Origin of the sequence: Nocardioides sp. LS1 (assembly GCF_003865225.1) — a bacterium.
Taxonomy (GTDB): domain Bacteria; phylum Actinomycetota; class Actinomycetes; order Propionibacteriales; family Nocardioidaceae; genus Nocardioides; species Nocardioides ginsengisegetis.
In genome coordinates this window covers 1-448,512 of sequence record NZ_BIFF01000002.1, presented here as the reverse complement: position 1 = coordinate 448,512, position 448,512 = coordinate 1, and the positions used below count along the sequence as shown (strand labels likewise).

Genomic DNA, 448,512 nt, shown 5'->3' with positions numbered 1-448,512 from the left:
CCCGCGCGTCGGCCTCGCGACCGGCGGTCCGCCGGGTCGCGTCGGCGTCGAGGGCCTCGGCCGCACCCAGGTGGGCCGCCTCGATGCGCGCGCGACCGGCGGTGAGCACGCCGTCGCGGACGCTCACCCGGGCGCTGCCGTAGGAGAGGAACACCCCGGCGAGCAGGGCCATCGCGACCGCGGTCACGGCCCAGGCGACGCTGCCGGGCAGGGCCACGACGACCGCCAGCCACAGGGTGGCGACCAGCATGGTGCCCTGGACCCACCAGCGCAGGGGCACGCCGAGGCGCTCGTCGTACTCCGCATCGGGCAGGGACCGTGACTCCACGGGGAGAAGACTTCCATGACCGGTAGGGTCACCCGCCGTGACCCCCGACTTGCCCCACCTGACCGTGGACGTCGTCCGCCTCGACACCGAGCTGCCGCTGCCGTCGTACGCCCACCCCGGCGACGCCGGGGCCGACCTGCTGACGACCGTCGACGTGACGCTCGCGCCGGGGGAGCGGGCCATGGTCCCCACCGGCATCGCGCTGGCGCTCCCCGACGGGTACGTCGCCCTCGTGCACCCCCGCTCCGGCCTCGCGGCCCGGCACGGCTTGTCGATCGTCAACACGCCCGGCACCATCGACGCGGGCTACCGCGGCGAGGTGAAGGTGATGCTGATCAACCACGACCCGCGCGAGCCGATCGAGCTGCGGCGGGGCGACCGGATCGCCCAGCTGGTCATCCAGCGCTTCGAGCGGGCGCACTTCGTCGAGGTGGGGGAACTCCCCGACTCGGCGCGTGGCGACGGGGGTTACGGTTCTACCGGAGGGTTCGGTCGGTCGTGACCACCCTGCGCCCGCCAATCGAGGAGTCGTCGTGAAGTTCCGCCGCAAGTCCACCGAGCCCGCACCGGGCGAGGCCGTCGAGACCGCGGGGGCGAGCGACGCCGTCGCCGAGCCGGCGGTGGCGGCGACGGGCCCCTTCGACGCCGACGACCTGCCCCAGGACGGCGTCCAGCGCGTCGACCTCGGTTCGCTCCTCATCGAGCCCCAGCCGGGCCGCGAGCTGCGCCTCCAGGTCGACGAGTCGACCGGTGAGGTCCAGTCGGTGGTGCTGGCCGGCGCCGACGGCGCCCTCGAGCTGCGCGCGTTCGCCGCGCCCCGCCACGGCGACCTGTGGGGCGAGGTGCGCCCGCAGATCGCCGCCGACATGGCCCAGCACGGCGGCATCGCCAGCGAGCGCGAGGGCCGCTTCGGCACCGAGCTCGTCTGCCAGATGACCGTGCAGCGCGGCGACGGCACCACCGGCACCCAGCCCTCGCGGATCATCGGCATCAACGGGTCGCGCTGGATGCTGCGCGCCACCCTGCTCGGCCGCCCGGCGATGGACCTCGAGGGGTCCGGCGACTGGGAGGACACCATCGAGAAGGTCGCGGTCCGTCGCGGCAACGGGGCGATGCCCGTCGGCGACGTCCTGCCCGTCGCCCTGCCCGACGACGCACGCCGGCTCGATCCGAACGCCTGACCATGGGCGAGAAGAGCCGCCTGCGGCGGAACCTCAGCAAGTGGGCCAACAGCACCGACCAGCACGCGCGTGACCTGCGCAAGACCTACGGCGAGTCCGGGCTGGCCACCATTGCCGAGGCCCCGGACCGCGAGCGGGTCCGCGTGCGGGGCACCATCCGCACCGTCACCCTGCGGCCCCGCGGCGGCGTCCCCGCGCTCGAGGCCGAGCTGTACGACGGCTCCGGCGTGATCACCGTCGTGTGGCTGGGCCGGCGCCAGATCGCCGGCATCACCCCCGGCCGCGCCATGGAGATCCAGGGCCGGATCGGCGCCCACGAGGGCGTCCGCATCATGTACAACCCGCGTTACGAGCTCATGCCGTGACCGATCCCGCACCGCAGGCGCCCGTGGCGGCCTCCGTCGAGACCGTCGAGTCCGTCGTCCGTGCCCAGCTCGCCAAGGCCCTCGGTGGCCGCCGCGGCATGGTCGAGGCCGCCGTGCCGACCATCCTGTTCACCCTGATGTGGCTCACCACCCGCGAGCTCAACCTCGCCCTGGGCGTGAGCGTCGCGGCCGCGCTGGTCATGCTCGCGGTCCGGCTGGTCCAGCGCTCGACGGTGCAGTTCGTCGTCAACGCCCTCGTCGGCATCGGCATCGGCTGGCTGTTCGTCTCGATGTCCGCCCACCGCGGCGGCAGTGCCGACGACCAGGCGCTGGCCTACTTCCTGCCGGGCATCATCTACAACACGGCGTACACCGTGGTGCTGGCGACGACCTGCCTGATCCGGTGGCCGATCATCGGCTTCATGGTCGGCAGCGTCACCGGCGACCCCACCGCGTGGCACAAGGACCGCCAGGTCGTGCGGCTCTGCACGCTGCTCACGTGGTTCCTCGTGCTGCCGTGCCTGCTGCGCGTCGTCGTGCAGGGCCCGCTCTGGCTGGCCGGCTCCCACGGGGCCATGGACGCCGACGCGGCCGTCGCCGCCCTCGGCGTCCTCAAGATCGTGCTCGGCTGGCCGCTCCAGCTCGCCGCGCTCGCCGGCATGGCGTGGGTGCTCGGTCGCAACCACACGCCGGTGGAGTCGGCTGCCTGACCCGCCGGCGGCTCAGCCGCCGTGGTTCTGCGGGGCGAGCAGTCGCTCGAGCTGGTCCTCGACGTCGGCGGGAACGACGAAGAGCAGCTCGTCGCCGCTCTCGATGGGCTGCTCGGCCTCGGGGACGTAGACCTGGCCGTCGCGCAGGATGGTGACCAGGGCGCAGTTCTCCGGGAAGGGGATGAGCCCGATCGGCTTGCCGACGTACGGCGAGTCGGTGGGCAGCGTCATCTCGACCAGGTTGGCGTTGCCCTGGCGGAAGGTGAACAGCCGGACCAGGTCGCCGACGGTCACGGCCTCCTCGACGAGCGCCGACATGATCCGCGGGGTCGACACGTTGACGTCGACGCCCCAGGCCTCGGTGAACAGCCACTCGTTGTTGGGGTGGTTGACCCGGCCGACGGTGCGGGGCACGCCGAACTCGGTCTTGGCCAGCAGCGAGGTGACCAGGTTGGCCTTGTCGTCACCGGTCGCGGCGATGACCACGTCGCACTGGTCGAGGCGGGCCTCCTCCAGCGACGACATCTCGCACGAGTCGGCGAGGAGCCACTCGGCGTCTGGGACGCGCTCGGGCTTGATCGAGCCCGGCTCCTTGTCGATCAGCAGGACCTCGTGGCCGTTGGTGATCAGCTCGCGGGCGATGGACCGCCCGACCGCACCGGCTCCGGCGATGGCGACGCGCATCAGTTCTCCTCGGGGCCTTGTTCGATCACGGAGTAGGCGTGCGCGGCGTTCTCCTCGCGCATCACCAGGTGCAGCAGGTCGCCCTCCTGGATGACCGACTCCCGGGTGGGCAGCATGCCCTCACCGAGCCGGTCGATCCAGGCGATGCGGCTGTGCGACTGCATCTGGAAGTCCACCGTGCGGTGGCCGATCCACGCGTCGCTCGCGGGGATCTGGTCGAGGCGGATCGTGCCGGAGGGGTCGCGGAAGTCCGGCTCGGCGCCGGCGGGCAGCAGTCGGCGCAGGACCTGGTCGGCCGTCCACTTGACCGTGGCGACCGTGGTGATGCCGAGGCGCTGGTAGACCTCGGCGCGGCCGGGGTCGTAGATGCGGGCGACGACCTGCTGGATCCCGAACGTCTCGCGGGCCACGCGGGCCGCGATGATGTTGGAGTTGTCACCGCTGGAGACCGCCGCGAACGCATCGGCGCGGCGGATGCCGGCCTTCTCGAGGACCTCCTGGTCGAAGCCGTAGCCGGTCACCTTGTCCCCGTTGAAACCCGGGCCCAGACGCCGGAACGCGTCCGGCTCGCTGTCGATGACGGAGACGGTGTGGTTGCGGTCCTCGAGGCTGCGGGCGAGCGTCGAACCGACGCGGCCACAGCCCATGATCACGACGTGCACGACGCAGACGCTACCGCAGCAGGTTTGTGGTCTAGCCTTGCCGCTCGTGGGAGTCGGCGACGTATCGAAGCGCATCCTGTTGGGCCGCAAGCTGCGGAGCTCCCAGCTGGGGGAGACGCTGCTCCCCAAGCGCATCGCGCTCCCCGTGTTCGCCAGCGACGCACTCTCCTCGGTGGCCTACGCCCCGGACGAGGTCTTCATCATGCTGTCGCTCGCCGGGGCCTCGGCGTACGTCTGGTCCTGGAAGATCGGCATCGCGGTCGCGCTGGTGATGAGCGCGGTCGTCATGTCCTACCGGCAGACCGTGCACGCCTACCCCAGCGGCGGCGGTGACTACGAGGTCGCCACCGTCAACCTCGGCGCCATGGCCGGCACCACCGTGGCCAGCGCGCTGCTCGTCGACTACGTCCTGACCGTCGCCGTGTCGATCTCCTCGGGAGCGCAGTACGCCGCCTCGGCCATCGGCGCGCTCAGCGGGCACGAGGCGACGTTCGCCTCGATCATGGTGCTGGTCCTGATGGCCATCAACCTGCGCGGCATCCGCGAGTCCGGGACGTTCTTCGCCTTCCCGACCTACGCCTTCATGGTCGCGATCCTCGGCATGTGCGGCTTCGGGCTGCTCCGCCTGGCGACCGGCAACCTGCCCCAGGTGGAGAGCGCCGGGCTCCACATCCAGCCCGACCCGGGCTACGGCTCCTCGATGTCGACGCTCGCGCTGCTCTTCCTGCTGGCGCGGGCGTTCTCGTCCGGCTGTGCCGCGCTGACCGGTGTCGAGGCGATCTCCAACGGCGTGCCCGCGTTCAAGAAGCCCAAGAGCAAGAACGCCGCGACCACGCTGCTGCTGCTCGGCATGATCGCGATCACGATGATGATCAGCGTCATCGTGCTGGCCAAGAAGATGGGGCTCAAGTACGTCGACCCCAACCAGATGGACCGGCTCACCCTCGACGGCAAGCCGCTGCCGGCCGGCTACGACCAGCACGCCGTGATCGCCCAGATCGCCCGCGCGGTCTTCTCCGACTTCTCGCCCGGCTTCTATGCCGTCGTCACGGTGACCGGCATCATCCTGGTGCTCGCGGCCAACACTGCCTTCAACGGCTTCCCCGTGCTCGGCTCGATCCTCGCCCAGGACGGCTACGCGCCGCGGGCGCTCGGCTCGCGCGGCGACCGGCTGGCCTACAGCAACGGCATCGTCTTCCTCGCGTTCATGGCCATCATCCTGATCGAGATGTTCAACGCCGAGACCACCAAGCTGATCCAGCTCTACATCGTCGGCGTCTTCGTCTCCTTCAACCTCAGCCAGCTCGGCATGATCCGGCACTGGACGCGCCACCTGAAGTCCGAGACGGACCCGGCCGAGCGCAGGCGGATGATCCGCTCGCGGGCCATCAACACCGTCGGCCTGAGCTTCACGGCGGTCGTCCTGGTGATCGTGCTGATCACGAAGTTCCTCGCCGGTGCCTGGATCACGATCCTGGCGATGATCATCTTCTTCCTGATCATGCGCGGCATCCGGGCGCACTACGACAACGTGCAGGCCGAGCTCGCCGCCGACGAGGAGGACAAGATCATGCCGACGCGGGTCCACGCGATCGTGCTGGTCTCCAAGCTCCACAAGCCCACGCTCCGGGCGCTCGCCTTCGCCAAGGCGACCCGGCCCAACGTCCTCGAGGGCGTGTACGTCGCGGCCGACCCCGCCGCCACCGCCCGGCTGCTGGAGGAGTGGGACGAGCGCAACCTCGGCGTCCCGCTCAAGGTGCTGCACTCGCCCTACCGCGAGCTGATCAAGCCGATCGTCGACTACGCGATGGAGATCAAGAAGGCCAACCCCCGCGGGGTGGTCGCGGTCTACATCCCGGAGTACGTCGTGGGCCGCTGGTGGGAGCAGCTGCTCCACAACCAGACCGCGCTGCGCCTCAAGGGCCGGCTGCTGTTCGCGCCCGGGGTCATGGTCACCTCGGTGCCCTACCAGCTGCGGTCCTCCCAGATCGCCCGCGAGCGCGAGGAGCGCGAGCTCGCCCGGGTCCGGCCCGGCGACCTGCGCCGTGGCCAGGTCAGCGGCGGCGAGAGCCACAAGGGGCAGATCCAGCGATGAGCAACCGCAACACGCGTCCCGGCCGCCGGCCGCGGCAGCGCCAGGCGCGCGGCGCCTCGATGGTCGGCCGCCGCTTCGAGGCCGAGGTCGGACCGGTCGCCCACGGCGGGCACTGCATCGTCCGCGTCGCGACCGGTTCGGAGGTCGAGCCCGGTTCGGAGGTCGAGCCTGCCGAGACCCGGGTGGTCTTCGTCCGGCACGCGATCCCGGGGGAGCGGGTGGTCGTGGAGATCACCGAGGGCACCGAGGGCGACCGCTTCTGGCGCGGCGACGCCGTGGAGGTCCTCCAGGCCTCGCCCGAGCGCGTCGAGCCGCCCTGCCCGCACGCCGGCCCCGGGCTCTGCGGCGGCTGCGACTTCCAGCACGTGACCGTCGCGCACCAGCGCGAGCTCAAGGCGGCCGTGGTCCGCGAGCAGCTCGCCCGGCTCGCGAAGATCGACGTACCCGTCACCGTGGAGCAGATCGCCGGTGACGAGGACGGGCTGCGCTGGCGCACCCGCGTCCAGTGGGCGACCGGCCCGGGCGGCACCCGCGGCATGCGGGCGCACCGCTCCACGACCGTCATCCCGGTCGAGGACTGCCTCATCGCGCGCACCGACGCCCGCGAGGTGCCGGGCCCGGCCGAGGTCGTGACCGAGCAGGTCGTCACCGCTGCCGGCACGCACAGCTTCGCGGTCGACGCCGACGGCTTCTGGCAGGTCCACCCGGGGGCGCCGCGCGTCCTCGTCGAGACGGTGCTCGACTTCCTCGACGCCCAGCCGGGCGAGCGGGTCATGGACCTCTACGCCGGGGTCGGGCTGTTCGCCCGCTTCCTCGCCGACGCGGTCGGCCCCACCGGCCGGATCGCCGCGGTGGAGGGCGATCGCGACGCAGCAAAGCACGCTCAGGGCAACCTCGCGGGCATCCCGGGCGTGCGCGTCGAGTGCGGCAGCGTCGACAAGGTCCTCGCGGCCTCGTTCGACGAGCCCTTCGACCTCGTCGTCCTCGACCCGCCCCGCGAGGGCGCGCGCCGCGAGGTGGTCGAGCAGGTCGTGGACCGTGCCCCGCGCGCCGTGGCGTACGTCGCGTGCGACCCGGCCGCGCTGGCCCGCGACGTCGCGTTCTTCGCCGAGCACGGCTACCGCCTCGAGCGGATCCGGGCCTTCGACCTCTTCCCCATGACCCACCACGTCGAGTGCGTGGCGCTGCTCACCCGGGACCGCTGAGCACACCCTCCGGTTGTCCTCGAGCGCGCTCCAGGCCCTAGCGTCGAGGGCATGACTTCGAAGACCTGGTTCATCACCGGTGCCTCCCGCGGCTTCGGCCGCGAGTGGGCGATCGCCGCCCTCGAGCGCGGCGACCGCGTCGCGGCGACCGCCCGCGACACCGCCACCCTCGACGAGCTCGTCGAGAAGTACGGCGACGCCGTCCTGCCCCTCCAGCTCGACGTCACCGACCGCGCGGCCGACTTCGCCGCCGTCGCGCAGTCGCACGCGCACTTCGGCCGCCTCGACGTGGTCGTCAACAACGCCGGCTACGGGCACTTCGGGTTCGTCGAGGAGCTCGGCGAGCAGGAGTTCCGCGACCAGCTCGAGACCAACGTCTTCGGCGCGATGTGGGTCACCCAGGCCGCGCTGCCGTTCCTGCGCGAGCAGGGGAGCGGCCACATCCTCCAGGTGTCCTCGATCGGCGGGATCTCGGCGTTCCCGATGCTCGGCGCCTACCACGCCTCCAAGTGGGCGCTCGAGGCGTTCTCGCAGTCGCTGGCCGCCGAGGTCGCCGGATTCGGGATCCACGTGACGCTGATCGAGCCGGGCGGCTTCGCGACCGACTGGTCGGGACCGTCGGCCGTGCGGAGCGAGCCGCTGGCGGCGTACGACGAGGTCCGCGAGCAGGTCGCCGAGCTCCGCAAGGCGCGCTCGGCCGGCTCCGGACCGGGCGACCCGCAGGCCTCGGCCCGCGCGGTCCTCAAGGTCGTCGACGCCGAGGAGCCGCCGCTGCGGGTGTTCTTCGGCGCCGCGCCGCTGGGCATCGCCAAGGCCGACTACGAGTCCCGGATCAAGGGCTGGGAGGACTGGCAGGACGTCGCGCTCCTGGCCCACGGCTGAGCCCACGGGGATTGAGGCGTGTCTCGACTTCGTGTATCTTGACGTCAAGACATTCCGTCGTGGCCACCCCCGTTGTTGTGGGGGAGCGAGCCACGGCAGTATGACCCCAGACCCCCACAAGCCTTCGAGGAGATGCGGCTGATGGCCAGTCAGGACAGCTTCGGTGCCAAGAGCACCCTGGACGTGGACGGCAAGTCCTACGAGATCTTCCGTCTCGACGCGGTGACCGGCGAGGGGCTCGACGTGGCGTCGCTGCCCTTCAGCCTCAAGGTCCTGCTGGAGAACCTCCTCCGCACCGAGGACGGCGCGGACATCACCGCCGACGACATCAAGGCGCTCGCCGGCTGGGACGCCGACGCCGAGCCCGACAAGGAGATCCAGTTCACGCCGGCCCGCGTGATCATGCAGGACTTCACCGGTGTGCCGTGCGTCGTCGACCTCGCCACCATGCGCGAGGCGATGGCCGACCTCGGCGGCGACCCCTCGAAGATCAACCCGCTCGCGCCGGCCGAGATGGTCATCGACCACTCCGTCATCGCCGACGTCTTCGGCACGCCCGAGGCGTTCGAGCGCAACGTCGAGATCGAGTACGAGCGCAACCGCGAGCGCTACCAGTTCCTGCGCTGGGGCCAGGGCGCCTTCGACGACTTCAAGGTCGTCCCGCCGGGCACCGGCATCGTGCACCAGGTCAACATCGAGCACCTCGCCCGCACGATCTTCACCCGTGAGGTCGACGGCGAGCTGCAGGCCTACCCCGACACCTGCGTCGGCACCGACTCCCACACCACGATGGTCAACGGCATCGGCGTGGTCGGCTGGGGCGTCGGCGGCATCGAGGCCGAGGCGGCCATGCTCGGCCAGCCCGTGTCGATGCTGATCCCGCGCGTCGTGGGCTTCAAGCTCAACGGCGACCTGCCCGAGGGCGCGACCGCCACCGACCTGGTGCTCACGATCACCGAGATGCTGCGCAAGCACGGCGTCGTCGGCAAGTTCGTCGAGTTCTACGGCCCCGGTGTGTCCGCGCTGCCGCTGGCCAACCGGGCCACCATCGGCAACATGAGCCCGGAGTTCGGCTCGACAATCGCGGTCTTCCCGATCGACGAGGAGACCACCAAGTACCTCAAGCTCACCGGCCGCTCCGACGAGCAGCTCGCGCTGGTCGAGGCCTACGCCAAGGCCCAGGGCCTGTGGCACGACCCGTCGGCCGAGCCGCGCTACTCCGAGAAGCTCGAGCTCGACGTCTCGACCGTCGTCCCGTCGCTCGCCGGCCCCAAGCGCCCGCAGGACCGCGTGTCGGTCACCTCCGCCGGTGAGTCCTTCCGCACCGCGCTGGCCGACTACACCGACAACGTGGACGCCACGGCCGACGTCGAGATCGACGGCCAGAAGGCCACCATCGGCCACGGTGCCGTCGCGATCGCCGCGATCACCTCCTGCACCAACACGTCCAACCCGTCGGTGATGATCGGGGCCGCGCTGCTGGCCAAGAACGCCGTCGAGAAGGGCCTGTCCCGCAAGCCGTGGGTCAAGACCACGCTCGCGCCCGGCTCCAAGGTCGTCTCCGACTACTACGAGAAGTCCGGCCTCACGCCGTACCTCGACAAGCTCGGGTTCAACCTCGTCGGCTACGGCTGCACGACCTGCATCGGCAACTCCGGCCCGCTCATCCCCGAGGTCTCGGCCGCGGTCAACGAGGCCGACCTCGCGGTCACCTCGGTGCTGTCGGGCAACCGCAACTTCGAGGGCCGGATCAACCCGGACGTGAAGATGAACTACCTCGCGTCCCCGCCGCTCGTCGTTGCCTACGCGCTCGCCGGGTCGATGGACGTCGACCTGTTCAACGATGCGCTCGGCCAGGACACCGAGGGCAACGACGTGTTCCTGCGCGACATCTGGCCCTCGGCCCAGGAGGTCGAGGACGTGATCGCCACCGCGATCACCTCCGAGATGTTCGCCACCGACTACGCCGACGTCTTCGCCGGTGACGCCCAGTGGCAGTCGCTGCCCACCCCCGAGGGCAAGACCTTCGAGTGGGACCCCGAGTCCACCTACGTCCGCAAGCCTCCCTACTTCGACGGGATGCCCGCGGAGCCGGTGGCCGTCACCGACATCGAGGGCGCCCGCGTCCTGCTCAAGCTGGGCGACTCGGTCACCACCGACCACATCAGCCCGGCCGGTGCGATCAAGAAGGACTCGCCCGCGGGCAAGTACCTCGCGGCCCACGGCGTCGAGCAGCGTGACTTCAACTCCTACGGCTCGCGCCGTGGCAACCACGAGGTCATGATCCGCGGCACGTTCGCCAACATCCGCCTCCGCAACCAGCTCGCGCCGGGCACCGAGGGTGGCTTCACCCGGGACTTCACCAAGGACGACGCCCCGGTCACCACCATCTACGAGGCCTCCGAGTCGTACGCCGAGGCCGGCACGCCCCTTGTCGTGCTCTGCGGCAAGGAGTACGGCTCCGGCTCGTCGCGCGACTGGGCGGCCAAGGGCACCTCGCTGCTGGGCGTGAAGGCCGTGATCGCCGAGTCCTACGAGCGGATCCACCGCTCCAACCTCATCGGCATGGGCGTCATCCCGCTGCAGTTCCCGCAGGGTGAGACCGCCGAGTCGCTGGGGCTGACGGGTGAGGAGACGTTCTCGATCACCGGCATCACCGAGCTCAACGAGGGCCGCACGCCCAAGACGGTGAAGGTCAAGGCCGGCGACGTCGAGTTCGACGCCGTCGTCCGCATCGACACCCCGGGTGAGGCGAACTACTACCGCAACGGCGGGATCATGCAGTACGTCCTGCGCAACCTGCGCAAGCAGGGCTGATCCCTGACCGAGCTGTTCTCCGGGCTCACGGCGAGCGCGACCCTCGTGGTCGCGCTCGCCGTTCTCGTCGGGGCCTGGATCCAGTCCGTCGCGGGCCTCGGGATGGGCCTGGTGGCGGCGCCGGTCGTGGCCGTCGTCGCCCCGGAGCTGATGCCGGAGCTGCCGCTCTTCTTCGGCCTGATGGTGAGTGTCAGCGTGCTGGTCCTGGACCGCAGCCAGGTCGACTGGCGCGCCGTCGGCTGGACGCTCCCGGCCCGCGCGCTCGGCACCGTCCCGGGCGTGTGGCTGGTCGTCGTCTTCACCAACGCCCAGATCGGCATCGCCGTCGCGGCCATGGTGCTGGTCGCCGTGCTCGTCTCCTGGCGCACCGTCACCGTCCCGGTGAACCCCGCCACCATGGCCGCCGCCGGCTTCATCGGGGGCGTGGGCGGCACCTCGACGTCCATCGCCGGACCGGCCGTCGCCCTGCTCTTCCAGCACGGCAAGCCGTCGGAGGTCCGCGCCACACTGGCCGTGTTCTTCGCCGGCGGCGTCCTGATGTCGCTGGGAGCCCTGGCCGTCGTCGGGCACTTCAGCACCGCGTCGATCGGCCTCGCGGTCCTGTGCGCGCCGCTCGTCGGGCTCGGCCTGTGGCTGGGTCACCACACCCGCGAGCACCTCCCGCGCGAGCGCTTCCGCCGCGTCGTGCTCCTCGTCTGCGCCGCCTCCGCGGTCGCCCTGCTGGTGAAGTCCCTCTGACGTCGAATCGGTACCTGTGACCACTCGAGTCGGGACTTCTGGACAGTTGAGTCGGTAGTTCCGGTCACGCCAATCGGGACTTTCCGTCCCCCGGGTCGGCGGTCGTGACCGAGGGTCCCGATTGGACTGGTCACAACCCCCGATTGGAGTGGTCAGAAGTCCCGATTCGACAGGTCGAGGACCGCCCGGAGCGGTGCGGGGACCCGGTCGGGGGCGAGGGAGTCGACCATGAGGGCGGCGTACTTCGCCTTGCGTCCCGACCTCGAGCCGAGGAAGCGCCGCAGCACCATCACCGGCGTCCAGCCCTGCTGGGCCGGCATCTGCCGCAGCCGCTCCAACGAGCGGCGCTCACCGGCGGCGTCGATCACGGCCTCGACCCCGTCGACGCCCAGTGCCCGGATCAGCTCGTCCTCGAGGTCGGCCTCGCAGCGGAAGAAGCCCAGGTGCTCGAGCCCGCCCAGCTCGGCCGCGGCGGGGAGCCCGGCGGCGACCAGGCCGCGACGTACGAACCCCTCCTCGCCGGCGTCGTAGAGCCCAGCCAGCGCCAACCCCAGCCCGCGGGGGCCGAAGTGCAGGGCGAAGGCGCGAATGTTGGTGATCCCGCCCATGGGGATCACGTCCACGCCGGCCAGGCTCCGCTGCTCACGGGCCGCGAGCGCGTGCAGCGCGGCACGGTCGCTGTTGCCCTCGACGAGGAGGGCGATCCGGGGCGCGTCCACGGTGACCATTGGCTGCCCCCGGCGGTCGCGGGTCAACCGGTTTCCCGGACCCGACGGGTGCGGGGGATCACACATGCCGCACTCGCAGGATGGGTATGTCTCCGGCATGACGAACGCACGCGACGAGGTCCTGCCCACGCTCGGACGGATCCTGGGCCTCTGGGTGGTGGTCACCGCCCTGGTGGTGGGCCTGGGCTGGCTGATCACCCACCCCCTCGCCAGCGGCGTCGACGGCTTCGACAACCCGATCAGCCGATGGTTCGCCGACCAGCGCACCGGCTCGCTCAGCAGCCTCGCGGACGTGGGCACCCTCCTCGGCGAGACGATCACCGGGCTGTCCGTCGCCGCGGTCACCGCGCTGGTGTTCTCGCTGTGGCAGCGCTCGATCCGCCCGGCCCTCTTCGTCGCGCTCGCCGAGGCCTGCATCGGCGGCCTCTACTTCGTGGCCACCCACCTCATCTCGCGGGACCGGCCGCCGGTCAAGATCCTCGACGCCGGCCTGGTCCCCGACCACAGCTTCCCGTCCGGTCACGTCGCCACGGCGATCGTCGCGTACGCCGGCATCGTGGTCCTCCTGCGCACCTACGCGGCCGCGGTCGGCCGGTGGGCGGTCGTGCTGCTCCTGCTCCCCGCCTTCACCCTGCTCTCCCGGCTCTACCAGGGCGCCCACCATGTCACCGACGTGGCGACGAGCGTCTGCTACGCCAGCGTCTTCCTGCTGGTCCTGGCGCGGCTCCTCCTGCCGCGCCCGGATAGCGTTGCCACATGATCGTTGCGTTCAGCATCTCCCCGACGACCGGCGACGAGACCGGCGGCGTCTCCGAGGCCGTCGCGGCGGCCGTCCGGGTCGTCCGCGAGTCCGGCCTCCCCAACGAGACCAACGCGATGTTCACGAACATCGAGGGGGAGTGGGACGAGGTCATGGCCGTGGTCAAGCAGGCCGTCGACGTGGTCGCGGCGGTCTCGCCGCGCGTCGGTCTCGTGCTCAAGGCCGACATCCGTCCCGGCTTCACCGGCCAGCTGACCGCCAAGGTCGAGCGGGTCGAGCGCGCGCTCGAGGCCTGATGTCCCAGTTCTCCACCGACGCGTCGACGCCCGAGACGCCCGAGACGCCCGAGACGCCCGACGCGCCGGAGGGCCACGAGCAGCCACGTCGCAGCCGGCTGCCGCTGGTGATCGCCGTCGTCGCGTCCGTGGTCGTGCTGCTCCTGGCCGTCGCGGTGCCCCTCGTGGTCCAGAAGGAGCGCGCGGGCAGCACCCAGAAGGTCGACGCCTCGACCGCGACGCTCGACGACGTGCAGGTCTTCGAGAACCTGCCGCGTGACCACGTCGAGGGCGACGTGGACTACGACCAGACCCCGCCCGTGGGCGGCCCGCACGACCCGGTCTGGCTGGACTGCGGCGTCTACGACGCGCCGGTGCGTGACGAGAACGCCGTGCACGACCTGGAGCACGGCGCCGTCTGGATCTCCTACTCGCCCGACCTGTCGGCGGACGACGTCGCGAAGCTGGCCGAGCAGCTGCCTCAGAACGGCATCATGGCGCCGTACGTCGGCCTGCCCTCGCCCGTGGTCGTCACCGTGTGGGAGCGCCAGCTGGACCTGACCGGCGCCGACGACCCGCGGTTGCCGATGTTCCTCGCGGGGTTCAGCGACGGCCACACGGCGCCGGAGCCGTTCGCCTCCTGCGCGGGCGGCGAGCGTGACCCCGGCACCGTCGGCGTCTGACCCCTACGACTCCAGCCACGCGGGGTCGACGGTGGTGCCGACCCGACGGCGTACCTCGTCGATGGCGTCCCAGTCGTTGGCGTGCATGCCCGCCACGATGCGGTCGCCGGCGAGCCACCAGGCCGTGAACACGCGGCCGGCGGTGTCGCCGCGGACGAGCACGCGGTCGTAGTCACCGGGGCCGGCGTTGCCGACGTACTCCATGCCGAAGTCGTACTGGTCGGTGAAGAAGTAGGGCTGCTGGTCGGCGACGGCGTCGACGCCGGCGAGGGTGGCCGCGGCGACCTTGCCGTGCTGGATGGCGGTGTCCCAGTGCTCCACCCGCAGGGGCCTGCCCAGCAGCGGGTGGTCGACGTTGGCGACGTCGCCCGCGGCCAGGACGGTCGCGTCACCGGTGCGCAGGTGGGCGTCGGTGCGGATGCCGTTGTCGACGGTCAGACCGGCCGCCTCGGCCAGCTCGGTGTTGGGCTGGGCGCCGATGCCGACGAGCACGTGGTCGACGACGAGGTCGTCCCCGTGGTCGAGCACGAGGCGGGTGCCGTCGGACGTGGCCTCGACCGCGGTGACCTGGCTGCTCGTTCGCACGTCGACGCCGTGCTCGCGGTGCATCGCGGTCATGATGCCCGCGACCTCGCTGCCGAGCACCCGCACCAGCGGCAGCTCGAGCGCCTCGAGCACGGTCACCTCGGCCCCGGCGGTGCGGGCGGCCGCGGCGGCCTCGAGGCCGATCCACCCGCCGCCGATGATGCCGAGCCGCAGGCCCGGCCGCAGCAGTCCCCGGAGCGCCACGGAGTCGCCGATCGTCCGCAGGTAGGTCGCGGGCACCCCGCTGTCGTCGACGAGGGGCAGCCGGCGTGCCCGGGCTCCGGTCGCGAGCAGGAGCTGCCCGTAGCCGATGTCCTCCCCGGCCGCGTGCACGGTCCTGGTATCGCGGTCGATCCGCTCGGCGCGGGTGCCGGTGCGCAGGTCGACGTCGTGGTCGGCGTACCACTCGGCGGGCCGGACGATCGCGGTGGTCGCCTCCTTCTCGCCGAGCAGCACGGCCTTGGACAGGGGCGGGCGCTCGTACGGCGGGTGCGCCTCGTCGGCGAGCACGGTGACCGGTCCGGTGAAGCCGTGCGTGGTGCGGAGCTCGTGGACGGCCGTGGCGGCGGCGAGGCCGCCGCCGACGACCACGATGCGGTTGGTCATCGCACACCGCCCCGGGTGAGCGCGAGGAACTCCGCGCGCGAGGCGGGGTCCTCGCGGAGCGTGCCGCGGAGGGTCGAGGTGACCGTGCGGGCGCCCTCGGCGCGGGCGCCGCGCAGGGACATGCAGGAGTGCTCGGCCTCGATGACGACGCCGACCCCGGCCGGGGCGAGTCGCTCGAGGAGGTGGTCGGCGATCTGCGTGGTGAGGCGCTCCTGGGTCTGCGCGCGGCGTGCGAAGAACTCCACGAGACGGGCGAACTTCGACAGGCCCAGGATCCGGTCGTCGGGCAGGTAGCCGACGTGGGCCACCCCGACGAAGGGGAGCAGGTGGTGCTCGCAGAGCGACCGGACGGGGATGTCGTGGACGAGGACGAGCTCGTCGTAGCCGGCGCTGTTCTCGAAGGTCGTCAGGTCGAAGTCGGGGACCGTGAGCATCTCGGCGTACGCCGCCACCAGTCGGCGCGGGGTCTCGCGCATGTCGTCGCCGTCGATCGGCAGGCCCAGGGCCCGCAGCATGGTGTCGGCCGCGGCCTCGGCGGCCTCGAGGTCGACGTCGGGGGCGGGCTGGGCGATGCGCTGTCGCCAGCGGTCGCGGGGGTGCTCGGACTTCGCCAGGTGGGTCACGGGACGCCTCGTGCTTTCTAAAGGAGCAGTAGGGGTACGTTAGAGACGTGGCGTCGGAACGTCAAGGCGTCGGGTCGGCGTGGCACGATCGCGCCGTGGACAGCGAGACCAGGACCTACCGCACCGGCGACCGCGAGACCGTGCTCGACCTGACCCGCGACTGCGCCGCGTGGGTGGAGGGTCGCGGCGACGGACTGCTGCACGTCTTCGTGCCGCACGCGACGGCCGGCATCGCGATCCTCGAGACCGGCGCGGGGAGCGACGACGACCTGCTCGCGGCGCTCGCCGACCTGCTGCCCGCCGACGACCGCTGGCGGCACGCCCACGGGAGCCCGGGGCACGGCCGGTCGCACGTGATGCCGGCGCTCGTGCCGCCGTACGCCACCGTCCCGGTGCTGGGTGGGCGCCTGGCGCTCGGCACGTGGCAGAGCATCTGCCTGGTCGACCTGAACGTCGACAACGCCGTCCGCGAGGTCCGGCTGAGCTTCCTGGCGGGCGCGTGAGCACCCCGACGGTCCTGGTCCGCCCCGCCCGGCCGGGGGATGCTGCCGCCGTGCGCCGGGTGGTGGTCGCGGCCTTCGAGGACCACGGCGAGGACGTCGCGGTGATGGTGGAGGCGCTGGAGGCGGCCGGGCACCGGCGCGCAAGCCTGGTCGCCGAGGTGGACGGCGAGGTGGTCGGCCACGTGCAGCTCTCGCACTCGTGGCTGGACGCGCGACAGCGGCTGGTCGACGTGCTGGTGCTCTCCCCGCTCGGCGTGCTGCCCGCCCACCAAGCGGCGGGCATCGGCACCCGGCTGCTGGCGGCGGCCGTCGAGGCTGCCCGCGACTCGGGCGCTCCCGCCGTCTTCCTCGAGGGGTCGCCGGACTACTACGGGGCGCGCGGCTGGCAGCGGGGGAGTGCGCTCGGCTTCGAGCGGCCCTCCGTGCGGATCCCCGACCCGGCCTTCCAGGTCGTCACCTTCGACGCACGCGAGGAGTGGATGACCGGCCGGCTCATCTACTGCGACCCCTTCTGGGCGCTCGACTGCGTCGGGCTGCGCGACCCGCTGCTGGCCACGCTCGAGGAGAAGTTGGCCAGGCATTAGTTCGAACAATTGTTCGAACCCGGCGTATCGTGGAGCCATGCCCACCTACGTCGCCCCGCCCGGCTGGCCCGGTCTCGTCCGGCCGCCCGACGCCCCCGACTGGGAGCGCACCGCCCAGAACTGGCTGCTCGACATCTGCCCCCCGGAGTACCGCTCCTACCCGGCGCTGCGCAACCACCTCGTCGTCCTGGCACGCTTCGCCGTGCTCCACGTCGAGGCCCAGCAGGCGGCCGTACGCCGCGGGCTCAGCGAGGCGCGCGCCGACCTCCGCGAGGTCGCCCAGCTCGACGTCGTCGACGCCGCCGTCTCGACCTGGCAGGCCGAGGACGCCCGGCTCTCCGGCGTACGCCGCTCCGCCGGCCTCGTCGAGGAGGCGCTGCGCGGGCGGCGGTTCATCGCCCGGCTGTGACCCGCGCGATCCCCATGACGTGGTTGCTCATGTCCCGGACGCCGGGCAGGTGGCCGATCGCCCGGACCATCCGGAGCGCCGCCTCGTGCAGCGCGTCGTCGGCCTCGGTGAGGTGCTCGAGTGCGAGGCCGTCGGGGCCCTCGATGGCGCAGACGGTGACGTCCGTCAGGCCGGCCTCGCCCATCTCCTCCTCGAGCTCCTCGGCCGTGTGGAAGTGCGCGCCGGGGAAGCGCCCCCAGTCGGGCGCCTCGCCGCGCTCGAGCAGGGCGACCCAGTCCGCGGGACAGGGGTCCGGGAGGCCCCCGACCATCGTCATCTGCGTGTGGCGGGCCAGGCGGGGGATCGCCGCGACGAACACCCAGCCGCCGGGGCGCACCACCCGGTTCGCCTCCCGCAGGGCGAGCAGCCGGTCCTCCCTCGCCGCCAGGTGGTACAGCGGGCCGAACACCAACGCCACGTCGAACGCGTCGTCGCCGAACTGCAGGTCCCGCGCGTCCCCGACCACCGCCTCGAACGTCCCGTGCCGGGCCGCTTTCCGCACCTGCTCCGGCACGGGGTCGACCAGCACGACCTCGTGGCCCTGCGCCGCCAAGGGCGCCGCGTGCACGCCCGTCGCCCCACCGATGTCGAGGATCCGTGACCCGGCCTCGATCCGGGCGGCGATCAGCTCCTGGACCCGCTCGAACTCCAGGCGTCCCTGCGCCGAGCGCACCGTGAGGCGCTCGGCCTCGGTGAACTGCTGCGCGTAGTACGTCTGGATGCGCGCGTCGACGTCCCCCTGCTCCATGCGCGGCACCCTAATCCGGTCTAGCGGCCTTCCCGGGATGTTGTCGAAACGTCGGTGCCGGGCGCGGTCGGCGGGTTTGATCCACCCGTCACGTCCGACCAGTCCCGGGAGTCACCATGAAGAAGCTTCTCCTCAGCGCCGCCGCCGCAGTCGCCCTCGCCGCACCGCTCGCCGTCCCGGCCATCGCCGATGCCGTGGCGCCGAAGGACTACCCGAACTGCACGGCGCTGAACAAGGACTACCCCCACGGCGTCGGGCTGGTGGGCGCGAAGGACCACACGTCGGGCACCCCGGTCACCAACTTCACCCGCGCGCCGAAGGTCTACAACCTCAACACCGAGAGCGACGCCGACAAGGACCACATCGCCTGCGAGAAGCACTGACCCTGGGGCCCCGTCCGGGGCGTGGGCGGGTCAGCGGCCGCGGCGTGCCTCGGACATCCAGCGCACGTAGAGGGTGGGGTCGATCATGCGCAGCGTGTCGGGCTCGAAGCCGTTCTGCACGCCCCACAACACGGCCTGTGCGCGCCGCTCGACGCCGATCTTGCGGTAGGCGGTGCGGATGTAGGTCTTGACCGAGTTGATGCTGATGAACGCGCGGTCGGCGATGTCCTGGTTGCTGAGCCCCTGCGTGATGAGGGCGATGACCTCGGCCTCGCGGGGGGACAGGCCGGCCGAGCGTCCCGGCCAGTCTCCCGCGCCGCCCACGCTGGTCTCCTCGTCACCCGTGATGACGACGATCTCACCGTCCATGACCCGATGGAGGGCGGCCACGATCTGGGGTCCGGTGAGCACCTTGGAGACGTAGCCGTGCGCGCCCCCGGCGATCGCCTCCTCGATGAGCTGCGGGTTGAGGTTCCAGCTGTACACGACCACCTTGGCGCCGCTGTCGCGGACGAAGTCCTCCAAGTCGATCCCGGTGCCCTGCGTCTGGGCGAAGGTGTCGTAGAGAACGATGTCGACGTCGGAGATGACCGGCGTCGAGGCACCGGTCTCGACCACGTCGATGTGCTCGTGGGCGAGGATCGCCGCGACGCCCGCGACCACCACTGCGTAGTCGTCGACGATCGCCAAACGCAACGGACGCTTCACGGGTGCACCATGGCGTGCACTGTAGGCGTGGTTCGGTCCGGGGCAGCGCTCCCTGCCGTGTCCGGCCGTACGGTCAGTTCTCGGAGAACGTCCCCCGTGACGTGACCGTGTAGGTCCGGCCGTGGGGTCCGGTCCAGGTGTAGGTGCCGTCGGTGTTGCGGCGGTAGTGCCATCGTCGGCTGGTCTTGCAGCGATGATGCCGCCGGCACAACGGGCCGAGATTCTCTGGGTTCGTCTGGCCGGGTGGCCCGCCCTCGTCCATCGGGACGTAGGGCTCGATGTGGTCGAGGTCGCAGCCCCTCGAGCTCTTCTGGCACCAGGGGAACACACAATGGGTGTCGCGGAGCCTGACCTGTTCGGCCATCCAGACTGGTGGGTCGTGCCGGTCGACCGCGTCGGTGCGGCGCATGTCTAGGACGGGGAGGATCGTGGCCCGGGTCCCGCCGAGCCAGTCGCGGATCTTGGTCACCGTCGTCGGGCCGAGGCGTTCGGCCCAGCCGCTCGCGGACGGGTCGGCGAGGTCGTCGGCGTCGATGTGGAGATACATCCGGGTCACCGGCTTCACGCCGTGCCCGCCGGTGCCGGACTGGCCGGCGATGACGCCGACCGCCCGGGCCTTCCGGATCTCGAGGGAGTCCCGCGAGCCGTCGTCGGTGAGGAGCTGGTGGGCGGTGGCGCAGATCAGGTCGTGCAGCGCGGTCACGTCGGCGGTGTCGCCGGTGATCTCCAGCGTCGAGGTCCCCGCCCACACCCCGATCTGGCGGGGTGAGCCGTGGGTGAGCCGCACGCCCCAGGCGGCCTTGGCTTCGTCCTCGGCCTCGGCGACCGTCTCGGGGTCGAGGTCGGCGATGGCGGCGGCGATGGCGTTCTCGATCGTCGTCACACCCCAGGCACCCATCCGGTCCGCCAGGGCGGCGTCGACGTGGGCGGCGACCGCGGCGGACTGGGACGCGCACATTTGCGCGACCCGGCGGGCCCGCCACGCGGGGACCTCGAGGGATTCGACCTTGGCCCAGATCCGCGGGTGGCGGTGGCGCAGGTTGAGTCCGTCGGCGATCAGCGTGATCCCGGCGGCGGTGGAGATCCCCATCGCGGCCGCGAACGGCTCCGCGGCGAACGCCGCGACCAGCGGTGCGCCGTCGCCGGCGATGGCCTCGTCGCAGTCCAGCCCACCGCCGCCGCGGCCGGCCTCGGCCCAGGTCGCGGCACCGGTCTGGTCGGTGGTGGGGTGACGGTGGGCCCACTGGACGGCGTAGCGCAGCTTGCGGCGCTGGGCCTGGCGGTCCTGGACCTCCGCATCGGAGACCAGGTCAAGCAGGAAGTCGTCGTCCAGGTCGTCGACCTGGATCCCGATCCCGCCGTTCATGGTCTCCACCAGCATGGGTCCATTCCAGCAGCGACCACCGACAGTCCCGGGCCGCAGGAGCCCGTTCCACAGACTCTGGAAGTAAAGAATTTTGGACCTCGATCACAGCGGTCGAGCCAAGCAACCGAAAGCCGGAAAGCAGGGTCGGGAGGCACCTCGTGCGAACCCTGCGGTGACCACCCAAATTCTGGAAATACGCGCCGAAGGCGCGAGGTCCCGCACCCGACGGCGCGCGCCCAGCCCCCACCAGTTGCGACTCGACGTCGCACGGATCTGCCGAAGCGCGGCTCGACGCCTCAGCGCCGGCAGTCAACTCCCGCGCAGGCACCCAGTCGCTTGGTCTTCAGGCCGAGCGCGGCGACGACATCGACGTAGTCACGCTTCGCGGCCACGTTGACCAGCTCAAAAGGGTCGCGCAGCCGGTCGTAGAGCTCCACGAACCCGCTCGTCCACTGGACGAACGTGTAGCGAGGTGTGCGTACGCCCCGATACCTCCACGGCTTCGGGTCCGGGTCGTTGGCCTTGGGCCCGCCCTGGATCAGCTGCGCCGGAGCGTGAGTCAGGCTGTCGTCCTTGATGTAGGGCAGCAGGTTGCGTCCGTCCAGGACCCGGCCCGCCGTGACTCCGGTCGCGGCCACGATCGTCGGTGCCAGGTCGACGGTGGTCGCCCCCACCACGCGGTCCTCGCCGTGCGGTACCCCGGGGCCGCGGACCAGCAGCGGGACCCTCATGGACTCGTCGTAGGCGATGTCCTTGCCCTGGTAGCGATGCTCGCCCAGCAGGTAGCCGTTGTCGGAGGTGAACAGGATCAGGGTGTTGTCCAGCTCGCCGGTCTCGCGAAGCACGGCGACGGTGCGGGTCACCGCTTCGTCCACCGCCTGCAGGGCACGCACCCGCTGGCGGAACAGGATACGCAGCTTGACGGGGTCCAGGAAGCCACGCTTGCGAATGAACGGGGGCTTGTCCGAGACGTCGAGCTCGTTGAACGAGGGTCGGTTCGCGGATGGGTTGTGGGCGTCGGGAAAGAGGTCGGCGTGTCGCAGGGCAGGGGTCGGGGGCGCGGCGCAGTCGGTGTGGAATCCCTGGCACAGGCCGTGTGGGGCGTAGTAGGAGGACCAGATGAAGAACGGATCCGTGCCGCTGTAGTCACGGATCATCCGCTCGGTGTCATCCGCGATCAGGTCGGTGGAGTAGATGCCGTCCACGGGGTACTTGACGAGGGCGCCGTTGTCGTACATCGAGAAGCCGTAGTAGCCCGACGCGTTGTTGGCGAACGCGTCCCAGAAGTCCCACCCCTGGGGTACGCCGACGTCGGACGGGTGGTACTGGTTGAGGTACTTCCCGCTGAATCCGGTGTGGTAGCCGGCGTCGTGCAACCACCGTGCCAGCGTGTTGTCCGGATCCCGGAGCGCCGGAAGTCCCCCATAAGGTCCACCGTTGCTGCGCACGCCGTTGTTCTGGGCGTACTGGCCGGTGATGATCTCCGCCCGGGCGGGGCAGCACAACGAGTGCGGGCTGATGAACTTGATGAAGTTCACGCCGTTCTCCTCGAGCAGCGCAAGGGTCTGGGGCATCCAGAGCAGGTCGGTGCGCGCCATGTCGTCGGTGCTGATCAGGACGACGTTGGGGCGGGTGCCCGGCGCGACGCCGGAGTGCGCCGGGCTGGTGCTCGCGAACCCCGCCAGCGCGAGCGCCAGTCCCAGGGCGAGGCAGACGGTCCGAACCTTCATGGTTCCACCTCGCCCCTGTCGCGGCCCTCGCCCGTTCGATTGTGTGTCTGGCCCGTGCCGGTGGGCCATGGCCCATCTGACCCGTTGAGCGATGGCCCGCAGCGGCTAGGTTGAACGCCATGCACCGCTTCAGCAGCATCGCCCTGGTCGACCAGCGAGGCTGGATCCTCCTGCAGGAGCGAGACGAGCACCCGCTGATCGACCCCGAGAAGTGGGGCTTCCCGGGCGGGGGAGTCGAGGAGGGGGAGAGCTACGAAGAGGCGGCCTACCGCGAGCTCGCGGAGGAGACGGGCGTGACGCTGGCCGACGGCCTCGAGCTCTTCGACCGGGTGACGTTCTACAGCGAGTCGTGCGGCGGGTTCGACGAGTTCGAGCTCTGGACCGCCCCCACGACGCTCACCGACGATGAGATCGAGTGTAACGAAGGCCGGCAGATCGTCTTCGTCGACCCGAAGGAGGCGGTCAACCTGCCGCTGACGACCGCCGCCGGGATGGTGCTCCCGCACTTCCTCAGCTCCAGCCGGTACGCCGCGATCACCCGCACGCGCGCATGACCCGCCCCCTGACCGTCGTGCCCGTCCCCGGCGAGGGCGCCGAGGACGTCGTGATCGGTACGACGGGCCGCGACGAGGGTGCCGTCTTCACCGGCACCGCCGACGGCAGCATCTTCCGGATCAGTCACGACGCGCGTCGCATCGACCGGATCGCCCGGACCGGGGGCCGCCCGCTCGGTCTCGAGCTCGACCCGGACGGCCGGCTCGTGGTCTGCGACGCCCACCTCGGCGTGCTGCGCGTCGACACCGCGAGCGGCGCCGTCGAGCCCGTCACGGACAGCGTCGACGGCACCAGGATGGTCTTCTGCAACAACGCGGCCATCGCCTCCGACGGCACGGTGTGGTTCTCCGACTCCACCCGCGTCCACCCGGTCGAGCACTGGCGGGCCGACTTCGTCGAGAACACCACCACCGGCCGCCTCCTGCGGCTGGCGACGGACGGCACCGTCGAGACGGTCCTCGACGACCTGCGCTTCGCCAACGGCGTGGCCCTGCCGGTCGACGAGACGTTCGTCGTGGTCGCCGAGACCGCCGGACGCAGGCTGCTGCGGCACTGGCTGGCCGGCCCGCGCCGGGGCACGACCGAGACATTCGCGGACGACCTGCCGGGCTACCCCGACAACATCGCACGCGGCTCCGACGGCCTGATCTGGGTCACCATCGCCAGCCCCCGCAACGCCCTCGTCGAGCGCCTCTGGCTTGGCCCGCTGTGGGTGAGGAAGTCGGTGACCCGCATCCCCGAGCGCCTCCAGCCCCAGCCCGCCCGCACCGTCCGCGTCCAGGCGTACGACGACACCGGCGCGCTCGTGCACGACCTCGACGCCGACGCCTCCGGCTTCCACATGGCCACCGGCGTGCGGGAGCACGACGGACGGGTCTGGGTGGGCAGCATCGAGGAACCCGCCGTCGCGGTCCTCACGCCCTGAACCCGTAAACTCGCCGGCATGGCCATCCTCGAGTCGATCACGTGCCCGCAGGACCTGCGCGCGCTCAGCGACGACCAGCTGGAAACGCTTGCAGCAGAGATCCGTGACGTCCTCATCACCACGGTGGCCACCAACACCGGCCACCTCGGCCCCAACCTCGGTGTCGTCGAGCTGACGCTGGCGATCCACCGGGTCTTCGACAGCCCGCGCGACCGGGTCGTGTTCGACACCGGCCACCAGGCCTATGTCCACAAGCTCGTCACGGGCCGCAACGCGACGTTCGGCACCCTCCGCAAGGAGGGCGGGGTCAGCGGCTACCCGAGCCAGGCCGAGTCCGACCACGACATCGTCGAGAACTCCCACGCCTCCACCTCGCTCAGCTACGCCGACGGCATCGCCAAGGCCTACGCCATCCGCGGCGAGGACCGCCACGTCGTGGCCGTCATCGGCGACGGGGCGCTCACCGGCGGCATGGCCTGGGAGGCGCTCAACAACATCGCGATCAACCCACGGAGCCGGCTGGTCATCGTCGTCAACGACAACGGCCGCTCCTACACCCCGACCATCGGCGGCCTCGCCAACGCCCTCACCGGCCTGCGCACCAACCCGCGCTACGAGCACGTCCTCGACATGGTCAAGAAGCGCCTCAACGCCGTGCCGGGCGTCGGCCCCGCGGCGTACGACGCCCTCCACGCCATGAAGAAGGGCCTCAAGGACGCGCTGGCGCCGCAGGGCCTCTTCGAGGACCTCGGCCTGAAGTACGTCGGTCCCGTCGACGGCCACGACCGCGCTGCCATGGAGCACGTCCTTGCCCAGGCCAAGCGCTTCAACGGTCCGGTGATCGTGCATGCCCTCACCCGCAAGGGCTACGGCTACGACCCGGCGGAGCAGCACGAGGCCGACCAGTTCCACGCCCCCGGGCCGTTCGACGTGCAGACCGGCGCCGAGAAGCCCAAGGGCCGGATCTGGACCGACCACTTCTCCGAGGCCATCGTCGAGATCGGTGAGCGCCGACCCGACATCGTGGCCATCACCGCCGCGATGATGCACCCCGTCGGCCTCGACAAGTTCCAGGCCCGTTTCCCCGAGCGCACCTTCGACGTCGGCATCGCCGAGCAGCACGCCGCCACCTCCGCCGCGGGCCTCGCGATCGGCGGGCTGCACCCGGTGGTCGCGGTCTACGCGACGTTCCTCAACCGGGCCTTCGACCAGGTGCTCATGGACTGCGCGCTGCACAAGTGCGGCGTCACGTTCGTGCTCGACCGGGCCGGGGTCACCGGTGACGACGGCGCGAGCCACAACGGCATGTGGGACATGTCGATCCTCCAGGTCGTGCCCGGGCTCCGGCTCGCCGCGCCCCGTGACGTCGCGACCCTGCGCGAGGTGCTCGACGAGGCGGTCGAGGTCGATGACGCCCCGACCGTCGTCCGGTTCCCCAAGGGCCCGCCGCCCGAGGACATCCCGGCCGTCGGCAAGGCCGGCGGCGCCGACGTGCTCGTCCGCAACGGCACCAAGGACGTCCTGGTCGTCGCGGTCGGCTCGATGGCCTCGGTGGCCGTCGACGTCGCCGACCGCCTCGTCGCCCAGGGCATCGGCGTCACCGTGGTCGACCCCCGCTGGGTGATGCCGGTCGACCCCGCCCTGGTCGACCTCGCCCGCGAGCACCAGCTGGTCGTCAGCGTCGAGGACAACGGCCGCATCGGCGGCTGCGGCTCGGTCCTGCTCCAGACCCTCAACGACGCCGGCGTCCACACGCCCTTCCGCCTGCACGGCATCCCGCAGGAGTTCCTCGACCACGCCAAGCGCCCCGCGATCCTCGAACGCATCGGCCTGACCCCGCAGGCGCTCGCCCTCGGCATCGTCGAGGACATGACCGCCCTCAGCGAGGGCCGCACGCTGGTCGATGCCGACCGGCAGCCCTAGGACGCTCCTCGCCGTCGCGCTCCTCCTGGCCGCCCTGAGCGGGTGCAGCCAGGACGCGCCGGCGCCGGCCCCGGGGGCCGGCGGCACCACCGCGCACTCCGCGCCCGACGTCGTGCGGGGCATCACCCGCGCGCTGCACCGGCGCGCGGAGGCGATCCGCGACGGCGACGAGGCGGGCTTCCTGGCCGGCCTGGCGCGGCAGGACGACGGGACGCAGCAGGCCTACTTCGGCAACCTCCAGCAGCTCCCGCTCGAGCGGTTCGACTACGTCCTCGACCCGGCCAGCGTCGTCCGCGACGGCCACGACTACTGGGCGACGGTCGACGTACGCCTCCAGCTCGAGGGGTACGACGCGGTGCCGGTCACCTCGCCCGACCGCTACCTCTTCGCGCCGGTCCGCCGCCATCCCGGACGGTTCGCGCTGGCGTCCGTGACCGATGCCGCCTGGGAGCAGCGCAACCACGTGCGGCCCGAGCCGTGGGACGTCGGCCCGATCCAGGTCCGCACCGCCGACGGCGTGCTTGGCATCTTCGACGACACCAGTGTCGACGCCGCCCCGGCCCTGCTCGCCTCGGTCGAGACCGGCCTCGGCGAGGTGGGCACACACGTGCCCTACGACTGGCCCCACGACGTCGTGGTCTACGCGCTCTCCGACGACGCCTTCCTGACCGGGATCGAGGACCTGCCGGGCGGTGACCCCGAGACCCTCGACGGCGTCGCGTTCCCCGTGCGGGCGCGCCCGGATGGGGGCCCGATCGCCTCGACCCGCTTCGCGCTCAACCCCCGCCTGCTCGACGCCGCAGGCCCCGCCCGCGACCGCCTCGTCCGCCACGAGCTGACCCACGTCGCGGTGGGGGAGCACGACGACCACGCGCCGGTCTGGCTCAGCGAGGGCCTGGCCGAGTGGGTCTCGGTCCAGCCGCTCGCGCCCGAGGAGCGACGGATCGCGCCGGCCGCCGTCGACGCGGCCGAGGCCGGGCTGACCGACCTGCCGGCCGACGACAGCTTCAACGACGACGACTCGGCCGTGCACTACGCGACCGCGTGGTGGGCCTGCGAGTACCTCGCCGGCACCTACGGCGAGGGCACCCTCTGGTCGCTGCTCGACCTCATGGACGCGCCCGGCGCCGACCCCGACCGGGTGCTGCGTGACCAGGTCGGCATCACCACCCGTGAGCTCGCGCGCAAGGCCGGCAAGCTGATCGTCGCGACGTACAGTGAGCCATGACCCACGCCCTGCCTCAGCTGGCCGGGACGGCCTTCGTCACCGACGGTGGCCTCGAGACCGACCTGATCTTCCACCACGGCGTCGACCTCCCCGAGTTCGCCGCCTTTCCGCTGGTCGAGGACGACCGCGGGCGTGAGCTGCTGACCGCCTACTACGACGCGTACGCCGGGATCGCCCGGCGGGCCGGCGCCGGGCTCCTGCTCGAGGCGCCGACGTGGCGGGCCAACCCCGACTGGGCGGCGCTGGTGGGCTACGACGCGACCGCGCTCGACCGCGTCAACCGCGCCTCCATCGACCTGATGAGCGCCCTGCGCGAGACCCACGCCGACCTGCCGGACGTGCTCGTCGGTGGGGTCGTCGGGCCGCGCGGCGACGGCTACGTCGCGGCCGACGGGGTCGACCCCGACGAGGCCGCGGACTACCACTCCGCCCAGATGCGGTCCTTCGCCGCGGCCGGTGCCGACATCGTCACGGCGCTCACCCTCACCGGCGCGGAGGAGGCCATCGGTGTGGTCCGAGCGGCCCGCGCGGCGGGGCTGCACGTCGCCATCGGGTTCACCGTCGAGACCGACGGCCGGCTGCCCGACGGGACGCCGCTGGGCGCTGCGATCGAGCGGGTCGATGCCGAAGCCGCGCCCGACTACTTCGTCGTCAACTGCGCCCACCCGACGCACGTCGCGCCCGGCCTGGACGGCGGGGCGTGGGCCGAGCGGATCGTCGGCTTCCGGCCCAACGCCTCCACGCTCACCCACGCCGAGCTCGACGAGGCCGAGGAGCTCGACGCGGGCGACCTGGCCGAGCTCGCGTCGTCGTACGTCGCCCTCCGCCGCTCGCTGCCCAACCTCAGCGTCCTGGGAGGGTGCTGCGGCACCGACGCGACCCACGTGGCCGCGCTCTGGGGCGTCTAGAGCACCCGCACCGGCGTCGGCCGGGTCGTGAAGTTCCAGACCCTCAGCGACATCTCCCGCGAGAGCCGGATGCAGCCGTGCGACTGCGCCAGGTTGGTGCCGAGCAGCCAGTCGGCGTGGATCTGGTGGCCGTTGGACTTGTAGGTCGGGATCCGGTGGAAGCCCACGCCGCACGGCGCGAACCGCACGAAGTTCCACAGCCACTCCGAGCCGCCGACCGAGGAGTTCCTCTTGATCCGGGTGGCCCGGCCGCAGTAGGAGCCGGTGCCGTAGCTGCCCGGCCGCAGCACCGAGGTGTTGTCGACCATGCCCTCCTGGGCGACCACCCCGCCCTTCGGGCCGACCAGCCAGACCCAGTTCTGCCGCTGGCTGATCACGATCCGGCGGCCGCGGCCCGAGCCGGCCGGGACGGGCCGCAGGTCGCACCGGGGTGCCGTCTTCGCGTAGAGACGCTTGCGGGTGATCGGGTCCAGTCGGCCGCTCTGGGCGACGTGCCGCGCCGACTGGAAGCGGAGCACCGCCGAGCGGGTCCAGCGGCCGAGGTCGCCGGTCACGGGCCCGGCGTGGCAGCCCAGCGAGTTGAGGCGCTTCTGCGCCTTCTCCACCCAGGCCTCACCGGCGTGCGCGGGCGAGGCCGGCAGCACGGCCGCAAGGACGAGGGCGAGCACCACGAGCAGGCGTCGCACGATTCCTCCCGAAAAGGACACTGACCCGCCGGGGATCCCGGCGGGTCAGCATCATTGCAAGGTTCAGTGGAACTTGCCGAGGCCCTCGCGCTCGAGCAGCATCGTGAGGCCGCCGTTCCAGAACGAGAAGCCCGCCCCGGTGATCATCGCGAGGTCCAGGTCCTCGGGGCCGACGACGACGCCCTCGTCGAGCATCAGGCGCACCTCCTCGGCGAGCCCGGTGAGCGCCCGCGTGCGGACCTCCGCCGGCTCGAGGACGACCGGGTTCTCCGGCTTCTCCAGCAGCGCCTCGACCTCGGGGTCGATCGCGCCGTCGGGGCCGTAGTACGACGGCTTCCGCGCCGCCACCACGCGCTCGAGCGCGGGGGAGACGTAGAACCGGTCGGGGAAGGCACCCTTGAGCGTCTCGTTGTTGTGCAGCGCGATGGCCGGACCGACCAGCGAGAGCAGCATGAAGGGCGGCATCGGCGCGACACCCGCGAACGCGCTGTCGACGACCGGCACCGGGGTGCCCTCGTCGACGATCCGGCCGACCTCGCCCATGAAGCGGCCGAGGAGCCGGTTCACGATGAAGGACGGGCTGTCCTTGACCAGGATGGTGGTCTTCTTCAGCGCCTTGCCGGTCGCGAACGCCGTCGCCAGCGTGGCGTCGTCGGTCTGCTCGCCCTTGACGATCTCCAGCAGCGGCATGACGGCGACCGGGTTGAAGAAGTGGAAGCCGACGACCCGCTCGGGGTGCTCGAGGTCGGCCGCCATCTCGCTGATCGACAGCGAGGACGTGTTGGTCGCCAGGATGCACTCCGGCGACACGGCCTTCTCGACGTCGGCGAACACCGACTTCTTGACCGACATCTCCTCGAAGACGGCCTCGATGACGAAGTCGGCGTCGGCGAAGACCTCGCCCTTGTCGACCGCGCCGGTGACCAGGCCCTTGTGGCGGTTGGCCTTGTCGGCGTTGATCCGGCCCTTGGCGAGGAGCTTGTCGATCTCCTCGTGGACGTAGGCGACGCCCTTGTCGACGCGCTCCTGGTCGAGGTCGGTGAGGACCACCGGCACCTCGAGGCGGCGCACGAAGAGCAGTGCGAGCTGCGAGGCCATCAGGCCCGCACCCACGATGCCGACCTTGGTCACCGGGCGGGCCAGCGACCGGTCGGGGGCACCCGCCGGGCGCTTGGCGCGCTTCTGGACCAGGTCGAAGGCGTAGAGCGAGGCGAGCAGCTCCGGCGTACGGGACATGGCCTCGAGGGCCTCGTCCTCGCGCGCGAACCCGGCGTCGCGGTCGTTGTCGCGCGCCTTGTCGATCAGCTCGACGGCCTTGAGGGCGGCCGGGCTGGCGCCGCCGGTCTTGGCCTTGGCGACCTTCGCGCCGCGGGAGACCGCCGCGTCCCAGGCCTCGCCGCGGTCGACCTCGGGACGCTCGACGGTGACCTTGCCGGTCAGCACGTCGGCGGCCCAGAGCAGCGAGCGCTCGAGGTAGTCGACGCCGCCGAACACCGCGTCGGCCAGCCCGGCGTCGTACGCCGCCTTGCCGCCCAGGGTCTTGCCCTGGTTGAGCGGGTTCTCCACGATCAGCCTCACGGCCGTGTCGGCGCCGACGAGGTTGGGCACGAGGAACGCGCCGCCCCAGCCGGGGATCAGGCCGAGCATGACCTCGGGCAGGCCCAGGGCCGGCGCGGAGTCCATGACCGTGCGGTAGGTGCAGTGCAGTGCCACCTCGAGGCCGCCGCCGAGGGCGAGGCCGTTGATGAAGCCGAACGACGGCTTGGCCCGACCGTCATGGCCGTCCTGCAGCTTGCGGAAGACCGCGTGGCCGAGCTCGGCGACGATGCGTACGCCGTCCTCGCCACCGCCCGCGATGCTCGTCAGGTCGGCGCCGGCCGCCAGGATGAACGGCTTGCCGGTCACGCCGAGCGCGGTCACCTCGTCGTCGGCCAGTGCCGTGTCGATGGCGGCGTTGAGCGACAGCAGGCCGCGCGGGCCGAACGTGTTGGGCTTGGTGTGGTCCTCGCCGTTGTCGAGGGTGATCAGGCCCAGGACGCCGGCGCCGCCGGGGAGGGTGACCTTGCGGAGCTTGGCCTCGGTGACGCGCTCGGCGTCCGTGGAGATCTCCTGCGCACGCGCGAGGAGCTTCGTGATGTCAGCAGTCATGTCAGGCCGCACCCTTCTCATCCGTGTTGGCGGTCCAGTGGGGGTTCTCCCAGATGACGGTGCCGCCCATGCCGATGCCGATGCACATGGTCGTGAGGCCGTAGCGCACCTCGGGGCGCTCCTCGAACTGGCGAGCGAGCTGGTTCATCAGCCGCACGCCCGAGGAGGCGAGCGGGTGGCCCATGGCGATCGCGCCGCCGTAGGGGTTGACGCGGGCGTCGTCGTCGGCGATGCCGAAGTGCTCGAGGAAGGCGAGCACCTGCACGGCGAACGCCTCGTTGACCTCGAAGGCCTGGATGTCGTCGATGGTCAGGCCGGCCTGCTTGAGGGCCTTCTCGGTCGCCGGGATCGGGCCGGCGCCCATGACCTCGGGCTCGACACCGACGAAGGAGTAGGACACCAGGCGCATGCGGATCGGGAGGCCGAGCTCCTTGGCGGTCTCCTCGTCGGCCAGCAGGGCCGCGGTCGCGCCGTCGTTGATGCCCGCCGCGTTGCCGGCGGTCACCTTGCCGTGGGCGCGGAACGGCGTCTTCAGTCCGGCCAGCGACTCCATGGTGGTGCCGGGGCGCATCGGCTCGTCGGTGGTGGCCAGGCCCCAGCCCTGCTCGGCGGAGCGGGTGGCGACCGGGACGAGGTCGGGCTGGATCTTGCCGGCCTCGTAGGCGGCGACCGTCTTGTCCTGGGAGCGGACGGCGTAGGCGTCGACGCGCTCCTTGGTGATCGTGGGGTAGCGGTCGTGCAGGTTCTCGGCCGTCTTGCCCATCACCAGGGCGTCGGGGTTCACGATGCGCTCGGAGAGGATCCGCGGGTTGGGGTCGACGCCCTCACCCATGGGGTGGCGGCCCATGTGCTCGACGCCACCGGCGATGGCCACGTCGTAGGAGCCGAAGGCGATGCCCGAGGCGGTGGTGGTCACGGCGGTCATCGCGCCGGCGCACATGCGGTCGATCGCGAAGCCGGGCACCGACTGCGGCAGGCCGGCCAGCAGGGCGGCGGTGCGGCCGATGGTCAGGCCCTGGTCGCCGATCTGGGTGGTGGCGGCGACGGCCACCTCGTCGACCCGCTCCGGGGGGAGCGAGGGGTTGCGGCGCATGAGCTCGGAGATGCACTTGATGACCAGGTCATCGGCGCGGGTCTCGGCGTACTGGCCGTTGGCCTTGCCGACACCGAAGGGGGTGCGGACGCCGTCGACGAAGACGACCTCCCGCAGCTGCCGGGGCGCTCTGGACACGGCTGACTCCTTGGTTGTGTTCGGGGGATCGGGGATTCCGCCGTCAGGTTACCCCGCAGTAACAATCGGAGGACAGGCTCCGCGATGTGGGTGTCGTCACCCGTCCGGGGCGGGCTCCCGGGCCTGGCGCGCCGGGGGAATATCGTGGGCAGTCCCGGCGCTGCCCCGGCGCAGCCCGCCCCAGACTGGAAGGACCCCCGTGTCCCAGGACAACCGGCTCGTGCACATCGTCGACGAGGTGCCCGAGCTCGACGCCGCCCGTGCCGAGGGGCACCTCACCATGGTGCTCGTGCTCGACGGCTTCCTCGACGCCGGCAACGCCGCGGCCCGCGCCGCGCAGCACCTCATCGACCTCACCGACGGGGGCGGCTCGGTGGTCGCGACGTTCGACGTCGACCAGTTCCACGACTACCGCGCCCGCCGGCCCGCGATGACCTTCAACCGCGACCACTACGAGCAGTACGACGCCCCGCGCCTGCTCGTGCGGCTGCTCAAGGACAGCGGCGGCACGCCGTACCTCCTGCTGAGCGGTCCCGAGCCGGACAACCGCTGGGAGGCCTTCGCTCGCGCCGTCCGGTCCGTCGTCGAGCGCTTCGGCGTCACCCGGGTGGTCAGCATGGGCTCGGTGCCGATGGCGGTGCCGCACACCAGGCCGATCGCGATCACCCACCATGCCAACAACCCCGACCTCCTCACCGGCGAGAGCCCGTGGCGCGGCGAGCTGCGCATCCCCAGCTCCGCCCAGGCGCTGCTGGAGGTCCGGCTGGCCGAGTGGGGCCACGACGCGATGGGCTTCGTCGCGCACATCCCGCACTACCTCGCCCAGCTGGACTACCCCAAGGCGTCCGGTGCGCTGCTGGAGAACGTCGAGATCGCCGGCCGGCTGACCATCGACCTCTCCGGCCTGGCCGCCGAGGCCGAGGACCGCGAGGCGGAGATCGCCCGCTACCTCGCCGCCAACGACGAGGTCGAGGACGTCGTGCGCGCGCTCGAGCAGCAGTACGACGCCTTCGAGCGTGCCGAGGAGTCCGGCAGCAGCCTGCTGGCCGAGAACCAGCCGCTGCCCACGGGCGAGGAGATCGGCGAGCAGTTCGAGCAGTTCCTGGCCGGGCTCGACGGGCCCGACGAGTCCTGACGTGCCCGCCTCCGCCGACGACCTGGTCGCCCTGCTCGACCTGGAGGACCTCGACCTCAACCTGTTCCGCGGCCGCCAGCCCGACACCGCCCTCCAGCGCGTGTTCGGCGGGCAGGTGGCCGCGCAGGCGCTGCTCGCCGCGGCCCGGACCACGGACCCGGCGTACGTCGCCCACTCGCTGCACTCCTACTTCCTGCTGCCGGGCGACACGGCGGTGCCGATCATCTACGACGTGGAGCGGCTCCGCGACGGGCGCTCGTTCGCGACCCGCCGGGTCGTCGCGCGCCAGCACGGTCGCGCGATCTACTACCTGACGGCCAACTTCCAGCGGCCCGAGGAGGGCTTCGAGCACCAGGACGTCATGCCCGACGTCCCGGCGCCGGAGGAGGGCATCGACCTCGGGGCGATGTTCCGCGCGCGGGGCTCCGGCAACACCGCGGAGTGGGAGCGGGAGTGGGCCGCGCTGGACGTGCGCTACGTCGGCAACTCCCAGCAGGGGCTGCCCGAGGACCCGTCCCGCCCGGCCCGGGCGCGGCTGTGGATCCGGGTCAACGGCGAGCTGTCCGACGACCCGCTGCAGCACCTCGCGGCGTTCACCTACGCCAGCGACATGACGCTGCTCGGCTCGACGCTGGTGCCGCACGGCGTGCACATCTCGACGCCCGGCATGCAGGTCGCCTCGCTCGACCACACCGTGTGGTTCCACCGGCCGTTCCGGGCCGACCAGTGGTGGCTCTACGACCAGGAGAGCCCCTCGGCCTCCGGCGGTCGCGGGCTGGCCATCGCCCGGGTCTTCACCCAGGACGGCGTCCTCGCCGCCTCCGTCGCCCAGGAAGGCCTGATCCGCCGCCGTGACTGACTCGCTGACCGACCTGCTCGACCTCGAGGACCTCGATGCCGACCTGTTCCGCGGCCGGCCCGCCGACACCTCGCGACCCCGCGTCTACGGCGGCCAGGTCGCCGCCCAGGCGCTGATGGCGGCGGTGCGCACCGTCGACCCCGAGTACGTCACCCACTCGCTGCACTCCTACTTCCTGCTGCCCGGTGACACGGCGGTGCCGATCATCTACGACGTGGAGCGGCTCCGGGACGGGCGCTCGTTCGCGACCCGCCGGGTCGTGGCGCGCCAGCACGGCCGGCCGATCTACTACCTCACCGCGAGCTTCCAGCGGCCCGAGGAGGGCTTCGACCACCAGGACGTGATGCCCGAGGTGCCGTCGCCCGAGGAGGGCGTCGACATGATCGCGCTGATGGTCGCCGGGGGAGCGCCCGAGGCCGACGCGCTCGCCAAGGAGTGGTCGGCGCTCGACGCCCGTCACCTCGGCACGTCCCTGCGGGGCCTGCCCGAGGACAAGGCCCACCCGGCCCGCGCCCGGATGTGGATCCGGATCAACGAGCGGCTCTCGGACGACCCGGTCGACCATCTCGCGGCGTTCACGTTCGCCAGCGACATGAGCCTGCTCGGCGCCACCCTGTCGGCGCACAGGACCAACCCCGCGAAGGTGCAGATGGCCTCGCTGGACCACACGATCTGGTTCCACCGGCCGTTCCGGGCCGACGAGTGGTGGCTCTACGACCAGGTCTCGCCGTCGGCCCAGGGCGGCCGCGGCCTCGCCCACGCCCGGGTGTTCACCCAGGACGGCCTGCTGGTCGCCACCGTCGCCCAGGAGGGCCTGATCCGGCCGCGGTGAGCGACGTACGGCTGGTCAGGGCAGGTCGAAGACCAGCAGCGTGCTCGACGCGGTCGCGACCACCGCACCCGACTCGTCGGTGACGACGCCCTCGGTGAAGCCGACGCGGGAGCCGGCCTTGGTGACCGTGCCGGTCGCGGTCAGCAGGCCGCTGTCAGCGCGGACCGCCTTGAGGTAGTTCACCTTGATCTCGACCGAGGTGTAGCCGCGCCCCTGCGGCAGCGTGGTGTGCAGCGCGCAGCCGCACACCGAGTCGAGCAGCGTGCAGACCAGCCCGCCGTGGACCGCGCCGATCGGGTTGTACGCCGACTCGTCGGGGCGGCAGGTGAACACCGCGCGGCCGGGCTCGGCCTCGACGATCTGCATCTGTACCAGGCCCGCGATCGGGGGCGGCGGCAGCTCGCCGTCGACGATGGCGCGCAGGTGCTCCAGGCCGGGCAGCTTCAGGCCGTACGACGCCGCCTGCAGCGGGTCGTGCCAGGTGACGGTGCGGGTCCGGGCCTCGCTCCAGGCGTCCTTCACGGGTGCTCCTCGAGTCTTTGGGTGACGGGCTTGTAGTGGGTCATGCGGTCGGGGTCGTCCTCGGCCACCGCGTGCCGGAGCCCCCAGGCCAGCAGGCTGTCCAGGATCGGGACGAGCTCGCGGCCGGCCTCGGTGAGGACGTACTCGTGGCGGGCGGGGGAGGACTGGTACTCCTCGCGCGCCACGACCCCGGCCTCCTCCAGCGCCTTGAGACGCGCCGAGATCCGGTCGCGAGGTGCGCCGGTGCCGCGCACGATGTCGGTGAACCGGCGGCTGCCCATCGCGATCTCGCGGACCACGAGCAACGACCAGCGCTCGCCGACGACCTCGAGGGAGGCCGCGATCGGGCACGGCCGGCCGGGGAGGGCGGCCAGGGTCCCGGGCTGGCTGCCGGGCTGGTGACGTGTGCTCACGGTGCTAGTCTCCCAGCATGGGTTTGAAAGTCAAACTGACAACGCTCCCGCTCGTCTCGCTCGGCACGGCGCTGGTCCTGGTCACCTACGTGACGCCGATGGCCACCGTGCCCCGCACCGCCGCCGACCTCGCGGCCGGCCCCGTGGCGCGGGCCTGGATCCTGAGCTCGATGAGCGTCGGGCTCGCCGCCGCGCTGCTCGCCACCGGCGTGCTCGGCGACGCGTTCGGTCGCCGTCGCGCGTACGCCGCCGGGCTGGCCGCGCTGGCCGTCGGCGCCCTCGTCTGCGCCGTCGCCCAGGAGCCGGTGCTGTTCGTCGCCGGTCGGGTGGTCGAGGGAGTCGGTGGCGCGGCCGTTCTCGCCTGCGGGCTGGCCGTCCTGGCCCACACGTTCCCGCCGGGCCCGGAGCGCGTGCACGCGACCTCGGTCTGGGGCGCGAGCGTCGGGCTCGGCATCGCCGGCGGCGCGGTCCTGTCCGCAGCGCTGGACTTCGGGACCGGCTGGCGCGAGAGCTACGCGGTGACCGGCCTGCTCGGGCTGCTGCTGCTCGTCCCGAGCCGCCGCGGCATCGCCGACTCGGCCGCCGACCGGCGCCGCGGGATCGACGTACCGGGTCTGGGGCTGCTGGTCACCGGCATCACCCTGCTCGTGGCCGCGCTGACCCAGGGCCGCAACGGCGTCGACGGCATCACGACGGTCCTCGGGGTGCTGGCGCTCGTCGCGCTCGTGTCGTTCGGCGTCGTGGAGTCCCGCGTCGCCGCACCACTCATCGAGCCGGACCTGCTCCGCGCCCCGCGGTTCCGGGCCGCCGCGACGGGCTCGCTGGTCCTGGGCGCCGGCATCATCGGGATGGCGTCGTTCGTGCCGACGATCGCCCAGCTGGGGCTGGGCTCGAGCCTGTGGGTGGCGAGCCTGCTCGTGGTGGCGTGGGCCGGCACCAGCGTGGTCGCCTCGATGCTGGTCCGGCACCTCCCGCACCCGCTCGAGGGCCCCTACCCGGTGGCCGTCCTGCTCGTGCTGGTCGCGGCCGGGCAGGCGCTCGGCTACGGGCTGCACGAGGGGTCGAGCCCCGCACGCCTGGTGCTGCCGATGGTCGTCAGCGGTGTCGCCACTGGTCTCCTCAATGCCGTCCTCGGCCGCGAGGCCGTCGCCAGCGTGCCGCCGGACCGCGCCGCCATGGGCAGCGGCGCCAACAACACCGCCCGCTACCTCGGCGCGGCCGTCGGCATCACGCTCTTCGTGACCGTCGCGACCCACGTCGGCGGCTCGCTGGTCGACGGCTGGAATGCCGCCGTCCTCGTCGCGACCGCCCTCACCCTGGCCGGAGCCGCGGTGATCGCGGTGACCGGTCGCGCTACAGCGCCGTCGTCCGCCCCGCGAGGTGAGGAGCTCCCGACGACGGGTTCGTGAGCGCGAAGGCGTAGCCACCCTCGACGGGGGACGACCCCAGCTCGACCTTGCCCGGCAGGAGGATCGGCTTCTTGAACGCCACGTCCACGCGGACGGCGTCGGGGAGCCGGTTCTCCAGGGCCGCGATGCAGCGGGCCTTGCTCCACATGCCGTGCGCGATCTGGCGCGGGAAGCCCAGCGCCTTCGCGGTCAGCGGGTAGAGGTGGATCGGGTTGTGGTCGCCCGACACCGCGGCGTACTGGCGGCCGAGGTCGGCCGGCAGTCGCCAGACCGTGCCGGTGGGCCGCGCGTCCGGGAACGACGAGCCCGCCGAGGCGGACTCGTCACCGCGGCCCCGGCGCAGGTAGGTCGACGTGCTCTCCCAGACCACCTCGTCGGCGGCGCGGACGGTGGTCACGAACTCGAAGACCGTGCCCTTGGGGTGCGGCAGGGGCGCGCCGACCGACGCGCTGACGGCGAGCTCCTCGCCGATCCCGATCGGGCGGTGGCCGGTGATGGAGTTCTCCAGGTGCACGGTGCCGATTGCCGGAGCGGGGAAGGCCGCGTCGGTCATGATCGCCATGTGCAGCGGGAACGCCAGCATGTGCGGGTAGGGCAGCGGCACGGTGTCCTTGGCCGGGAAGCCGCACACCGAGGCGTACGCGTCGACGTGGTCGCGCTCGACCGTCACCGGCGGGCGCTCCCGGGTCAGGCCCGTGAAACCCTCCAGGGGCGCCTTGCGTACGCCGGGGAGCTGGCCGACCACGGGCAGCGACGGCAGCGCGGCCTTGAGCAGCAGGCCGATCTCGGCCATCTCAGGCGCCCAGCATCATCTGGCCGCAGACCCGCACCACGTTGCCGTTGACGGCGGTGGAGCCGGGGGAGGCGTACCACGCGATCGTCTCGGCGACGTCGACCGGCAGGCCGCCCTGCGACATCGCGTTGAGCCGCTGGCCGACCTCGCGGGTCGCGAACGGCACGGCCGCGGTCATCGCGGTGATGATGAAGCCGGGGGCGACGGCGTTGACCGTGATGCCGTCCTCGAGTTCGTCGGCGAGGGAGTCGACGAAGCCGATCACGCCGGCCTTGGAGGCGGCGTAGTTGGTCTGGCCGACGTTGCCCGCGATGCCGGCGATCGAGGCGACGCCGATGATCCGGCCGTTCTTGTTGATCACCTTCTGGTCGAGCAGCTCGCGGGTGATCCGCTCCGGGGCGGTGAGGTTGACCCCGATCACCGACTCCCAGCGGGCCTCGTCCATGTTGGCGAGCTTCTTGTCCCGGGTGATGCCGGCGTTGTGGACGACCACGTCGACCCCGCCGTGCTTCTCGGTCAGGTGGTGGGCGATCCGCTGCGGGGCGTCCTTGGCGGTGATGTCGAGGGCGAGGTGGTCGCCGTCGAGCTCCTTCATCAGGCGCACGAGGTCGTCGGCCGCCTGGGGGACGTCGACCCCGACGACGGTCGCGCCGTCGCGGTGCAGCACCCGGGCGATCTGCTCGCCGATGCCGCGGCTGGCGCCGGTGACCAGGGCGACCTTGCCCGCGAGCGGGCGCTGCCAGTCGGCGACCTCGACGGCCTTCTTCGTGCCCGTGGCGCCGATCCGCACGACCTGGCCGGAGACGTAGGCCGACTTGGGGGAGAGCAGGAACGCCAGGGTCGAGGCGACCGCCGCCTCGGCGCCGTCGGCGACGTAGACGAGCTGGACGGTGCCGCCCTTGCCGATCTCCTTGCCGAGGCTGCGGGTGAAGCCCTCGAGGGCGCGCTGGGCGACGCGCTCGCCGCCGCTGACCTGCTCCGGCGGCGTGCCGAGCACGACCACGCGCGGGCAGGACTCGAGGCTGCGCAGCAGCGGGGTGAAGAAGTCGCGGAGGGCGACGAGGTCGGAGGAGGAGGTCAGCCCGGTCGCGTCGAAGACGAGCGCCTTGTAGCGCTGGCCGTCCTCGGTCGCCTCGGTCGAGGCGATCCCGAGCAGGTCGAGGAGGCCGGTCAGCGACTCGGCGAGGCGGCCCTTGCCGCCCACGACGACGGTGCCGTCCACGAGCGGGGCGCCGGCGACGTACCGCTCGAGCTTCGTGGGGGCGGGCAGGCCGAGGTTCTTGACCAGCAGCTTGCCGATCGGCGACTGGGTGAAGCCCTGGTAACGGTCGCTCATGGGTGTGCGTTCCTCCGCAGGTCGGTGGTCGAGCCCGTCGAGACTCGGTCGGGTCCGCCATCATGTAACTAGAGGTGTAACTCAGAGTCCACATTTCGTGAGATGGCCCTCATAGCCTTCACGCGCGAGGCCGCGAGGGCAAGGATGTGGCCCATGAACTCCAGCACTCGCCGCGTCGCCGTGATCGGTGGCAACCGCATCCCCTTCGCCCGGTCCAACACCGTCTACGCGACCGCCTCCAACCAGGACATGCTGACCGCCGCGATCGACGGCCTGGTCACCCGGTTCGGCCTCGAGGGTGAGCGGGTCGGCGAGGTCGTCGCCGGCGCCGTGCTCAAGCACTCGCGCGACTTCAACCTGACCCGCGAGTCGGTGCTCGGCTCGAAGCTGTCACCGGAGTCGCCCGCGACCGACATCCAGCAGGCCTGCGGCACCGGCCTCCAGGCCGCGATCCAGGTCGCCAACAAGATTGCGCTCGGCCAGATCGAGGTCGGCATCGCCGGTGGCACCGACACCACCTCCGACGCCCCGATCGCCGTGGGCGAGGGCCTGCGCAAGATCCTGCTCGAGCTCAACCGCGCCAAGGACCTCAAGGGCCGCCTCGCGGCGCTGGCCAAGGTGCGCCCCGGCGACATCGTCCCGGCCATCCCGCAGAACGGCGAGCCCCGCACCGGCCTCGCCATGGGCGACCACGCCGCCCTGACCGCCCTGGAGTGGCAGATCGGCCGCGAGGAGCAGGACGAGCTCGCGGCCCTCTCGCACCAGCACCTCGCCGCGGCGTACGACGCCGGCTTCCTCGACGACCAGATCACGCCCTTCCGCGGCCTCGAGCGCGACCAGAACCTCCGCGCCGACTCCACCGTAGAGAAGCTCGCCAAGCTCAAGCCGGTCTTCGGCAAGGGCGAGGCCGCCACCATGACCGCCGGCAACTCCACGCCGCTCACCGACGGCGCGTCCGTCGTGCTGCTCGCCTCGGAGGAGTGGGCGAAGGCCAACGGGCACGAGCCGCTCGCCTATCTCACGGCCTACGAGACGGCCGCCGTCGACTACGTGCACGGCGGCGAGGGCCTGCTGATGGCTCCGGCGTACGCCGTGGCGCGGATGCTCGAGCGCGAGGGCCTGACCCTGCAGGACTTCGACTTCTACGAGATCCACGAGGCGTTCGCCTCGCAGGTGCTCTCCACGCTGAAGGCCTGGGAGGACCCGGTGTTCTGCAAGGAGCGCCTCGGCCTCGACGCGCCGCTCGGCTCGATCGACCGCAGCAAGCTCAACGTCAACGGCTCCTCGCTCGCCGCGGGCCACCCGTTCGCCGCGACCGGCGGCCGGATCGTCAACGTGCTGGGCAAGCTCCTCGCCCAGAAGGGCTCGGGCCGCGGCCTGATCTCCGTGTGCGCCGCCGGCGGCCAGGGCGTCGTCGCGATCCTGGAGCGCTGAGCCCCGTCGGTCCTCCGTCGGCCTCCGCGTCAGCGCTTCTCGGCGAGCGCGAGCGCGGAGGCGACGAGGTACTCCTTGACCTGCTGCGGCGAGATCTCGCCGACGGTCGGGATGCCGGGCGCGGCCTCGGTGACGAGGATGCCCACCCGGGCGAGCTGCAGCGCGCCGAGGCCGCTGGCGTAGAGCGTGTTGGCGAGCAGCGTCGGGTCGGCGACGGTGAACTCGCCGGAGTCGACGCCCGCCTGCAGGGCCGCGGTGAGCGTCGCGAGGCAGCCGGAGATGCCGCGGCCCAGCCGGAAGAGCGCGCTCTCGCTCATCTCGTCGAGCAGCTCGGGGCCGCTGCGGCGCATCAGGGTCTGGGCGCAGTCGATGAAGGCGGGGTACTGCAGGCCGTAGTCGACGAACGCGCCGACGATCGCCTGCAACCGCTCGCGCACGTCGTCGTGGGCCTCGGTGGCCCGGGTCAGCGCCTCCCGCAGCTCGTCGAGGTAGCCGACCAGGGTGAGCGCGAAGAGCTCCTCCTTGCCGGTGAAGTGGCGGTAGACGATGGCCCGGTTGATGCCGACGGCCTTCGCGACGTCCTCGATCTGGGCATCACGCACACCGCGCTCGTCGAAGAGGGCGCGGGTCGCGGCGAGGATCTCGCGCTCCCGGGCCCGCCGTCGCACCGCGGCCGCCGAGCGGCGTCCGTCGGTCTCGGGGGTGGGACTGGACATGGATCCATCGTAGCGATGTTGCAACGGTGTGTGACACGTCCGTGCCACGAGAGTGACGGGGTGTCCCGGCTAGCATGCGGCCCGAGGATTCCGGGAACGTGGGGGAAGCGATGACATCGGACGTCGGCGAGGGACTCGGACCCCGCAACCGGATCGATGAGGCGGCTCGCCAGGCGGTGCTCGACGCCGCCGCGGTGCTGCAGGTGCGCCGCAGCCACGTGGCCGCGGCCCTGTCCCGGGGCGAGGACGTCGAGGCGCAGGTCATGGCCCGCGGCATCGAGGGCACCAACGACTGGATGATGCGGGCGGCGTACGACTGGCGCGAGCTCTGCTCGGTGCGGCCGTCCGCCACCGTGGCCCAGCTCCGCGTCAGCCTGCCCAACAACCGCATCCTGCTCGAGCGCGGGCTGCGGATGGTCAGCCTGTTCGACTACGACCGCCTCGACCGGGGGTCCCGGTTGCTGCTGGCCGGCGAGGGGAGCGAGTGCTACCGCTTCGCCTTCGCCACCGTGCAGATGAAGATCGTGGACCGTCGCACCGTCCTGCTCCAGGGGCCGTTCGTCGACGGCGAGCCGACCGTGATGGCCGTGCAGTCGCCCGCATGCCTGGCGGCGGCCCGTGGCTACTGGGAGGCCGTGGTCGCGTCCTCCTTCTCGACCTCCGAGGAGCCCGGTCGGGTCGACGGCCTGACCCCGCGGCAGCAGCAGATCGTGGCGATGCTGGCGACCGACGCGCGGGACGAGGTGGTCGCCGCGACGCTGGGCGTGAGCGTCCGGACCGTGCGGTCCGACATCGCCGCCCTGATGGAGGCGCTGGGGGTCCGGTCCCGCTTCTCGGCGGGTCTCCGGCTCCAGCAGGTGGCCGACACCGAGGAGTGACGGGCCCGGCTTGCAGGATCCTGCAACCGGCGTGACGCCCATGCCTAGGGTGGTGAGGATGGCCCCCGACCCGAGGCTGCCCGGCCCCGCGGGGGAGGGACGGGCGCCTCAGTGTCCGAACATCTCCCGGACGACTGCGAGGCTGTCGGCCTCGGCGGGCGTCTTGTCGTCGCGGTAGCGGACGACGCGGGCGAAGCGCAGCGCGATCCCGCCGGGATAGCGGGTGGAGCGCTGGATGCCGTCGAGGGCGATCTCGACCACCTGCTCGGGCCGGACCGGGACGACGTAGTGATCCTTGACCGTGGGCGGATCGAGGGCCAGCTCGGTGAACCGCTCGGTCTGCCAGGCGAGCATCTCGTCGGTCATTCCCTTGAAGGTCTTGCCGAGCATCACGAAGCCGTCGCTGTCGTCGGCCCGGGCGCCGAGGTGGATGTTGGAGAGCCAGCCCTGACGCCGGCCCGAGCCCCACTCGACGGCGAGCACCACGAGGTCGAGGGTGTGCACCGGCTTGACCTTGACCCACGACGAGCCGCGTCGGCCGGCCTCGTAGGCCGCGGCGAGGTCCTTGACCACGACGCCCTCGTGGCCCGCGCGGATCGCGTCGGCCAGGAAGTCCGACGCGGCATCGGGGTCGCCGGTGACGAGACGCGGCACCCGGTGGCGCTCGGGGACGAGCCGCTCGAGGGCCGCGAGCCGGTCGGTGCCAGGGGAGTCGAGGAGGTCCTCGCCGTCGAGGTGCAGGACGTCGAAGAAGTAGGGCGTGACCTCGACGCCGGACTCCATCGCCGTGCGGGAGGCGGTCTCCTGGAAGGGGCGTGGCCGGCCGTCGTCGTCGAGCGCGATCGCCTCGCCGTCGAGGACGAACCGCTCCGCGGGCAGGGCCTGGGCGACGGCGACGACCTCGGGGAGGCGGCCGGTGATGTCGTCGAGGGTGCGGGTGGCGATGCGGACGTCGTCGCCCGCGCGGTGCACCTGGATGCGGATGCCATCGAGCTTCACGTCGACGGCCACGGGGAGGTCGGGCGAGCCGCCGGCCTTGGTGATCGCGGCACCCACGTCGGGGGCGCTGGAGGCCAGCATCGGCAGCACCGGACGCCCGACCTCGAGGCCGAAGGCGGCGAGCGCGTCCTCGCCGCCGGTCATCGCCGCCACCACGACCTGGGTGGTCGAGCCGGCCAGCATCGCCGCCCGCCGCACGGTGGGAAGCGGCACGCCGGCCGCGACCGCCACGGCCTCCTGGGCCAGCGCGTCCAGCGCCCCTTGGCGGAGCGCGCCGGTCACGACGCCGCGCAGCCAGGCCTGCTCGTCGGCGGTCGCGCGACCGAACAGGTCCACCACCGCAGCCGCGCGGGCGGCCTGCGAGCCGGCGCCCCCGATGGCCGCGATCGCCTCGAAGGCGTCGTGCACGCCGAGGACGGTGAGCGACGGCTCGTCCGCCGGCGCCGGCAGGTCGCTGACGCTGCGCCAGCCCAGGCCCGTGCGTCGTTGGCGCAGCGCGCCACCGAGGTAGGACGTGACGGTCTCGACCTCCTCGGACGAGGCGGCCGCGAGCAGCGTGGCGATCGCGGCGACCTTGGCCTTGCGGGACCGGGTGGCCGCCACGGCGCCGGAGGTGGCGACGAGGTCGGAGAGGAGCACGCAGCCATTGTGGCGGGACCCGCCGACAGATCGGCTAGCGTCGTGCGGGTGAGCTCCGGACGCACCCGCACCTGGCGCCCGGACTGGGCCTGCCCCGCCGGTCGGATCATGGCGCAGCAGCGCCACGGCGGGAGCGACCCGACCTACCGCACCGACGAGTCCGGCCGGATCTGGCGGGGCATCCGGACCCCCGAGGGCACCGCCACGCTCGCGGTCAGGCCACGCCCTGCCGACGGCGAGATCGAGGCCGCGGCCTGGGGGGAGGGGGCCGACTGGGCGCTGGAGTCCGTGCCCGGCCTGCTCGGCGCCCACGACGACGTGTCCGGCTTCGAGCCCCGCCACCCCGTGCTCGCCGAGGCCTGGCGCCACCACTCCACCTGGCGGCTGGGCCGGAGCGGCCTGGTCATGGAGGCGCTGGTCCCGGCCATCATCGAGCAGAAGGTGACCGGCAAGGAGGCCTTCGCCGGCTTCCGCGCGCTGGTGCACCGCTTCGGCGAGCGCGCCCCCGGACCGGGCCACGACCTCAAGCTGTGGGTGCAGCCGACCCCCGAGCAGCTCCGCCAGATCCCGTCCTGGGAGTGGCTCCGGCTGCACATCGACCCGGCCCGCTCGCGCACGGTGGTCACCGTGGCCCGGGTCGCGGACGCGCTCGAGCGCGCCGCCGGCGTACCCGTCAACGAGGCCGACCGCCGGCTCCGCAGCCAGCCCGGCGTCGGGGTCTGGACGAGTGCCGAGGTGCGCCAACGAGCCCTCGGCGACGCCGACGCGGTGTCCTTCTTCGACTACCACGTGGCCAAGGACATCGGCTGGGCGCTGACCGGCACGCCGTTCACCGACGAGGAGCTCGAGGCCTACCTCGAGCCCTGGCGGCCGCACCGTGGCCGGGTGCAGGCGCTGGTGGGCCTCGCCGGATTGCACCGGCCCCGGCGCGGGGCGAGGATGTCGCTGCCGACCCACCTGCCGTCGTCGGTGCCGCACTCGTGATATCTGTGAGCCGATGACACAGGTACATCTCGACCTCGGCCACCTCCGCACCGACGGCCTGGAGGAGGCCACCGCGTTCTTCGCGACGGTCGACCCCGAGGCGCTGGTCGACGCGATCCGCGCCACGTCCGACGACGAGCTCCTCGAGCTGCTCGCCCGCGACGACATCCGGCCCGCCGCGGTCCGGGGCCTGCTCGCGCGCCTCCACGAGTACGCCGTCGCCGAGCGGCTCGCCGAGCTCCGCGGGACCGTCCGCTTCGACCTCGAGCGTCGCGGCACGCTGCTGGAGCGCCAGGCGCTGCGGTTCGACGCCGGCGCGATGACCCTCGTGCCCGACCTGGACGCACGGACGCCGGTCGACGTGGTCATCTCCACCAGCCTGGTCCGCTTCGTGCGTCTCGTGTCGGGCGAGCGCAACGCCGGCCTGGAGTACCTCTCCGGCAAGCTCGACATCGAGGGCGACGCGATGCTGGCGCTCGCCGTCGGGGGGATCTTCAAGCTGCCCGGCACCGGCGAGATCGCCCTCGACCCCACCACGCTGGACCCGGTCGACGTGGCGACGGCCCTGGCCGACGTACGCCCCGACCACCTCAAGCGGGTGATGGCCTCGGCCTTCCGGCCGATCGTGCTGGGCGAGATCTTCCGCCGGCTGCCGGACTTCCTCAACGCGCGCAAGGCCGCGAAGGCCGACCTGACCATCGGGTTCCGGCTGTTGGGCAACCCCTCCGGCGAGGTCGAGCGCTACGTCGTGCGCGTCCAGGGCGGCGTCGCCACGGTCTCGCAGGGTGACGAGGGCGAGCGGCGCGACGCCACGGTGACCTGCGAGGGCCACGACTACCTGCGGCTGGCCACGGGCCACCTCAACCCGGTCACGGGCGTTCTCAAGGGGCAGCTGAAGGTCAAGGGCGACAAGGCCAAGGCGCTGCAGCTGAGCTCGATCATCGACATCCCGCGGGCGCGTTGACCATGCGTGCGCGCCGGCTGGCCGCTCCGTTGCTCCTGCTGGCGCTCGCCTCGACCGGGGTGCCGGCCGTCAGCGCGGCTCCGGCCCCGGCGGTCGCGGCGTCGGCATCGCCGTTCTCGGACGGGCACGGGCTCCACGTCGTCTCGGCCGAGGCGACCAGCCCGCGCGAGTGGCACGTCGTCGTCGCGACCCGGCAGCTGCAGCGGCCGGTGCGCGTCACGATCCTGCTGCCGCGGGGCTACGACACCACGACGCGGCGCTACCCGTCCCTCTACCTCTTCCACGGCACCAGCGGGGGAGCCAACGACTGGGTCGACTCGGGAGACGCGCGCGAGGCGACGCGCGACGAGCCGTTCGTCGTCGTGATGCCGGACATGGGCTACGACTCCAACGGCGGCTCGTGGTTCGCCAACTGGGCCGACCAGCACACCGCCCTGGGCCGGGCCAACTGGGAGACCTTCCACATCGACCAGCTCGTGCCGTGGGTCGACGACAACCTCCGCACCGTCCGGGCGCGCTGGGGCCGGGCGATCGCCGGGCTCTCCCAGGGCGGGTTCGGGTCGTTCTCCTACGCCGCCCGTCACCCCGACATGTTCGTGTCGGCGGCGTCGTTCTCCGGGGCTCCCGACATCGCCGAGGACCCGCGGGCCCAGGCCCTCGGCCAGTCGCTGGTCCGTGCCATCACCGTCGGCCTCGACGGGGTGCAGCCCGATGCGATCTTCGGGGACCCGGTCGCGCGCGCCATCAACTGGAAGGGCCACAACCCCGCCTCCCTGGTCACCAACCTCGCCGACACCGACCTCCAGCTCTGGTGCGGCAACGGGCAGCCCGGGCCCTACGACGACCCGGCCGCGCCCAACAGCGGCGCCACGGCGATCGAGGCGGCGGTGCACGAGTCCACGGGCTACTTCGTCCAGGCGGCGGATGCCGCCGGCGTCGCCTACACCTACGACGACTACGGTCCGGGCACGCACAGCTGGCCCTACTGGGCACGGGACCTGCGCACCTACCTCCCGCACCTCGCGGACGTGGTCGCCGAGCACCGGCCGCGCCCGGACGCCGTCGGCTACCGGTCGGTCGACGCGACCTGGAGCCAGTGGCACTGGCGCGTGGTCACCCATCGTGCGGAGGCCCAGGCGTGGTCTCGGCTCGAGGACGCGTCCGTCGCCGGGTTCGGCTACGCCGGCTCGCCGGCGACGGTCCGCACGCCCGCCTCGTACGAGCCGGGACGCGCCTACGGCGTCACGTACGTCGGAGGCACCGGCCCGGGCCGCGTCGTCGCCGACGCGCGGGGCCGCCTGCACCTCCGGGTCGTTCCCGGCGACGCGGGCGACGTCCGGGTGTCGATCGCGCGCTGACCGCTACAGCAGCGGCCGCAGCGGCGCGAGCACGAACTCGGTGAACTTGCGGTGCAGGTCGCGCGCCTCCCACTCACCGCTGGTGAGCTCGAGGCTGTTGGACTCGTCGACGCTGAAGATCTCCTCGAGCGTCTTGGCGAGCTCCTCGTCGATGACCTCGACGTTGATCTCGTAGTTGCCCTGCAGGCTGAGCCGGTCGACGTTGGCAGTGCCGACCGTCGACCAGGTGCCGTCGACGGTCGAGGTCTTGGCGTGCACCATCGCGTCACGGAAGCGGAAGATCCGCACGCCCGCGTCGAGCAGCTGGCTGAAGTAGCCGCGCGAGATCCAGTCGGCCACGATGTGGTTGGACTTGTGCGGCACCAGCAGGCGTACGTCGACCCCGCGGCGCGCGGCCGCCTTCATGGCGTCGACGAAGTCCTGGTCGGGGATGAAGTAGGCGCAGGTCATCCACACGTTGCGGCTGGCCCGGTTGATCGCCTCGAGGTACATCCCCCGGATGGGGAACATCCACAGCCGCGGCACGTTGCGGTGCAGCCGGATCCGCGGCTCCCAGGTCGAGGCGGTCTCGAGCAGCAGCGGCCGCTCGCTGGTGCGGATCCGGCGACGTCGGTTGAGGTTCCAGAAGTCCGCGAAGGCGCGCTTGAGGTCCCAGACCCCGGGACCGGTGATCCGGACGTGGGTGTCGCGCCACTCGGTCTCGTAGGGCGTGCCGATGTTGTAGCCGCCGACGAAGCCGACCGCGTCGTCGACGACGAGGATCTTGCGGTGGTCGCGGCCGTAGCGGCGCAGGTCGAGGAAGCGCAGCCCCGCGGTGTAGACCGGGTAGCGCAGCACCTTCATCGTGGCCGGGAAGCGCTTGAACCGCGGCGAGACGACGAGGTTGGCGAAGCCGTCGTAGATGCAGTAGACCTCGACGCCCCGGTCGGCAGCAGCGGCGAGCGCGGCCTTGAACCGCTCGCCGATCTCGTCGCCCTTCCAGATGTAGGTCTCGAAGAGGATCTGCCGGCGCGCGCCCTCGATGGCGGCCAGCATGTCGTCGAAGAGGTCCTTGCCGAAGGTGTACGTCGTGACGGTGCCGTCGCCGATCACGACCGTCCGCGGGGGAGTCGTGGGGAACGGCCGCGGCTTCTTGCCGCGGCGCCGGTAGGAGTCGACGACCGACATCCCGATCGCCACCGCGAGCTGGACCCCGATGGCCGTGAGCAGCGTCCGCCGGATGATCCGCACCAGGCGCTCGGGTGTGGAACGGATGCGAGTGCTCACGGGATCAATCTAGTCAGTGGACGCGCGTTCTCTCCGCAGGCGGCCCGATGTGCCGCAGGCTGCCGACTCCGGCCGAGGGGACGAGGACTCGACCTGGCGCTAGTGGGTGCTTGTCCTGTCGGCTTCGTCGGTCGAGCCCAGGAGCGCACGTGTGAGTCGTGCCGAGTCGGACAGCAGCTCTGCGCTCGCGGCCTCGAGGTGGTCGTCATCGGGCTCGCGTCCGGTCATGGCCGCGAGCAGCACGGCCCGGCGTACGAGCTCCTTGGCGTAGGACGCGGTGGTTCCCGCGGAGTCGCGGGCGGCGCGGGAGACGGCGGCGGCGGAGAAGGCGAGCTCCGAAGCGTAGAGATCGATGAGGGCACGTCGGTCGGCCTCTGCGGGGAGCGGGATCTCAACGGCGAGGTCGACCCGGCCGGGGCGTTGGGTGAGGGCCTTCTCAAGTGCTTCCGCTCGGTTGGTGGTCAGCAGGAAGGCCACATCTGCATCCTGGTCGAGCCCGTCCATGGCATCGAGCAGCGTGAAGAGCAACGGGGACGCGCCGCCACCGAAGTGGTGGTCGCGGTCCTCGGCGATCAGGTCGCAGTCCTCGATCACGACGATTGCAGGTTGGTGTGCACGAGCAATCTGGGCTGCAGCGCCCACGTGCACCATCTCGGTCCCGCTGAGCAGCACCACGGTGGCTTCCGAGGCAGCGCCCACCAGGTGGCGGACGGTGTGCGTCTTGCCCGTGCCCGGCGGGCCGTACAGCAGCACGCCGCGCTTGAGGTGTTGCCCCTTCTCCCGCAGCAGGTCCCGGTGGTGCGCGAGGCCGACGACATGCGCACGTACTTGGTCCAGGGTGCCTTCCGGCAGCACCACACGACTGGCGGGAAGCTCGGGCCGTCGGTGAAAGGTCAAGCCCGACATGGACCGCGCGTACGGATTGCCACTGAAGCTGATGACCTGGCGCCAGAGCACGCTGCGACGCATCGCCTCGTCACGAAGCTCGGCGAGCATGGCTGCGGCCGCCTCGGGATCGGCGGCGAGCACTTCCAGGCGTGCCTGGGAGCCGTGCTCGGGGTTGCCGACCCGCTGCAACACCACCATCGGGGCGCCCGCGTGGTGGAAGACGTGGAGGCCGAACGCCACGGTGGCCCGCTCGGCGTCAGGTCCCGTAGCCACGTTGAGGCGGTCGACCTGACCTCTGCGGAAGCGACCCCACTCGGCGTTGGACATCAGGTCGCTCAGGGAGCTGTGGTGCCGCTGGTCTCCGCCCCCCACGCCCAACAGCCGGGCTCCCGGGTCGCGGGCGACGATCTCCGCCAGCGCGATGTCCGTGTCGGCCCAGCGGTGAACCATGATGGGCTCGACCACGACCGGCACTTCGTCGGCCGCCACCCCGAGGTGCGCGTCCAGGATCGGCAGCAGGTCCTCGCCTCGACGGGCGGCATCCGAGTCCTCGTGGACGAGCTGCCTCACCAGCCGAGTCAGCGCAGCTCGCAGCTCGTCGTCTCCCTGATCGGTGCCCCCGTGGTCCATGCCGCTGAACTTAGTGGCTCACCCGGCGCCTCACCCGTCGAAACCGTACTGACGGCGGCCGAGCGTCGGTGCTGCGAGGATCGGCTTCGTGAGCGAGGCGTGGCGCGACGGTCCGACGGTGACCCTCTCCGACGGCAGGGTCACCCTGCGTCCCTGGTCGAGAGATGATGCGCCGTTCGTGTCGGCATCGAGTGCCGACCCCGCGATCCGGCGCTACAACGGGGCTCACGACCGGCAGGGACGCCCGGCCCCGCCACTTTCGCTCCTCGAGGCCGAGACCGCCGTGGATCGGTTCGTCCTGGGCTGGCAGACGCAGGCCACGACGGGGAAACCGCACGGCGTTGCGTTTGCGATTGCCGATGCGAGTCCGGTGAGCTGGTGGGCTGCTGTGGCGTGGATGACTGGACCGAGGAGGACGTGGCGCAGGTCGGATACTGGATCGCAGCAGGTGCGAGGGGTGGCGGCTACGCCACTCGTGCGGTGATCCTGTTGACCCGCTGGCTCTTCGACCGGGGGGCGGCGCGCGTCTTCCTGACGATCGTCTCGGGGAATGAGGCGTCGGTCGCGGTGGCCCGCCGCGCGGGCTTCGTGCACGAGGGAACGATGCGCGCTCACAGCGTCTGGCAGGGCGAGCGGTGCGACGTGATGTGGTTTGCGGCCTTGCCGCTCGAGTGGACTGGCGGAGTCAGCGAGCCGACCTGATCACGCTGCCGCGTGCTTGAGGCGCCTGTGCTCGATGAAGGCGCGGATGAGCGCGACGACGAGGAGGACCGCCGACTCGGCGGCGAAGAGGTACGGCACGTGGCCGTCAGACGGTGAGAGCAACCCAAGCGTCGTGTTGAACACGGCGATCACCGCGACGAGCAACCACACTCGTGGGCGCGGTTGCCTGGATCTTCTCCATGACACGCACCGAATGATGACATGTGCTGTGCAGCGCATCTCGAGTGGTCGGAGCGCATACTCCCACTGTGCGATGGCTGGTGAGGCTCGGTGTCGGGCTCGCGATGGTGGTGGTCGCCGGGGTGTTGACGTTTGCCCTGCGCCAGGACTCGCCGGAGGCGACGGGTGTCGTGAACGGGCCCGTGGTGGCAGTGTCGATCCCGGGTGCGTCGTACCCGCTGGCAACGGTCAAGGGCAATCTGAGCCTGCGCGGTGACTGCCTGATGCTGGGCGACTCGGTGGTGTTCTGGCCCGCCGGGACATCGTGGGACTCCACGAGTCAATCGGTGCTGTTCTCGGGCGACTTCGACGGATCCGTGCGCGTCGGCTCCGACTTCGTGGGTGGTGGAGGGTTCTACAACCCTGACGACTTCCTGCGCGGGCTGGGCGAGGCCGGCAGCGCGCTGCGGGACTGCGGCGCGGCGACCGGGGCACGGAGTCTCGTGCTTGCCTACCCGGACCTTCACCGCCTACCTGGGTCGTGAGCCCCGCGCAACACTGAGTCCCGTGACCGAGCTACCTCCGCCGTCCCGCACTGCCCGCCTGGTGGTGGGTGTGCTCGCTTCACTGGCGCTGCTCACCGGTGCCTTCGTCCTTGCCCTGGTGGCGTTCTTCGCGCTGTACGTGGGTGCACCCGCCTGGGTGGTGGCTGTGGCGGTTGGGGCAGTCGTCGCCGGGGTTGCCGCAGCGCTCAGGCGTGTGCGACACGCGGCTGCTCGCCCTCGGTGAGCCCTCATCGGCGGTTGCCCGCCATCAGCTGCACGGTGGACGCGATCGGCCGCCCGGATCGCGGCAGACCAGTGCGGTTCCGGACGGGTCAGCAGGGAAGGTCATACGAGCTGGCTGTCCCTGCCACCATCGCGGATGACCCGACGCGGGACGTCATCCGCTCTGGCGGTCATGGCGACCAGAACGCATGACGTCCCACACCATGCTTCCGGATCTCGGCACGAGAATGCGGGTCCAACCGCAAGTGCCCCCCGCGTCAGAGGACCGCCGGGACGCACGTTCTCCGCGCAGGCGCATGCGCGCCTAGGGTGCCGCCATGGTTCCCCGGACCCCGATCGCCGTCGCTGCCCTCGTGCGCGACGGTCTCGTGCTCCTGGCGCATCGCCACCCGTCGCGTCGGTGGTACCCCGACTGCTGGGACCTCGTCGGCGGACACGTCGAGCCGGACGAGCTGCCCCACCAGGCCGTTGGTCGCGAATGCCTCGAGGAGCTCGGCGTCCACATCCACGACCCCCGACCCATCACGATGACGATCAGCGACGCCACCCTCGACCTGCACGCCTTCCTCGTCACGCGCTGGGACGGGGAACCGGTCAACGCCGCACCCGACGAGCACGACGACCTTCGCTGGTTCCGGCCCGAGGATCTCGCCGACCTGACGATGGCCCACCCGGCCAGCCTGCCGGGCATCCTGAGTGCGGTCCGGGTCGCAGCCGGTTAGCACGTCAGTCGAGCACGGTGTCACGACTGTCCAGCGGCACGAAGGTCATCTCCAGGTCGTCACCGCTCAGGACGAGCGTGCGGTCGCCGCGCCGGGCATGGTCGACACGACGCAGCAGGTCGGGGTAGGTGCCGTCGAGCAGGTCCACGAAGTTCACGGGGCACGACATCATCGAGCCCACCGACATGTCCGTGAACCGCACGTCCTCGCCGTCGGTGTGGGTCTTCCACTCGATCACCTGACAGCCGGAGAGCGCCTGGTAGTCGAGGATGTAGGTCAGCACCGGCGGCCGGGAGACCTTGGCGAACACGGTCTCGTCGCCCGCGTCGACCAGCCTCTCCAACCGCCAGCGCCCCTCGAGGCTGACGTCCGGCTCGGCGGCGTGACCGCAGGCAGACAGCCCCAGGACCGCCAGCAGGGCGACCGCCCCGGCGAGACCACGACACCCCCGTGTGCGCACGAGCCCAGCGTCGCACGGCCCGGCGAGGACTGTCGGCGGCCCGCCGTACGCTGTCCGCATGCGCCCCGTGACCGACCTCGAGCGGAAAGTCGCCCCCTTCCAGGTGGTGTCGGACTACCAGCCTGCCGGCGACCAGCCCGCCGCCATCAAGGAGATCAGCAAGCGCATCGACGCCGGGGTCCAGGACGTCGTGCTGCTGGGCGCGACCGGCACCGGCAAGACCGCGACGGTGGCGTGGGTGGCCGAGCAGGTCCAGCGGCCGCTGCTGGTGCTCCAGCCCAACAAGACGCTGGCCGCGCAGTTCGCCAACGAGCTGCGGCAGCTCTTCCCCGACAACGCGGTCGAGTACTTCGTCTCCTACTACGACTACTACCAGCCCGAGGCCTACGTGCCTCAGACGGACACCTACATCGAGAAGGACTCTTCGATCAACGAGGAGGTCGAGCGGCTGCGGCACAGCGCGACCAACTCGCTGCTGACCCGGCGCGACGTGATCGTGGTCAGCACGGTCTCCTGCATCTACGGTCTCGGCACCCCGCAGGAGTACGTCGACCGGATGATCCGGCTCAAGGTCGGCGAGGAGCACGACCGCGACTCGATCCTGCGCCGGCTGGTCGAGATCCAGTACACCCGCAACGACATGACCTTCACCCGCGGCACCTTCCGGGTCCGCGGCGACACCCTCGAGATCTTCCCGGTCTACGAGGAGCACGCCGTCCGCATCGAGTTCTTCGGTGACGAGATCGAGCGGCTGATGACGCTGCACCCGCTCACCGGCGAGGTCGTCACCGAGGACTCCGAGCTCTACGTCTTCCCCGCGACCCACTACGTCGCCGGCCCGGAGCGCATGGAGCGCGCCATCCGCGGCATCGAGACCGAGCTCGAGCAGCAGCTCGCCACCTTCGAGAAGCAGGGCAAGCTGCTGGAGGCCCAGCGGCTGCGGATGCGCACGACCTACGACGTCGAGATGATGCGGCAGGTCGGCTCCTGCTCGGGCATCGAGAACTACTCCATGCACATCGACGGCCGCGAGCGGGGCACGGCGCCCAACTGCCTCCTCGACTACTTCCCCGAGGACTTCCTCCTCGTCGTCGACGAGTCCCACGTGGCGGTGCCGCAGATCGGCGGCATGTACGAGGGCGACATGTCCCGCAAGCGCAACCTGGTCGACCACGGCTTCCGGCTGCCGAGCGCGATGGACAACCGGCCGCTGCGCTGGGAGGAGTTCCTCGACCGCATCGGCCAGACGATCTACCTCTCGGCGACGCCCGGCAACTACGAGCTCGACAAGGTCGGCGGCGACACCGTCGAGCAGATCATCCGCCCGACCGGGCTGATCGACCCCGAGGTGGTCGTCAAGCCGACCAAGGGCCAGATCGACGACCTGATCCACGAGATCCGCACCCGCACGGAGAAGAACGAGCGGGTCCTGGTCACCACGCTGACCAAGAAGATGTCCGAGGACCTCACCGACTACCTCCTCGACGCCGGCATCCGCACCCGCTACCTCCACTCCGAGGTCGACACCCTCAAGCGGATCGAGCTGCTGCGCGACCTCCGTCTCGGCGAGTATGACGTCCTCGTCGGCATCAACCTCCTCCGCGAGGGCCTCGACCTGCCCGAGGTGTCGCTGGTGGCGATCCTCGACGCCGACAAGGAGGGCTTCCTGCGCTCCGACAAGTCGCTGATCCAGACGATCGGCCGCGCGGCCCGCAACGTGTCCGGCCAGGTCCACATGTACGCCGACAAGATCACGCCCTCCATGGAGAAGGCGATCGACGAGACCAACCGGCGCCGCGAGAAGCAGGTCGCCTACAACACCGCCCACGGCATCGACCCGCAGCCGCTGCGCAAGAAGATCGCCGACATCACCGAGATGCTCGCCCGCGAGGAGGAGAGCACCCACGAGCTGCTCGAGTCGTGGCAGCACCAGGACCCGAAGGCCCGCAAGGCACCGGTGCCCAACCTCTCGGCCAAGACCTCCGGCAAGCACGCGGCCGACCTGGCCGGGATGCCGAGCGCCGAGCTGGCCCAGCTCATCCAGGAGCTCACCGACCAGATGAAGGGCGCGGCCGCCGAGCTGCACTTCGAGGTCGCGGCCCGGCTGCGCGACGAGATCGGTGACCTCAAGAAGGAGCTGCGCCAGATGATGGAGGCCGGCGCCAAGTGACCCCTCCCTACCGGGGAGCGTTCGTCGTCTGGCTGGTCGGCCTGCTCGTCTACCTGCTCGCGGTCTTCCACCGCAGCTCGCTCGCCGTGGCCGGCCTCGCCGCGACCGAACGCTTCGACATCTCCGCCTCGCAGCTCGCGACGTTCACGATGCTGCAGCTGCTCGTCTACGCCGCGATGCAGATCCCGGTCGGCCTGATGGTCGACCGCTTCGGCCCGCGGCGGGTGATGCTCACCGGCACGCTGCTGATGACCGCCGCCCAGACCGGCTTCGCGCTCGCCGAGACCTACCCCGAGGCCCTCGTGGCCCGCCTCTTCGTCGGCATGGGTGACGCGATGACGTTCATCTGCGTGCTGCGCCTGATCGCCACGTGGTTCGCCGTCTCCCGGATCCCGCTCATCACCCAGCTCACCGGCACCCTCGGCCAGCTCGGCGGCGTGCTCGCCGCCGTGCCCATGACCTGGGCGCTCGGCCACGTCGGCTGGACCAAGGCCTACCTCTCCACCGCCTCGCTCGGCATCGTCCTCGCGGTCGCCGTGCTCCTGCTGCTGCGTGACTCCCCGGCCGAGCGCAGCCGCCGCGGGCCGGCGCTGTCCCTGCCGGCGGTCCGCAAGAGCCTCGCGGCCTCCTGGGCGCTGCCCGGCACCCGGCTGGGGTTCTGGATCCACTTCTCCACCCAGTTCAGCTCGACCGCCCTGGCGCTGCTGTGGGGCTACCCGTTCTTCGTCCGCGGCGAGGGCCTCAGCCCCAACGCCGCCGGCGGGCTGCTCACCTGCCTCGTCGTCTCCGTGATGCTCGTCGGCCCGGGGCTCGGCTGGCTGATCGGGCTGCACCCGTGGCACCGCTCGAGCATGGCGCTGACCATCGTCGGCGCCATCGTGGTCGCCTGGACGGTCGTGCTGCTCTGGCCCGGCGACGCCCCGCTGCCGGTGCTGGTCCTGCTGGTGTTCGTCGTGGGCGTCGGTGGTCCCGCCTCGATGATCGGCTTCGACGTGGCCCGCACCTCCAACCCGCCCCACCGGCTGGCCAGCGCCAGCGGGATCATCAACCAGGGCGGCTTTACCGCCAGTCTGCTGCTCGTCGTCAGCATCGGCGTGATCCTCGACTGGCGCACGCCCGGCGGCGGCACCGACTACGCGCCGGAGGCCTTCCGGTGGGCGATGAGCGCCCAGTACGTCCTCTGGGCGGTCGGCCTCACCCAGGTCTGGCGCTACCGCAAGCGCGCCCGCCGGCACACCAGCCGGGACGAGCTGGCCGCCAGCATTGCCGGCCTGTCCTAGGGTCGTGCCATGACCACCATCGATCTCGGACACCCCGTCAGCGGCGACGTCGTCGAGCTGATCCTCGAGGACCACCGCCGCTTCGAGTCGCTGCTCAGGGAGCTGCGCGACAGCAGCGCCGACCGCGACGCCGCCCGTCAGGCCTTCGCCACGCTGCACGTCGCCCACGCGCTCGCGGAGGAGACCCAGGTCTACCCCCAGCTGCGCCGCAAGGACGCCGTCTCCGACCACGAGGCCGAGCATGGCGAGGAGGAGCACGCCGAGGGCCACGAGGCCCTGCTCGCGGTGCTCGAGCTCAAGGGCACCGACACCCAGGCCTTCGACGACGCCGTCGAGGAGCTCGCCAAGGTCGTCAACCACCACCTCACCGAGGAGGAGCTGACGATCCTCAACCCCGCCCGCGAGGAGGTCTCGGACAAGGTCCGCGCGGAGCTCGGCGAGGCCTTCGCCACCGAGCGCAACGCCCGGATCGCCGACAACTGCGGCACCCTCACCCACGTCCGCTCGATCGTCGCCGCCGCCCGCAAGGAGGGCCTGCTCGACGACGACGAGGACGCCGACTGATGGACGCCGACTGATGGACGCCGACTGATGGACGCCGACTGATGGACGCCGCCGAGATGCAGGCGTTCTGCCTTGCCAAGCCCGGCGCCTGGCCCGACAACCCGTGGGACCACGACCACCCGGTGATCAAGGTGGGCGAGGGGGCCGCGGGCAAGATCTTCGCCTTCCTCGGCGGTGACGGCGTCGGCATCAAGGGCGGCCCGAGCCGCGAGGCTGCCGACGAGTGGCTCGACCGCTACCCCGGTGCGGCCACGGTGATGGCCTACATCGGCCGCTCCGGCTGGAACAACCTGTCGTTCTCGGGGGAGATCCCCGACGACGAGCTGTGCGAGGCCGTCGACGAGTCCTACCGGCTCGTCGTCTCCAAGCTGCCCAGGAAGCACCGACCCGAAGGATGGGACGCATGAGCGCACGCGAGGTCCAGATCACCTTCGACGCCCACGACCCGGGCGCCCAGGCGGAGTTCTGGGCGGTCGCCCTGCACTACGTCCTCCAGCCGCCGCCCGACGGCTTCGACACGTGGGACGCCGCGCTCGACGCCTGGGGCGTGCCGCCCGAGGCACGCAACGACCGGTCCGCCATCGTCGACCCCGACGGCGCCCGGCCGCGCGTGTTCTTCCAGAAGGTGCCCGAGGGCAAGGTCGCCAAGAACAAGCTCCACCTCGACGTCCGGGCCGCGGCCGGGGTGCCACCCGAGGGCCGGATGGCCGCGCTCGAGGAGGCCTGCGGGCAGCTCCTGGCGCTCGGGGCGAGCCGGCTCCAGCGCTTCGAGCCCGGCGAGGAGCTCGGCAGCGGCTTCATCGTGATGCAGGACCCCGAGGGCAACGAGTTCTGCCTGGACTGATCAGTCCGACTCCGGGATGCCGGGCTCCTCGGGACCCTCGAGCTCGCGCAGGCGCTTCTTCTCCAGCTTGCGTTCGTGCCCGGCGATGATGTCCTGCCGCATCACGAGCGTGCGGACCAGGTTGATGCCGGTGCCGGCGATCACGAACCCGGGCCAGAAGAAGCCCATGGTGAGCACGAACCAGATCACCACGCAGATGATCGACGGCCCCAGGAACCCCATGAACGCCTCGCGGCGGTCGCTGCGGTACTTCTCGACCGCCTGGCCATGCACGTCGCCGCTGACGACCAGCGCCGGCACCGATCCGGTCGGCGCGACCAGGTCGGCCACGATCGGCGGCAGCTCGCCCAGGGTCCGCGCGGCGGACGTCTGGCCCGACCGCTGGTCGAACTCCTCGCGGTCGAGCCGCCCGTCGGCGTACGCCTCGCCGAGCAGCTGGTGGATCAGGTCGCGGTCGCGGTCGGCGGCCCGGAGGCCGGCGTTCGCGGGGGAGCGGGGGTCGCGGGCAAACGAGGCCCACAGGTCGTCGCTCATCGGTCTCGCCTCAGCACGCCCCGATCCTAGATGTGACGCGCGTCGCAGCCCGTGTGCGACGCGTTACCCCGCACGGCGTTGTTCGTTGACCAGTCGCTGGAACGTGCTGGGGGCCCGTTGTGGGAAATGAGAACGCGTTCTAGTCTGTCACGGCGTCCGATCGATCCACAGGGGAGGTGACCGATGGCGTTCTCCGCTGTGTCCGTCATCCGGGGCCCCGGCGAGATCGCGGCGATGGTCGTCGAGGTCACCAAGCGGATCTTCACCACCCCCTTCCAGTTCCGCGAGTTCATCGAGCAGGCGTGGTTCATCACCAGCGTCACGCTGATGCCCACGATCCTGGTCTCGATCCCGTTCGGCGCCGTCATCTCCCTCCAGGTCGGCAACCTCACCGGCCAGCTCGGCGCGCAGTCCTTCGCGGGCGCGACCGCCGTCCTCGCCGTCGTCCGCGAGGCGGCACCGATCGCGGCGGCCCTCCTCATCGCGGGAGCTGCGGGCTCCGCGATCTGCTCCGACATGGGGGCGCGCAAGATCCGCGAGGAGATCGACGCGATGGAGGTGCTGGGCATCGACCCGCTGGCCCGCCTGGTCGCGCCGCGCGTCGTGGCCACGATGTTCGTCGCGCTGATGATCAACGGGCTCGTGATCGGCGCCGGCATCGGTGGCGGCTACTTCTTCACCGTGATCGTGCAGGGCGGCTCCGCGGGGGCGTTCCTCTCCAGCTTCACTGCGCTCGCCAGCCTGCCCGACCTCTACATCTCCATGGTCAAGGCGGTCGTCTTCGGCTGGCTGGCCGCGATCGTCGGCGCCTACAAGGGCCTCAACGCCGGCGGTGGCCCCAGCGGCGTCGGCAAGGCGGTCAACGAGTCCGTGATCATCGCGTTCATGCTGCTGTTCTTCCTCAACGCGGTGATCACGGCGATCTACTTCCAGGTCGTTCCACCCCCGGGGCTGTGATGGCGAGCATCTCGGCGATCGGCAGCTCGATCATCCAGGGACGTCGCGCCTCCCTGGAGCAGTACGGCGACCAGCTGATGTTCTACGTCAAGGCGCTGGCGTGGACCCCGCGGGCGATCAAGCGCTACCCGCGCGAGATCGTCAACACCCTGGCCGAGGTCACCTTCGGTGCGGGCGGCCTGAGCCTGATCGCCGGCACCGTCGGCGTCATCGCGTTCCTCGCGTTCTTCGCCGGCACCGAGGTCGGCATCCAGGGCTACGCCTCGCTCAGCCAGATCGGCGTCGCGAAGTTCTCGGCGTTCATCTCCGCCTACTTCAACACCCGCGAGGTCGCCCCGCTCGTCTCCTCGATCGCCCTGGCCGCGACTGTCGGCTGCGGCTACACCGCCCGCCTCGGCGCGATGCGGATCTCGGAGGAGATCGACGCGCTCGAGGTGATGGCGATCCCGTCGCTGCCGTTCCTGGTGACCACGCGGATGATCGCGGCGTTCATCGCGGTGATCCCGCTGTACATCGTGGCGCTCTGCGCGTCCTATCTCTCGCCGCGGCTGATCACCACCCTCGTCTACGGGCAGTCGCCGGGCACCTACGACCACTACTTCATCCAGTTCCTGCCGCCCATCGACATGCTCTGGTCCTTCGGCAAGCTGCTGTTCCTGGCGACCGCGATCATCCTGATCCACTGCTACTACGGCTACACCGCGTCCGGCGGACCGGCGGGCGTGGGCATGGCCGTGGGGCGGGCCATCCGGACCAGCATCGTCACCGTGGTGGTCGCCGACTTCTTCCTGAGCTTCGCGATCTGGGGCTCGACGACGACCGTCCGGATCACGGGGTAGCCGCCGGATGCTCGTCAACATCACCCACGACACCCCGGCCGAGCACCGACGGCTGCTCGTCAGCGGCGTCGTCTTCCTGACCGTCATCGCGCTGCTCATCGGGCTGGCGATCGCGGTCTACCAGAAGACGTTCCAGACGGTGACGATGGTGACGATCCAGGCCGACCGCGCCGGCCTGCAGCTCGCGAAGTTCGGCGACGTCCGCCTGCACGGGGTGCTGGTCGGCCAGGTCCGCGACATCTCCGACGACGGCAAGCAGGCGGTCATCAAGGTCGCGCTGCAGCCCGACGCCGCTCGCGAGATCCCCGAGAACGTCGACGTGCAGATCCTGCCGACCACGCTGTTCGGCCAGAAGTACATCTCCTTCAAGGACCCCGCCCACCCGGCGTCGGCCTCGCTCTCCGACGGCGACGTCATCCCGGCCGACCGGGTCGAGACCAACGTCGAGCTGAGCCGGATCCTGGCCAACCTCTTCCCCCTGCTGCGCTCGGTGCGGCCCGCCGACCTGAACGCCACGCTGAACGCCCTCGCCACCGCGCTCGGCGGCCGGGGCAAGCAGATCGGCGAGACGATGGACGAGCTCGACAGCTACCTCGGGGTCATCGACGACCACCTGCCCACGCTGCGGGAGGACCTCAGGCTGCTGGCCCAGGTCGCCGACACCTACGACATCGCCGCGCCCGACCTGCTCGGCGTGCTGCGGAACGTGACGGTGACGAGCAAGACGGTGATCGAGCGCAAGGACGACCTCAAGGCGTTCTTCGGCGACCTCACCGGGGTCTCGGACACCGCGACCGGGATCCTGCAGGACAACGGCGCCGACATCGTCCGCGTCGGCCAGGTCACCCAGCCGATCACGGGCCTGCTCGCGACGTACAGCCCGGAGTACCCCTGCCTGATGGCCGGCCTCGACCGCTACGAGCCGCTGCTCGCCAAGGTCTTCCAGGGCAACATGATCCGGCAGAACTTCGTCTTCAACACCCCGCAGTACCGCGAGTACGACGCCCGCGACCGTCCGGTCTACGGCGAGGTCGGCCACGGGCCGTGGTGCCTGGGCCTGCCCGACCCCGCCATCCCGATCGGCTTCCAGCCGCTCGACGACGGGACGGACCAGGACAACCACCCGCCCACGAGCACGGTCCCCGGCAGCGGGATGGTCGGGGGGACGCGATGAGCCGCAACTCGACCACGATCTCGGCCGGGATCAAGCTCGGGATCTTCACGCTCAGCTCGATCCTGGTGACCGGGCTGCTCGCCGCGATCATGGGCAACATCGGCTTCGGGGCCGGCAAGAACTACCAGGCGGTCTTCTCCAACGCCTCGATGCTCGAGAAGGGCGACGACGTCCGGATCGCCGGCGTCAGCGTCGGCGAGGTCAAGAAGGTCGAGCACTACGACCGGACCGAGGCGCTGGTGACGTTCCGGGTGAAGGCCGACGTGCCCCTGACGACCGCCTCGCGCGCGGAGATCCGCTTCCTCAACCTGGTCGGCGACCGCTACCTCGCCCTCGAGGAGGGCTCGGACGCACACGCCGAGCCGCTCGCAGCCGACGCGACGATCCCGATCCGCAACACCAGCCCGGCGCTGGACCTGACCGTGCTGTTCAACGGCTTCCAGCCGCTCTTCCAGGCGCTGAACCCCAAGCAGGTCAACGACCTCAGCATGAACCTCGTCCAGGTGCTGCAGGGCGAGGGCGGCACGGTCGCCGGGCTGCTGCAGAAGACGGCGTCCCTGACCAACACGCTCGCCGACCGCGACAAGCTGATCGGGGAGGTCGTCACCAACCTCGGCCAGACCCTCACCACGGTCGACCAGCACCACCAGCAGCTGACCGAGCTCGTCGTCCAGCTCAAGCGCTGGATGGCCGACCTCGCCCGCGACCGCAACACCATCGGGTCGTCCCTGCAGAACATCTCGGACCTGACGGCCGTGGTCGCCGACCTGGTGAGCAGCAGCCGCCCGCTGGTGAAGTCCGACGTGGTCCAGCTGCGCCAGCTGGCCGCCACGCTGAACAAGCCGGTCAACCGCAAGGTGGTCGTGGAGATGCTCGACCGGCTGCCCGAGTCGATGACCGACCAGACCCGGACCGGCACCTACGGCAGTTGGTACAACTACTACCTCTGCGGCTTCAAGGGCTACATCAAGCTGCCCGTCATCAGCGACGTGCCGGGCCTGAAGGACCTGCAGAAGGAGCTCAACCACATCTCCTTCAACAGCTCCGCCGCGAGGTGTCAGACGCCATGAGGCGCTACACCGAGGCCCAGATCCTCCGCCTGGGCGCGATCACGCTGGTGGTGATGCTGCTGATCATGACGGCGGCCTTCAACCTCTCGAAGTTCCCCGGCTTCGGCGGAGACCTCTACCGGGCCGAGTTCGCCGACGCGAGCGGCCTGCACAAGGGCAACATGGTCCAGGTCGGCGGCATCCGGGCCGGCCGGGTCAAGGACATCAGCCTCGAGGACAGCCACACGGTCGTGGTGACCTTCGAGGTCGACCACGGCGTGGAGTTCGGCACCGACAGCCGGGCCTCGATCGAGGTCCTCAACCTGCTCGGCGAGAAGTACCTCGACCTCGTCCCCGCCGGGCCAGGTCAACTCTCCACCGACGACCCGATCCCGGTCGACCGGACCCAGTCGGCCTACGACATCGTCGGCGTCTTCGGGGACCTCACCACGACCACCGAGCGGATCGACACCGGCCAGCTCAAGCAGGCGCTCAACACGATCTCGACGACGCTCGACCAGGCCGGACCGCAGATCCACGACAGCTTCGTCGGCATCGCCCGGCTCTCGCAGACCGTCGCGTCGCGGGACGAGCAGATCCAGAAGCTGCTGGCCAGCTCCAAGAACGTCAGCAAGGTGCTGGCCGACCGGAGCCGCGACATCGTCGACCTGATGAAGAACAGCGACCTGGTCTTCCAGGAGGTGCAGCGCCGCAAGGCCGCGATCCACCAGCTCCTGGTCAACGCCCGGCTCCTCGCCGACCAGCTGCGCGGCGTCGCCCGGGACAACCAGGGTGAGATCGGGCCGGCCCTCCAGCAGGTCGACGACCTCCTCGACCTGCTCAACAGCAAGGAGAAGGAGCTGAAGGCGACGCTCGCGGCGGTCGGCCCCTACGCCTCCATCCTCGGCAACATCATCGGCACCGGCCCGTGGTTCGACGCCTACGTCGTCAACCTCGCCGCCATCCCGACCGGCGAGTTCGTCCCGGAGCAGGAGTAGGTGGCCGCCATGAAGGGTCGGAACGCACGCGTCCTCGTCGCGGCGGTCGTCGTCGCGCTGGTCGCCGCGAGCCTGCTTCTCCTGCGCGGCGGCGACGAGACCAAGACCGTCACCGCGCACTTCCCGCGCGCGGTGTCGATCTACGAGGGCTCCGACGTGCGGATCCTCGGCGTCAACGTCGGCCGGGTCACGGCGGTGATCCCCGAGGGCAACTCGGTCCGTGTCGAGATGCAGTACGACGCGTCGTACAAGCTGCCGGCCGACGCCAAGGCCGTGATCGTCACGCCCACCCTGGTCGCCGACCGCTTCGTGCAGCTGACGCCGGCCTGGTCCGACGGCGACCGGCTGATGGCCGACGGCGCCGACATCGCCCTGCCGGACACCGGGGTCCCGGTCGAGCTCGACCGGATCTACGCCAGCCTCCGCGACCTGTCCGAGGCGCTCGGCCCCAACGGCGTCAACAAGGACGGCACCCTCAACCACGTGCTCGAGGCCGGCGCGAAGAACCTCGCCGGCCAGGGGAGTCTCGGCAACAAGATGCTGCGCAACCTCGCGGCGGCCGCGACCACCTTCGGGCAGGGGAGCGGCGACCTGTTCGCCACCGTCACCCAGCTCGCGAAGTTCTCCCAGGTGCTCGGCAACAACGACCGGCTCGTGCGCGCGTTCATCCGCGACCTCGCCGGCGTCTCCGGGTCGCTGGTCACCGAGCGGGTCCAGCTCCAGCGGGCGCTGTCCTCGGTCGCCACCGCCGTCGGGACCGTCAAGGGCTTCGTCCACGACAACCGCAAGGCGCTCGTGACCGACCTGGAGAAGCTCACCCGCGTCATGCAGACGATCAACTCCGAGAAGGGCAGCATCGACGACGCCCTCCAGGTCGCCCCGCTCGCGCTGGGCAACCTCGCGGTCGCCTTCAACAACTCCAGCGGCTCGATCGGGTCCCGGATCGGCGTCAACGGCACGTTCGGCGACCTCGACGGCTTCCTCTGCTCGATCGTCATGCAGTCCGGCATGCCCAAGGCGAGCAAGGACCTCGCGTGCCGGATCTTCAAGCAGATCGAGCCCGCCGAGGACCAGACGAGCAAGAGCCAGACCTCCGGGCCCTCGGTCCCGTCCACCACGCAGCGCGACCAGGCCGCCGCCCAGCAGTACGTCGCCGGCAGCGGCTCGTCGCTCAGCACCCTGATCGGGGGTGGCCGGTGAAGCGCCTCGCCCTCGTCTCGTTCGGTCTCGTCCTGCTCGTCTCCGGCTGCAAGTTCGACGGCGCCTACGACCTGCCGCTGCCCGGCGGCCCGGTCGACGCCGACCACGCCTACGAGGTGACCGCGGACTTCGCCGACATCCTCAACATCGTCCCGAAGTCGCCGGTGATGGTCGACGACGTGACCGTCGGCGAGGTGACCGACGTCCAGCGCGTGGGCTGGCACGCCGAGATCACCATGCTGGTGCGCGACGACATCGTGCTGCCCGACAACGCGATCGCCGACATCCGCCAGGTCAGCCTCCTCGGCGAGAAGTACGTCGCCCTCCTGCCGCCCACCGGCGAGCAGCCGCACGGACGGCTCTCGGACGGCGACAACATCCCGCTGTCCGCCACCGGCCGCAACCCGGAGGTCGAGGAGGTGCTCGGCGCACTGTCGTTCCTGCTGAGCGGCGGCGGCGTCGGCCAGCTCGGCACCATCACCCAGGAGCTCAACAACGTGATGGACGGTCGCACCGACCGGCTGCGCCACCTGCTCGGGTCGCTCAAGGACGTGGTCGGCACCCTCGACGACCAGAAGGCCGACATCATCGACGCGCTCGAGTCGATGAACAACCTGACCGCCACGCTCAACCGCGAGAAGGACACGATCGGCGACGCCCTCGACGTGGTCGGCCCCGCGGTGAAGGTGCTCGACGACCAGCACGCCCAGCTGATCGCGATGCTCAAGTCGCTCGACCGCCTCGGTGCCGTCGGCACCCGCGTCATCGGCGCCAGCAAGGCCGACCTCATCCAGACGCTGGCCGACCTCAAGCCCGTGCTGACCAAGCTCAACGAGGCCGGCGACCACCTGGCGCCCGGCCTCAACATGGCCATCAGCTTCCCCTTCCCCAAGGAGGCGTCCGAGGTCGTCAAGGGCGACTACGCCAACGCCTTCATCCGGGCCCAGATCAACCTCGGGACGTTCGTGCCCAACGGGGGCGGCGGCCCGCTGCCGCCGATCGACGTGCCCGACCCGGGGCAGGTGCTCAACCAGGTGCAGAAGTGCCTGGCCAGCGGCGACATCACCAGCAAGGCCTGCCTGAAGGTCCTCGACGACGCCAACGCGCTCAAGAAGCTCAAGAAGGCGTGCCAGAAGGACGAGAACAAGGACAACGCTGTCTGCCAGGTCGTCAACGCCGGTGACCTGCCCGACCTCCCCGGACTCCCGACGCTGCCCGGCCTCGACGGCTTCACCGCCTCCCTCGCCAGCGGCGCCGACCAGCCCGACGAGTCCGGCAGCGCGCTCTACGGGGGTGCGGCATGACCCGCGGCGTGCGGATCCGGATCGCGGCGTTCCTCGTGCTCAGCGCGGTCGGCATCGTCTACGTGACCGCGTCCTACCTCGGCTTCGTCGACAAGGTGCTCGGTCGCGGCCTGAGCGTGCACGCGACGCTGCCGACCTCCGGCGGCCTGTTCGAGGGCAGCGAGGTGACCTACCGCGGCGTCAAGATCGGCAAGATCAGCGCGATGCACACGACGCGCGACGGCGTACGCCTCGACCTCGCGCTCCAGGACGGCACCCGGCTGCCGCTCGACTCGCCGATGTACGTCCACAACCTCTCCGCGGTCGGCGAGCAGTACCTCGACTTCGAGCCGCCGGACGACCAGGGCCCGTACGCCGGCAACGGCGACACCCTGGCCGGCAGCCAGGACTCGCTGCCGGTCGACGAGGCCGACCTGCTGGTCGAGCTCGACCAGTTCGTCGGGTCGGTCGACAAGAAGAACCTCCAGGTGACCGTCAAGGAGCTCGGGGACATGTTCCGCGACACCGGCGGCCCGCTCCAGAAGCTCATCGACAACGGCGGGAAGTTCGTCGACGAGGCCGCCGCCCACGAGGACGAGACGATCTCGCTGCTCGACCACGGCCTGACCGTGCTGCGCACCCAGCGCGACGAGGGCGAGAACATCAAGGCCTTCTCCCGTGACCTGCGGCTGATCACCGACTCGCTGCGGCGCAGCGACGGCGACCTGCGCACCGTCCTGCAGGGCACGCCCGGCACGGCCCGCGAGCTCGACGCGCTCCTCAAGGACCTCGGGCCGACGCTGCCGGTGCTGCTGGGCAACGCGGTCAGCATCAACACCGTCGTCGTCTCGCACCTCGCCGGCATCGAGCAGCTGCTGGTGACCTTCCCGCGCACCATCTCCAGCGGCTTCACCGGCACCCCGCCCGACGGCTACGGCCGGGTCAACCTGCAGTTCTCCAACAAGGTCCAGCCCTGCACCGACGGCTACAAGCCCAAGTCGCAGTGGCGGCGCGGGGACCAGCTCAGCGACTCACCGATCTACCCGGCCCAGTGCAACAGCCCGGCGCCGTACAACATGCGCGGCGGGAAGTACGCCCCCGGCGGCCCGAACAACAGCTCCGTCGGGCGCGCCTACCGGGCTTCCTACGACCCCAGCACCGGCATCGTCTACGGTGCGGTGGACAAGGACGGCAGGCCCGTCCGGTTCCGTGATCAGGGGAACCTGTCCGTCCTGGGAGGGGATTCGTGGAAGTGGCTGCTCGTCGGCCCCGTGGTCAGTCCGTGAGGCTGAACCTCGGGCTCTACGCCCTCGCGCTGGTGCTCGCGTGCGCCGCCGTCGTCGGCGGCGTGCTGGTCTACCGGACCCACGACACCTCGGTGACCGACAGCGCCGAGCAGGAGCGGTACGCCGCGGTGATGGCCGCCGCGCGCGCGGAGGCGGAGGCGTTCATCAACATCCGCTACGACGACGCGCAGGCGAGCATCGACAAGGTCGCCGCCGGAGCCACCGGGTCGTTCCGCAAGCAGTACGCCACCTCGACCAAGGGCGTCATCCAGGTGCTCCAGCAGAACAAGTCGGTCATGGACGGCTCGGTCCTGTGGGCCGGCGTCGTCGCCGTCGACCAGGACAGCGCGACGGTGATCGCGGCGACCTCGGGCACCGTCGCCAACGTGCAGACCGGCAACAAGCCGGTCGCCCGCAACTTCCGGCTCAAGCTCGACCTGGTCCTCCAGGACGGCAAGTGGCTGACCTCCAACCTCGAGTTCGTGGGCTGAGCCATGACGTCCACCAACGACCCCCGCAAGCGTCCCGTCGTCGGGTCCCGCAACCCCACCGCCCGGCCGCGCAAGGTGGCCTCCGGGGTGCCCGTGCCGCCCGACGCGCGCGTTCCCGCGCCGGCGCCGGCGCCGACCCCGACCCCGACCCCGGCGCCGACCGCGGCTCCCGCTCCGCCGTCGACGACGCCCGGCCTCCTCGGCGGCTTCCGCACCACCGTGGCGCTGGTCGTGGCGATCGTGCTGCTGGCCGCCGTGGTGCTGGGGGAGTCGTGGTACCTCTGGGGCCGCAGCGAGCCCACCGTCTCGGCGGCGCACCCGGTCATCACCGGCGAGATCGCCTACCGGGCTGCCGTCGAGGCCGCGTCGCAGGACGCCGAGGACATCCTGTCCACGTCGTACAAGAACTACGACGAGCAGGTCGCGCAGGCCACCAGCGAGATGACCGACGGGTTCGCGAAGGAGTACACGCAGACCGTCGGGCAGATCAAGGGCGACTTCGTGGCGGCCAAGACCGAGCTGCAGGTCAAGGTCGTGGCCGCGGGCGTGGTCCGGGCGTCCTCCGAGCAGGTGCAGGCGCTGCTCTTCCTCAACCAGTACGTCACCAAGCCGGGCACCAAGACGGCGTTCACCCCCTACCGCGCGCTGGTGACCGTGGTGCACACCGAGCACGGCTGGCTCGTGGACAACATCGAGACGCAGTAGAAAACTAGAACACGTTCCACTATGGTGGAGGCGTGTTCATGGGGAAGGATCGCCAGCGTGCCTGACACCGACCTCCTGATCATCGGCGCCGGCCCCACGGGGCTCTTCGCCGCCTACTACGCCGGCTTCCGCGGGTTCCGCGTCGCGGTCGTCGACTCACTGCCCGAGCTGGGCGGCCAGATCACCGCGATGTACCCCGAGAAGCAGATCCTCGACGTCGCGGGCTTCCCGACCGTCAAGGGCCGCGACCTCGTCGAGGGGCTCGTGAGCCAGGCGGCGACGGCCTCGCCGGAGTACTTCCTCGACCGGACCGCCACCACGCTCACCCACCACGGCGACACCGTGGTCGTGGGCCTGGACGACGGCACCGAGATCACCGCCAAGGCCGTGCTGATCACCGCCGGCATCGGCAAGTTCAGCCCCCGGCCGTTGCCCGCGGGCGACGGCTGGCTGGGGCGCGGCATGGAGTTCTTCGTGCCCAGCTTCGCGCCGTACGCCGGCAAGGACGTCGTGATCGTCGGCGGCGGCGACTCCGCGTTCGACTGGGCGCTGCACCTCGAGCCGGTCGCGAAGTCGGTGACGCTGGTGCACCGCCGCGACGCGTTCCGGGCGCACCAGCGCACGGTCGACCAGGTGACGAGCTCGTCGGTGCAGATCGTGACGAAGGCCGAGGTCACCGCGCTGCGCGGCAACGGTGTCCTGGAGTCGGTGGACATCACCGTCGGCGACGAGACCACGACGTACCCCGCCCAGGCCGTGGTGGCCGCGCTCGGCTTCATCGCCGACCTCGGACCGCTCCAGCAGTGGGGGATCGAGGTCGAGAAGCGGCACGTCGTCGTCGGGCCGTCGATGCGGACCAGCCTGGAGCGGGTCTTCGCGGCGGGCGACATCACGGAGTACCCCGGCAAGGTGCGGCTCATCGCCGTCGGCTTCGGGGAGGCCGCCACCGCCGTCAACAACGCGGCCGTCGCCATCGACCCCAGCGCCCACGTCTTCCCGGGCCACTCCAGCGAAGGGACCTGACATGTCGGGACGCGACGGCGTGCGGATGGACGACCAGGAGGTCGCCGACCTGCTCCAGGACAACCTCAAGGTGCAGGTGGCCAGCATCGGCCGGGACGGTGCGCCGCACCTCTCGACGCTGTTCTACGTCGTTCGCGACGGCTGCATCGCGTTCTGGACCTACGCCGCCAGCCAGAAGATCCGCAACCTCGAGCGCGACCCCCGCGTCAGCGCCCTGGTCGAGGACGGCACCGACTACTTCGAGCTCCGCGGGGTCTCGATCACCGGCAAGGCCGAGATCCTGCGCGACCACGACTCGATCTTCGAGATCGGCTCCGCCGTCGCGGTCCGCATGGTCGGCGCGACGACCCTCGACGACCTCGGCGAGCTGGGCCGGTCCATGGTCGAGAAGCAGGCCACCAAGCGCGTCGCGGTGGTGATCCGTCCGGACCACGTGGCGACGTGGGACCACCGCAAGATGGCGTGAGAGATCCCCGGAGAGAAGGAGCACCCATGAAGATCAAGGTCGACTTCGACCTCTGCGAGTCCAACGGCCTCTGCGAGGGGCTGGCGCCGGAGGTCTTCGAGCTCGACGACGACGACTTCCTCCAGCTCAAGACGGAGGAGACGACCGACGCGAACGTCGAGGCCGTTCGTCGCGCCGTCGCCGCGTGCCCGCGGGCCGCGATCTCGCTGGAGGACTGATGGCCGACCTGCTCTCCCTGGACGGCAAGGTGGCCGTCGTGACCGGTGCCGGCGCCGGGCTCGGCCGGGCCGAGGCGCTCGCGCTGGCCGACGCCGGTGCGCGCGTCGTGCTGGGTGACCTGCCCGGCGCCGCCGACGAGGCCGCCGAGGAGATCCGCTCCCGCGGCGGCTCGGCCACCGTCGTCACCGGGGACGTGGGGGAGCGGGCCACGGCGGACGCGCTCGTCGCGACCGCGCTCGACCTCGGCGGGCTCGACGTCGTCGTCAACAACGCGGGCATCACCCGCGACAAGATGCTCTTCAACATGACCGACGAGGAGTGGGACCTCGTCATCCGGGTCCACCTGCGCGGCCACTTCCTGCTGTCCCGCAACGCCGCCGCCCACTGGCGTGCGCGGTTCAAGGAGACCGGGGAGCCCGTTTACGGCCGCGTGGTCAACACCGCGTCGGAGGCGTTCCTGAGCGGTCCGCCCGGCCAGGCCAACTACGCCGCGGCCAAGGCCGGCATCGCGGCGCTGACGGTCTCGACCGCCCGGGCCGTCGGGTCCGCCGGCGTACGCGCCAACGCGATCTGCCCCCGCGCCCGCACCGCGATGACCGCGCAGGTCTTCGGCGAGGACGAGTCCGGCCTCGACGTCGACCCCTACTCGCCCGACCACGTGGCGCCGCTCGTCGCCTACCTCGCCTCGCCCGCCGCCGACCACATCACCGGCCAGGTCTTCGTGGTCTACGGCGGGATGGTCGCGGTCGTCGCCGCCCCCGTCGTGGAGCAGCGCTTCGACAAGCCCGGCTCGACGTGGAGCCTGGCCGACCTCGACAAGCAGCTCGGCGGCTGGTTCGAGGGGCGCGACCCCTCCCGCGGCTTCGCGGCCGACTCGATCATGCAGCTCACCATCTGAAGGGGAACCCCATGGGTCGTCTGGACAACAAGATCGCCATCGTCACCGGCGGTTCGCAGGGGCAGGGCGCGGAGATCTGCCGCGTCTTCGTGGCCGAGGGCGCGAAGGTCGCCATCGCGGACATCGCCAAGGAGGCCGGCCAGGCGCTCGCCGACGAGCTCGGTGACGCGGCCTTCTTCGCCGACCACGACGTGAGCGACGAGTCGTCGTGGATCGCGCTCGTGGGACAGGTCGAGGAGAAGTTCGGCCCGGTCAACGTGCTGGTCAACAACGCCGGCATCCTGCGCTTCGGCGAGATCGAGCGGATGGAGGTCGAGGAGTTCGAGCTCGTCTTCCGGGTCAACCAGCTCGGCTGCTTCCTCGGGATGAAGTCGGTGGCCCGCACGATGCGCAAGAACGGCGGCGGCTCGATCATCAACGCCTCCTCGATCGAGGGACTCGGCGGCATGGCCGCGTGCGCGGCGTACTCCGCGACGAAGTTCGCGATCCGCGGCATGACCAAGGTGGCCGCGATGGAGCTCGGCCCCAAGGGCATCCGGGTCAACTCCGTGCACCCCGGCATGATCGACACCCCCATGACGCGGGTGCACGGCGGCGACGCCGCGATGGAGTACGGCGCCTCGAAGATCCCGCTCCGCCGCGTCGGCCTCCCCGTCGACATCGCGCCGCTCTACGTCTACCTCGCCAGCGACGAGAGCACCTACGTCAACGGCGCCGAGATCGCGATCGACGGTGGGGTGACCGCGACGCACGCGTTCGGGGGCTGAGCGCGGCAGCGCTCAGTCGCGGAGGAGGAGGCGGACGGCCACCTCCATGTGCTGGGCGGTCTCGGCGGCGGAGGTGCGGCCGGTGACCCACCCGACGAGGGCGGAGAGCCAGACATCGCCGATGACGCGGGCGATCGCGATGTCGTCGTCGGTGACCTCGGTGCGGTCGGGGTCCATGGCCCGCGTCAGCATCGAGGTGAGCAGCATGCCGACGGTGTGGATCTCGGCCTGGACCGAGGCGTCGGCGAACATGAACGCCCGGGTCAGGGCCTCGGTGAGGTGCTGGTCACCCTGCAGGCCGCGGGTGGTCTTGCGCATGACGAAGATGACCCGCTCGGCGGCGGTGTCGCCGGGGATCGTCTTGTCCTTGAAGGAGGCGTCGGCGCGCTCGAACTCGCGGCCGAGCGCGGAGACGAGCAGGTGGATCTTGGAGGGGAAGTAGCGGTAGAGCGTGCCGAGCGCGACGTCGGCCTGCTCGGCCACGGCCCGCATCTGGACGGCGTCGAAGCCGCCCTGGGAGGCCAGGCTGATGGTCGCGTCCAGGATGCGCTTGCGGCGGTCGCGCTGGGCGGCGGACCCGAGGTCCTCGGCCGTCAGCGAGTTGGCGGTGCTCACGTTGTCTCCCTGTGTCCCCATGTGGTGGGTGATCCCCATGCCTCCGGGCGGATGTCTGCCCGTTGACCAAGAGAACTAGGCTAGCAAGCGGTGGGCCATAATAGGAACACGTTTCACTTCGTCCGACCCGGGCGTGTCCACAGAAAGGTCGAGACGATTGCGTATCGCTCTCCTGTCCTACCGGAGCAAGCCGCACTGCGGCGGACAGGGCATCTACGTCCGTCACCTCAGCCGTGAGCTGGTCAACCTCGGGCACACCGTCGAGGTCTTCTCCGGACAGCCCTACCCCGAGCTCGACCCGGGCGTGACGCTCACCAAGGTGCCCAGCCTCGACCTCTACCGCGAGCCCGACCCCTTCCGGGTCCCGAAGCTGCGCGAGTTCCGCGACCTCGTGGACGTGGAGGAGTTCCTCACCATGTGCACGGCCGGCTTCCCCGAGCCCAAGACGTTCAGCACCCGCGTCGCACGGCTGCTCAAGGACCGGATCGACGACTTCGACATCGTCCACGACAACCAGGTCCTCGGCTACGGCATGCTCGACATCGAGAAGATGGGGCTGCCGCTCATCACGACGCTGCACCACCCGATCACCTTCGACCGCCGGATCGACCTCCAGGCGGCGCCGTGGCGCAAGAAGCTGTCCGTACGCCGCTGGTACGGCTTCCTGCGCATGCAGGGCAAGGTCGCCCGCAGGGCCCGCAAGATCATGACGCCGTCGGAGGCCTCCAAGCGCGACATCGCGAAGGACTTCGGCGTCGACCCCGCCCGGATGCAGGTGATCCTGCTCGGCGTCGACGACGGGTTCGTCCCCCCGACCGTGCCACGCGTGCCGGGCCGGATCCTCGCGATGGCCAGTGCCGACGCCCCGATGAAGGGCATCGCCACGCTGCTGGAGGCCTTCGCCAAGCTCCGCACCGAGCGCGACATCGAGCTGCTGCTCGTCACCAAGCCGACCCCCGGCGGCCGCACCGAGAAGCTCATCGACAAGCTCTCGATCGCCGACTCGGTCCGCTTCGTGCACGGCATCAGCGACGCCGACCTCGTCGACCTGATGGGCTCGGCCGAGGTGGCCTGCGTGCCGTCGCTCTACGAGGGCTTCTCGCTCCCGACCGCCGAGCTGATGGCCTGCGAGACCCCGCTGGTCGTCTCGCGCGCCGGCGCGATCCCCGAGGTCGTCGGCCCCGACGGCGAGTGCGCCGACCTGGTCACACCGGGCGACGTGTTCGAGCTCGAGGCCGCCATCGCCGCCCTGCTCGACGACCCCGAGCGCCGGGCCGCCATGGGCGCGGCCGGCCGCCGCCGGGTGCAGGAGATGTTCAGCTGGCGCGCCGTCGCCGCCACCGTCGCGGCGGCGTACGACGAGGTGATCGCCGACTACAACGCCGAATCCAACGAGGAGAAGACCCGTGCTGACCGTTGACTTCGACCGCCTGGGGCTGCGCCCGGGCGACCGTGTCCTCGACATGGGCTGTGGCGCCGGGCGCCACGCGTTCGAGATGTACCGCCGCGGCGGTGACGTGATCGCGTTCGACCAGGACGCCGACGAGCTGTCCGGCGTGCGCGACCTCTTCGTCGCGATGAAGGAGGCCGGCGAGGTGCCCGAGGGTGCCGAGGCCGACGTCAAGGAGGGTGACGCCCTCGCGCTTCCCTTCGCCGACGAGGAGTTCGACCGGATCGTCGCTGCCGAGGTGCTCGAGCACATCCCCGCCGACATCCAGGCGATCGAGGAGCTCGTCCGGGTGCTGCGCCCGGGCGGCACGATCGCGGTGTCGGTGCCGCGGTGGTTCCCCGAGATCATCAACTGGAAGCTCTCCGACGACTACCACAACACCCCCGGCGGCCACATCCGGATCTACTCCGACAAGGAGCTGATCGGCAAGCTGGCCAACGCCGGGCTGGAGTTCGAGGGCAAGTCCTACGCCCACGGCCTGCACTCGCCCTACTGGTGGATCAAGTGCGCGGTCGGCGTGAAGAACGACGACCACCCGCTCGCCAAGGCGTACCACAAGCTCCTGGTGTGGGAGATCATGAAGCAGCCGAAGGCGCTCCAGGTCGCCGGCAAGGTGCTGGACCCGGTGATCGGCAAGAGCATGGTCCTCTACTTCAAGAAGCCCGATGCCTGAGGTCCCCTGGGTCGACGGCATCCTCAGCGCCGAGCAGGTCGCGGAGACCGCCGCGTCGATCGCGGCCATGCAGGAGCCGTCCGGCGCCGTCCCGTGGACCGTCGGTGAGCACACCGACATCTGGAACCACGTCGAGGCCGCCATGGCGATGCTCGTCGGCGGCCAGGTCGAGGCCGCCGAGCGCGCCTACGCGTGGGTCCCGACGCTCCAGCGGGCCGACGGCTCGTGGCCGATGAAGATCGTGGCCGGCGAGGTCGAGGACGAGCGCGGCGAGGTCAACATGTCGTCGTACTTCGCGGTCGGCCTGTGGCACCACTGGCTCGTACGCCGTGACATCGCCTTCCTGCAGCGCTACTGGCCCTCGGTGCGCGCCGGCCTCGACTGGGTCGTGTCGCTGCAGCTGCCGTTCGGCGGCATCGCCTGGTCCCAGCAGTGGGTCGACGGGCGACCGGGCCCGGCCGAGGAGGGTGCCCTGCTGGCCGGCTCCTCGAGCATCTACCAGTCGCTGCGTGCGGGCGTGGCGCTCGCCGACCTGCTCGACGACCCGCAGCCCGAGTGGGAGCTGGCCGGCGGCCGGCTCGGCCACGCGATCCGCGAGCACCGCGACCTGTTCATGGACAAGTCCACGTTCTCGATGGACTGGTACTACCCCGTCCTCGGCGGCGCCGTCCGCGGCCCCGACGGCCTGGACGGCCTCGAGCTGCTCGCCCCGCGGTGGGACGACTTCGTGGTGCCCGGCCTCGGCATCCGCTGCGTCGACACCAACCCGTGGGTGACCGGCGCCGAGACCTGCGAGCTCGTGATGGCGCTCGACGCGCTGGGTGACCAGCGCCGTGCGCTCACGCTGCTGGCGGAGATGCAGCACCTCCGCTCCGAGGGCGGCAAGTACTGGACCGGCTGGGTCTACCGCGACGCCACCAACGTCGGCGAGCAGGCCGACGTCAACTGGCCGCCGGAGTGGACGACCTACACCGCGGCCGCGGTGATCCTCGCTGTCGACGCGCTGGGGGAGACCCACGGCCACGCGACCGAGGGGTCCGGGATCATGCGCGGCACCTCGCTCGCGCCGCACTTCACCGAGCTCGCGCTCGAGTGCGGCTGCGAGTCGGCCGGCCTGCTCAGCTGACCGGGTTGCCGGCATCGCCTCCGGTCCGGCGCAGCACCCGGAGCGAGCCGACGACGTCGACCTCCTCGAAGTCACCGCTGGCCAGCGCGCGCAGGTAGACGTCGTACGGCGGCCGCCCGCCGTCCGCCGGGTCCGGGAACACGTCGTGGATGACGAGCAGCCCGCTGGACATCAGCCACGGCGCCCAGCCGGTGTAGTCGTTCTGGGCGTGCACCTCGGCATGCCCGCCGTCGATGAAGAGCATCGACAGGGGAGTGCGCCAGTGGGCACTGACGGTCGTGCTCCTCCCGACCACCGCGACGACCTGGTCCTCGAGCCCGGCGAGGGCGATCGTGCGGCGGAAGACCGGCATCGTGTCCATGACGCCGAGCTCGTCGTCGACGAGGGTCGCGTCGTGGTGCTCCCACCCGGCCTGGTTCTCCTCCGACCCGCGGTGGTGGTCGACGGTGAAGACGACCGCGTCGGGCCCGCCGGCCTCGCGCGCGGCCGCGCCGAGGTAGATCGCGGACTTGCCGCAGTAGGTGCCGACCTCGAGCACCGGACCCAGCCCGACGCTCGCCGACGCATGCCGGAACAGGGCGAGCCCCTCGTCGTCCGGCATGAAGCCCTTGGCGGCGCGGGCGTGCTCGAGCAGGTCGGCGGGCATGTTGGTCACGCCCCGAGCCTAGTAGTATTGGAACACGTTCTAGTTCTCACGTGAGGGGTCGCATGTCGATCGGTATCTCCGACGAGCACGTCGAGCTGGCCGCGAGCCTGCGCCGGTGGGCGGCCGGCATGCGCGGCGTCGACGCCGTGCGCGCCGTCGAGGACGACGCGGCCGCGACCTTCGACGAGGTCTGGAAGGGCGCCGTGGCCATGGGCGTCCCCGCCATCGGGTTGCCCGACTGGGTCGGCGGCGGTGGCGGCACGATGCTCGACGTCGCCGTGGCGCTCGAGGCCTGCGCGCACGAGATGCTCCCCGGCCCCCTCCTCGGTACGTCGATCGCCGCGGCGGTGCTCGGCAACGACTTCGGACTGAGTGAGGCGGTCGCCGAGGGCGCCGTCGTGGCGATCGGCCTGTCGGGCCCGGACGGCCCCGTGTGGGACGCGCCCGGTGCGACCCACGTGCTGATCGAGGGCCCGGACGGCTGGGTGGTCGTGCCGGGCACGTCCGTGACCGTGGAGCCGACCCGCGGCCCGGACCTGTCGCGCCGGTTCGGCACCGTGGCCGTCGATCTCACCCAGGGCGTCGCGCTGCCCGGGGTGAGCACCGATCTGGTCCGTCGGGTCGCCGTGACCCTGGCCGCGGCCGAGGCGTCCGGGATCGCCCGGTGGTGCCTGGCGACCGCGGTCGAGCACGCGAAGACGCGCGAGCAGTTCGGTCGCCGGATCGGGTCCTTCCAGGCCGTCAAGCACCTGTGCGCCGAGATGCTGGAGACCGTGGAAGCGGTGACCGCGGCCGCTTGGGACGCGGCGTCCGCGGGCCAGCAGGCGATGGCAGGTGCCGAGGACGAGCAGTGGGCCTTTGCGGTCGACGTCGCGGCCGTGGTCGCGCTGGAGGGCGCCGTCGAGGTGGCCAAGACCTGCATCCAGGTCCTGGGCGGCACCGGCTTCACCTTCGAGCACGACGCCCACCTCTACCTGCGCCGGGCGCTCTCGCTGCGCGGCCTGGTCGGGGGCGCCGACGAGGCGGCGGCACGGCTGGCCGGCCGGGCCGTCGCGGGGGTGCGGCGCTCCGTCGCGGTCGACCTCGACGGGCGCGACACCGCCATCCGCGGCCGGGTGCGCGAGTCCGTGGCCACGGTGGCCGCGGCGGCCCCGGAGGACCAGCGCGACGCCCTGGTCGCCACCAGGCTGCTCATGCCGCACTGGCCCGAGCCGTGGGGCCTCGGCGCGGACGCGGTCACCCAGATCGTCATCGAGGAGGAGCTCGCGGCCGCCGGGGTCACGCGCCCCGACCTCGTCATCGCCGGCTGGGCCGTGCCGACGATTCTCGAGCACGGCACCGAGACGCAGCGGCGGAAGTTCGTCACGGCCTCCCTGCGTGGCGAGGTGGTGTGGTGCCAGCTGTTCTCGGAGCCGGAGGCCGGGTCCGACCTCGCCTCGTTGCGCACGCGCGCGGTCAAGGTCGACGGCGGCTGGAAGCTGAGCGGGCAGAAGGTGTGGACGTCGCTGGCCCACCGGGCCGACTGGGCCATCTGCCTGGCCAGGACCAACCCGGACGCCCCGGCCCACCGGGGGATCAGCTACTTCCTCGTCGACATGCGCAGCGAGGGGATCGACGTACGCCCCCTGCGTGAGATCACCGGCGACTCGCTGTTCAACGAGGTCTTCCTCGACGACGTGTTCGTGCCGGAGGACTGCCTGGTCGGGAAGGTCGACGACGGCTGGCGGCTGGCCCGCACCACGCTGGCCAACGAGCGCGTCGCGATGGCGACGAGCCGGCTCGGCACCAGCATCGAGCGGGCCGTCGAGCTGGTCTCCGACGACGCGACCGCCTCGCAGCTGGTCGCCGTCGGCCGCTGCGTCGCGCTCGCCACGGTCTGCTCGCTGCTCGGCGTGCGGTCCACGCTGCGGTCGCTGGCCGGTCAGTCGCCCGGCCCCGAGTCGTCGGTCGCCAAGCTGCTCGGGGTCCGCAACCGCCAGGACGCCGCCGAGCTCGTCGTCGAGCTGCACGGCGACCGGGTCGCGCTCGGCGATCGCGACGTCCAGGCCGACGTGTGGGAGCTGCTCAACACCCGCTGCCTCTCGATCGCGGGCGGCACCACGCAGATCCTGCGCAACGTCGCGGGCGAGCGGATCCTCGGGCTGCCGCGGTAGGTGTCGAGTGGTCTAGAGCCTCGACATCTTGCGGTAGGGGCTCGTGACCCGGACGGACTGCCGGCCGAAGTCGACGGTGACGGCGCCGGGCTCGACTCCGACCACCTTGCCCATCCCGTAGGAGTCGTGGGAGACGAGGTCGTCGACCGCAAAGAGCTCGATCGGGGCCTCGACGTCAGGCTTGAAGGGACTGCTGGCGAGATGTCGGGGTTTCGCGCGTGAGGATGTCATCACCTCGAGTATGCCCCTCCTTGGCTCATCGCCCTGCCTGCGGGGACCTCGCGGCGGCAAACCTGTCCACGACGGGGTACGTCGTCACCTGGACCGGTCGTCCGGAGAAGTCGCCCGCGTAGTAGCCGTTGTGCCGGTGTGCGGACCGCGTGAACGTGCCTGACTCCTGCTCAACGGGGATGTAGGCGGCCATGACGAGCTCCTGGGTGTGGTGGGTGGCTGGTTCCTCCACGGTGCTCGTTCGACGGGTTCGTCGGACCGGCACAATGGCCGGGTTTCGGCCGGTGCCCTTGCTCGACGCCGGCCCACCCGTACCCCAACGTTGGGGATGACCGGCAGGGGTGCCGCGACAAGAGTGATGGGTTGTCGTCCTTGGAATGGGTTGTCGTCCTTGGAGAGGAACAGGTCATGACCCTTCGTCGTCTGGGCAGTCGTGCAGTGACATCGATGGTGGCTGTCGCCACGCTCGCAGCGAGCGGGCTGATGCATGCCGGGGCCGCGCAGGCCGATCCGTCGGTGTCGATCACCCCGGTGCTCACGGGGCTGGGTGCGCCTCGCGGGATCACGTTCGACGGCAGGGGCGCCATGTACGTCTCGGAGTCCGGCGTCGCCGGCGCCGGCCCCTTCGGCATGACCACGACCGGCAAGGTGAGCAAGTACAAGCGGGGTTCGTCCACGCCGGCGTGGACGACCGGCTTCAACTCCCTGTACGCGTCGGAGGATCCGTCCGCGCCCCCCGACGTGCTCGGACCCGAGGGGCTCAGCTCGCTAGGCGGCGGCTGCATGACGAACGGCCACGGCAAGCGCCACGGGTGCCAGCTGCTGATGATCGCGAGCGAGTCGACCCCGGGCATCCTCGCGGTGAGCGGGGGGAGCGTGAACGACCCGCAGGCCGGGCACCTCTACCGCCTCAACGGGGCCACCGGCGCCGCGACGTCCACGTCGGACGTCGGCTCGCAGATGTACCAGTGGACCGGCGACCACGCGAGCGTGTTCCCGGACGACTTCCCCGACTCCAACCCCTTCGGCGTGCTCGTCACCCGAGGCGCGGGCCACGGCACCCGCACCTTCGTCGCCGACGCCGGCGCCAACACGATCAGCGAGATCATGCGGGACGGCACGGCGCGCGTGGTGGCCTACACCCCGAACGAGGACTTCGGCGCGTTCCGCGACTCCACGCCCACCTGCATCGCGCAGGGCCCGGACGGCTTCCTGTACGTCGGCACGCTCGACTTCGTCTCGAACCTGTTCGTGCCTCCCGGCACCGGTGGCCTCTCCAGCGTGTGGCGGGTGGACCCGAACGCCAACTACCCCACGGTGCCCACGGTCTGGGCGACCGGGCTGACGACCATCACCGGGTGCACCTTCGACCGGCAGGGCAACTTCTGGGCCGCCGAGATGTTCGCCGGAGGGGTCGACGCGACCCCGCCCGGGGACGTCGTCCGGATTCCGTTCGCGCACCCCACGACCCAGACGCACTTCGGGGCCGGCCGGCTGCTGCTGCCCGGCGGCATCGCCCAGGGACCCGATGGCGCGATGTACGTGACCGTCGGCTCGTCCGCCCCCGGGCTCAGCGGCGGGGTGATGCGGGTGGCCGTCGACCACTGAGGGGGCATCAGTCGGGAGCGGGGGAGCCCGCCTGCTCGCGGCGGTAGATGTTCCAGTGCCAGTGCAGGTAGCGGTCGATCGCGCGGACCATGTGGGCGCTGCGGATCGAGGGGAAGATGTCGAAGGCGTGCTGGGCGCCCGGCAGCTCGGCGTAGACGACCGTCCGCTTGGAGACCTGACGCAGCCGCTCGACGAACAGCCGCGCCTGGCCGACGTCGACGAGCGAGTCGACGGTGCCGTGGATGACGAAGAAGTCGGGGGCGTCGCGGGTGACCCGCAGGATCGGGGAGGCCGCCTCGAACGCCTCCGGGTCGTCGCTCCAGCGCCTCTGCAGGATCCGCGGCGCGAGGAACCGGTCGCGCATCTGCTCGGCGTTGCGCAGCCCGGTCGAGCCGGCGAAGTCGTAGACGCCGTAGTGCGGCACCGCGCACTGCACGCTGGTGTCGGCGTCCTCGAAGCCCGGCTGCCACTCCGGGTCGTTGGCGGTCACGGCGGCGAGCGCCGAGAGGTGCCCGCCGGCGGAGCCGCCGGTGATGGCGACGTACGACGGGTCGCCGCCGTAGGACGCGATGTTGTCCTTGACCCAGGCGATCGCGCGCTTGACGTCGACGATGTGCGCCGGGAACGCGTCGCGGGGGGAGAGGCGGTAGTTGATCGCCACGACCACCCAGCCCTTGGCCGCGAGGTGCTTCATGAGCGGGATCGCCTGCTCGTCCTTCTTGCCGATCGTCCAGCCGCCGCCGTGCACCTGCAGGAGCACGGGTGCGTCGGTCAGGTCGCCCTCGGCCGGGCGGTAGATGTCGAGCAGCCCGCGCCGGCCGTGGTCGGGGGCGTAGGCGATGTCCTTGTCGACGCGGACCGCGAGGTCCTTGAAGCGGAACGGGTTGACCAGCTTGCGCCACGGGGTCGCGAGCTCGGCCGGCGTGGGCTTCGCGTCGAGCTGCTCGACGTAGTCGAGGCCCAGGCCCTCGACCAGCGCGTCCTCGGCGGTGGTGCGCACCCGGCGGCTCTGGTCGATCAGGAAGCCCAGACCGGCGGCGGTGGCGCCGGCCAGGACCAGGCCGGTGCGGCTCCGCTGCTTGCCGCGCGCGAGGTGGACGGCGGTGTCGGCCGCGGTGACCGCGAGCAGGTGCGGGGCCAGCTCGCCGGTCATCCAGCCGGCGAAGAAGGACGGGATGCCGGCCCGGTAGCCCGGCACCGGGCGGATCGCGTTGGCAGTCAGGGCAGCCGCCACGAGGCGTCGGCGCAGGAAGGACATGTCCGAATTCTAGAACACGTTCCACAAGCGGTTAGGATGCGGCCCATGGACCGCCTCTCCGGGCTCGACGCGAGCTTCCTCTACCTCGAGACGCCCGCGCAGCTCATGCACGTGTGCGGGCTGATCGTCCTGGACCCCTCGACGATGCCCGACGGCTACTCCTTCGAGTCGATGCAGGCCGAGATCGACCGCCGGGTCAGCGACGTGCCGGCGTTCACCCGCAAGCTCCGCCGGGTGCCGCTGGGCCTGGACCACCCGATCTGGGTGCGCGACCGGGAGTTCGACATCGAGCGCCACGTGCACCGCCTCGCGCTGCCGGAGCCGGGCGGCTACAAGGAGCTCGTCACGCTCGCGGGCCACCTCGCCGGGCAGCCGCTGGACCGCTCGCGGCCGCTGTGGGAGATGTGGGTGATCGAGGGCTACGAGGGAGACAAGGTCGCGGTCTTCTCCAAGATGCACCACGCGACGGTCGACGGCGTCTCCGGCGCCAACCTGATCTCCCACCTGTGCAGCCTCGAGGCCGACGCCGAGCCGCTCGCGCTCGGCCCCAAGCAGGAGTACGGCCGGGAGCCGGGGCGTCGCGAGCTGCTCAGCCGCGCCGTCGTCAGCAACGTGGCCCACCGCCCGATGACCGCGCTCAAGCTGCTCACGCCGTCGGCGCAGCTGATCACCAGGACGGTCGGCCGGGCTCGCACCGGCACCGCGATGGCGGCCCCCTTCACCGCACCGCGGACGTCGTTCAACGGCACCATCACCGGCCACCGCGCGATCGCCGTGGCCGACATCAGCCTCGACGACATCCGCGAGATCAAGTCCGCCACCGGCACCACCGTCAACGACGTGGTGCTCGCCGTCGCCGGCGGCGCCCTGCGCTCCTACCTCGACGCCCGCGGCGAGCTGCCCGACACCTCCCTGCTGGCCACGGTGCCGGTCTCGGTGCGCGAGCAGTCCAAGCGCGAGGGCGGCGCCAACAAGGTCTCCGCGCTCTTCGCCAAGCTCGGCACCGACGTCGAGGACCCGCTCGAGCGGCTCGAGGAGATGTCCGGCAACAACCGCAACGCCAAGGACCACCACCAGGCCATCAGCGCCGACGCGCTGCAGGACTGGGCGGAGTTCGCCGCGCCGCGGATCTTCGGCCTCGCCGTCCGGGCGTACGCCGGCCTCCGGCTCGCCGAGAAGCACCCGGTCGTGCACAACCTCGTCATCTCCAACGTGCCCGGCCCGCCGATCCCGCTCTACTTCATGGGGGCGCAGATCCTCGCGCTCTACCCCTTGGGGCCGGTCTTCCACGGCGCCGGGCTGAACATCACCGTGATGTCCAACCACGGCCACATGCATGTCGGGATCATCGCCTGCCGCGAGTCGCTGCCGGACGTGGACGACCTGGTGCAGCGGTTCCCGGCCGAGCTGGCGGCACTCAAGGCCGCGGTCATCGCCCAGCAGACCGCGAAGCCGCTGCGCTAGCGACCCCCAAACCGGGGATGACCGGTCCGGCTGGACGCGGCGTAGCGTCGTCGGTGTGCAGGATGCCCCCGACATCTTCGCGCGAGCAGCGCAGCACGCTGCGCTCTTCCGCGCCGGCCTGCGCGAGCGCCGCGTCGCCCCCGACGGCGACGCCGCGCGGCTCGAGAAGGCCTTCGGCGACCCGCTGCCGGCCGCCGGGAGCAACCCGGTCGCGGTCGTCGATGCGCTGGTCAGGGCCGCCGAGCCGGGGCTGGTGGGGACGGCGGGGCCGCGCTTCTTCGGCTTCGTGATCGGCGGCAGCCTGCCCGCGGCCACCGCCGCCGACATGCTCACGAGCGCGTGGGACCAGTGCGCCTTCAACGCGGTGCTCTCGCCGGCCGCGATCGCGGCCGAGCGGGCCGCCGGGGGCTGGCTCAAGGACCTGCTCGGGATCCCGGCGTGGTCGTCGGTGGGCTTCGTCACCGGGGCCCAGGAGGCCAACACCGTCGGCCTGGCCGCGGCGCGCCACCACGTGCTGGCCGTGGCCGGCTGGGATGTCGCGCGGCGCGGCCTGCTGGGCGGCCCGGCCGTGCGGGTGGTCGCGAGCGCCGAGCGGCACGCCACGATCGATCGGTCGCTGCGGCTGTTGGGCCTCGGGGACGACTGCGTCGAGGAGGTCGCCCCCGACGCCAACGGCGCGATGGACATGGCCGACCTCGCGCGGGTGATGGGCGCCCGCGACGACGGGCCGACGATCCTGTGCCTGCAGGCCGGCAACGTGAACACCGGTGCCTGCGACGACCTCGTCGCCGGCTGCGACGTCGCCCGGCAGTACGACGCATGGGTGCACGTCGACGGGGCCTTCGGGCTCTGGGCGGCGGCCAGCCCCACCACGGCCCACCTGGTGCAGGGGCTGGAGCGAGCCGACTCGTGGGGCTGCGACGGGCACAAGTGGCTGAACCTGCCCTACGACAGCGGCTTCGCCTTCTGTGCCCACCCGCAGGTGCACGCGGCGGCGGTGTCCTACACCGCGTCGTACCTCTCGGGGTCGGGGGAGGTCGAGCCCGGGGGAGCCGACCTGACCCTGGAGTCCTCGCGGCGGGCGCGGGGCTTCGCGGCCTGGGCCGGGCTGCGCGAGCTGGGCCGCGACGGGGTGGCCGAGCTGGTCGAGCGACCGTGCGCGCTGGCCCGGCGGTTCGCCGACTCCCTGTCGGCACGCGGGGTCGAGGTGGTCAACGAGGTGGTGCTCAACCAGGTGCTGGTGTCGTTCGGGTCCGACGCGACCACCGACGCCGTGATCGCCGGCGTGCAGCGCGAGGGCACCTGCTGGATGGGCGGCACCACCTGGCGCGGGCGGCGGCTGATGCGGATCTCGGTGTCGAACTGGTCGACCACCCAGGAGGACGTCGACGCCTCGGTCGACGCGATCATGCGGGTCCGGGCGCGGCTGAGGTCGTCCTGACCGACGGCGTCAGGCCCGGCGGCGCCGGAAGTCGCGGCGACGGGCGTGGACGGTCGTGCACGCCTCGACCAGCGCCGGCACGAACTTCTCCGCCTCCAGCACGCAGGCGGCATGGCCGGCGTCGATCTCGTGGACGGTGGCGCCGGGGATCCGTCGGGCGATGGCCAGCTGGTTGCCCGGCGGCAGCACCTTGTCGTGGAGCGTGACGACGACGGCGGTCGGCACGTCGATGCGGTGCAGCCACGGGCGCGAGTGGTGCCGGCCCAGCGCGGCGACGGCCTGACCGACCGCCCACGGGCTGGTGCTGCGGAACTCTGCCATCGCCCACTCGTGGATGTCGCTCGGCTCGACGAGGGCCTTGGTCGCCGCTCGGGCAGCGCGCGCCGCCGTACGTGACCGGGAGAACCCGCGGAGGCCGAGCATGGTCAGCTCCATGCCCTGGTGGAAGGCGCGCTCGGAGGGGGTGGAGCGGAAGCGGTCGGTGGTCGCGCAGAGCACCAGGCCCTCGACCAGGTCGGGGTGCTGGCGCCACACGCGCTGGGCCACGATCGAGCCCATGGAGTAGCCCGCGACGACGACCTGGTGCAGCTCCAGGACCTCGATGAGCGCGGCGACGTCGTCGGCGCAGTCGTGGAGCGAGAAGGCGTCGGAGGAGATGCCGCGACCGTGGCAGCGCTGGTCGAGGGTGACGACGCGGAACCGCTCCGAGAGCGGCCGGATCGCGGGGTACCACGTCAGCAGACCGGTGCAGCCGACTGCGTGCAGCAGCACGATGGTGGGGGAGTCGGGGCGCGGGCCCGGGGTGTCGGTGACGTACGTCGACCCCCGGCCGGGCAGCTCGACCATCCGGCCCTGCGGGACCTGGACCCAGGGCATGTACACCTGCCGGCGCAACAGCGCGCGGGGTGAGAAGCAGGTCATGCGCACAAGAGTAGAACAGGTTACAGTTTCTCCCGTGAGCCACCCCGCACCGTCAGGATTCGCCGTGGACTCGTCCGAGTCCGTCCAGGCCGTCCGGAGCGTCGTCACCGATGCCCTGGACCGGTCCGCCGACTGGTCCGCGCTCGCCTCCGCCGGGCTGCTGGCCCTGGCCGTGCCCGCCGAGCAGGGCGGCGAGGGGCTGGGGCTGGCCGAGGTCGCCGTGCTGCTGCGCGAGACCGGCGCCCGGGCGATGCACCTGCCGGTCTGGGAGACGCTCTGCTGCGGTGCGCTGACCCTGGCCTCCCACGGCACCCCCGACCAGCGTGCCGCCTGGTTGCCCGGTGTCGCCGACGGCTCGGTGCTGCTGACGCCGGCGGTCCGCGAGGCCGGCGCCGGCATCCCCGAGCGCCCGGCCGCCCGGGTCAGCGGTGGGCGGGTGACCGGACGCAAGGTCGCGGTCACGTACGCCGACCGGGCTCAGCGGCTGCTCGTGCCGGCCGTCGACGAGGACGGACGCACCGACGTGGCACTGGTCGACCCGCAGGGGCCCGGCGTCACCCTGCTGGCCAGCGGCGGCTCGTCGGCCCGGCAGCCGCTGCACACCGTCGTGCTCGACGGGGCGCCAGCCGAGCTGCTCGAGGGGGACGCGGCGACCACGCTGCGCCACCTCGCGATCGCCGGCCTGTGCCTCACCGCCGCGGGGGTGGTGGTGGGCGCACGCGACCTGACCGCGTCGTACGTCAAGGGCCGTGAGCAGTTCGGCCGCAAGCTGGCGGAGTTCCAGGCCGTGGCCCAGCAGGTCGCCGACGTCTACATCGCCTCGCGGACGATCGACCTGGCCGCCGCCAACGCCGCGTGGCGGATCGGCGCGAGCCTGGACGTGACGGACGACCTCGCCGTGGCGGCGTACTGGACGGCCACCGAGGGTCCGGCGGCGCTGCGCACCTGCCACCACCTGCACGGCGGGATGGGCGTCGACGAGACCTACCCGCTGCACCACTACTTCTCCTGGATGGCCGACATCGCGCACGCGCTCGGCGGCGCCGTCGAGGACGTGCACGTCGAGGACCCGGCGGCGAAGAACCTCGAGCTGACGCCCGAGCAGCGCGCGCTCAAGGCGGAGCTGCGCGACTACTTCACCGGCCTCGCCTCGCACGACGAGCACGTCGACATGGGCCGCGACCGGCACGGCGAGACCTACCAGCGGGTGATCCGGCAGATGGGTGCCGACGGCTGGATGGGGATCGGCTGGCCGACGGAGTACGGCGGGCACGGGCTCGGCGAGGTCGAGCAGACGATCTTCGCCAACGAGGCGCAGCGGGCCGACGTCCATCTCCCCGCCGTCACGCTGCAGACCGTCGGGCCGACCTTGATCCGCTACGGGACGCCGAAGCAGAAGGAGATGTTCCTGCCGCGGATCCTCAAGGGGGACGTGCACTTCGCGATCGGCTACAGCGAGCCCGACGCCGGCACCGACCTCGCGTCGCTGCGGACGAGCGCGCGGCGCGACGGTGACCACTACGTCGTCAACGGGCAGAAGCTCTGGACGACCGGCGGCCACCAGGCCGACTACCTCTGGCTGGCCGTGCGGACCGACCCGGACGCGCCCAAGCACCGCGGCATCTCGATCCTGATCGTGGACACCACCGACCCCGGCTACAGCTGGACGCCGATCATCACCGCCGATGGGTCGCACCACGTCAACGCGACGTACTTCAACGACGTCCGGGTGCCCGCCGACATGCTGGTCGGCGAGGAGAACCAGGGCTGGAAGCTGATCACCACCCAGCTCAACCACGAGCGGGTCATGCTCGGCCCGGCCGGGCGGCTCGAGGGGCTGCGGGACCGGGTGGCCGAGTGGGCGGCCAAGGCGGGTGTCCTGGAGCGGCCGGACGTCGCGCGGGTGTTGGGGCGGGTGACCGCGGTGTTCCGCGTCAACGAGCTGCTCAACTGGGAGGTCGCGCGGGCCGCCGAGGTCGGCGAGATCTCGGTCGGCGACGCGTCGTCGTCGAAGGTCTTCGCCTCCGAGCAGGTCCAGCACCTCGCCGCCGACCTGGCCGGCGTCGTGCACCGCTACGGCGACCCGAGCGACGAGGAGACCGGTCAGCTGATGGACTACCTCGACGCGCAGGCCAAGCGGAACCTCGTGCTGACGTTCGGCGGCGGGGTCAACGAGGTGCAGCGCGAGCTGATCGCGATGTTCGGGCTGGGACTGCCGAAGGTGCCGCGATGACCCACGACCTGATCATGGCCGAGGCCGCACGCATCCAGGAGCTCGGGGAGACCGCCGGTCGCGAGGCCCGCGACCCGGTCAACCAGCCGACGATCAACAACTGGCTCGAGGCGATGGGCAACACCAACCCGCGCTTCGCGGCCGGGTCGGGTCGCGGCGAGGCGCCGCCCTCGATGGCGCAGGTGTGGACGATGTACGGCCTCGGTGGCCGGCCTCCGGCCGACGACCCGCTGCACGGGATGATGAACGTCCTCACCGACGCCGGCTACACCGCCGTCCTCGGCACCAACTGCGAGCAGGAGTACGTCCGCTACCTGCGGGTCGGCGAGCAGGTGCGCGTCACCACCGCGCTCGACTCCGTGGTCGGGCCGAAGCAGACCGCGATGGGCGAGGGGTACTTCGTGACCTCTCGCAGCACCTGGTACGTCGGCAGCGAGGTCGTCGCCACAATGTTGTTCCGGGTCCTGAAGTACCGCCCGAAGGTGCCCTCGGTGGTCGAGCAGTCCTCGGTGGTCGAGCCTGCCGAGACCTTCGTCCTGCGCCCGATGAAGAACCGCGACACGGAGTTCTTCTGGGACGGCACGGCGGCGGGGGAGCTGCGCATCCAGTCCTGCAATGGCTGCGGCGCGCTCCGCTTCCCGCCCGGCCCGGCGTGCCCGGACTGCGGGGCGCTGGACCGCGGCCACGTCGTCGCGTCCGGGCGCGGCACGGTCTTCTCGTACGTCGTCCACCGCCACCCGCCCGTGCCCGGCCGCGACCTGCCGATCCTGATCGCCCTGGTCGACCTCGAGGAGGGCGTCCGGATGGTCGGCGAGCTGGTCGGGCTCGAGCCCGACGACATCAAGATCGGGATGCCGGTGTCGGTCGACTTCCGCCGCATCGACGACGACCTGACCCTGCCGGTCTGGAGGACCTCGTGAACGTTGGAGACGTGCTGTCCCCGTGGGAGCTGCCGATCACGCCGACGCTGGTGGTGAGCACCGCGATCGCGACCCGCGACTTCCAGGACGTGCACCACGACCGCGACCTCGCGCAGGGACACGGGAGCAAGGACATCTTCCTCAACATCCTCACCTCCAACGGCCTCGTGGAGCGCTACGTCACCGACCGGCTCGGCCACGACGTCGACGTGCTCGGCATCGCGATCAGGCTCGGGGCTCCGGCCCACCCCTACGACACGTTGACGTTCACCGGCACGGTCGCGTCGGTCGAGGACGGCGTCGCGACGATCGACGTACGCGGTGCCGTGTCGCTGGGCGACCACGTGACGGGGACGGTCCGGGTGCGCGCATGAGCCTCTACCGCAAGGCCGCGATCGTCGGGATCGGGGCGACGGAGTTCTCCAAGGAGTCGGGCCGGTCGGAGCTGCAGCTGAGCGTCGAGGCCGTGCGGCACGCCCTGGCCGACTGCGGGCTGACGCCGGCCGACGTCGACGGCTTCACGACGTTCACGATGGACACGTCCTCGGAGATCGCCGTGGCGCGCGAGCTGGGCTGCGGTGAGCTGCGGTTCTTCAGCCGGATCAACTACGGCGGCGGTGCCGCCTGCGCGACCGTCCAGCAAGCCGCGATGGCGGTGGCGACGGGCGTGGCAGACGTCGTCGTGGCCTACCGCGGCTTCAACGAGCGGTCGGGGTCGCGCTTCGGGCAGTTCTCGGTCGCGGCCGCCCAGCAGGTCAACACCAACGGCCTCGACAACGCCTGGACCTACCCGATGGGGCTCGGTACGCCGGCCGCGACGGTGGCGATGCAGGCGCAGCGGTATCTGCACGACTACGGCGCCACCTCCGAGGACTTCGGTCGCGTCGCGGTCGCCGACCGCCGGCATGCCGCCACCAACCCGGACGCGTTCTTCTACGGCAGGCCGATCACGCTCGAGGACCACCAGGCCTCGCGGATGATCGTCGAGCCGCTGCACCTGCTCGACTGCTGCCAGGAGTCCGACGGCGCGGTCGCGCTCGTCGTCGTCTCGGCCGAGCGGGCCCGCGACCTGAAGCAGAAGCCGGCGTACGTCGCGGCCGCGGCGCAGGGGAGTGGTGCCGACCAGTTCGTGATGACGTCGTACTACCGCCAGGACATCGGCATCCCCGAGATGGGCGTGGTCGGGCGCGAGCTGTGGCGCCAGTCCGGGATGGGCCCGGCCGACGTGCAGACGGCGGTGCTCTACGACCACTTCACGCCGTACGTCCTCATGCAGCTGGAGGAGCTCGGCTTCTGCGGCCGCGGCGAGGCGCCCGGCTTCATCGCCGACGGCGCCATCGAGATCGGTGGCCGCCTACCCCTCAACACCCACGGCGGGCAGCTCGGCGAGGCCTACATCCACGGCATGAACGGCATCGCCGAGGGCGTCCGGCAGGTCCGCGGCACGGCCGTCAACCAGGTCCCCGACGTCGAGCACGTGCTCGTCACCGCCGGCACCGGCGTGCCCACGAGCGGGCTGGTGCTGGGGGTCTAGGTGCACCGCTTCCTGCCCCTCTCCGTGCTCGGTGTCCTGGTCGCGGCTGCGATGACAGCCGGCATCACCGACGACGGAGCCGACGGGCTTCCTGAGCTGTCGGACGCCCAGATCCGTGCCGCCCGGGAGCAGGGCGTGATCATCCAGGTGGACGATGACCGGGGTCCCGTCGATGAGGCCCTGGCTGCGCGGCTGCTGGCCGCTGCGAATGTCCGGGGTGACCCGAAGCTGCACGAGGTGCTCGCCGTGTCGCGGGGTGCCTTCCGCTACGCGCGGGGCGAGGATGCCGCCAGCTCCGACGACGCGTGGCTCGTGGCCATCAGCAACGTCGAGACGATCTGCTTCGGCGGTGACCTGTGCCCGGACCCTCCGGATCTGGACACGGAGGTCGTGGCCCTCACCGCCGGCGCCCTCGAACCGATCGGTGACTACTGGGTCTTTGCTGACTCCGAGTAGGAACCCGCCGGAGGCCGCTATCGTCCGACAGGCCATGAAGTCGCTGACCGTTCTGGGTGCCATCGCCGTGCTCTTGGCCAGCCTCCTGAGCGGTTGCGGAGGGTCTGACCGGCGCGGGGGCGGGACGGCTGCTTCGGCTGAGGGTGCGCCGTATGACCTCTACACGCACTGCGGCATCGCCTGGGCGAGGATCCGCGGCACCTACTGGCATGCCGAGCGGGAGCTGAACGATGGCAACGGCAACCCGCCGCAGGGATGGGGGAACCCTTTTCAGGCGGGCCGGCTGACGTTCCAGTCCCACACCATGGCGACCTTCAGCTCCTCGGCCGGGGAGGTGATCTTCCACCGGACGTCGCGGTCGAGACCGCCCTTCATCTGTTCGTGACGCGATCCGTACTCCGGGGGAGTTGTCCGGTGTCGAACTGGTGCTGGAGACGGACCAGGGCGCGGTCGAGGGAATCGGGGCTGAGCCAAGCGTGGGCGTCGGACTCGGTGATGTCGTGGGTGCCGGCGGCGTCGACGAGGCGGTGCAGTCCGTGGGGGGTGCGCCAGATGGTCTCGCCGGTGGGGGTGATGGCGACGCGGTAGCCGAGGTGGGTCTTGGCTCGGTGTGCGGTCCGGGAGAGTGGTCGGCCGGTGTGGCTGCTGGTCTGTCCCGGTGGTCCGGTCGGCCGGTAGGGCACCGGATGGTCGAGATCGACCTTCCTCGAGACGCGCGTGGCGTGGGGGAAGCAGTCGACGGGCTGTCGGAGGTGGATGCGTTCCTTGATCGCCTCGGGGTGCTCGTAGGCGCAGCTCGAGATGAGCTGCTTGAGGTCGATGACCGGCTTGATCACCAGGTTGGTGTGGGCCAGGAGCTCGGTCAGCTGGCTGAGGGCGACCGGGCCGATGCCTTCGACTCGCGCAACACCGTTGGCAGTGCCGGTGAGGGCAGCTTCGTGGAGGTGGACGTAGAGGATCGCCTGTGGCCGGAAGGTCTCGGGCTTGGCGGACTTCAGGGCGTCGAGGAGGTCGGCGGGGAACGCGTGGGCCCGCGGGACCGGCTGGGTCTCGTTCTCATCGTCCTCTGGGTCGGGGTCGGTGTGTTCGAGGAGCAGTTGGAGGAGCTCGGCGGGCCGGGCGAGCCAGCCGAAGGCCAGCGAGCGGAGCAGGTCGCGGGGTGCGTCGGCGTGCTCGGGGCGGGTGGCGAGGATGTCGGCGACCCGGGTGACGACGGCGTCGACGTAGGCGGCGTCGCCGGCGTTGACGCGGGCGATGACGTGCCGCAGGCCGACCGCGTCGGTCCGCGACAGGGACACGAAGCGGCGGTGGCGGGCTTCCTCGAGGCGGATGGCGTGGGCGTCGGGGTCGGCCTCGATGATCTTGGCCTCGACCAGGGCGATCACCCTCGCGGGGGACTGGGACCCGATGGCCCGTGCCACGGCCTGGTCGACCACGTCGACGAGGGCCAGGGGCAGGTCGCGGGTCATGGCCGCGACCTTGCGGGCCAGCCAGGGCTCGGCGCGGCCGGTGCGGGTGGCCGTCCAGGTCTGGGGCAGTCGGTGCCGCAGGTCCAGGGCGTCGGCCGCGGCCGCCCGGGCGGAGAGGGTGTGGACGCCGCGGGCGATGCCGAGCTCGCACAGGGACAGCTCCCGGACCCGCGGGGTGCCCTCACCACCGAGATCCACCAAACGGTCCGAGCCCGGCGGCAGCGGGACCGAGGGGTCCGGTCGCGGGTCGTCGCGGGGGTCGGAGGCATGCAGGTCGCACCAGTGCAGCACCAGCAGCAGGTCCTCGACCTCGGCCCGACGGCGCCGCGCGGCCGCGTCCCCGAGCAGGGCGAGCGTGTCGCCTGCGTCGAGGTCGGGTGCCGAGTCCAGGGCCATGCTGCATTTTAAACGAACAGACGTTCGAATGCAAGGTCCCCTGTCACCGACGTCCCGAACCGTGAACTCAATCGGTTGTTGCAAGCCCTTCCGATTGAGTAGAGGTTGCAGCGCATGCCTGGAGCACGGTTGACGGTGGAGCAGCGTCGGACGATTGAACGGGGTTACCGGATCGGTCTTTCGCAGGGACAGATCGCCTCGATCATCGGGAAGTCGCCGTCCACGGTGAGCAGGGAGCTGGCGCGGAGCTTCTCTGCTCCGGGGACACGTTCGCCCAAGGGACGCACCGCCCGCTCGGGCGGCCAGGGTTACCAACGTCCCTACGACGCCGAGCGGGCCCACCGCTTCGCCACGATCAAGGCCCGAAGGCCCAAGGCGCGGCGGCTGGACCACGCGCCGCTGCGCGAGCAGGTGTGGGAGTTGTTGCGTGCGGACTGGTCCCCGGAGCAGATCGCGGCGATGCTGCCGGTGATGTTCCCCCACGACCCGGACATGCGCGTGAGCCACGAGACGATCTACCAGTCCCTGTTCGTCCAGACCAAGGGCGAGCTCAAACGCGAGCTCACCGCCCACCTGCGCAGCCGCCGGACCCGCCGCAAGACCCAGACCGGCGGCGCGAAACGCGTCACCCTGGGCATCACCGATGACATCACCATCCGGGCCCGACCAGCCGAGGTCGCAGACCGGGCCGTCCCCGGCCACTGGGAGGGAGACCTGCTCCTCGGTGGCACCGGCAAGGGCGCGGTTATCACCCTGGTCGAACGCTCCAGCCGCTACGTGCTGCTCGCCCCGCTGCCGGGCCGGCACACCGCCGAACTCGCCCGCCTGAGCCTGGCCGAGATGATCGCCACCCTGCCCCTGGAGCTGCGCAAGTCGATCACCTGGGACCGCGGCAGCGAGATGGCCCAGCACGCCCAGTTCAAGATCGACACCGGCCTGCAGATCTACTTCTGCGACCCCCAGTCACCCTGGCAACGCGGCACCAACGAGAACACCAACGGACTGCTACGTCAGTACTGGCCCAAGGGCGCCGACCTGCGTGGCCTGACCCAGACCGACTGCGACGACGTCGCCCTACGCCTCAACACCCGGCCCCGACAGACCCTGAACTGGCAGACTCCCGGCCAAGCCCTCAACGACGGGCTCGTTGCAACAGCCGTTTGAATCCGCCAACGGTCGCAACGGTCACCAATCTGGTGGATCAGCGACGGCGGCGACGGGCATAGCCTGAGCAGGTCATCCGACAGCGAGGAGGTGTCGTCGATGAGGCGGTTCGCACTGGTTGTCGCCCTGGCCGTGCTCGCCACGCTCCCGGGCGCCACGTCGGCCGGCGCGCGGCCCGCCGATCTGGCCAAGGCCAACACCTACCGCACGTGGACCGCGTGCGACGAGCACCCCGGGTCCAAGCACTCGAGCAGCTGTCCCAAGGAGGGCGTCAAGGGTCTCTTCTTCAAGAGCGTGGACGCCCACGTGACCTACAAGGTCTGCGTCATCTTCCCCCAGGGCAAGAAGCTCTGCGCGAGCCATCAGGATGCCCCGAAGGGCAAGGTGGCGATCAACACGATCACGTCCAACAAGATCGGCGTGCACACCATCAACTGGTTCGTGGGCGGGAACAAGGTGGCGACGCGTCACCTCACTATCCACAACTAGGCGCAGGGTCACCCCTACATTCAGGGGCATGACCCGTCGCGTCGCCATCACCGTCGGCGTCGTGCTGGTCGCGGCCGTCGTGGCCGGGATCGCCCTGCACCGCAACGGCGCCGACGACGCCGGACCCACCGGCCTCACGGTCACCTGGGGCGGCAGCGAGGGGCACCCGACGTGCGCGTACGACGACCAGCAGGAAATCGTCCGGTGCCAGCTCACGATCGACGGCACGGCGTCCGGGAGTCAGACGGTGACCGTCACCGTCACGGCGTACGCCGACGAGAACACGTCCCGACCGGTCGGCTCGGGCAGCGGCAGTGCGCACGTCGAGGGGACCGTGCACCAGGCCCTCGTCGTCACGGTCCCGGTCAGGCGCGCACCCCACGTCGACGAGGACCAGGTGGCCGCCTGCACCTTCGAGGTGACCTCCTGACTACGCGGACAGCTCGGCCAGTCGCGCCAGGGCGGGACGCACGTGCGCTGTCAGACGCGCCCGGGCGTCATCCAGCGCCGGCGATCCCGGGTGGTCGGGCGGGGTCCGCGCCGGGTTGAGCGGCACCCGGTCGGCCCACGCCTTGATGTCGGGCTCGGAGGAGAAGGACATCACCGCCTGGGTGCCCCGCAGGTTCATCCGCGCCCAGTCGGCCATCGAGTTGCCGTAGCCCGTGGGCGGGCACAGGCGGTTCTTCTCGTCGTCGTCGTGGCGGGTCGCCTCGACGTAGCCGATGAGGGCCGCGCCGAAGCACGGGAAGCCGGCCCGGATCGCCTGCAGCGTGATGCCCTGCGGACGCCACACCGGGACGAGCGGGGGGTACTTCAGGCCGTCCGCCGCGCAGTGCACGACCAGGGCGTCGTGCGCGACGCCGACCGAGGTGTCGGCGAACGTGAGCTTGCCGCGCTCGACGGCGTCGAGGTGCCCGTGGCGTACGACGTTCTCGATCGTCCGGAGCTGGTCGAGCTCCCACGTGGCGAGCGTGGGCGCCTTGGCCATCGTCGGCAGCACCGTGCGGTCGATGCGCAGCATGATCCCGAGCTCCTCGAGCCGGAGGAACAGGTCCTCGAGCGACGCGGCCTCGGTGGCGGCCTGCATCGTGTCGGCGGCCATGGCGGTGAAGATCGCGGGATCAGGCTGGACCACGGCCCGGTTCATCATCCACGGCTCGCGGGACCGCACCCAGCAGATCGCGTCGGGGTCGACGCCGTGCGCGAGCAGCCAGATGCAGGCGTCGGTCGCGGTCTTGCCGGAGCCGACGACGACGTACTGGCTGGGGGCGTCGTCGAGGCGGGCGAGGCCGTTGACGGGCAGCACGCGGGCGTCGGCGGCGACGCCGAAGGGCGGCGGCTTCTCCGCCGGGATGCTGGGCGCCAGATAGCGGGCGTCGACGACCCGGCAGGTCTCGGGCACCTCGAAGTGCTCCCCGGAGATGCGGGAGGTGAACGTGCGGTCGCCGAGGTGCTCGGTGTTGGGGAAGAACTCGACCTTGCCCGACTCCTCGAACCGCTCGAGCATCCGCGCGTAGTAGACGCAGATCTCGGCCTGGGAGGCGCGCTCCTGGAGGCCCTGCTCGGGCCCGCGCTGCTGCAGCTGGCCGCCGCCCAGCAGGGTCGAGGCGACGCCGTAGAAGGCGGAGGCCTGGTGCAGCCGGACGAAGGGGTAGGCCTCGAGCCAGTGGCCGCTGACGCCGTGGCGCCGGTCGATGAGGGCGACGCGTACGTCGGCGTGGTCGATGAGTGCGTCGGTGAAGGCCATCCCCATGGCGCCAGCCCCGACGACGAGGTAGTCGGCGTCGATCGTCCGGGTCACACGTCCACGGTGACACCGGCGACGGGTGGCGTCCATGGTTCGTTCGTGCCGGGACTCGTGGTGCGCGCCGGCCACTGGACGAGGGCGACGGTGCCCAGCACCAGGGCGCCGCCGACCGCCTGCAGCGGCGACAGTGACTCGCCGAAGACCAGGGCGGCGCCGCCGACCGTGACCACCGGCTCGACGATCGACAGCAGCGAGGTGACGGTCGGGCCGACGTGGGCGAGGCCGATGAAGAACAGGATGATCGCGGCGACCGTGCTGACCAGCGCGATGAGGACCAGCCAGAGCCACCCGCGGGCCGCGAACCCGAGATCGGGAGGGCCGTGCAGGGCGGACCAGCCGAGGAGCGTCCCGAAGGCTCCCGTGCACACCAGGGCGGCGAAGGCCAGCGGGTCGGTCGCCACGACGCGGTCCCCGACGAGGATGTAGCCGGTGTAGACGACCGCCGAGCCGAACGCGCAGGCCGAGCCGACCAGGCCGAAGCTCCCCGAGGCGGCGCCGCCCAGGACCAGGGCGACACCGGTCAACGCCATCACCAGCGCCGCGCCCCGCCTCCGCGACGCGCGCTCCCGTCGCGTCGCCACGGACATCACCATGACCAGCAGGGGATAGGTGCAGAAGAGCAGGGCGACCTGCGAGGCGTCGATCCGGGTGAGGGCGACGAAGTAGAGGCCGGCCTGGGCGACGTACCCGACCCCGCCCATCAGGAGGCCGGTGACGATCGCGCGCGGGCCGAGGCCACGGAACCGGCCGGTGAGGGCGGCGATGGTGACCAGGACGGCGGCGGCGAGCCCGAACCGGACGAGGAGCAGGGCGTCGACGGCGACCCCGTCGTCGTACGCGAGCTTCGCGAAGACGGCCATGACGCCGAAGCCCACAGCGGAGAGCAGGCAGGCGATCGGTCCCATGGCCACCATCCTCGGCGCCCTGACCGTTCAGGTCCAGCGCGGCTTTCTTCACCGATCTGTTCAGATATTCTTCATGGATGATCGACCTCCACCGGCTGCGCCTCCTCCGGGAGGTCCACGTGCGGGGCACGCTGCACGCCGCGGCCCGCTCGCTGGGCTACTCACCCAGCGCGGTCTCCCAGCAGCTCGCGGTGCTGGAGCGCGAGGCGGGGGCGCCGCTCCTCACCCGCGTCGGTCGCAACGTCCGGCTCACGGAGGCGGGCCAGGTCCTGGTCCGGCACGCGGATCTGCTCCTCGACGGGGTCGAGGCCGCGCAGGCCGAGGTCGATGCCGTGGCGGCCGGCCGGCTCGCCGGGACGGTCCGGATCGCGGCCTTCCAGTCGGCCTTCCTGCAGATCGTCGCGCCCACCATCCGCGCGCTCAGCACACAGCACCCGGGCATCCGGCTGGAGGCGACCGAGGCCGATGTCGAGCAGTCGGTGCCAGCGCTGCGCCTGCACCAGCTCGACGTCCTGCTCGGCGACGAGTACCAGGACCAGCCACGGGTCCTGCACCCGCAGTTCCAGCGGGACACGGTGCTGCGTGAGCCCGTCAACATCGTCCTGCCGGCCGACCATCCCCAGGCGTCGTCGCGGCACATCACGCTCTCGCGCCTGTCCGGCCTGCCGTGGGCCGCCTGCCAACCCGGCACCGGCCACCACGAGATGCACCTGCGCGCCTGCCGCCAGCTCGGCGGCTTCGAGCCCGACCTCCGCTACACCTCCGACGACCTCCTCATCCTGCTCGAGATGGTCAGGACGGCGGGCGCGGGCGCCCTGCTCCCCGATCTCGTGATCGACGCCGACGCGCCCGGTGTCGTCGTCCGGCCTTTCGACGTCCAGGGCGTCGAGCGCGAGATCTTCCTCCTCACCCGGCAGAACCGGAGCCCCACGATCCAGGCGGTGACGGAGGGACTGCTGGCCGCCCGCGGCGGGTCGGGAACCTAGGCTGCGGTCGTGCGCGCTGACGAGGGTGAGATGGCCGGTTCCGACGAGGCCGAGATCGAGGACGTCGTACGCGCGTTCTTCGGGGCGTTCACGTCCGGTCCCGACACCGCGGCGCGTCTCGAGACGTTGAGGGACCTCTTCCTGCCGGGGGCGGTGATCGTCAGCACCGGCGGCCGCGGACCGGCGCTGATGGACGTCGACGCGTTCATCGCTCCCCGCGCGGCGTTGCTCTCCGGGGGCACGCTGGTCGGCTTCCGCGAGTGGGCCGAGGAAGGTCGCACGGACGTCTTCGGCGACGTCGCGCACTGGTTCGGCAGCTACGCCAAGGAGTGGGAGCAGGACGGGCAGTCCTTCGGCGGCCGGGGGATGAAGTCCCTGCAGCTCGTTCGTACGCCGCAGGGCTGGCGGATCAGCGCCGCCGCCTGGGACGACGAGCGCTAGCGTGGCGGCACAAACCCTGAACCGGAGGTTTTCCATGTCGTACGTCGTCGACTTCCAGGACGTGTCCACCGTCGGGCTGGAGTCGTCTCCCGTGGCCGACGCGCTGGCCGGATTGCGGGCCAACGAGGCGCGCTACTTCGCGAACAAGTACTCCCACGTCTTCACCGTCGAGCCCGCCGACGAGGCCACGGAGGTCGTGGAGTGGGTGCACCGGATCCTCGCCGACGAGCGAGACCTCGTCATCGCGTCGAAGCCGCTCGAGGCGACGCAGTTCGAGGTCGAGGGCATCAAGTGGGCCTACGTGTTCTACGAGTCCGGCCTGTCGATCAACGTCCTGTGGACGCTCGAGGAGGGCGGCAAGCGCGCCGTCGGGTTCAAGCTCTCCGACGGGATGGACGTGCCGGAGGAGCTCGAGACCCGCTTCAAGTTCGCGCGGCAGAAGTCGAAGCTGGCGGGCACCATCCGCGGCTCCTACTTCGTGATCAAGGGCGACTACTGACGCGCCCGGTGACCACGACGGAGCGCGGCGCGCTCGCCCGCCGGATGTTCGGGCTCGTCGAGCCGATCGGCATGGTCACGTTCTCCGATGCGCCGCACGAGGAGCTCATGGCGCTCGGCCTGCGGAACTACTGGGACGGCTACTTCGCCGGACGTGCCGCGCCGCTCGGTCGGGTGCCGGCCGAGGTGGTGCACGCGATCTTCTACAACTTCGCGCCGGGCGAGGTGGCCCGCCACATTCCGCGCGTGTGGGACATCACCACTCCCGAGGCCGCGCTCGCCGCGCGCGAGCGGGGCTGTGCGCGGGCACTCCGTCAGGGCATCGGTGAGCTCGCCGACGGGCCTGGCCTCGTGCGGGCCGCTGACCTGCTCACCGGGGCAGGCACCAGTGCGCCCACCGAGGGGCGGGCGCTGTACGCCGCGCTTCGCACGCTCCCGATCCCCGACGACCCCGTCGCCCGGCTCTGGCACGCGGCCACCCTGCTCCGCGAGCACCGGGGCGACGGCCACGTCGCGGCCCTGGTCTCCGAGGGCATCGGCGGGCTCGAGTGCCACGTCCTGCACGCGGTGTCCGTGGGCATCCCGGGAGAGAAGTTCGGCCGGGTCCACCACCTGCCCGCCGGGCAGATTGCCGCGGTCATCGACGGCCTGCGCGCCCGGGGAATCCTCGACGACGACGGCTGGCTCACCGACGCCGGCCGCGCGACCAAGGAGCGGGTGGAGGCGCTGACCGACGAGCTCGCGGCACCGGCGTACGACGTCCTCGGCGCGGCCGAGATCGACCAGCTGGTCGCCGACCTCGAGCCCCTCGCGGCGGCCCTCGAGGACAGTGACGGGGGATAGCCGGCGAACGCCCGTCGGATGTCCGTGGCGGGTGCCAGACTCGGCGGCGTGAGTGAGGGACGCTTTGACGTGAGGCCGCTCGACGAGTCGACGTGGCCCGCCTTCGCCGCCCTGGTGGAGGCCAACAACGGGATCTTCGGTGGCTGCTGGTGCATTGGCTTCCACCCCGAGGGCTGTGCGCCGTCGGCGCAGGTCAACCACGACCGCAAGAAGCAGCGGGTCCTCGACGGGACCACGCACGCCGCGCTCGTCTTCGAGGGTGAGGACTGCGTCGGGTGGGCCCAGTTCGGGGCGCCGGACGAGGTCCCCAAGATCAAGAACCGGCCGTCCTACGAGAAGGACCTGGTCGAGCTCCCGGACTGGCGGATCGCCTGCTGCTACGTCGGCAAGGGGCACCGTCGGCAGGGTGTCGCCACGGCCGCCCTCGCCGGGGCGCTGCGGCTGATCGCCGAGCATGGCGGCGGCCGGGTCGAGGGCTACCCCGAGGACGCCGCGGACGTGTCGGCCGGCTTCCTGTTCCACGGGGCGCTGTCGACCTACGACCAGGCGGGCTTCACCCGCGAGCGCAAGATCGGCAAGCACCGCTGGGTCGTGGCCCGACAGGTCGATCCGGCCTAGGGCTGCGTCAGGCCTCGACGGGGGCGCCCGGCTTGCCTGCGTCGGCGTAGGACTGCACGATCGAGACGTTGAGCGGGAAGTCGATCGCGAGGTCGCGGAAGAGCAGGCCCGCCGCGGTCGCGGCCGCCGCGTTGGTCTCGGCGGCAACCCGCTCGGCGAGGTCGACCGGGGTGTGCACGACGACCTCGTCGTGCAGGAAGAACACGAGGTGCGGCCGCGCGTCGAGCGGGCCGCTGTCGCCCAGCCGCCAGAGCCGGTTGCGCAGGTCGGCGATCCAGCACAGCGCCCACTCCGCGCCGGTGCCCTGGACGACGAAGTTGCGGGTGAAGCGTCCGTAGGCGCGGCGGTAGCGGGCCTGGCTGTCGGGGTCGGCGGGGGGATCGTCCGGGTCGCGGTCCCAGGCGTCGCCCAGGCTGGGGGAGCCGCGGCCGAGCAGGGTCCGCACGACCTGGCCGCGCTCGCCCGCGCGGGCGGCGTCCTCGACGAGGCCGAACGCCGCGGGGTAGCGCCGGGTCAGGCCGGCGACCATCCGGCCGGACTCGCCGCTGGTGGCGCCGTACATCGCGCCGAGCAGGCCGAGCTTGGCGTCCTTGCGGCTGGTGACCGCGCCGTCGTCCACCATGCCCTGGTAGAGGTCGGTGCCGCGGGCCGACCGGGCCAGCGCCCGGTCCCGGCTCATCCCGGCCAGCACGCGCGGCTCGAGCTGCGCGACGTCGGCGACCACGAACACCCAGCCCTCGTCGGCCACCGCGGCCGGACGCACCTGCAACGGGAACGACAGTGCCCCGCCGCCGTTGGAGGACCAGCGGCCGGTGGTGGAGCCGGCGGGCTGGTAGGACGGGTGGAACCTGCCGTCGCGGACCCACTCGTCGATCCACGCCCAGCCGTTGGTGGAGAAGAGGTGGGCGAGCTTCTTGTAGCGCAGCAGCGGCTCGATCGCGGGGTGCTCGAGCACGCGCAGCGACGAGGCTCGGGTGTCGGTGACCTCGAGCCCGGCCCGGCGCAGCGCCGCCAGCAGCTCGGGGCGGGAGTCGGGGTTGAGGCCGGGGGCGTCGAGGAGCGTCCGGACCTCGGCGGCCTGCGCCTCCAGCAGCTGCGGCCGGGCGCCGCGCGGCGGTCGCGGCCCGAGCAGCTCGGTGAGCAGCTGCTCGTGGACGTCGACCCGCCACGGCACACCGGCATGGGTCATCTCGGCCGCGACCAGGGCACCCGACGACTCCGCGGCGAGCAGCAGCCCGAGTCGCGTGGCCTCGCTCGAGGCCGCCACCGCCGCGAGCTGGCGCGCGTCCTCGAGGTCCGCGCGGAGGTGCTCGGCGGTGTCGTCGATGGAGAACAGCGCCGGGTCGGACGCCACGCTCGGCCCGAGCCGGTCCCAGTGGTCCGACTGGTCACCCACCAGCAGCTGCCGGTCCACCGCCGGCGCTCGGCGCAGCAGGTGGTGGCCCAGCCGCAGGTCGTGGCAGCGCTCGACGCGGACCCCGGCCGCCAGGAGGGGTGGGTACCACCGGGCGGTGTCGTCCCACACCCAGCGCGGGGCGACGGCCGCCGACTCGCGCTCGGCGACGTACGCCGCGAGGTCGGCCAGCGGCAGCTCAAGCTCGCCGTCGGGGTCGACGGCCAGCACCCGCTCGCCCGCCAGGCGCGAGAGGCAGACCCGTGTCATGGGGACACCCTGACACCCGGCGCCGACACAGGTGTGCGACACGTGGCGCATCTGGGCCATGGGCACGCGACGGCCCCGGCGTTAGCGTCGAGTCGCAGGGCTCGACGCCCGGTCGGCCCTGGACGCCCGAGGAGGAGCGATGCCGACATTGCTCGGTCACCACGACGTGAAGGACCAGGACCACTGGCTGGCGTCCCCGAAGCGCGAGGAGTTCTTCGGGCCCCTCGGCATCACCAACATCCGCACGTTCGTCGACCCGCGGAACCCCACGCACGTCGCCGTCCTCATGGACGTGCCCGACATGGAGACCTTCCAGAGCGCGATGCAGGCGGAGGGCGCTGCCGAGGCGATGGAGTACGACGGGGTGCTTCCCGAGACGCTGGTGATCCTGGTCGAGGCATCGCCCGCCTGACGGCGGCTCACTGCTTCGTGGCCAGCAGGCTGATGCTGGTCACTCCGTACGACGCGGTGGCGCCGCGAGCCCGGTCGGAGATGAACCGGTAGTCGTTCTCGCGCACCACCGAGATCTCGAAACCGGCGTCCCGGATCGCGCGGAGGTAGTCGTCGCGCTGGGCTGCTCCACCGATGCAGGCGGCCCAGAGCGAGGCGTCGCAGGTGACTCCGTGCGGCAGGTGCCGGGCCGAGACGATGTCCGCGATCGCAAGCCGGCCCCCGGGTCGCAGTGCCGCCGCGGCCGCGCGGAACACGGCTGGCTTGTCCGGCGAGAGATTGATGACGCCGTTGGAGATGACGCAGTCGGCGACGCCTTCCTCGACCGGCAGGTCCTCGATGTACCCCTCGCGGAACTCCACCTGGCCGAAACCGGCCTCGACTGCCAGCCGGGTCGCCTTGGCGAGCTGGGCCGCAGTCATGTCGACGCCGATCACGCTGCCGGTCGGGCCGCACGCGTTGGCGGCCAGGAAGCTGTCCATGCCCGAGCCGCTGCCCAGGTCGAGGACCCGGTCGCCCGACCCGACCGAGGCGAGGTCGAGGAAGTAGCCGACGCCGGCGAAGGACTCGATGGCCGACTCCGGAACGGCATCGAGATCGGTCGACGGATAGCCGAGGTGCTCTGCGAGGCCACGCCCGGTCTCGAAGTGGAAGTCCGTCCAGGGTGCGAGGGCCACCTCCTCGTACATCTGCTTGACCCGGGCCTCGAGGTCGGTCCGGTCCAGGGTGCGCCTGTCGGTCATGGGGTGCTCCTCCCGGGGGTCGCCCGGACGTCCCGCCGAGCGTTGTCGAACTCATCGCGATCACGGATCGGCCACAACGCCTGCCCGATGGCCAGCACCCCGCGGGCCGGCAGCGGCACGCCCCCGATCTCGGGGCAGTCACCCAGGCGGGTGGGACTGCCCAGGTCCACGCCGTCGAGGACCGCGCTCGACGTGCGGACGAAGTACATCCGTTGGGGCATCAGGAGACCGGCGTGCCCGCTCGGCATCACGCCGGACATCTGCAACCGGCCCATCCCCAGCCCCTGCGCCAACAGCTCACGGGTCCGCACCAGTGCACGTGGTCGCCAGCTGGAGACCGGCAGCGCGGCGCTGAGCGGGTTGAGCACCGCCAGCAGCGACGACCGTGCCGTGGTCAACGTCCAGACCAGTGTCGGCTCGTCCATCCTGACACGCAGGGTGCGCGGTCCGGTCCACTCGAGGCCGATCCGGCTTGCCCCGACGTGGGCGCAAGCGGGGCCGTAGTAGCGCGGGCACGCGTGCTCGACTCGCGGCGCGTCGGCGTGGATCGACCAGCGACCGGCAGGGTCCCGGTGCCAGACCGTCCGGTACGGACCGAAGGAGCTCTGGGGGAACACCCGGAGCGCCAGCACGTGGCCTGAGTCGAACGGCAGGCCGAAGACCCCCCAACCGCGGACGTACTCGTGGTCGGGCCAGGGCGCCTCGCCGACGTCCGGATGGATCGCACGGGTCAGGGTGGCCGGGCTGCGCATCGGTCGCCGGCCTTCAGTAGCTGAACGTGACGGCTGGATCGTCGCCGATCCAGTTCCACATCGGGACGGTTCCGTTGAGCTCGGCACCGGAGATGAGCTCGCCCGCCGGGAGCTGCTTGGCGTTGAAGCAGACCGGGCAGACGTAGTAGCTGCCACCCGCCGCCTCGAACCGCTTCATCAGCTCGGTCAGCGGCGGGCACCCGTCGCAGGCCGTCCCCGTGGCGACACCTGGCAGCGCCAGGCGCACCGCCTCCTTGGTCAGGAAGAACAGGGTCTCGCGGCCGGTCTCGGCGGCGCCGACGGCCACCAGGAAGGCCACCGTCACCTTCTCCGCATCCTCCAGCCCGGTGCTGAGGCTGATCACTGCTTTGCCCATCGCTGCTTGTCTCCTCGGATCAGGTTCGACGCACCAGTTGGGGCGTCCCGGCTACGACGCTAGGAGCACCGGGCGGCCAGGTCGTCGGGCGAACTCCCTACGAATCCGGAGAATTTCGGCCCACGCTCTCGAGGAACTAGGAACCAGCGCCGTCGTCGAGCCCGCCGAGCAGGCCGTGTCGCAGTGCGAACAGGGTCGCGGTGGAACGGCTGGACGCGCCGGTCTTGGCATAGATGCGCTCGATGTGGGTGCCGGCTGTCTTGCGTGAGATCCCCAGCCGGCTGGCGACGTCGCCGGTGGCGAGGCCATGGGCGATCAGGCCCAGCACCTCGATCTCGCGCTGCGTGAGGCCGGCGGGTCCGACGACCCGTCGCCGCGTTCCCGCACCCGCTGCGGCCAGGACCGCGTCGGCGGCCGCCTGGTCGAGTCGACCGGCTGCGACCTCGCCGTGGATCAGGCCGGTCGCCTCCTTGAGGGTGCGGGCGGGGCGATGGGACCGGGGCTCGACCAGCTCGCGGAAGGCGCACGCGGCCGCCAGGATCCGCCCGGGCAACGGGATCGCCTGGCCGCCCACGCCGCGGTGGTAGCCGCTGCCGTCCATCCGTTCGTGGGCCAGTCCAGCGATCGCGCCCAGCCGGGCCAGCGCTGCGGGCCGGGCCAGCACACGCTCGGTGAAGTACGACGCGGCGCGCAGCCGCTCCTGCTCGGTTGCCGTGAGCGGGGTCGGCTTGTCCAGGATCGCACTCGGCACACCGTGCAGACCGACGTCGTGCGCCAGGCCCGCCCGGTAGAGCGTCCTCACCTCGACGGCGGGCAGTCTGAGCAGCCGGGCCGCTCCGGCGGACAGGTCCGCCACCCCGCGGGAGTGGCCCGCGCGGGTGGGGCAGCGCAGGTCGGTGAAGTCGGCCAGCGCCACCAGGGCGGCGTCGAAGCCGTCATCACTGAGCCGGTGGGCCAGACCCGGCTCCCGTAGGAAGAGCTCGTGGGCGTCGTACTCGTCGGCGGGGCCGGGGAGCAGCTCGACCGCGGCAGAGCAGAACGCTTCGACCAGGGCGGGCTCGAACTGGCTACCGGAGCGAGCCTGTGCGACCTCCACGGCCCCCGCGACACCACGGCGCCGGTGGTGCACTTCGACCACGTCGGCGACGTGGAAGAGCCGGACGACCAGGGCGATCTCTTCGCCGCGGACGCCCCGCGGGACGCCCTGGCCGTCCCAGCGCGCGAAGAACTGCCGGACCGCCTCGGACGTCTCTGGGGGAAGACCGAGCTGATCGGACAGCGTGGAGGTGACCAGGCAGTGACCCTGGATGCCTCGCATCACCCGGCCGCCACCGGTTGCCGCGAGGGTCGCGACGGCCCGCAGGCGTCCCGGTAGTGGCTGGCCCCGGCCGGCACGACCGAGGAAGAACGCCATCCCGGAAAGGCCGCCCAGGTCCGCCGCGTAGCTGTCGGCGCGGAACGCGATGTCGTCACCGAAGCTGGCGGTCACCTCGGGACCGTCGGCCACGCAGCCGACCCACGAAAGCATCGCGGTGTGGAAGAGCGCCGGCTGCTCGCTGTCGGGGAGCCCGACCCGGCGGCCGAGGCGTGACGCTATCTGCCAGCTCCGCAGCAGGTGTTCCATGGGCTGGCCCAGGCCGAGGTCGGTGGCCAGCGAGAATGCAGCCAGCAACTCCGCAAGGGTGACGCCGGAGTCGGGCTCGTCCACACGTCCAGCGTAGGGAGCAGTCGCCCCCGCGGTGACGAAACTGCTCGGGGATCTCGTCCGGGTCAGTCGAGGGTGCGCCGGGCGGTGGCGACGAGCCTGCCCCCGTCGTACCAGCACACCTTGAGCTCGTGGCTGCCCCGGGAGGCCGGCGCGGCCAGGTCGAAGCGCATGCCGTCGTGGAGGGTGACCACGCTCGCGGAGTCGACCTGCTTGCCGTCGAGGTAGGCGACCACGCGCTCGCCGCCGGCGGTCGGGCAGCCGTCAGCACCGATGCCGGGGACGTTCGGGCAGGCGTCGTCCGAGTCGAAGGTCGTGTCGTCGTCGCTGTCGGGGCAGCCACCGCCGGCGCTCGGGCCCTTGGCAGACGGGCAGTTGTCCGCGACGTCCGGCACGTGGTCGTGGTCGCGGTCGGCGACGACGGTGGTGCGCTTGATCGTCAGCGTGTAGTCCGTGGGGTCGATGATCTCCTGCGGGTCGACCGTGACGGTGAGGTCGCGGCGGGCCCAGGGCACCAGCACCTGGATCTTGTTGGGGTCGTCGGTCTTGACCTGCTCCTGCGAGGAGCCGCCGCCGACGACCAGGCCGAGGGTCGCGTCGCCGGTCCAGGTGAGGGTGGCCAGCACCGTCGCCTGCTGGTCGATCGGGACGTTGAGGTAGTCGCGGCTGTCGACGGTGCTGATCAGCCCGACGCCGAGCGTCGAGTCGGCGGGCAGGAACGACCCCGACCCGACCTTGTACGACTTGGTCGTGACCCTGTCCGCCACGGGGGCGTCGCGCGTCTCCGGGCCCTGCTTCGGGCCGGCCAGGTCGAGGTCGAGCTTGTTGGGCGCGAGGTCGTCGTTGGCGACCCAGTCGTTGGAGCGGGTGTGGTAGCCGGTGACGGCATAGACGTTGTAGGGCGCGGTGATGGCCTGGTCGGCGAGGTAGTCGCGACGCACGTGGAAGGTCACGGTGTTCTTGGTGGTGTCCCAGGTCGCCGTGCCCTTCGGCAGGTAGTAGCCCGTGCCGTTGTCCATCACGACCGGCTTGTCGTCGGTGCCGCCGGTGGGCACGAACGAGTCGAGTCGGCGCCCGTCGATGGTCAGGCTGTAGGCGACCGGCGAGGTGCCGTCGACCACGGGCCACACCTGGCTGGCCTTGATGACCGCATCGACGGCGGTGCGGGTGACCTTCACGTGCACGCCGTCGAGGTCGGTCACGGGGGAGTAGGAGTCACCGGTCGGGTCGTCCGACCCTCCGTCGTACGCCGTGGGCTGCTTCGCCAGTGGCACGCGGGCCGCCACGCCGGAGACCCGGAGCCACCCGTCGGTGGTGGAGACGTCGCCGAGCGTGAGCTTCGGGCGGGTGGTGGCCACCGGCTTGGGCATGAAGTCGCCCTCGGCGCCCGGCACCAGGCTCTGGTCGGCCTGCGGGCAGTCGGCGGGGTCGCCGGTCGGGGAGGCGTAGTGGTGGTCGTCGGGGCTCTGCACCTGGAAGGAGTTGGCTCCGTCGCCGCGCTTGTCGTTGGGGACCAGGTGGTCGTGGCCGTCGACCTTGTGGTCGCCGTTGACGTCGAGGTAGTTGCTCATCCGCAGCGCGAAGCCCTCGACGTCGAGCGTGGAGACGCACTTGTTGATCAGGGGCGGATCGGTGCTGTAGGCCATGATGTCGTTGGTCGGCGTCGGGCCCCAGGGGCCGTCGGCGCCGTCGCCCACGTGACCGAGGGTCAGGCAGTGGCCGAACTCGTGGCTGACCAGGTCGAAGAGCGGGAAGAAGTCGCTCGCGCCCGTCGCCGGGTCGACAGCCCCGTTGACCGCGAAGCAGACGTTGCCGCCCACGCCGCCGCAGTCCTGGACGTAGGTGCCGCCGGGCTCGCCGTCGTGCTGCTCGAAGCCGGGACGCGACTGCCAGGCGCCCATGCTGAAGGGGTTGCTGACCTGGGTGCACGGGACGCCCTGGTCGTCGACGAGGCCGAGCTGGCCCGCGAACGACGTGGGGTCGATGCCGATGCCGATGCCGCCGGCGGGGTTGGAGACGACCACGACGATCTCGGGGTCGACGAGATTGATCGGGTCCTTCGGGGTGCCGTCGTCGTTCACCGGGACCTCGTGCGTGCGCACGTCCATCGTGAAGCCCTTGACCAGCCAGGGCAGGCCCATCTGCTGGGCGAGGTAGTGCAGCCCGTCGTCCCACATCTGCACGGCCTGCGAGGCCACGCGCATGTCGCGCTCGGCGGCGGGGGAGACCGGGATGAGGACGTCGACGTCGACCTTGGGCGAATCGAGCGCGTTCAGGCCGACCTTCATGTGGTAGCAGTGGTTGTCCGGGTTGATCGGGTCGCGATCGGTGATGCAGCCGGCCGGCACGCTGCCGTTGCCGAAGTGGGGGCGGAGGTAGGTCTCGGACGGGGAGCCCTGGGCGGGCGCGAGTCCCAGCACCGCGAGACCCAGCACGACCAACGGCACGACGGCACGACGCGACTTCATGCCGCAACAACGACGGCGATCTGGCGCCGTTACGCGACTTTCCGGCGCTGGATCAGACCGCTCGCCGGCTCGCCCGGTGGACGGCGGTCACGGCCAGGACGGCGACCACGGCGACGCCGACGACCCCAGGCGGGACGGTGCCGCGGGTCCGGTGGCCCAGCAGGGCCCGGTTGCACTGGCTGGAGAGCACCGACCCGTTGCTCTGGTGGGACAGGGCCGAGCCGTTGGACTGGTGGGAGAACAGCGAGGTCGTCGACATCGCCGAGCCGATCGAGCCGGCCGATGCGAACGAGAAGACGCTGGCGAACGACCCGATGGACGCCGCGCTGCCGATCGACAGGACCGAGTCCTGGGACAGGATCGAGAGGACGGAGTTCTCCGACCAGAGGGACCACACGACCGAAAGCCTAGCGACGCAGGGCGGACTACGTACGCCCGACGTCGAGGGCGACCGTCAGCTCCTCGCCGAGGTCGATCCCGGCCTCCTTGCGGACCTTGTCCCTGAGCGGCAGGAGGTAGACGCCGTCCTTGGGGAACAGCGCGGTCGTGAACTCCGTGTCGTGGATGCGCACGGTGACCGGCACCTGGCCCCAGTATTCGAGCCCCTTGGCCGCGAACTTGATGTCGTCGCTCTCGTCCTCGGGGATGCGCACGAAGTAGTAGGGCGCCGGGCCGCGCCACTCGATGACGGGCCCCTCGAACTCGAAGTCCATGCGGCGATTATGGCGGTGACCACCCCCGGCTCAGCGGATCCCGCTGTCGACGACGAGGCGGAGCCGCACCGGCGCGTGCCGGAGCACGACCCGCTCCGTGGCGGTCGAGGCGTAGCCGCCGGCATTCGTCGCGGTGACGGTGTAATGACCGGGCGCCAGGTCGAGGCGGAAGGTCCCGTCGGCCGACGTCCGGACCTCGTAGCGCTCGCTGCCGCGGGTCGCCACCACCGAGGCGCCCGGCACCGGCGTCGGCGGGCAGCGCTGGCCCACGCGCTCGACCGGGCACGACGGCGCGCTCACGACGCGGCCCAACAGCGGCGTGCTCGGGACGACCGGGTCCCGGGGCTGGGGGCCGGACGCACACCCGGCGGCCAGCCCGATCAGCAGCACGCAGCCGGCTGCGCGCCGGGCCGCGAAAAGGCGAGGGCCCATGGGCCGAGTATGGATACGTTCGGGGCATGACGGAACGGCTCGCGCGCTGATGCCGCGCCTGCACGCCCTCGAGCTCGTCCCCGACGAGACCGGGCGGGACTCGGTGCTGCGTGACTGGCAGGCGCTGCGAGACGCCGGTCTGCCCTCCCAGCTCGACCACAAGGGGATGACCAACACCCCGCACGTCACGCTGGTCGCCGCGCCCGCCCTCTCCGACCACGCGCTGGACCAGGCGCGCGACCTGCTGGGGGCATTGCTCCCCGTCCGGGCCCGTACGTCGGGCCTGCTGCTCCTCGGCGGCCCGCGCGTGACCGTGGCGCGGGCCCTCGACGTGGACGACGACGTGGTGCACGCCGTGCTCCGCCTCCGCGCCCTGGTCGACGGCCCGCAGCACGACAGCTGGCTGCCGCACATCTCGCTGGGCCGGCGGGTGCCGCGCGCCGAGGTCGGGCGCGCGATCGAGGTGCTCGGCCACCGCGACGTCGAGCTCTCGCTGACCGGCCTGCGGCGCTGGGACCCCGACAACGGGACGGTCACCCCGTTCCCGTGAGGAGACATCGCTCGTAGGATCCTCGGGGCGCGCCGCCAACTCCGCGCGCACGGTCCTCGGCCGAGGCCCGGATCGTCGAGGAATCGGAAGGACTCTGCGTGGTCGCGCTCGACCGTCACTTCGTCGTCACCGATGCCCATGTCGGCCGGGCCACGCGGGCCGCCTTCATCGCGTGGCACCACATGCCCCGCCCCTGGCGACGGTACGGCGCCTACCTCCTGCTGGGAGTCGTCGCCGCGTGGGTCCTGGCCGACCGCACGGTCCTCCTCCTCGTCCCGGCGGCCTTGGCCGGTGACGTGGTCATCCGCTATCGAGCCACCGCCCGCGACTCCAGCTCACAAGAACCTGTGGGCACGACGATCGCGCTCGGATTCGGCGAGGACGCCTTCGCCTACAAGACCTGGACGCAGTCGGGCGAGGTCCCTTACTCCGCGGTGCAGAAGGTCGTCTCGACGAACGGTTGCCGCGTGATCGTGGCGCTCTCCGAGCACATCTTCTGGGCGCTGCCATCCGAGCTGATCCCGGCTGAAGCCCTCGCACGGATGTCGACGCCGACGCGCTTGTGAGCGGGCTTCAGCGGCGTGGGTCGGCCGCACGACCCGTCGGTCGGCCTAGGTTGGACGTTCTGCCCACTCACGACAGAACGGACCCGGGTTGAAGGCCATCCTGCTGAGCGGCACGTGCGCGCTCGTGGTGTCGCTGTTCCTGACACGCTGGGCGATCGGCCAGTTCGCGAAGTGGGGCCTCGGGCAGCTGATCCGCGACGACGGCCCGACGACGCACCACACCAAGCGGGGCACCCCCACGATGGGCGGCGCCGCGGTCGTGGTCTCGGTGCTGGTCGGCTACGCAACGTCCAAGCTGGTGACGTCGGAGGAGCCCTCGCGGTCCGCCCTCCTGGTGCTCTTCCTGCTGGTCGGCATGGCCGGGGTGGGGTTCCTCGACGACTTCATCAAGGTCCGGCTGCAGCGCAGCCTCGGCCTGCGGAGCCGGGCCAAGCTGATCGGGCAGACGGTGGTCGGCCTCGTGTTCGGCGTCCTCGCGCTCCTGACCGGATCGGGCGACGGGGAGGCGGCCGTCTCCCACCGGATCTCGCTCGTGCGCGAGGTCGGGCCGGCCCTGCCGTGGGTGCTCGTCATGGTGCTGATCTGGTTCATGGTCAACGGCGCGAGCAACGCCACGAACCTCATCGACGGTCTCGACGGGCTGCTCACCGGCAGCGCCGCGATGGTGTTCTCGGCCTACGTCTTCATCGGCATCTGGCAGAACAACCACGCCTGCGGATCCGCAGGCGGGGCGATCGGCGTCTGCTACGACGTGCCGGCCGCGCTGGACCTGGCCACCCTCGCGGCCGCCATGACCGGCGCCTGCTTCGGCTTCCTGTGGTGGAACGCTTCCCCGGCGCGGATCATCCTGGGTGACACCGGCTCCCTCGCCCTCGGCGCAGCCATGGCCGGGCTCGCGCTGGTGACGCGGACCGAGCTGCTGCTGGTCGTGCTCGGCGGCCTGTACGTCGCGGTCACCGGGTCGGTGATGATCCAGGTGTCGTGGTTCAAGCTCACCCGGCGCATGACCGGCACCGGTCGACGGGTCTTCCGGATGACGCCGCTGCACCACCACTTCGAGCTGCTCGGCTGGGAGCAGGTCACGGTGGTGATCCGCTTCTGGATCGTCGCGGGCATCTCCGTCGCCGCGGCGCTCGGGATCTTCTACAGCGACTGGCTGGGCGGCCTGCACTGACCGCCGCCGGCCAGCGCGCTCAGCGGGCCGGGTTCTTGACCTCCTGCAGCGCCCAGGTGTTGCCGTCGGGGTCGTCGAACCAGACGAACGTGCCGTAGTCCCGACGGGTCGGGTCCAGGCCCGGGGTCTGGCCGGTCTCGGTGAAGTGGTGCGGTCCGGTGTTGTCGATGCCGCGCTCCTCGAGGAACGCGTGGGCGGCCTCGATGTCGTTGACGACCAGCTGGGCACCCTTGAGCGTGCCCGGCGGCTGGCCGCCGCCGAGACCGGTGCCGAAGACGATCGAGCAGGCCGAGCCGGGCGGGGTCACCTGGACGACGCGGAAGGACTCGCCGGCGGTGTAGTCGCTGTCCAGGCGGAACCCGAGCCTGTCGACGTAGAACTCGCGGGCGCGCTCCACATCGGCGACGGGGGCCACGACGACCTCGAGCTTCCAGTCCATGCCATCTCCTCTGAACAGTCCGTGTAGGTGGGCGCCACTCTGACAGATGGTTCTGACAGGCTGGTGCCATGACGGCCGTCGCCGACAACGCGCCCCGCTTCCGCGAGAACACCGACCACGTCGAGTCGTGGTTCGTCCGCGCCAACGACCCCGCCTCGCCGCGGGCCGTCTGGCTCAAGCGGACGGTGCTGTGCCGGCGTGACGGTACGACGGTCACCGAGGCCTGGTGCAGCGTCTTCGACGGGACCCGCACCGCGGCGTACCGGCACGAGGAGCGGCTCGACCTCGACCTCACCGCCGGTGGCGGCCGGAGCGCGGGGTCGCTCGGCGACGTGGCGTGGGACCTGTCGTTCACGCGGGATCCCGGGCCGCTGGGGGAGCCGATGAGCCTGCTGCCGAGCGCGCGGATGGTCGACGCGCCGTTCCCGAAGAACAAGCTGCTCTCGCCGTTCCCGGTCGCGACGTTCGCCGGCGGCCTGACCTGGGGCGGCGAGACGTGGGACCTCGAGGGCTGGGTGGGCATGGAGGGGCACAACTGGGGTGCGGCGCACAGCCCGGAGTACGCCTGGGGCCAGTGCGTGTTCCCCGAGCAGGGTGCCGTCGTGGAGGCCGCGTCGGGCCGGATCGAGCTCGGCTCGCGCACGTCGCCGCTGTTCTCGATGCTGGTCGTCCGGGTCGGCGACGTCGAGCACCGCTTCGACCGGATCGTCGACCGCTGGCGCCAACGACCGGACCTGGACTTCCCCCGATGGACGCTCGAGATGCGTGGTCGCGCGGGTCGCGCCCGGCTGGAGATGACCGCCGACCCGGCCGCGATGGTGTGCCTGGGCTACGACAACCCGGCCCGGCCGCGGTCCTACTGCCTCAACTCCAAGACCGCCCGCGTGCGGCTGAGCGTCGAGCCGCGGAGGGGCGCGCCCTTCGAGCTGACCAGCGAGCACGGGGGAGCGCTGGAGTTCCTCCGCCCCGACCCGGTCGCCGAGGTGCAGCCGGTCGTCTGACGCAGACGTGGTCAGGCCGGCGTCAGCACGCAGTCGGCCAGGACGGGGGAGCCGTCGCGGTCGCCGCCGGCGACGGTCGCGGTCACCACGATGCCGTCGTCGGTGTGCCAGGCCCGGACCCGGATCGTCTCGCCGGGGAACACGACGCCCGCGAACCGCGCGGTGAACGCGCCGACACGCGACGCGTCACCGCCGATGAGGGCGTCGGTGACCGTGCGGAGCACGATCCCGTAGGAGCACAGGCCGTGCAGGATCGGTGCGGGGAAGCCGGCCGCCTTGGCGAAGTCGGGGTCGGCGTGGAGCGGGTTGCGGTCGCCGCAGAGGCGGTAGAGCAGCGCCTGCGTGGGCGTGACGGCGTACGTCGTGTCGGCATCGGGCGCGCGGTCGGGGACCACCACCGCGGTGGACTCCCCGCGTGGCCCGCCCCAGCCGCCCTCGCCGCGCACGAAGATCGAGGACCGTACCGTCCACAGCTCCTCGCCCGCGGGAGACGTCGCGACGCCCTCCTGCCAGATGACCGACGCCTTGCCCTTGTCCCAGACCTCGCTGATCCGGGTGCGGAGCGTGGCCGAGCCGGCGGTGGGCAGCGGGCCGGCGACGGAGATCGACTGCGAGCCGTGCACGACCTGGGCGAGGTTGATGTCGCAGCCGGGCAGGTCGAGCGGCGGCGGGTCGGTCATGTGGAAGGTCGGCGCGACGATCCCGAACGACGGCAGCACCTGTAGCGCCGGACCCTCGAGCGTGTACGAGAGGTCGGACGCCCCGATCGCCAGGTGGTAGAGCAGGACGTCGCTCTCCGTCCACGCGAACGTGCGGTCGGGGAGCTCGGCGCCGACGGCCACGGCGGGGTCGATGGGCATCAGGCGGTCCCGTTCGCGATGTCCTCGGCGGCGAGGTAGCCGAACGTCAGGGCTGGGCCGATGGTGGCGCCGGGACCGGCGTAGGTGTGGCCCATGACGGCCGCGGAGCAGTTGCCGGCGGCGTACAGGCCGGGGATCACCGACCCGTCGGGGCGCAGCACCCGGGCGCGCTCGTCGGTGACCAGCCCGCCCTTGGTGCCGAGGTCGCCGGGCACGATCTTCACGGCGTAGAACGGGCCCTGGTCGATGGCGTGGAGCGAGGAGTTCGGGGTGACCTTCGGGTCCGAGTAGTACTGGTCGTAGCCGCTCTCGCCGCGGTGGAAGTCCTCGTCGACGCCGGCGCGAGCGAAGCCGTTGAAGCGCTCGACGGTCTCGCGCAGCGCCGCGGGCGGCACCGCGATCTCCGCGGCCAGGTCCTCGAGCGTGGCGCCCTTGCGGACCACGCCGTGCTTGTACCAGTGGCCGGGGAAGGGCTGCCGCGGCGACAGCCCGGCGAAGAGGTAGCGGTTGCGGTAGCGCTGGTCCATCACCAGCCACGAGGGGACGTGCGGGACGCCGGTGGCCTCGCCGCGGTAGATCTCGTGGACGGCCTCGACGTAGGGGAGCGCCTCGTTCATGTAGCGGCGGCCCGCGGAGTTCACGATGATCGAGCCGGGCAGGTTGCGCTCGGCCAGGCAGAACCACGGCCCCGACGGCAGCGGGATCGTCGGCCCCCACCATGCGTCGTCGAGCAGGTCGGTCGCCGCTCCGGCCGCGATCCCGGCGAGGATGCCGCCGCCGGTGTTGTTGGCCGAGCCGGTCGTCCAGTCGATGGAGGTGGGCTGCGGCTGCCACTTCTCGCGCATCTCGAGGTTCTTCTCGAAGCCGCCGCTGCCGAGGATGACCCCGCGCCGGGCGCGGACGACCCGGGTCGACCCGCCAGCGGTCACCCGGACGCCGACGACGCGGCCGTCCTCGATCACGAGGTCGTCGAGCTCGGTCTCGTAGTGCACCGGCACGCCGGCGTCGACGAGCCCCTGCCGCAGCCCGATCGCGAGCGCGTTGCCCATGGCGTACATCTTCTGGCCGCGCAGCAGGCTGACCAGCCGCATCACCAGCACCCGGATCATCGTCAGCGGCCCGCGGAGCGTGCGCAGCCCGAGGCTGATCTTGCGGAAGTCGGCCTGGGTGACGATCAGGTTGGCCGGTGCCTTGGTGTACGCCGGGTGCAGCCGCTCCAGCTCCTCGCCGAGGAAGCGCGCGTCGATCGGGACCGGCTCGACGCTGCGGCCCTTGAGCCGCCCGCCGGGAGCCTCGGGGTGGTAGTCGGCGTAGTCCGGCACCCAGGCGAACCGCACCGGCGTCCGCTCCCGGATGAAGTCCATGACCTCGGGGCCGCGGTCGACGTAGGTGTCGCGGCGGGTCTTGGGCACCACGTCACCGACGATCGCGTCGAGATAGCGCTTGGACTCGGCGGGCTCATCGGCCTGCCCGGCCTCGCGCAGCGCGTAGTTGCCGGGGATCCAGACCCCGCCGCCGCTGCGGGCGGTGGAGCCGCCGAACCACGCGCTCTTCTCCAGCAGCACGGTCTCCAGGCCGTGCGACGCGGCGGCCAGCGCGGCCGTCATCCCGGCGCCGCCGGCACCGACCACGACCACGTCGACCTCGGCGGGGAGGGGGGTGCTCATGGCGCAAAACTGTAACAGGTTCTAGCATGGTCGCCATGCTCTCCGACGAGGTACGCCGAGACGTCGCCGCGGCCCTGGCCGTCGCCGAACGCGACCGGCGGCCGATCCCGCCGCTGCGCGAGACGCACCCCGGGATCGACGTCGTCGACGCCTACGAGATCCAGCTGCTCAACATCCGACGGCGGCTCGCGACCGGCTCGACGGTGCACGGCCACAAGGTCGGGCTCTCCTCGGAGGCCATGCAGCAGATGATGGGCGTCGACGAGCCGGACTACGGCCACCTGCTCTCCGACATGGCGGTCTCGCAGGACCGCCCCGTCAGCGCCGGCCACTACTGCTACCCGCGCGTCGAGGTCGAGGTCGGCTTCGTCCTCGGCGCGGACCTGCCCGGCGAGGGCTGCACCGAGGACGACGTCCTCGCGGCGACCGAGGCCGTCGCACCGGCCATCGAGCTGATCGACAGCCGCATCACCGACTGGGACATCCGGATCTGCGACACCATCGCCGACAACGCCAGCTCGGCCGGCTACGTGCTCGGCCCGGAGCGGGTCAGGCCCACCGACATCGACCTGCGCACCGTCGAGGCGCGGCTGCTCCGCAACGGCGAGCAGGTCGCCGCCGGCCGTTCCGACGCCGTCCTCGGCAACCCGGTCACCGCCGTCGCGTGGCTGGCCCGCAAGGTCGCGACGTTCGGCGTGACGCTCCAGGCGGGGCACGTGATCCTGCCGGGCAGCGTGCACCGCGCGATCGACGTACGTCCCGGCGACGACTTCGAGGCGGCCTTCGACGGCCTCGGCAGCGTCCGCCTCTCGTTCACGGACTAGGAGTCCCATGGTCTCGACAAGCTCGACCACCGAGCGGCTGACCGCCGCCATCGTCGGCCCCGGCAACATCGGCACGGACCTGATGTACAAGCTGCTGAGGTCCGACTCGATCGAGCCACGCTGGATGGTCGGCGTCGACCCCACCAGTGAAGGGCTCCGGCTCGCCTCCGCGCTCGGCCTGGAGGCGAGCCACGAGGGAGTCGACTGGCTGCTCAAGCAGGACGAGCTGCCCGACCTGATCTTCGAGGCGACGTCGGCCTACGTGCACCGCGAGTACGCCCCTCGCTACGAGGAGGCCGGCATCCGCGCGGTCGACCTGACGCCCGCGGCGGTCGGCCCGGCCGTCATCCCGCCGGTCAACGGCGAGGCCCACGTCGGCGCGATGAACGTCAACATGATCACCTGCGGCGGCCAGGCCACGATCCCGATGGTGGCGGCGGTGTCGCGGGCGGCGACGGTGTCGTACGCCGAGATCGTGGCGTCCGTCGCCAGCGTCAGCGCCGGCCCGGGCACGCGCGCCAACATCGACGAGTTCACCCGGACCACGAGCCGCGGCGTCGAGGAGATCGGCGGAGCCCAGCGGGGCAAGGCGATCATCATCCTCAACCCGGCCGACCCGCCGATGATCATGCGCGACACGATCTTCTGCGCCGTCCCGCCCGACGCCGACCGCGACGCGATCGTCACGTCCGTGCTGGCGATGGAGAAGGCGGTGCAGGCCTACGTCCCGGGCTACCGGCTGCTCCAGGAGCCCCAGATCGACGACCCGTCCCCGGCCACCCAGGGCCAGACCAAGGTCAGCATCTTCGTCGAAGTCGAGGGCGCCGGCGACTACCTCCCGCCGTACGCCGGCAACCTCGACATCATGACCGCCGCCGCCACCCAGGTCGGCGAGACGATTGCTCGATCCCTGGCAGCAAGGAGCATGGCGTGAACGAGCTGGCCCGGATCTGGTCCGACGACCTCGACCTCCGCCTCACCGACACCTGCCTGCGCGACGGGTCGCACCACAAGCGCCACCAGTTCACGGCCACCGAGGTGCGCGACATCGTCGAGGCCCTCGACGCCAGCGGCGTGCCGGTCATCGAGGTGACCCACGGCGACGGGCTGGGCGGGTCGAGCTTCAACTACGGCTTCTCGCGCACACCCGAGCAGGAGCTGATCCGGATCGCCGCCGAGACCGCGCAGCGCGCCCGGATCGCCTTCCTGATGCTGCCCGGCGTTGGCACCAAGGACGACATCCGCGCGGCGCAGGACAACGGCGGCCAGATCTGCCGGATCGCCACGCACTGCACCGAGGCCGACGTGTCCCGCCAGCACTTCACATTGGCCCGCGAGCTCGGTCTGGAGACCGTCGGCTTCCTGATGATGAGCCACACCCAGCCGCCGGAGGTGCTCGCGCAGCAGGCCCGGATCATGGTCGACGCCGGCTGCCAGTGCGTCTACGTCGTCGACTCGGCCGGCGCGCTGATCATGGAGCAGACTGCCGACCGGGTCTCCGCGCTGGTCGCCGAGATCGGCCACGAGGCCACTGTGGGTTTCCACGGCCACGAGAACCTCGGCCTCGGCGTCGCCAACACCGTCATCGCCGCACGTGCCGGCGCGACCCAGATCGACGGCTCCGTCCGGCGCTTCGGGGCCGGCGCGGGCAACACGCCCCTCGAGGCGTTCGTCGGCGTCTGCGACAAGCTCGGCTGGCGGACCGGCATCGACTTCCTGACCATCGTCGACGCGTCCGAGGACGTGATCCGCCCGGCGATGCCGGAGGAGTGCCAGCTGGACCGGATGACGCTGATGATGGGCTACGCCGGTGTCTACAGCTCCTTCCTCAAGCACGCCGGCAATGCCGCCGACCGCTACGGCGTCAGCGGCGCCAAGATCCTGCTCGAGGCCGGACGACGCAAGCTGATCGGCGGCCAGGAGGACCAGCTCATCGACATCGCCCTGATGCTCAGGACCGAGCAGGACAAGGCGATCGCCAACGCGTGAGCCGTGGCTAGGGTGACGCCATGACCGACGCGAAGGAGACCCTCGTCCACTACCTCCAGGGCGCTCGTGACGCGCTCGTGTGGAAGCTCGAGGGACTCAGCGAGTACGACGCCCGCCGCCCGCTGACCCCGACCGGCACCAACCTGCTCGGTCTCGTCAAGCACTCGGCCGGCGTCGAGCTCATCTACTTCGGCGACACCTTCGGGCGGCCGAGCGGGATCGACCTGCCGTGGTACACCCCGGGGGCCGACCGCAACGCCGACATGTACGCGACGCCCGAGGAGGACCGCGACTGGCTCGTCGACCTCTACCGCCGGGCGTGGAAGCACGCGGACGAGACCTTCGCCGCGTGCGATCTCGAGACCGTCGGGCACGTGCGCCACTGGGGCGGCGAGGCCGTGACGCTCCACCGGATGCTGGTCCACGTCGCGACCGAGACCCACCACCACGCCGGCCACGCCGACATCCTGCGCGAGACGGTCGACGGCGCCGCCGGCTTCCTGCCGACGGCCAACAACCTGCCCGGCGACGACTACGACTGGGCGGCCCACGTCGGGCGGGTGCAGTCCGCCGCGGACGCTTTCCGCTGACCGTCGAGTCGGCACAACTGCCGGTGGTGACTGAGGCGGCCGCGCGCGGGGGAGCGGTGAGCTGTGAACCCTTTCCCTGCCCGGTTTGGTTCATGGCTTACCGCCGGGTCGGCCGGGCGGTGGCTGGTGAACCGTTTCCAGGTCGGATTCGGTTCAGGGCTCACCGCTGGGGCCGTAAGGGGGTGCGCATGCGGGCGACGCACTTCACCAGCCCCCGACCATGCCGCGTCCCGTGGCGCCGGTCACGCGGGGGCTGAACAGTCGGTGAACACGAAGGACGGGGCGTGACCCCCCAGCCCGTGACGGGGTTGAGAGGGGCATGCGCACCCTCCCCACCACCGCCGCCGGCGTTGCCGCCGGCCTCGTCGCCGGCCTGCTCGTCTGGCAGGTCGCCGGCGCCGACGGCACCGAGCACGTGACCCCCTACAGCACCACGGGCCAGTACGCCGAGGGCGTCAGCCTCGTCTCCGGCCGGCTCATCACGCCGGTGGGGGAGCGCACCGAGCTCGGCGACTTCCCCGTCGCGATCGCGCTCTCGCCGGACGGCACCGTCGCCGCGATCGCCAACAGCGGTCAGGGCGAGGGGGCACCGTCCCAGACGGACGAGGGGATCCAGATCGTCGACGTCGCGAGCGGCCGGGTGCTGCAGACGGTGCACGACCACGAGGCGGATCAGCCGACCTTCTACGAGTCCGGGCTGGCGTGGAGCGCCGACGGCAAGCACCTCTACGCCACGGGTGGCGGCAACGACCAGGTCTACGACTACGCCTGGGACGGCCACCAGATCATGATGGTCCAGCGCTGGAAGAGCTCGCTGCGGGCCGGTGCGCCGACCGTGGACGGCAGCCAGAACGGCGGCATCCCCGGCACGGCCCCGCTGGTCGGCGACGCGGCCGCCTACAGCCGCGGGCTCGACGTCCTGCCCGACGGCAGCGCGGTCCTGGTCACCAACGAGCAGGGTTCGACGGTCGCCGCCCTCTCCACCGGGAACGGCACCCTGCTCTGGGAGACGCCGATCGGTGGCGCGGGCCAGCCGGGGGGCGCCTACCCCGAGGCGGTCACCGTGTCGAAGGACGGCGCCACGGCGTACGTCGCCGCCCAGGGCCTCAACGCCGTCGTCGGCCTCGACACGGCCACCGGCGCGGTCACCTCGACGACCCCCGTCGGCGACCACCCGGTCTCGATGGCGCTCGACGGCGCGGGGAAGAACCTCTACGTCACCAACGCCAACGACGACTCGCTGACCGTCCTCGACGTCACCGGCCCCACCCCCAGCGAGGTCACCCAGGTCTCGACGCACCTCACCAAGGGCGAGGCCAACGGCTCCACCCCGGACGCGGTGGCCGTCGACGACGCGACCCACACCGTCTACGTCGGCAACGCCGGGGACAACGCGGTGATGGTGCTGCGCGGCGCCGGGAAGGACCTGCACACGGTCGGCGCCATCCCCAGTGGCTGGTACCCCTCGGCCCTGGCGACCGCCGCCCACGGCAGGCTCCTCGTCGCCTCGGCCAAGGGTCTCGGTGGTGCGCCGATCCGCAGCCACGCGCAGTACATCGTCAACCACCGGCACGGCCTGCTGACCGCCGTCGACCGCCCGTCGGCGGCCACCCTCGCCGCGTGGACCGCGAAGGCACGGCACAACCTGACCTACCCCTCCACCACTTCGCGCCTGCGGCCCGCCGGCTCGCCGATCCCGACGCTGGCGAACGCCGGGCACAGCCCGATCAAGCACGTCGTGATGATCGTCCGGGAGAACCGGACCTTCGACCAGGTCTTCGGCGACCTCACCCGCCGGGACGCGGACGTGAAGCCGGCGTACACGGAGTTCGGCCGGGTCGACGACCACGGCAGGACGGTCACGCCCAACATCCACGCGCTGGCCAAGCGGTTCGCGCTGTCGCAGAACTTCTACAGCGACGGCGAGGCGAGCATCCAGGGCCACCACTGGACGGCCGAGGGCGTCTCGAGCGACTACACCGAGAAGAGCTACCTGCACTACTACTCCTCGCGCAACCACCCCTACGACCCGACCGCGCCGATCGTCTACCCCCGGTGTGGCGCGGTGTTCCAGCAGCTCGCCCGGCAGGGCAAGACCTTCCGCAACTTCGGCGAGCTGGTGGGTCTCTCCACCGCCCAGGTGCCGACGACCAAGGTCGCGCCGGGATCGCGGTGCGGCACGCCCGGGGGTGCCTACGACGAGCAGTCGGCCGCGAGCTTCGACCCCAACCTCGGCGCCAACCTCTCCCTGACCTCGGTCTCCGACGTCGACAAGGAGCAGGAGATCGAGGCGGCCCTCGACCCGCTGGTGCAGACCGACCAGCTGCCGCAGTTCATGTACGCCGTCCTCGGCAACGACCACACCGACGGGACGTCGGCGGGCAAGAAGACGCCGGCGGCGCACGTGGCCACCAACGACCTCGCGGTCGGGCGGTTCGTGGACTACCTGTCGCACACCCCGCAGTGGAAGAGCACCGCGGTGTTCATCGTGGAGGACGACAGCCAGGACGGCCTCGACCACCGCGACGGCCACCGCAACATCCTCGCCGTGGCGTCGCCGTACGCGAAGCGGGGCGCGCTCTCCTCGCTGCACATCAGCCAGGCGTCGGTCCTGCACACGATCGAGCTGATCCTCGGCCTGGACCCGCTGTCGTCGTACACGCAGTACGCCGCGGTGCCCTACGACCTGTTCACCTCCAAGCCGGACCTCGCGCCCTACACCTTCCGCACCCCGACCTACCCGATGGACAAGAAGAACCCGGACGCGAAGCCGGGCTCGGCCGCGTCGGTCCCCATCGACCTGAGCTCCATCGACGTCGCCGGGCCGATGCTCGAGGCGCAGATCTGGGAGTCGGTGCACCCGGGTGTCCCGATGCCCCCGGCGCTCATCGCGGAGCTGCGGGCTTCCGGCGGTCTGAAGGAGGAGGCCCTGCGGGCGTGGGCGCGTGGCGAGCGGTGCTCCTGCCGACCGTTGCTGCCGGGTCTCGTGGTCGCCCCGGGGATGGGGGACCTCGACGACTGACCCGTGCGTCGGGGGTTACCCAAAACAAGAACGTGTTCTAGTATTGCTGCTGTCCGACCACGACAGGAGCAACACATGTCCCAGGCTGTGCTCGACGGCGTCCGCGACCTGCTGCCCGGCATCCGGGAGCGGGCCGACGAGGCGGAGCGTCTGCGCGTCGTGCCCGAGGCCTCGGTCAAGGAGCTCGAGGAGGTCGGCTTCTTCCGGATGCTCCAGCCCCGGCGCTTCGACGGGCTGGAGGCGGACCCGGTCGACTTCTACACCGCGGTCCGGGACATCGCCTCGGCGTGCGGCTCGACGGGCTGGGTCTCCAGCGTGGTCGGCGTGCACCCCTGGCAGGTCGCGCTCTTCGCCGACGAGGCCCAGCAGGCGGTGTGGGGCGAGGACACGTCCACCCGGCTGAGCTCGTCGTACGCCCCCACGGGCAAGGCGGTCCTCACCGACGGTGGCTACACGCTGTCGGGCAAGTGGAGCTTCTCGTCGGGCTGCGACCACTGCCAGTGGGTGCTGCTCGGCGGGCTGGTCTTCAACGCCGACGGGCAGGTCGTGGACTTCCGGACCTTCATGGTGCCGCGCGAGAAGTACCAGATCGTCGACGTGTGGCACATGGTCGGCCTCAAGGGCACCGGCTCCAACGACATCGTGGTCGACGAGGTGTTCGTGCCCGAGGCGTTCACGCTCTCGATGGGGGAGACCGGGCAGTGCAAGGGCCCGGGCCAGGCGCTGAACACCTCCGACCTCTACAAGCTGCCCTTCCACTCGATCTTCACCGGCACCATCACCACCCCGATCATCGGGATGGCGCGCGGCGCCTACGCCGAGCACGTCGAGATGCAGCAGAAGCGCACCCGCGCGGCCTACCTCGGCGAGAAGGCGTCGCTCGACCCGTTCGCCGCGGTGCGGATCGCCCGTGCCTCCTCGGAGATCGACGCCGCCTGGGCGCTGCTGGTCAGCAACATCCGCGAGGAGCAGGCGCACGTCGACAAGGGCGAGAAGATCCCGCTCGGCCTTCGGCTCAGGGTGCGGCGCGACCAGGTCATCGGCACCCAGCGGGCCATCGACGCGATCGACGATCTCTTCGAGGCGTCCGGGGGTCGTGCGCTCGCCGAGGGCACCTACCTGCAACGGGCGTGGCGCGACGCGCACGCCGGCCGCGTGCACGCCGCCAATGATCCCGAGCGCGCGTTGCAGATGTACGGCGCCCACGAGTTCGGCCACAAGGTCGACCCGGGGATGTACTGACCGTGGCCGAGCTGACCCGCGAGTCCACGCGCCGCTCCGCCAAGGCCGGCGACATCACGCTGAGCTACCACGAGGCCGGGGTCTCGACAGGCTCGACCACCGGAGCCGGCGGCGGGCTGCCGCTGGTGATGCTGCACGGCGGCGGGCCGGGCGCGTCCGCCTGGTCCAACTTCGGGCCGGCGCTGCCGCGCTTCGCCGCGTCGTACCGCACCCTGCTGGTCGACCAGCCGGGCTTCGGGGCGTCCGACAAGCCGCCCGTGGTCGGCAACTACTACCGCTTCGCGGCCGACCATGTCGTCGCCCTGCTCGACGAGATCGGCGTCGATCGCGTGCACCTGCTGGGCAACAGCCTCGGTGGCGGCACCGCGATGCGTCTCGCCCTGACCCATCCCGACCGGGTCGGACGGCTGGTGCTGATGGGCCCCGGCGGGCTCTCGCTCAACCTCTTCCACGCCGACCCGACCGAGGGCGTCCAGCGGCTGATGGACTTCGGCGCCAACCCGACCCGGGAGGCGCTGCGGGCCTTCATCTCGACGATGGTGGTCGACCAGTCGCTGGTGACCGACGAGCTGGTCGAGGAGCGGTTCGCCGACGCCACCGCCCCGGGCGCGCAGGAGGCGATGCGCTCGATGGGGATGTCGTTCTGGAATCCCGAGACCGCCGAGGACGGCATGCTCTGGCGCGAGGCGCACCGGCTGCGCAAGCACACGCTGCTCACGTGGGGCCGCGAGGACCGGGTCAACCCGATCGACGGGGCCTTCGCGGCACTGAAGCTGATCCCGAAGGCGACGCTGCACGTGTTCCCGCACTGCGGGCACTGGGCGCAGATCGAGGCGGCCGAGGAGTTCGCCGAGGTCACCACGGCGTTCCTGGCCCGTCATACCGAGAGGGCGCGATGATCGACATCAAGAGCCTCGGCTACGTCCGCGTCGAGAGCACCGACGTCGAGCAGTGGCGCCACTTCGCCGGCAAGGTCCTCGGGCTGGCCGAGGGCCGCGGGCCGACGGAGGGGCACCTCTACTTCCGGATGGACGAGCTGTCCGCGCGCATCGTCGTGGTCCCCTCCGAGCACGACCGGATGGGCTGCATGGGCTGGGAAGTGGCCGACCGGCGGGCGCTCGCCCAGGCCGTGGACCACCTCAAGGACCACGGGGTCGAGATCCACGAGGCGACGGCCGAGGAGCTCGCCGAGCGCCGGGTCGAGGGGATGATCCACTTCGAGGACCCCTTCGACAACGTCTTCGAGCTGTTCCACGGCGCGACGTACGAGGCGCGGCCGCTGGTCACGCCGTACGCCAACCGCTTCGTCACCGGCGAGCAGGGACTCGGACACATCGTGGTGCCGGTCGGCGACGACGAGGAGGCGCTGCGGTTCTACGCCGACGTGCTCGGCTTCCGGCTGCGCGACTCGATGCGGATGCCGGGGGAGTTCGTCGGCAAGGAGCCCGGATCGACCGCCTGGCTGCGGTTCCTCGGCTGCAACCCGCGGCACCACTCGCTGGCGTTCCTGCCGATGCCCAACCCGTCCAAGTGCGTGCACATCATGGTCGAGGTCGAGAAGCTCGACGACGTCGGACGCGCCCTGGAGCGGGTCCGCAAGCACGGCGTGCCGCTGTCGGCCACGCTCGGTCGGCACATGAACGACCAGATGGTGTCGTTCTACGTCCGCTCACCGGGCGGCTTCGACGTCGAGTACGGCACCGAGGGCCTGACCGTCGACGACCACACCTGGGTGGCTCGCGAGAGCACCGCCGTCTCGTACTGGGGGCACGACTTCTCCGTCGGTCACCAGTGACTACGGTTGAGCGCATGAGCTCGGAGGCCGGCCGCGAGATCCCGGAGGGGATGAACCCCGACGCGCGCGAGACCTGGCCGAGTCCCGAGCTGATCAGCTCCTGGCTGGGCGACGTCGACGTCGACTTCGAGTTCCGCCCCGGGGAGTACGGCGGCGTCCACGCCGACGACCCGGCCGCGATCGCCGCGGCCCGGCAGTTCCGCGACGTGCTCGGGCGGTTCGCCTCGGGAGTCACGGTCGTGACGTCCACGTCGTCGGGGGAGCCGGTCGGGCTGACCTGCCAGTCGTTCTCGAGCGTGTCGCTGGACCCGCCGCTGGTGCTGTTCGTGCCGGCCAAGACCTCGCGGGCCTGGCCGCTGATCCAGCGGTCGGGGAAGTTCTGCGTGAACTTCCTGGCCGCCGACCAGGCCGAGCTGTCCAACCGGATGGCCAGCCGCGGCATCGACAAGTTCGCCGAGGTGCCGTGGACGCCGTCGGCCGCCACAGGCTCGCCGCTCCTCGCCGGGGTGCTCGGCCACGTCGACTGCACGATCCACGCCGTCCACGAGGCGGGCGACCACTTCGTCGTCATCGGACGGGTCCTCGACATGGCCGTGTCCGGCGTCGAGGAGCCGCTGCTGTTCTACCGGGGTGACTACTCCACGACCGAGTCGTGACGCTGGTCCCTGTCGACCCGGTCGAGCGGGACTTCGCCGTCCGGTTGCTCACCCGCTTCCTCCGGCTCTGCGAGAGCCCGCGCACACGGGCCCGGATGGTCAAGCTGATCCAGGGATCGACCGGCAGCGCCCGGGCCGGCCGGGTGCTCTACCGGATGATCAACAGGTCGGTCCTCAACCCCGTCGCGCGCGCCACCGGTGTCCAGTCGTCCGCCATGCGAACGGAGCTGCTCGCCTCGCAGCTCATCGGGCTGGCGATGCTGCGCTACGTCATCAAGGTCGAGCCGATGGCGTCCGCGTCCGTCGACGAGGTGATTGCCCTCACGGCGCCGTCGATCCGGGCGACGCTCCGCGCCTGAGCTCCCGCGCATGGCCGGGCTTTACCAAAATCGGGGGTTTGCGAGTCGCGCGGACGGGCACGACACCGAGAACTGCTAGACAGCCGAACACTCGAACAGCCGACGACTCCGGAAGAGAAGGTGCAGACATGACCGTGGCCACACAGCGCTCGGGCGGCTACCTCGATCGAGGTGGCTCCAGCGGACTCGCCGACGTCGTCGAGATCATCCTCGACAAGGGGATCGTGATCGATGCCTTCGTCCGGGTCTCGCTCGTCGGGATCGAGCTGTTGACCATCGACGCCCGCATCGTGATCGCCAGCGTCGACACCTACCTGCGCTTCGCCGAGGCGACCAACCGGCTGAACCTCTACGAGTCCGGCAAGGGCGGCAAGGACCTGCCCGAGCTGATGGAGGGCGTGATGGAGGGGGGTGCGCGGGGCAAGACCTCGGGCATCCTCGGCGCCGCCAAGGACGCCCTGCTGGGGTCGTCCGACGACGATGAGGACGACGACAAGAGCAGCAGTCGCAGTCGATCCTCCAGGAAGTCGTGACTGACACATGACGACCGCCTCAGGGACGGACGTGGGCACGGACGAGGCGTACTACGTCTACGGCATCGTGCCCGCGGCTGCCCCCGTCGAACTGGTCCGGGAGTCGGGCATGGGCCGCGACGTCGAGCTCCGCGTCGACGGACCCCTCGCCGCGATCGTCGAGATCATCGACCCCGAGCGGCCGCTGGGGCGCCGGCGCGACCTGGTCGCGCACAGCACGGTGCTCAACACGCTGGCCTCGCACGGCCCGGTGCTGCCCATGCGCTTCGGCTCCGTGGTGCAGGACGACCGCGCGCTGGTCGAGGAGCTCCTTGCCCCGCAGCGCGAGCATTTCGCCGGCCTGCTGGATCAGGTGACCGGCCGGGTGCAGTTCACCCTGCGGGCGCGCTACGTGCTCGACACGGTGCTCGCCGAGGTGGTCGCCGCCGACCCCGAGATCGCCGAGCTGCGCCGGCGTACGGCTGACCTGCCCGAGGACGCGACGCACTTCGAGCGGATCCGGCTCGGGGAGCTCGTCGCTCGCGCGGTCGAGGCCCGGCGTGCCGCGGATGCCCAGGAGATCCTCGACCGGCTCGCGCCCCACGCGCTCGACCACGTCGAGCGCGAGGTGGCAGGCATGGACGGCCTCGCGGAGTTCGCGTTCCTCGTGGACCTCGAGCGGCAGCAGGAGCTCGAGGACGCGGCCGAGGTGCTCGCCGCCGAGCTGGACGGCCGGGCGCGCCTGAGCCTCGTCGGGCCGATGGCATTGTTCGACTTCGTCGCGGAGCAGTGAGGGCCCGATGGGACTGATCACCGGACTGCTGACCCTTCCGCTGGCGCCAGTGCGCGGCACCATCTGGGTCGCCGAGCAGGTGCTCGAGGAGGCCGAGCGACAGCACTACGACCCGGCTCGCATCCGCCGCGAGCTGGAGGACGTGGAGGAGTTGCGCCGCTCGGGGGAGATCACCGACGAGCAGGCCGAGCGGCTCGAGGACGATCTCGTCGAGCGGCTCATGGAGAGCCGCCGCCGCACCACCACCCGAAAGGGGACCTGACCGATGGCCACCACGCAGAATTCCGCGCCCGCGAAGAAGACCGCCGCCAAGAAGGCTCCCGCTCGCAAGGCGCCCGCTCGCAAGGCGCCCGCCAAGCGGGCCACCGCGCCGGCCGCCGCTCCTGCCAAGAAGCCGACGGCGATGGAGATCGCCCGGTCGGCGGCCCGACAGCTCGCAGCGCTGAGCGGCCGGCAGCCCGAGTCCGTGATCGGGATCGAGCGCACCGAGGACGGCTGGGACGTCGAGCTCGAGGTCGTCGAGAGCCGTCGCATCCCGGACTCGACCGACATCCTGGCGACCTACCTGGTGCAGGTGGACGGCGACGGCGACCTCACCGGCTACCACCGCGTTCGCCGCTACGTGCGCGGCAAGGGTGGCGAAGGGGACGGGGGCAGCCGGTGACGGAGCAACGACCGCTGGCCCGCGGCGTCCAGAGCGGCTACGACGTGGCCGAGCGCCGGGGGTCTGCCGATCTGGCCGACATCCTCGAGCGCGTGCTGGACAAGGGCATCGTGATCGCCGGCGACATCAAGGTGAACCTGCTTGACATCGAGCTGCTGACCATCAAGATCCGGTTGCTCGTCGCCTCGGTCGACAAGGCGAAGGAGATGGGCATCGACTGGTGGGAGAACGACCCGATGCTCAGCTCGCGCAGCAAGGACCGTGAGCTCGAGAACGAGAACCAGAAGCTCAGGGAGCGGCTCAAGGAGCTGGAGCAGGGGTCATGAGCACCGGTCTCTACGCCTACGCGATCGCGCGCGGGCTCACTGACGCCGACGTGTCCGGACAGTCGGGCATCGCCGGGGCGCCGCTGCGACTCGTCGAGCGCGAGGGCCTCGTGGCGGTGGTGAGCGAGGTCGACCTCGACGAGTTCGGGGAGGAGGGGCTGCGTCGCAACCTCGAGGACCTGCGCTGGCTCGAGTCCGTCGCGGTCGCCCACGACGACGTCGCCCGGCACGCGGCCGGCCGCGCGCCGACCGCCCCGTTGCGGCTCGCGACCGTCTTCCTCGGCGAGGAGTCGCTGCGTGGCCAGCTCGCCGCGTGGCACGACGACGCCTCACGTGTCCTCGACCGGGTCGAGGGGCGCAGCGAGTGGAGCGTGAAGGTGTACGCCGACCCGTCGGCCCGAGTGGAGCCGGAGCCCGTGCAGGCCCCGTCCGAGGGGGTCGGCGCCGGCCGGGCCTACCTGCTGCAGCGCCGTGCCGCGACCCAGCGCCGGGCGACGTCCGCGCAGGCGGACGCCGACCTCGCGCAGGAGCTCCACGACACGCTGGGCGGCCTCGCCACGTCGGGACGCCGACTCGCACCGCAGGACCGCCAGCTGACCGGCCACACGGGGGAGATGATCCTCAACGGCACCTACCTGCTCGACGACGCGCAGGTCGAAGACTTCCGCAGGGTCGTCTCCTCGCTCGGCGCCGGGCACGAGCACGTCCGGGTCGAGCTGGGCGGGCCGTGGCCGCCGTACTCCTTCGCGTCCCTGGACGCGTCGTGAGCGAGGTCGCCACCTCCGACCGTGCCACCGGGCCGCTCCAGCCGGTGGCCCTGGTCGACCTGCTCGACCGCCTGCTCGGTGCCGGCGTCGTGATCTCCGGTGACCTGGTGATCTCGCTCGCCGGTGTCGACCTCGTGCAGGTGCGCCTGCACGCGCTGATCGCCTCGGTGCGGGCGGAGATGGTGCCGCAATGAGCGAGGGTTACGCACTCCCGCGCCGGCTCGAGACCGACTCGGAGTCGGTCCAGCGCGACCTGATGAAGCTGGTGCTCACGATCATCGAGCTGGTCCGCCAGCTCATGGAGCGCCAGGCGATCCGGCGGGTCGACGAGGGCGACCTCGGCGACGACCAGGTCGAGGAGCTCGGCCTGGGCCTGATGCGTCTCGAGGAGGCGATGGACCAGCTCAAGGAGCAGTTCGACCTGACCACCGACGACCTCAACCTCGACCTGGGCCCGCTCGGGACCCTGCTCGACTGACCTTCACCCACTGACGATTCACGGAGGAACCCATGCCGAACGACACCAGCTACGACGTCCGGACCGAGATGCTCGAGGCGCTCATCTCCAAGGTGGGGACCGAGCGGTTCCCGTCCTCGACGACGCTCGACATCATCGAATCCCTGCTCGCGCCCGAGGACGTGCCGGTCTACGCGGAGGTCCTGCTCGAGCACGTGCGCACCGAGAACTTCCCCAGCGTCTCGATGATGCGGAGGATCCAGCGGCTGGCGTGACCGGACCACCTGGCGTCATCACGGCATTCCGGTGACGGGGGCCGGTTCTTTACTTTACGGTTCCCGGCGTGATGCGACGGGGGAGCGCGGCGCTGGCCGCTGCCACGACACTGATGATGGGTCTCGCCGGTGGGGTGCTGCCGGCGTCGGGGACGGAGGGCCCTCCGGGGCATGAGCGGGCTGAGCCGGGACCGACGGTCACCGTGGCGACGAACGCCGATCGCGACAAGGTGCAGATCGATGTCTACAAGCGCATCGTCGACCAGATGGACCAGCGCTTCTACTGGGACGGTGACGTCGCCTCCTGCAGCCCGGGCACCTCGAGGAACGATCCCGGCAAGGCGAACAACGTCGTCGACGAGCTGCGCGACCTGGTTCATCTCGGGGTGTCCGCCTGGCCGGAGGTGTTGACCGTCGAGGCTCGGGCGGCCGCCCTGATGACGGCGGCGGCGGGGACCTTCCGGAGCGACCCGCCCGCCGATGCGCACTGTGCAACGCCGGATGGACTCGCCGGCTCCCGAGATGGTGTGGGCGCCATCGGGCGGCGGCTCCGCCTGATCACGGACGCGGTCTCCGGCGCCGGAGATCCCGACCTCACGTGGCGGCGCAGGATCCTCGCCCCGACTCAGGACCCGACGTTCGGCATCGGGGCTGCGGACGGGGCACGTGTCCTGGTCGCCCCTGAGTCCACAGGACTCGCCGTGCCGGGCACGGCGCTCCGTGCCTGGCCGAGCGCCGGCTACTTCCCGATGGCGCTCGAGCCCGGCGGACGATGGTCCCTGACCGGCGTCGCCGGGGAGATCGACTTCAGTGCGGCCACGGTCGTCGTGACCGACGCGGGAGGGGCCCAGCTTCCCGTGACCCACGCACGTGTCATCGACGACAGCACCGCCACCACGCTCGCGTGGGACCTCGCCGGACTGCCCGGGGCCGGGGCTCTGGCTGCGGACGAGGCGTTGCACGTGACCGTCGACGGAGCCCGTGTCAGTGGCTCGGTCGCTCCCCTGGCGTACGACGTCGTCCTGATGCCGGAGCAGGAGCTCTCGGTCGATGCGAAGGGCTTTGCCATCACCGGCCAGCTGAGCGCTGGATCCCGACTCGGCATCACCCGCCTGAAGTACACGCCGACGCAGGACGACCAGTCCTGTCAGTGGTTCCGTGACGGAGCCGCCGTCGATGGTGACTGCACGGGCCACGTCGTCACGGCCGACGACCCGGGTCACCGGATCACCGTCACCGTGACTGCGCTGCGCGAGTTCTTCCGGCCCAACAGCATCACGACGGGGTACGGCGACGCGCCCCTGCCCGGCACGTTGGCGCTCAAGGCCGGGGTCGCGATCAGCGGATCGGGGACGGCGTTCAAGAGGATGGCCCTGAAGTCGGCGTCGATCGAGCCACAGCCGACGAAGCTCGACTGCCAGTGGCTCCTCGACGGCGCGCCGATCCCAGGGGCCACGGACTGTCGCTACTTCCCCGATGCCAGCACGGTCGGCGGTGGGGTCTCCCTGCAGATCACCGCGCACCTGTCGGGCTACGAGGACCTGGTCGCCACCTCGAGGGTGGTCACGATCCGGCCCGCGCACATCAGGCCCGTGAGCCGGCCGGTCATCACGGTGGCGGGTCGTCGGCTGAGCGCGTCGACCGGGACGTGGTCGGCGACGCCCGAGACGGTGATCTACCAGTGGACCGTGGCCGGGGTCGACGTGCCGGGCGCCACGGGATCGACGTACCGCGTGCGGCAGACCGACGCCCACAAGCTGGTGCGCGTCATCGTCACCGTGGGCAAGCCGGGCTACATCACCCAGTCCAAGGCGTCGGCGGCAGTGCGCGTGCAGTAGGCGCCGTCCGGCATGCCGAACGCCCGGTGTCGGTCGGACATGCACGGGGGTCATGTCCGGGCCGAACACCGGGCGCTCGGGGTCTGGGGTGGGCTCTCAGCCCTGGGTGTTGCGGGGTTGCCCGGACCAGGTCACGCGACGTGGATTCGCGACGGAGTGCATGTCGGTTGCGGTCTTCATGGTGCTCACTTCCTGGTCCGGGCTTCAGAACCGGTCTGCCGGCCCCCATGAGAGAAGACTTCCAAGCGGGTCCCACCTCAACAAGGGACTACGGCGAACCTTGGGGGAGGCATGCGGGACCCTTGAGGAGAACCAGAGACAACGGCCCGGATCAGCGGTCCACGTTGACCGTGGGGATCCCGCCGCCGACGCGTGCGATCACGGCGAGCGACGGCAGGTCGGTCGGGTTGCTCTCGCGGTGGACGGTGAACGCGGGGACGTGGACGAAGTCGCCGGCGTGCGCGTCGAGGTGGCCGTCGTACCCCTCGAACTCGAGCCGCAGGATGCCCGATACGACGTACAGGCTGGACTCGTTGACGTCGTGGTGGTGCCAGCCGGAGACGGCGCCGGGGGCGGTGACGACCTGGCCGGCCCAGAGCATCGGGAGCTCGAACGCGAGCTTGCGCTCCATCCCCGGCGTCGGGTCAGCGGCGACGAGGTCGTCGAGTCGGAACACCTGCACCGGCTGCGTCATGCGGCCAGTCTGCCCCAGTCTCGGCTGGCTAGGGTGGACAGCTCCGACTCGATGGGAGCATCCGCATGACCGCCTCCGGCCAGCACATCCCCGGTGTGGGCACCGTCTATCTCGCGGTGACCGATCAGGATCGCGCACTCGCGTTCTACCGCGACAAGCTGGGCTTCGAGGTGCGCACGGACACGGAGTTCGGCGAGGGCTTCCGGTGGGTCGAGGTGGCTCCTGCGGGCGCCTACACCGTGATCGCCCTCGTCCCGCCGATGGGCGAGGACGACCCGCAGCCCGGTGGCAGGTCGCCGTTCGGCTTCGACACGCCCGACCTCGAGGCGGCGATGGCGGAGCTGGGCTCGCGCGGGGTCGAGTTCGAGGACGTGATGGGTGGTGAAGGCCCGGTGCCGCCGATGGCGTACTTCCGCGACCCCGACGGCAACCGGATCCTCCTGGTTGAGGAGACCGCGCGCTGACCCGTGGCGTGATCAGAGCGCGTCGAGGACGAGCAGCGCGAGCCCCTGCGTGATGTCGTCGCCGTCGAAGAGACAGTCGCCGATGTGAGTCGAGATCGTGCGGGTGCCGCGATGGTCGGTCACGCGGTAGCGGCGGTGAGGTGTGCGCCAGACGTAGAGGCCGGGCCAGGGTTGCCGCACGCTCATCCGGCCATGGGTCTTGATGCGGTGGTGATGTCGGGTCAACGGGCCGCCGTTGCCGGTGTTGGTCTGCCCCGGAGGGCCGTGCGGGTCGAAGGGGACGGAGTGGTCGACGTCGCGACGGCCGGTGGTGGCCACGGCGTAGGGGAAGCAGTCGGCGGGCGTGCGCAGGAGCACCGCCTCGCGCAGTGAGCCGGTGAACTCGTAGGCGTCGGACGAGAGCTCCTGGGTGAGGTCGATGACCGGCTTGATGGTGACGTGCCGGTGACCCAGGATGTGGCGCGCGTGGGCCAGCGTGATCGGGCCGTCCTGCTCGAAGCGGGCGACCCCGTCGGCGTCGCGGGTGAAGTCGGTCTCGGTCAGGTGGAGGTAGAGGACGGCCGGCGCTCCGTGTGGTGTTGACGGGCGGCGACCCGCGAGCAGCTCGGACGCGTGCTCGGGGTTGGCAAGGATGCCCAGCGCCTTGGAGCGGCGTACGTCGATCGCCGCCTCGTCGCCCTCGGCGGCGAGCAGCTCGGCGACCCGGGCGATCGTCGCGTCGAGGGCGAGCGCGTCGGTGTCCTCGAGCCGGGCGTAGAGGTGACGGTTGCCGGCCTTCGGCTCGCGGTCGAGGGTGGCGAAGCGGGTGTCAGTGGCTCCCTCGCGCTCGCGGTCGGCCGTCTCGTTGTCGGCGGCCAGCACCATCGCCTCGACGGTGCGGAGCAGCCGTGACGGCGGCAGCGTGGCAGCGACGTCGGCCAGGGCGCGGTCGACCTCGGCGACCTGCAGCGACGTCAGGCCACGCGTGAGGGACGCGACCTTGCGGGCCACCCAGTCGGGCATCGCGAGGTGGTGGACGACGGCGGTCCAGAAGCTGGGGAGCCGATGCCGAAGGTCGAGCGCGTCCGCGATCAGGTGGCGCGCGGCGATGGGATGGATCTCCAGGCTCAGGCCGAGCTCGGCGGGGCAGAGGTCGGCGACCTCGGGCGTCCCTTCGCCACCCATCCGGACCGCCTGCTCGCCGCCGCGCGGCGTGTAACCGAACTGTCCGATGGTCTCGCCCGGGTGCTGGTCGGCCCAGGCGACGGCCAGGCAGAGGATCTCGGCCTCGGCGGCCCGCTTGGCCCGGAGCGCGCGCTCGGCCGCAGTGAGGATGTCACCGGGGGAGTCGACGGGTCCGAGAGCCATGACTCATTCTATCGAACAGACGTTCGAACGACAAGCGTTCTAGTGAGTCAGACTTTCTTGCAGAGAGTGGACTGCCGAGCGACGCCCTCGTGCGACACACTCGATTGCCAGACTGTGCCGACGCTGAGGGGTCCACCGTGTTAGCAGCCAGTGACGTGATTGCTTTCGCTTCGACGACGGACCTGGCCAGGGCCCGTTCCTTCTACGAGGCCACGCTGGGGCTCCCCGTTGTCGATGAGAGCGCGTACGCATGCGTGTTCGATGCCCATGGCACGATGCTGCGCGTCACGGCCGTCGCCGAGGTCGCCCACCCGGGCTACACCGTGCTCGGCTGGCGGGTGATGGACATCAGTGAGACCGTCGCGCGACTGGAATCCCGCGGGGTCGCATTCGCTCGCTACGACGGCATGGGGCAGGACGCCCACGGCGTGTGGACGACCCCGAACGGCGATCGTGTCGCGTGGTTCGCCGATCCCGATGGGAACGTCCTGTCCCTCACCCAGTTCCGGTGAAACCCCCTGCTCGCGCGCTCATTCAGATGGGGCTGTGGAGGAGGTCGAGGAGCTCGGGCGCGAGGTCGGCGGCCGGACGCGCGAACACCTCGACCTCGTCGGGCGAGAGCCGCATCCGGTGCGTGAGCGCCGAGGTCAGGCAAGACGACCACCAACGCGACGTGCCTGAGATGACCGGTGCGCAGGCAGCGGACGTCACGGCCCAACCCATGAGCATGTCCACGACGCGCGCGTACTCAGGGTCCTCCTCGTAGGAGATGGCGTGGCGGGCTGCCACTGCGATCCTCTGGAACGGCGCCAATCCGTCGACAAGGCGTTCGGCCGCCGCGATCACCTCACCGCTCGCCAGCCACTCGGTGCCCGGCGGTGTGCCCTCGGGCAAGGTCGCGGACAACCACGGTCCGAGGCCCGCGAGCCGCACCCTCGTCCCGGCGTCCTCGCCCAGCACTTCAGCTGCCAGGGCCGACAGGAAGGCATCGGCGAACAGCCGGGTCAGGGCATCGCTGAAGCGGTCGCGCTCCAGCCGATCTGCGTCGTCGCCGAGCAACAGGTCCACGGTGCGGGCCCAGGTGTCGGTCGTGCGCCCGGGGTGCGACGCCCCGACCGTGCGGATCACGTCCTGACGAAGCTCCTCGACCGCGTCGTCGAGGCCAAGGGAGCGTCCGGCGGAGGCGGCCACGACCGCTGGCCAGATCGCCTTGCCGCCCATCTCGACGTCGAACGCGAGGGTGAGGAAGCCCGCCATCGTCTCTTCGTCCGCGGACCAGATCTGGCCAGCTCGCGCGAGCACGAGGGGCGTGCGGGGGCCGTAGCGCTGGGAGGGGTCGAAGGATGCGCGTCCGGTCGATCGCCAGACCCCGGGGATCCTTGCGGACCTCGAGCCGTCACGCAGAGGCTTGAGCTGGATTCGGAGGCGTGCCCGCTCCTCAGTCGTCAGAGCCGTGCGCGGGCCGCGCGGTGTGCGCTCGAGCGACCAGCGCACGGGCAGCACGGTCGCCCCGGCGTCCGTTCCGAACGCCTCGAGGTCTTCACGATCCTCCGGCGGGTCGAGCTGGAAGGTGACCCGGGCCAGGCCGTCGTCGTACTCATGGGTCCATGAGTCACCCACGGCAACACGACCCTCGAGCAGTCGGAAGGCGATCTCGTTGAGGATGCGACACATGTCCTGGGCGCTGAACCGCCAGTCGGGAGCGGGGTCGTCACCCAGGCTGGCGTGGCAGCGGAGGTGCAGCTCGGCCACGCCGCGGTCGGCGAGTCCGATCGTGTAGGCGAAGTCGGTCCACGGGCGTTCGTTGCAGAACACGCTCTGGACGATCCAGGTGGGGCGCTCGTGCGGGTTGTGCTCGTGCCGGGTTGTTGCGGTCATGGTGGCTCCTGTCGGCTGGGAGCTTCGAGCACAACAGGGGGCGTCGACAGCGCTGCTTGATCTCCACAGGCCGGCGGCGAGGGCTTGTCCGGGGGATGCCTGTGGACGTTGCGTGGCCCTCGATGACTGCCGGAGGTCAGAGCTCCACGAGGGCCCGGTGCGAGGCCGCCGACCCGAACAGCTGCCCGAGCGCGTGCGCCCGCTTGAAGACCAGCTGGGCGTCGTGCTCCCACGTGATCGCGATCCCGCCGTGCATCTGGACCGTCTCGGCGGCGACCCGGGCGAGCGCGTCCGAGCAGTAGGCCTTGGCGACGTGGGCCAGCCGCTCGGCGTCGGGAGCATGCGTGGCCACGGCGTACGACGCGGCCCACGACGCCGACCGCGACATCTCCACGACCACGAGCAGGTCGGCCATCCGGTGCTTGAGCGCCTGGAACGACCCGATCGGGCGCCCGAACTGCACCCGTTCCTTGCTGTAGGCCACCGTCATGTCGAGGGCGCGCGCGGCCAGTCCGGTCTGGAGGGCCGCGACCCCCACGGCGCCGACCAGGGCAGCACGCGACCGCGCGGCGCCGCCGTCACCGATCGGGGTGGCGGTGGCAGGGTCGCAGTGCACCGTCGCCAGCCGGATCGTCTGGTCCATCGTCGGTGTCCACGTCCGCTCGGCGGCGGCGGGGTCGACCTCGAACAGGTCCTCACCGGAGGCCACGACCAGCACGGAGGCGAGGTCGCCGTCGAGCACGTCCCGCGCGTCCGCCCCCTCGACGAACGTCCCCACCTCGCCGGCCGCGAGCCGCGGGAGGAGCCGCGCCCGGGCCTCCTCGGAGCCACCCGCCAGCAGCGCCTCGGACGTGACCAGCGAGGCCAGCAGGGGCGACGGCACCAGCGACCGGCCGACCTCCTCGAGCGCGACCAGCGACTCGAAGAGCGTGAACCCCGCGCCGCCGTAGTGCTCGGGGATCCCCAGCGCCGCCACGCCGATCTGCTCGCACAGGGTCTGCCACAACGCTTCGTCGTAGATCGCGACGCGGGCGTCGCCGCGCTTGCCCAGCAACGACCGGACGGTCGCCGCGAGCTCCGCCTGCTCCGCTGTCAGCGCGAACTCCATCAGAGCCCCGCCAGCACGGCCGCGCGGTGGTGGGCGGGGGTGCCCCAGGCAGTGACCAGCGCGCGGACCTTCGTGATCCAGAGGCTCAGGTCGAGCTCCTGCGTGTAGCCGACAGCGCCGTGCACCTGCAGAGCCGTGCGCGAGGCGAGGTACGCCGCGTCCGCGCACGCCACCTTGGCCGCCGACGCCGGCACCTCCCCGAGCGCGGCTCCGAAGACGAGCGGGCGGGCGAAGGCCAGGGCGATGTGCACGTCGGCCAGCCGGTGCTTGATCACTTGGTACGAGCCGATCTCGCGGCCGAACTGGCGACGCTGCTTCACGTAGGCCACCGAGTCGGCGAGCAGCCGCTCGCCACAGCCCAGCAGCTGCGCCGAGGTGGCGAGGACAGCCAGGTCGAAGGCGGGCTCGCTGGTCTCGGCAGGCTCGACCGACGAAGCGACCTCGAAGAGCCGCCGGGTCCGGTCGACCGAGACCCGCATCGCGCCGACGCCGGCGATCGGCGTGCTGCCGACGTACACCTGGTCGGCGACGTCGGCGTCGAGCGCCCAGGGCACGTGCGGCGGCAGTGCGACGGTCGCGATGCCGTCGACCTCGTGGCCGAAGGCGCGGGGGAGGTACGCCGCGGACTCGACCCAGGGGCCGGGCACGGCGTGGCGCCCCAGCGCCTCGAAGGCGATGACCAGCTCGACCGGGCTCGCGTCGGTGGCCAACGACGTGACGCCCTGCTCGGCCAGCCGCGCCCAGAGCTTGAGCCCCGGGCCGCTGTCACCGTCGGCCCAGGCGCGAGCGACGGCAACGGTGTCGGAGGAGGCGAGGAGCGCCTCCAGCGAGGCCGCGAAGTCGCGCTGATCATCGGTGAGCGCGAACCTCATCGACCCGCCCCCTTCGGCTCGCCCCGTGGTTCCCTGGGCAGGCCGAGGATCCGCTCGGCCACGATGTTGCGCTGGATCTCGTTGGTGCCGGCGTAGATCGGCCCGGACAGCGCGAAGGTGTAGCCGTCGAGCCAGGCCGACTCGACCTCCGCGTCCGGCCCGAGCAGGTCGAGGGCGGTCTCGTGCAGCGCGATGTCGAGCTCGGACCAGAAGACCTTGTTGACCGACCCGTCGGCGCCGACGTCGCCACCCTCGGCCAGCCGGGTCACCGTGCCCCAGGTGTAGAGCCGGTAGGCCTGCGCCCTGATCCAGGCGTCGGCGACGCGGTCGGCGGTCTCGGCAGGCTCGACCAACGAGTGGTGGAGCTGGACCAGCCGGTCGGCGGCGGCGCAGAACCGGCCGGGGGAGCGCAGCGACAGGCCGCGCTCGTTGCCGGCGGTGCTCATCGCGACCCGCCAGCCGTCGCCGGGCGCCCCCAGTACGTCGCTGTCGGGCACGAAGACGTCCTCGAAGAAGATCTCGGCGAAGCCGGCCTCGCCGTCGAGCTGGGCGATCGGACGGACCGTCACACCCTCGGCGTCCAGCGGGAAGAGGAAGTACGTCAGCCCCGCGTGCCGCTGCGCCTCGGGGTCGGAGCGGAACAGGCCGAATCCCCAGTGGGCGAAGGCCGCCCGCGACGACCAGGTCTTCTGCCCGTTGAGCAGCCAGCCGCTCTCCCCGGTGGTCGAGCCTGCCGAGACCCGACGGGCCGTCGAGCGCAGCGACGCCAGGTCGGAGCCGGCCTCGGGCTCGGACCACGCCTGCGCCCAGATCCGCTCGCCGGTGGCCATGGTGGGCAGGAACCGCTCCTGCTGCTCCGGCGTCCCGTGCTCGAAGAGGATCGGCGCCAGCAGGAAGATGCCGTTCTGCGAGACCCGGCCGGGCGCACCGGCGCGGTAGTACTCCTCCTCGAACAGCACCCACTCCACGAGGGAGGCCTCGCGACCGGAGTACGCCGCGGGCCACGACACCACCGACCACCGGGCCTCGGCGAGGCGCGCCTCCCACGCCTGGTGGGCGCGGAACCCCTCGGCCGTGTCCATCGAGGGCAGCGGCTCGGCGGGCACGTTCGCCGCCAGCCAGGCACGCGCCTCCTCGCGGAACGCCACCTCGGCCTCGGAGAGGGTCAGGTCCATCGCTTCCTCAGCTCCGTCTTGAGCACCTTGCCGGACAGGTTGCGCGGCAGCGCCTCGACCACCTCGACGTGCCGCGGCACCTTGAAGTTGGCCAGCCGCTCCCGGGCGAACGCGAGCACGTCGTCGGGCCCGGCCGTGCCCGCCGAGACCACGACGTACGCCGTGCCGACCTCGCCGAGCCGGTCGTCGGGCACGCCCACGACCGCGACGTCCGCCACGCCCTCCATCCGGGCCAGCACCTGCTCGACCTCGGCGGGATAGACGTTGAAGCCGCCGGAGATGTACATGTCCTTGAGCCGGTCGGTGATCGTCAGGTTGCCGGCCGCGTCGAGGGTGCCGACGTCGCCGGTGTGCAGCCAGCCGTCGGCGTCGATGGCCTCGGCCGTGGCGGCCGGGTCGTCGAGGTAGCCCAACATCACGTGGTCGCCGCGGACCAACAGCTCGCCCTGGTCGCCGATCCGCGTCTCCATGCCGGGGACCGCCCGCCCACACGTGGTCGCCACGGTCTCGGCCGAGTCGTCCTTGCGGCACATCGTCACGACCACGGCCTCGGTCATCCCGAACGCCGTGACCACGTGGTCGATGCCGAGCTCCTGCCTCATCCGCTCGATCAGGACCACCGGCACCACGGCTGCGCCCGTCACCGCCAGCCTCAGGGAGGAGAGGTCGTGGTCGGCGCGGCCCGGAGCGGCCAGCAGGGACTGGTAGATCGTGGGCGCGCCGGGCAGCAGCGTGATCCGCTCGGACTCGATCAGCCGCATCGTGGCCTCGACGTCGAAGACCGGCACGGGGTAGAGGGTCGCGCCGGTCAGCAGCCCGACCACGATCCCGATCTTGTAGCCGAAGGAGTGGAAGAACGGGTTGACCACGAGGTAACGGTCCTCGGCCGTCACGCCACCGAGCGTCGCCCACGCGTCGGCCACGCCGATCGTCTGCCGGTGGGCGCTCATCGCGCCCTTGGACCGTCCGGTCGTGCCCGAGGTGAACAGGATGTCAGCCACGTCGTCGGGCCCGGGCTCGGGTAGGGCACCCCCGGCCGTCCGTTGACCGAGCCTTTCGAGATCGGTCACCTCGTGCAGGTCGACCACCCGGGCCGTGACCCCGGCGTCGGCGAGCTCGCGACGCTGGTCGCGGCCGAGGAAGCCCTCGTGGAGGACGACGAGCACGGCATGGGTGCGGGCCACGACGTCGGCGACCTCGGGCCCGACGTACCGGGAGTTGACCGGGACCAGCACGCCCCCGGCGTACGAGACGGCGAGCGCGGCGATCGCCCACGCGGTGCTGTTGGGTCCCCACAGGACGACGCGGTCGCCGGCGCGGACGCCTGCCTCGACGTACGCCGAGGCCGTCGCCTCGACCCGCGCGAGCAGGCCGGCGTAGGAGAGCGTGCGGCCCTCCTCGACGTAGGCCGGGTGGTCGCCGAAGCGCTCCGCGGCGGAGCGGAGCAGGGCGGGCAACGTGCGCGTACCAAGCATTTGCTTGGTAGGCTACCACCCGTGGACCTGACCTACTCCGAGGCGGACCAGGCTTTTCGCGCCGACGCGCGCGCCTGGCTCGAGGAGCACCTGAGCGGCGAGTACGCCGCGCTCCGGGGCCTCGGCGGGGCCGGCCGCGACCACGAGGCGCACGACGAGCGGCTCGCCTGGAACCGGCACCTCGCCGCGCACGGCTGGACCTGCCTGGGCTGGCCGACCGAGCACGGTGGCCGTGGGTTGAGCCTGTGGCAGCAGGTGATCTTCCACGAGGAGTACGCCCGGGCCGACGCCCCCGCACGCGTCAACCACCTCGGTGAGGAGCTGCTCGGCCCGACCCTGATCGAGCACGGCACGCCCGCCCAGCAGGAGCGGTTCCTGCCGCGGATCCGCGCCGTCGAGGAGCTCTGGTGCCAGGGCTACTCCGAGCCCGGCGCCGGCTCCGACCTGGCCAACGTCCAGTCGAAGGCGCGCCGGGACGGGGACGCATGGGTCCTCGACGGGCAGAAGGTGTGGACCTCCAACGCCCACGAGTCCGACTGGATCTTCGTGCTCGCGCGCACCGAGCCCGGGTCGCGGCGCCACGAGGGGCTGTCGTTCCTGCTGGTGCCGATCGACCAGGAGGGCGTCGAGGTGCGGCCGATCGAGCAGCTGACCGGCGGCTCGGAGTTCAACGAGGTCTTCTTCACCGGCGCCCGCACCGACGCCGACCTCGTCGTCGGTGAGCCCGGCCGCGGCTGGGCGGTGGCGATGTCGCTGCTCGGCCACGAGCGCGGCGTGTCCGTGCTCGGCCAGATCGTCGGTTTCTCCCGCGAGCTCGGCGCGCTCGTCGACGTCGCGCGCGGCAACGGCACCCTCGACGACCCGCTGCTGCGCGACCGGCTCGCCCGCGCCACCGTCGAGCTCGAGGTGATCCGGCTCAACGCCCTGCGCTCCCTCGGCGGCACGGACCGTCCTGCCGGAGCGGACTCGATCGCCAAGCTGGTCTGGGCTGGCTGGCACCAGCGCCTCGGTGAGCTCGCGATGGACGTCCTGGGTCCGGCCGGCCTGACCGCGCGACCGGGGGCGACGTACGAGCTCGACGAGTGGCAGCGGCTCTATCTCTTCTCGCGCGCCGACACGATCTACGGCGGCAGCGACGAGGTCCAGCGCAACATCCTCGCCGAGCGCGTGCTCGGCCTACCCCGGGAGGCTCGCGGATGACCGCACCCCAGCACGCACCCCCGTACGTGCCCGGCCACGACCTGCTCGCCGGCAAGGTGGTCGTCGTGACCGCCGCGGCCGGCGCGGGCATCGGCGCCGCCGTCGTACGCCGCGCGCTCGAGGAGGGCGCCCGCGCGGTCGTCTTCAGCGACACCCACGAGCGGCGGCTGGCCGAGGCCGAGCAGGCGCTCGCTGCAGAGTTCGGCGCGGACCGCGTGCGCCAGCTGGTCTGCGACGTCACCGACGAGGGCCAGGTCGGCGCGCTGCTCGACGCGGCCGACGAGCTCGGTGGGGTCGACCTCATGGTCAACAACGCCGGGCTCGGCGGCACCGCCAACGTCCTGGAGATGACCGACGAGGAGTGGCTGCGCGTCCTCGACATCACGCTGACCGGCACCTTCCGGTGCGTGCGGGCGGCCGGGCAGCGGATGGTCGCGGCGGGCAAGCGGGGCGTGATCGTCAACAACGCCTCGGTGATCGGCTGGCGGGCGCAGGAGGGGCAGGCGCACTACGCGGCCGCGAAGGCGGGCGTGATGGCGCTGACCCGCTGCTCGGCCCTCGACCTCGCGCCGCACGGGATCCGCGTCAACGCGGTCAGCCCGAGCCTGGCGATGCACCCGTTCCTGGCCAAGGTCACGTCCGACGAGCTGCTCGACGAGCTCATGCAGCGAGAGGCGTTCGGCCGGGCGGCCGAGCCGTGGGAGGTTGCCAACGTGATGGTGTTCCTGGCCAGTGACTACGCGTCGTACCTCACCGGTGAGGTCGTCTCCGTGAGTAGCCAACATGCCTAGGGTCTCGACAGGCTCGACCACCGAGGGCAATCGACGGGACGAGCTCCTGGCCATCGCGGCCGGCCTGTTCGCGGAGAAGGGCTTCAAGAACACGACGGTCCGCGACATCGCCGAGGCGTCGGGGATCCTGTCCGGAAGCCTCTACCACCACTTCGACTCCAAGGAGTCGATGGTCGACGAGATCCTGTCGTCCTTCCAGGAGCAGCTCTTCGCCGACTACGACGCCGTGCTCAGGAGCGACGCCGACGCGCGCACCAAGATCGAGCAGGCGGTGCGGCTGTCCTTCCGGGCGATCCACGAGCACCGGCACGAGGTCGCGATCTTCCAGAACGAGGCCGACTACCTCGGCGGCTTCGACAGGTTCGCCTACCTCGCCGAGCGCAACGCCCAGTCCCGCGACGTCTGGATCACGCTGCTCACCGAGGGCGTCGCGTCCGGCGCGCTCCGTGCGGACCTCGACATCGAGCTGACCTACCGCTTCATCCGCGACACCGTCTGGGTCGCGGTCCGGTGGTACCGCCCGGGCGGCTCGCTCTCGCACGAGGACGTCGCCGACCAGTACCTCCGCATCCTCCTGGACGGGATCTCACATGCCTGAGGCCTACATCGTCGACGCCGTCCGCACCCCGGTCGGCAAGCGTGGGGGAGCGCTGGCCGGGATGCACTCGGCCGACCTCGCGGCCCACACGATCGGCGCGCTGGTGCGCCGTACGGGCATCGACCCGGGCGCCGTCGACGACGTCGTCCTCGGCTGCTGCGACACGATCGGCTCCCAGGCCGGCGACGTCGCCCGCACGGCCTGGCTGGTCGCCGGGCTGCCCGACCACGTCCCCGGCGTCACCATCGACCGGCAGTGCGGCTCGTCGCAGCAGGCGGTGCACTTCGCCGCGCAGGGCGTCATGTCCGGCACGCAGGACCTCGTCGTCGCCGGGGGAGTGCAGAACATGTCGGCGATCCCGATCTCGGCCGCGATGCTGGCCGGCCAGCCCTACGGCTTCTCCACGCCGTTCGCGGAGTCGCCCGGCTGGCAGGCGCGGTACGGCGACCAGGAGGTCAGCCAGTTCCGCTCGGCGGAGATGATCGCGGAGAAGTGGGACATCTCCCGGGAGGACATGGAGGCGTTCGCGCTGGCCTCCCACGACCGGGCTCGGCAGGCGATCGCCGAGGGCCGGTTCGTCCGCGAGATCGAAGCCGTAGGGGACGTTGCGGTTGACCAGTGCCCCCGCGAGACGAGCCTGGAGAAGATGGCGGCGCTCCAGCCGCTGGCCGAGGGCGGCCGGATCACCGCGGCGGTGGCCAGCCAGATCTGCGACGCCTCGACTGCGATGCTGATCGCGTCCGAGCGGGCCGTCCGCGACCACGGCCTGACCCCGCGGGCGCGCATCCACCACCTCTCGGTCCGCGGCGACGACCCGGTCTGGATGCTCACCGGGCCGATCCGCGCCACCCGTCACGCCCTCGAGCGCACCGGCCTCACGGTCGACGACATCGACCTCTTCGAGTGCAACGAGGCCTTCGCGTCCGTCGTGCTCGCCTGGATGCAGGAGCTCGACGTGCCGCACGAGAAGGTCAACGTCAATGGCGGGGGCATCGCCCTGGGCCACCCGATCGGCGCCACCGGCACCCGCCTGATGACCACGCTCCTGGGCGAGCTCGAGCGCACCGGCGGTCGCTACGGGCTGCAGACCATGTGCGAGGGCGGGGGTCAGGCCAACGTGACCATCATCGAGCGCCTCTGATCGACTGGTCCACCCCGGCGATAACCTCGCGGCCGCGGCGTCGTTGTGCCAGCATCCCGTGGCGTCGCCCCATCCGTCGGTGACGTCGCCCGCCTTGCGAAGGACCTCCGCATGTCTCTTCTTCAGCGCCGCTTGCTCGTCGGGGGCGTGGCACTCGCCGCCTCCGCAGCCTTCATGGCGATCGCCCCGTCCGCCCCGGCCTCGGTCGATGCCTCCACCATCACCGTGCCGTCGTCGCCGGGACACGTCAGGACCGCGTGGCAGGGCAACGCGCCGTTCAACAACGGCAACTCCGGCCTGGTGTGGGGCCAGGTCGGCATCGACGACCCGACCGGTGCCTGCGACCCGGCGAACCCCACCCTCAACAGCCAGCACCAGGTGCACGTGTCCTTCCCCAAGAGCCTGCCGCAGGGCTACGAGACGCTCGTGCGCTTCTCGGTGAAGTGGACCGACGACGCCGGCGCCAACACCACCAACGACCTCGCGATGTACCTCTACGGTCCCGACGGCAAGCTGGTCGCAGCCTCCGACGGGTCGCAGAACCTCGAGGGCATCAACGTCACCTCCCGCACCCCCGGCACCTACAACGTGCTGGTCTGCGCCTTCCAGAACCCGCCGACCGGCACCGTCTACACCGGCTCGGCCACGGCGTACACGATCAAGCCGGGCAAGGTCGCCACCTCGAAGGCCACGGCGCCGACCTACCACCAGTTCAGTGCCCCGGCGGGGGTCGCCGACAACGCGGGCGAGCCCAGCATCGGCAACAACTGGAAGTCGGGCCACACACTCTTCACCTCCAACACCGACGAGTACGTCGTCACGTTCGACGACAAGGCGCGCACCTCGACCTGGGAGAACGTCAACACCGACCCGACCGACCCGTCGAACAAGATCTCGCTCGACCCGATCGGCTGGACCGACCACACCACGGGCCGCACCCTCGTCAGCCAGCTCTACCTGGCCTGCTCCGCGACGGCCTACTCCGACGACGACTTCGCCTCGCCCGCCACGCCCTCCCAGGGCTGCGGCACCGGCATCAACGGCTTCGACCACCAGACCATCGGCGGCGGCCCCTACCCGCAGGGCATGTCCGGGAGCTACCCGCACGCGGTCTACTACTGCAGCCAGGGCGGGGCCCTGCTGCTCGGCAAGGCCTACTGCTCGCGCAGCGACGACGGCGGTGTCACCTTCGGCTCGCCCGTGGCGCTGTGGAGCACCGAGTGCTCGGGCATCCACGGCCACGTGCAGGTCGGCCCGGACGGCACGGCGTACGTCCCCAACGCGATCTGCGGCGACCGCCAGGGCGTCTCGGTCTCGCGCGACGGCGGGCAGACGTGGAAGGTCCGCACCATCCCAGGCAGCATCGCGGGTCAGTCCGACCCCTACGTCGGCATCGGCAAGGACAACACGCTCTACGTCTCCTACGCCGACGGCACCGGCGAGGCACGCGTCGCGATCTCGCGGGACCACGGCAAGACCTGGACGCGCAACCTCAACATCGGCAGCCTCGCCGGCATCCGCAACACCGAGTTCGCGATGGTCGTGGCCGGCGACGGCAACCGCGCGTCGGTCGCGTTCCTCGGCACGAAGACCCCGGGCTCGACCCAGGCGGCGTCCTTCGGCAAGTCCGCCGACGGCACGACCTTCACCGGCGGCGCCTGGCACCTCTACGTCGCCACGACCTACGACCGCGGCGCGACGTGGACGATGGTCAACGCGACCCCCCACGACCCGGTGCAGCGCGGCTGCGTCTGGAACTCCGGCGGCAGCAACCCGTGCCGCAACCTGCTCGACTTCGACGGCATCACCATCGACCGGACCGGCCATGTGATGGTCGGGTTCGCCGACGGCTGCGTGAGCCCGGCCCTCGACAAGGCCAGCGACTGCGTCGCCAGCGACAAGGTGGCGGACAACGGGCTGGTCAACCACGGCGCGATCCTGCGGCAGCTGTCCGGCCGGACGCTGTTCGCGAAGTACGACCGATGACGGGGACCGTCAGGCCCCGCGTCGCCGGGATGGTGCTGGCGACGCTGGGCCTGACGCTCACGTCGGCGTGCGGGGGATCGTCGGAGGCGAAGGACGCGCCCGTCCCCGCGTGCATGCAGAGCCTGTCTCCGGCATCCGTCCCCAGCGACGGCACCTTCCCGAAGAACTGGCCCTTCCCGCCGGGCACCGTGGTCACCGCCACCGAGGAGGTGCCCGGTGGTGGCCTGGCCGTGACCGCGCAGGTCGGCTCGGACTTCGAGAAGGTGCTGCCCTTCATGCAGCACGATCTCGAGGACGCCGGGTTCGTGGCCACGCAGGGTGAGGCCGAGCACGACGACGCCGAGGCCACCTGGTCCGGCAACGGCTACGCGGGCACGTGGGCCATCCGGAGCTCCGACACGTGCGAGGGAACGACGCTGATGCAGGTGGCCGCGGCCAAGCAGTGAGCTCGGGCGCGAGACGATTCAGTGCTTGGTTGCGAGTCGATCGACCTCGCGCACCGCGTGGGCGATGACGTCCGGGACGACCGGCTCCATGAAGTGTGGCGCGTCCACCGCACGCAGGATGCCCGGAGAGAACCGGTCGACATACGCCCTCCGCGCGCTGAGCAGGCGGGCGTGGTACTTCGGTGACCCGAGCCCGTTCTCGTCGAGCGGGTCCTGCGTCGACGCCAGGTAGACCACGGGGATGTCAGGTTCGCTGCCGATGCCGTGCTGGAGCGACCGGTACAGGTCGACCTGTGCGATCCGCTCCACCGAGCAGCACCGGTCCTCCTCTCGGAAGTGCACGGACCGATCCTCGGGCGGGAGCAGCCGATCCAGGCGCAGCTCGTCCGGGAAGTGCGCGTCGATGAGCACCATCCCCTCCACGTCGTCCGGATGGGCCTGCAGGTACGACGACGCGACGAGCCCTCCGAACGAGGCTGCCATCAGGATGTAGGGCGGCTCCACACCTCCTGCGTGGAGCACCGCCTCCATGTCGTGCAGCATGTCCGCGGGGGTCTGCACGGCGTCGACGGTCTCGCTCGACCCGACGTTGCGACGGTCGTACAAGCACACGCGGTAGTCGCGGACCAGCAGGTCGCGGATCCCCGTGGCGCTGTCGTGCGGCACGTAGCCCGCGTCCTGGACCCAGCCATGCACGTAGACGACGGTGACCGGGCCGTCGCCGGTGCAGGACATGTAGAGGTCGTGCCCGCCGACGTCGTACATGTTCGGCGCCCGCGTGTCGGACGAGCCCGCGTGGTTTCCGCCGCAGCCGGCAAGCGCCGCCGCCAGGAGCACGACCGTCACCACGGCCGCCAGCCGCCGGGGGGCGTCGCCCGCGGCGCTGACGTCGGTCATCACGTCCTCCTCGTCCCGCGACCGCCACGAGGCCGCTCGAGCCCCGCTGTCGACGCTACTCAGCCTTCGGGTCCGCGTCGCCCTGCATGGCGATGATTTCTGCAGGTTCCTGCAGTGCACTTTCGTGCACGTCGAATCCGTTGACCATGCCCACCGCGCGGCGCAAGAGTTCGCGCGGTTCACGTTCTCGGGTTGAAGTTCTGCATGTGTTTCCGAGCCGAGCCAAATCTCATCCATTGAAGGTGGGCTCGTTCGTGAGCCCTGAACTGAGGAGATCGAGTGAAGAGACGCGTCGCTGGGGGCTTTACAGCAGCCCTCATCTCGGCGGTGGCGGTGGTGTCGGCACCTATCGGTAGCCAGGCAGCAACCCTCAACCAGGCAGCACACCAGGACTCCAAGGCCCTGGCCGCACAGTCGGCGAGCAGCTTCGTCAAGGGCACCCCGCCCGCGCTGCACGCCAGCAAGTACGACACCTTCCGGGCCCTGCCCGTGCAGTCCTCCAGCGGGCTGCAGTACGTCCCCTACGAGCGCTCCTACCGCGGCCTCCCGGTCGTCGGCGGCGACTTCGTGGTCCGGACGGACTCGGCCGGCAAGGTGCTGGGCACCAGCGTCGCCCAGACGCACGCCACCCAGCTCTCCTCGGTGACCCCCACCATCGGCAAGGGCGCCGCGCGCGCCACCTCGGCCCACCAGGTCAAGGACGCCACCCTCGAGGCCACCCGCCTCGTCGTCCTCCAGCGGGACGCCTCCCGCCTCGCCTGGGAGACCACCGTCAACGGCACCCGCAACGGCGAGGTCTCGCGCCTCACGGTGTACGTCGACGCCCTCACCGGCAAGGTGCTCGCCACCAAGGAGCACGTCGCCGAGGGCACGGGTACGTCGGCCTACGCCGGCACCGTCACGATCCCGACCACGCTGTCGGGATCGACGTACTCGATGAAGAACAGCAACGCCGCCACCCTGGTCTGCCAGGACGCCGCCACCAACGTGACGTTCTCCGGCACCGACGACCTGTGGGGCAACGGCAACGCGACCAGCCGCGAGACCGGCTGCGTCGACGCGTTCTACGCCGCCGAGCAGGAGCGCCAGATGCTCTCGGCCTGGGACGGCCGCAGCGGCATGAACGGCTCCGGCGGCTGGGTCCCGATCCGCGTGGGCCTCGCCGACGTCAACGCCTACTACGACGGCACGCAGGTCCAGGTCGGTCACACCCAGACCGGCGGCAAGTGGATCGGCTCGATCGACGTGGTCGCCCACGAGTTCGGCCACGGCGTAGATGACACCACCCCCGGTGGCATCTCCGGCAACGGCACCCAAGAGTTCGTGGCCGACACGTTCGGCGCCGCCACCGAGTGGTACGCCAACAACGCGACCGACCGCCCGGACTACACCGTCGGTGAGCAGGTCAACCTGGTCGGCTCCGGCCCGATCCGCTACATGTACAACCCGTCGCTGGCCGGCGACAAGAACTGCTACGACTCCACGATCCCGACCGCCGAGGTGCACGCCGCGGCCGGTCCGGGCAACCACTGGTTCTACCTGCTCGCCGAGGGCACCAGCCCCACCGACGGCCAGCCGACCAGCCCGACCTGCAACAGCAGCTCGATCACGGGTCTGGGCATCCAGAAGGCCGCCAAGATCATGTACAACGCGATGCTGATGAAGACGTCGACGTCGTCGTACCTGAAGTACCGCACGTGGACGCTCACCGCGGCCAAGAACCTCTACCCGGGCTCCTGCACCGAGTTCAACACCGTCAAGGCGGCGTGGGACGCGGTCAGCGTGCCGGCTCAGGCGGGCGACCCGACCTGCTCCACCGGTGGTGGCGGCGGCTGCACGGGCCAGCTCATCGGCAACCCCGGCTTCGAGACCGGTGTGGCCACCCCGTGGACCGCGTCGGCCGGCGTCGTGGACAACAGCACCGGTGAGGCCGCCCACGCGGGCAGCTGGAAGGCCTGGATGAACGGCTACGGCGCGACCCACACGGACACGCTGTCCCAGTCGGTCACCATCCCGGCCGGGTGCCGTGGGACGTACTCGTTCTACCTGCACATCGACACCGCCGAGTCCGGCTCGACGGCCTACGACAAGCTGACCGTCAAGGCCGGCTCGACCACGCTGGCGACGTACTCCAACGCGAACGCGGCGGCTGGCTACCAGCTGCGCTCGTTCGACGTCTCGTCGCTCGCCGGCACCACGTTCACCCTGAGCTTCTCCGGAGTCGAGGACGCCTCGCTCCAGACCAGCTTCGTCGTGGACGACGCCGCGCTCAACCTGAGCTGAGCGCCTGCACCAACCCCGACGGCCGTCGTCCCCTACGCGGGGACGGCGGCCGTCGCCTTGCGCCGGGCGGCGGTCAGCGAGACCAGCAGCACGACGTAGGCGACGACGGTGACGAGGGCGGCGACGGTCGCGATCGTGTAGCTCAGGCTCAGCATCGCGTCGTCGTGGCCGAAGACCTGGGTGAGCAGCGAGATGTGGCTGTCCTCGGTGTCGCCGAAGTCGGGCAGGAAGGTGCCGAACACCAGCATGCCGAGCCACGTGACGACCTGGGCGCCGGCCTGGAAGCCGGTCAGCGCGCGCGGGCGGCCCTCCTGGGTGAAGGCCAGGATCGTGGTCACGAGGAGCGCGACCAGGAGCACCAGGGCGACCGGGGCGAGCACGAGGCCGAACCAGCCGAACACCCCGAAGACGAGGCGGCCGATCCAGACCCACACCGTCAGCAGGAGGTTGAGCGGGATCATCAGCAGCAGCGCCTTGCGCCCCAAAGAACTCACGTGCCGAGACGATAGGTGCGGTGCCATGCTCGCGTCATGGAGATCGTGGAGTTCGGCTCGGACGACAGCGGCCTGGTGGCGCGCTTCGTCGACGTGAGCAACGCCGTACGCCGCCACGACGCGCCCTGGCAGCACCTCCGGACCGTGCACGCGGCGACCGGGATGCTGCGGCACGGCTGGGACGGCGAGCCGGCCGTTCCGTTCCTCGCCACGCACGACGGTGACGACGTGGCCGCGGGGGAGTGGCACGTCGGCAACTACGACAACCTGCACATCGCGTGGTTGACGGTGGACGTCCATCCCTCGTTCCGTCGGCGCGGGCACGGGACCGAGCTGCTCGAGGCACTCGTCGACCGGACCCGGGCGGCCGGCCGGACGTCGGTGGGAGGCGACGGCTGGGACAACGAGCTCTCGCGGTCCTTCGCGGCCCGGCACGGCTTCGAGCAGAAGGCCGTCGAGGTCAACCGGCGCCAGCTGCTGGCGGAGGTGGACCCCGCGCTGGTGGACCGGCTGCACGCGGAGGCGGCGGCCGTGGCGGCGGCGTACGAGCTGGTGCGGTGCCCGGCGCGCACGCCGGACGACGAGCTGTCCGCGATGGCCGCGATGGTCTCGGCGATCAACGACGCCCCCACCGACGACCTCGACATCGAGGACGAGGTGTTCAACGCGGAGCGCGTGCGGGCCTACGAGGAGGCGCACGTCGGGCGCGGCATCACCCTGCACCGCCTCGTCGCGCGACACCGGGAGACCGGCGAGCTGGCCGGCCAGACCGTCATCGGCGTCGACCGCGAGCGTCCGCACCTCGGCGACCAGCACGACACGTCGGTCGTCCGCGCGCACCGCGGCCACCGCCTCGGCCTGCTCCTCAAGACCGGGATGCTGCAGTGGCTGCGCGAGGTGGAGCCCCAGATCGAGGAGATCGACACCTGGAACGCCGAGTCCAACAGCTTCATGATCGACGTCAACGAGATGCTCGGCTACCGGATCGTCGGGCGGGCACTGGCCTTCCAGAAGTCGCTCGCGTGAGCCCGGTCGAGCTGGTCCGGGCGCCGGCGTTGGCCGACGAGGTGCCCTACGCCTACGCGGCGGTCGCCAGGGACGCGCGCGCCCTCGTCTTCACCGCCGGCGCCTGCCCGCTCGACGAGCACGGCTCGGTCGTGGCGGTCGGGGACGTGACCGGCCAGGCCGAGCAGGTGATGGTCAACCTCCGCGCCGCCCTCGCCGCGGCCGGGGCCGGGCTCACCGACGTCGTGAAGTCGACCGTTTACGTCGCCTCCCACGACCGGGCCGACCTGGTCGCGGCCTGGGACGTCGTACGTCGCCACTTCGGTGAGCACGACGCCCCCAGCACCCTGCTCGGCGTCGCGGTCCTCGGCTACCCGGACCAGCTGGTCGAGGTCGAGGCCGTCGCCGTCCTGTAGTCGAGCCGGCGCACCTGCCGGCGCGGTCTCGTGAGCGCCAGCTCAGTCGCGGTAGTTGAGGGCGTAGACGCGCTCGGCGTCGGCGAGCTTGTAGGCCCAGTACACAACCAGGTCCTGCTCCCACTCACGCGGCACGCCCTCATGTGTCACCCGCACCGCGGTGGTCCTCGCGTTGTCCCCAGACCCTCCTTCGACCAGGTCGAAGGTGAGACGGGTGGGCTGGCTGAACACTGGGACGAGATCGCCCCAGGTCGGTCGGGCCACACCGTCCGCGGGACAAAGCCAGCTCCACGTCATGGCGACGTGGGACGGGCGCCGGATCTCCAGCCAGGTGCACTCGATCGACGCCGCGCTCCTGCTGCCCATGATGGCGTGCTCCGGCCGGTCGTCGCGGCGACGCAGCCAGAACTGCCCGCCGACGGCGAGTTCTCCCCCAGGGGACGACGCCCCCCACCATCCGTGCAGGTGGGCAAACAACTTGAAGTAGCGCGATCGCTTCCCCACCAGCGAGGCCTCGACGTCGACACGGCTTGTCGCCCCGCTGAGCGTCCTGGCGCCGACCTCGCGGTCGATGTCGCGGCCGATGGCGACGCACGCTGCCATGGCGGCTCCCTCGAGCATCCGCTCGTTCGCCGTGAGCTCGACCCGTTCGTCGGGTCGGGAAAGCCGACTGTCGGCCCGGAGGACCCTCATCGGTGCGGGCGGTGAGGGCCATGCCTCGATCAAGAAGTCTTCGACCACCCGATCGATGTCGACCTCGTCGTCGTCCTCCAGGTCGCGCGCCGCTGCCAGGTCGCGCCCACGGGCACTGACGCGGAGGCGGTAGTCGCCACCGCCTTCGACGAGCGGAATCAGACCGCCCTCCATGAGCTCGCCGACGATGAGTCCCGTCGCACATCGGACGCTCACCTCGACCACGTCTTCCCAGTTCCGCATGAGAGGTGGCTCGTCGCCGTACGCAACTGTCGTTACGTTCACCTGCCCGTCATACCCCCCGGAAATGACAGACACGAACATTGCTACGCCGACATCGTGCGCCACCAGCGAGTTGGCCTCAGATGCTGGGAGAACTAGGTCCTCGTCGGCGTCGGCGTCGCAGATGACGAACTGATTGTTGTCGACTGTGAGACGCGAGGTGTGTTCTGTGCGCACGTCTCCGACCCTAGGCCCCGGATTCCCCTGTCAGGCTCAAGATCGTGGAGTCTGCGGCGTGCCTGGTACGCCGGGGACTCCACGATGATGCTTGTCCCGTCGCTAGACGACGTAGGCCGATGCGCGGCGGAGCTCGTCGGCGGCGCGGGTGACGACCCGGTCGATGAGCTCCTCGCAGGTGGGGAGGTCGTCGATGACGCCGACGACCTGGCCGCTCGCGAGGACCCCGGCGGACGTGTCGCCGTCGACGAGGCCGGCGCGCAGCATGACGGGGGTGTTGGCGGCGAGGGTCATCTGCGCGAGGGTGCGGCCCTGCGCCTTCCGCATCGAGCGGCCGTCACGCGCGAGCTGCGCCCACGACATCCCGCTCGTCCGCTTGAACTCCAGGGTCCGGCGGAGGGTCGGGGCGAGGCGGCGTACGGCGCCGGTCTCCTCGAGCTCGGCGACCAGGTCGGTGCGCAGCATCCGGTGCGGCATCCCGTCGACCTTGGCGGTGACGACGGTGCCGTTCAGGTCGTGGGAGAGGTAGAGGTCCTTGACCGCCTGCGGGACGGCGCTGTCCTGCGTGAGCAGGAAGCGGGTGCCCATGCCGACCCCGGCCGCGCCGTAGGACAGCGCGGCGGCCAGGCCGCGCCCGTCGAAGAAGCCGCCGGCCGCGACGACGGGGATGTCGACGGCGTCGAGGACGGTCGGCAGGAGCAGGGTGGTGGGCACCGGGCCGGTGTGGCCGCCGCCCTCGCCGCCCTGCACCATCACGGCGTCCGCGCCCCACGCCGCGACCTTCTCGGCGTGCCGGGCCGCGCCGACCGACGGCATCACGACGATGCCGTGGTCCTTGAGTCGCTTGATCAGGTCGGGCTTGGGTGCCAGCGCGAACGACGCCACCTTCACGTCGTGCCGGACCAGCAGGTCGCAGCGGTCGACGGCGTCACCCGCATCGGCGCGCAGGTTGACCCCGAACGGCTGGTCGGTGCGGCCCTTGACCTCGACGATCGCGCGCTCGAGCTCCTCGAGCGACATGGTGGCGCTGGCGAGGATGCCGAGGCCCCCGGCGTTCGCGGTCCCCGTGACGAGGCGGGGTCCCGACACCCACCCCATGCCGGTCTGTACGACGGGGTGCCGGACGCCCACGAGGTCGGTCAGCGGGGTGCGGATCAGCTGCTCAATCATGCGGGACCTCCTTGAAGCGCAGGCCCTTCGGGTCCAGCACCTCGCGGATGAGCACGAGCTCCTCCGAGGAGGGCAGTCGGGTCTCGGGCGTCCCGTCCTCGACGTGGATCGCGCAGCCGGACGCCTCGAGGATCTCGTCGACGGTGACGCCCGGGTGCACCGACAGCAGCCGGAGCGTGTCGTCGGGGCCGCGGACGTCGAAGACCCCGAGGTTGCTGACGATCCGGTGGATGTCGTTGAAGCGGGCGGCGGCGGGGCCGGCCTCGCGCGCCCGGGCCGGGCCGACACCGGACACCACGTCGACCCGCTCGACGAAGACGCGGGGGGAGTGGCGTGGCACCCAGTAGGACGTGCGGTTGTTGACGGTGTTGCCCGGCGCGCCCCGAGAGCCGAGCAGCTGGCGCGTCGGTTTCGCGAAGTCGCCGATCGCCGAGATGTTCTGGTTGCCGTGCCGGTCGACCTGGGTGGCGCCCATCATCACGTGCCGCGGCCCGTTGGCGACCACGTCGAAGACCCTGCGGAAGGGGATCCACCCCTCGACGACGTCGGCCTTCGCGAACAGCGGCGGCACGCCCGCGAGGAACAGCGACTCCCCGTCGGAGATGACGAGGTCGGGGTTGGAGGTCAGCTTGGCCAGGCGCACGCCGAGCATCGGCAGCAGCCCCATCGGGCTGGCGAAGATCTCGCCGTCGTCGCGGAACGCGTCGGCGATGGCGGCGGCGCAGACGTCCGCCCTCTCGGGGGTCGAGCTCATCACGACGCCTCCTCGGCGAAGGCCCGGACCGCGGCCTGGTAGGCGTCCTCGTCACCGGCCAGGAAGCGTTGCTCGAACGCGGCCCAGTCCTCGTCGCTGCCGGAGGCCGCCGCGGCGTACGCCTTCTGGAACCGCTCGTCCCGCTCGTAGTCCGGCGTGCACGTGGTGAAGTGCGCGCCGTTCGGCGTCTCGACGACGCCGTCGACGAGCATCCGGCTGAGGAGCAGTCGCTGGACGGGGGTGTCGACCGTCAGCCCGGCCGTGTCGACGACCTGCTCGACGGAGAGGTAGGTGCGGTCGGCGGCCATCGCGAAGAGGTCGTCGAAGTAGGGATCGGGGCCGAGGTAGGTCGCGTTGCCGTGGCAGTCCGCGCGGTTGAGGTGGACCAGCGCGACGTCGAGGCGCAGCGCCGGCACGGCCACGAACGTCTCGCCGTCCTCGTAGGGGGAGGTGACGGTCTGGATCCACGGATTGTTGACGAGTACGTCGGAGCCGAGGCCGGCCCGCATCGGCAGGAAGGGCAGCCGCTGGGCCGCCGCGCGCAGCCCGGTCTGGAACATCCCCTCGTCCAGCTCGACGACCTCGGGGATCGTGCCGTCCTGGCGGGCACGCTGGAAGTTGGGCTCGAGCGGGATCGAGTCGAGCGAGACGAACGCGTAGACGAGCCGGCGTACCTTGCCGGCGCGGACGAGCAGGCCGACGTCGGCGCCGCCCCAGCTGACGATCGTGAGGTCCGTGAGGTCGGAGCGGAGGATCGCACGGACGAGCGCCATCGGCTTGCGGCGCGGGCCCCAGCCGCCGATGCCGATGGTCATGCCGCTCTCCAGGGAGTCGACCACCTGCTCGATGGACATCCGCTTGTCGCGGGGCGTGCCGTTCACTGCTTCCTCACGAAGTCGTCGCGCAGCTCGTCGGCGACGCCGGCGAGGTTGAGCTCGAAGGTGAAGCCCTGCTCGAAGCGGTAGCTCTTGTTGACGTCGACGGGGTCGATCCCGTTGAGCGCCTCCTTCGCTGCCCGGATGACCCGGGTGTCCTTGGCGGCGATCTCGGCGGCGACCGCGAGCGCCGTCTCGTCGAGCCGGTCGCGGGGGACCACCTCGAGGACCGAGCCGTGCGGGACCAGGTCGGCGGCGGTGATGGTGCGGCCGGTGAAGTAGAGGGTGCGCATCAGGTGCGGCGGCACCATCCGGGCGAGGTGGGTGGCCGCACCGAGCGCCCCTCGGTCGACCTCCGGGACGCCGAAGTAGGCGTCGTCGCTGGCCACGATGCAGTCGGCGTTGCCGACCAGCCCGATCCCGCCGCCGAGGCAGAAGCCGTGCACGGCGGCGATCACCGGGACCGCGCACTCGTAGACGGCACGGAAGGCCGCAAAGCAGCCCCTGTTGGCGCCGATCAGCGCGTCGAACCCGCTGGTCTGCTGCATCTCCTTGATGTCGACCCCGGCGTTGAAGCCGCGACCCTCCGCCTTCAGGACGACCACGTGGGTGTCGCTGTCGCGACTCGCGTCGTCGAGGGCGGCGGCCACGTCGAACCAGCCCTGGACCGTCAGCGCGTTGACCGGCGGGTGCTCCATCGTGACGACCCGGATGCCGTCGGGACGGAGCTCGGAGGTGATGCCCATACGTGCCAACCTAACACTTGCTTGGTAGGGTCGTCAGCATGTCCCTGACCCTGGACCTCGCCGGTCGCGTCGTGCTCGTCACCGGCGGCACGCGCGGGATCGGCCTCGGGATCACCGAGGTGTTCCTGGCCGCCGGCGCCACGGTCGTCACCTGCTCGCGCACCCCGGTCGAGCAGCTCCGGGGGACCAGCCACCACGTCTGCGACGTCCGCGATCCCGAGTCCGTGCGAGGGCTCGTCGACGCGGTGGTGGCTGCCGACGGACGGCTCGACGTGCTGGTGAACAACGCCGGGGGAGCGCCCTACGCGCTGGCGGCCGAGGCCTCGCCCCGCTTCCACGAGAAGGTCGTCGGGCTCAACCTGCTCGGGCCGCTCCTGGTCGCCCAGGCCGCCAACGCCGTGATGCAGCGCCAGGACTCCGGCGGCTCGATCGTCAACATCTCGTCGATCTCGGCCACGCGCCCGTCGCCGGGCACCGCGGCGTACGGCGCCGCGAAGGCCGGCCTGGACGCGCTGACCACCTCGCTCGCGATCGAGTGGGCGCCGCGGGTCCGGATGAACGCCATCGACGTCGGGCTGTGCCGCACCGACGACACCGACGACCACTACGGCGGCGACGACGGCGTCGCCGCGATCGAGCGCACCATCCCGCTCGGCCGGATGGCCCGGCCCGAGGAGGTCGGCCACGTCGCGGCGTTCCTGGCCAGCGACCTCGCGTCGTACGTCTCCGGTGCACGGATCGCGTGCCACGGCGGCGGAGAGCCGCCGGCATTCCTGACGGCAGTGAAGGAGACCCGGTGAGCAGGCTTCTCGAGGGGCGCGTCGCGATCGTGACCGGCGCCGGCCGCGGCATCGGCCGCGCCCACGCGCTGGAGCTCGCCCGGCACGGGGCCGCGGTGGTCGTCAACGACTACGGCGTCTCGCTGGCGGGCGAGGGGACGGGGGAGTCGCCCGCCGACGAGGTCGTCGCGGAGATCGAGGCTGCGGGCGGGCGCGCGGTGGCCAACGGTGCGGACGTGGCCGACTTCTCGCAGGCGGCGGCGATGGTGCAGCAGGCGATCGAGGAGTACGGAGGTCTCGACGTCCTCGTCAACAACGCCGGCTTCGTCCGGGACCGGATGCTCGTCAACACGTCCGAGGAGGAGTGGGACGCCGTCATCCGCGTCCACCTCAAGGGACACTTCGCGCCGCTCCGGCACGCCGGGGCCTGGTGGCGCGCCGAGGCCAAGGAGGGACGCCAGCGTGCGGCCCGCGTCATCAACACCTCGTCGGGCGCCGGGCTCCAGGGCTCGGTCGGCCAGGCGACGTACTCCGCCGCGAAGGCCGGGATCGCCGGACTGACGCTGGTCGCGGCCCAGGAGCTCGGGCGGTACGGCGTCACTGTCAACGCCATCGCTCCCGTAGCCCGGACCCGGATGACCGAGGGCGCCTTCGACACCTCCGCCATGGCGCTCCCGGAGGACAACTCGCCTGTCGTGGCCTGGCTCGCGTCCGAGGAGGCCGGCGACGTCACCGGCCGGGTCATCGAGATCGACGGCAGCCGGATCACCCTCGAGACGGGCTGGCGGCACGGTCCGATCGCCGACGCGGGTGCGCGGTGGGAGGCTGGATCCGTGGGGGCCGCGCTGCGTGGGCTGATCGCCGAGGGACCGGACCCCGAACCCGTCTACGGCGCGTAACCCGCAGGTCTTGCGCAGGCCGGTCGCCGGCCAACCGGACTGCCTAGCTTCGTCGTACGACAGGGTCGCGTCCCCCGCGCGACCATCCCTCGTCGTTCAGGAGCCGGCATGCCGCCAGGCCACCGACCCCCGTCCCTCCCGGCCGTCGTCACCCTCGGTGTCGTCTCGGCCTTGATCTCGTCACTGGCCATCACCACCCCGGCTTCCGCCGTGGAGCCCACGCACCGCCTCGGGCGCGTAGTCGTCACAGCCCCCACCACCCGGGCCGTCTTCAGCAAGCCCGGCGAGGCGCGGGTCCGGCACCTCGTCACCCGCGACCTGCGCCGTACGCCGCGTGGTGCCGTCGTGCGCGGCGTCGTCTGGGAGTTCACCAGCGGCCCCCTCGCGCATGAGCTCGTGCGTGCCTCTCGCCGGGGCGTCATCGTCCGGCTCGTCGTCGGTGGCATCGACTGCCACGGCCCGGCGGTGCAGTACCTGCGCCACCACCTCGCCGGTGACTCCTTCGCCGAGTGCGTCACCGACTCCGCTCGCGGCCGCGACACGTTCGCGGGCCGTGAGACGAACCTGCACCAGAAGACCTGGACGTTCACCGAGACCGGTGGGGCCCACTGGGTCACGATCGTGACGTCGGCGAACGCCACGAGCGTGGCCGACCAGGAGCAGTACAACGACGCCTACCAGTCGGTCGGCGATGTCGAGCTGTTCCGCCGGCTCAAGGACGTGTTCCACGAGCAGGTCCGCGACCGGCCGATGGCCCGGCCCTACCGGTACTTCCGCCTCGGTGCCGGACGGTCGGTGTCGTTCTCGCCGTGGAACAGCCCCGACCAGGCCGACCCGGTGATCCGGCGGATCCGGGACCTGCCGGCACAGGGCACGACCATCCGGGCGACGTACTCCAACTGGCAGGATCGCCGCGGGGTCCGGGTCGCGCGGGCGCTCGCGGCCAAGGCCCGCAAGGGGGCGGACGTGCGGGTGCTGATGAGCCGCCCGTTCTCGGCTGCCGTACATGGTGTCCTCCGGCGGGCGGGTGTGCCGCTGCGGACCGCCTGGTTCGGGCCGCACCGCTACTCGCACCTGAAGTTCATGACCGCCCGCTTCCACCAGGGCGGTCAGGTGCAGACCCGGGTGTGGACCGGCTCGGAGAACATGTGGTCGCCGTCGCGGGGGCTCGACGAGATCGTGCTCGAGATCCCCTCGCGGTCGGCGTACGACTCCTACACGCGCTTCTTCGCAGACGTCTGGGACGACCGCTGACCCGTCTCCCGCGGGGGCATCGGCCGGCCGTCGCGCCGGTGCACGAAGCAGACCCCGGCGAGGATGCCGCCGGTGAAGCCCTTCGGGCTGTCCCAGGCGGCGACGGCCTCGATCCCGCGGCGGCGCTGACGCGCGGGGAGGCCATGGAGGCACTGGCTCGCCTCGCGCTCGAGCCGGGCAGGTGACGGGTAGCGGGGGAGCTGGAAGAGCAGCGCCAGCCGTCCCGTCGCCTCGAACCGGTGCGGCCGCGTGCACGGGAGGTACGAGAGCGTGCCCGTGCGAGGGTCGGTGTCGGTGCAGGCCCACAGCGCCTCGGCATGGCGGTGCGCCGCGTCCCGCGCCGTCCACGTCGTACGGCGAACGCGCAGGGGGCGGTCACTCAGCGGGAAGGCGATGTCACACCGCACGGTGGAGGTGCCACCCGCGGCCACCTGCGCACGGCTCGGCAGGAACACCAGCGGCTGCCAGGGGATCCAGTGCGTCTCGTCGATGCCGACGTAGCGCAACGCGAGCTCCCAGCAGACGGGGCGTGAGCGCTTGGCCTCGCGCACGGTCGGGTGCGAGACGTCGAGGACGCCGACCGTCTCCACGTTGTGGGGCTTCGAGCAGGACACGACGGGGGAGTCGTCGAACCAGTAGTCGGGATCTGCCAGGTCCTGGGCCGCCACCAACCGACACACGTGTCCCGCCGCCTTCCCAGGGTCGGCGAGGTCCGCGTCGGGGCCGGTCACGTCGACCGGCGCTGGTCGGGGGTCGTGGCCGGTCTGGGTGGAGGTGCTGCAGGCCGCGAGCATCCCGGCGGCCAGGACGGCAGCCAGCACGACGGCGATGCAGCGCCTGACCACAGGATCAGCGTGGCAGCGGGCTGTGGTGCCGACAATGGCCGCTCGTGACTAGATCTGTGCGTGCCTGCGCGCCGACGTCTTGCTGCGGGATTTCGCGCCTTCGGCGCGTATTTCTAGAATTTGGGTGGTCACCGCAGGGTTCGCACGAGGTGCCTCCGGGCCCTGCTTCCCGGCTTTCGGTCACCTCGCTCGACCGCTCGATCGAGGTTTCAAAATTCTTTCGATTCTTTACCTTTCTCTTGTCGAAATAGGGGCTCTGGCCTGCGGTTTTGTCGGTGGTCCCTGCTGGAATTGACCCATGACAGCGATGGTCACCCAGCCGCCTCGACACCAGGTGTCGCGCGCTGTCGAGGCCATGCAGTCGCAGCTTTCTGACCTCTCGGATGTGGCGCTCTGGTCGATGTCGCCAGACGAGTCCGCTGCGACCCTCAGGGCCGTGACCCGACTGTCCGCGCAGCTGGCGGAGCTGGAGATGCGGGTCGCCGAGCACGCCCAGACCGTCGGCGTCGGGGAGTCCGTGGGGGCGACCTCGACGACCAACTTCTGGGCGTATGCCACGCACCAGACCCGGAGCGCGGCGCACGGGAAGATGCGGCTCGCGGTCGCGCTCGCTGCGCGTCCGGCGTTGCGTGCGGCGGTCGCCGCAGGCGATGTGCTGGTGGAGCAAGCCAGGGTGATCGTGGATGCGGTCGAGGTCCTCCCGGCCGAGCATCGCGACGAGGCCGAAGCGATGCTGATCAAGTTCGCCGCCGACCACGACGCCAAAGCACTCAAGGTGCTGGGCCGGCGGATCCTGGACTTCCTCGACCCCGAGGCCGCTGAGGCCCACGAGGCGAAGCAGCTCGAGGACGAGGAGCGCGACGCTGCCCGGTCGACGAAGCTGACGATGACCGACGACGGGCACGGCAAGGTCCACGGCCGGTTCACGCTGCCGGTCGCGCAGGCCGCGATGTTGAAGAAGGCGCTGCTGGCGTTCGCGGCGCCGAAGCACCGCGCCGCGGTCGACGGCGGGCTGGGTGAACGTCGGCCGTCGGCGGAGCGGATGGGGCAGGCGTTCGTCGAGCTGATCGAGCGCTACCCGGTCAAGAAGCTCCCCAAGGCTGGCGGCGTGTCCGCGACCGTGGTGGTCACGATGGACATCTCGACCCTGATGGGCGGCCTGAAGGCCGCATCCCTGGACACCGGTGAGCGGATCACCGCCGGCCAGGCCCGCCGCCTCGCCTGCGAAGCCGGGATCATCCCCGCCGTGCTCGGTGGGAAGTCCCAGGTCCTCGACCTCGGCCGGAAACGCCGGTTCCATACCGAGTCCCAGCGGATCGCGATGGCCATCGAGCAGGGCGGCTGCAACGCCGAAGGATGTGACTGGCCCCCGGGCCTGTGTCACGGACACCACCCGATCCCCTGGAGCCAGGGCGGCGAGACCAACACCGACGGGATGCTCCTCTGTCCCCACCACCACGCCCGGGCACACGATCCCAAGTTCAGAATGACCACACAGACCGGTGGAAAGGTCGCCTTCACCCGGCGGACATAGGCCGAAGCCATACTGCGTTCATGCCCACCATGCGACGACTGGGTGCCGCGCTGTCGGCCGCCTTCATGTTGTCCGCGTGTGGCTCAGCCGGCGGTGACGAGCGCGAGCTTGGCTCGATCACGGTAACGGTGACGTTGTCGCGCACCGGCCCACCCGGGCCGAGCCTCGACCACTCGCCGATCCCTGGGATCTCGGTCACTGCCATCAGCACTTCGCAACGCTCCTGGTCTGCCTCGACCAACTCCGAGGGCGAGGCCGTCCTGTCCATTCCACCGGGTGAGTACGACGTGGACATCGGCTACTGCCCGGACGCACCCCAGCACGTCGAGGTCACGGCGGGCGCCAGAGCAAGCACCCGGTTCGACTGCCTGGCGCCCTGAAGTTGTTGGCCCGCACCCCTCAGACGCGACGAAGTCACTCGTCGTCGGGATCGTCCTCGCCTTCGACAGAGCGGAGCGACTCGGGGTCGTAGCCGTCCAGCACGGGTAGCCCGAGGGCGACAAGTGCGTCTCGCGAGGGGAGCAGGTCGTCGAAGATCGCGACGACGCGGGTCGAGCCCCGTGCGTCGACAAGTGCGCCGGGAAGGTGGCCGGTGCGCATCAGTTCATCGACCATGGCCTGGTCGAGCCCGGTGTGGAGGCAGAACTCTTCGGCCCGGAGCGCACCTCGGCCTCGGAGCAGGGGCTTCCGTTCCCGGTCCATCGCCCCAGCATGGCATCGAGAGCCGTGCGAACGGCAGGCTCGATTCATCGAGGATCGGGTTGGAAGGCGACCGCCGGCAACCCGCGACAGGACGAGGGGATCTGGTCGCGCAGGGCGCCGAAGTGCGACAACGGTTCGGGGGCGCCCGAGCGCGCGCCGCCGGTGAAGTGTTCACCGAGCCGCAGGTCCGTGCCCTGGACGTGGATGACGACGTCGGGGCCGGAGCCGCTGACCGAGGTGTGGGGTGGGAAGACGAGGAGGGCCGTCTCCAGCCCCATCACGAAGCCCACACAGCGCTCCCCGACCAGGCGCAGCTCTCCGAAGATGCCCACACCTGCGCTGCCACCAGTGCCCACCTCGTTGAGCACGAGGACGCTCACGCCTCCGGCGTCCACGACCTCCGTGTCCGAGCCGTTGCTGCAGGACGCGGTGGCCGCGAGCACGAGCGCGAGCAGCGGCACGAGGAAGCGGGGGCGAACCATGCCCGATCGTACGGCGCAGGCGCCGGTCTGATCAGATCCGCTCGATGACGGTGCCGGTGGCCATCGCGCCGCCGGCACACATCGAGATCAGGGCGGTGGAGGCGTCGCGGCGCTCGAGCTCGTGGAGCGCCGTGGTGATGAGGCGCGTGCCCGTCGACCCCACGGGGTGGCCGAGCGCGATGGCGCCGCCGTTGACGTTGACCCGGTCCAGGTCGACGCCGTGCACGCCGGCCCAGGACAGTACGACGGAGGCGAACGCCTCGTTGACCTCGAACAGGTCGAAGTCCGAGATGGCCATGCCGGTGCGCGCGAGGAGGCGGCGGGTGGCGTCGATCGGCCCGTCGAGGTGGAAGTACGGGTCGGAGCCGACCAGGCAGTGGGTGACGATCCGGGCGCGCGGAGTGAGCCCGAGGGCGCGGGCCTTGCCCTCGTCCATGATCAGGACCGCGGACGCCCCGTCGGAGATCTGGCTCGACGTGCCGGCCGTGTGCAGGCCCTCGGGGAGCACGGGCTTGAGGGACGCGAGACCCTCGAGCGTCGTCGCGCGGAGGCCCTGGTCGGTGTCGACGACACGGGTCTCGCCGGTCGGGTTGCCCTCGTCGTCGAGCACAGGGGCCTCGAGCGGCGCGATCTCCCGCTTGAAACGGCCCTCGTCGACGGCGGCCCGCGCCTTCTGCTGGGAGGCGAGCCCGAACGCCTCGAGGTCGGCGCGCGCCAGGCCGCGGTGCCGGGCGATCCGGTCGGCCGCCTCGAACTGGTTGGGCAGGTCGATGTCCCAGTCGGCCGGCCGCGGGTCGCCCAGTCCTGCGGGCACGTTGGCGCCCAGCGGGATCCGCGACATCGACTCGACGCCACAGGCGACACCCACGTCGATGGTCCCGGCCGCGACCATGTCGTGGACGAGGTGCGCCGACTGCTGGCCCGACCCGCACTGGGCGTCGATCGCGGTGGCGCCGGCGTGCCGCGGCAGGCCGGCGTACAGCCAGGCACGACGCACCATGTCGTTGGACTGCTCGCCCGCCTGCGTCACGCAGCCGCCGACGACCTGCTCGACCTCGTCGGGGTCGAGGCCGGCCCGGCGCAGCACCTCCGCCTGCGCGAAGCCGAGCAGCGCGGCGGGGTGCACGCCCGCGAGCCAGCCCCGGCGCTTGCCGAGGGGAGTGCGGACGGCGTCGACGATGACCGGGGTGCCCATGCTGCAAAAGTAGAACACGTTCTTGTTCTGGACAACTCTTCCCTACATTCCGTGAGTATGTAACGATCGCCACTAGAACGTGTTACAGAACCGAGGAGCAGGCATCGTGACCGCTAGCGACGTAGTCCCGGCCGGATTCGACTTCACCGATCCCGGCACCAACGAGCGGAGCATCCCGCACGAGGAGTTCCTGGCGTTGCGCCTCAAGGCGCCGGTGTTCTGGGTCGAGCAGGCCGCGGGGTCGTACGACGGCATGTCGGAGGAGTCCGGCGACGGCTACTGGGCCGTGTCCCGGCACGCCGACGTCGCGGCGATCTCCAAGGACAGCAAGCGGTGGTCCAACGCGGAGAACGGCGCGATCATCCGCTTCCAGGAGGGGATGCTCCGCGACATGGTGGAGCTCCAGCGGGTGATGATCATCAACCAGGACGCCCCGGAGCACACCCTGATGCGGCACATCGTCTCGCGCGGCTTCACGCCCCGGGCGATCAATGCGCTCGAGGAACTGATGAAGGAGCGCGCCGAGAAGATCGTGAAGGACGCCGTGTCCCGGCGCGAGGGCAACTTCGTCGAGGAGGTCGCCGCCGAGCTGCCGCTCCAGGCGATCGCGGACTTCATCGGCGTGCCCCAGGAGGACCGCCGCAAGCTCTTCGAGTGGTCCAACCAGATGCTGTCCTACGACGACCCCGACGTCGAGGGGGACCCGGACGTGGCGGCCGCCGAGATCCTCGGCTACGCCATGGAGCTGGCCGCGGACCGTAAGGCCAACCCGCGTGACGACATCGTCACCAAGCTCATCAACGCCGACCACGAGGGCCGCGGCCTGACCGACGACGAGTTCGGCTACTTCGTGATCATGCTGACCGTGGCCGGCAACGAGACCACCCGCAACGCGATCACCCACGGGATGAACGCCTTCCTCGACAACCCCGACCAGTGGGAGCTCTGGAAGCGCGAGCGGCCCGAGACGATGGTCGACGAGGTGATCCGCTGGGCCACGCCCGTGACGTCCTTCCAGCGCACCGCCCTCGAGGACGTCGAGATCGGCGGCGTGACAGTCAGGAAGGGCCAGCGCGCCGGCCTCTTCTACGCCTCGGCCAACCACGACGACGACGTGTTCGCCGACCCCTTCCGCTTCGACATCACCCGCAGCCCCAACCCCCACGTCGCCTTCGGCGGCCACGGGGCGCACTACTGCATCGGAGCCAACCTGGCCCGCCAGGAGGTGCGGCTGATGTTCGACGCCCTCGCCGACCTCGCGCCCGACATCACCAAGGTGTCCGAGCCCAAGCGGTTGCGGTCCGGCTGGATCAACGGGATCAAGGACCTGCAGGTCAAGTACGCCTGACCCCCGCAGGCATCAGTCGCGGGCGGTGAGCACGAGCGGCCCGTCGGCCGTCACGGCCACGGTGTGCTCCATGTGCGCGCCTCGCGACCCGTCGGCGCTGCGCAGCGTCCAGCCGTCGGCGTCGGTGTAGATCTCGTCGGTCGTGTGCAGGAACCACGGCTCGATCGCGATCACCAGGCCCGGCCGCAGCTGGAAGCCACGGCCCGGTCGCCCGTCGTTGGGGATGTGCGGGTCGCCGTGCATGGTGCGGCCGACGCCGTGCCCGCCGAACTGCACGTTGATCCTGAGCCCGGCCTCACGGGCCACCGTGGCGATGGCGTGCGAGATGTCGCCGATCCGGTTGCCGTCGACGGCCGCGGCGATGCCCGCGGCCAGCGCCCGGTCGGTGACCTCGATCAGGTCGAGGTCCTCCTGGCGCGGGGTGCCGACGACCATGCTGTACGCCGAGTCCGAGACCCAGCCGTCCACGCTGGCGGCGAAGTCCACGCTGAGCAGGTCGCCGTCCTGGAGCACGTAGTCATGGGGGAGCCCGTGCAGGACCGCGTCGTTGACCGACGTGCAGAGCACCTTGCCGAACGGGGAGGCGCCGAAGCTCGGGTGGTAGTCGAGGTAGCACGACTCGGCGCCGCGCTCGGTGATCATCCGGTGCGCCAGGGCGTCGAGCTCGAGCAGGTTCACGCCCACGTCCGCGGCCTCGGAGAGCGCGGTGATGACGTCCGCGACGAAGCGCCCGGCGGGACGCATCTGCTCGATCTGGGCGGGGGTGCGGAGCTCGATCATGGGGCGAGCGTACGGAGCCCCCGCGGGGACGACCTAGTTGGCGGGCGGTTCCGCCCCGACGACCCACATGGCGAAGAACTGCGAGCCGCCGCCGTAGGCGTGGCCCAGCGCCCGTCGTACGCCGTCGACCTGGTGCTCGCCGGCGTGGCCGCGCACCTGGAGGGCGGCCTCGGCGAAGCGCAGCATGCCGGAGGCGCCGATCGGGTTGGAGGACAGCACGCCGCCGGAGCAGTTGACGGGGAGCACGCCGTCCATGGCCGTGCCGCCGGACTCGGTGAGCTTCCAGCCCTCGCCCTCGGGCGTGAAGCCGAGGTTCTCCAGCCACATCGGCTCGAACCACGAGAACGGCACGTAGATCTCGGCTGCGTCGATCTCCTCGAGCGGGTTGGTGATCCCGGCCTGCTTCCAGAGGTGGGCCGCCGCCTCGCGGCCGGCCTGCGGGTTGACCTGGTCGCGCTGGGCGGCGGTGGTGGCCTCGGAGCGCATGACGGTGCCGTGGATCCAGGCCGGATCCATGGCGTCGCGGGCGGCGTCCTCGTCGGCGATCACCATCGCGCAGGCGCCGTCGCTGGACGGGCAGGTCTCGTCGTAGCGGATCGGGTCCCACAGCATCTGCGACGCCAGCACCGACTCGACGGTCGTGCCCTCGTTCTGGAGGTGGGCGTAGGGGTTGAGCAGGGCGTTCTGCCGGTCCTTGGCCGCCACGATCGCGCCGACGTGGGTGGGTGCGTGGGAGCGGCGGATGTAGGAGCGCACGTGCGGGGCGAAGTAGCCGCCGGCACCCGCGTGCACCGGCATGTTGAACGGCACCGGCACCGAGAGCGCCCACATCGCGTTGGACTCCGACTGCTTCTCGAACGCCACCGTCAGCACGCGGCGGTGCACGCCGGCCTGGACGAGCGAGGCGGCCACGATCGCGGTCGAGCCGCCCACCGACCCTGCCGTGTGCACGCGCAGCAGCGGCTTGCCGGCCGCGCCGAGCGACTCGGCGAGGAAGAGCTCGGGCATCATCACGCCCTCGAAGAGGTCCGGCGCCTTGCCGACCACGATCGCGTCGATGTCCTCGAGGGTGAGCCCGGCGTCCTCGAGCGCCCGGTCCATCGCCTCGCGGCACAGGCCCGCCATCGAGACGTCCTCGCGCTTGGCCCGGTGGTGGGTCTGGCCGATCCCGATCACGGCCGCCGGCATCTTGCCCATCAGTTCGCTCCCTGCTCGGCGGACATGGTGCACACGAGGTTCTGCTGGAGGGCCGGGCCGCTCGTGGCGTGCCCGAGCACCCGGCCGTGGTCGCCGGACCAGACCCGCCTCGCGGCCTCGCCGATCCGGTTGAGGCCGCCGGTGAACATCGGGTTGCCGGCCAGCGCGCCGCCCGACGGATTGACCAGTACGTCGCTCCCGAGGCCCAGCTCGCGGGTCAGCACGATCTCCTGGTGGCTGAACGGCGCGTGCAGCTCGGCCACCTCGACCCCGGCCGTGCCGGCGGCGGTCGCCGCCGCGGCCGCCGAGGGGGAGCGGGTCAGGTCGCGCACGCCGAGGTGCAGCGGGTCGACGTTGTGGGCGATGCCGGTGATCCACGCGGGCCGGTCGACGGCGTCGCGGGCCCGGTCGCCCGCTGCCAGCACCAGCGCCGAGGCGCCGTCGGTGACCGGCGCGCAGTCGTGCTTGCGCAGCGGGTCGGCGTACATCGGCCGTGCCAGCAGCTCCTCGACCGACGAGCCGCCGCGACGGACGGCGTACTCGTTCTTCTCCGCGTCGGTCAGCGACCGGTTGACGACCTCGGCCATCGCGCGCTCGTCCCACGCGCCGGCGTCGATGCCGGCGCGGGCCTGGAGGCCGGCGAGAGAGACCGTGTCGGGCCAGAGCGGGGTGAGCGTGTAGGGGTCGAGCTGGAGCGCGAGGGTGCGCCGCAGGACGCCGGCCGAGGACTTGCCGAAGCCGTAGACCAGGGCGGTGTCGACCTCTCCGGTCTGGATCTTGACCCAGGCCTCGTAGAGCGCCCACGCGGCGTCCATCTCGACGTGCGACTCGTTGACCGGCGGGATCACGCCGATCGCGTCGACGGCGCTCACGAAGCTGAAGGACCGGCCGGCGAGGTAGTCCGAGGACCCCGAGCACCAGAAGCCGATGTCCTTGCGGGTGAAGCCGGTCTGCTCGTAGCACTCGGCGAACAGCGGCACGAGCAGCTCGACGCAGGTCGGCGACCCGTCGAACTCCTCCATCTGTCGCTGGGCGAACCCGACGACGGCGACGTCTCTCATCGTTCCCCTACAGGTGGTTTCGGTACGTGTCGTAGTCGGCGTCGGGCTCGCCGGTCGGGCGGAAGTGGCTGATGTTCTCGATCGTGGTGCCCCACTCCTCGCGCGGCTTCCAGACCGCCTCGACCCGCATCCCCATCCGGACCTCCTCGGCCGGGATGTCGAGGATCAGGTGCAGGAAGGCGATGTCGGCGCCGTCGAGGAGGACGTACGCCGAGACGTACGGCGGCGTGATCCGCTGGCCCAGGAACGGCACGTTGACGATGCAGAACGTCGTGACCGTGCCCCGGTCCGCGAGCTCGACCTCGTCGGTGGTCGCCACGCCGTCGACCGGGCACGCCGAGCGCGGCGGCACGTAGACCTGGTGGCAGACGGGGCAGCGCTGGCCGAGGATCCTGCCCTCGGCGAGCCCCCGGTAGAACGCGGACTCCTCCGGCGACGCGGCGTACTGGTAGTCGAGGGAGACGGGGGTGATGACGCCGGTGACCATCTCGCCCGCCTCGGTGGTTGAGGAGCGAGCGCCAGCGAGCGTCTCGAAACCATCGTCAGGTTCGAAACAGGCGATGTCCGTGATCGCCCCGACCCGCTCGGCCGCCCAGCGGACCCGGACCCGCATGCCGGTGGACACGTCGGCGGGGGAGGTGACGTCGAGCGCGTGCAGGAGCGGCACGTCGGCGCCGTCGAGGGTCACGAGCGCGAAGGCGAACGGCCGGTCGAACGGCTGCGCGGCCACCGGCTCGGGCACCCAGGTCCACGAGGTGACGGTGCCGGTGTCGGCGACCTCGACGAAGTCGTCGGTGGCGCGGTGGGTCACCGGGTCGAACTCCGGCGGGGGGACCACCACGCGCCCGTCCGACGTCCGGGCGCCGACCACCTGGCCGTCGCGGAGCCCGGTGAGGAAGCGGCCGAGGACCGGCCCGACGGAGCGGGTGTAGTCGAAGGCGACCGTGACCGGCGCTGACAGGGTGCGGGACATGGTCCGAAAGTAGAACACGTTCTAGCCAAAGGGCAAGCGCGGTGAGAAGGTGTGAAACATGAAATTGGGACTGCAGCTGGGCTACTGGGGTGCGCAACCGCCGGCGGGTGTCGGCGAGCTGGTGAGGGCCGCGGAGGAGTCGGGCTTCGACGCGATCTTCACCGCCGAGGCGTGGGGCTCCGACGCGTTCACGCCGCTGGCGTGGTGGGGCCGCGAGACCTCACGCGTGCGGCTCGGCACCTCGATCGTGCAGATGTCCGGGCGCACTCCGACCTCGATCGCGATGCACGCGCTGACGCTGGACCACCTCAGCGGCGGCCGGGTCGTGCTCGGGATGGGCGTGAGCGGTCCCCAGGTCGTCGAGGGGTGGTACGGCCAGCCGTTCGCCAAGCCGCTCGCCCGCACCCGCGAGGTCGTCGACATCATCCGCCAGGTGCTGGCCCGCGAGGACAAGGTCACCAACGACGGGCCCCACCACCCGCTGCCCTACACCGGCGAGGGTGCGACCGGCCTCGGCAAGCCGCTCAAGTCGATCGTGCACCCGCTCCGCGCCGACATCCCGATCTGGCTCGGCGCCGAGGGGCCGAAGAACGTCGCCCAGACCGCCGAGATCGCCGACGGCTGGATCCCGATCTTCTACACGCCGAAGTCGGCGGCGATGTACCAGCCGTGGCTCGACGAGGGCTTCGCGCGACCCGGTGCCCGTCGTACGAGGGCGGACTTCGAGATCGCCGCGACCTGCCACCTCCAGATCGTGAAGGACGCAGCGGAGAAGCAGGGGGTCGTCGACTTCATGAAGCCGGTGATCGCGCTCTACATGGGCGGCATGGGCGCCAAGGACCAGAACTTCCACAAGCAGGTCTTCGAGCGGATGGGCCACGCCGACCTCGCCGACGAGGTGCAGAAGCTCTACCTGTCCGGTGAGAAGGAGCGCGCGGCCGCCCTCATCCCCGACGAGCTCGTCGACGACATGCACATCATCGGCACCGAGGGAGAGGTGCGGGAGCGGGTCGCCGCCTGGGAGGAGACCGGCGTGACGACGCTTCTGCTCAGCTCGCACTCGGCCGACGAGATCCGCCGGATCGCGGAGGTGCTGGCATGAACGACCTCCACGCCGGCACGCACAACGGCCACCTGATGGTCGCCGCGCTCAAGCGGCACCGCGACAAGCCGGTGATGTTCCTCGGCGACACCACGCTGACAGGTGGCGAGACCGCCGAGCGGATCAGCCAGTACGTCCAGGCGTTCGAGGCGCTCGGCTCGGGCACTGGCACGCACGCGGCACTGCTGGCGCTGAACCGGCCCGAGGTGCTCTTCATCCTCGGCGCCGGGCAGACACAGGGCTTCCGGCGTACGTCGTTGCACCCGCTCGGCTCGGCCGACGACCACGCCTACGTCATCAACGACGCCGGCATCACCTCGCTGATCGTCGACCCGGTCTTCGCCGAGCGGGCCGTGGCCCTGCTCGAGAAGTGCCCCGGCCTCACGCGGGTCCTGACCATCGGGCCGGTCCCGGAGTCGCTGGCGTCGGCCTCCGGTGGTCGAGCCTGCCGGGACCTGGTCGCCGAGGCGGCGTCGTACACCCCGGTGCCGCTCGTGGCTCGGACCCTCGACCCCGACCACATCGTCTCGATCACCTACACCGGCGGCACCACCGGCAAGCCCAAGGGCGTCGTCGGCACGGCCCGGGCGATGAACACGATGACCCAGGTGCAGATGTCGGAGTGGGAGTGGCCGGAGGCCCCGAAGTTCCTGATGTGCACGCCGCTGTCGCACGCCGGCGCCGCCTTCTTCGTGCCCACGGTGCTCAAGGGCGGCTGCCTCTACGTGCTGTCGAAGTTCGACCCGGCCGAGGTGCTGCGCACCATCGAGGAGCAGCGGATCACTGCCACGATGCTGGTGCCGTCGATGCTCTACGCCCTGATGGACCACCCCGACTCCCGGACCCGGGACCTGTCCTCGCTGGAGACCGTCTACTACGGCGCCTCGGCGATCAACCCGGTGCGCCTGCAGGAGGCGATCGAGCGGTTCGGCCCGATCTTCGCGCAGTACTACGGCCAGTCCGAGGCGCCGATGGTGATCTCCTACCTGGCCAAGGGCGACCACGACAAGGCCCGCCTTGCGTCCTGCGGGCGCCCCTCCGCCTTCCTGCGCACGGCGCTGCTGGGCGAGGACGGCGAGCCGGTGCCCGTCGGGGAGCCGGGGGAGATCTGCGTGGCGGGGCCGCTGCTGGCCGCCGGCTACTGGAACCTGCCGGACGAGACCGCGGCGACGTTCCGCGACGGCTGGATGCACACCGGCGACGTGGCGCGCGAGGACGAGGACGGCTTCTGGTTCATCGTCGACCGGACCAAGGACATGATCGTGACCGGCGGCTTCAACGTCTTCCCCCGCGAGGTCGAGGACGTCGTCGCCGAGCACCCGAGCGTCGCCCAGGTCGGCGTCATCGGCACCCCCGACGAGAAGTGGGGCGAGGCCGTCACGGCGATCGTCGTGCTGCGCGAGGGGTGCGAGCTCACCGACGACGTGGTCGCCGAGATCCAGCAGATGGTGCGCGACCGCAAGGGGTCGGTGCAGGCCCCCAAGCAGGTGATCGCCGCGGACGCACTGCCGCTGACCGGTCTCGGCAAGCCCGACAAGAAGGCGCTGCGCGCGCAGTACTGGGTGGGGGCGCGCAACGTCGGCTGACGCCATGAGCGGTTTCTCGGCGGTCCGGGGCTACAGTGACGGGACTCGCGCATGTACGTCCCCTCATGACGCCCTGCCGGCGCCGGATGCGGAGCTCTGAAAGCTGGGACCCCGCATGACGCGCTCGGGATCGTTCACGTCCACCTCTACCCCCGCGAACCGCCCGGCCCCGTGGCGACATGCGGTCACCGCGTCGCTGGGGGTCTCGGCCGCGGTGCTCCTGGTGGTCGCAGTGGCCTGGGGCGGGAACCCGCCGGCCCACGCCGCCGACGCGACGGTCGGGCTCGGCACGGCCTCGTCGTACGCCGTCCTCGCGGGCAGCGACGTCACCAACACCGGCGCCACCACCATCTCGGGCGACCTGGGCGTCAGCCCCGGCACGGCGGTCACGGGGTTCCCGCCCGGCATCGTCACCAACGGGGCCACCCATGCCGCGGACGCGGTGGCGCTCCAGGCGAAGGACGACCTGACCACGGCCTACGACGACGCTGCGGGCCGGTCCACGACCACCGACCTCACCGGCACCGACCTCGGCGGCCAGACGCTGGCCCCGGGTGTCTACGAGGACACGTCGGACATGCAGCTGACCGGCACCCTGACCCTCGACGCGCAGGGCGACCCCGACGCCGTGTTCGTCCTCAAGGCGGGATCCACGCTCGTGACGGCGTCGGGAGCCGGCGTCCAGCTGATCAACGGCGCCTCGCCGTGCCGCGTCTTCTGGCAGGTCGGCAGCTCCGCCACGCTCGGCACCGGGACCCAGCTCGTCGGGACCGTCATGGCGCTCACGTCGGCCACGCTCCAGACCGGAGCCACCGTGCAGGGCCGGATCCTGGCCCGCAACGGCGCGGTCACGCTCGACACGAATGACATCACCGTGCCCGCCTGCGGAGGCGCGCCGACGACCTCGACGACCTCGACATCCGCGTCGACCTCGACGGCCACGCCGACGAGCTCGACAGCGACCGCCACGCCGAGTGGCGGTGACAGCTCCGCCGGGATCCCGACCCAGGTCGCCGTCATCCCGAGCGGCCACCCGCACACCGGGATGACGGCCGGCTCCGGAGGGGACGGTCCCTGGCTGCTCCTCGGCCTGGGGGCCCTCGTCGCCGCCGGTGCTGCTGCGCTCGCGTTCGCCCACGGCCGGCGCACTCCGCGCCAGCACTGACGGCGGGATGGGCAAGGCACTCGGTCTCCTGCTGGCCGGCACCGCGGTGGTTCTCGCGGTGCTGGCGCTCCGGACGGCACCGCTCGGTCACGACACCGTCCGGACCCACGACCCGGTGTCCGCCACCCCGCGGATGCGGGGATCGACCGCACCCGAACGCCCGGCGCGACCCGCGGCGCTGCCCGTGCACCTGTCCATCCCGTCCATCGCGGTGTCCACCGACGTCGAACGGCTCGGCCTGCAGCCGGACCACACGGTCGAGGTGCCGCGCGACCCGGCGCGTGCCGGATGGTTCGAGGAGGGGCCCCCGCCCGGGGGCCTCGGCGCGTCCGTCGTGCTCGGACACGTCGACTCCGTCGAGGGGCCCGCGGTCTTCTCCCGCCTCGCGCAGCTGCGTCCGGGGGAGCGGATCACCGTGCGCCTGTCCGACGAGTCCACGGTGCGCTTCGCGGTGCGGCGGGTGGTCACCTACGCGAACGACGACTTCCCGGCGCGGTTGGTCTACGCCGGCGACGCGCGCCGGCGCCAGTTGAACCTCGTGACCTGCGGCGGTTGGTACGACGCCGACCTCGGCGGCTGGCAGGGCAACGTCGTGGTCTTCAGCGAGCGCGTGCCCTAGAGGTCGACAGAGGGCGCGGTGCGCGCCGCCTGGTCGCGCAGCTCGAAGAACTCCCGCGCCTCGAAGTGGAACATCCCGGCGATGACGTTGCTCGGGAAGGTCTGGACGCGGGTGTTGTAGGCGCGCACGTTGCCGTTGTAGAAGCGGCGCGCGGCGGCGATCCGGTCCTCGGTGTTGGTCAGCTCGTCCTGGAGCTGGAGGAAGTTCTGGCTGGCCTTGAGGTCGGGGTAGGCCTCGGCCCGGACGAGTACGTCGGCGACGGCCCCGCCGAGCGCGTCCTCGTAGCCCTGCCGCGACTTGGGGTCCTCGCCCTGGTGGGCCCGGGCCGCCTCGCGGGCGGCGGTCAGCGTCTCCAGGACGGTGCGCTCGTGGGCGGCGTACCCCTGCACGGTCGCGACCAGGTTGGGGATCAGCTCGTGGCGGCGGGTGAGCTCCACGTCGGTCTGGCCCCACGACTCGTCGACCAGCACCCGCTGGCGCACGAAGCGGTTGTACATCACCAGCACGCTGACGAGGACCAGGACGACGAGGGCCGCGGCGGCCAGCAGGAGAGGCATCACGAGGGAGGAACCTACCCGCCCCTGACCTCGCGCCAGACGAACTCCGGCACGTTGTCGAGCACGCCGTCGATGACCTTGAGCCGCGGCTCGACCAGCTCGATGGGGGACTGGCCGTTGTCGACGGAGAGCAGCCAGGTCCGGTCGAAGCGGAAGTCGGAGTCACGGTGCTGGAGGAGGTACTCCATCATCCGCGGGTGCAGGACGTCGGAGGCGAACTTCCGGTCGGGGCAGGTGACGGTGAACGCGCGGTTGAAGTCCTCGGACTCCAGCTCGATGTCGCGGTTGGTGAGCCGGCCGACCATCCGGCTGAACATCCCCTCCGGCGTGACCTGGAGCGGCGGCACGGTCGCCCCGACGTCGAGCGCGACCACGCCGTAGCGGTGGCTCTCCTCGTGGGTGTGGCTGTGTCCCTGGGAGTCGGTGCTCGTCTCGGTCGTGTAGTAGACGTAGTCGAACGCCACGAAGGAGCGGCCGTCGTACTGGCCGGTGAGGATGTTGGCGGCCTGCCGGTTGTGGCCGTTGCCGAAGGGCGAGCCCTGGAAGGTGTCGCACCAGCGGTCGTCACGCTCGGTGTAGCTCCAGCCGCGCGCCGCGGCGAGGGCCGCGAAGCCCTCGCGCCGCTTCTTCGCCGCCCGGTAGCCGAGGACGGCGACCAGGACCATGAAGGCGAGGAACCCGCCGAAGACGAGGAAGACGAAGCCCGAGTCCATGGCGTGGAGTGTAGGTGGTGGGCGCCTACTTCCCGGTGAAGTTCGGGGTGCGCTTCTCGGCGAAGGCGCGCGGTCCCTCCTTGGCGTCGTCCGACGCGAAGACTGCGGCGCCGACCCGTGCGTCGTCGGCCCAGCAGTCGTCCTCGTGCTTGCCCTCGGAGTCGCGGATGGTCCTCAGGACGGCCTGCACGGCGAGCGGACCGTTGGCCGCGATCTGGTCGGCGATCTCGTGTGCCTTCGCCAGCGCCGTGCCGTCCGGGACGACGTGCCCGATCAGTCCGATCTCCTTCGCCTCCGGCGCCTTGATGTGGCGTCCGGTCAGCAGCAGGTCGGCCGCGACGGTGTAGGGGAGCTGGCGCACGAGGCGTACGGCGCTGCCGCCCAGCGGGTAGAGCCCCCACTTGGGCTCGGACACCCCGAAGCGGGCCGACTCGCCGGCCACCCGGATGTCGGTGGCCTGGAGGATCTCGGTGCCACCCGCGATCGCCGGTCCCTCGACCGCGGCGATGAGCGGCTTGGTGAGCCGGAAGCCCTTGAGCAGCGACTTGATCCGGCTCGGGTCGAAGGCACCGGACTCGAAGCTGTCGGAGGGGGACGAGGCCGACATGGCCTTGAGGTCCGCGCCCGCGCAGAAGTAGCCGCCGGCGCCGGTGAGGATGCAGACCCGGATCGAGTCGTCCTCGTTCACGCGGTCCCACGCGTCGGCCATGATCGCGAGCATCTCGCCGGACAGCGCGTTGCGTGCCTCGGGGCGGTTCATCGTGACCACCAGGGTGTGGCCGACCTGCTCCACGAGGCAGTGCGGGGCGGTCGTCTCGGGCGCGCTCGGGCCAGTCGTCATGGGCGTCATGCTAGCCAGAAACAAGAACGTGTTCTAGTCTCGCGGAGTGGCCCTGAACATTGCTGACCTCTTCGAGCACGCGGTCGACGCAGTCCCGGACAACCCCGCCCTGAAGGTGGGTGAGCGGGTCGTCACCTTCGCCGAGCTGGAGGCCGACGCCAACCGGCTGGCCCACTACCTGAGCGGTCGCGGGATCGGGGTCGGCGACCACGTCGGCATCTACGCGAAGAACTCCATCGAGCACGTCGTCGCGCTCCTCGCCGTGGTCAAGATCCGCGCGGTCGCCATCAACGTGAACTACCGCTACGTCGAGGGCGAGCTCGACTACCTCTTCGACAACGCCGACGTCGTCGCCCTCGTCCACGAGCGCACCTACGCGCCGCTGGTCGCGGCCACCTTCCCCCGGCACGACCGGCTGCGCGTGGCGGTGGTGATCCCCGACGCGCTCGAGCCGCAGGACACGTCCGACGTGACGGCGTACGGCGGCGTGCTGTGGGAGGACGCGCTCGCCCGGCAGAGCCCGGACCGCGGCTTCGGCGAGCGCAGCCCCGACGACCTGCACATCATCTACACCGGCGGCACCACCGGCTTCCCCAAAGGTGTCATGTGGCGGCACGAGGACTTCTGGCGCGTGCTGGGCGGTGGCATCGACTTCTACAGCGGCACGCCGCTGGAGGAGTACGACCAGAGCAAGCAGGCCAGCGACCCGCGGATGGTGACCTTCCCGCTGAGCCCGCTCATGCACGGCGGTGCCCAGGCCGGCCTGCTGATGCACCTCTTCGCCGGCCACCTCACCGTGCTCGAGCCGAAGTTCGACCCGGTCCGCACCTGGGAGATCATCGAGCGCGAGAAGGTCCAGCTGATCTTCATGACCGGCGACGCGATGGCCCGGCCGCTGATCGAGGCGTACGACGAACGCCTGGCCCGCACCGGCACGACGTACGACTGCTCGAGCCTCTTCGCCATCTCAAGCAGCGCGGCGATCTTCAGCCGTGCGGTGAAGGAGCGGTGGATGGCCGCCTTCCCCCACAGCATCTTCACCGACTCGATCGGCGCGTCCGAGACCGGGTTCCAGGGCATGGGGATGCAGGAGAAGGACAAGATCAGCAGCGACGGTCCGGTGGTCGCGCTCGGTCCGGCCAGCGTCGTCATCGGCGAGGACGGCCGGGTGCTCGACACCGCGACCGACGTCGGGCAGGTCGGCCGGCTGGGGCGCGGCGGGCACGTCCCGGTCGGCTACTACAAGGACCCCGTGAAGTCGGCGGCGACGTTCCTCGAGATCGACGGGCAGCGCTACTCCGTCCCGGGCGACTACGCCCGGATCGAGCCCGACGGCCGCGTCACGCTCCTGGGGCGCGGGTCCAACTGCGTCAACACCGGCGGCGAGAAGGTCTATCCGGAGGAGGTAGAGATGGCGATCAAGGGTCATCCGGCCGTCTACGACGTGCTCGTCGTGGGAGTGCCCGACGAGAAGTACGGTCAGGCCGTCGCCGCCGTGGTCGAGCTGCGCGAGGGCGCCACCCTCGAGCTGGCCGAGCTGCGCGACTACCTGCGCCAGCACCTCTCCGGCTACAAGCTGCCCCGCGCGCTCACCCTCGTGGACCGGGTGCCGCGGAACGCGACCGGGAAGGCGCAGTACCCCGCCGCCAAGGAGATGGCGCTCGCCGCACTGACCCCGAGCGAGGTGACCGCCTGATGCGTACGCCGCTGTGCGACGAGTTCGGGATCGACTACCCCATCTTCGCCTTCACCCCGTCCGAGCACGTGGCCGCGGCGGTCTCCCGCGCCGGCGGCCTCGGCGTGCTCGGCTGCGTCCGGTTCAACGACCCCGACGAGCTCGAGAAGACGCTGACCTGGCTCGACGACAACACCGACGGCAAGCCCTACGGCGTCGACGTCGTGATGCCGATGAAGATCCCCACCGAGGGCACGTCGACCGACCTCGCGTCGTACATCCCCGAGGAGCACCGGAAGTTCGTCGACGAGACCCTGCTCAAGCTCGGCGTCCCGCCGCTCCCGGAGGGCGAGGGCCGCGAGGGCGTGCTGGGCTGGCTGCACTCCGTGGCGCGCTCGCACGTGGACATCGCGCTTGCCCACCGTCCGGTCCTGATCGCCAACGCACTCGGCTCGCCGCCGGTCGACGTGATCGAGAAGGCCCACGCGCACGGCGTGAAGGTGGCTGCCCTGGCCGGCGCCGCCAAGCACGCGCTGTCCCACGTCGCCAACGGCGTCGACATCATCGTCGCCCAGGGCTACGAGGCCGGCGGGCACACGGGCGAGATCGCCAGCATGGTGCTGACCCCCGACGTCGTGGACGCGGTCGGGCCGGACGTCCCCGTGCTCGGCGCCGGCGGCATCGGGTCGGGCCGGCAGGTCGCCGCGTCGCTCGCGCTCGGCGCGCAGGGCGTCTGGACGGGGTCGATCTGGCTCGGCACGGAGGAGTACCGCAACCTCGCCTCCAACAAGGGCTGGGAGACGGCCTTCCTGCGTGCCACGTCGTCCGACACCGTCCGCACGCGGATCTACACCGGCAAGCCCGCTCGCCTGCTGAAGACGAAGTGGACCGAGGCCTGGGCGGAGGAGGGCGCACCGACGCCGCTGCCGATGCCGCTGCAGAACCTCCTCGTCGCCGACGCGCACAACCGGATCAACGCCTCCGGCGACCCCGACGTGATCTCGATGCCGGTCGGCCAGATCGTCGGCCGCATGAACGAGGTGCGGCCCGTCGCCGACGTGATGGCCTCGCTGGTCGCGGAGTTCGAGGAGGCGGTCGCCCACCTCAACAAGGTCAACGGCTAACCTCCCTGCCCGCGCGTCGTTGGAGTCACCATGGTCATCCGCAGGTCTCGTCGTGCTTCCTCGCTCCGGCGCCTCGGCGTCGTGCTCACCGCCCTCGTCGCCGGGATCCTCGGCCTGACGCTGTCGGGGGTGATGTCGGCGACCGGACAGTCGCTCCCGGCCCCGACGCCGCAGGCCGTGTGCGGTCCCGGCGCACACCCCGAGACCGACATCCAGGGACGGGTGCCCCAGGCCGACTACGACAGTGGCCGGATCAAGCAGGACTACCGCTGCAACACCGAGAAGGTCGCCCACGAGGGGACGACCGGCGGCTTCAAGGTGATCCGGTATCGCGATGCCCAGGGGCACGTGTGCGCGTTCTACGACTCCACGCTGCTCTTCCCCAAGGACGCCCTCTTCAACGCCGGCACGGGCCTCGGCGTCGTCGTCCTGGACATGGACGACCCGACGCATCCCCGCCGGACGACCACGCTCGAGACCCCGGCCATGGACACCCCGCACGAGTCGGTGCTGCTCAACAAGAAGCGCGGCATCCTCGGTGCGGTCTCGGGCAACCCGGCCACCGCACCCGGCGAGCTCGACCTCTACGACGTCAAGACCGACTGCCAGCACCCCGCCCTGCTCTCCTCGACGCCGAGCGCGATCCTCGGCCACGAGAGCGGCTTCGCGCCCGACGGCAAGACGTTCTACGCGTCCTCGACCGGTGGTCAGACCCTCGTCGCCATCGACATCACCGACCCGACCGCTCCGCAGCAGGTCTTCCAGCAGTTCGGCGTGAACTACCACGGCATGCGGGTCTCCGCGGACGGCAGGACGCTCTACGTCGCGAACATCGGCAACGACAGCACCGGCGCCCGCTTCGCCAACGGCGGCCTGCGCATCCTCGACGTCAGCGAGATCCAGGACCGGGTCGCCAACCCGCAGGTCCGGATCATCAAGGACCTCTCCTGGCCCGAGGTGTCGATCCCGCAGGTGCCCGAGCCGTTCACCCGCAACGGCCGCCAGTACCTCCTCGAGGTCGACGAGTACGCCAACTACAGCTTCACCTCGGCCGACCAGACCTCGGCGCCGGTCGGTGCCGCCAGGATCATCGACGTCACCGACCCGACGAAGGCCCACGTCGTCTCCGACCTGCGCCTCCAGGTGCACCAACCCGCCGCGCGGAAGGGTCCGGAGAAGAACGACCCCGGCGCCAACATCCCCGTCCAGGGGTACGCCGGCCACTACTGCTCGGTCCCCACGCGCGACAACCCGCAGGTCGTCGCCTGCTCGATGATCCTGTCGGGCCTGCGGATCTTCGACATCAGCGACCTCCGCAACCCCGTCGAGGCCGGCTACTACAACAAGGTGCTTCCCTCGAACCGCCCCGAGAACCCCACCGCCTCCGGGGCCTTCGCCATGTCGCAGCCGGCGTGGGACGTCGCGCGTCGTTCCGTCTGGTACACCGACGGCAACTCCGGCTTCTACGTCGTGCGGCTCACCAACGGCGTCGGCAAGCTCCTGGACTAGGTCGTCGGCGCAACTGCCGTTTGCGAGGATGACGGCATGGCCCTCCTCCACGCGGCGACACTGAACCCGTCCAAGCTCGAGCTGCTCTCCGCGTGGCTCCCGACCCAGCCGTGGGCGGGCGATGTCTCGGCGCTCGAGCAGGTCGGCGCCTACCGCTTCGACGATCCCCAGGGCGAGGTGGGCCTCGAGGCCTTCCTGCTCAGGACCGGTGACGGCCGTCTCCTGCACGTGCCGGTCACCTACCGCGGCGCACCGCTCGACGGAGCCGACAGCGCCCTGGTCGGCACCACCGACCACTCGACGCTGGGCCAGCGGTGGGTGTACGACGGCACCGCCGACCCGGTCTGGCTGCGGGCGGCCGCCACGGCCGCACTCACCGGTGGGCACGAGGCGGAGCTCCTCATCGACCTCGGCAAGGGGCTGGAGCGCCGCGACCCGACCGTGCGGGTGCAGGGGAGCGGATCCTCCGACGCGCCTGTTCCGACCCTTGATGACCTGTCGGTCTCCGTGGCGAGGGTGGTCGGCGATCCGGTCGAGGGTGCTGCCACCGTCAGTGCACGGTGGGACGGCGGCGAGGCCGTGGTGATCGGAGTCGGCTGAAGGGCCGCCCGGCCTGGGATGCTGGCTTGCGCGCCGACGCTTCGCTGCGGGATTTCGCGCCTTCGGCGCGTATTACTTTGATTTCCGTGGTCGACGCAGGGTTCGCACGAGGTGCCTCCGGGCCCTGATTCCCGGCTTTCGGTCGCCTGGCTCGACCGCTCGATCGAGGTTTCAAAATTCTTTCGATTCTTTACCTTTCTCGGGTCGAGATAGGGGCTCTGGCCTGCGGTTTTGTCGGTGGTCCCTGCTGGAATTGATCCATGACAGCGATGGTCACCCAGCCGCCTCGACACCAGGTGTCGCGCGCTGTTAGTGCCATGCAGTCGCAGCTTTCTGAGCTCTCGGATGTGTCGCTCTGGTCGATGGATGCGGACGAGTCCGCGGCGACCCTCACGGCGGTGACGCGGCTGTCCGCTCAACTTGCCGAGCTGGAGATGCGGGTCGCCGAGCACGCCAAGACCGTCGGGGTCGGTGAGTCTGTGGGGGCGACCTCGACGACGAACTTCTGGGCGCACGCCACCCACCAGACCCGGACCGCCGCCCACGGGAAGATGCGCCTCGCGGTCGCGCTCGCGGCGCGTCCGGCATTGCGTACGGCGGTGGCCGCCGGGGACGTGCTCGTCGACCAGGCGAGGGTGATCGTCGATGCGGTCGAGGTCCTCCCGGCCGAGCACCGCGACGAGGCCGAAGCGATGCTGATCAAGTTCGCCGCGGAGCACGACGCGAAGGCGTTGAAGAGGCTGGGCCGGCGGATCCTGGAGTTCCTGGACCCCGAGGCCGCCGAGGCGCACGAGGCCAAGCAGCTCGAGGACGAGGAGCGCGACGCCGCCCGGTCGACCAAGCTGACCATGACCGACGACGGGCACGGCAAGGTGCACGGACGCTTCACGTTGCCCTCGGCGCAGGCGGCGATGTTGAAGAAGGCGCTGCTCGCGTTCGCCGCCCCGAAGCACCGCGCTGCGGTCGACGGTGGGCTGGGTGAGCGGCGTCCGTCGGCGGAGCGGATGGGGCAGGCGTTCGTCGAGCTGATCGAGCGCTACCCGACGAAGAAGCTCCCTAAGGCCGGCGGCGTCTCCGCGACCGTCGTGGTCACGATGGACATCTCGACGTTGATGGGTGGCCTGAGGGCGGCGTCGTTGGACACGGGTGAGCGGATCACCGCCGGCCAAGCACGGAGGCTCGCCTGTGAGGCGGGGATCATCCCCGCGGTCCTGGGTGGGAAGTCCCAGGTCCTCGACCTGGGCCGCAAGCGCCGGTTCCACAGCGAGTCCCAGCGGATCGCGATGGCCATCGAGCAGGGCGGCTGCAACGCCCAGGGCTGTGACTGGCCACCGGGCCTGTGTCACGGACACCACCCGATCCCCTGGAGCCAGGACGGGGAGACCAACAAAGACGGGATGCTCCTGTGCCCGCACCATCACGCCCGGGCCCATGACCCGAAGTTCACGATGACCAAGCAGGCCGGCGGGAAGGTCGCCTTCACCCGGCGGACATAGGCCGACGCCCAGCTCACTCAGGACTCACGGCGTGACCGACCCGGTGTAGATCTCGTGCGCCGGCGCGTCGGGATCGGCGTCGTACGTGATGTCGAACGTCCCCGTGCCGTGCCGGCCCGCGTACGCGCCGGTGCCGCTCACGATGGTCCAGTCGCCACCGTGGGGTGGCTGGGGAGTGAACACCATCCGCACCGTGCCGTCCGCGCAGGTGATGGTCCGCTCCACGAGGCCGAGGTCCTTCACATCGGCATGGCGGCTGGCGTGGGAGTCGCGGATGGTGCCGCCGGTACAGAAGGGCGAGCTGCCGAGGGTGGAGCCGTCGAGCACGTCGCCCGTCGCGATGGGTTCAGCGCCCGCGGTGGGAGCGATGTCGATGCTCGTCCGCATCACCAGGGTCTGCCCAGCCGGCTGACCGGAGGTCGTCGGGTCGGGCTCCGCCCCGCCGTCGCCCACGCATGCGGTCAGGGGGAGCAGACCTGCGACCGAGAAGAAGACGACGACTGGCTGCATGGCGCCTCGGGCTGCACGAGTGGCTGGTGCCCCAGTGTCCGCCCAGGCGCTAGGTTTCCGCCATGCCAACTCTCGAGTCGGCGGCGCCTGGCACGTTGCAGCGGCAGGTCGTCGTCGGTCTGGTGCTCGTCGCGGTGATCGTCGCCCTCGGCTTCGGGGTGCGGTGGTGGACCCACCCGTCGGTGTTCGGGGACGGGGGATTCGACTTCCGCGCCCTGCCGCAGCCGGTGGCGCACTCCGCGAGGGACCTGCAGGTCACGTTCAGCGCTGACGAGCAACCGGTGACCCTCGAGGGGGTGGAGCCGGTCTGGGCGGACAACACGGCGCGCGCGACCGTGGCATTCTCGGTGTGCCGAGGGGACAGCCACCGGCTGGCGATAGGCGCGCCCGCGGGGGATGCCGAGATCGTCTGCGATCCGCTCCGTCCGGCGGTCGAGGGGACCAGGATCGATCCGCGTCAGGAGTACGTGGTCGCGACCATCACGCCCACTGCGGCAGGCGTGGCGCGCCTGGTCGGCGTCCGGCTCACCTACGCCACCGGGGCGAGCCGCCTGTTCCAGCGGGGCACCGAGGTCGTGCACCTCGACGCCACGGTGGTGGCTCGATGAGCGCCACGTTCGTCCTCGTCCACGGCGCCTGGCACGGCGCGTGGTGCTGGGACCGGCTGGTGCCGGAGCTGCAACGCCGCGGGCACGCGACCGTCGCCATGGACCTCCCGGTCGACGACGGGAGCGCGACGTTCGAGGACTACGCGGCCGCCGTGCTGGACGCCTACCCCGCGGACCTGGCCGACGTCGTCCTGGTGGGGCACTCGCTGGGGGCGATGGTGCTGCCGCTCGTCGAGGCCGCGCGTCCGCCCGCCCTGTCGGTGTCCCTGTGCGGGGTGATCCCGAATCTCGGCGCGGCACCGTGGGACGACGCGCCGCCGATGGCCCGTGAGGGCGCCTTCGCCACGGAACAGCGCCCCGACGGGGCCGCGGTGTTCCCCACGCTGGAGAGTGCGGTCGCCTCGTTCTACGCCGACTGCACCGGCGACGACGCCGCCTGGGCGTTCGCCCGGCTGCGTCCGCAGAACTCCTCGAGCCTGTGGGACCGCGCCTATCCCGTCGCTGTGCTCCCCGACGTACGACGTGCAGCCGTCGTCGGCGTCGACGACGCCGCGGTCACCCTCGAGTTCAGCCGGGCGGTGACGCGGGACCGGCTGGGCGTCGATCCCATCGAGATCCCGGGTGACCACTCGCCGTTCCTCGCCCGGCCCGCGGAGTTGGCGGAGGTGCTCGACCGGCTTGCGCGCGAGTCCCTGGGTTGACCCGGCTCAGGCAGGCTCGGCGGCCAGCGCCCGACCGACGGTGAGCGCCTGCTCGGTGCTGCCGCCGTGCAGGAACTCGAAGCGCTTGGCGCTCGTGAAGTAGCGGTGCGCCTCGCCGTCCAGGTCGATGCCGACGCCGCCGTGGACGTGGACGGTGGTGTGCGCGAGGCGGTGGCCGGCGTCGGCCGCCCACAGCTTCGCGATCGCCACCTCGGAGTCGGCGGGCAGACCCTCCTCGAGCCGCCACGCGGCCTGCCAGAGGGTGAGCCGCTGCGCGAGCACATCGATGTAGCCGTCGGCGAGCCGCTGGGACACGGCCTGGAAGGTGCCGATGGGCCGGCCGAACTGCTCGCGCGTCTTCGCGTACGCCGCGGTGAGCTGCAACGCCCCCTCGGTGATGCCGAGCTGCTCCGCGCTCGCGGCCACGAGCAGCAGCTGGCGGAGCCGGTGGGCGGCGCCGTCACCGGGCAGCCGCCGGCCCTCGTCCAGCGCCACGCCGGAGAGGTCGAGCCGCGCCACGCTGTCGCCGTCGGAGGTGCGCTGCGGCACGACGGTCACACCGGGGTCTCGGGGTGTCACCAGGAACACCTCGACCCCGTCGCCGGTGTCGGCCGGCACCAGGAACAGGTCCGCCGACGTCCCGGCCGGGACGATCGCCTTGCTGCCGGTCAGCAGCCAGCCCTCACCGTCGTGCGAACCGACCGTCGACGGCCGCTCGGGCGCGAAGGCCCGCTCCTCGGCCACGGCCGCCGTGAGCACCGTGGCTCCCGTCGCAGCGCCCGGCAGCCAGGCTGCCTGCTGCGCCGGCGAGCCGCACTCCGCGACGAGCAGGGACGCGGGTCCGTGCGCGGCCAGCGGCACCGGCGCGACGCGACGTCCGACCTCGACCAGCACGCGGCACAGCGCGACCAGCCCGAGGCCGGAGCCGTCGTACTCCTCCGGGAGCGCGAGCGACAGCAGCCCGGCGTTGCCCAGCTCGGCCCACAGCTCGCGGTCGAAGCGGTCGCCCGCCTGCTCGACCGCCTTCATCCGCGCGTTGGTCGCGCGGTCGGTCAGGATGCGGGCGGCCAACGCCGCCGCCTCGTCCTGCTCGGGGGTGAACGTGAAGTCCATGACCTACCTCTTCGCTGCGGGCAGCCCGAGCCCGACGTAGCCGATGATGTCCCGCTGGATCTCGTTGGTGCCGCCGCCGAAGGTCATCACGAGCGCGGAGCGGTGGTAGCGCTCCAGCCGCCCGGCCAGGACGGCGCCCTCCGAGTCACCGGTGATGCCGGCGTTGGGTCCGACGACCTCCATCAGCGAGCGGTAGACCTCGGTCGCCAGCTCGGACCCGTAGATCTTGGTCGCGGAGGCCTCGGCGGGGGAGAGCGGCACCTGCGCGTCGGCGTCGGCCGCGAGCTTCCAGTTGATGAGCGAGAGGGCCTCGGTGCGGGCGTGCGCGCGGCCGAGCGCGATCTGCACCCACTCGGCGTCGATCACCCGCTCGCCGGTCGGGCCCTTGGTCTCCTGCGCCCAGCGCCGGACCAGGTCGATCGAGTGCGCGAGCGGCGCGGACGACGTGAGCGCCACCCGCTCGTGGTTGAGCTGGTTGGTCATCAGCGACCAGCCGCCGTTGAGCTCACCGACGAGGTTGTCGGCCGGCACGCGCACGTCCTCGTAGTACGTCGCACTCGTGCCGACCCCGGCCACCGTGTGGACCGGCGTGTAGGAGACGCCGGGGGAGTCCGCCGGGACCAGGATCATCGACAGCCCCTTGTGCCGCGGCAGGTCGGGGTCGGTCCGGCAGGCCAGCCAGATCCAGTCGGCGTACTGGATGAGCGATGTCCACATCTTCTGGCCGTTGATCACCCACTCGTCTCCCTCCCGGCTCGCCCGCGTCCGCAGGGAGGCGAGGTCGGTGCCGGAGCCCGGCTCGGAGTAGCCGATCGAGAAGTGCAGGTCTCCGGCGAGGATCCGGGGGAGGAAGTACTCCTTCTGGGCGTCGGTGCCGTAGCGCATGATCGTCGGCCCGACGGTGTTGAGCGTCAGGTAGGGGATCGGCACGCCCGCGACCGCGGCCGCGTCGGTGAAGATCAGCTGCTCCACCATCGAGCGGGCCTGCCCGCCGTACTCCTCCGGCCAGCCGATGCCGAGCCATCCGTCGGTGCCGAGCTGGCGGATGACCTCCTTGTAGACCCCGGCCTCCCCGAACTCGCCCGTCGCCGAGGCCAGGCCCGCCCGTCGTTCGGGCGTGACGAGCGCGGCGAAGTACTCCCGCAGCTCCTCGCGGAGTCGCACGTGTTCGGGGGAGAGGGCGATGTGCATGTCCGCCAGACTAGAACGTGTTCTCGTTCTGGTCCATAATGGCCGCATGAGCGAAACCCGACAGCTCGACCACGGCACGCCCCCGGAGCGCTTCGCCCGGGGCTGGCACTGCCTGGGGCTTGCCGAGACCTTCCGCGACGGCACGCCGCACGGCATCGACGCCTTCGGCGGCAAGGTCGTCGTCTGGCAGGACAGCGCGGGCGGGATCAACGTGCTCGACGGCTACTGCCGGCACATGGGTGGCGACCTCACCCAGGGCTCGGTGAAGGGCGACGAGGTCGCCTGCCCCTTCCACGACTGGCGCTGGGGTGGCGACGGCCGCTGCAAGAAGATCCCCTACGCCAAGCGCGTCCCCCTCCGGGCCCGCACCCAGAAGTACCCCGTCGCGATCCGCAACGGCCAGGTGCTGATCTGGCACGACGCGGAGGGCTCCGAGCCGGACCTCGACATCCTGCCGCCGGAGCTGCCTGGGGTCGGCACGTCGACCTACACCGACTGGACCTGGGAGGTCGTCCCGATCACCGACTCCCACTGCCGCGAGCTCATCGACAACGTCGTCGACATGGCGCACTTCTACTACGTGCACTTCTCGTTCCCGACGAGCTTCCGCAACGTCTTCGAGGGGACCCAGGCGACGCAGTACATGGAGTCCAAGGGACGTCCCGACGTCAGCGGCGGGTACGGCGACGCCGACCTCTTCCTCAAGTCGGAGGCGACCTACTACGGCCCGGCGTACATGATCAACTGGCTCGACGTCGACTACAAGGGATTCCAGACCGAGGTCATCCTCATCAACTGCCACATCCCGACCGGGCCCGACTCCTTCACCCTGCAGTACGGCATCACCGTCAAGAAGCCCGAGGGGATCGACGACGACACGGCGCAGTACATCTCCCGGAAGTACGCCGAGATGTTCGGCGGCGGCTTCCTCCAGGACGTGGCGATCTGGAAGAACAAGGTCCCGGTCCAGAACCCGCTCCTCTGCGAGGAGGACGGCCCCGTCTACCAGCTGCGCCGGTGGTACGAGCAGTTCTACGTCGACCGCGCCGACGTCGTGCCCGAGATGACCGAGCGCTTCGAGTTCGAGGTCGACACGACCCGCGCCAACGAGTACTGGCAGGCCGAGGTCGCCGAGAACCTCGCCCAGCGGGCCGCCGAGACCCCGGCCTGATGGCCTCCTTCGTCCCGACCAGCGAGGAGACGCTGGAGGACCAGCGGCTCTACACGCGGGCCCGGCTGGTCGAGGTCGCCTGCCTGGACTGCCTCGCCCGCGTCGGCGTCAAGAAGAACTCCGAGCACCACACCTCCATCCAGTGGACGGACCGGGCGCTGGGGGACTGCCAGGAGTTCGCAAGGATGTCCGCCGAGCCCGGCGGGCGCCCGGTGTACGCCGCCTGCCCACGGCTGGCCGCGAGCATCGAGGCCGCCGTGCGCGACGGGGCCGTCCCCATCGGGGCCGAGGACGGGTACTGAGGTCGGCATGGACACCGAGTCGTTCGAGCTGAAGGTGGTCGACGTCGTCGAGGAGACCGACGACGCCCACTCGATCACCCTCGAGGTGCCCGAGGACCTCGCGGCGCACTTCGCCTACAAGCCGGGGCAGTTCCTCACCGTGGCCGTGCCCAGCGACCTGACCGGCGTCGCCGCGCGCTGCTACTCGCTGTCCAGCAGTCCGCGCGCCGACAGGGCTGAGGCGACGGTGACGATCACCGTGAAGCGCACCCGTGACGGCTACGCGTCCAACTGGATCTGCGACAACGTCCGCGAGGGCAGCACGCTCCGGGTGCTGGCGCCGAGCGGGATCTTCACCCCGGCCTCGCTGGACGACGACCTGCTGCTCTTCGCCGGCGGCTCCGGCATCACCCCGGTCATCTCGATCACGCGTACGGCGCTCGCGCGCGGGACGGGCCGGATCGTGCTGTTCTACGCCAACCGCGACGAGCGGTCCGTCATCTTTGCCGAGGACCTCCAGCAGCTCTCCGCCGACCACCCGGACCGGCTCGTCGTCGTGCACTGGCTGGAGTCGGTGCAGGGGCTGCCGAGCCAGGAGCAGCTGCGGGCGTTCATCGCGCCGTACACCTCGTGGAACGCCTTCGTCTGCGGGCCGGCGCCCTTCATGAAGCTGACCGTGGCGGCGTTGCGCGAGCTGGAGTTCCCGCGCGAGCGGCGGCACCAGGAGAAGTTCGTCTCGCTCGGGGGCAACCCGTTCGGCGACCTGCACGCGCTCGACGACGTCGAGGTCTACGAGGACGACGAGCCCGAGGTGTCCGGCCCCCAGGGGCCGGTCAAGCTCGAGGTGGAGCTCGACGGCGAGGAGCACGTCTTCGACGACTGGCAGCCCGGCACCAAGCTGCTCGAGCACCTCGAGGCCAAGGGCGTGAAGGCGCCCTACTCGTGCCGCGAGGGGGAGTGCAGCGCCTGTGCCGTCCGGCTGCTCGAGGGCGAGGTGCGGATGCTGCACAACGACGTCCTCGACGAGGAAGACCTGGCCGAGGGGATCCGGCTCGGGTGCCAGTCGGTGCCTGTCACCGACACCGTCAAGGTCACCTATCACTAGGCCCCATCAGCCGGCGTCGGGCGGGGCGCTTGAGAACTACAGTGCTGTAGTTGTCGCCCTCGGGTTGTCTGGGACGCATGTGACTGGTGTGATTCTTGGGTGCTGATGCGTCTCATGGGGAGCGTGCTGGCGGCCGGGCTGGCCGTCGGCGTCCTCGTCGCCCCCGCGGAAGTCCCGTCCGCACCGCCGACCGGGAGGGACCTGCGGCTCGCCGCGGCGGCGCCGGCCTCGCCGACCTACACGACCTTCACGCTGAACATCCGGCACGACCTCGGCAAGCGCAAGGCCCGCCAGGACATGCGCAAGGCGCTGACCACGCTCGGCGACGCCGGCGGCTTCCAGGAGATGTCCGACCTCGTCGACCGGCAGACGCTGATGCGTCTCTGCAAGGACCTCGACTGGGGCTGGTACATGCCCCAGGACCAGGGCCAGGAGATCCCGATCGTCTGGGACCGGTCGCGCTTCCGGATCATCGACGGTCACACCGTCAAGGTGCACGGCCCCGAGGAGGGGGTCACGCCCAGCCGCTACATCAACGTGGTGCGGCTGCGGGAGCAGGCGACCGGCAAGGTGTTCGGCTTCATCAACACCCACACGATCGCGCAGGCGTCGTACGACGCGCAGGCCACCGACATGCACCGCATCCCCCGCCTGCGCAAGCATTTCCGGATGCTGCGGCGCGAGATCCTCGCGCTCTTCGCGACCACCGAGCACGTCTTCGTCAGCGGCGACCTCAACGTCAACTACCTCGCCGACCGCAAGCGCCGGGTCAAGGGGCTGCCGACCGACGAGCTCGGCGACCTGGTCTCCTTCGACATGCCGCTGCAGGGCTCGCGCGGGCCGACGTCGCTGCTGGACTACGGCATGACCGTCAAGGACGGCAGCGGCCTGGAGCTGGCGCACTCGCGGATCGTGCACGGCTGGAACTCCGACCACGACGCCGTCCAGCTGACCTACCGTCCGGTCGACCTGTTCCGGACGGGACCGCTCTTCAACCGGCCGGTCTCCTCGATCGCCGACCGACACCGGGTCCTCGACCGGGTCGCGCGCGCGATCGACGACGCGGAGGCGGGCGGACTGGTCCGCGTGATCAGCTCCCGGATCGACGACGACGCCGTCACCACCGCCCTGGTCCGCGCGGCGGCCGAGGGCGTCGACGTGCGGGTCGTGCTCGGCGGCGGCACGGCGACCGGCGCCGAGAAGCGCCTCGAGGCGGCTCTCGGCACGGACCGGAAGGCGGACTCGTGGTTCCACCGCTGCTCGGGCACCTGCCTGGGCGGCGCCGGCAAGCAGCAGACCAACGTGGTGCTCGTCAGCCGCGCCGGCGGCACCACCGACCTGACCCTGGTCGGCTCCGGCCCGCTCGTGCGCAACGAGGCAGGCCGCTGGACCGACGCGTTCCGGGTCTCGACGTCGTCGGTGTACGACGGCTACGGCCGGCTCTTCACGCGGTACGCCGCCGATGGCACCGACACGTCACCGCGACGCGTCCTCGCGTGGGGCGCCTTCAAGGCCCAGCTCTACCCGGCGCCGGCCGGGCGCCGGCACGACCCGGTGCTGAAGGCACTCGCGCCGGTGGGGTGCCGCAACGCCCGCGGCCTCCGGACCGACGACGGCCGGACCAACGTGCGGATCGCCGTACAGGCCTGGTCGGGGGAGCGCGGGCGGCTGATCGCCGAGCGCCTCGGCGCCCTCCAGGACCGCGGCTGCGACGTGGCGGCCGTCCTGGGGCCCAAGGTCCTCGGCGGCATCCGCAGGCAGCTGGCCCGGGCACGCATCCCGACCCGGGACGCCGCCACGGGGCAGAACCTCCTCGTCGTGGACGGCCGCTACGGCAAGCTCGCCGGCGGGCACGTCGCCTGGACGGGCGGTCCCGGGTGGACCGACCAGTCGCTGGTGAGCGACGGGATCACCCTCGCAGTGCCGTACAGGGACACGGTCCGCGGCTACCTCGACGGCTTCACGCGGGCCTGGCGCAACGGCTGAGGACCCCGGGCCTCACCAGCCGCGGGCCCGCCACTCCGCGAGGTGCGGACGCTCCGCGCCCAGCGTCGAGTCGCCACCGTGGCCGGGGTAGAACCACGTCTCGTCGGGGAGCCGCTGGAAGACCTTCGTCTCCACCTCGTCGATCAGCTGGATGAACGCCGCCTCGTCGCCGAACGTGTTGCCGACGCCGCCGGGGAACAGCGAGTCCCCGGTGAACAGGTGCGGGTGGCCCTCGGGGTCGTCGTAGAGGAGCGCGATCGAGCCCGGCGTGTGACCGGCGATGGTGATCACCTCGAGGGAGACCTCGCCGACGCGGACGACGTCGCCCTGGCGCACCGGCCGGGTGACCTCGACGCCGGTCTGCTCGGTGATGGCGTCGGCGTCGGGGAACCCGGCCGCGACCTCGGCGCCGGTCGCGTCGACGACGGCCTTCAGGGCGCGGTGGTGGTCCCAGTGCTGGTGGGTGGTGACGACGGTGGTCAGGCCGGCCTCGCCGATGAGGGGGAGCAGGGTGTCGGGCTCGGCGGCGGCGTCGACCAGCACCTGCGCCCCGCTCGTCCGGCACCGCAGGAGGTAGCAGTTGTTGGACATCTTCTCGTCGACGGCGACCTTGGTGATGCGCAGGCCGCCGGCGTCTCGGACGTCGGGGGCGCCCCCGGGCGTCACGTCGCCGGTGTAGGTCACCACGAGGCCACCTCCGGCAGGTCGCCGCTGTCGCTGGTCAGGCCCTCGCCGTGGCCACGCCCCGTGAGCCACCAGGCCAGGTCGTGGGACAGGCCGGTGACGGTCGGGCCGCCCGTGCCGTAGTCCCAGGTGCGGTCGAGGTCGGTGGCGTGGGCGCGGAAGGAGCCGGGCCCGCGGGCGGTCGCGTTGTCGAGCACGATGGCCGCGAACTCGGGTGTCCAGTCCCCCTGCGTCGGCCCGGCAGCCATGTCGACGTGGTGGATCTCGACCTCGCCCAGGCGCATGCCGGGCACGGCCGTGGCCGGGAACGAGCGGCCGCCCGGCACCCGCTCGACGGTGCTGTCCCAGCGCTCGTCGGGGATCGAGCTGGCCGCGTCGGCGAAGTCGGTGGTGGAGGCGAGGAACCGGGTGCGCAGGGTCTCGGGATCGCTGGCGGCGAGCTCGTCGATGTCGGCGTCCCGGGCCTCCTGGGAGGCATACATCGGCACAGGCTCGCCGGCGACGATGCCGCGGAGAGCGCCGGCCAGCCCCTCGGCGTTCAGGGTGAGGTGGGCGAGGACGTGGGCACGGGTCCAGCCGGGCAGCAGGCTCGGCCCGGTCCAGGCCTCGTCGGGAAGGGCGTCGACGGAGCGCACCAGGCGCTGGGTCGCGTCCTGGAGCAGGTCGGCTGCGGCGCTGGTGCGGGTGAGATCGGGCATGCGACATTCCTACCCGAGCGGTCCGACGGCGACCAGTCCGGCGCGATGGGTGGACTGTCGGTGGGCCGTGAGATCGTGGTCGCGTTTCGCCCATCACCCGCGTGGCGGCTTGCCCCGCTCCGTAGGATGAGCGAACACTTGTTCGAACAGACTTCTCTCTTCGAGGATTGCCAGTGCAGGATCAGCTGATCATCCGTGGGGCGCGCGAGCACAACCTCAAGGACGTCTCGATCGACCTCCCTCGCGACTCGCTCATCGTCTTCACCGGCCTCTCCGGGTCGGGCAAGTCCTCGCTGGCGTTCGACACGATCTTCGCCGAGGGCCAGCGCCGCTACGTCGAGTCGCTCTCGGCGTACGCCCGCCAGTTCCTGGGGCAGATGGACAAGCCGGACGTCGACTTCATCGAGGGCCTCTCGCCCGCGGTCTCGATCGACCAGAAGTCCACCAGCAAGAACCCCCGCTCGACCGTCGGCACGATCACCGAGGTCTACGACTACCTCCGGCTGCTCTACGCCCGCGCCGGCCGCCCGCACTGCCCGACGTGCGGCTCGCCGATCGAGCGGCAGACGCCCCAGCAGATCGTCGACAAGATCCTCTCCCTCGAGGACGGTCGCCGCTTCCAGGTGCTGGCGCCGGTCATCCGCGGCCGCAAGGGCGAGTACGTCGAGCTCTTCCGCCAGCTCCAGCAGCAGGGCTTCTCCCGGGCGCGGGTCAACGGCGAGACCCACACGCTCGACGACCCGCCCAAGCTCGACAAGCAGAAGAAGCACACCATCGAGGTCGTGGTCGACCGGCTGGCGGTCAAGGACTCCTCCAAGCGACGCCTGACCGACTCCGTCGAGACCGCGCTCACCCTGGCCGGCGGCCTGGTGCTCTTCGACTTCGTCGACCTGGGTCCCAAGGACCCGGGCCGCGAGCTGCGCTTCTCCGAGAAGATGGCCTGCCCCAACGAGCACGCCATCGACACCGACGAGCTCGAGCCCCGCTCGTTCTCGTTCAACTCCCCGTTCGGGGCCTGCCCGGTCTGCCACGGGCTCGGCACCCGCATGGAGGTCGACCCCGAGCTGGTCGTCCCCGACGTCACCGCGACCCTCGGCGAGGGCGCCATCCAGCCGTGGAGCCAGGCCCACGTCGCCGACTACTTCCTGCGGCTGATGGGGGCGCTGGGCGACGAGCTCGGCTTCGACCTCAACACGCCCTGGCAGGACATCTCGCCGCTCGGCCAGAAGTCGCTGCTCAACGGCCACGCCACCAAGGTCCACGTCGTCACCCGCAACCGTTACGGCCGCGAGCGCGCCTACTACGCCGAGTTCGAGGGCGTCCGCAGCTACATCGAGCGTCGCCACCGCGAGGCCGAGTCCGACACGAGCCGCGAGCGGTTCGAGGGCTTCATGCGCGAGGTGCCGTGCCCGGCGTGCGACGGCAGCCGCCTCAAGCCGGTCTCGATGGCCGTGACGCTCGGTGCCCGGGAGTCCGGCGGCAAGAACATCGCCGAGGTCTGCGCCCTGCCGATCAACGAGACCGCCGAGTTCCTGCGCACCCTCGACCTCAGCGCGCGTGAGCGCCAGATCGGCGAGCGGGTGCTCAAGGAGATCCAGGAGCGGCTCAACTTCCTGCTCGACGTCGGCCTCGACTACCTCTCGCTCGACCGGCCCTCGGGCTCGCTGAGCGGCGGTGAGGCGCAGCGGATCCGGCTCGCGACCCAGATCGGCGCCGGCCTCGTCGGCGTGCTCTACGTCCTCGACGAGCCCTCGATCGGCCTGCACCAGCGCGACAACCACCGCCTGATCGAGACGCTGCTCCGGCTCAAGGACCTCGGCAACACCCTGATCGTCGTCGAGCACGACGAGGACACGATCCGGGTCGCCGACTGGATCGTCGACATCGGCCCCGGTGCCGGCGAGCACGGTGGCCAGGTCGTCCACAGCGGCAGCGTCGCCGACCTGCTCAAGCACCCCGACTCGATGACCGGGCAATACCTGTCGGGTCGGCGCGAGATCCCCGTCCCCGCCGTGCGCCGCCCGCGCACCAAGGGCCGCGAGCTCACCGTCCACGGCGCCCGCGAGCACAACCTCCAGAACGTCGACGTGAGCTTCCCGCTGGGCCTCTTCGTCGCCGTGACGGGCGTCTCCGGGTCGGGCAAGTCGACCCTGGTCAACGACATCCTCTACACCTCGCTGGCCAAGCAGATCTACAACGCCCGCGCGGTCCCCGGCCGGCACCAGAAGATCACCGGCCTCGAGCACGTCGACAAGGTCATCCACGTCGACCAGTCGCCGATCGGCCGCACCCCGCGGTCCAACCCCGCGACCTACACCGGCGTCTTCGACCACATCCGCAAGCTCTTCGCCTCGACCCCCGAGGCCAAGATGCGCGGCTACCTCCAGGGCCGGTTCTCCTTCAACGTCAAGGGCGGTCGCTGCGAGGCGTGCGCCGGCGACGGCACGATCAAGATCGAGATGAACTTCCTGCCGGACGTCTATGTCCCCTGCGAGGTCTGCCACGGCGCGCGCTACAACCGCGAGACGCTCGAGGTGCACTACAAGGGCAAGACGATCGCCGAGGTCCTCGACATGCCCATCGAGGAGGCTGCTGACTTCTTCGCCGCGGTCCCCGCGATCGCCCGTCACATGAAGACGCTGTGCGAGGTCGGCCTGGGCTACGTCCGCCTGGGCCAGCCGGCCACCACGCTGTCCGGCGGCGAGGCGCAGCGCGTCAAGCTGTCCTCGGAACTGCAGAAGCGCTCCACCGGCCGCACCGTCTACGTCCTGGACGAGCCGACGACCGGCCTGCACTTCGAGGACATCCGCAAGCTGCTGCTGGTGCTCGGCCGCCTGGTCGACGCCGGCAACACCGTGCTGGTGATCGAGCACAACCTCGACGTCATCAAGACCGCCGACTGGCTGGTCGACATGGGTCCCGAGGGTGGGTCGCGCGGCGGTCTGGTCGTCGCCGAGGGCACGCCCGAGGCGGTCGCGGCCGTCGAGGCCAGCCACACCGGCACGTTCCTGGCGCCGCTGCTCGACGGCAAGCACGCCAAGCAGCCGGCCCGGATGCTGAGCGCGAAGACCGAGCCCGTCCCGGCCAAGCGCGCGGCCGCCAAGAAGACGACGGCCAAGAAGACGACGGCCAAGAAGACGACGGCCAAGAAGGCGGTGGCGAAGAAGGCGGTGGCGAAGAAGTCGGCTTCGAAGCGGTAGGTAGGGTCGCGGTCGTGACCACGGAACCCGGAATCTCCCGCCGCCACGCCCTCGCCGGGGCTGCCACCGTCGGTGTCGGCCTGCCGCTCCTCGCCGCGTGCGGCGGGGGATCGGACGCCACGACGGGCGCGTCGGCGTCGCCCGACGCCGGACCGCTGGGCGCCACGGCCGACATCCCCGTCGGCGGCGGCACGGTCTTCGCGGACCAGAAGGTCGTCGTCACCCAGCCCACCGCGGGCGAGTTCAAGGGCTTCTCGGCCACCTGCACCCACCAGGGCTGCGTCGTCGCCAACGTGACCGAGACGATCAACTGCCCGTGCCACGGCAGCAAGTTCTCCATCGAGGACGGCTCGGTGCAGGCCGGCCCGGCCACCCGGGCGCTGCCGGAGGTCACCGTCACGGTCGACGGCGACCAGATCAGCATCAGCTGACGCCGGCGGGCACTCTCGGCAGCTCGCGGCGCCACGACTCGTCGCGCGGGGACCGGCGGCGGTCCAGGCGCGCGTCCAGGACGACGCGCGCCTCGTCCCAGCGCCCGGCGCGGATGAGCGCGGCGATCCGGGCCTCCTCGACGATCTCGCGCTGCGCGTCCGAGCCACCGAGCCGACGGGTCGGCCCGGCCAGCGCGGCGAGCTCGTCGGCGGCCCTCGAACATCGACCGGAGGCCATCGCGCCCAGCGCGCGGGCCAGCGGAGCCACGACCTCGCGCTGGGTCGGGTGTGCGTGGGCGGCCGCCCACGTGGCCAGGCGGCCGAGGCCGCCCGTGTCGCCGAGGGCCAGCAGCGTCACGGCCGCGTGGAGGGCCAGGAACGGTGTCGACGGGGTCTCGAGGACTCCGCGCCCCGCCACGGACGCGACCGCCGCGATGTCCGGCACGTCGTCGGCGCCCGGCGTCAGCGCCCACCGGAACAGCAGCGAGCCGCTGTCGACCAGCGCCCGGCAGCCCAGGCCGCGCTCGGGGCGCAGCTGGGACTCGTAGCGCCGGCGTACGGCGTCGAGGTCGCCCAGCGTCAGCTCGTGCAGGGCGGCGTGCCAGGAGAAGTGGCTGAGGCTGTCGATCGAGGCGCCCTCGCCGGTGACCCAGCCGTCCATCCAGGCCAGCCCGGCCTCGTGGTCGCCGGTCTCGTAGTGGGCGTGCGCCCGGGCGTGCGCCGAGTGCCCGGCCCCGGGCTCCTCCGCGAGCGAGCGGCAGGACAGCTCCATCGCCTCGTCGAAGCGGCCCTGCTCCTGGCGCACGAAGGCGAGCAGCCCGGTGAACCACCAGTCGTCGCCGTACGCCGGGATGGCCCGCTCGACGATCGCCCAGGCCTCCTCGGGCACCTCGGTGACGCCGGCGAAGGCGATGGTCGGCACGGCGGTCGACAGCAGGAGGGCGTCGCGCGGGTGCGCCTCGAGGTGCCGCACCAGCGCCGAGGAGTCCCCGCGGACGTGGGCCGCGACCGCGTGCACGTGGCTGCGCTCGCGGGCGGTGCCCCGGCCGGCGTGCAGCTCGGCGTCCCGCAGCCGGGCCCGGACGTCGACCGCCGCGCACAGCTCGTGGCCGAAGAGGGCCAGCGCCGCATGTCCCATCGCGAAGGTCGGGTCGAGGGCGATCGAGGTCGCCACGGCCTCGGCGGCGCCGGTGCGCAGCGCGAGCAGGTCGCGGACCCCGCGGGTGTAGGCGGCGGCCGCCTCGGGCGAGGTGGTGAGCTCGTAGTCGTAGAGATCGCGACAGACCATGTAAATACAGTAAGTCACGCGAGATAAAAAACCGGAGAACCTGCGTCGAGTCGGCGCACCTGCCGGACTGTCCCCACGGGACCGTAGGGTTGCGGTGTGCCTGCTGGTCGACCTTCCCGTTCCTCCCGAGGGCCGTTGTCCTACCGTCCCGAGCCCGGGTCCATCCCGACCCAGCCGGGCGTCTACCGGTTCCGCGACCCGCGCGGTCGCGTGATCTACGTCGGCAAGGCGAAGAACCTCCGCGCCCGGCTCTCGTCGTACTTCCAGGACGTCGGCAACCTCCACCAGCGCACCGCCACGATGGTCACCACCGCGGCCAGCGTCGAGTGGACGACCGTCAACACCGAGGTCGAGGCGCTCCAGCTGGAGTACTCCTGGATCAAGGAGTTCGACCCGCGCTTCAACGTCAAGTACCGCGACGACAAGTCCTACCCGTGGCTCGCGGTCACCGTCGGCGAGGAGTTCCCGCGGGTGATGGTCGGCCGCGGCGCCAAGCGCAAGGGCACCCGCTACTTCGGCCCCTACAGCCACGCCTGGGCCATCCGCGAGACCGTCGACCAGCTGCTGCGCGTCTTCCCGATGCGCTCGTGCAGCAACGGCGTGTTCAAGCGGTCCAGCCAGATCGGCCGGCCGTGCCTGCTCGGCTACATCGACAAGTGCTCGGCGCCGTGCGTCGGCTCGGTGAGCGCCGAGGAGCACCGCGCGATCGTGGACGACTTCTGCGACTTCATGGCCGGCCAGACGACCGGCTTCGTGCGCCGCATCAAGAAGGAGATGTACGCCGCCTCCGAGGCCGAGGACTACGAGAAGGCCGCGCGGCTGCGCGACGACCTCGGGGCCCTCGAGAAGGCCCTGGAGAAGCAGGCCGTGGTGCTCGGTGACGGCACCGACGCCGACGTGATCGCGCTCGCCGAGGACCCGCTCGAGGTCGCGGTCCAGATCTTCTACGTGCGCGGCGGCCGGATCCGCGGCCAGCGCGGGTGGGTCGCCGACCGGGTCGAGGAGGGCGAGACGCCCGAGCTGGTCGAGACCCTGCTCCTCCAGCTCTACGCCGGCGCCGACGACGCGGGTGACACGATCCCGCGCGAGATCCTGGTGCCGGCGATGCCCCCGGACGCCGCGACCTTCGAGGAGCTGCTCAGCGACCTGCGGGGGAGCCGGGTGGCGATCCGGGTCCCCCAGCGGGGCGACAAGAAGACGCTCCAAGAGACCGTGGCGCGCAACGCCGGCCAGGCGCTGGTGCTGCACAAGACCAAGCGGGCCAGCGACCTGACGACCCGCAACCGCGCGCTCGAGGAGATCCAGGCGGCGCTCGAGCTCGACGAGGTGCCCCTGCGCATCGAGTGCTACGACGTCTCCAACCTCCAGGGCACCGAGGTCGTTGCCTCGATGGTGGTCTTCGAGGACGGCCTGCCGCGCAAGTCCGAGTACCGCCGCTTCGTCATCAAGGGCGTCGACGGGCAGAACGACGTCGCGTCCATGCACGAGGTCATCACCCGCCGCTTCCGGCGGCTGCTCGACGAGCAGTCCCGCAGCACCGAGGTGTCCGCCGAGAGCGGGCCGATGCTCGTCGACCCCGAGACCGGGCGACCCCGCAAGTTCGCCTACGCGCCGGGCCTGGTGGTCGTCGACGGCGGTCCGCCGCAGGTCGCGGCGGCGCAGCGTGCCCTCGACGAGCTCGGCATCGACGACATCCCGGTCTGCGGCCTGGCCAAGCGCCTCGAGGAGGTCTGGTTGCCCGCGGAGGAGGACCCCGTGATCCTCGCGAGGTCCAGCGAGGGCCTCTACCTCCTCCAGCGGATCCGCGACGAGGCCCACCGCTTCGCCATCACCCACCACCGCAACCGGCGCTCCAAGTCGATGGTCGAGAGCCTGCTCGACGACGTGCCGGGCCTGGGCGAGGTGCGGCGCAAGACCCTGCTCAAGCACTTCGGGTCGCTCAAGAAGCTGCGGCTTGCCACGGTCGAGGAGATCGCCCTGGTGCCTGGCATCGGCGAGCGCACGGCGACGGCGATCAAGGATGCGGTCGCGGCGGCGAGCAGCAAGACTGGGCCCACGATCACCAGCATCAACACCGCGACCGGTGAGATCGAGGAGTCCTGATGACGTTGGAAGACCACCGCGGCGAGCTCGTGGTCGTCACCGGCATGACCGGCGCCGGCCGCAGCACGGCCGCGAAGGAGCTCGAGGACCTCGGCTTCTACGTCGTCGACAACATGCCGCCCAGCCTGCTGCGTGACGTCGTGCGGCTCGTCGACGAGAGCAAGGGCCCCGAGCAGCCCATCGCCGTCGTGGTCGACGTGCGCAGCGGCTCGTTCTTCCAGTCCCTGCAGGCCAACCTCGCGCAAGGGGCCACCGGCCGTCGTACGACCCTGGTGTTCCTGGAGGCCTCCGACGACGTCCTCGTACGCCGCCAGGAGGCCGTGCGGCGCCCACACCCCCTCCAGGCGGGCGGCCGCCTGCTCGACGGCCTCCAGCGCGAGCGCACCGTGCTCGCGGAGCTGCGCAGCGACGCCGACCTGGTCATCGACACCTCGACGCTCAACGTGCACCAGCTCACCGACCGGATCGCGGAGGCCTTCGGTGCGCCGGAGGCGATCCAGCTCCAGGTCACCGTGACGAGCTTCGGCTTCAAGTACGGCATCCCCGTCGACGCCGACTTCGTCGCCGACATGCGCTTCCTGCCCAACCCCTTCTGGATCCCCGAGCTGCGTGCGGGCACCGGCCGGGACCGCGAGGTCGCCGACTACGTCAAGAGCCGGCCCGGGGCCGCGGAGTTCCTCGACGCCTACGTGCCGCTCCTGGCCGGTGTGGCCGAGGGCTACCTCCGCGAGGGCAAGCGCTTCATGACCGTGGCCGTCGGCTGCACCGGCGGCAAGCACCGCAGCGTCGCGATGACCGAGGAGATCGCCCGGCGCCTCAAGGACCTCGGCTACACGACCCGGGCCGCCCACCGCGACCTCGGCCGGGAGTGATGACCCACCGCGCCCAGTCGGCCGTGGCCCTCGGGGGTGGCCACGGCCTGCACGCGTCCCTGCAGGCCCTGCGCCGCCTCGTCGACGAGCTCGTCGTCGACGACCTGACCGCGATCGTCACCGTCGCCGACAACGGCGGCTCGTCGGGGCGGCTGCGCGGGGAGTTCGGGGTGCTCCCGCCGGGCGACCTCCGGATGGCGCTGGCCGCCCTGTGCGGCGATGACGACTGGGGCGCGACCTGGGCGGAGGTGCTCCAGCACCGCTTCGCCGGCGACGGCGAGATGCGCGGCCACGTGATCGGCAACCTGCTGATCGTCGGGCTCTGGGAGCGGCTGGGCGACCACGTCAAGGCCCTCGACTGGGTCGGCAAGCTGCTCGGTGCCACCGGACGCGTGCTGCCGATGGCGCTGACGCCCCTCGACATCACCGCGCAGGTGCGCGGTCTGGACCGCTCCGACCCCGACGCCCTGACCACGGTGCGCGGCCAGGTCGAGGTCGCGACCACGGAGGGCGTGATCGACTCGGTGCAGCTCGACCCGGCCGACCCGCTGGCCTGCCCCGAGGCCGTGGCCGCGATCCGCGACGCCGACTGGGTCGTGATCGGGCCGGGTTCGTGGTTCACCTCGGTCATCCCGCACCTGCTCGTCCCCGAGCTGCGCCGGGCACTCGCCGAGACCGATGCCCGCGTGATCGTGGTGCTCAACCTCGACGAGCAGGCGGGGGAGACCGGTGGCTTCGGTCCCGACGACCACCTCGCGGTGCTCTCCGAGCACGCACCCGACCTCAAGGTGCACGCCGTGCTGGCCGACCGGGGGCGCGTCGGCGAGGGCCTGGCGGACCTCGAGCACGTCGTCCACGCCCATGGCGCACGCCTGTTCGTCGACGACGTGGCGGCCGACGACGGGTCTCCGCGGCATGACCCTGCGAAGCTCGCGGCGGCCTATGCGAGGATCGTCGAGCACTCCTGACTCGGCAGGGTGATTGACCAGCATGACAGGATCGGCAGCATGGCGATGACGGCACAGGTGAAGGCTGAACTCTCCTCCACCCAGATCACGAAGACCTGTTGTCGCAAGGCGGAAGTCGCCTCGCTGCTCCGCTTTGCCGGCGGTCTGCACATCGTCAGCGGACGCATCGTGGTGGAGGCGGAGCTCGACACCGGCGCGGCCGCCCGACGGGTCCGCAAGGACATCGCCGAGGTCTACGGCCACCAGTCCGACGTGGTCATGGTCCAGGGCAACGGCATCCGCAAGGGCAGCCGCTACATCGTCCGGATCGTCAAGGACGGCGAGGCCCTCGCCCGCCAGACCGGACTCCTCGACCAGCGAGGGCGACCCGTGCGCGGCCTGCCGCCGGCGGTCGTGTCCGGCGGTGGCTGCGACGCCGTCGCCGCGTGGCGCGGCGCCTTCCTGGCCCACGGCTCGCTCACCGAGCCCGGCCGGTCCTCGGCCCTCGAGGTGACCTGCCCCGGCCCCGAGGCCGCGCTCGCGCTCGTCGGCGTCGCCCGCCGCCTCGGCATCCAGGCCAAGGCCCGGGAGGTGCGTGGCGTCGACCGCGTCGTGATCCGCGACGGCGACGCCATCGGCCAGCTGCTCACCCGGCTGGGCGCCCACGAGTCGCTGATGGCCTGGGAGGAGCGCCGGATGCGCCGCGAGGTGCGCGCGACGGCCAACAGGCTCGCCAACTTCGACGACGCCAACCTGCGCCGCTCGGCGCGTGCGGCCGTCGCCGCCGGCGCCCGCGTGGAGCGGGCGCTGGAGATCCTCGGCGAGGAGATCCCCGACCACCTCAAGCTCGCCGGCTCGCTGCGCCTGGAGCACAAGCAGGCCTCGCTGGAGGAGCTCGGCCAGCTGCACGAGCCCGTGCTGACCAAGGACGCCATCGCCGGCCGCATCCGTCGCCTGCTGGCGATGGCCGACAAGCGCGCCGAGGAGCTCGGCATCCCCGACACCGAGGCGTCGCTGACCCCGGAGATGCTCGCCGACGAGGCCTGAGCAGGGCGCCGGCAGGGCGTGATCACGGTTACTTGCACGTACGCCGGGACGCCGGTGTCAGCGACCGAGACCGGGCGATAGGGTCGATGGCGCTGGTCACCGAAGGCCAGTGTTCGTCCACGGGGTCACCAAAGGCCCCACACCTAGGAGGCATGGACCCATGACCGTCCGCGTAGGCATCAACGGCTTCGGCCGCATCGGCCGCAACTTCTTCCGGGCCGTTCGGGCCTCCGGTCTCGACATCGAGATCGTCGGCGTCAACGACCTGACCGACAACGCCGTCCTGGCGCACCTGCTCAAGTACGACACGATCCTCGGGCGTCTCGACGCCGACGTGACCTCGACCGACGACGCGATCGTCGTCGGCGGCACGGAGATCAAGGCGTTCGCCGAGCGCAACCCGGCCGACCTCAAGTGGGGTGAGCTCGGTGTCGACGTCGTCGTGGAGTCCACCGGCTTCTTCACCGACGCCACCAAGGCGCGTGCGCACGTCGACGCCGGTGCCAAGAAGGTCATCATCTCGGCCCCCGCGTCCAACGAGGACATCACGGTGGTCATGGGTGTGAACCACACCGACTACGACCCGGCGAAGCACACCGTCATCTCCAACGCCTCGTGCACCACCAACTGCCTGGCGCCGATGGCCAAGGCCCTCCACGACGACCTCGGCATCGTCAAGGGCCTGATGACGACCATCCACGCCTACACGGCGGACCAGAACCTCCAGGACAACATCCACAAGGACCTGCGTCGCGCCCGCGCCGCGGCCCTCAACGTGGTGCCGACCTCGACCGGTGCGGCCAAGGCCATCGGCCTGGTCATGCCCGAGCTCAAGGGCAAGCTCGACGGCTACGCCCTGCGCGTCCCGGTCCCGACCGGCTCGGCCACCGACCTCACGTTCGAGGCCGGCCGTGAGACCACCGTCGAGGAGGTCAACGCGATCGTGCAGAAGGCTGCCGACGGCCGCTTCCTGCGCTACTCGACCGACCCGATCGTCTCCTCCGACATCGTGACCGACCCGGCGTCCTGCATCTTCGACGCACCGCTGACCAAGGTCATCGGCAACCAGGTCAAGGTCGTCGGCTGGTACGACAACGAGTGGGGCTACTCCAACCGCCTCGCGGACCTGATCGCCTACATCGGCGAGACGCTCTGACGCATGGCTGACTACGGCAACCTCGGTGACGTCGCCGGCAAGCGGGTCCTGGTCCGCTCGGACCTGAACGTCCCGCTCGACGGCACCACCATCACCGACGACGGCCGGATCCGCGCCAGCGTCCCCACCATCCGCTCCCTGGCCGAGGCCGGGGCGCGGGTGGTGGTGACCGCGCACCTCGGTCGCCCCAAGGGCGCCCCCGAGGAGCGCTACTCGCTCCGTCCGGTCGCGGCCCGCCTCGGCGAGCTCCTCGGCACGGACGTCGCGTTCGCCACCGACACGGTGGGGGAGAGCGCCCGCAGCACGGTCGACGGCCTCACCGACGGCCAGGTGGCGGTGCTCGAGAACGTCCGCTTCAACCCGGGCGAGACCAGCAAGGACGACGCGGAGCGCGGCGCCTTCGCCGACGAGCTCGCGTCGCTGGCGGACGCGTTCGTCTCCGACGGCTTCGGGGTGGTGCACCGCAAGCAGGCGTCGGTCTACGACGTGGCGCAGCGGCTCCCGCACGCGATGGGGGCGCTCGTCGCCACCGAGATCGACGTACTCCGTCGGTTGACGGTGGACCCTGCGCGCCCGTACGTCGTGGTCCTCGGCGGCTCGAAGGTCTCCGACAAGCTCGGCGTCATCGACAACCTGCTCGGCAAGGCCGACAAGCTGCTGATCGGCGGCGGCATGGTCTTCACGTTCCTCAAGGCCCAGGGCCACGAGGTCGGCAAGAGCCTGCTCGAGGACGACCAGCTCGACGTCTGCCGGGCCTACCTGCAGCGCGCCGAGGAGTCGGGCGTCGAGATCCTGCTGCCGACCGACATCGTGGTCGACACGGCCTTCCCGTCGGGCGACCGCACTCCCGAGCCCCGCGTGGTCCCGGCGACGGAGATCCCCTCCGACGCCCTGGGCCTTGACATCGGCCCTGACTCGGGCGCGGCCTTCGCGGCCGCCCTCGCCGACGCCGAGACGGTGTTCTGGAACGGCCCGATGGGCGTCTTCGAGGTCGCCGCCTTCGCCGAGGGCACGCGTGCCGTCGCCGAGGCGCTGACCAAGGTCCCCGGCCTCTCCGTGGTCGGCGGTGGCGACTCCGCCGCGGCCGTCCGCACGCTCGGCTTCGACGAGTCGGCCTTCGGCCACATCTCCACCGGTGGTGGCGCCTCCCTCGAGTACCTCGAGGGCAAGGAGCTGCCCGGCATCCAGGTCCTGGAGGACTGAACACACATGGCCAAGCGCACCCCGCTCATGGCGGGCAACTGGAAGATGAACCTCAACCACCAGGAAGCGGTGGTGCTGGTCCAGAAGCTCGCGTGGACGCTCAACGACAAGAAGCACGACTACGCCCGCGTCGAGGTCGTCGTCTGCCCGCCCTTCACCGACCTGCGGTCGGTGCAGACGCTCGTCGACGGTGACCGCCTGCAGGTGAAGTACGCCGCCCAGGACGTCTCCACGCAGGACTCCGGCGCCTACACCGGCGAGATCTCGGCGGCGATGCTGGCCAAGCTCGGCTGCTCCTACGTCGTGGTCGGGCACTCCGAGCGTCGCGAGTACCACTCCGAGAGCGACCAGGTCGTCAACGCCAAGGCCCACAAGGCGCTCGCGGCCGGGATGACGCCGATCGTGTGCGTCGGCGAGGGCCTGGAGGTCCGCAAGGCCGGCGAGCACGTCCCCTACACGCTGGCGCAGGTCGACGGCTCGCTCGCGGGGTTCACCGCCGAGCAGGTCGCCGGCCTCGTCGTGGCCTACGAGCCCGTCTGGGCGATCGGGACCGGCGAGGTCGCGACCCCTGACGACGCGCAGGAGGTGTGCGCGGCGATCCGGGCCCGTATCGCCGAGACCCACGGTGCGGACGCGGCGGGCGCCGTACGCGTTCTCTACGGCGGTTCGGTCAAGGCTGCGAACGTCGCGGGCATCATGGAGAAGGACGACGTCGACGGCTGTCTCGTGGGAGGTGCGAGCCTCCAGGCAGACGAGTTCGGGGGGATCTGCCGCTTCCACGAGATGCCTGTCCTGTAACGCTGCAGGCGTGACGTAGGCTTTACCACCGTGACTCTCTTCTTCACGATCATCCTCGTTGCAGCGAGCGTGCTGATGGTCCTTCTGGTCCTGCTCCACAAGGGTCGCGGTGGCGGCCTCTCGGACATGTTCGGCGGTGGCGTGTCGAGCTCCCTCGGGGGCTCGTCCGTGGCTGAGCGCAACCTCGACCGCCTCACGGTCGGGATCGGCGTGATCTGGTTTGCCACCGTGATCGCTCTCGGCCTGCTCCTGGCCTACCAGAACTGAGGAAGGAACACCCGTGGCTGGTGGTGGAGGAAACGCTATTCGCGGTAGCCGGGTGGGGGCCGGCCCGATGGGTGAGGCGGAGCGTGGCGAAGCAGCCCCGCGCCAGGCCGTCACCTACTTCTGCTCGCACGAGCACCGTTCGGTCGTGACCTTCTCGGTCGAGGCCCAGGTGCCGGACTCGTGGGACTGCCCCAAGTGCGGTCTCCCGGCCGGCCGGGACGCCGAGAACGCGCCTCCGGCTCCGAAGATCGAGCCCTACAAGACGCATCTCGCCTACGTGAAGGAGCGTCGCTCCGACAAGGAGGCCGAGGACATCCTCGACGAGGCCCTCGCCCTCCTGCGCTCCCGCCGCAAGTCCGGCGACATCATCTTCTGACGCGACACGGCACTTGGGGGCACTCCCAGCGTGCCGAGGGGGCACTTGGAGGCACTCTCACGGGGGTGAGACGGCCATCCTGGTAAGTCCGGGTCAGTGCCTGTGGATGAGCTCGGCGACGGATCGCCGTCGAGATGCATCCTCGAGCCATGCGACCCCCACCTTCGTGGCTCCCGCCTGACCTGGTTCTCCTCGACGAGCGCTGCCCGCTGCCCCTGGATCGACCGTTCACGGCCGACCAGGCAGCGGGGCTGGGCGTCTCGAGATGGTTCCTCCGGCTGCTCATGGATCGAGCCCTGATCAGGCCGATCCTGCGCGGCACCTACGTCGTCACCCAGGTCCGCGACTGTGTCGATCTGAGGGCGGCGGCCCTTCGCCTGGTCATCCCCGAGTCGGCGATCGTCACCGACCGGACGGCGGCGTGGCTGCTCGGCGCCGACATCCTGCCGCGCTCGGCCGTCCATGCGCCCCCTCCTCTCGACGTCTTCAGCTCGACCTGCTCGAGACTTCGACGCCCGGGTGTCGCGAGCGGCACACGACAGTTCCTCCCGCGCGATCTGACCGTCGTGCACGGAGTGCGCGTCACCACGCCGCTGCGCACCGCCCTGGACCTCGGGCGCCGCCTCTGGCGGTTCGACGCGCTGGCGGCGCTCGACGGGTTCTTGCGGTTGGGCGTCGACCACGGCGAGCTGCTCACCGATGTCGAGCGCTTCCGCGGGGAGCGGGGCGTGGTCCAGCTCCGCTGGCTGGCACCCTTGGCCGACGGCCGGTCGGAGTCCGTCGGTGAATCGGTTCTGCGGCTGCACTGGTACGACGCGGGGCTACCGAAGCCCGAGCTCCAGTGGTGGGTCCACGACGAGACGGGGTCTCCCGTCTTCCGCCTCGATCTCGCACACCCCGAGCTGAGGTACGCCGCCGAGTACAACGGTGAGCGGTTCCACTCGGGCGACGAGGCGCAGGCGAAGGACGCTCAACGCCTGGAGTGGCTCGAGTGTCGGGACAGCTGGCTCCTCGACGTGTTCACGGCGGCCGACGTGTTCGGGCTCCAGGCCACCGCGCCGGACCGGCTGCTTGCGGGACTTCACCGGGCCCGCCAACGGTGCGGGCTGTGGGTGCCTGAGTCGGCGTACCGCGATGCGCAACCGTAGTGCCGTCTCGGTGCGATCAGAGTGCCCCCAACTGCCGCCTCGGCGAGCTGGGAGTGCCCCCCAGTGCCCTCTCGCGTCAGAGGTGGGAGGCGGCGGGGCGGTCGAGGAACCAGATGGTCTCCTCGAGGCCGCTGACGCCGGCGGCGGGGATGTCGTGGAGGTCCGGCGGGGGCTCGGCGAGGGCGCGGGCGACGGCGTCGGCCTTCTCCTCGCCGCTGACCAGGAACCACACGGACCGCGAGCGGTTGAGGGCGGCGAGGGTCAGGCTGATCCGCTCGGGCGGCGGCTTGGGCGAGTCGTGGACGGGTACGGCGATCCGGTCGTCGACGTCCAGGGCGGCGTGGCCGGGGAACAGCGAGGCGACGTGCCCGTCCGGTCCGACGCCCAGCATCAGCACCTCGAAGTCGCCGGCGCCGTCCGCGCGCATGGCGTCGGCGTAGTCGGCGGCTCCCTGCTCCGCCGAGGACGCGTCGGCCGTCGAGGGCATCGGGTGGACCTTGGTCGGGTCGACCGGCAGCGCGTCGAGGAAGTCCGCCCGGGCCTGGCCGGCGTTGCGGTCCGGGTCGTCGGGCGCCACGAAGCGTTCGTCGCCCCACCAGACCACGACCCGCGACCAGTCGACCTCGGAGTCGGGGGAGAGGCGGGCGACCTCGGCGTGGATGCGCCGGGCGATGGTGCCGCCGGTGAGCCCGATGTGCGGCTCGCGGCCGTCCGCCTGCGCGTCCTCGATCCGGGACAGCAGCTCGCCGGCGACGGCGGTCGCCAGTGCCTCGGGCCCTTCGTGGACCTCGACGAGGGCGGCGCTCACGTCGCCGTCCGCATTGCCAGCAGCTTGCGCGCGGTCGCGGCGTAGATGTCGTCCTCGTCCAGGCGGCGCAGCTCCTCGCCCAGCAGCTCGGGCAGGTCGCGACGCTTGAGCGCGATCGGCCGGTCCGGCCGCCCGGGCGAGCTGAACGTCGCCAGCTTGCCGTCGGGACGCGCGATCGAGATCGGCCCGTCCTTGGTCTCCAGGACGACCTCGGTGATGCCGGGGCCCGAGGATGCGTGCCGCGACACCTTCACCTTGAGCCGGTCGGCCAGCCACGCGGCCAGCAGGTCGGCACTGGGGCTGATCCGCTCGGACGTGACCGACGCCGACGTCACCTTGAGCTCGTGCTGGTCGAGCGCCGCGGCGAGCAGCGCCCGCCACGGGGTGATGCGGGTCCACGCGAGGTCGGTGTTGCCCTTGGCGTACGACGCACACTGCTGGTGGATCACCTTGCCCTTGTTGCGCGAGGCCCCGGCCGCATCGGTGATCCGCCGCTGCGCCAGCATGCCGAGCGGGTCCGAGGCCGGGTCGTCGGGCGGGTTGGAGGGCCACCAGACCGCGACGGGGGAGTCGGGGAGCAGGAGCGGGAGCACGACGGACTCGGGGTGCTTGACCACCTCGCCCTTGAGCCGGATCAGTGCGGTCTCGCCGGTCCAGCCGGAGCCGGTGCCGACCTGCGCGTTGACCACGCCGCTGCCACGGCCGTCACCCAGGATCACGCCCAGCACCCGCGCGGGGTGCTCGTGGGAGGCGGCCCGTGCGGCCGCCATCGCGTCCTCCGCGACGTCCTCGTCGACGACGATGACGAGGGTCATCACCATGCCCATCGCGGGACTGCCGGCCCTGGTGCGGGCGCGGACGAACTCGGCCGCGATCCCCGCGGAGTTGGTGTCGAGGAGCTCGATCATGGACGTCGCCACACCCTTCCGTCACGCGCCAGCATCTTGTCGGCGGACGCGGGTCCCCAGGTGCCGGACTCGTAGGCGTCCGGCTTCCCCTTCTTGGCCCACGCGTCGAGGATCGGGTCGAGGATCATCCACGAGAGCTCGACCTCCTCGTGCCGCGGGAACAGCGGCGGGTCGCCCAGCAGGACGTCCAGGATGAGGCGCTCGTAGGCCTCGGGGGACTCCTCGGTGAACGAGCCGCCGTAGGCGAAGTCCATGTTGACGTCGCGGATCTCCATCGCGGTGCCGGGCACCTTGGAGCCGAAGCGGATCGTCATGCCCTCGTCGGGCTGCACCCGGATGACCAGGGCGTTGTGGGTCAGCTCCTCGGTGGAGGACTGGCTGAAGGGCAGGTGCGGCGCCTGCTTGAACACGACCGCCACCTCGGTGACCCGGCGGCCCAGTCGCTTGCCGGTGCGCAGGTAGAACGGCACCCCGGCCCAGCGGCGGGTGTCGACGTCGAGCCGCACCGCCGCGAACGTCTCGGTGGTGGAGGTCTTGCGGATCCCCTCCTCCTCGAGGAAGCCGACGACCTTCTCGCCGCCCTGCCAGCCCTCGGCGTACTGCCCGCGGGCGGTGGCCAGGTCGAGGCGGCGCGGCAGCGCGATGCTCTTGAGCACCTTCTGCTTCTCGATCCGCAGGCTCTCGGCGTCGAACGACGTCGGCTCCTCCATCGCGACGAGGCACATCAGCTGGAGGAGGTGGTTCTGGATGACGTCACGGGCGGCGCCGATGCCGTCGTAGTAGCCCGCGCGGCCGCCGATGCCGATGTCCTCGGCCATGGTGATCTGCACGTGGTCGACGTAGTTGTTGTTCCACAGCGGCTCGAACATCGCGTTGGCGAAGCGCATCGCCAGGATGTTCTGGACCGTCTCCTTGCCGAGGTAGTGGTCGATCCGGAAGATCGAGCCCGGCGGGAAGACGCCGTCGAGGATGCCGTTGAGCTCGCGCGCCGACTCCAGGTCGTGGCCGAACGGCTTCTCCACCACGACCCGGCGCCAGGACCCCTCGGCCGGATCGGCCAGCCCGTGCTCCTGCAGCTGGCCGACGACGTCACCGAAGAAGGCCGGCGGGATCGCGAGGTAGAACGCGTGGTTGCCGCCCGTGCCGCGGACGTCGTCGAGCTCCTCGATCGTACGGCGGAGCGTGTCGAAGGCGACGTCGTCGTCGAAGTCGCCCGACACGAAGCGGAAGCCCTCGGCGAGCTGCTTCCAGACCTCCTCGCGGAACTCGGTGCGGGCGTGCGCCTTCACCGAGTCGTGGACGATCTGCGCGAAGTCCTGGTTGGCCCAGTCGCGGCGCGCGAAGCCCACGAGGCTGAAGCCGGGCGGCAGCAGGCCCCGGTTGGCGAGGTCGTAGATCGCCGGCATGACCTTCTTGCGCGACAGGTCGCCGGTCACGCCGAACAGCACCATGCCGCACGGGCCGGCGATGCGCGGCAGGCGGCGGTCCTGCGGGTCGCGCAGGGGGTTGGTGTAGGTCACGAAAGGGCCTCTCGTACGACGTCGAGGTCACCCGGACCACTGACGTGCAGGCGGAGCACCGGGCGGCCGTGGGAGGCCAGCACGGACCCGTCGCCGACTGCCTGGGCGGTCAGGAACTCGTGGAAGGTGAAGGGCCGGTCGGGGACGGCGAGGTCGGCCTGCGGGTCGCCCGTCACCTGGAGGTAGACGCCGGTGGCCGGGCCGCCCTTGTGGTACTGCCCGGTGGAGTGCAGGAAGCGCGGCCCCCAGCCGAACGTGACCGGCCGGCTGGTAAGCACGGCCAGCGTGTCCCGCACGCCGGCGAGCGCGGCGTCGCGGTGCCGGTCGAGGTAGGCCTGGACCGAGACGTAGCCGTGCTCCTGGTCGAGCTCGGAGAGCAGCGCGGCGACGGCGGCGGAGACGGTGCGCGCCTCGGGCGGCAGCCAGCCCGGCGAGGCGTAGACGGTGACCGGACCCTGGACGAAGAGCGGGGTCGGGGTCTCGCCGCCCCCGTCGAGCATCTCGCGGGCCGCAGCCTTGGCGCTCTCGACGTCGGGCTGGTCGAAGGGGCTGATCCCGATGACCCGGCCCGCGACGGCGGTGGCGTACTCCCACAGCAGCATCTGGGCGCCGAGCGGGGCGTCGACGTGGATGCCGTAGCCGGAGGTCGGGCGGACCTGCCCGGCGTCGGGGCCGAAGACGAAGTCGGGCCCGAACGTGGCGAGCACCTCGTCCCCGGTGCTCGGCACGAAGTTGGGGGAGTCCAGCGCCTCGACGACGACCGGCAGGATGCCCTTGCCGTCCTTGCCCGTGGACTCCGCGATCAGCTGCTCGGCCCAGTCGCCGAAGCCGGCGTACGTCGCTCCCGCGTTGGCGAGCACCAGCTTGTCGACCCCGGCGAGGTTGGCCACGCCGAGCAGGCCGCCGAGCCGCAGCCCGGGGTTGTCGACCGAGTCGGCCTCCAGTGCCGGACGGATCGCCTCGGCCTCGTCGAGCAGCCGCCCGATGTCGGCGCCCGCGAGACCGCTCGGGACGAGCCCGAAGGCCGTCAGGGCGGAGTAGCGGCCGCCCACCTCGGGGTCGGCGAGGAACACCCGGTAGCCGGCCTCGCGGGCCGACTTCTCCAGGGGCGAGCCGGGGTCGGTGACGACCACGATCCGCTGGGCGGGGTCGATGCCCGCGTCGGTGAACGCCTTCTCGTAGGCCCGCCGCTGGCTGTCGGTCTCGACGGTGCCGCCGGACTTGGAGGACACCACGACGACGGTCTCGCCGAGGCGGTCCTCCAGGGCGGTCCGCACGAAGTCGGGGTCGGAGGAGTCCAGGACGTCCAGCTCGACACCGGCGGCGCCGCAGATCACCTCCGGCGCGAGCGAGGAGCCGCCCATGCCGCAGAGGACGACCCGGCTCAGCCCGGCGACGCGGAGCTCGACCTGCAGGGCCGCGATCTCCGCCACGAGGGGTCGCGACGACTCGGAGAGGGAGACCCAGGACAGCCGCTTGCCGGACTCGTCCTCGGCGGCCGGACCCCAGAGGGTCTTGTCCTTGCGGGCGATGCCGCTCGCGACGCCGTCGGCGACGAGCGCCTGCACGGTCGCCGCGAACGACGCCTCGTCGGGATAGCCGAAGAACAGCTCGAACGCCGCTCCTGTGTCAGTGCCACTCACGGTGTTCCAAGCTGTCTCGGTCATGCCCCGGCCTTCTCCATCTGTCCGCTGACGGTCTGCACGAGCTCGTCCCACGACTTCTGGAACTTGTCGACCCCTTCGTCCTCGAGGACCTTGAGCACGTCGTCGAAGTCGATGCCGACGGCGGCGAGCCGGTCGAAGACCTGCTGCGCCTCGGCGCCGCGGCCGGTGACCTGGTCACCCTTGACCTCGCCGTGGTCGGCGAAGGCGTCCATGGTCTTCTCCGGCATCGTGTTCACGGTGTCGGCCACGACCAGGTCGGTGACGTAGAGCGTGTCTGAGTAGTCGGGGTTCTTGACGCCCGTCGAGGCCCACAGCGGTCGCTGCGCGGTGGCCCCGGCCTGCGCCAGCACCGTCCAGCGGTCGTCGGCGTGCACCTCCTCGAAGGCGGCGTACGCGAGGCGGGCGTTGGCCACGGCGGCCTGGCCGCGCAGCCCGAGCGCCTCCTCGGAGCCGATCTTCTCCAACCGCTTGTCGATCTCGGTGTCGACGCGCGAGACGAAGAACGACGCGACCGAGTGGATGCGGGACAGGTCGAGGCCGGCGTCGCGCGCCGCCTCGAGGCCGGACAGGTAGGCGTCCATGACCGCGCGGTAGCGCTCGATGCCGAAGATCAGCGTGACGTTGACGCTGATGCCCTCGGCGATCGCGGCGGTGATGGCCGGCAGGCCGGCCTCGGTCGCCGGGATCTTGATCAGGACGTTGGCGCGGTCGACGGCCTGCCACAGGTCACGGGCCGCGGCGATGGTGCCCTCGGTGTCGTGGGCCAGGTCGGGCGCCACCTCGATCGAGACGCGGCCGTCGGCCGGCGCCTGCGCGTGGACCGGGGCCAGCACGTCGCAGGCGTTGCGGACGTCCTCGGTGGTCAGCTCGAAGATCACGCGGTCCACGGCCGTGCCCTGTGCGACGAGCTCGCGGACCTGGTCGTCGTAGCGCTCGCCGTCGGAGATGGCGCCCGCGAAGATCGTGGGGTTGGTGGTCACGCCGACCACCGACTTCTCCTTGACCAGGTCGGCCAGGTTGCCGCTCTCGATCCGCTCGCGCGACAGGTCGTCGAGCCAGATGGACACCCCCGCCTCGGCGAGGGCCTTCAGACGGTCACTCATGCGATGCCTCCCGGATGCTGTCGTGCGCGGCGGCCACGACGGCCTCCGCGGTGATGCCGTACTCGGTGAAGATCCGCGCGAAGTCCGCGGACGCGCCGTAGGTGTCGATCGAGACGATCCGGCCGTGGTCGCCCACGATCTCGCGCCAGCCCTGCGCGACGCCGGCCTCGACCGAGACGCGCGCCTTGACGGTCGGCGGGATCACGGTCTGGCGGTACGCCGGCTCCTGCTCGTCGAACCACTCGCGGCACGGCATGGAGACGACGCGGGCCTGCACGCCCTGCTCGGCGAGGAGCGTGCGCGCCTCGACGGCGAGCTGGACCTCGGAGCCCGTCGCGACCAGGACCACGTCCGGCTCGCCGCCCTCGGCGTCGACCAGGACGTAACCGCCGCGGTGCACGTTGGACGTGTCGGCGAAGCCCTCGGAGCCGCGCGGGAGGACCGGCACGTTCTGGCGGGTCAGCGCGAGGCCGGCGGGACGGTCGGTGCGCGAGAGCACGGCCTTCCAGGCGGCCGCGACCTCGTTGGCGTCGCCCGGACGGACGACGTCGAGGCCCGGGATGGCGCGCAGCGCGGCGAGGTGCTCGATCGGCTGGTGGGTCGGGCCGTCCTCGCCGAGGCCGATGGAGTCGTGGGTCCACACGTAGGTGACCGGCAGCTTCATCAACGCCGCGAGGCGCACGGCGCCGCGCATGTAGTCGGAGAACGTCAGGAAGGTGCCGCCGAAGACGCGGGTGCCGCCGTGGAGGGCGATGCCGTTCATGATCGCGCCCATGGCGTGCTCGCGGATGCCGAAGTGCAGCACGCGGCCGGCCAGCGGGTCGCCGGACCACTCGTCGGTGGACCGCGTCTTGGGGATGAAGGACGGCGCGTCCTTGATCGTCGTGTTGTTGGACTCCGCCAGGTCGGCCGAGCCGCCCCACAGCTCGGGCACGCGGGCCGCGATCGCGTTGATCACGGCGCCGGAGGCCTTGCGGGTGGCGACGCCCTTCGGGTCGGCCTCGAACGTCGGCAGGTCGTCGGCCCAGCCCTCGGGGAGGGTGCGGGTCTGCAGGCGCTCGTAGAGGTCGGCGTCGGCGGAGGGCTTGGTCGTCCAGTGCTGGAACGCCTTGTCCCACTCGGCCTGCGCGGCCTTGCCGCGCTCGACGGCGAGCCGGGTGTGGGCGAGGACCTCGTCGGGGACCTCGAAGGTCTGCTCCGGGTCGAAGCCCATGACCTTCTTGGTCGCCGCGACCTCCTCGGCGCCCAGCGCGGAGCCGTGCGCGGCGCCGGTGTTCTGGGCGTTGGGGGCGGGCCACGCGATGATCGTGCGCAGCACGATGAAGCTCGGCTGGTCGGTGACCGCCTCGGCCTTCTTGATCGCCGCGTGGAGCGCCGGGACGTCCTCGACGTACTTCGTGCCGTCGTTGGTCCAGTCGACGGTCTGCACGTGCCAGCCATAGGCCTCGTAGCGCTTGGCGACGTCCTCGGTGAAGGCCACGTCGGTGTCGCCCTCGATGGAGATCCGGTTGGCGTCGTAGATCACGGTCAGGTTGCCCAGCTGCTGGGTGCCGGCGATCGAGGAGGCCTCGCCCGAGACGCCCTCCTCCAGGTCGCCGTCGGAGCACAGCGCGTAGACGTGGTGGTCGAAGGGGGAGTCGCCCTCGTCGGCGTTGGGGTCGAGCAGGCCGCGCTCGCGGCGGGCGGCCATCGCCATGCCGACCGCGTTGGCGACGCCCTGGCCGAGCGGGCCGGTCGTGGTCTCGACACCGGCGGTGTGGCCGTGCTCGGGGTGGCCGGGGGTCAGGCTGCCCCAGGTGCGCAGCGCCTTCAGGTCGTCGAGCTCGAGGCCCCAGCCGCCCAGGAAGAGCTGCGTGTAGAGCGTGATCGAGCTGTGGCCGCACGACAGCACGAAGCGGTCGCGACCGGGCCAGTGCGGGTCGGCCGGGTTGTGCCGCATGACCTTCTGGAAGAGGAGGTACGCCGCGGGGGCCAGGCTCATGGCCGTGCCCGGGTGGCCGTTGCCGACCTTCTGCACCGCGTCCATGGCCAGGACACGGGCGGTGTCCACGGCCCTGTCGTCGACGTCGGTCCAGTCCAGTCCAGCGGTGGTGCTCACAAGGGTCCTCTCGGGGGTGGTGCGCCCGTCGGCGTGAAGAAGCCAACGTCACAGGCGCTGGTGCTCAGGCAGGGCCGAGCCTACTCACCCGGCGCGATAGGATCGAACCCAGCAAGTGCCCCCTTCCCACCGAGGATCCCCGTGACCTACGTCGGCCAGTCGACCTCTGCTGCGCATCAGCAGGAAACGACCCCGGCGACCGTGAAGGACGTCATAGCGGCGTACGTCGGTCTCACCAAGCCGCGCGTCATCGAGCTGCTGCTCCTCACCACCGTCCCGGTCATGTTCTTCGCGGCCCGCGGCATCCCCGCGCTGGGGCTCGTGGTCGCCACGGTCGTCGGCGGCACCTTCTCGGCCGGATCGGCCTCGGTCTTCAACTGCGTCTACGACCGCGACATCGACGAGCAGATGCGGCGCACGCGTCGCCGGGCCCTGCCGCGGCACATCGTCTCGCCGCGCTCGGCCCTGGTCTTCGGCTTCGCGCTCGGCATCCTGTCGACGGTGATCCTCTACATCTGGGTCAACCCGCTCTCGGCGCTGCTGTCGGTCTCGGCCAACGCCTTCTACGTCTTCGGCTACACGATGTGGCTCAAGCGCCGCACCACCCAGAACATCGTCTGGGGCGGCCTTGCCGGCTGCTTCCCGGCGCTGATCGGCTGGACCGCCGTGACCGGCCAGCTCTCGTGGGTGCCGGTCATCCTCTTCGCGGTCGTCTTCTTCTGGACGCCCCCGCACACCTGGGCGCTGGCCCTGCGCTACCGCGAGGACTACGCCAACGTCGACGTCCCGATGCTGCCCGTGGTGGCGCCGGCCGCCGAGGTGGGCCGCCAGATCGTCATCTACAGCTGGGTGATGGTCGCGACCTCCCTGCTGCTGTGGCCCGTCGCCGGCACCGGCCTGGTCTACCCGATCGCCGCCGCCGTCCTGGGCGCGGTCTTCCTCCTCGAGGCCCACCGCATGTGGGGCCGCACCAAGGGCACCGAGAGCCTGACGGAGATCCAGCCGATGCGGCTGTTCCACTCCTCCAACCTCTACCTGTCGCTGCTCTTCGTGGCCGTCGCGCTCGACCCGCTGCTGACGCGCTGACGCTCGCCTGAAAAAAGTTCGGACCCGGACGCAACCAAACGGCCGGCCGCCGCGTCTCTTGGTGTGACGACGGCCGAGCTCGCCCACGGGGGTGCGGGGGAGGCCGTCGTCGCCATGTCCGGGCTAAGACGGGTCAGGCGGGCTCGCGGACCCGCACCAGCACCCAGGTGACGCTCGCCGAGACCAGCGCCGCGCCGAGCATGTGGAAGCCGACGAGCACCATCGGCAGGTCGGTGAAGTACTGCACGAAGCCGATCGCCCCCTGCGCCACCTCGATCGCCAGCAGCACGCCGACGGCGACCGTGGCCTCGCGCGCCGCGCCGGTCGCGAGCAGCGCGAAGAGCAGCCCGAGCGTCAGGCCGACGAACAGGAACACCACGTCGGCGTGCAGCTGGCTCAGCTGTAGCGGGTCCAGGCCGTTGCGCGGCGCCTTCGCGTCGCCGGCGTGCGGTCCGGAGCCGGTCACCACGGTGCCGACGTACAGGACCAGCCAGGCGGAGGCGAACGTCGCCCACGCCAGGCCGACGACCGGGCCGGTGGCCGGCGCGGTCGCCGGGTGCTCGATCCGGCGCAGGAAGAGCACCGACAGCCCGATGATCGCCATCGAGCAGAGCAGGTGGAAGGACACGATCCAGGGGTTGAGGTCGGTCAGCACCGTGATGCCGCCGATGACGGCCTGCGCGGGGATGCCGAGCGCCAGCAGGACTGCCATCCGGCGCAGGTCGCGGCGGCCGGTCTGCCACGCGGAGACCAGCGTCGCGATCGCCACGGCCACCAGCACGAACGTCAGCATCCGGTTGCCGAACTCGATCGCCGAATGGACCGAGTAGGCGCCGTGCGGCGTGAAGGACTCGTCGTGGCAGCGCGGCCAGGTCGGGCACCCGAGGCCGGAGCCGGTCAGGCGCACCGCGCCGCCGGTCACGACCAGCACGGAGTTGGAGACCAGGGTCGCCCACGCGAGCGGGCCGATCCAGCGGTCGAGGCGGGGGATCACGTCACTCCCAGGTGAAGGTCTTGGCGGTGAGGGCGGTGCCGAGCACGGCCCAGACGAGCAGCACGGCGAGGTCGGTGAGGTCGGTGCGGCCGTGGATGAGCGCCTCGCGCATGGCGTCGCCCAGGGCGCCGGAGGGCAGCCAGGCGACGACGTGGCCGAAGGCGCCGTACGCCGACGCGGGGAGCACCACCGCGCCGCCGGCCATGAGCAGGAGGTAGACGAGGTTGGCCGCGGCGAGCGTCGCCTCGGCGCGCAGCACCCCGGCGACGAACAGGCCGAGCGAGGCGAAGGCGGCCGTGCCGAGCACGACCGCGAGCAGGGCGCCGAGGATCCCGGGGTCGGGGTCCCAGCCGAGCAGCAGCGCGACGCCGGAGATCACGATGACCTGAAGCACCTCGACGGCCAGCAGGCCGCCGACCTTGCCGGCCAGCAGGCCGGAGCGGGGGAGCGGGGACGAGCCGAGCCGCTTGATCACGCCGTAACGGCGCTCGAAGCCGGTCGCGATCGCCAGCGACGTGAACGCGGTCGACATGATCGCCAGGGCGAGCACGCCCGGCGTGAAGACGTCGACCGGCGGGTGGCTGAAGGTGATGCCGACGCGGTGCGCGCCCTCGACACCGCCGACCAGCACGATCACCGGGATCACGACGGCCAGCAGCAGCTGCTCGCCGTTGCGCAGCATCAGCCGCGACTCCATGGCGGCCTGGGCGGCCACCATCCGCGGGAACGGCGCGGCGCCGGGCTTCGGGGTGAACATGCCCTGGTGCGTGTCGGGACTCACGGCGCCAGCTCCCGTCCGGTCAGCCGGAGGAAGACGTCCTCCAGGTTGCGCTGGCCCAGGGTCAGCGACTCGGGCAGTACGGCGTTCTCCTCGCACCACCGCGACACCTTCGCCAGCGTCGAGGGGTCGGCCGGGCCGGTGACGAGCAGGCTGAGCTCGTCGAGCTGGGTGACCTCGGTCCCCTCGCCGAGGGCGGCCCGCAGCGACTCCGGCGAGCCGGGCGGGAACGGCCGGGTGACGACGAGCCGGATGGTCGCGGCCGCGCCGCCGCGGGTCAGCTCCAGCGGCGTCCCGGAGGCGATGAGACGCCCGTGGTCGATGATGTGGATGTGGTCGGCGAGGCGCTCGGCCTCGTCCATGTAGTGGGTCGTCAGCACGACGGTCACGCCGTCGCCGCGCAGCTCCTCGAGCAGCTCCCACGTCGTCCGCCGCGCCTGGGGGTCCATGCCCGCGGTGGGCTCGTCGACGAAGACGATCTCGGGGCGGCCCACGACCGCCATCGCCAGGCCGAGGCGCTGCTGCTGGCCGCCGGAGAGCCGGCGGTAGGGCGTGCGGCCGCAGTCGCCCAGGCCCAGGCGTTCGGCGAGCATCCCCGTGTCCAGCGGATGCGCGTGCAGGGCGGCGACGTGGTCGAGCATCTCCATCGCCCGTACGCCGCTCCAGGCACCGCCGCCCTGGAGCATCACGCCGATGCGGGGGAGCAGGTCCTTGCGGTCGCGGACCGGGTCGAGCCCGAGCACCCGGACGGTGCCCTGCTGCGGCTTGCGGTAGCCCTCGCAGGTCTCCAGGGTGGTCGTCTTGCCGGCGCCGTTGGGGCCGAGCACGGCGGTGATGGTGGCACGCTCGACGCGGAGCGAGAGCGAGTCCACGGCTACCTTGTCGGCGTACCGCATCACCAGGCCGTCGACGGAGACGGCGGGGGAGGGCTCAGGCACACCGGAAGTGTAGGGAGCCGGTGCGTGTGTCCTGCCTCTCACCCCAAGTAAGGGTGGCCTTCCTTGAAGGCTGCTGACGATTAACGGCACACTGGTGTTGTGGAATTCGAGGACGCCCATCTCCGGGCACACGACCAGCCGACGCGCCAGCGCGTCGTGCGGTCGATCCTCGACAACGGTCCCTCGACGGCAGCGGCCCTGGCCGAGCGCCTGGACCTGACCCCCGCGGCCGTCCGCCGCCACCTCGACCAGCTGCTCGAGGACGGCACGATCGAGGCGCGCGAGCCGCGCAGCGCCGCCCACCGCGGTCGCGGTCGACCGGCCAAGCTCTTCGCCCTCACCGAGGCGGGCCGCGACGGCTTCGACCAGCAGTACGACGACCTCGCGGTGCAGGCGCTCCGCTTCCTCGACGAGACCGGCGGCGACGAGGCCGTCCGCGCCTTCGCCGAGCGGAGGTTCGCCTTCGTGGAGGAGCGCTTCGACGTGGTCCGCGAGACCCACCCGCAGCTCACCCCGGCCGAGGTCCTGGCCCGCGTCTTCACCGACGAGGGCTACGCCGCCTCGGTCCGCGACCTGCCCGTGGGGGAGCAGCTGTGCCAGCAGCACTGCCCCGTGTCGCACGTCGCCCACGAGTTCCCCCAGCTGTGCGAGGCGGAGACCCAGGCCATCAGCCGGGTCCTCGGCCGCCACGTGCAGCGCCTCGCCACCATCGCCCACGGCGACGGCGTCTGCACCACATGCATTCCCGACATCCCCACCCGCAAGACGAAGGAGCAGGTCTCTTCATGACGACCATCGACGAGCGCAATCCCGAGCTCGAGGGCATCGGCCGCTACGACTTCGGCTGGCGCGACAGCGACGACGCCGGCTCCGCCGCCAAGCGCGGGCTCAGCGAGGAGGTCGTCCGCGACATCTCCTCGAAGAAGAACGAGCCGCAGTGGATGCTCGACCTGCGCCTGAAGGGCCTCAAGCTCTTCCACCGCAAGCCGATGCCCACGTGGGGCTCGGACCTGTCGACGATCGACTTCGACAACATCAAGTACTTCGTCCGCTCCAGCGAGAAGCAGGCGGCGACGTGGGACGACCTCCCCGAGGACATCAAGAACACCTACGACAAGCTCGGCATCCCGGAGGCGGAGAAGCAGCGCCTCGTCTCGGGCGTCGCGGCCCAGTACGAGTCCGAGGTCGTCTACCACTCGATCCGCGAGGACCTCGAGGCCCAGGGCGTGCTGTTCCTGGACACCGACACCGCGCTGCGGGAGCAGCCGGAGCTGTTCCAGGAGTACTTCGGCACCGTCATCCCCGTCGGTGACAACAAGTTCGCCGCGCTCAACACGTCGGTGTGGTCGGGCGGCTCGTTCATCTACGTCCCGCCGGGCGTGCACGTCGACATCCCGCTGCAGGCCTACTTCCGGATCAACACCGAGAACATGGGCCAGTTCGAGCGCACCCTGATCATCGTCGACGAGGGCGCCTACGTGCACTACGTCGAGGGCTGCACCGCCCCGATCTACTCCTCCGACTCGCTGCACTCCGCGGTCGTGGAGATCATCGTGAAGAAGGGCGGCCGCTGCCGCTACACGACCATCCAGAACTGGTCGAACAACGTCTACAACCTCGTCACCAAGCGCGCCACGTGCGAGGCCGGCGCCACCATGGAGTGGGTCGACGGCAACATCGGCTCGAAGGTGACGATGAAGTACCCCGCCGTCTACCTCATGGGCGAGCACGCGCGCGGCGAGACGCTGTCGATCGCGTTCGCGGGCGAGGGCCAGCACCAGGACGCCGGCGCCAAGATGGTGCACGCGGCGCCCAACACCTCCTCCTCGATCCTGTCGAAGTCGGTGGCGCGCGGCGGTGGCCGCACCTCCTACCGCGGCCTGATCCAGATCAACGAGGGTGCCCACGGCTCCAAGTCCAACGTGCTGTGCGACGCGCTGCTCGTGGACCAGATCAGCCGCTCCGACACCTACCCGTACGTCGACATCCGCGAGGACGACGTGTCGATGGGCCACGAGGCCTCGGTCTCGAAGGTCTCCGACGACCAGCTCTTCTACCTCATGTCGCGCGGCATGGAGCAGGACGAGGCGATGGCGATGATCGTGCGCGGCTTCATCGAGCCGATCGCCAAGGAGCTGCCGATGGAGTACGCCCTCGAGCTCAACCGGCTCATCGAGCTGCAGATGGAGGGTGCGGTCGGCTGACGCCGGCCCCCGCCCCCGCCCCGTTTTCGACACCGTAGGAAGACGATCCGTGACTGTTACCGATACCGCGCGCCCCGGCGTGGCCGACGCCCTCGAGCTCGGCAAGGTCGACTCGCACCTCCACCCGGCGGGGTCCTTCGACCTCGCCGACCACCCCGTGCCCACGGGCCGCGAGGAGATCTGGCGCTTCACGCCCCTCAAGCGGCTGCGTGACCTGCACGCCGACGCCGACCTCTCCGGCACGACCGTCGGGGCGGAGGCCCACGACGCGCCCCAGGGCGTCACGATCGAGCCCCTCGAGGCCGGCGACGCCCGCCTCGGCGCCAGCGGCTTCGTGCCCAGCGACCGCCTCGCGGCCCGCGTGTGGCAGGACGCGGCTCGCCGCTACGCCGTCCGCATCGCCGCTGACACCGAGCTGACCGAGCCGGTCCTCATCGACGTGACCGGCTCCGACGCGACCGGCGCCTGCTCGACGCACGTGGTCGTCGAGGCCGGTGCGCACAGCAAGGCGACCGTGGTCTTCCGCTTCACCGGCTCCGCGACCCTGGCCGACATCGCCGAGATCGTCGTCGGCGACGGCGCCCAGCTCACCGTCGTCAGCATCGACGACTGGGCCGACGACGCCGTCCACGTGGGCCACCGGCACGCCAAGGTGGGTCGCGACGCGACGTTCAAGCACGTCGACGTGACCTTCGGCGGCGACGTCGTACGCCACGACACCACCGCGCACTACGCCGGCCCCGGCGGCTCGGTCGAGATGCTCGGCCTCTACTTCGCCGACGCGGGCCAGCACATCGAGCACCGCCTCTTCGTCGACCACACGGCGCCGCGCACCAAGAGCCACGTGGTCTACAAGGGCGCGCTGCAGGGCGAGGGTGCCCACACGGTCTGGATCGGCAACGTGCTGATCCGCAAGGAGGCCGAGGGCATCGAGACCTACGAGGAGAACCGCAACCTCGTGCTCACCGACGGCTGCCAGGCCGACTCGGTCCCCAACCTCGAGATCGAGACCGGTGAGATCGAGGGCGCGGGCCACGCGTCGGCGACCGGCCGCTTCGACGACGAGCAGCTGTTCTACCTCCGCTCGCGCGGCGTCTCGGAGAAGGAGGCGCGCCGCCTGGTCGTGCACGGCTTCTTCAACGACCTGATCCGCAAGATCGACGTGCCCCAGATCGAGGCCGGCCTCATCGAGACGGTCGAGGTCGAGCTCGCCAAGAACGTCCTCAAGGAGCTCGCGTGACCTTCCAGCGCGCCTGCTCCCTCGCGGAGGTCCCCACCGACGAGGCCCTCGGGGTCAACATCGGGGCCTACGGCGTCGCCGTGGCCCGCGACGGCGACGAGGTCTTCGCGATCCAGGACCTGTGCTCGCACGCCGCCGTCGCGCTCAGCGAGGGCGAGGTCGCGGACTGCACCGTGGAGTGCTGGCTGCACGGCTCGCGCTTCGACCTCCGCACGGGCAAGCCGACCGGGCTGCCCGCCACCGAACCCGTCGCGACCTTCCCTGTCGAGGTCCGCGACACCCCCGACGGACCCGACGTGTACGTCGACACCACCACCACTCTGAACGGAGTCACCCCCTCATGACCACGCTGGAGATCAAGGACCTGCACGTCTCGGTCGACACCGAGGACGGCGCCAAGGAAATCCTCAAGGGCGTCACGCTGACCATCAAGGCGGGCGAGACCCACGCGATCATGGGCCCCAACGGCTCGGGGAAGTCGACGCTGGCCTACTCCATCGCCGGCCACCCCAAGTACACCGTCACCGGTGGCACCGTGACCCTCGACGGCGCCGACGTGCTGGCCATGTCCGTCGACGAGCGCGCCCGCGCGGGCCTCTTCCTCGCCATGCAGTACCCCGTCGAGGTGCCCGGCGTCTCGGTGTCGAACTTCCTGCGCACGGCCAAGACCGCCCTCGACGGCGAGGCCCCCAAGCTCCGCACCTGGGTCAAGGACGTCAACGCCGCGCTCGAGAAGCTGAACCTCGACCCGACCTTCGGCACCCGCTCGGTCAACGAGGGCTTCTCCGGTGGCGAGAAGAAGCGCCACGAGATCGCCCAGCTCGAGCTGCTCAACCCGAAGGTCGCCGTCCTCGACGAGACCGACTCGGGCCTGGACATCGACGCGCTCAAGATCGTGTCCGAGGGCGTCAACCGCTTCAAGGGCCAGGAGGGCAAGGGCGTCCTGCTGATCACGCACTACACCCGCATCCTGCGCTACATCACGCCGGACTACGTCCACGTGTTCGTCAACGGCAAGATCGCCGAGCAGGGCGGCCCCGAGCTCGCCGACCAGCTTGAGGCCGAGGGCTACGACAAGTACGTCAAGGCCGGAGTCTGAGCATGACCCTCCCCGGACTCCTCCCCGAGCTGGAGGTCATCCGCAAGGACTTCCCGATCCTCGAGCGCACGCTCGCGGGCGGGCTGCCGCTGGTGTACCTCGACAGCGCCAACACCTCGCAGAAGCCGCAGGTGGTGATCGACACGATGGTCGACCACCTCGAGCGGCACAACGCGAACGTCGCGCGCGCCATGCACCAGCTCGGTGCGGAGTCCTCGGAGGCCTTCGAGGCCGCCCGCGACAAGGTCGCGGCGTTCATCAGCGCGCCGAGCCGTGACGAGGTGATCTTCACCAAGAACGCCTCCGAGGCGCTCAACCTGGTCGCCAACACGCTCGCCTGGGCGCGGGGTCCGCTCGAGATCGGGGAGGGCGACGAGGTCGTCATCACCGAGATGGAGCACCACTCCAACATCGTGCCCTGGCAGCTCCTCACCGAGCGCAAGGGTGCGACGCTGCGCTGGTTCGGGCTGACCGACGACGGCCGGCTCGACCTGTCCGACATCGACCGCCTGATCAACGAGAAGACGAAGGTCGTCTCGCTGACCTGGGTCTCCAACATGCTCGGCACGGTCAACCCGGTCGCGGAGATCGCGCGGCGCGCCCACGAGGTCGGCGCGATCGTCGTCGTCGACGCCTCCCAGGCCGCCCCGCAGCTGCCCGTCGACGTCGTCGCCTCGGGCGCCGACCTGCTGGCCTTCACCGGCCACAAGGTCGTCGGCCCGACCGGCATCGGCGTGCTCTGGGGCAAGCGCGAGGTGCTCGAGGCGCTGCCGCCGTTCCTCGGGGGCGGCGAGATGATCGAGACCGTCACGATGGAGCGCTCGACCTACGCCGGGCTGCCGCACAAGTTCGAGGCCGGCACCCCGCCGATCGTCGAGGCGGTCGGGCTCGGCGCGGCCGTGGACTACCTCGGCCACATCGGCATGGACAACATCCACCGCCACGAGCAGGCCATCACCGGCTACGCCCTGGAGGGCCTGGCCACCGTGCCCGGCCTGACCGTGATGGGTCCGCTCGACGCGAGCGAGCGCGGCGGGGCGATCTCCTTCGAGATCGACGGCGTGCACCCCCACGACGTGGCGCAGGTGCTCGACTCCCGCGGCGTGGCCGTCCGGGCGGGGCACCACTGCGCGAAGCCGGCGCACGCCCGCTTCGGCGTGCAGAGCTCGACCCGGATGTCGTCGTACCTCTACACGACGCCGGGCGAGATCGATGCCCTGGTCGAGGCGCTGGAATACACCCGCAGCTACTTCAAGTTGGGTTGATACATGAGTCAAGAGCTCGACGCGCTGTACCAGGAGATCATCCTGGACCACTACAAGAACCCTCACCACAAGGGCCTGCGGGATCCCTTCGAGGCCGAGGTGCACCACGTCAACCCCACGTGCGGTGACGAGGTGACGCTGCGCGTCCACGTGGACGGTGGGACGGTGCGCGACGTGTCGTACGACGCCGTCGGCTGCTCGATCTCGCAGGCGTCCGCCTCCGTGATGACCGACCTGGTGATCGGCAAGTCCGTCGACGAGGCGATGTCGATCCACGAGGAGTTCCTGACCCTGATGCAGGGCAAGGGCACCGTCGAGCCGGACGAGGACGTCCTCGAGGACGGCATCGCGTTCGCCGGTGTCGCCAAGTTCCCGGCGCGCGTCAAGTGCGCCCTGCTGTCCTGGATGGCCTGGAAGGACGCGACCGCGTCGGCCCTGGCCACCGCAACGTCGGAGGAGAACCGATGACCGAGAACACCACCGAGACCACCAGCGCCGTCGACCACGGCGACGACCTGCCCGAGGTGCCCGCGGCCAACGGGTCCGGCGGGACCTCCACGGTCACCGTGGACGACGTCACCGAGGCGATGAAGGACGTCGTCGACCCCGAGCTCGGCATCAACGTCGTCGACCTCGGCCTCGTCTACGACGTGCACCTCGACGACAAGTCCAACGTCGTCCTCGACATGACCCTCACGTCCGCGGCCTGCCCGCTCACCGACGTGATCATGGACCAGACCAACTCCGCCCTCGAGGGTCTCGTCAACGACGTCGCCATCAACTGGGTCTGGATGCCGCCGTGGGGCCCGGACAAGATCACCGACGACGGCCGCGAGCAGCTGCGGGCGCTCGGCTTCAACGTCTGAGTCGTTGACCCACGTCCTGGTCCCCGCCGCTCGCCTCGAGCGGTGGGTCCTCAACTTCAACGGCCGCCACGGCACCACCGCGCTCGCGGTGGCCGGCGGTGCGCTGACCGGGGCGGCCAGTGACGGGTCGACGTTCGAGGCCCGGCTGCCCTTCGGGGAGCAGTACGCCGGCCTGCCGGACGCCGCCGCCTTCGCCGCGGCGCTCGTGGCCCCGGCCGACTGGGGGGTCCTGCTGGTCCGCAAGGGCGGCTTCGCCGTCGCTCGGCTGGCCGGGGAGAAGACCACCGAGTCGAAGGTCGGCCAGCGCCACGTGCAGGGCCGCACCAAGGCGGGCGGGCAGAGCCAGCAGCGCTTCGCCCGGCGGCGGGACAACCAGGCCCGGCAGGCCTACGAGGCCGCGGCCGACCATGCCGCCCGGATCCTGGCCGGCGTGACCGGCCCGGTCGCCACCGGCGGCGACCACACCGCGGTCGAGGAGGTGCTGGCCGACGCGCGGCTGCGCCACGTCGTACCCGACGAGGCCTGGCTGCCGGTGCCCGACCCGCGACGGGCAGTGCTGGAGCAGTCCGTGCTCGACGCCCTGTCGGTCCGCGTGGACGTGGTCAACAGCCCCTAGAGTCGGAGTCGTGACGACGCCGATCGCGGTCCGCGGCCTGGTGAAACGCTTCGGCACCCATCGTGCGCTGGATGGGCTCGACCTCACGGTCGAGGCCGGCGAGGTGCACGGCTTCCTCGGGCCCAACGGGGCCGGGAAGTCCACGACGCTCCGCGCGTTGCTCGGGCTGCTGCGCTGCGACGCGGGCAGCGCGACGGTCTTCGGCCTCGACCCGTGGCGCGACTCGGTCGCGATCCACCGGCGGCTCGCCTACGTGCCCGGCGACGTCGCGCTGTGGCCCAACCTGTCGGGCGGCGAGACCATCGACATGCTGCTGCGGATGCGCGGCGCCGACCCGCGGGCCGGGCACCGGGCCGAGCTCCTCGAGCGCTTCGACCTCGACCCGACCAAGAAGGGCCGCGCCTACTCCAAGGGCAACCGGCAGAAGGTCGCCCTCGTCGCGGCCCTGGCCGTCGACGTGGAGCTGCTGGTGCTCGACGAGCCGACGTCGGGCCTGGACCCGCTCATGGAGCAGGTCTTCGCCGACTGCGTCGCCGAGCGCGTGGCGGCGGGGACGACCGTCCTGCTGTCCAGCCACATCCTGAGCGAGGTCGAGCGGCTCGCCGACCGGGTCACGATCATCCGCGAGGGGCGGACCGTGGAGTCCGGCAGCCTCGACGACCTCCGGCACCTGCGCCGGAGCCGGATCCGGGCCCAGCTCGACGGCACGATCCCCGACCTGGCGGGCACCCCCGGCGTCCACGACCTGGCGGTCGACGGCCACACGGTCACCTGCACCGTGTCGCCCGAGGCCCTGCCCCACGTGCTGGGTGAGCTGACCCGCGCCGGCGTCACCGCCCTGACCAGCACGCCGCCGACCCTCGAGGAGCTCTTCCTCGACGCCTACCGGGCATGAACCGCTTCACCGGCACCCTGGCGCTGACGCGACGGGCGGTCCGGCGCGACCGCGTCCTGCTGGTGGTCTGGGTCGGCCTGCTGGTGCTCGTCGTCTACGCCTCCGCCGCCGCGACCGCCGGCCTGTACCCCTCGGTCGCGGACCGGGTGTCGGCCGCGCGCGCGATCAACGCCAGCCCCGCGATCGTCGCGCTCTACGGGCCGATCCTGGACGTGACCAGCCTCGGCGAGCTCGCGATGACGAAGCTGACGGTGCTCTACGCCGTCATCGTCGCGCTCCTGCTGCTCGTCGTGGTGCGCCGCCACACGCGCGGCGAGGAGGAGTCGGGTCACGCCGAGCTCCTCGGCGGCACCGCCATCGGGCCGGACGCGCTGCTGGCCGCCGCCCTCCTGGAAGGTACGTCGATCGCCGCCACCGTCGGCGTGCTCGCCGCGGCAGCGGACGTGGCGGGCGGCCTCCCGGCGATCGGCAGCGTGGCCTTCGGCGCGTCCTGGGTCGGGATCGGACTGGTCGCGGCCGCGCTGACAGCGGTCGCGTGCCAGCTCTCGGCCAGCAGCCGGACCTGCGCCGGCCTCGCGGGCGGCGCCCTCGCCGTCCTGTACCTGCTCCGGGCCGTCGGCGACACCGGGCCGGTCTGGCTCAGCTGGCTCTCGCCGTTCGGCTGGTCGACGCGCCTCAGCGCCTGGCGCGACCCGCGGTGGTGGGTGCTGCTGCTCGACCTCGGACTGGCGCTCGGCCTGGCCGCAACCGCGCAATTGTTGCGGAACCGCCGCGACCTCGGCTCCGGCATCGTCCCTGCCCGCCCCGGACCGGCGGAGGGCGGGGCCCGGCTGGGCGACGCGTTCGCGCTGGCCTGGCGCGTGCACCGGACCGCCCTGCTGTCGTGGACGGTGGCCGTCGCGACGATGGGCGGCGTGATGGGCGCGATCGCCCCGGGCGTGAAGGACCTCCTCGACAGCGACGCGGGCCGCCGGATGCTCGAGAGCATCGGGGGAGCGGGTGCGCTCGAGGACGCCCTGCTCGCTGCCCTGATGTCGATCGCGGCCGTCGTCATCACCTGCTTCGGCCTCGCGGTCGTCGGCCACGGCGGCACCGACGAGCACGACGGCCGCACCGAGCAGGTGCTCGCCACCGCCACCTCCCGCACCCGTGCCTTCGTGGCGTCCACGGCGGTGGCGACCGGGGGAGCCGCCTGGCTGCTCGCGGTCACGGGGCTGGCCACCGGCGTCGGCCTCGGCCGGGACGCCCCCGGGCTGGTCGAGGCGGCGCTCGCCCAGGCACCCGCGGTGTGGACCGTGCTGGCCGTCGCCGTCCTGCTCTTCGCCGTCGACAGCAGGTGGGCACCGCTGGGCTGGGGCGTCCTCGGCGCCTGCTTCGTCGTCGGCCAGCTCGGCGACCTCCTGCACCTGCCGGGCTGGCTGGTCGGGCTCTCGCCCTACGCCCACAGCCCGGCGATGCCGGTCGTGGCCTTCGCCGCCACGCCCGCACTGGTCCTGACCGGTCTGGCCGCCGCGGTGCTCGTCACCGCGTGGTGGCGCTACGCGGGGCGCGACATCGGCTAGCGTCCGAAGCATGTGGCAGCCCGAGACGGGGTGGCATCCGATGCCGGCGGGATCCGGCACGTCCACGGTCGGCGTCTGGCGGACCGTGCTCGGTGACCAGCCCGTGGTGGTGAAGCGGCTGGCCGCGCCGTTCGAGAACGACCCCGCCGAGCTCAGCGACCCCCACCACTTCGCCTACTGGCGGCGTGCCGCCGACGTCGTCACCAGCGGTCTCGTCGAGGCGACTCCCGGCCTGCGCTGCCCGGTCCGCACGTCGGTCGCCGAGGACGTCGAGGGCATCACGCTCACCCAGGACTGGGTCGAGGACGCCGCCAACAGCGGCCTGTTCTGTGCGCACGGCCTCGGCCGCTTCGCCGGCGCCGACCTGGGCGACGCGCCCTGGCTGGCCCGCGACCAGCTCCGCGACCGGCTGGCGCGCGTCGAGCGCCGCGGCGGGTGGCGCACCCTCGCCCGGACCACGGTCGCCGACGTCGCCGAGCACCTCTGGGGGCGGCGTAGGTCGCTCCTCGACGCGCTCGACGCACTGCCGCAGGTGCCGCAGCACGGCGACCCGGTGCCGGCCAACCTCCCTGGCCGCGAGGGCGATGACGTCGTGGGTCTGGACTGGGGGACCCTCGGGCACGGCCCGGTCGGCGCCGACCTCGGCTACTTCATGCTGTCGGCGCGCGAGGACTTCGAGCCGCTGCTCGACGCCTACCTGCTCGGGATGCCCGACGGGCTCGCGACGCGCGAGCAGGTCGCGCTCGGGGCCCGGGTGACCGCGGTCGTCACGGTGCTCAACCGCGCCGAGTGGGCGCTGGCCCGGGTGGCCGGGGGAGAGGGAGCGCTCGCCGGGAAGTACCGCCACCCCGCCGTCGCGCCGCACCTGCGCGCCCTCCAGCGGCAGTTCCCGCAGATCGAGGCCCTGATGGAGGGCACCGGAGCTCGGTGATCGAGCCCGCCGAGACCTAGAGGTCGTTCGTGGCGAACGTGTCGCAGGCCTTGAGCGAGCCCTGCTGGTAGCCGGTCATGAACCACTTCACCCGCGACGCCGCCGACCCGTGGGTCCACTGCTCCGGGTTGACCCGGCCGTTGACCTCCTCCTGGATCCGGTCGTCGCCGACCGCGGTGGCCGCGGCGATGGCGTCCTGGATGTCCTGGTCGCTGAGCGACTCGATCAGCGCCACGCCGTCGGCGTTGTCGGTGGACGTGGCGTTCTTGGCCCACATGCCGGCGTAGCAGTCGGCCTGCAGCTCCAGGCGCACCGAGTCGGACTTCGGGCCCTGCTGGGTCTTGACCCGGCTCATGGTGCCGAGGAGGTTCTGGATGTGGTGGCCGTACTCGTGGGCGATCACGTAGGGCTCCACGAAGTCGCCGCTCGGACCGTTGAGCTGCTTCTGCAGCACGGCCTTGTAGAAGCTGGTGTCGAGGTAGATGTACTGGTCGTTGGGGCAGTAGAACGGGCCGACGTCCGAGGTCGCGTTGCCGCAGCCGGTGTCGATCGAGTCGGTGAAGGTCTCGATGCCCGCCTCGGCGGTGAAGTCGGTGCCGGCCTGGTCGGGCAGCGTGGTGGACCAATAGTCGTAGAGGGAGTTCTCGACGGCGACCCGGGCGCAGTCGGCGGACTTGTTGGCGTCCTCGCCGGTCTTGCAGGAGCTGTAGCGGCCGGTGTCGGCGCCGGTGAAGCGGCTGCTGTCGAGGCCGCTGCTCGTGCCGCCGCCGCCGTTGTTGAGGCACTGCGTCAGGACGAGGTAGAGGATGACGATGATCACGCCGCCGATCCCGCCGCCGGCGCGCAGGCCGCCCGGGATCGGGATGCTGGAGCCGCCTCCACCCCCGAGTCCGCCGCCCCCGCCGCGGCCACGGCCGGCGTCGCCCATGCGCTTGGTGTCCAGACGGGCCTTGGGATTGAAGCGCATGGGTCCCTCCAGGGGCTGCTCAGTTCGTGCGGGGCGGTGAGCCGCGCCTAGACTAACCACCCTCATGATCACCGCCCACCAGCTCGAAGTCCGTGCCGGCGCGCGGCTCCTCATGGAGAACGTCAGCTTCCGGGTCGCCGCCGGCGACAAGGTCGGTCTGGTGGGCCGCAACGGCGCCGGCAAGACCACCCTCACCAAGATCCTCGCGGGGGAGGCGCTGCCCGCTGCGGGCAACGTCCAGGCGACCGGCGAGGTCGGCTATCTCCCGCAGGATCCCCGCATCGGAGACCCCGAGGTCCTCGCCCGCGACCGGATCCTGTCCGCGCGCGGCCTCGACGACGTCGTACGACGCCTCCGGGCCGCCGAGACGGACATGGCCAGCGGTGACCCCGACGTGGCCGAGAAGGCCATGCGGCAGTACTCCCGCGCCGACGCCGAGCTGCACGCCGGCGGCGGCTACGCGGCCGAGTCGGAGGCCGCCCAGATCGCCAACAGCCTCGGCATCGAGGAGCGGATCCTCGGCCAGCAGCTCAAGACCCTGTCCGGCGGACAGCGCCGCCGCGTGGAGCTCGCGCGCATCCTGTTCTCCGGCGCGGACACGCTGCTGCTCGACGAGCCGACCAACCACCTCGACGCCGACTCGATCGTGTGGCTGCGGGAGTTCCTGAAGTCGCACAAGGGCGGGCTGATCGTGATCAGCCACGACAACGACCTGCTCGAGACCACGGTCAACAAGGTGCTGCACCTCGACGCCAACCGCGGCGTCATCGACGTCTACAACATGGGCTGGAAGGCCTACCTCACCCAGCGCGAGACCGACGAGCGCCGCCGCAAGCGCGAGCGGGCCAACGCCGAGAGCAAGGCCAAGACGCTCACCGACCAGGCCAACAAGATGCGGGCCAAGGCCAGCAAGGCCACCGCGGCCCAGTCGATGCTCAAGCGCGCCGAGAAGATGATGTCCGGGCTCGAGGGCGAGCGTGCGGCCGACAAGGTCGCGAAGATCAAGTTCCCCTCGCCGGCCGCCTGCGGCAAGACCCCGCTCACCGCCAGCGAGCTGTCCAAGTCCTACGGCTCGCTGGAGGTCTTCACCGACGTGGACCTGGCCATCGACAAGGGCAGCCGCGTGGTCATCCTCGGGCTCAACGGTGCCGGCAAGACCACGATGCTGCGGATCCTGGCGGGCGTCGACAAGCCGGACACCGGCGAGGTGATCCCGGGGCACGGGCTCAAGCTGGGCTACTACGCCCAGGAGCACGAGACCCTCGACACCAACCGCACCGTGCTGGAGAACATGCAGAGCGCCGCTCCGCAGCTCACCGACACCGAGGCGCGCAGCGTGCTCGGGTCGTTCCTGTTCTCCGGCGACGACGCCCAGAAGCCCGCCGGCGTGCTCTCCGGTGGCGAGAAGACCCGCCTCGCGCTCGCGTCCCTGGTCGTCTCCAGCGCCAACGTGCTGCTCCTCGACGAGCCCACCAACAACCTCGACCCCGCCTCCCGCGAGGAGGTGCTCGCGGCGATCCGCACCTACGAGGGGGCGATCATCCTGGTGACGCACGACGAGGGCGCCGTACGCGCCCTGGAGCCGGACCGCGTCCTGCTGCTGCCCGACGGCGACGAGGACCTGTGGAGCGACGACTACGCCGACCTGGTGTCCCTGGCCTGAGGCCGGCGTGCGCGGGGTTCCTAGACTCCGGGCATGACACCTGACGCGATCGCGGCCGCCGGCCTCCGCCTCCACCAGTCCGGGGCGGTCGCCACGATCACGCTGGACCGTCCCGACGTCCGCAACGCCCAGACTCCGGCGATGTGGCGGGCCCTCGCCGCGATCGGTGCGGCGCTGCCCGAGGAGACCCGGGTCGTGGTGCTGCGCGGCGAGGGGCACTCGTTCTCCGCGGGACTGGACCGCGCCATGCTCGCGCCGGGCGCCGCCGGCGAGGGCGTCGAGACCGTCGCCGACCTGCTCGCCATGGAGGATGCGGACATCTCCGCCACCATCGACGCCTACCAGCAGGGCTTCACCTTCCTCCACGACCCGCGGTTCGTCTCGATCGCCGCGGTGCAGGGCTATGCGATCGGGGCGGGCTTCCAGCTCGCGCTGGCCTGCGACCTGCGCGTGGTCACGAGTGACGCGCAGTTCTGCATGAAGGAGGCCGCGCTCGGGCTGGTGCCGGACCTCGCGGGAACAAAGCCGCTCGTCGACAGCGTTGGCTATGCCAGGGCGCTGGAGATCTGTGCCACTGCGCGGATGGTCGACGCGGCCGAGGCCGTGGAGATCGGGCTCGCGCAGGCCGTGGTCCCCGCCGAGGAGCTCGACGCCACTGTCGCGCACCTGGTCGCCGCCCTGACCGCCCCGATGGCCGGGGCGGTGTCGGAGACCAAGGCGCTGCTGCAGGCGGCGTCGGGGCGCGACCTGGACGAGCAGCGCCGCTTCGAGCGCGAGGCCCAGGTCCGCCGGTTCCGCGAGCTGGCCCGGCTGCAGGGCGGAGATGGAGGCAGCTGATGTCGATGATGGGCATGGGCCCGGCCTTCCGGGCGATGCGCACCGACCGCAGCGCCGTCGACCAGCGCCTGGCGCGCGGCACCGTCCGTCGCGTCTTCCGCTACGCCGGTCCGCACCGGACGCTGATCGCGCTGTTCCTGGTCTTCACCGTCGTCGACGCCGGACTGGTCGTGGTCTCGCCGCTGCTGGTCAAGCGGATCGTCGACCGCGGCATCCTCGGCGGAGACGGCCGTCTCGTCACGGTCCTGGCCCTGGCGATGGCCGGCGTGGCGCTCGCCGACGCCCTGCTGAGCGTCGTCGTGGGCTACCTGTCGTCACGGATCGGGGAGGGACTGATCTACGACCTGCGGGTGCAGGTCTTCGCGCACGTGCAGCGCCAGTCGCTCGCGTTCTTCACCCGCACCCAGACCGGCGCGCTGGTCTCGCGCCTCAACAACGACGTGATCGGTGCCCAGCGGGCGTTCACCTCCACCCTGTCCGGCACCGTCTCCAACGCCATCTCGGTCGTGGTCGTGGGCATCGCGATGATCGCGCTGAGCTGGCAGGTCACTCTGCTGTGCCTGCTGCTGTTCCCCGTGCTGTTCCTGTCCTCGCGCTGGGTGGGCAACCGGCTCGCAGGCCTCACGCGTGAGCAGATGGACGGCAACGCCGACATGGGCAACGCGATGACCGAGCGCTTCAACGTGGGCGGCGCGATGCTGCTCAAGCTCTTCGGCCGCCGCGACGACGAGGACGTGAAGTTCGCCTCGAAGGCCGGGCGGGTCCGCGACCTCGGCGTCCAGATCTCCCTGATCCAGCGGGTGTTCGTGGCCGCGATGCTGGCCGTGCCGGCCCTCGCGACCGCGCTGGTGTACGGCGTCGGCGGCCACCTCGCCCTCGACGGCACCCTCACCGTCGGCACCCTGCTCGCGCTCGCGACGTTGCTGGTCCGGCTCCTCGGCCCGCTCCAGGGGCTCTCCAACGTCCGCATCGACGTGATGACCGCGCTGGTGAGCTTCGAGCGGGTCTTCGAGGTGCTCGACCTGCCCTCCCTGATCCAGGAGAAGCCCGACGCCCTCGCCCTGCCGCCGACCGCCTCACGCCTGGAGTTCGACCACGTCGCCTTCACCTACCCCCGCGCCGACGAGATCTCGCTCGCCTCGCTCGAGGGCGTGGCCCGCAAGGAGTCCCGCGACAGCGGTCAGGTCCTGGCCGACATCTCCTTCGTCGCCGAGCCGGGGCAGATGATCGCGCTGGTCGGGCCCTCGGGTGCCGGCAAGACGACGGTCACCCACCTCGTCGCCCGCCTCTACGACGCCGAGCGCGGCGTGGTGCGGGTCGGCGGGCAGGACGTCCGCGACGTCACGCTGCAGTCCCTCGAGGACGCGGTCGGCTACGTCACCCAGGACGCCCACATGTTCCACGACACGATCCGCGCCAACCTGCTCTATGCCCGGCCCGAGGCCGGCGACGAGGAGATCTGGGACGCCCTCGAGGCCGCCCAGATTGCCCCGCTGGTGCGCGGCCTGCCCGACGGCCTCGACACGGTCGTCGGCGACCGCGGCTACCGGCTGTCCGGCGGCGAGCGCCAGCGGCTCGCGATCGCCCGGCTGCTGCTCAAGGCCCCGGCGATCGTCGTCCTGGACGAGGCGACGGCGCACCTCGACAGCGAGTCGGAGGCCGCCGTCCAGCGGGCGCTCGACGCCGCGCTCGAGGGGCGCACGTCACTCGTCATCGCGCACCGGCTCTCGACCGTGCGCAACGCCGACCGGATCCTGGTCCTCGACGGCGGCAGGATCAGCCAGGCCGGCACCCACGCCGAGCTCCTGGCCTCCGGTGGCCTGTACGCCGACCTCTACCGGACGCAGTTCATCCAGGACGCGCCGGCCGAGGCGCTGTAGGGGCCAGCAGACGATCCAGATGGGCGATTCCGGGGAGGCCGTGACCGGCCTAGATTGGGGTCGCCCGGGGACGGCCCTGCACACCTGGAGGTAGTCGTGTCATCACTGAACATCGCCACACCCAACGAGGTCCGGCCGTTCCGGGCCCACGGTCACATGGACGTCGTCACGCTCGACGACTTCACCCTCGGCATGGGCACCTTCGAGCCCGGCTGGCGCTGGTCGGAGGACGTCAAGCCGATCGCCGGGACCGAGTCCTGCCAGGTCCGCCACACCGGCATCTGCGTGTCGGGCCAGATGGTGATCCGCATGGACGACGGCACGGAGAGCACCATCGGCCCCGGTGACGTCGTGCTCATCGAACCCGGCCACGACGCCTGGGTCGTGGGCGACGAGGCCTGCGTGCTCTACGACACCGGCGTCGCCGCCTACGCCAAGGCGTAGGGCCGGACCTCGCCCGCTGGGGCGTCGAACGGCGTGATCGGGACGCTCCAGCCGGCCGGTCCGACGTACTCCCTCGCGGTGAACTCGCCCGCGTAGTAGCCGTTGTGGCGGTGCACGTGCGCGCGCCCAGCGGACGTGCCGGACTCCTGCTCGACGGCGATCCATGCGGCCATGCCGGTCACCTCCCTCCGAGGATCGTTTCCCGGACAGAGGGGCGTCGGGCGTTGAGTGATACGTCGCTCGGGCCTCGACCCGGGGACGTCAGCGTCGGGGGAGGGAACCCCACGTGCCTTGGGCATGCACCAGCACCACGGCGAGCGCTGCGGCCGAGGCCACCATGGCCGCGAACCACAGCAGGCGCGTCCAGCGCCCGGGCACCCCGGTGGCCGGGCGCTGCCCGGGCAGGATGGTGAGGCGGAGCGCCGGGACGAGCCGGCTCAGGAGGTGCAGTCCGGCGGCCCCCACCCACACCGCGAAGAAGCCCTGGTGGAGGGTGATCCAGTCGATGCGGAATCCGAGCACCGTGAGCAGGTCCTGGCGTGCGGACTCCTCGCCCAGCAGGATCAGGAGGACGCCCGTCGCGAGCAGGCCCAGGGTCGAGACCACCACGAGCGGGCCGAGCACCCGGAGCAGGAGCGGCGGTGGGCCGGCCTGGCGGTAGGGCGTCCGGCCCAGGTAGTAGCCCGCCATCTTCCAGCCGGTGCTCGCCGTCTTCATCACCGCTGGCGGCACCAGCAACGCGCCGAGGGCGACGTGCCACGAGATCAGCCCCCGCACGTCGAAGAGGGTCAGCAGCTCTGCGACCGACAGGACGAGCAGCACCAGCCCCGTCCACGCGGTCAGCAGGACGTTGCCGGCCGGCCCTCCCGTCACCGGCAGGACGGGGCTCTCGGTGGCGGTCCGACCGCTCGCCTCGGCGTAGGCGTCCACGAACGCACGCTGGAGCCCGCCGGTCGACTTCTCTGTCGCAGGGTGCATGCGGGCACGTTGGCAGCATTGCCTGTGCGTTTCCTGTGCCCGGGCGCGTCCCGGGCACAGTCCTCGCGTTCATCTGTTCGTGACGCGATCCGCAGTCAGGGTGATCTGGCCGGTGTCGAACTGGTGCTGGAGGCGGACCAGGGCGCGGTCGAGGGAGTCGGGGCTGAGCCAGGCCTGGGCGTCAGACTCGGTGATGTCGTGGGTGCCGGCGGCGTCGACGAGGCGGTGCAGTCCGTGCGGGGTGCGCCACAGGGTCTCGCCGGTTGGGGTGATGGCGACCCGGTAGCCGAGGTGGGTCTTGGCGCGGTGTGCGGTCCGGGAGAGTGGTCGGCCGGTGTGGCTGGTGGTCTGGCCGGGTGGTCCGGTGGGCCGGTAGGGCACCGGATGGTCGAGGTCGACCTTCCTCGAGACGCGCGTGGCGTGGGGGAAGCAGTCGACGGGCTGTCGGAGGTGGATGCGTTCCTTGATCGCCTCGGGGTGCTCGTAGGCGCAGCTCGAGATGAGGTCTTTGAGGTCGATGACTGGCCTGATCACCAGGTTGGTGTGGGCCAGCAGCTCGGTCAGCTGGGCCAGGGCGACCGGGCCGATCCCCTCGACCCGCGCGACACCACTGGCGGCGCCGGTGAGGGCGGCTTCGTGGAGGTGGACGTAGAGCACGGAGTCGGGCCGGAACCGGTCGGGCTTCGCGGACCGTAGGGCGTCGAGGAGGTCGTTGGGGAACGAGAACGCCCGCGGGACCGAGTCGGCTTCCTCAGCCGTGTCGGGGGCGGGGTCGGCGTGTTCGAGGAGGAGCTGGAGGAGCTCGGCGGGGCGGGCGAGCCAGCCGAAGGCCAGGGAGCGCAGCAGGTCGCGCGGCGAGTCGGCGTGCTCGGGGCGGGTGGCGAGGATGTCGGCGACGCGGGCCACGACGGCGTCGACGTAGGCGGCGTCCCCCGCGCTGATGCGGGCGATGACGTGCCGCAGGCCGACCGCGTCGGTCCGCGACAGCGACACGAAGCGGCGGTGGCGGGCTTCCTCGAGGCGCGTGGCGTGCGCGTCGGGGTCGGCCTCGATGATCTTGGCCTCGACCAGGGAGATCACCCGCGCGGGGGACTGGGAGCCGATGGCGCGGGCGACCGCCTGGTCGACCACGTCGACGAGGGCCAGGGGCAGGTCGCGGGTCATGACCGCGACCTTGCGGGCCAGCCAGGGCTCGGCGCGGCCGGCGCGGGTGGCCGTCCAGGTCTGGGGCAGCCGGTGCCGCAGGTCCAGGGCGTCGGCGGCGACCGCGCGGGCGGAGAGGGTGTGGACGCCGCGGGCGACGCCGAGCTCGCACAGCGACAGCTCCCGGACCCGCGGCGTGCCCTCACCACCGAGATCCACCAAACGGTCCGAGCCCGGCGGCAGCGGGACCGAGGGGTCCGGTCGCGGGTCGTCGCGGGGATCGGAGGCATGCAGGTCGCACCAGTGCAGCACCAGCAGCAGGTCCTCGACCTCGGCGCGACGTCGCCGCGCGGCCGCGTCCCCGAGCAGGGCGAGCGTGTCGCCTGCGTCGAGGTCGGTCACCGGGATCTGAGCCATGCCTGATTCTAATCGAACATGTGTGCGAACACAACAGGCTGTAGCGAGTCAAGATTCCTTGCAGGGTCCCAACTGCGAGGCGTTTGTTGACGTCAGTCCCTTCGATACCTTCTGGTCGTGTCGATCTTCAAGCGCCGACGCCCACCCAGGGCGTCGAAGGAGGCAGCCTTGGCGGCGGCGCAGAAGGCCACTGCCCGACTGCGACGGAGCAACGCGAAGGCCAGGCGATACCAGGACGGGAAGCAGCCGAACCCGGTCGACCGGATGACGCCCAACCAGTGGGCCGCCGGCGGGGGCCAGTGACGGCCGTCGGATCGATGACCGTCACCTACGCCGGATGCTCCATCGAGTGTGACCTCACGGCAGGGGCGCCTTGGTCCCGTCGGCTCAGCTGAGCCACCGAACCCGCCCCCAGGGACACGAACGCGGCCAGGCCCGCGAGTACCGACCACTCGCGCTGCCGGTCCTCGCAGGCACGCCTGTCACCCGGTCCGACGTCTGAGTGGATGCCGTTGCCGCCTTCGCTCGTGGCGATGATCCCCGGGCACCTTGCTGTGTCCCCGTCGACGTGCACGGTGGGCGCGGAGGCCAGGAGGAGTGCGGCGCAGACACCGGCTGCGATCGCGATGGCGAGGCAGACGACACGGGTCATGACACGACGATAGTGGGCCTCCCTCGTTCGGACGACGTGTCGAGTTAATGGAAGGCACGGCCGGAGGCCGGTCGGTACTGTGCTCGGCCGTGAGCCCGAACAGTCATGAGTCGACCGACGAGGTGCCGGACATCGGAGCACCGCCACAGCGGCTGACCGTCGACGTCGAGACCCTCCGCCGGCTCGTCGCGGAGCAGTTCCCGCAGTGGTCGGCGCGGCCCGTCGCACCGGTCAGCAAGCCCGGATGGGACAACCGCACGTTCCACCTCGGTGACGACCTGCTCGTCCGACTGCCCAGCGCTGCGGAGTACGCGCTGGCGGTCGAGAAGGAGCACCGCTGGCTCCCCGAGCTGGCGGAGCGGCTGCCCGTCCCGATTCCCGCGCCGCTCGGTCTGGGGGAGCCCGGTGCCGGGTATCCCTTCCCGTGGTCGGTCTACGGATGGCTCCCCGGCGAAGCCGCCGACCGGGCCGCGACCATCGACCCGTCCGGCCTCGCCGAGGACGTGGTCGGCTTTCTCGAGGCCCTCCAGCGCATCGACGCCACGGGTGGCCCACAGCCCGGCGTCCACAACTGGTTCCGCGGCGGGACCCTGCGGACGTTCGACCCGTACGCCCGGGGCTCGCTCGCGAAGCTCGACGGCCACCTCGACGCCGACCTAGCCACGGCCGCCTGGAACGACGCCCTGGCGGCCCGGTGGGACGGGGTGGACGTCTGGTTCCACGGGGACATGGCACCCGGGAACCTCCTGCTCGACGGGGGCAGGCTCACCGCGGTGATCGACTTCGGCACCTGTGGGGTCGGGGATCCCTCCTGCGACCTCGCCATCGCGTGGACCCTCCTGACCCGCCAGGGCAGGCGGCTGTTGCGCGAACGCCTCGACGTCGACGAGCCCACCTGGTCACGGGGTCGCGGATGGGCCCTCTGGAAGACGTTGAGCAACCTCGCCAACGCCGTCGAGGACGGGGACGAGCCCGAGGAGCGCGAGGCGCGGCGGGTCGTCGAGGCGATCCTGGACGACTACCGCGACGCGCACTGACCGGTCGGGGCGTCAGTCCTCCCCGGCCTTGGCCTCCCGCTCGGCGGCGTACGCCCGCTGGTAGGCGGCCCGCACCCTCTGCTTCTGGGCCTGCTTCGCCGCCTTCTTCTGCTTCCGCTCGGCCATCGCCTCGGCGGCCGCGGACGTCTCGCCGCGGAGCAGGGCCCGGCGCTCGTCGTAGAGGAGGTAGAAGAAGCCGAAGACGGCGAGGATGCCGAAGAACCACCACTGCAGGCCGTAGAAGAAGTGCGGGCCGTTGTCGAGCTCGGGGAGCTCGGTGGGCTCGAGGGTGTCGGCGGCAGGCGGGTCCTCGGACTTCAGGTCGACGAAGCCGCCGTAGACGGGGGTGTCGATGGCCTTGCCGATCTCGACGCTCGAGATCGCCCGGGTCGACAGGTCGGTGACGGCCGCGCTGTCGCCCGTCGCGTCCACCCGCACCCAGCCGGTCACGGTCACCTGCCCTGACGGCGGGGCGGGCAGCGTCGAGGTGTCGCCGCCGCGGTTGTCCGACGGGGTCCAGCCGCGGTCCACCAGCAGGGCGGTGCCCGAGGCCGTGACGAGGGGGACCACCACGTCGACGCCGGACTGGCCGTCTCGCGTGGCGTAGCGGAGCACGACGGTGTGGTCGGTGTCGTAGGTCCCGGTGGCAGTGACCAGGCGCCACTCGTCGCGGTCCGACACGCCCGAGCCGGGGCGCAGGACCGAAGCCACGGGGGCGGGCGGCAGGGACTCGTTGCGCTCGACGATCGCGTTGCTGGCCTTGCGGTCCTCGAGGCGGTGGAACTGCCACTCGCCGAGCCACCAGCACGCCCAGGCGATCAGGACGACGGCGACCGCGAACAACAGCCACCGTCGGCTGACCAGGAACAGGAACGATCGCACCCAGCGAGGCTATCCGGGCGGTGGGCGCCGCACCGGTGCGGGTGCGCCCGTAGACTCGCTGGTGTGATGACACGTGCGCTCGAGGACCGCTACGGCCGTGTGGCGACGGATCTGCGCGTGTCGCTGACCGACCGTTGCAACCTGCGCTGCTCCTACTGCATGCCGGCCGAGGGACTCGACTGGCTGCCCGACGAGACCGTGCTCTCCGACGACGAGGTCGTCCGCCTCGTGCGCATCGCGGTGGAGCGTCTCGGGGTGCGCGAGGTGCGCTTCACCGGCGGCGAGCCCCTCGTACGCCGTGGGCTGGTCGACATCGTCCGCCGCACCCACGAGCTGGGCGTCGAGACGTCGCTGACCACCAACGCGCTCGGGCTCTCGCGCACCGCCCAGGCCCTGGCCGACGCGGGCCTGGACCGGATCAACGTCAGCCTCGACACGATCCGTCCCGAGACGTTCCTCGAGATCACCCGCCGCGACCGGTTCGACGACGTGGTCGCGGGCCTCGAGGCGGCGCAGGCCGCCGGCCTCGGGCCGATCAAGATCAACGCCGTGCTCCTGCGCGGCGTCAACGACACCGAGGCTCCCGAGCTGCTCCGCTGGTGCCTGGACCGCGGCTACGAGCTCCGCTTCATCGAGCAGATGCCGCTCGACGCCCAGCACGGCTGGAGCCGCGAGGCCATGGTCACCGCCGACGAGATCTTCGAGCGACTCGGGTCCGCCTTCGTGCTCACCCCGGCCAGCGAGCCGCGGGGGAGTGCGCCCGCCGAGCTGTTCATGGTCGACGGCGGGCCCGGCACGGTCGGGGTCATCGCCTCGGTCACGCGGCCCTTCTGCGGTGACTGCGACCGGGTCCGGCTGACCGCCGACGGCCAGGTCCGCAACTGCCTGTTCGCCCGGCAGGAGTCCGACCTGCGCCTGGCCATGCGCTCGGGTGTGAGCGACGAGGAGCTGGCCGACCGCTGGGTCGTGGCGATGGCGGGCAAGCTGCCCGGGCACGGCATCGACGACCCGACGTTCCTCCAGCCCGACCGCCCGATGTCCGCGATCGGTGGCTGACGGCCGCTAGCGGCCGCCCTCGGGGCCCTGGTCGACCGGCGCCTCGGCGACGGGCACGACGTCGCGCAGGAATCCCCGCGCGGTCAGGAAGTCGGCCAGGCCGGCCCGGTGCTCCGCGCACGCGACCCAGACCTTGCGGCGGTCGGGGGTGTGCAGCTTCGGGTTGTTCCACAACAGCGCCCAGACGGCCTCGGACTGGCAGCCCTTGCCGGAGCAGGTGGGGGTCTCGGTCATGCCGTCCTCCCACGGAAAGGTCGGGAAATGGGCAGTGCCGGACAGCCACGGGGGAAGCCGTCCGGCACCACCGCGAACTGAGACGGGGGAGACCCAGCTCGCGCCGAGGATTCTGTCACTTGCGTCGAGGAAGTCAAATACCGCCGTCGCCGGAGTGGCGCCCGGAATCCGTGCCCGGAGGCAGCTGCGCGCGACCGTAATCGGCGTCCAGCAGCTCGAACCCGTCGGATCCGGAACCGGAATTGTTGGCCATCACCACGGCGACGTAGGGCAGGATCAGCGCACCGGCGATCAGGATCGGCCAGAGCCACTCCACGTGCGCCAGGGCCGCGACGACGGCGCCGACGAAGCAGACCGTCCGGATGCCCATGGACAGCAGGTAGCGCTTCTGGCGCGCGGCGATGTTGTCGGCGCGGTTGGTGGCTGCCGTCGTGATGCGGACCGGCTCCGCCTCGCGCGCCCTGCGGCTGTGGCTGTGGGTCCGGGCCATGCCGCCATCCTACGTCGGTACGCTCACAGTCCGTTCCCCACCGGGCCCGCCCACCAGGAGGCACTCATGAGCAACCGCACCTACCGCGTCAGCGAGATCGTCGGCACGTCGCCCGACGGGATCGACCAGGCGATCCGCAACGCCATCGAGCGCGCCAGCAAGACGCTGCGCCACGTCGACTGGTTCGAGATGACCCAGGTCCGTGGCCAGGTCAAGGACGGCGCCGTCGAGCACTTCCAGGTCGGCCTCAAGGTCGGCTTCCGCCTCGAGGACGACTGACCAGACCGTCTCAGCCCGTGAGGGTTTTAGGTCTACTCCTGGGTAGTCGCTAGCGTCCTCGACGTGAGCCAGAGCACCCCGGACAACACCGACACCGTCCAGCCGGTCGCGCCGCGCTCGGTCCTCGTGACCGGCGGCAACCGCGGAATCGGTCGCGCCATCGCCGAGGCGTTCATCGCCAACGGCGACCAGGTCGCGGTCACCACGCGCAACGGCGGGGCTCCCGAGGGCGCCCTCGACGTCCGCTGCGACATCACCGATGCGGCCGCCGTCGAGGCCGCCTTCGCCGAGATCGAGGCCGCGCACGGCCCGGTCGAGGTGCTCGTCGCCAACGCCGGCATCACTGCCGACACCCTCATCCTGCGGATGTCCGAGGACGACTGGTCCTCGGTCATCGACACCAACCTGACCGGCTCCTTCCGACTGGCCAAGCGGGCCGCCAAGGGCATGCTGCGGCTCCGCCGCGGCCGGATCATCTTCATCTCCTCGGTCGTCGGCCTCCTCGGCTCGGCCGGGCAGGTCAACTACGCCGCCTCCAAGGCCGGGCTGGTCGGCATGGCCCGCTCGCTGGCCCGTGAGCTCGGCTCCCGCTCGATCACCACCAACGTGGTGGCCCCGGGCTTCATCGAGACCGACATGACGGCGGTCCTCACCGACGACCAGAAGTCCGCCATCAAGACCCAGGTGCCGCTCGGCCGCTACGGGTCGACCGCCGAGATCGCCTCCGCGGTCACCTGGCTGGCCAGCGACGGCGCGGCGTACGTCACGGGGGCCGTGATCCCCGTCGACGGCGGCCTCGGCATGGGCCACTGACCACCAACGAACACGACAGAGGGAACTGACATGGGCATTCTCGACGGCAAGCGGATCCTGGTCGCCGGCGTCACGATGGACTCCTCCATCGGGTTCGCCACGGCGAAGGTGGCGCAGGAGCAGGGCGCGACCGTGCTCATCTCCAACTTCGGCCGGGCGCTCGGCATCACCAAGCGGATCGCCAAGCGGCTGCCGACCGAGCCGCCGGTGCTCGAGCTGGACGTGACCGACCCCGAGCACCTCGACCGGCTGCCCGAGCTGGTGCGCGAGCACGTCGACGGCCTCGACGGCGTCGTGCACTCCATCGCCTACGGCAACCCCGAGACCCTGCTCGGCGGGAAGTTCCTCCAGGGTCCCTGGGACGACGTCGCCCAGGCCGTCCAGGTCTCGGCGTACTCCCTGAAGTCGCTCGCGACCGCCTGCCAGCCGCTGATGGGCAGTGGCGGTTCGGTCGTCGGCCTGACCTTCGACGCGACGGTGGCGTGGCCGGCCTACGACTGGATGGGTGTCGCCAAGGCCGCCCTCGAGTCGACCTCCCGCTACCTGGCCCGCGACCTCGGCCCGCACGGCATCCGCTGCAACCTGGTCTCGGCCGGGCCGCTCAAGACGCTCGCGGCGAAGGCGATCCCGGGCTTCGAGGAGCTCGACTCCATGTGGGCCGAGCGCTCGCCGCTCGGCTGGGACAACACCGACCAGACGCCGACGGCACGGGCCGTGTGCGCGCTGCTGTCGGACTTCTTCCCGGCGACGACGGGCGAGATCGTGCACGTCGACGGCGGCTTCCACGCGATGGGGGCCTGACCGCACCGGTCGGATAGCGTCTGGTCGGTGACTTCTCTCGTCGAGCTCCGGGTCCTCGAGGGCCCCAACCTCTACTTCCCCCGGGCCGCCATCAAGCTGACGCTGGACATCAGTGCCCTGGCGGCGGCGCCCGACGAGGTGGCGCAGCGGTTCGCCAAGCGGATCGGGCTGCGCAACGTCCGCACGGGCGCGGCGGAGTCGGGCTTCCGGCAGCGGTTCGCCGTCCGTGCGGTGGCCCGCCTGGTGCGCGCGATCGCGGCGGAGTCCGGCACGCAGCGCCTCGCCGTCCGGGTGCGCACGACCAGCGACCAGCACCAGATCGTCGTGGCCTTCCCGTGGCGACACCGTGAGCGGGCCCAGGAGATGGGCCGCGGCGTGGCGTCGGTGCTCGACGCCGTGCCCGGCACCGACATCGAGAGCGCGGTCAGCGAGGCCGCCGAGCGGGTCCGGGCCAGCGAGCCCGGCGCTCGGCCGCACACGCTGACGCCGCGTGTCCCGGTCGTCGCCGTCACGGGCACCAACGGCAAGACCACGACGTCGCGGATGATCGCGCACATCGCGCGCACCGACGGCAAGCTGGTCGGCTGGTCCAACACCGACGGCGTCTACATCGACGGCGAGCTCGTCGAGGCCGGCGACTACTCCGGTCCCTCGGGGGCCGGACGCGTGCTGGCGCACAAGGAGGTCGAGTTCGCGGTCACCGAGACCGCGCGCGGCGGCATCCTGCTCAAGGGCATCGGGCTGACCCGCAACGACGTCTCGGTGGTCACCAACGTCTCCGCCGACCACCTCGGCCTCCAGGGCATCGACACCATCGACCAGCTGGCCGAGGTGAAGTCGGTCGTCCCGCAGATCACGCGCAAGGACGGGTGGGCGGTCCTCAACGCCGACGACCCGCGCGTCTTCGCGATGCGCGGCGTCATCAAGGCCCAGCCCTGGGTCTTCTCCCGCGACCCCGACTCCCCGGCGATCCGCGAGGTGCTCTCCGCCGGCGGCCGCGCCACCACCGTCATCGACGGCTGGGTGGCGGTCCTTGCCCCGCACGGCGACGCCGACCCGCTGGTCGAGCTCGTCGACGTGCCGATGACGCTGGCCGGGCTGTCCCGCTTCAACGTCGAGAACACCCTGGCCGCGGCCTCCGCCGCCTTGGCGATCGGCATCCCGCGCGACGTGGTCGTCGAGGGGCTGCGGACCTTCCGCCCGGACGCGGAGCACAACCCGGGCCGGATGAACTTCTTCTCCGTCGGCGAGGTGTCGGTCGTGATCGACCTGGCCCACAACGAGGCCGGGCTCGAGGCGCTGCTGGAGATCATGAACGGCGTACGTCGCCCCGGCGCCCGCCTGCTGCTCGGGCTCGGGGTCGTGGGCGACCGCCAGGACGACCTCATCGAGAAGCTCGGCGAGATCGCGGCCCGGGACAGCGACGTGCTGGCCATCGGCCACAAGGAGAAGTACCTCCGCGGCCGCAGCTACGACGAGCTCGACGACCTGATGCGCGCCGGCGCCGCCCGCGTGGGGGTGACCAGCTTCGCGTCGTACCCCACCGAGGTCGCGGCCCTGTCCGCGCTGGTCGGCCAGGCGTTGCCCGGCGACGTCGTCGGCCTCATGTGCCACGCCGAGCGCGAGGAGGTCTACGCGTGGATCGCCGGTGCCGGCGGCACGCCCGACGACAACGCGACGCTCGCGGCCAAGGTGCGGGCCGCGAGCGCCTGACTCAGGAGTCCGTCGCTGCCGGCACGTAGTCGGGGTCGCCGGCCGGGGCGTCGGTGCGCTCGCCGCTGCCGGCCTGGGCGATGTTGGACCACTGCTCGAGCTCGGCCATGACCTCGCCGTGCTTGTCGACGCAGACCACGACGAGGTCGCCCTTGTTGGCGCGGCTCATCGCGTGCCGGACGGCCTCGATCTCCTCGAGGACCTCCTCGACCTGCTTGCAGCGGGCCCCCTCGGCCATGGCCGCGCGCACGCCCTCGAGCACGAACGCGGCCGTCTCGCCGCGCTTGCGCCCGCGCAGCTGGACGTCCTCGCGGACGATCACCACGTCGAAGTGCTGGGCAGCAATGTGCCCGAGCTCGCGCATGTCCTCGTCGCGCCGGTCGCCGGCGGTGGAGATGATGCCGATCCGCGACGGGCGGGCCAGGTCGTGCGACGACGACAGCGAGTCGCCGGTGCGGTCCACGAAGTCGCCGAGCATCTTCATGCCGGGCGCGTTGTGGCAGTAGTCGACGATCACGTTGACGCCGTTGACCTCGACCTCGTTGAGGCGGCCGGGCGAGAGGTAGTAGCTCGTCGAGAACGTCCGCAGGCCCTGGCGGATGTCGTGCAGCGGGGCGCCGATGGCGAAGGCGGCCGCCGCGGCGCCGAGGGCGTTCTGGACGTTCATCCGGGCGCGGCCGCTGAACGTCGAGGGGAGCAGGTGGGTCCAGGCCAGCTGCATCTCGCGGCGGCCGTGCTTGACCACGATCATCTCGCCGCGCTCGGACGGGTTGAGGACCAGCGCCTTGCCGCCGCGACGGCAGTGGGCGTCGATCATCTCGCGCACCTCCGAGCCGGGCTCCTCCATGGAGAACCACACGACCTGGCCCGAGCAGCGCCGGCGCATCTCGCGGACGAGCGGGTCGTCGGCGTTGAGGACGGCGTGGCCGTCGCGCGGCACCGCCTCGACGAGGACGGCCTTGACGTCGGCGAGCTGCTCGACGGTGTCGATCCCGCGCAGGCCGAGGTGGTCGGGCTGCACGTTGAGGACGACGGCGACGTCGTTGCGCTCGTAGCCGAGGCCCTCGCGCAGGATGCCGCCGCGGGCGACCTCGAAGACCGCGAAGTCGACGCGCGGGTTCTGCAGGACCATGCGGGCCGACCGCGGGCCGGACGCGTCGGAGCGGATCAGCAGCCGCTCGTCGATCACGACGCCGTCGGTGGAGGTCATGCCGACCTTGCGGCCCATGCCCTTGAAGATGTGGCTGATCATCCGGGACGTGGTGGTCTTGCCGTTGGTGCCGGTCACGGCCACGATCGGGATCCGCGAGGTGGCGCCCGGCGGGAAGAGCATGTCGACGACCGGCTTGGCGATGAACTGCGGCTCGCCGATGGTCGGGTGCGTGTGCATCCGGAAGCCCGGGGCCGCGTTGACCTCGCAGATCGCGCCGCCGGTCTCGCGGACCGGCTCGGTGATGTCGGGGCAGATGAAGTCGATGCCGGCGATGTCGAGGCCGACCATGCGGGCGGCCTCCTCGGCGATCTCGACGTTCTCCGGGTGCGCCTCGAAGGTGCGGTCGATGGAGATGCCGCCAGTCGACATGTTGCCGGTCAGGGCGAGCTTGACCATGGTGCCCTCGGGCACGACGGAGTCCATCTCGAAGCCCTGCTCGCGGACGAGGTCCTCCGCGGCCGCGTCGACCTTGATCCGGGTCAGCACCTTCTCGTGGCCCACGCCGCGCCGCGGGTCGGCGTTGGCGGTGTCGACGAGCTGCTCGACGGTCGAGGTGCCGTCGCCGGTGACGGAGGCCGGGACGCGCTCGGCGATCGCGGCCACCCGGCCGTCGATGATCAGGCAGCGGTAGTCCTTGCCGGTCACGAACGACTCGACGATGACGGTGCCGCGGCGCGACTGCTCCTTGGCGATGTCGAACGCCTCGCGCACGTCCTTCTCGTCGAGGAGGTTGAGGCAGACGCCCCGGCCGTGGTTGCCGTCGAGCGGCTTCACGACGACGGGGAAGCCGATCCGCTCGGCCACGCGGACGGCCTGGTCGGCGGTGCGCACCGACTCCTGCTTGGGCACGGGCAGTCCGGCGGCGCCGAGCAGGCGGGTCGTGAGGTCCTTGTCCGAGGCGATGTCGACGGCGATGGCGGACGTGGCGGAGGTCATCGTGGCGCGGATGCGCTTGGCGTGCACGCCCTGGCCGAGCTGGACGAGGGAGTACTGGTTGAGGCGGATCCACGGGATGTCGCGGGACACGGCCTCGTCGAGGATCGCCTGGGTCGAGGGGCCGAAGGCGGTGCGCTCGGCGCGCAGGATGAAGGCCTCGAGCTCGGTGTCCCAGTCGAACTCCGGGTCGGCCTCGACGAGGTGGTTGACCAGGCGTACGGCGAGCCGTGCGGCGGCCAGGCCGACCTGCTCGTCGACGTACCCGAAGATCACGTTGTAGTGGCCGGGGCGACCCTTCACCCCGCGCGTCTTGCCGCGGCGGATGTCGTGGCCGACGACCTGCTGCAGGGCGAGGGCGGCGTGCTCGGCGACGTGGCCGAGCCAGGTGCCCTCGTTCAGCCGCTCCACGAAGCCGCCGCGGCGACCGCGCGAGCAGGAGTGCTCGCGCAGGCCGGGCAGCATCTGGAGGATGTTGTCGGTGAAGCCGGGGATCGTGTTGGTGGGGAACTTCTCCAGCGAGCCCAGGTCGACCACGAGGTGGATCGCCTTGTCGTAGGACCACACGTTGGCGCCGCGGTAGACCCGGGTCTCGACGATCGCGAGGTCGGGCGTGGGACGTTCGGTCATGCGGAGGCTCCGTCCGGGTCGGTGACTGTGGTGGCCCTCTTGCGGGTGGTGCGCGCGATGCGGCGGCGCAGGTTGGTGGGGGAGACGCCGTCGGCGGCGATGTCGCGGGCCAGCTGGCGCAGGTCGCGGCCGGCCTCGGCCATCTCGGCGGCCTCGCCCGGGTCGACGGTGGGCACGTGCGGGAGGAGGGTGCGGGTCGACAGGTCGAAGCGCGAGCCCTGGGGCAGGACGTGCAGCACCACCCCGCTGGCCAGCAGGGGCGAGGAGCGCTTGGCCTCGTAGGCGTTGGTGACGATTCGGGAGGGGTCGAAGATCGCGACGGCGCCCTTGCCGACGACGCTCATGATCTCGTGGCCGTCCTCCACCTCGACGACGGCAGCGGTGTCCTCGTCGACACCGATCCCCAGGAGCTGGGGCGACTGGCTGACGATCATGAGCAACCGACCGTAGCGGTTGCGCTGGTCGAAGTGCTGGTCGATGACCGAGGACTGGAGGAGGCCGAGCCCGGCCGCGACCTGCGTCATCCGCTGCTTCGGGGTCGAGCCCGGGCCGCCGAAGGCGACCATGTGGCTGGACTGGATGCTGGCGCCGGCCGAGGTCCCGGCGATGACCGTGCCGGCCCCGTTGGCGGCCACGAGCGCGTCCGCCAGGGGGGTCCCTGAGATGATCGCGGAGAGCTTGAGCTGGTTGCCGCCGGTCATGAAGATGCCCGTCGCCTCGATGAGGCGGCGGGCGAGATCGGGGTCGTGGGAGTCCTCGCGGGTCTCGGGACGGACGGCGACCACGTCGGCCGCGCCGAGCTTGCGGAAGAGCGCGTCATAGACCTCCACGACCTCCGGTCCGAGGGAGGAGGCGGTCGGGATCACCGCGATCCGGGCGTTCTCCCCACCGGCAGCAGCGACGAAGTGCTTGAGGATCGTGGGTCGGCGCAGCTTGTCCTCCGCGCCGCCGATGATCATGAGAGGTCCCCTGGGCATGACAGGGAGGCTAGCCCCTGACAAGGTTGGCGCGTGCAGCAGCAGTCCCGCGTGGTCGTCGTCGTCCGTCATGCCAGCGCCGAGCAGGTCGGCCCCACCGATGCCGAGCGGGAGCTCGCCCCCGGGGGCCACGACGACGCCCGCGACGCGGGCCGATGGCTGGCCGCGCAGGGCGTGCAGCCGGACCACGCCTGGGTCTCGGCAGCCACCCGGACGGTGCAGACCTGGCGGTGTCTGGCCGACGCGGCCGGGTGGGGCATCGAGCCCGAGGTCGACCGCGGGCTCTACTCCGCCGGGCCGGAGACGGCACTGGACCTGATGCGCTCCACGCCTGACGAGGCGCGCACCCTCGTGGTCGTCGGGCACAACCCGACGATCGCCTACCTCGCCTCGATGCTCGACGACGGCCACGGCGACCAGGGGGCCTCGGCCCTGATGACGTCGGGCTTCCCCGCAGGCGCGGTCACGGTGTTCGCCTTCGACGGCAACTGGGGCGACCTCGACCCGGCATCCTGCCGGGTCGTCGGATTCCACGTGGGGCGCGGCTGAGCTACACCGGCGGTGCCGGGGTCACGATGCCGGCCTCGGCATCGGCGAGCTCGATCTCCTCGCGGGAGATGCCGAGGAGGTACATGATCGCGTCGAGGTAGGGCACGTTGACCGCCGTGTCGGCGGCGTCCTGCACGACCGGCTTGGCGTTGTAGGCGATCCCGAGCCCCGCGGCCGCGAGCATGTCGAGGTCGTTGGCGCCGTCGCCGATCGCGATCACCGCCTCGGGAGGTACGCCGACCTCCGCGGCGAACTCGCGCAGCGCCGCGGCCTTCCCGGCACGGTCGACGACCGGTCCGACGATCCGCCCGGTGAGCCGGCCGTCGAGGATCTCGAGCTCGTTGGCCCGGGCGTAGTGGATGCCGAGCTCCTCGGCGAGCCGGTCGGTGATCTGGCTGAAGCCGCCCGAGACGATCGCGAACCGGTAGCCCAGCCGGCGCAGGGTGCGCACCATCGTCCGGGCGCCCGGCGCGAGCAGGATGGCGTCGTACACCGCGTCGATGGCGGTGGCGTCGACACCCGCGAGCAGGGCCACGCGCGTGCGGAGCGACTCCTCGAAGTCGATCTCGCCGCGCATGGCGGCCTCGGTCACGGCGGCCACCTCGGCCTCGCAACCCGCGTGCGCCGCGAGCATCTCGATCACCTCGCCCTGGATCAGCGTGGAGTCGACGTCCATGACGATCAGTCGCATCCCGCGGCGGAGCAGGGTGGCGGGCTGGACGGCGACGTCGAGGCCCTGGCGGGCCGCCTCGACGGCCAGCACCTCGCGCAGCCGGTCGGGGTCGGCGCCGGAGACGTGCAGGTCGATCGCGGTGACGGGGTAGCGCGCCATCCGCTCGATCCGGTCGATGTTGGCGCCGCTGTCGGCGATCCGGCCGGCCACCGCCGCCATGGCCGAGGCCTTGAGCGGGGACCCGATGATCGTGACGTGCGACCGACCACCGGCGCGCGACCGGTTGTCACCGACGCCGCGGTCGACCTCGACCGTCATGTCGAGGGCCCGGGCGGTGTCCTCGACCTCGCTGCGCAACCGACGCCACTCGCGCGGCGCGGTCACGAGGACGCCGAGGATCAGCCGGCCACGCAGCACGATCTGCTCGATGTCGACCACCTCGACCCCCGCCTGCGAGAGCGTCGAGAGGATGGAGGAGGTCACGCCGGGCCGGTCCTTGCCGGTCAGCGTGATGAGCAGGGTCTCGGGCCTGGAGGCCTCGGTGCCGTACGTCGGAGTCATCGCCCGCCGAGGCTAACGCGTCGGACCGCCCGGCTCAGGACGGCGGCCACACCTCGGGCGAGCACGCGGCCACCAGCGCACGGCGCCCGGCGCGTGCCAGCGGCACCAGCGAGGCCCGCCGCGCCTCGATCTCGTGGGCGGACACCGCGCCGCCGTCGTCCTCCAGCGCCAGGTCGACGATCCCGAGCGCCTGCACACCCCGCGAGGCGAGGTCGACGCACCGGGGCGGGACGCCGGCGGGGGAGTCGAGGTGGGGGCGGTGCCGGAGGTTCATCAGCTCGTCGGCGACCTCGGGTCGCCACCGCGCCACGTCGAGCCGGGCCAGGGCGCCCGCCGACTCGAGCAGGGCCGCGCGCAGCGTGCGGTCGGCCTCGCCGACGTCCGGCAGCTGGCGTCGCTCGGCGGGCATCGCGGTCCACGTGATCGCCGCCCCGACCCGCTCGGGCACCAGCCCGACGCCGGCGCCGGACACGACCACGGCCTCCCCGACGTCGAGCGCGGCCGTGTTGAAGTCACGTGGGCCGCCCAGGCCGACGGGGTCGCCCTCGACCGGGATGGCCGCCCCGAAGGCGGTGGCGCCGAGGGCGCGCAGCCGGCCGAGCGCGACCACGAAGGTGTCGGTGCCGCCCGCGGGGTCCAGGCCGGACACCGCGTGCGTCGCGTCGTCCGCGATCACCGCGTCGATGAGCAGGTCGGTGACGACGTGCCCGCGGAGCCAGGCCGTGCCCCACCACGCGAGGCGGGCGGAGGCGGGCAGCGTGGGGCTCACGGCTCACGATGCTACGCACGACCCCGCACGTCCCTGCACGGGGCGGCGGTCGCGTCTGGATAGGGTGACGACCATGACCGCCGTGCTCGAGTTCGCCGACGTGACGGTCCAGCGGGGCGGGGCCACCCTGCTCGACGGGATCGACTGGACGGTCGAGGAGGACGAGCGCTGGGTGATCCTCGGACCCAACGGGGCCGGCAAGACCACCCTGCTGCAGCTCGCTGCGGCACAGATCCACCCGACCTCCGGGGTCGCGGGCATCCTCGAGGAGGTCCTCGGCACCGTCGACGTCTTCGAGCTCCGGCCGCGCATCGGGCTGACCAGCGCGGCCCTCGCCGAGCGGATCCCGCGGCACGAGCGCGTCCACGACGTGGTGGTCTCCGCGTCGTACGGCGTGGTCGGGCGGTGGCGCGAGCAGTACGACACCCTCGACCACGACCGTGCCACCAACCTCCTCGAGGAGGTGCGCGCCGGCCGGCTCAAGGACCGCACCTTCGGCACCCTGAGCGAGGGCGAGCGCAAGCGCGTCCAGATCGCGCGGGCCCTGATGGCCGACCCGGAGCTGCTGCTGCTCGACGAGCCCGCCGCGGGCCTGGACCTCGGCGGCCGCGAGGACCTCGTGTCGACCCTGTCGGTGCTGGCGATGGACCCCGACAGCCCGGCCACCGTGCTGGTCTCGCACCACGTCGAGGAGATCCCGCCGGGCTTCACCCACGCGCTGATGCTGCGCCAGGGCAGGGTCGTGGCGTCCGGACTGCTCGACCACGTCGTCACCGAGGCCAACCTGTCGGCCACCTTCGGGATGCCGCTGGCGCTCAGCCACGAGGACGGTCGCTGGGCCGCCCGGCGGCGCAGCCGCCACGCTGGCTGAATCCAGACCGTTCCGCGAGGTCCCAGCGGATAGGGTCGTGGCATGGAGTGGTTCCGGGATCACATGTGGGAGACCTGGGCAGCGCTGGCGGTGCTGCTGGGGCTGGCCGAGCTGTTCAGCCTCGACCTGATCCTGATCATGCTCGCGGTCGGTGCCGTCGCCGGTCTGCTGACCGCCGCGCTGTCGGCACCGGTGGTCGCGCAGATGCTCGTCGCCGCCGCGTCGGCGGTGGCGATGCTGGCGCTGGTGCGCCCCGAGCTGGTCAAGAAGCTCCACGGTGGTCCCGAGCTGCGGCTGGGCCACGGCAAGCTGGTCGGCCGGCAGGGCGTCGTCACCGAGCTGGTGACCGCGCTCGAGCCCGGCCGGATCAAGCTCGCGGGGGAGATCTGGAGTGCGGCACCGTACGACGAGACCCTCACCATCGCCCCTGGCGAGACCGTGGAGGTGCTGCAGATCCGCGGCGCCACGGCGTACGTCCATCCGATTCCCAAGCTCGAGTCCTGAGCCCACTCCAGAGGAGGTGCCATGCCCGTCATTCTCGTGCTCCTGGCGCTGGTGTTCCTGTTCCTGATCGTGATGCTCGCCAAGACGGTGCGCATCGTCCCGCAGGCTCGTGCCGGCATCGTGGAGCGCTTCGGCAAGTACAAGCAGACCCTGCCGGCCGGCCTCAACGTGGTCGTGCCGTTCGTCGACAAGGTGCGCTACCTCATCGACCTGCGTGAGCAGGTCGTGAGCTTCCCGCCGCAGCCGGTGATCACCGAGGACAACCTCGTCGTCTCGATCGACACGGTCATCTACTTCCAGGTCACCGACCCGATCGCCGCGACCTACGAGATCGCCAACTACATCCAGGCGATCGAGCAGCTGACCATGACCACGCTGCGCAACATCGTCGGTGGCATGGACCTCGAGGAGACGCTGACCAGCCGCGACCAGATCAACTCCGGCCTGCGCGGGGTCCTCGACGAGGCCACCGGCAAGTGGGGCATCCGGGTCAACCGCGTGGAGCTCAAGGGCATCGACCCGCCGCCGTCGATCAAGGACTCGATGGAGAAGCAGATGCGCGCCGACCGCGAGAAGCGCGCCGTCATCCTCACCGCCGAGGGCCAGCGGCAGGCCGCCATCCTCACGGCCGAGGGCTCCAAGCAGTCCTCGATCCTCAACGCCGAGGGTGCGCGCGAGTCGCAGATCCTGCGCGCGCAGGCCGACCGCGAGTCCTCGATCCTGCGGGCGCAGGGTGAGGGACAGGCCATCCAGACGGTCTTCCAGGCCATCCACGACGGCAACCCCGACCAGTCGCTGCTTGCCTACCAGTACCTCCAGATGATGCCCAAGATCGCCGAGGGCGGCGCCAACAAGCTCTGGATCGTGCCCAGCGAGATCGGCAAGGCGCTCGAGGGCCTCGGCTCCACCATGAGCAACCTGCAGGGCATCCCGCAGCAGGTCGAGGGCCCCAAGACGCGCGTCGACATGGGCAGCACCGACACGCCCGCGCTCGACTCCGCCGACTCCGAGCTGTCCAAGACAACCGCCGCCGTCGAGGCCGCCATCAAGGAGGCCGAGATCGCGGCCAACCCGGGCAAGGGCCGCGCTGCCGACCTGCCCGCCGGCGACGAGCCGGAGACGGGTGCGGAGCCGCCCGCCCAGTGACGCCGTACGACGCTGTCGCGATCCTGCTCGCCGGGCTCGCGGCCGGCACCATCAACACTGTGGTGGGGTCGGGAACGCTGATCACGTTCCCGACCCTGCTCGCGTTCGGCATCCCGCCGGTGACGGCCAACGTCTCCAACACGATCGGGCTGGTGCCCGGCTCGGTGTCGGGGGCCTGGGGCTACCGGCGCGAGCTCGGGGGCCAACGCTCGCGGGTCCTGCGGCTCGCGCTGGCCTCGCTCCTCGGTGGGCTCGTCGGTGGCCTGCTGCTCCTCGTGCTGCCCGACGGCGCCTTCGCCGCGATCGTGCCGGCGCTGATCCTGCTCGGGCTGGTGCTCGTCATCTTCCAGCCCCGGATCTCCGCGTGGGTCGCCCGTCGGCACGACGCCCTCGGCGGTCTGCCCGAGCACGGCGCCTGGTGGGTGTGGCCGGCCGTCGCGCTGGCCGGCGTCTACGGCGGCTACTTCGGCGCCGCCCAGGGCGTGCTGCTGATGGCAATCCTGGGCATCGGGCTCGACGAGGCGCTGCAACGGCTCAACGCCGTCAAGAACGTCCTCGCCGCGATCGTCAACGGGGTGGCGGGCCTGCTCTTCGCGCTCGTCGCCGACGTCGACTGGCGCGTCGTGGCGCTGATCGGTGTCGGCTCGGTGATCGGTGGTCAGGTCGGCGCGACCGTCGGTCGCCGCCTGCCCACCACCGTCCTGCGCGGCTTCATCGTGGTGGTGGGCGTCGTGGCGCTCGTGTCGTTCCTGCTCGGGTGAGGCTCAGACTTCCTTCACGACCCGGGTCTCGCCGGCGAAGTGGTCGTGCCACGCCTGCCGGTTGACGGTGTCGTTGTTGATGCCGACGGCGATCATGATGACCGCGACCAGCTCGGCCAGGCCGCCGAGGATCCCCAGGAACGGGATGATCCCCAGGATGCCGGCACCCATCCAGATGTTGCGGCGCAGGGCCTGCTCCATCGTCGGGTTGCCACCGCCGGGACCCTGCGTGTGCAGCTTCATCACCATCTTGCCGACGGTCTGCCCCCGGCTGGACTCCAGGTAGGTGAAGTAGCCGAGGTAGATCACGGTGCTGATGACGGCCGAGACCGCACCGGCGGCCCAGGTCGAGGCGGCGTAGAAGCCGCCACTGTCACCCATCACGGCGCCCACGATGATCGCGCTGACGATGACGCCGTTGACGATCGCGAGCAGGATCCCGTCGATGAGCCGTGCGAGGAACCGGTCGAGCAGCTCTGCCGGGCGGGTGGCCGCACGGGCTCCGGAGTAGGGGCCGGCCGCGGGGTCGAACCCCGGGGCGGGCGTGGGAGGTTGTTCGGTCATGGGGGACCTCCTCGAGGACGCGTCCCCAGTGGGCGCGTCCCTTCCCATGCTAGGGCTGGGAGGCCCCGGCGTCAGGAGGACGGACGCAGTCCCTGCAGGCCCGCCGCGACGGCGCCGATCGCCGGTGCGGTCACCCCGGCGGCCGTGACCTTCGGGACGGTGCCGTCCTGGAGGGCGAGCCAGCCCGCCGCGGCGTCGGCCGCGTCGACGGCGATCCCGGCGAGGACCAGCGCGCGGCGGGCCCTGCCGCGCGAGAGCAGCGTCAGCGCGCCGAGGGCGATCTCGCGGGAGCCGAAGAGCCGCGACATCAGCGCGAGCTGCGGGTTGGCCTCGACGTCGAGCTGGAAGAGCTTCCCGGCGAGCTGCGGGTTGCCGAGGGCGAGGGCGCCGATGGCCACGCGGCCCAGCGAGAGTCCGGTCACGGGGTTCATGGCCGGAACGCTAGCGTGCCCGTCATGGAGCTGTACGACGTGATGCGCACGACCAGCGCGGTCCGGGAGTTCACCGGCGACCCACTGCCCGACGACGTGCTCGGCCGGATCCTCGACAACGCCCGGTTCGCCCCGAGTGGCGGCAACCGGCAGGGCGCGCACCTCGTCGTGGTCCGCGACCCCGCGACCCGGGAGGCGCTCGCGGAGCTCAACAAGCCCGCGGTGCGCCGCTACATGGCGCAGAAGAAGGCGGGGGAGAGCCCGTGGAACCCCCTCTCGGCCCCGGGTCCCTCGGCCGAGGAGATCGCCGCGACCGGCGTGCCCGATTCCTTCGTGCAGCCGGTGCTGACCGCCGGGGCCGTGCTCGTCGTCTGCGTCGACCTCGGCGTCGTGGCCGCCGTCGACCAGGACCTCGACCGGGTCGGGCTGGTCTCGGGCGCCTCGGTCTACCCGCTCGTGTGGAACATCCTGCTCGCCGCGCGCAACGAGGGCTTCGGCGGCACCATCACCACGATGGCGGTGGCGGAGGAGCCGGCGGTCAAGGCGCTGCTCGGGATCCCCGACCGGTTCGCGCTGGCTGCGGTGGTGCCGCTGGGCAGGCCGGTGAAGCAGCTGACGAAGCTGTCGCGCCAGGAGGTGGGCGAGTTCGTCACCCGTGAACGGTTCGACGGCGAGGCGTTCTGATCCCGGCGGTCAGTCCACGAAGGCCGTGCGCCACCGGTCGAGGACGTCGTACGCCGCCTTGCGCACCGCCGGGAGCGACAGCACGACGTCGTGGCGGGCACCCTCGACCGCGACGTAGGTGACGTGCGGGCCGATCGCGGTCGACCAGCGGCGGATCTGGCGCACGTCGAGCACGATGTCGGTCCCGTGCACCTGCTCGTTCATCTCGTTGGGCACCGACGAGGCGCCCGACGAGAGCACCAGCACGGGGGCGGCGACGGACAGGCCGCGGTGCACCTCGGCGTGGCCGTTGCGGATGGCGCGCAACCACCCGGCGTACACGGTGAAGGACTGGAGGGGTTTCCAGTCGAGGTTGAAGTCCCACTCGCCCTCGTGCCCGCTGTGCAGCGAGCGCGTGTAGAGGCCGGTGACCGTGCGCCGGATCTCGCGCCGCGGCTGGCGGGCGCCGACCTGCTTGACGACCGGGGTGCCGAGCACGCGCAGGGCGGCGCTGCCCTGCATGTCGAGCCACGGGGAGTTGAGCACCACGCCGGTGAGCTCGGGCGGCTGCTCGTGGTCGAGCCACAGGGGCAGGATCAGCCCGCCGGTGGAGTGGGCCGAGCCGACGACGTGGTCGTGCCCGTCACGCTCGGTGATCCGGCGCCAGGCCTCGGTGAGCTCGGGGTAGTAGTCGTGCAGGTCGAGGGTGAAGTTCGGCGTCTGGTGGGGCCTGATCGAGCGGCCGTACTTGCGCAGGTCGAGCGCGTAGAAGTCGTAGCCGCGGGCGTTCCACCACTCCGCGAGCTCGGTGTGGAAGAAGTAGTCCGCGAAGCCGTGCACGTGCAGCACGGCCCGGGTGGTGGGCTCGTCGGCCGGGCGGCGGACCAGCGTCGCGACGACCGGTCCCTCGTCGTCGTCGGGGAGCTCGATCTCCTCGGCGAGGTACGGCGCCCCCAGGACGTCCTCGTCGATCCGCGGGCCGGTCGTCTCCGTCATGGCAACAGTCTGTCAACCCGCCCGCGGCGCAGGTGGACCAGACCCGCCGGCAAACTCCTCAGGTCCGGGTGCGGCGTGCCGTTGGGGGAGGAACGCGTGGAACGGCGAAAGGAATCGCATCCGCCATGCACACTCTCGGAAACCGCACCTCCCGGCTCGGCCTGGCCGCGCTCGTCGCTGCCGTGCTCTCACTCGCACCCCTGGCCCCGGTGGTCTCGTCGGCCGGCACCGCGACGACCCGGTCCGGCCTCACGGTCTTCACCGACGCGGTGGCGCCGCCCGGAGTGGCTCCCAGCGCTCTGGGCCAGTCCGCCGTCGTGCCGCTCCCGGCCCCGCTGCGCGACACCTTCGCCCTCGACTCCAGGCCGGGGTCGTCCCGCACGCTGTTCCTGAAGTTCACGGGCGGCACGTTCGCCGGCACCGCCTTCAACGCCGACTTCGCGCTGGACTCCATCACCGCCCGGCCGTGGTCGATCACGCCGCCGGTCGACACCAACTTCAGCCCCACCGAGCTCGCCGAGATCCAGCGCGCGTGGCAGGTGACGGCGGAGGACTTCGCACCGTTCGACGTCAACGTGACGACGCGGACGCCGGCCCCCGACGCGCTGGACCGCTCGTCGGACGCGGATCCGACGTACGGCGCGACGGTGCTGGTGACGCAGGGCGGCCCGCTCCAGGCGGCCTGCCGCTGCGGGGGACTGGCCTACGGCAACGTCTTCGGTGCGGTGGGGGCCGCGAAGGACTACGCCCAGCCGGCGTTCGTCTTCGGCTCCTACTCCGGCGAGGACATCGGCGAGGGCATCAGCCACGAGGCCGGGCACCTCTTCGGGCTCATGCACGACGGCACCGCGACCCTGGCCTACTACGACGGGCGCGCGCCCTGGTCGCCGATCATGGGCTCGAGCTTCTCCCAGCCCGTGAGCCAGTGGTCGCAGGGGGAGTACCCCGGTGCGAACAACACCCAGGACGACGTCGCGATCATCGCCCGCAGCGCCCCGATCCGCCCCGACGACCACGGCGACACCGCCGCGACCGCCACGCCCCTCGTGCCGGGCACCGTCGTCAACGGGGTGATCACCACGCGCACCGACGTCGACGCGTTCACCTTCACCGCGTCCGGCCCGGTCACGCTCACCGCGTCGACCCTCGCGGTCAAGGCCGACCTCGACGTGGGGCTGCGGATCACCGATGCCGCCGGGAACACGGTGGCCACCGTCGATGCGCCGACCACCCGGGACACCCGCCTCAAGGCGCTCGGACTGGGCGCCACCTGGACGGCCACGCTCCCGCGCACCCCCGCGACCTACGTCGCGTACGTCGACGGCGTCGGCACCGGCTCGCCCACGACCCCCGGTCGCTACTCCGACTACGGGTCCCTCGGCACCTACCGGCTGCTGCTCCTCCGGTAGGTGGCGTCGGCGCGGATGGCCAGGGCCAGCTCGGGGTGGTTGGTCGTGACCAGCCAGGCCCGGCCCGGCCGGAGCCAGTGCCCGAGCGCGCGCGGGGTGTCGACGGTCCACACGAGCAGCGGGATGCCGCGCCGGCGGGCGAAGCGGGCGACCCCGAGACGCGCGAGCCAGTGGTGCGCGACGACGACCGAGGCGCGTGAGAGGCGGAGGCGGCGACCGGGCAGGAGCTCGGACCGGCGGATCCTGACCCGCTCGCGCACCGCCAGGCCGCGGGTGTTGCGGCCCAGCGACAGGCCGACGAGCAGGGTCAGGCCCTGGCTGTCGCCCCAGTCGCGGATCGCCCGGACGGCGCGGTCGCTGCCGGTGGTGACGACGAAGCCGTCGGGACCGAGCCGCTCGACCGCGAGCGCGGTGGCGGCCACAGCCTGCTCGGGACGGGCGGCGCTGGCCTTGAGGTCGATGTGTGCGGAGCGACGGCCGGCGAGGAGGCCCAGGGCGTCGTCGTAGGTGAGCAGCCCCGGGGAGTGCTCCCGCGCCTCCGCGGCGGTCACGTCGGTGAAGGCGACCTCGTCACCGTCACGCACGAAGGTCGGGTCGTGCGCCACCACGAGGACCCCGTCGGCGCAGCGTTGCACGTCGAACTCCACGAAGTCGACGTCGAGGGCCAGGGCCGCCGCGAAGGCGGTCGAGCTGTTCTCCAGGTCGACCCGGAGGCCCGCCCCGGCGCGGTGCGCGCTGACCAGGACCCGCTCGCGGGGACGGGTCACGCGCTCGTCCCGCGCTCGGCATGCGCGGCCGCGGCCTCGACGAGTCCCGCCAGCAGGCCCACGTCGGCGGCCGTCTCGGGGTGCCACTGCACCGCCACGCAGAAGCGGTCGCCCGGCGCCTCCATGGCCTCGAGGGTGCCGTCGGCCGCGTGGGCGGACGCCGTGAACCCCGGGTGCGAGCGCACCGACTGGTGGTGGTGGCAGCTCACGTCGAGCGTCGTCCCGACGAGCCCGGCCACGCGGCTGCCGGGGACGGTCGCGACCGGGATGGTCCCGAACACGTCGCCGCCGGGGGAGTGCTCCTCGTGGTCGACCAGGTCGGGCGTGTGCTGGTCGAGCTCCCCACCGGCGTGCACCGCCATCAGCTGCATGCCCCGGCAGACCCCCAGGACCGGGAGGCCCGGCGCGTCGGCCGCGTCGAGCAACGCCGTCTCCCAGGCGTCGCGGTCCGGCCGCCAGCCCGCGGTCCGCGGGTGCGGCGGCGCGCCGTACCGCTCGGGGTCGACGTCGGCCCCGCCGCTGATCACCAGCCCGTCGAGCCGGGCGACGACCGCTGCGGCGGCGTCGGGCGTCGCCACGGGAGGCAGCAGCAGCGGCACGCCACCCGTCGCCTCGACGGCCAGGGCATACTGCGCCGGCAGCAGGTCGGCGGTCTGGTGCCACACCCCCCACGACGCGTCCTCGCGGTAGGTGGTCAGGCCGATCACGGGGAGCCCCATGCCCACCCCTCAGAGCGGCGTGACGTAGGCGCCGGAGATGCCGCCGTCGACGAGGAAGGTGTTGGCGGTGATGAAGCTGGACTCGTCGGAGGCCAGGAAGAGCACGGCGTTCGCCATCTCCAGCGGCTCGGCGAAGCGGCCCATCGGCACGTGCACGAGGCGCCGCGCCGCGCGCTCGGGGTCCTTGGCGAAGAGCTCCTGCAGCAGCGGTGTGTTGACCGGTCCCGGGCACAGCGCGTTGACCCGCACGCCCTCGCGCGCGAACTGCACGCCGAGCTCGCGCGACATCGACAGCACGCCGCCCTTGGACGCGGAGTAGGAGATCTGCGACGTGGCCGCGCCCATCACCGCGACGAACGACGCGGTGTTGATGATCGACCCCTTGCCCTGCTCCAGCATGTGCGGCAGCGCCGCCTTGCAGCACAGGTAGACGCTCGTCAGGTTGACCTCCTGGACCCGGCGCCACGCGTCCAGGTCGGTGTCGAGGATCGAGTCGTCCTCCGGCGGGCTGATCCCGGCGTTGTTGAAGGCGATGTCGACCGACCCGTAGGTGTCCTTCGCGGTCTGGAAGAGCGCGTCGACCTCCTCCTTGGAGGTGACGTCGACCTTCACGAAGGTCGCGACGTCGCTGCCGCCGAGCTGGCCGACCAGCTCGTGGCCGCGCTGCTCGTCGATGTCACCGATGACGACCCGGGCACCCTCCTCGACGAACCGTTGCACGGTCGCCAACCCGATCCCCGAGCAGCCTCCCGTGACGACGGCGACCTTGCCCTGGATACGTCCTGCCACTGTGTTCCTCCCTGGTGAGCGATCTGGTGAGCGATCTAGTGCGCGATGAAGACGTTCTTCTCCTCGGTGAACGCCATCGGGGCGTCCGGACCGAGCTCCCGGCCGAGGCCGGACTGCTTGTAGCCACCGAACGGCGTCCAGTAGCGGACCGCCGAGTGGCTGTTGACGCTGAGGTTGCCCGACTGCACGCCGCGGGCCACCCGCAGGCCGCGCCCGAGGTCGTTGGTGAAGATCGACCCCGAGAGGCCGTACTCCGAGTCGTTGGCCAGCTCCACCGCCTCGGCCTCGGTGTCGAACGGCATCACCGCGACCACCGGGCCGAAGACCTCCTCGCGCCAGATCCGCGCGGCCGGGTCGTCGACCGTCACCACGCTCGGCGGCACCCAGAAGCCGTCGCCGCCGGGCGTCGCGCCGGCGAAGGCCACGTCGACCTCGTCGAGGTAGCCCTGCACGACGCCCTGCTGCCTGGCCGAGATCAGCGGCCCCATCTCGCTCGACTCGTCCGCGGGGTCGAGCACCCGCATCCCGAGCACCGCCGGCTCGAGCTTGGCGAGGAACTCGTCGTACGCCGACCGCTCGACGAGGATGCGCGAGCGCGCGCAGCAGTCCTGGCCGGCGTTGTCGAAGACGGCATACGGCGCCGAGGCGGCCGCCGCGTCGATGTCGGCGTCGGCGAAGACGATGTTGCTGCTCTTGCCGCCGAGCTCGAGGGTCACTCGCTTGACCTGGTCGGCGCAGCCGGCCATCACCTTCTTGCCGACCTCGGTGGAGCCGGTGAAGCAGACCTTGCGGACCAGCGGGTGCGTCACGAAGCGCTCGCCGACCACGGAGCCGTGGCCGGGGATGATCGTGAGGACATGCTCGGGGAGGCCGGCCTCGAGGGCGAGCTCGCCGAGCCGGATCGCGGTGAGCGGCGTGAGCTCGGCCGGCTTCAGGACCACGGTGTTGCCGGCGGCCAGCGCCGGGGCGAAGCCCCAGCCGGCGATCGGCATGGGGAAGTTCCAGGGGACGATGATGCCCACGACGCCGATCGGCTCGTGGAAGGTCACGTCGGTGCCGCCGGCGACCGGGATCTGGCGTCCGAAGAGCCGCTCCGGCGCGCCGGAGTAGTAGTTGAGGCAGTCGCGGACGTTGCCGGCCTCCCAGCGCGCGTTGCCCCAGGTGTGGCCGGCGTTGCGCACCTCGAGCTCGGCCAGCTCCTCGACGTGGTCGTCGACGACGGACGCGAACCGCCGCAGCAGCGCGGCCCGCTCGCCGGGGGCGACGGCGCGCCAGGACACGAACGCCTCGTGGGCACGCTCGATCGCGACGTCCGTCTGCTCGACCGAGGCCAGCGGTACGTCGGTGACGGCCCGGGCCGTTGCCGGGTTGATGACGGTGTAGACCTCGGTGGTGGAGCCTGTCGAAACCATCAGAGCCTCTCGAATCCGCGGTGGAGCTCCCAGTCGGTGACGGCCGCCCGGTAGGCCGCGAGCTCCACGTCCGCCATGTTCACGTAGTGGTCGACGACCTCGTCACCCAGGGCCGCCCTCGCGACCGCCGACGTGGCGAACACCTCCCGTGCGGCGGCCATCGTCGAGGGCACCTTGTCGCGGCCCGAGGTGTAGGCGTTGCCGACCAGCTCGTCCTCGAGGGGCAGCTCGTTCTCGATCCCGTGCAGCCCGCCGGCGAGCATGGCCGCCAGCGCGAGGTAGGGGTTCACGTCGGCGCCCGGGATGCGGTTCTCCATCCGGGCACCTGCACCGTGACCCACCAGGCGCACGGCGCAGGTCCGGTTGTCGAGCCCCCACGCGATCGTCGTCGGCGCGAAGGAGCCGTCGGCGAAGCGCTTGTAGGAGTTGATGTTCGGGGCGTAGAGCAGGGTGAAGTCGGCCGCCGTCGCGAGCACCCCGGCCACGAAGTGGTCGTAGAGCGGGGTGCGGGCGCCGTCCTTCCAGAACACCAGGTCGCCGTCGGCGCCGCGCAGGGACAGGTGGATGTGGCAGGAGTTGCCCTCGCGCTGGTCGTACTTCGCCATGAACGTGATCGCCTTGCCCTGCTGGGCGGCGATCTCCTTCGCGGCGGTCTTGTAGACGGCGTGGTTGTCGGCGGTCGTCATCGCCTCGGCGTAGAGGAACCCGACCTCGTGCTGGCCGAAGTTGCACTCGCCCTTGGCGCCCTCGACCTCGAGGCCGGCGGCGTACATGTGGTTGCGGATGTCGCGCAGGAGCGGCTCGACCCGTGAGGTGCCCAGGATCGAGTAGTCGACGTTGTACTGGTTGACCGGCACCAGGCCCCGGTAGCCGTCGAGCTTCGCCTGCTCGTACGTCGTGTCGAAGGCGATGAACTCCAGCTCCGTGCCCGACAGCGCGGTCCAGCCGTGCGCGGCGACCCGGTCGAGCTGGCGCTGCAGGATGGCGCGTGGCGACTGCACCACCGGGGTGTGGTCGGGCCAGACCAGGTCGCACTGGATCATCGCCGTGGCGGGATGCCAGGTGACGAGCCGGATCGTCTCCTCGTCCATGACGAACTCCATGTCGCCGTAGCCCTTGTCCCACGACGAGATGGTGTAGCCGTCGACGGTGTTCATGTCGACGTCCACGGCCAGCAGGTAGTTGCAGCCCTCGGTGCCGTGGCCCTTGCCGCCGTCCCACACGTGGTCGGCGAAGTAGTGCCCGTGCAGGCGCTTGCCCTGCAGCCGGCCCTGCATGTCGGTGAAGGCGACGACGACCGTGTCGATCGTGCCGTCCTCGATGCGCGCCACGAGGTCGTCCATGGTCAGGTGGCGGTCGTTGCGAGTGGACAAGGCGATCTCCTGGGTGTCGGGTCAACCCACCAGTCCGCGCAGGAGCGCGGCGGTGTCGTCGCAGTGTTCCTCCATGACCACGCGCGCCCGGTCGGCCTTCCCGTCGAGGATGGCCCGCACCAGGGCGGCGTGCTGGCGGTCGGAGTGGTTGATGTTCTGCTCGAGCACCGGGATGGCGAGCAGCATCTCGTGCAGCGTCGACTGCACCGAGGTCACCGACTCGATGACGCGCGGCGACCCCGTGAGCGCGGCGATGGTCAGGTGGAAGCGCGAGTCGGCCTGGCGGTGCGCCGCGGGCTTGCGGGCCGCCACGACGGCGGCGTGCGCCTCCTCCAGCTGCGTACGTCGATCGCCGGTGGGCCGCGTGGCCGCGGCCAGGTGTGCGGCTCCGGGCTCGACGATGCGTCGGAAGTCGAGGGCGTCGAGCCAGTCCTGGCGCTTGCCGGCCGTGGTGCGTGCGGCCGCCCGGGCCGAGGGTGTCCGCGGCTTGAGCGTGACCACCGTGCCGCCGCCGCGGCCGCGCCTGGTCTCGACCAGTCCGGCCTCCCGCAGGGCCGCCATCGCCTCGCGCAGGGTGGCCCGGGAGACCCCGAGACGCACCGCGAGCTCGCGTTCGGACGGCAGGGTCGAGCCCAACGGGTAGACGCCGAGCCGGATCGTCGTGGCCAGCTGCTCGACGCAGGCCTCGAACGCGTGGTGGCCGCGCACCGGCCGGAGCACCGCCTGCGTGAGGTCGTGCGCCGGGGAAGCGGTCATGGGGTTCATCCTCGATTCGGGGTACGTCACTGTCAATCGGCAATTGGTCTGAGTTCATACCAATTTTTCGTCAACCTCTGGACTGTCCGATCTGCTCGGGTCTAGCCTCCCAACATCCGACTCACGGACCCCGGAGAGTGCCGACATGCCTGAAGCACACGAGCCCATCCCCCCTCACGAAGCACACCTGTCCGACGATGAGCGCCACCTCGCCAGGCTCGGGTACAAGCAGGACCTCAACCGCTCCTGGTCGGGGTTCTCCAACTTCGCCATCTCGTTCTCGATCATCTCGATCCTCGCCGGCTGCTTCACCAACTTCGGCGCCGGCTTCAACAACGGCGGCCCGATCTCGATCTCGTGGTCGTGGCCGATCCTCGGCCTGTTCATCCTGATCATCGGCTTCACGATGTCCGAGCTCGTGTCGGCCTACCCGACCTCGGGCGGCATCTACTGGTGGGCCTCCAAGCTCGGCGGCCCTGCCGCCGGCTTCTTCACGGGCTGGCTCAACCTGATCGGGCTGGTCGCGGTGACCGCGGGCGTGGCCTACGGCTGCGCGACGTTCATCGACCTGACGATCAGCACCTACTCCACGTCGTTCGCGGGCCACTACTCGCTGACGCGGGTGTTCATCATCTTCGTGGTCGTGCTGTTCCTCGCAGCGCTGCTCAACATCTTCAGCAGTCACCTGATGGCGCTCATGAACAACGTGTCCGTGTGGTGGCACGTAGCCGGCGCGGCAACCATCGTGCTGATCCTGATCCTGGTCCCCGACCAGCACCAGAGCTTCAGCTACGTCTTCACGGAACGCTTCAACAACTCCGGCTACGGCGGGGGCAGCACCAGCAACGTGGGCTTCTGGTTCGCGATCGTGCCGTTCGGCTTCCTCCTCACGCAGTACACCATCACCGGGTTCGACGCCTCAGCCCACCTCTCGGAGGAGACCGCGTCCGCGTCCAAGGCGGCAGCCCAGGGGATCTGGCGCTCGATCCTCTACTCGGTCCTCGGTGGCTACGTCCTGCTGCTGTGCGTGGTGTTCGCGATCCCGAACGACGCCAACGGCAACCCCGACAACGCACTGGCAGGAGCGGGCGTCGCCGGGATCTTCGTGCAGTCGCTCGGCACGAACTGGGCGACCTTCGTGCTGTTCATCTCGGCGTCCGCGCAGTTCTTCTGCGCCACGTCGTGCATGACCTCGGCGTCGCGGATGACCTACGCATTCAGCCGTGACGGCGCCGTGCCGGGCTCGGGGCTGTGGAAGCAGCTCTCGCCCAACCGGGTGCCGGCCAACGCGGTGATGCTGGTCGGCGTCGCCTCCGCCGTACTGACGCTGCCGGCCCTGATCAAGGTCGACGTGGGCGGCGTTCCGGTCCCTCTGGCGTTCTACGCCGTCACCTCGATCGCGGTCATCGGCCTCTACCTGGCCTTCGCGATCCCGATCTGGCTGCGCTTCCGCCACGGCGACAAGTTTGACGTCGGCTCCTGGAACAACGGCTCGAAGTACAAGTGGATGAACCCGATCGCTGTGGCCGAGATCCTCATCGTGTCGGTCTACCTGATGCTGCCGTCCACGCCGGCGGCCAACCCGTTCCGCGACGAGTTCGCGTGGAAGTTCGTGAACTACGCGCCCATCGTCACGCTCGGAGCCCTGCTGCTCCTGGTGATCTGGTGGAACGTCTCGGCGAAGAACTGGTTCACCGGACCGAAGCACACGATCGACGAGGCCGTGCTCGAGGCGTTCGACAGCTGACGCGTGACGGCCGGGGTTGGCGTGGAGGCCCTGCTGGACCGGATCCCGGTCCTGCAGGGCCTCCCGCGCACCGTCGTCGAGCTGCACGGCGGGCTGACCAACCACAACCTGCACGTCACCACCCCGGAGCGTGACGTCGTGGTCCGGCTCTTCCGAGGCGACCCGGACCTGCTCGGGATCGACCGCGACGCCGAGCACGCCAACACGCTCGCGGCCGCGGCGGCGGGGGTGGGCGCCGGCGTGGTGGACTACCTGCCCGAGCTCGGGGCCCTGGTCATCGACTACATCCCGGGGGAGACCTACGAGAACGCGACGTTCGCCCGCCCCGGCGTCGTGACCCGGGTGGGTCGGGCGATCCGGCGGCTCCACGACGGGCCGCGCTTCGTCAACGACTTCGACATGTTCGCGCGCCAGGCCGGCTATCTGCACACCGTCCGCGAGCAGGGCTACCGCCTCTTCGAGGGGTACGTCGACCACGCGGCGGACTTCGCCCGGGTGCAGGCGGCCCTGTCCGTGCGGGCCGGGGCGACGGTCCCGTGCAACAACGACCTGCTCGCCGGCAACTTCGTGGACGACGGCGAGCGGCTGTGGCTGATCGACTACGAGTACTCCGGCAACAACGACTGCTGCTTCGAGCTCGGCAACACCGCCAACGAGTGCGAGCTCGACGACGACCAGGTCGAGGAGCTCACGACGGCCTACTTCGGCGAGCCGTCGCGGCACCGGCTGGCGCGGGTGCACCTCCAGGCGCTGTGCAGCCAGTACGGCTGGTCGCTGTGGGGCGCCATCCAGGCCGCGGCCAGCGAGATCGACCACGACTTCTTCGCGTGGGGGCAGGAGCGCTTCGACCGGGCCGCGACGACCTTCACGAGCCCGCGCCTGGACCGGCTGATCGAGGAGGCCGTGCGTGACGACTGACCTCCCCGCCCGCGCCCGGGTCGTGGTCGTCGGCGGCGGCGTGATCGGCACGTCGGTGGCCTACCACCTGACGAAGCTGGGCTGGACCGACGTGCTGCTGCTGGAGCAGGGCACGCTCTCGTGCGGCACCACCTGGCACGCCGCCGGCCTGGTCGGGCCGCTGCGCGCCTCCGAGAGCGGGACCCGGCTCGTGCAGTACTCCGCCGAGCTCTACGCCCGGCTCGAGGCCGAGACCGGGCTCGCGACGGGCTACCGCAACGTCGGCGGCGTGATCGTCGCGCGCACCGAGGACCGCATGGTGCAGCTGCGGCGCACGGCGGCCAACGCCGCGGCGTACGACATGGAGTGCGAGCTGCTCACGCCCGCGCAGGCCCGGGACGTCTGGCCGGTGATGGCGGTCGACGACCTGCTCGGCGCGATCTGGCTGCCGGGGGACGGCAAGGTGAACCCGACCGACCTCACCCAGTCGCTGGCGAAGGGGGCGCGACAGGGCGGCGCCCGGGTCGTCGAGCGGGTGCGGGTGACCGGCTACACCGTCACCGGGTCGGGCGCGGGGCGTCGGGTCACCGGGGTGCGGACGGACCGGGGCGACATCGAGGCGGAGGTCGTGGTCACCTGCGCCGGCCAGTGGTCCAAGGCCCTCGGCGACCTGGCGGGGGTGACGGTCCCGCTGCACTCCGCCGAGCACTTCTACGTCGTGACCGAGGCGATCGAGGGCGTCCACCCGGACCTGCCGATCATGCGCGACCCCGACGGCTACACCTACTTCAAGGAGGAGGTCGGCGGCCTGGTGGTCGGCGGCTTCGAGCCCGAGGCCAAGCCGTGGCGCTCGCCCGACACCATCCCGCACCCCTTCGAGTTCCAGCTGCTCGAGGAGGACTGGGAGCACTTCTCGGTGCTGATGGACGAGGCGCTCGTCCGGATCCCGGCGCTGGCCGAGACCGGGATCCGCAAGTTCTACAACGGTCCCGAGTCGTTCACGCCCGACAACCAGTTCCTGCTGGGGGAGACCCCCGGGCTGCGCGGCCACTTCGTCGGCGCCGGCTTCAACTCCGTCGGCATCGCCTCCGCCGGCGGTGCGGGGCGTGCGCTCGCCGAGTGGATCGTCGAGGGCGAGGCCACGACCGACCTCGTCGGGGTCGACGTACGCCGCTTCGCGCCGTTCAACGCCAACAACCGCTGGCTGCGCGACCGGGTCGCGGAGGTCCTCGGCCTGCACTACGCGGTGCCCTGGCCCAACCGCGAGCTCGAGACCGCCCGCCCGTTCCGCTGCTCACCCGTGCACGACCGGCTGGCGGCGCGGGGTGCGGTGTTCGGGTCCCGGATGGGTTGGGAGCGTCCCAACGTCTTCGCCCCGGGCCCGGCCGAGGCGCGTCTCGACTACGCCTGGGGCAAGCAGTCCTGGCTGCCGTGGTCCGCGGCCGAGCAACGCGCCACCCGGCAGGACGTCGCGGTCTTCGACCAGACCTCCTTCAGCAAGTACGTCGTCACGGGACCCGGGTCGCTCGCCTGGCTGCAGTGGGTCAGCGCCAACGACGTCGACGTCGAGCCGGGCCGGGTCGTCTACACGCCCTGGCTCAACGCGCGCGGCACCTATGAGGCCGACCTGACCGTGACCCGGGTCGGTGCCGAGGAGTTCCTGCTCGTGAGCAGCTCGGCCACCACCGTCCGCGACCTCGACTGGCTCGAGCGGCACCGGCCCGACGGCGTGACCGCCACGGTCCGCGACGTGACGTCGGCCCACGCCGTGCTCGGCGTGATGGGACCGCGGTCGCGGGAGGTGCTCCAGGCCCTCACCGACACCGACCTGGGGGAGGAGGCGTTCCCCTTCGCCACCAGCCGCGAGGTCTTCCTCGGCCACGCGACCGTGCGCGCGACCCGGATGACCTATGTCGGCGAGCTCGGCTGGGAGCTGCTCGTCCCCATGGAGCTGACCACGGGGGTCTACGACCTGCTGCGGGCGGCCGACGTCACCGACGCCGGCTACTACACGATCGAGTCGCTGCGCCTGGAGAAGGGCTACCGCGCCTTCGGACGCGAGCTCACCCCCGACTTCGGACCGGTCGAGGCGGGCCTGGTGTTCGCCACCGCGGTCGGGGGCGACAAGGACTTCCTCGGCCGGTCCGCCCTGACCGAGCACCGGGAGGCCCTGCGCGCTCCCGGCCCCCGGCGTCGGCTCGTGTCCTTCGTGGTCGAAGACCCCGAGCCGATGCTGTGGGGTGGCGAGCTGGTGCTGCTCGACGGTCGACCCGTCGGCCAGGTGACCAGCGCCGCCTGGGGCGAGACGGTCGGCGCGTGCGTCGGGCTGGCCTACCTCCGCCGCGACGAGCCGGTCACCGCGGACTGGCTCGCCGCCGGCGGCTTCCGGGTCGACGTCGGCGGGGACCTCGTCGGGATCCGGGCCACCCTGCGCGCGCCGCTGTAGCGCTCAGCGGCTGTAGAGCTCGCGGATGACGTCCTCGATGTCGGGCTCCTGGATGGACAGGTCCGCGACGTCGTACGACGCCGCCACGGCCGCGACGACCGGCGCCGCGCTCGCGTCGCTCGGGAACGCCAGCCACTGCCGGGGTCCCTCGACGCGCCGCGTCACCGCACCGGGGACCTCGATCGGCGGCGCCTCGTCGACGAGGTCGACCACGAGCGTCCGCGTCGAGCCGCCCTGCCGGTGCAGATCGGCCAGCGGGCCGTCGAAGACGGCGGTGCCGTGGTCGATGACGACGACCCGGTCGCACAGCGCCTCGATGTCCTGGAGGTCGTGGGTCGTCAGCAGCAGGGTCGTGCCGCGGCGGGCGTTGAGGGTCCGCAGGAACTCCCGGAGCCGCCCCTTGCTGATCACGTCCAGGCCGATCGTGGGCTCGTCGAGGTAGAGGATCTCGGGGTCGTGGAGCAGCGCCGCCACGATGTCGCCGCGCATCCGCTGGCCCAGGCTGAGCTGGCGGACCGGCGTGTCCAGCAGGTCGGCGAGGTCGAGCAGCTCGACGAACTCCGCCAGGTTCGCGCGGTGCCGGGCCGGGTCGGTGCGGTAGATCTTCTGGAGCAGGTCGAAGGAGTCGCGCAGGGGCAGGTCCCACCACAGCGTGGTGCGCTGGCCGAAGACCACGCCGATCCGCCGGGCCAGCTCCACGCGGTGCTTCTGCGGCTCGAGCCCCGCGACGCGCAGGTGTCCCGACGTCGGCACGAGGATGCCGGTGAGCATCTTGATCGTCGTGGACTTCCCGGCGCCGTTGGGCCCGATGTAGCCGACCATCTCGCCGGCGTCGATGCTGAAGGTCAGGTCGCGGACGGCGTGGACCGTCTCGGCCCGCCGGCGCAGGCGGCCCTCCTTGCGGCGTACGACGAAGGTGCGCTCGAGGTCGCGGACGTCGATGAGCGGTGTGGTCACGGTCAGCTCCCGGTCGAGGTGTAGGTGCGGACGCCGGCGCGCCAGACCAGCAGGGCCAGGCCGACCATGAGCGCACCCACCGGCAGCGGCAGCAGGGCGAACCAGGCGGGGGCGCCGAAGGGGTCGGGGCGGTCCAGCAGGTAGAGGCAGGAGTACCAGTTGGTGAAGGCCACCGGGATGACGAAGGTCAGCGACTTGGCGACCTCGGTCGGGAAGATCGTGAGCGGGTACTGGGTCATCGTGTTGCCGCCGTAGGTGAACGCGTTGGCGATCTCGGAGGCGTCGTGGGTCCAGAACTGCACGCAGGAGACCCCCACGAACAGGGCGAAGAAGATCGCGACCGCGCCGGCGCACATGAGGACGGCGACCGCGACCTTGGCGAGGTCCCAGTCGACGTGCCAGGCGCCGTAGCCGAACACGATGGCGGTCTGGCTGATCCGGCCCAACCGGCGGAGGGCAAACCGGTCGGCACACACCTGCACCAGCAGCGGCACGGGGCGCACCAGCATGGCGTCGAGCGTGCCCATCCGGATGTGCTGGCCGATCAGCTCCACGCTGCCGATGACCATGTCCGCGATGCCGATGCCGATCCCCGAGGCGCCGTAGAGCAGTGCGACCTGCCAGAGCTCGAAGCCCGCGAGCCGGTCGATGACGTGGAACATCAGCCCGATCGCGACGAAGTCGAGGAACGTCATCAGGAAGCTGCTGATCGTCATCGTCACGAACGAGCCCCGGTAGGCCAGCGCCGAGCGCACCCACATCGCGGCGATCCGTCGGTAGTCGGCCGCCGCCCCGAGCACGGAGAGATCACCCACCCTGGACCACCACCTTGCGGGTGGCGGCCGCGAGCACCGCACGGCAGCAGGCGAACAGCACGACCAGCCAGAGGACCTGGACGCCGAGCGCGGTCAGGAGGTCCGACCCGGCGTCCTTGCCGAGCCAGATGTCGGCCGGCGTCTGGAGGTAGGACGCCCACGGCAGCGCGAGCGCGATCGAGCGCAGCGGCTCGGGGAAGATCACGAGGGGCAGCGCCATGCCGGTGAAGAAGATCGCGCAGACGCCGGACAGCATCTTGACCCCCGACTGGTCGAGCAGCCAGAACGCGGAGGAGGCGACGAGGAAGCGGATCGCGAAGCTCGTCATCACGGCGAGGACCAGGCTGGCGACGAACCCCAGGGCCGCCGCGGGCGTGCCGGGGAGCCGGATGTGGAACACGACCAGGCCGATCACCGTCGGCCCGAGGCCCCGGGTCAGGAAGTGGTACGCCGCGCGGCCGAGGTCGCCGGCGAGGTACCACCCCAGCAGGCCGACCGGGCGGTAGAGGTCGACCGCGACGTCTCCGGTGCGGATCCGCTCGGCGAGCTCGTCGGTCGTGCCGCCGCCCCACAGCGCCACCGTCATCAGCAGCGCCTGGCCGATCCAGACATAGGTCACGGCGTCCGTGGCGTCGTACCCGCCCGCGTGCGGGCGCTGCGCCCACAGGGCGAGGTAGGCGTAGGAGTAGATGACCCCGAAGACCGAGTTGGTGAAGATGCCCGACACGGTCGCGGCCCGGTAGGTCGAGTAGCGCCGGAACGCGCGCGTCGCGATGGCGACGTGCAGCATCACGGGACCTCCGGGTCGGGTGGGTGGGGAGGCAGCACCCTCTCACACCGGATGCCCGCGGGACGCCCGGATTTCGAGCCGGATGTCGGGTTGGTCAGTTCATGTCGCCGAAGTTGAGCACCCCGACGAAGCGGCCCTGGGGGTCGATCCGGACGCCGATCCCGGCGCGGTTGGCCCGGGGCTTCATGATCACGGCGCGGTGCTCGGGGGAGTGCAACCACGCCTTCACCACGTCGCCCGGCGTGATCCCGGTGCCGCGGACCAGCGTCTCGCCGACCCACGTCAGGTCGCAGCCGTTGAGGATCTTCATCTGGTCGCGGTGCTCGAACGCGCCGGTGAGCGCCAGGTGCCGCGACCAGCGCTCGGCGTAGCCGTCGATGCAGGACCCGAAGTAGCGCACCTTGGCCAGGCCCGCTGCCTTCCGGTGCTGGTTGATCTTGAAGGCGATCCGGTTCTCGTACTCCGTGAGGTGGAGGAGGGGGTCGATCGCCGTGTGGGGCGCGGGCACCCGCCAGATCGAGGCCGAGGCGGGGGCGGGGGCGGCGGCCAGCGTCGTGCCGATCGCGGCGAGCAGTGAGGCGAGCAGGGCGATCGCGGGGGCGAGTCGCGGGGTCATGGAGGGCTCCGTTCCGAGGCGGGGCTTGTCTAGACCGGGGAGGGTCCGCACCCAGTCTGACAGTGGGCTGCCTCACATGCACCTGTCCGTTCGGACTTATTTCGTAACTCGGTGTTTCAACCCGAGTGCACCCGGGGACTACCCATCCACCGGACGAGCTCCCCGAGACCTCTCCGGGATGCGAACACCGTCCGACTCAGATCTCACCGGCCAGCCACCGCTGGCAGAAACCTGGAGCCCCACGATGTCTCGACCCGTCACCCTTCGACGATCCCTCGCCGCCACCGCCGCCCTCGTGGCCGCGTCGTGGGGCGCCGCGGCGCTCCCGGCACAGGCCGATGACACCTCCGGTCAGACCCAGACCCAGGGCCAGCACGGCCACGGTCACGACAAGTCCGGCGACACCTCGGGCGACACCTCGGGCGACAACTCGGACGGCAAGAGCAACAACGGTCACCACGGCGACAAGAGCAACAACGGCCACCACGGCGACCAGGGCAACGGGGGCGACAAGGGCCCGAAGGGTCCCAAGGGTCCCAAGGGTCCGAAGGGCGACCACGGCGACCCGGCCGGCAACAACGGCACCGTGAAGATCGCGCCCCTCGGCGAGATGGACGGCATCCCGCAGAACTCCCCGCACCCGGGCTGCACCTTCCAGGTCGAGTGGTACGGCTACGACGAGGGCGCCGACATCGTCTCCCAGGTGAGCTTCGCCATGCAGGCGCCCACCAAGGACGTCGGCCTCACCGTCGACGGCCCCTCCAGCGTCTTCGTGGGCGGCGACCCGGCGTCCGGCGCCGGCACCGACTCGGGCCTGGACGGCACCGAGACCTACACGCTGTCCTTCGACGGCGAGCCGCACCCGAAGCAGGGCTTCCACGTGAAGCTCACCGTCGCGACGCCGAAGTCGAAGGGCAACGACACCAAGACCAAGGTCTTCTGGGTCGCGCCCTGCGAGGACGACACCGACACCGGCGACACGGGTGACACCGGCGGCACGACCGGCGGCACCACCGGCGGCACCACGGGTGACACCGGTGACACCGGCACCGAGACCGAGGGCAACGGCGGTTCCGGCGACGACCTCGAGGTCCTCGGCGTCCAGGCCTCGACCGGCCAGCAGACCTCGAGCGACGACACCCAGGTCGCGGGCACCCAGGCGTCGCAGGGCGTTCCGACCTCGGTCGACGCCGGTGAGTCCGGCCCCCGCACCTTCGCCGACTGGATGCGCTCGCCGCTGCCGCTCATCGGGGTGGCGTTCGGCCTCGCCCTGATCGCGTTCGCCGCGCGTCGTCGCCTGGGTTCCACCCGCGCGTGACGACTCGCTCTGACAGCACCGCCGAGCGCGGCCGGCGCCCCTGGGGCCCGGCCGTGCTCGGCGTGCTCGGCCTCCTCCTCGTGGTGGGGGCCGGGTTCGCCTGGTACGGCCAGGCCCCGCCGGCCAAGTCCGCCGGACCGGGGCAGCCCCCGTCGGCGAGTGCGTCGGTCGCTCCGGTCGCGGAGGCGACCCGTGCGCGCTGGGTGCCCGGGGCCCCGCGACGCGTGGTCATCCCGCGACTCGGGGTGCGTGCTCCGGTCGTCCCGGTGAAGGCGCCCGGGGGGACGCTCACCCCGCCCAGTGACCCGCAGGTTCTCGGCTGGTGGGCCGACGGCGCGCGTCCGGGCGCGGCCCGTGGCAGCGCCCTGGTCACCGGCCACACCGTCCACACCGGCGGTGGCGCGCTCGACGACCTCGAGACGATGCGCCACGGCGATCGCGTCTCGGTGCGCACCGACCACGGCTGGATCCGCTACGGCGTGCGCTCGGTCCACGTCTACGCCAAGGGCACCATCGCCCGGCAGGCCGAGCGGCTCTTCAGCCAGGACGTCGTCGGACGCCTGGTCCTCATCACCTGCGAGGACTGGGACGGCACCCGTTACCTCAGCAACGTGGTGGTCGTGGCGACCCCGTCACGCACGCAGCACTGAGCCCCTCAGCGACCGCCGTACGGCGAAGCCGGCGACCAGCGCTCCGAGCGTGCCGAGGGCCTCGTCGCCGAGCGTGTCCTCGTAGGCGGTGTCCAGCTCCGTCCCGTGCCGGATGAAGGTGAACCACTCGCCGAGCTCCCACCCGATGGCGAGCGCCGCGCCGAGCCCGGTCACGAGCAGCACGACGGCCCAGCCCGGCTGCACCGTGCGGCAGACCAGCAGCCCGATGCCGGCGCACAGCAGCAGCCAGTTGGCGAAGTGGTTGAGGTCGTCCCACCACACGACCGCGTCGTAGAGGTCGAGGCTGTTGCCGGTCACGTCGACGAGGAACGGCAGGGCGACGAGCGTGAAGGCGCCGTACGGCGGCGGCGCGAAGCGGTCGCGGCGGCCGACGAGCAGCCACCACAGCGCCGGCGCGAGCAGCATCAGCAGCGGGTAGGCGACCAGCCGCGCCCCGAACGCCTTGTCGGCGAACCGGTCGATCCCCGGCACCCACTCCGCGACCGCGAGCTGGCCGACCGTGAGGAGCAGGACGGCAAGGGGGACCCAGGCGGGGCAGCGGCGCGACGTCACGGGGGCCATGATGGCGGGAATAGGTCTTGCCGGGTTCGGGTTCCCCTATAGTTCGAGATTCAACCATCTTCCCAGGGAGTGATCAGCAGTGGGCATGCAGTTCGGCATCTTCAGCGTCGGGGACATCACCCCCGACCCCACGACCGGCCGCACGCCGACCGAGCACGAGCGGATCAAGGCCCAGGTCGAGATCGCCAAGAAGGCCGAGGAGGTGGGCCTCGACGTCGTCGCCGTGGGCCAGCACCACAACCCGCCCTTCGTGGCCTCCTCGCCGACCACGACCATGGCCTGGATCGCCGCGCAGACCGAGCGGATCCTGCTGTCGACGTCGACGACGCTGATCACGACCACCGACCCGGTGCGCATCGCCGAGGACTACGGCACCCTCCAGCACCTCACCGACGGCCGCATGGACCTGATGCTCGGCCGGGGCAACACCGGCCCGGTCTACCCGTGGTTCGGCAAGGACATCCGCGAGGGCATCAACCTCGCCATCGAGAACTACGGGCTGCTGCACCGACTCTGGCGCGAGGAGGTCGTCGACTGGCAGGGGCGCTTCCGCACGCCGCTGCAGGGCTTCACGGCCACCCCGCGGCCGCTCGACGACCTGCCGCCGTTCGTGTGGCACGGCTCGATCCGGAGCCCTGAGATCGCCGAGCAGGCGGCCTACTACGGCGACGGCTTCTTCTCCAACCACATCTTCTGGCCGGCCTCGCACACCGCCCAGATGGTCCGGCTCTACCGCCAGCGGTTCGAGCACTACGGGCACGGCACGGCCGACCAGGCCATCGTCGGGCTCGGCGGCCAGGTCTTCCTGCGCCGGAACAGCCAGGACGCCGTCAACGAGTTCCGTCCCTACTTCGACAACGCCCCGGTCTACGGCCACGGGCCGTCGCTGGAGGACTTCACCTCGCAGACCCCGCTGACCGTCGGTTCGCCGCAGGAGGTCATCGAGAAGACCCTCGGCTTCCGGGAGTACGCCGGCGACTACCAGCGCCAGCTGTTCCTCGTCGACCACGCGGGCCTGCCGCTCAAGACCGTCCTCGAGCAGCTCGACCTGCTCGGCGAGGAGGTCATCCCGGTGCTGCGTCGCGAGTTCGACGCGCTCCGCCCCGCCCACGTGCCCGACGCGCCCACCCACGCCAACCGCCTCGCGGCCCGGGACGCCGCGCCGGTCGCATGACCCGCATCGTCGTCGTCAGCGCCGGCCTCGGCGTCCCGTCCTCGACCCGGCTGCTGGCCGACCGCCTGGCCGCGGCCGCGACCGCGGCCATCGAGGAGGCGGTCGAGGGTGCGGTGGACGTCCGGGTCGTCGAGCTGCGGCCGCTGGCCCATGCCCTGGCCGATGCGACGCTCACCGGCTTCGCGAGCGGGGACCTCGCCGACGTCGTCGACGCCGTACGCCGCGCCGACGCGCTGATCGCCGTGACGCCGGTGTTCTCCGCGTCGTACAGCGGCCTGTTCAAGATGTTCTTCGACGTGCTCGAGCCCGGCGTCCTCGAGGGCACGCCGGTGCTCGTCGCCGCGACCGCCGGGTCGGCCCGCCACTCCCTGGTGCTGGACCACGCGCTGCGGCCGCTGTTCTCCTACCTGCACGCCGTCGTGGTGCCGACGGGTGTGTTCGCGGCCAGCGAGGACTTCGGCAGCACCGCCGACGGCCAGCTCGCCGCCCGGGTGGACCGGGCGGCGGCCGACCTGGCCGACCTGGTCAGCCGCTCGCCGAGCAAATCGGTGCGCGACCTGTCCGGGGAGTTCGGCGACACCGTGCCGTTCGAGGAGCTCCTGCGTCGGGTCTGACGCCGGTGCCGGCTCTCAGTGCTGGTAGGTGCCGTGCAGGATGGCGCGGCCGGCGGTCTTGAACGCCAGGTTGAACGAGACGACCGCGGGGGAGGCGTCCGCGTCCACGCCGAGGGTCGGCTCCTTCACCGCGTGCACCACGAAGAAGTAGCGGTGCACCTGGTCGCCCTGGGGCGGGGCCGCACCCATGAAGGCGGCCGCGCCGCCGTCGTTGCGGCACATGAACGCCGAGCCCGGCAGCGATGCGCCCTCAGCGCCGGCACCCGCGTCGAGCGAGGTGACGTCACCGGGCAGGTCGACGAGCACCCAGTGCCAGAAGCCGCTGGGCGTGGGCGCGTCGGGGTCGAAGCAGGTGACGGTGTAGCTCTGCGTGCCCTCCGGCCCCGGCTCCCAGGAGAGCTGGGGCGAGGTGTTGCCGTGCGCCGCGACCTGGGCGTCGCGCAACGGCTGGCCGTCGGTGACGTCCTCGCTGGTGACCGTGAACGGCGGCACCGGCGGCAGCAGGTCGTAGGGGTTGGGGGAGACCGGGCGGTCGAGGCTCATGTCGCTCCTGGTGAGGTCCGGGCCGTGTGCGTAGCCGAGGTGGGATGACGTGGCCCAACGTAGTCCGGCAGGTGGGCCCGGCCAACGCTCCCGGCGGCGAGGACCGGGATGATGGTCCGGTGGACGACTTCAAGCCCTACCCCTCGGGACTGATCCTCGCCGGTCGCGCCGTCGTGGTGGTGGGGGGCGGTCACGTGGCGCAGCGCCGCGTGCCCGCGCTGCTCGGTGTGGGTGCGGTCGTCACGGTGGTCTCCCCGGTCGTCACCCCGGCCATCGAGGGCCTGGTGGGCGCGGGGGAGGTCACCTGGGTCGAGCGCGGCTTCGAGGAGCACGACCTCGACGGCGCGTGGTACGTCATCGCCGCCACCGACGACCACGACGCCAACGAGGAGGTCAGCCGCGCGGCCGAGGAGCGGCGCATCTTCTGCGTGCGCGCCGACGACGCCACGCAGGCCACCGCCTGGACGCCCGCCGTCGGCCGCCACGCCGGCGTCACCGTGGCCGTGCTCGGCAACCGCGAGCCGCGGCGCTCCGCCGCCGTCCGCGACGAGATCCTCGAGGGGCTGCGCGAGGGCACCATCGTCTCCCGCCACCAGCGCGACCGGACGCCCGGCGTGATCCTGGTCGGGGGCGGACCCGGCGATCCCGACCTGATGTCGGTGGCCGGGCGCAAGGCGCTCATGGAGGCCGACGTCGTGGTGGCCGACCGGCTGGCACCGCGCGAGCTGCTCAGCGAGCTCCCGCACGACGTCGAGCTGATCGACGTGGCCAAGCTGCCCCGTGGCCGCTCGGCCCAGCAGGAAGAGATCAACCGGGTGCTCGTGGAGCGGGCGCTCGAGGGCAAGGTCGTGGTCCGCTTCAAGGGCGGCGACAACTTCGTCTTCGGTCGCGGCTACGAGGAGGTCCTCGCCTGCCGCGAGGCCGGCGTCCCCGTCACCGTCATCCCCGGGCTGACCAGTCCGGTCGCCGTCCCGGCCGTGGCCGGCATCCCCGTCACCCATCGCGGCGTCGCGCACGAGTTCACCGTCATCTCCGGGCACCTGCCGCCCGGCCACGAGGAGTCCCTGGTCAACTGGGACGCGGTCGCCGGGCTCACCGGCACCGTGGTGCTGATGATGGCCGTCCAGAACGCGCCGGCGATCGCCGAGGCCCTCGTCGCGGGCGGTCGACCGGCCTCGACGCCGGTGGGCGTCATCTGCGACGGCACCATGCCCGGCGAGCGCACGGTCCTGGCCACGCTCGGCACGCTCGCGACCGAGCTCGAGGCCCAGCGGGTCCGCCCGCCCGCGATCATCGTCGTCGGCGACGTCGTCGCGGTGGCCCACCCGGACCACTTCGCGTGATGGCCACGCTCCACGAGATCTCCGACCCGGCCGACCCCCGCCTCGCGGACTACCGCGACCTGCGCGACGTCGAGCTGCGCAAGCACCTCGAGGCCGAGCACGGGCTCTTCCTCGCCGAGGGCGAGAAGGTCGTACGCCGTGCGGTCGAGGCGGGCTTCACCCCGCGGTCGTTCCTGATGGCACCCCGATGGCTCGAGGGCCTGGCCGACGTGCTCGGCACCACCGACGCCCCCTGCTACGTGCTCAGCGAGGCGCTCGCCGAGGAGGTCACCGGCTTCCACGTGCACCGCGGGGCCCTGGCCTCCCTCGAGCGACGCCCGCTGCCGTCCCTGGAGGAGGTGCTCGAGGGCGCCCGGTCCGTCCTGGTGATGGAGGACCTCGTCGACCACACCAACGTGGGTGCGATCTTCAGGTCCGGTGCCGCCCTGGGCTTCGACGCGGTGCTGCTGGCGCCGCGGTGCGCCGACCCGCTCTACCGCCGCTCGATCAAGGTCGGCATGGGCGCCGTCTTCAGCACCCCGTGGACGCGGCTGCCCGACTGGTACGACGCCCTCCCGACGCTCTCGGCGCTCGGCTTCACCACCGTCGCGCTGACGCTGGCCGACGACGCCACCCCGGTGGAGGAGGCGGTCGCCGGCGTCGACAAGGTCGCGCTGGTGCTCGGCTCGGAGGGCCACGGCCTGTCCGCGCGATGGGAGACCTCGGCCGACCGCCGCGCCATCATCCCGATGCGCGAGGGGATCGACTCCCTCAACGTCGCCGCGGCCACCGCCGTGGCCTGCTACGTCACGGCCCGACGCTGATCTCGTAGATCGTCTCGAGCCCGTCCTCGTCGTCCCACTGCTCGCCGACCTCGACGAACGGGTACTGACCGATCAGCGCGAGCGACGCCTCGTTGGTGGGCGAGACGGTCGCCCGGAGGACGTGCACGTCGGGCTCGCGGCGGGCCCGCGCCAGCATCGCCTCCAGGGCGGCCCGCGCGTAGCCCCGCCGGCGGTGGTCGGGGTCCACGGCGTAGCCGATCTCGACCATCCCGTCGGCGTCCGGGGCCGCGTGGAAGCCGGCCTTGCCGACCGCGACCCCGGCGTCGTCGGCCCAGAGCACGCCGGTGATCCAGTCGAGGTCCTGGGGCGCGTCGACGACCTGCGTGGCCCGGTAGCGCCAGGTGCGCACGCAGTCGGGGCCGGCCAGCCAGGCAGTCAGCGCGACGGGCGACGTACGGCGTGCGCGGTCGAGGTCGCCGTCCGCGAGGGCGCCGATGGTGGCGGCGTCGAGCTGGACGATGCGGACCGGGGGAGTGCTCACCGCGCCAGTATCGCGGAGGCGGTGCGAGGCCCCAGAATGGGTGGATGACCGACCACACGCTGGTCCTGCTCCGGCATGCCAAGTCGGACTGGTCGGGCGACGAGGACGACCGGCACCGGCCGCTGGCCGCACGCGGGCGGCGGCAGGCCCCCGAGGCGGGGCGCTGGCTGGCGAACGGGGTCGAGCGCATCGACCTGGCGGTGGTCTCCCCGGCGGTTCGCGCGCGGAGCACGTGGGAGCTCGCGGCGGCCGAGCTGGCGACGCCACCGCCGGTGCGCCTCGAGGAGGACGTGTACGCCGCCTCCGCCGACGGGCTGCTCGACGTCGTCGCCGGCCTGCCCGAGGACCTCGCGACCGTCGTGCTGGTCGGCCACAACCCCGGCATGGAGGACCTCGTCGAACAGCTGACGGGGGAGTGGGTCGGCATGCCGACCTCGGCGCTGGCGGTCGTGGACCTGCCCGGGGCGTGGGCCGACGTGGCGCGCGTGACCGGTGTGCTGCGCGCGACGGGCCGCCCGCCGTCCTGATCCGGGCTCAGCCCGCGAGCGCCGCCAGGTCACCGACCAGCGCGATCGCCCCGCTGACCGGGAAGACCATGAAGAGCGCCCGGACCGACGTGGCGCCGATCCGCGACTCGAGCAGCCGGGGCTGCACGGTCAGGCGCAGGCAGACGACCGCGACGAGCACCACCGCGACGAAGGCCGCGATGCCCAGCGCCGGCGGGAACGGCAGGAAGCACAGGAGCGGGAGGATCCAGCGCCAGTGACCCGTGGGCCGGTGCCGGTCCACCCAGGCGAGGGTCACCGGCCCCGCCAGCGCGACGAGCGCGGGGATCGCCAGGAAGACCGCGACCGCCAAGGCCTGCGGGGTGAGGACATGGAAGTCGATGCCGTCGTCGTGGATCAGCATCGGCCCGACGAACAGGGCCCCCGTCACCGTCACGGTCACGAGGTGGAACCAGCGCGCGCCGATGAGCCACGGCTCGACGAGCAGCCACACCATGCAGGAGAGGTAGCCGGTCGCCACGCCGATCAGGAACAGGTTGTAGGTGCCGCCGAGGGTGAAGCGACCGATCGTGAAGTCGTCGTCGCTCTGCATCCCGACCACCGACCCGGGCGAGGTGACCCGCAGCAGGAACATGCCCAGGCGCAGGGCCGGCCCGGCGACCAGCACGCCGGTGATGGTCGCCGCCAGGACTGTGACGAGCAGGACGTCGGCGAGCTCGGCGCCGACGGTGCGGGGGGCGTCCTCGCGGTGCGCGACGAGCGTCGGGGTGCTCATCCACCCATGAAAGGGCTCAGGCCTCGACGTCGTCCATGACCCCGACGGGCCAGTCGGCGGGGTAGTCCTCGGCGGCCTTGTCGTGGGCCTTCTGGAGCCGCTTGCGGTTCTTGGTCGACACGCGGTCACCGAAGACCGTGCCGAGCGTGTGGTCGGTCTCGTGCTGCAGGCAGCGGGCCAGCAGGCCGTCGCCCGAGAACGTGACCGGCTCGCCGTCGAGGCCGGTGCCGGTGACGGTGGCGAAGTCGGGGCGCGCACACTCGACGAAGGCGCCGGGGAAGGACAGGCAGCCCTCGTCGCCGTCGTCGAGGTGCCGGTCCTTGCCCTCGGGCAGGGTCAGCACCGGGTTGCAGACGACGCCGACCGTGCGCTCGCCGGACTCGTCGGGGCAGTCGAAGACGAAGACCGCCTGGTCGACGCCGATCTGGCAGGCGGCGAGCCCGACCCCGTCCGCGGCGTACATCGTGGCGACCATGTCGGCGACCAGCGCGCGCAGCTCGGCGTCGTACGACGTGACCAGCTGCTGCGGCCGGTGCATGACCGGGGTGCCCCAGCGGGTCATCGGGCGGACGGTGCCGCCCTCGGGGAGGGGTCCGTGGGGGGCGTGCGGCTGGTCGTCGTCGGACATGGCGGCGATCCTAGGTCTCGACAGGCTCGACCGCCGAACGGAGGGCCCCGGCGGCCGAATGTCTCGCAGGACCGTGTGACCCGGGCCACGGCAGGCGCCTGTAGCGCAATGTGTAACTCGGAGTTACATTGAAGGCATGTCCCTGACCAAGAGCCTCAAGCCCGGAGGCAGGCACGGCCTGTCCTCGCAGGAGTCGCGCGACCCGATCGGCCTGGCCGTGGCGGCCCTCAGCCTCGTGGCGCAGAGCGACCTGATCGACCGGATCGGGCTGCGCAAGCGCACGGAGCAGGCCGTCTTCACCGTGACCCGCAACGGCTTCAAGACCATGACCGCCGCCAGCCGCACGTTCGCGCGCGGCGGCAAGAAGGACGCCCCGGGGGTCCGCGTCCCCGCGGCCACGCCGAAGGGCGTCTTCGACCTGACCCCGACCGAGGACGAGCAGATGCTCGTCGACGTCGTCACGGAGTTCGCCGACGAGGTCGTGCGGCCCGCCGCCGCCGAGGCCGACGAGACCTGCACCGCCCCCGAGGCGCTGCTCAAGGCCAGCCTCGAGATCGGCCTGCCGATCCTGGGCGTGCCGGAGTCGCTCGGCGGCATCTCCGAGGAGCGCTCCGCGATGGCCGGCACGCTGGTGGCCGAGGCGCTCGCCCGCGGCGACATGGGCCTGGCCGTCGCCACACTGGCCCCCGGCTCGGTCGCGACCGCGATCTCGCTGTGGGGCACCGAGGCCCAGCAGGCGACCTACCTGCCCGCCTTCACCGGGGACGACGTCCCGGCCGCGGCGCTCGCGCTGACCGAGCCGGCCGTGCTCTTCGACGTGCTCCAGCCGTCCACGACGGCCGTCCGCCGGGGCGACTCCTACGTCCTCAACGGCACCAAGAGCCTGGTCGTCCGGGGCGCCGAGGCCGAGCTGTTCGTCGTCGGCGCCGAGCTCGAGGGCCAGCCGGTCCTCTTCCTCGTGGAGTCCTCGACCGACGGCCTGGCCGTCGAGGGCGACCCCGCCATGGGCGTGCGAGCGGCCGGCCTGACCCGGCTGACGCTCACCGACGTCACCGTGCCGGCCGATGCCGTGCTCGGCGCGACCGACGGCTCGACCTACCTCGAGTGCGTGCGCCTCTCCCGCCTCGCCTGGTGCGCCCTCGCGGTCGGCACCGGCCAGGCCGTGCTCGACTACGTGACCCCCTACGTCAAGGAGCGCGAGGCGTTCGGCGAGCCGGTGGCGCACCGCCAGTCGGTGGCCTTCATGGTCGCCAACATCGCCATCGAGCTGCAGTCGATGCGGCTGCTGACCTACAAGGCGGCCTCCCGGGCCGCGGCCGGGAAGGACTTCTCCCGCGAGGTCGCGCTGGCCCGCAACCTGTGCGCCAGCAAGGGCATGCAGATCGGCCTCGACGGCGTCCAGCTGCTCGGTGGCCACGGCTTCGTCAAGGAGCACCCGGTCGAGCGGTGGTACCGCGACCTCCGGGCCATCGGCGTCATGGAAGGAAGCGTGCTGGTCTGATGATCAACCTCGACGATCCCAAGAAGTTCCGGCCGCTGGTCGGGCAGGCCCACCAGGTCGCGATGAACATGCTGCGGCCGATCTCGCGCAAGTACGACCGCGCCGAGCACGAGTACCCCAAGGAGCTCGACATGCTCGCCGCCATGATCGACGGGCTCTCCGAGTCCGGGGCGAGCGAGGGTGCGGGCGCCGCCGGCGTACGCCGTGAGGGGGCCGACGGCGACACGACCGTCAAGAACGGCACCAACCTCGCCTCGGTCATGTCGATCGCGGAGATGTGCTGGGGTGACGTCGGCCTGCTCCTCTCGATGCCGCGCCAGGGCCTGGGCAACTCCGCCATCGCCTCGGTCGCCGACGACGAGCAGCTGGCGCGCTTCGACGGCGTGTGGGCCGGCATGGCGATCACCGAGCCCGGCACCGGCTCGGACTCCGCCAACATCAAGACCACGGCCACGCTCGACGGCGACCACTACGTCCTCAACGGCGAGAAGATCTTCGTCACCTCCGGCGACCGCTGCGACGCCGTCGTCGTGTGGGCGACCCTGGACCGCGAGCTCGGCCGGGCCGCGATCAAGTCGTTCGTGGTGCCCAAGGGCACCGAGGGGATGCGCGTGGAACGGCTCGAGCACAAGCTCGGCATCCGCGCCTCCGACACCGCGACGATCATCTTCGACAACTGCCGCGTGCCCGCCGAGAACCTCCTCGGCTCGCCCGAGGTCGACGTCAAGCAGGGCTTCGCCGGCGCCATGGCGACCTTCGACAACACCCGCCCGCTGGTGGCCGCGATGGCCGTCGGCTGCGCCCGGGCCTCGCTCGACCTGACCCGCGAGCTGCTCGCGGACGCCGGGGTCGTCGTCGACCACGACCGTCCGGCGCAGCTGCAGTCCGCGGCGGCCGCGAAGTTCCTCCAGATGGAGGCCGACTGGGAGGCCGCGCACCTGCTGGTCCTCCAGGCCGCGTGGATGGCCGACAACCGCCAGCCCAACTCGCTGGAGGCCTCGATGGCCAAGGCGAAGGCCGGCCGGGTCGGCTCGGACATCACGCTGTCGTGCGTGGAGCTGGCCGGCTCGATCGGCTACAGCGAGGCCGAGCTGCTGGAGAAGTGGGCGCGCGACTCCAAGATCCTCGACATCTTCGAGGGCACCCAGCAGATCCAGCAGCTGATCGTGGCCCGCCGGATCCTGGGCCTCTCGAGCGCCGAGCTGAAGTAGGTCCCTACCTCGCGAGGGGCGCGAGCCGCCCGACGTCCTCCGGGCCGTCGAGGTCGGCGAGCGCCACGAACACCGTGTCGACACCCCGGTCGGCCAGCGCCCCGTAACGGTCGCGCTGCGCGGCCGGGGTGCCGGCGTGGGTGCGCCGGGCGTACGCCGCCGCTGCGGTGCGGCCGCGCAGCCGTTCCACCCGCGCCCAGGCGTCGTCGCGGTCGCGGCCGATGACGGGCAGGTCCAGGACGGTCACCTTCACGTCCGTGCCGCTCACGGCCTGCATTGCCTTGTCGACGAGCTCGGTGCGGACGTTGACCGCGTCGCCCAGCCGCGCCCCGATCCGCAACATCCGGTCACCGCTCCCGCCGACGATCACCGGGATGTCGTGCGCGGGCCGCGGGTAGCTGGTCGTCTCGGGCAGGCTGACCCGCTCGCCGGCGTACGCCTTGGTGCCGGAGCCCCACAGGGCCCGCATCGTCTCGACGGCCGCCTCGACCGCGTCGACCCGCTCGCGGGCTGGCGGGAACGGGATCCCGAAGCCGGCGTGCTCGCGGTCCCACCAGCCGGCGCCCAGCCCGACGAAGGCCCGGCCGCCGCTGAGCACGTCGAGCGTGGCGGCGTGCTTGGCGATGATCCCCGCGGGTCGGAAGCTCACGGGCGTCACGAGCGTGCCGAGGTCGAGGCCCGTGCCGAGCCCGGCGAGCATCCCGAGGGTCACCCACGGCTCGGGGATCGGGTCCCACGCGCGGCCGACCTGGGGGATCTGCACCAGGTGGTCCATCAGGGCGATCCCGGCCAGTCCGGCGTCGTCGGCGGCCCGGGCGATGCCGGTCAACCAGGCGGTCGGGTCCTCGCCCCACGGGAAGCGGGAGACCTGCAGCACGATCCGCAGCCCCTGCGAGCTCCGCCGCCCCTCCTCCGATCCCCGCGGCGTGTGCCCCACGACGCGCCTCGCCGCGTCCTCGGGCACACGGGGCTCGTCCCGGGAGACGACATGGACGACGTCCCAGCCCTCGGTCTCCAGCGAGCGGCGTACGACGGGCACCCGCTTGAGCTGTCCGGCCAGAGCGGGTGCCGGCACCGGCCGCTCCCGGGCGGCGTTGCGGCGCCGGCACTCGGGCGCCGGGGTGTCGTGCACGACGGCGACCGCGGGCAGCCCGGCCGAGCGGGCGGCGGCCAGCCAGCGCGAACGCCGGGCGTCGTCGAGGCCGAGGGTGTCGACGACGGTCGTGAGGCCGCGACCCAGCCGCGCGTCGACGATCCGCTCGAGCAGCGCGAAGGCGTCGTCGGAGGCGTCGAGGTCGTGCGGGCCGCTGCCGACGATCCCGCGCAGGGTGTCGGAGGAGACGACCTCCTCGGCCCGGTAGCGCGCCGCCGCCCACGTCGACTTGCCGGAGCCGGCGGCGCCGACCAGGACGACCAGCGCGGGGTCGGGGAGCCGGGTCGTCACTCGCCGGCGGAGGGCTTCCGGGGCGGGAGCTTGGCGCCGGGGGCCGCCTTCTTGACCGGGGCACGTCGCGGCGCGGCGGCCTGCTGGAGGGCCTTCTGCTCGGGGGTCTGCTTCGCCACGCGGGGGGCGACGCGGGCCGGGTTGGGAACTGTCTCGACAGGTGGCGCGGCGGGGGCCTCGGCCTCGGCGGGGGCCTCCGGTGTCGGCGCGCGGGGCGCTGGGACCGTGGCGTGCCCGCGCCGCTCCTGGAGCCTGGTGCTCACCTGCCCGACGACGACCCTGCCCAGGGCGACGGTCCCGCGGGCCTGGGCCACCACGGTCTCGGCGGTGCTGCGGGGGTCCTTCCACGCGCCGACCGCGAGGTTCTTGATCCTGCCGAGCGGGTTCTGGTGAGCCACGCGACTTCCCTTCGATGACGGTGTCATGGGTCTGGGTCGATGGGTCTGGGTCGATCCCTCGATTCAAGCACGAACGGGCGGGTGCCGGATCGGCACCCGCGACCGGATGAGTACGTCGACCCCTGCGTGGGCAGACTGGCGGGGTGCCCACCACCAAGAAGGACCGCACCGACCTGATCGTCTCCGTCCTCGACGACGCGTTCGCCCCCCTGATGGCCGCCGACCCGGTGGCGTTCCGGGGGAAGTACCGCAAGATGGCCGCCGACCCGCACGCGTTCTACCGCGGGACGGCCTGCCTGTTCTACGCCGACCGGGCCGCCGCCGAGGACCCCTACGTCGACGACGAGAGCGGCCGGATCTGGGTGCACGGCGACCTGCACGTCGAGAACTTCGGCACCTACCTCAACTCCGACGGTCGTCTGGTCTTCGACGTCAACGACTTCGACGAGGCCTACCTGGGTCGCTTCACGTGGGACCTCCAGCGCTTCGCCGCCTCCCTGGCCCTGGTCGGCTGGCAGAAGGCGCTCCCGGAGGACGACGTCCGCTCCCTGATCGGGCGCTACGTCCGGGCCTACCTCTCCCAGGTGGACGACTACCGGCGCAGCGAGGACGACGACGACTTCGCGCTGCACCTCGACAACACCACCGGCCCGGTCCAGGCCGCCCTCGTGGCCGCACGGCTGCGCCGGCGCGCGGACCTGCTGGACGCCAGCACGGTGCTGGTCGACGGGTCCCGGATGCTGCGCGAGGACTCGTCCGTGCGCCGGCTCGGCAAGCGCGAGCGCGCGAAGGTCGTCGCCGCGTTCGAGGGCTACCTCGAGACCATCCCCGAGGACAAGCGCTTCGACCGCCGCCTGTTCTACGACCTGCGCGACGTGGCGGGGAAGTCCGGCTTCGGGATCGGCAGCGCCGGGCTCCCGGCGTACAACCTGCTCGTCGAGGGCTACAGCCAGGCGCTGGACAACGACGTGCTCTTGTCCATGAAGCAGGCGAATGTGCCGGCCGTCAGTCGCTTCGTCGACACCGGCGAGGTGGAGAAGTACTTCGACCACGAGGGGCACCGCACCGTGGTCAGCCAGCGGGCGCTGCAGGTGCACACCGACCCGCTCCTGGGCTACACCGAGCTCGACGGGGTCGGGTACGTCGTCGCGGAGGTCTCGCCCTACGAGGTGGACCTCGACTGGTCCGACCTGACCGAGCCCGACGAGATCGCCGACGTGGTGGGTCTCCTCGGGCGCGCCACCGCCAAGATCCACTGCGCCTCCGACGAGGACAGCGACCAGGACCTCGTCGACTTCCAGGTCGAGGAGGCGATCGCGCGCAGCGTCGAGCGTCGGCGCAGGGAGTTCACGGCCTGGATCACCGACTTCGGGATGGAGTACGCCGTGCAGGTCCGTGAGGACCACGACCGCTTCGTCTCGGCCTTCCGCGAGGGGCGGATCGGGGTCAGCTCGACCTAGAGAGTCCGTTCTCGGTGACCACGTCGGCGGCCGCCGACGGTTCGCCGAGCAGGTGGTTGGGCGGCCGGAAGCCGGCCGCGATGAAGGCCGCGTCGATCGCCCCGGCCACGCCGTCGATCCGGTCCAGCGGCACCAGCGCGATCGCGGAGCCGCCGAAGCCGCCGCCGGTCATCCGCGCGCCGATGGCGCCCGCGCCCAGCGCGGTCTCGACCGCCAGGTCGAGCTCGGCGCAGGAGATCTCGAAGTCGTCGCGCATCGACACGTGCGAGGCCAGGAACAGCGACCCGACGCTGAGCCAGTCGCCGGCCCGGATCGCCTCGACCGTCTCGGCCACGCGGTCGATCTCGGTGACGATGTGCCGGGCCCGCCGGCGTACGCGGTCGTTGGTGAGCTGCGACTCGACCTCGGCGATGCCGGCGTGCCGCAACGAGGCGACACCCAGCGCGGCCGCCGCGGCCTCGCAGTCGGCACGCCGGGCGGCGTAGCCACCGTCGGTGAGGGCGTGCGAGACGCGGGTGTCGGTGACCAGTACGGCCAGGCCGTGCTCGGGCAGCCGGAGCGCCACCGGCCCGGCGGTCTGCAGGTCGAAGTCGATCAGCAGGGCGGCGTTGGGCTCGGCGAGCATCGACACCGTCTGGTCCATGCCGCCCGTGGGGGCGCCGGCGACCTCGGTCTCGGCCCGGATGCACGCCTCGATCAGGGTCCGGCGGCCCGCCTGGGTGAGGTCCTTGCCGAGCAGGGTGGCCAGCGCGACGGCGAAGGAGCACTCGAGCGCGGCCGAGCTGGACAGCCCCGCGCCCAGCGGGACGGTGCCGTCGACGTAGACGTCGACGCCGGGGGTCTGCCAGCCGGCCTCCCGCAGCGCCCACAGGACGCCCGCGACGTAGGCCGCCCAGCCGTCGGTCTGTCCCGGACCGATGGTGTCGAGGGTGGCCACCCAGGGCTGCGGCTTCTGCCGGCTGCCGATCCGGACCCGGTCGTCCTCGCGCAGGGCGACCGCCGCGTAGGTGGCGTGGGGCAGCGCCAGCGGCAGCACGAGCCCGGCGTTGTAGTCGGTGTGCTCACCGATCAGGTTGACCCGGCCGGGGGCGCGGCCCACGACGGCGGCGGGGGCGCCGTACGACGCCGCGAAGCCCTCGCGGACGGCGGCGGCGAGCTGGCCGGGGGCGCCCGGCTCGACGAATGTCACGGCGACCACCCTAGGGGTATCGGGGCTGCCGTAGATTTCTGCGACGTGCACTTCCTCCACGACGCCATCCCGCCGCACGACCTGACCTACGACGACGTGTTCATGGTCCCGCGGCACTCCGCGATCGCCAGCCGCTACGACGTCGACCTCGCGACGTCCGACGGCACCGGCGCCACCCTGCCGCTGGTGGTCGCCAACATGACAGCGATCGCGGGCAAGCGGATGGCCGAGACGGTGGCCCGACGCGGTGGCATCACGGTGATCCCGCAGGACATCCCGATCCCCGTGGTCGCCGACGTGGTCCGCTTCGTGAAGTCCCGGCACACCGTCTTCGACACCCCCATCGAGCTGACCCCGCACCAGACGGTGGCCGAGGCGTTGTCGTTGATCCCCAAGCGGTCCCACCGGGCCGCGGTGGTCGTGCGCGACGGTCGTCCGGTGGGGGTGGTGTCCGAGGCCGACTGCGTCGAGGTGGACCGCTTCGCGCAGGTCGAGCAGGTGATGAACCCGGCGCCCGTGACGATCCAGGCCGACGCCGACCCGCGGCAGGTCTTCGAGGCGATGGACGTCGCCCGGGCGCAGGTCGCGGTGGCGGTCGACGGCACGGGCCGCCTCGTGGGCGTCCTGACCCGCACGGGCGCCCTCCGGGCCACGCTCTACAGCCCGGCCGTCGACGCCCGCGGCGGGCTCCGGATCGCCGCGGCCGTCGGGGTGAACGGTGACGTGGCGCAGAAGGCCGCGGACCTGCTCGAGGCCGGGGTGGACTGCCTGGTCGTCGACACGGCCCACGGCCACCAGGACCGCATGCTCGAGGCACTGGCGGCGGTGCGGGCGCTCGACCCGCAGGTGCCCGTGGCGGCCGGCAACGTGGTCTCCGCCGAGGGCACCCGGGCGCTCATCGACGCCGGTGCCGACATCGTCAAGGTGGGCGTCGGCCCGGGCGCCATGTGCACCACCCGGATGATGACCGGCGTGGGCCGGCCCCAGTTCTCCGCGGTGCTCGAGTGCGCCGCCACGGCCCGCGAGCTCGGCCGGCACGTCTGGGCCGACGGGGGAGTGCGGCACCCGCGCGACGTGGCCCTGGCCCTCGCGGCCGGCGCCTCCAGCGTGATGATCGGGTCGTGGTTCGCCGGCACCCACGAGTCCCCGGGCGACCTGCTCCAGGACAGCAACGGCCGGTCCTACAAGGTCTCCTTCGGCATGGCCTCCGCACGCGCGGTGGCCAACCGGACGTCGACGGAGTCGGCCTACGACCGGGCCCGCAAGGGGCTCTACGAGGAGGGCATCTCCTCCTCGCGGATGTACCTCGACCCGGCGCGCCCCGGCGTGGAGGACCTCATCGACGAGATCTGCTCGGGTGTCCGGTCGGCCTGCACGTACGCCGGGGCCGCGACGCTCGAGGAGTTCCACGAGCGGACGGTGGTCGGCGTCCAGTCCGCCGCGGGCTTCCACGAAGGAAGGCCGCTCGCCACCAGCTGGTGACGAGCGGCCCTCGGGTCGTTCTGTGCTCGGTGGCCGAGCCTGCGCTCGGTGGTCGAGCTTGTCGAGACCTACTCGGGCTTGGCCTCCGGGTCGCGCTCGACCGAGAGGACGAAGTCGTCCCCATGCTCGGTCACGCCCGCCACCACGGCCGCCTCGACGGCCTCGGCGGCGTACTTCTGGCGCACCATGAGCGGGTCGTTGCGCAGGTCCTTGACCAGCGCGACGGCCAGGCCGACCATCACCAGCACGAACGGCAGGGCCGCCACGATGGTGATCGTCTGGAGGCCGGACAGCGCGTCGGTGCCGCCCACCAGGAGCATCACGGCGGCGACCGCACCGGTCGCGACGCCCCAGAAGATGACGGTCGGCTTCGACGGCTCGATGGTGCCGCGCTCGGAGAGCGTGCCCATCACGATCGAGGCCGCGTCGGCGCCGGAGACGAAGAAGATCGCGACCAGGATCATCACGATGACGCTCGCCGCGGTCGCGAGCGGGTAGGCCTGCAGCGTGGAGAACAGCTGCGTCTCGACGCCACCGGCGCCGGCGATGTCGGTGCCGGTCTGCTGCAGCTTGATGGCCGCGCCACCGAAGATGCAGAACCAGACGAGGCTCACCAGGCTCGGGACGAGCAGCACGCCACTGACGAACTGGCGGATCGTGCGGCCCCGCGAGATGCGGGCGATGAACATGCCGACGAACGGCGTCCACGACAGCCACCAGGCCCAGTAGAAGACGGTCCAGCTCTGCAGCCAGGCGTTGGTCTTGGCGCCCTCGGCGCCGGTGCGCGACGACATCATCGCGAGGTCGCCGAGGTAGGAGCCGAGCGAGGTCGGGACGAGATTCAGGATGAAGATCGTCGGGCCGACGACGAAGACGAACACGGCCAGCGCGATGGCCAGCACCATGTTGATGTTGGACAGCCACTGGATGCCCTTGGCGACACCGGAGACGGCCGAGAGCACGAAGGCCACGGTCAGGATCGCGATGATGCCGACGAGGACGCCGTTGCCGGTGGCGCTCCAGCCGCTGACGATGTGCAGGCCCGAGCGGATCTGCAGCGCGCCGAGGCCGAGCGAGGCGGCCGAGCCGAAGAGCGTCGCGAAGATCGCGAGCATGTCGATGACCTTGCCCCACGGGCCGTTGGCGTGCTTGCCGAGGAGCGGCTCGAAGGCGGCCGAGATCAGCTGGAGGCGGCCCTTGCGGTAGACGCCGTAGGCGATCGCGAGGCCGACGACGGCGTAGATCGCCCACGGATGCAGGGTCCAGTGGAAGAGCGTGGTGGCCATCGCGTGCTGGACGGCCTCGGGGTTGCCCGCCTCGCCGGTGCCCGGGGGCGGCGTGGCGAAGTGGGTGATCGGCTCGCTCACGCCGTAGAACATCAGGCCGATGCCCATGCCGGCGCTGAACATCATGGAGACCCAGGAGACGGTCTTGAACTCCGGCTCCTCGTCGTCGCGGCCGAGCTTGATGTTCCCGAACCGGCTCAGCGCGAGCCACAGCACGAACACCACGAAGGCGCTCGACGTGGTCACGAACAGCCAGCCGGTGTTGGCCATCGTCCAGGCAAGGGAGTCGCCGGAGACCGACGCGAGCGAGTCGGTGCTCAGGAAGCCCCAGACGAGGAACGCCACGGCGATGGCGGCCGAGACGCCGAAGACGACCTTGTCGAGTCCGGCACGCGTGTGGCCGGCCTCCTCGACGGGGACGTCGAGGGCGGGGTGCAGGTCGTCGACCTCACCCGGGCCGGGTGCAGCGGCCGGGGAGGTCGTGGAAGTGGGCGGTGTGGACTGGTCTGTCGTCACGTCAGTCGGAGCCCGTCGGGGCCCCGCCTCCTTCGTTGCGGTCGATTCGGGGGTCTTCGACCGTCTCAACAGGGGTACCTGAAGGCAAACTGAGAGTACGGTCGACCCCGATCGTTCCCGGGTCGTTGCAGGTCACACGCAGGTTCGGCGTGATGGTGATCTCCCGCACTGTGATCCGGACCGCAGTCCGGCCGGTGGTTCCCAGGAGGGCTCAGCCGCGCGAGCTGCGCTCCGTGCGGCCGCGGACGATGCCGATGAAGGTCTGGCAGCGCGGGTCGTCGTTGTCGACGAGCCAGGCGAGGCCGACCTTGGTGGCCGGCAGGTCGTGGACGGGGCGGTAGGTGGTGTCCTTGCGCTGGTGCAACCGGGCCACCGACATGGGCACGATCAGCACGCCCGTGCCGGAGGCGACCACCTCGACCGCATCGGCCACGGACATCGGCGGCCAGTCGAGCTGGGGGACGTCCGGCGTCCAGCCCGAGACGTGCGGCAGGACCAGCTGCTCGTCGGCCAGGTCCTCCACCGACACCTCCTCGACGACCGTCGCGAGGTGCTCCTTGCCGACGACCACGACCGGCAGCTCGTCGTACAGGGGGATGCAGTGCAACCCGGTGCGGTCGACCGGCAGGCGGACCAGGCACATGTCGAGCGCGCCGCTGCGCAGCCCGTCCTCCTGCGTCCCCTCCTCCACGGGGACCAGCTCCAGCGGGTCGCGGGGGTGCCGCTGGCGCCAGACCCCGGCCCACTTGTCGGGGGTCGCCCCGGTGACGAAGCCGACGCGGAACGGGGCAGTCTGCTCGGGCACGCGCTCAGGCTAGACGGCCGTGCCGGGACTCGCGGCCCCGGTGCACGTGTGACACGGCCCGCGTGCCCTAGGCTCCCGCCGTCAGATCTCCGACTGGACTTGATGGGACCAGTTCGTCAGGTCGTCCGACCCACGACGTGACCGTGGGGTACAAAGGGGTCCAACCCACCGCTGACGGGCTCGGAGGGAGTCTGAGGTGACGCATCAACACAGCTCGGACGACCTCGTCGAGGCGTTGGCGGACGCCGTGGTCGTCGTGGCCACCGACGGGACCGTCGTGCGGGTCAACGCGGCCGCGGAGCGCATGTTCGGACACGAGCGGAGCGACCTGGTCGGCCGCGACCACGCGGTCCTGATCCCGTCCGGTCTGACCGACAGCCTGGCCGGGATGATCGCGGACGGCGACGTCGCCCCGGGACCCCTCGGCACCGACCTCACCCTGCTCGGCCGCCACCGCGACGGCACGTCGTTCCCGGTCGAGGTGCACCTCGCGCCACTGCCCGAGCGCGGGGCGCCGATCGTCGCGACGGTCCGCGACGTCACCCACCGCCAGCTCCACGACGACGACCTGCGCAACGCCCTGTCGCTGGTGAACGCCACGCTCGAGTCCACCGCCGACGGCATCCTCGTCGTGGCCGCCGACGGCACCATCGCGGGGGCCAACTCCCAGTTCGTCGCCATGTGGGGGATCCCCGAGGAGCTGATGGCCTCCCGCGACGACGACCGGCTGCTGGGCTTCGTGCTGGACCAGCTCGTCGACCCCGAGGTCTTCGTGAGCAAGGTCCACGAGCTCTACGAGCACCCGGCCGAGGAGAGCAACGACGTCCTGGAGTTCCGCGACGGCCGGACCTTCGAGCGCTACTCACGTCCGCAGCGGGTGGACGACGAGATCGTCGGCCGGGTGTGGAGCTTCCGCGACGTCACCGTGCGGCGCGTGGCCCAGGAGCAGCGCCGCGAGGCGTTGGCGATGCTGTCCAGCGCCGACGCCCGCTTCCGCTCGTTGGTGGAGTCCTCCGACGACTCGATCGTCAGCTCCACGCCCCAGGGCGTGATCACGAGCTGGAACGCCGCCGCCGAGCGGCTCTTCGGCTACCGCAGCGACGAGGCCGTGGGCCAGCACATCGAGATGCTGGTGCGGCCCGAGCTGCGCGGCCAGGCCGAGGAGATCCAGCGGCGGGCGATGATGGCGGGGGAGACCCGGCGCAGCCTCGAGACCGAGTTCGTCCGCCGTGACCGCTCCCTGGTCCCGGTCTCGCTCACGGTCTCCCCGATCTACGACGGCGAGGCGATCACCGGGGTCTCCGCGATCATCCGTGACGTCACGGTCGCCCGGGCGCGCCAGGCCGAGCTGGAGACCGCCCAGGCCGCTGCCGAAGCGGCCTCACGCGCCAAGTCGGACTTCCTGGCCACGATGAGCCACGAGATCCGCACCCCCATGAACGGCGTCATCGGTCTCACCGGCCTGCTGCTCAACACCTCGCTCGACGAGGTCCAGCGACGCTACGCCGCCGGCGTGCGGGGCGCCGGAGAGGCACTCCTGGCGATCATCGACGACATCCTGGACTTCTCGAAGCTCGAGGCGGGCAAGGTCGACCTCGAGGAGGTCGCCTTCGGCCCGCAGCGCCTGGTCGAGGAGATCGGCGTGCTCCTCGCCAGCGCAGCTGCGGACCAGGGTCTCGAGCTCCGCACCGTCTGCGCCCCCGACGTGCCGACCGCCGTGCTCGGCGACGCCGGCCGGATCCGGCAGGTGCTGATCAACCTCGCCGGCAACGCGGTGAAGTTCACCCCGGCCGGGCACGTCGAGGTCCGCGTCGTCCGGGTGCCGGGGGACGGCGAGGACCGGCTGCGGTTCGAGGTCGAGGACACCGGCATCGGGATCGACGCCCACACCCGGGCGCGCCTGTTCGAGCCCTTCTCCCAGGCGGACGCCTCGACCACGCGCCGCTTCGGCGGCACGGGCCTGGGCCTGGCGATCTCGCGCCGGCTGGTGCACAAGATGGGCGGGGACCTGCTCGTCGACAGCGAGCCCGGTGCGGGCAGCACGTTCCGCTTCGAGCTCGAGCTCCCGGCCACGACCGTCACGGCGTCCGAGTCCCCTCATGCCGGGCGACGACCCTCGCTGGAGGAGCTCGACACGCTGGGGCCGAACCCCGTGCCGTTGCGGTCCTCGCCGGCCTCGGCCGGCTCGCGACGCGTGCTGGTCGCCGAGGACAACGCGGTCAACCAGATGGTGGCGCTCGGCCTGCTGACCGAGCTCGGGTACGACGCCGTGATCGTCTCCCACGGCCGGCACGCGCTCGAGGCCCTGGAGGGCGAGCACTTCGACGCGGTCCTGATGGACTGCCACATGCCCGAGATGGACGGGTTCGCCGCGACCCGCGAGCTGCGGCGTCGCGAGGACGGCACCCGGCGTACTCCCGTGATCGCGATGACGGCCGGCGTCCTCGACGAGGACCGGGACCGGTGCTTCGCAGCCGGGATGGACGACTTCGTCGCCAAGCCGGTCGACGTCAACCACCTGCGCGTGACGCTGCGGCGCTGGGTCGGCGCGCCCGTGCCGGCGGCCAACGTCCTGGACCCCGACCGGATCGCCTCGCTGCGGCGGATCGGGCCCGACGACGGCCTGGGCCTGCTGCGGGCGGTGGTGCCGGCGTTCATCGCGTCCTCCGCCGAGGACCTGGCGCTGCTGCGCAGCGCCGTCGCCGCCGGCGACACGGCCGCGGTGGCCGGGCACGCCCACCGGCTCAAGGGCTCGGCCGGCAACGTGGGGGCCCAGCACGTCGAGGCCGCGTGCCTGGCGATCGAGCAGCACGTCAGGGAGACCGACACCGTGCCGGACCCGGCCCGGGTCGAGCGGGTGTCGGACCGGCTGGCGGCCGCCGTCCACGAGCTCGAGGAGATCGTCGGGGGCTGACGCCCGGGCCGGCCCGTGAGGGCCGACCCGGACGGCAGGTGGGTCAGTCGGTCAGGCCACGTCGTACCGGTCGAGGTCCATGACCCGCGACCAGGCGGCGACGAAGTCGTGCACGAACTTCTCCCGGGCGTCGTCGCTCGCGTAGACCTCCGCGAGGGCCCGGAGCTCGGAGTTGGAGCCGAACACGAGGTCGGCGCGCGTCCCGGTCCAGGTCGTCTCACCGGCGGCGTTGCGGGCCTCGAAGACCTCCTGCGAGTCGTCGACCGCCGACCACGTCGTGCCCAGCTCGAGCAGGTTCACGAAGAAGTCGTTGGTCAGCGAGCCGGGGGTGGTGGTGAGGACACCGTGGCGCGACTGGCCGGCGTTGGCGCCCAGGACCCGGAGCCCGCCGACCAGCACGGTCATCTCGGGAGCGCTGAGGGTCAGCAGGTTGGCCCGGTCGAGCAGGAGGTACTCCGCCGGCAGCCGCTGGCCCTTGCCCTGGTAGTTGCGGAAGCCGTCGGCCGTGGGCTCGAGCGCCGCGAAGGACTCGACGTCGGTGTCCTCCTGGGAGGCGTCCGCGCGCCCGGGGGTGAACGGGACGACGACGTCGTGACCGGCGTTGCGGGCGGCCTGCTCGACACCGGCACATCCCGCCAGCACGATCAGGTCGGCCAGCGAGACCTGCGCCCCGCCACTGGCGTTGAACGCCGCCTGCACGCCCTCGAGGGTGCGCAGGACGGTCGCCAGCTGCTCGGGGTCGTTGACCTCCCAGGTGTTCTGGGGCTCGAGGCGGACCCGCGCGCCGTTGGCGCCGCCGCGCTTGTCGCTGCCCCGGAAGGTGGAGGCCGAGGCCCAGGCGGTGGAGACCAGCTGCGCGACCGTGAGCCCGGAGTCGAGGACCTGGGCCTTCAGCGCCGCGATGTCCTCGGCGCCGATGGTCCTGCCCGTGACCTCAGGGATCGGGTCCTGCCACAGCAGCCGCTCCTGCGGCACCTCGGGGCCGAGGTAGCGCTGGATCGGTCCCATGTCGCGGTGGGTCAGCTTGAACCAGGCGCGGGCGAACGCGTCGGCGAACTCCTCGGGGTGCTCGTGGAAGCGCCGCGAGATCGGCTCGTAGATCGGGTCGAACCGCAGCGACAGGTCGGTCGTGAGCATCGTCGGAGGACGCATGGCCGAGCCCGCGTCGGGACCCGGGACGGTGCCCGCTCCAGCGCCGTCCTTCGGCTGCCACTGGTGCGCTCCCGCAGGGCTCTTGGTGAGCTCCCACTCGAAGCCGAAGAGGTGGTCGAAGAAGCCGTTGCTCCACTGGGTCGGGGTGGAGGTCCAGGTGACCTCGAGCCCGCTGGTGATCGCGTCGGCGCCCTTGCCGGTGCCGAAGGAGTTCTTCCAGCCCAGGCCCATCTCCTCCAGCGGCGCGCCCTCGGGCTCGTCGCCGACGTACTGGTCGGGGTCGGCGGCACCGTGAGTCTTGCCGAACGTGTGGCCGCCCGCGATGAGGGCCACGGTCTCCTCGTCGTTCATGGCCATCCGGCGGAACGTCTCGCGGATGTCGCGAGCGGCGGCCAGCGGGTCGGGGTTGCCGTGGGGGCCCTCGGGGTTGACGTAGATGAGGCCCATCTGGACCGCGGCGAGGGGGTCCTCCAGTTCGCGGTCGCCGGTGTAGCGCTCGTCGCCGAGCCACTCGGTCTCGGGGCCCCAGTAGACGTCCTCGTCGGGCTCCCAGACGTCCTCGCGGCCACCGGCGAAGCCGAAGGGCTTGAAGCCCATCGACTCCAGCGCCACGTTGCCGGTCAGGATCATCAGGTCGGCCCAGGAGATGCTCTGGCCGTACTTCTTCTTCACCGGCCACAGCAGGCGGCGGGCCTTGTCGAGGTTGCCGTTGTCCGGCCAGCTGTTGAGCGGCGCGAAGCGCTGCATGCCGGCCCCGGCGCCGCCGCGACCGTCGCGGATCCGGTAGGTGCCGGCGCTGTGCCAGGCCATCCGGATCATGAACGGGCCGTAGTGGCCGAAGTCGGCCGGCCACCAGTCCTGCGACGTGGTGAGGACCTCGGTGATGTCCTGCTTCAGCGCGGCGAGGTCGAGGCTGTTGAACGCCGCGGCGTAGTCGAAGTCGTCGCCGAGCGGGTTGGCCACGGCGGGGTTCTTGGCGAGGATCTTGAGGTTCAGGCGGTCGGGCCACCAGCCCCGGTTGCCACCGCCCTGCGTCGGGTGGGGCGCGCGGTCGTGAGCGACCGGGCAGCCGCCCTCGCTCTCGTTCATCTCTCCAACTACGGCATCGGGCTGATCAGACACGGGAGGGCCTTTCCGGTTGACGTGAGGTTCGTTCGGGGTGCTGCGTTCTGGTGCTGGATCAGGTGGAGCAGTCGGGGCACAGGCCCCGGTAGACGACCTCGGCCTCGTCGATGGAGAAGCCGTGGTCGTCGGACGCGGTGAGGCAGGGGGTGTCGCCGACGGCACAGTCGACGTCGGCGATGGCGCCGCAGGCGCGGCACACGACATGGTGGTGGTTGTCCCCGACCCGCGACTCGTAGCGGGCGACCGAGCCCGGCGGCTGGATCCTGCGGACCAGCCCGGCGTCGGTCAGCGCGCGCAGGACGTCGTACACCGCCTGGTGGGAGACGTCGGCCAGGTGCTGGCGCACCACGGAGATGATCGAGTCCGTGTGGGCGTGCGCGTGGTCGTGCACCGCGGTGAGCACCGCGACGCGGGGCCGGGTCACCCGCAGGCCGGCCTCGCGCAGCATGCGCTCGACGTCCTGGGGGGTGGGCATGACCGCAGTCTGCCGCGTTTTCTGGAATGGTTCAAGAAGCGGGGTCGGGGGTTCCGGACGGGACGACGGCCACCGGGCAGGGGGCGTGGGTGACGACCTGGCGCTCGGCGTCGCCGCGGACGACCCGGGAGATCCACGAGTGGACGTGCGAGCCCATCACCAGCAGGGCCTGGCCACGACCGGCCCGGACCACGGCCTCCTCGATCCGGCCCCGGTCGACGTCGATGGTGGTCACCACGTCGGGGTAGCGGTCGGCGAAGCCGGCACTGGCCTCGCTGATGCGGCGCTTCTGCTCGTCGGCGGACTCGCTCGCCGAGCCGAGCACGCAGCCCAGGATCGTCAGGGGGAGGCCCCGCAGGGCCGCCTGCCGGTAGGCGAAGTCCAGGGTGTCGCGCCGTCCTTCGCGGTCGTCGACGGCGACGACCACGCCGCCCGTCGCGTCCGGTCGGTCCGGCTGCTGGTCCGGCACGACGACCAGGGGGCACAGGGTCCGCCCCACCAGGGCCCGGCTCACCGAGCCCAGCACGAACGTGCCGAGCTGACCGGGCCCGCGGGAGCCCACGACGACCAGTGCGGCGCCGGCGGACGCGTCGACGAGGGCGGCGACGGGAGCGGCGGGCACGGCCTGCTCGTGCACGTCGGCCCCGAACGCGCCGTCGAGGAGGACGCGGTGCGCCCGGCGGGTGACCTGGTGGCCGCCGCTGCGGAGCGAGGTGTCGGCGGCACCGCGGCCGGACGGCACGACGCCGGTGGCGTGCAGGACGGTGAGGCCCCGGTGCTCCAAGGCGGCCTGGTCGGCCGCCCAGGCCAGGGCGCGGTCACTCGTGGCGGTGTCGTCGACCCCGACCACGATCGTTCCCGACGTGCGCAGCGAGGCGCTCGGTGCGGTGTCCGGTGAGATGTTCATGGCGACCCTGCTCCTTCCTGACGTTGCTGACCCGGCCGGCTCGGCCGTGGGTCACCGGAACTGGACGGCCACGACTCCCGGGACCGTCGAGGCGAGCGCGCGCACGATGGCCCGCTCCCGTTCGTCGTCCGGCCCGTCGGCGATCACGACGCCGTCGACCACCTCGAGCAGCCAGCCGTCGTCGAGCCCGTCGAGGAGGTCGTCGAGCTCGGCCTCGATCCGGTCGTCGCTGCGGGCCAGTGTCCTGATGACGTCGCGCCTGCTCACGACGCCCACCAGCACCCCGTCGTCCACGACGGGGAGGCTCTTCACCGACGTGCTCGTCATGAGGTCGGTGGCCTCGGCGAGGTCGGCCCAGGAGGAGACCGTCACGGGGTGGCGGCTCATGACCTGCGCGGCCCGCGTGAAGGTCGGCTCCCGGGTGAGCGAGCGCGGTGTCTCGTGCGCACGGGCGTCGTGCGGCACGGCCACCAGGATCACGTCCGCCTCGCTGATCACCCCGACCATGTGACCGTGGCCGTCCACCACCGGCAGCGAGGTCACGCTGCGCTCGTCGAGCAACCGGGCCACCTGCTTGAGCGGCGTGTCCGCGGTCACGGTGACGGCGGGCGATGTCATCACGTCGCGTACCAACATGGTCGGGCCTCCTGTCGAGGGTTCGGTTCCTGCTCCCAGCACACCGGGTCGCGGACCCGGACGGCAGGGTCCGGAGGCCCGCCGCACAGGGTCACTCGGCCCGGCGCCAGCCCCGATGCTTGTCGGAGGGGGCGACCAGGAGCACGGGGCACTCGGCCGCGCGGAGCACGGTCCGGGCCACCGGTCCCAGGTGCGAGCCCATGGGCACCAGCGGGTCGTGGCGGCCGACGACGACCAGGACCGACGTCCGGGAGGCCTCGACCAGCGAGTCTGCCGGGCGCCCGTGCTGGGTCTCGATGGTGACCGGGACGTCGCCGAAGTCGGCGTGGAGCTCGTCCACGACCGACTTGAGCTCCTGGGCCACCTCGGTCGCCCAGCCGGCGCTGCCGACGCGGTCCATCTCGATGTCGTCGAAGTAGCCCGGGGACCACCAGGTGTGGACCACGCGCAGCGTCGCCCGACGGCACCGGGCCTCGGCCAGGGCCTGGCGCAGGATGTCGTGGCCACGCGCCGGTACGTCGACCCCCACGGTGACGACGGGGTCCGGGCCGTCGACGGGGGCCCAGCCCTCGGGGACGACGGCCACGGGTGTGTGGGCGTGCGCGGCCACGCCGCTGGACGTCGACCGCGTCACGATCCGGTCCAGGCGGGACAGGTCCCGGCGCTGCAGCACGACCAGCCGGCTCTCGGCGCTCACGTCGACGATGCTCTGGACGACCGGGCCGCGGATCAGCGTGCCGCTGACCTCGACCTGGTCCCCGAGGACGTTGGTCGCGTGCTCGACGGCCAGGCGGAGCGTCTCGTCGGCGAGCTTCTCCGCCGTACCGAAGTCAAGGAGAGCGTTCTCCGGGCCGGTGAGGCTCACGTGGTAGGCGTGCAGGATCTCCAGCCCGGACCCTCGTGTGGTCGCCTCCCTGGCCGCGAAGTGCAGGGCGGCGTCGAAGTTCTCCGGGTCGTCGACGGCGACGAGGACGGGCAGGGCGGATCGGTCGGTCATGGCTTCCTCCTGGGACGTTGCCCCACGGTCTCCCGCGTCCGCGGCGGTCCTCTAGGGACCAACGTCCCGTCTCGGTGGCCCTCCGCCTCTGCAGCGCTCCGGGCCCGGCTCGCGAGGCTGGGGACGACCGGCCGAACCGGGTCGGGAGCGACGGAAGGACGGGCAGATGCGCGCGCTGCGGTTGAAGGCATGGAAGAGCGATCCCGTGCTGGAGGAGGTGCCCGTCCCGAGCCCAGGCCCGGGCGAGGTCCTGGTCCAGGTGGGGGCCGCGGGCGCCTGCCACTCCGACCTGCACCTGATGCGGGAGTTCGACGAGGGACTCCTGCCGTGGGCGCCCCCCTTCACGCTCGGCCACGAGAACGCCGGCTGGGTGCACACGCTCGGCGAGGGCGTCACGGGCCTGGAGCCCGGCCAGCCCGTCGCCGTGGTCGGCGCCTGGGGCTGCGGGACCTGCAGCCGGTGCCTCGACGGCCTCGAGACCTACTGCGAACGGCCGGACCTGGCGCCCGTGCCCGGAGGTGGGGGCGGCCTCGGCCTGGACGGCGGGATGGCGGAGTACCTGCTGGTCCCGGGTGCCCGGCACCTGGTCCCGCTCCCGGAGGGGCTCGACCCGGTGCAGGCAGCGCCCCTGACCGACGCCGGCCTCACGCCGTACCACGCGGTGCGGCGGTCGGCCGCGAAGCTCGTGCCCGGCGCCACCGCCGTCGTCATCGGTGCCGGCGGCCTCGGTCACCTGGGGGTCCAGGTGCTCCGGGCCACGACGGCTGCCCGGGTGGTGGTCGTGGACCCGCGTGACGCCGCCCGCGACCTGGCCGTCGCCTCCGGCGCGGACCACGCGTTCGCTCCCGGACCCGACACGGTCCAGGCGATCCGCGAGCTCACCGGGGGAGTGGGCGCCGACGTGGTCCTCGACTTCGTCGGGTCCGACGACACGCTGGGACTGGCCGCGGCGAGCATGCGGCAGGTCGGCGACCTGACCATCGTCGGCATCGCCGGCGGCACGTTGCCGGTGTCGTTCTTCGGCCTGCCCTACGAGGTGAGCGTCCAGACGACGTACTGGGGCAACCGGCGCGAGCTCGTGGAGGTCCTCGACCTCGGCGCGCGCGGCCTGCTCCGCGCCGAGACCACGCTGTTCACCCTCGACGACGCCGCCGAGGCCTACCGCCAGCTCGAGCACGGCACGATCCGGGGCCGGGCCGTGGTCGTCCCCAACGACAGCTACCGGGCCTGACCGGCCGACGCCAGCGAGGAGCAGACCATGTCCGAGAAACTGGGCAACGGCATCGTTGTCGGCACCAACGGCAGCGCCGGGAGCGCCAGGGCGGTCCAGTACGCCGCCCTCGAGGCAGAACGGCTCGGGGTGGGGCTGGACATCGTCCACGTCCTCCCGGACTTCACGGCGCTCGCACCCACCACCGACATCTTCCCGACGGACCTCGACAGCGACGTCGAGGCGATCGGTCGAACCCTGCTCCAGCAGGCCGCCGACGCGGCCGCGGGACACGCCGGGACCGTGCAGTGCCGCCAGCTCCTGCGCGTCGGACGGACCGTGCCGACCCTGGTGGACGTGGCACGTGACGCCCGGATGATCGTGCTGGGACACGAGACGGTGACGCCGCTCCGGCGGATCTACACGGGCGCGGTCACGATGGGCGTCATGGCGCGCGCCGGCAGTCCGGTCGTCTCCGTCCCGGCGGACTGGAGCCCGCCGACCGGCCCGGGGCGCGTCGTCGTCGGGCTGAAGTCGTCCCGCCACTCCGCCGAGCTCCTCGCCGCCGCCTTCCGGCAGGCATCGGCGCGCGGGGCGAGGCTGGTGGTCGTGCACGCCTGGTCCCTGCCGAACATGTATGACGACCGCATCGTCACCCGCACCCGCGAGGCGGCCTGGACGGCCGCCGCGACCGGGGACGTCGAGGAGCTCCTCGCGGGCGAGCGGGCACAGTTCCCGCACGTGGACGTCGAGGTCAGGTCGGTCCACGACCAGGCCGTGCACGCCCTCCTCGAGGAGGTCGAGGGCCCGGACCTGCTGGTGCTGGTCCGGCGGGCCCACGGATTCCCGCCGGCGGCCAACCTCGGGAGCACGGCGCGAGCGCTCCTGCAGCGGTCGCCCTGCCCCGTGCTGGTGCTGCCGGCCCAGGACGTGATCGCCGAGGTCCAGGACCTGGAGCTCGAAGCCGCCGGTGCACGGGAGGAGTGAGCACGATGCGCACCGTGATCGTCTACGAGTCGATGTTCGGCAACACCGAGCACGTGGCCAGGGCCGTCGCGGCGGGCTTCGAGTCAGCCGGGTCCGAGACCGCGGTGCTCGACGTCGCCGCGGCCGGTCCAGGGGTCCTCGCCGACTGCGACGTCCTGGTGGTCGGAGGCCCCACGCACGGCTTCTCGATGAGCCGCCGGTCGACCCGCGACAGCGCCGTGCAGCAGGGTGCCGCTCCCGCGCACGCCCCGACCGGCCTCCGGGAGTGGCTCGACGGCCTCGACGAGGCCGGGAAGCCGCACGTGGCGGCCGCCGTCTTCGACACCCGCATCGACAAGGTGCGGCACCTGCCCGGGTCGGCGGCCCGCCGTGCCGCCAAGCGGCTGCGGCGTCGCGGGCTCGTGATGCTGGACCATCCCACGAGCTTCTACGTGACCGACCTCAAGGGGCCGCTGGCCGACGGCGAGACCGAGCGCGCGCACGCGTGGGGGCGGCGGCTCGCGGAGATGGCGGGAGCGACGCCCGCGGGCATCACGCCCTGACCGAGCGGCGTCGCCAGCGGTAGAGCTCGTCGACGCCCCAGACGACGACGGGGAAGGTGGCGAGCGCCAGCACCTGCGCGACGCCCAGCGGGCGCGTGTCGAGCAGGTCCTGGAGGGCCGGCGTGTAGAGCACCAGGGCGGTGAGCGCGAGCTCGAAGGCGATGCCCAGGAGCAGCAGCGGGTTGGTCAGGAACCCGATGCGGAACAGCGAGACCCGGTCGGTGCGCGCGGCCATCGCGGTGCCGACCTGGCAGGCGACGATCCCGGCGAACGTCATCGAGGTCGCCTCGAGATAGCGCTCGTGGAACCGGGTCCCGGGGGCCACGGAGTCACCCGGTCGCCAGCCGCCCGACCACAGCACCCCGAGGAAACCGGCGGTCACGAGGACCGCGGACGTGATGCCCAGCAGGGCCCACGCGCGCAGCAGCATCTGGCGGGTGATGATCCCCTCGCTCCGCCGGCGCGGGGGACGCGCCATGATGCCGGGCTCCTCGGCCTCGCGGCCCAGCGCGAGCGCGGGCAGCGTCTCGGTCCCGAGGTCGATGAGGAGGATCTGGGTCACCGTCAGCCCCAAGGGGATCGCCCCGCCGGAGAGCGCGAACAGCAGGAAGGGCACGATCTCCGGGATCGCGTGGGCGAAGATGTAGAGGATGAACTTGCGGACGTTGTCGTAGACGCGACGTCCCGCCTGCACCGCACCGATGATCGTGGCGAAGTCGTCGTCGGTGAGCACCATGGTCGCGGCCTCGCGGGCGACGTCGGTCCCCGACCGCCCCATCGCCACGCCGATGTCCGCCCGGCGGAGGGCCGGGGCGTCGTTCACGCCGTCGCCCGTCATGGCCACCACGTGCCCGAGCGCCTGGAGCCGCGAGGCGATCCGGAGCTTGTCCTCGGGCGTGTTCCTGGCGAAGACGATCTCGCGCCCCGAGCCCAGCATCGCGTCGACCTCGTCGTCGGCCATCGCCTCGAGCTCGGACCCGTTGACCACGTGCGGGCGGCCGTGCCCGGCCCCGATGCCGGCCCCCAGCGCGATCGCCCCGGCCGTTCGTCCGTTGTCACCGGTGATGACGTGCACGGTGATGCCCGCACGGTGGGCCCGCACGATGGCGTCCGGTACGGCGTCCCGCAGCGGGTCGGTCAGGGCGGCGAACCCGACGAGCGTGAGCGACCGCTCGAGTGACTCCCGGTCGCCTTCCGGGTCGTCGTCGTCCGGTCCGAGCTGCCGGACCGCACAGGCGAGCAGCCGGAGCCCCTGGTCGGCGAGGCGGTCGAGCCGGAGCGCGACGTCGGCACGGTCGGTGGGCGTCCACGCCTGCGACCGACCTTCCTCGTCGAGGACCGCGTCGCACAGCTCGAGGACCGACTCGGGCGCACCCTTGGTGCACAGCTGGCGGCCGGCGCCGCCCACGACCACCACCGACATCCGTCGCAGGCGTGGGTCGAAGTGGAAGGTGCGCGTCACCGTGCCGCCGTCGTCGGGGACGCCGAGGCGGTCGGCCCCCTTCAGCAGGGCCAGCTCGGTGGGGTCGCCGTGCCCGGACCCGGGGTCGGCGCTCGTGCACCGCCGCAGCACCGTCGCCATCGCCTCCGCGGTCGCGTCATGGGGAGCGGAGCGGCCGGACGGCCCCCAGAGGCTGTGCACCTGCATCCGGTTCTGGGTGAGCGTGCCGGTCTTGTCGGTGCAGATCACGTCCGTGGACCCGAGCGTCTCGACGGCGCTGAGGCGCTTGACGAGCCCGCCGCGCCGGGCCAGCTCGGCGACCCCCACGGCCAGCGCGAGGGTGATGGTCGGGAGGAGGCCCTCGGGGACGTTGGCGACCAGCAGCCCGATCGCGAAGACGGCGGCGTCGCCCAGCCCCAGGCCGGCCAGCACGCCGAGGGGGAGGAAGGCCAGCCCGACACCGACGGCCACCGCGGCGATCAGCCAGGCCACCCGGCGTACCTGTTGCTCGAGCGGGCTCGACTCGTGGCTGGTCCGGCTGCTCAGCCCGGCGATGCGGCCGAGCTCGGTCACCATGCCGGTGTGCACGACCACTGCCCGGGCCTCCCCGGACGTGCAGGTGGTCCCGGAGAGCAGGACGTCGCCCGCGTCGACCAGCCTCCGCTGCGGATCGGCCCCGGCCTGGCGCAGGGCGGGGGCGGACTCGCCGGTGACCGCGGACAGGTCGCACTCGACGGCACCCGTGACGATCTTGGCGTCCGCGCAGATGGCGACGCCTTCCTCCACGACGAGGAGGTCGCCGGGCACGACCTGGCGTGCCTCCACCGAGAGCTCCCGGCCGCCGCGGACCACCGTGGCGTGCGGGGGGAGGTACTGCGCGAGCGCCGCGACCGCATGCTCGGCGTGCCGCTCCTGGCCGAGCGCGAAGGCCGCGTTGATGCCGATGACGCAGGTGATCGCGACAGCCAGGGTTGCCCCTTGGGTGGCGGCCGCGAGGACGGCCGCGGCCCAGAGCAGCAGGGCGAGCGGGTGGGTGAGCTGGCGCACCAGGGCGCGGAGCAGGCCCGACGTCCTCGCCACCGACAGCTCGTTGGGGCCGCTCTCGACGAGGCGGCGCGCCGCCTCGTCCTGGCTGAGGCCGTCGGGGCCGGACCCCAGTCGGTCGACGACGGTCGCCGCGTCCCGGAGCAGGAGGTCCGCCGGGTCGTCGTCCACCGAATCCACGGCGGGACCGATCAGCGGTGCTCGTGGCTGCTGGTCCGGCATCGCGCCTCCTCCGTGGCCAGTCTGGGGCCCGCGGCCGGTCGCGCCAATGGCCCCCAACGGATGACCAAGGACCCTGTCGGGCGCGGCAAACGCTCGCGAGGGTGGTCTCACGAACAGTCCCGAGAGCGGAGGCAGTCATGGATGTGCGCGGACCCGAGGCACCGCGATGAGCGCCAGCCCGTTCCTCACCTTCCTGGGCGCCGCGGGCACCGTGACCGGGAGCCGGTTCGCCGTCGACCTCGGCGACGAGCGGGTGATGGTCGACGCCGGCCTCTACCAGGGACTCCCGGACTTCCGGCGACGGAACTGGGAGGAGCTGCCGATCCCCGCGTCGAGCATCGAGGGGCTGGCCCTGACGCACGCCCACCTCGACCACTGCGGCTTCCTCCCGCGACTCGTGCGCGACGGGTTCTCGGGCCCCATCGTGTGCACCCGCGAGACGGCCCAGCTGGCGGAGATCGTGCTGCGGGACAGCGCCCACCTGCAGGCCGAGGACGCCGGCTACGCCAACCGCTCGGGCTACAGCAAGCACCACCCGGCCCTGCCCCTCTACGACGACACCGACGTCGAGAAGACCCTGCCGCTCTTCGAGCCGGTCGAGTACGGCGTGCCGACCGACCTCGCCCGGGACGTGCGGGGGACGCTCAGTCCCGCCGGGCACATCCTCGGCTCGTCGACCGTGCTCCTGGAGGCGGGTCCGGCGCGCGTCCTGTTCACCGGCGACCTGGGCCGGGACCGGCACCCGTTGCTGCTGCCGCCGGCAGCTCCGGCGCCCGCGGACGTGATGGTGATCGAGTCGACGTACGGCGACCGCCGGCACCCCGACCCGGACCCCGAGCACCTCGCGGCCGCCATCCGGCGCACCGTCGGTCGGGGCGGATCGGTGCTCATCCCGGCCTTCGCGGTCGACCGCACCGAGCTGGTGCTCGTCGCGCTCCACCGCCTCACCCAGGACGGCCGGGTGCCGCGGCTGCCGGTGTTCGTCGACAGCCCGATGGCCCTGGCCACGCTCGACGTCTACCGCCGCGCGGTCTCCGCACCCTCCCCGCAGCTGCGGCCGGAGGCACGGGTCCTGCTCGAGGCGCTCGACGGGCTGGACCTGCGGGCCGTGCGTGACCCCGAGCACTCGATGCGGCTCAACCGGCCGTCGTTCCCCTGCATCGTCATCTCCGCGTCCGGCATGGCCGCCGGCGGCCGGGTCGTGCACCACCTCGCCCACCAGCTGCCCGACAGCCGCAACACCGTCATCCTGACCGGCTACCAGGCCGAGGGGACCCGGGGACGCCAGCTCCTGGACGGGGTCCGGCAGGTCAAGATCCACGGGCGCTACGTCCCGGTGCGGGCCGAGGTCGTCCAGGTCGACGACTTCTCGGTGCACGCCGACGCCGAGGACATGACCGCGTGGCTGGGCCGGGCCACCGAGCCGCCCAGCACGGTGTACGTCGTCCACGGCGAGCCGAGTGCGGCCGAGGCGATGGCGCAGCGGGTGCGGGACGAGCTCGGCTGGTGCGCCGTCGTACCGCGCCTGGGTGAGCGGGTCCGGCTCGACTGACGGGCCGAAACAACATGAGCGGGGAACCAGAGGGAGACGATCATGACGGAGCGGGACGACGCGGCGCGCGGACGCGTGGTGGTCGGCGTCGACGGCTCGGACTCGAGCATCCAGGCCCTGACCTGGGCCCTCGAGGTCGCGACGGCCGGGGGCCGGACGGTCCACGTCGTGACCGCGTGGCCCGAGCCGGGAGAGGTCTTCATCCACGAGGTGCCGGGCCACTTCTGTGAGACGCGCGCCCGGGCGGTGCTGGTGCAGCGCGAGGCCCTCGACATCGCCCTGGAGCGCGCGGGGCGACGACCCGTCGCCATCACGGTGGACGTGGCGAACGCCCGTCCGGTCGACGTCCTGGTGCGCGCCGCCCGGCGGGGAGACCTGCTCGTGGTCGGCGCTCCGCGACCCACCATCCCGCCTCGCCACCACGACCAGGTCGGCGAGAGCTGCTCGCGCCTGTCACCGTGCCCGGTGGTCGTCGTCGAACCGACCCCGACCGCCGTCGGCTGAGGAGCCACGATGAGCAGCGAGATGCCGCGCCCCGTGCTCGCCGCCGTCGGGACCCAGGACCAGCTGGACGCCCTGCTGGACGCCGCCTCCGTCGAGGCCGCAGCGCGGAGGAGCGACGTCGTGCTGGTGCACGCCGCGTCGGGTCCCGGCCTGCTCGTCCCGACGTCTCCCGACCGGCTGCCCCTCGCCGACCCGCCGGGGCGCCAGGCCGCGCTCTCCCGCCTGTACCGCGCCGAGCAACGCCTGCGCGAACGGACCCAGGGGCAGGTGGCCGTCACCACGGAGCTGCTGGAGGGCTCGGTCGTCGGGGGCGTGGTGGAACGCAGCAGCGAGGCCTCCGTCGTGGTCGTGCAGCGGGGGCCCGAGCACCACGGCCGGCTCACCGCGCTGGCCCACCTGGGCGGGATCGCCGCCAGGTCGCAGGTGCCGGTCCTGTGCGTCCCGTCGGCCTGGCGCCGCAAGGAGTGGGACGAGCGACCTGTCTGCGTCGGAGTGGAGCCCGAACCCGCCCTCTCCGTGGTGCGCACCGCCCTCGAGATGGCCCAGCGCACCACCGGCACGCTGCGGCTGGTCTGCGTCGTGGAGGACCCGGCGTACGTCGAGACGACCCTGCGCGGACGGGTCGCCCCGGTGCTGGAGGAGTTCCCGGACGTGGCTGCCCAGGTGGTGGCCTGGCGTGGTCGGCCGGTCGACGCGCTGCTCTCGGAGTCACGCGAGTGCTCCGCGCTCGTCCTGGGTCGGCACCACCACCTCCTGCCCGTCGGCAGCCACCTGGGACCGGTCGTGTGCGCCCTGCTCCGGGAGGCCGCGTGTCCGGTGCTGGTCGTCGACCCGACCGGCTCGGCCGGGTGACGTTGGTCCTCCGGACGGTGCCCGAAGCGCCCTGACGCGGGCGGTCCGGGCCCGCGAGAGTCGAAGCACCCGGACGACCACAGGAGGTCTTGACCATGTCCACGAACGTCCTCGTGCTCGGCAGCAACTTCGGCGGCCTCACGGCGGCGCTGGCGCTCAAGAGCGAGCTCGGCCCCGACGTCGACGTCACCGTCGTCTCGCCGTCGGACCGGTTCGTCTTCACCCCGTCGCTCATCTGGGTGCCCTTCGGGAAGCGCACCTTCGAGGACATCAGCTTCCGCGTCGACCGGACGCTCGACGCACACGGTGTCCACTTCGTCCACGAGGCCGCCACGCGCATCGACCCGGTCGCGCAGACCGTCGTCACCGAGTCCGGAGCCAGCCACGACTACGACTACCTCGTCCTGGCCACCGGCTTCCGCAACGACCTCGACACGGTCCCCGGGATCGGTCTGGGTGGGCACGCCTCGACGATCACCACCGTGCCGGACGCCTTCGCGGCCGCGCGCGACTGGACCCGCTTCCTGGAGGACCCCGGTGACGTCGTGATCGGCGCGACCCAGGGGGCCGGGTGCTTCGGCGCGGCGTACGAGTTCCTCTTCAACACCGCCTACCGGTTGAAGCGGGCCGGGCTCGACAAGAAGGTCAAGCTCACCTACGTCACCGCCGAGCCGTTCCTGGGGCACTTCGGCATCGGCGGCCTGCCGCACGGCGAGCAGTTGCTGGGGATGTTCACGCGGATGAACGGGATCGAGACGATCACGAACGCGGCCATGGAGTCGGTCGACGAGCGGTCCCTGCGGCTGTCCGACGGACGCACCCTCGACTTCGCCTGGGCCATGGTGGTCCCGGCGTTCCGGGGGCAGGACGTCGTCAGCGCCGTGGACGGACTGACCGACGACCGGGGCTTCGTGGCCGTCCACGACACCTACCAGTCCCTCAAGTACCCCCACGTGTACGCCGTGGGCGTGGCCGCTGCCGTCGACGTCCCCTGGACCACGGCGGTGCCGGTCGGCGTCCCGAAGACGGGGTTCCCGACCGAGCAGCAGGCGCACGCGGCGGCGAGCAACATCGTCGCCCAGGTCCGCGGGGAGGAGCCGATGGTGCACAAGGCCTTCGGGGACATCCCGGCGCTCTGCGTGATGGACGCCGGCAACAACGGCGTCATCATCCTGGCCGACAAGATGATGCCCCCACGCAAGCACGGGGTGCTGATCCCCGGCCCGCAGGCCCACGCGTTCAAGCTGGCCTTCGAGAAGTACTTCCTCTGGAAGAGCAAGCACGGCTACGTGGGGCTCCCGTGACAGGCATCGAGGTCCGCCCCGGCAGCATCGTCGTCGGGGTCGACGGATCGACCTCCTCGACCCGGGCCGTGGCCTGGGCGGCGGAGCAGGCGTCGCTGGAGCACCGCCCGCTCACCCTCCTGCACACCATCGGGGCGGCCGCCACCACCTGGGCCGGGGAGCCGGGCGTGGACCGTGGAGCGGTGCTCGAGGCGCTGGTCACCGACGGCCACGCGCTGCTCGCGACCGCCCGGGCTGCGGTCCTGGACCATGCTCCCGGCGTCGACGTCCACGAGTGCGTCGTCCTCGGCGATCCCCGCGGAGCCCTGCTGGAGGCCGCGTCCGACGCGGCCCTGCTCGTGGTCGGGTCGCGCGGGCGGGGACCCGTGGCCAGCCTGCTGCTCGGCTCGGTCGGCGTCGCGCTGACCCGCCACCCGACCTGCCCCGTGGTGGTGGTCCGTCCCGGGAACCCCGGGCTGGAGCGGCACGGCGTGCTCGTCGGCATCGACGGGACGCAGCATTCCGCCGGGACCCTCGAGTTCGCCTACCGGCAGGCCTCCACGCACGGCCTCCCGCTGACGGTCATGCACTGCCCGGCGGTCGACCTCGCCGCGTCCGCCGCCACGGACGCCGAGCGCAACGCCCGGCTGCACGAGGCCCGCCTGCTCCTGGCGCGGACGGTGAAGGACATGGCCGAGAAGTTCCCGGACGTGCCGGTGCACACCGAGCTGTGCCGCGGCCGGCCCGACGAGTGCCTGGTCCGCGAGGGATCACGCATGCACCTGGTGGTCATCGGCGCCCACCACGGCGGCGCCGTGTCCGGCGTGCTGTTCGGCACCATCACCGCAGCGGTGGTCGAGCACGCGTCGAGCCCCGTGGCCGTCGTGCCGGCGCCCGTGTGAGGGGACCTTGGTCCCGCCTTCACGGGCCGGGAGTCGGGGGGAGCGGGACCTCGTGCTCCTCCCGTCGACACCCCGACCTTGGTCGAATGGGCCCATGACCGACTCCCCGAAGATCACGGTGTTCCTGCTCGACGACCACGAGGTGGTCCGGGCGGGCCTGCGCAGCATGCTCGAGGCGACGGGGGAGATCACCGTGATCGGGGAGTCGGGCTCGGCCGAGGAGGCGGCCAGCCGCATCCCGGCGCTGCGCCCCGACGTCGCGGTCCTGGACGCCCGCCTCCCCGACGGCTCCGGCATCGAGGTGTGCCGGACCATCCGGTCGGTCGACCCCGACCTGCGGGCGCTGATCCTCACGTCGTACGACGACGACGACGCCCTCTTCTCCGCGATCATGGCGGGGGCCGCCGGCTACGTCCTCAAGGAGGTACGCCGCGGCGACCTCGTCAACGCCATCCGGCTGGTCGCCGCCGGCCAGTCGCTCATCGACCCCGCCCTGACCGTGCGGGTCCTCGACCGGGTGCGCTCCGGCCCCCAGGTCGCCTCCGAGCTCCAGGGGCTGACCGAGCAGGAGATCAAGGTCCTCGGGTTCATCGCCGAGGGGCTCACCAACCGGCAGATCGGCGAGCGGCTCTTCCTGGCGGAGAAGACGGTGAAGAACTACGTCTCCACGATCCTGGCCAAGCTCGGTCTGGAACGACGCACCCAGGCGGCCGTGCTCGCCACGAAGCTGCTCGGCAGCTGAGCGGTCACCCTGCGTCGGGACGGCGGTGGTCCCGCCACGCCTCGAAGGCGGCCACGGCGGTCGGCAGTGTCGGGAAGACGTGGTCCTCCCCGATCCGGTCCAGGAGCCCGGTCGGCAGGAGGTCGCCGCGGAGGTCCTGCTTGACCCGGGCGAGCGCCATCACGATGCCGCGTCCCTCCAGCTCGGCGCGCAGGGTCTCCAGCACGTCGACGGCGGTGATGTCGACCTCGACGATCGCCTCGGTGTTCAGCACGAACCACTCCACCGGCGTCTCGTTGGCGTCGACGGCCGCCAGCGCGCGGCGGTGGAAGTCCTCGGCGTTGGCGAAGAACAGCGGCGAGTCGTAGCGGTAGACGAGCAGGCCGGGCACGCGCCTGGCGTCGGGGTAGTCGGCGACGTCGTGCATCCCGGCCACGCCGGGGGCATAGCCCTCGACCGCGTCGTGCGGGCGGGCCACCCGGTGCAGCAGGTCGAGCACGGACAGCGCGATCGCCACGAGGATCCCGTCCAGGACGCCCACGACGAGGACGGCCAGGGTCGTGGCGAGGGCGAGCACGAGCTCGCTGCGGCGGAACCGGGCGAAGCGGACCAGCTCGCGGACGTCCACGAGCCGCACCGCGGCGTACACCACGACGGCGCCGAGCGCCGGCAGCGGGAAGGCCGCCAGCACCGGACCGGCCGTCACGATGGCCAGCACGGTGCAGACGACCGTGACCACGCTGGTGAGCTGGCTCCGGCCGCCGACGGCGTCGGCGATTGCGGTGCGGCTGCCGCTGCTGCTCACGGGAAAGCCGTGCAGGAGTGCCGACCCGAGGTTGGCGGCGCCGAGCGCGAGCATCTCCCGCTGCGGGTCGATCGCCTGCTGGTGGCGGGCCGCGAACCCCCGGCCGGTCAGGATGTTGTCGGTGAAGCCCACGAACGCCACCCCCAGCGCGGGGAGCAGGAGGCCGGTCACGTCCCCGGCCGAGATCGCGGGCAGGCCGGGGTGCGGCACCCCGACGGCCACCGTCCCGACGAGCCGCACTCCGTGCGCCTCCAGGTCGAGCAGGGCCGCGGCTGCCGTCGCCGCCAGGATCCCGGCCAGGGCGACCGGGGCGCGCGGCCAGACGGCCGAGCTCACGAGCATCGCGACGAGGGTGAGGCCGCCCAGGAGCAGCGCCGGCACGCGGGTGTCGCCCAGGTGGCGCACCGTGAACGAGACCTCCTGCAGGAAGCCGTCGCCGACGACGGTGAAGCCCAGCAGCTTGCTCAGCTGGGAGCTGACCATGATCGCGGCCATCCCGGCGAGGTAGCCGACCAGGACGGGCCGGGAGAGCAGGTCGGACAGGGCCGCGAGGTGACCGAGCCGACCCAGCAGGCAGAAGAGGGCCACCGCGAGCGCCAGCGCGGCCGCGAACGCACTGGGGTCGGCCAGCGCTCCGGGGACCGACCCGAGGGCGGCCGCCGTCATCAGCGCCGTCGTGGACTCCGGCCCCACCGAGAGCTGGCGCGACGACCCCAGCAGGGCGTAGCCGAGCAGGGCGCCCACCGACGCCCAGAGCCCCGCCACCGCCGGCAGCCCGGCCAGCTGGGCGTAGGCCATCACCTGGGGGATGAGGTACGCCGTCACCGTGACGCCCGCCAGCAGGTCGCCGCGCAGCCAGCCCCGCTCGTAGTGCCGGGCCCAGTCGGGGACCGGGATGCGCGCCTCCATGCGGACACGCTAGGGGTCCGGAGGCCGTCGTGCGTGCAGGACGACGGTCATCCCGCTCGGGACCTTGTGCCCTGATCAGCCGTCCCGCGCCCTTCTAGCGTCGAGGGCGACGCAGCGTCGAGGATCAGGAGGCAGGGCGATGATGGACGGATTCGGTATGGGTGGTGGAGGCGACGGCCTCACCGCCGTGCTGCTGGTGCTGGTGTGGATCGTGACGGCGGCGGCCATGTTCGCGGCCGGCTACCTGACCGCGCGGCACGGGGCCGGCAGCCTGACCGGACGACCCCAGGACGACTCGGTGGCCCTGCTGCGCCGACGACTGGCCGCCGGCGAGATCGACGACGAGCAGTACCTCCGCCTGCTCTCCACGATGGAGAGCCGATGACCAGCGCGCCGGCCCAGCCCGTGGCGGCGGTCGACGTACTGCTCGCGGACGGCACGATCGCGACCATCCGTCGCGTCGTGCCGTCGGACCACGAGGGACTGCTCGCCCTGCACGACCACCTGGCCGAGGAGAACCTCCGGATGCGGTTCTTCGGGCTCAACCGGGCGGCCGGCCACGACTACGCCGAGCACCTGGCCGCGTCGGTCGGCTCGACCGAGGTGCTCGCGCTCGTCGCCCTGGTGGGCGGCGACCTCGTCGCCGTGGCCAGCGCCGAGGTGATGGCCGAGGGCACCGCCGAGATCTCCTTCCTCGTGGCGGACTCCGCACACGGTCTCGGCCTCGGCACCCTCCTGCTCGAGCACCTGGCCGCCGAGGCGCGCGGCCGGGGGATCCTGGAGTTCACCGCCGACGTCCTCGTGGACAACCACGCCATGCTCCGCGTCCTGGCCGACTGCGGCTTCGACCTCCAGCGCCGGACCGACACGGGCGTCGTGACCTTCCACATGGGGACGACGGCGACCGAGCGCGCGGTCGCCGCGGCCGACGCCCGCGAGGCCGGTGCCGAGGCCCAGTCGCTCGCCCCCCTCCTCTACCCCCGCAGCATCGCCGTGGTCGGCGTCCGTCGCTCCGGCGGCGGCGTCGGGCGTGCGGTCCTTGAGGAGGTCGTCGACGGCGGCTTCACCGGCGAGGTGTACGTCGTCCACCCCGGCGGCCCCGAGGCGCTCCCCGAGGCGTCCGGAGCCCGGGTCGTCCCCGACCTGGCCGCGATCGGGAGCCCCATCGACCTGGTCGTCGTGGCGGTCCCGGCCGGCCGGGTGCTGGACGTGGTCCGCGACGCGGCGCACGCGGGTGCCCGGTCCGCGGTGATCCTGACCTCCGGCTTCGGCGAGGCAGGCGCCGACGGCGCACAGGCCCAGCGCGAGCTCGTCGCGATCGCCCGCCGGCACAGCATGCGGCTCGTCGGTCCCAACTGCCTGGGCGTGATGACCACCGACGCCGACGTACGTCTCAACGCCACGTTCACGCGCGGCCTGCCCCAGCCCGGCGGCCTGGCGGTGGCGTCCCAGCCGGGCGGTGTCGGCATCGGGCTGCTCGACCTCGCCCGGGAGTCCGGCGCCGGTCTCGCCTCGTTCGTGTCCCTCGGCAACAAGGCCGACGTCTCCGGCAACGACCTGCTCGCGGCCTGGATGGACGACCCCCGCGTCAGCGCCGCGGCGCTCTACCTCGAGTCGTTCGGCAACGCCCGCAAGTTCGCCCGGATCGCCCGACGCTTCGCCCAGCGCAAGCCCCTCCTGGCCGTGGTGGGCGGACGGTCCACCGGTGGACGCCGGGCGGGTGCCTCCCACACCGCCGCCGCGGCAGCACCCACGGTGGGTGTCGACGCGCTGTTCGCCCAGTCCGGCGTGATCGGCTGCAGCAGCCTCGAGGAGCTCGCGGACGCGGCCCGGCTGCTGACCAGCCAGCCGCTGCCGTCCGGCCCCCGGCTGGCCATCGTCGGGAACGCCGGCGGGCTGGGAGTCCTGGCCGCCGACTCGGCGACCGCCGGGGCGCTCGTCGTCCCCGAGCTCAGCCCGGTCCTCCAGGAGGCCCTCACCGCCCGGATGCCGGGCGCCGCAGGTCTGAGCAACCCGATCGACCTGGGCGCCGCGGCCAGCGCCGACGGCCTGCTCGCCACGACCGAGACCGTGCTGGCCTCCGACGAGGTGGACGCGGTGCTCGTCATCGTCGCCGCCACGAAGGTGACCGACGCGGACGGGTTCCTGCGCGGCCTCGCCGACGCGCGGACGGCCGGGGTCGACAAGCCGCTGCTGCTGGTCGCCCTGGGCGGCGCGGCGGTCCCCGAGGACTCGTCGCGTGCGTTCGCCGCCTTCCGGTCGGTCGAGGACGCCACCCGCGCCCTCGCCCACGCCGCGTCGTACGCCGCATGGCTGGACACGCCGGCCCTGCCCGCGGTCGTGCGGATCCCGGGTGCGGCGGACCGCGCCCGTCCGGTGGTCGACGCCGCGCCGGCGGAGGCCGGCACCGATGGCTGGCTGCGGCCCGCACAGTGCCGCGAGCTGTTGTCGGCCTACGGGATCGACGTGCTCGGTGGCCGGGTCGAGCGGAGGCTGTCGCGGATCCTCACCGCCGCGCACGAGATCGGCTACCCGGTGGTGCTCAAGGCTGCCGACCCGGCGGTGGTGCACAAGACCGAGCGGGGCCTGGTCCGGCCCGGCCTCAAGGCCCCCGACGAGGTGCTCGAGGCCGCCGCAGACCTCGAGCTGAAGCTCGGCGTGCCCGAGCCCGAGCTGCTCGTCCAGGCCCAGGTGCCGGCGGGCGTCGAGGTCGCGGTCGGCGTGGTCCGCGACGACGGCTTCGGGCCGCTGGTGATGGTGGCCGCCGGGGGAGTGGCCACCGACGTGTGGGACGACCGCGTCTTCCTGCTGCCGCCGCTGACCGCGGTCGACGCGGCCCGTGCGGTCCGGCGGCTCCGGATCTGGCCGCTGCTCGCCGGCCATCGCGGCGCGAAGCCCGTGGACGTCGCGGCCCTGGAGGCGCTGTTGCAGGCCGTGGGCCAGCTGGCGGTCGAGGTGCCCGAGCTCGCGGAGATGGACCTCAACCCGGTCATCATGTCCGAGGCGGGTGCGGCCTGCGTCGACGTGAAGGTGCGCCTGTCGCCGCCGGCGCGCCCCGCCGACGACGGCGTGCCGCGCAAGCTGCGCCCCGCGCCCTGACGCCCTCGTCGAGGGGCCGTTCGCCGCCGGGTGGGGGTCCAAGGACCCGCCCGGCGGCGACGTCCTCCTCTCCCGGGCCGTGCCGGCCAGCCGTTGGATGGAGGCAGAAGAACATCCGACGACAACACCGAGGAGGGTCACCATGACCACCATCCACGACCGCATCCACAGCGGCCTGGTGACGCACCACGTGGCCGAGCAGCCGCGCGGCCTCACCACCTACGCAACTCGCGCCCTGGCGGTCCTCCGGATGGCCTTCGGACTGACCTTCCTGTGGGCGTTCTTCGACAAGCTGCTCGCGCTCGGCTACCACACCGGCTACGACCAGGCCGGTCACCTCGACCGGTTCGGTGACGCGGCGTGGATCCACGGCGGCAGCCCCACCGAGGGCTTCCTGAAGTTCGGGGCCAAGGGCCCGTTCGAGAGCTTCTACCACTCGATCGCCGGGTCGGCGTGGGCCGACTGGCTGTTCATGCTCGGCCTGCTGGGCATCGGCACCGCACTGACCTTCGGGATCGGCATGCGGATCGCCGCGGCGGCCGGAGCCCTGCTCTACCTGATGATGTGGTCGGTCTACCTGCTCCCGGACAACAACCCGGTCATCGACGACCACATCCTCGGCGCCGTGTCGATGGTCGTCCTCGGCCTCACCTATGCGGGCGACACCTGGGGTGCCGGGAAGCTGTGGGCACGCACCTCGATCGTCCAGCGCTGGAAGGTCCTGCGCTAGCCCTTGCGGGCAGTGCCTCGACGGCGGCGGCCCGGGTCCACAGGGACCCGGGCCGCCGCCGTGCGCCGTCATGGGCCGGATGACCTTGGTCCCGCCTGCGACGGAGCATCGACCCTTGGACCCGGCGTCCCGGCCCGCGAGCGTGGAGGCATGACCCGGCAGTCGTCCCCCGGCCTCGTGCGCGAGCACGACGCACCCCCGTCCGGCCAGCCCGTGGGCAGCCCGCCCCCTCCTCGCCTCGCCGTCGGGCCCCTGACCGTGGCCCTGGGGGCCGTGACGCTCGTGGCGTCCGCCGGCACCGTCCTGCTCCCGGACGTCCTGTCCGGGCCCGCCGCGATGATCGGGTCGGCACGGGGCACCGCCCTGGTCATCCTCGTCGTGGGCCTGCCCCTCCTCGCCGCTTCCGCCATGGCCGCCGCCCGCGGGTCGCGCCGGGGCGAGATCGTCGTGACCGGCGTGACGGCGTACCTGCTCTACAACGCCGTCATGTTCGTGCTCGCCACTCCCTTCAACGGCTTCTTCCTGCTCTACGAGGCGATGCTGGGGCTGGCCATCCTCTCGCTGGTGACCGGGTCGCTCCGGGTCTGGCGACGTGCCCCGGAGCGCGTCGTGACGCCGGCCCGATGGGTCGCGGTCTACATCTGGGTCGTCGCGGCGCTGAACGCCGCTGCCTGGCTGGCCAAGGTGCTGCCGGCGCTGGCGGGGTCGCACCCGACGGACCTCCTGGACGGCACCGGGCTGACGACCAACCCGGTCTTCGTGCAGGACCTGGCCTTCTGGCTGCCGGTGATGTTCTGGCTGGGCGCCGGTGTCTGGCGGGCCGATCCCCGGCGTTGGGCGCTGGCCGCCGCAGGCTCGGTGTTCTGGGTCGTCGAGGCCCTCGGCGTGGCGATCGACCAGGCGTGGGGGCACGCCGCGGACCCCGCCTCCTCGGTCGCCTCGGACGCCCTGGTGCCGGTGTTCCTCGTCCTGGCCCTGGTCGGGATCGCGCCGGCCGCGGTGCTGCTGCACCGCGCGGACCCGGTCGCGGCGTCCTCGGGGACCTGGCGCCCGCAGCCGCACCGCAGCGTGCTGGGCTGGGTGGCGGCCCTCAACGCCGTCGCCGCCGTCGGCGGCGCCTGGGGCCTCGCCTCGGGGAGCCTGGACCTCGGCGCCACGATCGAGGCGCGCCTGCCCGCCGGGAGCCCGGTCCTCGCCGCGGTCGCGCTGGCGCTTGCCGTGGCGCTGCCCAACACCGCGCTCGCCGTGCTCGCGCTGCTCGGCGACCGGCGTACGCCGCTGGCGGCCGTCGTCACGGGCGTCGTGCTCGTGGGGTGGATCGTGGTCGAGCTGGCGTTCATCCGTGGGCTCAGCTTCTTCCACCCGCTCTACACGGCCATCGGGGGCCTGCTGATCTGGCTGGGCCGCTCCGCAGCCGTGCGGGGTGCCCCGTGATCACCCGGCGGCGGGCCGGCGCCGCGGGCCTCGCAGTCGGCTACCTCGCGCTCCAGTGGCTGGGGCGCACCTACGGGACCTCCCGCGAGGAGCGCCGGGCGGCCATGCCCGGCGACGACCTCGTGAGTCGCCCGCAGACCCGGGTCACCCACGCCATCACGATCCCGGCCCCGCCGGACCGTGTCTGGCCGTGGCTGGCCCAGGTGGGCTGGCACCGCGGCGGCTGGTACACCGCCCGCTGGGTGGACGTGCTGCTGTTCCCCGACAACCTGCCGAGCGCGGACCGCGTGCTCGACGACTTCCAGCAGCTCGAGGTGGGAGACCTGGTCCCCGACGGCCGCCCGGACACCGAGTGCTTCTTCGTGGTGCGCGAGTGCGAGCCCGGGCAGCGACTCGTCCTGCAGTCCACCACGCACCTGCCGCTGTCCTGGCGGCTCCGGGACAGGGCTCGCATCAACTGGACGTGGAGCTTCGTCCTGACCCCCGAGCCCGGCGGCAGCGCGACCCGACTGGTCTTCCGCTGGCGGGCCCGGACCCGTCCGTGGTGGTTGACCCTGGGGGCGCACCTGCTGATCGTGCCCGCCGACTTCGTCATGTCCCGCGACATGCTCATCGGCCTCCGCGAGCGCGCGGGGGAGCGGGTCGATGGTCCCGCCGCCACGGGCCGCCCGGCTCTGGAGGGAGAGGCGTCGCCGGCGCGACCCTCGGGGTATCGACGAAAGGGACAGCGATGAGCACCAACGAACGATGGTTCCCCGGCCACCTCAAGGAGCTCTCGGAGGCGGAGTGCCTCGAGCAGCTGGGCGAGCACCACGTGGGCCGGGTCGCCTACTGCGACCAGGACGGCCCCGTCGTCATCCCGGTCAACTACGTCGTGGAGGGGCGCAACATCCTGCTGCGGCTCTCGCCCCACGCCACGCTCGCGTCGCACCTGCGCTCGGCCGACGCGTCCTTCCAGATCGACGAGTTCGACGACTACACCCAGTCCGGGTGGAGCGTCCTGCTGCGCGGCCACGCGACGTACGTCGATGTGGCCGACCATCCGGCTGCCACGGAGCTGATCCCGTGGGCCGAGGGCCAGCGGAGCCTGCTGGTGCGGATCGCCGCCCGCGAGATCACCGGGCGCCGCCTGCTGCCGGCGTAGCGGTCTCGACGGGGTGCGAAATGCGAAGAAGGACCGGGTCGAAAACCCGGTCCTTCTCGGTGTCCTGCTGGTGTCCGAGGGGGGACTTGAACCCCCACGCCCTAATACGGGCACTAGCACCTCAAGCTAGCGCGTCTGCCAATTCCGCCACCCGGACGAGTGCGAAGGAACCGTATCAAAGGGAAGCCCCAGAACTCACATCGGCCCCACCACAGGGAGATGACATGCTGGCCCCATGTCCGACCCCATGTCCGACCCCAGCCTGCAGGCCGCTTCCGACCCGCGTCACGACCCCGCCGCCGAGGTCGTCGAGCTGTGCCGTGACCTGATCCGGATCGACACCTCCAACTACGGCGAGGAGGAGGGTCCGGGGGAGCGGAAGGCCGCCGAGCTGGTGGCCTCGCTGCTCGACGAGGTCGGCATCGAGAGCCGCCTCCACGAGTCCGAGCCCGGCCGTACGTCGCTCATCGCGACCTGGGGCGGCTCCGGCGCGGCCCGGCCCGACCAGGGCGCCCTGCTGCTGCACGGCCACCTCGACGTGGTGCCCGCGGCACCCGAGGACTGGCAGGTCGACCCGTTCTCCGGCGAGGTCCGCGACGGCTACGTCTGGGGCCGGGGCGCGGTGGACATGAAGGACTTCGACGCGATGCTGCTCTCGGTCGTGCGGGCGCGCGCCCGGGCCGGCCGGGTCCCGGACCGTCCGGTCGTGCTCTGCTTCACCGCCGACGAGGAGGCGGGCGGCCACAAGGGCGCCGAGCACCTGCTGGGCGTGGCCCGTGACGAGCTCGAGCAGTGCACCGAGGCGGTCGGCGAGGTCGGTGGTTTCAGCACCACCGTCCGCGGTCGCCGGATGTACCTCATCGAGGCCGCCGAGAAGGGCATGGCCTGGATGAAGCTGACCGCCCGCGGCCGGGCCGGTCACGGCTCCATGATCAACCGCGACAACGCCGTCACCGAGCTCGCCGCCGCCGTCGCCCGCATCGGCGCCCACGACTGGCCGGTCCGCCTCACGCCCACCATGAAGACCCTGCTGGCCGCCGTCGCCGAGCTGGCCGGCACCGAGGCCACGCCCGAGAACGCCGAGGCCCTGGTCGAGGAGTTCGGGGGAGCGGCCCGGATGCTCGGCGCGGTGCTGCGCAACACGACCAACCCGACCATGCTCGACGCCGGCTACAAGGTGAACGTCATCCCGACGGAGGCGTCCGCCCACGTCGACGGCCGATTCCTGCCGGGCTTCGAGGACGAGTTCTTCGCGACCCTGGCCGAGCTGTGCGGCGACGGCATCGACATCGACTACGTCTCCAAGCAGCAGCCGTGGGAGACGCCGTACGACGGCGACCTGGTCGACGCGATGAGCCGCTCGATCCTCGCCGAGGACCCCGACGCGATCGTGGCGCCGTACCTCATGAGCGGCGGCACCGACGCCAAGCACTTCAACAAGCTCGGGATGCGCTCCTACGGCTTCGCGCCGCTGCGGCTGCCGTCCGACCTCGACTTCACCGCGCTGTTCCACGGGGTCGACGAGCGGGTGCCGGTCGACGCGCTGGAGTTCGGGGCCCGGGTCTTCGACCGGTTCCTCGACGACATCTGAGGTCTCACGCGGCGCCCGTGCTGGCGGCCACCTCACGCACCATCACGCAGTTGCCCTGGCCCTTGGGCCGGTCGTAGGTGAAGCCCTCGCGCTCGTACATCGTGCGGGTGGCGTTGTAGAGGAATGACGCGTTCTTCTTCCGGACCCCGGCGGTGTCGTGCGGGTAGCCCTCGACGCGGCCCCCGCCGGCCTGCGCGATCAGCTCGACGGCCCCGCGCAGGGCGACCGCCGCCAGGCCCTGACCGCGGTGGCTGCGCTCGACCAGGATGCAGGTGACGCGGTAGTCGGGCGGTCGCTCGGCGGTGGCGTCGTACTCCTTGCGGTGGTGGATGTTGGGCAGCTCGTCGGGGGAGCCGTACTCCGCCCAGGCGACGGCCCGGTCGCCGTCGTAGACCAGGGCCGCGTGCGCGATCCCCTCGGCCACGAGGCGTTGCTTGAGCGCCCGGTTGCCCTCGGCGGTCTGGCCCTTCTCCGCACACGCGGGGTGGAACCACGTGCACCAGCAGCTCGCGAACATGCCCTTGTTCCGCTCGACGACAGCGGCGAAGTCGTCGAACGTCTCGGGCGTCAGTGCCTTGATCGTGTAGTCGGACACGCCGGCAACCTACTCCCGAAGGCGGACGTCCTGCGTCCGGTTTGGGTGGGTCAGCGCCGGGATTCGTAGTGGGACAGGACCACGCCGTCCGGGAAGGTCCTGGTCTCCACGAGGCGCAGGTCCACCCAGGAGTCCAGCGCGCTGAAGAACGGCGTGCCGCCGCCGACCAGCACCGGGTGCGTGACCACCTGGTACTCATCGATCAGGCCGGCGCGCATCGCCGCGCCCGCCAGGGTGGCCCCACCGATCTCCATCGGGGCGCCGTCCTCGGCCTTCAGCCGGGCGATCTCGACCACGGCGTCGTCGGTGAAGAGGCGGGCGTTCCCGCTGACCTCGTCCAGGGTCGAGGAGAACACGACCTTGGGCGTCGCCTGCCAGATGCGGGCGAACTCCACCTCGATGGGGTCGGCGTCCGGCTGCTGGTCGGCGGTCGGCCAGTGCGCGCTCATCACCTCCCACAGCTTGCGGCCGTAGAGGGAGACCCCGATCTCGCGGGCTCGGTCGTTGTACCACTGGTGCAGCTCGGCTCCGGGCACCCCCCAGCCGATGTCGTCGCCGCGCGCGGCGATGTAGCCGTCCAGGGTCACGTTCATCGCGTAGGTCAGTGTCCGCACGGTGCCAGCCTCCCATCCGTGGCGGCCTCCCGTCCGTCGACCGCGCCGTGCGAAGCCGCCGCACCCTAGTCTCGGGTCATGGTCGGCAGGGGCGTGGTCGACGCCGACGAAGTCGTGCGGGTCGCGGTGCTGTTCCGGGCGCCCGGGCCGGAACGTGCCCTGAGCCCGCGGCTGACGCCCATGGCCGAGGCGCTCGGCGAGCGCGGCCTCCACGTGGTCCCGGTGCCCTACGCCGAGGGTCGGGAGGCTGAGCTGGCAACGGCACTCGACGGTGTGGACGGCGTGCTGGTGTGGGCGGACCCGCTCAGCGACGACGGCGACCGGCACGGCCTGGACGAGCTGCTGCGCCGGGTCGCCGCGGCCGGGGTCTGGGTGAGCGCTCACCCGGACACGGTCGACCGGCTGGGCACCAAGGAGGTGCTGGTGGCGACCCGGCAGATGACGTGGGGCAGCGACGCCCACGTGTACCGGAGCGTCGAGCAGTTCCACGCCGAGTTTCCGCATCGGCTCGCCGCCGACGGGGTCCGGGTCCTGAAGGCGACCCGCGGCAACGGCGGGCGAACGGTGTGGAAGGTGCGGCTGCCCAATGGCCCGTCGGCGACGGCGCCCGGCCCCGCGCACGTCGTGGAGGTCCAGCATGCGCGGATCCGGGACGGATCGAGCGTGACCATGCCGTTGACCCGGCTCGTCGACACCTGTGCCGGCGCCTTCGACGCCTGGGGCGGAGCGGGCGCGCTGGTCGACCAGGAGTTCATCGGTGGCGTCACGAGCGGCATCGTCCGCTGCTATCTCGTGGGTGGGCAGGTGGTCGGGTTCGCCCGCCAGTACCCCAGCGGAGCCGTCCCGGACGGTCCGCTCCGGGTCGTCACGGGCACAGGCCCCTCGGCGCTCGAGGTGATGGGGCTTCCGTCACCCAAGACCATGTACCCGCCCGAAGAGCCCGCCTTCGCAACCCTGCGTCATCGCCTGGAGACGGAGTGGGTGCCCAACATGCTCCTGCAGGTAGGGCTCCGGGCCGGCGACCTGCCGGCGCTGTGGGACATCGACCTGCTGATCGCCGACTCAGGTCCCGGCGAGGGCGAACCGCGGTTCGTGCTGTGCGAGGTCAACGCCAGCAGCGTCCTCCCGTTCCCGCCCGGGTCACCGGCACAGGTCGCGGCGCACGTGGCCCGACAACTGGCCGGCCCCACCACCCCTCCGGGGGCCTCGCTCATCGCGTACTGATGGGTGAGGCTTGGGATGGGAGGCACCGATGGACACGTTGCAGGACCGGCTGGCGGCGCTGGCCGAGGTCGCACCCACGGGCGGAGCGCCCGCCGCGGAGCTCTGGTCGCGGGGCAAGCGGGCCCGCCGCCGGCGGGTGGCGGTCGTGGCAGCCAGCCTGCTGGTGGTCGGCGCCATCGGTGCCGGGATCGGGGTCGGCCTGGCCGGGGGAGCGGACGACCACTCCCGCGTGGAGCCGGCAGGGACCGTGGGGTTCACGCTTCCCCTGAACTATCCCGGGCGCGCGGACCTGCCGAGGCTGGGCGCGGCTCCCGGCCCGCTCGCGGCGCTCTGGCTGACCCCTCGCTCGGGCGGCAGGGTGCCGGAGGTCGTCGCCCTCGTCGCGGAGACCGGGACGTTCGGCACGCTGTCGCTCGACCTGCCCCGGTACGACTCCGAGGTGACGGGCCAGGACGTGGCGTTGTCGACCGACGGCCGACGGGTGGCCTACCTGTCCCCGACGCGAGACCTGGTCGTCCACGACCTGGTGACCGGCGACGACGTCAGGCCCGCCATCCTGACCCGGCCGGGCTTCACCTGGGTCGATGCCACCCACCTGTTCGGCCACGACGGCGCGAGGGGCGGGGACGCCGACGCCTGGGTGTGGCAGCCGGGCACGGAGCCGAGGCTGGTCGACTACTACGCGTTCACCGCGGGCTTCGCCCTCGTGCCTCCCGAGCCGGTCCTCGAGCACCCGGACTGCTCGACGCCACCGACCGTCACGGACAGCACCGGCAGGCTCGGGACCGAGAATCCCCAGGGCGGATCCGAGTTCCAGGTGCCCTGGCTGTGCGACGTCCTGGGTGTCATCGGCACCCACACGCTGCTGGGTCACGACCCCAACGACCAGGTGGTCGCCCTGGACGTCCACGACGGCCCTGCCTTCGGCGATCCCAACCTGCGTCGGGTGGTCGCCCTGCAAGGCGCACCGCTGCGAGCCACATTTGCCACCGACCTGATCGGAGAGGCGCTCACCCCGCAGGGCGGTGCGTCATGACCGGGTACGCCGACTTCGAGGCGTTCGTGGTCGCCCGCAGGCACGCGCTGCTGCGCACCGCCTACCTGCTCACCGGTGACCCCGACGACGCCGAGGACCTCGTCCAGACGACCCTCATCAAGGTGGTCCCGAGGTGGACCCGCATCGGCGACCGCCCCGAGCCCTATGTCCGCAAGGTCCTCGCCCGCGAGTCGGTCAACCGGTGGCGGCGTCGCCGCTGGCGCGAGATGAGCACGCAGGAGATCCCGGACGTGCCGCAGCATGAGGGACCCGACACCGCGGATCGCCTGACGTTGCTCGAGGACCTCAGGAGGTTGTCGCCACGACAGCGCGCCGTGCTGGTCCTGCGGTACTTCGACGACCTCTCGGAGGCCGACACCGCCGCAGCCCTCGGCATCTCGGTGGGCACGGTCAAGTCCCACACGCGTGACGCGCTGGCCCACCTCCGCAGCCAGCAGTCGGGCGAGAGGCCCTCCACGGCCGCGACCTGAAGCCGCGGCCGACCGGCGCTCCTCAGGCCGTCCGCACGGCCCGGATGATCTTGCGCCGCAGCACGACGCGGCGGGTGCCGTCGGGCGTGATGTGCACCCGGTCGAGCTCCCAGCCGCCGTGCTCGGCGCGCTCGACGAGGAGCTTGGTGACCACCCCGCGCGGGAACTCCCGCGAGAACGTCACCCGGTCGAACTCCCACTCGACCCCGCGGGCCCGCTCCCGGGCCTTGTCGCGGACGCTCAGGTGGCGGGAGGCCACGGCTCAGTCCCCGGAGACGTCGTCGAGGGCCTCGACGATCTCGGCGGGCAGGGTCAGCTCCTCGACCCCGAGGGCGCCGCGGAGCTGGTTGGCGGTGCGGGCGCCGACGATCGGGGCGGTGACGCCGGGCCGGTCGCGCACCCAGGCGAGGGCGACCTCGAGCGAGCTCCAGCCCAGCCCCTCGGCCGCGCGGGCCACGGCCTCGACGATCTGCGCGGACCGGTCGCCGAAGTAGGCGCTGACGAAGTTGGCGAAGTGCGAGGAGGCGGCGCGCGAGTCGGCCGGCGTGCCCGAGCGGTACTTGCCGGTCAGCACGCCGCGTCCCAGCGGCGACCAGGGCAGCACGCCCAGGCCGAGCGCCTCGGCGGCCGGGATCACCTCGTGCTCGACGGCCCGGTTGAGCAGGGAGTACTCCACCTGTGTGGAGGCCAGCACCGCCCGGCCGGGGACGGCGCGCTGCCAGGTGGCGGCCTGGGCGGTCTGCCAGCCGGTGTAGTTCGACACCCCGACGTACGACGCCCTGCCGGACGAGACCGCGATGTCGAAGGCCGACAGCGTCTCCTCCAGGGGCGTCTCGTCGGACCAGATGTGGACCTGCCAGAGGTCGACGTGCTCGACGTCGAGCCGCTTCAGGGACGCGTCCAGCGAGGCGAGGAGGTGGCCGCGGGAGGTGTTGTACTGCCGCGCCCCGCGGGCCGAGCTGATGCCGGCCTTGGTGGCCAGCACGACCTCGTCGCGGGCGACCACGTCGCCGATCAGCGTGCCGATCAGCTCCTCGGACGCGCCGTTGCCGTAGCCGGCCGCCGTGTCGAGGAGGGTGCCGCCGGCCTCGGCGAACGCGATGAGCTGGTCACGGGCCTCGTGCTCGTCGGTGTCCCGACCCCACGTCATCGTCCCGAGACCCAGCCGGGACACCTTGAGGCCGGTGGCGCCGACAGACCGCTGCTGCATGGGCGCAACCGTATCCGGCAGACGCACGGGACGACGCGCGCCACGTCGAAGTCCGGACACGCAGGGTTCACCCGGGGGTTCAGGTGAACGGCAGGTGGGACTCGTACCCTTGCGACCACCATGAACTACTTCGACGCCATCATCCTCGGGATCGTGGAGGGGCTCACCGAGTTCCTGCCGGTCTCCAGCACCGGCCACCTCACGATCGTCGAGAAGATGCTGGGCCTCGACCTCGAGGACCCCGCCGTCACCGGCTTCACCGCCGTCATCCAGATGGGCGCCATCGCCGCGGTGATCCTCTTCTTCTTCAAGGACATCTGGAAGATCGTCCGGGCCTGGACCCTCGGCCTGGTCAAGCCGGAGTACCGCGGCCAGCTCGACCACCGGATGGGCTGGTACGTCATCGTCGGCACCATCCCGGTCGGCATCGCCGGGCTGCTGCTCAAGGACGTCATCAAGAACGACCTGCGCTCGCTGTGGGTCGTCGCGACCGGCCTGCTCGTGTGGAGCGTCGTGATGGTCGTCGCCGAGCGCCTCGGCCGGCAGACCCGCACCGAGCGCGAGCTCGGCCTCGTCGACTCGATCGTCGTCGGCGTCACCCAGATCGCCGCGCTCGTGCCCGGCGTCTCCCGCTCCGGGGCCACCATCTCCGCCGGCCTGCTCCGCGGCCTGGACCGCGTCACCGCCACCCGGCTCAGCTTCTTCCTGTCCATCCCGGCCCTGCTGGCCGCGGGGCTCTTCGAGCTCAAGGACGCCCTGGGTGGCGACATCGGGGTGGGGGAGACGGTGGTGGGCACCGTCGTCTCCTTCGTCGTGGCGTACGCCGCCATCGCGTGGTTGCTGCGCTTCGTCGCGCACCACTCGATCGTGTGGTTCGTGCCCTACCGCGTGGTGCTCGCGCTGGTGCTCATCGGGCTGCTGGCCACCAACACGATGTCCTCGACCTGACCCCTGGCGGGCCCGGGGTCGGGCTCAGAGCCAGCCGGACTTCTTGAAGAACACCCACAGGGCCACCGAGGTCAGCACCATGAGGGCGATCGAGAACGGGTAGCCCCAGTACCACCCGAGCTCGGGCATGTGGTTGAAGTTCATGCCGTAGACCCCGGCGATCAGGGTGGGCGCGGCCACCAGCCCGACACCGGCCGAGATCTTGCGCATGTCCTCGTTCTGCTGCACCGAGATCCGGGCGAGGTGCGCCTCGAACGCCGTGGACAGCAGGCCGTCGAGGGTGTCCACGACCTCGGCCGCGCGGGCCAGGTGGTCGGCGACGTCGCGGAAGAACGGCGCGGCCTCCTCCTGGATGCCGGGGACCAGGCCGGAGGAGAACCGCCGCATCGGCTCGCGCAGCGGCATCACCGCGCGGCGTACCTCGGCGATCTCGCGCTTGAGGGTGTAGATCCGGACCGAGTCGTTGGTGCGGGCGGGGGAGAAGACCGACGCCTCGACCTCGTCGACGTCGATCTCCAGCTCGGCGACGACGTCGGTGTAGCCGTCGACGACCCGGTCGCACACGGCGTACACGACTGCGGAGGGTCCGTGGTTGAGCACCGCCTCCTGCTCCTCGAGGTGCTCGCGCGCGGAGTGCAGCTCGGAGCCGTGGCCGTGGCGCACGGTGACGATGAAGTCCTCGCCGACGAACATGTTGATCTCCCCGGTCTCGACGGCGTCCTCCTCGTCGACGTACCAGAGCGTCTTGAGCACCAGGAACAGGCTGTCGTCGTAGCGCTCGAGCTTGGGGCGCTGGTGGGCGTTGACGGCGTCCTCGACCGCGAGGTGGTGGAGCCCGAAGGCGACGGCGACGTCCTCGAGCTCGGCCTCGCTGGGCTCGTGCAGCCCGATCCAGACGAAGTCTCCGGGCTCGGTCACCCGGGAGCGCATCTCGTGGAGGTCGGAGGGCCCGCAGTCCACGGGGACCCGGACTCCCTTGCGGTACAGGGCGCTGTCGACGATCACGTGGTCACGGTAGTCCCACTACAGTCCCGGACATGGCAACCGTGATCCTCGTGCGACACGGCCGGACGACCGCCAACGCCACGGGCGTGCTGGCGGGCCGGCTCCCGGGCGTGAAGCTGGACGAGACCGGGCAGGGGCAGGCCACGCGCGCGGCCGAGCGGCTCCGCACGGTCCCGCTGGCCGCGATCGTGAGCAGCCCCCTCGAGCGGTGCCGGCAGACTGCCAAGGCGATCATGGGAGCCCAGCACGGCCCTCTGACGATCTCCAGCGACCGCGCGATCACCGAGTGCGACTACGGCGACTGGCAGGGCCGGCCGCTCAAGGACCTGGCCAAGGAGAAGCTCTGGGCCACGGTCCAGGCGCAGCCGTCGGCCGCGACCTTCCCCGGAGGTGAGTCGCTCGGCGCCATGCAGGCCCGCGCCGTGGCCGCCGTACGTCGCCACGACGCGGCGGTCGAGTCGCAGCACGGGGCCGGCGGCGTGTGGGTCGCGGTGAGCCACGGCGACATCATCAAGTCGATCCTGGCCGACGCGCTGGGCATGCACCTCGACCTCTTCCAGCGGATCAACGTCGACCCGGCGTCGATCTCGATCGTGCGCTACACCAGCAGCCGCCCCTACGTCCTGGCGACCAACACCCACGCCGGCGACCTCGGCTGGCTCGCACCCCACCCGAAGGCCGGTTCGAAGGGCAGTGCGAAGGGCAGGGCACGCAAGAGCGCCGACGCGGCCGTGGGTGGGGGAGCGGGTCCCGCTTCCGCGACGTCCTAGGGTTGGCGCCATGGCACCCCTCGTCCACGGATTCGACCCGCCGGAACGGTTCGTCGCGGGCACGGTCGGCGAGCCCGGCTCCCGCACCTTCTTCCTGCAGGCGCGTTCCGGCGCGCGCCTGGTCAGCGTCGCCCTGGAGAAGCAGCAGGTCGCAGCCCTCGCCGAACGCATCGACGAGCTGCTCGACGAGGTGATGGCCAGCGAGCTCAACGAGGCCATGATCCCCGCCGTCGCGCCGATCGGCCTCGAGGACGCCGACCCGCTGGAGCAGCCGATCGAGGAGGAGTTCCGCGCCGGCACGATGACCCTCTCGTGGGACCCCGACGACGAGCGCGTGGTCATCGAGGTCTTCCCCTACATGGAGGCGGCGGTGATCTCCCCGGAGCAGGTCGACGAGGACTTCGAGGAGCCCGAGCCCGACGAGATCTTCCTGGTCCGGCTGCCGGCCGGTGCCGCGCGGGCCTTCGTCAAGCGCGCCGCGCAGGTGCTCGAGGCGGGGCGTCCGAGCTGCCCGTTCTGCGGCAACCCCATCGACCCCGACGGCCACCTCTGCGTGCGCGCCAACGGGTTCCGTCGCCGGGACCCGTGATCGCCGGTGACCCGCGTCGGACCGCCTGACTCGGCGCTGCTCGAGGACGAGATCGTCCTGCACGGGCGGGTGCTGCCTGCCTCGAACGCCACGTTCGTCGGCGAGATCGGGGACGTGAAGGTCGTCTACAAGCCGGTCGCCGGGGAGCGGCCCCTGTGGGACTTCCCCGACGGCACCCTGGCCGGACGCGAGCTGGCGGCGTACCTCGTCTCCGAGGCCATCGGCTGGGACGTCGTCCCCCAGACCTGGCTCCGCGAGGGACCGCACGGCCTCGGCATGGTCCAGCGCTGGCAGGAGCCCGACGAGGAGCAGGTCGCGGTGACGCTGGTCGCCGAGGGAGAGGTCCCCGACGGCTGGAGGCACGTCTTCGACGGGATCGACGGCCACGACCGGCCCGTCTCACTGATCCACGAGGACACCACCCCGCTGCGTCGGATGGCGGTCTTCGACATCGTGGTCAACAACGCCGACCGCAAGGGTGGTCACGTGCTGGAGATGAGCGACGGACACCGCTACGGCGTCGACCACGGCGTCACCTTCCACACCGACCCCAAGCTCCGCACGGTCCTGTGGGGCTGGCTCGACGAGCCGCTCACGGCCGAGGAGCTCGCGGGTGTCCGCGCCGTGCGCGAGGCGCTGGACGGCGCGCTGGGCGACGAGCTCGGCTTCCACATCAGCCCGCTCGAGATCGAGGCGACCCGACGGCGGTGCGAGCGGCTGGTCGCCCGGGGCCGGATGCCCACGCCGCGCGGTGAGTGGCCCGCGGTCCCGTGGCCACCGTTCTGAGGCGCACCCTCTAGGCTGCACGACATGCGTACGTGGCAGTCGCCGACCGTTCCGACCCTGACCGTCCAGGGCCCGCCCGTGACCCTGCACGACACCGCGTCCGGCGGCCGCGTCACCACCAGCCCCGACGGTGCCGCCCGGCTCTACGTCTGCGGCATCACGCCGTACGACGCCACGCACATGGGCCACGCCGCCACCTACGTCGCCTTCGACCTGCTCAACCGGGCCTGGCGCAACGCCGGCCACGACGTCACCTACGTCCAGAACGTCACCGACGTCGACGACCCGCTGCTCGAGCGGGCCACCAAGGTCAAGGTCGACTGGGTCGAGCTGGCCGAGCGCGAGACCGAGCTGTTCCGCCAGGACATGGTCGCCCTGCGCGTGCTGCCGCCGGACCACTACGTCGGCGCCGTCGAGTCGATCCCGCTGGTGATCGCACTCATCGAGAAGCTCCAGGAGACCGGGGCGATCTACCGCGTCGAGGACGACCTCTACTTCTCGGTGACCGCCGACCCGAAGTTCGGGGACGTCTCCGGCTTCGACCGCGACGAGATGCTGCGGATCTTCCCCGAGCGCGGCGGTGACCCCGACCGCGCCGGCAAGAAGGACCCGCTCGACTGCGTCGTCTGGCGCGGCGAGCGCCCGGGTGAGCCGTCCTGGGAGAGCCCGTTCGGCAAGGGCCGCCCCGGCTGGCACATCGAGTGCACCGCGATGGCGCTGGAGTTCCTCGGGCAGGCCTTCGACGTCCAGGGCGGCGGCAGCGACCTGGTCTTCCCCCACCACGAGATGTGCGCGGGCGAGGCGCAGGTCGTGACCGACGCGCCGTTCGCCAAGGCCTACGCCCACGCCGGCATGGTCGCCTACGACGGCGAGAAGATGTCCAAGTCGCGCGGCAACCTGGTCTTCGTGTCCGCGCTGCGCAACAGCGACGTCGACCCGATGGCGATCCGGCTGACGCTGCTGCGCCACCACTACCGCAGCGACTGGGAGTGGCTCGACGCCCAGCTCTGGGACTCCCTCGACGACGTCAACCGCTGGCGCAAGGCGCTGTCGCTGGGCGCCGGTGCGCCGGCCGCGCCGGTCGTGGAGGAGATCCTCGCGGCGCTGGCCGACGACCTCGACGCGCCGCGGGCCGTGGCAGCCGTCGACGCGTGGGCCGACGCCACCCTCGGCATCGACCAGCTCGCCGACACCAGCGACCGCGACGCCGCGGTCACGATGATCTCGGTGCTCGACGCCGCCCTCGGCCTCTCGCTCTGAGCGCTACTCGTCGTCGTCGCGGCGCTTGAGGTAGCGCTCGAACTCCCGCGCGATCGCCTCGCCGGACGCCTCCGGCAGGTCGGTCGTGTCGCGGGTCTCCTCGAGCGCCCGCACGTAGTCGGCGACGTCCTCGTCCTCCTCGGCGAGCTCGTCGACGCCGCGCTCCCAGGCACGGGAGTCCTCGGGCAGGTCGCCCAGCGGGATGCTCACCTCGAGGAGGTCCTCGAGCTGGCCGATCAGCGCGAGCGTCGCCTTGGGGCAGGGCGGCTGCGCGACGTAGTGCGGCACGGCCGCCCAGTAGGAGACCGCCGGGATGTCGAGGCGCACGCAGGCGTCCTGGAAGACCCCGACGATGCCGGTCGGGCCTTCGTACGTCGACTGCTCCAGCTTGAGCCGGTCCACCAGCTCGGGCTCGGTGGCCGTCCCGGTCACCGGGATCGGGCGGGTGTGCGGGGTGTCGGCCAGCAGTGCGCCGAGGGTGATGACCAGCTCGGCACCGAGGTCGTCGCAGGCCGCGAGGAGCTCGGCGCAGAACTGCCGCCAGCGCATGTTGGGCTCGATGCCGCGGACCAGGATCACGTCGCGGTCCAGGTCGGGCGGGGAGGCGATCGCGATCTGGGTGCTGGGCCAGGTCAGACGACGGTGCCCGTTGTCGTCGGTGCCGACCACCGGCCGGTTGACCTGGAAGTCGTAGAACTCCTCCGGGTCGATCGCGCCCACGATGCGCGCGTTCCACACCTTGATGAGGTGGTCGACCACGGAGGAGGCGGCATCGGCAGCGTCGTTCCACCCCTCGAAGGCCGCGATCACCACGGGGTCCACCAGGTCGGGGGCGTCGTCGATCTCGATCACGTTTCCAGCCTAGTCATCGAGGCGTCACCGCGTAGTCGTTGACCCCTCCCGCGTGTGGGGGATGGTCCGGCGAGGATTTCGTCGGGTCCACGGGCCGGTGGGACGATGGCGATCCGTAGCCAGCATGTGAAAAGCCGGTCCACGTTGTGGACAGCCTTTCTAGGCTGGTGGAGGTCGGGCTCGCCACACGGGGGAGATCCGGCCCTCACGAGAGGACTCGCGTTGCCCGAGACGACCGCCCCGCACCTGCGCCCGGACCTCACCGAGGACCTTCGCGCGGCCATGCGCGAGCGGATCCTGCTCCTCGACGGCGCCATGGGCACCCTGATCCAGGGCTACCAGCCGGGGGAGGCGGACTACCGGGGCGAGCGCTTCGCCGACTGGGAGCGCGACGTCAAGGGCAACAGCGACCTGCTCAACCTGACCCAGCCGGCGATGATCGCGGAGATCCACCGCGAGTACCTCCGGGCCGGCGTCGACATCGTCGAGACCAACACCTTCACCGCGACCTCGATCGCCCAGGCCGACTACGGCATGGAGGACCTCGCCTACGAGATCAACCTCGAGGGCGCCCGGATCGCGCGGCTGGCCTGCGACGAGTTCTCGACCCCGGACAAGCCGCGCCTGGTGGCCGGCTCGCTCGGCCCGACCAACCGGACGGCCTCGATCTCCCCGGACGTCAACGACCCCGGCGCCCGCAACGTCTCCTACGACGAGCTCGTCGCGGCGTACCTCGAGCAGGCTCGCGGCCTGGTCGACGGCGGCTCCGACCTCCTGCTGGTCGAGACGATCTTCGACACCCTCAACGCCAAGGCCGCGATTTTCGCGCTCGAGACGCTCTTCGAGGAGCACGGCCGGCGCTGGCCGGTCGTGATGAGCGGCACCATCACCGACGCCTCCGGCCGCACCCTGTCGGGGCAGGTCACCGAGGCGTTCTGGAACTCCGTGCGCCACGTGCGCCCCCTCGCCATCGGCCTCAACTGCGCGCTGGGTGCCGCCGACCTGCGCCCCTACGTCGCGGAGCTCTCGCGGCTGGCCGACACCGCGGTGTCGGTGCACCCCAACGCGGGCCTGCCCAACGCCTTCGGCGAGTACGACGAGACGCCCGAGCAGATGGCGTCCCTCCTGGGGGAGTTCGCCACCAGCGGGCTGCTGAACATCGTCGGCGGCTGCTGCGGCACCACCCCCGACCACGTCCGGGCCATCGGCGAGGCCGTCGCCGCCGCCGCGCCCCGCGACCCGGCGGGCCCGCGCCCCGCGATGCACCTCGCCGGCCTGGAGCCGCTGAACATCACCGGCGAGAGCCTGTTCGTCAACGTCGGCGAGCGCACCAACATCACCGGCTCCGCCCGCTTCCGCAACCTGATCAAGGCCGGCGACTACGACACCGCCCTCACGGTGGCCGCGCAGCAGGTCGAGAGCGGCGCGCAGGTCATCGACGTCAACATGGACGAGGGCATGATCGACGGCGTCGCCGCGATGGACCGCTTCCTCAAGCTGGTCGCCTCCGAGCCCGACATCAGCCGGGTGCCGGTGATGGTCGACTCCTCCAAGTGGGAGGTCATCGAGGCCGGCCTCAAGTGCGTGCAGGGCAAGCCGATCGTCAACTCGATCTCCCTCAAGGAGGGCGAGGAGGCGTTCGTCGCGCACGCCACGCTGTGCCGCAAGTACGGCGCCGCCGCGGTCGTGATGGCCTTCGACGAGGACGGCCAGGCCGACAACCTCGAGCGCCGCAAGGCGATCTGCCAGCGGGCCTACTCGATCCTCACCGAGCAAGTCGGCTTCCCGGCCGAGGACATCATCTTCGACCCCAACGTCTTCGCGGTCGCGACCGGCATCGAGGAGCACGCGTCGTACGGCCTGGACTTCATCGAGGCCACCCGCTGGATCAAGGAGAACCTCCCCGGTGCCCTGGTCTCCGGCGGCATCTCCAACGTGTCCTTCTCGTTCCGCGGCAACAACCCGGTCCGGGAGGCGATCCACGCCGTCTTCCTGTTCCACGCCATCCGCGCGGGGCTGGACATGGGCATCGTCAACGCCGGTGCGCTCGCGGTCTACGACGAGGTCGAGCCGGAGCTGCGCGAGCGGATCGAGGACGTCGTCCTCAACCGCCGCCCCGACGCCGCGGAGCGTCTCCTCGAGATCGCCGAGGCCCACAACCGGGTCGGCGAGGTCGAGGAGGCCGGCGTCGAGGAGTGGCGCGGCCTGCCCGTCGGCGAGCGGATCACCCACGCGCTCGTCAAGGGCATCGACGGCTTCGTCGAGGACGACACCGAGGAGCTCCGCGCCGAGATCGCGGCCCGCGGCGGTCGCCCGATCGAGGTCATCGAGGGCCCGCTGATGGACGGCATGAACGTCGTCGGTGACCTGTTCGGCGCCGGCAAGATGTTCCTGCCCCAGGTCGTGAAGTCGGCGCGCGTGATGAAGAAGGCCGTCGGCTACCTCATCCCGTTCATCGAGCAGGAGAAGGTCGACAACCCCGAGTACGCCACCGCCAAGGACACCAACGGCACGATCGTGATGGCCACCGTCAAGGGCGACGTCCACGACATCGGCAAGAACATCGTCGGCGTGGTCCTGCAGTGCAACAACTTCGAGGTCATCGACCTCGGGGTGATGGTGCCCGCGCAGAAGATCCTCGACACCGCCCGCGAGATCGGCGCCGACGCCATCGGCCTGTCCGGGCTGATCACGCCCTCGCTCGACGAGATGGTCAACGTCGCCTCGGAGATGCAGCGCCAGGGCTTCGACATCCCGCTGCTCATCGGCGGCGCCACGACCTCCCGGGCGCACACTGCGGTCAAGGTCGACGGCAAGTACGACGCCCCCGTGGTCTGGGTCAAGGACGCCTCGCGTTCCGTGCCGACGCTCGCCTCCCTGCTGCACGCGACCCGTCGCGAGCAGCTGATGGCCGACGTCCAGGAGGACTACGACGCGCTGCGGGCTCGCCACGCCGCCAAGCACGACCGGCCGATGGTGAGCATCGAGCAGGCGCGCGCCAACCGCACCCCGGTCGAGTGGGACGGCTACGCGCCGCCCGCCCCGCGGGCGCCCGGCACCCACGTGCTCACCGACTACGACCTCGCGGAGCTGCGCGACTACATCGACTGGCAGCCCTTCTTCAACGCGTGGGAGATGAAGGGCAAGTTCCCCGACATCCTCAACAGCCCCGCCACCGGCGAGGCCGCCCGGGCGCTCTACGACGACGCCCAGGCGATGCTGGACCGGATCGTCGCCGAGAAGTGGCTGACCGCCAACGCGGTCTTCGGCTTCTTCCCCGCCAACGCGGTCGGCGACGACATCGAGGTCTACACCGACGAGTCCCGGTCGGAAGTGCTCACCACGCTGCACAACCTGCGGCAGCAGGGCGAGCACCGCGCGGGCGTGCCCAACCGCTCCCTCGGCGACTACGTGGCGCCCCGGGAGACCGGGCTGGCCGACCACGTCGGGGCCTTCGCGGTCACGGCGGGGCTCGGCGCCCAGGACCGGATCGCGTCGATGAAGGCCGACCACGACGACTACTCCGCGATCATGCTCGAGGCGCTGGCCGACCGGCTCGCCGAGGCCTTCGCCGAGCGGCTCCACCAGCGGGTCCGCACGGAGTTCTGGGGACACGAGCCCGACGAGCAGCTCGCCAACGAGGACCTGATCGCCGAGAAGTACCACGGCATCCGGCCCGCCCCGGGCTATCCCGCCTGCCCGGAGCACACCGAGAAGCGCACCCTGTGGGAGCTGCTCGACGTCGAGGCCACGACCGGCATCACGCTGACCGAGAGCATGGCCATGTGGCCCGGCGCCGCCGTCTCCGGCTGGTACTTCTCCCACCCGCAGGCGCAGTACTTCGTCGTCGGTCGGGTCGGGCGCGACCAGGTCGTCGACTACGCCGAGCGCAAGGGCTGGGAGCTCACCGAGGCCGAGAAGTGGCTCTCGCCCAGCCTCGGGTACGACCCGGATGACTGACCTGCCCTCCGCCGTCCTGTGGGACATGGACGGCACCCTCGTCGACACCGAGCCCTACTGGATCGAGACCGAGTTCGCGCTCGCCGAGCGGTACGGCGGCACCTGGTCGCGCGAGCACGCCCTCAACCTGGTCGGCAACGACCTGCTCGAGTCGGGCCGCTACATCCGCCGGCACATGGGCATCGACCGGGAGCCCGAGGACATCGTCGAGGAGCTCCTCGACGGGGTCGTGGCGCGGGTCCGCCAGCAGGTGCCGTGGCGGCCGGGTGCCGTCGAGCTCCTGCACGAGCTGCACGACCGCGGGGTGCCCTGCGGCCTGGTCACGATGTCCTACCAGCGCTTCGTCGACCCGATCCTGGCGGCGCTGCCCGCCTCGGCCTTCGACGTCGTCGTCACCGGTGACTCCGTCAGCCGCGGCAAGCCGCACCCCGAGCCCTACCTGACCGCCGCCGAGCGGCTCGGCGTCGACCCGGCCGACTGCCTGGCCATCGAGGACTCCGACACCGGCACCCGCTCCGCCGTCGCGGCGGGCTGCGGCGTGCTGGTCGTGCCGAACCACGTGACCGTGCTCGCGGGGGAGCGGCGGGTTTTCGCCGACACGCTGGCCGACCTCGACGTCGCGGCCGTGTGGGCGACGTACCGTGCGTCCTGCTGAGGGCCGATTGGCCCTCGATGACTAGGCACGGGTGCTAGTACCACCGGACAATGGCGGTCCAGACCTCTTCAGGAGAGGATCGTGCCACTCGGGGGAACCCGCCTCCGCAACCAGGAGCTGGTTTCGCATGCATATCCGACGCAGTCCCGCCATCGTGCTCAGCCTCGTGCTGAGTGCAGCGGCCCTCTCCATCGCGCCTGGCGCGGTGGCGAGTGATGGCGGGACTGCGAAGGACGTGGACTCCTGCAGCGGCCCGAGCACCTACAAGCTCAAGGTCACGCCCGACGACGACGGCCACCTCCAGGTGGTCGGGGTCGTGTGGAGCGACGACAACGACGTCTGGTCGTGGCGGCTCAAGCACAACGGCGACGTCTCCTACACCGGCGACGTGAAGGCCAAGGACGCCGATCTCTCCTTCCGCGTCGTGCGCACGATGGTGGACCTGGCTGGTCCCGACACGGTCGTGTTCCGCGCCGAGAACGACGACACCGGCGAGGTCTGCCGCGGCGAGGTCGACCTCTGACGGAGGCCGACCCGGCCTATCCTGTGCACTCCCGCGTCAGGAAGGCCGTCCGTGTCCCGCCTCGCTCGTCCCCTGCCCGGGCTGGGCCGATGAGATACCTGCGCAGCCCGGTCACCGTGTTCCTCGTGGTCGGCGTGCTCACCTTCGTCGCGATCGTGCTCGGCACGCAGAACCTCGCCGCACGGGCCGCGACCGACGAGGCGATCGCCGAGGCCACCCGGACCACGCCCCTGCTGGGCCAGTTCGTGCAGCGCCTCAAGATCCCGCGGTCACTGATCAACCTGAAGCCGGGAGCCATCGACCGCTTCGACAAGGTGGCCCGGCAGCGGGTGCGCGGCGTCGAGGGGTTCGACACCCTCAGCGTCCGACGCGGCGACGGCAGCGTCATCTACTCGACCAACGCGCGCCTGATCGGCCTGGGCGAGCCCCTCGACGACGACCGCCGGGCCACCCTCGCCTCGGCCCGCACCAGCTTCCAGCTCCGCGAGAGCGAGCACCTCGTCGAGACCTACACCCGAATCCGGGCCGCCGACGGGACCCCACTGCTGCTCGAGGTGAGCTACCCGCTCACCGACGTCGAGTCCCGCAGCCAGGAGATCTTCTCCTCCTTCCGCCTCGTGACCATCGGGCCGCTCCTGCTGCTCGTCATCATCGTGACCCTGATGTTGAGCCTGCTGACGCGCCGGCTCACCCGCGCCGGCCACGAGCGCGAACGGCTGCTGCAGGTCGCCATCGACGCCTCCGACGCCGAGCGCCGCCGGATCGCCCGCGACCTGCACGACGGCGTGGTGCAGGACCTGGCGGGGACCGCCTTCTCGATCTCCGCCCTCGAGCGCGAGCCCGGCACCCCCCACGAGGCCCGCTCCACGCTCGCGATGGCGGGCAGCTCGCTGCGCGACGGCCTCAAGGCCCTCCGGTCCCTGCTGGCTGAGATCCACCCACCCGACCTGCACCCCGAGGGGCTCGCGGCCGCCCTCGCGGACCTGACTGCCCCCGCGGCGACGGCCGACATCGCGGCCTCGGTCTCGGTGGAGGGCGCCGAGTTCGCCTCCGTGCCGCAGACCGCCGCGCTGTGGCGGGTGGCCCAGGAGGCGGTGCGCAATGCGATCCGCCACTCGCAGGCCTCCACGCTGGCCGTCACCGTGCGTGGCGACGCGCGCCAGGTCTCCCTCGAGGTCGTCGACGACGGGGTCGGCTTCGACGTCGACGCCCCCCGCGAGGAGGGGCACTTCGGCCTCCGGGGGCTGCGCAGCCTGGTCCGGGACAGCGGCGGCCGGATGGAGGTGCGATCCTCTCCGGGTGAGGGGACCACGGTGCACATGGAGATGGACGTCCGATGACGCGCGCTGAGGCCGCGCCGATCCGCGTCGTCCTGGTCGACGACCACGCGGTGATCCGGGCCGGGCTGGAGCAGCTGCTCAGCGGCACGGCCGACATCGAGGTGGTCGGGCACGCCGAGAACGGCGCCCAAGCGCTCGAGGCCGCACGCCGGCTGCGCCCCGACGTGGTGCTCATGGACCTGCAGATGCCCGAGGTCGACGGGGTGAGCGCCACGCGCACGATCGTGGCCGAGAAGCTCGGCGTCGACGTGCTCGTGCTGACGTCCTACTCCGACTCCGAGCGGATCCTCGCCGCCCTCGACGCCGGCGCCGTGGGCTACCTCCTCAAGGACGCCGATCCCGACGACGTGCTCGACGGCATCCGGGCGGTGAGCCGGGGCGAGTCCCCGATCCACCCGCGCGCCGCCCGCACCCTCCTGGGCATCCGGGCCGGCTCCCGCGACGTGCAGCTGACCACCCGCGAGACGGAGGTGCTGCGGCTGGTCCGTGAGGGCCTGGCCAACAAGCAGATCGGCCGGCGGCTGGACATCAGCGAGCGCACCGTCAAGGCGCACCTCACCTCCGCCTTCGCCCGCATCGGTGTCGCCGACCGGACCCAGGCCGCGCTCTGGGTCGAGCGCAACGGCCTCGGGGACGACTGACGGGTCGCTAGCCCGTCGGCCCTCCGGCCAGCTGCTCGGTGAGCGGGTCGTCGAGCGGCTCGGCCAGCGTGAGCGGCTGGCGCTCGGGCAGCGGCGGGGGAGTGCCGCCCCAGGCCGGGCAGACGGCCCGGTGGCTGCACCAGTCGCACAGCCGCCCGCGGTTGGGACGCCAGTCGCCGGACTCCTCGGCCCGCTGGATCGCGTGCCAGATCGCCTCGACCTTGCGCTCGGTCGCGAGCAGGTCGGCCTCGTCGGGGACGTGGCGGAGGATCTCGCCGTTGCCGAGGTAGACCAGCTGGAGCATCGCCGGGACCACCCCGCGGGTGCGCCACAGCACCAGGGCGTAGAACTTCATCTGGAACAGCGCCTTGGCCTCGAACATCTCGCCCGGCGAGCGCCCGGTCTTGTAGTCGACCACCCGGATCGCGCCGTCGGGCGCGACGTCGATGCGGTCGACGAACCCGCGCAGCAGGAGCTTGGACTCCAGCAAGGTCTCGACGTAGAGCTCGCGCTCGGCGGGCTCGAGGCGACGCGGGTCCTCCATGGTGAAGTAGCGGTCGAGCACCTCCCGGCACGACGTCAGCCAGGCGCCCAGCTCGGGCACGCCCGTGTGGCCACGCGCGGGCGGGACGAACATCTCGGCGATCTCCGGCTCCTCCTCCAGCAGCCGATCCCACGCCGGGCCCAGCATGTCGCGGGCCTGCTCGGGCGTGCGCTGCTCGGCGGGGAGGTCGAAGAGGTCCTCGAGCACCTTGTGGACGACCGTGCCGCGCACGGCGTCGGGGGAGAAGGGCTCCGGCAGGTGGTCGATCGTGCGGAAGCGGTAGAGCAGCGGGCAGGTCATGAAGTCGCCGGCGCGGCTCGGGGACAGCGCTCCGAGGACGTCGACGCCGTCGACGGGCGTCGACACCCGCTCGGCGGGGGACGCGGGACGCTGCACCTCACTCATGCGGGCCACCCTAGGTGAGGCCACGGACACTCGCCCCGGACACGCGCCCCGGTCGTGCAGGGACCGGTCGGATAGCCTCGAGGTGTGCCTGATGACCGCTCCGGTGATGCCCCCGCGCCACCCCGCCGACCCCCGGGGACCTTCAAGGTCGGCACGATTGCGGGCAGCGACGTCCTCGTGACCTCGTCGTGGTTCCTCGTCGCCGGCCTGATCGCCATCATCATGGCTCCGCGGGTCGAGCAGGTCTCGCCCGGCCTCGGCCCCCTGAAGTACGTCGCCGGGCTGGCCTTCGCGGTCGTGCTCTACCTCTCGGTGCTGCTCCACGAGGCGTCGCACGCGCTCATGGCGCGGCGCTACGGCTTCCCGGTCACCTCGATCACCCTGCACTTCCTCGGCGGCATGACCGCGATCGAGGGCGAGGCCCGCAAGCCGCGCCAGGAGTTCTGGATCGCCGTCGTCGGCCCGCTGACCTCCCTCGCGGTCGGCGGCCTGGCCCTGGGCCTGTGGTTCCTGACCCCCGACGGGCTGCTGCTGATGGCCGTCGAGGGGCTGGCCGGGGCCAACCTGCTCGTCGGCGTCCTCAACCTGGTCCCGGGCCTGCCGCTCGACGGCGGCCGCGTGCTGAAGTCGATCGTGTGGGGCGTGACCGGCAACGTCCACCGCGGCACGATCGTCGCCGGGTGGGGCGGCCGGATCACCGCCGTCGCCGTGCTGGCCTGGCCGCTGGCCCAGGAGGCGATCTTCGGCACCCGCCCCGACGTCCTCGACTTCGTGCTCGCCTTCGTCGTCGCGATGTTCCTGTGGTCCGGGTCCACCGCGGCCATGGCCTCGGCCCGGCTGCGGCGCCGCCTGCCCAGCCTGGTCGCCCGCGACCTGGCCCGCCGTACCCTCGCGGTGCCCGACGACCTGCCGCTGGCCGAGGCGGTGCGCCGTGCCCAGGAGGCCCACGCCGGATCCATCGTCACCGTCACGGGCAGCGGTCACCCGGTGGGCGTGGTGAGCGAGGCCGCGCTGCTGGCCACCCCCGAGGACCGGCGCCCCTGGGTGGCCGTCTCCGCGGTGGCCCGCACCCTCGGCGAGGGCCTCAGCCTCCCCGCCACGATCACCGGCGAGGACCTCGTCCTTGCGATCAGCCGGGCCCCGGCCGAGGAGTACCTCCTCCTCGAGGAGGACGGCAGCATCTACGGCGTGCTCTCGACCGCCGACGTGGACCGCGCCTTCCGCGCCTCCGGTCGCTGACCGACCGGAGCGATGTCCTAGGGTTCGGCGCATGTCCGAGACCCCTGACCAGCCCGTGAACGACATCCCGCAGGAGGCCTGGTCGGGCGTGCACCGCGGCCCGCTGCGGGCCGGGGAGTGGGTGCGGCTCCTGGACAGCAAGGGCCGTCGGCACAACATCGCCCTCGAGCCCGGCAAGCGCTTCTTCTCCAACCGCGGCCACTTCGAGCACGACGAGCTCATCGGCCGCGAGGAGGGCTTCACGGTCACGTCCTCGGCCGGCGGTGAGTACCTCGTCTTCCGGCCGCTGCTCTCGGAGTTCGTCGTCTCGATGCCGCGCGGCGCGGCCGTGGTCTACCCCAAGGACTCCGCCCAGATCATCGCGATGGCCGACATCTTCCCCGGCGCCCACGTCGTCGAGGCCGGCGTCGGCTCGGGCGCCCTGACCTGCTCGCTGCTGCGGGCCGTCGGGCCGCACGGCAAGGTCACGTCGTACGAGCGCCGCGAGGAGTTCGCGGACGTCGCCCGCCAGAACGTCACCCAGTTCTTCGGCGGCGAGCACCCCGCCTGGGAGCTGCGCCTGGGCGACCTGGCCGAGGAGCTGCCGGCCTCGGGGGACCAGGCCGACCGCATCATCCTCGACATGCTCGCACCGTGGGACTGCCTCGACGCCGCGGCCGACGCACTCCGTCCCGGCGGCATCGTCTGCGCGTACGTCGCCACCACGACCCAGCTGTCCCGCTTCTGCGAGACGGTGCGCGTGCACGGCGGCTTCACCGAGCCGCAGCCGTGGGAGTCGATGGTCCGCGACTGGCACGTGGAGGGTCTCGCGGTCCGCCCGGGCCACAAGATGATCGGGCACACCGCGTTCCTCGTGACCGCGCGCCGGATGGCGCCGGGCGAGCGGCCACCGCTGAAGAAGCGCCGTCCGGCGCCGGGCGCCTACGGACCGGACTACACCGGTCCGCGCCCCCCGGGGGTCCCGGAGGACGCCGCGGAGTGACCCGGAGTGACCACTCCTGGCCCAAATCGTGACCAACACCGCGGGTTATCCCCTTCCTCTGGGGGCCTACGCGGGTAGGGTCAACTGCACAGGAGGTGACGCTGATGTCCACATCAGAAGGCGTTTCCAGCGCGGGTGGTCGCAGCCCGGACGAGCTCGAGAACCAGCTGCGCTTCCTCGAGGCTGAGGTCACCGATCTCCGCCGCCGGTTGAGCGACGCGCCGTCCCACTCGCGCAGCCTCGAGCTGCGCCTGGCCGACACCCAGCGCTCGCTCGCGGGCGTCACGTCGCAGAACGAGCGGCTCGCCCAGACGCTCCGCGAGGCCCGCGACCAGATCATGAAGCTCAAGGAGGAGGTCGACCGGCTCGCCCAGCCGCCGGCCGGCTTCGGCACGTTCCTGGCCCGCAACGAGGACGACTCGATCGACGTCTTCACCGGCGGCCGCAAGCTCCGCGTCAACGTCAGCCCCTCGGTGGACCTCGACGACCTCCAGCGTGGCCAGGAGGTCATGCTCAACGAGGCGCTCAACGTCGTCGCCGCGCTCGAGTTCGAGCAGGTCGGCGAGGTCGTGATGTTCAAGGAGCTGCTCGAGGACGGCGACCGCGCCCTGGTCATCGCCAACGCCGACGAGGAGCGCGTCGTGCGCCTCGCCGAGCCGCTGCACGCCCAGACCCTGCGCGCCGGCGACTCGCTGCTGCTCGACTCGCGCGCGGGCTACGTGTACGAGAAGGTCCCGAAGTCCGAGGTCGAGGAGCTCGTCCTCGAAGAGGTCCCGGACATCGACTACTCCGCCATCGGCGGCCTGATCAACCAGATCGAGCAGATCCGCGACGCCGTGGAGCTGCCCTACCTGCACCCCGAGCTGTTCAAGGAGCACGAGCTCAAGCCGCCCAAGGGCGTGCTGCTCTACGGCCCTCCCGGCTGCGGCAAGACGCTGATCGCCAAGGCGGTCGCCAACAGCCTGGCCAAGAAGGTCGCGGCCAAGACCGGCCAGGAGGGGAAGTCCTACTTCCTCAACATCAAGGGCCCCGAGCTGCTCAACAAGTACGTCGGCGAGACCGAGCGGCACATCCGCCTGGTCTTCCAGCGGGCCCGTGAGAAGGCCAGCGAGGGCACCCCGGTCATCGTGTTCTTCGACGAGATGGACTCGCTGTTCCGCACCCGCGGCTCGGGCGTCTCCTCCGACGTCGAGAACACCATCGTTCCCCAGCTGCTCAGCGAGATCGACGGCGTCGAGCTGCTCGAGAACGTCCTGGTCATCGGCGCCTCCAACCGCGAGGACATGATCGACCCTGCCATCCTGCGCCCCGGCCGCCTCGACGTGAAGATCAAGATCGAGCGCCCCGACGCCGAGTCGGCGCGCGACATCTTCTCCAAGTACCTGACCGCCACGCTGCCCCTGCACACCGACGACCTCGCGGAGTTCGGCAACGACCGGGCCGCCTGCGTGGCCGGGATGATCCGGGCGGCGGTCGAGCGGATGTACACCGAGTCCGAGGAGAACCGCTTCCTCGAGGTCACCTACGCCAACGGCGACAAGGAAGTCCTCTACTTCAAGGACTTCAACTCCGGCGCGATGATCCAGAACATCGTCGACCGGGCCAAGAAGATGGCGATCAAGGACCTCCTCGACCACGACCAGAAGGGGCTGCGCGTCCAGCACCTCCTCCAGGCCTGCGTCGACGAGTTCAAGGAGAACGAGGACCTCCCCAACACCACCAACCCCGACGACTGGGCCCGCATCTCCGGCAAGAAGGGCGAGCGGATCGTCTTCATCCGCACGCTCATCACCGGCAAGCAGGGCACCGAGCCGGGCCGGTCCATCGACACGGTGTCCAACACCGGTCAGTACCTCTGACCGGTCAGGCCCGCGCCGCCCGGCCCACGTAGACGTAGCCGAAGGGCCTGCTCGGCGCAGGCCCCGGCAGGTACGTCGTGCGCAGGGCGGTCACCTCGAAGCCCGCCTCGGTCACGAGCGCGGGGATGTCACGGGTCAGGTGGCAGCCGTCGGCGACGCGGCGCTGGACCGGCTCGAGCCGGTGCTGCCAGCGGCGTACGCGCTCGTCGGGGGCCAGGCCGTGCTCGGCGAAGTGCAGGGTCCCGCCGGATCGCAGCACGCGGCGCACCTCGCGCAGCGCCTGGACCGGGTCGGGGATCGTGCACAGCGAGAACGTCGAGAGGGCGGAGTCGAAGCTCGCGTCGGCCGCGTCCAGCGCCTGGCCGTCGAGGCCGGACCGCTCGATCGGCACCCGGCTGCGCTCGCGTCGCCGCTCCGAGAGCCGCCACCCGGTGTCGGAGGGCTCGACGGCGGCGACCGCGGTCACCTCGGCGGGGTAGTGGTCGACGTTGTGGCCGGACCCGAAGCCGATCTCGAGCACCCGGCCCGTCAGCCCGGCGCACGCCTCGTCCCGGAAGGGACCGATCTCCTTCATGCCGCACGACTTCTCCACGATGCGGGGAACGACGTGCTCCGCCCAGATGCCCATGCCTCAGGATGCCCCCGCGAGGCGACGCCCGTCACTGGTGCCGACGCGTAGGCTCGCCGCATGAGTGTGCGTCGCGTCATGGGCACCGAGGTCGAGTACGGCATCTCGGTGGTCGGGCAGCCGTTGGCCAACCCGATGGTCGCCTCCTCGCAGGTCGTCAACGCCTATGCGTCGGCGACGGTGAAGGCCCGCCGCGCGCGCTGGGACTTCGAGGAGGAGTCACCGCTGCGCGACGCGCGCGGCTTCGACATGTCCCGCCAGGTCGCCGACCCCTCCCAGCTGACCGACGAGGACATGGGCCTGGCCAACGTCATCCTCACCAACGGCGCCCGGCTCTACGTCGACCACGCGCACCCCGAGTACTCCACGCCCGAGGTCACCACGCCCCTCGACATCGTGCGCTGGGACAAGGCGGGGGAGCAGGTGATGCTCGACGCGCAGCGCCGCGCCGGCCAGCTCCCCGGTGGCGCCCCGATCACGCTCTACAAGAACAACACCGACAACAAGGGAGCGTCGTACGGCGCCCACGAGAACTACCTGATGCGGCGCTCGACCCCCTTCGCCGACATCGTGCGGCACCTGACGCCGTTCTTCGTCAGCCGGCAGGTCGTGTGCGGAGCGGGACGGGTCGGCATCGGCCAGGACGGCCGCGAGCACGGCTACCAGATCAGCCAGCGCGCCGACTTCTTCGAGGTCGAGGTCGGCCTCGAGACGACGCTCAAGCGCCCGATCATCAACACCCGCGACGAGCCGCACGCCGACCCGGAGAAGTACCGCCGCCTGCACGTCATCATCGGCGACGCCAACCTGTCGGAGATCTCCACCTACCTCAAGGTCGGCACCACCGCGCTGGTGCTGGCGATGATCGAGGACCGGTTCCTCACCGGCGACCTGACCGTCGACGGCCCGGTCTCGGCGCTGCGCGCGGTGTCGCACGACCCGACCCTGCAGCAGACGATCAGCCTGCGCGACGGCCGCAAGCTCACGGCCGTGCAGCTCCAGCTGGAGTACCTCGACCTCGCCCGCAAGTACGTCGAGGACCGGCTCGGCAACGACGCCGACCCCCAGACGGTCGACGTGCTGGCCCGCTGGGAGTCGGTGCTCGGCCGGCTCGAGCGCGACCCGATGCTGTGCGCGACCGAGCTCGACTGGGTCGCCAAGCTCAAGCTGCTCGAGCAGTACCGCTCCCGCGACGGGCTGGCCTGGGACGACGCCAAGCTGCAGCTGATCGACTACCAGTACTCCGACATCCGGCCCGAGAAGGGCCTCTACCACCGGCTGGTGGGGATGGGCCGGATCGAGCGGCTGCTCGACGACCACGCGGTCGAGGTCGCCATGCACGACCCGCCGGAGGACACCCGGGCCTACTTCCGCGGGCGCTGCCTGGAGAAGTACGCCGAGCACGTCGCCGCCGCCTCCTGGGACTCGGTGATCTTCGACCTGCCCGGGCGCGAGTCGCTCCAGCGGGTGCCCACGATCGACCCGATGCGGGGCAGCAAGGCCCATGTCGGTGAGCTCCTGGACCGCTGCGACACCGCCGAGCAGCTGTTCGCCGCACTCACCCGCTGAAATTCCGCGTCGGTCCCGCACCGGGACACCACCGACTCGCTAGGGTCGTAGTGAGCCGAAGGAGAACGACATGGCACAGGAGCAGAAGCAACCCCGCAAGTCCTCGGAGACCGAGGACGCCACCCAGGCAGCTCCCGAGAGCGACGTGGCCGAGCGCAAGGAGTCGCTGGACGACGACGTCGACGCGATCCTCGACGAGATCGACGACGTCCTCGAGACCAACGCCGAGGACTTCGTGAAGTCGTTCATCCAGAAGGGTGGCCAGTGAGCCAGTCACCGCGCCTGCCCGCGGCGTACCTCGTCCCGGGCTCCTCGTCCTTCAGTGACTTCCTCTCCCAGCAGGCCCCCGACCTGCTCCCCGCACGGCGTACCCTCCCGCAGGGCCACGCCGGGGACCTCGCCCCGCACGGCACCACGATCGTGGCGGCGACGTTCCCCGGGGGCGTCGTCATGGCCGGTGACCGCCGGGCGACGATGGGCAACATCATCGCCCAGCGCGACATCGAGAAGGTCTTCCCGGCCGACGAGTTCTCCGCCGTCGGCATCGCCGGCACCGCGGGCCTCGCGGTCGAGATGGTGCGGCTGTTCCAGACCGAGCTCGAGCACTACGAGAAGATCGAGGGCAGCACGCTCTCGATGGACGGCAAGGCCAACCGGCTCGCGGCCCTGATCCGCGCCAACCTCGGCATGGCCATGCAGGGCCTGGCCGTCGTGCCGCTCTTCGCCGGCTACGACCTCAACCACTCCCAGGGGCGCATCTTCAGCTACGACGTCACCGGCGGTCGCTACGAGGAGACGGCCTTCCACTCGGTCGGCTCCGGCTCGCTCTTCGCCCGCGGCTCGCTGAAGAAGCTCTACCGCGACGACCTGACCGCCGACCTGACCGTCCAGGCCGTGATCGAGGCGCTGTACGACGCCGCCGACGACGACTCCGCGACCGGAGGCCCCGACATCACCCGCCGGATCTTCCCCGTCGTCCAGGTGATGACCGCCGACGGCGGACGCCGGATGCCCGACTCCGAGGTCGCCGAGATCGCCGACCGGGTCATCGCGGGCCGGATGACGCGCCCCGACGGCCCCGCCGCGTCGCTCGAGCAGGGAGGCCGCTGACATGAGCATGCCGTTCTACGTCTCGCCCGAGCAGCTCATGAAGGACCGCGCGGACTTCGCCCGCAAGGGCATCGCCCGGGGCCGGTCGGTCGTCGCCGTCCAGTACGCCGACGGCGTCCTCTTCGTCTCCGAGAACCCCTCCCAGGCGCTGCACAAGGTCTCGGAGATCTATGACCGGATCGCGTTCGCCGCGGTGGGTCGCTACAACGAGTTCGAGAACCTCCGGATCGCCGGCGTACGCCTGGCCGACATGCGCGGCTACGCCTACGACCGCCGCGACGTGACGGGACGCGGGCTGGCCAACGCCTACGCCCAGACGCTCGGCACGATCTTCTCCTCGGGTGGGGAGAAGCCCTACGAGGTGGAGATCTTCGTGGCCGAGATCGGCGACACCGCCGCCGCCGACCAGATCTACCGGCTCACCTACGACGGCCAGGTGGCCGACGAGCACGGCTACGCCGTCATGGGTGGCGCCGCCGACACCGTCGCCTCCCACCTCGAGAAGAGCTACGCCGAGGGCTCCGACCTGGCCTCCGCGCTGGCCCTCGCCGTCGGCGCCCTGGGCCACTCCGACGCCGGCGACCGCGTCATCCCGACCGAGGACCTCGAGGTCGCCGTCCTCGACCGGACCCGCATCCAGCCGCGCAAGTTCTCCCGGCTCTCGCCGGCCCGCCTCGACGTGCTCCTCGGCGAGCGGGGCCCCGCCGAGCACGCCCCCGCCGAGCCGGCCGACACCGACCCCGGCCCGGCCTCGTCCGCGCCCACCCCCGACGACCCCGCCGACCCCACCGACACCTCCAGCGGCGGCGTCGCCCCCCTCGAGGACCCCACCACCGGCGAGCCCCCCACCGCCCCACCCCTCTGACCGCCGGGCCTCGGGGGCCTGCCGTTTGGTCCCCAACGGCACGTTTCGCGGCCGAATTGATGCCGTTGGTGACCAAACGGCACGTCGGTCGTCCACAGATTGCTTCGCGGCGGTTTCCACGATCCGGTGGCGCAGCAGGCTTCCCACATGACCACAAGACGGCCGCCCGCGATCCTGCGCGGCAACATCCGACTGACGGGCTTTCAACGCATCAGTCACGGGGCCTTCCGTGAGGTGGTGGAGGGCCTCGAACCGTTCGATGAGTTCCTTCTCGACCTGAAGGTGTGGCAGCTGGTCCTGCCGGCGGGCGCAGCTTTCACCCACCTGACCGCTGCCGCGCTGCTCGGATGGCACACGCCGACCCTCCCCGAGCACCTTCCGGTCTTCGCCGTGGTCGGGCAGGGTGATCCGCGACCTCGCCGGCCGGGTCTTCTCTGCTCGCGGGTCCTGCGGCCCGCACCGCCGCGCCTGGTGCACGGTCTTCCGGTGGAGCCGGTGGACCAGATCCTGCTGCGGCTCGCGCGGGACCTCGGCCACCTCGACCTCGTCGTGATCATCGACTCGGCGCGCCGCCTGGGGCACATCACACCCGCAGCGATGGCTCGCGTCCTGAACAGCAGGCGACCCGGCGTACGCAACCTGCGCGCTGCGTGGGAGGCCTCGACCGCCAAGTCCCAGTCCGCAGGCGAGACCGTCCTGCGCCTGTTCGACGAGTGCATGGAAGTGCCAGTCGAGCCGCAAGCCCTTCTCCACGACGAGGCCGGCAACGTGGTCGGTCAGGCTGACCTGCTGGTCGTCGGGACCAAACAGCTGCACGAGTACGACGGCGCGGTCCATCGGCGCAAGGACCAACACCGTGTCGACCTGCGCCGAGAACGCGGGCTCGCACGTGCCGGGTACCAACGGCGCGGATTCACCCTCGACGACCTGCTCAACCATCCCGCGGTGACCATGCACGAGGTCGACCGGGACCTGGAGCGTGGCCATGTGATGGCGCGACTGCGTGCCTGGCGGGCCCTGGTCGACAACTCGCTCTACTCCGAACCCGGACGTCGACGCCTGGTTCAGCGCTGGAACAGACAGATGGGTGTCACCGATTGGTCACGAACAGCATGACCGGGGCCCGTTTTCCTGCCGTTGGGGACCAAACGGCAATGACCGAGTCCCCGAAGTAGCCGGACGCCAGCCATCCGGCCACTACTCTGGGTGGGTGGACCGGCGCATCTTCGGCATCGAGAACGAGTACGGCGTGACCTGCACGTTCAAGGGCCAGCGCCGCCTGAGTCCCGACGAGGTGGCTCGCTACCTCTTCCGGAAGGTCGTCAGCTGGGGGCGGAGCAGCAACGTCTTCCTCCGCAACGGCGCGCGGCTCTACCTCGACGTGGGCAGCCACCCCGAGTACGCCACGCCCGAGTGCGACGACGTGGTCGAGCTGGTGACGCACGACAAGGCGGGGGAGCGGGTGCTCGAGGGGCTGCTGCTCGACGCCGAGCAGCGGCTGCACGACGAGGGCATCCAGGGCGAGATCTACCTCTTCAAGAACAACACCGACTCGGCCGGCAACTCCTACGGCTGCCACGAGAACTACCTCGTCGGTCGGGCGGGGGAGTTCTCCCGACTCGCGGACGTGCTGATCCCGTTCCTCGTGACCCGCCAGATCATCGTGGGCGCCGGCAAGGTGACGCAGACCCCGCGGGGCGCGAGCTACTCCGTCAGCCAGCGCGCCGAGCACATCTGGGAGGGCGTCTCCAGCGCCACGACCCGCAGCCGGCCGATCATCAACACCCGCGACGAGCCGCACGCCGACGCCGAGAAGTACCGCCGCCTCCACGTCATCGTCGGCGACTCCAACATGAGCGAGACCACCACGATGCTCAAGGTCGCCAGCTGCGACCTGGTCCTCCGGATGATCGAGGAGGGCGTGGTGATGCGCGACCTCACCATGGAGAACCCCATCCGCGCGATCCGCGAGATCTCCCACGACGTCACCGGCCGGCGCAAGGTGCGCCTGGCCAACGGCCGGGAGGCGAGCGCGCTCGACATCCAGGCCGAGTACCTCGCCAAGGCCCGCGACTTCGTGGACCGCCGCGAGATCAGCACTCCGGTCATCGAGCAGGCGCTCGACCTGTGGGAGCGCGGCCTCAAGGCCGTGGAGTCCGACGACCTCGGCCTGGTCGACCGCGAGATCGACTGGGTCATCAAGTGGAAGCTGATCGACCGCTACCGCGCCAAGCACGGCCTGCCGATGGGCCACCCGCGGGTCGCCCAGCTCGACCTCGCCTACCACGACATCCACCGCGGCCGCGGCCTCTACTACCTCCTGGAGAAGCGCGGCGCCGTCGCCCGGGTCACCACCGACCTGAAGATCTTCGAGGCCAAGTCCGTGCCGCCGCAGACCACCCGGGCCCGCCTCCGCGGGGAGTTCATCCGCAAGGCCCAGGAGCGCCGGCGCGACTTCACCGTCGACTGGGTGCACCTCAAGCTCAACGACCAGGCGCAGCGCACGGTCCTCTGCAAGGACCCCTTCCGCGCCCACGACGAGCGGGTGCAGCGCCTGATCGACGGCATGTAGCCGGTCATCAGAAGCCTTTCAGGTACGCCGGATAGGGTGTGCGCGTTCTGCTCCCGTCCGAAGGTGAACCCTGTGTCCCGACGTTTCCGTCGCCTCCCGCTCGCCCTGCTCCCGCTCGTGCTCGTCGCCGCCCTCAGCGGCTGCGGCAGCGACAACGGGTCCTCGTCCGACTCCGGCTCCCAGGCCCTCGACGCAGTCTCCATCTCCGGCGACTTCGGCAGCGAGCCGACGGTCGACTGGAAGGGGCAGATGACCGCCGACACGGTCGAGAACACCACGATCACCAAGGGCGACGGCGCGACCGTCGCCGACGGTGACACGGTCACCACCAACATCTGGATCGGCAACGGCTTCACCCAGAAGAAGGCGTTCAGCACCTACGACGCCAAGCAGCCGCAGGACCTCACGATCGACAGCCAGAAGGTCAGCCCGGTCTTCGTCGACGCCATCAAGGGCGCCACGATCGGCTCGCGGATCGCGGTCACCGCCCCGGCCGACAAGGCGTTCGGCGCCAGCGGCAACACCCAGCTCGGCATCGGCAACAAGGACTCCGTCCTGATCATCATCGACCTGATGAGCGAGCCCACCCCGCCGCTCGACGCCCCCAAGGGCGCCGCCAAGCCGTCGCCGGCCTGGGCCCCGAAGCTGGTCCAGAAGGACGGCGCGGTCACCTCGCTCGACTTCTCCAAGGCCCCCAAGCCGGACGGCAAGCTCCACTCGGCTGCCCTCATCCAGGGCACCGGTGCGGTCGTGAAGAAGGGCCAGACGATCACGGTCAACTACCTCGGCCAGGTCTACGGCGGCAAGAAGCCCTTCGACGAGTCCTACAGCAAGGGCGCGCCGGTCTCGTTCGGCATCGGCTCCGGCCAGGTCATCCCGGGCTGGGACAAGACGCTCGTCGGCGCCAAGATCGGCAGCCGGATGATCCTCGCGATCCCGCCGGCCGACGGCTACGGCAAGGCCGGCCAGCCCTCCGCCGGGATCAAGGGCACCGACACGCTCTACTTCGTCGTCGACATCCTCGGCGCGAGCTGACGGCGTAGTAGACAGGGGCACGTGGACGGGGGAGTGGCATGACGGTGCGGAAGTCCGAGCGACTGCTCAACCTGCTGATCATGCTGCTCGTCCAGCGCACCTACGTCTCCAAGGAGCGGATCCGCGGGATCCTCTACCCGGACTCCACCACCGACGCGTTCGAGAAGATGTTCGAGCGCGACAAGGAGGAGCTCCGCAGCCTCGGGGTGCCGATCGAGGTCGGCAACATGGACGCCTTCTTCGACGACGAGCCCGGCTACCGGATCCGTCCCGACGAGTTCGCCCTGCCGGAGATCAACCTCGAGGCCGACGAGGCGGCGGTCATCGGCCTGGCCACGCGGGTGTGGGAGCACGCCCGCCTGGCCGAGGCCACGACCGAGGCCGTGCGCAAGCTGACGGCGCTCGGCGTGCCCCTCGACGTGTCCGCGCTCGACATCGCCCAGCCCCGCCTGACCGCCGACGAGCCGGCGTTCGACGTGTTCTGGGAGGCCACCCAGGAGCGCACCCCCGTCGAGTTCGAGTACCGCCGCTCGGGGCAGCCCACCGCCACCACGCGCCACCTGCAGCCGTGGGGGGTCGTGCGCTACTCCGGACGCTGGTACGCCGTCGGCCTGGACACCGACCGCGGCGAGGAGCGCGTCTTCCGGCTCTCCCGCGTCGAGGGCGCCGCGCGCAAGACCGGCGAGCCTGCGTCGTACGACGTCCCCGCCGGCACCGACCTGCGCGAGACCGCCCGCCGGCTCGCGCCCGCCCCGACCACCGAGCGGGCGGTCGTCCTGGTCCGCGCCGGCGCCGGTCTGGCGCTGCGCCGCGTCGCCGAGAGCGTCGAGACGGGCGTCGACGGCCCCGACACGGGCACGGCCTGGGACCGGCTCGTCGTGGTCCGCAACGGTCAGGGACTCGCCGACGAGATCCTGGGCCACGGCGCCGACGTCCTCGTCGAGGAGCCGGCCACCCTGCGCGACGAGGTCGTGGCGCGGCTGACCGCGGCGGTCGGGGGAGCGGCATGACCACCGCCCGACCCGCACCCAGCGGCGCCAAGGACCAGGTCGCCCGGCTCCTCACCCTGGTGCCGTTCCTGCACGCCCGCGGCCAGGTCCGCCTCGACGACGCGGCCGCGGCGCTCGGCGTGCCCGCCGACCAGCTGGTCAAGGACCTCAAGGTCCTCCTCATGTGCGGCCTGCCGGGCGGCTACCCCGACGACCTGATCGACGTCGACCTCGACGCCCTCGAGGGCCCCGAGGCCGACGGCGTCATCCGCGTCTCCAACGCCGACTACCTCGCCCGACCCCTGCGGCTGACCCCCACCGAGGCGACCGCGATCATCGTGGCCCTGCGGGCGCTGCGCAACGGCGCTACCGACGAGACCCGGGTCGTGGTGGACCGCGCGCTGGCGAAGCTCGAGGCCGCCGCCGCCGAGGGCACCGCCGCGCCGCGGATCGACCCCGGCGACGAGCCGGTCGAGGCCGACCTGTCGCGCCTCGAGGCCCGACTCCGCGACGCCGCGCGGCGCCAGCGCCAGGTCCGGCTGACCTACTTCGTGCCGTCCCGCGACGAGGAGTCCGAGCGCACCGTCGACCCTCGCGGCGTCGTGACCGCCAACGGCTTCGCCTACCTCGACGCGTGGTGCCACAGCGCCGAGGCGCCACGGCTGTTCCGGCTCGACCGGATCCACGAGGCGGAGGTCCTCGACACCGCGATCGAGACCCCTCCGGAGGCCCCGCGCGACCTCGGCGACGGCCTCTTCGCCCAGTCGTCCGAGACCACCCGGGTCCGGCTGCTCCTCGAGCCGGCCGCCCGCTGGGTCGTCGAGTACTACCCCGTCGAGTCGGTCCGCCAGCGCGCCCGTGGCCGTCTCGAGGTCGCGCTCCAGGTCGCCGACGAGCGCTGGCTCCAGCGCCTGCTGCTCCGGCTGGCCCCCCACGCCCGGGTGATCAGCCCCCCGGAGCTCACCACCACGTTCACCGACGCCGCACAGGCTGCCCTCAGCCTCTACAACCACCCCGGCGTAGGATGAAGACGTCCGTCTCCACCACGTGAGGACCCACATGAACTCGCTCGCCATCGCCGGCCTCGGGACCCCCGAGCTCCTGATCATCCTGGCCGTCGTGATCCTGCTCTTCGGGGCCTCCAAGCTCCCCGAGCTCGCTCGCGGCAGCGGCCGTGCGCTGCGGATCTTCAAGGCCGAGACCAAGGGCCTGACCGATGACGACGACGACCTGAAGACGCCCGAGCAGCGCGCGCTCGACGCCCGCCAGGCCGAGCTCGACGCCGAGCGCGACCGCCTCGCGCGCGAGCAGCAGCACCGCGACGACACGACTGCCTGACCCCTCCGTGGCGTTCTCTGTCGGCGGTGTCGTGCGCCTGCTGCGCGGCGCACCGCAGCACCCCGTCGGCCCCGACGGCCGGATGGCGCTCTCGGACCACCTCCGCGAGCTCCGCGCCCGGCTGATCCGGTCGGCGCTGTTCCTGTTCGTCATCTTCTTCGTGGCGCTGTTCTTCTACGGCCAGCCCCACGGCGGCCTGCTCGAGCTCGTCCTGGGCCCCTACAACCAGGCCCGCGAGGCGCTGGACCAGAAGACCCAGACCACGGCGTACGTCGCGGGCGCCACCGGTCCGCTGATGCTGCAGCTCAAGCTGTGCGGCGTCGCGGCGATCGTGGTCTCCAGTCCCTACTGGCTCTACCAGATCTGGGGCTTCATCGTCCCCGGCCTGCACCCCAAGGAGCGGAAGTGGTCGCGGGTCTTCGCCGCGGTCGCCGGCCCGCTGTTCTTCGTGGGTGTCGCGACGGGCTACTACGTGCTCCCCAAGGGCCTCGAGGTGCTGATCGGGTTCACCCCGGCCCAGCTGCAGAACCTCGTCGAGTTCGGCGAGTACTTCTCCTTCCTGACCCGGATGCTGCTGGTCTTCGGCATCTCCTTCGAGATCCCGCTGTTCGTGATCATGCTCAACCTCGCCGGCGTCGTGTCCGGCAAGGCGATCGGGCGATACCGGCCCTGGATCATCCTCGGCACGTTCGTCTTCGCCGCCGTCGCCACGCCCTCCACCGACCCGTTCTCGATGCTGATGCTGGCCATCCCGATGCTGGTGCTCTTCCTCATCGCCGAGGTCGTGGCCCGCACCGTCGACCGCGCCAAGGTCCGCAAGCGGGCCGCCACCGGCACCGACCAGTGGGCCGACGACGAGATCTCGCCCCTGTGACCGCGCCCGAGAGCTCCCCGTGAGCGGGCCCCAGACCTTCGACCTCGTGGACGTCGATCCCTTCGACCTGCCCGCCTGGCTCGGCGAGAGCGACGTCGTCTGGGAGCCCGACCTCGGCGTCCGGACGGGCCACCACGTGCTCGGCCGGCTGACCAGCGCCGGAGAGGACGAGCTGCCCTGCGACCTGCTGGCGGTCGACGAGGCCTACCCCGTCCCGGTCGCCGACGACCGGGCGCGCCTGCACGCCCACCAGGCCTGGCGGCACGGCCAGATCCTCCTGGTCACCGTGGAGGGCCGCCTGACGATGGCCGTGCCCGGCACGTCCTTCAGCGCCGACGTCGTCCTCGACGCCCTGAGCCGGCTCGCCAAGGCCGTCGGCGCCTCCACCGACCGCTACGCCGCGCTGCTCCGGATCGGCTCGGAGAAGCACCGTCGTTCGCGCTGATCGCACCCCCTCCGGCCGCTAGTCTCGGCGCGTGACCGGCAGCTCCCGCGAGATCGCGCTCCTCACCAATCCCACGTCGGGCAAGGGCAAGGGGGCACGGGCCCGTGCCGCGGTCCTGCCCCGGCTCCGCGCGGCCGGCATCACCGTCCGCGACCTCCAGGGCGGCAACGCCGACGAGGCCCTCGACCTGGCCCGCCAGGCCGTCGCGGACGGGGTGGACTCGCTCGTGGTCTGCGGCGGCGACGGGATGGTCCACCTGGGCGCCCAGGCCGTCGCCACGACGTCGACCAGCCTCGGGATCATCCCGGCCGGCACCGGCAACGACGTCGCGCGCTACTTCGACATCCCGCGCAAGGACCCGCTGGCGGCCGCGGACCGGGTCATCGGTGCCCGGACCCGCACGATCGACCTGGCCCGCAGCGGCTCGTCGTACTTCGTGACCGTGCTGGCGGCCGGCTTCGACGCCATCGTCAACGAGCGCGCCAACCGGATGACCTGGCCCAAGGGGCAGATGCGCTACAACCTCGCCACGCTGGCGGAGCTGCGCACCTTCGAGCCGCTGCCCTACACCCTTGAGCTCGACGGGGTGGTGCAGCGCCTCGACGCGATGCTCGTCGCCGTCGGCAACGGCCCGTCCTTCGGGGGCGGGCTGCGGATCACCGAGGGCGCCGTCCTCGACGACGGGATGCTCGACGTGGTGATCATCAAGACGATGACCAAGCCCGACCTGATCCGCACCTACCCCAAGCTCTTCAAGGGCACCCACGTCACCCACCCGCAGTACGAGCACCACCGGGTCCGCACGGTCACCGTCGCCGCACCCGGCATCGTGTCCTACGCCGACGGCGAACGGTTCGGCCCGCTGCCGCTGACCATCGAGTGCGCCCCCGGAGCGTTGACCGTCCTCTGCTGACCCCGCCCGTAGGGTGGGGGCCATGAGCACGGCCGACGACCTCTCGCCGGCGGAGCGGTACGCCGACTACCGCAACGGCCGCAAGCACCCGGTCTTCCGGGCCTTCGAGAGCCTCTACTCCTTCCCCCTCGACGACTTCCAGGCGCGCGCCTGCCACGAGATCGAGGACGGGCGTGGCGTGCTGGTCGCCGCGCCCACCGGCTCGGGCAAGACGATCGTCGGCGAGTTCGCCGTCCACCTGGCGCTCGAGACCGGGCGCAAGTGCTTCTACACGACGCCGATCAAGGCGCTGTCCAACCAGAAGTACAACGACCTCGTGGCCCGCTACGGGCCCGACCAGGTGGGCCTGCTCACCGGTGACAACTCCGTCAACGGCGAGGCGCCCATCGTCGTGATGACGACCGAGGTGCTGCGCAACATGCTGTACGCCGGCTCCCGGACCCTGCTCGGCCTGGGCTTCGTGGTCATGGACGAGGTGCACTACCTCGCGGACCGCGCCCGGGGTGCCGTGTGGGAGGAGGTGATCATCCACCTGCCCGAGTCGGTGGCGCTGGTCTCGCTCTCGGCCACCGTGTCCAACGCCGAGGAGTTCGGCGAGTGGCTGGCCACCGTCCGCGGCGACACGACCACCATCGTGGAGGAGAAGCGGCCGGTGCCGCTCTACCAGCACGTGATGGTCGGCAAGCGGCTCCTCGACCTCTTCGCCGACTCCGACGTCGACGCCAAGGCCGGCTTCGTCAAGGAGGGCGCCCCGGTCAACAACGAGCTGCTCCGGATCGCCCGGGACGACTGGGCCTCGAGCCGGATGAAGGACCGCCGGTCCCCGCGCGGACGCTCGCAGGCCGGGGGTGGGCGTGGCAACGCCGGCGGGCCCAAGCAGGTCGGCAACGGCCGCCGGGTCTGGATCCCCAGCCGCTACGACGTCATCGACCGGCTCGACCGCGAAGGACTGCTGCCCGCGATCGTCTTCATCTTCAGCCGGGTCGGCTGCGACGCGGCCGTCACCCAGTGCCTCAACGCCGGCATCCGTCTCACCTCGCCGGAGGAGCGCGACGCGATCTACCAGTTCGTCGAGGAGAGCTGCCGACACCTCCCGGACGAGGACCTGCAGGTCCTCGGCTACCACGACTTCCTCGACGGCCTGACCCGCGGCGTCGCCGCGCACCATGCCGGCATGCTGCCGGCGTTCAAGCAGTGCGTCGAGGAGCTCTACCTCCGCGGCCTGTGCAAGGTCGTCTTCGCCACCGAGACCCTGGCGCTCGGCATCAACATGCCCGCCCGCACCGTCGTCATCGAGAAGCTGACGAAGTGGAACGGCGAGACCCACGCCGACATCACGCCGGGGGAGTACACCCAGCTCACCGGCCGGGCCGGCCGCCGCGGCCTCGACGTCGAGGGCCACGGCGTCGTGCTCTGGCAGCCCGGCATCAACCCGCGGGAGGTCGCCGGTCTCGCCTCGACCCGGACCTACCCGCTCCGTTCGTCCTTCCGGCCGTCGTACAACATGGCGGTCAACCTGGTGCACCAGTTCGGCCGCGAGCGCTCCCGCGAGCTGCTCGAGCAGTCGTTCGCCCAGTTCCAGGCCGACAAGGCGGTCGTCGGGCTGGCCCGGCAGCTGCGCAAGAGCGAGGACGCGCTCGACGGCTACCGGGAGGCCGCCACCTGCCACCTCGGCGACTTCATGGAGTACGCCGCCCTCCGCCGCCGGATCAGCGACGCCGAGAAGGGCGCCGCGAAGTCCCGCCGCAACGACCGGCGCGAGGAGGCGCTCGCGTCGTTGGCGCAGCTGAAGCCGGGTGACGTGATCGAGGTGCCGACCGGCAAGTTCGCCGGCTTCGCGGTCGTCATCGACCCGGGGTTCTCCGCCGAGGGCCCGCGCCCCTACGTCGTGACCGCCGACCGGCAGGCCCGGCGGCTGGCGATGATCGACTTCCCGACCCCGGTGGCCGCGGTGACCCGGCTGAAGATCCCGAAGAACTTCAACGGCCGCAACCCGCAGATGCGCCGCGACCTCGCCTCGGCGCTGCGGTCCCGCACGCACAACCTCACCTCGCCCCCGACCCGGCCCGGCAAGGCGCCGGCCGACAGCGGCACGGAGCGCGAGGTGACCCGGCTGCGCAACGAGATGAAGGCGCACCCGTGCCACCAGTGCCCCGACCGCGAGGACCACGCCCGCTGGTCGGAGCGGTGGTTCAAGCTGGACCGCGACGCCCGGACCCTCAAGCGCCGGGTCGAGCAGCGCACCAACACCGTGGCGCGGCAGTTCGACCGGGTGTGCGAGGTGCTGACGGCGTTGGAGTACCTCGACGGTGACGAGGTGACCCCCCGCGGACGGCACCTGATGCGGCTCTACTCCGACATGGACCTGGTGGCCGCCGAGTCGCTGCGGCACGGCCTGTGGGACGGCCTCACGCCCTCCGAGCTGGCGGCCGCCCTGTCGGTGCTGGTCTTCGAGGCCCGGCGTCCCGATGACGCCAGCTCGCCGCGGATCCCCGGCGGCCCGGTCAAGCCGGTCGTGGGGGAGATGGTGAAGCTGTGGGGTGAGCTGGACGCGCTGGAGCGCGAGCACCACCTCGACTTCCTGCGCGCGCCCGATCTGGGGTTCGCGTGGGCGGCGTACCGCTGGGCCGAGGGCGACGACCTCGACGACGTCCTCGGCGCCATCGAGCTGGCCGCCGGTGACTTCGTGCGCTGGATGAAGCAGCTCCTCGACCTGGCGGGTCAGGTGGCCGACGCGGCCGGCGACGCCGAGCTGCGCGAGACCGCGCGCGAGGTCGTGCGGCGACTGCGGCGCGGCGTGGTGGCCTACTCCGGGCTCGCCGACTGAGGGTCGACCCGGCCGCTGGTCTGGTCCGCTTCGTTACGCCTCTGTTGCGGGAGCCTGTGAGTTCGGGTCGAACCGCGATTTACCCCAGGTTGGTGCTGGTGCGAGGAGCCACGGCGCCCCTAGATTCGTCATGTGGTCCCAACGCCAGGCCCACTCATGAGTCCTCGGACCGGGGGGTCGTGCGTGTCCCGGAAGTCGCGAGGGGAACAGCAGGGGTTCGTTCCCTTCTGTGGCTCGTCGCTCCGGGTGGGACCACGGCGCACGACCGCCGATCACGGTCTGCGCAAACATCCAGGCCACCGGCCGATCCCCTGTCGGACCCGGTGACCTGCGAGGCCGGTGGACGGCCGATCCGTCGGACGTCCACCGGTCGCCGCTCTGCCCCTCAGTCGCGGACCGCGCGGGCGAGAGCGTCGTCGAGACCGGTGTCGCCGCCGACGAGGTTCCACTGGTGCCCCACGCTCAGGTCTTCGTCGACCAGACGGGCCACCACCGCGGCGACGTCGGCGCGCGTGACGTCGCCGCGCTCGACGTGCTCCCCGAGCTCGACCAGCCCGGTGGCCGGGTCGTCGGTCAGGCGACCGGGTCGCAGGATCGTCCACGCCAGGTCGCTGGCCCGCAGGGCGGCGTCCGCGTCCCGCTTGGCCTCGACGTAGGCCCGCCAGACGTCGCCGGTGCCCTCGGGCAGCGGCGCGTCGACGCCGATGGCGGAGATCTGGATGAAACGACGGATCCCGGCGAGGCGGGCCCCCTCGATGGACTTCAGCGAGCCCTCGAGGTCCACGGTGCGCTTGCGCTCGATGTTGCCGTCGGGGCCGCCGCCGGCGGCGAACACGACGACCTGGCAACCCTCGAAGGCCGCGGCGAACGCGGCGGCGTCCTGCCGCTCGATGTCGAGCATCCGCACCTCCGCCCCCAGACCCTCGAGCTCGCCTCGGTGGGCCTCGTTCCGGACCAGGGCGACCGGCTGGTGACCGGCGGCGACGAGGGGCTCGTGGAGGAGTCGGGCCACCTGTCCGTGGCCCCCGACGACTGCGACATGGCTCATGCCCCCCGACTGTACGGCGCGGCCCCAGCCGCGACTTGACGTCCGTTTCCGGCCCGGCGGGCCCCGTGATCGGCGTACGGTCTCGGGAGCGGGCGCCGTGCTGCCCGCGTCGGTGCGGGTGACGAGGGAGAGCCGATGGACGACCACACCGGGTTGCTCGTGATCGGCGCCGGGCCCTACGCCTACGCCGCGGCCGCGCACGCCCGGGCGCACGGCATCCCGACGCGGATCCAGGGCGAGCCGATGTCGTTCTGGCGCCGGCGGATGCCCGCCGAGATGTTCCTGCGCTCCGGCCCGGACTGGCACCTCGACGCGGCCGGGGAGCACACCTTCGCGGCCTACTTCGAGGACCGTGGCCTCGCACCTGCCGAGCACGACCCGATCCCGATCGGCGTGTTCCTGGACCACACCGACTGGTTCGCGGAGCAGAAGAAGCTCGACGTGGACTGGCGCCTGGTGACCGCGTTGGAGCCCCTCGACCACGGCGGTTTCGTCGCGACCCTCTCCGACGGCTCGCGGCTCGGCGCCGAGAAGGTGCTGGCCGCGCCGGGAGTGGGGTTCTTCGCGGACCTCCCTGAGTGGGTCACCGACGTGCCGTCCGACCGCTTCTCCCACACCAGCGACCTGGTGACCTTCGGCGACCTCGCGGGCGCCCGGGTCGTGGTGGTGGGCGGGCGGCAGAGCGCCTACGAGTGGGCGGCGCTGCTGTGCGACCACGGGGCGGCCCGGGTCGACCTGGTGCACCGGCACGAGGTGCCGGCCTTCGAACGCGTCAGCTGGGGCTTCGTGGACGCCTACGTCGACGAGACGCTGCGCACGCGCGGCTGGTGGCGCGGTCTGTCCGACGCGGAGCGGGCCGCGATCGCGACGAGGTTCTGGGAGGTCGGCCGGCTGACCCTCGAGCCGTGGCTCGTGCCGCGACTGCTGCCCGACGTCGTACGCCGGCACCCGGGGACGGCCGTCACCCACGTCGGCAACCGTCCCGACGGCACGCTCGTCCTCGAGCTCTCCAACGGCAGTCCCCTGGAGGCCGACCACGTGGTCTTCGCCAGCGGCTACCGCGCCGACCTCGGGGCGGTGCCCTACCTCGCCGGCGTGCTCGACCGGGTGTCGGTGACCGACGGCTTCCCGGACCTCAACGAGGGCATGGAGACGACGCTGCCGGGGTTGTTCGTGACCGGCTTCGCCGCGACCCGGGACTTCGGCCCGTTCTACGGCTTCACCAAGGGCTGCCCCTCGGCGGCCCGGATCGCGGTGGGGGAGATGCTCAGCGTGCGGTGAGGACCTCGACGAGCCGCTGCATCGGACTCTCCAGCCCGTAGCGCTCGGCCAGGGCCAGCACCCGCTCGGGGTCGCGGGGAGTGCGGGGGAGCGCGGTGGCCGGCGTACCGAGGTCGATGTCGCGTGCGACGGCGACCACCGTGGGCGCGACCTCGAGGTAGTCCAGGGCGGCCTTGATCTTGCCGCGGGGGCCGGGCCCCATGTCGGCGTCGGGGTCGTGCGCCGCCGCGACGATGCCGTCGATGTCGCCGAAGCGCTCGAGGAGCGTCGCCGCGGTCTTCTCGCCCACGCCCTTGACCCCCGGCAGGCCGTCGGACATGTCGCCGCGCATGGTGGCGAAGTCGGCGTACTGGTGGGCGTCGATGGCGTACTTGGCCCGCACCCACTCGTTGGTGACGCGCTCGTGGTTGCCCACGCCGCGGGCGATGTAGAGGACCCGGACGTCGGCCTCGTCGTCGACGAGCTGGAACAGGTCGCGGTCGCCGGTGACGATGTCGACGGGCTGGCCGGCGCCGGTCGCGAGGGTGCCGATGACGTCGTCGGCCTCATAGCCGTCGGCGCCGACGACGGTGATCCCCAGCGCGTCGAGCACCTCGAGGATGATCGGCACCTGGACCTGCAGCGGGTCGGGGACCTCCTCGACGTCCGGCGCCGCCCCGGGCACCTCCTCGACGACGCGGTGCGCCTTGTACGACGGGATCAGGTCGACCCGCCACTGCGGCCGCCAGTCGTTGTCCCAGCAGCAGACCAGGTCGGTCGGGCCGTAGTCACCGACGAGCCGCGAGATGAAGTCGAGCAGCCCGCGCACGGCGTTGACGGGGGTGCCGTCGGGGCCGCTGATCTCGGGGACGCCGAAGAACGCGCGGAAGTACAGGGACGCGGTGTCGAGCAACATCAATCGGCCCGTGTCGGTGCTGGTCACGGGCGGCATCCTGCCACGTCGCGACCGCTACGCTTCCGGGATGAGCACGTCCGACGTCGAAGCGACCGACCGCAAGATCCTCGAGCTGCTGGCCACCGACGGCCGGATGTCCTTCACCGACCTCGGCAAGGCCACCGGCCTGTCCACCTCCGCCGTCCACCAGCGGGTCAAGCGGCTCGAGTCGCGCGGCATGATCAAGGGCTACGTCGCGATCGTCGACCACGACCAGATCGGTCTGCCGCTCACGGCCTTCGTCTCGATCCGGCCCATCGACCCCTCCCAGCCCGACGACTCCCCGGACCGGCTCGCCGACATCCGCGAGATCGAGTCGTGCTGGTCGGTCGCCGGCGACGAGTCGTACATCCTCAAGGTCCGCGTCGCCACCCCCGCCGCCCTCGAGGACCTGCTCGCCCGGATCCGGTCCGCCGCCAACGTCTCCACCCGGACCACGATCGTGCTGTCGACGCCGTACGAGAACCGGCCCGCCTAGTCCGACCGGACAACACCCGGCCCGGAGGTGCTGAGCACTGCCGTTTGGTCCCCAACGGCACGTTTCACGGGGTCGAACATGCCGTTGGGGACCAAACGGCATCGCTCGCCGCGACGGCCGGGTCCACTGGGCGTCCTGGGGCGCCAGAGACGCCCGTGACATCCGAGGCTCCAGCAGCTCACCGTTTGGTCACCAACGGCACGTCGGGACCCCGATTTCATGCCGTTGGGGACCAAACGGCATGCCCGGCCGGCCCCCAGCGGCCCTCAGTACGCCTGCAGCGCGGCCATCCGCCGTGAGGCCTCGGCGACCTCGGCCGCCTTCAGCTCCGACTCGTCGAGGTCGGCGTGGTCGGCCCACCACTGCTGGCCGGCCTCGGGGAGGGTGTGGATCGGGTCGTAGTACTCATAGGTGCGCGAGAGGGCGTCGGACGCGGTGGCCTCGATGGAGGTCCGGTAGTTCTTCGTCCAGTACGAGATGCCGCGCTCGGTGTCGTACGACGACACCTGGTGCACCCAGCGCTTGCCGACGAACGGCACGTCGCAGACGATCCGCGGGGTGGCGAAGCCGGGGAGGTAGCCCATGATGTGGTGCTGCAGCCGCTGTGCGTCGGCCACCGAGACCCGCCAGTGCTCCGAGAACGGGATCATGTCGCACATGTAGAAGTAGTAGGGCATGATCTGCGCGCCGTCGAGCAGCCGGAAGCACAGGTCGAGCAGCGCGTGCGGGTCGGCGTTGACGCCGTTGAGCAGCACGCCCTGGTTGCGCACGTCGCGCACCCCCGCCTCCAGCATCGCCGCCGACGCCTGCGCGACGATCGGGGTGATGGAGTTGGCGTGGTTGGCGTGGGTGTGGATCGCCAAGGACACCCCGCGCGAGCGGGCGAGGCCGGCGACGCGCGCCATGCCGGCGCGGACGTCGTCCTGCAGCCAGTGCTGGGGGAGGCCGATCAGGGCCTTGGTGGCGAGCCGGATGTCGCGGATGTTCTCGACCTCGAGCAGCGACATCAGGAAGGCCTCGAGGCGGGGCCACGGCATGTTGGCCACGTCGCCGCCGGAGACCACCACGTCGCGCACCTGCGGCGTACGACGCAGGTAGTCGAGCATCGACTCGAGCCGGTCGTTGGGCTTGCCCACGAACTTGAGCTTGTCGATGGTCGGGGTCGAGTTGCCGACCAGGTCCATCCGCGTGCAGTGGCCGCAGTACTGCGGGCAGGTCGGCAACAGCTCGGCCAGCACCTTGGTGGGGTAGCGATGCGTGAGGCCCTCGGCCACCCACATGTCGTGCTCGTGCAGGGAGTCGCGCGTGGCGTGCGGGTGCGAGGACCAGTCGGTACGTCGATCGCTGAACACCGGGATCATGTAGTGCCGGACCGGGTCGGCGTAGAACGCGTCGGTCAGCGAGCCCGGTCCAGCCGGGGTCGACTGGGGGACCATCGTGTTCATCATCTGCGGCGGCACGAGCATCGACATCGTGGCCCGCTCGGCCTGGTCGCGCTCGAGGTCGGCGTAGAACCGCTCGTCCAGCAGGTCACCCATCAGCTCGCGGAGCTGACGGACGTTCTTGACGCAGTGGGCGCGCTGCCACTGCACCGACTCCCAGTCGGAAGCAGAGACGTCCTGCCACCCCGGGAACCGGGTCCAGTCGGGCTCGACGAGCTCCACCCGCTGGTAGGGGTAGGGCTGTCCGGTCTCCAGACCGATGGCGGTTTCGATGCTCATGGGGCGCTCCCGGGTTCAGGGTCGTCGTGGCGGCGGCGCGTCGTTTGTGCGTGGCACGTCTCCTCTGCCAGAGTACGAGGAGATCCTGCGGCCTGTCGAATGCCACGCCGTAGAATTTCCTGCCAACAGTCACGTACGACGGAGGACCGACGGTGAAGTCGCCCCGAGCCAGCGATCCGACCGGCCTGCACCGCGTCCTCGACGACGCGACCGTGCTGCCCCAGGCAGCCCAGCGGCTCGACACCACCCGGGCGCTGTGGCCCGACGAGGTCCGGGTCCGCGTCGAGACCCTCAACCTCGACGCCGCGTCCTACCGCCAGCTCGAGCGCAAGCACGGGGGAGCGGGGGAGGCCATCCGGGCCGAGGTCCTCGACATCGTCGCGAGCCGCGGCAAGATGCAGAACCCCGAGACCGGCTCCGGCGGCATGCTCGTCGGCGTCGTCGAGGAGGTCGGCCCCGAGTCGCCCCTCGGTCTGTCGGTCGGCGACCGGATCGCCACCCTGGTCTCGCTCACCCTCACGCCGCTCGTCATCGAGGACGGCCTGTCCCGCTGGGACGGTCGCGGCGAGCAGGTGCCCTGCGACGGCTACGCCGTCCTGTTCGGCCGCTCGATCGCGGCCGTCATCCCCGACGACCTGCCGGCGGCGCTCAGCCTGTCGGTGATGGACGTGTGCGGCGCCCCCGCGCTCACCGCCCGGGTCGTCGCGGGCTACGTCTCGGCAGGCTCGACGACCGGGGGACCCACGGTCGCCGTCATCGGCGGGGGTGGGAAGTCCGGCTCGCTCAGCCTCGCCGCGGCACGGCAGGCCGGGGCGGCCCGGGCCATCGGTGTGGTCCCGCACGAGCGCGAGGCAGCACTGCTCCGCGACGCGGGGCTCGCCGACGAGGTCGTCGTCGCAGACGCCCGTGACCCCATCGCCCTGCGCGATGCGGTGACGGCCGCAGGGGGACCGGCCGACATCACGGTCGTCTGCGTCGACGTGCCCGGCTGCGAGGGCGGCGCGATCCTCGCGACCGCCGACCGCGGCACCGTCATCTTCTTCTCGATGGCGACCTCGTTCTCGGCCGCCGCACTCGGCGCCGAGGGCGTCGCCGCCGACGTGACCATGCTGGTGGGCAACGGCTACGTGCCGGGCCACGCGGCGTACGCCATGGAGCTGCTGCGCACCCACGACGGCGTACGCCGGCTCTTCGAAGGCCGTCTGGAGGCCCACGCATGACCCGGGGCAAGCTCGACCTCGACCCGGCCACCGTCAAGCAGGCCCGGGCACTGGCCCGCAAGGCCGGCAGCCCGATCGTCACGATGGCCAAGAAGCACACCACCGTGGCCGTCGAGCGGGCCACGCTGCGCCTGGCCGGCCTCGAGGGTGCCGACGCGGAGGGCACGCCCTGGGTCAACCGGCTCATGGACGTCGTCCGCGCCGACACCGGCCTCGAGCACGGCGTCGCGCTCCCGGTCTGGGACGCCCTGCTCCGCGGCGAGGCCGACGACCTGTCCACGCTGGCCCAGAAGGCCTCGGCCGGCTCGGTCACGTTCCGGCTGCCCGAGGGCAAGGACGCCGAGCGCGCCCGCAGGGCCTCGCGCACCCAGGTCGGCCGGGGCATCAAGCGCATCGACGCCCGTCGGGTCGAGCGCGACCGGCTGATCAAGCGCTTCGGTGACGCACCGCGCAAGCCGTGGATCTACCTCATCGTCGCCACGGGCGACATCCACGAGGACATCCCGCAGGCCCAGCAGGCGGCCCGCGAGGGCGCGGACATCATCGCGGTGATCCGCTCGACCGGGCAGAGCCTGCTCGACTACGTGCCCGAGGGGGCGACCCGCGAGGGCTTCGCCGGCACCTACGCGACGCAGGAGAACTTCCGCCTGATGCGCGCCGCGCTCGACGAGTCCAGCAAGGAGCTCGGCCGGTACGTCCGGCTCACCAACTACGCCTCGGGCCTGTGCATGCCGGAGATCGCGGCGCTGGCCGGTCTCGAGCGGCTCGACATGATGCTCAACGACTCGATGTACGGCATCCTCTTCCGCGACATCAACCCGGTCCGGACCTTCGTCGACCAGCGCTTCAGCCGCCAGGTCCACGCCCGCGCCGGCATCATCATCAACACCGGCGAGGACAACTACCTCACCACCGCCGACGCGGTCGACGCCGCCCACACCGTCACCACCAGCCAGCTCCTCAACGAGTACTTCGCCAAGGAGGCCGGCCTCGAGGACTGGCAGCTCGGCCTGGGCCACGCCTTCGAGATCGACCCCGAGGTGCCCGACTCGTTCCGCCTCGAGCTGGCGCACGCGATGCTCGCCCGGGACCTGTTCCCGAACGCCCCGCTCAAGTGGATGCCGCCCACGCGGCACATGACCGGCGACGTGTTCCGCGGCTACCTCCTCGACGGGTTCTTCAACCTCGTCGGCGCGCTGACCGGCCAGGGCATCCTGCTCGTCGGGATGATGACCGAGGCCGTCGTGACGCCGTGGCTGTCCGACCGCGACCTGGCCCTGCAGAACGTCCGCTACGTCATGAACGCCGCCGGCAACCTCCACCAGGACTTCCGCCCCGAGCCTGACGGCTTCATCGCCAACCGGGCGCGCCAGGTGCTGGGGGAGTCGATCGACCTGATGGGCCAGATCCTCGACCACGAGCACGGCCTGCTCGACGCGATCGCCGACGGCACCTTCGGCCTGATGAAGCGCCCCCAGGACGCCGGACGCGGCCTGGACGGCGTCGCTGCGAAGTCCAGCGCCTACTACAACCCGGCGTCCGAGCTCCTGGAGGAGAAGTGAGCACGATCGTCCGCCCGTACGGCGACACCACCGGCGACGGGATGGTGCAGCTCAGCTTCACCCTGCCGATCCCGCACTCCAAGGTGGCCGAGGGGGCCGCGGCCCAGCTGGCCAACAAGATGGGCATGGACCCGGCCCTGGTCGTGCACGCCAAGCCGATGGGCCCGGACTTCACGTTCTTCGTCGTCTACGGCCGGGTGCACCACCTCGTCGACGTCAGCAAGGTCGAGGTCGTCGAGCGCGACTACCCCCTGCTGACGCCGAAGGAGGTCAACGCCGCGGTCAAGCGCAGCCTGCGCCGGCGCCTCGTCGTCGTGGGCGCCTGCATCGGCACCGACGCCCACACCGTCGGGATCGACGCCATCCTCAACATCAAGGGGTTCGCGGGGGAGAAGGGCCTCGAGTACTACCGGGAGGTCAAGGTCGTGAACCTCGGCGCCCAGGTCTCCGTCCCGCAGCTCGTCGAGCGGGCTCGCGCCGAGAAGGCCGACGCCGTGCTCGTCTCCCAGGTGGTCACCCAGCGCGACGCCCACCTGCTCAACACCCGCGAGATGTCCGCGGCGTTCCGTGAGTCCTACCCCTCCGACCGGCGTCCGCTGCTCATCGTGGGCGGTCCCCGCTTCGACGAGTCCGCGGCCGCCGAGCTCGGCGTCGACCGGGTCTTCGGCCGCGGCACCACCCCGGGCGAGGTCGCGTCGTACCTCGTCGCCCAGCTCGCACCCACCCCGTCCACGAGGAAGGCATCCTGATGGTCTCGACAGGCTCGACCACCGAGGCGAAGGTCGGCACCGTCGTCGTGCACCGTCGCTACGTGCCCTACTCACACGCCCACTACGCCGGCAACCTGGTCGACGGGGCCTACAGCCTGGGGCTCTTCGGCGACGTCGCCACCGAGATGTGCATCCGCACCGACGGTGACGAGGGCCTGTTCGCCTCCTACTCCGACGTCCAGTTCCGGGCACCCGTCCGCGCCGGCGACGTCCTGGAGATCACCTGCGAGCTCACCCGGGTCGGCACCCGGTCGCGGGTCATGGACTTCGCGGTGCACGTCGTGGCGCGCGGTGCCGCGACCGAGGCCGCACCCGGCGCGGCCGAGGTCCTGGCCGAGCCGCTGCTGGCCACCAGCGCCACCGGCACCGTCGTCGTCCCCGGCTGAGCAGAGGTCCGCATCGCGGGACGCAGCGGTCCGGACATCTGGACCGCTCCCGCGATTCGCGCGGGACACGCCGGGGGCACGAGAAGTTTTCCGTTTCGGATTCGTGACCCAGGTCACGCTCCTGACCTGCGACTTCGGCCGAATTCGCAGGTCAGCAGGGTGTTGACAGGCGGGCCGGTGCCACCGCAGGGTATGCCGGTCCGTCCATGCAGATCGTGGTCGGCGAGCCGCCGTCCGAGTGGCCGGGTCAGAGGGTGGGGTGCCAACCACTCGTCCAGTCCTGGTCCGCGGAGGCCGGCTCGCCCCATGAGGGCGGATGCGGAAGGACCCCGTGTCCCCTAGACAACACCCCGGCCTCGGCAGCCGGTCGTTCCCTGGGTGGTCCGAAGGGTCCGGGGGCCTTCCGCGACCTGCATGAACCAGAGTCGGACCCTCGGCTACCTTTGCGCACGTGCTCCGACGGTCCCTCCTCGCGCTGATCGCAGGCGGGCTCACCTCTCTCGCGTTCGAGCCCGTGGCCGCCGCCTGGCTGGTCCCGATCGGCGTCGCCGGTTTCGTCCTCTCCACCCGCGGCGTCCCTGCCACGCGTGCCTGGATCCCCGGCCTGGTCTTCGGGATCGGGTTCTACTTCCCGCTGATCTGGTGGATGCGGGCCGTCGGGTCCGACGCATGGGCTGCTCTCGCCGGCATCGAGGCGCTCTTCTACGGCGCGCTGGGCAGCGCCACCGCCGTGCTGGCCCGACAGCGCCTCTGGCCGCTGACCGTCGCCGCGGCCTGGGTGACGATGGAGTCGGTGCGCAGCACCTGGCCCTTCAGCGGCATGCCGTGGGGCCGGCTCGCGTTCGCGACCGTCGACACCCCGGTCCAGGACGCCCTGGCGTACGTCGGCAGCACCGGGCTGGGCTTCCTGCTCGCCCTGGCCGGGTGCCTGCTCGCGGGGGCCGTCGTCGAGACCGGGCGGACGAGGCTGGTCGCGGCGGGCGCACTCGCCGCGGTCCTCGGCCTCACCGTGCTCCCCACCCTGGTGCCGTGGGGCTTCCACGCCGACCGCGAGATCACGGTCGCGGCCGTGCAGGGCGACGTGCCGGGCAACGGCGACGACATCCTGCTCGACTACCGCCAGGTCACGCGCAACCACGTCGACGCGACCATCCAGCTGGGGAGCGAGGTCGACGCGGGGGAGCGGCCGCGGCCGGACTTCGTGATCTGGCCCGAGAACTCCACGGCCGTCGACCCGTTCCTCGACGCGGAGACCAACGCGGGGATCCGGGCCGCCTCACAGGCGATCGACGTACCTCTCCTCGTGGGGGCGATCGTGGAGGCCGGCCCCGAGCACGTCCTCAACCAGGGCATCGTCTGGGAGCCCGGCGTGGGCGCGGGGGACCGCTACACGAAGTGGCACCCGGTGCCCTACGGGGAGTACATCCCCTTCCGGTCGTTCTTCAGCGGCAACTTCGGACGGCTCGCGCTCATCTCCCGCGACATGCTGGCCGGCACCCGCACCGAGCCGCTGACCATCGCCGGGGTCAAGGTCGCCGACGCGATCTGCTTCGACGTCGCCTACGACGACGGGCTCTACGCCCAGGTCTCCCGCGGCGCCGAGATGCTGACCGTGCAGACCTCCAACGCGACCTTCATCCACACCGACCAGATCGACCAGCAGTTCGCGATCAGCCGGCTGCGCGCGATCGAGACCGGCCGCTACGTCGTCGTCGCCGCCACCAACGGAGTCTCCGGCGTGATCGCCCCCGACGGCCGGGTCCTGGACCGGGCCGGGACCCGCACCCGCGACGTGCTGGAGGAGCGGATCGGCCTGGACACCGCCGTCACACCGGCCGTGCGACTCGGCGCGTGGCCGGCACGAGTGTTCACCGGTGTGTCGTTGATCAGCCTCTTGGCAGGTCTGCTCCCGTATCGTCGACGTCGACACTCTCCGCGTGTCGACGAACCCGACGAATGAGAAGTTGCCCGTGAACACCGACGACCTCGGTCGCGTCGTGGTGGTGATCCCCACCTACAACGAGGCGGCCAACCTGGCCTGGATCGTGGAGCGCGTGCGCCGCGCCCAGCCGACCGTCGACATCCTCGTCGTCGACGACGGTTCCCCCGACGGGACCGGCCAGATCGCCGACGAGCTCGCCGCGTCCGACCCACAGGTCCGGGTGCTGCACCGCACCGCCAAGGGCGGCCTCGGTGCGGCCTACCTCCACGGCTTCGCGGTCGCGCTCGCCGAGGGCTACGACGTGATCGGGGAGATGGACGCCGACGGCTCCCACCAGCCCGAGCAGCTCGGCCTGCTCCTGGATGCACTGCACACCGCCGACCTGGTGATCGGCTCGCGCTGGGTGCCGGGTGGCTCGGTGGTGAACTGGCCGCGGCGTCGCGAGGCGCTCTCGCGCGGCGGCAACCTCTATGTCCGGATGCTCCTCGGGATCCAGGTGAAGGACGCCACCGCCGGCTACCGCCTGTTCCGTCGTACGACGCTGGAGAAGATCGACCTGGCCACGGTGCAGTCCACCGGCTACGTCTTCCAGACCGACATGGCCGTCCGCACGCTCCGGGCCGGGCTCACCGTCCGCGAGGTGCCGATCGAGTTCGTCGAGCGGGTCCGCGGAGACTCCAAGATGAGCGGTGCCGTCGCCACGGAGTCGCTGAAGCGGATCACCGCCTGGGGCGTGCGCGAGCGCACCGAGCGGCTCCGTCGCGCCGTCCGGCGTGGATGACCCGGGCATGATGGGGGCATGAGTCCCCGCCGACGCCGGATCACCCTGTGGGTGCTGTTCATCGTCTTCGTCGTGGTGCCGCTGGTCGAGATCTACGTCCTGATCCAGGTCGGCCAGGTCATCGGCGCGTGGTGGACCGTCGTCCTGCTGGTCCTGGACAGCCTGCTCGGCAGCTGGCTGATCAAGCGGGAGGGCGGACGGGCCTGGCAGGCGCTGCGGTCCGCGTTGCAGACCGGCCGGATGCCGGCCGCGGAGCTCGCCGACGGGGCGCTGATCCTCATCGGAGGCACCCTGATGCTCAGCCCCGGCTTCGTGACGGACGCGCTGGGCATCGTGCTGATCCTGCCGTTCACACGGCCCGTCGCCCGCCGGTTGCTCACCACCATCGTGACGCGGCGCCTGCTCGCGGCCGGACCGATCGTGGGGCCCGGAAATGCGCGTCGCCCCGGACCGGGATCCGGGGGATCCGTGGTCCGGGGCGAGGTCGTGGACGAGTGACCCCAGCGGGGTCAGGCGCCGTGCGTCAGGCCGAGGCCTTGCGCTTCTTGGCGTTGGCACGGTGCAGGTGCGCCGGGCCGATCTCGCCGCCGCGCAGCAGCTCGAGGCGCTCCTTGAGGATGTCCTCGAGCTCCTTCTCCGAGCGACGCTCCAGGAGCATGTCCCAGTGCGTGCGGGCCGGCTTCTCGTTCTTGGCCTCGGGCTGGATGCCGGCGACGCTCAGCGCCTCGGCTCCACAGCGCGGGCACTCCCAGACCGCGGGGATGTCGGCCTCGACCGACATCGTGATCTCGAACTCGTGGTTCTGCGGACAGCGGTAGCCAACCTGCTGACGGGCTGCGAACTCGATGCCGCGCTCGTCCTCGAAACTCTGGCCCCCGAGTCGCGCTCCACGCAGTGTGCGCTCTGCCATGAGCCACCTCCCAATCTTGTTTCCCCCGTTGACATGACCGAGACGGATCAGGACCCGAGTCGTGACGCCAATAAGACGTCTACCCAGTCCAGTCAAGCCTCAATCTTCTCAACGGTAGTGGGACGCCCAAGATTCCGACAATCGCCGGCTGTGGCTCAGACCACCTGGGGAGCCGTGTTGCCGGCCTCCTCGATGCCCCGGCGGGGGTCGACGCGGGCAAGCAGCACCATCCCCACGGCGAAGAAGACGACGAGGGCGACGATCGCCGGCCGGTAGGAGTGGGTCAGCTGGTGCACGACGCCGAAGACGAGGGTGCCGAGCCAGCTCGTGCCCCGCTCGCAGGCCTGGTAGAGCGAGAAGTACTCCGCCTCCCGGCCGCGGGGGATCAGCTGGCTGAAGAACGACCGTGAGAGCGCCTGCGTGCCGCCGAGGACGAGGCCGATGCCGACGGCGAGGGCCAGGAACATCACGACGTTCTTCTCCGGCATGAAGTAGGCGACCACGACGACGACCATCCACATGACCAGACCGCCCAGGATGACCTGGCGGCTGCCCCGGGTCGCGGCCAGTCGGCCGAACAGCAGCGCGCCGAAGAACGCCACGAATTGCACGAGCAGGATCGTGGCGATCAGGACTGACGTGTCGAAGCCGAGCTGCTTGTCGCCGTACGTCGACGCGGAGACGATCACGGTCTGGATGCCGTCGTTGTAGAAGAGGTAGGCCAGCAGGAAGGTCAGCGTCATGGGGTAGTTCCGCATGTCCTTCAACGTCGCCCAGAGCTGGCCGAAGCTCTGCCGGACCAGGCCGCCGGGCTCCCGCTCGACGGCCAGCGGCTCACGGTTGTGGATGCCGCGGTAGGGGATGATCGTGAAGATCGCCCACCACGCCGCAGCCGAGAGCATGCTGAGCCGGACGGCCATCCCGGTCCCGAGTCCGAGCGAGTCGTGCAGGGTGACCACCGCGAGGTTCACGGCGAGCAGCAGGCCGCCGCCGAGGTAGCCCAGCGCCCAGCCCCGGGACGAGACTCGGTCCCGCTCGTCGGGCAGGGCGATCTCGCAGAGGATCGCGTCGTAGACCACGAGGGACGACCCGAGACAGATGTTGGCGACGAACAGCAACAGGACGCCGAGCTGCCAGTCCGTCCCCGTCACGAAGAACATCAGGGCCGCCGCGAGGCTGCCGGCCCAGGCGAAGCCGGCCATGATCGACTTCTTCTTGGCGGACCGGTCGGCCGCCGCGCCGACCACCGGCAGGATCAGCGCCGAGACGATCGTGGCGATGGTGACGACGTAGAAGACCAGGGAGCCGGGGGAGATCCCGAGGCCGAGGACGTGCAGGTTGTCGGTGCACTTGAGGCCCTTGTCCTCGTCGGTGACGAAGCCGCAGGCGGCCCGCTCGGCGACCGAGATCAGGTACGGCGCGAACAGGACCGTGCCGATGGTGGTGACGTAGGCGCTGTTGGCCCAGTCGTACCAGTACCAGGCCTTTTGCTCCCGGGCCCGCGCCAACGGAGTCAGGTCGGCGAAGCCGGGTGTTGCCGTCATGGGACGTCCCTCCATTGACCGCGTTCGACGAGGACCGCCCTGAGTATGTCGGTGCGGTCGGTCATCAGGCCGTCGACACCACGGTCGAGCAGCTCGTGCATCTCGGCGGGCTCGTCGATGGTCCACACGTGCACGTGCTTGCCGGCCGCGTGCGCCCGGCGTACGAGCCCCGGCGTGGCAACCACCCAGCGGCCGCGACGGTGCGGGATCTGCAGCGCCGTGACCCGGCCGCGCGTGAGCCGGTCGGCGAGCCGGCCGGTCAGCAGGAAGCGGAAGGCGACGATCTCGGCGGGGTGGCCCGAGGTGGGCACCCGACCGGCCGTGAGCCGCCGGAAGGCGTTGAGCCGCCGACGCGAGAAGCTCCCGACCAGCAGCCGGTCCCAGGCCTGCCGCTCCTCGACGAACCGCGCCAGCGCCGCGACGGAGCCCTCGGACTTGAGGTCGATGTTGAAGCGCGCCTCCGGGAAGGCGTCGAAGAGCTCGGCCAGCCGCGGCACCCGCTCGGTGCCGCTGACGAGCGCCTCGCTGACCTCGGCGTACGTCATCTCCGCGACCGCGCCACGGCTGTCGGTGACGCGGTCGAGCACCCGGTCGTGGAAGGCCAGCAGCACGCCGTCGCGGGTGACGTGGACGTCGGTCTCGAGGTAGTCGTAGCCGAGCTCGACCGCGTGCCGGAACGCCGCCATGGTGTTCTCGAGGCCCTCGATCTCCGGGTGGTAGGCACCACCCCGGTGGGCGAAGGCGAGGACGGCCCCGGGCTGTCGGAGCACCTCGTCGAGGTAGGCGTATCCGGTGCGCGGCGAGGTCACGCCTGAAGTATCCCCACCGATCGGCGTGCACGGGCCGCCAACACGTCGGGGGAGCGGTACGGTCGGGGAATGGACTCCTTCACCTGTCCTCGCTGCGACGCCGAGATGGTCGCTCGCCCCCTCGGCTCCGACGCAGAGGTCATGCAGTGCCCCGAGGGGCACGGCGTCTTCCTCTCCCGCGCCGACCTCGGCTCGCTCATCGAGGCCGAGACCGACTGGCACCGCAACGCCAGCCAGCAGACCACGCCCATCCCGCGGATCAGCGCCGACAAGGTCGCCCCGCCGGCGGCGAAGGCTCACGCCCGCGCCTGGGTGGAGACCCTCTTCCGCTGACCCCCGGTCGAGCCGTCAGATGTCGCGGAAGGGCTCGATGTTGGCGCCGAGGAGGTTGAGCCGCTCGGCGAGGTCCTCGTAGCCACGGTGGATGACGTACGTCGACCGCAGCACCGAGGTGCCCTTGGACGCCAGCATGGCCAGCAGGATGACGACGGCCGGGCGCAGCGCCGGCGGGCAGACGATCTCGGTGCCGGTGAAGTGCGTGGGGCCCTCGATCATCACGCGGTGCGGGTCGAGGAGCTTGACCTGGCCGCCGAGCTTGTTGAGCTCGGTGAGGTAGATCGCGCGGTTCTCGTAGACCCAGTCGTGCAGCAGGGTCTGGCCCTCGGCGACCGCGGCGATGACCGCGAAGAACGGCAGGTTGTCGATGTTGAGGCCGGGGAACGGCATCGGGTGGATCTTGTCGAGCGGCGCGTGCAGCTCGGACGGCTGGGTGGTCACGTCGACCAGGCGGGTCTTGCCGTTGAGGGCGGCGTACTCCTCGGAGCGGGAGTACTCGAAGCCCATCTCCTCCAGCAGCGCGAGCTCGATCTCGAGGAACTCGATCGGGACCCGGCGGATCGTGATGGCCGACTTGGTGACGATCGCGGCCGCCAGCAGCGACATCGCCTCGATCGGGTCCTCGCTGGGGGCGTAGTCGACGTCGACGTCGATCACCTTCACGCCGGTCACGGTCAGCGTGGTGCTGCCGATGCCGTCGACCGCGACACCGAGCTTCTGCAGGAAGAAGCACAGGTCCTGGACCATGTAGTTGGACGACGCGTTGCGGATCACGGTCGTGCCGGGGTGCAGCGCGGCCGCCATCAGGGCGTTCTCGGTGACGGTGTCGCCGCGCTCGGTGAGCACGATCGGGCGGGTCGGCTCGATCGCCCGGTTGACCATCGCGTGGTAGAAGCCGTCGGTCGCCTTGACCTCGAGGCCGAAGGGACGCAGCGCGGCCATGTGCGGCTCGATCGTGCGGGTGCCGAGGTTGCAGCCGCCGGCGTAGGGCAGCTCGAACTCGTCGGAGCGGTGCAGCAGCGGGCCCAGGAACATGAGCACCGAGCGGGTACGGCGCGCCGCGGCCTCGTCGATCCGGGCCAGGTCGAGATCCTTGGGCGGGATGATCTCGAGGTCGTTGTCGGCGTTGAGCCAGCGGGTCTGGACGCCCATGGAGTTGAGCACCTCGAGGAGGCGGTTGACCTCCTCGATGCGGGCGACCTTGCGCAGCGTGGTGCGGCCACGGTTGAGCAGCGAGGCGCAGAGGAGCGCGACGCCGGCGTTCTTGGAGGTCTTGACGTCGATGCTGCCCGACAGGGTCGTGGGGCCGCTGACGCGCAGGTGCGTGGGGCCGGCGCCGAGCGCGACGATCTCGGAGTCGAGCGCGGCACCGATCCGGGCCAGCATCTCGAGGGAGAGGTTCTGGTGGCCCTTCTCGATCCGGTTGATCGCGCTCTGGCTGGTGGCGAGCAGCTCGGCCAGCTGGTGCTGGGTGAGGCCCCGGTGCTTGCGGGCGTCCCGGATCAGGTTGCCGATGCGTCCCTTGTATCCCTCAGTCATGTCAGCCAAGGTAACTCATATATGAGATAAGACAAGAAAGCGCGCCGTGGCTCACATCTGCTGGCGTTGGGCCCGGATGCAAGGATTGGTCCCATGCGTGCCACCACCATCCATGCCCCCCGCGACATCCGGCTCTCGGAGGTCGACGACCCCACCATCACCGCCCCCACCGACGCGATCGTCAAGGTGACGGCCGGCTGCATCTGCGGCTCGGACCTGTGGCCCTACCGCGGCGAGAACGACATCGACGCCGGGTCGACCATCGGCCACGAGTGCGTCGGCGTCATCGAGGAGGTCGGCTCGGCCGTCACCTCCTTCAAGCCCGGCGACTTCGTCATCGTCCCCTTCGACCACTGCGACAACACCTGCCCGCACTGCCGCGTCGGCATGCAGGCGGCCTGCGACAACCTGGGCTTCACCGCGAGCGGCCAGGCGGAGTACTCCCTCGTCACCCAGGCCGAGGGCAGCCTCGTCAAGACCGACGGGATGCCCGACGCCTCGCTGATCCCCTCGCTGCTCACCCTCTCCGACGTGATGGCCACCGGCTGGCACGCGGCCGTCGCGGCCGGCGTGCGCAAGGGCGGCACCGCCGTCGTCGTCGGTGACGGCGCGGTCGGCCTCTGCGGCGTGCTCGCGGCCGCCCAGATGGGCGCCGAGAAGGTCATCGCGATGTCCCGCCACGAGCCCCGCCAGGCGATCGCCCGCCAGTTCGGTGCCACCCACGTCATCGCTGAGCGCGACGAGGCGGGCACCGAGGCCGTCATGGAGATCACCGGCGGCGTCGGCGCCGACGCGGTGCTCGAGTGCGTCGGCACCGACCAGTCGATCAAGACCGCCTTCGCCGTCGCCCGCCCTGGCTCGACCGTCGGCTTCGTCGGCGTCCCGCACGGCGTGGAGCTGCCGGTGCGCCGGATGTTCCAGAAGAACGTCGGCCTCGCCGGCGGCATGGCCCCCGTCCGCCGGTACCTCCCCGAGCTGCTCGACCTGGTCACCAGCGGGGCGATCAACCCCGGCCTCGTCTTCGACGCCACCATGTCGCTGGACGACGTCGCCGAGGGCTACAGGGCGATGGACGAGCGCCGGGCCATCAAGGTGCTGCTCCAGCCCTGAGCCTGCTCCCGAACCACCCCTGACGAGGTCATGTGCCGGACCACTACAGTCCGGCACATGACCTCGTTGGTGCTCGGCCCGCTGCTCCGCCACGTCGACGACACGTCGGCCACGATCTGGGTCGAGACGGCAGCCGCGGCCACGGTGACCGTCAGCGCCGGTGAGCACCGCGCCAGCGCCCCGACGTTCGGCGCCCACGGCCACCACTACGCGCTCGTCGAGGTCACCGGGCTGGCGCCGGGCAGCCGGACGGCGTACGTCGTGGACGTCGACGGCGAGCGCGTGTGGCCCGCAGCGAGCCCGGAGGCCGGGGAGTTCCCGCCGTCGGTGATCGCGACGCTCGAGCCCGGCAAGCCCCTGCGGATGGCGTTCGGGTCGTGCCGCGTGAGCCTGCCGCACGACGAGGCCGGCACCGCCAAGCACGGCATCGACGCGCTCCGCTCCTACGCCCTCTTCATGGCCGGCATCACCAGCGACGCCTCGCCCGAGGACACCCAGCGCTGGCCCGACCTCGTGCTCTTCCTCGGCGACCAGGTCTATGCCGACGAGACCAGCGAGGCGATGCAGGAGTTCATCGAGGCCCGCCGCGGGACCGAGCAGCCGCCGGGCGAGGAGATCAAGGACTACGAGGAGTACGCCCACCTCTACGCGCTCGCCTGGAGCGAGGCGGCCAACCGCTGGCTGCTCTCGACACTGCCGAGCGCGATGATCTTCGACGACCACGACATCCGTGACGACTGGAACACGTCGTACTCCTGGAAGCAGGAGATGGAGCAGACGTCGTGGTGGCACGAGCGGATCGTCGGCGGGCTCGCGGCCTACTGGGTCTACCAGCACCTGGGCAACCTCAGCGCCGCCGAGCGCGCCGAGGACGCACTCTGGCAGCGGATCGCGACGTACGACGGACCCGGCGAGCTGGACATCACGACCGAGCTCGACGAGCTGGCCGACCGCGCCGACCAGGAGCCCACGAGCTACCGGTGGAGCTTCTCCCGCGACTTCGACACCCAGGCCCGGCTCGTGGTCATCGACTCGCGCGCCGCACGGGAGCTCGCCCCCGACCACCGCTCGATCCTCGACGCCGACGAGCTGGCGTGGTTCGACGAGAAGATGCAGGGCGGCTTCGACCACGTGCTGGTCGGCACCTCCCTGCCGCTGCTGCTGGCGCCGGGACTGCACCACGCCGAGGCCTGGAACGAGGCCGTGTCCCAGGGCGCCTGGGGCCGCCTCGCTGCACGGGTGGGCGAGAAGCTGCGGCAGGCCGCGGACATGGAGCACTGGGCGGCGTTCCAGGAGGGCTTCCGCTCCGTCGTCGACCTGACCCTGGCGGTGGCCGCGGGGGAGCGGGGGAGTGCCCCCAAGACGATCACCTACCTGTCCGGGGACGTGCACCACAGCTACGTCGCCGAGGCGTGGCCCGACGAGCGGGTCGAGAGCCGCGAGATCTCGACCAGGATCCTGCAGGCGGTGTGCTCACCGATCCGCAACCCGCTCCCGCCGTTCATGCAGCGCCTCACGGCCCGGGCCGCGCGGCGCTCGGCGGGCCGCTTCGCCCGCCGGTTGTCCAAGGCGGCGAAGGTGCCGCTGACGGGGCTGGACTGGGACATGCTCGCGGGGCCGTGGTACGACAACAACCTCGCCATCCTCGAGCTGCAGCCCGAGGGCATGAAGATGTGGTGGACCGCCGGCGAGGTGCGCGACGGCAACCTGAACCGGCCGGTCCTGCGCCGCGTCGCGACGGTGGACGGCCTCGCCTGATCAGGCCGGCGTCAGCTGCGCACCCGGCATCGACACGGGCTGGCAGTCGCACGTGTCCGAGCAGGCCAGGTAGGTGTGCACGGCGTGGCCGCAGTGCGCGCACGGCATGTCGTGCGACAGGTGGTGCCCATGGTTGTCGTCAACGGTGTCCCACATGATGTCCAGTCCCTCCGGTGTCCCCTTGCGCGTCCCCCACGCGCTTGTTCCACCTTGCCTCTCGATGAGCCGAAAAGTCCGGAGGTTGCGGGCAACCTGAGCGCGTCGTGCACAAGTCGAGAGGATCGTGTCCCGGCCCCTGGCCCGAACGGGCCATGCGCCATGGTCAGTGCCGGCCACGGGTGCGCCGCCGAACCGCCATGAGCCGCGTCCCTTGCTCCGTCAGTGGCACGATGAGGGCGTGACCAGCAGCCCCGCGGAGCAGCAGCGTCTGCGCGACCTCATGCGCCTCCGGCGCGTCCGGGACCGGATCGACCGCGACTACGCGCAGCCGCTCGACGTCGAGGCGCTCGCGCGCGACGCGCACATGTCGGCCGGTCACCTGAGCCGTGAGTTCAAGCGGGCCTACGGCGAGTCGCCCTACAGCTACCTCATGACGCGGCGGATCGAGCGCGCGATGGCCCTGCTGCGCACCGGAGACCTCTCGGTGACCGAGGTCTGCTTCGCCGTCGGCTGCTCCTCGCTGGGCACGTTCAGCACCCGCTTCACCGAGCTCGTCGGCGTGCCGCCGAGCACCTACAAGGCGCAGACCGACGGCGCCACCGCGGCGATGCCGTCGTGCCACGCCCGCCAGGTCACCAGGCCGATCAGGTCGACCATGACCACATCGACCGACCACATCGATCAGGAATGAAGAAGCGCACGGGGTGGGGCCGGACCTAGCGTGAGCCGCATGGACATCACCATTCACTACGCCTTCCTCCCGCACACCGATCCCGAGGCCTCGCTCGCCTTCTATCGCGACACGCTCGGCTTCGAGGTCCGCAACGACGTGGGGTACGCCGGCATGCGCTGGATCACCGTCGGTCCCGCCAACCAGCCGGAGACCTCGATCGTGCTGCACCCACCGGCCACCGACCCCGGCATCACCGACGACGAGCGACGTACGGTCCTGGAGCTGATCGCCAAGGGCAGCTACACCGCGCTGACCCTGGCCACCGACGACCTCGACCTGGTCTTCGGCAAGCTCGAGGCCAGCGGGGCCGAGGTGCTCCAGGAGCCGACCGACCAGCCCTACGGCGTCCGCGACTGCGCCTTCCGTGACCCGTCGGGCAACCTGCTCCGCATCAACCAGCGCGCCTGAGACGACCGACCACCACGACCGAGGAGCCGCCAGGCATGTCCCCGCAGAGCACACCCGCCGACAGCCACGACCTGATCCGCGTGCAGGGCGCCCGCGAGAACAACCTGAAGGACATCAGCCTGGAGATCCCCAAGCGCCGGCTGACGGCGTTCACGGGGGTCTCGGGCTCGGGCAAGAGCTCGCTGGTCTTCGCGACCATCGCCGCGGAGTCCCAGCGGCTGATCAACGAGACCTACAGCGCCTTCCTGCAGGGCTTCATGCCGTCCCTGGCGCGGCCGGAGGTCGACTACCTCGACGGCCTGACGACCGCGATCATCGTCGACCAGGAGCGGATGGGCGCCAACCCCCGCTCGACCGTCGGCACGGTGACCGACGCCAACGCGATGCTGCGCATCCTCTTCAGCCGGATCGGCTCCCCGCACATCGGGCCGCCGACGGCGTTCGCCTTCAACGTCCCGACCCGCGTCGCGAGCGGGATGATGAAGACCGACAAGGGCCAGGGCTCCACGTCCGTGGTCCGCAACGCCGTCTACCAGGGCGGCATGTGCCCCAAGTGCGAGGGCATGGGGGCGCTCAACGACTTCGACCTCACCGCGATCTACGACGAGTCGAAGTCGCTGTCCGAGGGGGCGCTGCTGGTGCCCGGCTACAGCATGGACGGGTGGTATGGCCGGATCTTCAGCGGCGCCGGCCTCGACATGGACAAGCCGATCGCGAAGTACTCCGCCCGCGACCTCAAGAAGCTGCTGTACGGCGAGCCGGAGAAGATCAAGGTCGACGGCGTCAACCTCACCTACGAGGGCGTGCTGACCAAGGTCCAGAAGTCGATGCTCTCCAAGGACGTCGAGTCGATGCAGCCGCACGTGCGCCGGTTCGTCGAGCGGGCGGTCACGTTCACCACCTGCCCGGACTGCGACGGGACCCGGCTCAGCGCGGAGGCACGGTCCTCCAAGATCCGCGGCCGCAACATCGCCGAGCTCTGCGCGATGCAGATCACCGACCTGGGGGAGTGGCTGCGCGAGCTCGACGAGCCGTCGGTCGCGCCGCTGCTGGCGGGCCTGCGCCACCTCATCGACGCCTTCACCGAGATCGGGCTGGGCTACCTGTCCCTGGACCGACCCTCGGGCACGTTGTCCGGGGGAGAGGCGCAGCGGACCAAGATGATCCGTCACCTCGGGTCGTCGCTGACCGACGTCACCTACGTCTTCGACGAGCCGACCATCGGCCTGCACCCGCACGACATCGAGCGGATGAACCAGTTGCTGCTGCAGCTGCGCGACAAGGGCAACACCGTCCTGGTCGTCGAGCACAAGCCCGAGACCATCGCCATCGCGGACCACGTCGTCGACCTGGGCCCCGGCGCGGGCACGGCGGGCGGCAGCATCTGCTTCGAGGGCACCGTCGAGGGCCTGGCCGGCAGCGACACGACCACGGGCCGTCACCTCCACGACCGGGCCTCGCTGAAGGAGTCGCTGCGCACGGCGACCGGCACCCTCGAGGTCCGCGGCGCGAACACCCACAACCTGCGCGACGTCGACGTGGACCTCCCGCTCGGCGTCCTCTGCGTCGTCACCGGGGTGGCCGGCTCCGGCAAGAGCTCGCTGATCCACGGGTCGGTGGCCCAGCGCGAGGGCGTCGTGGTCGTGGACCAGGGAGCGATCAAGGGCTCGCGACGCAGCAACCCGGCGACGTACACCGGACTGCTCGAGCCGATCCGCAAGGCCTACGCCAAGGCCAACGGCGTGAAGCCCGCGCTGTTCAGCTCCAACTCCGAGGGCGCCTGCCCGGCGTGCAACGGCGCCGGCGTGATCTTCACCGAGCTCGGGGTGATGGCGACCGTGGAGTCGCTGTGCGAGGAGTGCGAGGGGCGCCGGTTCCAGGCGTCGGTGCTGGAGTACACGCTGGGCGGCCGCAACATCGCCGAGGTGCTCGCGATGCCGGTCGTCGAGGCGCTCGACTTCTTCGGTGACGGCGACGCCGCGACGCCCGCCGCCCACAAGGTGCTCGAGCGGCTCGCCGACGTCGGCCTCGGTTACCTCACCCTCGGCCAGCCCCTGACGACACTCTCCGGCGGTGAGCGGCAGCGGCTCAAGCTGGCCGTGCAGATGGCCGACAAGGGCGACGTCTACGTGCTGGACGAGCCCACGACCGGCCTGCACCTCGCCGACGTCGAGAACCTCCTCGGCCTGCTCGACCGGCTCGTGGAGTCCGGGAAGTCGGTGGTGGTCATCGAGCACCACCAGGCCGTGATGGCGCACGCCGACTGGATCATCGACCTTGGCCCGGGCGCGGGGCACGACGGGGGACTGGTCGTCTTCGAGGGCACGCCGGCCGCGCTGGTGGCTGACGGCTCCACGCTGACCGGACAGCACCTGGCGGCGTACGTCGGAGGCTGAGAAGCGTTCTCAGTCGCGGGCGTCGTCGTCCGAGGCCGGCACCGGCGCGGACAGCAGCCCGTAGACGGGGGAGCGGGCCGCGGCGGCGCGCACCCCGGCGGCGGTCGAGGCGAGATAGCCCTGCGAGGTCGCGAGCGAGCGATGGCCGAGGAAGTCCATCAGCTCGACCGCGGTGCCGCCACGCTCGACCAGTCGCGTGGCAGCCGTGTGGCGCAGCGCGTGCACCAGCGCACCCCGGGCACGCGCGGCGTTGACGCCGGCGTCGCGGTAGACGAGCTCGACGAGGTACTGCAGCGCGCCGGTGCGCATCCGCTGGCCGGTCCGGTCGACGAACAACGGGTCGTGGGGTCGCCACCAGGCCCACGGGTCGCCGTCGCTGGTGACGCCGCGCTGGCGCGCGGTGCCGGGAAACCTGGCCCGCCGGCTGTCGAGGTAGGAGTCCAGGAAGTCGAGAAGCACCGGCTCCACCGGGATCGAGCGCTCAGCATCGCCCTTGCCGAGCACCTTGATGCGCTCGTTGCCGCTCGTGCGGGTCACGTCGCCGATGTCGACGGCGAGCAGCTCGGCCGAGCGCACGCCGGTGACCATCGCGGTGAGCACGACGGCCGCGTCGAGCTCGGGCCAGGGCTGGCGGCGGCGTACGGCGGCGTCGGTGAGGGTGCGCACGATCCGGGCCGCGTCGTCCTCGGCGAAGGGCTTGGGCAGCCGCTGGGGCGACCTGGGCTTGCCGACGCCGGGCATGGGGGAGCCGTCGAGGTGCTCCTCGGAGACGAGGTACTCGAAGAAGCCGCTCCACGTCGAGTGGGCCCGGCGGATGCTCGCCGCAGCCCGCCCCTCCGACCACGTGCCGAAGGCGTGGCGCAGCACGGACAGCGTCAGGTCGCCGATGCGCAGATCGTCGACGGGGCGGCCGAGGTGGGCCGAGGCGACGGCGATGATCGCGCCCAGGTCACGCGTGTAGGCCGCGCGCGTGTGCGGCGAGTCCTTGCGCGGCGCCCGCGCCAGGAACCAGCCGTCGATGGCGTCGTGCACCAGCAGGTTGCCCTTCATGGACGGCGACGCTAGCGACGACCACCCCCAACGCCGTTGCTCGAACTACATGGTTGTCGTTTGCTGCATAATGCCCGGTATCCAGCAGTTATCCGGGGGTCGGGTCGGCGCAGCTGCCGGGGCGTGGAGCACCTGACCGCCGGCGCGAGGTCGTGCCTCGTCGACGGGCATTCTCGGCAACCAGGCGGCCACACAGGTGCCCGCGACGCCGAAATGTCGCCGGCGTCGCGACCCGACGTCGCTGAGAATCGCTCTGACAGAACTCGGCGTCCCGGAGCCTCATGGCGACGGACGCCGGACGCGTGCACCATGCCGTTTGGTCACCAACGGCACGTCTGGACTGCCATTTCATGCCGTTGGGGACCAAACGGCATGCGTCCGGAGCGGCCCTCGGCGGGATCTAAGCCCCTTCCGACCGCCGTCCCCACATCGCCGATAACTGACATTATGTCATCTTCTATGGACTGACCGCCATCGGATGGAGCAGGAGCAGTTTCGTCAGTCCCCTGCCGTGCGGTCAGCAAGCCAGCGATAGAACTCGGGCAGGAGGTCGTCTCGGTAGAAGGGGTCCACCTCGGTTCCGGCCAGTTCCAGGTACAGATCTGGTCGCCAGGCTCGGAGGACGTTGCAGCTCGTCTGGCCGAGGCGCCACTCCGGAAAGACCAGGTGAGCGCCCCTGACCGCGCTGTCGAAGTCGCTCGCGGAGACGACCACGCGGCGGAGGTCGCGCCTGTCTTCTTCTTCTGCCGTGAGCGCGTCCACCAGTAGCCGCACGATCTCTGGCTCCACTGATCACTCCCTCGCACCGCATCGCAATCGGGCCCGCCGTACACGCCCCCGACATTGACACCCAGTGCCACTCCCCTCCGGGAACGACACGGGTGTCGTTCGCCCTCCGGCTCCCAGGGGCTGGCTACCGTGCCCCCGTGCTGATGCGACGCCGAATCGACCCCGCGGAACTGCGTGACCTCGAGCCCTGGCACGCCGAGGAGCTCGCCGCGTTCTTTCGGCGTTCGGGCACCGACCTCTACGACTGGCTGCCGTGGGAGCACTTCGAGTCCAGCGAGGCCACCAAGGGTTTCCTGGAGAGCTTCTCCCGCGGCCGGGCCGACGACACCCGTCGCCTCTTCGGGATCTGGCTCGATGACGTGCTCGTGGGCGGCACGCTGTTCCCCAGCATCAACCTCCGCGCCGGGACCGCCGAGATCGGCGTCTTCCTCGCCCGGGAGGCACGCGGCCAGGGCATCGTCACCAGGGCCGTGGAGAGCATGGTCGACTGGGCGTTCGGTGAGCGCGGGCTCCGCCGCGTCGAATGGCGCTGCTCCCCCGGCAACCTCCCCAGCCGCGCCATCCCCCAGCGCCTCGGCTTCACCCACGAGGGCACGCTGCGCCAGGCGTTCCCGGTCCGCGAGGACTTCCACGACCTCGAGGTCTGGGCGTTGCTGCGCGACGAGTGGCGCCCCTGAGTCAGGAGCCGAAGTCCTCGATCACCGCGGCGATCGTGCGTTGCGAGCCGTCCCGGTAGGTCTGGAACGTGTCCCAGTAGTACGGCAGCGCGATCAGCGACGTGGACAGCGCCCAGCCGCGCCCTCGCCGCCACTCGTCGTCGGTGCACCCCAGCGCACGCCGGTACGCCGCCCGGCCGGACGTGTCGAACAGCGACCAGGCCGGCGCGATGTCGGCCGCCGGGTCGGCCACCCCGATGGCGCCCCAGTCGATGACGGCGCAGAGCCGCCCGTCGTGGCACAGCAGGTTGCCGGCCAGGAGGTCGCCGTGGATCCACTGGGGCGGACCGGCGTGTTCGGGCGCGGCGAGGCTGTCCTCCCAGATCCGGGTCACGAGCTCTCCGTCCACCCGGTCACCGAGCTCAGCGATCGCCGCTCGGGTGCTGGCGTCGCGGTTGGCCAGCGGGACCCCGCGGTCCTCCCCCGTCTTCGGCGGCCCGCCCGTCGGGTCGATGGTGCGCAGGGCGCGGACGAAACCGCCCAGGTCCTCGGCGAGCACGGTGAGGTCGACCGGCACGGCACTGGGCGTGTCGCCGGTGATCCAGGGGGCGACGGTCCAGGTGTGGGGATACCCCTCCCCCGGCGCCCCGGTCGCGATCGGCACGGGCACCGCCACGGGCAGGTGCGGAGCGAGCACCGGGAGCCACCGCGCGTCGGTCCCGGCCTGGTCGAGGGCCCAGTCCATGCGGGGCATCCGCGCGACCAGCTCGTCGCCGATCCGGAAGAGCGCGTGGTCGCTCCCGCCGATCGGCACCGCCGTGACCGGCAGGTCGGCCCACTGCGGGAACTGCCCGTGCACCAGGGCCGTCACCTGCTCGACGGTCGCCACGACCTCGCCCTCGTGCATCAGGCCACCGGCTTCCGCGCCAGCGCGATGCCCTGCGGTGACTTCTCGGCGGGCTCGCGCTCGCGCCAGGTCGTGCTCACGACGTCGAAGCCCGCGTCGCGGAGCAGCACCTGGATGGCGTCGAGGTTGATCCGGTGGAAGGTCAGCCGCACGGGGATGCCGGCCGCGTCGGTGCGGTGGGACGGCTCGTCGCCGACCTGGAAGGCCAGCAGCAGGTGGCCGCCCGGGCGTAGGACCCGGTGCAGCTCGGCCAGCGCCCGGGGCTGGTCGGCGGGCGGCACGTGGATCAGGGAGTACCACGCCAGCGCTCCGTCGTACGACGCGTCCTCGGCCGGCAGGTCGAGCAGGGAGCCCTCGGTGTAGGCGTGGTCGGGATGGTCGCGTCGCGCGATCGCGAGCATGCCGGGCGAGAGGTCGACGCCGCTCACGTCGAGGCCGAGCCCGCCGAGGTGGCCGCAGATCCGGCCGACGCCGCAGCCCGCGTCGAGCACCGGCCCTCCCCCGCCGGCCAGCACGAGCTCGGCGAAGACGGCCAGCATCGCCCGCGCCACCGGGAAGGTGTCGAGCTCGTGCCGGACGAAGTCGGCGTACGCCTCGGCCATCGCGTCGTAGGAGGACCGGGTGTCAGCGACGTAGTCCTGGCCGTCGGGTGCGGTCGTCAACGCGGCGAGCGGTGGTAGTCGGGCGCTTCGCCGGCCCTCAGGTTGCCCCGGTAGACGCCGTCGCGGATCTCGACGGTGTAGCCGTCCAGCTCGGGCAGCCCCATCTCGGTGGCGACCCTCAGCTCGTGCTCCCAGTCGTAGGGCACCCGGGCGAACTGGATGCCGAACGGCGCCTCCTCGGTCCCGTCCATGACGCCCTCGAGGATGACGTAGACCGGGGTGGGGTCCCCCATGCAGTTGCCGACCGAGCCGGTGTTGAAGACGGTACGGCGCTCGCGGTCGGTCTCGTAGTAGGGGTCGTGGGTGTCGGCGTAGCCGACCACGTCGGGCAGCGCACCGTCGCCGGTCGCCGCCGTGTTGGTGAAGAGCCCGAGGAACTCCGCCTCGTCGTGGTCGAACCGCACCCGCCGGTGCACGGTCTCCTCCGAGGCGTGGAACAACCTGATCCGGCGTCCGCTCATCGTGAAGTCGTGGGAGAACGGCAGGGACCGCAGCCACTCCCCCTGCCCCGGCCCGAGCTGCTCGAGCCACCAGCGCAGCGCGTCGGTGTCGAACTCGCGCGTGGGGTCCGGCAGGAAGTCGTCCCAGTTGCCGAGGATGTTGACCTCGCACCGCTCCCGGCACAGGTCGACCACCTCGCGGCCGCGCGGGCCCTTGCCGACGTAGTCGCCGAGGTTGAAGATCCGGGTGATCCCCCGGGCGTCGATGTCGGCCAGGACGGCCTCGAGGGCCGTCAGGTTGCCGTGGACGTCCGAGATGAGGGCGATCCGGTCGAGGGGCGGGTCGAGGGGCGAGGCAGGCACCGGACGACCCTAGGACAGCACTTCCCCCATTTGCCCCATTTGGTGGAGTGAACCGCCCGCCTCCGGCCGCACGATGGTGGCAACACGTCTCGGGCGAGCGGATCCCGAGCGGAGCAGCCATGAACGCGGCCCTCAACCACGACGACCACGACCTCCCCGACCCCGGCCACCGACGGCCCGCCGGCGTCGACGACGCCACGGTCCTGGCCCTGGGGAAGCTCTCGGAGGCCTTCGAGGTGGTCGAGGAGGCCCGAGGACTGCTCTACGCCTTCCACCGGCGCATCGGCACCGCCGACCTCGCCCTCGGGCGGGCCGTCGAGCTGCTCCGGTGCGCCGGCCACACCGACCTCGCCGACCGCCTCGACCGCGAGCTGCTCGGCCGCAACGTCCTCGAGGGGCGCTGGACCTTCCAGGTCCTCGAGGAGTACGACGCGGGCTACTACGCCACGTTCAAGGCGCTGGAGCAGGGGGCGCGGGAGGCGCTGGTCGGCGGTCGACGGCACCTCTACGAGGCTGAGTGGAAGGAGGACGAGCGCACGCACGGCCATCCCGACCACACGGCCCTCCCCTGAGCACCCGTCAACCGCGGCCCAGCGCGGCGTACGTCGGCGTGAGGTCCTGCCAGCGCCCGTGCCACGCCCCGGCCGGCCGTTCGGCCGACCAGCCGCCGTCGTGGGCGGGACCGTCCAGGGCGAGCGCACGACCGAGGTCCTCCAGGTGGACCTGCCAGCCCGCGCCGTGGAAGTGCAGCGCCCCGAGCGGCAACCCGCGCTCCTCGACGACCAGCCGGGTCCGCTCGCCCTCGGGCGTCAGCCAGGCCTCGATCTGCGACTCCTCGTCGGTGCCCGGGGCGGACGTGAGCAGCAGGTGGTGCGGGGCCTCGCAGGTCTCGACCCGCAGCGATCCGGCCCAGGTGCTGGTCATGACGACCTCGACCGTCCCGCCCGGGTGGAGCTCGCCGGTGACCTCCGCGATCCAGCGCGCGAGCCGCTCGGGTGTCGTGCAGGCCTCCCACAGGTCCGCGATGCCCGTGTCGTAGACGTCCTCAACCCGCACCGCGCCCCGCTCCTCGTCGAGCGCGCGCATCGTCCCGGTGATCCTCATGGTTCCCCCGCCTTCGTGTCGTCGGCGCGCGCGGCCTTCCTGCCGCGTGCGATCTCGGTGTGCAGGGCGTCGAGCCGCTGCTCCCAGCGGACGCGGTAGTCCCCCAGCCAGGCGTCGAGCTCGGCCAGGGGCTCGGTGCGGAGCCGGTAGATCCGGCGCTGCCCCCGTTGCTCCACGTCGACCAGCCCGGCCTCCCGCAACACCCGCAGGTGACGGGACACGCCGGGCCGGGCGATCGGCAGCGCGTCGGCCAGCTCGCCGGCCGTCGCCGGGTGGTCGCGCAGGATCCCGAGCACCGTACGGCGACTGCCATCGGCCAGGGCCTGCATCACCGCGTCCATGACGAGAAACGTACCTGACTGGTTACATAACAGCAAGGGTACGGATCTCGGGCCCTACAGGTCCCGCAGTGCCGGGAGCACGTCCTCGACAACGGTCGTCGTCCAGCCGACCGGGTCGTCGCCCCGGGGCATGGCGGTGACGAGGGTGATGCCGAGCTCGGCGTAGGCAGCCATCTCCCGGAGGAACTCATCGCGCTCCGTGGCCGGATTCGCCATGGCGAGCACGGTCTTCTCGATCTCGTCGTAGTCGCGACCGGCGTCGTCGCAGTGCCGGCGCAGGACGTCGAGCTTGTGGCCGACCGCGTCCCGCCCCATGCTGAAGAGGTTGCACGCGTCGGCGTACTGCGCCACGAGCCGCAGGGTCTTGCGCTCACCGCTGCCGCCGATCAGGATGCGCGGCCGCGGCTGTTGGACGGGAGCCGGCACGCACACGGTCTCGGCCAGCTGGTAGTGCTTGCCCTCGAACGGTCCGTCGTCGTCGCTCCACATCTGGCCCACGATCTGCAGCGTCTCCTCGAGGCGCTCGAACCGTTCGGACGTCGAGGGGAACGGGACGCCCAGACCGGCGTGCTCCCGGTCGTACCACGCCGCCCCGATGCCGAGCATCGCGCGACCGCCGGAGAGCACGTCGAGAGTCGTGACGGTCTTGGCCAGCAGGCCGGGGTGACGATAGGTGACTCCGGTGACGAGCAGGCTGAGCCGCACCCGCTCGGTCATGGCGGCCAGATAGCCCAGGGTGGTGTACCCCTGGAGCATCGGCTCCGGAGGACCGCCGAGGTTCTCCATCTGGAACCAGTGGTCCATCACGGTGAACATCGACGCGCCGCCCTGGTCGGCGACGCGGGCGGTCTCTGCGAGGCGTGGGGCGAGGGCGGCCGGGCCACCGGGGTGACTGAAGTTCGCGTAGTGCACACCAAGATCCATGGGAGCGAACCTACCCACGCCGCGAAGCCCCCTAGTCTGGCCGCATGGCCCAGCCGGCAACGCCGTTCCTGCGCATCGACCTGGTCCGCCTGCGCGCCAACGTGCGCGCGATGGCGGACCGCGCCGCGTCCTCACGGGTCGCGCTGCGCCCGCACGTGAAGACGCACAAGACGATCGAGATCGGCCGGCTCCAGATGAGCTCGGGCGCGGTGGGCATCACCGTGGCGACGATCGGCGAGGCCGAGACCTTCGCGGGCCACGGGTTCGACGACATCTTCATCGCCTATCCGCTCTGGCTGCACCGCCCCGCCGCACGGCGGCTGGAGGACCTCGCGTCCTCGGCACGCGTGGCCATCGGCGTGGACTCGGTCGAGGGCGTCGCCCAGGCCAGCCGGCTGCTCGGCACCTCGGGCATCGAGGTGATGGTGGAGGTCGACAGTGGTCAGCACCGCAGCGGGGTGAGGCCCGAGGACGCCGGCGCCGTGGCGGACACGGCCCGGCGCACCGGGCTCACCGTGCGGGGGGCCTTCACGTTCCCCGGGCACAGCTACGCCCCCGGTGCCGGCCGGGCCACCGCGGCGGCTCAGGAGTCGGCGGCCCTCGCGGCGGCTGCCACCTCCCTGAGGGCGGTCGGGATCGAGCCGCGGGTGCTGAGCGGCGGCTCGACGCCGAGCATCGCCGACACCGACCTCGACGTCGTCACCGAGATCCGCCCGGGCGTCTACTGCCTCGGCGACGCCCAGCAGTGGGAGCTCGGCGTGATGGAGCCGGGCCAGATCGCACTGACCTGTCGCGCCACCGTGGTCAGCCACGCCGGCGGCCGGGTCGTCCTCGACGCGGGCAGCAAGGTGCTGGGCGCCGACCGTGCGTCCTACAGCACCGGCCATGGGCGACTGCTCGATCACCCGGACGCCCGGATCGTGATGCTCGCCGAGCACCACGCCGTGGTGGAGATGGGCGACGAGGCGCCGCCCCCGCTCGGCAGCCAGGTGGACGTGGTGCCCAACCACGTGTGCGCGGCGGTCAACCTCGTCGAGACGCTGTACGCCGACGAGGCGGGCGCCCTGCGCGCCTGGCCGGTCGCGGCCCGGGGCCGCAACAGCTGACCCCGCCCTTTACGATCGGCCGCATGCTGAAGCGCTCCCTCATCTCCGCGGCCGCCCTCGTGGCCGTCACCACCCTGGCCGGTTGCGGCGACGCCTCGACCACGGCCACGGACCGTCCCTCGCGTGAGGCCACCGGACCGGCCTGCACCTACACCGACGACGGCCGCCCGCCGGCCGACAAGGTCGACCTGCCGCCCGACCACGCCGCCGTCAGCGGCCAGGAGAAGGTCACGATCGCGACCAGCGCCGGTGACATCACCGCCACGCTCGACGCCGACAAGACCCCGTGCACGGTCAACTCGTTCGTGTCGCTGGCCGACCAGGGCTACTTCGACGGCACCCAGTGCCACCGCCTCACCACGCAGGGCATCTTCGTGCTCCAGTGCGGCGACCCGACCGGCACCGGCGCCGGCGGCCCGGGCTACGCCTTCGACGACGAGCTCGACGGCAGCGAGACCTACGGCGCGGGCACGCTCGCGATGGCCAACGCGGGCCCGGACACCAACGGCTCGCAGTTCTTCCTCGTCTACGCCGACAGCCAGCTCCCGCCGGCCTACACCGTCTTCGGGCACATCGACGACGCCGGTCTGAAGGTCGTCAAGGGCATCGCCGACAAGGGCACCGCCGACGGCGGCCCGGACGGTGCTCCGAAGGACAAGGTCGAGATCTCCTCGGTCAAGGCCGACTGACCGGCCCACCAGCCTCACAGGGGGAAGGCGACCCCCGTCAGCGACTCCGACGCCGCCCACAAGTTCCGGGCGAGGTCGGGGTCGCTGGCGTTCCGGGACCGTCCGACCGGCACCGGCCAGCCGTTGAGCTCGCGGAACCGGTGCGGGCCAAGGTAGGTGTTGCCCGGCACGTCCATCGTGGCGGCGTACAACGTCGGCAGCGCCCCCTGCCACGGCGGCATGCCCAGCAGCGCGTTGCCGATCCCGGCCAGCCGCGTGAAGGCGGCATTGCCGGTGCCGCCCTGGATCGCGGTCGAGGTGTAGCCCGGGTGCGCACCGGTCGCCCGCAGCCGGGAGCCGGTGGCGGTCAGCCGTCGCTGGAGCTCACCGAGGAACAGCAGGTTGGCCTGCTTGGAGGTGGCGTACGCCGCGTAGGGGCGGTAGCCGCGGCGTGTCCAGTCCAGGTCGGTGAGGTCGAGCTCACCGGACCGGTGCGACTGGGAGGCCACCACGACGACCCGGTCGGCGATCCGCGGCAGCAGCAGGTTGGCCAGGGCGAAGTGGCCGAGGTGGTTGGTGGCGAGCTGCAGCTCGAACCCGTCGACGCTGCGCGCGAACGGCAGGCCCAGCACGCCGGCGTTGTTGACCAGCACGTCCACATCGCCGACGCCGGCGGCGAACTCCCGCACGGAGGACAGGTCGGAGACGTCGAGGCGACGCACCTCCACCGAGCCGACGAGGGACGCCCTCAGCGGAGCGGCGACCTGCTCGCCCTTCTCGACGTTGCGAACGGCCAGCACCACGTGCGCGCCCGCACCGACGAGCTTGCGCGTCGTCTCGAGCCCGATGCCGCTCGTCGCACCGGTGACCACGAAGCGGCGCCCGTCCTGGCGCGGCACGGCCGTCCACGGCCGGGTGCGGGCGCGGCCCACCTCAGCCCTCGAGGATCTTCTTGAGCGCGGCGAGGTCCTTGGTCGTGGCCCGCCTCATCGCCGTGGCCATCACCGGCGCCGCGACGCGCGAGAAGCCGCGGGGGGAGCCGTCGTTGCGCAGCGTCATGCGGGTGCTCCCCTCCCCCACGGCCACCCAGGTGTAGGTCGTCCGCATCGGGAACGGGCCCTGGGCGGTCTGCATCACCAGCCGCTCGCCCGGCACCAGCTCGGTGACCTCGTAGGTGTAGGCGATCCGCTTGCCCAGGAAGGCAGCCACGAAGTCCATCTGCGACCCGACGCGGACCGGCGGCTCGGTGCGCCAGTCGACGCTCTGGATGTTGACGTACCAGCGCGGCGCGTTGGTGGGGTCGCCGGCGTACGCCGCCACCTCGCCCACGGGGCGGTCGATGACGGTCTCGACGGTGACGTCGACGCTCACGCCAGGTCGCCCTCGGCGTACTCGACGGGCTCTCCCAGCGCGACGGTGCGCCCGACGGTGCAGAGCCGGTCGCGGGTCTGCTGGAGGGCGCGCGGCATCATCTCGCGGGCCCGGTCGCCGGCCTCGCCCTCCGGGAAGGTGACGTCGAAGGTGACGCGCAGGTCGACGAGGTGGTTGCCCTGCTCGTCGCGGACCTTGTGGCCCTCGGACCGGACCGCGAACGAGGTGGCGTCCACGCGCTTGCCGGTGATCAGGTCGACGTCGATCGCCCCGCAGCCGGCGATCGCGGCGAGCAGCAGCTCGACGGGGCTGAAGTCGGGGTCGGACCCGGAGCCGATGGGGAGCACACCGCCGCGACGGTTGGTGGCCTTGTAGCGGCCCTCACCGATGCGGACCAGGTCGATCCGGCGGTGGGTGTCGGGCAGGCTCTCGGGCTGGCTGTCGGTCAGCGGGTCGGGGCTCATGCGGCCCAGCATTCCAGACCCGCACGCCCCGGCCCCGGGGAGTCCGACACGCCCGACACGCCCGGGACCGACCTCGACTTGTGTCGGCGACGGCCGACGGACACGGTGGAGGGGACCAGCCAGAACCATTGGCCAGCCCATCGACCAGCACATCGGAAAGGCGCGAGCATGCTCACCCTCACCGAGAACGCCAGCACGATCGTCAAGGACATCACCACGCAGCCCGGCCTCGCGGACACCGCGGGCCTGCGGATCAGCTCCGAGGAGGCGGCCGAGCCGACCTTCGCGGTCAGCGCCACCGAGAGCCCCGAGCCCGGGGACCAGATCGTCCAGCAGGACGGGGCCACGGTCTACCTCGACCCGAACGCCGCCCTCCTGCTCGACGACAAGGTCCTCGACGCGGCCGTCGACCCCGCCGGCAAGGTGGAGTTCGCGCTCGGCCTCCAGGCCTGAGCCGGCAGCCTCAGCGCTTGGTCGCGCGTCGCGTCCGTCGGGCGCGGCGCGCGTCCTTGCGGGCCAGCGCCACGTTCCGCATCATCGCCTGGTCCACGTCGTGGTGGGCGCGTCCCTCGACGATCCCGTAGGCCAGGTGCAGCTGCGTCGTCATGGTGCCTTCATCTCCTCGTCCCGGCTCCGTTGCCGGGTCAGTTCATGTAATGAGTAGTGCCGCAAACACGGCTCTTACATTCTAGGGACAGCGACCACGTCCGTTGGCATCGTCGACGACGTGATGTCGCCCACCTCCACAGGGCCACTGGACACCCCTCCCGGGCGCGCCTCGCGCGGCTGGCAGGATCGGTCCATGACGACCTCCACGCGCGAGATCCACCTGGCCTCCCGTCCCTTTGGCACCCCGGCGCCGGACGACTTCCGGATGGTCGAGGTCGACCTGCCGGACCCCGGGGCCGGTGAGGTCCTGGTCCGCAACACCGTGATGTCGGTGGACCCCTACATGCGCGGCCGGATGAACGACGTGAAGTCCTACGTCCCGCCCTTCGCGCTGGACCGCCCCCTCGACGGTGGCGCCGTCGGCGAGGTCGTGGCGAGCGGTGACGACTCCGTCCCGGTCGGGGCTACCGTCCTGCACCAGGCGGGCTGGCGCGAGCACGCCCTGCTGCCCGCGGCTGCCGTCCGGGTCGTCGACGCCTCCCGCGTCCCGGCGTCGGCCTACCTCGGCGTGCTCGGCATGACCGGGCTCACGGCGTACGTCGGCCTGACCCGGATCGCCGAGCTGAAGCAGGGCGACACCGTCTTCGTCTCGGGTGCCGCCGGGGCCGTCGGGTCGGTCGCGGGCCAGCTCGCGCGCCTGCTCGGCGCCGGCAAGGTGATCGGCTCGGCCGGCTCGCCGGAGAAGGTCGCCTGGCTGACCGGCGAGCTCGGCTTCGACGCGGCCTTCGACTACCACGACGGGCCGGTCGCCCAGCAGCTCAGGGAGCATGGCCCGGTCGACGTCTACTTCGACAACGTCGGCGGCGACCACCTCGAGGGCGCGATCTTCCACATGAACGACTTCGGGCGGATCGCCGCGTGCGGCGCGATCGCGACCTACGACGCCGAAGCCCCGACGCCCGGGCCGCGCAACCTGATGATGGTGGTCAGCAAGCGGCTCACCCTGCGGGGCTTCATCGTCTCGGACCACGCGGACGCGGCGAAGGAGTTCTTCACTCAGGCCGCTGGATGGCTGGCCGATGGGAGGCTCGTCCACCGCGAGACGTTCGTCGACGGCCTGGACCGTGCGGTCGAGGCGTTCCTGGGGCTCGGCACGGGCCAGAACACCGGGAAGATGCTCGTCCGGCTGGGCTGACCTCCCCCGCCCGACCGGGGCGCCAGCCTGACTTTTTCGCGACACGCCGAATTACACGATTGACATTCCGTCAATCTGTTCACTCACGTCACTTTCGTCCCTATGCTCCCATCCGTGTCCTCCGTACACCGCGCACCGCACCGCGCCCTCGCCGGCCCGATCCTGGGGCTCGTCCTCGGGCTGCTGCTGGCGACCCTCGGGCCGCTCGCGCCGGCGCGCGCCGACGTCTCCCGGCAGTCCGCCCGGCAGGCGTCCGGGGTCTCGATCCTGTGCACCGGCTACGTCGGCTGCCGCGACCGGGGCTACTCCAACAGCGGCTACCAGGCGGCCAACGACCAGATGTACTGGATGATGTACAGCGGCCACAACTGCACCAACTACGCGGCCTACCGGATGGTCCAGAGCGGCCTGCCGAACAGCCGCCCCTGGAGCGGCGGGGGCAACGCGGAGTACTGGGGCATCTACATGAAGTCCATCACCGACGACGTGCCCGCCGTGGGCGCGGTCGCCTGGTGGCGCGAGAACGCCAGCCCCGCCGGCTCCGCGGGCCACGTCGCCTACGTCGAGCAGGTCATCTCCAGCAACGAGATCATCGTGTCGCAGGACAGCTGGGGCGGCGACTTCTCCTGGGCCCGGATCACCCGGGGTGGCGGCAGCTGGCCCAGCGGCTTCGTGCACTTCAACGACGTCAGGCTCGAGAACGTCGCCAAGCCCGACGTCACCGGCGTGACCAAGGTCGGCGGTGCCCTGAGCGCGAGCCCCGGCTCGTGGACGCCGGAGGGCAGCAACACCACCTACACCTACCAGTGGAAGGCCGGCTCCGACCCGATCGAGGGCGCCACCGCACCGAGCCTCACCCTCGCCCAGGAGCAGCAGGGCAAGCGGATCTCGGTCAAGGTCACCGCCACCCGCCCCGGCTACCCCACGACCTCGGTCGTCTCCGACAAGACGTCGTACGTCGAGCCCGGCGTCATCAGCAGCCTCACGGCGCCGACTGTCTCCGGCGAGGCCACGGTCGACCACGAGCTCGTGGCCAGCGGCGGCACCTGGAAGCCGGCACCGGCCGAGCTGACCTACCAGTGGTACGCCGACGGGCAGCTGCTCGAGGGCGTCACCCAGTCCACCTACACCCCGGGTCCGGCCCAGGTCGGGCTGCCGATCTCGGTCACGGTCACGGCGACCAAGCCCGGCTACGACCCGGTGAGCGCCACCTCGCCGGCGACCGCCGCGGTCCAGAGGGCCACCTTCACCGTGCGCGACCCGGCCACCCTCGGCGGCACGCCGCGGCTCGGGGACGTGCTCACCCTCGACCCGGGCACCTGGTCGCCGGGCGTCGCCGACACGACGGTGGTGTGGCTCCGCGACGGAGTCCCGATCGAGGGCGCCCTCGGCACGTCGTACACCCTCACCAGCGACGACCTCGGCCACCACGTCTCGGCGTCGCTGACCCTGACCCGGGCCGGCTACGAGGACCTCGTGCAGACCGTCCGGCCCAGCGGCCTGGTCAAGACCGTGCCGACGATGGTGCTGCGCTCGAGCCGTCCCGGGACCGGCCGCCTCGCGGTGCACGTCGCGCTGGGCGCGCCCGGCGTCCCGACCGTCGCCGGCGTCGTCCGGATCGTGTCCCACGGCCACCTGCTCGCCGAGCTGACCCTGGACCGATCCGGCCGTGCCGCCCGCGTGCTGCGTGGGCTCCCGGCGGGCCCGACCAACGTCCGGTTCAGCTACCTCGGCAGCGACACCGTCGTGGGCACCACCCTCCGCAAGACCGTCACGATCAAGTAGCCCCCTCGGCTCAGGAGGGCTGCGGGCCGCTGCTCAGCACCACCAGCACGGTGCTGCCCCTGCGGACCGCCGTGCCGAGCGGCGGTTGGGTCCTCAGGAAGGACCCGGCGTCGTAGGGGTGCGGCTCCTGGGTCGTCCGCACCTGCAGGCCGGCTGCCTCGAGCGCCCCGTCGACCGGGCTCGGCGGGTAGGTGTTCTGGACGAACGGGACCGTCGTCCACCCGCGCGGGACCAGGCGCATGCCGGTGCGGAGCTCGGTCATGTCATCGGCCGACTCACGCTCCACCAGCGTCACGGTGAAGTAGGAGTCGAAGTCCGGCAGGCCGAATGTCTGGGTGCACACGGGCGTCGACGGGAGCTCGCAGATGGTCTCGTTCGCGACGATGGCGTGCCCCTCGACGGTCTCCCCCGTGGGGTGGAGGCCGTTGGGGGCGGCGTCCTCGAGACCGGAGTGCGGCTCGAGCACGGTGATCGTCGAGACCGGCGGGTGCACCCCGCCGTAGCACTTGGTCCCTTGGTCGGCGACGGTCTCGTAGACCAGCGCAGGGACGGACGGGTCGGCGCACCCGCCGACCAGGACCGGCCAGTCCTCGGGGACCGGGACGAGGACCTCACCGGCGCCGGCGAGGCGGAACCCTCCCGGATGGTCCGGCAGCGCGCGCGGCCAGCGGTCCCACGCGACGTACCCCCCGACGAGGAGCACCACGGACAGCGCCCCCGCGCCCACCACCAGCCCCCGTCGCCGCATCAGTCGAGCGCACTCTCCGGCAGGTCGAACCAGCGCAGGTGCTCGAAGTCGGCGCTGACGTTGGCGGGGTGGCCGCTCAGGTCGGGCCCCTCGGCCGCGGCCAGGATCGCGGCGCCCTCGCGGAGGTGCTCGACGAGCAGCTCCTCTCCCCCGGTGGCGCGGTTGGCGGGCATCGAGGCGACACCCCCGGTGTAGGAGATGTCGTGCAGGCTCAGCGGCGGGGTGACCACGCCGTCGCGGTGCCGCCAGCGACCGGTCACCACGTCGAAGCGGTAGTCGCCCAGCAGCCGCCAGCCGTCGCGCGCGACCAACCGGACCGCCTCGACGAGGTAGTCCACGACCGCGTCGCTGACGAAGTAGTTGAAGTTGACGCGGACCCAGCCCGGCTTGATGCCCTCGCACCCGCCGGTGATCTCGCGCTCGAACTCGTGGGACCGCTCCAGGTCGATGCCGAGCAGCCGGTGGCCGTAGGGGCCGGCGCACGAGCAGCCGCCGCGCGACTGGATGCCGAAGAGGTCGTTGAGCAGGGCCACGACGTAGTTGTGGTGCAGGAAGCGGCCCGACGGCGACTTGATGATGAACGAGACGATCGAGAGCCGCTTGGCGTCGAGGTTGCCGAGCAGCTCGATGCCCGGGTCGTCGCGCCAGGCGGTGATGGCCCGCTTCAGGTGGCGGTCCTCCTGCTCGCGGATCGTGGCGGTGCCGACGGCCTGCTTGAGCTGGAAGACCAGCCCCGCGCGGACCGACTCGATGATCGCGGGGGTCCCGCCCTCCTCGCGGTGGGTCGGGTCGTCGAGGTAGCGGTGGTCGTCGTCGTTGACGTAGACGACCGTGCCGCCCCCGGGGACGTCGGGGACGCGGTTGGCGAAGAGCTCGCGGCGCGCCGCCAGCACGCCCGGCGTGGACGGGCCGCCGATGAACTTGTGGGGCGAGATGAAGATCGCGTCCTTGTAGGACAGCGGGCGGTCGGGGTCGACCGCCCGCATCGAGATGTCGATGTACGGCGCCGCCGCGGCGAAGTCCCAGAAGCTCAGCGCGCCGTGCTCGTGCAGCAGCGTCGAGATGCCGGCCGTGTCGGAGACGATGCCGGTGACGTTGGAGGCGGCCGAGAACGAGCCGATCTTCAGCGGCCGGTCGGCGTACTTCTCCAGCTGCTCGCGCAGGTCCTGCTGGTCCACTCCCCCGTCGACGTCCTGGTGGATGGTGACGACGTCCGCGATCGACTCACGCCACGGGATCTCGTTGGAGTGGTGCTCGTAGGGGCCGATGAAGACGACCGGTCGCTCCGAGGGCGGGATGTGCTCGGTGAGGTGGTGGGTGTCCTCGAGGACCGACGGCACCCGCAGCCCGAGCACGCCGATCAGCTTGGCGATCGCGCCCGTGCAGCCCGAGCCGGCGAACAGCACCACGGTGTCCTCGTCGCCGCCGACGGCCTCGTGGATGATCGCGCGGGCGTCCTCGCGCAGCCGGGTGGTCTGCAGGCCCGTGCCGCTCGACTCGGTGTGGGTGTTGGCGTAGCTGGTCAGCACCTCGTCGCGGATGAAGTCCTCGATGAAGCTCAACGCGCGGCCCGAGGCGGTGTAGTCGGCGTAGGTGACGCGACGGGCGCCGTACGGCGTCTCCATCACGTGGTCCTCGCCGATCACCGAGTCCCGGATCAGCCGCAGCAGGGCTTGCTTCTCCTCCACGCGATCCTCCACTCCCCCAGACTAGGGCGACGCGCCCGGAACGCCGAACGGGCCGGGAGAATCTCCCGGCCCGCCGACGTGCTCACGTGCAGTGCGGTCACATGACCTTGACGCGCACCGCCTTGCGCCCGGCGACGACCTTGTCCTGGGCGTCGGTCGTGTTGACCTTGGAGATCTCCTTGTCGGCCTTGCGGCTGAACAGGTCGAGGCTCACCTGCACCTGGTCGTTGCGGACGTAGGTGTCGATGTACTTCTGCGCCTGGCCCAGGGTGTTGGGGTACTGGTTGCGCGAGTAGGTGTAGAGGCCACCGAGGACCTCGAGGCGACCCCGGCTGCCGGCGGCCGAGTCCGGCACGCTGACCGAGAGCGGGACCGTCTTGTCGCCGGTGGCGCTGTCGAGGACGGCGCGGAGGTTCAGCTGCGAGCCGGCCTTGGCGACGGCCGGGTGCTTGCGGTCGAGGGTGACCCACTCGCCGCCGACCTTCTGCTGGATCTTGCTGACCCGGTAGACCGAGTTGTCCTTGTTCAGCTCCGAGGTGGCGCTGACGTCGTCGATGTTGACGCCCGGGATGTTGCTGAGCGAGTAGACGAAGTCGGCAAGGTCGAAGGACGACTCGAAGGAGATGTCGTAGTCCGAGGCGTAGCGGTCGCTGACCGAGAAGGAGAACGGCGTGCCGTCGTCCTGGTGGCCGTTGATCGTCCAGGACAGGAGCCCGGAGCCCTTGGTGTAGGAGTCCAGGACGCGGTCGTTGTTGGAGATCAGCTGGTAGAAGGTCGTCGAGGCGTTGGCCTCCCTGACCGACACGTGGCTGGTGCCGGTGCGCGAGCGGGTGCCGAACGTGACCGACGAGGTGATGTCGGTGGTGTCGGGCAGCGCGCCGAAGTTGCCGGTGATGCCGGTCAGGTGGTCGTCGGTGATGGTGCCGACCGGGGCGCCGAGGTTGGCGACCTTGAACGGCGCACCGAGCGACTCGGGCTGGATGTAGATCGCGTCGGCCGGGTGCAGGCTCAACGTCGTCTCGCCCAGGAACGTCATCGGGTGGCCGAAGCCCACGACCTTGCCGCCGCAGACCGACGTCGCGGTGCCCACGCCGCCCTGGGTGATGTCGCCGTAGGACAGCGAGGCGGCCAGGTTGCCGCCGGCAACGACGGTCTCCTCACCCGCGCCGACACCGGGGGCCGCGGCCTTGCCGGTGGCGTAGGTGTTCTTCGGGATCCAGCTGTGGGCGCCGGCCTTCCGCTCGGCCTTGGCCAGGCGGGTGGAGCCGACACCGGAGACACCGAGCGGCATCTTGAGCTGGCTGAAGCCCTCGGCCGCCTGCGCCTGGGTCACGTCGGAGTGACGGGCGATGGTGCGGGCCTGCGCGTCGGTGACCTTGATGCTGGCGGGACGGGAGGCGTTGAGGTACTCGTCCATGTCCTCGAACGGCGTGACGCCGGCGACCCAGGACGGACCGTACGAGAGGCCGTAGGCGACGGCGCCGATGAGGCGGCCGTCCGCGGCGTAGACGGGCGAACCCGACATGCCCTGCCAGATGCCGCCGATCTTGTCGGGGCTCGGGGCATCCATCTCGACCATCACCATGTCGAGGTCGGGAGCGATGCCGTCGTCGAGGACGCCGAGGACGGTGCCGGTGAACGTGTCGGGCGCGGTGCCCGAGGTGACCGACAGCGCGGTGACGGCGTCACCCTTGACGAGGTCGGCGACCGGGAAGGCCGCCTTGCAGTCCTCGGCCGGCGGGGCCGACTGCGCGGCCGGCGAGCCGACGATGGTGGCGGTGGTGAGGGCCAGGCCCGCCACCGAGGTGAGCGCCGCGAGGCCACGGCCCCGGCGACTGTTGAACGAGTGCGACATGTGGACGCCCCTTCTCCCGAAAAGTGGGGCGTGACACCACGCCCTCTGCAAGGTGGACGTCTCCGGCCGCCGTTTGGTTGCCTCCGAGTTTCGTCCCTGTTGAGCGTAGGTTCCAGAGGCGTCCCCGAAGGTGGGTATGGCAAGACCCGTTGCGGATCCGATACCTCGGTGCCAACTGGCCGGGTCGGCGTCTAGGGTGACCGCCGTGACGAATCCCACCTCGACTCCCACGCAGAGCCTCCAGCACGCGGAGGCGCTCGCGCGCTTCGACCTCCTCACCGTGGACGGCTACGACGTGCGCCTCGACCTGGCCAGCTCCGACGAGACGTTCCGGTCGGTCACGACCGTGCGCTTCCAGTCGCAGGGCGGCCCCACCTTCATCGACCTCAAGCCCGTGTCGGTCCGCGAGATCCGCCTCAACGGCGCCCCCGTCGACGTCGACACGCTCGTGCGCGGCCGCCTGCCGCTCGACACGGTCGCCGGCGCCAACGAGCTGGTCGTGGACGCCGTCATGCGCTTCCGCAACGACGGGGAGGGCCTGCACCGCAGCGTCGACCCGGCCGACGGCAAGCACTACGTCTACGGCATGTGCTTCATGGACGCCGCACCCAGCATCTTCCCGTGCTTCGACCAGCCCGACCTGAAGGCGCCCTACACCTTCCTCGTCACCGCACCCACCGACTGGGTGGTCGTCGGCAATGCCCCGGGCACGCAGGTCGAGCCCGGCACCTGGGAGTTCGAGACGACCCAGCCGCTGTCGACGTACTTCGTGACGCTGGTCGCCGGGCCCTACCACCTGGTCACGGACGACCACGACGGCATCGCGCTGGGCCTGTCGGCCCGCGCCAGCATCGCGCGCGACCTCGACGCCGACGCCGACGAGCTGTTCACGATGACCAAGCAGTGCTTCGACGAGTTCCACCGGCTGTTCGGGATCCGCTACCCGTTCGGCAACTACCACCAGGCGTTCGTCCCGGAGTTCAACGCCGGCGCCATGGAGAACCCCGGCTGCGTGACGTTCCGCGACCCGCTGATCTTCTCCTCCCGCGTGACCCGCGGGGTCCGCATCCAGCGCGCGACCACGGTGGCCCACGAGATGGCCCACCAGTGGTTCGGCAACATCGTCACCCCCAAGTGGTGGGACGACCTCTGGCTCAACGAGTCGTTCGCCGAGTACATGGGCAACCGCGTCACCGCCGACGTCACGGAGTACGACGACGCGTGGACCCACAACGCCTACGCCCGCCGCCAGTGGGGACTCGTGGCCGACCAGCGACCCAGCACCCACCCGGTCGCCGGCAACGGCGCCGAGGACGCCCTGTCGGCGCTGCAGAACTTCGACGGCATCTCCTACGCCAAGGGCTCGAGCATCCTCAAGCAGCTCAACGCGACGCTGGGCGACGACGTGTTCTTCGCCGGCGCGATCGACCACTTCACCCAGCACCGCTTCGGCAACGCGACCATGCACGACCTGTTCGCGAGCTGGGAGCAGGCCGGGGCGGGTGACCTCTCGTCCTTCACCTCCCACTGGCTGCGCACCGCCGGGCCGGACCAGATCGTGCTCGACCGGGCGGCCGGTGTCGTCCGCCGCACGCCCCCGGCCGACCACCCCGCCGACCGGCCGCACACCCTGCGGGTCGCGCGCGCGGTCGACGGCAAGTGGGAGACCTCGACGCTGTCCATCACGGGCCCGGAGACACCCGTGGAGGCCGGCGACTCGGCCTTCCTGCTCGACCCCTACGAGGACACCTGGGCCCTGGTCCAGCCCGACGACGTCACGGTCGCGGCGCTCAAGGGCCTGCTGCCGTCGACCGACGACACCCTCCTGCGCGCGGGTGTCTGGAACAACGTGCGCAGCGCCTTCCACAACGCCGCGATCGCGCCGGCCGACGTGATCGACCTGCTCGAGGCCGGCCTGCCGGTCGAGGACAGCGACGACGCGGTGTTCTACACGATGCCGTGGGCCGTCGCGAAGGTCGCCCCGCTGGCACCCGAGCCGGCCTCGGCGCTGCGCCGCATCCACGACGCCGCGATGGGCAAGGTCACCTCCGCGGCCGCCGGATCGACCCTTCAGCTGTCGGCCTTCCAGGCCGCCGTGTCCACCTCGACCGACCCCGGGCAGCTCCGGTCCTGGCTCGAGGGCCGGGTCCTGCCCGACGGCATCGGGCTCGACCTCGACCTGCGCTGGCGCATCCTGGTCCAGCTCGCCGTGCTCGGCGAGACCGACCGCGAGGAGCTCCAGGCGGCGCTGGACGCCGAGCCGACGGCCCGCTCGCGGGTCGAGCACACCAAGGCCGTGGCCTCGCTGCCCGACGCCGAGGCGAAGGCGTGGGCGTGGGCCCGGTTCACCGGCGAGGTCGACGTACCCAACTACGAGCTGGAGGCCGCCGGCGTCGGCATGTGGCGCTCGGGCCAGGAGCACCTCACCGAGCCCTACGTCGAGCGCTACTTCGCCGACCTGCCCGGCACCGTCGAGAAGCGGAGCGGCTGGGTGCTGGCCGACACGGCCGCGGTCTTCTTCCCGTCGACCTCGCTGACGGAGGAGACGGTGGCGGCCGCGAAGGCCTTCATCGACAGCGACGGGCTGGACCTCTCGGTCCGTCGCCGGGTGGTCGACGCGACCGACGAGCTCCAGCGCCGGCTGGCGATCCGACAGGCGTTCCCGGCGTCATGACCCCCGACCGCGCGCGGCGTCCGGGCCCCACGGTCCGGACCCGCGTGCACGAGCTGACCCCCACCGGCGAGCACGCCCGCGAGGACCGGCTCGTCACCGAGGAGCCGCTCGAGATCCGGCTCGCCTGGCCGGGTGCACCGGCCAGGCGGGTCTGGGTCACCATGCGCACGCCCGGACACGACTTCGAGCTCGCGACCGGGTGGCTGGTCCACGAGGGCCTCACCCGGTCCGTGAAGGGTGTCGCCTACTGCACGGACGCCGACCTGGCACCGGAGCAGGAGTTCAACGTCGTCACCGTCACCCTCGACTCGCCCCCGCTCCACGACCCGGGCCACCGGCACGTCGCCGAGTCGAGCGGGTCGTCGGCCTGCGGGGTGTGCGGCAAGGACAGCGTCGCCGCGGCGCTGGCCGCGCCGCGCGCCGTCCCGTGGTCCGGGGAGCTGCCCGCACCCGACGTCGTGCGGTCGCTGCCCGGGCTGCTGCGGGCCGGGCAGGCGGTGTTCTCCCGGACCGGGGGCGTGCACGCGGCGGGGCTCTTCACCGCCGCGGGCGAGGCCCTGGTCGTCCGCGAGGACGTGGGCCGGCACAACGCCGTCGACAAGGTGACCGGTGCCCGGGTGCTCGCCGGCGACTCCCCCGCCGAGGCGGTCCTGGTCGTCTCCGGGCGGGCCGGCTTCGAGCTCGTGCAGAAGGCGATCGCCGCGGGCGTCGGGTCACTGGTGGCCGTCGGGGCACCGACGTCACTGTCGGTCGCGCTGGCGCGGGAGTCCGGCCTGGCGCTGTTCGGCTTCACCTCCGGGGAGCGTTGCGTGCGCTACACCTGAGGTCGCTCCGGCGTGGGTGCGCCGCAGTGTCGGTGGTCGTTCCTAGGTTGGTCGCATGCGCATCCTCCACACCTCCGACTGGCACCTCGGCCGGTCGTTCCACCGTGAGGGGATGCTCGAGCACCAGGCGTCGTACGTCGACCACCTGATCGCCGTCGTGGAGTCGGAGCAGGTCGACCTCGTGGTGGTCGCCGGTGACGTCTACGACCGGGCGCTGCCCCACGTCGACGCGGTCCGCCTCGCCGACGAGGCCCTCGCCCGGCTGGCCGCCTCGCGGGCCCGGGTCGTCATCACCAGCGGCAACCACGACTCCGCCCAGCGGCTCGGGTTCAGCTCGCGGCTGATCGACGCGGCGGGGGTCTTCATCCGCACGGACGCCTCCGCCATCGGCACGCCGGTGCTGCTCGAGGACCGGCACGGGCCGGTCGCGGTCCACGGGCTCCCCTACCTCGACCCCGACGCGGTGCGTGAGCCGTGGGGGCTGTCGGCGCGCTCCCACGAGGCCGCGCTGACCGAGGCGATGCGGCGGGTCCGGGCCGACCTCGCCACACGATCCTCCGCGACCCGGTCGGTCGTGCTGGCGCACGCGTTCGTCGCGGGCGGGCCCGATCAGGTCCGGCCCAGCGACTCCGAGCGCGACATCTCCGTCGGTGGCGTCTCGATGGTCCCGACGTCGGTCTTCGACGGCGTCTCCTACACCGCCCTCGGCCACCTGCACGGGCGCCACACGCTCACCGACACGGTGCGCTACAGCGGCTCGCCGCTGGCCTACTCCTTCTCCGAGGCGACGCAGGTCAAGGGCTCGTGGCTGGTCGAGCTCGGTGCCGACGGTCTCGAGTCGGCCGAGTTCGTCCCCGCGCCCGTCCCACGTCCGCTGGCCCGCCTGCGGGGCACGCTCGCGGAGCTGCTCGCCGACCCGGCTCACGTCCCCCACGAGGGGTCATGGGTGCAGGCCACCCTCACCGACGACGTCCGCCCCCTGCAGGCGATGGAGCAGCTGCGTCGGCGCTTTCCGCACACCCTCGTCCTCTCCTTCGAGCCCGCGTCCGGGGACCGCTCGGAGGTGCCCCTGGCCCGCACCCAGGGCCGCTCCGACCACCGGATCGCCCTCGACTTCGTCGGCGACATGCGCGGCACCGGAGCCACCGAGGAGGAGTCCGCGCTGCTCCAGCAGGCCGTCGACGCCTGCTGCGAGGACCCCGACTTCGACGTCCTCGTCCCCGCCTCCCCGGACCGGGGGGCCTGATGCGCCTCCACCTGCTCGAGGTCACCGCCTTCGGGCCGTTCGCCGACACGGTCACCGTCGACTTCGACCACCTCTCCGACGCCGGGCTCTTCCTGCTCTCCGGCGCGACCGGTGCCGGCAAGACGAGCGTCCTCGACGCGGTCTGCTTCGCGCTCTACGGCGACGTCCCCGGCGACCGCAACGCCGCGCGCCGGCTGCGGTCCGACCAGGCTGCGCCCGGCGTACGCCCGCGGGTCACGCTCGAGACCACCCTGTCGGGGCGCCGGTTCCGGCTGGTCCGCTCCCCCGCCTGGGAGCGACCTAAGAAGCGCGGCAGCGGCTTCACCACCGAGCAGGCCTCGGTCACCCTGTCCGAGCGGGTCGACGGCGAGTGGCAGCCGCTGTCGTCGCGGCTGGACGAGACCGGCCACCTCGTGACCCGTCTCGTCGGCATGAACGTCACCCAGTTCACCCAGGTCGCCATGCTGCCCCAGGGACGGTTCCAGGCCTTCCTCCGGGCCCGCTCCGACGAGCGCCACAAGCTGCTCCAGCAACTGTTCCGCACCGGCCGCTTCGAGCAGGTCGAGGGCTGGCTGCGCGACCGCCGCATCGCCCTGCGCCGCACCTCCGACACGGCCCGGGAGGGTGTCGCCGACCTGGTCAGCCGCCTGAGCGAGACCGCCGACGTGCCGGTCCCCGAGGACTGGGAGGTCGCCGACCTGCAGCCCTGGGCCACGGCGCTGGTGGCCGACGCCCTCGAGCGCCGCGACCGGGCCGCCGCTGCTGTCCTCGTTGCGGCGGGTCACGAGCAGGAGACCCGCACCCACCTCGAACAGACCCGCGCCGTGGTCGACCGGCGTCGTCGCCTCGAGGCCGCCCGTGCCGAGCGCGACCGGCTCGATGCGATGTCCGACCAGCACACCGGCGCGGTGGCCGCTCTCGACGCCGCGCGGCGCGCCGCCGGTGTCATCCCGCTGCACCGTCTCGCCACCACCGCGACGGCCGCCCACGTCCGCGCGGAGGCCCTGGCGCACGCCACGACCGAGCGGGCCGGCGACGTGCTCGGGCTGCTCGTCGTCGACGCCGACACCCTGGCTGCTGCCGCCGCTGAGGCGCTCGACAAGGCCGCCGCCGTGCGCGCCGCCCTGCCCCGCGAGGCGCGGCTGCGCGAGGTCGACGAGCGAGCAGTCGGCGCCGAGCGCGAGCAGGCGGCGGTGACGACGCGGCTGACCGCCCTTTCAGGCGAGCGGGCCGCACTCCCCGAGCGCCTGGTCGCCGCGCGGGCGTCCGCGCAGGAAGCCACCGCTGCCGCGGCCGCCACTCCGGCCGTCGAGGCGCGGGTCGCCGACCTGCAGGACCGTCTGCGGGCCCACCGGGACCTCCTGTCCGTGGAGGGGCAGCTGGCCGCGGCGCGCCAGGCGCTCGCCGTCGCCTCGGCCACGGCCGTGGAGCTGCGCGAGCGCTGGCTGGACCTGCGCGAGGCCCGACTGGACGGGATGGCCGCCGAGATCGCCGGCGCGCTCGCGGTGGGCGCCTGCTGCCCGGTCTGCGGCTCCGCGGACCACCCCCACAAGGCCACCTCCCACCCCGACGCACCCGACGCCGCCGCCGAGAAGGCCGCCCTCAAGGCGCTCGACGACGCCAAGGCCACCGAGCACCTGCACGACGAGCGGGTCCGCGACCTCGGCACCCGCCTGGCGGTGCTCCGCCAGCAGGCCGGCCCCGACCCGGCCGCGGTGCTTCAGGCCCGGGCGGACGACGAGGCGTCCGGGCTCGAGCGGCTCCGGGCCTGCGCCGGCGAGGCGACGGCCCGCCTCGACGCGGTCGCCACGCTCGAGGCCGACGACGAACGCCTCGCGGCGGAGATCCGTGAGGCCGAGCTGCGGGCCGAGTCCCTCGCGACCAGCCTCACCGCACTCCGTGCGGAGTCCGGCTCGCTGCGTGCCGAGGTCGATCACCTGGTGGCCGGCTCGGGTGCCTCCTCCCTGACCCGACTCCTCGACGACCTCGCCGACCGGGCCGACACCGCTCACCGTGCCGCCGACGCGCTGGTGGGCCTCGTCATCGCGGCCGACGCCCGGTGCGACGCCGACCGGGCCCTCGCGGAGGCGGCCCAGGAGTCCGGGTTCCCATCCACCGAGGCCGCGGTCGCGGCCCGGCTCGACGTCCAGGAGATCGCCGCTCTCGACCGCCGGGTCACCGAGCACGAGCGCAAGCTGGCGGCCGTGACCGCACTGCTCGACGAGCCGGGAGCCGAGGAGCTCCTCGCCACCGACACCGTCGACCTCGACGCGCTCCAGCGCATCCACGCCGATGCGCTGGCCGCACTCGGAGACGGGCGCACGCTCGAGTCCCGCTGGGCCGGCCGCCACCAGCGGCTCACCGCCCTGGCTCGCGAGCTCGAGGCCGCGCTCGTGGCCTGGGCGCCGCTGCGCCACGAGCTCGACGTGACGACGCGCCTCTCCGCGTTCGTCGAGGGCAAGTCCCCCGACAACCGCCTGCAGATGCGGCTCTCGGCCTACGTGCTCGCGTTCCGGCTCTCCCAGGTCGTGGCGGCCGCCAACGAGCGCCTGGCGCGGATGAGCGACCAGCGCTACTCCCTCGAGCACACCGGGCGACGGGGCGCCGGCGAGACGCGGGGCGGCCTGAGCCTGCTCGTCCGCGACGACTGGTCCGGGGAGTCCCGGGACCCCGCGACCCTCTCGGGCGGCGAGACGTTCGTGGTCTCCCTCGCCCTCGCCCTGGGGCTCGCCGACGTGATCACGCAGGAGGCCGGCGGCGCGGACCTCGACACCCTCTTCGTGGACGAGGGCTTCGGCTCCCTCGACGCCGACACCCTCGACGACGTCATGGACACCCTCGACTCGTTGCGCGACGGCGGCCGTGTCGTCGGCGTGGTCAGCCACGTCGCCGAGATGCGCGACCGGATCCCGACCCAGCTCCGGGTCAGCAAGTCCCGGCGCGGGTCGACGCTGGCCCTGTCGCGATGATGCCGGCCACCGCTAGTTTCGATCCGTGACCTTCGACGTCGCCGCCGAGTCCTACGAGCGGTTCATGGGTGCCTGGTCGACCGGGCTGGCGCCCCAGCTCATCGCGTACGCCGGCGTGCGGCCCGGCCAGACCGTGCTCGACGTCGGGTGCGGTCCCGGCATCCTCACCCGGCCGCTGGTCGACCTCCTCGGCGCGGACCACGTCGTCGCCGTCGACCCGTCACCGTCGTTCGTGGCCGCCACGGCGGATCGTTTCCCGGGCGTCCGGGTCGCCGAAGCCGGGGCGGAGTCGTTGCCGCTCGACGACGGGGAGGTCGACCACGCCCTGGCCCAGCTGGTCGTGCACTTCATGACCGACCCGGTCGCGGGTCTGGCCGAGATGGCGCGGGTGACCCGTCCCGGTGGGGTCGTGGCCGCCAGCGTCTGGGACCACGGGGGCGGCCGCGGACCCCTCTCGACGTTCTTCGAGGCCGTGCAGTCGCTCGACCCGGACAACCCCGGCGAGCGCGACTACGCAGGCGTCAACGCCGGACACCTCGGCGAGCTGCTCCGCGCCGCCGGCCTGGGCCGGGTCGAGGAGACCCGCCACGACGTCGAGCGGCACTACGACGACGTCGACGCGTGGTGGGCGCCGTACACCCTGGGGGTGGGGCCGGCCGGTGCCTACGTGGCCGGTCTGGACGACGACGGCAAGGAGGCGCTCCTCGAGGCCTGCCGGGCCCGGCTGCCGCGCGGTCCGTTCACCGCCACCGCCAGTGCATGGGTGGCCCGCGGGACGGTCAGGTGAGGGGTGTCCGACTGCCTCAGTCGGTCAGGCCCCAGGACGACACGTCGAGGCCCCAGTCGTCGGCGAGGCGCCGGGCCTGCGGCCGGTACATCACCTGCAGGGACTCCTTGAGCCCCGGGGTCCAGTCCCACTCCGCCTTCGACGACGACCCGGACTCGCGCTCGACCTCCTGCAGCGGCACCGGGTCGACGCCGATCAGGCCCCACACGGTGTCGACCGCGGCCTGGGGGTCCTTCCGGATGTTCTCGTAGACCATCACGTGCATCCGGTCGCGGCCGACCTGGGAGGCCCAGGCGTCGAGCTGGTCGGCGTAGAAGCCGCTCCAGGTCTGGACGGTGATCGGGACCGGGTAGGGCCACGACTTGCCGCGCGTGGCCGCGAGCCGCATCGAGGAGCGGAAGCGCTCCACCGGGTCGCGCAGCAGCACCAGGATCGGGGCGTCCGGGACGTGCCGCGCGGCGCCCGCGGGGCACGACGCGTGCCGGAGGTACTGCGGGGTCCAGTCACCACGGTGGATGCCGTCGGACGGGAACAGGTCGAGGTACTCCGCCGGGGTGATCCGGTCGTCGGCCAGCTTGTGCAGGAGCTGCTGCTCCTTCTTGCCGTTGGTGCCGAGCCCGACCTGCGGGTGTTGCGTCAGCAGGTCGGTGAACCACGTCGTGCCCGATCGCTGCGCGCCGATGCCCAACCAGGCGGGAGAATTCATGATGGGCACCCTACCGAGTCCGTTTCGCTGGGAAATCGGGTGGCGCCCATCGGATAGGTTCCCGTCCATGAGTGGTTCCGGCCTCGATCCGACCTTCACCTCACTCCCCTACCGCGAGCTCGGCGATGCCGCCCTCGCGCGTGCGCGGGAGCTCGGGGTCACCCACGCCGACTTCCGCTTCGAGCGGGTCCGCTACCAGCACCTCGGCGTCCGCGACGGCGTCCTGCAGGGTGCCAGCGACCGGGAGGACCTCGGCTTCGCCGTGCGGGTCATCCATCGCGGCGCGTGGGGCTTCGCGTCCGGCGTCGTGCTCACCACGGACGAGGCGGTGCGGCTCGCCGACTCCGCCGTGGCCGTCGCCCTGGTCGCCGCGGAGATGACCAGCTCCCCGGTCGAGATCGCTCCCGAGCCGGTGTACGACGACGTCACCTGGATCAGTCCCTACGAGGTCAACGCGCTCGAGGTGCCCACGGCCGAGAAGGCCGAGGTGCTCATCGACTGGACCAACCGGCTCCGCACCGGAGCAGCCGTGGACCACGCCTCGGCGTCGCTCGAGCAGGTGCAGGAGAACAAGTACTACGCCGACCTCGCCGGCACACGCACCACCCAGCAGCGGGTCCGCCTGCACCCCGCCTTCGAGGCCATGGGCGCCGGTGCCGACACCTTCGACTCGATGGCGAGCATCGCTCCGCCGGCAGGGCGTGGCTGGGAGTACCTCACCGACAAGGCGCTCTACGACTGGGACGACGAGATCGAGCAGGTGCCCGAGCTCCTGGCCGAGAAGCTCAAGGCGCCCAGCGTCGAGGCCGGCACCTACGACCTGGTCATCCACCCGTCCAACCTGTGGCTGACCATCCACGAGTCCATCGGGCACGCCACCGAGCTGGACCGCGCGCTCGGCTACGAGGCCAACTACGCCGGCACCTCGTTCGCGACGTACGACAAGCTCAACACGCTGCAGTACGGCTCCGGCGTCATGAACGTCACCGGCGACCGCACCGTCGAGCACGGCCTCGCGTCGATCGGCTACGACGACGAGGGCGTCGAGACCCAGAGCTGGGACATCGTGCGCGACGGCGTCCTCGTGGGCTACCAGCTCGACCGGGCGATGGGCCACATGAAGCCCGAGCTCAACGGTGGCCGCTCCAACGGCTGCGCCTACGCCGACTCCCCCGGGCACATCCCGATCCAGCGGATGGCCAACGTCTCGCTCCAGCCGGCTCCGGACGGGCCGAGCACCGAGGAGCTGATCAGCCGGGTCGAGCGTGGCCTCTACGTCGTCGGCGACAAGAGCTGGTCGATCGACATGCAGCGCTTCAACTTCCAGTTCACCGGCCAGCGGTTCTACACGATCACCGACGGCGAGCTGGTCGGCCAGGTCCGCGACGTCGCCTACCAGGCCACCACGACGGACTTCTGGAACTCCATGGAGGCCGTCGGCGGCCCGGAGACCTGGGTGCTGGGCGGCGCGTTCAACTGCGGCAAGGCCCAGCCCGGCCAGGTCGCCAGCGTCAGCCACGGCTGCCCGACGTCGCTGTTCCGCAACGTCCGCATCCTCAACACCAACGACGAGGCAGGCCACTGATGAGCACCCAGTCCCCGCGCCAGTCGCTCGTGATGACCCCGCAGTCCCTCGTCGACCACGGCGTCGCCACGTCGACGGCCGACGACTGCATCGTCATCCTCCGCAACGCCACCAGCGCCAACCTGCGCTGGGCCAACAACACCCTGACCACCAACGGCGTGATGCACGCCGTCAGCGTCACGGTCATCTCGTTCGTCCGGAGCTCCGAGGGGGTCTCGACCGGGTCGGTGTCCGGCAGCGCGAGCTCGCAGGCACAGGTGACCGCCCTGGTCGAGGCCGCCGACGCCGCAGCCCGTGCCGGATCGCCGGCCGAGGACGCCAGCGACCTCGTGACCGGCGACGCGGCCGCCGATTGGGACGAGGCGCCCGGGGCCACCGACATCCACGTGTACGACGCCTTCGCGCCGGCCCTGGGCGAGGCGTTCGGCCGCGCCTCGGGCGCGGGTCGGGTGCTCTACGGCTTCGTCAACCACGAGGTCGTGACGACCTACCTCGGCTCGACGACCGGCCTCCGCCTGCGTCACGTCCAGCCGACCGGCCACTACGCCTGCACGGGCAAGACGGCCGACCTCAGCCAGAGCGCCTGGGTCGGCGGCGCCACCCGCGACTTCTCCGACGTCGACGCCCTGGCGATGGAGCAGACCGTCGCCCAGCGGCTCGGGTGGGGGTCGCGGCGTGTCGACCTGCCCGCCGGTCGCTACGACACGATCCTGCCGCCGACCGCCGTCGCCGACCTGATGATCGACGCCTACTGGTACGCCGGTGCCCGGGTCGCCCACGAGGGGCAGTCGGTCTACTCCAAGCGCGGCGTCGGCACCCGCATCGGCGACCGGATCGCCAAGCCGGGGGTCAACCTCTTCTCCGACCCGAGCTATCCCGGACTCGCGTGTGCCCCGTTCGTCACCGCCAGCGCCTCGGGCAACGAGAGCTCCGTCTTCGACAACGGGCTGCCGCTCGGCCGGACCGACTGGATCCGCGACGGCGAGCTGACCTCGCTGCTGCAGACCCGGCACTCGGCCGCGATGACCCAGCAGCCGGTCACGCCGATGGTCGACAACCTGGTCCTCGACGTGGACGGCGGCCAGGGCTCGGTCGACGACCTGGTCGCCGGCACCGAGCGCGGCCTGCTGCTCACCTGCCTCTGGTACATCCGGGCGGTCGACGAGCAGACGCTGCTGTTGACCGGACTGACCCGCGACGGGGTCTACCTCGTGGAGAACGGCGAGATCACCGGCGCGGTCAACAACTACCGGTTCAACGAGAGCCCGGTCGACCTGCTCAACCGGTTCTCCCACGCGAGCGCCACGGTGCCGAGCTTCAGCCGCGAGTGGGGCGACGACTACTTCTCGCGCACCGCCACCCCCGCGCTGCGGGTCCCGGACTTCAACATGTCGAGCGTCTCCCAGGCGATGTAGGTATCGCCGGGCGCGTCATCCGTGGTGCCGGCGGGCCCGGCGCCACCGGCGCACGAACTCCTGGTCGGCCTCGAGGGCGCGCGCCTGCTCGCGGGCGTGCAACCGGCCGAACGTGAAGTCGCTGTCCCCGTCGGCGCGTGCGTCCGCGGCGAGCGTCTCGAGGGCAAGGCGGGTGACGACGGTGTCCTGGTGGTCCCCGAGCGCCTGGGTCAGGCCCTTGGCGGTCCGGGCGAGCTCGCGCGCCTCGTCCCCCCACAGCTCGTCGCCGGCCTCGGCGGCGTAACGCAGCCGCTTGGCCGCCTTCCGCACGTCGTGCAGGGCCCGGTCCCGGTCCTCGGCCCCGGCGACCAGGTCGGCGCGGTGCACCAGCCGGCTCCAGTGACGCCGCAGCTCCGGCTCGAGGTCGGCGGCGGTGACCGCCTTCGCCCCCGGCGCCCACGGCGGGTCGCTGCGCCAGGACTCGAGCGCAGCGACCACCGCGGCGTACCGCTCCGAGGCCAGCGTCGACTGCACGTCCTCCTCGGCGCCCGCCAGGGCCGCGGCATAGCTCAGGTCGAGCCGGTCACGCACCGGGCCGACGACGTGCACCGCCAGCTCGTGGTCGGCGAGGTGGGCCAGCCGGGCGTGGACGACGTGCGCGTCCCGCGCAGCCGACAGCGCGCGTACCAGCCACGCCAGCTCGTCGCGCACCGGCTCCGTGCGTGCCCGGTCCAGGACGGTGCGGAACGTCGCAAGGTCGGCCCGCAGGTGGCGGCAGGCCACCCGGGCGTCGTGCACGCCCTCGGCGTCGCCCGCGCGCATCGCCCTGTCGGCCCCGGCGAGGGCGTCGGTGTGCGCCGCGAGTCGGGCCCGGACGACCTTCAGGACGGCGCTCACCCCTCCATCATCCTGCGTCGTGCAACCGGGCCGGGCCGTCGTGCGTATACCCCGCACAACCCCGCAGGACACGACTGCAGGACCGACCAAGGAGGACCCCCACCATGCGCACCACCCAGCTCGCCCTCGGCGCCCTCGCGGTCGCCACGCTCGGCACGTCCCTCGCTCCGGCCGCCCACGCCCAGACGACCACCACCACGCACGAGCGGGGCAACGTCATCGAGTGCACCGGCACGATCAAGGGCAAGCCCGTCTACGCCAGCCTCTACGAGAACAACGTCTACGCCAACGTCATCCAGGTCGTCATCGGCGACGGCGACGACCAGGTCGGCAACAGCCGGGAGGTCGCCGGCGGGTTCATCGAGGACAAGCAGGTGTACGGCGCCCTCCGGGTCGGCGGCAAGCGTGCCGTCGTCGAGGGCCACGCCGCCCGCTACGGCAAGCGGATCGCCGTCCACGACGAGTTCGACGACGCCGGCCAGCACGTCGTGGTCGACGGCTTCCACCGCAAGCTGTCGAAGGACCTGACCCTGACGTGGCGGCACCGCACCGTGCCGCTGGCCTGCGGCACGGCCTTCTTCTACGACCTCACCACCACGAAGACCGACATCGAGTGACGGGCGGGCCGCGCCCGTCCCGCGCTCAGGCGGGATGCCCGCCGGGGATCTCGACCTCGGGGTCGTAGGGGGTCCGCGTGTAGACGAACGTCGCGCAGTCCAGGTGCGAGACGGAGCCGTCGCCACGACGTACGACGTGGAGCGTCTCGCCCCGGTGGTAGCCGGCGACGCCGACCACCCGGTCGCCTTGGACCTCGAAGACGTCCTGCCGGTTCTGCAGCGCGAGGCTGTGCACCTCGAGCCGCTCGTCGTGCCAGCGCAGCTCGAAGGCCGTGTTGCCCCAGAACCACACGCCGGGCACGCCGGCCAGGGCGTCGGGCACGCGCACCGTCGGTGTCCACGGCGCCGACGGCTCGACCGGCCCGTCGCCCAGCAACCGCGCCGGCACGGCGTCGGTCACCAGTCCGGTCGTGGCGTTGGTCAGCAGCACCGAGCCGTCGCCGGTCCCGGGGTCGACGAAGAGGCTGGCGAGGAAGCCCGGCATGGAGCCGGTGTGACCGACGAGCCGTCGGCCGTGCGCCTCCACCACCCGGAAGCCGAGGCCGTAGTCGCCCTGGCCCGGGCGGTAGGCGTCCCGGAGGTCGTCGAGGTCGAGCACCCGGGGGTCGCCCTGGGTCAGGAAGCGCCCCCAGGCGGCCAGGTCCTGCACCGTGCTCCACGCCTGTCCGGCCGGTGCCATCGCCCCGGTGTCCTGGTGCGGCTCGCGGGTCAGGGTCCCGTCGAAGTGCCCCACGCTGAAGCCCTGGGCGGAGGCGCCCACCGGGAGGTACGTCGTGCGCCCCATGCCGAGCGGCTCGAGGATGCGGCTCCGGGTGACGGCCCACCAGGACTGCCCGCGCAGCCGGGCGACCGCCTCACCGAGGAGGGCGAAGCCGAGGTTGCTGTAGTGGAAGTACTCCCCCGGGCCGGCCACCGCACCGGTGCCGTCGTTGGCGGCCAGCAGGTCGTCCAGGCTCACGCCCGGGGACCGCTCCCACCACGGACCGACCGGTTCGCTCTGCATCCCGGACACGTGGCCCAGCAACCCGGCGACGGTCGCGTCGGCGTAGCCCGTGCCGGGCACGACAGCGCCGATCCGGTCCTCGAGGGCGAGCAACCCGTCGGCCACGCACTGCAGCACCGCGACGGCGACGAAGGTCTTGGTGATCGACCCGATGCGGTACTGCACGTCCGCCGGGTCCGGCCCCGGCACGTCACCGGCCCCGGCGACCTCGACCAGCTCTCCCCGGCGCAGCACGCCGGCGACGACCGACGGCAGCCGGCCGGTCGCCTGGTAGCCCTCGACGCACGCCTGCAGCCGGCCGGTCACTCGGCGAAGGCCTCCGGCGGCGGGCAGGCGCACACGAGGTTGCGGTCGCCGTAGGCCTGGTCGATCCGCGCGACCGGCGGCCAGTACTTGTCCGGGTCGATGCCGGTCGGGAAGACCGCGAGCTCGCGGGAGTAGGGCCGGTCCCAGTCGCCGACCAGCGCGCGCGAGGTGTGCGGGGCACCGCGGAGCGGCGAGTCCTCAGGGCTCCACTCGCCCGCGCCCACGCGGTCGATCTCCGCCTTGATCGCGATCATCGCGTCGCAGAAGCGGTCGATCTCGGCGAGGTCCTCGGACTCCGTGGGCTCGACCATCAGGGTGCCCGCAACGGGGAACGACATGGTCGGCGCGTGGAAGCCGTAGTCGATGAGGCGCTTGGCCACGTCGTCGACGCTCACGCCGGTGTCCTTGGTCAGGCCCCGGACGTCCAGGATGCACTCGTGGGCGACCAGGCCGCCGTGGCCCTTGTAGAGCACCGGGTAGTGCTCCCCGAGGCGCGCGGCGATGTAGTTGGCCGAGAGGACGGCGGTCGCCGTCGCGCGGGTCAGGCCCGCTGCCCCCATGAGCCGGATGTAGGCCCACGAGATCGGCAGGATGCCGGCGGACCCGTAGGGTGCGGCGCTGATCGGGCCGATGCCCGACCGCTTGGCCTCCTCGGGGTGCATCGCGTGCGAGGGCAGGAACGGCGCGAGGTGCGCGCGCACCGCCACCGGGCCGACGCCGGGACCGCCGCCACCGTGCGGGATGCAGAAGGTCTTGTGGAGGTTCAGGTGCGAGACGTCGCCGCCGAACTCGCCCGGCTTGGCGTAGCCGAGCAGCGCGTTGAGGTTGGCGCCGTCGACGTAGACCTGGCCACCGTGGGCGTGCACGATCTCGCAGAGCTGCGTGATGGTGTCCTCGTAGGCGCCGTGCGTCGAGGGGTAGGTGACCATGATGGCGGCCAGGTCCTCGGCGTGCTTGTCGCACTGGGCACGCAGGTCGTCGAGGTCGACCGCGCCGTCGTCGGCAGCCTTGACCACGACCACCTTCATGCCGGCCATCACTGCGGAGGCGGCGTTGGTGCCGTGGGCCGACGACGGGATCAGGCACACGTTGCGCCCGGCGTCGCCGTTGGCGAGGTGGTAGCCGCGGATCGCCAGGAGCCCGGCGAGCTCACCCTGAGAGCCGGCGTTGGGCTGGATCGAGACGCGGTCGTAGCCGGTCACCTCGGCCAGCCAGCCCTCGAGCTCGTCGACGAGCTGGCGGTAGCCCGCGGCGTCCTCCGCCGGGGCGAAGGGGTGCAGGTCGGCGAAGCCGGGCAGCGACACCGGCTCCATCTCCGTGGTCGCGTTGAGCTTCATCGTGCACGAGCCCAGCGGGATCATGCCGCGGTCGAGCGCGTAGTCGCGGGCCGAGAGGCGCCGCAGGTAGCGCAGCATCGCGGTCTCGCTGTGGTGGGTCGAGAAGACCTCGTGGGTGAGGAACTCGGTCGTACGACGCAGCGGCTCGGGCAGGGCGTCCGGAGTGGCCGCGTCGAGGGCGGCGATGTCGCCGCCCACGCCGAAGGCCTTCAGGACACTGGTGACCGTGGACCGGGTGGTGGTCTCGGAGGTGGAGATGCCGACCCGGTCGGCGTCGACGAGGCGCAGCTGCAGGCCGTAGGCGCGGGCCGCGGCGACGACCTCGGCCGCACGGCCGGGCACCGACACGGTCAGGGTGTCGAAGAAGTGCCCGTGCTCGACCTCCACGCCGCCGTCGGCGAGGGCCGCGGCGAGCACCGCGGCGTAGCGGTGGGCGCGGGTCGCGATCGCCCTCAGGCCGTCGGGGCCGTGGTAGACGGCGTACATGGAGGCCACGACCGCCAGCAGGACCTGGGCGGTGCAGATGTTGGACGTCGCCTTGTCCCGGCGGATGTGCTGCTCGCGGGTCTGCAGCGCGAGCCGGTAGGCGGGCCGGCCCTCGGCGTCGACGGAGACACCCACCAGGCGACCCGGCAGGTGCCGCTCGAGCCCGGCGGCGACCGCCATGAAGCCGGCGTGCGGGCCGCCGTAGAACAGCGGCACACCGAAGCGCTGCGAGGAGCCCACCACGACGTCGGCGCCGAGCTGGCCCGGCGACTCCAGCAGGGTGAGCGCGAGCAGGTCGGCCGCGACGACCGCGAGCCCGTTGCGCTCGTGGACCGCCTCGATGACGGGGCGGGGGTCCAGCACCCGGCCGGACGCGCCGGGGTACTGCACCAGGACGCCGCACAGCTCACCGTCGGGCAGTCCGTCGGTCAGGTCGGCGACGACCACGTCGATGCCCATCGCCTCGGCGCGGGTGCGCACGACGTCGATGGTCTGGGGCAGGGCGTCGGCGTCGATGACGAAGGGACCGGACGCCTTTCGGTTGCCGCGGCGCACCAGCGTCATGGCCTCCGCGGCCGCGGTGCCCTCGTCGAGCAGCGACGCGTTGGCCGTCGGGAGTCCGGTGAGGTCGCCGATGACGGTCTGGAAGTTGATGAGGGCCTCGAGGCGGCCCTGCGAGATCTCCGGCTGGTACGGCGTGTAGGCGGTGTACCAGCTCGGGTCCTCGAGCACGTTGCGCCGGACGACGGGCGGCGTGATCGTGCCGTGGTAGCCCAGGCCGATCATCGTCTCCCCCGGCCGGTTGGCCGCGGCGATGGCGCGCAGCTCGCGGGCGGCCGCCTCCTCAGTCAGCGGGGCCGGCAGGTCCAGCTCGGCGGCGGCGCGGATGCCGCCGGGCACGGCCGCCTCCATGAGCGCCTCGAGCGAGGCGAAGCCCAGGTGCTTGAGCATCGCGGTCTCGTCGTCGGGGCGCAGCCCGATGTGGCGCTCGACGAACGGCAGTGCGCCGTCGAGCTCGGACAGCGACTGTCCCGGGTGGCGGGGGGCGTCGGACACGGGTGGCTCCTCGGATCAGCGGTCGATCGGGTCGCCTCCCCCTCTGTCGTCCGGCTCCCCGGTGCGGGGGGCGATCTCCAGAGTTGCCTCGTCCGCACGGTCCGGGCGCCTGAGAGGTTCCGGGGAGGAATTGCCCCTTCGGCGCTCCGCTCCGGAGGCCGCTGGCCACCGGGCGAAGACTCTCCCGTGCGGGATTGTCAGCAGCGCCAATCTAGCAGGGAACGCGACAACGGCCCGCCGCCACGAGGGCGACGGACCGTTGTGAGAGTGCTGGGAACCCGGTGATCAGCCGGTCTGGCGGGCGGCACGACGCGCCGCGAGCTCGTCGCTGGCCGACGGGGCGTCGTCCTCGGCGGTGCGCTCGCTGGGCAGCTCCGCGAGGGTGCCCTCGATCTCCTGCCACACGCCGCCGATGGCGATGCCGAACACGCCTTGGCCACCCTGGAGGAGGTCGATGATCTCGTCGTTGCTCGTGCACTCGTAGACCGAGACGCCGTCGCTCATCAGCGTGACGCGGGTGAGGTCCTCGGTGCCACGCTGGCGGAGGTGCTGGACGGCGGTGCGGATCTGCTGCAGCGAGATCCCGGCGTCGAGCAGGCGCTTGACGACCTTGAGCAGCAGGATGTCCTGGAAGCTGTAGAGGCGCTGCGAGCCGGAGCCCTTGGCGCCGCGCACGGTGGGCTCGATCAGGCCGGTGCGGGCCCAGTAGTCGAGCTGGCGATAGGTGATGCCCGCGGCACTGCACGCGGTGGGACCCCGGTAACCGGTGTCACTCGGGAGCGGCGACACGTCGTCGCTGAAGAGGAGACCCTGCTCCTCCGCAGCCTCGACCGCCTTCGCGGTCTCGACGCTGGTGCCCAGCTCCTGCTCGTTCTCGTTCACACGGTCCTCCGCGGGTCTACTCCGTTGTCCGTAACTCCCGAGGGGGAAGTGTCGCGCGGCGCCCGCGGTGGGCGCACCACAACAGTGGAGTTACAACAGAGACATCTAGAAGGTAAGCCTCGACCTGAGGGTGGTCAACGACGTCGGCGGCGTGTCGGAACCCTCAACCTCAACTTGAGGGTGATGGTTCAGGCTCCCCCTACAGGGACTCGAAGTCCTCGGGGGTGACTTGGTCGAGGAACTCGCGGAACTTCTCGACCTCGTCCTCCTGCTCGGCGGGCACGGCGAGCCCGGCCTCGTCGAGGACCTCCTCGGCGCACACGATGCGCGAGCCGGTCCGCAGGGCCAGGGCGATGGAGTCGGAGGGCCGGGCGCTGACCTCGGCGCCCGAGCCGAAGACCAGGGTCGCGAAGAAGACCCCGTCCTTGACGTCGGTGATGCGCACCTCGGTGAGCTCGTTGCCGGTCGCCTCGAGGACGTCCTTCATGAGGTCGTGCGTGAGCGGTCGCGGTGGCACCACGCCCTGCTGGGCGAAGGCGATCGCGGTGGCCTCGACCGCCCCGATCCAGATCGGGAGGTACCTCTCCCCCGACACCTCGCGCAGCAGCACGATCGGCTGGTTCGAGGGCATCTCGACCCGGACTCCCATGACATCGACTTCGCGCACACGATCACCCTACTCCGCTGGGTGATGGGCGTTCGGGCGACGCCGGCGCCACGCCGGACGCACGCGTCAGGAGGAGCGCAGGCCCGTCTTGACGAGGGTGGCGTGCAACCGCACAGAGAGGGCAGCGATCTCGCTGACGGCTTCCTCGGCGCGCGCCTTGGCGGCGGTGTCGCGGCTGCGCTTGTGGGGTGCGACGACCTGCTCGACCAGTCCGACCTCGCGGTCGGCCGCGGTCTTGAAGGCCCGGAGGTGGCGCGGCTCGAACCCGAAGTCGGCGAGCTCGCGGGCGGTCCGGGCGATCACCAGGGCGTCGGTGTCGTAGTGGCCGGTGCCGGGTCGCGGGGTGATCAGGGCGTACTGCTCGAGCTGGTCGAGCAGGTCCTCGGAGATCTCCGCGATCTTGACCAGCTCACGCCGCGAGAGGCGCAGGTTGTCCCGGCGCGTGAACGACTCGGCGCTGGGCAGTCCGTCGGCTGCGAGCGCGACCTGCGGCACCGTCGGCACGACCGCCTCGATCGGCGGCGGCTCGAGGCCCCGGTCGATGGCGTCGAGGTGCTCCCCGATGACCTTCAGCGGCAGGTAGTGGTCGCGCTGCATCCGCAGGACGTAGCGCAGGCGCTCCACGTCGTCGGAGGAGAACTTCCGGTAGCCGGCGGCGGTGCGCTCGGGCTTGATGAGTCCCTTGTCCTCGAGGAAGCGGATCTTGGGGATCGTGATCCCCGGGAAGTCGGGGCGAAGCCGGTCGAGCACCTCGCCGATGTTCATCCGCGTCCGGGACCCCGAGGTGGCTGCGGGCTGGTGCATGCTCGAGGACAACGTCAGCCCGCGTGCCCGGAGAAGAAGACGAGGCGGTACTTGCCGATCTGCACCTCGTCGCCGTCCTTCAGCAGGACCTTGTCGATCCGGTCGCGGTTGACGTAGGTGCCGTTGAGGCTGCCCACGTCGCTGACGGTGAAGGTGTCCCCGCTGCGGTTGAACTCCGCGTGCCGACGCGAGACCGTCACGTCGTCGAGGAAGATCTCGCTGTCGGGGTGGCGCCCGGCGTTGACCTGGTCTGCGTCGAGGAGGAACCGGCTGCCGGAGCCCGGGCCCCGCTGCACGACCAGGAGCGCGTGCCCGACGGGCAGCGCGTCGACGGCGGCCGCGTCCACGGCGTTGAGCTGGCGGTCGGACGTCTCGGTCTTGTCCGCGCCCACCGAGATCGAGATCGTCGCGGTGGACTCCCCGGCGTTGTCGGCCGACGGCGGCGCAGGGGTCGCGGGCGTGTCCGCGGACACCAGTCGCGTCCCGCACTGGGCGCAGAAACGGGCGTCGTCGGGGTTCTGCTTCCCACACGCTGTGCAGAACGGCATCGGTCATCCTCCGGGTCGGGTCGTCGTCACCCTCGACCGGCCTGAACCCTCAGGGCCGGGTAGAGGTTGACGGTTGGTCCGAACCTATCAGTCCGGTGGGCCTCTGCGGGGCGGGCGCGCGAAGCACGCCGACGCTCCCGGCGAGGTGGTCGCCGATCAGGCCTCGAGCGAGGCCTCGTAGGCCGCGGCGTCCATGAGCTCGTCGGTCGCGGACGCGTCGGTGGGGACGACCTCGAAGAGCCAGCCGCCGCCGTACGGGTCGTTGTTGACCAGCTCGGGCGTGGCATCGAGGGACTCGTTGCGGGCGACGACCTCGCCGCTCACGGGCGCGTAGACGTCGCTGACGGACTTCGTCGACTCCAGCTCGCCGCAGGTGCTGCCGGCCTCGACGGTCTCGCCGACCTCGGGCAGGGACACGTAGACGATGTCGCCGAGGGCGTCCTGGGCGTAGTGGGTGATCCCGATCCGGACCGAGCCCGCGTGCTCACCGGGCGTCCGCAGCCACTCGTGCTCGGTGGTGTACTTGAGGTCGTCGGGGTACAAGGGGTCTCCTGTCGCAGAACGGGTGGCGCCTGACGTGCGCAGGCTACTGGCTCGGGTCGGGCTGGGCGTACTGAGGTTGCACCGGCTGCCGGACCGCCTCGATGTCGAGCGAGTTGAGCTCGTCGACGGTGACCTCGTCACCGGACTCCTCGAAGCGCTGTGTCGGGCCGTCGGGGAAGGACAGCGCCCCGGCCAGGGTGTGCGGGTCGCCGATGACGTCGATGACGTACGGCGCCTCCAGGAGCGTGTCGTCCACGTAGAACCCGCCCTCGGCGTCCTGGATCGAGCTCTGCGCGATGACCCGGACCTGGCCGTTGATCTGCATGGCCTCGGCGCCGGCGGCGCGGAGCTCCTCGATGGTGTCGAGGATGTCGTCGGTGCTGACCGGCGCCGTGACCTCCTTGATCGTGATCCGGATGCCGGGGCCGGTGACGGGCACCAGCCCGGCCAGGATGTTCAGGGTGTCCGAGCGAGCCTGGGCCTGGTCGAGGGCCGCCTGCCGGGCGTCGGTGCTGGACTGCAGGTCCTGGCGGGTCGCCTCGAGGCGCGAGATCTCCGCCTGGGCGCGCTGGGTGGTGCCGGCCAGGCCGTTGAGCACGTCGATGAGGTCCTGCTCGCGGTAGCCGGCGTACGTGCTGTCGACCTCGTTGGCCCGGACCTGCGTGACGGCCGCGAAGCCCACGACGGCCAGGAGCACGCCGACGATCGCCTGGGCGCGGGACGGCTTGCGCAGCGCCTGGGTGAGGCGCTGGCGTCCGGTGTCCTGGGGGCCGGCCGGTGGCTTGCTCTGGTCAGTCATCGCGCTCATGCATGGAAGAGGTGGCGCCGGATGGCCGCCACGTTGGAGAAGATCCGGATGCCGAGGACCACGATGACGCCGGTCGAGAGCTGGCCGCCGACGCCGAGCTTGTCCCCGAGGTAGACGATCGCGGCGGCGATCACGACGTTGCTGAAGAAGGAGACGACGAAGACCTTGTCGTCGAAGATGCCGTCCAGGTAGGCACGGAGCCCGCCGAAGACGGCGTCGAGGGCGGCCACGACGGCGATGGGCAGGTAGGGCTCCAGTCCCAGCGGGACGTCGGGCTGGAAGATCAGGCCCAGGACGATGCCCACGAGCAGCCCGAGTGCGGCGATCACGGCGTGTTCTCCTCGTCGACGTGGTTGTTCTGGTCGGCCGCGGTCCCGGCCTTGGCGGCTCGGAGGCGCAGCAGCCGCTCCGGCGCGGCCGGCAGGGACAGCGTGTCCTCATTGTGCAGCTCGTAGACGAACCCGAGCTGTTGCGCCACGTCGAAGAACGCGAGCCCGTGGGTCGTGTCGAGCAGGTTGGCCTGCAGGGTGCGGGTGTCGCCGATGGCCAGGACGGTGTACGGCGGCGAGATCGGCCGGCTGTTGACGTGGATGGCGATGCTCGCGTTGCGGATGGCGCTCAGGGCGGTCAGGCGCTGGCCGTTGATCGCGATCGCCTCGGCGCCGGCCTGCCACAGGCCGTCGACGAGCAGCGCGAGGTCCTCGTCGCGCACCGCCTCGGTCCCGTCGGCCCCCGGCGGGTCGTCGATCGTGATCCGGACGCCCTCTCCCCTCACCGGGACGAAACCGGTGCGGACCTCGAGCCGGCGCATCCGGGTGATCGCGGACTGCTCCGCGCTGGTGGTCCGCGCGAGCGTCTCCTGCAGCCTCGTGTTGCGCTCGCGCTGGGCGACGATGTCGTCCTGCAGCTGCGAGACCGAGTCGCGCCTGGCGGAGATCTGCGAGATCAGCGTCGCCCGGGACGCGTCGTTGACGCTGGCGTTGCGCGAGGTCTGCACCGCCGCCGTCGTCACGAGCACCCCGAACACGGCGACCACCACCGCCGCGGTGCGGTGCGGGCGGATCCGGGCCGGCCCCGGCGACGTCGCGGCGCGGCGTTCGGCGACGTGGAGGTAGTCCTCGTCCAGCGACTGCTGGGTGATGAGGGTCAGCAGGGGCAGGGTGACCCGGGCCGGCAGCTGCGGCGCGGGCCGGACGGCCGGGTCCGGCACGTCAGCCATGGCGGACCGTCGTACGGCGTTCGGTGGTGGCCAGCAGCCTGCGCACCTGCCAGGCGTAGAGGATCCCGGCCCACCAGTAGAGCCCGATGCCCCACAGGGCGAACGCCCAGCCGAAGACCTGGGCGAGGGTGGCGACGATGCCCTCACCGTCGCCGAGCAGGAGCAGTGGGAAGGCGTAGAGCAGGTTGAACGTCGCGGCCTTGCCGAGGAAGTGCACCGGCAGTGAGCTGTAGCCCCGCGTGCGCAGCAGGGGCACGAGCCCCCACATCAGCGCGTCCCGCAGCGGCAGCGACACCGCGGTCCACCACGGGATGACGTCGCGCAGGGCGAGTCCCACCACGACGGCGAGGATGTAGAGCCGGTCGGCGACGGGATCGAGGATCTGCCCGACCACCGAGGTCTGGTCGAGCTTGCGCGCCAGCCAGCCGTCGAGGAAGTCGGTGATCCCGGAGACCACGAGGAGGCCCAGCGCCCAGCCGTCGGCCTCCGGCCCGAGGACGAGCCAGAGGAACACGGGGACCCCCGCCAGCCGGATCAGGCTGAGCAGGTTGGGGAGGGTCCACACGCGGTTGTTCCGCGTCGAGTCGTCCGCCACGGGTGCCTGTTCGCCGTTCTCTGGAGTGTGATGGGGAGTGTCTGGAGCGTCGTGCGTGCACACCTTAACCGTCGGTGCGGGCCCACGAGTGCGCACCCGCGCGGTGGCGTCAGCAGACCTCAGACCGGCTCCTCGAGATGGGCCGCGTCGCGGATCTCGCCGACCAGCTCCTCGATGACGTCCTCGAGCGTGGCGAGGCCGATGGTGGTCCCCTCGGCGTCGACCACCCGCGCCATGTGCGCACCGCGACGCTGCAGGGTCTCGAGGGCCTCGTGCAGCGTGTCGTCCGACGTGACCGGCGCGAACGGCCGGATCCACTTGTCGTCGAGGGGCCGCTCGCGGCGCTCCTCGTCGGGCTCGAGGACGTCCTTGATGTGCAGGTAGCCCAGCAGCTCACCGCCGTCACCGGCCACCGGGAAGCGACTGAAGCCGGTGGCCGCGCAGATGGCCTCGACGTCGGCACCGGACGCGCCGCGGGCGACGGTGGTCAGCGTGTCGGGCGGCATCAGCACCGACGTCACGTTCTTCTCGGTGAAGCCGAGGGCGCCCGCGAGGCGGTCGTACTCGTCGGCCTCGAGCAGGCCCTCACCGCGGGACTCCTCCACCATCGCGGCGACCTCCTCGCGGGTGTAGGTCGAGCTCACCTCGTCCATGAGGCGTACGCCGACCAGCCGCAGGAACGCCGCCGCGATCGCGTTGATGACGATGATGACCGGCCGCAGGACGGTGACGATGGCCCAGATCGGCGTGCCGAGCACGAGCGCGGCGCGGTCGGGGCCGGCGAGCGCGATGTTCTTGGGGATCATCTCGCCCATCACCACGTGGAGGTAGACCACGATCGCCAGGGCCCCCGCGAACGCGATCGGGTGCAGGAAGCCGTCGGGGACGTGCGCGGCGTGGAGCACCGGCTCGAGGAGGTGGGAGACGGCCGGCTCGCCGACCGCACCCAGGACCAGCGAGCAGACCGTGATGCCGAGCTGGTTGACGCCGATCACCAGGGAGATGTTCTCCATCGCGCGCAGCGTCGTCCGCGCGAAGCGGTTGCCGGCCTCCGCGCGCGGCTCGATCTGGGTGCGCCGGGCGGAGACCAGGGCGAACTCGGCCGCCACGAAGAACGCGTTGCCCAGGAGCAGCAGGATCGCGACGACGATCGCGCCACCGCTGCTCATGACTCCCCCGCCCCGGCGTCGGCCCGGTGTCCGCCGTCGTGCAGGCGCAGGCCCACCCGGTCGATGCGTAGGCCGTCCATGAGCTCGACGGTGAGCACGGCGAGCTGCTCGCGCGGCTCGTCGGGATCGGAGTGGTCGGGCACCGGGACCTCGGCGATGTCGCCCACCTCGGGGATCCGGCCGATCACCTGCAGCACCAGCCCCGCGATCGTGTCGTAGTCCTCGTGGTCGGGCAGCTCGATCCCGGTCAGGTCCTCGACCTCGTCGGGGCGCAGCAGCCCGGACAGCGACCAGGAGGAGTCGCGGCGCTGGCGCGCCCGGGCGCCGAGGCGGTCGTGCTCGTCGGCGATGTCGCCCACGATCTCCTCGATCACGTCCTCGAGCGTCACGATGCCGGCGTGGCCGCCGTACTCGTCGAGCACGATCGCCATCTGGAAGCCGTCCTTGCGCAACAGGGCCATGAGCGGGTCGAGGCGCAGCGAGTCGGGCACCACGATCGGCTTGGCCATCAGGTGCTTGACGCGGGTGGTCGCCCGCTCGTTCACCGGCAGGGCCACGGCGTTCTTGACGTGGACGGTGCCGACGACGTTCTCGTCGGCGTCGTAGACCGGGAAGCGGGAGTGGCCGGTCTCGCGGGCCAGGTCGATGACGAGGCTGGCGCGGTCGCCCACCTCGACGCTCGTGGTGCGCACGCGCGGGGTCATGATCTCGCCGGCCGTGCGGGAGCCGAACTCCACCGAGCGCTCCATGAGCTCGGCCGTCTCCTGGTCGAGCGTGCCCTGGTCGGCCGAGCGCTGGATCAGGCTGGCCAGCTCGGTCGAGCTGCGGGCCGAGCGCAGCTCCTCCTGCGGCTCCATGCCGAGGCGGCGCACAAACGCGTTGGCCGACCCGTTGAGCACCCGGATGGGGATCTTGTTGACGGCCGTGAACGCGCGCTGGAAGCGCTGCGTTGCCCGGGCGACCTCCATCGGCTTGGCCAGCGCGAGGTTCTTGGGCACGAGCTCGCCGAAGATCATCGTGAGGATGGTGCCGAGGGCGAGTCCGATGCCGACCGCCACCGGACGTACGGCGCCCGCGGGCGTGCCCAGCGCGCCGAGCGGACCGTCGATCAGGTCGGCGATGGCGGGCTCGGCCAGGAAGCCGATCGCCAGGTTGGTGACGGTGATGCCGACCTGGGCGCCGGAGAGCTGGGTGGACAGGGTGCGCAGCGCCTGCTGCACGCCGACTGCCCCGTGGTCACCCTCGGCGGCTGCCGCGTCGACGCGCGTGCGGTCGACAGTGACGAACGCGAACTCGGCGGCGACGAAGATCCCGCACGCCACGATCAGCAGCAGGGCGGCGCCGAGCAGGAGCCAGGAGATCATCGGTGCCCTCCCGGCCAGAGCGGGGAGAGCCGGCGACTTTGGGAGCCGTCCATCGGAGTGGCTGGTGAACCTCTCGGTGCGTGGTCACTGACTGGACAGCACTCTACAAGCCACGGCCACGGAGTTGCCCGTTCGGCCGTCGCGGAGGGCTGGACCGGGGCATACTCGATGCTCGTCGCGTCGTTCTCTGGAGTCGCTGCATGTCCCCCACCCGTCGGTCCCTGCTCGCCGGCGCCGGCACCGCGGTCGCCACCCCGGTGGTGCTGCCCGCCGCTGCCGCGCGCGCCGCGTCGTACACCCCCGCGCACTACGTGGGCGCTCCCCTGCTGTCCGCGCAGGGGCGCCACCTCGTCGGCCGGTTCTCCTACGGCGTCACGCCCGCCCTGGCCCGCCAGGTCCGCGACGCCGGAGGGCCGAGGGCGTGGTTCGAGGGCCAGCTCGACCCGGCGTCCGTGCCCGACCCCGGCACCGGCGCCTACCTCTCCTGGTGGCCGAGCCTGGCGCGCGGCCCGAAGGAGCTCGCCGACCGCAACGAGGCGGGTGTCGAGGGCGGCTGGGAGGTGATGCTCGACTACGCCCGGTGGGTGCTGATGCGGCGGATGGGGTCGCGCCGGCAGCTGCTCGAGACGATGACCGAGCTCTGGGAGAACCACTTCAACGTCCCGGCCGACGGGGACGCGTCGTTCACCTACCGCAAGGACTACGGCGACACGATCCGCGCGCAGGCCCTGGGCCGTTTCGAGGACCTGCTCCGCGCCGCGGTGCTGCACCCGGCGATGCTGATCTACCTCGACAACGCGATCTCGACCGCCAAGCACCCCAACGAGAACCTCGGCCGCGAGCTCCTGGAGCTCCACACCGTCGGGCGCGGCGCCTACACCGAGGACGACGTCAAGAGCTCCGCCCGGATCCTCACCGGGTACGCCGTGGACGTCTGGCGCACGTGGGAGGCGTCGTACAAGGCCTCGACGCACTGGCGCGGCCCGGTGCAGGTCATGGAGTTCACCGACCCCAACCCCGACGCCGACGGGCGCCCGGTCGCCGAGCGCTACCTCTCCTACCTCGCGCACCACCCGGCCACCGCACAGAGGGTCGCGCGCCGGCTGGCGGTGAAGTTCGTCGGCGACGACCCGCCGCAGGCGCTGGTCGACCAGCTCGCCGACGTCTACCTCGCGCACGACACCGAGATCCGTCCCGTCCTGCGGGCCCTGGTCGCGTCGCCCGCGTTCGCCTCGTCGGTCGGGGTCAAGGTGCGCGACCCCGGCGAGGACCTCGTCGCGACCTACCGGGCGCTGCGGGTCACGGTGGCCCGGCCACCGACCGGGTCCCCGGGCGAGAAGTACACCGCCAACGCGATGCTCTGGCAGGCCGCGAGCCTGGGCTGCATGCCGTTCTCGTGGCCGCGCCCCGACGGCCAGCCCATCGACAACGACTCGTGGGCGACGCCGTCGCGGCTGCTGGCCTCCATGGACATCCACCTCGGGATGGCCGGTGGCTGGTGGCCCAAGGCGGGCATCGCCTACCACCAGCCGGCCTGGTGGGTCCCGGAGTTCCCGATCCGCTTCAACCTGCTGGTCGACCACCTCGCCCAGCAGCTCCTGCACCGACGGTCGGACGCGGCCCTGCTCGAGGCGTGCTGCCTGGCCGTCGACCTGGCGCCGACCGAGCGGATCACCCGTGACCACCCGCTCGTCCAGTGGAACATGCCGCGCCTGCTCACGACCTTCCTCGACTCCCCCGCCTTCCTGACCCGGTGAACCCCATGAACACACCCCCCTGCTGCAGCGAGTACGCCGCGCTGTCCCGCCGAGGTCTCCTCACGGGAGCCGTCGCGCTGGCCGGGGCCACCACGGTGCTCGGCTCGGCCGTGGTGACCACCTCGGCCGCGGCGATCACGCCGGCCTCGTCAGTCCTCGTCGTGGTGTCACTGCGGGGCGCCGCCGATGGCCTCTCCCTGGTCGTGCCGCACGCCGACCCCGTCTACTACTCCGCGCGCCCCCGCATCGCGATCCCGTCCGACCGGCTGCTCGTCAAGGACGGGATGTTCGGGCTGCACCCCGAGCTCGCCCCGCTCCTCCCGCTGTGGAACGCCGGCCGGCTCGCGGCCGTGCACGCCACTGGACTGCCCGCACCCAACCGGTCGCACTTCTCCGCCATGGAGGAGGTCGAGGACGCCAACCCCGGGTCCTCGGTCCGCGAGGGATGGCTCAACCGGCTGATCGGCACCGACACGTCCCGCAGCCCGCTGCAGGGCTTCAACATGGGCGAGGGCACGATCCCGACGTCGCTGTTCGGGACACAGCCGGTCATGTCGGCCGGCGACATCGACGGCGTGTGGATCCCGGGCGACGACCAGTGGGACGAGACCGGAGGCCGCCGCGCCTCACTGCACCGGATGTGGGACGGAAACGCCAGCCCCCTGGGCCGGGCGATGCAATCGACGTTCGATGCCGTCGACGACTTCAACCCGGTCCGCTCGACCCCGGACCACGTCGACACCTATCCCCGGTCCGACCTCGGGCGGGCGCTGGCCGAGGTGGCGCGCGTGATCCGCGGCGACGTCGGTGTCGAGGTGATCACCGTCGACCAGGGCAACTGGGACATGCATGCCGACCTCGGCACCGTGGAGTGGGGGCGGATGAACACGAACGCCGCTGACTTCGCGGGCTCGCTGGCCGCGTTCTTCGACGACCTCGGAGCGCTGGCCGGCAAGGTCACGGTCGTCTGCCTCAGCGAGTTCGGTCGCCGCGTCGCGGAGAACGCCAACTACGGGCTCGACCACGGCTACGGCAACGTCATGTTCCTCGCGGGAGCAGGCGTCGTCGGCGGCTACCACGCCCAGTGGCCGGGTCTCTCGGGTGACCTCGACTCCGACCTCACGGTGACGACCGACTATCGCAGCGTCCTCGCCGAGGTCGTGGAGGCCCGCTTCGCGGCGCCGACGAGCACGGTGTTCCCGGGCTTCGTCCGCAGCCGCGTCGGCGTGATGTCCTGAGAATCAGCGCTGCCGGTGCGCGGGGGCGTGACCCTTGCCGGTGTGCGAGACGAGGCTGACCTGGTCGGCACTGCCGTCGCGGCCGCTGATCTGCTGCACGGCCCGGTCGACGTGCGCGATCTGCACGAGCGTGAAGAAGGCCGTCGCGACGAGGAGCAGGGCGGTGCCCAGCCCATGGGTGATTGCGCGCATCGTGTCCCCCCAGACGGTGATGCAGTGGATCTGACGACACCATGATCCTCGATTCCCGCCCGGAACCCGACATTGGGGCGAGCTTGTACAGACGTGTCGCCCACCCACGGGCCTCCCCTAACCTGTCCCGGGTGTCGACGCATCTCGAGTCCCCCCACGCCCTCGCGACCCTGACGCGGTCGCTGCACACCGCCGGCCGGCCACCGGTCGTGGGCATCTCCGGCTTCGGTGGCTCAGGCAAGTCCACGCTCGCGGCCGAGCTCCAGGACCTGCTGGAGGGATCCGTCGTGGTCTCCTCCGACGACTACCTGCTCGAGCGACCACCGACCTCGCGCTCCGACGACTGGTCGGTGGTCGACCGGGAGCGGCTCGCCCGCGAGGTGCTCGACGAGGAGCAGGAGGCCGTGGTGCTCGTCGAGGGCATCGGCTTGTTCGTGCCGGGCCTGCTCGAGCGCTTCGACCTCACCGTCTGGGTCGACGTCGACCTCGACCGTGCGACCGAGCAGGGAATCTGGCGCGACACCCACGTCTGGAACAACCCGCAGGAGGACCTGTGGCACGGCGTGTGGAAGCCCAACGACGCCGACTTCTTCGCGCGGTACCGGCCCGACCTGGCAGCAGACCTGCTCTACCGACGCCCTCCTGGGCCCACCGTGGTCCAGCCCACACACAGCCCTGGGGACGACGAGGATTGAGGAGTGCCCGGCCGGGGCATCACCACTCCATGGCACGCAACATCTTCGTTCTCTCAGGCGGCGGTTCTCGCGGCGCCGGTCAGGTCGGGATGCTCAGGGCACTGCAGGCCGCCGGGATCACGCCCGACCTGCTGATCGGCGGCTCCGTCGGCGCGATCAACGCCTGCTTCGTCGGCTCGCACCCGGGCCCGGAGGGCATCGAGGCCCTCGCCGACAAGTGGCGTGGCATGAGCGAGGAGTCCATCTGCGGCCCCCGTCGCGGCATCCTCATGAACGTCGCCCGCCGCCGCCCCTACCTCTTCTCGGCCGACACCTTCCGTCGCCTGGTCCAGACGTGGGTGCCGACGTACCACCTCGAGAACCTCCCCACCCCGGTGCGGGTGGCGACCACCGACATCACCACGGGCCGCCCGGTGCACCACAGCCACGGCCTGGTCACCGACCTGCTGGCCGCCTCGGCCGCGCTGCCCGGCCTGTTCCCGCCGGTCGTCCTGCGCGGCAAGGACGGCCCGACGACCCACGTGGACGCGGGCATCTCGGAGAACGTCCCGCTCTCCGGCGCACTCGACGAGGTCCAGCCCGGCGACCGCGTGTTCGTCCTCGACGTCACGCGCACCCCCCAGACCCACCGCCACCTCCGCAGCCCGCTCGACGTGCTGATCGCCTCGCTCGTGGCATCGGTCCGCTACCGCGACGAGCCGGAGTTCCCGCAGGACGTCGAGATCGTCCGGCTCAAGCTCGACGAGGCCTTCGACTGCGGCACGGTCTTCGACTTCAGCCACACCGAGGAGCTGTTCCGCCTCGGCGAGGAGTGCGTCCGCGCGGTCCTGGCCGCCGAGCCGCCCGTCGCGTCAGCCGCCTGATCCCAACGGGAGCCACAGGCGCACCCGCGTCCCCTCCCCGGGTCGGCTGTCGATCTCCAGGCGACCACCGGCGATGGTGGCCCGGTCATACATGCTGGACAGGCCGAGGTGACCCGGCCGATCGACGAGTTGTGAGGTGTCCACTCCCCGGCCGTCGTCCTCGACCGTGACGGTGGCAGCGGTGTCCTCGCGCTCCAGCGTGATGGTGACGTGCCGGGCCTGGGCGTGCCGGCGGGCGTTGATGAGCGCCTCCTTGGCGATCCGGTACGCCGTCACCCGGGCCGCTGGCGCGAGGCCGAGGTCCCTCGGCCCGATGATCTCCCACTCGATGTCGCTGTCCTCGAACACGTAGCTCGCGGCGTCCTCGAGCGCCGTGCCGACGCCGAGCTCGAGGGCCGGGAGCTCGAGGTCGAAGAGGAGGTGGCGCAACCGACCGGTCGCGACCTGCACGGTCTCCAGCGTCTTGTCGACGCTCTCGAGGAGCTCGGGCGCCGCGTCCACCAGCTTGCGCCGGATCAGCCCCAGGCGGAGGTCGACCGCGGCCAGGGCCTGCACGGAGTCGTCGTGGACGTCGGCGGCGATGCTCGCCCGCTCGTCCTCCTGCGCCTGCACGAGCCGGCCCAGCAGGTCCTGGCGCTGGTCGGCCAGCTCCTGCACGGCGCGCTCCGACTCGAGCCGCTCGGTGATGTCGCGCTGGACGGTGGCCAGCGCGAACGGCCCGCCCCCGTCGGGGCGGTACATCAGGAAGCTGGAGATCGCGACGGGCACCGGCGGGCCGCCGTTGCGGTTGCGGAGGGTCGACTGGCCCTCCCAGTGGCCCCGCTCCAGCACGGCCGGCACCTCGACGCGGGCCGACAGCTGCTGGCCCTCCTCGGTGAGGTAGTCCTCGATCGTCGTGGTGGCGACATCGACGTCGGGCGGCAGCCCGACCATCCGTCGGCCCGCGGGATTGACGTACAGCACGGCCCCGGTGGGCGCGGCGATCGCGATGAAGTCGCCGGACGCCTCGACGAGCGCCTGGAACCGCACGAGCTCCTCGTTGGTGGTCCGGAGCACCCGGCCGGCCACCGCCCGGTCCTCGAGCAGCGTCAGGGCCCCGCGCGCGATCGCGACGACCAGCGCCGCCGCGGTCAGCAGGATGCTGCCGAGCGGCAGGTGCCCCAGGGACGCCGCCAGGAACATGGCGACGCACACCAGCGCGAAGACCACCGGGACGCCGATCCCCGGGGGCGGCAGCTCGACCGGCTCCGGCTCCCGGTCGGGGCCGCTCCAGCCCGCCAGCGCGATCGCGGCGGTGGCCGCCAGCGAGGTGGCCGCGAGCCAGCTCCCGGGATGATAGGTCCCCGCGGTCAGCTGGTAGAGGAACGCCGTGTCGCCGACGGCGAAGCCGACCACGCCCACGGCGAGCACGAGGTCGCTGGTCGGCGGGTGCCACTGCGAGGCCATCAGCAGACCGGTCACGACGATGAGCAGCGCGACGTCCACGGCCGGGTAGGCCAGGTTGGTCGCGACCACGTCACCCGGCGTGCCGGCCCGGGTCAGGTGCTCGAGGGTGTCGTAGAGCAGGGCGATGGACACGGCTGCGACGGTGAGGGCACCCAGGACGGCGTCCAGGACCAGCGTCGTCGAGACGCGCGGCGCCAGCGACCGCGCCCGCACCGCCAGCGCGACGAGCAGCACGACCGACATCGCCAGCCACGCGAGGTCCGCGACCGAGGGGTAGGGCGGTGGGGTCAGCGTGCGCACGTAGCCGAGGTAGAGCACGAAGCCCAGCGCGCGCAGCACCAGAGCGGTGGCGACCAGCACCCACAACGGGCGCGCGACCACCGAGCGCACCGGCCGCAGCACGGCCACCAGCGCGCAGGCGACGTACGCCGATCCCTGGAGCCACCCGTCCAGCGCGGTGTCGAAGCCGTCGCCGCGGACACCGGGGACGGTCGTGACCGCGAAGGCCGCCACCAGGACGAGCAGCACCAGCTGGCAGCCGCGGACCGCCACGCGCATCGAGGACCCTCCCGTGTGCCCACGCCCGGGGGCCCGGACGTGGGGACACCGTACGACGACGGTACGGTCGCGTCCGGCCGATCAGTGGGTGATCGTGAAGGTCAGCCGCTCCACCTTGTTGGACACCTCGTAGACCGTCAGCGTGCCCTGGGCACCTTCGTAGGCGCCCGTACCACCAGTGATCGCGAAGGAGAACGACTTCGGGTTGCCGGCGATCAGGCCCTGGATGGTCAGCTCGCCCTGACCGTTGATCTTCGCCGAACCCAGGCACTGCGACTCGTCGTGGTGGGCGGAGGTGATCGTGCAGACCACGCCGGTGTGGCCGACGCGGTGTCCGCCGCGGGCCAGGTTGGAGCGGAAGACGAACATGTCGCCGAGCCCGGGGCCGTCGTTAGCGACGTCGACGAAGCTCTCCTCGGTGTTGGTCGAGTAGACCCGCACCGTACTGCCGGCCGCCTGCCGCGCACCCGATCCCTGGGCCGGACCCGTGGACCCGACCGCCATCACCGCCATCGCGAGGACCCCCGCGGAAACTCCCACTGCCTTCAACATCTCAAGCCTCCCAGGCCGCCGGCCGCCCCGGTGGCGACGCACATGCGGTCCTTCCCGGCTCTACCCGCCCTGCAGGGGCAGCGGCATCCCCCAACGTGGGGAAAGGTCGGTGCGGGACCAAGGTCCCGCGGCCGGGGTGGTTGGACCCTGATCAGGGGCTGCTCCGAGGCGAAGTGTGGTGGCATGACCGAGCGTGCGATCCAGACCCGCGGGCTGGTCAAGGACTTCGGCACCACCCGGGCCCTGGACCACCTGGACCTCGCGATCCCGACCGGCGAGGTCCACGGCTTCCTGGGCCCCAACGGCGCGGGCAAGACCACGGCCATCCGCATCCTGCTGGGTCTCCTGCGTCGTACCTCCGGTGAGGTCACGCTCCTCGGCGGCGACCCCTGGCGCGACACCGCAACACTTCACCGCCGCTTGGCGTACGTGCCCGGCGAGATGAACCTGTGGCCCAACCTCACCGGCGGCGAGGTGATCGACCTGCTCGGTTCCTTGAGGGGTGGGCTCGTGCCCGCGCGACGCGCGGAGCTGCTGGAGCGGTTCGACCTCGACCCGACCAAGAAGTGCCGTGCCTATTCCAAGGGCAACCGCCAGAAGGTGGCCCTGGTGGCTGCGTTCTCGTCCGACGTCGAGCTCTACCTGCTCGACGAGCCCACGTCCGGCCTCGACCCGCTGATGGAGACGCAGTTCCAGGAGGTCGTGCGCGCCCGGCGCGCCGAGGGCAGGACCGTCCTGCTCTCCAGCCACATCCTCTCGGAGGTCGAGGCCCTGAGCGACCGGGTCACGATCATCCGCGAGGGCCGGGTCGCCGAGTCCGGCACGTTCGCCGAGCTGCGGCACCTGACCCGGACCACCGTCGCGGTGGAGACCACGCGTCCGCTCGTGGGGCTGGGCGGGCTCGACGGCGTCCACGACCTGTGGCGCGACGGCACCAAGGCGCGGTTCGGCGTCGACACGGGGGACCTGAACCGGGTGCTCGAGCGCCTCGTCGGCTACGAGGTGCGGTCCCTCACCTGTGCACCCCCCACCCTGGAGGAGCTCTTCCTGCGGCACTACGACACGCACGCCGACTCCGTCGCCGCGCCGACCGAGGCGGTGCCCGCGCGATGAACGCCCTGTCGGGGACGATCCGGCTGACCCGGCTCGCGGCTCGCCGGGACCGGGTCACGCTGTCGATCTGGGTCCTCGGGCTGACGGCCTTCCTGACCGCGACCACGGCCATGTTCGTCCGGTCCCTGGTGACCCACGCGGACGTCGTGCGGGAGGCCCAGCTGCCCACCAGCAACGTGGGACTGCGCCCGCTCGGCCTCACCTCGGGCCCGAGCGTGGGTGGCGCGGTGATGGTGCGGGACTACGTCTGGCTCATGGTCATGGCGGCACTGATGAACGTCTTCGCGGTGGTGCGGCACACCCGCCAGAGCGAGGAGCTCGGCCGGGCGGAGGTGGTCGGGTCCACGGTGGTGGGCCGCTACGCCGACCTCGCCGCGGCCGTGATCGTCGCTGCGGTCGCCGACACCGTGATGGCGGGCCTGCTCGGGCTGGCGATGGTGGTCAACGGCCAGCCGGTCGCGGGTGCGTTCACGGCCGGAGCCGGGGTCGCGGCTGTCGGGCTGACCTTCGCGGCCGTGGCCGCGGTGACGGTGCAGCTCGCCTCGACGTCCCGCGCGGCCACCGGGTTCGCCAGCGCCGTCCTTGCCGGGGCGTTCCTGCTCAGCGGGATCGGCAACATGCTCGGCACGGCCGATCTCGAGGGGACGCGGGTGAACAGCGCCTGGCCGGCCTGGCTCTCCCCCCTCGGGTGGGCCCAGCAGATGCGGCCGTTCGGGGGCGACCACGTGTGGCCGTTGGCGCTCTTCGCCGCCCTGGGTGCGTGCCTGCTCGGCGTCGCCGGCTCGCTCGTCGTACGTCGTGACGTCGGTGCGGGCCTGTGGCCCCAGCGTCGCGGCCATCCGCACGCGGCGACCGGGCTGCTCAGCCCCGCCGGGCTCGACTTCCGCCTGCAGCGTGGCGCACTGCTCGGCTGGGGGGTCGGCATGCTCGCCTTCGGGCTGATCTTCGGCGCCATGTCCGCGCAGATCCAGGACGTCACCGGCCAGGCGCGCGACTTCTACGAGCGCTTCGGCGGGGCCGACCAGATCCTCGAGGCGTACGACGCGTCGATGGCGGCGATGGGCGCGATGATCGTCGCGATCTACGTCGTCCAGATGGTGCTGCGGATGCGGGCCGAGGAGGCCGCGGGCACCCTGGAGTCACTGCTGGCCTCGGGCGTCAGCCGGCCACGGTGGGTGCTGGGCCACCTGCTCAACTCGGTCGGCGGCGGGATCGCCCTGATGCTGCTCTACTCCGCCGGCATGGGGATCGGAGCAGGGCAGGCACTCGGCGACACCCCCACCCAGCTGGGCAAGACCGTCGCCGCGGGACTCGTGCAGCTCCCGGCGATCCTCGTCGTGGGGGCCTGCGCCCTCGCGGCGATCGGCCTGCTGCCCCGGCTGGCCTCGCCGCTGGCCTGGACGATCGTCATCGCGGCGCTGCTGCTCGGACCGATGTTCGGCCCGGCCCTGGGTCTGCCGGAGCGGGTCATGGACGTCTCGCCGTTCACCCACGTGCCGTCCGTGCCCGCCACGGGTGCGTCGGCTCTGCCACTGCTCGTCCTCACCGGCACGTGCCTCACGCTCGGCGTGATCGGGACCGCTGCCGTCCGCCGGCGCAGCCTGCTGCTGCCTGCCTGACCGCCAGGAGATCCCCCATGTCCGACCCGACGACACCCCCGACACCCGCGGCTCCGGCGGCGTACCCCGCGCGTCTGGACGTCGACTACTCCGCGGAGCACGACCGGGTGAAGACGCTGTTCAGGATCGTGCTGATCATCCCCGTTGCCGTCGTCTACGGGGTGCTCACGGCCGGGGAGACCCGGACGGTCTACGACCAGAGCGGGGAGGCCGTGAGCTCCACGAGCGGCGGGATCGTCAGCGGTCTCTTCCTGGCCACGGTGCTCATGATCCTGTTCCGGCGCCGCTACCCACGCTGGTGGTTCGACTTCGCCCGCGAGCTCACCCGTTTCGGCGCCCGGGTCTGTGCCTACGCCGTGCTGGTGACCGACGAGTACCCCTCGACCGTCGAGGAGCAGCAGGTCCACCTGGAGATCGACTACCCGGACGTCGAACGGGACCTCAACCGCTGGCTGCCCCTCGTGAAGTGGCTGCTCGCGATCCCGCACTTCGTGGTGCTGGCCTTCCTGAGCGTGGGCGCGTTCCTCGCGGTGGTGGTCGCGTGGTTCGCGATCCTCGTCACGGGCCGGTATCCGCGCGGGCTGTTCGACTTCGTGGTCGGGGTCGGTCGGTGGTGGCTGCGTGTCGAGGCCTACGCCATCCTCCTCGTCACCGACCGCTATCCGCCGTTCTCGCTCCGATGATCCCGGGGCAGCCGGAGTGGGGCCCGAAGGTCCCGTACGCCGCGGCGGAATGGCCCTGTCTCCCCCTCCGCGCGGCGTGCTCCGATGAGCCATGACCTTCCCCGATGCCGCCACCCTGCGAGAGCTGGTCCGGCTGGCGTGCCGAGCGCCGTCGGTGCACAACACCCAGCCGTGGCAGTGGGAGGCGACCGACCACGACCTCCGCCTCCACGTCGCCCCGGACCGGCAGCTGACCCGCACGGACCCCGACGGACGGGACCTGGCCGTCAGCTGCGGTGCCGCGCTCCACCAGCTCGTCGTCGCCGCGGCGGGACACGGGTGGGCCGCCGCCGTCGCGCGGCTCCCCGAGCCGGCGCGACCCCAGCACCTGGCCACGGTCACCTTCGCGGCGCGCCCACCGGACCTGCGGGACCTGCAGCTGTTGCAGGCCGTCGAGGACCGGCGTACCGACCGTCGTCAGGTCTCCTCCTGGGCGGTCCCCCCGGCCCGGCTCGACGAGCTGGCCGCGATCGCGGCGCACTTCGGCGTCGTGGTCACCGCCGCGCCCGGCGGGACGACCGGCCTGGTCCCCCGTCTGCTGCGCCAGGCGATGGAGGTGCAGGACGCCGACGGCGCGCGCCGGGACGAGCTCCTGTCGTGGGTGCACCCGTTCTTCGACCGGCAGGGAATCCCGGTCAGCAACCTGCTCACCGCGGCTGCCGCAGCCGCGGGTGAGGCGACCCGCTTCCCGCCCGGTTCCCTGTCCGATCCGTACGTCGAGCGCGCGGACCCGTCCCCCTCCTGGCTCGTCCTCTCGACCGCCTCCGACGACCGGCTGTCGTGGCTGCGCGTCGGCGAGGCCCTGGACGCGATCTGGCTGGCCTGCACGGTCGTCGGCCTGTCGGTCGTCCCGTTCAGCCAGCCGATCGAGGTCGCCCGCACCCGGGCCGACCTGGCCCACCACGTCCTCGAGGACGACTCCTGCCCGCAGCTCCTGCTCAGGGTCGGGTGGCCGACACCCACGAACGAGCCGGTCCCCCTGACGCCGCGACGCCCGCTGGAGGAGGTCCTCGACCATGGCTGACCGGGGTTCCGGGACCGCCGCCGGCGGCGGCGCGATCTACGGCATCGGCATCCTGGGCGCCTGGGTCTGGTTCTGGCAGCAGGCCGACGGCTTCTGGTGGCACGTCTGGGCCGTCGTCGAGGGCATCCTCTGGCCGGCGTACCTCGTCTACCAGGCCTTCAGGGCACTCGCCGGCTGACCAGCGCTCAGCACGTCGCGGGCCTCGCGCTCCACCAGCAGCGAGACGAAGTCGCGGACCCGGCTGCCGTCGTACCTCTGGAGCAGCCCGGCGATCAGGAGCCGGATCTCCGACGCCGGGACGTGCGGGAACTGCGTCGTCAACCGATGCTCGACATGACCGATCAGGCGCCGTTCCTCGGTCGTGTCCATGACCCCACGCAACCGCTTCACGCCCGGTCGCGCCCAGTGTCGATGGTCATCGGCGCGAGGGCCGGTCATCCCTTGTCGCCCTCGTCGACCCGGACCACGGCCGCTCCGGACACGGAGCCGCGCCATACGTCCTCGAGCGCCGTGTCGACGTCGTCGAAGGCGTACGTCGTGGTCCGCGGCTCGATGCGCAGGGCCGCCGCGATGCGGAAGAGCTCCTCGCCGTCCGCACGGGTGTTGGCCGTCACGCTGGTCAGGGTGCGCTCCCGGAACAGGTGCAGCTGGTAGTCCAGCGGCGGGATGTCGCTGAGGTGGATCCCCGCGACGGCGAGGGTGCCGCCCTGGTCGAGGCCGGCGAGCGCCACCGGCACCAGGTTGCCCGCGGGCGCGAAGAGGATGGCGGCGTCCAGCTGCACGGGCGGGAGGTCGTCCTCGGCACCGACCGAGGTGACCCCGAGGTCGGTGGCCGGGTCGCGGGCGCCGGCGTTGCGCGTGAGGACGTGCACCTCGTGCCCTTGCGCGAGCGCGACCTGCGCCGTGAGGTGGGCGCTCGCCCCGAAGCCGTAGATGCCCAGGCGGCCGCCCGGTGGCAGGTTCGCGCGCTTGAGCGCCCGGTAGCCGATGATGCCCGAGCACAGCAGTGGAGCCAGCGCCACGGGGTCGGCCCCGCTGGGCAGGGCGTAGGCGAACGCCTCGTGCACCACGGCGTACTCGGCGAAGCCGCCGTCGGCGTCCCAGCCGGTGTACTGCGAGAGCCGGCAGAGGTTCTCCCGGCCACGCCGGCAGGGACCGCAGGAGCCGCAGGTCCAGCGCAGCCAGGCGATCCCGACGCGGGCGCCGCGCACGAACCGGTCCGCACCGGGCCCGGCCGCCACCACCTCCCCCACGACCTCGTGACCCGGGACGACCTCCGGCCGCCGTGGCGCCAGGTCGAGGTCGGACAGGTGGAGGTCGGTCCGGCAGACACCGCACGCGAGGACCCTGACGAGCACCTCGCCGGGCCCCGGCTCCGGCACCGCACGGTCCACGCGGACGACGCGGTCACGTCCCCCCGGACGCCCGCTCACCGCCCAGGCACGCATCCGCACCACCCCTCCGCCGTCGCCCTACACTCAGCCCATGTTGGTGCTGTCGCGTGAGACCGGCAAGCGCGTCCGGTCCGCCGACGGCAGCCAGGTCGGGCGGCTGCGGGACCTCACCATGCGGATCGGCACCGACCACCCCACGGTCGACCGGCTCGTCGTGTCCACCGCCGACCGGCGACGACTGCTGCTCCCCTGGGCTGCCGTCGCCGCCTTCGAGCCGACCACCGTCACGGTCGACCTGCCCCCGAAGGTCACGCCCTTCGGCGGCGACTCCGACCTCGAGACCGACGAGCTGCTCCTGCACCGCGACGTGCTCGACACCCAGATCTTCGACGTCCGGAACCATCGCATGACACGGGTCTCCGACGTCCTGCTCAACCGCACGCCCGATGGCCGGCTCGAGCTGGTCGCCGTCGACGTGAGCCTGCGCGCCCTGGTCAGGCGGCTGGGGCTGGGCCGGCTGGCCGAGCACCTGCCGGAGGACGCCGTCGACTGGGGTGACCTGCACCTGACCTCGACCCGTGGCCACGACATCCAGCTGGCGACGAGCACGGCCGCGGTCCACCGGCTCGATGCCCACGGCCTGGCCCAGCTGATCACCCGGCTCAACCTCGAGGACGCCCACGACGTCATCCGGACGGTGGGGCGGGCCCGGGCGGCCGAGGCGGTCTCGATGACCCACCCGGACGTCCGGGGACGACTCGAGCCGGCACTCCATCCGCTGTCCACACCCTCGCCGCGACGCCGCTTCCTTCGTCACCGGGGCTGGCGGCACAACCGGCCGCTCCCGGTCGGCAGGGACTGATGGCCACGACCGGTCCGCCGACGGTGGCGGCGCGCCGGACGCGCGTGGCCATGCTGGTCGCGGTGCTCGGCCCCGGGCTGCTCGCGGGACTGTCCGACGACGACCCGGCCGGCATCACGACGTACTCCGTCCTCGGCGCGAGCTACGGCTACCAGCTGCTGTGGGTGTTGCTTCTCTCGACCGTCGCCCTCGTCGTCTTCCACAGCCTCGGGGCGCGCATGGGGGTCGTGACCGGCCAGGGGCTGATCGGCCTGATCCGGCAGCGGTACGGCGTGCGCGCGAGCGCCCTCGCCCTCGTCGTCCTCGTCCTGGCCAACGTCGGCACCACCTGCGCCGAGTTCGCCGGCATCGCCGCCGGCTTCGGGCTCTTCCACGTCCCGCCTGCGGTCTCCGTGCCGATCTCGGCGGTCGTGGTCTCGGCGCTGGTCCTGCGGGGCCGCTTCCACCGCGTCGAGCACCTGCTGATGGGCCTGGCCACCGTGTTCGTCGCGTACGTCGCCGCGGGGTTCCTCGCGCATCCCGACTGGGGGAAGGCCGCCACCGGACTCGTCCTGCCCACGATGCCGCTGAGCCACGGGGCGGTCCTGATCGTGACCGCGACCGTCGGCACGACCCTGGCCCCGTGGGGACTTAGCTTCATCCAGTCCTATGCGGTCGACAAGAAGCTGACGACCGACGACCTGGGCTACGAGCGCGTCGACGTGATCACCGGCGCGGTCCTGACGGGGGTGATCGGGTTCTTCGTCGTCGTCGCGTCCGCCGCGACGTTGCACGCCCGAGGCGTCACCATCGAGTCGGCGTCCGACGCGGCCGGCGCGCTCGAGCCCCTCGCCGGACCCCTCGCCAGCACGCTCTTCGCCCTGGGCCTGGTCGGCGCAGCCCTGCTCGCCGCCGCGATCCTGCCGTTGTCGACGGCGTACTCGATCTGCGAGTTCGCGGGCGCCGAGGCTGCGCTCGACGACGACTTCGAGCACGCCTCGCTCTTCTACGTCTCCTACCTCGCGACCGCGGCCGTCGGCGCGGGTGTCGTCCTCGCGCCGGGCCTCCCGCTGATCCGCATCCTCGTGCTCTCGCAGGTGCTCAACGCCGTGCTGTTGCTGCCGCTGCTCGGCTTCATGTTCGGCATCGCGCGCGACCGGGACCTGATGGGGCAGTACGCCGCCACCCGCTCCATGTCAGCCGTCTACGCCGTGACGCTCGGTCTCGTCGCGCTGTGCATCGGCGCGCTTCTCGCCCTGGGCCTCCCCTGAGACGTCCTGCTCCAGGTGGTGCTTGAGGCCCGTCCAGATGGTCCTCTCCTGGTGTCTCCCGATGAGTGCGATCGCTGGGCCGGCAAAGCGGCCGGGGCCTCCGAGGGTCACCGTCCAGTCCCAGGAGAACCGCGTGCCACCCGAGGTGGGCTCGAGCCGCACCTCGCCTTCGACCACGGCGCCCGCCATGACGCTGCGCGTCGCCATCCGGCGCGGCCGGTCGAAGCCGGTCACCTCGATCGTCACGCCGAGCGGCTTGCCGCGGCTGAGCACGGTCGCGGCGAAGCGGGTGCCGACTCCGACCGGGCCGTCGGTGAGCATGGTCGACGCCGTCATCCTGGGGTTGTAGGCCGGCTCGTTGCGTTGGTCGGCCACGAAGTCGAAGACCTCCTCGACCGGTCGGGCGATGTCCAGGGTTCCGCGGATCCTGCTCATGGCGTCCCTCGTCGGCCGAGGCCATGCAGGTTCCACCCTGCGAGCGCGAACCAGGCCGGGAGCAGCAGGCCGTAGACCAGGTACGCCGGTCCGATCATCGGGCGGAGGGCCTCGCTCACGATCCCCAGAGCACCGGTGAGCACGCCCAGCACGGGGACCGCACGCCCGAACGAGCCCTTCCTCATGGCCAGGGACAGGAGAAGGATCCCGGTTGCTGTCAGGATCCCTGCCCACGACACTGCGTTGGTGGCAGCGATCAGCGCGTCCGCAGCGCTGACGATGCCGGCCCGCTCGGCGTCCGTCCGGGCCGCGGCGTAGGAGTTGCTGAGCACCACGAGTCCGCCGTGCAGGGACTGGGGGCTGCTGCCCAGGGCGAGCGCGATGACCTCGGAGGCAACCCCGATCAGTCCCCCGACGGCTGCCATGCTCCTGCTTGCGTCCTTCAGTGCAACGGAAACCGCGGTGAACACGACGAGCGCGGGCACGCTCAGCCCGACGAAGCAGACCAGCTCGATCAGGTAGACGGTCTTGTGGGCGGCGATGTACGGCAGCAACGCGCGACCGTCGACCGGCGGAGCGGGCGCGGCGAAGACGAGCGTCACCGGGATGACGACGAGGAGCACGAACAGCGCGGCCGACAGGCCGCCCAGCCGGTACAGGCCGGCCCAGGACGGATCTGCCGGGCCCACGGCCGACGCCGTGCGCGATCCAGTCGCTCTCGAGGGAGTCGGCATGACTTCATCCTCGGGATGCCGGCACCGGGACGGCAGGGCCCAAGGCCCCACCGTGCGGGCACGAAGGTCACCCGGGAGGCGAGACTGCATCGCCCCTGACCCGCTTCCGCAGGTCAGGGGCGATCTCTTCGGTCGGGCTGACAGTGTGCTGGCTCAGGACATACCGGACACATGTCTCACGACATCCCGGACACGACACCCCCGCGACCGGGCAGGTGTCATGACACCTGTCGAGATCCTCCCGTCATGTCGAAGGCCCGCCTGGTCA

Annotated in this window: 455 protein-coding genes, 1 tRNA gene and 1 riboswitch (1 of these 457 only partly in view); of the genes, 276 read left to right on the top strand and 180 right to left on the bottom strand. The window is 71.7% G+C overall.

Annotated features, from left to right (window positions below):
- A protein-coding gene (locus tag EJF31_RS06990; RefSeq protein ID WP_185736169.1) for a DUF3093 domain-containing protein crosses the window boundary here: on the bottom strand, positions 1-328 show its 5' portion. Its footprint begins 146 nt before the window's first position; the window shows 328 of its 474 coding nt (coding positions 1-328); its start codon is at positions 326-328; its stop codon lies off the left edge, out of view.
- Between the two features lie 37 nt (positions 329-365).
- Here EJF31_RS06990 and dut point away from each other — a divergent pair, with 37 nt between their 5' ends.
- Genes dut through EJF31_RS06970 form a run of 4 tightly spaced genes read left to right on the top strand, consistent with a single transcriptional unit; the run spans position 366 to position 2,584 of the window.
- On the top strand, positions 366-830 hold the full coding sequence (dut, locus tag EJF31_RS06985; RefSeq protein WP_260430681.1) for a dUTP diphosphatase: 465 nt from the start codon (positions 366-368) through the stop codon (positions 828-830).
- Between the two features lie 31 nt (positions 831-861).
- Positions 862-1,509, top strand: coding sequence for a DUF3710 domain-containing protein (locus EJF31_RS06980; RefSeq protein WP_260430680.1), 648 nt, complete (start codon positions 862-864; stop codon positions 1,507-1,509).
- Positions 1,510-1,511: 2 nt separating this feature from the next.
- Positions 1,512-1,874, top strand: a complete 363-nt coding sequence (locus EJF31_RS06975) for an OB-fold nucleic acid binding domain-containing protein (protein WP_125036384.1) — start codon at positions 1,512-1,514, stop codon at positions 1,872-1,874.
- On the top strand, positions 1,871-2,584 hold the full coding sequence (locus EJF31_RS06970; protein ID WP_260430679.1) for a DUF3159 domain-containing protein: 714 nt from the start codon (positions 1,871-1,873) through the stop codon (positions 2,582-2,584). Before EJF31_RS06975 ends, EJF31_RS06970 begins: the two co-directional genes overlap by 4 nt.
- Positions 2,585-2,596: 12 nt before the next feature.
- Here EJF31_RS06970 and EJF31_RS06965 read toward each other — a convergent pair whose 3' ends face one another.
- Complete coding sequence (locus EJF31_RS06965; RefSeq protein ID WP_125036383.1) at positions 2,597-3,268, bottom strand: TrkA family potassium uptake protein; 672 nt, start codon at positions 3,266-3,268, stop codon at positions 2,597-2,599.
- On the bottom strand, positions 3,268-3,930 hold the full coding sequence (locus tag EJF31_RS06960; protein WP_125036382.1) for a TrkA family potassium uptake protein: 663 nt from the start codon (positions 3,928-3,930) through the stop codon (positions 3,268-3,270). The genes EJF31_RS06965 and EJF31_RS06960 overlap by 1 nt, the downstream gene beginning before the upstream one ends.
- Positions 3,931-3,976: 46 nt before the next feature.
- On the opposite strand from EJF31_RS06960, the gene EJF31_RS06955 reads away from it, so the two are divergent.
- The 5 genes from EJF31_RS06955 (at position 3,977) to EJF31_RS06935 (ending at position 11,667) form a co-directional block, all read left to right on the top strand.
- Positions 3,977-6,025: an APC family permease gene (locus tag EJF31_RS06955; RefSeq protein ID WP_260430678.1), complete on the top strand. Its 2,049-nt coding sequence runs from the start codon at positions 3,977-3,979 to the stop codon at positions 6,023-6,025.
- Complete coding sequence (locus tag EJF31_RS06950) at positions 6,022-7,230, top strand: class I SAM-dependent RNA methyltransferase (protein ID WP_125036380.1); 1,209 nt, start codon at positions 6,022-6,024, stop codon at positions 7,228-7,230. The genes EJF31_RS06955 and EJF31_RS06950 overlap by 4 nt, the downstream gene beginning before the upstream one ends.
- 51 nt (positions 7,231-7,281) lie before the next feature.
- A complete protein-coding gene (locus EJF31_RS06945; RefSeq protein WP_125036379.1) occupies positions 7,282-8,112 on the top strand; it encodes an SDR family oxidoreductase in 831 nt (276 codons plus the stop codon).
- A gap of 138 nt (positions 8,113-8,250) precedes the next feature.
- Positions 8,251-10,929, top strand: a complete 2,679-nt coding sequence (gene acnA / locus EJF31_RS06940; protein ID WP_307718977.1) for an aconitate hydratase AcnA — start codon at positions 8,251-8,253, stop codon at positions 10,927-10,929.
- A gap of 45 nt (positions 10,930-10,974) precedes the next feature.
- Positions 10,975-11,667 carry a sulfite exporter TauE/SafE family protein gene (locus tag EJF31_RS06935; RefSeq protein WP_185736168.1) on the top strand — a complete coding sequence of 231 codons (693 nt, stop codon included), beginning with the start codon at positions 10,975-10,977 and terminating at the stop codon, positions 11,665-11,667.
- Between the two features lie 152 nt (positions 11,668-11,819).
- Here the strand turns inward: EJF31_RS06935 and EJF31_RS06930 are convergent, their stop codons facing one another.
- Positions 11,820-12,395, bottom strand: coding sequence for a TOPRIM nucleotidyl transferase/hydrolase domain-containing protein (locus tag EJF31_RS06930; RefSeq protein ID WP_125036376.1), 576 nt, complete (start codon positions 12,393-12,395; stop codon positions 11,820-11,822).
- Positions 12,396-12,492: 97 nt separating this feature from the next.
- Between EJF31_RS06930 and EJF31_RS06925 the strand changes: the two genes are divergently transcribed.
- The 3 genes from EJF31_RS06925 to EJF31_RS06915 are packed head-to-tail and all read left to right on the top strand — an operon-like array spanning position 12,493 to position 14,113.
- A complete protein-coding gene (locus EJF31_RS06925) occupies positions 12,493-13,155 on the top strand; it encodes a phosphatase PAP2 family protein (protein WP_185736167.1) in 663 nt (220 codons plus the stop codon).
- Entirely contained in the window at positions 13,152-13,451 is a 300-nt protein-coding gene (locus EJF31_RS06920; RefSeq protein ID WP_125036374.1) for a thiamine-binding protein, read from the top strand. Before EJF31_RS06925 ends, EJF31_RS06920 begins: the two co-directional genes overlap by 4 nt.
- Positions 13,451-14,113 (top strand): DUF3105 domain-containing protein, encoded by a 663-nt coding sequence (locus EJF31_RS06915; protein ID WP_125036373.1) that lies wholly within the window; start codon positions 13,451-13,453, stop codon positions 14,111-14,113. Before EJF31_RS06920 ends, EJF31_RS06915 begins: the two co-directional genes overlap by 1 nt.
- A gap of 3 nt (positions 14,114-14,116) precedes the next feature.
- Here EJF31_RS06915 and EJF31_RS06910 read toward each other — a convergent pair whose 3' ends face one another.
- Positions 14,117-15,304 (bottom strand): NAD(P)/FAD-dependent oxidoreductase, encoded by a 1,188-nt coding sequence (locus tag EJF31_RS06910; RefSeq protein WP_125036372.1) that lies wholly within the window; start codon positions 15,302-15,304, stop codon positions 14,117-14,119.
- The gene (gene folE / locus EJF31_RS06905; protein ID WP_125037666.1) at positions 15,301-15,918 is read right to left on the bottom strand and encodes a GTP cyclohydrolase I; all 618 of its coding nucleotides are present in this window, start codon (positions 15,916-15,918) and stop codon (positions 15,301-15,303) included. The genes EJF31_RS06910 and folE overlap by 4 nt, the downstream gene beginning before the upstream one ends.
- A 104-nt stretch (positions 15,919-16,022) precedes the next feature.
- Here folE and EJF31_RS06900 point away from each other — a divergent pair, with 104 nt between their 5' ends.
- Genes EJF31_RS06900 through EJF31_RS06890 form a run of 3 tightly spaced genes read left to right on the top strand, consistent with a single transcriptional unit; the run spans position 16,023 to position 17,423 of the window.
- On the top strand, positions 16,023-16,430 hold the full coding sequence (locus EJF31_RS06900) for a YjbQ family protein (protein ID WP_125036371.1): 408 nt from the start codon (positions 16,023-16,025) through the stop codon (positions 16,428-16,430).
- Positions 16,427-17,014, top strand: coding sequence for a GNAT family N-acetyltransferase (locus EJF31_RS06895; protein ID WP_221767483.1), 588 nt, complete (start codon positions 16,427-16,429; stop codon positions 17,012-17,014). Before EJF31_RS06900 ends, EJF31_RS06895 begins: the two co-directional genes overlap by 4 nt.
- 37 nt (positions 17,015-17,051) lie before the next feature.
- Positions 17,052-17,423: a hypothetical protein gene (locus EJF31_RS06890; RefSeq protein WP_125036370.1), complete on the top strand. Its 372-nt coding sequence runs from the start codon at positions 17,052-17,054 to the stop codon at positions 17,421-17,423.
- Here EJF31_RS06890 and EJF31_RS06885 read toward each other — a convergent pair.
- Positions 17,407-18,210 (bottom strand): bifunctional 2-polyprenyl-6-hydroxyphenol methylase/3-demethylubiquinol 3-O-methyltransferase UbiG, encoded by an 804-nt coding sequence (locus EJF31_RS06885; RefSeq protein ID WP_125036369.1) that lies wholly within the window; start codon positions 18,208-18,210, stop codon positions 17,407-17,409. The two genes, EJF31_RS06890 and EJF31_RS06885, sit on opposite strands and share 17 nt — an antisense overlap.
- A 116-nt stretch (positions 18,211-18,326) precedes the next feature.
- Here EJF31_RS06885 and EJF31_RS06880 point away from each other — a divergent pair, with 116 nt between their 5' ends.
- Entirely contained in the window at positions 18,327-18,593 is a 267-nt protein-coding gene (locus EJF31_RS06880) for an excalibur calcium-binding domain-containing protein (RefSeq protein ID WP_125036368.1), read from the top strand.
- Between the two features lie 30 nt (positions 18,594-18,623).
- Here the strand turns inward: EJF31_RS06880 and EJF31_RS06875 are convergent, their stop codons facing one another.
- The 3 genes from EJF31_RS06875 to EJF31_RS06865 all read right to left on the bottom strand — a co-directional run bounded on the left by EJF31_RS06875 (position 18,624) and on the right by EJF31_RS06865 (position 22,397).
- Complete coding sequence (locus EJF31_RS06875; RefSeq protein ID WP_125036367.1) at positions 18,624-19,301, bottom strand: response regulator transcription factor; 678 nt, start codon at positions 19,299-19,301, stop codon at positions 18,624-18,626.
- 73 nt (positions 19,302-19,374) lie between these two features.
- Complete coding sequence (locus EJF31_RS06870) at positions 19,375-20,682, bottom strand: HNH endonuclease signature motif containing protein (protein ID WP_125036366.1); 1,308 nt, start codon at positions 20,680-20,682, stop codon at positions 19,375-19,377.
- A gap of 281 nt (positions 20,683-20,963) precedes the next feature.
- Complete coding sequence (locus tag EJF31_RS06865; protein WP_185736166.1) at positions 20,964-22,397, bottom strand: sulfatase; 1,434 nt, start codon at positions 22,395-22,397, stop codon at positions 20,964-20,966.
- Between the two features lie 119 nt (positions 22,398-22,516).
- Between EJF31_RS06865 and EJF31_RS06860 the strand changes: the two genes are divergently transcribed.
- Genes EJF31_RS06860 through EJF31_RS06840 form a run of 5 tightly spaced genes read left to right on the top strand, consistent with a single transcriptional unit; the run spans position 22,517 to position 27,936 of the window.
- Positions 22,517-22,951, top strand: a complete 435-nt coding sequence (locus EJF31_RS06860; RefSeq protein WP_125036364.1) for an NUDIX domain-containing protein — start codon at positions 22,517-22,519, stop codon at positions 22,949-22,951.
- Positions 22,948-23,877, top strand: a complete 930-nt coding sequence (locus tag EJF31_RS06855; protein ID WP_125036363.1) for an SMP-30/gluconolactonase/LRE family protein — start codon at positions 22,948-22,950, stop codon at positions 23,875-23,877. Before EJF31_RS06860 ends, EJF31_RS06855 begins: the two co-directional genes overlap by 4 nt.
- 18 nt (positions 23,878-23,895) lie before the next feature.
- Positions 23,896-25,800 (top strand): 1-deoxy-D-xylulose-5-phosphate synthase, encoded by a 1,905-nt coding sequence (gene dxs / locus EJF31_RS06850; protein WP_125036362.1) that lies wholly within the window; start codon positions 23,896-23,898, stop codon positions 25,798-25,800.
- Positions 25,781-27,028, top strand: coding sequence for a hypothetical protein (locus tag EJF31_RS06845; RefSeq protein ID WP_125036361.1), 1,248 nt, complete (start codon positions 25,781-25,783; stop codon positions 27,026-27,028). The genes dxs and EJF31_RS06845 overlap by 20 nt, the downstream gene beginning before the upstream one ends.
- Positions 27,025-27,936, top strand: coding sequence for a homocysteine S-methyltransferase family protein (locus EJF31_RS06840; RefSeq protein ID WP_125036360.1), 912 nt, complete (start codon positions 27,025-27,027; stop codon positions 27,934-27,936). Before EJF31_RS06845 ends, EJF31_RS06840 begins: the two co-directional genes overlap by 4 nt.
- Here EJF31_RS06840 and EJF31_RS06835 read toward each other — a convergent pair.
- The 3 genes from EJF31_RS06835 to EJF31_RS06825 all read right to left on the bottom strand — a co-directional run bounded on the left by EJF31_RS06835 (position 27,933) and on the right by EJF31_RS06825 (position 32,001).
- On the bottom strand, positions 27,933-28,622 hold the full coding sequence (locus EJF31_RS06835; RefSeq protein ID WP_260430675.1) for a murein L,D-transpeptidase: 690 nt from the start codon (positions 28,620-28,622) through the stop codon (positions 27,933-27,935). The two genes, EJF31_RS06840 and EJF31_RS06835, sit on opposite strands and share 4 nt — an antisense overlap.
- A gap of 63 nt (positions 28,623-28,685) precedes the next feature.
- Positions 28,686-30,770: a 3-hydroxyacyl-CoA dehydrogenase NAD-binding domain-containing protein gene (locus EJF31_RS06830; protein WP_125036359.1), complete on the bottom strand. Its 2,085-nt coding sequence runs from the start codon at positions 30,768-30,770 to the stop codon at positions 28,686-28,688.
- Between the two features lies 1 nt (position 30,771).
- Positions 30,772-32,001, bottom strand: a complete 1,230-nt coding sequence (locus tag EJF31_RS06825; protein WP_125036358.1) for a thiolase family protein — start codon at positions 31,999-32,001, stop codon at positions 30,772-30,774.
- Between the two features lie 199 nt (positions 32,002-32,200).
- Between EJF31_RS06825 and EJF31_RS06820 the strand changes: the two genes are divergently transcribed.
- The 3 genes from EJF31_RS06820 to EJF31_RS06810 are packed head-to-tail and all read left to right on the top strand — an operon-like array spanning position 32,201 to position 34,827.
- A complete protein-coding gene (locus EJF31_RS06820) occupies positions 32,201-33,136 on the top strand; it encodes a PAC2 family protein (RefSeq protein WP_125036357.1) in 936 nt (311 codons plus the stop codon).
- Position 33,137: 1 nt separating this feature from the next.
- Complete coding sequence (locus tag EJF31_RS06815) at positions 33,138-33,995, top strand: acyl-CoA thioesterase II (RefSeq protein WP_125036356.1); 858 nt, start codon at positions 33,138-33,140, stop codon at positions 33,993-33,995.
- Entirely contained in the window at positions 33,988-34,827 is an 840-nt protein-coding gene (locus EJF31_RS06810; protein ID WP_125036355.1) for an acyl-CoA thioesterase II, read from the top strand. Before EJF31_RS06815 ends, EJF31_RS06810 begins: the two co-directional genes overlap by 8 nt.
- Positions 34,828-34,842: 15 nt before the next feature.
- Here EJF31_RS06810 and EJF31_RS06805 read toward each other — a convergent pair whose 3' ends face one another.
- Both EJF31_RS06805 and EJF31_RS06800 read right to left on the bottom strand, forming a co-directional pair.
- A complete protein-coding gene (locus EJF31_RS06805) occupies positions 34,843-35,349 on the bottom strand; it encodes a PaaI family thioesterase (RefSeq protein ID WP_125036354.1) in 507 nt (168 codons plus the stop codon).
- Positions 35,346-35,762 (bottom strand): helix-turn-helix domain-containing protein, encoded by a 417-nt coding sequence (locus EJF31_RS06800; RefSeq protein ID WP_221767482.1) that lies wholly within the window; start codon positions 35,760-35,762, stop codon positions 35,346-35,348. The genes EJF31_RS06805 and EJF31_RS06800 overlap by 4 nt, the downstream gene beginning before the upstream one ends.
- 17 nt (positions 35,763-35,779) lie before the next feature.
- Here EJF31_RS06800 and EJF31_RS06795 point away from each other — a divergent pair, with 17 nt between their 5' ends.
- Positions 35,780-37,171, top strand: coding sequence for an MFS transporter (locus EJF31_RS06795; RefSeq protein ID WP_125036353.1), 1,392 nt, complete (start codon positions 35,780-35,782; stop codon positions 37,169-37,171).
- Here EJF31_RS06795 and EJF31_RS06790 read toward each other — a convergent pair.
- Positions 37,116-37,964 carry a MaoC family dehydratase gene (locus EJF31_RS06790; protein ID WP_125036352.1) on the bottom strand — a complete coding sequence of 283 codons (849 nt, stop codon included), beginning with the start codon at positions 37,962-37,964 and terminating at the stop codon, positions 37,116-37,118. The two genes, EJF31_RS06795 and EJF31_RS06790, sit on opposite strands and share 56 nt — an antisense overlap.
- A 1-nt stretch (position 37,965) precedes the next feature.
- A complete protein-coding gene (locus EJF31_RS06785; protein ID WP_125036351.1) occupies positions 37,966-39,300 on the bottom strand; it encodes a 3-oxoacyl-ACP reductase in 1,335 nt (444 codons plus the stop codon).
- A 153-nt stretch (positions 39,301-39,453) separates the two neighbouring features.
- On the opposite strand from EJF31_RS06785, the gene EJF31_RS06780 reads away from it, so the two are divergent.
- On the top strand, positions 39,454-40,734 hold the full coding sequence (locus EJF31_RS06780; RefSeq protein ID WP_125036350.1) for an acetyl-CoA C-acetyltransferase: 1,281 nt from the start codon (positions 39,454-39,456) through the stop codon (positions 40,732-40,734).
- Between the two features lie 29 nt (positions 40,735-40,763).
- Here EJF31_RS06780 and EJF31_RS06775 read toward each other — a convergent pair whose 3' ends face one another.
- On the bottom strand, positions 40,764-41,450 hold the full coding sequence (locus tag EJF31_RS06775; RefSeq protein WP_125036349.1) for a TetR/AcrR family transcriptional regulator: 687 nt from the start codon (positions 41,448-41,450) through the stop codon (positions 40,764-40,766).
- Positions 41,451-41,560: 110 nt separating this feature from the next.
- Between EJF31_RS06775 and EJF31_RS06770 the strand changes: the two genes are divergently transcribed.
- Positions 41,561-42,328 (top strand): helix-turn-helix transcriptional regulator, encoded by a 768-nt coding sequence (locus EJF31_RS06770; protein ID WP_185736165.1) that lies wholly within the window; start codon positions 41,561-41,563, stop codon positions 42,326-42,328.
- 108 nt (positions 42,329-42,436) lie between these two features.
- Here EJF31_RS06770 and EJF31_RS06765 read toward each other — a convergent pair whose 3' ends face one another.
- Positions 42,437-43,966 (bottom strand): ATP-dependent DNA ligase, encoded by a 1,530-nt coding sequence (locus tag EJF31_RS06765; protein ID WP_125036347.1) that lies wholly within the window; start codon positions 43,964-43,966, stop codon positions 42,437-42,439.
- 48 nt (positions 43,967-44,014) lie between these two features.
- Between EJF31_RS06765 and EJF31_RS06760 the strand changes: the two genes are divergently transcribed.
- From EJF31_RS06760 to EJF31_RS06750, 3 genes are read left to right on the top strand one after another with little or no spacing between them, the layout of a single operon-like run.
- Positions 44,015-44,950, top strand: a complete 936-nt coding sequence (locus EJF31_RS06760; RefSeq protein WP_260430674.1) for a DNA-3-methyladenine glycosylase — start codon at positions 44,015-44,017, stop codon at positions 44,948-44,950.
- Between the two features lie 13 nt (positions 44,951-44,963).
- Positions 44,964-45,914, top strand: a complete 951-nt coding sequence (locus EJF31_RS06755; protein WP_125036346.1) for an SCP2 sterol-binding domain-containing protein — start codon at positions 44,964-44,966, stop codon at positions 45,912-45,914.
- Positions 45,915-45,916: 2 nt separating this feature from the next.
- The gene (locus tag EJF31_RS06750) at positions 45,917-47,272 is read left to right on the top strand and encodes an alpha/beta hydrolase family protein (RefSeq protein WP_125036345.1); all 1,356 of its coding nucleotides are present in this window, start codon (positions 45,917-45,919) and stop codon (positions 47,270-47,272) included.
- Between the two features lie 3 nt (positions 47,273-47,275).
- Here EJF31_RS06750 and EJF31_RS06745 read toward each other — a convergent pair whose 3' ends face one another.
- Positions 47,276-48,538, bottom strand: a complete 1,263-nt coding sequence (locus EJF31_RS06745; RefSeq protein ID WP_260430673.1) for a phosphatidylserine/phosphatidylglycerophosphate/cardiolipin synthase family protein — start codon at positions 48,536-48,538, stop codon at positions 47,276-47,278.
- A gap of 99 nt (positions 48,539-48,637) precedes the next feature.
- On the bottom strand, positions 48,638-50,056 hold the full coding sequence (locus EJF31_RS06740) for an ATP-binding protein (protein WP_125036344.1): 1,419 nt from the start codon (positions 50,054-50,056) through the stop codon (positions 48,638-48,640).
- A 186-nt stretch (positions 50,057-50,242) separates the two neighbouring features.
- Here EJF31_RS06740 and EJF31_RS06735 point away from each other — a divergent pair, with 186 nt between their 5' ends.
- Positions 50,243-50,758, top strand: coding sequence for a GNAT family N-acetyltransferase (locus EJF31_RS06735; protein WP_125036343.1), 516 nt, complete (start codon positions 50,243-50,245; stop codon positions 50,756-50,758).
- Here EJF31_RS06735 and EJF31_RS21780 read toward each other — a convergent pair whose 3' ends face one another.
- Positions 50,759-50,923, bottom strand: coding sequence for a hypothetical protein (locus tag EJF31_RS21780; protein WP_185736164.1), 165 nt, complete (start codon positions 50,921-50,923; stop codon positions 50,759-50,761).
- A 116-nt stretch (positions 50,924-51,039) separates the two neighbouring features.
- On the opposite strand from EJF31_RS21780, the gene EJF31_RS06730 reads away from it, so the two are divergent.
- Positions 51,040-51,483, top strand: a complete 444-nt coding sequence (locus EJF31_RS06730) for a hypothetical protein (RefSeq protein ID WP_125036342.1) — start codon at positions 51,040-51,042, stop codon at positions 51,481-51,483.
- 560 nt (positions 51,484-52,043) lie between these two features.
- A complete protein-coding gene (locus EJF31_RS06725) occupies positions 52,044-52,448 on the top strand; it encodes an NUDIX domain-containing protein (RefSeq protein WP_125036341.1) in 405 nt (134 codons plus the stop codon).
- 4 nt (positions 52,449-52,452) lie between these two features.
- On the opposite strand, the gene EJF31_RS06720 is transcribed toward EJF31_RS06725, so the two are convergent.
- Positions 52,453-52,908: a hypothetical protein gene (locus tag EJF31_RS06720; protein WP_125036340.1), complete on the bottom strand. Its 456-nt coding sequence runs from the start codon at positions 52,906-52,908 to the stop codon at positions 52,453-52,455.
- 58 nt (positions 52,909-52,966) lie between these two features.
- On the opposite strand from EJF31_RS06720, the gene uvrB reads away from it, so the two are divergent.
- From uvrB to EJF31_RS06695, 5 genes are read left to right on the top strand one after another with little or no spacing between them, the layout of a single operon-like run.
- Positions 52,967-55,078 carry an excinuclease ABC subunit UvrB gene (uvrB, locus tag EJF31_RS06715; protein ID WP_125036339.1) on the top strand — a complete coding sequence of 704 codons (2,112 nt, stop codon included), beginning with the start codon at positions 52,967-52,969 and terminating at the stop codon, positions 55,076-55,078.
- The gene (locus tag EJF31_RS06710; protein WP_125036338.1) at positions 55,075-56,358 is read left to right on the top strand and encodes a nitrate/nitrite transporter; all 1,284 of its coding nucleotides are present in this window, start codon (positions 55,075-55,077) and stop codon (positions 56,356-56,358) included. The genes uvrB and EJF31_RS06710 overlap by 4 nt, the downstream gene beginning before the upstream one ends.
- Before the next feature lie 9 nt (positions 56,359-56,367).
- Positions 56,368-56,922 (top strand): hemerythrin domain-containing protein, encoded by a 555-nt coding sequence (locus EJF31_RS06705; protein WP_125036337.1) that lies wholly within the window; start codon positions 56,368-56,370, stop codon positions 56,920-56,922.
- Between the two features lie 41 nt (positions 56,923-56,963).
- Entirely contained in the window at positions 56,964-57,329 is a 366-nt protein-coding gene (locus EJF31_RS06700; RefSeq protein WP_125036336.1) for an MmcQ/YjbR family DNA-binding protein, read from the top strand.
- Entirely contained in the window at positions 57,326-57,766 is a 441-nt protein-coding gene (locus EJF31_RS06695) for a VOC family protein (RefSeq protein WP_125036335.1), read from the top strand. Before EJF31_RS06700 ends, EJF31_RS06695 begins: the two co-directional genes overlap by 4 nt.
- Here EJF31_RS06695 and EJF31_RS06690 read toward each other — a convergent pair whose 3' ends face one another.
- Positions 57,767-58,300, bottom strand: coding sequence for a DUF1707 domain-containing protein (locus EJF31_RS06690; protein ID WP_125036334.1), 534 nt, complete (start codon positions 58,298-58,300; stop codon positions 57,767-57,769).
- 183 nt (positions 58,301-58,483) lie between these two features.
- On the opposite strand from EJF31_RS06690, the gene EJF31_RS06685 reads away from it, so the two are divergent.
- Genes EJF31_RS06685 through EJF31_RS06615 form a run of 15 tightly spaced genes read left to right on the top strand, consistent with a single transcriptional unit; the run spans position 58,484 to position 71,655 of the window.
- On the top strand, positions 58,484-59,257 hold the full coding sequence (locus EJF31_RS06685; protein WP_125036333.1) for an ABC transporter permease: 774 nt from the start codon (positions 58,484-58,486) through the stop codon (positions 59,255-59,257).
- Positions 59,257-60,096 (top strand): ABC transporter permease, encoded by an 840-nt coding sequence (locus tag EJF31_RS06680; RefSeq protein WP_125036332.1) that lies wholly within the window; start codon positions 59,257-59,259, stop codon positions 60,094-60,096. The genes EJF31_RS06685 and EJF31_RS06680 overlap by 1 nt, the downstream gene beginning before the upstream one ends.
- 7 nt (positions 60,097-60,103) lie before the next feature.
- Complete coding sequence (locus EJF31_RS06675) at positions 60,104-61,270, top strand: MCE family protein (protein WP_125036331.1); 1,167 nt, start codon at positions 60,104-60,106, stop codon at positions 61,268-61,270.
- Positions 61,267-62,340, top strand: coding sequence for an MCE family protein (locus EJF31_RS06670; protein ID WP_125036330.1), 1,074 nt, complete (start codon positions 61,267-61,269; stop codon positions 62,338-62,340). Before EJF31_RS06675 ends, EJF31_RS06670 begins: the two co-directional genes overlap by 4 nt.
- Positions 62,337-63,317, top strand: coding sequence for an MCE family protein (locus tag EJF31_RS06665; protein ID WP_125036329.1), 981 nt, complete (start codon positions 62,337-62,339; stop codon positions 63,315-63,317). The genes EJF31_RS06670 and EJF31_RS06665 overlap by 4 nt, the downstream gene beginning before the upstream one ends.
- Positions 63,318-63,326: 9 nt before the next feature.
- Complete coding sequence (locus tag EJF31_RS06660; protein WP_125036328.1) at positions 63,327-64,517, top strand: MCE family protein; 1,191 nt, start codon at positions 63,327-63,329, stop codon at positions 64,515-64,517.
- Positions 64,514-65,821 carry an MCE family protein gene (locus EJF31_RS06655; RefSeq protein ID WP_125036327.1) on the top strand — a complete coding sequence of 436 codons (1,308 nt, stop codon included), beginning with the start codon at positions 64,514-64,516 and terminating at the stop codon, positions 65,819-65,821. Before EJF31_RS06660 ends, EJF31_RS06655 begins: the two co-directional genes overlap by 4 nt.
- Positions 65,818-67,086: an MCE family protein gene (locus EJF31_RS06650; protein ID WP_125036326.1), complete on the top strand. Its 1,269-nt coding sequence runs from the start codon at positions 65,818-65,820 to the stop codon at positions 67,084-67,086. The genes EJF31_RS06655 and EJF31_RS06650 overlap by 4 nt, the downstream gene beginning before the upstream one ends.
- Positions 67,083-67,577 carry a hypothetical protein gene (locus EJF31_RS06645; protein ID WP_125036325.1) on the top strand — a complete coding sequence of 165 codons (495 nt, stop codon included), beginning with the start codon at positions 67,083-67,085 and terminating at the stop codon, positions 67,575-67,577. The genes EJF31_RS06650 and EJF31_RS06645 overlap by 4 nt, the downstream gene beginning before the upstream one ends.
- A gap of 3 nt (positions 67,578-67,580) precedes the next feature.
- The gene (locus tag EJF31_RS21775; RefSeq protein ID WP_185736162.1) at positions 67,581-68,282 is read left to right on the top strand and encodes a hypothetical protein; all 702 of its coding nucleotides are present in this window, start codon (positions 67,581-67,583) and stop codon (positions 68,280-68,282) included.
- A 57-nt stretch (positions 68,283-68,339) separates the two neighbouring features.
- On the top strand, positions 68,340-69,305 hold the full coding sequence (locus EJF31_RS06635) for an NAD(P)/FAD-dependent oxidoreductase (protein ID WP_260430672.1): 966 nt from the start codon (positions 68,340-68,342) through the stop codon (positions 69,303-69,305).
- 1 nt (position 69,306) lies between these two features.
- Positions 69,307-69,771, top strand: coding sequence for a pyridoxamine 5'-phosphate oxidase family protein (locus tag EJF31_RS06630; protein WP_125036323.1), 465 nt, complete (start codon positions 69,307-69,309; stop codon positions 69,769-69,771).
- A 26-nt stretch (positions 69,772-69,797) separates the two neighbouring features.
- Positions 69,798-69,989 (top strand): ferredoxin, encoded by a 192-nt coding sequence (locus EJF31_RS06625; RefSeq protein WP_125036322.1) that lies wholly within the window; start codon positions 69,798-69,800, stop codon positions 69,987-69,989.
- Positions 69,989-70,888: a 3-oxoacyl-ACP reductase gene (locus tag EJF31_RS06620; protein ID WP_125036321.1), complete on the top strand. Its 900-nt coding sequence runs from the start codon at positions 69,989-69,991 to the stop codon at positions 70,886-70,888. Before EJF31_RS06625 ends, EJF31_RS06620 begins: the two co-directional genes overlap by 1 nt.
- An 11-nt stretch (positions 70,889-70,899) precedes the next feature.
- A complete protein-coding gene (locus tag EJF31_RS06615) occupies positions 70,900-71,655 on the top strand; it encodes a glucose 1-dehydrogenase (protein WP_125036320.1) in 756 nt (251 codons plus the stop codon).
- 12 nt (positions 71,656-71,667) lie between these two features.
- Here the strand turns inward: EJF31_RS06615 and EJF31_RS06610 are convergent, their stop codons facing one another.
- Positions 71,668-72,270: a TetR family transcriptional regulator gene (locus tag EJF31_RS06610; protein WP_260430671.1), complete on the bottom strand. Its 603-nt coding sequence runs from the start codon at positions 72,268-72,270 to the stop codon at positions 71,668-71,670.
- A 157-nt stretch (positions 72,271-72,427) separates the two neighbouring features.
- Between EJF31_RS06610 and EJF31_RS06605 the strand changes: the two genes are divergently transcribed.
- From EJF31_RS06605 to EJF31_RS06595, 3 genes are read left to right on the top strand one after another with little or no spacing between them, the layout of a single operon-like run.
- On the top strand, positions 72,428-73,690 hold the full coding sequence (locus EJF31_RS06605; RefSeq protein ID WP_125036318.1) for a glycosyltransferase family 4 protein: 1,263 nt from the start codon (positions 72,428-72,430) through the stop codon (positions 73,688-73,690).
- The gene (locus EJF31_RS06600) at positions 73,677-74,393 is read left to right on the top strand and encodes a class I SAM-dependent methyltransferase (RefSeq protein WP_125036317.1); all 717 of its coding nucleotides are present in this window, start codon (positions 73,677-73,679) and stop codon (positions 74,391-74,393) included. The genes EJF31_RS06605 and EJF31_RS06600 overlap by 14 nt, the downstream gene beginning before the upstream one ends.
- Entirely contained in the window at positions 74,386-75,519 is a 1,134-nt protein-coding gene (locus tag EJF31_RS06595; RefSeq protein WP_125036316.1) for a prenyltransferase, read from the top strand. The genes EJF31_RS06600 and EJF31_RS06595 overlap by 8 nt, the downstream gene beginning before the upstream one ends.
- Here EJF31_RS06595 and EJF31_RS06590 read toward each other — a convergent pair.
- The gene (locus tag EJF31_RS06590; RefSeq protein ID WP_125037660.1) at positions 75,512-76,165 is read right to left on the bottom strand and encodes a class I SAM-dependent methyltransferase; all 654 of its coding nucleotides are present in this window, start codon (positions 76,163-76,165) and stop codon (positions 75,512-75,514) included. The genes EJF31_RS06595 and EJF31_RS06590 overlap by 8 nt on opposite strands.
- 62 nt (positions 76,166-76,227) lie before the next feature.
- Between EJF31_RS06590 and EJF31_RS06585 the strand changes: the two genes are divergently transcribed.
- Positions 76,228-78,318, top strand: coding sequence for an acyl-CoA dehydrogenase (locus EJF31_RS06585; protein WP_125036315.1), 2,091 nt, complete (start codon positions 76,228-76,230; stop codon positions 78,316-78,318).
- Positions 78,319-78,330: 12 nt separating this feature from the next.
- Here EJF31_RS06585 and EJF31_RS06580 read toward each other — a convergent pair whose 3' ends face one another.
- Positions 78,331-78,549 carry a hypothetical protein gene (locus EJF31_RS06580; RefSeq protein WP_125036314.1) on the bottom strand — a complete coding sequence of 73 codons (219 nt, stop codon included), beginning with the start codon at positions 78,547-78,549 and terminating at the stop codon, positions 78,331-78,333.
- A gap of 25 nt (positions 78,550-78,574) precedes the next feature.
- The gene (locus EJF31_RS06575) at positions 78,575-78,781 is read right to left on the bottom strand and encodes a hypothetical protein (RefSeq protein ID WP_125036313.1); all 207 of its coding nucleotides are present in this window, start codon (positions 78,779-78,781) and stop codon (positions 78,575-78,577) included.
- A gap of 215 nt (positions 78,782-78,996) precedes the next feature.
- Between EJF31_RS06575 and EJF31_RS06570 the strand changes: the two genes are divergently transcribed.
- Entirely contained in the window at positions 78,997-80,157 is a 1,161-nt protein-coding gene (locus EJF31_RS06570; protein ID WP_185736161.1) for a ScyD/ScyE family protein, read from the top strand.
- Positions 80,158-80,164: 7 nt separating this feature from the next.
- Here the strand turns inward: EJF31_RS06570 and EJF31_RS06565 are convergent, their stop codons facing one another.
- Entirely contained in the window at positions 80,165-81,415 is a 1,251-nt protein-coding gene (locus tag EJF31_RS06565; RefSeq protein WP_125036311.1) for an alpha/beta hydrolase, read from the bottom strand.
- Positions 81,416-81,460: 45 nt separating this feature from the next.
- Between EJF31_RS06565 and EJF31_RS06560 the strand changes: the two genes are divergently transcribed.
- Both EJF31_RS06560 and EJF31_RS06555 read left to right on the top strand, forming a co-directional pair.
- A complete protein-coding gene (locus EJF31_RS06560; protein ID WP_125036310.1) occupies positions 81,461-82,879 on the top strand; it encodes a wax ester/triacylglycerol synthase family O-acyltransferase in 1,419 nt (472 codons plus the stop codon).
- Between the two features lie 55 nt (positions 82,880-82,934).
- Complete coding sequence (locus tag EJF31_RS06555) at positions 82,935-84,320, top strand: pyridoxal-dependent decarboxylase (RefSeq protein WP_185736281.1); 1,386 nt, start codon at positions 82,935-82,937, stop codon at positions 84,318-84,320.
- 9 nt (positions 84,321-84,329) lie between these two features.
- On the opposite strand, the gene EJF31_RS06550 is transcribed toward EJF31_RS06555, so the two are convergent.
- Complete coding sequence (locus EJF31_RS06550; RefSeq protein WP_125036308.1) at positions 84,330-85,241, bottom strand: alpha/beta fold hydrolase; 912 nt, start codon at positions 85,239-85,241, stop codon at positions 84,330-84,332.
- Between the two features lie 64 nt (positions 85,242-85,305).
- Here EJF31_RS06550 and EJF31_RS06545 point away from each other — a divergent pair, with 64 nt between their 5' ends.
- From EJF31_RS06545 to EJF31_RS06520, 6 genes are read left to right on the top strand one after another with little or no spacing between them, the layout of a single operon-like run.
- The gene (locus EJF31_RS06545) at positions 85,306-87,474 is read left to right on the top strand and encodes an acyl-CoA dehydrogenase (protein ID WP_260430670.1); all 2,169 of its coding nucleotides are present in this window, start codon (positions 85,306-85,308) and stop codon (positions 87,472-87,474) included.
- Positions 87,471-88,394, top strand: a complete 924-nt coding sequence (locus EJF31_RS06540; RefSeq protein ID WP_125036306.1) for a bifunctional MaoC family dehydratase N-terminal/OB-fold nucleic acid binding domain-containing protein — start codon at positions 87,471-87,473, stop codon at positions 88,392-88,394. The genes EJF31_RS06545 and EJF31_RS06540 overlap by 4 nt, the downstream gene beginning before the upstream one ends.
- Positions 88,391-88,768: a MaoC/PaaZ C-terminal domain-containing protein gene (locus EJF31_RS06535; protein WP_148099310.1), complete on the top strand. Its 378-nt coding sequence runs from the start codon at positions 88,391-88,393 to the stop codon at positions 88,766-88,768. Before EJF31_RS06540 ends, EJF31_RS06535 begins: the two co-directional genes overlap by 4 nt.
- Positions 88,765-89,928 (top strand): lipid-transfer protein, encoded by a 1,164-nt coding sequence (locus EJF31_RS06530; RefSeq protein ID WP_125036305.1) that lies wholly within the window; start codon positions 88,765-88,767, stop codon positions 89,926-89,928. Before EJF31_RS06535 ends, EJF31_RS06530 begins: the two co-directional genes overlap by 4 nt.
- The gene (locus EJF31_RS06525; RefSeq protein ID WP_125036304.1) at positions 89,929-90,384 is read left to right on the top strand and encodes a hypothetical protein; all 456 of its coding nucleotides are present in this window, start codon (positions 89,929-89,931) and stop codon (positions 90,382-90,384) included.
- A 34-nt stretch (positions 90,385-90,418) separates the two neighbouring features.
- Positions 90,419-90,769: a hypothetical protein gene (locus tag EJF31_RS06520; protein ID WP_125036303.1), complete on the top strand. Its 351-nt coding sequence runs from the start codon at positions 90,419-90,421 to the stop codon at positions 90,767-90,769.
- Here the strand turns inward: EJF31_RS06520 and EJF31_RS06515 are convergent.
- Positions 90,756-92,249 (bottom strand): DUF222 domain-containing protein, encoded by a 1,494-nt coding sequence (locus EJF31_RS06515; protein ID WP_125036302.1) that lies wholly within the window; start codon positions 92,247-92,249, stop codon positions 90,756-90,758. The genes EJF31_RS06520 and EJF31_RS06515 overlap by 14 nt on opposite strands.
- 114 nt (positions 92,250-92,363) lie before the next feature.
- Between EJF31_RS06515 and EJF31_RS06510 the strand changes: the two genes are divergently transcribed.
- The 3 genes from EJF31_RS06510 (at position 92,364) to EJF31_RS06500 (ending at position 94,332) form a co-directional block, all read left to right on the top strand.
- Positions 92,364-93,413, top strand: coding sequence for an IS30 family transposase (locus EJF31_RS06510; RefSeq protein WP_125036301.1), 1,050 nt, complete (start codon positions 92,364-92,366; stop codon positions 93,411-93,413).
- Positions 93,414-93,512: 99 nt separating this feature from the next.
- Positions 93,513-93,902 (top strand): hypothetical protein, encoded by a 390-nt coding sequence (locus EJF31_RS06505; protein WP_125036300.1) that lies wholly within the window; start codon positions 93,513-93,515, stop codon positions 93,900-93,902.
- A gap of 28 nt (positions 93,903-93,930) precedes the next feature.
- A complete protein-coding gene (locus EJF31_RS06500; RefSeq protein ID WP_125036299.1) occupies positions 93,931-94,332 on the top strand; it encodes a hypothetical protein in 402 nt (133 codons plus the stop codon).
- Here EJF31_RS06500 and EJF31_RS06495 read toward each other — a convergent pair whose 3' ends face one another.
- On the bottom strand, positions 94,333-95,703 hold the full coding sequence (locus EJF31_RS06495; protein WP_185736159.1) for an NAD(P)-binding protein: 1,371 nt from the start codon (positions 95,701-95,703) through the stop codon (positions 94,333-94,335). It abuts the gene before it with no gap.
- Positions 95,700-96,614, bottom strand: a complete 915-nt coding sequence (locus EJF31_RS06490) for a DMT family transporter (RefSeq protein WP_125036297.1) — start codon at positions 96,612-96,614, stop codon at positions 95,700-95,702. The genes EJF31_RS06495 and EJF31_RS06490 overlap by 4 nt, the downstream gene beginning before the upstream one ends.
- Positions 96,615-96,691: 77 nt before the next feature.
- On the opposite strand from EJF31_RS06490, the gene EJF31_RS06485 reads away from it, so the two are divergent.
- The 5 genes from EJF31_RS06485 to EJF31_RS06465 are packed head-to-tail and all read left to right on the top strand — an operon-like array spanning position 96,692 to position 100,000.
- Positions 96,692-97,600 (top strand): LysR family transcriptional regulator, encoded by a 909-nt coding sequence (locus EJF31_RS06485; RefSeq protein ID WP_125036296.1) that lies wholly within the window; start codon positions 96,692-96,694, stop codon positions 97,598-97,600.
- Positions 97,601-97,609: 9 nt separating this feature from the next.
- Positions 97,610-98,041, top strand: coding sequence for a nuclear transport factor 2 family protein (locus EJF31_RS06480; RefSeq protein WP_260430669.1), 432 nt, complete (start codon positions 97,610-97,612; stop codon positions 98,039-98,041).
- 34 nt (positions 98,042-98,075) lie between these two features.
- Positions 98,076-98,540: a phage tail protein gene (locus EJF31_RS06475; RefSeq protein WP_125036295.1), complete on the top strand. Its 465-nt coding sequence runs from the start codon at positions 98,076-98,078 to the stop codon at positions 98,538-98,540.
- An 8-nt stretch (positions 98,541-98,548) separates the two neighbouring features.
- On the top strand, positions 98,549-99,382 hold the full coding sequence (locus tag EJF31_RS06470; RefSeq protein WP_260430668.1) for a MarR family transcriptional regulator: 834 nt from the start codon (positions 98,549-98,551) through the stop codon (positions 99,380-99,382).
- 48 nt (positions 99,383-99,430) lie between these two features.
- Positions 99,431-100,000 carry a GNAT family N-acetyltransferase gene (locus EJF31_RS06465; protein ID WP_260430667.1) on the top strand — a complete coding sequence of 190 codons (570 nt, stop codon included), beginning with the start codon at positions 99,431-99,433 and terminating at the stop codon, positions 99,998-100,000.
- A 7-nt stretch (positions 100,001-100,007) separates the two neighbouring features.
- On the opposite strand, the gene EJF31_RS06460 is transcribed toward EJF31_RS06465, so the two are convergent.
- Positions 100,008-101,663, bottom strand: a complete 1,656-nt coding sequence (locus EJF31_RS06460) for a bifunctional 3'-5' exonuclease/DNA polymerase (protein WP_125036293.1) — start codon at positions 101,661-101,663, stop codon at positions 100,008-100,010.
- Positions 101,664-101,802: 139 nt separating this feature from the next.
- Here EJF31_RS06460 and EJF31_RS06455 point away from each other — a divergent pair, with 139 nt between their 5' ends.
- Positions 101,803-102,075 carry a hypothetical protein gene (locus EJF31_RS06455; RefSeq protein WP_125036292.1) on the top strand — a complete coding sequence of 91 codons (273 nt, stop codon included), beginning with the start codon at positions 101,803-101,805 and terminating at the stop codon, positions 102,073-102,075.
- 7 nt (positions 102,076-102,082) lie between these two features.
- Here EJF31_RS06455 and EJF31_RS06450 read toward each other — a convergent pair whose 3' ends face one another.
- The 8 genes from EJF31_RS06450 to EJF31_RS06415 form a co-directional block, all read right to left on the bottom strand.
- On the bottom strand, positions 102,083-102,856 hold the full coding sequence (locus tag EJF31_RS06450) for a methyltransferase domain-containing protein (protein WP_185736158.1): 774 nt from the start codon (positions 102,854-102,856) through the stop codon (positions 102,083-102,085).
- Complete coding sequence (locus EJF31_RS06445) at positions 102,853-103,608, bottom strand: hypothetical protein (protein WP_221767481.1); 756 nt, start codon at positions 103,606-103,608, stop codon at positions 102,853-102,855. The genes EJF31_RS06450 and EJF31_RS06445 overlap by 4 nt, the downstream gene beginning before the upstream one ends.
- A 13-nt stretch (positions 103,609-103,621) precedes the next feature.
- Positions 103,622-103,984 carry a DsrE family protein gene (locus EJF31_RS06440; RefSeq protein WP_125036291.1) on the bottom strand — a complete coding sequence of 121 codons (363 nt, stop codon included), beginning with the start codon at positions 103,982-103,984 and terminating at the stop codon, positions 103,622-103,624.
- A 136-nt stretch (positions 103,985-104,120) separates the two neighbouring features.
- The gene (locus tag EJF31_RS06435) at positions 104,121-105,692 is read right to left on the bottom strand and encodes an HD domain-containing phosphohydrolase (RefSeq protein WP_260430666.1); all 1,572 of its coding nucleotides are present in this window, start codon (positions 105,690-105,692) and stop codon (positions 104,121-104,123) included.
- A gap of 62 nt (positions 105,693-105,754) precedes the next feature.
- Positions 105,755-108,157 carry a hypothetical protein gene (locus tag EJF31_RS06430; RefSeq protein ID WP_125036290.1) on the bottom strand — a complete coding sequence of 801 codons (2,403 nt, stop codon included), beginning with the start codon at positions 108,155-108,157 and terminating at the stop codon, positions 105,755-105,757.
- A gap of 52 nt (positions 108,158-108,209) precedes the next feature.
- On the bottom strand, positions 108,210-108,554 hold the full coding sequence (locus tag EJF31_RS06425) for a hypothetical protein (RefSeq protein ID WP_125036289.1): 345 nt from the start codon (positions 108,552-108,554) through the stop codon (positions 108,210-108,212).
- A 28-nt stretch (positions 108,555-108,582) separates the two neighbouring features.
- Complete coding sequence (locus EJF31_RS06420) at positions 108,583-108,870, bottom strand: DUF1905 domain-containing protein (protein WP_125036288.1); 288 nt, start codon at positions 108,868-108,870, stop codon at positions 108,583-108,585.
- 30 nt (positions 108,871-108,900) lie between these two features.
- On the bottom strand, positions 108,901-109,302 hold the full coding sequence (locus tag EJF31_RS06415) for a carboxypeptidase-like regulatory domain-containing protein (protein WP_125036287.1): 402 nt from the start codon (positions 109,300-109,302) through the stop codon (positions 108,901-108,903).
- Positions 109,303-109,351: 49 nt separating this feature from the next.
- Between EJF31_RS06415 and EJF31_RS06410 the strand changes: the two genes are divergently transcribed.
- From EJF31_RS06410 to mraY, 3 genes are all read left to right on the top strand, one after another.
- Positions 109,352-109,852 carry a 2'-5' RNA ligase family protein gene (locus EJF31_RS06410; protein ID WP_185736157.1) on the top strand — a complete coding sequence of 167 codons (501 nt, stop codon included), beginning with the start codon at positions 109,352-109,354 and terminating at the stop codon, positions 109,850-109,852.
- A gap of 98 nt (positions 109,853-109,950) precedes the next feature.
- A complete protein-coding gene (locus EJF31_RS06405; protein ID WP_125036285.1) occupies positions 109,951-110,418 on the top strand; it encodes a YcxB family protein in 468 nt (155 codons plus the stop codon).
- 88 nt (positions 110,419-110,506) lie between these two features.
- Positions 110,507-111,592 carry a phospho-N-acetylmuramoyl-pentapeptide-transferase gene (gene mraY / locus EJF31_RS06400; RefSeq protein ID WP_125036284.1) on the top strand — a complete coding sequence of 362 codons (1,086 nt, stop codon included), beginning with the start codon at positions 110,507-110,509 and terminating at the stop codon, positions 111,590-111,592.
- Between the two features lie 19 nt (positions 111,593-111,611).
- Here mraY and EJF31_RS06395 read toward each other — a convergent pair whose 3' ends face one another.
- A complete protein-coding gene (locus EJF31_RS06395; protein WP_125036283.1) occupies positions 111,612-112,031 on the bottom strand; it encodes a VOC family protein in 420 nt (139 codons plus the stop codon).
- A 68-nt stretch (positions 112,032-112,099) separates the two neighbouring features.
- Between EJF31_RS06395 and EJF31_RS06390 the strand changes: the two genes are divergently transcribed.
- Positions 112,100-113,032, top strand: a complete 933-nt coding sequence (locus EJF31_RS06390) for a hypothetical protein (RefSeq protein ID WP_125036282.1) — start codon at positions 112,100-112,102, stop codon at positions 113,030-113,032.
- 11 nt (positions 113,033-113,043) lie between these two features.
- On the opposite strand, the gene EJF31_RS06385 is transcribed toward EJF31_RS06390, so the two are convergent.
- Entirely contained in the window at positions 113,044-113,892 is an 849-nt protein-coding gene (locus tag EJF31_RS06385) for a MaoC family dehydratase (protein WP_125036281.1), read from the bottom strand.
- A complete protein-coding gene (kstD, locus tag EJF31_RS06380; protein WP_125036280.1) occupies positions 113,892-115,559 on the bottom strand; it encodes a 3-oxosteroid 1-dehydrogenase in 1,668 nt (555 codons plus the stop codon). The genes EJF31_RS06385 and kstD overlap by 1 nt, the downstream gene beginning before the upstream one ends.
- Before the next feature lie 35 nt (positions 115,560-115,594).
- Between kstD and EJF31_RS06375 the strand changes: the two genes are divergently transcribed.
- The 20 genes from EJF31_RS06375 (at position 115,595) to EJF31_RS06280 (ending at position 131,668) form a co-directional block, all read left to right on the top strand.
- Positions 115,595-116,383 carry a 2-keto-4-pentenoate hydratase gene (locus EJF31_RS06375; protein ID WP_125036279.1) on the top strand — a complete coding sequence of 263 codons (789 nt, stop codon included), beginning with the start codon at positions 115,595-115,597 and terminating at the stop codon, positions 116,381-116,383.
- 7 nt (positions 116,384-116,390) lie between these two features.
- Positions 116,391-117,317 carry an acetaldehyde dehydrogenase (acetylating) gene (locus EJF31_RS06370; RefSeq protein WP_125036278.1) on the top strand — a complete coding sequence of 309 codons (927 nt, stop codon included), beginning with the start codon at positions 116,391-116,393 and terminating at the stop codon, positions 117,315-117,317.
- A complete protein-coding gene (gene dmpG, locus EJF31_RS06365; protein WP_125036277.1) occupies positions 117,314-118,372 on the top strand; it encodes a 4-hydroxy-2-oxovalerate aldolase in 1,059 nt (352 codons plus the stop codon). Before EJF31_RS06370 ends, dmpG begins: the two co-directional genes overlap by 4 nt.
- A gap of 20 nt (positions 118,373-118,392) precedes the next feature.
- Positions 118,393-118,962: a DinB family protein gene (locus EJF31_RS06360; protein WP_125036276.1), complete on the top strand. Its 570-nt coding sequence runs from the start codon at positions 118,393-118,395 to the stop codon at positions 118,960-118,962.
- A 319-nt stretch (positions 118,963-119,281) separates the two neighbouring features.
- Complete coding sequence (locus EJF31_RS06355; RefSeq protein WP_125036275.1) at positions 119,282-121,984, top strand: bifunctional YncE family protein/alkaline phosphatase family protein; 2,703 nt, start codon at positions 119,282-119,284, stop codon at positions 121,982-121,984.
- Positions 121,985-122,059: 75 nt separating this feature from the next.
- Positions 122,060-123,226 (top strand): 3-hydroxy-9,10-secoandrosta-1,3,5(10)-triene-9,17-dione monooxygenase oxygenase subunit, encoded by a 1,167-nt coding sequence (gene hsaA / locus EJF31_RS06350; protein WP_125036274.1) that lies wholly within the window; start codon positions 122,060-122,062, stop codon positions 123,224-123,226.
- A gap of 2 nt (positions 123,227-123,228) precedes the next feature.
- The gene (gene hsaD, locus EJF31_RS06345; RefSeq protein WP_125036273.1) at positions 123,229-124,125 is read left to right on the top strand and encodes a 4,5:9,10-diseco-3-hydroxy-5,9,17-trioxoandrosta-1(10),2-diene-4-oate hydrolase; all 897 of its coding nucleotides are present in this window, start codon (positions 123,229-123,231) and stop codon (positions 124,123-124,125) included.
- The gene (hsaC, locus tag EJF31_RS06340) at positions 124,122-125,021 is read left to right on the top strand and encodes an iron-dependent extradiol dioxygenase HsaC (RefSeq protein WP_125036272.1); all 900 of its coding nucleotides are present in this window, start codon (positions 124,122-124,124) and stop codon (positions 125,019-125,021) included. The genes hsaD and hsaC overlap by 4 nt, the downstream gene beginning before the upstream one ends.
- A gap of 14 nt (positions 125,022-125,035) precedes the next feature.
- Complete coding sequence (locus tag EJF31_RS06335) at positions 125,036-125,677, top strand: flavin reductase family protein (protein WP_260430665.1); 642 nt, start codon at positions 125,036-125,038, stop codon at positions 125,675-125,677.
- Positions 125,674-126,036 (top strand): hypothetical protein, encoded by a 363-nt coding sequence (locus EJF31_RS06330; RefSeq protein WP_125036271.1) that lies wholly within the window; start codon positions 125,674-125,676, stop codon positions 126,034-126,036. The genes EJF31_RS06335 and EJF31_RS06330 overlap by 4 nt, the downstream gene beginning before the upstream one ends.
- 128 nt (positions 126,037-126,164) lie before the next feature.
- Complete coding sequence (gvpJ, locus tag EJF31_RS06325; RefSeq protein WP_125036270.1) at positions 126,165-126,569, top strand: gas vesicle protein GvpJ; 405 nt, start codon at positions 126,165-126,167, stop codon at positions 126,567-126,569.
- 7 nt (positions 126,570-126,576) lie between these two features.
- Positions 126,577-127,341 carry a GvpL/GvpF family gas vesicle protein gene (locus EJF31_RS06320; RefSeq protein WP_125036269.1) on the top strand — a complete coding sequence of 255 codons (765 nt, stop codon included), beginning with the start codon at positions 126,577-126,579 and terminating at the stop codon, positions 127,339-127,341.
- Positions 127,342-127,348: 7 nt separating this feature from the next.
- On the top strand, positions 127,349-127,603 hold the full coding sequence (locus EJF31_RS06315; RefSeq protein WP_125036268.1) for a gas vesicle protein GvpG: 255 nt from the start codon (positions 127,349-127,351) through the stop codon (positions 127,601-127,603).
- Between the two features lie 3 nt (positions 127,604-127,606).
- The gene (locus EJF31_RS06310; RefSeq protein WP_125036267.1) at positions 127,607-128,005 is read left to right on the top strand and encodes a gas vesicle protein; all 399 of its coding nucleotides are present in this window, start codon (positions 127,607-127,609) and stop codon (positions 128,003-128,005) included.
- Entirely contained in the window at positions 128,002-128,331 is a 330-nt protein-coding gene (locus tag EJF31_RS06305; protein WP_260430664.1) for a gas vesicle protein, read from the top strand. The genes EJF31_RS06310 and EJF31_RS06305 overlap by 4 nt, the downstream gene beginning before the upstream one ends.
- Positions 128,328-129,098: a GvpL/GvpF family gas vesicle protein gene (locus EJF31_RS06300; RefSeq protein ID WP_125036266.1), complete on the top strand. Its 771-nt coding sequence runs from the start codon at positions 128,328-128,330 to the stop codon at positions 129,096-129,098. Before EJF31_RS06305 ends, EJF31_RS06300 begins: the two co-directional genes overlap by 4 nt.
- Positions 129,095-129,292 (top strand): gas vesicle protein, encoded by a 198-nt coding sequence (locus EJF31_RS06295; RefSeq protein ID WP_125036265.1) that lies wholly within the window; start codon positions 129,095-129,097, stop codon positions 129,290-129,292. The genes EJF31_RS06300 and EJF31_RS06295 overlap by 4 nt, the downstream gene beginning before the upstream one ends.
- A complete protein-coding gene (locus tag EJF31_RS06290; RefSeq protein WP_125036264.1) occupies positions 129,289-129,576 on the top strand; it encodes a gas vesicle protein K in 288 nt (95 codons plus the stop codon). Before EJF31_RS06295 ends, EJF31_RS06290 begins: the two co-directional genes overlap by 4 nt.
- A gap of 32 nt (positions 129,577-129,608) precedes the next feature.
- Positions 129,609-129,830, top strand: coding sequence for a hypothetical protein (locus EJF31_RS06285; protein WP_125036263.1), 222 nt, complete (start codon positions 129,609-129,611; stop codon positions 129,828-129,830).
- A 68-nt stretch (positions 129,831-129,898) separates the two neighbouring features.
- On the top strand, positions 129,899-131,668 hold the full coding sequence (locus tag EJF31_RS06280) for a hypothetical protein (RefSeq protein ID WP_125036262.1): 1,770 nt from the start codon (positions 129,899-129,901) through the stop codon (positions 131,666-131,668).
- Positions 131,669-131,999: 331 nt separating this feature from the next.
- Here EJF31_RS06280 and EJF31_RS06275 read toward each other — a convergent pair whose 3' ends face one another.
- On the bottom strand, positions 132,000-132,362 hold the full coding sequence (locus tag EJF31_RS06275; protein WP_125036261.1) for a cupin domain-containing protein: 363 nt from the start codon (positions 132,360-132,362) through the stop codon (positions 132,000-132,002).
- Positions 132,363-132,427: 65 nt separating this feature from the next.
- On the opposite strand from EJF31_RS06275, the gene EJF31_RS06270 reads away from it, so the two are divergent.
- Entirely contained in the window at positions 132,428-132,826 is a 399-nt protein-coding gene (locus EJF31_RS06270) for a VOC family protein (RefSeq protein WP_125036260.1), read from the top strand.
- A 12-nt stretch (positions 132,827-132,838) separates the two neighbouring features.
- Here EJF31_RS06270 and EJF31_RS06265 read toward each other — a convergent pair whose 3' ends face one another.
- Positions 132,839-134,173: a hypothetical protein gene (locus tag EJF31_RS06265; RefSeq protein ID WP_125036259.1), complete on the bottom strand. Its 1,335-nt coding sequence runs from the start codon at positions 134,171-134,173 to the stop codon at positions 132,839-132,841.
- Between the two features lie 137 nt (positions 134,174-134,310).
- On the opposite strand from EJF31_RS06265, the gene EJF31_RS06260 reads away from it, so the two are divergent.
- Entirely contained in the window at positions 134,311-134,685 is a 375-nt protein-coding gene (locus EJF31_RS06260) for a VOC family protein (protein ID WP_125036258.1), read from the top strand.
- Between the two features lie 22 nt (positions 134,686-134,707).
- Here EJF31_RS06260 and EJF31_RS06255 read toward each other — a convergent pair whose 3' ends face one another.
- From EJF31_RS06255 to EJF31_RS06235, 5 genes are all read right to left on the bottom strand, one after another.
- Entirely contained in the window at positions 134,708-136,051 is a 1,344-nt protein-coding gene (locus EJF31_RS06255) for a hypothetical protein (protein ID WP_125036257.1), read from the bottom strand.
- A 136-nt stretch (positions 136,052-136,187) separates the two neighbouring features.
- On the bottom strand, positions 136,188-137,159 hold the full coding sequence (locus EJF31_RS06250; RefSeq protein ID WP_125036256.1) for an acyl-CoA dehydrogenase family protein: 972 nt from the start codon (positions 137,157-137,159) through the stop codon (positions 136,188-136,190).
- Positions 137,159-138,031 (bottom strand): acyl-CoA dehydrogenase family protein, encoded by an 873-nt coding sequence (locus EJF31_RS06245; RefSeq protein WP_125036255.1) that lies wholly within the window; start codon positions 138,029-138,031, stop codon positions 137,159-137,161. The genes EJF31_RS06250 and EJF31_RS06245 overlap by 1 nt, the downstream gene beginning before the upstream one ends.
- On the bottom strand, positions 138,028-139,206 hold the full coding sequence (locus EJF31_RS06240) for an acyl-CoA dehydrogenase family protein (protein WP_125036254.1): 1,179 nt from the start codon (positions 139,204-139,206) through the stop codon (positions 138,028-138,030). Before EJF31_RS06240 ends, EJF31_RS06245 begins: the two co-directional genes overlap by 4 nt.
- Entirely contained in the window at positions 139,197-140,681 is a 1,485-nt protein-coding gene (locus tag EJF31_RS06235) for a FadD3 family acyl-CoA ligase (RefSeq protein ID WP_125036253.1), read from the bottom strand. The genes EJF31_RS06240 and EJF31_RS06235 overlap by 10 nt, the downstream gene beginning before the upstream one ends.
- 21 nt (positions 140,682-140,702) lie before the next feature.
- Between EJF31_RS06235 and EJF31_RS06230 the strand changes: the two genes are divergently transcribed.
- The 6 genes from EJF31_RS06230 (at position 140,703) to EJF31_RS06205 (ending at position 146,843) form a co-directional block, all read left to right on the top strand.
- Entirely contained in the window at positions 140,703-141,881 is a 1,179-nt protein-coding gene (locus EJF31_RS06230; RefSeq protein ID WP_125036252.1) for an acyl-CoA dehydrogenase family protein, read from the top strand.
- Positions 141,878-142,672 (top strand): SDR family oxidoreductase, encoded by a 795-nt coding sequence (locus EJF31_RS06225; protein ID WP_125036251.1) that lies wholly within the window; start codon positions 141,878-141,880, stop codon positions 142,670-142,672. The genes EJF31_RS06230 and EJF31_RS06225 overlap by 4 nt, the downstream gene beginning before the upstream one ends.
- Positions 142,665-143,270 carry a TetR/AcrR family transcriptional regulator gene (locus EJF31_RS06220; RefSeq protein WP_125036250.1) on the top strand — a complete coding sequence of 202 codons (606 nt, stop codon included), beginning with the start codon at positions 142,665-142,667 and terminating at the stop codon, positions 143,268-143,270. The genes EJF31_RS06225 and EJF31_RS06220 overlap by 8 nt, the downstream gene beginning before the upstream one ends.
- Positions 143,263-144,411 carry an acetyl-CoA C-acetyltransferase gene (locus EJF31_RS06215; protein ID WP_125036249.1) on the top strand — a complete coding sequence of 383 codons (1,149 nt, stop codon included), beginning with the start codon at positions 143,263-143,265 and terminating at the stop codon, positions 144,409-144,411. The genes EJF31_RS06220 and EJF31_RS06215 overlap by 8 nt, the downstream gene beginning before the upstream one ends.
- A gap of 111 nt (positions 144,412-144,522) precedes the next feature.
- Positions 144,523-146,397 (top strand): glycoside hydrolase, encoded by a 1,875-nt coding sequence (locus EJF31_RS06210; protein ID WP_125036248.1) that lies wholly within the window; start codon positions 144,523-144,525, stop codon positions 146,395-146,397.
- The gene (locus EJF31_RS06205) at positions 146,394-146,843 is read left to right on the top strand and encodes a hypothetical protein (protein ID WP_125036247.1); all 450 of its coding nucleotides are present in this window, start codon (positions 146,394-146,396) and stop codon (positions 146,841-146,843) included. The genes EJF31_RS06210 and EJF31_RS06205 overlap by 4 nt, the downstream gene beginning before the upstream one ends.
- Positions 146,844-146,861: 18 nt before the next feature.
- Here the strand turns inward: EJF31_RS06205 and EJF31_RS06200 are convergent, their stop codons facing one another.
- Complete coding sequence (locus tag EJF31_RS06200; RefSeq protein ID WP_185736156.1) at positions 146,862-147,740, bottom strand: alpha/beta fold hydrolase; 879 nt, start codon at positions 147,738-147,740, stop codon at positions 146,862-146,864.
- Between the two features lie 279 nt (positions 147,741-148,019).
- Here EJF31_RS06200 and EJF31_RS06195 point away from each other — a divergent pair, with 279 nt between their 5' ends.
- On the top strand, positions 148,020-150,023 hold the full coding sequence (locus EJF31_RS06195; protein WP_221767480.1) for a M4 family metallopeptidase: 2,004 nt from the start codon (positions 148,020-148,022) through the stop codon (positions 150,021-150,023).
- Between the two features lie 32 nt (positions 150,024-150,055).
- On the opposite strand, the gene EJF31_RS06190 is transcribed toward EJF31_RS06195, so the two are convergent.
- Positions 150,056-150,517, bottom strand: a complete 462-nt coding sequence (locus EJF31_RS06190) for a hypothetical protein (RefSeq protein WP_125036245.1) — start codon at positions 150,515-150,517, stop codon at positions 150,056-150,058.
- A 36-nt stretch (positions 150,518-150,553) separates the two neighbouring features.
- Between EJF31_RS06190 and EJF31_RS06185 the strand changes: the two genes are divergently transcribed.
- Together EJF31_RS06185 and EJF31_RS06180 are read left to right on the top strand one after the other, a co-directional pair.
- Positions 150,554-151,543, top strand: coding sequence for a GNAT family N-acetyltransferase (locus tag EJF31_RS06185; protein WP_125036244.1), 990 nt, complete (start codon positions 150,554-150,556; stop codon positions 151,541-151,543).
- Positions 151,540-151,938, top strand: a complete 399-nt coding sequence (locus EJF31_RS06180) for a RidA family protein (RefSeq protein ID WP_125036243.1) — start codon at positions 151,540-151,542, stop codon at positions 151,936-151,938. The genes EJF31_RS06185 and EJF31_RS06180 overlap by 4 nt, the downstream gene beginning before the upstream one ends.
- Before the next feature lie 42 nt (positions 151,939-151,980).
- Here EJF31_RS06180 and EJF31_RS06175 read toward each other — a convergent pair whose 3' ends face one another.
- The 5 genes from EJF31_RS06175 to EJF31_RS06155 form a co-directional block, all read right to left on the bottom strand.
- A complete protein-coding gene (locus EJF31_RS06175; protein ID WP_125036242.1) occupies positions 151,981-153,090 on the bottom strand; it encodes an SRPBCC domain-containing protein in 1,110 nt (369 codons plus the stop codon).
- 102 nt (positions 153,091-153,192) lie between these two features.
- The gene (locus EJF31_RS06170) at positions 153,193-154,260 is read right to left on the bottom strand and encodes a nitronate monooxygenase family protein (protein ID WP_221767479.1); all 1,068 of its coding nucleotides are present in this window, start codon (positions 154,258-154,260) and stop codon (positions 153,193-153,195) included.
- Positions 154,253-155,014 carry a CoA-transferase subunit beta gene (locus tag EJF31_RS06165; RefSeq protein WP_125036241.1) on the bottom strand — a complete coding sequence of 254 codons (762 nt, stop codon included), beginning with the start codon at positions 155,012-155,014 and terminating at the stop codon, positions 154,253-154,255. The genes EJF31_RS06170 and EJF31_RS06165 overlap by 8 nt, the downstream gene beginning before the upstream one ends.
- Positions 155,014-155,895: a CoA transferase subunit A gene (locus tag EJF31_RS06160; RefSeq protein WP_221767478.1), complete on the bottom strand. Its 882-nt coding sequence runs from the start codon at positions 155,893-155,895 to the stop codon at positions 155,014-155,016. The genes EJF31_RS06165 and EJF31_RS06160 overlap by 1 nt, the downstream gene beginning before the upstream one ends.
- On the bottom strand, positions 155,892-156,635 hold the full coding sequence (locus EJF31_RS06155) for an enoyl-CoA hydratase family protein (RefSeq protein ID WP_125036240.1): 744 nt from the start codon (positions 156,633-156,635) through the stop codon (positions 155,892-155,894). Before EJF31_RS06155 ends, EJF31_RS06160 begins: the two co-directional genes overlap by 4 nt.
- Before the next feature lie 38 nt (positions 156,636-156,673).
- Between EJF31_RS06155 and EJF31_RS06150 the strand changes: the two genes are divergently transcribed.
- The 3 genes from EJF31_RS06150 (at position 156,674) to EJF31_RS06140 (ending at position 159,567) form a co-directional block, all read left to right on the top strand.
- Positions 156,674-157,435: an SDR family oxidoreductase gene (locus tag EJF31_RS06150; RefSeq protein WP_125036239.1), complete on the top strand. Its 762-nt coding sequence runs from the start codon at positions 156,674-156,676 to the stop codon at positions 157,433-157,435.
- Complete coding sequence (locus tag EJF31_RS06145; RefSeq protein ID WP_125036238.1) at positions 157,432-158,313, top strand: SDR family oxidoreductase; 882 nt, start codon at positions 157,432-157,434, stop codon at positions 158,311-158,313. The genes EJF31_RS06150 and EJF31_RS06145 overlap by 4 nt, the downstream gene beginning before the upstream one ends.
- Before the next feature lie 108 nt (positions 158,314-158,421).
- Complete coding sequence (locus EJF31_RS06140) at positions 158,422-159,567, top strand: hypothetical protein (RefSeq protein ID WP_125036237.1); 1,146 nt, start codon at positions 158,422-158,424, stop codon at positions 159,565-159,567.
- Here the strand turns inward: EJF31_RS06140 and EJF31_RS06135 are convergent.
- Entirely contained in the window at positions 159,528-160,412 is an 885-nt protein-coding gene (locus EJF31_RS06135) for a hypothetical protein (protein WP_125036236.1), read from the bottom strand. The genes EJF31_RS06140 and EJF31_RS06135 overlap by 40 nt on opposite strands.
- A gap of 436 nt (positions 160,413-160,848) precedes the next feature.
- On the opposite strand from EJF31_RS06135, the gene EJF31_RS06130 reads away from it, so the two are divergent.
- A complete protein-coding gene (locus tag EJF31_RS06130) occupies positions 160,849-161,946 on the top strand; it encodes an HNH endonuclease signature motif containing protein (RefSeq protein WP_260430662.1) in 1,098 nt (365 codons plus the stop codon).
- Positions 161,947-161,966: 20 nt separating this feature from the next.
- The gene (locus EJF31_RS06125; protein WP_125036234.1) at positions 161,967-162,326 is read left to right on the top strand and encodes a hypothetical protein; all 360 of its coding nucleotides are present in this window, start codon (positions 161,967-161,969) and stop codon (positions 162,324-162,326) included.
- A 34-nt stretch (positions 162,327-162,360) separates the two neighbouring features.
- Here the strand turns inward: EJF31_RS06125 and EJF31_RS06120 are convergent, their stop codons facing one another.
- Genes EJF31_RS06120 through EJF31_RS06110 form a run of 3 tightly spaced genes read right to left on the bottom strand, consistent with a single transcriptional unit; the run spans position 162,361 to position 164,325 of the window.
- Positions 162,361-162,648, bottom strand: coding sequence for a hypothetical protein (locus tag EJF31_RS06120; protein WP_125036233.1), 288 nt, complete (start codon positions 162,646-162,648; stop codon positions 162,361-162,363).
- Between the two features lie 44 nt (positions 162,649-162,692).
- Entirely contained in the window at positions 162,693-163,130 is a 438-nt protein-coding gene (locus tag EJF31_RS06115) for a hypothetical protein (RefSeq protein ID WP_125036232.1), read from the bottom strand.
- Positions 163,131-163,161: 31 nt separating this feature from the next.
- Positions 163,162-164,325, bottom strand: coding sequence for a steroid 3-ketoacyl-CoA thiolase (locus EJF31_RS06110; protein ID WP_125036231.1), 1,164 nt, complete (start codon positions 164,323-164,325; stop codon positions 163,162-163,164).
- Between the two features lie 106 nt (positions 164,326-164,431).
- Between EJF31_RS06110 and EJF31_RS06105 the strand changes: the two genes are divergently transcribed.
- Positions 164,432-165,673, top strand: coding sequence for a cytochrome P450 (locus tag EJF31_RS06105; protein WP_125036230.1), 1,242 nt, complete (start codon positions 164,432-164,434; stop codon positions 165,671-165,673).
- 12 nt (positions 165,674-165,685) lie between these two features.
- Here EJF31_RS06105 and map read toward each other — a convergent pair whose 3' ends face one another.
- The 4 genes from map to EJF31_RS06085 are packed head-to-tail and all read right to left on the bottom strand — an operon-like array spanning position 165,686 to position 169,684.
- Positions 165,686-166,453 (bottom strand): type I methionyl aminopeptidase, encoded by a 768-nt coding sequence (gene map / locus EJF31_RS06100; protein WP_125036229.1) that lies wholly within the window; start codon positions 166,451-166,453, stop codon positions 165,686-165,688.
- Positions 166,454-166,486: 33 nt separating this feature from the next.
- Positions 166,487-167,650, bottom strand: a complete 1,164-nt coding sequence (locus EJF31_RS06095) for a thiolase domain-containing protein (protein WP_125036228.1) — start codon at positions 167,648-167,650, stop codon at positions 166,487-166,489.
- Positions 167,650-168,711: a thiolase domain-containing protein gene (locus EJF31_RS06090; RefSeq protein WP_125036227.1), complete on the bottom strand. Its 1,062-nt coding sequence runs from the start codon at positions 168,709-168,711 to the stop codon at positions 167,650-167,652. Before EJF31_RS06090 ends, EJF31_RS06095 begins: the two co-directional genes overlap by 1 nt.
- Before the next feature lie 7 nt (positions 168,712-168,718).
- The gene (locus EJF31_RS06085) at positions 168,719-169,684 is read right to left on the bottom strand and encodes a Zn-ribbon domain-containing OB-fold protein (protein WP_125036226.1); all 966 of its coding nucleotides are present in this window, start codon (positions 169,682-169,684) and stop codon (positions 168,719-168,721) included.
- Between the two features lie 58 nt (positions 169,685-169,742).
- On the opposite strand from EJF31_RS06085, the gene EJF31_RS06080 reads away from it, so the two are divergent.
- From EJF31_RS06080 to EJF31_RS06065, 4 genes are all read left to right on the top strand, one after another.
- A complete protein-coding gene (locus tag EJF31_RS06080; protein ID WP_125036225.1) occupies positions 169,743-170,786 on the top strand; it encodes an LLM class F420-dependent oxidoreductase in 1,044 nt (347 codons plus the stop codon).
- Positions 170,783-172,372 carry a fatty-acid--CoA ligase FadD8 gene (gene fadD8 / locus EJF31_RS06075; protein ID WP_125036224.1) on the top strand — a complete coding sequence of 530 codons (1,590 nt, stop codon included), beginning with the start codon at positions 170,783-170,785 and terminating at the stop codon, positions 172,370-172,372. The genes EJF31_RS06080 and fadD8 overlap by 4 nt, the downstream gene beginning before the upstream one ends.
- Positions 172,373-172,487: 115 nt before the next feature.
- Positions 172,488-173,537, top strand: a complete 1,050-nt coding sequence (locus EJF31_RS06070; protein ID WP_125036223.1) for an ice-binding family protein — start codon at positions 172,488-172,490, stop codon at positions 173,535-173,537.
- A gap of 7 nt (positions 173,538-173,544) precedes the next feature.
- Complete coding sequence (locus EJF31_RS06065) at positions 173,545-174,156, top strand: sortase domain-bontaining protein (RefSeq protein ID WP_125036222.1); 612 nt, start codon at positions 173,545-173,547, stop codon at positions 174,154-174,156.
- Here EJF31_RS06065 and EJF31_RS06060 read toward each other — a convergent pair.
- From EJF31_RS06060 to EJF31_RS06050, 3 genes are read right to left on the bottom strand one after another with little or no spacing between them, the layout of a single operon-like run.
- The gene (locus EJF31_RS06060; protein ID WP_125036221.1) at positions 174,153-174,713 is read right to left on the bottom strand and encodes a LemA family protein; all 561 of its coding nucleotides are present in this window, start codon (positions 174,711-174,713) and stop codon (positions 174,153-174,155) included. The genes EJF31_RS06065 and EJF31_RS06060 overlap by 4 nt on opposite strands.
- A 14-nt stretch (positions 174,714-174,727) precedes the next feature.
- Positions 174,728-175,426 (bottom strand): DUF3137 domain-containing protein, encoded by a 699-nt coding sequence (locus tag EJF31_RS06055; protein ID WP_125036220.1) that lies wholly within the window; start codon positions 175,424-175,426, stop codon positions 174,728-174,730.
- 25 nt (positions 175,427-175,451) lie between these two features.
- On the bottom strand, positions 175,452-176,267 hold the full coding sequence (locus EJF31_RS06050; protein ID WP_185736155.1) for a crotonase/enoyl-CoA hydratase family protein: 816 nt from the start codon (positions 176,265-176,267) through the stop codon (positions 175,452-175,454).
- Positions 176,268-176,313: 46 nt separating this feature from the next.
- On the opposite strand from EJF31_RS06050, the gene EJF31_RS06045 reads away from it, so the two are divergent.
- From EJF31_RS06045 to EJF31_RS06025, 5 genes are all read left to right on the top strand, one after another.
- Positions 176,314-177,963: an acyl-CoA synthetase gene (locus EJF31_RS06045; RefSeq protein WP_125036218.1), complete on the top strand. Its 1,650-nt coding sequence runs from the start codon at positions 176,314-176,316 to the stop codon at positions 177,961-177,963.
- A complete protein-coding gene (locus tag EJF31_RS06040) occupies positions 177,963-179,066 on the top strand; it encodes a nitronate monooxygenase family protein (RefSeq protein WP_125036217.1) in 1,104 nt (367 codons plus the stop codon). Before EJF31_RS06045 ends, EJF31_RS06040 begins: the two co-directional genes overlap by 1 nt.
- A gap of 30 nt (positions 179,067-179,096) precedes the next feature.
- Entirely contained in the window at positions 179,097-180,575 is a 1,479-nt protein-coding gene (locus tag EJF31_RS06035) for an LVIVD repeat-containing protein (RefSeq protein WP_125036216.1), read from the top strand.
- A 36-nt stretch (positions 180,576-180,611) separates the two neighbouring features.
- A complete protein-coding gene (locus EJF31_RS06030) occupies positions 180,612-181,175 on the top strand; it encodes a hypothetical protein (RefSeq protein WP_125036215.1) in 564 nt (187 codons plus the stop codon).
- Between the two features lie 398 nt (positions 181,176-181,573).
- Positions 181,574-182,671 (top strand): HNH endonuclease signature motif containing protein, encoded by a 1,098-nt coding sequence (locus EJF31_RS06025; RefSeq protein WP_260430658.1) that lies wholly within the window; start codon positions 181,574-181,576, stop codon positions 182,669-182,671.
- Positions 182,672-182,695: 24 nt separating this feature from the next.
- Here EJF31_RS06025 and EJF31_RS06020 read toward each other — a convergent pair whose 3' ends face one another.
- Complete coding sequence (locus EJF31_RS06020; protein WP_125036213.1) at positions 182,696-183,181, bottom strand: hypothetical protein; 486 nt, start codon at positions 183,179-183,181, stop codon at positions 182,696-182,698.
- 62 nt (positions 183,182-183,243) lie between these two features.
- Here EJF31_RS06020 and EJF31_RS06015 point away from each other — a divergent pair, with 62 nt between their 5' ends.
- Positions 183,244-183,789 carry a hypothetical protein gene (locus EJF31_RS06015; protein WP_125036212.1) on the top strand — a complete coding sequence of 182 codons (546 nt, stop codon included), beginning with the start codon at positions 183,244-183,246 and terminating at the stop codon, positions 183,787-183,789.
- Positions 183,786-184,490, top strand: coding sequence for an alpha/beta fold hydrolase (locus tag EJF31_RS06010; protein WP_125036211.1), 705 nt, complete (start codon positions 183,786-183,788; stop codon positions 184,488-184,490). The genes EJF31_RS06015 and EJF31_RS06010 overlap by 4 nt, the downstream gene beginning before the upstream one ends.
- A 6-nt stretch (positions 184,491-184,496) precedes the next feature.
- Here EJF31_RS06010 and EJF31_RS06005 read toward each other — a convergent pair whose 3' ends face one another.
- Together EJF31_RS06005 and EJF31_RS06000 are read right to left on the bottom strand one after the other, a co-directional pair.
- Entirely contained in the window at positions 184,497-185,603 is a 1,107-nt protein-coding gene (locus tag EJF31_RS06005) for an acyl-CoA dehydrogenase family protein (RefSeq protein WP_125036210.1), read from the bottom strand.
- 3 nt (positions 185,604-185,606) lie between these two features.
- A complete protein-coding gene (locus EJF31_RS06000) occupies positions 185,607-186,794 on the bottom strand; it encodes an acyl-CoA dehydrogenase family protein (protein WP_125036209.1) in 1,188 nt (395 codons plus the stop codon).
- Positions 186,795-186,840: 46 nt separating this feature from the next.
- Here EJF31_RS06000 and EJF31_RS05995 point away from each other — a divergent pair, with 46 nt between their 5' ends.
- The 4 genes from EJF31_RS05995 to EJF31_RS05980 all read left to right on the top strand — a co-directional run bounded on the left by EJF31_RS05995 (position 186,841) and on the right by EJF31_RS05980 (position 191,337).
- A complete protein-coding gene (locus EJF31_RS05995) occupies positions 186,841-187,965 on the top strand; it encodes a Rieske 2Fe-2S domain-containing protein (protein ID WP_125036208.1) in 1,125 nt (374 codons plus the stop codon).
- Positions 187,965-188,267 carry a hypothetical protein gene (locus EJF31_RS05990; RefSeq protein ID WP_125036207.1) on the top strand — a complete coding sequence of 101 codons (303 nt, stop codon included), beginning with the start codon at positions 187,965-187,967 and terminating at the stop codon, positions 188,265-188,267. Before EJF31_RS05995 ends, EJF31_RS05990 begins: the two co-directional genes overlap by 1 nt.
- Before the next feature lie 7 nt (positions 188,268-188,274).
- On the top strand, positions 188,275-189,351 hold the full coding sequence (locus EJF31_RS05985; protein ID WP_125036206.1) for a ferredoxin--NADP reductase: 1,077 nt from the start codon (positions 188,275-188,277) through the stop codon (positions 189,349-189,351).
- Positions 189,352-189,450: 99 nt separating this feature from the next.
- The gene (locus EJF31_RS05980) at positions 189,451-191,337 is read left to right on the top strand and encodes a hypothetical protein (protein ID WP_125036205.1); all 1,887 of its coding nucleotides are present in this window, start codon (positions 189,451-189,453) and stop codon (positions 191,335-191,337) included.
- 12 nt (positions 191,338-191,349) lie between these two features.
- On the opposite strand, the gene EJF31_RS05975 is transcribed toward EJF31_RS05980, so the two are convergent.
- Entirely contained in the window at positions 191,350-192,024 is a 675-nt protein-coding gene (locus EJF31_RS05975; protein ID WP_373994691.1) for an MBL fold metallo-hydrolase, read from the bottom strand.
- On the bottom strand, positions 192,018-192,719 hold the full coding sequence (locus EJF31_RS05970; RefSeq protein WP_125036204.1) for a maleylpyruvate isomerase family mycothiol-dependent enzyme: 702 nt from the start codon (positions 192,717-192,719) through the stop codon (positions 192,018-192,020). Before EJF31_RS05970 ends, EJF31_RS05975 begins: the two co-directional genes overlap by 7 nt.
- Positions 192,720-192,892: 173 nt before the next feature.
- Between EJF31_RS05970 and uvrA the strand changes: the two genes are divergently transcribed.
- The gene (gene uvrA, locus EJF31_RS05965; RefSeq protein WP_125036203.1) at positions 192,893-195,919 is read left to right on the top strand and encodes an excinuclease ABC subunit UvrA; all 3,027 of its coding nucleotides are present in this window, start codon (positions 192,893-192,895) and stop codon (positions 195,917-195,919) included.
- Positions 195,920-195,933: 14 nt separating this feature from the next.
- A complete protein-coding gene (locus EJF31_RS05960; RefSeq protein WP_125036202.1) occupies positions 195,934-196,350 on the top strand; it encodes a Rieske (2Fe-2S) protein in 417 nt (138 codons plus the stop codon).
- On the opposite strand, the gene EJF31_RS05955 is transcribed toward EJF31_RS05960, so the two are convergent.
- Positions 196,343-197,638: a pyridine nucleotide-disulfide oxidoreductase gene (locus tag EJF31_RS05955; RefSeq protein ID WP_125036201.1), complete on the bottom strand. Its 1,296-nt coding sequence runs from the start codon at positions 197,636-197,638 to the stop codon at positions 196,343-196,345. The genes EJF31_RS05960 and EJF31_RS05955 overlap by 8 nt on opposite strands.
- Positions 197,639-197,773: 135 nt before the next feature.
- Between EJF31_RS05955 and uvrC the strand changes: the two genes are divergently transcribed.
- From uvrC to EJF31_RS05905, 10 genes are all read left to right on the top strand, one after another.
- Entirely contained in the window at positions 197,774-199,741 is a 1,968-nt protein-coding gene (uvrC, locus tag EJF31_RS05950; RefSeq protein WP_260430657.1) for an excinuclease ABC subunit UvrC, read from the top strand.
- Positions 199,741-200,613 (top strand): RNase adapter RapZ, encoded by an 873-nt coding sequence (gene rapZ / locus EJF31_RS05945; RefSeq protein WP_125036199.1) that lies wholly within the window; start codon positions 199,741-199,743, stop codon positions 200,611-200,613. Before uvrC ends, rapZ begins: the two co-directional genes overlap by 1 nt.
- Positions 200,613-201,581 carry a uridine diphosphate-N-acetylglucosamine-binding protein YvcK gene (gene yvcK, locus EJF31_RS05940; protein ID WP_125036198.1) on the top strand — a complete coding sequence of 323 codons (969 nt, stop codon included), beginning with the start codon at positions 200,613-200,615 and terminating at the stop codon, positions 201,579-201,581. The genes rapZ and yvcK overlap by 1 nt, the downstream gene beginning before the upstream one ends.
- A gap of 39 nt (positions 201,582-201,620) precedes the next feature.
- Positions 201,621-202,607 carry a DNA-binding protein WhiA gene (gene whiA / locus EJF31_RS05935; protein ID WP_125036197.1) on the top strand — a complete coding sequence of 329 codons (987 nt, stop codon included), beginning with the start codon at positions 201,621-201,623 and terminating at the stop codon, positions 202,605-202,607.
- Positions 202,608-202,767: 160 nt separating this feature from the next.
- Positions 202,768-203,763, top strand: coding sequence for a type I glyceraldehyde-3-phosphate dehydrogenase (gene gap, locus EJF31_RS05930; protein ID WP_125036196.1), 996 nt, complete (start codon positions 202,768-202,770; stop codon positions 203,761-203,763).
- Positions 203,764-203,766: 3 nt separating this feature from the next.
- Positions 203,767-204,966 (top strand): phosphoglycerate kinase, encoded by a 1,200-nt coding sequence (gene pgk / locus EJF31_RS05925; RefSeq protein ID WP_125036195.1) that lies wholly within the window; start codon positions 203,767-203,769, stop codon positions 204,964-204,966.
- Between the two features lie 6 nt (positions 204,967-204,972).
- Positions 204,973-205,764: a triose-phosphate isomerase gene (gene tpiA / locus EJF31_RS05920; protein ID WP_125036194.1), complete on the top strand. Its 792-nt coding sequence runs from the start codon at positions 204,973-204,975 to the stop codon at positions 205,762-205,764.
- Between the two features lie 30 nt (positions 205,765-205,794).
- Entirely contained in the window at positions 205,795-206,031 is a 237-nt protein-coding gene (gene secG, locus EJF31_RS05915) for a preprotein translocase subunit SecG (protein WP_125036193.1), read from the top strand.
- Between the two features lie 13 nt (positions 206,032-206,044).
- Positions 206,045-206,407, top strand: a complete 363-nt coding sequence (locus tag EJF31_RS05910; protein WP_125036192.1) for an RNA polymerase-binding protein RbpA — start codon at positions 206,045-206,047, stop codon at positions 206,405-206,407.
- A gap of 149 nt (positions 206,408-206,556) precedes the next feature.
- Positions 206,557-207,555, top strand: coding sequence for a hypothetical protein (locus EJF31_RS05905; RefSeq protein ID WP_125036191.1), 999 nt, complete (start codon positions 206,557-206,559; stop codon positions 207,553-207,555).
- Positions 207,556-207,631: 76 nt separating this feature from the next.
- On the opposite strand, the gene pgl is transcribed toward EJF31_RS05905, so the two are convergent.
- From pgl to tkt, 6 genes are read right to left on the bottom strand one after another with little or no spacing between them, the layout of a single operon-like run.
- On the bottom strand, positions 207,632-208,363 hold the full coding sequence (gene pgl, locus EJF31_RS05900) for a 6-phosphogluconolactonase (protein WP_125036190.1): 732 nt from the start codon (positions 208,361-208,363) through the stop codon (positions 207,632-207,634).
- Positions 208,360-209,271 carry a glucose-6-phosphate dehydrogenase assembly protein OpcA gene (locus tag EJF31_RS05895; protein WP_125036189.1) on the bottom strand — a complete coding sequence of 304 codons (912 nt, stop codon included), beginning with the start codon at positions 209,269-209,271 and terminating at the stop codon, positions 208,360-208,362. The genes pgl and EJF31_RS05895 overlap by 4 nt, the downstream gene beginning before the upstream one ends.
- A complete protein-coding gene (gene zwf, locus EJF31_RS05890; protein ID WP_125036188.1) occupies positions 209,268-210,791 on the bottom strand; it encodes a glucose-6-phosphate dehydrogenase in 1,524 nt (507 codons plus the stop codon). Before zwf ends, EJF31_RS05895 begins: the two co-directional genes overlap by 4 nt.
- Positions 210,788-212,458 (bottom strand): glucose-6-phosphate isomerase, encoded by a 1,671-nt coding sequence (locus EJF31_RS05885; protein WP_125036187.1) that lies wholly within the window; start codon positions 212,456-212,458, stop codon positions 210,788-210,790. The genes zwf and EJF31_RS05885 overlap by 4 nt, the downstream gene beginning before the upstream one ends.
- Complete coding sequence (gene tal / locus EJF31_RS05880) at positions 212,455-213,561, bottom strand: transaldolase (RefSeq protein WP_125036186.1); 1,107 nt, start codon at positions 213,559-213,561, stop codon at positions 212,455-212,457. The genes EJF31_RS05885 and tal overlap by 4 nt, the downstream gene beginning before the upstream one ends.
- Entirely contained in the window at positions 213,554-215,587 is a 2,034-nt protein-coding gene (tkt, locus tag EJF31_RS05875) for a transketolase (RefSeq protein ID WP_221767553.1), read from the bottom strand. The genes tal and tkt overlap by 8 nt, the downstream gene beginning before the upstream one ends.
- A gap of 213 nt (positions 215,588-215,800) precedes the next feature.
- Here tkt and EJF31_RS05870 point away from each other — a divergent pair, with 213 nt between their 5' ends.
- Positions 215,801-216,745 carry a heme o synthase gene (locus tag EJF31_RS05870; protein ID WP_125036184.1) on the top strand — a complete coding sequence of 315 codons (945 nt, stop codon included), beginning with the start codon at positions 215,801-215,803 and terminating at the stop codon, positions 216,743-216,745.
- A gap of 133 nt (positions 216,746-216,878) precedes the next feature.
- On the opposite strand, the gene EJF31_RS05865 is transcribed toward EJF31_RS05870, so the two are convergent.
- From EJF31_RS05865 to EJF31_RS05855, 3 genes are read right to left on the bottom strand one after another with little or no spacing between them, the layout of a single operon-like run.
- Positions 216,879-217,739: a heme A synthase gene (locus EJF31_RS05865; RefSeq protein ID WP_125036183.1), complete on the bottom strand. Its 861-nt coding sequence runs from the start codon at positions 217,737-217,739 to the stop codon at positions 216,879-216,881.
- Position 217,740: 1 nt separating this feature from the next.
- Entirely contained in the window at positions 217,741-218,520 is a 780-nt protein-coding gene (locus tag EJF31_RS05860) for an ABC transporter permease (RefSeq protein WP_307718967.1), read from the bottom strand.
- The gene (locus EJF31_RS05855) at positions 218,517-219,413 is read right to left on the bottom strand and encodes an ABC transporter ATP-binding protein (protein ID WP_221767552.1); all 897 of its coding nucleotides are present in this window, start codon (positions 219,411-219,413) and stop codon (positions 218,517-218,519) included. The genes EJF31_RS05860 and EJF31_RS05855 overlap by 4 nt, the downstream gene beginning before the upstream one ends.
- Positions 219,414-219,554: 141 nt before the next feature.
- On the opposite strand from EJF31_RS05855, the gene EJF31_RS05850 reads away from it, so the two are divergent.
- From EJF31_RS05850 to EJF31_RS05795, 12 genes are read left to right on the top strand one after another with little or no spacing between them, the layout of a single operon-like run.
- The gene (locus EJF31_RS05850; protein ID WP_125036181.1) at positions 219,555-220,244 is read left to right on the top strand and encodes a metalloregulator ArsR/SmtB family transcription factor; all 690 of its coding nucleotides are present in this window, start codon (positions 219,555-219,557) and stop codon (positions 220,242-220,244) included.
- Positions 220,241-221,659 carry a Fe-S cluster assembly protein SufB gene (gene sufB, locus EJF31_RS05845; protein WP_125036180.1) on the top strand — a complete coding sequence of 473 codons (1,419 nt, stop codon included), beginning with the start codon at positions 220,241-220,243 and terminating at the stop codon, positions 221,657-221,659. The genes EJF31_RS05850 and sufB overlap by 4 nt, the downstream gene beginning before the upstream one ends.
- A gap of 49 nt (positions 221,660-221,708) precedes the next feature.
- Complete coding sequence (sufD, locus tag EJF31_RS05840; RefSeq protein WP_125036179.1) at positions 221,709-222,899, top strand: Fe-S cluster assembly protein SufD; 1,191 nt, start codon at positions 221,709-221,711, stop codon at positions 222,897-222,899.
- Positions 222,896-223,243, top strand: coding sequence for a non-heme iron oxygenase ferredoxin subunit (locus EJF31_RS05835; protein ID WP_125036178.1), 348 nt, complete (start codon positions 222,896-222,898; stop codon positions 223,241-223,243). The genes sufD and EJF31_RS05835 overlap by 4 nt, the downstream gene beginning before the upstream one ends.
- Positions 223,240-223,998, top strand: a complete 759-nt coding sequence (gene sufC, locus EJF31_RS05830; RefSeq protein WP_125036177.1) for a Fe-S cluster assembly ATPase SufC — start codon at positions 223,240-223,242, stop codon at positions 223,996-223,998. The genes EJF31_RS05835 and sufC overlap by 4 nt, the downstream gene beginning before the upstream one ends.
- Before the next feature lie 2 nt (positions 223,999-224,000).
- Positions 224,001-225,263, top strand: coding sequence for a cysteine desulfurase (locus EJF31_RS05825; RefSeq protein WP_125036176.1), 1,263 nt, complete (start codon positions 224,001-224,003; stop codon positions 225,261-225,263).
- Positions 225,264-225,266: 3 nt separating this feature from the next.
- Complete coding sequence (gene sufU, locus EJF31_RS05820) at positions 225,267-225,731, top strand: Fe-S cluster assembly sulfur transfer protein SufU (RefSeq protein ID WP_125036175.1); 465 nt, start codon at positions 225,267-225,269, stop codon at positions 225,729-225,731.
- Positions 225,728-226,129 carry a metal-sulfur cluster assembly factor gene (locus EJF31_RS05815; protein ID WP_125036174.1) on the top strand — a complete coding sequence of 134 codons (402 nt, stop codon included), beginning with the start codon at positions 225,728-225,730 and terminating at the stop codon, positions 226,127-226,129. Before sufU ends, EJF31_RS05815 begins: the two co-directional genes overlap by 4 nt.
- A 4-nt stretch (positions 226,130-226,133) precedes the next feature.
- On the top strand, positions 226,134-226,745 hold the full coding sequence (locus EJF31_RS05810; protein ID WP_125036173.1) for an acVLRF1 family peptidyl-tRNA hydrolase: 612 nt from the start codon (positions 226,134-226,136) through the stop codon (positions 226,743-226,745).
- A gap of 10 nt (positions 226,746-226,755) precedes the next feature.
- Positions 226,756-227,640, top strand: a complete 885-nt coding sequence (locus EJF31_RS05805) for an ABC transporter ATP-binding protein (protein WP_125036172.1) — start codon at positions 226,756-226,758, stop codon at positions 227,638-227,640.
- The gene (locus EJF31_RS05800; RefSeq protein ID WP_125036171.1) at positions 227,637-229,202 is read left to right on the top strand and encodes an ABC transporter permease; all 1,566 of its coding nucleotides are present in this window, start codon (positions 227,637-227,639) and stop codon (positions 229,200-229,202) included. Before EJF31_RS05805 ends, EJF31_RS05800 begins: the two co-directional genes overlap by 4 nt.
- Positions 229,203-229,212: 10 nt before the next feature.
- Positions 229,213-230,133 carry an aminoglycoside phosphotransferase family protein gene (locus EJF31_RS05795; RefSeq protein WP_125036170.1) on the top strand — a complete coding sequence of 307 codons (921 nt, stop codon included), beginning with the start codon at positions 229,213-229,215 and terminating at the stop codon, positions 230,131-230,133.
- 16 nt (positions 230,134-230,149) lie between these two features.
- On the opposite strand, the gene EJF31_RS05790 is transcribed toward EJF31_RS05795, so the two are convergent.
- A complete protein-coding gene (locus EJF31_RS05790) occupies positions 230,150-231,100 on the bottom strand; it encodes a neutral zinc metallopeptidase (protein ID WP_125036169.1) in 951 nt (316 codons plus the stop codon).
- A gap of 64 nt (positions 231,101-231,164) precedes the next feature.
- On the opposite strand from EJF31_RS05790, the gene EJF31_RS05785 reads away from it, so the two are divergent.
- The 4 genes from EJF31_RS05785 to EJF31_RS05770 all read left to right on the top strand — a co-directional run bounded on the left by EJF31_RS05785 (position 231,165) and on the right by EJF31_RS05770 (position 235,924).
- Entirely contained in the window at positions 231,165-232,763 is a 1,599-nt protein-coding gene (locus EJF31_RS05785; protein WP_125036168.1) for an ABC-F family ATP-binding cassette domain-containing protein, read from the top strand.
- 33 nt (positions 232,764-232,796) lie between these two features.
- On the top strand, positions 232,797-233,600 hold the full coding sequence (locus EJF31_RS05780) for an enoyl-CoA hydratase/isomerase family protein (protein WP_125036167.1): 804 nt from the start codon (positions 232,797-232,799) through the stop codon (positions 233,598-233,600).
- Positions 233,600-235,480: an ABC transporter ATP-binding protein gene (locus EJF31_RS05775; protein ID WP_221767477.1), complete on the top strand. Its 1,881-nt coding sequence runs from the start codon at positions 233,600-233,602 to the stop codon at positions 235,478-235,480. Before EJF31_RS05780 ends, EJF31_RS05775 begins: the two co-directional genes overlap by 1 nt.
- A 96-nt stretch (positions 235,481-235,576) precedes the next feature.
- A complete protein-coding gene (locus EJF31_RS05770) occupies positions 235,577-235,924 on the top strand; it encodes a cupin domain-containing protein (protein WP_125036166.1) in 348 nt (115 codons plus the stop codon).
- On the opposite strand, the gene EJF31_RS05765 is transcribed toward EJF31_RS05770, so the two are convergent.
- From EJF31_RS05765 to EJF31_RS05755, 3 genes are all read right to left on the bottom strand, one after another.
- Positions 235,909-236,097: a hypothetical protein gene (locus EJF31_RS05765; RefSeq protein WP_125036165.1), complete on the bottom strand. Its 189-nt coding sequence runs from the start codon at positions 236,095-236,097 to the stop codon at positions 235,909-235,911. The two genes, EJF31_RS05770 and EJF31_RS05765, sit on opposite strands and share 16 nt — an antisense overlap.
- A gap of 88 nt (positions 236,098-236,185) precedes the next feature.
- The gene (locus EJF31_RS05760; protein WP_125036164.1) at positions 236,186-236,902 is read right to left on the bottom strand and encodes a hypothetical protein; all 717 of its coding nucleotides are present in this window, start codon (positions 236,900-236,902) and stop codon (positions 236,186-236,188) included.
- A 69-nt stretch (positions 236,903-236,971) separates the two neighbouring features.
- Positions 236,972-238,462: a DUF222 domain-containing protein gene (locus EJF31_RS05755; RefSeq protein WP_125036163.1), complete on the bottom strand. Its 1,491-nt coding sequence runs from the start codon at positions 238,460-238,462 to the stop codon at positions 236,972-236,974.
- A 117-nt stretch (positions 238,463-238,579) separates the two neighbouring features.
- Here EJF31_RS05755 and EJF31_RS05750 point away from each other — a divergent pair, with 117 nt between their 5' ends.
- The gene (locus EJF31_RS05750; RefSeq protein ID WP_125036162.1) at positions 238,580-238,765 is read left to right on the top strand and encodes a hypothetical protein; all 186 of its coding nucleotides are present in this window, start codon (positions 238,580-238,582) and stop codon (positions 238,763-238,765) included.
- Between the two features lie 438 nt (positions 238,766-239,203).
- Positions 239,204-240,151, top strand: a complete 948-nt coding sequence (locus EJF31_RS05745; protein ID WP_260430653.1) for an aminoglycoside phosphotransferase family protein — start codon at positions 239,204-239,206, stop codon at positions 240,149-240,151.
- A gap of 12 nt (positions 240,152-240,163) precedes the next feature.
- On the opposite strand, the gene EJF31_RS05740 is transcribed toward EJF31_RS05745, so the two are convergent.
- Entirely contained in the window at positions 240,164-241,033 is an 870-nt protein-coding gene (locus EJF31_RS05740) for an SURF1 family protein (RefSeq protein WP_125036160.1), read from the bottom strand.
- A 66-nt stretch (positions 241,034-241,099) separates the two neighbouring features.
- Between EJF31_RS05740 and moaA the strand changes: the two genes are divergently transcribed.
- The gene (gene moaA / locus EJF31_RS05735; RefSeq protein WP_125037645.1) at positions 241,100-242,089 is read left to right on the top strand and encodes a GTP 3',8-cyclase MoaA; all 990 of its coding nucleotides are present in this window, start codon (positions 241,100-241,102) and stop codon (positions 242,087-242,089) included.
- Positions 242,090-242,095: 6 nt separating this feature from the next.
- Here the strand turns inward: moaA and EJF31_RS05730 are convergent, their stop codons facing one another.
- Both EJF31_RS05730 and EJF31_RS05725 read right to left on the bottom strand, forming a co-directional pair.
- Positions 242,096-242,323 (bottom strand): hypothetical protein, encoded by a 228-nt coding sequence (locus EJF31_RS05730; RefSeq protein ID WP_125036159.1) that lies wholly within the window; start codon positions 242,321-242,323, stop codon positions 242,096-242,098.
- A gap of 133 nt (positions 242,324-242,456) precedes the next feature.
- Positions 242,457-242,813: a DUF3099 domain-containing protein gene (locus tag EJF31_RS05725; protein WP_125036158.1), complete on the bottom strand. Its 357-nt coding sequence runs from the start codon at positions 242,811-242,813 to the stop codon at positions 242,457-242,459.
- Positions 242,814-242,879: 66 nt separating this feature from the next.
- On the opposite strand from EJF31_RS05725, the gene EJF31_RS05720 reads away from it, so the two are divergent.
- From EJF31_RS05720 to EJF31_RS05705, 4 genes are all read left to right on the top strand, one after another.
- Positions 242,880-243,092, top strand: coding sequence for a dodecin (locus EJF31_RS05720; protein ID WP_125036157.1), 213 nt, complete (start codon positions 242,880-242,882; stop codon positions 243,090-243,092).
- 63 nt (positions 243,093-243,155) lie between these two features.
- Positions 243,156-243,905, top strand: coding sequence for a 3-oxoacyl-ACP reductase FabG (gene fabG / locus EJF31_RS05715; protein ID WP_185736153.1), 750 nt, complete (start codon positions 243,156-243,158; stop codon positions 243,903-243,905).
- Positions 243,906-243,935: 30 nt separating this feature from the next.
- On the top strand, positions 243,936-244,706 hold the full coding sequence (fabI, locus tag EJF31_RS05710; protein ID WP_125036156.1) for an enoyl-ACP reductase FabI: 771 nt from the start codon (positions 243,936-243,938) through the stop codon (positions 244,704-244,706).
- Positions 244,707-244,733: 27 nt separating this feature from the next.
- Entirely contained in the window at positions 244,734-246,419 is a 1,686-nt protein-coding gene (locus EJF31_RS05705) for a Mur ligase family protein (protein ID WP_125036155.1), read from the top strand.
- Between the two features lies 1 nt (position 246,420).
- On the opposite strand, the gene cphA is transcribed toward EJF31_RS05705, so the two are convergent.
- Together cphA and EJF31_RS05695 are read right to left on the bottom strand one after the other, a co-directional pair.
- Positions 246,421-249,195 (bottom strand): cyanophycin synthetase, encoded by a 2,775-nt coding sequence (gene cphA, locus EJF31_RS05700; RefSeq protein ID WP_125036154.1) that lies wholly within the window; start codon positions 249,193-249,195, stop codon positions 246,421-246,423.
- Positions 249,192-250,172, bottom strand: coding sequence for a cyanophycinase (locus EJF31_RS05695; RefSeq protein ID WP_125036153.1), 981 nt, complete (start codon positions 250,170-250,172; stop codon positions 249,192-249,194). The genes cphA and EJF31_RS05695 overlap by 4 nt, the downstream gene beginning before the upstream one ends.
- A gap of 33 nt (positions 250,173-250,205) precedes the next feature.
- Here EJF31_RS05695 and EJF31_RS05690 point away from each other — a divergent pair, with 33 nt between their 5' ends.
- Positions 250,206-250,721 carry a histidine phosphatase family protein gene (locus EJF31_RS05690; protein WP_125036152.1) on the top strand — a complete coding sequence of 172 codons (516 nt, stop codon included), beginning with the start codon at positions 250,206-250,208 and terminating at the stop codon, positions 250,719-250,721.
- Position 250,722: 1 nt separating this feature from the next.
- Here the strand turns inward: EJF31_RS05690 and serB are convergent, their stop codons facing one another.
- On the bottom strand, positions 250,723-251,955 hold the full coding sequence (gene serB, locus EJF31_RS05685) for a phosphoserine phosphatase SerB (protein WP_125036151.1): 1,233 nt from the start codon (positions 251,953-251,955) through the stop codon (positions 250,723-250,725).
- A gap of 34 nt (positions 251,956-251,989) precedes the next feature.
- Entirely contained in the window at positions 251,990-252,724 is a 735-nt protein-coding gene (locus tag EJF31_RS05680) for a hypothetical protein (protein ID WP_125036150.1), read from the bottom strand.
- Positions 252,725-252,797: 73 nt separating this feature from the next.
- On the opposite strand from EJF31_RS05680, the gene EJF31_RS05675 reads away from it, so the two are divergent.
- From EJF31_RS05675 to EJF31_RS05660, 4 genes are read left to right on the top strand one after another with little or no spacing between them, the layout of a single operon-like run.
- Positions 252,798-253,595: an ABC transporter ATP-binding protein gene (locus EJF31_RS05675; protein ID WP_125036149.1), complete on the top strand. Its 798-nt coding sequence runs from the start codon at positions 252,798-252,800 to the stop codon at positions 253,593-253,595.
- 42 nt (positions 253,596-253,637) lie between these two features.
- Positions 253,638-254,099, top strand: coding sequence for an NfeD family protein (locus tag EJF31_RS05670; RefSeq protein ID WP_125036148.1), 462 nt, complete (start codon positions 253,638-253,640; stop codon positions 254,097-254,099).
- A 21-nt stretch (positions 254,100-254,120) separates the two neighbouring features.
- The gene (locus tag EJF31_RS05665; RefSeq protein WP_125036147.1) at positions 254,121-255,245 is read left to right on the top strand and encodes an SPFH domain-containing protein; all 1,125 of its coding nucleotides are present in this window, start codon (positions 254,121-254,123) and stop codon (positions 255,243-255,245) included.
- Positions 255,242-256,006 carry a sulfite exporter TauE/SafE family protein gene (locus EJF31_RS05660; protein WP_125036146.1) on the top strand — a complete coding sequence of 255 codons (765 nt, stop codon included), beginning with the start codon at positions 255,242-255,244 and terminating at the stop codon, positions 256,004-256,006. The genes EJF31_RS05665 and EJF31_RS05660 overlap by 4 nt, the downstream gene beginning before the upstream one ends.
- Positions 256,007-256,009: 3 nt before the next feature.
- On the opposite strand, the gene EJF31_RS05655 is transcribed toward EJF31_RS05660, so the two are convergent.
- Together EJF31_RS05655 and EJF31_RS21770 are read right to left on the bottom strand one after the other, a co-directional pair.
- Entirely contained in the window at positions 256,010-256,570 is a 561-nt protein-coding gene (locus tag EJF31_RS05655) for an RDD family protein (RefSeq protein WP_125036145.1), read from the bottom strand.
- 71 nt (positions 256,571-256,641) lie between these two features.
- Positions 256,642-257,001: a DUF4267 domain-containing protein gene (locus tag EJF31_RS21770; RefSeq protein ID WP_185736152.1), complete on the bottom strand. Its 360-nt coding sequence runs from the start codon at positions 256,999-257,001 to the stop codon at positions 256,642-256,644.
- 24 nt (positions 257,002-257,025) lie between these two features.
- Here EJF31_RS21770 and EJF31_RS05645 point away from each other — a divergent pair, with 24 nt between their 5' ends.
- Complete coding sequence (locus EJF31_RS05645) at positions 257,026-257,685, top strand: nitroreductase family protein (RefSeq protein WP_125036144.1); 660 nt, start codon at positions 257,026-257,028, stop codon at positions 257,683-257,685.
- Between the two features lie 9 nt (positions 257,686-257,694).
- Here the strand turns inward: EJF31_RS05645 and EJF31_RS05640 are convergent, their stop codons facing one another.
- Positions 257,695-258,660 carry an alpha/beta hydrolase gene (locus tag EJF31_RS05640; RefSeq protein WP_260430652.1) on the bottom strand — a complete coding sequence of 322 codons (966 nt, stop codon included), beginning with the start codon at positions 258,658-258,660 and terminating at the stop codon, positions 257,695-257,697.
- 125 nt (positions 258,661-258,785) lie between these two features.
- On the opposite strand from EJF31_RS05640, the gene EJF31_RS05635 reads away from it, so the two are divergent.
- A complete protein-coding gene (locus tag EJF31_RS05635) occupies positions 258,786-260,069 on the top strand; it encodes a hypothetical protein (protein WP_125036143.1) in 1,284 nt (427 codons plus the stop codon).
- Here EJF31_RS05635 and EJF31_RS05630 read toward each other — a convergent pair.
- From EJF31_RS05630 to EJF31_RS05605, 6 genes are read right to left on the bottom strand one after another with little or no spacing between them, the layout of a single operon-like run.
- Complete coding sequence (locus EJF31_RS05630) at positions 260,045-260,836, bottom strand: glycerophosphodiester phosphodiesterase (protein ID WP_185736151.1); 792 nt, start codon at positions 260,834-260,836, stop codon at positions 260,045-260,047. The two genes, EJF31_RS05635 and EJF31_RS05630, sit on opposite strands and share 25 nt — an antisense overlap.
- On the bottom strand, positions 260,833-261,555 hold the full coding sequence (locus tag EJF31_RS05625) for a gamma-glutamyl-gamma-aminobutyrate hydrolase family protein (protein WP_125036142.1): 723 nt from the start codon (positions 261,553-261,555) through the stop codon (positions 260,833-260,835). Before EJF31_RS05625 ends, EJF31_RS05630 begins: the two co-directional genes overlap by 4 nt.
- Before the next feature lie 9 nt (positions 261,556-261,564).
- Positions 261,565-262,344, bottom strand: coding sequence for a 3-oxoacyl-ACP reductase (locus tag EJF31_RS05620; protein WP_125036141.1), 780 nt, complete (start codon positions 262,342-262,344; stop codon positions 261,565-261,567).
- 35 nt (positions 262,345-262,379) lie between these two features.
- Positions 262,380-263,756 (bottom strand): aldehyde dehydrogenase, encoded by a 1,377-nt coding sequence (locus tag EJF31_RS05615; RefSeq protein WP_125036140.1) that lies wholly within the window; start codon positions 263,754-263,756, stop codon positions 262,380-262,382.
- Positions 263,756-265,129, bottom strand: coding sequence for a glutamine synthetase family protein (locus EJF31_RS05610; RefSeq protein WP_307718966.1), 1,374 nt, complete (start codon positions 265,127-265,129; stop codon positions 263,756-263,758). Before EJF31_RS05610 ends, EJF31_RS05615 begins: the two co-directional genes overlap by 1 nt.
- 21 nt (positions 265,130-265,150) lie before the next feature.
- On the bottom strand, positions 265,151-265,885 hold the full coding sequence (locus tag EJF31_RS05605) for a FadR/GntR family transcriptional regulator (RefSeq protein WP_260430651.1): 735 nt from the start codon (positions 265,883-265,885) through the stop codon (positions 265,151-265,153).
- A gap of 145 nt (positions 265,886-266,030) precedes the next feature.
- Between EJF31_RS05605 and EJF31_RS05600 the strand changes: the two genes are divergently transcribed.
- The 3 genes from EJF31_RS05600 to EJF31_RS05590 are packed head-to-tail and all read left to right on the top strand — an operon-like array spanning position 266,031 to position 270,975.
- Positions 266,031-267,632 carry an amino acid permease gene (locus EJF31_RS05600; RefSeq protein WP_125036138.1) on the top strand — a complete coding sequence of 534 codons (1,602 nt, stop codon included), beginning with the start codon at positions 266,031-266,033 and terminating at the stop codon, positions 267,630-267,632.
- 3 nt (positions 267,633-267,635) lie between these two features.
- The gene (locus tag EJF31_RS05595) at positions 267,636-268,550 is read left to right on the top strand and encodes a choline kinase family protein (RefSeq protein ID WP_260430650.1); all 915 of its coding nucleotides are present in this window, start codon (positions 267,636-267,638) and stop codon (positions 268,548-268,550) included.
- Positions 268,540-270,975: an FAD-dependent oxidoreductase gene (locus EJF31_RS05590; RefSeq protein ID WP_125036137.1), complete on the top strand. Its 2,436-nt coding sequence runs from the start codon at positions 268,540-268,542 to the stop codon at positions 270,973-270,975. The genes EJF31_RS05595 and EJF31_RS05590 overlap by 11 nt, the downstream gene beginning before the upstream one ends.
- Positions 270,976-270,978: 3 nt before the next feature.
- Here EJF31_RS05590 and EJF31_RS05585 read toward each other — a convergent pair whose 3' ends face one another.
- From EJF31_RS05585 to EJF31_RS05570, 4 genes are all read right to left on the bottom strand, one after another.
- Positions 270,979-271,932: an ATP-binding cassette domain-containing protein gene (locus tag EJF31_RS05585; protein WP_125036136.1), complete on the bottom strand. Its 954-nt coding sequence runs from the start codon at positions 271,930-271,932 to the stop codon at positions 270,979-270,981.
- A gap of 2 nt (positions 271,933-271,934) precedes the next feature.
- Positions 271,935-272,747 carry an ABC transporter permease gene (locus tag EJF31_RS05580; protein ID WP_260430649.1) on the bottom strand — a complete coding sequence of 271 codons (813 nt, stop codon included), beginning with the start codon at positions 272,745-272,747 and terminating at the stop codon, positions 271,935-271,937.
- The gene (locus EJF31_RS05575; protein ID WP_125037638.1) at positions 272,740-273,537 is read right to left on the bottom strand and encodes an ABC-2 family transporter protein; all 798 of its coding nucleotides are present in this window, start codon (positions 273,535-273,537) and stop codon (positions 272,740-272,742) included. The genes EJF31_RS05580 and EJF31_RS05575 overlap by 8 nt, the downstream gene beginning before the upstream one ends.
- 94 nt (positions 273,538-273,631) lie before the next feature.
- A complete protein-coding gene (locus tag EJF31_RS05570) occupies positions 273,632-274,153 on the bottom strand; it encodes a CAP domain-containing protein (protein ID WP_125036135.1) in 522 nt (173 codons plus the stop codon).
- A gap of 244 nt (positions 274,154-274,397) precedes the next feature.
- Between EJF31_RS05570 and EJF31_RS05565 the strand changes: the two genes are divergently transcribed.
- Positions 274,398-275,471 carry a hypothetical protein gene (locus EJF31_RS05565; RefSeq protein WP_125036134.1) on the top strand — a complete coding sequence of 358 codons (1,074 nt, stop codon included), beginning with the start codon at positions 274,398-274,400 and terminating at the stop codon, positions 275,469-275,471.
- Positions 275,468-276,121 (top strand): class F sortase, encoded by a 654-nt coding sequence (locus tag EJF31_RS05560; protein ID WP_260430647.1) that lies wholly within the window; start codon positions 275,468-275,470, stop codon positions 276,119-276,121. Before EJF31_RS05565 ends, EJF31_RS05560 begins: the two co-directional genes overlap by 4 nt.
- Here EJF31_RS05560 and EJF31_RS05555 read toward each other — a convergent pair.
- Positions 276,104-276,694 carry a hypothetical protein gene (locus EJF31_RS05555; protein ID WP_125036133.1) on the bottom strand — a complete coding sequence of 197 codons (591 nt, stop codon included), beginning with the start codon at positions 276,692-276,694 and terminating at the stop codon, positions 276,104-276,106. The genes EJF31_RS05560 and EJF31_RS05555 overlap by 18 nt on opposite strands.
- 94 nt (positions 276,695-276,788) lie before the next feature.
- On the opposite strand from EJF31_RS05555, the gene EJF31_RS05550 reads away from it, so the two are divergent.
- Positions 276,789-277,877, top strand: coding sequence for an LLM class flavin-dependent oxidoreductase (locus EJF31_RS05550; protein ID WP_125036132.1), 1,089 nt, complete (start codon positions 276,789-276,791; stop codon positions 277,875-277,877).
- A complete protein-coding gene (locus EJF31_RS05545; RefSeq protein WP_125036131.1) occupies positions 277,874-278,491 on the top strand; it encodes a CE1759 family FMN reductase in 618 nt (205 codons plus the stop codon). Before EJF31_RS05550 ends, EJF31_RS05545 begins: the two co-directional genes overlap by 4 nt.
- 15 nt (positions 278,492-278,506) lie before the next feature.
- On the opposite strand, the gene EJF31_RS05540 is transcribed toward EJF31_RS05545, so the two are convergent.
- Entirely contained in the window at positions 278,507-279,034 is a 528-nt protein-coding gene (locus EJF31_RS05540) for a YbhB/YbcL family Raf kinase inhibitor-like protein (protein WP_125036130.1), read from the bottom strand.
- 119 nt (positions 279,035-279,153) lie between these two features.
- Between EJF31_RS05540 and cobA the strand changes: the two genes are divergently transcribed.
- Together cobA and EJF31_RS05530 are read left to right on the top strand one after the other, a co-directional pair.
- Positions 279,154-280,377, top strand: a complete 1,224-nt coding sequence (gene cobA / locus EJF31_RS05535; protein ID WP_260430644.1) for a uroporphyrinogen-III C-methyltransferase — start codon at positions 279,154-279,156, stop codon at positions 280,375-280,377.
- Complete coding sequence (locus EJF31_RS05530) at positions 280,377-281,180, top strand: RNA methyltransferase (RefSeq protein ID WP_125036128.1); 804 nt, start codon at positions 280,377-280,379, stop codon at positions 281,178-281,180. Before cobA ends, EJF31_RS05530 begins: the two co-directional genes overlap by 1 nt.
- Here the strand turns inward: EJF31_RS05530 and EJF31_RS05525 are convergent.
- Positions 281,164-281,682 carry a GNAT family N-acetyltransferase gene (locus EJF31_RS05525; protein WP_260430643.1) on the bottom strand — a complete coding sequence of 173 codons (519 nt, stop codon included), beginning with the start codon at positions 281,680-281,682 and terminating at the stop codon, positions 281,164-281,166. The genes EJF31_RS05530 and EJF31_RS05525 overlap by 17 nt on opposite strands.
- A 44-nt stretch (positions 281,683-281,726) precedes the next feature.
- Here EJF31_RS05525 and EJF31_RS05520 point away from each other — a divergent pair, with 44 nt between their 5' ends.
- Positions 281,727-282,209 (top strand): histidine phosphatase family protein, encoded by a 483-nt coding sequence (locus EJF31_RS05520; protein ID WP_125036127.1) that lies wholly within the window; start codon positions 281,727-281,729, stop codon positions 282,207-282,209.
- Between the two features lie 7 nt (positions 282,210-282,216).
- Here the strand turns inward: EJF31_RS05520 and EJF31_RS05515 are convergent, their stop codons facing one another.
- Both EJF31_RS05515 and def read right to left on the bottom strand, forming a co-directional pair.
- The gene (locus EJF31_RS05515; RefSeq protein ID WP_125036126.1) at positions 282,217-282,963 is read right to left on the bottom strand and encodes a hypothetical protein; all 747 of its coding nucleotides are present in this window, start codon (positions 282,961-282,963) and stop codon (positions 282,217-282,219) included.
- 16 nt (positions 282,964-282,979) lie between these two features.
- Entirely contained in the window at positions 282,980-283,591 is a 612-nt protein-coding gene (gene def / locus EJF31_RS05510; protein WP_125036125.1) for a peptide deformylase, read from the bottom strand.
- Between the two features lie 136 nt (positions 283,592-283,727).
- On the opposite strand from def, the gene EJF31_RS05505 reads away from it, so the two are divergent.
- Both EJF31_RS05505 and EJF31_RS05500 read left to right on the top strand, forming a co-directional pair.
- Positions 283,728-285,092, top strand: coding sequence for an acyl-CoA dehydrogenase family protein (locus EJF31_RS05505; RefSeq protein ID WP_125036124.1), 1,365 nt, complete (start codon positions 283,728-283,730; stop codon positions 285,090-285,092).
- Positions 285,092-286,303, top strand: coding sequence for an acyl-CoA dehydrogenase family protein (locus EJF31_RS05500; protein WP_125036123.1), 1,212 nt, complete (start codon positions 285,092-285,094; stop codon positions 286,301-286,303). Before EJF31_RS05505 ends, EJF31_RS05500 begins: the two co-directional genes overlap by 1 nt.
- A 4-nt stretch (positions 286,304-286,307) precedes the next feature.
- Here EJF31_RS05500 and EJF31_RS05495 read toward each other — a convergent pair whose 3' ends face one another.
- Positions 286,308-287,747 carry an LLM class flavin-dependent oxidoreductase gene (locus EJF31_RS05495; RefSeq protein WP_125036122.1) on the bottom strand — a complete coding sequence of 480 codons (1,440 nt, stop codon included), beginning with the start codon at positions 287,745-287,747 and terminating at the stop codon, positions 286,308-286,310.
- Positions 287,744-288,145: a hypothetical protein gene (locus tag EJF31_RS05490; RefSeq protein WP_125036121.1), complete on the bottom strand. Its 402-nt coding sequence runs from the start codon at positions 288,143-288,145 to the stop codon at positions 287,744-287,746. The genes EJF31_RS05495 and EJF31_RS05490 overlap by 4 nt, the downstream gene beginning before the upstream one ends.
- Positions 288,146-288,288: 143 nt before the next feature.
- On the opposite strand from EJF31_RS05490, the gene EJF31_RS05485 reads away from it, so the two are divergent.
- The gene (locus EJF31_RS05485; protein WP_260430642.1) at positions 288,289-289,605 is read left to right on the top strand and encodes a DUF2252 domain-containing protein; all 1,317 of its coding nucleotides are present in this window, start codon (positions 288,289-288,291) and stop codon (positions 289,603-289,605) included.
- Here EJF31_RS05485 and galK read toward each other — a convergent pair.
- Complete coding sequence (galK, locus tag EJF31_RS05480) at positions 289,592-290,794, bottom strand: galactokinase (RefSeq protein WP_125036120.1); 1,203 nt, start codon at positions 290,792-290,794, stop codon at positions 289,592-289,594. The two genes, EJF31_RS05485 and galK, sit on opposite strands and share 14 nt — an antisense overlap.
- A gap of 45 nt (positions 290,795-290,839) precedes the next feature.
- Here galK and EJF31_RS05475 point away from each other — a divergent pair, with 45 nt between their 5' ends.
- Positions 290,840-292,276: a GuaB1 family IMP dehydrogenase-related protein gene (locus EJF31_RS05475; RefSeq protein ID WP_125036119.1), complete on the top strand. Its 1,437-nt coding sequence runs from the start codon at positions 290,840-290,842 to the stop codon at positions 292,274-292,276.
- 68 nt (positions 292,277-292,344) lie between these two features.
- Here EJF31_RS05475 and EJF31_RS05470 read toward each other — a convergent pair whose 3' ends face one another.
- Both EJF31_RS05470 and EJF31_RS05465 read right to left on the bottom strand, forming a co-directional pair.
- Positions 292,345-294,078 (bottom strand): BCCT family transporter, encoded by a 1,734-nt coding sequence (locus EJF31_RS05470; protein WP_125036118.1) that lies wholly within the window; start codon positions 294,076-294,078, stop codon positions 292,345-292,347.
- A gap of 211 nt (positions 294,079-294,289) precedes the next feature.
- The gene (locus tag EJF31_RS05465; RefSeq protein ID WP_125036117.1) at positions 294,290-294,883 is read right to left on the bottom strand and encodes a LysR family substrate-binding domain-containing protein; all 594 of its coding nucleotides are present in this window, start codon (positions 294,881-294,883) and stop codon (positions 294,290-294,292) included.
- A 196-nt stretch (positions 294,884-295,079) separates the two neighbouring features.
- Between EJF31_RS05465 and EJF31_RS05460 the strand changes: the two genes are divergently transcribed.
- Positions 295,080-297,797: a PAS domain S-box protein gene (locus tag EJF31_RS05460; RefSeq protein ID WP_125036116.1), complete on the top strand. Its 2,718-nt coding sequence runs from the start codon at positions 295,080-295,082 to the stop codon at positions 297,795-297,797.
- A gap of 51 nt (positions 297,798-297,848) precedes the next feature.
- Here the strand turns inward: EJF31_RS05460 and katG are convergent, their stop codons facing one another.
- The 5 genes from katG to EJF31_RS05435 all read right to left on the bottom strand — a co-directional run bounded on the left by katG (position 297,849) and on the right by EJF31_RS05435 (position 303,089).
- Positions 297,849-300,038, bottom strand: a complete 2,190-nt coding sequence (katG, locus tag EJF31_RS05455; protein WP_185736150.1) for a catalase/peroxidase HPI — start codon at positions 300,036-300,038, stop codon at positions 297,849-297,851.
- Positions 300,039-300,129: 91 nt separating this feature from the next.
- Positions 300,130-300,549 (bottom strand): Fur family transcriptional regulator, encoded by a 420-nt coding sequence (locus tag EJF31_RS05450; RefSeq protein WP_125036114.1) that lies wholly within the window; start codon positions 300,547-300,549, stop codon positions 300,130-300,132.
- Between the two features lie 31 nt (positions 300,550-300,580).
- Positions 300,581-301,456: a universal stress protein gene (locus EJF31_RS05445; RefSeq protein ID WP_125036113.1), complete on the bottom strand. Its 876-nt coding sequence runs from the start codon at positions 301,454-301,456 to the stop codon at positions 300,581-300,583.
- A gap of 51 nt (positions 301,457-301,507) precedes the next feature.
- The gene (locus EJF31_RS05440) at positions 301,508-302,092 is read right to left on the bottom strand and encodes an HPP family protein (RefSeq protein ID WP_125036112.1); all 585 of its coding nucleotides are present in this window, start codon (positions 302,090-302,092) and stop codon (positions 301,508-301,510) included.
- Between the two features lie 91 nt (positions 302,093-302,183).
- Complete coding sequence (locus EJF31_RS05435) at positions 302,184-303,089, bottom strand: universal stress protein (RefSeq protein WP_125036111.1); 906 nt, start codon at positions 303,087-303,089, stop codon at positions 302,184-302,186.
- A gap of 166 nt (positions 303,090-303,255) precedes the next feature.
- Between EJF31_RS05435 and EJF31_RS05430 the strand changes: the two genes are divergently transcribed.
- From EJF31_RS05430 to EJF31_RS05420, 3 genes are read left to right on the top strand one after another with little or no spacing between them, the layout of a single operon-like run.
- Positions 303,256-304,320 carry an NAD(P)-dependent alcohol dehydrogenase gene (locus EJF31_RS05430; RefSeq protein WP_125036110.1) on the top strand — a complete coding sequence of 355 codons (1,065 nt, stop codon included), beginning with the start codon at positions 303,256-303,258 and terminating at the stop codon, positions 304,318-304,320.
- A gap of 27 nt (positions 304,321-304,347) precedes the next feature.
- The gene (locus EJF31_RS05425; RefSeq protein ID WP_125036109.1) at positions 304,348-305,286 is read left to right on the top strand and encodes a universal stress protein; all 939 of its coding nucleotides are present in this window, start codon (positions 304,348-304,350) and stop codon (positions 305,284-305,286) included.
- Positions 305,287-305,291: 5 nt separating this feature from the next.
- Positions 305,292-305,828: a flavodoxin domain-containing protein gene (locus EJF31_RS05420; RefSeq protein ID WP_125036108.1), complete on the top strand. Its 537-nt coding sequence runs from the start codon at positions 305,292-305,294 to the stop codon at positions 305,826-305,828.
- On the opposite strand, the gene EJF31_RS05415 is transcribed toward EJF31_RS05420, so the two are convergent.
- Positions 305,818-308,535 carry a cation-transporting P-type ATPase gene (locus EJF31_RS05415; protein ID WP_125036107.1) on the bottom strand — a complete coding sequence of 906 codons (2,718 nt, stop codon included), beginning with the start codon at positions 308,533-308,535 and terminating at the stop codon, positions 305,818-305,820. The two genes, EJF31_RS05420 and EJF31_RS05415, sit on opposite strands and share 11 nt — an antisense overlap.
- A gap of 166 nt (positions 308,536-308,701) precedes the next feature.
- Here EJF31_RS05415 and EJF31_RS05410 point away from each other — a divergent pair, with 166 nt between their 5' ends.
- The 6 genes from EJF31_RS05410 (at position 308,702) to EJF31_RS05385 (ending at position 314,370) form a co-directional block, all read left to right on the top strand.
- Positions 308,702-310,087 carry an MBL fold metallo-hydrolase RNA specificity domain-containing protein gene (locus tag EJF31_RS05410; protein ID WP_125036106.1) on the top strand — a complete coding sequence of 462 codons (1,386 nt, stop codon included), beginning with the start codon at positions 308,702-308,704 and terminating at the stop codon, positions 310,085-310,087.
- Between the two features lie 42 nt (positions 310,088-310,129).
- Positions 310,130-310,591, top strand: coding sequence for a universal stress protein (locus tag EJF31_RS05405; protein WP_125036105.1), 462 nt, complete (start codon positions 310,130-310,132; stop codon positions 310,589-310,591).
- Between the two features lie 9 nt (positions 310,592-310,600).
- Positions 310,601-311,443 (top strand): universal stress protein, encoded by an 843-nt coding sequence (locus EJF31_RS05400; RefSeq protein ID WP_125036104.1) that lies wholly within the window; start codon positions 310,601-310,603, stop codon positions 311,441-311,443.
- 95 nt (positions 311,444-311,538) lie between these two features.
- Positions 311,539-312,747, top strand: a complete 1,209-nt coding sequence (locus tag EJF31_RS05395) for an NAD(P)/FAD-dependent oxidoreductase (RefSeq protein WP_125036103.1) — start codon at positions 311,539-311,541, stop codon at positions 312,745-312,747.
- Positions 312,744-313,628, top strand: a complete 885-nt coding sequence (locus EJF31_RS21765; protein ID WP_185736149.1) for a universal stress protein — start codon at positions 312,744-312,746, stop codon at positions 313,626-313,628. The genes EJF31_RS05395 and EJF31_RS21765 overlap by 4 nt, the downstream gene beginning before the upstream one ends.
- A gap of 94 nt (positions 313,629-313,722) precedes the next feature.
- Complete coding sequence (locus EJF31_RS05385; protein WP_125036102.1) at positions 313,723-314,370, top strand: response regulator transcription factor; 648 nt, start codon at positions 313,723-313,725, stop codon at positions 314,368-314,370.
- A 4-nt stretch (positions 314,371-314,374) separates the two neighbouring features.
- Here the strand turns inward: EJF31_RS05385 and EJF31_RS05380 are convergent, their stop codons facing one another.
- The gene (locus tag EJF31_RS05380; RefSeq protein WP_125036101.1) at positions 314,375-316,063 is read right to left on the bottom strand and encodes a SulP family inorganic anion transporter; all 1,689 of its coding nucleotides are present in this window, start codon (positions 316,061-316,063) and stop codon (positions 314,375-314,377) included.
- A gap of 139 nt (positions 316,064-316,202) precedes the next feature.
- Between EJF31_RS05380 and EJF31_RS05375 the strand changes: the two genes are divergently transcribed.
- From EJF31_RS05375 to EJF31_RS05350, 6 genes are all read left to right on the top strand, one after another.
- Positions 316,203-316,448 (top strand): SHOCT domain-containing protein, encoded by a 246-nt coding sequence (locus EJF31_RS05375; protein ID WP_125036100.1) that lies wholly within the window; start codon positions 316,203-316,205, stop codon positions 316,446-316,448.
- Positions 316,445-319,162 (top strand): GNAT family N-acetyltransferase, encoded by a 2,718-nt coding sequence (locus EJF31_RS05370; protein WP_125036099.1) that lies wholly within the window; start codon positions 316,445-316,447, stop codon positions 319,160-319,162. The genes EJF31_RS05375 and EJF31_RS05370 overlap by 4 nt, the downstream gene beginning before the upstream one ends.
- Before the next feature lie 142 nt (positions 319,163-319,304).
- Positions 319,305-319,892 carry a hypothetical protein gene (locus EJF31_RS05365; RefSeq protein ID WP_260430640.1) on the top strand — a complete coding sequence of 196 codons (588 nt, stop codon included), beginning with the start codon at positions 319,305-319,307 and terminating at the stop codon, positions 319,890-319,892.
- A 150-nt stretch (positions 319,893-320,042) separates the two neighbouring features.
- Complete coding sequence (locus EJF31_RS05360; RefSeq protein ID WP_125036098.1) at positions 320,043-321,326, top strand: hypothetical protein; 1,284 nt, start codon at positions 320,043-320,045, stop codon at positions 321,324-321,326.
- Positions 321,323-322,060, top strand: coding sequence for an SRPBCC domain-containing protein (locus EJF31_RS05355; protein ID WP_125036097.1), 738 nt, complete (start codon positions 321,323-321,325; stop codon positions 322,058-322,060). Before EJF31_RS05360 ends, EJF31_RS05355 begins: the two co-directional genes overlap by 4 nt.
- Entirely contained in the window at positions 322,057-322,470 is a 414-nt protein-coding gene (locus EJF31_RS05350; RefSeq protein WP_125036096.1) for a pyridoxamine 5'-phosphate oxidase family protein, read from the top strand. Before EJF31_RS05355 ends, EJF31_RS05350 begins: the two co-directional genes overlap by 4 nt.
- A gap of 68 nt (positions 322,471-322,538) precedes the next feature.
- Here EJF31_RS05350 and EJF31_RS05345 read toward each other — a convergent pair.
- A tRNA-Leu gene (locus EJF31_RS05345) sits at positions 322,539-322,627 on the bottom strand.
- Between the two features lie 78 nt (positions 322,628-322,705).
- Between EJF31_RS05345 and EJF31_RS05340 the strand changes: the two genes are divergently transcribed.
- Positions 322,706-324,061 (top strand): M20/M25/M40 family metallo-hydrolase, encoded by a 1,356-nt coding sequence (locus EJF31_RS05340; protein WP_260430639.1) that lies wholly within the window; start codon positions 322,706-322,708, stop codon positions 324,059-324,061.
- A gap of 4 nt (positions 324,062-324,065) precedes the next feature.
- On the opposite strand, the gene EJF31_RS05335 is transcribed toward EJF31_RS05340, so the two are convergent.
- Complete coding sequence (locus EJF31_RS05335) at positions 324,066-324,656, bottom strand: GNAT family N-acetyltransferase (RefSeq protein ID WP_125036095.1); 591 nt, start codon at positions 324,654-324,656, stop codon at positions 324,066-324,068.
- A gap of 50 nt (positions 324,657-324,706) precedes the next feature.
- The gene (locus tag EJF31_RS05330; RefSeq protein ID WP_125036094.1) at positions 324,707-325,270 is read right to left on the bottom strand and encodes a dihydrofolate reductase family protein; all 564 of its coding nucleotides are present in this window, start codon (positions 325,268-325,270) and stop codon (positions 324,707-324,709) included.
- Positions 325,271-325,348: 78 nt separating this feature from the next.
- On the opposite strand from EJF31_RS05330, the gene EJF31_RS05325 reads away from it, so the two are divergent.
- From EJF31_RS05325 to EJF31_RS05315, 3 genes are read left to right on the top strand one after another with little or no spacing between them, the layout of a single operon-like run.
- A complete protein-coding gene (locus tag EJF31_RS05325) occupies positions 325,349-326,494 on the top strand; it encodes a Cj0069 family protein (RefSeq protein WP_125036093.1) in 1,146 nt (381 codons plus the stop codon).
- Between the two features lie 28 nt (positions 326,495-326,522).
- The gene (locus EJF31_RS05320; RefSeq protein WP_125036092.1) at positions 326,523-327,530 is read left to right on the top strand and encodes a hypothetical protein; all 1,008 of its coding nucleotides are present in this window, start codon (positions 326,523-326,525) and stop codon (positions 327,528-327,530) included.
- Positions 327,527-328,021 carry a SigE family RNA polymerase sigma factor gene (locus tag EJF31_RS05315; protein WP_125036091.1) on the top strand — a complete coding sequence of 165 codons (495 nt, stop codon included), beginning with the start codon at positions 327,527-327,529 and terminating at the stop codon, positions 328,019-328,021. The genes EJF31_RS05320 and EJF31_RS05315 overlap by 4 nt, the downstream gene beginning before the upstream one ends.
- Before the next feature lie 22 nt (positions 328,022-328,043).
- Here the strand turns inward: EJF31_RS05315 and EJF31_RS05310 are convergent, their stop codons facing one another.
- Positions 328,044-328,280, bottom strand: coding sequence for a DUF5703 family protein (locus EJF31_RS05310; RefSeq protein ID WP_125036090.1), 237 nt, complete (start codon positions 328,278-328,280; stop codon positions 328,044-328,046).
- A gap of 3 nt (positions 328,281-328,283) precedes the next feature.
- A complete protein-coding gene (locus tag EJF31_RS05305) occupies positions 328,284-329,231 on the bottom strand; it encodes an aldo/keto reductase (RefSeq protein WP_125036089.1) in 948 nt (315 codons plus the stop codon).
- A 120-nt stretch (positions 329,232-329,351) separates the two neighbouring features.
- Between EJF31_RS05305 and EJF31_RS05300 the strand changes: the two genes are divergently transcribed.
- Entirely contained in the window at positions 329,352-330,179 is an 828-nt protein-coding gene (locus EJF31_RS05300) for an undecaprenyl-diphosphate phosphatase (protein ID WP_125036088.1), read from the top strand.
- 24 nt (positions 330,180-330,203) lie between these two features.
- Here the strand turns inward: EJF31_RS05300 and corA are convergent, their stop codons facing one another.
- Positions 330,204-331,184, bottom strand: a complete 981-nt coding sequence (gene corA / locus EJF31_RS05295) for a magnesium/cobalt transporter CorA (RefSeq protein ID WP_221767476.1) — start codon at positions 331,182-331,184, stop codon at positions 330,204-330,206.
- Between the two features lie 32 nt (positions 331,185-331,216).
- Between corA and EJF31_RS05290 the strand changes: the two genes are divergently transcribed.
- Genes EJF31_RS05290 through mshC form a run of 4 tightly spaced genes read left to right on the top strand, consistent with a single transcriptional unit; the run spans position 331,217 to position 334,589 of the window.
- Positions 331,217-331,954, top strand: coding sequence for a histidine phosphatase family protein (locus EJF31_RS05290; RefSeq protein WP_125036087.1), 738 nt, complete (start codon positions 331,217-331,219; stop codon positions 331,952-331,954).
- 10 nt (positions 331,955-331,964) lie between these two features.
- Positions 331,965-332,543, top strand: a complete 579-nt coding sequence (locus EJF31_RS05285) for a DUF3090 domain-containing protein (protein ID WP_125036086.1) — start codon at positions 331,965-331,967, stop codon at positions 332,541-332,543.
- A gap of 6 nt (positions 332,544-332,549) precedes the next feature.
- Positions 332,550-333,329: an SCO1664 family protein gene (locus tag EJF31_RS05280; protein WP_260430637.1), complete on the top strand. Its 780-nt coding sequence runs from the start codon at positions 332,550-332,552 to the stop codon at positions 333,327-333,329.
- A 24-nt stretch (positions 333,330-333,353) separates the two neighbouring features.
- Positions 333,354-334,589: a cysteine--1-D-myo-inosityl 2-amino-2-deoxy-alpha-D-glucopyranoside ligase gene (mshC, locus tag EJF31_RS05275; RefSeq protein ID WP_125036085.1), complete on the top strand. Its 1,236-nt coding sequence runs from the start codon at positions 333,354-333,356 to the stop codon at positions 334,587-334,589.
- Between the two features lie 3 nt (positions 334,590-334,592).
- On the opposite strand, the gene EJF31_RS05270 is transcribed toward mshC, so the two are convergent.
- Entirely contained in the window at positions 334,593-335,441 is an 849-nt protein-coding gene (locus EJF31_RS05270) for a PAC2 family protein (RefSeq protein WP_125036084.1), read from the bottom strand.
- Positions 335,442-335,663: 222 nt separating this feature from the next.
- On the opposite strand from EJF31_RS05270, the gene metH reads away from it, so the two are divergent.
- From metH to EJF31_RS05245, 5 genes are all read left to right on the top strand, one after another.
- Complete coding sequence (gene metH, locus EJF31_RS05265) at positions 335,664-339,401, top strand: methionine synthase (protein WP_260430636.1); 3,738 nt, start codon at positions 335,664-335,666, stop codon at positions 339,399-339,401.
- Positions 339,394-340,056, top strand: coding sequence for an HAD family phosphatase (locus EJF31_RS05260; protein ID WP_125036082.1), 663 nt, complete (start codon positions 339,394-339,396; stop codon positions 340,054-340,056). The genes metH and EJF31_RS05260 overlap by 8 nt, the downstream gene beginning before the upstream one ends.
- Before the next feature lie 127 nt (positions 340,057-340,183).
- A complete protein-coding gene (locus tag EJF31_RS05255) occupies positions 340,184-340,579 on the top strand; it encodes a hypothetical protein (RefSeq protein ID WP_125036081.1) in 396 nt (131 codons plus the stop codon).
- A gap of 89 nt (positions 340,580-340,668) precedes the next feature.
- On the top strand, positions 340,669-341,919 hold the full coding sequence (locus tag EJF31_RS05250; RefSeq protein WP_125036080.1) for a sensor histidine kinase: 1,251 nt from the start codon (positions 340,669-340,671) through the stop codon (positions 341,917-341,919).
- Complete coding sequence (locus tag EJF31_RS05245) at positions 341,916-342,560, top strand: response regulator transcription factor (protein WP_125036079.1); 645 nt, start codon at positions 341,916-341,918, stop codon at positions 342,558-342,560. Before EJF31_RS05250 ends, EJF31_RS05245 begins: the two co-directional genes overlap by 4 nt.
- Positions 342,561-342,567: 7 nt before the next feature.
- On the opposite strand, the gene EJF31_RS05240 is transcribed toward EJF31_RS05245, so the two are convergent.
- On the bottom strand, positions 342,568-343,509 hold the full coding sequence (locus EJF31_RS05240) for a PD-(D/E)XK nuclease family protein (protein WP_125036078.1): 942 nt from the start codon (positions 343,507-343,509) through the stop codon (positions 342,568-342,570).
- A gap of 84 nt (positions 343,510-343,593) precedes the next feature.
- Between EJF31_RS05240 and EJF31_RS05235 the strand changes: the two genes are divergently transcribed.
- From EJF31_RS05235 to arc, 3 genes are all read left to right on the top strand, one after another.
- The gene (locus EJF31_RS05235; RefSeq protein ID WP_260430635.1) at positions 343,594-344,748 is read left to right on the top strand and encodes a site-2 protease family protein; all 1,155 of its coding nucleotides are present in this window, start codon (positions 343,594-343,596) and stop codon (positions 344,746-344,748) included.
- 31 nt (positions 344,749-344,779) lie between these two features.
- Positions 344,780-345,730, top strand: a complete 951-nt coding sequence (locus EJF31_RS05230; RefSeq protein ID WP_125036077.1) for a tRNA (adenine-N1)-methyltransferase — start codon at positions 344,780-344,782, stop codon at positions 345,728-345,730.
- 104 nt (positions 345,731-345,834) lie between these two features.
- Positions 345,835-347,589 (top strand): proteasome ATPase, encoded by a 1,755-nt coding sequence (gene arc, locus EJF31_RS05225; RefSeq protein WP_125036076.1) that lies wholly within the window; start codon positions 345,835-345,837, stop codon positions 347,587-347,589.
- Between the two features lie 4 nt (positions 347,590-347,593).
- On the opposite strand, the gene EJF31_RS05220 is transcribed toward arc, so the two are convergent.
- Complete coding sequence (locus tag EJF31_RS05220; protein WP_125036075.1) at positions 347,594-348,217, bottom strand: class I SAM-dependent methyltransferase; 624 nt, start codon at positions 348,215-348,217, stop codon at positions 347,594-347,596.
- A 60-nt stretch (positions 348,218-348,277) separates the two neighbouring features.
- Here EJF31_RS05220 and dop point away from each other — a divergent pair, with 60 nt between their 5' ends.
- From dop to EJF31_RS05150, 14 genes are all read left to right on the top strand, one after another.
- On the top strand, positions 348,278-349,786 hold the full coding sequence (gene dop, locus EJF31_RS05215) for a depupylase/deamidase Dop (protein ID WP_125036074.1): 1,509 nt from the start codon (positions 348,278-348,280) through the stop codon (positions 349,784-349,786).
- Between the two features lie 70 nt (positions 349,787-349,856).
- On the top strand, positions 349,857-350,054 hold the full coding sequence (locus EJF31_RS05210) for a ubiquitin-like protein Pup (RefSeq protein ID WP_125036073.1): 198 nt from the start codon (positions 349,857-349,859) through the stop codon (positions 350,052-350,054).
- Positions 350,051-350,896, top strand: coding sequence for a proteasome subunit beta (gene prcB, locus EJF31_RS05205; protein WP_125036072.1), 846 nt, complete (start codon positions 350,051-350,053; stop codon positions 350,894-350,896). Before EJF31_RS05210 ends, prcB begins: the two co-directional genes overlap by 4 nt.
- 1 nt (position 350,897) lies before the next feature.
- Positions 350,898-351,761 (top strand): proteasome subunit alpha, encoded by an 864-nt coding sequence (prcA, locus tag EJF31_RS05200; RefSeq protein ID WP_125036071.1) that lies wholly within the window; start codon positions 350,898-350,900, stop codon positions 351,759-351,761.
- Positions 351,762-351,908: 147 nt separating this feature from the next.
- The gene (locus EJF31_RS05195) at positions 351,909-352,877 is read left to right on the top strand and encodes a hypothetical protein (RefSeq protein ID WP_125036070.1); all 969 of its coding nucleotides are present in this window, start codon (positions 351,909-351,911) and stop codon (positions 352,875-352,877) included.
- A gap of 94 nt (positions 352,878-352,971) precedes the next feature.
- Complete coding sequence (pafA, locus tag EJF31_RS05190) at positions 352,972-354,333, top strand: Pup--protein ligase (RefSeq protein ID WP_125036069.1); 1,362 nt, start codon at positions 352,972-352,974, stop codon at positions 354,331-354,333.
- A 72-nt stretch (positions 354,334-354,405) separates the two neighbouring features.
- Complete coding sequence (locus EJF31_RS05185; protein ID WP_125036068.1) at positions 354,406-355,368, top strand: FKBP-type peptidyl-prolyl cis-trans isomerase; 963 nt, start codon at positions 354,406-354,408, stop codon at positions 355,366-355,368.
- Positions 355,369-355,406: 38 nt separating this feature from the next.
- On the top strand, positions 355,407-356,378 hold the full coding sequence (locus tag EJF31_RS05180; protein WP_125036067.1) for a YafY family protein: 972 nt from the start codon (positions 355,407-355,409) through the stop codon (positions 356,376-356,378).
- Positions 356,375-357,385: a YafY family protein gene (locus EJF31_RS05175; RefSeq protein WP_125036066.1), complete on the top strand. Its 1,011-nt coding sequence runs from the start codon at positions 356,375-356,377 to the stop codon at positions 357,383-357,385. The genes EJF31_RS05180 and EJF31_RS05175 overlap by 4 nt, the downstream gene beginning before the upstream one ends.
- A gap of 31 nt (positions 357,386-357,416) precedes the next feature.
- Positions 357,417-357,695 (top strand): twin-arginine translocase TatA/TatE family subunit, encoded by a 279-nt coding sequence (tatA, locus tag EJF31_RS22470; RefSeq protein ID WP_125036065.1) that lies wholly within the window; start codon positions 357,417-357,419, stop codon positions 357,693-357,695.
- Positions 357,696-357,702: 7 nt separating this feature from the next.
- Entirely contained in the window at positions 357,703-358,569 is an 867-nt protein-coding gene (gene tatC / locus EJF31_RS05165) for a twin-arginine translocase subunit TatC (protein ID WP_260430633.1), read from the top strand.
- 19 nt (positions 358,570-358,588) lie between these two features.
- The gene (locus EJF31_RS05160) at positions 358,589-359,014 is read left to right on the top strand and encodes a hypothetical protein (protein ID WP_125036064.1); all 426 of its coding nucleotides are present in this window, start codon (positions 358,589-358,591) and stop codon (positions 359,012-359,014) included.
- Positions 359,015-359,045: 31 nt separating this feature from the next.
- The gene (locus EJF31_RS05155) at positions 359,046-359,927 is read left to right on the top strand and encodes a diacylglycerol kinase (protein ID WP_125036063.1); all 882 of its coding nucleotides are present in this window, start codon (positions 359,046-359,048) and stop codon (positions 359,925-359,927) included.
- Positions 359,928-359,949: 22 nt separating this feature from the next.
- Entirely contained in the window at positions 359,950-362,754 is a 2,805-nt protein-coding gene (locus tag EJF31_RS05150) for an RNA helicase (RefSeq protein WP_125036062.1), read from the top strand.
- A gap of 385 nt (positions 362,755-363,139) precedes the next feature.
- Here EJF31_RS05150 and EJF31_RS05145 read toward each other — a convergent pair whose 3' ends face one another.
- Positions 363,140-363,802: an SDR family oxidoreductase gene (locus EJF31_RS05145; protein ID WP_125036061.1), complete on the bottom strand. Its 663-nt coding sequence runs from the start codon at positions 363,800-363,802 to the stop codon at positions 363,140-363,142.
- A gap of 135 nt (positions 363,803-363,937) precedes the next feature.
- Between EJF31_RS05145 and EJF31_RS05140 the strand changes: the two genes are divergently transcribed.
- Positions 363,938-365,083, top strand: coding sequence for an FAD-dependent oxidoreductase (locus EJF31_RS05140; protein WP_125036060.1), 1,146 nt, complete (start codon positions 363,938-363,940; stop codon positions 365,081-365,083).
- Here the strand turns inward: EJF31_RS05140 and EJF31_RS05135 are convergent.
- Entirely contained in the window at positions 365,070-365,978 is a 909-nt protein-coding gene (locus EJF31_RS05135) for a 5'-3' exonuclease (RefSeq protein ID WP_125037628.1), read from the bottom strand. The genes EJF31_RS05140 and EJF31_RS05135 overlap by 14 nt on opposite strands.
- 67 nt (positions 365,979-366,045) lie before the next feature.
- Between EJF31_RS05135 and EJF31_RS05130 the strand changes: the two genes are divergently transcribed.
- A complete protein-coding gene (locus EJF31_RS05130; RefSeq protein ID WP_125036059.1) occupies positions 366,046-366,495 on the top strand; it encodes an Lrp/AsnC family transcriptional regulator in 450 nt (149 codons plus the stop codon).
- A 266-nt stretch (positions 366,496-366,761) separates the two neighbouring features.
- Here EJF31_RS05130 and EJF31_RS05125 read toward each other — a convergent pair whose 3' ends face one another.
- Complete coding sequence (locus EJF31_RS05125; protein ID WP_125036058.1) at positions 366,762-368,216, bottom strand: KamA family radical SAM protein; 1,455 nt, start codon at positions 368,214-368,216, stop codon at positions 366,762-366,764.
- Between the two features lie 152 nt (positions 368,217-368,368).
- On the opposite strand from EJF31_RS05125, the gene EJF31_RS05120 reads away from it, so the two are divergent.
- The 7 genes from EJF31_RS05120 to EJF31_RS05090 all read left to right on the top strand — a co-directional run bounded on the left by EJF31_RS05120 (position 368,369) and on the right by EJF31_RS05090 (position 375,375).
- Positions 368,369-369,436: an L-erythro-3,5-diaminohexanoate dehydrogenase gene (locus tag EJF31_RS05120; RefSeq protein ID WP_125036057.1), complete on the top strand. Its 1,068-nt coding sequence runs from the start codon at positions 368,369-368,371 to the stop codon at positions 369,434-369,436.
- Positions 369,433-370,998 carry a lysine 5,6-aminomutase subunit alpha gene (locus EJF31_RS05115; RefSeq protein ID WP_125036056.1) on the top strand — a complete coding sequence of 522 codons (1,566 nt, stop codon included), beginning with the start codon at positions 369,433-369,435 and terminating at the stop codon, positions 370,996-370,998. The genes EJF31_RS05120 and EJF31_RS05115 overlap by 4 nt, the downstream gene beginning before the upstream one ends.
- Positions 370,995-371,747, top strand: a complete 753-nt coding sequence (locus tag EJF31_RS05110) for an OAM dimerization domain-containing protein (protein ID WP_125036055.1) — start codon at positions 370,995-370,997, stop codon at positions 371,745-371,747. Before EJF31_RS05115 ends, EJF31_RS05110 begins: the two co-directional genes overlap by 4 nt.
- Entirely contained in the window at positions 371,747-372,154 is a 408-nt protein-coding gene (locus EJF31_RS05105; RefSeq protein ID WP_125036054.1) for a hotdog domain-containing protein, read from the top strand. Before EJF31_RS05110 ends, EJF31_RS05105 begins: the two co-directional genes overlap by 1 nt.
- Positions 372,155-372,605: 451 nt before the next feature.
- Positions 372,606-374,114 carry an apolipoprotein N-acyltransferase gene (gene lnt, locus EJF31_RS05100; protein ID WP_125036053.1) on the top strand — a complete coding sequence of 503 codons (1,509 nt, stop codon included), beginning with the start codon at positions 372,606-372,608 and terminating at the stop codon, positions 374,112-374,114.
- 10 nt (positions 374,115-374,124) lie between these two features.
- Positions 374,125-374,877, top strand: a complete 753-nt coding sequence (locus tag EJF31_RS05095) for a polyprenol monophosphomannose synthase (protein WP_260430632.1) — start codon at positions 374,125-374,127, stop codon at positions 374,875-374,877.
- A gap of 18 nt (positions 374,878-374,895) precedes the next feature.
- On the top strand, positions 374,896-375,375 hold the full coding sequence (locus tag EJF31_RS05090; protein ID WP_125036052.1) for an FxsA family protein: 480 nt from the start codon (positions 374,896-374,898) through the stop codon (positions 375,373-375,375).
- A 25-nt stretch (positions 375,376-375,400) separates the two neighbouring features.
- Here EJF31_RS05090 and EJF31_RS05085 read toward each other — a convergent pair whose 3' ends face one another.
- From EJF31_RS05085 to EJF31_RS05075, 3 genes are all read right to left on the bottom strand, one after another.
- On the bottom strand, positions 375,401-375,787 hold the full coding sequence (locus EJF31_RS05085; protein WP_125036051.1) for an RNA polymerase-binding protein RbpA: 387 nt from the start codon (positions 375,785-375,787) through the stop codon (positions 375,401-375,403).
- Between the two features lie 155 nt (positions 375,788-375,942).
- Complete coding sequence (locus EJF31_RS05080) at positions 375,943-377,331, bottom strand: MFS transporter (protein ID WP_125036050.1); 1,389 nt, start codon at positions 377,329-377,331, stop codon at positions 375,943-375,945.
- Positions 377,328-378,140 carry a glycerophosphodiester phosphodiesterase gene (locus EJF31_RS05075; RefSeq protein WP_125036049.1) on the bottom strand — a complete coding sequence of 271 codons (813 nt, stop codon included), beginning with the start codon at positions 378,138-378,140 and terminating at the stop codon, positions 377,328-377,330. The genes EJF31_RS05080 and EJF31_RS05075 overlap by 4 nt, the downstream gene beginning before the upstream one ends.
- Before the next feature lie 69 nt (positions 378,141-378,209).
- Between EJF31_RS05075 and EJF31_RS05070 the strand changes: the two genes are divergently transcribed.
- Positions 378,210-378,473 carry a zf-TFIIB domain-containing protein gene (locus EJF31_RS05070; RefSeq protein ID WP_125036048.1) on the top strand — a complete coding sequence of 88 codons (264 nt, stop codon included), beginning with the start codon at positions 378,210-378,212 and terminating at the stop codon, positions 378,471-378,473.
- Positions 378,474-378,488: 15 nt separating this feature from the next.
- Here EJF31_RS05070 and EJF31_RS05065 read toward each other — a convergent pair whose 3' ends face one another.
- Positions 378,489-380,015, bottom strand: coding sequence for a UDP-N-acetylglucosamine 1-carboxyvinyltransferase (locus EJF31_RS05065; protein WP_125036047.1), 1,527 nt, complete (start codon positions 380,013-380,015; stop codon positions 378,489-378,491).
- A gap of 93 nt (positions 380,016-380,108) precedes the next feature.
- Between EJF31_RS05065 and EJF31_RS05060 the strand changes: the two genes are divergently transcribed.
- Positions 380,109-381,125: a zinc-dependent alcohol dehydrogenase family protein gene (locus EJF31_RS05060; RefSeq protein ID WP_125036046.1), complete on the top strand. Its 1,017-nt coding sequence runs from the start codon at positions 380,109-380,111 to the stop codon at positions 381,123-381,125.
- 57 nt (positions 381,126-381,182) lie between these two features.
- A complete protein-coding gene (locus tag EJF31_RS05055) occupies positions 381,183-382,883 on the top strand; it encodes an alkaline phosphatase D family protein (protein WP_125036045.1) in 1,701 nt (566 codons plus the stop codon).
- Here the strand turns inward: EJF31_RS05055 and EJF31_RS21760 are convergent, their stop codons facing one another.
- Positions 382,884-383,039 carry a hypothetical protein gene (locus EJF31_RS21760; RefSeq protein ID WP_185736148.1) on the bottom strand — a complete coding sequence of 52 codons (156 nt, stop codon included), beginning with the start codon at positions 383,037-383,039 and terminating at the stop codon, positions 382,884-382,886. It abuts the gene before it with no gap.
- 241 nt (positions 383,040-383,280) lie between these two features.
- On the opposite strand from EJF31_RS21760, the gene EJF31_RS05050 reads away from it, so the two are divergent.
- The 3 genes from EJF31_RS05050 to EJF31_RS05040 are packed head-to-tail and all read left to right on the top strand — an operon-like array spanning position 383,281 to position 386,579.
- Positions 383,281-383,733, top strand: coding sequence for a helix-turn-helix transcriptional regulator (locus tag EJF31_RS05050; RefSeq protein ID WP_260430630.1), 453 nt, complete (start codon positions 383,281-383,283; stop codon positions 383,731-383,733).
- 39 nt (positions 383,734-383,772) lie between these two features.
- Positions 383,773-384,183, top strand: coding sequence for a VOC family protein (locus EJF31_RS05045; protein ID WP_125036044.1), 411 nt, complete (start codon positions 383,773-383,775; stop codon positions 384,181-384,183).
- 35 nt (positions 384,184-384,218) lie between these two features.
- Entirely contained in the window at positions 384,219-386,579 is a 2,361-nt protein-coding gene (locus EJF31_RS05040) for an excinuclease ABC subunit UvrA (protein WP_125036043.1), read from the top strand.
- A 9-nt stretch (positions 386,580-386,588) separates the two neighbouring features.
- Here the strand turns inward: EJF31_RS05040 and xerC are convergent, their stop codons facing one another.
- Both xerC and EJF31_RS05030 read right to left on the bottom strand, forming a co-directional pair.
- The gene (xerC, locus tag EJF31_RS05035) at positions 386,589-387,629 is read right to left on the bottom strand and encodes a tyrosine recombinase XerC (RefSeq protein WP_125036042.1); all 1,041 of its coding nucleotides are present in this window, start codon (positions 387,627-387,629) and stop codon (positions 386,589-386,591) included.
- Between the two features lie 498 nt (positions 387,630-388,127).
- Positions 388,128-388,418, bottom strand: coding sequence for a hypothetical protein (locus EJF31_RS05030; protein ID WP_125036041.1), 291 nt, complete (start codon positions 388,416-388,418; stop codon positions 388,128-388,130).
- Between the two features lie 143 nt (positions 388,419-388,561).
- On the opposite strand from EJF31_RS05030, the gene EJF31_RS05025 reads away from it, so the two are divergent.
- Positions 388,562-389,095, top strand: a complete 534-nt coding sequence (locus EJF31_RS05025; RefSeq protein ID WP_125037625.1) for a GNAT family N-acetyltransferase — start codon at positions 388,562-388,564, stop codon at positions 389,093-389,095.
- Between the two features lies 1 nt (position 389,096).
- Here EJF31_RS05025 and EJF31_RS05020 read toward each other — a convergent pair whose 3' ends face one another.
- The 3 genes from EJF31_RS05020 to EJF31_RS05010 are packed head-to-tail and all read right to left on the bottom strand — an operon-like array spanning position 389,097 to position 391,446.
- Entirely contained in the window at positions 389,097-389,981 is an 885-nt protein-coding gene (locus EJF31_RS05020; protein WP_125036040.1) for an aminoglycoside phosphotransferase family protein, read from the bottom strand.
- Positions 389,981-390,643: a class I SAM-dependent methyltransferase gene (locus EJF31_RS05015; protein ID WP_260430629.1), complete on the bottom strand. Its 663-nt coding sequence runs from the start codon at positions 390,641-390,643 to the stop codon at positions 389,981-389,983. The genes EJF31_RS05020 and EJF31_RS05015 overlap by 1 nt, the downstream gene beginning before the upstream one ends.
- Entirely contained in the window at positions 390,640-391,446 is an 807-nt protein-coding gene (locus EJF31_RS05010) for a metallophosphoesterase (RefSeq protein ID WP_125036039.1), read from the bottom strand. Before EJF31_RS05010 ends, EJF31_RS05015 begins: the two co-directional genes overlap by 4 nt.
- Before the next feature lie 119 nt (positions 391,447-391,565).
- Between EJF31_RS05010 and EJF31_RS05005 the strand changes: the two genes are divergently transcribed.
- Positions 391,566-392,018 carry a hypothetical protein gene (locus tag EJF31_RS05005; RefSeq protein WP_125036038.1) on the top strand — a complete coding sequence of 151 codons (453 nt, stop codon included), beginning with the start codon at positions 391,566-391,568 and terminating at the stop codon, positions 392,016-392,018.
- 7 nt (positions 392,019-392,025) lie between these two features.
- Here the strand turns inward: EJF31_RS05005 and EJF31_RS05000 are convergent, their stop codons facing one another.
- The 3 genes from EJF31_RS05000 to EJF31_RS04990 are packed head-to-tail and all read right to left on the bottom strand — an operon-like array spanning position 392,026 to position 393,815.
- A complete protein-coding gene (locus EJF31_RS05000) occupies positions 392,026-392,550 on the bottom strand; it encodes an SRPBCC domain-containing protein (RefSeq protein WP_125036037.1) in 525 nt (174 codons plus the stop codon).
- Entirely contained in the window at positions 392,547-392,891 is a 345-nt protein-coding gene (locus tag EJF31_RS04995) for a helix-turn-helix transcriptional regulator (RefSeq protein ID WP_125036036.1), read from the bottom strand. Before EJF31_RS04995 ends, EJF31_RS05000 begins: the two co-directional genes overlap by 4 nt.
- A gap of 54 nt (positions 392,892-392,945) precedes the next feature.
- Positions 392,946-393,815 carry an LLM class F420-dependent oxidoreductase gene (locus tag EJF31_RS04990; protein WP_125036035.1) on the bottom strand — a complete coding sequence of 290 codons (870 nt, stop codon included), beginning with the start codon at positions 393,813-393,815 and terminating at the stop codon, positions 392,946-392,948.
- 44 nt (positions 393,816-393,859) lie between these two features.
- On the opposite strand from EJF31_RS04990, the gene EJF31_RS04985 reads away from it, so the two are divergent.
- Together EJF31_RS04985 and EJF31_RS04980 are read left to right on the top strand one after the other, a co-directional pair.
- Positions 393,860-394,921, top strand: coding sequence for an alanine racemase (locus tag EJF31_RS04985; protein ID WP_125036034.1), 1,062 nt, complete (start codon positions 393,860-393,862; stop codon positions 394,919-394,921).
- Positions 394,922-394,944: 23 nt separating this feature from the next.
- A complete protein-coding gene (locus EJF31_RS04980) occupies positions 394,945-395,610 on the top strand; it encodes a peptidylprolyl isomerase (RefSeq protein WP_125036033.1) in 666 nt (221 codons plus the stop codon).
- 14 nt (positions 395,611-395,624) lie between these two features.
- On the opposite strand, the gene EJF31_RS04975 is transcribed toward EJF31_RS04980, so the two are convergent.
- The 3 genes from EJF31_RS04975 to EJF31_RS04965 are packed head-to-tail and all read right to left on the bottom strand — an operon-like array spanning position 395,625 to position 397,424.
- A complete protein-coding gene (locus EJF31_RS04975) occupies positions 395,625-396,521 on the bottom strand; it encodes an oxidoreductase (protein WP_125036032.1) in 897 nt (298 codons plus the stop codon).
- A 1-nt stretch (position 396,522) separates the two neighbouring features.
- Positions 396,523-396,960 carry an SRPBCC family protein gene (locus EJF31_RS04970; protein ID WP_125036031.1) on the bottom strand — a complete coding sequence of 146 codons (438 nt, stop codon included), beginning with the start codon at positions 396,958-396,960 and terminating at the stop codon, positions 396,523-396,525.
- Positions 396,957-397,424: an OsmC family protein gene (locus EJF31_RS04965; RefSeq protein ID WP_125036030.1), complete on the bottom strand. Its 468-nt coding sequence runs from the start codon at positions 397,422-397,424 to the stop codon at positions 396,957-396,959. Before EJF31_RS04965 ends, EJF31_RS04970 begins: the two co-directional genes overlap by 4 nt.
- 168 nt (positions 397,425-397,592) lie before the next feature.
- Between EJF31_RS04965 and EJF31_RS04960 the strand changes: the two genes are divergently transcribed.
- The gene (locus tag EJF31_RS04960; protein WP_125036029.1) at positions 397,593-397,877 is read left to right on the top strand and encodes a Fe-S cluster assembly protein HesB; all 285 of its coding nucleotides are present in this window, start codon (positions 397,593-397,595) and stop codon (positions 397,875-397,877) included.
- 10 nt (positions 397,878-397,887) lie between these two features.
- Here EJF31_RS04960 and EJF31_RS21755 read toward each other — a convergent pair whose 3' ends face one another.
- Positions 397,888-398,031 (bottom strand): hypothetical protein, encoded by a 144-nt coding sequence (locus EJF31_RS21755; protein ID WP_185736147.1) that lies wholly within the window; start codon positions 398,029-398,031, stop codon positions 397,888-397,890.
- A gap of 195 nt (positions 398,032-398,226) precedes the next feature.
- Between EJF31_RS21755 and EJF31_RS04955 the strand changes: the two genes are divergently transcribed.
- On the top strand, positions 398,227-399,228 hold the full coding sequence (locus EJF31_RS04955; protein WP_125036028.1) for an NADP-dependent oxidoreductase: 1,002 nt from the start codon (positions 398,227-398,229) through the stop codon (positions 399,226-399,228).
- Between the two features lie 114 nt (positions 399,229-399,342).
- Complete coding sequence (locus tag EJF31_RS04950; RefSeq protein WP_125036027.1) at positions 399,343-401,013, top strand: CHAP domain-containing protein; 1,671 nt, start codon at positions 399,343-399,345, stop codon at positions 401,011-401,013.
- Between the two features lie 10 nt (positions 401,014-401,023).
- On the opposite strand, the gene EJF31_RS04945 is transcribed toward EJF31_RS04950, so the two are convergent.
- From EJF31_RS04945 to EJF31_RS04935, 3 genes are all read right to left on the bottom strand, one after another.
- Entirely contained in the window at positions 401,024-401,761 is a 738-nt protein-coding gene (locus EJF31_RS04945) for a PASTA domain-containing protein (protein WP_125036026.1), read from the bottom strand.
- Positions 401,761-403,461, bottom strand: coding sequence for an aminotransferase class V-fold PLP-dependent enzyme (locus EJF31_RS04940; protein WP_260430628.1), 1,701 nt, complete (start codon positions 403,459-403,461; stop codon positions 401,761-401,763). The genes EJF31_RS04945 and EJF31_RS04940 overlap by 1 nt, the downstream gene beginning before the upstream one ends.
- Before the next feature lie 85 nt (positions 403,462-403,546).
- On the bottom strand, positions 403,547-405,304 hold the full coding sequence (locus EJF31_RS04935; RefSeq protein WP_125036025.1) for a SpoIVB peptidase S55 domain-containing protein: 1,758 nt from the start codon (positions 405,302-405,304) through the stop codon (positions 403,547-403,549).
- A gap of 205 nt (positions 405,305-405,509) precedes the next feature.
- On the opposite strand from EJF31_RS04935, the gene pepN reads away from it, so the two are divergent.
- Genes pepN through EJF31_RS04910 form a run of 5 tightly spaced genes read left to right on the top strand, consistent with a single transcriptional unit; the run spans position 405,510 to position 413,804 of the window.
- A complete protein-coding gene (gene pepN, locus EJF31_RS04930; protein WP_260430627.1) occupies positions 405,510-407,978 on the top strand; it encodes an aminopeptidase N in 2,469 nt (822 codons plus the stop codon).
- On the top strand, positions 407,975-408,802 hold the full coding sequence (locus tag EJF31_RS04925; RefSeq protein ID WP_125036023.1) for a formate dehydrogenase accessory sulfurtransferase FdhD: 828 nt from the start codon (positions 407,975-407,977) through the stop codon (positions 408,800-408,802). Before pepN ends, EJF31_RS04925 begins: the two co-directional genes overlap by 4 nt.
- Before the next feature lie 55 nt (positions 408,803-408,857).
- Entirely contained in the window at positions 408,858-410,048 is a 1,191-nt protein-coding gene (locus tag EJF31_RS04920) for an exonuclease SbcCD subunit D (protein WP_125036022.1), read from the top strand.
- Positions 410,048-413,017, top strand: coding sequence for an AAA family ATPase (locus EJF31_RS04915; protein WP_125036021.1), 2,970 nt, complete (start codon positions 410,048-410,050; stop codon positions 413,015-413,017). The genes EJF31_RS04920 and EJF31_RS04915 overlap by 1 nt, the downstream gene beginning before the upstream one ends.
- A 25-nt stretch (positions 413,018-413,042) precedes the next feature.
- Positions 413,043-413,804, top strand: coding sequence for a class I SAM-dependent methyltransferase (locus EJF31_RS04910; RefSeq protein WP_125036020.1), 762 nt, complete (start codon positions 413,043-413,045; stop codon positions 413,802-413,804).
- 16 nt (positions 413,805-413,820) lie between these two features.
- Here EJF31_RS04910 and EJF31_RS04905 read toward each other — a convergent pair whose 3' ends face one another.
- Positions 413,821-414,510 carry a sulfotransferase gene (locus tag EJF31_RS04905; protein ID WP_185736146.1) on the bottom strand — a complete coding sequence of 230 codons (690 nt, stop codon included), beginning with the start codon at positions 414,508-414,510 and terminating at the stop codon, positions 413,821-413,823.
- 67 nt (positions 414,511-414,577) lie between these two features.
- Between EJF31_RS04905 and EJF31_RS04900 the strand changes: the two genes are divergently transcribed.
- Both EJF31_RS04900 and EJF31_RS04895 read left to right on the top strand, forming a co-directional pair.
- Complete coding sequence (locus tag EJF31_RS04900; protein ID WP_125036018.1) at positions 414,578-416,095, top strand: TldD/PmbA family protein; 1,518 nt, start codon at positions 414,578-414,580, stop codon at positions 416,093-416,095.
- The gene (locus EJF31_RS04895) at positions 416,095-417,510 is read left to right on the top strand and encodes a metallopeptidase TldD-related protein (RefSeq protein WP_125036017.1); all 1,416 of its coding nucleotides are present in this window, start codon (positions 416,095-416,097) and stop codon (positions 417,508-417,510) included. Before EJF31_RS04900 ends, EJF31_RS04895 begins: the two co-directional genes overlap by 1 nt.
- Positions 417,511-417,525: 15 nt before the next feature.
- Here EJF31_RS04895 and EJF31_RS04890 read toward each other — a convergent pair whose 3' ends face one another.
- The gene (locus EJF31_RS04890) at positions 417,526-418,386 is read right to left on the bottom strand and encodes a CHAD domain-containing protein (protein WP_125036016.1); all 861 of its coding nucleotides are present in this window, start codon (positions 418,384-418,386) and stop codon (positions 417,526-417,528) included.
- Between the two features lie 104 nt (positions 418,387-418,490).
- On the opposite strand from EJF31_RS04890, the gene EJF31_RS04885 reads away from it, so the two are divergent.
- Positions 418,491-419,003 (top strand): hypothetical protein, encoded by a 513-nt coding sequence (locus EJF31_RS04885; protein ID WP_125036015.1) that lies wholly within the window; start codon positions 418,491-418,493, stop codon positions 419,001-419,003.
- A gap of 25 nt (positions 419,004-419,028) precedes the next feature.
- On the opposite strand, the gene EJF31_RS04880 is transcribed toward EJF31_RS04885, so the two are convergent.
- The 13 genes from EJF31_RS04880 to EJF31_RS04820 form a co-directional block, all read right to left on the bottom strand.
- The gene (locus EJF31_RS04880) at positions 419,029-420,312 is read right to left on the bottom strand and encodes a serine hydrolase (protein ID WP_125036014.1); all 1,284 of its coding nucleotides are present in this window, start codon (positions 420,310-420,312) and stop codon (positions 419,029-419,031) included.
- Positions 420,309-423,086: an aminomethyl-transferring glycine dehydrogenase gene (gene gcvP, locus EJF31_RS04875; protein ID WP_373994715.1), complete on the bottom strand. Its 2,778-nt coding sequence runs from the start codon at positions 423,084-423,086 to the stop codon at positions 420,309-420,311. Before gcvP ends, EJF31_RS04880 begins: the two co-directional genes overlap by 4 nt.
- Positions 423,087-423,278: 192 nt before the next feature.
- A riboswitch (glycine riboswitch) is annotated at positions 423,279-423,388 on the bottom strand.
- An 88-nt stretch (positions 423,389-423,476) separates the two neighbouring features.
- Complete coding sequence (locus tag EJF31_RS04870) at positions 423,477-424,073, bottom strand: MerR family transcriptional regulator (RefSeq protein ID WP_125036012.1); 597 nt, start codon at positions 424,071-424,073, stop codon at positions 423,477-423,479.
- Between the two features lie 199 nt (positions 424,074-424,272).
- A complete protein-coding gene (locus tag EJF31_RS04865; protein ID WP_125036011.1) occupies positions 424,273-424,740 on the bottom strand; it encodes a bifunctional nuclease family protein in 468 nt (155 codons plus the stop codon).
- Positions 424,741-424,806: 66 nt separating this feature from the next.
- On the bottom strand, positions 424,807-425,544 hold the full coding sequence (locus EJF31_RS04860) for a MerR family transcriptional regulator (protein ID WP_185736145.1): 738 nt from the start codon (positions 425,542-425,544) through the stop codon (positions 424,807-424,809).
- A gap of 14 nt (positions 425,545-425,558) precedes the next feature.
- Complete coding sequence (locus EJF31_RS04855) at positions 425,559-426,092, bottom strand: FHA domain-containing protein (protein WP_125036010.1); 534 nt, start codon at positions 426,090-426,092, stop codon at positions 425,559-425,561.
- A 156-nt stretch (positions 426,093-426,248) separates the two neighbouring features.
- Entirely contained in the window at positions 426,249-426,635 is a 387-nt protein-coding gene (gene gcvH, locus EJF31_RS04850; protein ID WP_125036009.1) for a glycine cleavage system protein GcvH, read from the bottom strand.
- Positions 426,636-426,678: 43 nt separating this feature from the next.
- The gene (locus tag EJF31_RS04845) at positions 426,679-427,434 is read right to left on the bottom strand and encodes a DUF881 domain-containing protein (protein ID WP_125036008.1); all 756 of its coding nucleotides are present in this window, start codon (positions 427,432-427,434) and stop codon (positions 426,679-426,681) included.
- A gap of 5 nt (positions 427,435-427,439) precedes the next feature.
- Complete coding sequence (locus EJF31_RS04840) at positions 427,440-427,772, bottom strand: small basic family protein (RefSeq protein WP_125036007.1); 333 nt, start codon at positions 427,770-427,772, stop codon at positions 427,440-427,442.
- Positions 427,769-428,662 carry a DUF881 domain-containing protein gene (locus tag EJF31_RS04835; RefSeq protein WP_125036006.1) on the bottom strand — a complete coding sequence of 298 codons (894 nt, stop codon included), beginning with the start codon at positions 428,660-428,662 and terminating at the stop codon, positions 427,769-427,771. The genes EJF31_RS04840 and EJF31_RS04835 overlap by 4 nt, the downstream gene beginning before the upstream one ends.
- Positions 428,655-429,257 (bottom strand): CDP-alcohol phosphatidyltransferase family protein, encoded by a 603-nt coding sequence (locus EJF31_RS04830; RefSeq protein ID WP_125036005.1) that lies wholly within the window; start codon positions 429,255-429,257, stop codon positions 428,655-428,657. The genes EJF31_RS04835 and EJF31_RS04830 overlap by 8 nt, the downstream gene beginning before the upstream one ends.
- 119 nt (positions 429,258-429,376) lie before the next feature.
- Positions 429,377-430,426 carry a hemolysin family protein gene (locus EJF31_RS04825; protein WP_125036004.1) on the bottom strand — a complete coding sequence of 350 codons (1,050 nt, stop codon included), beginning with the start codon at positions 430,424-430,426 and terminating at the stop codon, positions 429,377-429,379.
- Complete coding sequence (locus tag EJF31_RS04820) at positions 430,423-431,790, bottom strand: hemolysin family protein (protein ID WP_125036003.1); 1,368 nt, start codon at positions 431,788-431,790, stop codon at positions 430,423-430,425. The genes EJF31_RS04825 and EJF31_RS04820 overlap by 4 nt, the downstream gene beginning before the upstream one ends.
- Positions 431,791-431,990: 200 nt before the next feature.
- On the opposite strand from EJF31_RS04820, the gene EJF31_RS04815 reads away from it, so the two are divergent.
- On the top strand, positions 431,991-433,547 hold the full coding sequence (locus tag EJF31_RS04815; protein WP_125036002.1) for a DUF1800 domain-containing protein: 1,557 nt from the start codon (positions 431,991-431,993) through the stop codon (positions 433,545-433,547).
- Positions 433,548-433,552: 5 nt separating this feature from the next.
- Positions 433,553-434,785 (top strand): DUF1501 domain-containing protein, encoded by a 1,233-nt coding sequence (locus tag EJF31_RS04810; RefSeq protein WP_125036001.1) that lies wholly within the window; start codon positions 433,553-433,555, stop codon positions 434,783-434,785.
- Between the two features lie 3 nt (positions 434,786-434,788).
- Here EJF31_RS04810 and EJF31_RS04805 read toward each other — a convergent pair whose 3' ends face one another.
- A complete protein-coding gene (locus tag EJF31_RS04805; protein ID WP_125036000.1) occupies positions 434,789-434,977 on the bottom strand; it encodes a hypothetical protein in 189 nt (62 codons plus the stop codon).
- A gap of 131 nt (positions 434,978-435,108) precedes the next feature.
- Here EJF31_RS04805 and EJF31_RS04800 point away from each other — a divergent pair, with 131 nt between their 5' ends.
- Together EJF31_RS04800 and EJF31_RS04795 are read left to right on the top strand one after the other, a co-directional pair.
- On the top strand, positions 435,109-435,672 hold the full coding sequence (locus EJF31_RS04800) for a uridine kinase (protein ID WP_125035999.1): 564 nt from the start codon (positions 435,109-435,111) through the stop codon (positions 435,670-435,672).
- Between the two features lie 29 nt (positions 435,673-435,701).
- A complete protein-coding gene (locus tag EJF31_RS04795) occupies positions 435,702-436,535 on the top strand; it encodes a patatin-like phospholipase family protein (protein ID WP_125035998.1) in 834 nt (277 codons plus the stop codon).
- Here the strand turns inward: EJF31_RS04795 and EJF31_RS04790 are convergent.
- Together EJF31_RS04790 and EJF31_RS04785 are read right to left on the bottom strand one after the other, a co-directional pair.
- Positions 436,524-438,539, bottom strand: a complete 2,016-nt coding sequence (locus EJF31_RS04790; protein ID WP_125035997.1) for a PAS domain-containing sensor histidine kinase — start codon at positions 438,537-438,539, stop codon at positions 436,524-436,526. The genes EJF31_RS04795 and EJF31_RS04790 overlap by 12 nt on opposite strands.
- Before the next feature lie 81 nt (positions 438,540-438,620).
- Positions 438,621-439,091, bottom strand: a complete 471-nt coding sequence (locus tag EJF31_RS04785; RefSeq protein WP_125035996.1) for a hypothetical protein — start codon at positions 439,089-439,091, stop codon at positions 438,621-438,623.
- Between the two features lie 183 nt (positions 439,092-439,274).
- On the opposite strand from EJF31_RS04785, the gene EJF31_RS04780 reads away from it, so the two are divergent.
- The 5 genes from EJF31_RS04780 to EJF31_RS04760 all read left to right on the top strand — a co-directional run bounded on the left by EJF31_RS04780 (position 439,275) and on the right by EJF31_RS04760 (position 443,747).
- Complete coding sequence (locus EJF31_RS04780) at positions 439,275-440,204, top strand: ABC transporter ATP-binding protein (RefSeq protein ID WP_125035995.1); 930 nt, start codon at positions 439,275-439,277, stop codon at positions 440,202-440,204.
- Positions 440,201-441,823: an ABC transporter permease gene (locus EJF31_RS04775; protein WP_125035994.1), complete on the top strand. Its 1,623-nt coding sequence runs from the start codon at positions 440,201-440,203 to the stop codon at positions 441,821-441,823. The genes EJF31_RS04780 and EJF31_RS04775 overlap by 4 nt, the downstream gene beginning before the upstream one ends.
- A 17-nt stretch (positions 441,824-441,840) precedes the next feature.
- Positions 441,841-442,506 (top strand): DUF4389 domain-containing protein, encoded by a 666-nt coding sequence (locus tag EJF31_RS22285; protein ID WP_125035993.1) that lies wholly within the window; start codon positions 441,841-441,843, stop codon positions 442,504-442,506.
- Between the two features lie 91 nt (positions 442,507-442,597).
- Positions 442,598-443,569 (top strand): NAD(P)H nitroreductase, encoded by a 972-nt coding sequence (locus EJF31_RS04765; RefSeq protein WP_125035992.1) that lies wholly within the window; start codon positions 442,598-442,600, stop codon positions 443,567-443,569.
- The gene (locus EJF31_RS04760) at positions 443,562-443,747 is read left to right on the top strand and encodes a hypothetical protein (protein ID WP_125035991.1); all 186 of its coding nucleotides are present in this window, start codon (positions 443,562-443,564) and stop codon (positions 443,745-443,747) included. Before EJF31_RS04765 ends, EJF31_RS04760 begins: the two co-directional genes overlap by 8 nt.
- Here EJF31_RS04760 and EJF31_RS04755 read toward each other — a convergent pair.
- Both EJF31_RS04755 and EJF31_RS04750 read right to left on the bottom strand, forming a co-directional pair.
- Complete coding sequence (locus EJF31_RS04755; protein WP_125035990.1) at positions 443,717-443,938, bottom strand: three-helix bundle dimerization domain-containing protein; 222 nt, start codon at positions 443,936-443,938, stop codon at positions 443,717-443,719. The two genes, EJF31_RS04760 and EJF31_RS04755, sit on opposite strands and share 31 nt — an antisense overlap.
- A 65-nt stretch (positions 443,939-444,003) precedes the next feature.
- Positions 444,004-445,017 (bottom strand): zinc-dependent alcohol dehydrogenase family protein, encoded by a 1,014-nt coding sequence (locus tag EJF31_RS04750; RefSeq protein WP_125035989.1) that lies wholly within the window; start codon positions 445,015-445,017, stop codon positions 444,004-444,006.
- Positions 445,018-445,054: 37 nt separating this feature from the next.
- Here EJF31_RS04750 and EJF31_RS04745 point away from each other — a divergent pair, with 37 nt between their 5' ends.
- Complete coding sequence (locus EJF31_RS04745) at positions 445,055-445,825, top strand: magnesium transporter (RefSeq protein ID WP_125035988.1); 771 nt, start codon at positions 445,055-445,057, stop codon at positions 445,823-445,825.
- Positions 445,825-447,075, top strand: a complete 1,251-nt coding sequence (locus EJF31_RS04740; protein ID WP_125035987.1) for an NRAMP family divalent metal transporter — start codon at positions 445,825-445,827, stop codon at positions 447,073-447,075. Before EJF31_RS04745 ends, EJF31_RS04740 begins: the two co-directional genes overlap by 1 nt.
- On the opposite strand, the gene EJF31_RS04735 is transcribed toward EJF31_RS04740, so the two are convergent.
- Entirely contained in the window at positions 447,001-447,510 is a 510-nt protein-coding gene (locus tag EJF31_RS04735; RefSeq protein ID WP_125035986.1) for an SRPBCC family protein, read from the bottom strand. The genes EJF31_RS04740 and EJF31_RS04735 overlap by 75 nt on opposite strands.
- A complete protein-coding gene (locus EJF31_RS04730) occupies positions 447,507-448,244 on the bottom strand; it encodes a DUF4386 family protein (protein ID WP_125035985.1) in 738 nt (245 codons plus the stop codon). The genes EJF31_RS04735 and EJF31_RS04730 overlap by 4 nt, the downstream gene beginning before the upstream one ends.
- Between the last annotated feature and the right edge of the window lie 268 nt (positions 448,245-448,512).

Bases quoted from the DNA above. Each gene is read 5' to 3' on its own strand.
- EJF31_RS06725 (WP_125036341.1), top strand. From the start codon at position 52,044: ATGGTTCCCCGGACCCCGATCGCCGTCGCTGCCCTCGTGCGCGACGGT.
- EJF31_RS06855 (WP_125036363.1), top strand. From the start codon at position 22,948: ATGACCCGCCCCCTGACCGTCGTGCCCGTCCCCGGCGAGGGCGCCGAG.
- EJF31_RS05255 (WP_125036081.1), top strand. From the start codon at position 340,184: ATGCATATCCGACGCAGTCCCGCCATCGTGCTCAGCCTCGTGCTGAGT.
- EJF31_RS05260 (WP_125036082.1), top strand. From the start codon at position 339,394: ATGACTGACCTGCCCTCCGCCGTCCTGTGGGACATGGACGGCACCCTC.
- dxs (WP_125036362.1), top strand. From the start codon at position 23,896: ATGGCCATCCTCGAGTCGATCACGTGCCCGCAGGACCTGCGCGCGCTC.
- EJF31_RS04995 (WP_125036036.1), bottom strand. From the start codon at position 392,891: ATGGACGCGGTGATGCAGGCCCTGGCCGATGGCAGTCGCCGTACGGTG.
- EJF31_RS06590 (WP_125037660.1), bottom strand. From the start codon at position 76,165: ATGCCCGCCGACCTGCTCGAGCACGCCCGCGCCGCCAAGGGCTTCATG.
- EJF31_RS06235 (WP_125036253.1), bottom strand. From the start codon at position 140,681: ATGCTTGGTACGCGCACGTTGCCCGCCCTGCTCCGCTCCGCCGCGGAG.
- EJF31_RS04795 (WP_125035998.1), top strand. From the start codon at position 435,702: ATGGCACGCAACATCTTCGTTCTCTCAGGCGGCGGTTCTCGCGGCGCC.
- EJF31_RS06445 (WP_221767481.1), bottom strand. From the start codon at position 103,608: ATGCGCAGCCCGGCCACCCTGACCCGTGCGATCCATCCGGACGTCGGC.
- EJF31_RS06415 (WP_125036287.1), bottom strand. From the start codon at position 109,302: ATGGGCCCTCGCCTTTTCGCGGCCCGGCGCGCAGCCGGCTGCGTGCTG.
- sufC (WP_125036177.1), top strand. From the start codon at position 223,240: ATGACCACGCTGGAGATCAAGGACCTGCACGTCTCGGTCGACACCGAG.
- EJF31_RS06595 (WP_125036316.1), top strand. From the start codon at position 74,386: ATGCCTGAGGTCCCCTGGGTCGACGGCATCCTCAGCGCCGAGCAGGTC.
- hsaA (WP_125036274.1), top strand. From the start codon at position 122,060: ATGTCCCAGGCTGTGCTCGACGGCGTCCGCGACCTGCTGCCCGGCATC.
- EJF31_RS06685 (WP_125036333.1), top strand. From the start codon at position 58,484: ATGGCGTTCTCCGCTGTGTCCGTCATCCGGGGCCCCGGCGAGATCGCG.
- EJF31_RS04915 (WP_125036021.1), top strand. From the start codon at position 410,048: ATGCGCCTCCACCTGCTCGAGGTCACCGCCTTCGGGCCGTTCGCCGAC.
- EJF31_RS05615 (WP_125036140.1), bottom strand. From the start codon at position 263,756: ATGGTTTCGACAGGCTCCACCACCGAGGTCTACACCGTCATCAACCCG.
- EJF31_RS06315 (WP_125036268.1), top strand. From the start codon at position 127,349: ATGGGACTGATCACCGGACTGCTGACCCTTCCGCTGGCGCCAGTGCGC.
- EJF31_RS05080 (WP_125036050.1), bottom strand. From the start codon at position 377,331: ATGACGGCAACACCCGGCTTCGCCGACCTGACTCCGTTGGCGCGGGCC.
- rapZ (WP_125036199.1), top strand. From the start codon at position 199,741: ATGACGTTGGAAGACCACCGCGGCGAGCTCGTGGTCGTCACCGGCATG.
- EJF31_RS04860 (WP_185736145.1), bottom strand. From the start codon at position 425,544: ATGCACCAGCCCGCAGCCACCTCGGGGTCCCGGACGCGGATGAACATC.
- fabI (WP_125036156.1), top strand. From the start codon at position 243,936: ATGGGCATTCTCGACGGCAAGCGGATCCTGGTCGCCGGCGTCACGATG.
- EJF31_RS06845 (WP_125036361.1), top strand. From the start codon at position 25,781: ATGCCGACCGGCAGCCCTAGGACGCTCCTCGCCGTCGCGCTCCTCCTG.
- EJF31_RS04835 (WP_125036006.1), bottom strand. From the start codon at position 428,662: ATGGCTGACGTGCCGGACCCGGCCGTCCGGCCCGCGCCGCAGCTGCCG.
- EJF31_RS05730 (WP_125036159.1), bottom strand. From the start codon at position 242,323: ATGACCGAGACCCCCACCTGCTCCGGCAAGGGCTGCCAGTCCGAGGCC.
- EJF31_RS05395 (WP_125036103.1), top strand. From the start codon at position 311,539: ATGTCCACGAACGTCCTCGTGCTCGGCAGCAACTTCGGCGGCCTCACG.
- EJF31_RS06930 (WP_125036376.1), bottom strand. From the start codon at position 12,395: ATGGTCACCGTGGACGCGCCCCGGATCGCCCTCCTCGTCGAGGGCAAC.
- EJF31_RS04905 (WP_185736146.1), bottom strand. From the start codon at position 414,510: ATGAATTCTCCCGCCTGGTTGGGCATCGGCGCGCAGCGATCGGGCACG.
- EJF31_RS06090 (WP_125036227.1), bottom strand. From the start codon at position 168,711: ATGAGAGACGTCGCCGTCGTCGGGTTCGCCCAGCGACAGATGGAGGAG.
- EJF31_RS06660 (WP_125036328.1), top strand. From the start codon at position 63,327: ATGAAGGGTCGGAACGCACGCGTCCTCGTCGCGGCGGTCGTCGTCGCG.
- EJF31_RS06740 (WP_125036344.1), bottom strand. From the start codon at position 50,056: ATGGACCACGGGGGCACCGATCAGGGAGACGACGAGCTGCGAGCTGCG.
- EJF31_RS05440 (WP_125036112.1), bottom strand. From the start codon at position 302,092: ATGTTGGTACGCGACGTGATGACATCGCCCGCCGTCACCGTGACCGCG.
- EJF31_RS06705 (WP_125036337.1), top strand. From the start codon at position 56,368: ATGACCACCATCGATCTCGGACACCCCGTCAGCGGCGACGTCGTCGAG.
- EJF31_RS05305 (WP_125036089.1), bottom strand. From the start codon at position 329,231: ATGCAGCAGCGGTCTGTCGGCGCCACCGGCCTCAAGGTGTCCCGGCTG.
- EJF31_RS06125 (WP_125036234.1), top strand. From the start codon at position 161,967: ATGCCCACCATGCGACGACTGGGTGCCGCGCTGTCGGCCGCCTTCATG.
- EJF31_RS06920 (WP_125036374.1), top strand. From the start codon at position 13,152: ATGATCGTTGCGTTCAGCATCTCCCCGACGACCGGCGACGAGACCGGC.
- EJF31_RS06890 (WP_125036370.1), top strand. From the start codon at position 17,052: ATGCCCACCTACGTCGCCCCGCCCGGCTGGCCCGGTCTCGTCCGGCCG.
- EJF31_RS06320 (WP_125036269.1), top strand. From the start codon at position 126,577: ATGACGACCGCCTCAGGGACGGACGTGGGCACGGACGAGGCGTACTAC.
- EJF31_RS06670 (WP_125036330.1), top strand. From the start codon at position 61,267: ATGAGCCGCAACTCGACCACGATCTCGGCCGGGATCAAGCTCGGGATC.
- EJF31_RS05140 (WP_125036060.1), top strand. From the start codon at position 363,938: ATGGACGACCACACCGGGTTGCTCGTGATCGGCGCCGGGCCCTACGCC.
- EJF31_RS06860 (WP_125036364.1), top strand. From the start codon at position 22,517: ATGCACCGCTTCAGCAGCATCGCCCTGGTCGACCAGCGAGGCTGGATC.
- EJF31_RS06270 (WP_125036260.1), top strand. From the start codon at position 132,428: ATGACCGCCTCCGGCCAGCACATCCCCGGTGTGGGCACCGTCTATCTC.
- EJF31_RS05040 (WP_125036043.1), top strand. From the start codon at position 384,219: ATGTCCCCGCAGAGCACACCCGCCGACAGCCACGACCTGATCCGCGTG.
- EJF31_RS05070 (WP_125036048.1), top strand. From the start codon at position 378,210: ATGGACTCCTTCACCTGTCCTCGCTGCGACGCCGAGATGGTCGCTCGC.
- EJF31_RS04750 (WP_125035989.1), bottom strand. From the start codon at position 445,017: ATGCGTGCCTGGGCGGTGAGCGGGCGTCCGGGGGGACGTGACCGCGTC.
- EJF31_RS06500 (WP_125036299.1), top strand. From the start codon at position 93,931: ATGACCCGTCGCGTCGCCATCACCGTCGGCGTCGTGCTGGTCGCGGCC.
- EJF31_RS06915 (WP_125036373.1), top strand. From the start codon at position 13,451: ATGTCCCAGTTCTCCACCGACGCGTCGACGCCCGAGACGCCCGAGACG.
- EJF31_RS05375 (WP_125036100.1), top strand. From the start codon at position 316,203: ATGATGGACGGATTCGGTATGGGTGGTGGAGGCGACGGCCTCACCGCC.
- EJF31_RS05090 (WP_125036052.1), top strand. From the start codon at position 374,896: ATGAGTCCCCGCCGACGCCGGATCACCCTGTGGGTGCTGTTCATCGTC.
- EJF31_RS05350 (WP_125036096.1), top strand. From the start codon at position 322,057: ATGAGCACCAACGAACGATGGTTCCCCGGCCACCTCAAGGAGCTCTCG.
- EJF31_RS06565 (WP_125036311.1), bottom strand. From the start codon at position 81,415: ATGTCCTTCCTGCGCCGACGCCTCGTGGCGGCTGCCCTGACTGCCAAC.
- EJF31_RS05605 (WP_260430651.1), bottom strand. From the start codon at position 265,885: ATGACCGCTTCCCCGGCGCACGACCTCACGCAGGCGGTGCTCCGGCCG.
- EJF31_RS05775 (WP_221767477.1), top strand. From the start codon at position 233,600: ATGTCGATGATGGGCATGGGCCCGGCCTTCCGGGCGATGCGCACCGAC.
- EJF31_RS05725 (WP_125036158.1), bottom strand. From the start codon at position 242,813: ATGGCCCGGACCCACAGCCACAGCCGCAGGGCGCGCGAGGCGGAGCCG.
- EJF31_RS05135 (WP_125037628.1), bottom strand. From the start codon at position 365,978: ATGTTGCTCGACACCGCGTCCCTGTACTTCCGCGCGTTCTTCGGCGTC.
- EJF31_RS05520 (WP_125036127.1), top strand. From the start codon at position 281,727: ATGACCGACCACACGCTGGTCCTGCTCCGGCATGCCAAGTCGGACTGG.
- EJF31_RS05990 (WP_125036207.1), top strand. From the start codon at position 187,965: ATGGCCTCCTTCGTCCCGACCAGCGAGGAGACGCTGGAGGACCAGCGG.
- moaA (WP_125037645.1), top strand. From the start codon at position 241,100: ATGACACGTGCGCTCGAGGACCGCTACGGCCGTGTGGCGACGGATCTG.
- EJF31_RS06165 (WP_125036241.1), bottom strand. From the start codon at position 155,014: ATGAGCTCGACCCCCGAGAGGGCGGACGTCTGCGCCGCCGCCATCGCC.
- EJF31_RS06755 (WP_125036346.1), top strand. From the start codon at position 44,964: ATGACACAGGTACATCTCGACCTCGGCCACCTCCGCACCGACGGCCTG.
- EJF31_RS04960 (WP_125036029.1), top strand. From the start codon at position 397,593: ATGCTCACCCTCACCGAGAACGCCAGCACGATCGTCAAGGACATCACC.
- EJF31_RS21775 (WP_185736162.1), top strand. From the start codon at position 67,581: ATGACGTCCACCAACGACCCCCGCAAGCGTCCCGTCGTCGGGTCCCGC.
- EJF31_RS06865 (WP_185736166.1), bottom strand. From the start codon at position 22,397: ATGAAGGTTCGGACCGTCTGCCTCGCCCTGGGACTGGCGCTCGCGCTG.
- EJF31_RS22285 (WP_125035993.1), top strand. From the start codon at position 441,841: ATGTCCGACCCGACGACACCCCCGACACCCGCGGCTCCGGCGGCGTAC.
- EJF31_RS06240 (WP_125036254.1), bottom strand. From the start codon at position 139,206: ATGGACCTGACCCTCTCCGAGGCCGAGGTGGCGTTCCGCGAGGAGGCG.
- EJF31_RS04990 (WP_125036035.1), bottom strand. From the start codon at position 393,815: ATGGATCTTGGTGTGCACTACGCGAACTTCAGTCACCCCGGTGGCCCG.
- EJF31_RS05130 (WP_125036059.1), top strand. From the start codon at position 366,046: ATGAGCACGTCCGACGTCGAAGCGACCGACCGCAAGATCCTCGAGCTG.
- EJF31_RS04780 (WP_125035995.1), top strand. From the start codon at position 439,275: ATGACCGAGCGTGCGATCCAGACCCGCGGGCTGGTCAAGGACTTCGGC.
- EJF31_RS06450 (WP_185736158.1), bottom strand. From the start codon at position 102,856: ATGACCGACAGGCGCACCCTGGACCGGACCGACCTCGAGGCCCGGGTC.
- uvrB (WP_125036339.1), top strand. From the start codon at position 52,967: ATGCGCCCCGTGACCGACCTCGAGCGGAAAGTCGCCCCCTTCCAGGTG.
- EJF31_RS06420 (WP_125036288.1), bottom strand. From the start codon at position 108,870: ATGGACTTCGAGTTCGAGGGGCCCGTCATCGAGTGGCGCGGCCCGGCG.
- kstD (WP_125036280.1), bottom strand. From the start codon at position 115,559: ATGAGCACCCCCCTCCCCGCCGAGGTCGACGTGGTCGTGGTCGGTGCC.
- EJF31_RS06390 (WP_125036282.1), top strand. From the start codon at position 112,100: ATGACGGCCGTCGCCGACAACGCGCCCCGCTTCCGCGAGAACACCGAC.
- EJF31_RS05125 (WP_125036058.1), bottom strand. From the start codon at position 368,216: ATGAGCATCGAAACCGCCATCGGTCTGGAGACCGGACAGCCCTACCCC.
- EJF31_RS04755 (WP_125035990.1), bottom strand. From the start codon at position 443,938: ATGGACACGACCGAGGAACGGCGCCTGATCGGTCATGTCGAGCATCGG.
- EJF31_RS06275 (WP_125036261.1), bottom strand. From the start codon at position 132,362: ATGACGCAGCCGGTGCAGGTGTTCCGACTCGACGACCTCGTCGCCGCT.
- EJF31_RS06030 (WP_125036215.1), top strand. From the start codon at position 180,612: ATGGCCCTCCTCCACGCGGCGACACTGAACCCGTCCAAGCTCGAGCTG.
- EJF31_RS05360 (WP_125036098.1), top strand. From the start codon at position 320,043: ATGACCCGGCAGTCGTCCCCCGGCCTCGTGCGCGAGCACGACGCACCC.
- EJF31_RS04945 (WP_125036026.1), bottom strand. From the start codon at position 401,761: ATGCGGCGACGGGGGCTGGTGGTGGGCGCGGGGGCGCTGTCCGTGGTG.
- EJF31_RS05405 (WP_125036105.1), top strand. From the start codon at position 310,130: ATGACGGAGCGGGACGACGCGGCGCGCGGACGCGTGGTGGTCGGCGTC.
- EJF31_RS06675 (WP_125036331.1), top strand. From the start codon at position 60,104: ATGCTCGTCAACATCACCCACGACACCCCGGCCGAGCACCGACGGCTG.
- EJF31_RS05230 (WP_125036077.1), top strand. From the start codon at position 344,780: ATGTCCGAGACCCCTGACCAGCCCGTGAACGACATCCCGCAGGAGGCC.
- EJF31_RS05570 (WP_125036135.1), bottom strand. From the start codon at position 274,153: ATGACCCCGCGACTCGCCCCCGCGATCGCCCTGCTCGCCTCACTGCTC.
- EJF31_RS05425 (WP_125036109.1), top strand. From the start codon at position 304,348: ATGTCCGAGAAACTGGGCAACGGCATCGTTGTCGGCACCAACGGCAGC.
- EJF31_RS06150 (WP_125036239.1), top strand. From the start codon at position 156,674: ATGTCCCTGACCCTGGACCTCGCCGGTCGCGTCGTGCTCGTCACCGGC.
- EJF31_RS05240 (WP_125036078.1), bottom strand. From the start codon at position 343,509: ATGAGTGAGGTGCAGCGTCCCGCGTCCCCCGCCGAGCGGGTGTCGACG.
- EJF31_RS05545 (WP_125036131.1), top strand. From the start codon at position 277,874: ATGACCCGCATCGTCGTCGTCAGCGCCGGCCTCGGCGTCCCGTCCTCG.
- EJF31_RS05005 (WP_125036038.1), top strand. From the start codon at position 391,566: ATGAACGCGGCCCTCAACCACGACGACCACGACCTCCCCGACCCCGGC.
- EJF31_RS21755 (WP_185736147.1), bottom strand. From the start codon at position 398,031: ATGACGACGCAGCTGCACCTGGCCTACGGGATCGTCGAGGGACGCGCC.
- EJF31_RS05365 (WP_260430640.1), top strand. From the start codon at position 319,305: ATGACCACCATCCACGACCGCATCCACAGCGGCCTGGTGACGCACCAC.
- EJF31_RS05435 (WP_125036111.1), bottom strand. From the start codon at position 303,089: ATGACCGACCGATCCGCCCTGCCCGTCCTCGTCGCCGTCGACGACCCG.
- EJF31_RS06925 (WP_185736167.1), top strand. From the start codon at position 12,493: ATGACGAACGCACGCGACGAGGTCCTGCCCACGCTCGGACGGATCCTG.
- EJF31_RS05575 (WP_125037638.1), bottom strand. From the start codon at position 273,537: ATGCTGCACGTCGCCATCGCGACGCGCGCGTTCCGGCGCTACTCGACC.
- EJF31_RS05020 (WP_125036040.1), bottom strand. From the start codon at position 389,981: ATGCACGAGGGCGAGGTCGTGGCGACCGTCGAGCAGGTGACGGCCCTG.
- EJF31_RS06265 (WP_125036259.1), bottom strand. From the start codon at position 134,173: ATGGCTCTCGGACCCGTCGACTCCCCCGGTGACATCCTCACTGCGGCC.
- EJF31_RS05340 (WP_260430639.1), top strand. From the start codon at position 322,706: ATGTCCGACCCCATGTCCGACCCCAGCCTGCAGGCCGCTTCCGACCCG.
- EJF31_RS06210 (WP_125036248.1), top strand. From the start codon at position 144,523: ATGTCTCTTCTTCAGCGCCGCTTGCTCGTCGGGGGCGTGGCACTCGCC.
- EJF31_RS05515 (WP_125036126.1), bottom strand. From the start codon at position 282,963: ATGAGCACCCCGACGCTCGTCGCGCACCGCGAGGACGCCCCCCGCACC.
- EJF31_RS04805 (WP_125036000.1), bottom strand. From the start codon at position 434,977: ATGCGCGCAATCACCCATGGGCTGGGCACCGCCCTGCTCCTCGTCGCG.
- EJF31_RS05115 (WP_125036056.1), top strand. From the start codon at position 369,433: ATGACCCGGGGCAAGCTCGACCTCGACCCGGCCACCGTCAAGCAGGCC.
- EJF31_RS06355 (WP_125036275.1), top strand. From the start codon at position 119,282: ATGCGCACCCTCCCCACCACCGCCGCCGGCGTTGCCGCCGGCCTCGTC.
- EJF31_RS04895 (WP_125036017.1), top strand. From the start codon at position 416,095: ATGAGCACCCAGTCCCCGCGCCAGTCGCTCGTGATGACCCCGCAGTCC.
- EJF31_RS06460 (WP_125036293.1), bottom strand. From the start codon at position 101,663: ATGACACGGGTCTGCCTCTCGCGCCTGGCGGGCGAGCGGGTGCTGGCC.
- tpiA (WP_125036194.1), top strand. From the start codon at position 204,973: ATGGCCAAGCGCACCCCGCTCATGGCGGGCAACTGGAAGATGAACCTC.
- EJF31_RS06700 (WP_125036336.1), top strand. From the start codon at position 56,964: ATGGACGCCGCCGAGATGCAGGCGTTCTGCCTTGCCAAGCCCGGCGCC.
- EJF31_RS05765 (WP_125036165.1), bottom strand. From the start codon at position 236,097: ATGGCCGCATGGATCGCCGTCGAGCAGGAGTCCGGCACGTCCGCTGGG.
- EJF31_RS04855 (WP_125036010.1), bottom strand. From the start codon at position 426,092: ATGCCGTTCTGCACAGCGTGTGGGAAGCAGAACCCCGACGACGCCCGT.
- EJF31_RS06840 (WP_125036360.1), top strand. From the start codon at position 27,025: ATGACCCACGCCCTGCCTCAGCTGGCCGGGACGGCCTTCGTCACCGAC.
- EJF31_RS06010 (WP_125036211.1), top strand. From the start codon at position 183,786: ATGAGCGCCACGTTCGTCCTCGTCCACGGCGCCTGGCACGGCGCGTGG.
- EJF31_RS06910 (WP_125036372.1), bottom strand. From the start codon at position 15,304: ATGACCAACCGCATCGTGGTCGTCGGCGGCGGCCTCGCCGCCGCCACG.
- EJF31_RS05800 (WP_125036171.1), top strand. From the start codon at position 227,637: ATGAACCGCTTCACCGGCACCCTGGCGCTGACGCGACGGGCGGTCCGG.
- EJF31_RS06795 (WP_125036353.1), top strand. From the start codon at position 35,780: ATGGGTTTGAAAGTCAAACTGACAACGCTCCCGCTCGTCTCGCTCGGC.
- EJF31_RS05500 (WP_125036123.1), top strand. From the start codon at position 285,092: ATGATCAACCTCGACGATCCCAAGAAGTTCCGGCCGCTGGTCGGGCAG.
- EJF31_RS05220 (WP_125036075.1), bottom strand. From the start codon at position 348,217: ATGGGCATCTGGGCGGAGCACGTCGTTCCCCGCATCGTGGAGAAGTCG.
- fadD8 (WP_125036224.1), top strand. From the start codon at position 170,783: ATGAACGACCTCCACGCCGGCACGCACAACGGCCACCTGATGGTCGCC.
- EJF31_RS06540 (WP_125036306.1), top strand. From the start codon at position 87,471: ATGACCCACGACCTGATCATGGCCGAGGCCGCACGCATCCAGGAGCTC.
- EJF31_RS05180 (WP_125036067.1), top strand. From the start codon at position 355,407: ATGACGGTGCGGAAGTCCGAGCGACTGCTCAACCTGCTGATCATGCTG.
- EJF31_RS06650 (WP_125036326.1), top strand. From the start codon at position 65,818: ATGACCCGCGGCGTGCGGATCCGGATCGCGGCGTTCCTCGTGCTCAGC.
- EJF31_RS05670 (WP_125036148.1), top strand. From the start codon at position 253,638: ATGGAGTGGTTCCGGGATCACATGTGGGAGACCTGGGCAGCGCTGGCG.
- EJF31_RS05885 (WP_125036187.1), bottom strand. From the start codon at position 212,458: ATGACCGAGACAGCTTGGAACACCGTGAGTGGCACTGACACAGGAGCG.
- EJF31_RS06775 (WP_125036349.1), bottom strand. From the start codon at position 41,450: ATGTCCAGTCCCACCCCCGAGACCGACGGACGCCGCTCGGCGGCCGCG.
- EJF31_RS06885 (WP_125036369.1), bottom strand. From the start codon at position 18,210: ATGGAGCAGGGGGACGTCGACGCGCGCATCCAGACGTACTACGCGCAG.
- EJF31_RS06520 (WP_125036303.1), top strand. From the start codon at position 90,419: ATGAAGTCGCTGACCGTTCTGGGTGCCATCGCCGTGCTCTTGGCCAGC.
- EJF31_RS06485 (WP_125036296.1), top strand. From the start codon at position 96,692: ATGATCGACCTCCACCGGCTGCGCCTCCTCCGGGAGGTCCACGTGCGG.
- EJF31_RS04810 (WP_125036001.1), top strand. From the start codon at position 433,553: ATGAACACACCCCCCTGCTGCAGCGAGTACGCCGCGCTGTCCCGCCGA.
- EJF31_RS05625 (WP_125036142.1), bottom strand. From the start codon at position 261,555: ATGGGGCTCCCCGTGATCGGCCTGACCACCTACCGCGAGGACGCGTCG.
- EJF31_RS06040 (WP_125036217.1), top strand. From the start codon at position 177,963: ATGCGTACGCCGCTGTGCGACGAGTTCGGGATCGACTACCCCATCTTC.
- EJF31_RS06505 (WP_125036300.1), top strand. From the start codon at position 93,513: ATGAGGCGGTTCGCACTGGTTGTCGCCCTGGCCGTGCTCGCCACGCTC.
- EJF31_RS04730 (WP_125035985.1), bottom strand. From the start codon at position 448,244: ATGCCGACTCCCTCGAGAGCGACTGGATCGCGCACGGCGTCGGCCGTG.
- cphA (WP_125036154.1), bottom strand. From the start codon at position 249,195: ATGACCGAACGTCCCACGCCCGACCTCGCGATCGTCGAGACCCGGGTC.
- EJF31_RS06070 (WP_125036223.1), top strand. From the start codon at position 172,488: ATGACGCGCTCGGGATCGTTCACGTCCACCTCTACCCCCGCGAACCGC.
- tatA (WP_125036065.1), top strand. From the start codon at position 357,417: ATGAACTCGCTCGCCATCGCCGGCCTCGGGACCCCCGAGCTCCTGATC.
- EJF31_RS04935 (WP_125036025.1), bottom strand. From the start codon at position 405,304: ATGTCGCACTCGTTCAACAGTCGCCGGGGCCGTGGCCTCGCGGCGCTC.
- gcvP (WP_373994715.1), bottom strand. From the start codon at position 423,086: ATGCTCAAGCACCTGGGCTTCGCCTCGCTCGAGGCGCTCATGGAGGCG.
- EJF31_RS05780 (WP_125036167.1), top strand. From the start codon at position 232,797: ATGACACCTGACGCGATCGCGGCCGCCGGCCTCCGCCTCCACCAGTCC.
- EJF31_RS06515 (WP_125036302.1), bottom strand. From the start codon at position 92,249: ATGGCCCTGGACTCGGCACCCGACCTCGACGCAGGCGACACGCTCGCC.
- EJF31_RS05985 (WP_125036206.1), top strand. From the start codon at position 188,275: ATGGACACCGAGTCGTTCGAGCTGAAGGTGGTCGACGTCGTCGAGGAG.
- EJF31_RS06965 (WP_125036383.1), bottom strand. From the start codon at position 3,268: ATGCGCGTCGCCATCGCCGGAGCCGGTGCGGTCGGGCGGTCCATCGCC.
- EJF31_RS05210 (WP_125036073.1), top strand. From the start codon at position 349,857: ATGGCACAGGAGCAGAAGCAACCCCGCAAGTCCTCGGAGACCGAGGAC.
- EJF31_RS05815 (WP_125036174.1), top strand. From the start codon at position 225,728: ATGACCGAGAACACCACCGAGACCACCAGCGCCGTCGACCACGGCGAC.
- EJF31_RS04985 (WP_125036034.1), top strand. From the start codon at position 393,860: ATGGCCCAGCCGGCAACGCCGTTCCTGCGCATCGACCTGGTCCGCCTG.
- EJF31_RS05640 (WP_260430652.1), bottom strand. From the start codon at position 258,660: ATGACGGAGACGACCGGCCCGCGGATCGACGAGGACGTCCTGGGGGCG.
- EJF31_RS04925 (WP_125036023.1), top strand. From the start codon at position 407,975: ATGACCCCCGACCGCGCGCGGCGTCCGGGCCCCACGGTCCGGACCCGC.
- EJF31_RS06780 (WP_125036350.1), top strand. From the start codon at position 39,454: ATGAACTCCAGCACTCGCCGCGTCGCCGTGATCGGTGGCAACCGCATC.
- EJF31_RS04820 (WP_125036003.1), bottom strand. From the start codon at position 431,790: ATGATCTCCTGGCTCCTGCTCGGCGCCGCCCTGCTGCTGATCGTGGCG.
- EJF31_RS05655 (WP_125036145.1), bottom strand. From the start codon at position 256,570: ATGACCGAACAACCTCCCACGCCCGCCCCGGGGTTCGACCCCGCGGCC.
- EJF31_RS05530 (WP_125036128.1), top strand. From the start codon at position 280,377: ATGGCCACGCTCCACGAGATCTCCGACCCGGCCGACCCCCGCCTCGCG.
- EJF31_RS06140 (WP_125036237.1), top strand. From the start codon at position 158,422: ATGCCGCCAGGCCACCGACCCCCGTCCCTCCCGGCCGTCGTCACCCTC.
- EJF31_RS06360 (WP_125036276.1), top strand. From the start codon at position 118,393: ATGACCGACGCGAAGGAGACCCTCGTCCACTACCTCCAGGGCGCTCGT.
- EJF31_RS06785 (WP_125036351.1), bottom strand. From the start codon at position 39,300: ATGAGCGACCGTTACCAGGGCTTCACCCAGTCGCCGATCGGCAAGCTG.
- EJF31_RS06695 (WP_125036335.1), top strand. From the start codon at position 57,326: ATGAGCGCACGCGAGGTCCAGATCACCTTCGACGCCCACGACCCGGGC.
- EJF31_RS06205 (WP_125036247.1), top strand. From the start codon at position 146,394: ATGACGGGGACCGTCAGGCCCCGCGTCGCCGGGATGGTGCTGGCGACG.
- EJF31_RS04885 (WP_125036015.1), top strand. From the start codon at position 418,491: ATGCGCACCACCCAGCTCGCCCTCGGCGCCCTCGCGGTCGCCACGCTC.
- EJF31_RS05325 (WP_125036093.1), top strand. From the start codon at position 325,349: ATGGTCGGCAGGGGCGTGGTCGACGCCGACGAAGTCGTGCGGGTCGCG.
- EJF31_RS05565 (WP_125036134.1), top strand. From the start codon at position 274,398: ATGTCTCGACCCGTCACCCTTCGACGATCCCTCGCCGCCACCGCCGCC.
- EJF31_RS06790 (WP_125036352.1), bottom strand. From the start codon at position 37,964: ATGGCCGAGATCGGCCTGCTGCTCAAGGCCGCGCTGCCGTCGCTGCCC.
- EJF31_RS06050 (WP_185736155.1), bottom strand. From the start codon at position 176,267: ATGACGACTGGCCCGAGCGCGCCCGAGACGACCGCCCCGCACTGCCTC.
- EJF31_RS04920 (WP_125036022.1), top strand. From the start codon at position 408,858: ATGCGCATCCTCCACACCTCCGACTGGCACCTCGGCCGGTCGTTCCAC.
- EJF31_RS06580 (WP_125036314.1), bottom strand. From the start codon at position 78,549: ATGACATCCTCACGCGCGAAACCCCGACATCTCGCCAGCAGTCCCTTC.
- EJF31_RS06110 (WP_125036231.1), bottom strand. From the start codon at position 164,325: ATGGGCACCCCGGTCATCGTCGACGCCGTCCGCACTCCCCTCGGCAAG.
- EJF31_RS05695 (WP_125036153.1), bottom strand. From the start codon at position 250,172: ATGCCCAGGGGACCTCTCATGATCATCGGCGGCGCGGAGGACAAGCTG.
- EJF31_RS05665 (WP_125036147.1), top strand. From the start codon at position 254,121: ATGCCCGTCATTCTCGTGCTCCTGGCGCTGGTGTTCCTGTTCCTGATC.
- EJF31_RS06170 (WP_221767479.1), bottom strand. From the start codon at position 154,260: ATGATTGAGCAGCTGATCCGCACCCCGCTGACCGACCTCGTGGGCGTC.
- tkt (WP_221767553.1), bottom strand. From the start codon at position 215,587: ATGGACGCGGTGCAGAAGGTCGGCAACGGCCACCCGGGCACGGCCATG.
- EJF31_RS06005 (WP_125036210.1), bottom strand. From the start codon at position 185,603: ATGGACTTCACGTTCACCCCCGAGCAGGACGAGGCGGCGGCGTTGGCC.
- EJF31_RS05635 (WP_125036143.1), top strand. From the start codon at position 258,786: ATGCACACTCTCGGAAACCGCACCTCCCGGCTCGGCCTGGCCGCGCTC.
- EJF31_RS05995 (WP_125036208.1), top strand. From the start codon at position 186,841: ATGAGCGAAACCCGACAGCTCGACCACGGCACGCCCCCGGAGCGCTTC.
- EJF31_RS05250 (WP_125036080.1), top strand. From the start codon at position 340,669: ATGAGATACCTGCGCAGCCCGGTCACCGTGTTCCTCGTGGTCGGCGTG.
- EJF31_RS06975 (WP_125036384.1), top strand. From the start codon at position 1,512: ATGGGCGAGAAGAGCCGCCTGCGGCGGAACCTCAGCAAGTGGGCCAAC.
- EJF31_RS06000 (WP_125036209.1), bottom strand. From the start codon at position 186,794: ATGCACATCGCCCTCTCCCCCGAACACGTGCGACTCCGCGAGGAGCTG.
- pgk (WP_125036195.1), top strand. From the start codon at position 203,767: ATGGCTGACTACGGCAACCTCGGTGACGTCGCCGGCAAGCGGGTCCTG.
- EJF31_RS04900 (WP_125036018.1), top strand. From the start codon at position 414,578: ATGAGTGGTTCCGGCCTCGATCCGACCTTCACCTCACTCCCCTACCGC.
- EJF31_RS05420 (WP_125036108.1), top strand. From the start codon at position 305,292: ATGCGCACCGTGATCGTCTACGAGTCGATGTTCGGCAACACCGAGCAC.
- EJF31_RS06615 (WP_125036320.1), top strand. From the start codon at position 70,900: ATGGGTCGTCTGGACAACAAGATCGCCATCGTCACCGGCGGTTCGCAG.
- EJF31_RS05600 (WP_125036138.1), top strand. From the start codon at position 266,031: ATGCCTGAAGCACACGAGCCCATCCCCCCTCACGAAGCACACCTGTCC.
- EJF31_RS06310 (WP_125036267.1), top strand. From the start codon at position 127,607: ATGGCCACCACGCAGAATTCCGCGCCCGCGAAGAAGACCGCCGCCAAG.
- EJF31_RS06945 (WP_125036379.1), top strand. From the start codon at position 7,282: ATGACTTCGAAGACCTGGTTCATCACCGGTGCCTCCCGCGGCTTCGGC.
- EJF31_RS06630 (WP_125036323.1), top strand. From the start codon at position 69,307: ATGTCGGGACGCGACGGCGTGCGGATGGACGACCAGGAGGTCGCCGAC.
- EJF31_RS05955 (WP_125036201.1), bottom strand. From the start codon at position 197,638: ATGGTCTGTCGCGATCTCTACGACTACGAGCTCACCACCTCGCCCGAG.
- EJF31_RS06285 (WP_125036263.1), top strand. From the start codon at position 129,609: ATGCCGAACGACACCAGCTACGACGTCCGGACCGAGATGCTCGAGGCG.
- EJF31_RS05430 (WP_125036110.1), top strand. From the start codon at position 303,256: ATGCGCGCGCTGCGGTTGAAGGCATGGAAGAGCGATCCCGTGCTGGAG.
- EJF31_RS04825 (WP_125036004.1), bottom strand. From the start codon at position 430,426: ATGAGCAGCGGTGGCGCGATCGTCGTCGCGATCCTGCTGCTCCTGGGC.
- katG (WP_185736150.1), bottom strand. From the start codon at position 300,038: ATGAACGAGAGCGAGGGCGGCTGCCCGGTCGCTCACGACCGCGCGCCC.
- EJF31_RS05550 (WP_125036132.1), top strand. From the start codon at position 276,789: ATGCAGTTCGGCATCTTCAGCGTCGGGGACATCACCCCCGACCCCACG.
- EJF31_RS05675 (WP_125036149.1), top strand. From the start codon at position 252,798: ATGACCGCCGTGCTCGAGTTCGCCGACGTGACGGTCCAGCGGGGCGGG.
- gvpJ (WP_125036270.1), top strand. From the start codon at position 126,165: ATGACCGTGGCCACACAGCGCTCGGGCGGCTACCTCGATCGAGGTGGC.
- dop (WP_125036074.1), top strand. From the start codon at position 348,278: ATGAGTGTGCGTCGCGTCATGGGCACCGAGGTCGAGTACGGCATCTCG.
- xerC (WP_125036042.1), bottom strand. From the start codon at position 387,629: ATGAAGGGCAACCTGCTGGTGCACGACGCCATCGACGGCTGGTTCCTG.
- EJF31_RS05285 (WP_125036086.1), top strand. From the start codon at position 331,965: ATGGCACCCCTCGTCCACGGATTCGACCCGCCGGAACGGTTCGTCGCG.
- EJF31_RS06430 (WP_125036290.1), bottom strand. From the start codon at position 108,157: ATGAAGTCGCGTCGTGCCGTCGTGCCGTTGGTCGTGCTGGGTCTCGCG.
- EJF31_RS05290 (WP_125036087.1), top strand. From the start codon at position 331,217: ATGGCAACCGTGATCCTCGTGCGACACGGCCGGACGACCGCCAACGCC.
- hsaC (WP_125036272.1), top strand. From the start codon at position 124,122: ATGATCGACATCAAGAGCCTCGGCTACGTCCGCGTCGAGAGCACCGAC.
- mshC (WP_125036085.1), top strand. From the start codon at position 333,354: ATGCGTACGTGGCAGTCGCCGACCGTTCCGACCCTGACCGTCCAGGGC.
- EJF31_RS06585 (WP_125036315.1), top strand. From the start codon at position 76,228: ATGTCGATCGGTATCTCCGACGAGCACGTCGAGCTGGCCGCGAGCCTG.
- EJF31_RS06055 (WP_125036220.1), bottom strand. From the start codon at position 175,426: ATGGACTCGGGCTTCGTCTTCCTCGTCTTCGGCGGGTTCCTCGCCTTC.
- whiA (WP_125036197.1), top strand. From the start codon at position 201,621: ATGGCGATGACGGCACAGGTGAAGGCTGAACTCTCCTCCACCCAGATC.
- EJF31_RS05245 (WP_125036079.1), top strand. From the start codon at position 341,916: ATGACGCGCGCTGAGGCCGCGCCGATCCGCGTCGTCCTGGTCGACGAC.
- EJF31_RS06830 (WP_125036359.1), bottom strand. From the start codon at position 30,770: ATGACTGCTGACATCACGAAGCTCCTCGCGCGTGCGCAGGAGATCTCC.
- EJF31_RS06880 (WP_125036368.1), top strand. From the start codon at position 18,327: ATGAAGAAGCTTCTCCTCAGCGCCGCCGCCGCAGTCGCCCTCGCCGCA.
- EJF31_RS06335 (WP_260430665.1), top strand. From the start codon at position 125,036: ATGAGCTCGGAGGCCGGCCGCGAGATCCCGGAGGGGATGAACCCCGAC.
- EJF31_RS06085 (WP_125036226.1), bottom strand. From the start codon at position 169,684: ATGTCCCGCACCCTGTCAGCGCCGGTCACGGTCGCCTTCGACTACACC.
- EJF31_RS05000 (WP_125036037.1), bottom strand. From the start codon at position 392,550: ATGAGGATCACCGGGACGATGCGCGCGCTCGACGAGGAGCGGGGCGCG.
- EJF31_RS05175 (WP_125036066.1), top strand. From the start codon at position 356,375: ATGACCACCGCCCGACCCGCACCCAGCGGCGCCAAGGACCAGGTCGCC.
- EJF31_RS06410 (WP_185736157.1), top strand. From the start codon at position 109,352: ATGCCGCGCCTGCACGCCCTCGAGCTCGTCCCCGACGAGACCGGGCGG.
- EJF31_RS06375 (WP_125036279.1), top strand. From the start codon at position 115,595: ATGCTCTCCGACGAGGTACGCCGAGACGTCGCCGCGGCCCTGGCCGTC.
- EJF31_RS05060 (WP_125036046.1), top strand. From the start codon at position 380,109: ATGCGTGCCACCACCATCCATGCCCCCCGCGACATCCGGCTCTCGGAG.
- EJF31_RS06255 (WP_125036257.1), bottom strand. From the start codon at position 136,051: ATGACCGCAACAACCCGGCACGAGCACAACCCGCACGAGCGCCCCACC.
- EJF31_RS21760 (WP_185736148.1), bottom strand. From the start codon at position 383,039: ATGTGGGACACCGTTGACGACAACCATGGGCACCACCTGTCGCACGAC.
- EJF31_RS05400 (WP_125036104.1), top strand. From the start codon at position 310,601: ATGAGCAGCGAGATGCCGCGCCCCGTGCTCGCCGCCGTCGGGACCCAG.
- EJF31_RS04815 (WP_125036002.1), top strand. From the start codon at position 431,991: ATGTCCCCCACCCGTCGGTCCCTGCTCGCCGGCGCCGGCACCGCGGTC.
- EJF31_RS06080 (WP_125036225.1), top strand. From the start codon at position 169,743: ATGAAATTGGGACTGCAGCTGGGCTACTGGGGTGCGCAACCGCCGGCG.
- EJF31_RS04765 (WP_125035992.1), top strand. From the start codon at position 442,598: ATGACCTTCCCCGATGCCGCCACCCTGCGAGAGCTGGTCCGGCTGGCG.
- EJF31_RS05450 (WP_125036114.1), bottom strand. From the start codon at position 300,549: ATGCCCACCCCCCAGGACGTCGAGCGCATGCTGCGCGAGGCCGGCCTG.
- EJF31_RS21770 (WP_185736152.1), bottom strand. From the start codon at position 257,001: ATGAACCCCGTGACCGGACTCTCGCTGGGCCGCGTGGCCATCGGCGCC.
- EJF31_RS06750 (WP_125036345.1), top strand. From the start codon at position 45,917: ATGCGTGCGCGCCGGCTGGCCGCTCCGTTGCTCCTGCTGGCGCTCGCC.
- EJF31_RS06530 (WP_125036305.1), top strand. From the start codon at position 88,765: ATGAGCCTCTACCGCAAGGCCGCGATCGTCGGGATCGGGGCGACGGAG.
- EJF31_RS05055 (WP_125036045.1), top strand. From the start codon at position 381,183: ATGACCTCGTTGGTGCTCGGCCCGCTGCTCCGCCACGTCGACGACACG.
- EJF31_RS06385 (WP_125036281.1), bottom strand. From the start codon at position 113,892: ATGCCCATCGACCCCGCCGTGGCCGTCGGCGCCGAGCTCCCCGACCGC.
- map (WP_125036229.1), bottom strand. From the start codon at position 166,453: ATGATCGAGCTCCGCACCCCCGCCCAGATCGAGCAGATGCGTCCCGCC.
- EJF31_RS06200 (WP_185736156.1), bottom strand. From the start codon at position 147,740: ATGACCGACGTCAGCGCCGCGGGCGACGCCCCCCGGCGGCTGGCGGCC.
- EJF31_RS06020 (WP_125036213.1), bottom strand. From the start codon at position 183,181: ATGCAGCCAGTCGTCGTCTTCTTCTCGGTCGCAGGTCTGCTCCCCCTG.
- EJF31_RS06115 (WP_125036232.1), bottom strand. From the start codon at position 163,130: ATGGTTCGCCCCCGCTTCCTCGTGCCGCTGCTCGCGCTCGTGCTCGCG.
- EJF31_RS06475 (WP_125036295.1), top strand. From the start codon at position 98,076: ATGTCGTACGTCGTCGACTTCCAGGACGTGTCCACCGTCGGGCTGGAG.
- EJF31_RS04845 (WP_125036008.1), bottom strand. From the start codon at position 427,434: ATGACTGACCAGAGCAAGCCACCGGCCGGCCCCCAGGACACCGGACGC.
- def (WP_125036125.1), bottom strand. From the start codon at position 283,591: ATGTCCGACGACGACCAGCCGCACGCCCCCCACGGACCCCTCCCCGAG.
- EJF31_RS05795 (WP_125036170.1), top strand. From the start codon at position 229,213: ATGTGGCAGCCCGAGACGGGGTGGCATCCGATGCCGGCGGGATCCGGC.
- EJF31_RS05970 (WP_125036204.1), bottom strand. From the start codon at position 192,719: ATGCCCGATCTCACCCGCACCAGCGCCGCAGCCGACCTGCTCCAGGAC.
- EJF31_RS05105 (WP_125036054.1), top strand. From the start codon at position 371,747: ATGGTCTCGACAGGCTCGACCACCGAGGCGAAGGTCGGCACCGTCGTC.
- EJF31_RS06625 (WP_125036322.1), top strand. From the start codon at position 69,798: ATGAAGATCAAGGTCGACTTCGACCTCTGCGAGTCCAACGGCCTCTGC.
- EJF31_RS06395 (WP_125036283.1), bottom strand. From the start codon at position 112,031: ATGGACTGGAAGCTCGAGGTCGTCGTGGCCCCCGTCGCCGATGTGGAG.
- EJF31_RS05150 (WP_125036062.1), top strand. From the start codon at position 359,950: ATGAGCACGGCCGACGACCTCTCGCCGGCGGAGCGGTACGCCGACTAC.
- sufB (WP_125036180.1), top strand. From the start codon at position 220,241: ATGACGACCATCGACGAGCGCAATCCCGAGCTCGAGGGCATCGGCCGC.
- EJF31_RS05720 (WP_125036157.1), top strand. From the start codon at position 242,880: ATGAGCAACCGCACCTACCGCGTCAGCGAGATCGTCGGCACGTCGCCC.
- EJF31_RS06095 (WP_125036228.1), bottom strand. From the start codon at position 167,650: ATGGGCAAGATGCCGGCGGCCGTGATCGGGATCGGCCAGACCCACCAC.
- EJF31_RS06215 (WP_125036249.1), top strand. From the start codon at position 143,263: ATGCCTGAGGCCTACATCGTCGACGCCGTCCGCACCCCGGTCGGCAAG.
- EJF31_RS05315 (WP_125036091.1), top strand. From the start codon at position 327,527: ATGACCGGGTACGCCGACTTCGAGGCGTTCGTGGTCGCCCGCAGGCAC.
- EJF31_RS05905 (WP_125036191.1), top strand. From the start codon at position 206,557: ATGCGACCCCCACCTTCGTGGCTCCCGCCTGACCTGGTTCTCCTCGAC.
- tal (WP_125036186.1), bottom strand. From the start codon at position 213,561: ATGAGTGACCGTCTGAAGGCCCTCGCCGAGGCGGGGGTGTCCATCTGG.
- EJF31_RS06035 (WP_125036216.1), top strand. From the start codon at position 179,097: ATGGTCATCCGCAGGTCTCGTCGTGCTTCCTCGCTCCGGCGCCTCGGC.
- EJF31_RS04735 (WP_125035986.1), bottom strand. From the start codon at position 447,510: ATGAGCAGGATCCGCGGAACCCTGGACATCGCCCGACCGGTCGAGGAG.
- EJF31_RS06950 (WP_125036380.1), top strand. From the start codon at position 6,022: ATGAGCAACCGCAACACGCGTCCCGGCCGCCGGCCGCGGCAGCGCCAG.
- EJF31_RS06065 (WP_125036222.1), top strand. From the start codon at position 173,545: ATGGGCAAGGCACTCGGTCTCCTGCTGGCCGGCACCGCGGTGGTTCTC.
- EJF31_RS05385 (WP_125036102.1), top strand. From the start codon at position 313,723: ATGACCGACTCCCCGAAGATCACGGTGTTCCTGCTCGACGACCACGAG.
- EJF31_RS05065 (WP_125036047.1), bottom strand. From the start codon at position 380,015: ATGACTGAGGGATACAAGGGACGCATCGGCAACCTGATCCGGGACGCC.
- EJF31_RS05645 (WP_125036144.1), top strand. From the start codon at position 257,026: ATGGAGCTGTACGACGTGATGCGCACGACCAGCGCGGTCCGGGAGTTC.
- EJF31_RS05760 (WP_125036164.1), bottom strand. From the start codon at position 236,902: ATGCACCCTGCGACAGAGAAGTCGACCGGCGGGCTCCAGCGTGCGTTC.
- EJF31_RS06370 (WP_125036278.1), top strand. From the start codon at position 116,391: ATGGTCTCGACAAGCTCGACCACCGAGCGGCTGACCGCCGCCATCGTC.
- EJF31_RS05540 (WP_125036130.1), bottom strand. From the start codon at position 279,034: ATGAGCCTCGACCGCCCGGTCTCCCCCAACCCCTACGACCTGCTGCCG.
- EJF31_RS05410 (WP_125036106.1), top strand. From the start codon at position 308,702: ATGAGCGCCAGCCCGTTCCTCACCTTCCTGGGCGCCGCGGGCACCGTG.
- EJF31_RS06690 (WP_125036334.1), bottom strand. From the start codon at position 58,300: ATGAGCGACGACCTGTGGGCCTCGTTTGCCCGCGACCCCCGCTCCCCC.
- EJF31_RS06440 (WP_125036291.1), bottom strand. From the start codon at position 103,984: ATGGGCAAAGCAGTGATCAGCCTCAGCACCGGGCTGGAGGATGCGGAG.
- EJF31_RS04740 (WP_125035987.1), top strand. From the start codon at position 445,825: ATGGCCACGACCGGTCCGCCGACGGTGGCGGCGCGCCGGACGCGCGTG.
- EJF31_RS06300 (WP_125036266.1), top strand. From the start codon at position 128,328: ATGAGCACCGGTCTCTACGCCTACGCGATCGCGCGCGGGCTCACTGAC.
- EJF31_RS06060 (WP_125036221.1), bottom strand. From the start codon at position 174,713: ATGCCTCTCCTGCTGGCCGCCGCGGCCCTCGTCGTCCTGGTCCTCGTC.
- EJF31_RS04745 (WP_125035988.1), top strand. From the start codon at position 445,055: ATGTTGGTGCTGTCGCGTGAGACCGGCAAGCGCGTCCGGTCCGCCGAC.
- EJF31_RS04790 (WP_125035997.1), bottom strand. From the start codon at position 438,539: ATGCGCGTGGCGGTCCGCGGCTGCCAGCTGGTGCTGCTCGTCCTGGTG.
- EJF31_RS06620 (WP_125036321.1), top strand. From the start codon at position 69,989: ATGGCCGACCTGCTCTCCCTGGACGGCAAGGTGGCCGTCGTGACCGGT.
- EJF31_RS05045 (WP_125036044.1), top strand. From the start codon at position 383,773: ATGGACATCACCATTCACTACGCCTTCCTCCCGCACACCGATCCCGAG.
- EJF31_RS05855 (WP_221767552.1), bottom strand. From the start codon at position 219,413: ATGCGGTACGCCGACAAGGTAGCCGTGGACTCGCTCTCGCTCCGCGTC.
- EJF31_RS04955 (WP_125036028.1), top strand. From the start codon at position 398,227: ATGACGACCTCCACGCGCGAGATCCACCTGGCCTCCCGTCCCTTTGGC.
- EJF31_RS06155 (WP_125036240.1), bottom strand. From the start codon at position 156,635: ATGGGCATCACCTCCGAGCTCCGTCCCGACGGCATCCGGGTCGTCACG.
- EJF31_RS04775 (WP_125035994.1), top strand. From the start codon at position 440,201: ATGAACGCCCTGTCGGGGACGATCCGGCTGACCCGGCTCGCGGCTCGC.
- EJF31_RS05145 (WP_125036061.1), bottom strand. From the start codon at position 363,802: ATGAGCCATGTCGCAGTCGTCGGGGGCCACGGACAGGTGGCCCGACTC.
- EJF31_RS06560 (WP_125036310.1), top strand. From the start codon at position 81,461: ATGGACCGCCTCTCCGGGCTCGACGCGAGCTTCCTCTACCTCGAGACG.
- EJF31_RS06510 (WP_125036301.1), top strand. From the start codon at position 92,364: ATGCCTGGAGCACGGTTGACGGTGGAGCAGCGTCGGACGATTGAACGG.
- EJF31_RS06245 (WP_125036255.1), bottom strand. From the start codon at position 138,031: ATGAGGTTCGCGCTCACCGATGATCAGCGCGACTTCGCGGCCTCGCTG.
- EJF31_RS06770 (WP_185736165.1), top strand. From the start codon at position 41,561: ATGACATCGGACGTCGGCGAGGGACTCGGACCCCGCAACCGGATCGAT.
- EJF31_RS05320 (WP_125036092.1), top strand. From the start codon at position 326,523: ATGGACACGTTGCAGGACCGGCTGGCGGCGCTGGCCGAGGTCGCACCC.
- EJF31_RS05895 (WP_125036189.1), bottom strand. From the start codon at position 209,271: ATGATCGAGCTCCTCGACACCAACTCCGCGGGGATCGCGGCCGAGTTC.
- EJF31_RS05755 (WP_125036163.1), bottom strand. From the start codon at position 238,462: ATGGCTCAGATCCCGGTGACCGACCTCGACGCAGGCGACACGCTCGCC.
- EJF31_RS05300 (WP_125036088.1), top strand. From the start codon at position 329,352: ATGAACTACTTCGACGCCATCATCCTCGGGATCGTGGAGGGGCTCACC.
- EJF31_RS05785 (WP_125036168.1), top strand. From the start codon at position 231,165: ATGATCACCGCCCACCAGCTCGAAGTCCGTGCCGGCGCGCGGCTCCTC.
- EJF31_RS04965 (WP_125036030.1), bottom strand. From the start codon at position 397,424: ATGAGCCCCGACCCGCTGACCGACAGCCAGCCCGAGAGCCTGCCCGAC.
- EJF31_RS05415 (WP_125036107.1), bottom strand. From the start codon at position 308,535: ATGCCGGACCAGCAGCCACGAGCACCGCTGATCGGTCCCGCCGTGGAT.
- EJF31_RS04785 (WP_125035996.1), bottom strand. From the start codon at position 439,091: ATGTTGAAGGCAGTGGGAGTTTCCGCGGGGGTCCTCGCGATGGCGGTG.
- EJF31_RS06680 (WP_125036332.1), top strand. From the start codon at position 59,257: ATGGCGAGCATCTCGGCGATCGGCAGCTCGATCATCCAGGGACGTCGC.
- EJF31_RS05085 (WP_125036051.1), bottom strand. From the start codon at position 375,787: ATGGCAGAGCGCACACTGCGTGGAGCGCGACTCGGGGGCCAGAGTTTC.
- sufU (WP_125036175.1), top strand. From the start codon at position 225,267: ATGAGTCAAGAGCTCGACGCGCTGTACCAGGAGATCATCCTGGACCAC.
- EJF31_RS06015 (WP_125036212.1), top strand. From the start codon at position 183,244: ATGCCAACTCTCGAGTCGGCGGCGCCTGGCACGTTGCAGCGGCAGGTC.
- EJF31_RS06550 (WP_125036308.1), bottom strand. From the start codon at position 85,241: ATGACCTGCTTCTCACCCCGCGCGCTGTTGCGCCGGCAGGTGTACATG.
- EJF31_RS06665 (WP_125036329.1), top strand. From the start codon at position 62,337: ATGAGGCGCTACACCGAGGCCCAGATCCTCCGCCTGGGCGCGATCACG.
- serB (WP_125036151.1), bottom strand. From the start codon at position 251,955: ATGACTCCGACGTACGGCACCGAGGCCTCCAGGCCCGAGACCCTGCTC.
- EJF31_RS05195 (WP_125036070.1), top strand. From the start codon at position 351,909: ATGACCACAAGACGGCCGCCCGCGATCCTGCGCGGCAACATCCGACTG.
- EJF31_RS06490 (WP_125036297.1), bottom strand. From the start codon at position 96,614: ATGGGACCGATCGCCTGCCTGCTCTCCGCTGTGGGCTTCGGCGTCATG.
- EJF31_RS06870 (WP_125036366.1), bottom strand. From the start codon at position 20,682: ATGCTGGTGGAGACCATGAACGGCGGGATCGGGATCCAGGTCGACGAC.
- yvcK (WP_125036198.1), top strand. From the start codon at position 200,613: ATGACCCACCGCGCCCAGTCGGCCGTGGCCCTCGGGGGTGGCCACGGC.
- EJF31_RS06455 (WP_125036292.1), top strand. From the start codon at position 101,803: ATGCCGACATTGCTCGGTCACCACGACGTGAAGGACCAGGACCACTGG.
- EJF31_RS04760 (WP_125035991.1), top strand. From the start codon at position 443,562: ATGGCTGACCGGGGTTCCGGGACCGCCGCCGGCGGCGGCGCGATCTAC.
- EJF31_RS06290 (WP_125036264.1), top strand. From the start codon at position 129,289: ATGAGCGAGGGTTACGCACTCCCGCGCCGGCTCGAGACCGACTCGGAG.
- EJF31_RS05505 (WP_125036124.1), top strand. From the start codon at position 283,728: ATGTCCCTGACCAAGAGCCTCAAGCCCGGAGGCAGGCACGGCCTGTCC.
- EJF31_RS05380 (WP_125036101.1), bottom strand. From the start codon at position 316,063: ATGGAGGCGCGCATCCCGGTCCCCGACTGGGCCCGGCACTACGAGCGG.
- EJF31_RS06570 (WP_185736161.1), top strand. From the start codon at position 78,997: ATGGTGGCTGTCGCCACGCTCGCAGCGAGCGGGCTGATGCATGCCGGG.
- gap (WP_125036196.1), top strand. From the start codon at position 202,768: ATGACCGTCCGCGTAGGCATCAACGGCTTCGGCCGCATCGGCCGCAAC.
- EJF31_RS05025 (WP_125037625.1), top strand. From the start codon at position 388,562: ATGCGACGCCGAATCGACCCCGCGGAACTGCGTGACCTCGAGCCCTGG.
- EJF31_RS06185 (WP_125036244.1), top strand. From the start codon at position 150,554: ATGGAGATCGTGGAGTTCGGCTCGGACGACAGCGGCCTGGTGGCGCGC.
- EJF31_RS05445 (WP_125036113.1), bottom strand. From the start codon at position 301,456: ATGAACATCTCACCGGACACCGCACCGAGCGCCTCGCTGCGCACGTCG.
- EJF31_RS06250 (WP_125036256.1), bottom strand. From the start codon at position 137,159: ATGGAGTTCGCGCTGACAGCGGAGCAGGCGGAGCTCGCGGCGACCGTC.
- EJF31_RS06120 (WP_125036233.1), bottom strand. From the start codon at position 162,648: ATGGACCGGGAACGGAAGCCCCTGCTCCGAGGCCGAGGTGCGCTCCGG.
- EJF31_RS06220 (WP_125036250.1), top strand. From the start codon at position 142,665: ATGCCTAGGGTCTCGACAGGCTCGACCACCGAGGGCAATCGACGGGAC.
- EJF31_RS04980 (WP_125036033.1), top strand. From the start codon at position 394,945: ATGCTGAAGCGCTCCCTCATCTCCGCGGCCGCCCTCGTGGCCGTCACC.
- EJF31_RS05370 (WP_125036099.1), top strand. From the start codon at position 316,445: ATGACCAGCGCGCCGGCCCAGCCCGTGGCGGCGGTCGACGTACTGCTC.
- EJF31_RS05790 (WP_125036169.1), bottom strand. From the start codon at position 231,100: ATGCGCTTCAATCCCAAGGCCCGTCTGGACACCAAGCGCATGGGCGAC.
- arc (WP_125036076.1), top strand. From the start codon at position 345,835: ATGTCCACATCAGAAGGCGTTTCCAGCGCGGGTGGTCGCAGCCCGGAC.
- EJF31_RS05825 (WP_125036176.1), top strand. From the start codon at position 224,001: ATGACCCTCCCCGGACTCCTCCCCGAGCTGGAGGTCATCCGCAAGGAC.
- prcA (WP_125036071.1), top strand. From the start codon at position 350,898: ATGAGCATGCCGTTCTACGTCTCGCCCGAGCAGCTCATGAAGGACCGC.
- EJF31_RS06225 (WP_125036251.1), top strand. From the start codon at position 141,878: ATGACCGCACCCCAGCACGCACCCCCGTACGTGCCCGGCCACGACCTG.